The 461,373-nt window shown below is 55.2% G+C and carries 387 protein-coding genes, 5 tRNA genes, 1 pseudogene and 1 riboswitch (2 of these 394 running past the window's edge); of the genes and pseudogenes, 163 read left to right on the forward strand and 230 right to left on the reverse strand.

Going from position 1 to position 461,373, the window contains the following annotated elements; genetic code table 11:
• The 10 genes from Mag101_RS08455 to Mag101_RS08505 all read right to left on the reverse strand — a co-directional run.
• On the reverse strand, positions 1-1,334 hold the 5' portion of the coding sequence (locus Mag101_RS08455; protein WP_077403457.1) for a cobyric acid synthase. Its footprint begins 172 nt before the window's first position; only the first 1,334 of its 1,506 coding nucleotides appear in the window; the start codon lies at positions 1,332-1,334; its stop codon lies off the left edge, out of view.
• Between the two features lie 15 nt (positions 1,335-1,349).
• A complete protein-coding gene (gene cobO, locus Mag101_RS08460; RefSeq protein WP_077403460.1) occupies positions 1,350-1,964 on the reverse strand; it encodes a cob(I)yrinic acid a,c-diamide adenosyltransferase in 615 nt (204 codons plus the stop codon).
• A gap of 30 nt (positions 1,965-1,994) precedes the next feature.
• Positions 1,995-3,833, reverse strand: a complete 1,839-nt coding sequence (locus Mag101_RS08465) for a TonB-dependent receptor plug domain-containing protein (protein ID WP_077403463.1) — start codon at positions 3,831-3,833, stop codon at positions 1,995-1,997.
• 102 nt (positions 3,834-3,935) lie between these two features.
• A riboswitch (cobalamin riboswitch) is annotated at positions 3,936-4,074 on the reverse strand.
• A gap of 124 nt (positions 4,075-4,198) precedes the next feature.
• Complete coding sequence (locus Mag101_RS17825; protein WP_157520268.1) at positions 4,199-4,762, reverse strand: DUF6515 family protein; 564 nt, start codon at positions 4,760-4,762, stop codon at positions 4,199-4,201.
• Positions 4,759-5,604 carry a DUF2092 domain-containing protein gene (locus tag Mag101_RS08480; protein WP_077403473.1) on the reverse strand — a complete coding sequence of 282 codons (846 nt, stop codon included), beginning with the start codon at positions 5,602-5,604 and terminating at the stop codon, positions 4,759-4,761. Before Mag101_RS08480 ends, Mag101_RS17825 begins: the two co-directional genes overlap by 4 nt.
• A gap of 153 nt (positions 5,605-5,757) precedes the next feature.
• Positions 5,758-6,765: a hydrolase gene (locus Mag101_RS08485; RefSeq protein WP_077403476.1), complete on the reverse strand. Its 1,008-nt coding sequence runs from the start codon at positions 6,763-6,765 to the stop codon at positions 5,758-5,760.
• 89 nt (positions 6,766-6,854) lie between these two features.
• Positions 6,855-7,352, reverse strand: coding sequence for a DUF411 domain-containing protein (locus Mag101_RS08490; RefSeq protein WP_232325183.1), 498 nt, complete (start codon positions 7,350-7,352; stop codon positions 6,855-6,857).
• 1 nt (position 7,353) lies between these two features.
• Positions 7,354-8,307: an L-histidine N(alpha)-methyltransferase gene (egtD, locus tag Mag101_RS08495; protein WP_077403481.1), complete on the reverse strand. Its 954-nt coding sequence runs from the start codon at positions 8,305-8,307 to the stop codon at positions 7,354-7,356.
• Positions 8,304-9,716 (reverse strand): ergothioneine biosynthesis protein EgtB, encoded by a 1,413-nt coding sequence (gene egtB / locus Mag101_RS08500; RefSeq protein WP_077408170.1) that lies wholly within the window; start codon positions 9,714-9,716, stop codon positions 8,304-8,306. The genes egtD and egtB overlap by 4 nt, the downstream gene beginning before the upstream one ends.
• Positions 9,717-9,896: 180 nt before the next feature.
• Positions 9,897-12,470: a TonB-dependent receptor gene (locus Mag101_RS08505; protein WP_232325184.1), complete on the reverse strand. Its 2,574-nt coding sequence runs from the start codon at positions 12,468-12,470 to the stop codon at positions 9,897-9,899.
• 341 nt (positions 12,471-12,811) lie between these two features.
• On the opposite strand from Mag101_RS08505, the gene Mag101_RS08510 reads away from it, so the two are divergent.
• Complete coding sequence (locus Mag101_RS08510; protein WP_232325185.1) at positions 12,812-15,169, forward strand: penicillin acylase family protein; 2,358 nt, start codon at positions 12,812-12,814, stop codon at positions 15,167-15,169.
• A 68-nt stretch (positions 15,170-15,237) separates the two neighbouring features.
• Here the strand turns inward: Mag101_RS08510 and Mag101_RS08515 are convergent, their stop codons facing one another.
• The 7 genes from Mag101_RS08515 to Mag101_RS08545 all read right to left on the reverse strand — a co-directional run bounded on the left by Mag101_RS08515 (position 15,238) and on the right by Mag101_RS08545 (position 23,155).
• Positions 15,238-15,501: a hypothetical protein gene (locus Mag101_RS08515; RefSeq protein WP_077403487.1), complete on the reverse strand. Its 264-nt coding sequence runs from the start codon at positions 15,499-15,501 to the stop codon at positions 15,238-15,240.
• Between the two features lie 114 nt (positions 15,502-15,615).
• Positions 15,616-16,995 carry a siroheme synthase CysG gene (gene cysG, locus Mag101_RS08520; RefSeq protein WP_077403490.1) on the reverse strand — a complete coding sequence of 460 codons (1,380 nt, stop codon included), beginning with the start codon at positions 16,993-16,995 and terminating at the stop codon, positions 15,616-15,618.
• A gap of 18 nt (positions 16,996-17,013) precedes the next feature.
• Positions 17,014-18,288 carry a serine--tRNA ligase gene (gene serS, locus Mag101_RS08525; protein ID WP_077403493.1) on the reverse strand — a complete coding sequence of 425 codons (1,275 nt, stop codon included), beginning with the start codon at positions 18,286-18,288 and terminating at the stop codon, positions 17,014-17,016.
• Positions 18,289-18,306: 18 nt separating this feature from the next.
• Positions 18,307-18,681 (reverse strand): fluoride efflux transporter CrcB, encoded by a 375-nt coding sequence (crcB, locus tag Mag101_RS08530; protein ID WP_077403496.1) that lies wholly within the window; start codon positions 18,679-18,681, stop codon positions 18,307-18,309.
• An 89-nt stretch (positions 18,682-18,770) separates the two neighbouring features.
• Entirely contained in the window at positions 18,771-20,120 is a 1,350-nt protein-coding gene (locus Mag101_RS08535; RefSeq protein ID WP_077403499.1) for a replication-associated recombination protein A, read from the reverse strand.
• On the reverse strand, positions 20,113-20,730 hold the full coding sequence (gene lolA / locus Mag101_RS08540; protein ID WP_077403502.1) for an outer membrane lipoprotein chaperone LolA: 618 nt from the start codon (positions 20,728-20,730) through the stop codon (positions 20,113-20,115). The genes Mag101_RS08535 and lolA overlap by 8 nt, the downstream gene beginning before the upstream one ends.
• A gap of 100 nt (positions 20,731-20,830) precedes the next feature.
• Positions 20,831-23,155 (reverse strand): DNA translocase FtsK, encoded by a 2,325-nt coding sequence (locus tag Mag101_RS08545; RefSeq protein ID WP_077403505.1) that lies wholly within the window; start codon positions 23,153-23,155, stop codon positions 20,831-20,833.
• A gap of 608 nt (positions 23,156-23,763) precedes the next feature.
• Between Mag101_RS08545 and trxB the strand changes: the two genes are divergently transcribed.
• The 4 genes from trxB (at position 23,764) to infA (ending at position 26,911) form a co-directional block, all read left to right on the forward strand.
• Positions 23,764-24,705: a thioredoxin-disulfide reductase gene (trxB, locus tag Mag101_RS08550; protein WP_077403508.1), complete on the forward strand. Its 942-nt coding sequence runs from the start codon at positions 23,764-23,766 to the stop codon at positions 24,703-24,705.
• 106 nt (positions 24,706-24,811) lie between these two features.
• The gene (gene aat / locus Mag101_RS08555; protein ID WP_077403511.1) at positions 24,812-25,537 is read left to right on the forward strand and encodes a leucyl/phenylalanyl-tRNA--protein transferase; all 726 of its coding nucleotides are present in this window, start codon (positions 24,812-24,814) and stop codon (positions 25,535-25,537) included.
• Positions 25,538-25,754: 217 nt separating this feature from the next.
• On the forward strand, positions 25,755-26,474 hold the full coding sequence (locus Mag101_RS08560) for an arginyltransferase (RefSeq protein ID WP_077403514.1): 720 nt from the start codon (positions 25,755-25,757) through the stop codon (positions 26,472-26,474).
• A gap of 218 nt (positions 26,475-26,692) precedes the next feature.
• The gene (gene infA, locus Mag101_RS08565) at positions 26,693-26,911 is read left to right on the forward strand and encodes a translation initiation factor IF-1 (protein WP_010130378.1); all 219 of its coding nucleotides are present in this window, start codon (positions 26,693-26,695) and stop codon (positions 26,909-26,911) included.
• Positions 26,912-26,995: 84 nt separating this feature from the next.
• Here the strand turns inward: infA and clpA are convergent, their stop codons facing one another.
• Together clpA and clpS are read right to left on the reverse strand one after the other, a co-directional pair.
• Positions 26,996-29,281, reverse strand: a complete 2,286-nt coding sequence (gene clpA, locus Mag101_RS08570; RefSeq protein ID WP_077403517.1) for an ATP-dependent Clp protease ATP-binding subunit ClpA — start codon at positions 29,279-29,281, stop codon at positions 26,996-26,998.
• Between the two features lie 131 nt (positions 29,282-29,412).
• Positions 29,413-29,808, reverse strand: coding sequence for an ATP-dependent Clp protease adapter ClpS (gene clpS, locus Mag101_RS08575; RefSeq protein WP_077403521.1), 396 nt, complete (start codon positions 29,806-29,808; stop codon positions 29,413-29,415).
• A 347-nt stretch (positions 29,809-30,155) separates the two neighbouring features.
• On the opposite strand from clpS, the gene cspD reads away from it, so the two are divergent.
• Complete coding sequence (gene cspD / locus Mag101_RS08580) at positions 30,156-30,443, forward strand: cold shock domain-containing protein CspD (RefSeq protein ID WP_077403524.1); 288 nt, start codon at positions 30,156-30,158, stop codon at positions 30,441-30,443.
• Between the two features lie 218 nt (positions 30,444-30,661).
• Here cspD and icd read toward each other — a convergent pair whose 3' ends face one another.
• Positions 30,662-31,912, reverse strand: a complete 1,251-nt coding sequence (gene icd, locus Mag101_RS08585; RefSeq protein WP_077403527.1) for an NADP-dependent isocitrate dehydrogenase — start codon at positions 31,910-31,912, stop codon at positions 30,662-30,664.
• 276 nt (positions 31,913-32,188) lie between these two features.
• On the opposite strand from icd, the gene Mag101_RS08590 reads away from it, so the two are divergent.
• The 7 genes from Mag101_RS08590 (at position 32,189) to Mag101_RS08620 (ending at position 38,584) form a co-directional block, all read left to right on the forward strand.
• The gene (locus Mag101_RS08590) at positions 32,189-32,875 is read left to right on the forward strand and encodes a pseudouridine synthase (protein WP_077403530.1); all 687 of its coding nucleotides are present in this window, start codon (positions 32,189-32,191) and stop codon (positions 32,873-32,875) included.
• A 287-nt stretch (positions 32,876-33,162) separates the two neighbouring features.
• On the forward strand, positions 33,163-34,293 hold the full coding sequence (mnmA, locus tag Mag101_RS08595; protein ID WP_418287767.1) for a tRNA 2-thiouridine(34) synthase MnmA: 1,131 nt from the start codon (positions 33,163-33,165) through the stop codon (positions 34,291-34,293).
• Positions 34,290-34,925, forward strand: coding sequence for a high frequency lysogenization protein HflD (hflD, locus tag Mag101_RS08600; protein WP_077403536.1), 636 nt, complete (start codon positions 34,290-34,292; stop codon positions 34,923-34,925). The genes mnmA and hflD overlap by 4 nt, the downstream gene beginning before the upstream one ends.
• A 68-nt stretch (positions 34,926-34,993) precedes the next feature.
• Positions 34,994-36,367: an adenylosuccinate lyase gene (purB, locus tag Mag101_RS08605; RefSeq protein WP_077403539.1), complete on the forward strand. Its 1,374-nt coding sequence runs from the start codon at positions 34,994-34,996 to the stop codon at positions 36,365-36,367.
• A 27-nt stretch (positions 36,368-36,394) separates the two neighbouring features.
• On the forward strand, positions 36,395-37,594 hold the full coding sequence (locus Mag101_RS08610) for a cupin domain-containing protein (protein ID WP_077403542.1): 1,200 nt from the start codon (positions 36,395-36,397) through the stop codon (positions 37,592-37,594).
• A gap of 11 nt (positions 37,595-37,605) precedes the next feature.
• Entirely contained in the window at positions 37,606-38,067 is a 462-nt protein-coding gene (locus Mag101_RS08615; protein ID WP_077403545.1) for a GNAT family N-acetyltransferase, read from the forward strand.
• Entirely contained in the window at positions 38,051-38,584 is a 534-nt protein-coding gene (locus Mag101_RS08620; protein ID WP_077403548.1) for a hypothetical protein, read from the forward strand. The genes Mag101_RS08615 and Mag101_RS08620 overlap by 17 nt, the downstream gene beginning before the upstream one ends.
• A gap of 27 nt (positions 38,585-38,611) precedes the next feature.
• Here Mag101_RS08620 and Mag101_RS08625 read toward each other — a convergent pair whose 3' ends face one another.
• From Mag101_RS08625 to Mag101_RS08645, 5 genes are all read right to left on the reverse strand, one after another.
• On the reverse strand, positions 38,612-41,002 hold the full coding sequence (locus Mag101_RS08625; protein WP_077403551.1) for an FdhF/YdeP family oxidoreductase: 2,391 nt from the start codon (positions 41,000-41,002) through the stop codon (positions 38,612-38,614).
• Entirely contained in the window at positions 40,999-41,874 is an 876-nt protein-coding gene (gene fdhD / locus Mag101_RS08630) for a formate dehydrogenase accessory sulfurtransferase FdhD (RefSeq protein WP_077403554.1), read from the reverse strand. Before fdhD ends, Mag101_RS08625 begins: the two co-directional genes overlap by 4 nt.
• A 27-nt stretch (positions 41,875-41,901) precedes the next feature.
• The gene (locus Mag101_RS08635) at positions 41,902-42,222 is read right to left on the reverse strand and encodes a heavy metal-binding domain-containing protein (protein WP_077403557.1); all 321 of its coding nucleotides are present in this window, start codon (positions 42,220-42,222) and stop codon (positions 41,902-41,904) included.
• Positions 42,223-42,325: 103 nt separating this feature from the next.
• Positions 42,326-44,500, reverse strand: coding sequence for a malate synthase G (locus tag Mag101_RS08640; protein WP_077403560.1), 2,175 nt, complete (start codon positions 44,498-44,500; stop codon positions 42,326-42,328).
• A gap of 116 nt (positions 44,501-44,616) precedes the next feature.
• Positions 44,617-45,552 carry a LysR family transcriptional regulator gene (locus tag Mag101_RS08645; protein WP_077403563.1) on the reverse strand — a complete coding sequence of 312 codons (936 nt, stop codon included), beginning with the start codon at positions 45,550-45,552 and terminating at the stop codon, positions 44,617-44,619.
• A gap of 174 nt (positions 45,553-45,726) precedes the next feature.
• Here Mag101_RS08645 and Mag101_RS08650 point away from each other — a divergent pair, with 174 nt between their 5' ends.
• The 3 genes from Mag101_RS08650 (at position 45,727) to pta (ending at position 50,953) form a co-directional block, all read left to right on the forward strand.
• Positions 45,727-47,325 (forward strand): isocitrate lyase, encoded by a 1,599-nt coding sequence (locus Mag101_RS08650; protein WP_077403565.1) that lies wholly within the window; start codon positions 45,727-45,729, stop codon positions 47,323-47,325.
• Positions 47,326-47,542: 217 nt separating this feature from the next.
• Positions 47,543-48,808 carry an acetate kinase gene (locus tag Mag101_RS08655; protein WP_077403568.1) on the forward strand — a complete coding sequence of 422 codons (1,266 nt, stop codon included), beginning with the start codon at positions 47,543-47,545 and terminating at the stop codon, positions 48,806-48,808.
• A gap of 3 nt (positions 48,809-48,811) precedes the next feature.
• Positions 48,812-50,953: a phosphate acetyltransferase gene (gene pta / locus Mag101_RS08660; protein ID WP_077403570.1), complete on the forward strand. Its 2,142-nt coding sequence runs from the start codon at positions 48,812-48,814 to the stop codon at positions 50,951-50,953.
• Positions 50,954-50,986: 33 nt separating this feature from the next.
• Here pta and Mag101_RS08665 read toward each other — a convergent pair whose 3' ends face one another.
• The 6 genes from Mag101_RS08665 to ppsA all read right to left on the reverse strand — a co-directional run bounded on the left by Mag101_RS08665 (position 50,987) and on the right by ppsA (position 60,612).
• Entirely contained in the window at positions 50,987-53,218 is a 2,232-nt protein-coding gene (locus tag Mag101_RS08665; RefSeq protein WP_232325186.1) for an acetyl-CoA hydrolase/transferase C-terminal domain-containing protein, read from the reverse strand.
• A 19-nt stretch (positions 53,219-53,237) separates the two neighbouring features.
• Positions 53,238-55,469: an acyl-CoA dehydrogenase gene (locus Mag101_RS08670; RefSeq protein ID WP_077403572.1), complete on the reverse strand. Its 2,232-nt coding sequence runs from the start codon at positions 55,467-55,469 to the stop codon at positions 53,238-53,240.
• 170 nt (positions 55,470-55,639) lie between these two features.
• Positions 55,640-56,371: a DMT family transporter gene (locus tag Mag101_RS08675; RefSeq protein ID WP_077403575.1), complete on the reverse strand. Its 732-nt coding sequence runs from the start codon at positions 56,369-56,371 to the stop codon at positions 55,640-55,642.
• Positions 56,372-56,483: 112 nt separating this feature from the next.
• A complete protein-coding gene (gene rraA / locus Mag101_RS08680; protein ID WP_077403578.1) occupies positions 56,484-56,972 on the reverse strand; it encodes a ribonuclease E activity regulator RraA in 489 nt (162 codons plus the stop codon).
• A 216-nt stretch (positions 56,973-57,188) separates the two neighbouring features.
• A complete protein-coding gene (locus Mag101_RS08685) occupies positions 57,189-57,872 on the reverse strand; it encodes a L,D-transpeptidase family protein (RefSeq protein ID WP_232324962.1) in 684 nt (227 codons plus the stop codon).
• Between the two features lie 370 nt (positions 57,873-58,242).
• Positions 58,243-60,612: a phosphoenolpyruvate synthase gene (ppsA, locus tag Mag101_RS08690; protein WP_077403584.1), complete on the reverse strand. Its 2,370-nt coding sequence runs from the start codon at positions 60,610-60,612 to the stop codon at positions 58,243-58,245.
• Positions 60,613-60,908: 296 nt separating this feature from the next.
• On the opposite strand from ppsA, the gene Mag101_RS08695 reads away from it, so the two are divergent.
• From Mag101_RS08695 to Mag101_RS08705, 3 genes are all read left to right on the forward strand, one after another.
• Complete coding sequence (locus Mag101_RS08695) at positions 60,909-61,793, forward strand: pyruvate, water dikinase regulatory protein (protein WP_232324963.1); 885 nt, start codon at positions 60,909-60,911, stop codon at positions 61,791-61,793.
• A 186-nt stretch (positions 61,794-61,979) separates the two neighbouring features.
• Positions 61,980-63,314, forward strand: coding sequence for an aminodeoxychorismate synthase component I (gene pabB, locus Mag101_RS08700; protein WP_232324964.1), 1,335 nt, complete (start codon positions 61,980-61,982; stop codon positions 63,312-63,314).
• 162 nt (positions 63,315-63,476) lie between these two features.
• On the forward strand, positions 63,477-63,758 hold the full coding sequence (locus tag Mag101_RS08705; protein WP_077403589.1) for a hypothetical protein: 282 nt from the start codon (positions 63,477-63,479) through the stop codon (positions 63,756-63,758).
• A 54-nt stretch (positions 63,759-63,812) separates the two neighbouring features.
• On the opposite strand, the gene cysB is transcribed toward Mag101_RS08705, so the two are convergent.
• From cysB to Mag101_RS08730, 5 genes are all read right to left on the reverse strand, one after another.
• Positions 63,813-64,787, reverse strand: coding sequence for an HTH-type transcriptional regulator CysB (cysB, locus tag Mag101_RS08710; RefSeq protein WP_010130344.1), 975 nt, complete (start codon positions 64,785-64,787; stop codon positions 63,813-63,815).
• Positions 64,788-65,045: 258 nt separating this feature from the next.
• Positions 65,046-65,972: a 5'-nucleotidase gene (locus Mag101_RS08715; RefSeq protein ID WP_077403592.1), complete on the reverse strand. Its 927-nt coding sequence runs from the start codon at positions 65,970-65,972 to the stop codon at positions 65,046-65,048.
• Between the two features lie 9 nt (positions 65,973-65,981).
• Entirely contained in the window at positions 65,982-66,668 is a 687-nt protein-coding gene (locus Mag101_RS08720; protein ID WP_077403595.1) for a TetR/AcrR family transcriptional regulator, read from the reverse strand.
• A gap of 116 nt (positions 66,669-66,784) precedes the next feature.
• Positions 66,785-69,154 (reverse strand): TonB-dependent receptor, encoded by a 2,370-nt coding sequence (locus Mag101_RS08725; RefSeq protein ID WP_077403599.1) that lies wholly within the window; start codon positions 69,152-69,154, stop codon positions 66,785-66,787.
• 210 nt (positions 69,155-69,364) lie between these two features.
• On the reverse strand, positions 69,365-70,672 hold the full coding sequence (locus Mag101_RS08730) for an NAD(P)/FAD-dependent oxidoreductase (protein ID WP_077403602.1): 1,308 nt from the start codon (positions 70,670-70,672) through the stop codon (positions 69,365-69,367).
• Positions 70,673-70,975: 303 nt separating this feature from the next.
• On the opposite strand from Mag101_RS08730, the gene Mag101_RS08735 reads away from it, so the two are divergent.
• On the forward strand, positions 70,976-72,310 hold the full coding sequence (locus tag Mag101_RS08735) for a glutamine synthetase family protein (protein ID WP_077403605.1): 1,335 nt from the start codon (positions 70,976-70,978) through the stop codon (positions 72,308-72,310).
• Between the two features lie 65 nt (positions 72,311-72,375).
• Here Mag101_RS08735 and Mag101_RS08740 read toward each other — a convergent pair whose 3' ends face one another.
• The 6 genes from Mag101_RS08740 to Mag101_RS08765 form a co-directional block, all read right to left on the reverse strand.
• Positions 72,376-74,034 (reverse strand): alanine/glycine:cation symporter family protein, encoded by a 1,659-nt coding sequence (locus Mag101_RS08740; RefSeq protein WP_077408177.1) that lies wholly within the window; start codon positions 74,032-74,034, stop codon positions 72,376-72,378.
• 343 nt (positions 74,035-74,377) lie between these two features.
• Positions 74,378-75,427 (reverse strand): D-cysteine desulfhydrase family protein, encoded by a 1,050-nt coding sequence (locus tag Mag101_RS08745; protein WP_077403607.1) that lies wholly within the window; start codon positions 75,425-75,427, stop codon positions 74,378-74,380.
• Between the two features lie 125 nt (positions 75,428-75,552).
• Positions 75,553-75,885: a preprotein translocase subunit YajC gene (gene yajC, locus Mag101_RS08750; protein ID WP_077403610.1), complete on the reverse strand. Its 333-nt coding sequence runs from the start codon at positions 75,883-75,885 to the stop codon at positions 75,553-75,555.
• 129 nt (positions 75,886-76,014) lie between these two features.
• On the reverse strand, positions 76,015-76,461 hold the full coding sequence (locus tag Mag101_RS08755; RefSeq protein WP_010130737.1) for a helix-turn-helix domain-containing protein: 447 nt from the start codon (positions 76,459-76,461) through the stop codon (positions 76,015-76,017).
• A gap of 453 nt (positions 76,462-76,914) precedes the next feature.
• Entirely contained in the window at positions 76,915-77,391 is a 477-nt protein-coding gene (gene bcp, locus Mag101_RS08760; RefSeq protein ID WP_077403613.1) for a thioredoxin-dependent thiol peroxidase, read from the reverse strand.
• A 180-nt stretch (positions 77,392-77,571) separates the two neighbouring features.
• Positions 77,572-78,108 (reverse strand): DUF2244 domain-containing protein, encoded by a 537-nt coding sequence (locus tag Mag101_RS08765; RefSeq protein WP_077403616.1) that lies wholly within the window; start codon positions 78,106-78,108, stop codon positions 77,572-77,574.
• 309 nt (positions 78,109-78,417) lie between these two features.
• On the opposite strand from Mag101_RS08765, the gene asnS reads away from it, so the two are divergent.
• A complete protein-coding gene (asnS, locus tag Mag101_RS08770; protein WP_157520274.1) occupies positions 78,418-79,818 on the forward strand; it encodes an asparagine--tRNA ligase in 1,401 nt (466 codons plus the stop codon).
• 105 nt (positions 79,819-79,923) lie between these two features.
• Here the strand turns inward: asnS and Mag101_RS08775 are convergent, their stop codons facing one another.
• From Mag101_RS08775 to Mag101_RS08845, 15 genes are all read right to left on the reverse strand, one after another.
• A complete protein-coding gene (locus tag Mag101_RS08775; protein WP_077403619.1) occupies positions 79,924-80,904 on the reverse strand; it encodes a malate dehydrogenase in 981 nt (326 codons plus the stop codon).
• Positions 80,905-81,004: 100 nt separating this feature from the next.
• Positions 81,005-81,637: a dUTP diphosphatase gene (locus tag Mag101_RS08780; RefSeq protein WP_077403622.1), complete on the reverse strand. Its 633-nt coding sequence runs from the start codon at positions 81,635-81,637 to the stop codon at positions 81,005-81,007.
• A 30-nt stretch (positions 81,638-81,667) separates the two neighbouring features.
• Positions 81,668-82,444 (reverse strand): TatD family hydrolase, encoded by a 777-nt coding sequence (locus Mag101_RS08785; protein WP_077403625.1) that lies wholly within the window; start codon positions 82,442-82,444, stop codon positions 81,668-81,670.
• A gap of 204 nt (positions 82,445-82,648) precedes the next feature.
• Positions 82,649-83,002: a PilZ domain-containing protein gene (locus Mag101_RS08790; RefSeq protein WP_077403628.1), complete on the reverse strand. Its 354-nt coding sequence runs from the start codon at positions 83,000-83,002 to the stop codon at positions 82,649-82,651.
• 186 nt (positions 83,003-83,188) lie between these two features.
• Positions 83,189-84,226 carry a DNA polymerase III subunit delta' gene (locus Mag101_RS08795; protein WP_077403631.1) on the reverse strand — a complete coding sequence of 346 codons (1,038 nt, stop codon included), beginning with the start codon at positions 84,224-84,226 and terminating at the stop codon, positions 83,189-83,191.
• Entirely contained in the window at positions 84,223-84,861 is a 639-nt protein-coding gene (gene tmk, locus Mag101_RS08800) for a dTMP kinase (RefSeq protein WP_077403634.1), read from the reverse strand. The genes Mag101_RS08795 and tmk overlap by 4 nt, the downstream gene beginning before the upstream one ends.
• Before the next feature lie 35 nt (positions 84,862-84,896).
• Positions 84,897-86,012: an endolytic transglycosylase MltG gene (gene mltG / locus Mag101_RS08805; RefSeq protein ID WP_418287744.1), complete on the reverse strand. Its 1,116-nt coding sequence runs from the start codon at positions 86,010-86,012 to the stop codon at positions 84,897-84,899.
• Positions 86,006-86,899, reverse strand: coding sequence for an aminotransferase class IV (locus tag Mag101_RS08810; protein WP_077403637.1), 894 nt, complete (start codon positions 86,897-86,899; stop codon positions 86,006-86,008). Before Mag101_RS08810 ends, mltG begins: the two co-directional genes overlap by 7 nt.
• A 64-nt stretch (positions 86,900-86,963) precedes the next feature.
• Positions 86,964-88,205 carry a beta-ketoacyl-ACP synthase II gene (gene fabF / locus Mag101_RS08815; protein ID WP_077403640.1) on the reverse strand — a complete coding sequence of 414 codons (1,242 nt, stop codon included), beginning with the start codon at positions 88,203-88,205 and terminating at the stop codon, positions 86,964-86,966.
• Between the two features lie 204 nt (positions 88,206-88,409).
• Positions 88,410-88,646, reverse strand: coding sequence for an acyl carrier protein (acpP, locus tag Mag101_RS08820; protein WP_010130751.1), 237 nt, complete (start codon positions 88,644-88,646; stop codon positions 88,410-88,412).
• A gap of 225 nt (positions 88,647-88,871) precedes the next feature.
• Positions 88,872-89,627, reverse strand: coding sequence for a 3-oxoacyl-ACP reductase FabG (fabG, locus tag Mag101_RS08825; protein WP_077403644.1), 756 nt, complete (start codon positions 89,625-89,627; stop codon positions 88,872-88,874).
• 92 nt (positions 89,628-89,719) lie between these two features.
• Positions 89,720-90,664 carry an ACP S-malonyltransferase gene (gene fabD, locus Mag101_RS08830; protein WP_077403647.1) on the reverse strand — a complete coding sequence of 315 codons (945 nt, stop codon included), beginning with the start codon at positions 90,662-90,664 and terminating at the stop codon, positions 89,720-89,722.
• Positions 90,665-90,760: 96 nt separating this feature from the next.
• On the reverse strand, positions 90,761-91,762 hold the full coding sequence (plsX, locus tag Mag101_RS08835; RefSeq protein ID WP_232325206.1) for a phosphate acyltransferase PlsX: 1,002 nt from the start codon (positions 91,760-91,762) through the stop codon (positions 90,761-90,763).
• 36 nt (positions 91,763-91,798) lie between these two features.
• A complete protein-coding gene (rpmF, locus tag Mag101_RS08840) occupies positions 91,799-91,990 on the reverse strand; it encodes a 50S ribosomal protein L32 (RefSeq protein ID WP_077403652.1) in 192 nt (63 codons plus the stop codon).
• Positions 91,991-92,069: 79 nt separating this feature from the next.
• A complete protein-coding gene (locus tag Mag101_RS08845) occupies positions 92,070-92,648 on the reverse strand; it encodes a YceD family protein (RefSeq protein WP_232324965.1) in 579 nt (192 codons plus the stop codon).
• Positions 92,649-92,772: 124 nt separating this feature from the next.
• On the opposite strand from Mag101_RS08845, the gene Mag101_RS08850 reads away from it, so the two are divergent.
• A complete protein-coding gene (locus Mag101_RS08850; RefSeq protein ID WP_077403658.1) occupies positions 92,773-93,357 on the forward strand; it encodes a Maf family protein in 585 nt (194 codons plus the stop codon).
• A 30-nt stretch (positions 93,358-93,387) separates the two neighbouring features.
• Here the strand turns inward: Mag101_RS08850 and Mag101_RS08855 are convergent, their stop codons facing one another.
• Positions 93,388-94,032 (reverse strand): HAD-IA family hydrolase, encoded by a 645-nt coding sequence (locus Mag101_RS08855; RefSeq protein ID WP_077403661.1) that lies wholly within the window; start codon positions 94,030-94,032, stop codon positions 93,388-93,390.
• Between the two features lie 26 nt (positions 94,033-94,058).
• Entirely contained in the window at positions 94,059-95,057 is a 999-nt protein-coding gene (gene rluC / locus Mag101_RS08860) for a 23S rRNA pseudouridine(955/2504/2580) synthase RluC (protein WP_077408183.1), read from the reverse strand.
• A gap of 802 nt (positions 95,058-95,859) precedes the next feature.
• Here rluC and rne point away from each other — a divergent pair.
• From rne to Mag101_RS08875, 3 genes are all read left to right on the forward strand, one after another.
• Positions 95,860-98,817, forward strand: coding sequence for a ribonuclease E (gene rne, locus Mag101_RS08865; RefSeq protein ID WP_077403664.1), 2,958 nt, complete (start codon positions 95,860-95,862; stop codon positions 98,815-98,817).
• A gap of 122 nt (positions 98,818-98,939) precedes the next feature.
• A tRNA-Ser gene (locus Mag101_RS08870) sits at positions 98,940-99,027 on the forward strand.
• Between the two features lie 171 nt (positions 99,028-99,198).
• Positions 99,199-100,206 carry a 2-hydroxychromene-2-carboxylate isomerase gene (locus tag Mag101_RS08875; RefSeq protein ID WP_077403668.1) on the forward strand — a complete coding sequence of 336 codons (1,008 nt, stop codon included), beginning with the start codon at positions 99,199-99,201 and terminating at the stop codon, positions 100,204-100,206.
• 4 nt (positions 100,207-100,210) lie between these two features.
• On the opposite strand, the gene Mag101_RS08880 is transcribed toward Mag101_RS08875, so the two are convergent.
• A complete protein-coding gene (locus Mag101_RS08880) occupies positions 100,211-101,338 on the reverse strand; it encodes a low temperature requirement protein A (protein ID WP_198039950.1) in 1,128 nt (375 codons plus the stop codon).
• Between the two features lie 394 nt (positions 101,339-101,732).
• On the opposite strand from Mag101_RS08880, the gene Mag101_RS08885 reads away from it, so the two are divergent.
• From Mag101_RS08885 to Mag101_RS08895, 3 genes are read left to right on the forward strand one after another with little or no spacing between them, the layout of a single operon-like run.
• The gene (locus Mag101_RS08885; protein WP_077403675.1) at positions 101,733-103,304 is read left to right on the forward strand and encodes an aconitase X; all 1,572 of its coding nucleotides are present in this window, start codon (positions 101,733-101,735) and stop codon (positions 103,302-103,304) included.
• A gap of 54 nt (positions 103,305-103,358) precedes the next feature.
• Positions 103,359-103,808: an aconitase X swivel domain-containing protein gene (locus tag Mag101_RS08890; RefSeq protein WP_077403678.1), complete on the forward strand. Its 450-nt coding sequence runs from the start codon at positions 103,359-103,361 to the stop codon at positions 103,806-103,808.
• Between the two features lie 45 nt (positions 103,809-103,853).
• On the forward strand, positions 103,854-105,161 hold the full coding sequence (locus Mag101_RS08895; protein ID WP_077403681.1) for a hypothetical protein: 1,308 nt from the start codon (positions 103,854-103,856) through the stop codon (positions 105,159-105,161).
• A gap of 40 nt (positions 105,162-105,201) precedes the next feature.
• Here the strand turns inward: Mag101_RS08895 and Mag101_RS08900 are convergent, their stop codons facing one another.
• Positions 105,202-106,122: a LysR family transcriptional regulator gene (locus Mag101_RS08900; protein WP_077403684.1), complete on the reverse strand. Its 921-nt coding sequence runs from the start codon at positions 106,120-106,122 to the stop codon at positions 105,202-105,204.
• Between the two features lie 130 nt (positions 106,123-106,252).
• Between Mag101_RS08900 and Mag101_RS08905 the strand changes: the two genes are divergently transcribed.
• The 4 genes from Mag101_RS08905 (at position 106,253) to Mag101_RS08920 (ending at position 111,185) form a co-directional block, all read left to right on the forward strand.
• On the forward strand, positions 106,253-107,197 hold the full coding sequence (locus Mag101_RS08905) for an LLM class oxidoreductase (RefSeq protein ID WP_077403686.1): 945 nt from the start codon (positions 106,253-106,255) through the stop codon (positions 107,195-107,197).
• Between the two features lie 13 nt (positions 107,198-107,210).
• Positions 107,211-108,005 (forward strand): SDR family NAD(P)-dependent oxidoreductase, encoded by a 795-nt coding sequence (locus Mag101_RS08910; protein ID WP_077403689.1) that lies wholly within the window; start codon positions 107,211-107,213, stop codon positions 108,003-108,005.
• 42 nt (positions 108,006-108,047) lie between these two features.
• Positions 108,048-109,034: a zinc-dependent alcohol dehydrogenase family protein gene (locus Mag101_RS08915; protein ID WP_077403692.1), complete on the forward strand. Its 987-nt coding sequence runs from the start codon at positions 108,048-108,050 to the stop codon at positions 109,032-109,034.
• A gap of 459 nt (positions 109,035-109,493) precedes the next feature.
• Complete coding sequence (locus Mag101_RS08920) at positions 109,494-111,185, forward strand: cytochrome-c peroxidase (RefSeq protein WP_198039951.1); 1,692 nt, start codon at positions 109,494-109,496, stop codon at positions 111,183-111,185.
• A 131-nt stretch (positions 111,186-111,316) separates the two neighbouring features.
• Here the strand turns inward: Mag101_RS08920 and Mag101_RS08925 are convergent, their stop codons facing one another.
• The 3 genes from Mag101_RS08925 to Mag101_RS08935 all read right to left on the reverse strand — a co-directional run bounded on the left by Mag101_RS08925 (position 111,317) and on the right by Mag101_RS08935 (position 113,525).
• Positions 111,317-111,604: a putative quinol monooxygenase gene (locus tag Mag101_RS08925; protein ID WP_077403698.1), complete on the reverse strand. Its 288-nt coding sequence runs from the start codon at positions 111,602-111,604 to the stop codon at positions 111,317-111,319.
• 105 nt (positions 111,605-111,709) lie between these two features.
• Positions 111,710-112,717: a linear amide C-N hydrolase gene (locus tag Mag101_RS08930; RefSeq protein WP_077403701.1), complete on the reverse strand. Its 1,008-nt coding sequence runs from the start codon at positions 112,715-112,717 to the stop codon at positions 111,710-111,712.
• 151 nt (positions 112,718-112,868) lie between these two features.
• Positions 112,869-113,525, reverse strand: coding sequence for a trimeric intracellular cation channel family protein (locus Mag101_RS08935; RefSeq protein WP_077403704.1), 657 nt, complete (start codon positions 113,523-113,525; stop codon positions 112,869-112,871).
• 189 nt (positions 113,526-113,714) lie between these two features.
• Here Mag101_RS08935 and Mag101_RS08940 point away from each other — a divergent pair, with 189 nt between their 5' ends.
• From Mag101_RS08940 to Mag101_RS08985, 10 genes are all read left to right on the forward strand, one after another.
• Positions 113,715-114,413, forward strand: a complete 699-nt coding sequence (locus Mag101_RS08940; protein WP_077403707.1) for a TVP38/TMEM64 family protein — start codon at positions 113,715-113,717, stop codon at positions 114,411-114,413.
• A 165-nt stretch (positions 114,414-114,578) separates the two neighbouring features.
• Positions 114,579-116,822 carry a hypothetical protein gene (locus Mag101_RS08945; protein WP_077403710.1) on the forward strand — a complete coding sequence of 748 codons (2,244 nt, stop codon included), beginning with the start codon at positions 114,579-114,581 and terminating at the stop codon, positions 116,820-116,822.
• Positions 116,819-118,114: a glycosyltransferase gene (locus tag Mag101_RS08950; protein WP_077403713.1), complete on the forward strand. Its 1,296-nt coding sequence runs from the start codon at positions 116,819-116,821 to the stop codon at positions 118,112-118,114. Before Mag101_RS08945 ends, Mag101_RS08950 begins: the two co-directional genes overlap by 4 nt.
• Before the next feature lie 12 nt (positions 118,115-118,126).
• A complete protein-coding gene (locus Mag101_RS08955; RefSeq protein WP_077403716.1) occupies positions 118,127-120,628 on the forward strand; it encodes an endonuclease/exonuclease/phosphatase family protein in 2,502 nt (833 codons plus the stop codon).
• A gap of 249 nt (positions 120,629-120,877) precedes the next feature.
• The gene (locus Mag101_RS08960; protein WP_077403718.1) at positions 120,878-121,555 is read left to right on the forward strand and encodes a Bax inhibitor-1/YccA family protein; all 678 of its coding nucleotides are present in this window, start codon (positions 120,878-120,880) and stop codon (positions 121,553-121,555) included.
• A 136-nt stretch (positions 121,556-121,691) separates the two neighbouring features.
• Positions 121,692-122,084, forward strand: coding sequence for a sulfurtransferase complex subunit TusD (gene tusD, locus Mag101_RS08965; RefSeq protein WP_077403721.1), 393 nt, complete (start codon positions 121,692-121,694; stop codon positions 122,082-122,084).
• A gap of 3 nt (positions 122,085-122,087) precedes the next feature.
• Positions 122,088-122,447, forward strand: coding sequence for a sulfurtransferase complex subunit TusC (gene tusC, locus Mag101_RS08970; RefSeq protein WP_077403724.1), 360 nt, complete (start codon positions 122,088-122,090; stop codon positions 122,445-122,447).
• 1 nt (position 122,448) lies between these two features.
• Positions 122,449-122,730 (forward strand): sulfurtransferase complex subunit TusB, encoded by a 282-nt coding sequence (tusB, locus tag Mag101_RS08975; RefSeq protein ID WP_077403727.1) that lies wholly within the window; start codon positions 122,449-122,451, stop codon positions 122,728-122,730.
• A 7-nt stretch (positions 122,731-122,737) separates the two neighbouring features.
• Positions 122,738-123,073: a TusE/DsrC/DsvC family sulfur relay protein gene (locus Mag101_RS08980; protein WP_077403730.1), complete on the forward strand. Its 336-nt coding sequence runs from the start codon at positions 122,738-122,740 to the stop codon at positions 123,071-123,073.
• 140 nt (positions 123,074-123,213) lie between these two features.
• Entirely contained in the window at positions 123,214-123,987 is a 774-nt protein-coding gene (locus Mag101_RS08985) for an OmpW/AlkL family protein (protein WP_077403733.1), read from the forward strand.
• 122 nt (positions 123,988-124,109) lie between these two features.
• On the opposite strand, the gene Mag101_RS08990 is transcribed toward Mag101_RS08985, so the two are convergent.
• Positions 124,110-124,997, reverse strand: coding sequence for a LysR family transcriptional regulator (locus Mag101_RS08990; protein ID WP_077403737.1), 888 nt, complete (start codon positions 124,995-124,997; stop codon positions 124,110-124,112).
• A gap of 176 nt (positions 124,998-125,173) precedes the next feature.
• Here Mag101_RS08990 and rimK point away from each other — a divergent pair, with 176 nt between their 5' ends.
• The 4 genes from rimK to Mag101_RS09010 are packed head-to-tail and all read left to right on the forward strand — an operon-like array spanning position 125,174 to position 128,125.
• Complete coding sequence (gene rimK, locus Mag101_RS08995) at positions 125,174-126,079, forward strand: 30S ribosomal protein S6--L-glutamate ligase (protein ID WP_077403740.1); 906 nt, start codon at positions 125,174-125,176, stop codon at positions 126,077-126,079.
• A complete protein-coding gene (locus tag Mag101_RS09000) occupies positions 126,079-127,134 on the forward strand; it encodes a succinylglutamate desuccinylase/aspartoacylase family protein (RefSeq protein ID WP_077403743.1) in 1,056 nt (351 codons plus the stop codon). Before rimK ends, Mag101_RS09000 begins: the two co-directional genes overlap by 1 nt.
• A gap of 24 nt (positions 127,135-127,158) precedes the next feature.
• A complete protein-coding gene (locus tag Mag101_RS09005; RefSeq protein ID WP_077403746.1) occupies positions 127,159-127,686 on the forward strand; it encodes a mechanosensitive ion channel domain-containing protein in 528 nt (175 codons plus the stop codon).
• Positions 127,670-128,125, forward strand: a complete 456-nt coding sequence (locus Mag101_RS09010) for an ATP-dependent zinc protease (RefSeq protein WP_077403749.1) — start codon at positions 127,670-127,672, stop codon at positions 128,123-128,125. Before Mag101_RS09005 ends, Mag101_RS09010 begins: the two co-directional genes overlap by 17 nt.
• A gap of 249 nt (positions 128,126-128,374) precedes the next feature.
• Here Mag101_RS09010 and Mag101_RS09015 read toward each other — a convergent pair whose 3' ends face one another.
• Positions 128,375-128,788 carry a secondary thiamine-phosphate synthase enzyme YjbQ gene (locus Mag101_RS09015; protein ID WP_077403752.1) on the reverse strand — a complete coding sequence of 138 codons (414 nt, stop codon included), beginning with the start codon at positions 128,786-128,788 and terminating at the stop codon, positions 128,375-128,377.
• Between the two features lie 104 nt (positions 128,789-128,892).
• Here Mag101_RS09015 and trmA point away from each other — a divergent pair, with 104 nt between their 5' ends.
• The gene (trmA, locus tag Mag101_RS09020; protein WP_077403755.1) at positions 128,893-129,996 is read left to right on the forward strand and encodes a tRNA (uridine(54)-C5)-methyltransferase TrmA; all 1,104 of its coding nucleotides are present in this window, start codon (positions 128,893-128,895) and stop codon (positions 129,994-129,996) included.
• Between the two features lie 63 nt (positions 129,997-130,059).
• Here the strand turns inward: trmA and Mag101_RS09025 are convergent, their stop codons facing one another.
• Genes Mag101_RS09025 through Mag101_RS09035 form a run of 3 tightly spaced genes read right to left on the reverse strand, consistent with a single transcriptional unit; the run spans position 130,060 to position 132,887 of the window.
• Positions 130,060-130,524: a DUF2489 domain-containing protein gene (locus Mag101_RS09025; protein WP_077403758.1), complete on the reverse strand. Its 465-nt coding sequence runs from the start codon at positions 130,522-130,524 to the stop codon at positions 130,060-130,062.
• Entirely contained in the window at positions 130,521-131,465 is a 945-nt protein-coding gene (locus tag Mag101_RS09030) for an AEC family transporter (RefSeq protein ID WP_077403760.1), read from the reverse strand. Before Mag101_RS09030 ends, Mag101_RS09025 begins: the two co-directional genes overlap by 4 nt.
• 3 nt (positions 131,466-131,468) lie before the next feature.
• A complete protein-coding gene (locus Mag101_RS09035) occupies positions 131,469-132,887 on the reverse strand; it encodes a DNA recombination protein RmuC (RefSeq protein ID WP_077403763.1) in 1,419 nt (472 codons plus the stop codon).
• A gap of 106 nt (positions 132,888-132,993) precedes the next feature.
• Here Mag101_RS09035 and murI point away from each other — a divergent pair, with 106 nt between their 5' ends.
• The 5 genes from murI to Mag101_RS09060 all read left to right on the forward strand — a co-directional run bounded on the left by murI (position 132,994) and on the right by Mag101_RS09060 (position 142,131).
• Positions 132,994-133,845 (forward strand): glutamate racemase, encoded by an 852-nt coding sequence (gene murI / locus Mag101_RS09040; protein ID WP_077403766.1) that lies wholly within the window; start codon positions 132,994-132,996, stop codon positions 133,843-133,845.
• A 100-nt stretch (positions 133,846-133,945) separates the two neighbouring features.
• Positions 133,946-136,660, forward strand: coding sequence for a PD-(D/E)XK nuclease family protein (locus tag Mag101_RS09045; protein ID WP_077403769.1), 2,715 nt, complete (start codon positions 133,946-133,948; stop codon positions 136,658-136,660).
• On the forward strand, positions 136,657-140,160 hold the full coding sequence (locus Mag101_RS09050; protein ID WP_077403772.1) for a UvrD-helicase domain-containing protein: 3,504 nt from the start codon (positions 136,657-136,659) through the stop codon (positions 140,158-140,160). The genes Mag101_RS09045 and Mag101_RS09050 overlap by 4 nt, the downstream gene beginning before the upstream one ends.
• A gap of 316 nt (positions 140,161-140,476) precedes the next feature.
• Complete coding sequence (locus tag Mag101_RS09055) at positions 140,477-141,550, forward strand: 3-deoxy-7-phosphoheptulonate synthase (RefSeq protein ID WP_077403775.1); 1,074 nt, start codon at positions 140,477-140,479, stop codon at positions 141,548-141,550.
• Between the two features lie 197 nt (positions 141,551-141,747).
• Positions 141,748-142,131 carry a DUF6632 domain-containing protein gene (locus Mag101_RS09060; protein ID WP_077403778.1) on the forward strand — a complete coding sequence of 128 codons (384 nt, stop codon included), beginning with the start codon at positions 141,748-141,750 and terminating at the stop codon, positions 142,129-142,131.
• A gap of 6 nt (positions 142,132-142,137) precedes the next feature.
• Here Mag101_RS09060 and Mag101_RS09065 read toward each other — a convergent pair whose 3' ends face one another.
• Both Mag101_RS09065 and tmpT read right to left on the reverse strand, forming a co-directional pair.
• The gene (locus Mag101_RS09065) at positions 142,138-143,775 is read right to left on the reverse strand and encodes a sodium:solute symporter (protein WP_077403780.1); all 1,638 of its coding nucleotides are present in this window, start codon (positions 143,773-143,775) and stop codon (positions 142,138-142,140) included.
• Positions 143,776-143,862: 87 nt separating this feature from the next.
• Entirely contained in the window at positions 143,863-144,495 is a 633-nt protein-coding gene (gene tmpT, locus Mag101_RS09070) for a thiopurine S-methyltransferase (protein WP_077403783.1), read from the reverse strand.
• Between the two features lie 87 nt (positions 144,496-144,582).
• On the opposite strand from tmpT, the gene hrpB reads away from it, so the two are divergent.
• Entirely contained in the window at positions 144,583-147,126 is a 2,544-nt protein-coding gene (gene hrpB, locus Mag101_RS09075; protein WP_077403786.1) for an ATP-dependent helicase HrpB, read from the forward strand.
• 80 nt (positions 147,127-147,206) lie between these two features.
• Here hrpB and nfuA read toward each other — a convergent pair whose 3' ends face one another.
• Both nfuA and Mag101_RS09085 read right to left on the reverse strand, forming a co-directional pair.
• A complete protein-coding gene (gene nfuA, locus Mag101_RS09080) occupies positions 147,207-147,809 on the reverse strand; it encodes a Fe-S biogenesis protein NfuA (RefSeq protein WP_077403789.1) in 603 nt (200 codons plus the stop codon).
• Positions 147,810-147,931: 122 nt separating this feature from the next.
• Positions 147,932-148,609 (reverse strand): type 1 glutamine amidotransferase domain-containing protein, encoded by a 678-nt coding sequence (locus Mag101_RS09085; protein WP_077403792.1) that lies wholly within the window; start codon positions 148,607-148,609, stop codon positions 147,932-147,934.
• Positions 148,610-148,787: 178 nt separating this feature from the next.
• Between Mag101_RS09085 and metH the strand changes: the two genes are divergently transcribed.
• Together metH and Mag101_RS09095 are read left to right on the forward strand one after the other, a co-directional pair.
• The gene (gene metH, locus Mag101_RS09090; RefSeq protein ID WP_077403795.1) at positions 148,788-152,483 is read left to right on the forward strand and encodes a methionine synthase; all 3,696 of its coding nucleotides are present in this window, start codon (positions 148,788-148,790) and stop codon (positions 152,481-152,483) included.
• A 104-nt stretch (positions 152,484-152,587) separates the two neighbouring features.
• Entirely contained in the window at positions 152,588-152,812 is a 225-nt protein-coding gene (locus tag Mag101_RS09095; RefSeq protein WP_077403798.1) for a DUF2970 domain-containing protein, read from the forward strand.
• A gap of 106 nt (positions 152,813-152,918) precedes the next feature.
• On the opposite strand, the gene Mag101_RS18230 is transcribed toward Mag101_RS09095, so the two are convergent.
• Positions 152,919-153,053, reverse strand: coding sequence for a hypothetical protein (locus Mag101_RS18230; protein WP_257787922.1), 135 nt, complete (start codon positions 153,051-153,053; stop codon positions 152,919-152,921).
• Between the two features lie 294 nt (positions 153,054-153,347).
• On the opposite strand from Mag101_RS18230, the gene Mag101_RS09100 reads away from it, so the two are divergent.
• Both Mag101_RS09100 and Mag101_RS09105 read left to right on the forward strand, forming a co-directional pair.
• On the forward strand, positions 153,348-155,012 hold the full coding sequence (locus tag Mag101_RS09100; protein ID WP_077403801.1) for a nitrite/sulfite reductase: 1,665 nt from the start codon (positions 153,348-153,350) through the stop codon (positions 155,010-155,012).
• Positions 154,996-155,568 (forward strand): DUF934 domain-containing protein, encoded by a 573-nt coding sequence (locus Mag101_RS09105; RefSeq protein ID WP_077403804.1) that lies wholly within the window; start codon positions 154,996-154,998, stop codon positions 155,566-155,568. Before Mag101_RS09100 ends, Mag101_RS09105 begins: the two co-directional genes overlap by 17 nt.
• 61 nt (positions 155,569-155,629) lie before the next feature.
• Here Mag101_RS09105 and Mag101_RS09110 read toward each other — a convergent pair whose 3' ends face one another.
• On the reverse strand, positions 155,630-156,853 hold the full coding sequence (locus tag Mag101_RS09110; protein ID WP_077403807.1) for a CaiB/BaiF CoA transferase family protein: 1,224 nt from the start codon (positions 156,851-156,853) through the stop codon (positions 155,630-155,632).
• A gap of 270 nt (positions 156,854-157,123) precedes the next feature.
• On the opposite strand from Mag101_RS09110, the gene Mag101_RS09115 reads away from it, so the two are divergent.
• Positions 157,124-157,477 (forward strand): DUF962 domain-containing protein, encoded by a 354-nt coding sequence (locus tag Mag101_RS09115; protein WP_077403810.1) that lies wholly within the window; start codon positions 157,124-157,126, stop codon positions 157,475-157,477.
• A 36-nt stretch (positions 157,478-157,513) separates the two neighbouring features.
• On the opposite strand, the gene Mag101_RS09120 is transcribed toward Mag101_RS09115, so the two are convergent.
• Entirely contained in the window at positions 157,514-158,986 is a 1,473-nt protein-coding gene (locus tag Mag101_RS09120; RefSeq protein WP_077403813.1) for a TyrR/PhhR family helix-turn-helix DNA-binding protein, read from the reverse strand.
• A 166-nt stretch (positions 158,987-159,152) separates the two neighbouring features.
• On the opposite strand from Mag101_RS09120, the gene phhA reads away from it, so the two are divergent.
• From phhA to Mag101_RS09140, 4 genes are all read left to right on the forward strand, one after another.
• Positions 159,153-159,950 (forward strand): phenylalanine 4-monooxygenase, encoded by a 798-nt coding sequence (phhA, locus tag Mag101_RS09125; protein WP_077403816.1) that lies wholly within the window; start codon positions 159,153-159,155, stop codon positions 159,948-159,950.
• Positions 159,951-160,239: 289 nt separating this feature from the next.
• Positions 160,240-160,710 carry an Lrp/AsnC family transcriptional regulator gene (locus Mag101_RS09130; RefSeq protein WP_077403819.1) on the forward strand — a complete coding sequence of 157 codons (471 nt, stop codon included), beginning with the start codon at positions 160,240-160,242 and terminating at the stop codon, positions 160,708-160,710.
• 71 nt (positions 160,711-160,781) lie between these two features.
• Positions 160,782-162,458: an aminotransferase class V-fold PLP-dependent enzyme gene (locus tag Mag101_RS09135; RefSeq protein ID WP_077403822.1), complete on the forward strand. Its 1,677-nt coding sequence runs from the start codon at positions 160,782-160,784 to the stop codon at positions 162,456-162,458.
• A gap of 136 nt (positions 162,459-162,594) precedes the next feature.
• Positions 162,595-163,764, forward strand: coding sequence for a cation:proton antiporter (locus Mag101_RS09140; protein WP_077403825.1), 1,170 nt, complete (start codon positions 162,595-162,597; stop codon positions 163,762-163,764).
• A gap of 21 nt (positions 163,765-163,785) precedes the next feature.
• Here the strand turns inward: Mag101_RS09140 and Mag101_RS09145 are convergent, their stop codons facing one another.
• The 3 genes from Mag101_RS09145 to Mag101_RS09155 all read right to left on the reverse strand — a co-directional run bounded on the left by Mag101_RS09145 (position 163,786) and on the right by Mag101_RS09155 (position 169,719).
• On the reverse strand, positions 163,786-166,941 hold the full coding sequence (locus Mag101_RS09145; RefSeq protein ID WP_077403828.1) for an efflux RND transporter permease subunit: 3,156 nt from the start codon (positions 166,939-166,941) through the stop codon (positions 163,786-163,788).
• The gene (locus Mag101_RS09150) at positions 166,938-168,218 is read right to left on the reverse strand and encodes an efflux RND transporter periplasmic adaptor subunit (protein WP_077403831.1); all 1,281 of its coding nucleotides are present in this window, start codon (positions 168,216-168,218) and stop codon (positions 166,938-166,940) included. Before Mag101_RS09150 ends, Mag101_RS09145 begins: the two co-directional genes overlap by 4 nt.
• Positions 168,219-168,282: 64 nt before the next feature.
• Complete coding sequence (locus tag Mag101_RS09155; RefSeq protein WP_232324966.1) at positions 168,283-169,719, reverse strand: efflux transporter outer membrane subunit; 1,437 nt, start codon at positions 169,717-169,719, stop codon at positions 168,283-168,285.
• Positions 169,720-170,174: 455 nt separating this feature from the next.
• On the opposite strand from Mag101_RS09155, the gene Mag101_RS09160 reads away from it, so the two are divergent.
• From Mag101_RS09160 to Mag101_RS09175, 4 genes are all read left to right on the forward strand, one after another.
• The gene (locus tag Mag101_RS09160) at positions 170,175-171,359 is read left to right on the forward strand and encodes an acyl-CoA dehydrogenase (protein ID WP_077403837.1); all 1,185 of its coding nucleotides are present in this window, start codon (positions 170,175-170,177) and stop codon (positions 171,357-171,359) included.
• Between the two features lie 188 nt (positions 171,360-171,547).
• Positions 171,548-172,165, forward strand: a complete 618-nt coding sequence (locus Mag101_RS09165) for a trimeric intracellular cation channel family protein (protein ID WP_077403839.1) — start codon at positions 171,548-171,550, stop codon at positions 172,163-172,165.
• Between the two features lie 39 nt (positions 172,166-172,204).
• Positions 172,205-173,923, forward strand: a complete 1,719-nt coding sequence (locus tag Mag101_RS09170; RefSeq protein ID WP_232324967.1) for an alpha/beta hydrolase — start codon at positions 172,205-172,207, stop codon at positions 173,921-173,923.
• 120 nt (positions 173,924-174,043) lie between these two features.
• The gene (locus Mag101_RS09175; protein ID WP_077403841.1) at positions 174,044-174,904 is read left to right on the forward strand and encodes a sulfurtransferase; all 861 of its coding nucleotides are present in this window, start codon (positions 174,044-174,046) and stop codon (positions 174,902-174,904) included.
• Between the two features lie 24 nt (positions 174,905-174,928).
• Here the strand turns inward: Mag101_RS09175 and msrA are convergent, their stop codons facing one another.
• On the reverse strand, positions 174,929-175,558 hold the full coding sequence (gene msrA / locus Mag101_RS09180) for a peptide-methionine (S)-S-oxide reductase MsrA (protein WP_077403843.1): 630 nt from the start codon (positions 175,556-175,558) through the stop codon (positions 174,929-174,931).
• Positions 175,559-175,598: 40 nt separating this feature from the next.
• Entirely contained in the window at positions 175,599-176,147 is a 549-nt protein-coding gene (locus Mag101_RS09185; protein ID WP_232324968.1) for a class I SAM-dependent methyltransferase, read from the reverse strand.
• Between the two features lie 291 nt (positions 176,148-176,438).
• On the opposite strand from Mag101_RS09185, the gene Mag101_RS09190 reads away from it, so the two are divergent.
• The gene (locus tag Mag101_RS09190; RefSeq protein ID WP_077403847.1) at positions 176,439-177,704 is read left to right on the forward strand and encodes a porin; all 1,266 of its coding nucleotides are present in this window, start codon (positions 176,439-176,441) and stop codon (positions 177,702-177,704) included.
• A 45-nt stretch (positions 177,705-177,749) separates the two neighbouring features.
• The gene (locus tag Mag101_RS09195) at positions 177,750-178,301 is read left to right on the forward strand and encodes a molecular chaperone DnaJ (RefSeq protein WP_077403849.1); all 552 of its coding nucleotides are present in this window, start codon (positions 177,750-177,752) and stop codon (positions 178,299-178,301) included.
• 15 nt (positions 178,302-178,316) lie between these two features.
• On the opposite strand, the gene Mag101_RS09200 is transcribed toward Mag101_RS09195, so the two are convergent.
• Both Mag101_RS09200 and Mag101_RS09205 read right to left on the reverse strand, forming a co-directional pair.
• On the reverse strand, positions 178,317-179,111 hold the full coding sequence (locus Mag101_RS09200) for a methyltransferase (RefSeq protein WP_077403851.1): 795 nt from the start codon (positions 179,109-179,111) through the stop codon (positions 178,317-178,319).
• Between the two features lie 6 nt (positions 179,112-179,117).
• The gene (locus Mag101_RS09205; RefSeq protein WP_077403853.1) at positions 179,118-179,822 is read right to left on the reverse strand and encodes a DUF599 domain-containing protein; all 705 of its coding nucleotides are present in this window, start codon (positions 179,820-179,822) and stop codon (positions 179,118-179,120) included.
• Between the two features lie 214 nt (positions 179,823-180,036).
• On the opposite strand from Mag101_RS09205, the gene Mag101_RS09210 reads away from it, so the two are divergent.
• From Mag101_RS09210 to Mag101_RS09225, 4 genes are all read left to right on the forward strand, one after another.
• Complete coding sequence (locus Mag101_RS09210) at positions 180,037-182,949, forward strand: insulinase family protein (protein WP_077403854.1); 2,913 nt, start codon at positions 180,037-180,039, stop codon at positions 182,947-182,949.
• A gap of 26 nt (positions 182,950-182,975) precedes the next feature.
• Positions 182,976-183,716, forward strand: a complete 741-nt coding sequence (gene cmoA, locus Mag101_RS09215; RefSeq protein WP_029249741.1) for a carboxy-S-adenosyl-L-methionine synthase CmoA — start codon at positions 182,976-182,978, stop codon at positions 183,714-183,716.
• A gap of 14 nt (positions 183,717-183,730) precedes the next feature.
• Positions 183,731-184,708 (forward strand): tRNA 5-methoxyuridine(34)/uridine 5-oxyacetic acid(34) synthase CmoB, encoded by a 978-nt coding sequence (gene cmoB, locus Mag101_RS09220; RefSeq protein ID WP_077403856.1) that lies wholly within the window; start codon positions 183,731-183,733, stop codon positions 184,706-184,708.
• 206 nt (positions 184,709-184,914) lie between these two features.
• Complete coding sequence (locus tag Mag101_RS09225; protein WP_077403857.1) at positions 184,915-186,300, forward strand: L-serine ammonia-lyase; 1,386 nt, start codon at positions 184,915-184,917, stop codon at positions 186,298-186,300.
• A gap of 85 nt (positions 186,301-186,385) precedes the next feature.
• On the opposite strand, the gene Mag101_RS09230 is transcribed toward Mag101_RS09225, so the two are convergent.
• The 8 genes from Mag101_RS09230 to Mag101_RS09265 form a co-directional block, all read right to left on the reverse strand.
• Positions 186,386-187,183 (reverse strand): class I SAM-dependent methyltransferase, encoded by a 798-nt coding sequence (locus Mag101_RS09230; RefSeq protein WP_077403858.1) that lies wholly within the window; start codon positions 187,181-187,183, stop codon positions 186,386-186,388.
• Positions 187,184-187,250: 67 nt separating this feature from the next.
• On the reverse strand, positions 187,251-187,619 hold the full coding sequence (locus Mag101_RS09235) for an STAS/SEC14 domain-containing protein (protein WP_077403859.1): 369 nt from the start codon (positions 187,617-187,619) through the stop codon (positions 187,251-187,253).
• A 101-nt stretch (positions 187,620-187,720) separates the two neighbouring features.
• A complete protein-coding gene (locus Mag101_RS17835) occupies positions 187,721-188,191 on the reverse strand; it encodes a hypothetical protein (RefSeq protein WP_157520277.1) in 471 nt (156 codons plus the stop codon).
• A 320-nt stretch (positions 188,192-188,511) separates the two neighbouring features.
• The gene (locus tag Mag101_RS09245) at positions 188,512-189,030 is read right to left on the reverse strand and encodes a hypothetical protein (protein WP_077403860.1); all 519 of its coding nucleotides are present in this window, start codon (positions 189,028-189,030) and stop codon (positions 188,512-188,514) included.
• A 74-nt stretch (positions 189,031-189,104) separates the two neighbouring features.
• The gene (locus tag Mag101_RS09250) at positions 189,105-189,755 is read right to left on the reverse strand and encodes an OmpA family protein (protein WP_077403861.1); all 651 of its coding nucleotides are present in this window, start codon (positions 189,753-189,755) and stop codon (positions 189,105-189,107) included.
• Between the two features lie 652 nt (positions 189,756-190,407).
• A complete protein-coding gene (locus Mag101_RS09255; RefSeq protein WP_077403862.1) occupies positions 190,408-190,635 on the reverse strand; it encodes a SlyX family protein in 228 nt (75 codons plus the stop codon).
• A gap of 89 nt (positions 190,636-190,724) precedes the next feature.
• Positions 190,725-191,870: a serine hydrolase domain-containing protein gene (locus Mag101_RS09260; protein WP_077403865.1), complete on the reverse strand. Its 1,146-nt coding sequence runs from the start codon at positions 191,868-191,870 to the stop codon at positions 190,725-190,727.
• Positions 191,871-192,022: 152 nt separating this feature from the next.
• Positions 192,023-192,862, reverse strand: coding sequence for an ion transporter (locus tag Mag101_RS09265; protein WP_077403867.1), 840 nt, complete (start codon positions 192,860-192,862; stop codon positions 192,023-192,025).
• A 177-nt stretch (positions 192,863-193,039) separates the two neighbouring features.
• Here Mag101_RS09265 and yciH point away from each other — a divergent pair, with 177 nt between their 5' ends.
• Positions 193,040-193,363, forward strand: coding sequence for a stress response translation initiation inhibitor YciH (gene yciH / locus Mag101_RS09270; protein ID WP_077403869.1), 324 nt, complete (start codon positions 193,040-193,042; stop codon positions 193,361-193,363).
• A gap of 57 nt (positions 193,364-193,420) precedes the next feature.
• Here yciH and Mag101_RS09275 read toward each other — a convergent pair whose 3' ends face one another.
• Both Mag101_RS09275 and Mag101_RS09280 read right to left on the reverse strand, forming a co-directional pair.
• The gene (locus Mag101_RS09275) at positions 193,421-196,087 is read right to left on the reverse strand and encodes a hypothetical protein (protein ID WP_077403872.1); all 2,667 of its coding nucleotides are present in this window, start codon (positions 196,085-196,087) and stop codon (positions 193,421-193,423) included.
• A 195-nt stretch (positions 196,088-196,282) separates the two neighbouring features.
• Positions 196,283-197,800 (reverse strand): alanine/glycine:cation symporter family protein, encoded by a 1,518-nt coding sequence (locus Mag101_RS09280; protein WP_077403875.1) that lies wholly within the window; start codon positions 197,798-197,800, stop codon positions 196,283-196,285.
• Positions 197,801-198,026: 226 nt separating this feature from the next.
• Between Mag101_RS09280 and Mag101_RS09285 the strand changes: the two genes are divergently transcribed.
• Both Mag101_RS09285 and greB read left to right on the forward strand, forming a co-directional pair.
• Entirely contained in the window at positions 198,027-200,033 is a 2,007-nt protein-coding gene (locus tag Mag101_RS09285; RefSeq protein ID WP_232324969.1) for a S9 family peptidase, read from the forward strand.
• Positions 200,033-200,548, forward strand: a complete 516-nt coding sequence (greB, locus tag Mag101_RS09290) for a transcription elongation factor GreB (protein WP_077403878.1) — start codon at positions 200,033-200,035, stop codon at positions 200,546-200,548. The genes Mag101_RS09285 and greB overlap by 1 nt, the downstream gene beginning before the upstream one ends.
• Positions 200,549-200,594: 46 nt before the next feature.
• Here greB and Mag101_RS09295 read toward each other — a convergent pair whose 3' ends face one another.
• From Mag101_RS09295 to Mag101_RS09305, 3 genes are all read right to left on the reverse strand, one after another.
• Complete coding sequence (locus tag Mag101_RS09295) at positions 200,595-201,752, reverse strand: acyl-CoA dehydrogenase family protein (RefSeq protein WP_077403881.1); 1,158 nt, start codon at positions 201,750-201,752, stop codon at positions 200,595-200,597.
• A 63-nt stretch (positions 201,753-201,815) separates the two neighbouring features.
• Positions 201,816-202,757: a DMT family transporter gene (locus Mag101_RS09300; RefSeq protein WP_077403884.1), complete on the reverse strand. Its 942-nt coding sequence runs from the start codon at positions 202,755-202,757 to the stop codon at positions 201,816-201,818.
• 23 nt (positions 202,758-202,780) lie between these two features.
• Positions 202,781-203,284, reverse strand: a complete 504-nt coding sequence (locus tag Mag101_RS09305; protein ID WP_010130879.1) for an Lrp/AsnC ligand binding domain-containing protein — start codon at positions 203,282-203,284, stop codon at positions 202,781-202,783.
• 149 nt (positions 203,285-203,433) lie between these two features.
• On the opposite strand from Mag101_RS09305, the gene putA reads away from it, so the two are divergent.
• The gene (gene putA, locus Mag101_RS09310) at positions 203,434-206,580 is read left to right on the forward strand and encodes a bifunctional proline dehydrogenase/L-glutamate gamma-semialdehyde dehydrogenase PutA (protein WP_077403887.1); all 3,147 of its coding nucleotides are present in this window, start codon (positions 203,434-203,436) and stop codon (positions 206,578-206,580) included.
• 90 nt (positions 206,581-206,670) lie between these two features.
• Here putA and Mag101_RS09315 read toward each other — a convergent pair whose 3' ends face one another.
• Positions 206,671-207,555, reverse strand: coding sequence for a hypothetical protein (locus tag Mag101_RS09315; protein WP_077403890.1), 885 nt, complete (start codon positions 207,553-207,555; stop codon positions 206,671-206,673).
• Positions 207,556-208,971: 1,416 nt separating this feature from the next.
• On the opposite strand from Mag101_RS09315, the gene Mag101_RS09320 reads away from it, so the two are divergent.
• Positions 208,972-211,728 (forward strand): cytochrome c peroxidase, encoded by a 2,757-nt coding sequence (locus Mag101_RS09320; protein WP_198039952.1) that lies wholly within the window; start codon positions 208,972-208,974, stop codon positions 211,726-211,728.
• A gap of 171 nt (positions 211,729-211,899) precedes the next feature.
• Here the strand turns inward: Mag101_RS09320 and Mag101_RS09325 are convergent, their stop codons facing one another.
• The 8 genes from Mag101_RS09325 to Mag101_RS09360 form a co-directional block, all read right to left on the reverse strand.
• Positions 211,900-212,295, reverse strand: a complete 396-nt coding sequence (locus Mag101_RS09325; protein WP_077403896.1) for a glycine zipper family protein — start codon at positions 212,293-212,295, stop codon at positions 211,900-211,902.
• A gap of 163 nt (positions 212,296-212,458) precedes the next feature.
• Positions 212,459-213,196 carry a hypothetical protein gene (locus tag Mag101_RS09330; protein ID WP_077403899.1) on the reverse strand — a complete coding sequence of 246 codons (738 nt, stop codon included), beginning with the start codon at positions 213,194-213,196 and terminating at the stop codon, positions 212,459-212,461.
• Positions 213,197-213,235: 39 nt separating this feature from the next.
• Positions 213,236-213,817 carry a DUF2878 domain-containing protein gene (locus tag Mag101_RS09335; protein ID WP_198039953.1) on the reverse strand — a complete coding sequence of 194 codons (582 nt, stop codon included), beginning with the start codon at positions 213,815-213,817 and terminating at the stop codon, positions 213,236-213,238.
• An 11-nt stretch (positions 213,818-213,828) separates the two neighbouring features.
• On the reverse strand, positions 213,829-215,244 hold the full coding sequence (locus Mag101_RS09340) for an SAM-dependent methyltransferase (RefSeq protein WP_077403905.1): 1,416 nt from the start codon (positions 215,242-215,244) through the stop codon (positions 213,829-213,831).
• A 50-nt stretch (positions 215,245-215,294) separates the two neighbouring features.
• A complete protein-coding gene (locus tag Mag101_RS09345) occupies positions 215,295-216,032 on the reverse strand; it encodes a DUF1365 domain-containing protein (protein ID WP_077403908.1) in 738 nt (245 codons plus the stop codon).
• Entirely contained in the window at positions 216,032-217,324 is a 1,293-nt protein-coding gene (locus Mag101_RS09350) for an NAD(P)/FAD-dependent oxidoreductase (RefSeq protein ID WP_077403911.1), read from the reverse strand. The genes Mag101_RS09345 and Mag101_RS09350 overlap by 1 nt, the downstream gene beginning before the upstream one ends.
• The gene (locus tag Mag101_RS09355) at positions 217,324-218,112 is read right to left on the reverse strand and encodes an SDR family NAD(P)-dependent oxidoreductase (RefSeq protein ID WP_077403914.1); all 789 of its coding nucleotides are present in this window, start codon (positions 218,110-218,112) and stop codon (positions 217,324-217,326) included. Before Mag101_RS09355 ends, Mag101_RS09350 begins: the two co-directional genes overlap by 1 nt.
• Complete coding sequence (locus tag Mag101_RS09360) at positions 218,109-218,555, reverse strand: nuclear transport factor 2 family protein (RefSeq protein ID WP_077403917.1); 447 nt, start codon at positions 218,553-218,555, stop codon at positions 218,109-218,111. The genes Mag101_RS09355 and Mag101_RS09360 overlap by 4 nt, the downstream gene beginning before the upstream one ends.
• A gap of 200 nt (positions 218,556-218,755) precedes the next feature.
• Between Mag101_RS09360 and Mag101_RS09365 the strand changes: the two genes are divergently transcribed.
• On the forward strand, positions 218,756-219,376 hold the full coding sequence (locus Mag101_RS09365) for a sigma-70 family RNA polymerase sigma factor (RefSeq protein ID WP_232324970.1): 621 nt from the start codon (positions 218,756-218,758) through the stop codon (positions 219,374-219,376).
• Positions 219,377-219,382: 6 nt separating this feature from the next.
• Entirely contained in the window at positions 219,383-220,084 is a 702-nt protein-coding gene (locus tag Mag101_RS09370) for a ChrR family anti-sigma-E factor (RefSeq protein WP_077403923.1), read from the forward strand.
• A gap of 82 nt (positions 220,085-220,166) precedes the next feature.
• Here the strand turns inward: Mag101_RS09370 and Mag101_RS09375 are convergent, their stop codons facing one another.
• The gene (locus tag Mag101_RS09375; protein WP_232324971.1) at positions 220,167-223,757 is read right to left on the reverse strand and encodes an indolepyruvate ferredoxin oxidoreductase family protein; all 3,591 of its coding nucleotides are present in this window, start codon (positions 223,755-223,757) and stop codon (positions 220,167-220,169) included.
• A gap of 161 nt (positions 223,758-223,918) precedes the next feature.
• Here Mag101_RS09375 and Mag101_RS09380 point away from each other — a divergent pair, with 161 nt between their 5' ends.
• Positions 223,919-224,401, forward strand: coding sequence for an Lrp/AsnC family transcriptional regulator (locus tag Mag101_RS09380; RefSeq protein WP_010130896.1), 483 nt, complete (start codon positions 223,919-223,921; stop codon positions 224,399-224,401).
• 118 nt (positions 224,402-224,519) lie between these two features.
• On the opposite strand, the gene Mag101_RS09385 is transcribed toward Mag101_RS09380, so the two are convergent.
• The 5 genes from Mag101_RS09385 to Mag101_RS09405 form a co-directional block, all read right to left on the reverse strand.
• On the reverse strand, positions 224,520-226,736 hold the full coding sequence (locus tag Mag101_RS09385) for a M3 family metallopeptidase (RefSeq protein WP_077403929.1): 2,217 nt from the start codon (positions 226,734-226,736) through the stop codon (positions 224,520-224,522).
• 429 nt (positions 226,737-227,165) lie between these two features.
• Positions 227,166-227,843, reverse strand: coding sequence for a glutathione S-transferase family protein (locus Mag101_RS09390; RefSeq protein WP_077403932.1), 678 nt, complete (start codon positions 227,841-227,843; stop codon positions 227,166-227,168).
• Between the two features lie 67 nt (positions 227,844-227,910).
• Positions 227,911-229,308, reverse strand: a complete 1,398-nt coding sequence (locus tag Mag101_RS09395) for a class II 3-deoxy-7-phosphoheptulonate synthase (protein WP_077403935.1) — start codon at positions 229,306-229,308, stop codon at positions 227,911-227,913.
• 30 nt (positions 229,309-229,338) lie between these two features.
• On the reverse strand, positions 229,339-230,535 hold the full coding sequence (locus Mag101_RS09400; protein WP_077403938.1) for an aromatic amino acid transaminase: 1,197 nt from the start codon (positions 230,533-230,535) through the stop codon (positions 229,339-229,341).
• Between the two features lie 94 nt (positions 230,536-230,629).
• Positions 230,630-231,151: a MarR family winged helix-turn-helix transcriptional regulator gene (locus tag Mag101_RS09405; protein WP_077403941.1), complete on the reverse strand. Its 522-nt coding sequence runs from the start codon at positions 231,149-231,151 to the stop codon at positions 230,630-230,632.
• Positions 231,152-231,481: 330 nt separating this feature from the next.
• Here Mag101_RS09405 and maiA point away from each other — a divergent pair, with 330 nt between their 5' ends.
• Positions 231,482-232,129: a maleylacetoacetate isomerase gene (gene maiA, locus Mag101_RS09410; protein ID WP_077403944.1), complete on the forward strand. Its 648-nt coding sequence runs from the start codon at positions 231,482-231,484 to the stop codon at positions 232,127-232,129.
• 33 nt (positions 232,130-232,162) lie between these two features.
• On the opposite strand, the gene Mag101_RS09415 is transcribed toward maiA, so the two are convergent.
• From Mag101_RS09415 to Mag101_RS09430, 4 genes are all read right to left on the reverse strand, one after another.
• Positions 232,163-232,687: a 2OG-Fe(II) oxygenase gene (locus Mag101_RS09415; RefSeq protein ID WP_232324972.1), complete on the reverse strand. Its 525-nt coding sequence runs from the start codon at positions 232,685-232,687 to the stop codon at positions 232,163-232,165.
• Positions 232,688-233,115: 428 nt separating this feature from the next.
• Entirely contained in the window at positions 233,116-233,478 is a 363-nt protein-coding gene (locus Mag101_RS09420; protein ID WP_232324973.1) for a hypothetical protein, read from the reverse strand.
• Between the two features lie 67 nt (positions 233,479-233,545).
• Complete coding sequence (locus tag Mag101_RS09425) at positions 233,546-234,100, reverse strand: sigma-70 family RNA polymerase sigma factor (protein ID WP_077403953.1); 555 nt, start codon at positions 234,098-234,100, stop codon at positions 233,546-233,548.
• Between the two features lie 12 nt (positions 234,101-234,112).
• Positions 234,113-235,000 carry a DUF6249 domain-containing protein gene (locus Mag101_RS09430; RefSeq protein ID WP_232324974.1) on the reverse strand — a complete coding sequence of 296 codons (888 nt, stop codon included), beginning with the start codon at positions 234,998-235,000 and terminating at the stop codon, positions 234,113-234,115.
• A 267-nt stretch (positions 235,001-235,267) separates the two neighbouring features.
• Here Mag101_RS09430 and Mag101_RS09435 point away from each other — a divergent pair, with 267 nt between their 5' ends.
• Positions 235,268-235,897 (forward strand): DUF924 family protein, encoded by a 630-nt coding sequence (locus Mag101_RS09435; RefSeq protein ID WP_077403956.1) that lies wholly within the window; start codon positions 235,268-235,270, stop codon positions 235,895-235,897.
• Between the two features lie 163 nt (positions 235,898-236,060).
• The gene (locus Mag101_RS09440) at positions 236,061-236,369 is read left to right on the forward strand and encodes a YebG family protein (protein ID WP_029249748.1); all 309 of its coding nucleotides are present in this window, start codon (positions 236,061-236,063) and stop codon (positions 236,367-236,369) included.
• A 97-nt stretch (positions 236,370-236,466) separates the two neighbouring features.
• On the opposite strand, the gene Mag101_RS09445 is transcribed toward Mag101_RS09440, so the two are convergent.
• From Mag101_RS09445 to Mag101_RS09455, 3 genes are read right to left on the reverse strand one after another with little or no spacing between them, the layout of a single operon-like run.
• Positions 236,467-236,859, reverse strand: a complete 393-nt coding sequence (locus Mag101_RS09445) for an MAPEG family protein (RefSeq protein WP_232324975.1) — start codon at positions 236,857-236,859, stop codon at positions 236,467-236,469.
• Positions 236,856-238,151: an amidohydrolase family protein gene (locus Mag101_RS09450; protein WP_077403959.1), complete on the reverse strand. Its 1,296-nt coding sequence runs from the start codon at positions 238,149-238,151 to the stop codon at positions 236,856-236,858. Before Mag101_RS09450 ends, Mag101_RS09445 begins: the two co-directional genes overlap by 4 nt.
• Positions 238,151-239,593: an amidohydrolase gene (locus Mag101_RS09455; RefSeq protein ID WP_077403962.1), complete on the reverse strand. Its 1,443-nt coding sequence runs from the start codon at positions 239,591-239,593 to the stop codon at positions 238,151-238,153. The genes Mag101_RS09450 and Mag101_RS09455 overlap by 1 nt, the downstream gene beginning before the upstream one ends.
• A gap of 193 nt (positions 239,594-239,786) precedes the next feature.
• Here Mag101_RS09455 and Mag101_RS09460 point away from each other — a divergent pair, with 193 nt between their 5' ends.
• Positions 239,787-241,439: a hybrid sensor histidine kinase/response regulator gene (locus tag Mag101_RS09460; RefSeq protein WP_077403965.1), complete on the forward strand. Its 1,653-nt coding sequence runs from the start codon at positions 239,787-239,789 to the stop codon at positions 241,437-241,439.
• Here the strand turns inward: Mag101_RS09460 and Mag101_RS09465 are convergent.
• Positions 241,417-241,758, reverse strand: coding sequence for a hypothetical protein (locus Mag101_RS09465; protein WP_077403968.1), 342 nt, complete (start codon positions 241,756-241,758; stop codon positions 241,417-241,419). The two genes, Mag101_RS09460 and Mag101_RS09465, sit on opposite strands and share 23 nt — an antisense overlap.
• A gap of 208 nt (positions 241,759-241,966) precedes the next feature.
• Here Mag101_RS09465 and Mag101_RS18140 point away from each other — a divergent pair.
• The 3 genes and pseudogenes from Mag101_RS18140 to Mag101_RS09475 form a co-directional block, all read left to right on the forward strand.
• A pseudogene (locus Mag101_RS18140) lies at positions 241,967-242,020 on the forward strand (hypothetical protein); the annotation flags it as partial.
• Between the two features lie 66 nt (positions 242,021-242,086).
• Entirely contained in the window at positions 242,087-242,365 is a 279-nt protein-coding gene (locus Mag101_RS09470) for a YchJ family protein (RefSeq protein ID WP_232325208.1), read from the forward strand.
• 98 nt (positions 242,366-242,463) lie between these two features.
• The gene (locus Mag101_RS09475) at positions 242,464-243,195 is read left to right on the forward strand and encodes a pseudouridine synthase (protein WP_077403974.1); all 732 of its coding nucleotides are present in this window, start codon (positions 242,464-242,466) and stop codon (positions 243,193-243,195) included.
• A gap of 4 nt (positions 243,196-243,199) precedes the next feature.
• Here Mag101_RS09475 and Mag101_RS09480 read toward each other — a convergent pair whose 3' ends face one another.
• On the reverse strand, positions 243,200-244,633 hold the full coding sequence (locus Mag101_RS09480) for a M14 family metallopeptidase (RefSeq protein ID WP_198039955.1): 1,434 nt from the start codon (positions 244,631-244,633) through the stop codon (positions 243,200-243,202).
• A gap of 98 nt (positions 244,634-244,731) precedes the next feature.
• Complete coding sequence (locus Mag101_RS09485; RefSeq protein WP_077403981.1) at positions 244,732-245,580, reverse strand: hypothetical protein; 849 nt, start codon at positions 245,578-245,580, stop codon at positions 244,732-244,734.
• Between the two features lie 227 nt (positions 245,581-245,807).
• Between Mag101_RS09485 and Mag101_RS09490 the strand changes: the two genes are divergently transcribed.
• On the forward strand, positions 245,808-246,812 hold the full coding sequence (locus Mag101_RS09490) for an isoaspartyl peptidase/L-asparaginase family protein (RefSeq protein WP_077403984.1): 1,005 nt from the start codon (positions 245,808-245,810) through the stop codon (positions 246,810-246,812).
• A gap of 260 nt (positions 246,813-247,072) precedes the next feature.
• Positions 247,073-247,942 carry an NAD-dependent epimerase/dehydratase family protein gene (locus tag Mag101_RS09495; protein WP_077403987.1) on the forward strand — a complete coding sequence of 290 codons (870 nt, stop codon included), beginning with the start codon at positions 247,073-247,075 and terminating at the stop codon, positions 247,940-247,942.
• A gap of 72 nt (positions 247,943-248,014) precedes the next feature.
• Here the strand turns inward: Mag101_RS09495 and Mag101_RS09500 are convergent, their stop codons facing one another.
• Positions 248,015-248,755: a hypothetical protein gene (locus tag Mag101_RS09500; RefSeq protein ID WP_077403990.1), complete on the reverse strand. Its 741-nt coding sequence runs from the start codon at positions 248,753-248,755 to the stop codon at positions 248,015-248,017.
• 115 nt (positions 248,756-248,870) lie between these two features.
• A complete protein-coding gene (locus Mag101_RS09505) occupies positions 248,871-251,678 on the reverse strand; it encodes a peroxidase family protein (protein WP_198039956.1) in 2,808 nt (935 codons plus the stop codon).
• 322 nt (positions 251,679-252,000) lie between these two features.
• On the opposite strand from Mag101_RS09505, the gene Mag101_RS09510 reads away from it, so the two are divergent.
• A complete protein-coding gene (locus tag Mag101_RS09510) occupies positions 252,001-252,687 on the forward strand; it encodes a TetR/AcrR family transcriptional regulator (protein ID WP_077403995.1) in 687 nt (228 codons plus the stop codon).
• A gap of 20 nt (positions 252,688-252,707) precedes the next feature.
• Here Mag101_RS09510 and Mag101_RS09515 read toward each other — a convergent pair whose 3' ends face one another.
• Both Mag101_RS09515 and Mag101_RS09520 read right to left on the reverse strand, forming a co-directional pair.
• Positions 252,708-253,376, reverse strand: a complete 669-nt coding sequence (locus tag Mag101_RS09515) for an NAD(P)-dependent oxidoreductase (protein WP_077403998.1) — start codon at positions 253,374-253,376, stop codon at positions 252,708-252,710.
• Between the two features lie 76 nt (positions 253,377-253,452).
• Positions 253,453-256,056, reverse strand: coding sequence for a TonB-dependent receptor (locus Mag101_RS09520; RefSeq protein ID WP_077404001.1), 2,604 nt, complete (start codon positions 256,054-256,056; stop codon positions 253,453-253,455).
• A 226-nt stretch (positions 256,057-256,282) separates the two neighbouring features.
• On the opposite strand from Mag101_RS09520, the gene Mag101_RS09525 reads away from it, so the two are divergent.
• The 5 genes from Mag101_RS09525 to Mag101_RS09545 all read left to right on the forward strand — a co-directional run bounded on the left by Mag101_RS09525 (position 256,283) and on the right by Mag101_RS09545 (position 262,213).
• Positions 256,283-257,293: a DUF1838 family protein gene (locus tag Mag101_RS09525; RefSeq protein ID WP_077404003.1), complete on the forward strand. Its 1,011-nt coding sequence runs from the start codon at positions 256,283-256,285 to the stop codon at positions 257,291-257,293.
• A gap of 50 nt (positions 257,294-257,343) precedes the next feature.
• Positions 257,344-258,669 carry an MFS transporter gene (locus Mag101_RS09530; protein ID WP_077404007.1) on the forward strand — a complete coding sequence of 442 codons (1,326 nt, stop codon included), beginning with the start codon at positions 257,344-257,346 and terminating at the stop codon, positions 258,667-258,669.
• 128 nt (positions 258,670-258,797) lie between these two features.
• Positions 258,798-260,195: an MFS transporter gene (locus Mag101_RS09535; RefSeq protein WP_077404010.1), complete on the forward strand. Its 1,398-nt coding sequence runs from the start codon at positions 258,798-258,800 to the stop codon at positions 260,193-260,195.
• Positions 260,196-260,339: 144 nt separating this feature from the next.
• Positions 260,340-260,993 (forward strand): SOUL family heme-binding protein, encoded by a 654-nt coding sequence (locus tag Mag101_RS09540; protein WP_077404013.1) that lies wholly within the window; start codon positions 260,340-260,342, stop codon positions 260,991-260,993.
• Between the two features lie 68 nt (positions 260,994-261,061).
• Positions 261,062-262,213 (forward strand): low temperature requirement protein A, encoded by a 1,152-nt coding sequence (locus Mag101_RS09545; protein WP_077404016.1) that lies wholly within the window; start codon positions 261,062-261,064, stop codon positions 262,211-262,213.
• 66 nt (positions 262,214-262,279) lie between these two features.
• Here the strand turns inward: Mag101_RS09545 and Mag101_RS09550 are convergent, their stop codons facing one another.
• Positions 262,280-264,469 (reverse strand): M3 family metallopeptidase, encoded by a 2,190-nt coding sequence (locus Mag101_RS09550; RefSeq protein WP_077404019.1) that lies wholly within the window; start codon positions 264,467-264,469, stop codon positions 262,280-262,282.
• 434 nt (positions 264,470-264,903) lie between these two features.
• Between Mag101_RS09550 and Mag101_RS09555 the strand changes: the two genes are divergently transcribed.
• On the forward strand, positions 264,904-265,269 hold the full coding sequence (locus Mag101_RS09555; protein ID WP_077404022.1) for an SgcJ/EcaC family oxidoreductase: 366 nt from the start codon (positions 264,904-264,906) through the stop codon (positions 265,267-265,269).
• Positions 265,270-265,388: 119 nt separating this feature from the next.
• On the opposite strand, the gene gcvP is transcribed toward Mag101_RS09555, so the two are convergent.
• The 4 genes from gcvP to Mag101_RS09575 form a co-directional block, all read right to left on the reverse strand.
• A complete protein-coding gene (gene gcvP, locus Mag101_RS09560) occupies positions 265,389-268,274 on the reverse strand; it encodes an aminomethyl-transferring glycine dehydrogenase (protein ID WP_077404025.1) in 2,886 nt (961 codons plus the stop codon).
• A gap of 35 nt (positions 268,275-268,309) precedes the next feature.
• Positions 268,310-268,681, reverse strand: coding sequence for a glycine cleavage system protein GcvH (gcvH, locus tag Mag101_RS09565; RefSeq protein ID WP_077404028.1), 372 nt, complete (start codon positions 268,679-268,681; stop codon positions 268,310-268,312).
• A 79-nt stretch (positions 268,682-268,760) separates the two neighbouring features.
• Complete coding sequence (gene gcvT, locus Mag101_RS09570; protein ID WP_077404031.1) at positions 268,761-269,888, reverse strand: glycine cleavage system aminomethyltransferase GcvT; 1,128 nt, start codon at positions 269,886-269,888, stop codon at positions 268,761-268,763.
• A 15-nt stretch (positions 269,889-269,903) separates the two neighbouring features.
• Entirely contained in the window at positions 269,904-271,307 is a 1,404-nt protein-coding gene (locus Mag101_RS09575; protein ID WP_077404034.1) for an L-serine ammonia-lyase, read from the reverse strand.
• Positions 271,308-271,496: 189 nt separating this feature from the next.
• Between Mag101_RS09575 and Mag101_RS09580 the strand changes: the two genes are divergently transcribed.
• Positions 271,497-272,339, forward strand: a complete 843-nt coding sequence (locus Mag101_RS09580) for a LysR family transcriptional regulator (protein WP_198039957.1) — start codon at positions 271,497-271,499, stop codon at positions 272,337-272,339.
• Between the two features lie 97 nt (positions 272,340-272,436).
• Positions 272,437-273,993, forward strand: a complete 1,557-nt coding sequence (gene nhaC / locus Mag101_RS09585; protein ID WP_232324976.1) for a Na+/H+ antiporter NhaC — start codon at positions 272,437-272,439, stop codon at positions 273,991-273,993.
• Positions 273,994-274,032: 39 nt separating this feature from the next.
• Here the strand turns inward: nhaC and Mag101_RS09590 are convergent, their stop codons facing one another.
• Together Mag101_RS09590 and Mag101_RS09595 are read right to left on the reverse strand one after the other, a co-directional pair.
• Positions 274,033-275,214 (reverse strand): pyridoxal phosphate-dependent aminotransferase, encoded by a 1,182-nt coding sequence (locus Mag101_RS09590; protein WP_077404040.1) that lies wholly within the window; start codon positions 275,212-275,214, stop codon positions 274,033-274,035.
• 53 nt (positions 275,215-275,267) lie between these two features.
• Positions 275,268-276,887 (reverse strand): 5-guanidino-2-oxopentanoate decarboxylase, encoded by a 1,620-nt coding sequence (locus tag Mag101_RS09595; protein ID WP_232324977.1) that lies wholly within the window; start codon positions 276,885-276,887, stop codon positions 275,268-275,270.
• A 186-nt stretch (positions 276,888-277,073) separates the two neighbouring features.
• Here Mag101_RS09595 and Mag101_RS09600 point away from each other — a divergent pair, with 186 nt between their 5' ends.
• The 9 genes from Mag101_RS09600 to Mag101_RS09640 all read left to right on the forward strand — a co-directional run bounded on the left by Mag101_RS09600 (position 277,074) and on the right by Mag101_RS09640 (position 285,262).
• Positions 277,074-277,553: a hotdog fold domain-containing protein gene (locus tag Mag101_RS09600; RefSeq protein WP_198039958.1), complete on the forward strand. Its 480-nt coding sequence runs from the start codon at positions 277,074-277,076 to the stop codon at positions 277,551-277,553.
• A 43-nt stretch (positions 277,554-277,596) separates the two neighbouring features.
• Positions 277,597-278,088 carry a GNAT family N-acetyltransferase gene (locus Mag101_RS09605; protein WP_077404043.1) on the forward strand — a complete coding sequence of 164 codons (492 nt, stop codon included), beginning with the start codon at positions 277,597-277,599 and terminating at the stop codon, positions 278,086-278,088.
• Between the two features lie 302 nt (positions 278,089-278,390).
• Positions 278,391-279,191, forward strand: a complete 801-nt coding sequence (locus Mag101_RS09610; RefSeq protein WP_077404046.1) for a class I SAM-dependent methyltransferase — start codon at positions 278,391-278,393, stop codon at positions 279,189-279,191.
• Between the two features lie 70 nt (positions 279,192-279,261).
• Positions 279,262-280,635 carry a BCD family MFS transporter gene (locus tag Mag101_RS09615; protein ID WP_077404049.1) on the forward strand — a complete coding sequence of 458 codons (1,374 nt, stop codon included), beginning with the start codon at positions 279,262-279,264 and terminating at the stop codon, positions 280,633-280,635.
• 33 nt (positions 280,636-280,668) lie between these two features.
• The gene (locus Mag101_RS09620; protein WP_077404052.1) at positions 280,669-282,093 is read left to right on the forward strand and encodes a BCD family MFS transporter; all 1,425 of its coding nucleotides are present in this window, start codon (positions 280,669-280,671) and stop codon (positions 282,091-282,093) included.
• Between the two features lie 37 nt (positions 282,094-282,130).
• Positions 282,131-282,370, forward strand: a complete 240-nt coding sequence (locus Mag101_RS09625) for a Trm112 family protein (RefSeq protein ID WP_077404055.1) — start codon at positions 282,131-282,133, stop codon at positions 282,368-282,370.
• Positions 282,371-282,501: 131 nt separating this feature from the next.
• Positions 282,502-283,614 carry a cobalamin-independent methionine synthase II family protein gene (locus Mag101_RS09630; RefSeq protein ID WP_077404058.1) on the forward strand — a complete coding sequence of 371 codons (1,113 nt, stop codon included), beginning with the start codon at positions 282,502-282,504 and terminating at the stop codon, positions 283,612-283,614.
• Between the two features lie 13 nt (positions 283,615-283,627).
• Positions 283,628-284,251, forward strand: a complete 624-nt coding sequence (locus Mag101_RS09635) for a hypothetical protein (RefSeq protein WP_077404061.1) — start codon at positions 283,628-283,630, stop codon at positions 284,249-284,251.
• Between the two features lie 9 nt (positions 284,252-284,260).
• A complete protein-coding gene (locus Mag101_RS09640) occupies positions 284,261-285,262 on the forward strand; it encodes an adenosine kinase (RefSeq protein ID WP_077408201.1) in 1,002 nt (333 codons plus the stop codon).
• Between the two features lie 389 nt (positions 285,263-285,651).
• On the opposite strand, the gene Mag101_RS09645 is transcribed toward Mag101_RS09640, so the two are convergent.
• The 3 genes from Mag101_RS09645 to metK form a co-directional block, all read right to left on the reverse strand.
• Entirely contained in the window at positions 285,652-288,231 is a 2,580-nt protein-coding gene (locus Mag101_RS09645) for a TonB-dependent receptor (RefSeq protein WP_077404064.1), read from the reverse strand.
• 422 nt (positions 288,232-288,653) lie between these two features.
• On the reverse strand, positions 288,654-290,036 hold the full coding sequence (gene ahcY / locus Mag101_RS09650) for an adenosylhomocysteinase (RefSeq protein ID WP_077404067.1): 1,383 nt from the start codon (positions 290,034-290,036) through the stop codon (positions 288,654-288,656).
• Positions 290,037-290,150: 114 nt separating this feature from the next.
• Positions 290,151-291,368: a methionine adenosyltransferase gene (metK, locus tag Mag101_RS09655; protein ID WP_077408203.1), complete on the reverse strand. Its 1,218-nt coding sequence runs from the start codon at positions 291,366-291,368 to the stop codon at positions 290,151-290,153.
• Positions 291,369-291,599: 231 nt separating this feature from the next.
• Here metK and Mag101_RS09660 point away from each other — a divergent pair, with 231 nt between their 5' ends.
• On the forward strand, positions 291,600-293,045 hold the full coding sequence (locus Mag101_RS09660; RefSeq protein WP_077404070.1) for a sodium/proline symporter: 1,446 nt from the start codon (positions 291,600-291,602) through the stop codon (positions 293,043-293,045).
• 190 nt (positions 293,046-293,235) lie between these two features.
• Here Mag101_RS09660 and Mag101_RS09665 read toward each other — a convergent pair whose 3' ends face one another.
• The 11 genes from Mag101_RS09665 to Mag101_RS09715 form a co-directional block, all read right to left on the reverse strand.
• Positions 293,236-294,411 (reverse strand): aromatic ring-hydroxylating oxygenase subunit alpha, encoded by a 1,176-nt coding sequence (locus Mag101_RS09665; RefSeq protein ID WP_077404073.1) that lies wholly within the window; start codon positions 294,409-294,411, stop codon positions 293,236-293,238.
• A 107-nt stretch (positions 294,412-294,518) separates the two neighbouring features.
• Positions 294,519-295,634, reverse strand: a complete 1,116-nt coding sequence (locus Mag101_RS09670; RefSeq protein ID WP_077404076.1) for a CaiB/BaiF CoA transferase family protein — start codon at positions 295,632-295,634, stop codon at positions 294,519-294,521.
• A 39-nt stretch (positions 295,635-295,673) separates the two neighbouring features.
• Entirely contained in the window at positions 295,674-296,870 is a 1,197-nt protein-coding gene (locus Mag101_RS09675) for a CaiB/BaiF CoA transferase family protein (protein ID WP_077404080.1), read from the reverse strand.
• A complete protein-coding gene (locus Mag101_RS09680) occupies positions 296,870-298,039 on the reverse strand; it encodes an acyl-CoA dehydrogenase family protein (RefSeq protein ID WP_077404083.1) in 1,170 nt (389 codons plus the stop codon). The genes Mag101_RS09675 and Mag101_RS09680 overlap by 1 nt, the downstream gene beginning before the upstream one ends.
• Before the next feature lie 25 nt (positions 298,040-298,064).
• Positions 298,065-298,583 carry a MaoC family dehydratase gene (locus Mag101_RS09685; RefSeq protein WP_010130715.1) on the reverse strand — a complete coding sequence of 173 codons (519 nt, stop codon included), beginning with the start codon at positions 298,581-298,583 and terminating at the stop codon, positions 298,065-298,067.
• Between the two features lie 20 nt (positions 298,584-298,603).
• Positions 298,604-299,437, reverse strand: coding sequence for an HpcH/HpaI aldolase/citrate lyase family protein (locus tag Mag101_RS09690; protein ID WP_077404086.1), 834 nt, complete (start codon positions 299,435-299,437; stop codon positions 298,604-298,606).
• Positions 299,437-300,336 carry a polysaccharide deacetylase family protein gene (locus Mag101_RS09695; protein ID WP_077404090.1) on the reverse strand — a complete coding sequence of 300 codons (900 nt, stop codon included), beginning with the start codon at positions 300,334-300,336 and terminating at the stop codon, positions 299,437-299,439. Before Mag101_RS09695 ends, Mag101_RS09690 begins: the two co-directional genes overlap by 1 nt.
• Before the next feature lie 24 nt (positions 300,337-300,360).
• Positions 300,361-301,212 carry an SDR family NAD(P)-dependent oxidoreductase gene (locus Mag101_RS09700; protein ID WP_198039959.1) on the reverse strand — a complete coding sequence of 284 codons (852 nt, stop codon included), beginning with the start codon at positions 301,210-301,212 and terminating at the stop codon, positions 300,361-300,363.
• A 25-nt stretch (positions 301,213-301,237) separates the two neighbouring features.
• Positions 301,238-301,549, reverse strand: coding sequence for an REDY-like protein HapK (locus Mag101_RS09705; RefSeq protein ID WP_077404093.1), 312 nt, complete (start codon positions 301,547-301,549; stop codon positions 301,238-301,240).
• A gap of 232 nt (positions 301,550-301,781) precedes the next feature.
• Positions 301,782-302,453 (reverse strand): glutathione S-transferase family protein, encoded by a 672-nt coding sequence (locus tag Mag101_RS09710; RefSeq protein WP_077404096.1) that lies wholly within the window; start codon positions 302,451-302,453, stop codon positions 301,782-301,784.
• Positions 302,454-302,498: 45 nt separating this feature from the next.
• Positions 302,499-303,164 (reverse strand): hypothetical protein, encoded by a 666-nt coding sequence (locus Mag101_RS09715; protein ID WP_077404099.1) that lies wholly within the window; start codon positions 303,162-303,164, stop codon positions 302,499-302,501.
• Positions 303,165-303,372: 208 nt separating this feature from the next.
• On the opposite strand from Mag101_RS09715, the gene Mag101_RS09720 reads away from it, so the two are divergent.
• From Mag101_RS09720 to Mag101_RS09735, 4 genes are all read left to right on the forward strand, one after another.
• A complete protein-coding gene (locus Mag101_RS09720) occupies positions 303,373-304,044 on the forward strand; it encodes an isochorismatase family protein (RefSeq protein ID WP_029249727.1) in 672 nt (223 codons plus the stop codon).
• Positions 304,045-304,062: 18 nt separating this feature from the next.
• Positions 304,063-305,022: a polysaccharide deacetylase family protein gene (locus Mag101_RS09725; RefSeq protein ID WP_077404102.1), complete on the forward strand. Its 960-nt coding sequence runs from the start codon at positions 304,063-304,065 to the stop codon at positions 305,020-305,022.
• 14 nt (positions 305,023-305,036) lie between these two features.
• Entirely contained in the window at positions 305,037-305,981 is a 945-nt protein-coding gene (locus tag Mag101_RS09730; protein ID WP_077408207.1) for a polysaccharide deacetylase family protein, read from the forward strand.
• Between the two features lie 70 nt (positions 305,982-306,051).
• A complete protein-coding gene (locus tag Mag101_RS09735; protein ID WP_077404105.1) occupies positions 306,052-306,834 on the forward strand; it encodes a GntR family transcriptional regulator in 783 nt (260 codons plus the stop codon).
• Positions 306,835-306,884: 50 nt separating this feature from the next.
• On the opposite strand, the gene Mag101_RS09740 is transcribed toward Mag101_RS09735, so the two are convergent.
• Both Mag101_RS09740 and Mag101_RS09745 read right to left on the reverse strand, forming a co-directional pair.
• Complete coding sequence (locus Mag101_RS09740) at positions 306,885-307,634, reverse strand: hypothetical protein (protein ID WP_077404108.1); 750 nt, start codon at positions 307,632-307,634, stop codon at positions 306,885-306,887.
• Positions 307,631-309,346 carry a carbon-nitrogen hydrolase family protein gene (locus Mag101_RS09745; RefSeq protein WP_077404111.1) on the reverse strand — a complete coding sequence of 572 codons (1,716 nt, stop codon included), beginning with the start codon at positions 309,344-309,346 and terminating at the stop codon, positions 307,631-307,633. The genes Mag101_RS09740 and Mag101_RS09745 overlap by 4 nt, the downstream gene beginning before the upstream one ends.
• A 222-nt stretch (positions 309,347-309,568) precedes the next feature.
• On the opposite strand from Mag101_RS09745, the gene Mag101_RS09750 reads away from it, so the two are divergent.
• Genes Mag101_RS09750 through Mag101_RS09765 form a run of 4 tightly spaced genes read left to right on the forward strand, consistent with a single transcriptional unit; the run spans position 309,569 to position 314,143 of the window.
• A complete protein-coding gene (locus Mag101_RS09750) occupies positions 309,569-310,930 on the forward strand; it encodes an MFS transporter (protein WP_077404114.1) in 1,362 nt (453 codons plus the stop codon).
• A gap of 12 nt (positions 310,931-310,942) precedes the next feature.
• Entirely contained in the window at positions 310,943-311,758 is an 816-nt protein-coding gene (locus tag Mag101_RS09755; protein WP_077404117.1) for a hypothetical protein, read from the forward strand.
• A gap of 28 nt (positions 311,759-311,786) precedes the next feature.
• Positions 311,787-312,653: an isocitrate lyase/PEP mutase family protein gene (locus Mag101_RS09760; RefSeq protein ID WP_077404120.1), complete on the forward strand. Its 867-nt coding sequence runs from the start codon at positions 311,787-311,789 to the stop codon at positions 312,651-312,653.
• Between the two features lie 17 nt (positions 312,654-312,670).
• Positions 312,671-314,143 (forward strand): aldehyde dehydrogenase family protein, encoded by a 1,473-nt coding sequence (locus tag Mag101_RS09765; protein WP_077404123.1) that lies wholly within the window; start codon positions 312,671-312,673, stop codon positions 314,141-314,143.
• Positions 314,144-314,157: 14 nt separating this feature from the next.
• On the opposite strand, the gene Mag101_RS09770 is transcribed toward Mag101_RS09765, so the two are convergent.
• From Mag101_RS09770 to Mag101_RS09830, 13 genes are all read right to left on the reverse strand, one after another.
• Positions 314,158-314,688: a DUF2141 domain-containing protein gene (locus Mag101_RS09770; protein WP_077404126.1), complete on the reverse strand. Its 531-nt coding sequence runs from the start codon at positions 314,686-314,688 to the stop codon at positions 314,158-314,160.
• 105 nt (positions 314,689-314,793) lie between these two features.
• Complete coding sequence (locus Mag101_RS09775; RefSeq protein ID WP_077404129.1) at positions 314,794-315,711, reverse strand: hydroxymethylglutaryl-CoA lyase; 918 nt, start codon at positions 315,709-315,711, stop codon at positions 314,794-314,796.
• A 23-nt stretch (positions 315,712-315,734) separates the two neighbouring features.
• Positions 315,735-316,934: a CaiB/BaiF CoA transferase family protein gene (locus tag Mag101_RS09780; protein ID WP_077404132.1), complete on the reverse strand. Its 1,200-nt coding sequence runs from the start codon at positions 316,932-316,934 to the stop codon at positions 315,735-315,737.
• A 65-nt stretch (positions 316,935-316,999) separates the two neighbouring features.
• The gene (locus Mag101_RS09785) at positions 317,000-317,776 is read right to left on the reverse strand and encodes an Asp/Glu racemase (protein WP_077404135.1); all 777 of its coding nucleotides are present in this window, start codon (positions 317,774-317,776) and stop codon (positions 317,000-317,002) included.
• A gap of 64 nt (positions 317,777-317,840) precedes the next feature.
• Entirely contained in the window at positions 317,841-319,052 is a 1,212-nt protein-coding gene (locus tag Mag101_RS09790; RefSeq protein WP_077404138.1) for an MFS transporter, read from the reverse strand.
• Between the two features lie 68 nt (positions 319,053-319,120).
• On the reverse strand, positions 319,121-319,954 hold the full coding sequence (locus tag Mag101_RS09795; protein ID WP_077404141.1) for an Asp/Glu racemase: 834 nt from the start codon (positions 319,952-319,954) through the stop codon (positions 319,121-319,123).
• A gap of 20 nt (positions 319,955-319,974) precedes the next feature.
• Positions 319,975-321,189, reverse strand: a complete 1,215-nt coding sequence (locus Mag101_RS09800) for an FAD-dependent oxidoreductase (protein ID WP_077404144.1) — start codon at positions 321,187-321,189, stop codon at positions 319,975-319,977.
• Between the two features lie 78 nt (positions 321,190-321,267).
• On the reverse strand, positions 321,268-321,882 hold the full coding sequence (locus Mag101_RS09805) for an isochorismatase family protein (protein WP_077404147.1): 615 nt from the start codon (positions 321,880-321,882) through the stop codon (positions 321,268-321,270).
• 44 nt (positions 321,883-321,926) lie between these two features.
• A complete protein-coding gene (locus tag Mag101_RS09810; RefSeq protein ID WP_077404150.1) occupies positions 321,927-322,781 on the reverse strand; it encodes an alpha/beta fold hydrolase in 855 nt (284 codons plus the stop codon).
• A complete protein-coding gene (locus tag Mag101_RS09815; RefSeq protein WP_232324978.1) occupies positions 322,745-324,187 on the reverse strand; it encodes an aldehyde dehydrogenase family protein in 1,443 nt (480 codons plus the stop codon). Before Mag101_RS09815 ends, Mag101_RS09810 begins: the two co-directional genes overlap by 37 nt.
• An 11-nt stretch (positions 324,188-324,198) precedes the next feature.
• On the reverse strand, positions 324,199-325,482 hold the full coding sequence (locus Mag101_RS09820) for an acyl-CoA dehydrogenase family protein (RefSeq protein WP_077404153.1): 1,284 nt from the start codon (positions 325,480-325,482) through the stop codon (positions 324,199-324,201).
• A 113-nt stretch (positions 325,483-325,595) separates the two neighbouring features.
• Positions 325,596-326,342, reverse strand: coding sequence for a hypothetical protein (locus tag Mag101_RS09825; RefSeq protein ID WP_077404156.1), 747 nt, complete (start codon positions 326,340-326,342; stop codon positions 325,596-325,598).
• A 105-nt stretch (positions 326,343-326,447) separates the two neighbouring features.
• Positions 326,448-328,160, reverse strand: coding sequence for a nitrilase-related carbon-nitrogen hydrolase (locus Mag101_RS09830; RefSeq protein WP_077404159.1), 1,713 nt, complete (start codon positions 328,158-328,160; stop codon positions 326,448-326,450).
• Positions 328,161-328,410: 250 nt separating this feature from the next.
• Between Mag101_RS09830 and Mag101_RS09835 the strand changes: the two genes are divergently transcribed.
• Positions 328,411-329,757, forward strand: a complete 1,347-nt coding sequence (locus Mag101_RS09835; RefSeq protein ID WP_077404161.1) for an MFS transporter — start codon at positions 328,411-328,413, stop codon at positions 329,755-329,757.
• A gap of 90 nt (positions 329,758-329,847) precedes the next feature.
• Here the strand turns inward: Mag101_RS09835 and Mag101_RS09840 are convergent, their stop codons facing one another.
• Positions 329,848-330,654: an SDR family NAD(P)-dependent oxidoreductase gene (locus Mag101_RS09840; protein WP_232324979.1), complete on the reverse strand. Its 807-nt coding sequence runs from the start codon at positions 330,652-330,654 to the stop codon at positions 329,848-329,850.
• Positions 330,655-330,821: 167 nt separating this feature from the next.
• Between Mag101_RS09840 and Mag101_RS09845 the strand changes: the two genes are divergently transcribed.
• The 4 genes from Mag101_RS09845 (at position 330,822) to Mag101_RS09860 (ending at position 334,662) form a co-directional block, all read left to right on the forward strand.
• Positions 330,822-331,454: a hypothetical protein gene (locus Mag101_RS09845; protein WP_077404164.1), complete on the forward strand. Its 633-nt coding sequence runs from the start codon at positions 330,822-330,824 to the stop codon at positions 331,452-331,454.
• Positions 331,455-331,603: 149 nt separating this feature from the next.
• Positions 331,604-333,067 carry an FAD-dependent oxidoreductase gene (locus tag Mag101_RS09850; protein ID WP_077404167.1) on the forward strand — a complete coding sequence of 488 codons (1,464 nt, stop codon included), beginning with the start codon at positions 331,604-331,606 and terminating at the stop codon, positions 333,065-333,067.
• A gap of 103 nt (positions 333,068-333,170) precedes the next feature.
• Positions 333,171-334,142 carry a hypothetical protein gene (locus tag Mag101_RS09855; protein WP_077404170.1) on the forward strand — a complete coding sequence of 324 codons (972 nt, stop codon included), beginning with the start codon at positions 333,171-333,173 and terminating at the stop codon, positions 334,140-334,142.
• Positions 334,132-334,662, forward strand: coding sequence for a flavin reductase family protein (locus Mag101_RS09860; RefSeq protein WP_077404173.1), 531 nt, complete (start codon positions 334,132-334,134; stop codon positions 334,660-334,662). The genes Mag101_RS09855 and Mag101_RS09860 overlap by 11 nt, the downstream gene beginning before the upstream one ends.
• A gap of 95 nt (positions 334,663-334,757) precedes the next feature.
• Here Mag101_RS09860 and Mag101_RS09865 read toward each other — a convergent pair whose 3' ends face one another.
• Positions 334,758-335,735 (reverse strand): hydroxymethylglutaryl-CoA lyase, encoded by a 978-nt coding sequence (locus Mag101_RS09865; protein WP_232324980.1) that lies wholly within the window; start codon positions 335,733-335,735, stop codon positions 334,758-334,760.
• 123 nt (positions 335,736-335,858) lie between these two features.
• Here Mag101_RS09865 and Mag101_RS09870 point away from each other — a divergent pair, with 123 nt between their 5' ends.
• The 4 genes from Mag101_RS09870 to Mag101_RS09885 all read left to right on the forward strand — a co-directional run bounded on the left by Mag101_RS09870 (position 335,859) and on the right by Mag101_RS09885 (position 339,591).
• Positions 335,859-337,070 (forward strand): CaiB/BaiF CoA transferase family protein, encoded by a 1,212-nt coding sequence (locus Mag101_RS09870; protein WP_077404179.1) that lies wholly within the window; start codon positions 335,859-335,861, stop codon positions 337,068-337,070.
• 72 nt (positions 337,071-337,142) lie between these two features.
• Positions 337,143-337,832 carry a Crp/Fnr family transcriptional regulator gene (locus Mag101_RS09875; RefSeq protein WP_077404182.1) on the forward strand — a complete coding sequence of 230 codons (690 nt, stop codon included), beginning with the start codon at positions 337,143-337,145 and terminating at the stop codon, positions 337,830-337,832.
• 139 nt (positions 337,833-337,971) lie between these two features.
• Positions 337,972-339,159 (forward strand): class I SAM-dependent methyltransferase, encoded by a 1,188-nt coding sequence (locus tag Mag101_RS09880; protein WP_077404185.1) that lies wholly within the window; start codon positions 337,972-337,974, stop codon positions 339,157-339,159.
• 36 nt (positions 339,160-339,195) lie between these two features.
• Positions 339,196-339,591, forward strand: a complete 396-nt coding sequence (locus Mag101_RS09885) for a hypothetical protein (protein WP_077404187.1) — start codon at positions 339,196-339,198, stop codon at positions 339,589-339,591.
• 43 nt (positions 339,592-339,634) lie between these two features.
• Here Mag101_RS09885 and Mag101_RS09890 read toward each other — a convergent pair whose 3' ends face one another.
• From Mag101_RS09890 to leuC, 7 genes are read right to left on the reverse strand one after another with little or no spacing between them, the layout of a single operon-like run.
• Positions 339,635-340,489, reverse strand: coding sequence for an enoyl-CoA hydratase/isomerase family protein (locus tag Mag101_RS09890; RefSeq protein ID WP_077404190.1), 855 nt, complete (start codon positions 340,487-340,489; stop codon positions 339,635-339,637).
• 26 nt (positions 340,490-340,515) lie between these two features.
• The gene (locus tag Mag101_RS09895; RefSeq protein WP_077404193.1) at positions 340,516-341,892 is read right to left on the reverse strand and encodes an amidase; all 1,377 of its coding nucleotides are present in this window, start codon (positions 341,890-341,892) and stop codon (positions 340,516-340,518) included.
• A 31-nt stretch (positions 341,893-341,923) separates the two neighbouring features.
• Positions 341,924-343,324: a phenylacetate--CoA ligase family protein gene (locus Mag101_RS09900; protein ID WP_077404196.1), complete on the reverse strand. Its 1,401-nt coding sequence runs from the start codon at positions 343,322-343,324 to the stop codon at positions 341,924-341,926.
• A 35-nt stretch (positions 343,325-343,359) separates the two neighbouring features.
• Positions 343,360-344,754, reverse strand: coding sequence for an MmgE/PrpD family protein (locus Mag101_RS09905; RefSeq protein ID WP_077404199.1), 1,395 nt, complete (start codon positions 344,752-344,754; stop codon positions 343,360-343,362).
• A complete protein-coding gene (locus tag Mag101_RS09910) occupies positions 344,751-346,109 on the reverse strand; it encodes an MmgE/PrpD family protein (RefSeq protein WP_157520283.1) in 1,359 nt (452 codons plus the stop codon). The genes Mag101_RS09905 and Mag101_RS09910 overlap by 4 nt, the downstream gene beginning before the upstream one ends.
• Positions 346,106-346,756, reverse strand: a complete 651-nt coding sequence (gene leuD / locus Mag101_RS09915; protein ID WP_077404205.1) for a 3-isopropylmalate dehydratase small subunit — start codon at positions 346,754-346,756, stop codon at positions 346,106-346,108. Before leuD ends, Mag101_RS09910 begins: the two co-directional genes overlap by 4 nt.
• On the reverse strand, positions 346,753-348,201 hold the full coding sequence (gene leuC, locus Mag101_RS09920) for a 3-isopropylmalate dehydratase large subunit (RefSeq protein ID WP_077404207.1): 1,449 nt from the start codon (positions 348,199-348,201) through the stop codon (positions 346,753-346,755). Before leuC ends, leuD begins: the two co-directional genes overlap by 4 nt.
• Before the next feature lie 101 nt (positions 348,202-348,302).
• Between leuC and Mag101_RS09925 the strand changes: the two genes are divergently transcribed.
• Positions 348,303-349,187 carry a hypothetical protein gene (locus tag Mag101_RS09925; protein WP_077404210.1) on the forward strand — a complete coding sequence of 295 codons (885 nt, stop codon included), beginning with the start codon at positions 348,303-348,305 and terminating at the stop codon, positions 349,185-349,187.
• A 49-nt stretch (positions 349,188-349,236) separates the two neighbouring features.
• Positions 349,237-350,010, forward strand: a complete 774-nt coding sequence (locus Mag101_RS09930) for a hypothetical protein (protein WP_077404213.1) — start codon at positions 349,237-349,239, stop codon at positions 350,008-350,010.
• A 43-nt stretch (positions 350,011-350,053) separates the two neighbouring features.
• On the opposite strand, the gene Mag101_RS09935 is transcribed toward Mag101_RS09930, so the two are convergent.
• Positions 350,054-350,761 carry a hypothetical protein gene (locus Mag101_RS09935; RefSeq protein ID WP_077404217.1) on the reverse strand — a complete coding sequence of 236 codons (708 nt, stop codon included), beginning with the start codon at positions 350,759-350,761 and terminating at the stop codon, positions 350,054-350,056.
• Between the two features lie 170 nt (positions 350,762-350,931).
• Between Mag101_RS09935 and Mag101_RS09940 the strand changes: the two genes are divergently transcribed.
• Both Mag101_RS09940 and Mag101_RS09945 read left to right on the forward strand, forming a co-directional pair.
• Positions 350,932-351,912: a dienelactone hydrolase gene (locus Mag101_RS09940; RefSeq protein ID WP_157520286.1), complete on the forward strand. Its 981-nt coding sequence runs from the start codon at positions 350,932-350,934 to the stop codon at positions 351,910-351,912.
• Between the two features lie 131 nt (positions 351,913-352,043).
• Positions 352,044-352,847: a DUF4437 domain-containing protein gene (locus tag Mag101_RS09945; protein WP_077404223.1), complete on the forward strand. Its 804-nt coding sequence runs from the start codon at positions 352,044-352,046 to the stop codon at positions 352,845-352,847.
• Between the two features lie 83 nt (positions 352,848-352,930).
• Here Mag101_RS09945 and Mag101_RS09950 read toward each other — a convergent pair whose 3' ends face one another.
• The 11 genes from Mag101_RS09950 to Mag101_RS10000 form a co-directional block, all read right to left on the reverse strand.
• A complete protein-coding gene (locus tag Mag101_RS09950) occupies positions 352,931-354,121 on the reverse strand; it encodes a low temperature requirement protein A (RefSeq protein WP_077404226.1) in 1,191 nt (396 codons plus the stop codon).
• 128 nt (positions 354,122-354,249) lie between these two features.
• Positions 354,250-354,326, reverse strand: a tRNA-Pro gene (locus Mag101_RS09955).
• A gap of 127 nt (positions 354,327-354,453) precedes the next feature.
• Complete coding sequence (locus Mag101_RS09960) at positions 354,454-354,825, reverse strand: MerR family transcriptional regulator (protein WP_010131374.1); 372 nt, start codon at positions 354,823-354,825, stop codon at positions 354,454-354,456.
• Positions 354,806-355,111, reverse strand: coding sequence for an integration host factor subunit alpha (ihfA, locus tag Mag101_RS09965; protein WP_010131375.1), 306 nt, complete (start codon positions 355,109-355,111; stop codon positions 354,806-354,808). The genes Mag101_RS09960 and ihfA overlap by 20 nt, the downstream gene beginning before the upstream one ends.
• Before the next feature lie 130 nt (positions 355,112-355,241).
• Complete coding sequence (gene pheT / locus Mag101_RS09970) at positions 355,242-357,632, reverse strand: phenylalanine--tRNA ligase subunit beta (RefSeq protein WP_077404229.1); 2,391 nt, start codon at positions 357,630-357,632, stop codon at positions 355,242-355,244.
• 83 nt (positions 357,633-357,715) lie between these two features.
• The gene (pheS, locus tag Mag101_RS09975; protein ID WP_077404232.1) at positions 357,716-358,729 is read right to left on the reverse strand and encodes a phenylalanine--tRNA ligase subunit alpha; all 1,014 of its coding nucleotides are present in this window, start codon (positions 358,727-358,729) and stop codon (positions 357,716-357,718) included.
• A gap of 194 nt (positions 358,730-358,923) precedes the next feature.
• A complete protein-coding gene (gene rplT / locus Mag101_RS09980) occupies positions 358,924-359,283 on the reverse strand; it encodes a 50S ribosomal protein L20 (protein WP_077404234.1) in 360 nt (119 codons plus the stop codon).
• Between the two features lie 36 nt (positions 359,284-359,319).
• A complete protein-coding gene (gene rpmI / locus Mag101_RS09985) occupies positions 359,320-359,514 on the reverse strand; it encodes a 50S ribosomal protein L35 (RefSeq protein WP_077404237.1) in 195 nt (64 codons plus the stop codon).
• Between the two features lie 144 nt (positions 359,515-359,658).
• The gene (infC, locus tag Mag101_RS09990) at positions 359,659-360,186 is read right to left on the reverse strand and encodes a translation initiation factor IF-3 (protein ID WP_043315894.1); all 528 of its coding nucleotides are present in this window, start codon (positions 360,184-360,186) and stop codon (positions 359,659-359,661) included.
• 53 nt (positions 360,187-360,239) lie between these two features.
• Positions 360,240-362,174, reverse strand: coding sequence for a threonine--tRNA ligase (thrS, locus tag Mag101_RS09995; protein ID WP_077404240.1), 1,935 nt, complete (start codon positions 362,172-362,174; stop codon positions 360,240-360,242).
• 119 nt (positions 362,175-362,293) lie between these two features.
• A tRNA-Val gene (locus Mag101_RS10000) sits at positions 362,294-362,370 on the reverse strand.
• A 225-nt stretch (positions 362,371-362,595) separates the two neighbouring features.
• On the opposite strand from Mag101_RS10000, the gene Mag101_RS10005 reads away from it, so the two are divergent.
• Together Mag101_RS10005 and Mag101_RS10010 are read left to right on the forward strand one after the other, a co-directional pair.
• Complete coding sequence (locus Mag101_RS10005) at positions 362,596-363,021, forward strand: hypothetical protein (RefSeq protein ID WP_077404243.1); 426 nt, start codon at positions 362,596-362,598, stop codon at positions 363,019-363,021.
• Positions 363,018-363,206 carry a helix-turn-helix transcriptional regulator gene (locus Mag101_RS10010; RefSeq protein ID WP_077404246.1) on the forward strand — a complete coding sequence of 63 codons (189 nt, stop codon included), beginning with the start codon at positions 363,018-363,020 and terminating at the stop codon, positions 363,204-363,206. The genes Mag101_RS10005 and Mag101_RS10010 overlap by 4 nt, the downstream gene beginning before the upstream one ends.
• A 152-nt stretch (positions 363,207-363,358) precedes the next feature.
• Here the strand turns inward: Mag101_RS10010 and Mag101_RS10015 are convergent, their stop codons facing one another.
• The 6 genes from Mag101_RS10015 to Mag101_RS10040 form a co-directional block, all read right to left on the reverse strand.
• Positions 363,359-366,181 (reverse strand): M16 family metallopeptidase, encoded by a 2,823-nt coding sequence (locus tag Mag101_RS10015; RefSeq protein WP_077404249.1) that lies wholly within the window; start codon positions 366,179-366,181, stop codon positions 363,359-363,361.
• Between the two features lie 179 nt (positions 366,182-366,360).
• A complete protein-coding gene (locus Mag101_RS10020) occupies positions 366,361-367,641 on the reverse strand; it encodes an ABC transporter permease (protein ID WP_232324981.1) in 1,281 nt (426 codons plus the stop codon).
• Positions 367,641-368,768, reverse strand: a complete 1,128-nt coding sequence (locus tag Mag101_RS10025; protein ID WP_077404252.1) for an efflux RND transporter periplasmic adaptor subunit — start codon at positions 368,766-368,768, stop codon at positions 367,641-367,643. Before Mag101_RS10025 ends, Mag101_RS10020 begins: the two co-directional genes overlap by 1 nt.
• Positions 368,769-368,881: 113 nt before the next feature.
• Positions 368,882-369,919 carry an HlyD family secretion protein gene (locus Mag101_RS10030; protein WP_077404255.1) on the reverse strand — a complete coding sequence of 346 codons (1,038 nt, stop codon included), beginning with the start codon at positions 369,917-369,919 and terminating at the stop codon, positions 368,882-368,884.
• Entirely contained in the window at positions 369,916-370,881 is a 966-nt protein-coding gene (locus Mag101_RS10035; protein WP_077404258.1) for an HlyD family efflux transporter periplasmic adaptor subunit, read from the reverse strand. The genes Mag101_RS10030 and Mag101_RS10035 overlap by 4 nt, the downstream gene beginning before the upstream one ends.
• Positions 370,869-371,549, reverse strand: coding sequence for an ABC transporter ATP-binding protein (locus Mag101_RS10040; RefSeq protein ID WP_077404261.1), 681 nt, complete (start codon positions 371,547-371,549; stop codon positions 370,869-370,871). Before Mag101_RS10040 ends, Mag101_RS10035 begins: the two co-directional genes overlap by 13 nt.
• Positions 371,550-371,857: 308 nt before the next feature.
• Between Mag101_RS10040 and Mag101_RS10045 the strand changes: the two genes are divergently transcribed.
• Positions 371,858-372,799 carry a DMT family transporter gene (locus tag Mag101_RS10045; protein ID WP_157520292.1) on the forward strand — a complete coding sequence of 314 codons (942 nt, stop codon included), beginning with the start codon at positions 371,858-371,860 and terminating at the stop codon, positions 372,797-372,799.
• A gap of 149 nt (positions 372,800-372,948) precedes the next feature.
• Here Mag101_RS10045 and uvrB read toward each other — a convergent pair whose 3' ends face one another.
• Positions 372,949-374,958 (reverse strand): excinuclease ABC subunit UvrB, encoded by a 2,010-nt coding sequence (gene uvrB / locus Mag101_RS10050; RefSeq protein ID WP_077404267.1) that lies wholly within the window; start codon positions 374,956-374,958, stop codon positions 372,949-372,951.
• A 246-nt stretch (positions 374,959-375,204) separates the two neighbouring features.
• Here uvrB and Mag101_RS10055 point away from each other — a divergent pair.
• Together Mag101_RS10055 and Mag101_RS10060 are read left to right on the forward strand one after the other, a co-directional pair.
• Positions 375,205-375,280 (forward strand) — tRNA-Asn (locus Mag101_RS10055).
• A 97-nt stretch (positions 375,281-375,377) separates the two neighbouring features.
• Positions 375,378-375,453: transfer RNA gene (locus Mag101_RS10060), tRNA-Asn, on the forward strand.
• 421 nt (positions 375,454-375,874) lie between these two features.
• On the opposite strand, the gene Mag101_RS10065 is transcribed toward Mag101_RS10060, so the two are convergent.
• The 11 genes from Mag101_RS10065 to gyrA all read right to left on the reverse strand — a co-directional run bounded on the left by Mag101_RS10065 (position 375,875) and on the right by gyrA (position 389,107).
• Positions 375,875-376,171, reverse strand: coding sequence for a ComEA family DNA-binding protein (locus tag Mag101_RS10065; protein WP_077408215.1), 297 nt, complete (start codon positions 376,169-376,171; stop codon positions 375,875-375,877).
• Positions 376,172-376,382: 211 nt separating this feature from the next.
• On the reverse strand, positions 376,383-377,030 hold the full coding sequence (gene pyrF / locus Mag101_RS10070) for an orotidine-5'-phosphate decarboxylase (RefSeq protein ID WP_232325209.1): 648 nt from the start codon (positions 377,028-377,030) through the stop codon (positions 376,383-376,385).
• Positions 377,031-377,150: 120 nt separating this feature from the next.
• Positions 377,151-378,341, reverse strand: a complete 1,191-nt coding sequence (gene lapB / locus Mag101_RS10075) for a lipopolysaccharide assembly protein LapB (RefSeq protein ID WP_077404272.1) — start codon at positions 378,339-378,341, stop codon at positions 377,151-377,153.
• A 1-nt stretch (position 378,342) separates the two neighbouring features.
• The gene (locus tag Mag101_RS10080; protein WP_232324982.1) at positions 378,343-378,651 is read right to left on the reverse strand and encodes a LapA family protein; all 309 of its coding nucleotides are present in this window, start codon (positions 378,649-378,651) and stop codon (positions 378,343-378,345) included.
• A gap of 77 nt (positions 378,652-378,728) precedes the next feature.
• Positions 378,729-379,037 (reverse strand): integration host factor subunit beta, encoded by a 309-nt coding sequence (gene ihfB / locus Mag101_RS10085; protein WP_077404275.1) that lies wholly within the window; start codon positions 379,035-379,037, stop codon positions 378,729-378,731.
• 140 nt (positions 379,038-379,177) lie between these two features.
• Positions 379,178-380,857 carry a 30S ribosomal protein S1 gene (gene rpsA, locus Mag101_RS10090; RefSeq protein WP_077404278.1) on the reverse strand — a complete coding sequence of 560 codons (1,680 nt, stop codon included), beginning with the start codon at positions 380,855-380,857 and terminating at the stop codon, positions 379,178-379,180.
• A 180-nt stretch (positions 380,858-381,037) separates the two neighbouring features.
• Positions 381,038-381,736 carry a (d)CMP kinase gene (cmk, locus tag Mag101_RS10095; RefSeq protein WP_077408219.1) on the reverse strand — a complete coding sequence of 233 codons (699 nt, stop codon included), beginning with the start codon at positions 381,734-381,736 and terminating at the stop codon, positions 381,038-381,040.
• 105 nt (positions 381,737-381,841) lie between these two features.
• Positions 381,842-384,109 carry a bifunctional prephenate dehydrogenase/3-phosphoshikimate 1-carboxyvinyltransferase gene (locus Mag101_RS10100; protein WP_077404281.1) on the reverse strand — a complete coding sequence of 756 codons (2,268 nt, stop codon included), beginning with the start codon at positions 384,107-384,109 and terminating at the stop codon, positions 381,842-381,844.
• Positions 384,110-385,213, reverse strand: a complete 1,104-nt coding sequence (gene pheA, locus Mag101_RS10105; RefSeq protein WP_077404284.1) for a prephenate dehydratase — start codon at positions 385,211-385,213, stop codon at positions 384,110-384,112.
• Positions 385,214-385,266: 53 nt separating this feature from the next.
• Positions 385,267-386,346: a 3-phosphoserine/phosphohydroxythreonine transaminase gene (gene serC / locus Mag101_RS10110; RefSeq protein ID WP_077404287.1), complete on the reverse strand. Its 1,080-nt coding sequence runs from the start codon at positions 386,344-386,346 to the stop codon at positions 385,267-385,269.
• A gap of 187 nt (positions 386,347-386,533) precedes the next feature.
• On the reverse strand, positions 386,534-389,107 hold the full coding sequence (gene gyrA / locus Mag101_RS10115) for a DNA gyrase subunit A (protein ID WP_077404289.1): 2,574 nt from the start codon (positions 389,105-389,107) through the stop codon (positions 386,534-386,536).
• Between the two features lie 245 nt (positions 389,108-389,352).
• Between gyrA and Mag101_RS10120 the strand changes: the two genes are divergently transcribed.
• From Mag101_RS10120 to Mag101_RS10155, 8 genes are all read left to right on the forward strand, one after another.
• Positions 389,353-390,720, forward strand: a complete 1,368-nt coding sequence (locus Mag101_RS10120; RefSeq protein WP_077404292.1) for a TRZ/ATZ family hydrolase — start codon at positions 389,353-389,355, stop codon at positions 390,718-390,720.
• Positions 390,721-390,731: 11 nt separating this feature from the next.
• On the forward strand, positions 390,732-391,436 hold the full coding sequence (gene ubiG / locus Mag101_RS10125) for a bifunctional 2-polyprenyl-6-hydroxyphenol methylase/3-demethylubiquinol 3-O-methyltransferase UbiG (RefSeq protein ID WP_077404295.1): 705 nt from the start codon (positions 390,732-390,734) through the stop codon (positions 391,434-391,436).
• A gap of 19 nt (positions 391,437-391,455) precedes the next feature.
• Positions 391,456-392,121, forward strand: coding sequence for an HAD family hydrolase (locus Mag101_RS10130; protein ID WP_077404298.1), 666 nt, complete (start codon positions 391,456-391,458; stop codon positions 392,119-392,121).
• A 43-nt stretch (positions 392,122-392,164) separates the two neighbouring features.
• A complete protein-coding gene (locus Mag101_RS10135; RefSeq protein WP_335645077.1) occupies positions 392,165-392,908 on the forward strand; it encodes a YciK family oxidoreductase in 744 nt (247 codons plus the stop codon).
• Between the two features lie 272 nt (positions 392,909-393,180).
• A complete protein-coding gene (locus Mag101_RS10140) occupies positions 393,181-394,440 on the forward strand; it encodes a serine hydrolase domain-containing protein (RefSeq protein ID WP_198039962.1) in 1,260 nt (419 codons plus the stop codon).
• 387 nt (positions 394,441-394,827) lie between these two features.
• Positions 394,828-396,465 carry a hypothetical protein gene (locus tag Mag101_RS10145; RefSeq protein WP_077404306.1) on the forward strand — a complete coding sequence of 546 codons (1,638 nt, stop codon included), beginning with the start codon at positions 394,828-394,830 and terminating at the stop codon, positions 396,463-396,465.
• 48 nt (positions 396,466-396,513) lie between these two features.
• The gene (locus tag Mag101_RS10150; protein ID WP_157520295.1) at positions 396,514-397,356 is read left to right on the forward strand and encodes a hypothetical protein; all 843 of its coding nucleotides are present in this window, start codon (positions 396,514-396,516) and stop codon (positions 397,354-397,356) included.
• Between the two features lie 294 nt (positions 397,357-397,650).
• Complete coding sequence (locus Mag101_RS10155; protein WP_077404312.1) at positions 397,651-398,307, forward strand: hypothetical protein; 657 nt, start codon at positions 397,651-397,653, stop codon at positions 398,305-398,307.
• Between the two features lie 109 nt (positions 398,308-398,416).
• Here Mag101_RS10155 and Mag101_RS10160 read toward each other — a convergent pair whose 3' ends face one another.
• From Mag101_RS10160 to Mag101_RS10170, 3 genes are read right to left on the reverse strand one after another with little or no spacing between them, the layout of a single operon-like run.
• Entirely contained in the window at positions 398,417-400,195 is a 1,779-nt protein-coding gene (locus Mag101_RS10160; RefSeq protein WP_077404316.1) for an N-acyl-D-amino-acid deacylase family protein, read from the reverse strand.
• A 29-nt stretch (positions 400,196-400,224) separates the two neighbouring features.
• Positions 400,225-400,968 (reverse strand): sulfite exporter TauE/SafE family protein, encoded by a 744-nt coding sequence (locus Mag101_RS10165; RefSeq protein ID WP_198039963.1) that lies wholly within the window; start codon positions 400,966-400,968, stop codon positions 400,225-400,227.
• A gap of 21 nt (positions 400,969-400,989) precedes the next feature.
• On the reverse strand, positions 400,990-401,916 hold the full coding sequence (locus Mag101_RS10170) for a bile acid:sodium symporter family protein (RefSeq protein WP_077404319.1): 927 nt from the start codon (positions 401,914-401,916) through the stop codon (positions 400,990-400,992).
• A gap of 433 nt (positions 401,917-402,349) precedes the next feature.
• Between Mag101_RS10170 and Mag101_RS10175 the strand changes: the two genes are divergently transcribed.
• Entirely contained in the window at positions 402,350-403,162 is an 813-nt protein-coding gene (locus Mag101_RS10175; RefSeq protein ID WP_077404322.1) for an MBL fold metallo-hydrolase, read from the forward strand.
• Positions 403,163-403,357: 195 nt separating this feature from the next.
• Positions 403,358-404,305 (forward strand): N-acetylmuramic acid 6-phosphate etherase, encoded by a 948-nt coding sequence (gene murQ, locus Mag101_RS10180; RefSeq protein ID WP_077404327.1) that lies wholly within the window; start codon positions 403,358-403,360, stop codon positions 404,303-404,305.
• 105 nt (positions 404,306-404,410) lie between these two features.
• Here the strand turns inward: murQ and Mag101_RS10185 are convergent, their stop codons facing one another.
• Positions 404,411-404,755: a hypothetical protein gene (locus Mag101_RS10185; RefSeq protein ID WP_077404330.1), complete on the reverse strand. Its 345-nt coding sequence runs from the start codon at positions 404,753-404,755 to the stop codon at positions 404,411-404,413.
• A 16-nt stretch (positions 404,756-404,771) separates the two neighbouring features.
• Between Mag101_RS10185 and Mag101_RS10190 the strand changes: the two genes are divergently transcribed.
• From Mag101_RS10190 to Mag101_RS10205, 4 genes are all read left to right on the forward strand, one after another.
• Positions 404,772-405,392 (forward strand): hypothetical protein, encoded by a 621-nt coding sequence (locus tag Mag101_RS10190; protein WP_157520298.1) that lies wholly within the window; start codon positions 404,772-404,774, stop codon positions 405,390-405,392.
• Positions 405,393-405,759: 367 nt separating this feature from the next.
• On the forward strand, positions 405,760-406,911 hold the full coding sequence (locus Mag101_RS10195; protein WP_077404336.1) for a sigma-70 family RNA polymerase sigma factor: 1,152 nt from the start codon (positions 405,760-405,762) through the stop codon (positions 406,909-406,911).
• 200 nt (positions 406,912-407,111) lie between these two features.
• A complete protein-coding gene (locus Mag101_RS10200) occupies positions 407,112-407,690 on the forward strand; it encodes an acyloxyacyl hydrolase (protein WP_232324983.1) in 579 nt (192 codons plus the stop codon).
• A gap of 239 nt (positions 407,691-407,929) precedes the next feature.
• Positions 407,930-408,976 carry a glycosyltransferase family 4 protein gene (locus Mag101_RS10205; RefSeq protein ID WP_198039964.1) on the forward strand — a complete coding sequence of 349 codons (1,047 nt, stop codon included), beginning with the start codon at positions 407,930-407,932 and terminating at the stop codon, positions 408,974-408,976.
• Positions 408,977-409,008: 32 nt separating this feature from the next.
• Here the strand turns inward: Mag101_RS10205 and Mag101_RS10210 are convergent, their stop codons facing one another.
• Positions 409,009-410,196: a glycosyltransferase gene (locus Mag101_RS10210; protein WP_077404344.1), complete on the reverse strand. Its 1,188-nt coding sequence runs from the start codon at positions 410,194-410,196 to the stop codon at positions 409,009-409,011.
• Positions 410,197-410,418: 222 nt separating this feature from the next.
• Here Mag101_RS10210 and Mag101_RS10215 point away from each other — a divergent pair, with 222 nt between their 5' ends.
• The gene (locus Mag101_RS10215) at positions 410,419-411,363 is read left to right on the forward strand and encodes a TraB/GumN family protein (RefSeq protein ID WP_077404347.1); all 945 of its coding nucleotides are present in this window, start codon (positions 410,419-410,421) and stop codon (positions 411,361-411,363) included.
• Positions 411,364-411,442: 79 nt separating this feature from the next.
• Positions 411,443-412,720 (forward strand): OprO/OprP family phosphate-selective porin, encoded by a 1,278-nt coding sequence (locus Mag101_RS10220; protein WP_077404350.1) that lies wholly within the window; start codon positions 411,443-411,445, stop codon positions 412,718-412,720.
• Positions 412,721-412,790: 70 nt separating this feature from the next.
• Here the strand turns inward: Mag101_RS10220 and Mag101_RS10225 are convergent, their stop codons facing one another.
• Complete coding sequence (locus Mag101_RS10225; protein ID WP_077404353.1) at positions 412,791-416,387, reverse strand: indolepyruvate ferredoxin oxidoreductase family protein; 3,597 nt, start codon at positions 416,385-416,387, stop codon at positions 412,791-412,793.
• Between the two features lie 257 nt (positions 416,388-416,644).
• On the opposite strand from Mag101_RS10225, the gene Mag101_RS10230 reads away from it, so the two are divergent.
• Positions 416,645-417,115, forward strand: a complete 471-nt coding sequence (locus Mag101_RS10230) for an Lrp/AsnC family transcriptional regulator (RefSeq protein ID WP_010131435.1) — start codon at positions 416,645-416,647, stop codon at positions 417,113-417,115.
• 122 nt (positions 417,116-417,237) lie between these two features.
• Here Mag101_RS10230 and Mag101_RS10235 read toward each other — a convergent pair whose 3' ends face one another.
• Together Mag101_RS10235 and Mag101_RS10240 are read right to left on the reverse strand one after the other, a co-directional pair.
• Positions 417,238-417,747 carry a shikimate kinase gene (locus Mag101_RS10235; protein ID WP_077404356.1) on the reverse strand — a complete coding sequence of 170 codons (510 nt, stop codon included), beginning with the start codon at positions 417,745-417,747 and terminating at the stop codon, positions 417,238-417,240.
• 23 nt (positions 417,748-417,770) lie between these two features.
• The gene (locus Mag101_RS10240; RefSeq protein WP_077404359.1) at positions 417,771-418,493 is read right to left on the reverse strand and encodes an acyltransferase; all 723 of its coding nucleotides are present in this window, start codon (positions 418,491-418,493) and stop codon (positions 417,771-417,773) included.
• A 227-nt stretch (positions 418,494-418,720) separates the two neighbouring features.
• Between Mag101_RS10240 and Mag101_RS10245 the strand changes: the two genes are divergently transcribed.
• Positions 418,721-419,350: a class I SAM-dependent methyltransferase gene (locus Mag101_RS10245; RefSeq protein ID WP_077404362.1), complete on the forward strand. Its 630-nt coding sequence runs from the start codon at positions 418,721-418,723 to the stop codon at positions 419,348-419,350.
• Here the strand turns inward: Mag101_RS10245 and Mag101_RS10250 are convergent.
• From Mag101_RS10250 to gloA, 16 genes are all read right to left on the reverse strand, one after another.
• On the reverse strand, positions 419,279-420,457 hold the full coding sequence (locus Mag101_RS10250; protein WP_077404365.1) for a prenyltransferase/squalene oxidase repeat-containing protein: 1,179 nt from the start codon (positions 420,455-420,457) through the stop codon (positions 419,279-419,281). The genes Mag101_RS10245 and Mag101_RS10250 overlap by 72 nt on opposite strands.
• Positions 420,454-421,257, reverse strand: coding sequence for a class I SAM-dependent methyltransferase (locus tag Mag101_RS10255; protein ID WP_077404368.1), 804 nt, complete (start codon positions 421,255-421,257; stop codon positions 420,454-420,456). Before Mag101_RS10255 ends, Mag101_RS10250 begins: the two co-directional genes overlap by 4 nt.
• A complete protein-coding gene (locus Mag101_RS10260) occupies positions 421,257-422,696 on the reverse strand; it encodes a glycosyltransferase family 4 protein (RefSeq protein ID WP_077404371.1) in 1,440 nt (479 codons plus the stop codon). The genes Mag101_RS10255 and Mag101_RS10260 overlap by 1 nt, the downstream gene beginning before the upstream one ends.
• Before the next feature lie 278 nt (positions 422,697-422,974).
• Positions 422,975-423,790 carry an OmpW/AlkL family protein gene (locus Mag101_RS10265; RefSeq protein WP_198039965.1) on the reverse strand — a complete coding sequence of 272 codons (816 nt, stop codon included), beginning with the start codon at positions 423,788-423,790 and terminating at the stop codon, positions 422,975-422,977.
• A gap of 408 nt (positions 423,791-424,198) precedes the next feature.
• Entirely contained in the window at positions 424,199-425,584 is a 1,386-nt protein-coding gene (locus tag Mag101_RS10270; RefSeq protein WP_077404378.1) for a glutamine synthetase family protein, read from the reverse strand.
• An 81-nt stretch (positions 425,585-425,665) separates the two neighbouring features.
• The gene (locus Mag101_RS10275; RefSeq protein ID WP_077404381.1) at positions 425,666-427,015 is read right to left on the reverse strand and encodes an aspartate aminotransferase family protein; all 1,350 of its coding nucleotides are present in this window, start codon (positions 427,013-427,015) and stop codon (positions 425,666-425,668) included.
• A gap of 333 nt (positions 427,016-427,348) precedes the next feature.
• Positions 427,349-428,677, reverse strand: a complete 1,329-nt coding sequence (locus Mag101_RS10280) for a cyanophycinase (protein ID WP_077404385.1) — start codon at positions 428,675-428,677, stop codon at positions 427,349-427,351.
• Complete coding sequence (locus Mag101_RS10285; RefSeq protein WP_077404389.1) at positions 428,674-429,081, reverse strand: helix-turn-helix domain-containing protein; 408 nt, start codon at positions 429,079-429,081, stop codon at positions 428,674-428,676. The genes Mag101_RS10280 and Mag101_RS10285 overlap by 4 nt, the downstream gene beginning before the upstream one ends.
• Before the next feature lie 12 nt (positions 429,082-429,093).
• Positions 429,094-430,266: a beta-aspartyl-peptidase gene (gene iadA, locus Mag101_RS10290; protein ID WP_077404392.1), complete on the reverse strand. Its 1,173-nt coding sequence runs from the start codon at positions 430,264-430,266 to the stop codon at positions 429,094-429,096.
• A 17-nt stretch (positions 430,267-430,283) separates the two neighbouring features.
• Positions 430,284-431,810 carry a putative basic amino acid antiporter YfcC gene (gene yfcC / locus Mag101_RS10295; RefSeq protein ID WP_077408223.1) on the reverse strand — a complete coding sequence of 509 codons (1,527 nt, stop codon included), beginning with the start codon at positions 431,808-431,810 and terminating at the stop codon, positions 430,284-430,286.
• A gap of 82 nt (positions 431,811-431,892) precedes the next feature.
• Positions 431,893-434,760, reverse strand: coding sequence for a TonB-dependent receptor domain-containing protein (locus Mag101_RS10300; protein WP_077408225.1), 2,868 nt, complete (start codon positions 434,758-434,760; stop codon positions 431,893-431,895).
• 739 nt (positions 434,761-435,499) lie between these two features.
• A complete protein-coding gene (locus Mag101_RS10305; RefSeq protein WP_077404395.1) occupies positions 435,500-436,921 on the reverse strand; it encodes a cyanophycinase in 1,422 nt (473 codons plus the stop codon).
• A gap of 141 nt (positions 436,922-437,062) precedes the next feature.
• Positions 437,063-437,371, reverse strand: a complete 309-nt coding sequence (locus tag Mag101_RS10310) for a DUF6122 family protein (RefSeq protein ID WP_077404398.1) — start codon at positions 437,369-437,371, stop codon at positions 437,063-437,065.
• Positions 437,371-438,045, reverse strand: a complete 675-nt coding sequence (locus tag Mag101_RS10315; RefSeq protein ID WP_010131456.1) for a GntR family transcriptional regulator — start codon at positions 438,043-438,045, stop codon at positions 437,371-437,373. Before Mag101_RS10315 ends, Mag101_RS10310 begins: the two co-directional genes overlap by 1 nt.
• 65 nt (positions 438,046-438,110) lie before the next feature.
• On the reverse strand, positions 438,111-439,223 hold the full coding sequence (locus tag Mag101_RS10320) for a hypothetical protein (protein WP_077404401.1): 1,113 nt from the start codon (positions 439,221-439,223) through the stop codon (positions 438,111-438,113).
• A gap of 38 nt (positions 439,224-439,261) precedes the next feature.
• Positions 439,262-439,702, reverse strand: coding sequence for a lactoylglutathione lyase (gene gloA / locus Mag101_RS10325; protein ID WP_077404404.1), 441 nt, complete (start codon positions 439,700-439,702; stop codon positions 439,262-439,264).
• Between the two features lie 166 nt (positions 439,703-439,868).
• On the opposite strand from gloA, the gene Mag101_RS10330 reads away from it, so the two are divergent.
• Positions 439,869-440,966, forward strand: coding sequence for a hypothetical protein (locus tag Mag101_RS10330; RefSeq protein WP_232324984.1), 1,098 nt, complete (start codon positions 439,869-439,871; stop codon positions 440,964-440,966).
• A gap of 112 nt (positions 440,967-441,078) precedes the next feature.
• The gene (locus Mag101_RS10335; RefSeq protein WP_077404410.1) at positions 441,079-441,834 is read left to right on the forward strand and encodes an SIMPL domain-containing protein; all 756 of its coding nucleotides are present in this window, start codon (positions 441,079-441,081) and stop codon (positions 441,832-441,834) included.
• 174 nt (positions 441,835-442,008) lie between these two features.
• Here Mag101_RS10335 and Mag101_RS10340 read toward each other — a convergent pair whose 3' ends face one another.
• The 3 genes from Mag101_RS10340 to Mag101_RS10350 form a co-directional block, all read right to left on the reverse strand.
• Positions 442,009-443,331: a metal-dependent hydrolase family protein gene (locus tag Mag101_RS10340; protein WP_077404412.1), complete on the reverse strand. Its 1,323-nt coding sequence runs from the start codon at positions 443,329-443,331 to the stop codon at positions 442,009-442,011.
• Between the two features lie 186 nt (positions 443,332-443,517).
• A complete protein-coding gene (locus Mag101_RS10345; protein WP_077404414.1) occupies positions 443,518-446,364 on the reverse strand; it encodes a M16 family metallopeptidase in 2,847 nt (948 codons plus the stop codon).
• 260 nt (positions 446,365-446,624) lie between these two features.
• Complete coding sequence (locus Mag101_RS10350) at positions 446,625-447,713, reverse strand: Glu/Leu/Phe/Val dehydrogenase dimerization domain-containing protein (RefSeq protein WP_077404417.1); 1,089 nt, start codon at positions 447,711-447,713, stop codon at positions 446,625-446,627.
• 361 nt (positions 447,714-448,074) lie between these two features.
• Between Mag101_RS10350 and Mag101_RS10355 the strand changes: the two genes are divergently transcribed.
• The 5 genes from Mag101_RS10355 to Mag101_RS10375 all read left to right on the forward strand — a co-directional run bounded on the left by Mag101_RS10355 (position 448,075) and on the right by Mag101_RS10375 (position 454,180).
• The gene (locus Mag101_RS10355) at positions 448,075-450,024 is read left to right on the forward strand and encodes a VacB/RNase II family 3'-5' exoribonuclease (protein ID WP_077404420.1); all 1,950 of its coding nucleotides are present in this window, start codon (positions 448,075-448,077) and stop codon (positions 450,022-450,024) included.
• A gap of 159 nt (positions 450,025-450,183) precedes the next feature.
• Positions 450,184-451,653, forward strand: a complete 1,470-nt coding sequence (locus Mag101_RS10360) for an aminoacyl-histidine dipeptidase (RefSeq protein ID WP_077404423.1) — start codon at positions 450,184-450,186, stop codon at positions 451,651-451,653.
• Positions 451,654-451,774: 121 nt separating this feature from the next.
• The gene (locus tag Mag101_RS10365) at positions 451,775-452,422 is read left to right on the forward strand and encodes an HAD family hydrolase (protein ID WP_077404426.1); all 648 of its coding nucleotides are present in this window, start codon (positions 451,775-451,777) and stop codon (positions 452,420-452,422) included.
• 127 nt (positions 452,423-452,549) lie between these two features.
• Positions 452,550-453,542, forward strand: a complete 993-nt coding sequence (gene rdgC / locus Mag101_RS10370; protein ID WP_077404429.1) for a recombination-associated protein RdgC — start codon at positions 452,550-452,552, stop codon at positions 453,540-453,542.
• A gap of 86 nt (positions 453,543-453,628) precedes the next feature.
• Positions 453,629-454,180 carry a DUF4136 domain-containing protein gene (locus Mag101_RS10375; RefSeq protein WP_077404432.1) on the forward strand — a complete coding sequence of 184 codons (552 nt, stop codon included), beginning with the start codon at positions 453,629-453,631 and terminating at the stop codon, positions 454,178-454,180.
• A 76-nt stretch (positions 454,181-454,256) separates the two neighbouring features.
• Here the strand turns inward: Mag101_RS10375 and gndA are convergent, their stop codons facing one another.
• A complete protein-coding gene (gene gndA, locus Mag101_RS10380) occupies positions 454,257-455,777 on the reverse strand; it encodes an NADP-dependent phosphogluconate dehydrogenase (RefSeq protein WP_077404435.1) in 1,521 nt (506 codons plus the stop codon).
• Positions 455,778-456,029: 252 nt separating this feature from the next.
• On the opposite strand from gndA, the gene Mag101_RS10385 reads away from it, so the two are divergent.
• The 4 genes from Mag101_RS10385 (at position 456,030) to Mag101_RS10400 (ending at position 459,688) form a co-directional block, all read left to right on the forward strand.
• On the forward strand, positions 456,030-456,563 hold the full coding sequence (locus tag Mag101_RS10385; RefSeq protein ID WP_077404438.1) for a PH domain-containing protein: 534 nt from the start codon (positions 456,030-456,032) through the stop codon (positions 456,561-456,563).
• 68 nt (positions 456,564-456,631) lie between these two features.
• The gene (locus Mag101_RS10390) at positions 456,632-457,159 is read left to right on the forward strand and encodes a PPC domain-containing protein (RefSeq protein WP_077404441.1); all 528 of its coding nucleotides are present in this window, start codon (positions 456,632-456,634) and stop codon (positions 457,157-457,159) included.
• Positions 457,160-457,208: 49 nt separating this feature from the next.
• Positions 457,209-457,979 carry an esterase/lipase family protein gene (locus Mag101_RS10395; protein WP_232324985.1) on the forward strand — a complete coding sequence of 257 codons (771 nt, stop codon included), beginning with the start codon at positions 457,209-457,211 and terminating at the stop codon, positions 457,977-457,979.
• Between the two features lie 683 nt (positions 457,980-458,662).
• On the forward strand, positions 458,663-459,688 hold the full coding sequence (locus Mag101_RS10400) for a mechanosensitive ion channel family protein (protein ID WP_077404446.1): 1,026 nt from the start codon (positions 458,663-458,665) through the stop codon (positions 459,686-459,688).
• 72 nt (positions 459,689-459,760) lie between these two features.
• Here the strand turns inward: Mag101_RS10400 and Mag101_RS10405 are convergent, their stop codons facing one another.
• Positions 459,761-460,768, reverse strand: coding sequence for a tryptophan--tRNA ligase (locus tag Mag101_RS10405; protein WP_077404449.1), 1,008 nt, complete (start codon positions 460,766-460,768; stop codon positions 459,761-459,763).
• 201 nt (positions 460,769-460,969) lie between these two features.
• Positions 460,970-461,373: the final stretch of a TonB-dependent receptor plug domain-containing protein gene (locus Mag101_RS10410; protein ID WP_077404452.1), read on the reverse strand. Its footprint extends 1,660 nt past the window's final position; the window shows 404 of its 2,064 coding nt (coding positions 1,661-2,064); its start codon lies beyond the right edge, outside the window — the gene reads right to left on this strand; it ends in the stop codon at positions 460,970-460,972.

Raw genomic sequence — 461,373 nt, forward strand, 5'->3', positions numbered from 1 at the left:
ATGGCCTGCTGGATGCCAGGTAGGTCGAACAGGCCGTGAACGTAGGTAGCAAGGACCTGGTTGTCGGCACTGACGGCCCCTTCCGGCCGCATCTCGTTTTCATCCCGAATAAGGATGGCCGGGTTGTTCAGCCCATTTCCTTGTGAAACACCGCAATGGATTTCATAGCCCTGAAGGGGTATGTCGGTGGTGCTCTCGTTTAGGGCAAGTACACCGGAAACATTCTTGAGGGCTTTTTGCGGGGTAAGGGTCGTCGTGTAGTCGAGATAGCCGAAGCCCCCTTCTGTACCGGGCTTGTCTTCGATGCCTTCCGGATCACATACGGTACGCCCAAGCATTTGCAGCCCGCCGCATATGCCAATGAGTTTGCCCCCGTAGCGCAGGTGTCGATCCAGTTGGGATTGCCACTTATTTCCTTTCAGGTGGTTAAGGTCAGCACGTACATTTTTGCTACCCGGCAAGATAACAAGGTCGCACTCAGGCAGTCGCTCGCGCACGCTCACAAACTGCAAATCCACTTCTGGATGCAAACGCAAGGTGTCAAAGTCGGTGTGATTACTGATGCGGGGCAATACGGGTACAACAACTTTCAATTTCGTATCGCGACGCGCTTGCTGGGTGCTGATTGCGTCTTCTGCATCGAGATACAAATCATGTAGATACGGGAGTACACCGAGCACCGGCTTACCGGTGCGTTGTTCCAGCCAATCCAGACCCGACTGCAATAGCGCCAGGTCACCACGGAATCGGTTGATGACAAATCCCACAACACGATTACGTTCAGATTGCGAAAGTAATTCGAGCGTACCTACGAGGTGCGCGAATACGCCGCCGCGATCGATGTCGGCAATGAGAACTACAGGGCAATCGACGGCCTCAGCGAAACCCATGTTGGCAATATCGTTATCGCGAAGGTTGATTTCAGCAGGGCTCCCTGCACCCTCAACCAGAACCAAGTCGTATTGATCTTTGAGCCTTGCGAAGGACTCCAGCACCGCATTCTTCGCGGTCAGTTTGTATTCGTGATAATCCAGTGCCTGCATGTTGCCAAGCACTTTGCCTTGGATAATCACTTGCGCGCCGGTATCGGATGCGGGCTTCAGCAATACCGGGTTCATGTCCGTATGGGGTTCAACACCGCAGGCCTGTGCCTGTAATGCTTGTGCGCGACCGATCTCGCCGCCATCGGTAGTGACCGCACTATTTAACGCCATGTTTTGCGGCTTGAAAGGGGCAACCCGTATACCCCTACGGGCAAAAAGACGGCCGAGTGCACCTACCAGGGTGCTCTTGCCTGCGTCTGAAGTTGTCCCTTGGATCATTAAGGCGCGCATGTTCAATTTTCTGCGTTAGTAGTCGACGCCCTTTCGCGCCTTAATCCCGGCCTTGAATGCGTGCTTGATATCTTTCACTTCGGAAACGGTATCCATAATTTCCTGTAACGCGCTGCCACCGCCGCGCCCGGTAACCACCACACTTTGCTCCGAGGGTCTCTGTTTCAGGGCATTCAGGACCATATCCTGATCCAGGTATTTGTATCCCAGCATATAGGTCAGTTCGTCGAGGACAACCAGGTCATAACTTGCGTCTTGCAATAGTTCCGCAGCTACTGCCCAGGTTTTTTCCGCTTCCGCGATGTCTCCTGTGCGGTCCTGGGTATTCCAGGTAAAACCAGTGCCCATCTGGTACAAGGTAACGTCCGGGCAGTGATTTTTCAGATAGAGTTCCTCGCCCGAAAGCTGTGCGCCCTTAATGAACTGTACTACGCCGACTTTATGGCCGTAGCCGAGCGCACGGATGACCATGCCAAAAGCAGAACTTGACTTGCCTTTACCATTACCGGTCAGCAGGATCGATACACCCCGCTCGGTACTGGCGGCAGCGATGTTTGCGTCCACCTTGGCTTTTTGCTTCTGCATGGCTTTCTTATGCCGTGCATTTTTGTCTTGCTGTTCTTCCGACATGGTCATCTCTATCTGGTTGTCGCTTTATGATCAGTAGCGCAGCTCAACACCGGCGTAGGCAGCGCGTTCCGCGGTATTAAAGCCGGCGGCCTCCACGTATTCTTCATCGAGCAGGTTTTCTGCACGGACATAGATGGTGGCGGTATTGTTGAGTTGGTATCGCAGGCTGGCATCGACTACCTGGTAGTCATCCATGTCCGAGCCATCAATATCGATCGCATCGATGCTCGTGCGTGTGTTCAGCGCGACACTCAGTGCTTCCATGGGTGTATAGGTTACCCCGAGGTTTGCCATGTGCTGAGGGCGGCGCGGCCGTGCGATGTCGTCTGTCGTTTCTGCATCGGTGTAGGTGTAGTTTGCTGAAAGCGAAAGGGCTTCACTTAACGTCACCGCACTGATGAGCTCCACGCCGCGCGACTCACTGCGGCCACCCTGGCGGTAGCTATAATCGGCGAGGTTGAACCAGATTTCGTCGTCCACAATTTGATCGAACAAGACAAACTCAAGGTGTAGCGCATCTTGATAGAAGTACTCAGCGCCCACATCAAGGCCCCGGCTTTCTTCGGGTGTGAGTGCCGGGAGATCGGGGTAGTAGTTGCGGTTATAGTTTATTTCCGAAAGGCTTGGCGCGCGGAAGCCAGTACCATAGCTCGCTTTCAGTTTGAGCGAACCGTCACCGATCTCATCGAAAACGTAAGCCGCACTTGCACGGAAGCTGTTATGGCTACCGAAGTCTGAATTGTCGTCGTGTCGCAGGCCGAGGGTAACAAAAGCCTGCTCGGAAATGCTGCCCTGATATTCGGAATATGCCGCCCACTGATCACGGGACAGGTCGAGAGAAGTGTCTTCGCGTCGTTCTAACCCGTAAACCACGCCGTGGTTGCCAGTGATACTCGCGTTTCCATTCAGATTTAGCTGCTCACGTTCACCTTCTACCTGGTAAGACGCAACGCCCTCCGTAAAGTAGCTTCTGGTGAGGTCAGATTGGGTATACGCCAACTCATGCTGAGTGTTGTCGCTGTTGTGGGCCAGGCTGAGACGCTGATTTTTTTGCTCAAATTCAGACGCGCAGTCATCGACCTGAGGTGAAAAGCCACAGCGATCGTACTCTGATGTTGCGTTTGTATCCCGTACTACGGCTTCGACGCGCCACTGCTCAGTAAAATTGAAACCAACGCGTGAATGTACGGTACCGTTGTTGTAGCCGTCGTCATCTTTTAGCAAGACGTCGCCAGTACTGGTGTTGAAGCCGTCGGTATAGGCCTTTGCGGCTGACACATAAAAGTCTGCACGCCCGATAGAGCCAGCGCTACTCAGGTTGTAGCGGTGAGAGTCGAAACTTCCCGCTTCCGCGCCCGCATTAAATTCGATTTCGCCACTGTCTTTACGCGTTGAAATGTCCAGGACACCGCCAGCATCCGCGCCGTACAGCATACCCTGGGGACCACGCAGTAACTCTACTCGGGCCAGGTTGCTGCTAAGAATATGCTCTACATGGGCACCGCCCTGGGTGCTTGTAGGGTCGGATACGTCGATGCCGTCAATTCGCACCAGGGTGCGGAAGCCAGATTCCCCACGGACTTGTAGCGAGGTGGTTTTACCCATACCGCCAGTGTTGGAAACGGAGACAGAAGGTACGCTGCGAAGAACTTCATACAAAGAGGAATAGCCGCGAGCCTTGATTTGCTCCTCATCGAGCGCCGTTACCGAAGTGGCAACATGTCGCAGCGGTGTAGCCTGACGCGAGCTCACAACGATCACCGTTTCTAAGCTCGGAATTGATGTGGCTTCTTTTTCGTCAGAAGACTGCGCGAGCACAGGTGCGCTGCTAGCGGCCAATATGGCCGAGGAAAGTAAGATCTTATTCAAGTTCAACCCCTAGGGACAAAAGCACATGGGATCGAGGGAGGAATAGCAAAACACCACACATGCGCGTGGAAAAAGGTCTTGCCGGATGGTAGCCCTCCGCTCCATCGTGGTTCGATTAGAGGCCGGTATCGGGCTTACCACTTCTGGCCATTAAAGATAGAAGTGGATCACCGTTGCGGGGGCAGCGCCGGAATTCCGGACTTCCCGTTTAACCTTCCCAACCTGTCGGCGTGTGGCCGAATAGACAGGTAGAAGGCACCTCAGATCGCGGGTGCGACGTTAGGGGAAAGGGACTGTGAAGTCAATGGTTGGTCGGGCTGGGTACGGTAGCGCACTGCCCGACCGATAAGTATCGCGGTGGGGTTTTACCTTGGTGGCTCGACCACCTCGTAGACCACTTGTGAGCCGGCATACTTTGGCCGGTACCAGGTATTGCTGCAGTTTTCATAGGTCACGCCATTGACGCTAACTGCGGTGCAAGATTGGGGCAGTGAGTAAACCCAGGCCCCCGCAGCCGCAGTAGCTGTGGCGCCAGCCGCCGCACCCGCCCAATATCCGGGCCAGTATGGATGGCGTGGGTGATGATGGCCACCACCGCCGTGATGCCCTCCACCACCATGATGCCCCCCTCCACCATGGTGCCCGCCACCACCATGTTCTGGAGTGGGCCGCAAGCGCTCCTCAGGTCGAAGCTCCCGTCGCAAATCAGGCCGGGGGCCGTGATATGCGGTCCCATCTCTAAGCCCGGGCTCGGGGCGAAACCCACCGCGGAAATGCGGAGCGATATTCATAAAGCCACCACCAAAATGCATACCGCCCGCGTGAAATCCTGGGCGGGCGCCGGCATCGGGTGCAATGCTCAACAAGCCGGCGAGTATCGCACTACTGGCGATGCCCCCGTGTATGAATCGCTTCAATGTGCGTGTCATTGGCCGGCCTCCGGTGCGGGTTGAATTTTGTTGAACGTGATGGGCTTCAGATCGCTGGACAAATGTGGCGAAAACATCGTGTCATTGATTGAGCTTGCATCACGCCAGTGCACTTCGGCAGTAAATTGGGGCTTTTCTGGAAGGTGGTTATTGGTGGTGATCAGCTTCATAGGCAGGCGCTTGTCACCGGTCGTGATCCAGATTTCCCAATCCAGACCGCCGCTATGCAGGGCCCAGTGCTCGACAGCTTTGCCATCCAGCGTGGTTTCACCCATACGTTTCGCTTTCTTGAGGTCGATTTTGCGCGCTTCGGGGGTTCCCCATTCCAGCAAGTCGACGACGGGTATCTCGATACCGTAGTCTTTGGCCGTCTTGATCAGCACCTCACGGGTGCTCGCAGATGCCGGCAGCTGTCCGTAGTAGCCATCTTTTTTGGCGATGACAGTGAACTGATTGCCATCGTGGTAGAACTGTCGTTCCATGGTGTCCGTCTTTAGGTCGACGAACAAGTGGTCCGGGCGTTCGAAGCGTACCGACGCGGTGCCGTTGACGGCCATCTTTTTGCCTTTACCAGTGATCACATCCGTGACCATCTTGATGTCATAGGCAAGTTTCTGCTGGCTGGCGAGGGTTTTTCCCATCGCATTGAGCGCTTCATAGGCGGCCTTAATAGATGCCTGATCGCTTTGAACAGCATTTTCGGCCTGAGACGCATGTCGGCCAATTGCAGCGAATACGGATGGTGTCGTGGCGGCACCAATGCCTGTGATGAGTGCAGCTCCCAGGGCAACGGTGATAAGTCGTTGCCCTGACCGTCGAGCGCGCTTGCTCGGGTTGTTCATTAGCTACTCCTGTCCGGTACAGCCCGGGAAAGTGCAAATCGAAATTCGATACACTTATCAGAATAGCTAGTAGATTAGCGCGCCGAGGAAAATTACTGCGTTAGTTCAACGAAAAATCGCCATTTAGCGCGCGCCAAATAGCGAAATTGAATATCAAGCTGTGAGTTGCGCACGCAAGAACGCAGGGATGGCCTCTTCAAGCCAGTAACGTGGCTGCCACAAACTTCCACTGATAAAGCCCACGTGCCCTCCCCGTTTGCTAATCCCGAGAGTGACAGAGCCGCTCACGTCGGCAGAAGTCGGAATCGCTTTTGGCGATACAAAGGGGTCATCCTCCGCGTGTACGAGATAGGTCGGGCGCGCGATATTAATTAAATGAGGCCGACTGGAGGCTCGGTCATAGTAGTCGTCGACATCCCTGAATCCGTGCAGGGGCGCGGTAAAGTGATCGTCAAAATAGCGAAAATTGCTGAATGCGCGCGGTGCATCGAGCTGCGGCATTGCTTGCGCGATCGCCGGGTCTTGCGCCTTGCGCTTAAGGCTTTTCTTCAGGCTGTCGAGCAAGTGCTTTTGGTAAACCCGGGAGAAACCGGTATTCACGCGCCTGCTCGATAGGTGCAGGTCCAGAGGTGCTGACACGGATACCGCGGCTGTAAGCGGGCTCTTCTCGCCATCTTCGCCCAACCATTTCAGCAACACATTCCCACCCAGTGAATAGCCTACAGCCATCAGGGGTGTGTTTGGGTAGTGTTCTGCCAGCTTACTAGCCAGCCAGCGTGGATCTTCGCTATCCCCACTGTGATAGGCGCGCGGTAATAGGTTCGGGATACCACCGCACCCACGGAAGTGCATCACGGCTACCTGAAAACCAGCAGAAAGCAGTGCGGGCATCAGCCCCTGAATGTACGATGATTCCACCGAGCCTTCCAGACCATGGAGTACCAGAACGATCGGTTGTGTGGGGTCATCTGTTAAGCGCGCAGGTGTATGCAGACCGATGCGGTCGCCGTCCGGCGTAGGGAACCATTGGCGCTGGGTCCGAATCCAGGGCTTGGGGCGGTGAAAGACCGGGAAGATTGTTTGTAGATGGCAGTTTGCCAGCCCGGTTGCAGGCTTAAATGGCTGTGCTGTTGGGTGGTCTGTGTTGGAGGCGGTATTCAAAATGCGTGCAGCCCTGATGCGTTTTTGCGTAAGGGCTGCAAGCCTATCGGCTGGCGCGAATAGAATCCAGCCTGAGCAACCGGCTAGGGTTAACTAGCTTCCGGCGCAGTGACTTTTTCATAAAAGCGATATTCGCCGTTTGGCAATATTGCGTAGACGACGTAGGGCTCAAAGTCCTTCCCGCGATACATTCCGGGGCTGCCTTTGGGCATTCCTGGTACGGCAAGACCAATGCTGCCTTTTGGCGGGTTGGCGAGAAATTGACGAATCAGCCGTGCGGGGACATGACCTTCAAATACGTATTGATTGTTCCAGACTCCCGTATGACAACCCTGCATTGTTGCGGGTACGCCCCACCGCTGCTTCACGCTTGCCGTATCCAGGCCATTTTCACTGGCTACAGAAAACGCATTGTTTTCCAGATGGACAATCCAGTCATTACAGCACAGGCAGAACGGCGACTTATAGACAGTAATACTGTTGGCATCGTCCTGTGGGGCCTGACCTTCTGGTGTACTAGCCGTATTGCTGCAACCAGCGAGTAGCAGCGTGATGAGTGCAAATGGAAGGAGCTTGTGGGGAATCACTTTATTCAATCTCGGCATAGAAAATGGCGTAATGTTGTTTGTTATCGGTCCAGTGCTGCCGCGGTGTAAAACCGGCGCTGTTTAGCAGGGCCTCTAACCCAGAGAGGGTATATTTATGGCTGTTTTCCGTGTGGATCGTTTCACCCTCATCGAATCGGAATGTGTGGCCGCAAATGTCCACACTTTGCTCTTCAAGGCTGACTAAATGCATTTCTACCCGTTGGCGTCGGCTGTGATAAAAGGCGCGGTGCGCGAAGCTATCAACGTTGAAAGATCCATCCAATTCACGATTGATGCGGTGAAGGAGATTTTTGTTAAATGCTTCGGTTACGTGCTCGCTATCGTGGTAGGCGCGCTCAAGCACAATGGAGTCTTTTACCAGGTCCGCGCCCAGTAACAGCCCGTCCCCCGGGCGCAGACGCGCGGCAAACAGATCGAGTAGTTCCGAGGCAGAGTCTGGTGTGAAGTTGCCAATCGTTGAGCCCGGGAAGAACACTACTTTGCGCTCAGAGGTATCTGGTAAATGCTGCCAGATAAATGCACTGGTGAAGTCACCGACGGCCGGCACAACGTCCAAGCCCGGCAGCTTATGCTGAATTCGCTCTCGCGCCGCCAGTAAAATTTCAGGCGAAATATCCATCGGCATATAGCTGCTGGGCGCATCCATTTGCTGCAGGAGCGGCTCTGCTTTCTCGCAGTTACCCGCCCCCGGCTCAATCAGCACTACATTCTCCCCAAGTCTTACCGCGATATCTTCGAGTTGCTCTGCAAAGATCTGAGCTTCGGTGCGTGTTAAATAGTAGTCATCAAGATCGCAGATCTGTTCAAAGATGCGGGACCCCGCCTTATCGTAAAGATACTTACAGGGTAGCGTTTTCTGCGTTGCAGATAGACCACTCAGCACATCTTGCTCGAATGCTTCTACTGCAGCGATTTGCTGTGCTGCCATGTTCATAGGTCATCTCCAGCTAAACGGATACCGGTAAACTGCCAGGCTTGGTGAGGGTAAAAGAAGTTTCGGTAGCTGATGCGAATATGGCTGCGCGGTGTTACGCAGGAACCCCCACGCAATACCATCTGATTGCACATAAATTTACCGTTGTACTCCCCTACCGCGTCTGCACTGGCTCTAAATCCTGGATAAGGCTGATATGCGCTACTGGTCCATTGCCAGACGTTGCCGAGCAGTTGGGGACCATCGACTGTAGAACTGCCTGGTGCGTTTAGTTCATCATGTTCGGCTTGTGGATGAAGATGACCGGAATCCAACATGTTGCCACGCCCTGCCGCACCGCTTTTTTGACAGTGTAACCATGCGGCAATTTCCCACTCGAACTCGGTAGGCAGGCGGAAACCGGCCCATGTGGCGAAGGCATCGGCCTCATAGAAGTTCACGTGGCAGACAGGTGCGTCCGGGTTGATGGGCTGTAAACCAGACAGCGTGAATTCATACCAAGCTCCTTCGACCTTACGCCAATACAGTGGAGCTCTCATGCCGCTCTGGTTCACATACGCCCAACCGTCAGACAGCCAAAGGCGAGACTGCTCGTAGCCGCCCTCATTTATAAACGTCAGATACTCAGCGTTGGTGACGAGACGTGAAGCGATACGAAATGCGGGCTGATAGCGTTGATGGGCCGGCCCTTCGTTATCGAATGAAAAGGCTTTGCCATCGCTGCCAAGGGTGTAGGTATCCTCCGGCACCCTCAACCAGGTGAGCTCTGCAAGATCGTCACGATCTTGTTGAGGCATTTGCTTAAGTTGCTCGCCATCCCCCTGCGTATAAGGTGGGGCCATGGGATTAATGGATAAGCCGTGCTTGATATCGGTAAGAAGCAGTTCCTGATGTTGCTGCTCATGATTGAGGCCAAGAACGAGTAGATTCGCGAGGTCGCCGTCGACCTGCTCCTCGGTCAGCCAGCGTTCTATTTCTGTGTCGATGTGTTGGCGGTAGGAAATGACTTGCTCGAGCGATGGCCTGGAAAGAAGTCCTCGTTGCGGGCGAGCGAAAGGCGTTCCGAGAGCGTTGTAGTAGGAGTTGAACAGGTGGTGAAAATCAGGGTGGAAGCAGTCGTAGTCCGGGCAATGTGGCTGCAGAATGAACGTTTCAAAAAACCAGCTGGTGTGTGCCAAATGCCATTTGCCAGGGCTTGCATCTGGCATCGATTGAATCTGGAGGTCCTCTGCAGATAGTGGCTCCACGATACGTTCGGTCTGTTGCCGGACACTCTGATATTTGATCAGTAGCGCACTGCGCTCGTCCAAACTCAGAGTGCGGGTCTCATCTGAGCACCAGTAGAGTATCGATTGCTTACCGGCTGTGTATTCGTTTACTGCTGGGTCCAACTCTGAAATCAGGTTCATTCCTTGTCCCGAGAACGGCATCGAGTGCTTTGATCATACAAGCATTTATGTCGATTCCCATGGCAGAGGCCTGTTTCATGAAGAGTCACGCGCCACTAATTGCGGCACAAAAAAAAGGGCCGGCATTGCCGACCCTCTCCTTAGGCGCTAGGCGCCCTGTGACACAACTTACTGATGTGCTTAGAAGCGCACAGTGAAGTCGGCACCGTACATACGAGGCATGTAGCGCCAGCCCGGGCTTGCGCCGATGGCTGCACCGGTGCCGCCGTAGCCGCCAGCGATCTCTTCGTCAGTGACGTTCTGTACCCACAGGGCAGCAGAGTACTGATCAGAGGCGCTGTTCCAGCCAGCACGCAGGTTCATCAGCTGGTAGTCCGGAATCACACGAGCCGGATCGCTGATGGAACCAACACGTTCGTCGGTCCAGTTGTAGTCACCACGGATGGACACGTCGCCACCGGCAGCCAGTTCCCAAGTGTATTCAGCCATGATGTTGAACTTGTTCTCAGGAGTGCCTACACGAGGCTGGCCAACACGCGAGTTTTCCTCTTCGGTTTCACCGATGGATTCGATGATCTGGTAGCGAGTGTACTCGGTATCCAGGTAAGAGTAGTTACCGGCGATGAACAGGTTGTCGGTTGCAGCCCACTGAACTTCGAACTCAGCGCCCTGGCCTTCCGCATCTGCGTTACGCAGGTAGTAGTTCGGGATCGGCGCACCAACGAGGTCCAGCTGCTGCAAGTTCTTGTAGTCGTAGGCGAATACAGAAGCGTTGAAGCGTACGGAGTTGTCGAACAGGCTGCTCTTCAGGCCGATTTCCAGGTTGGTTACGCCTTCCTGGTCGAAGGACGGGTCGATGCCCGGCGCCGCGCTGAAGCTGTTGAAACCGCCCGCCTTGAAGCCGTCGGCCAAGGAGACGAAGGTCATTACATCGTCGTTCCAGCGGTAATCCAGAACGATACGGCCAGACAAGTCGCTCCAGGAATCGCTCAGTTCCTGATTCAGGTTCTGGATACCGTTGTTGTTAAACGCAATGCCAAACGGAATTGCTGCAACCTGGCCCGGCGGCAGAGTGATGGACATACCCAGCGGCTGGCCGTCAGGACCCATCAGAGCTACGTCGCCGCCAACGAATGCGATCGGCAGAGTGTTCTGGTAGTTACTAACGATGGAGAAATCTTTCTCATCAGCGGTGTAACGCGCACCGACGGTCAGATCCATCTTATCGGTCAGGCTCCAGGTCGCGTCACCGTAGATCGCGGCAGAGCGATAGTCGCCTTCGTTAAATACGGATTCGTTCCACGGAGTATCCGCCATTACCCATGGGTTAATACCAGCCATCAGCTGACCGATCATCTGATCGCGGTTCAGCATGCTCGCGGTAATGGTAGGAGGAACACCCAGCGCGCCCAGCAGTGCGTCAGCCTGGCCAGACTGCACCATCAGGTCATAGATGAAAGTTGATACCGCAGCACCTTCCAGACCACCAGCAATCATCTGCTGACGAGTCAGGTAGGCAGCATCTTCAAGCTGAGTGGTGGTCGCGTCCGAACCGGCGTAAGCGGCTTTCACACCCTCGTATACCGCGAAGGATTCCAGGGAACCGGCGGTGAAGTAAGCGTCGGTGGTGTGCTCCAGCTCTTCGCGAGAGTAAGAAGCGCCCAGAGTCCACTTCAGGGTGTCGGAAGCGCCGTTCAGACGGAATTCCTGAGAGAACTGAGTCTGATCGTCAAAGTTCGCGGAACCGAACATGTAGTCAGGGTTGGCGGTACCGTCCTCATCCTGCTGCAGGTGGGCTTCGAAGCCACGGTATGCAGTGATAGAGGTGAAGGTGAAGTTTTCGAAATCGTGCACGATGGACAGCGAAGTGCCCCAGGAATCACGATCTTCGATGGTCGCGGTATCCAGCGCGTAATCACCGAATACGTCGGTGCCACCGTCAGCCGCCTGCAGAGACGGTACGATGGAGCTACGCAGAGCGCTGCCCTGATCCATGATGCCGTATTCGGCGCGCCACAGAACTTCGGTGTCCGGAGTCGGTTCCCACAGCAGGGATGCGCGGTAAGTCTGGGTGTCGATGTTACCCACTTCGAAATCGTTCGCCAGGTTGTCAGCGAAGGAATCACGACGGTTGGTGGACGCGGTAAAGCGGCCATACAGGTTGTCGCTCAGCTGCTTGTTCAGCAGCAGGTCGCTGGAAACACGGCCGTAGTTACCTGCTGTCATGTTCAGTTCAGCAGTATCTTCGGCCTGAGGCTTGGTAGAAATAATGTGGATGGCACCACCGGTAGCGTTACGGCCGAACAGAGTGCCCTGCGGGCCCTTCAGTACTTCGACACGCTCGATGTCTGCCAGCGGGATTTCAGCACCAGCGCCACGGCCGGTGTAAACACCGTCTACGTAAACCGCTACTGCAGGGTCGGAACCTACGGTGAAGTCACCGGTTTCGATACCACGTACGCTGTAGGTCGGCTGCAGCGGGGTATCGTTGTTCATCTCTACGCCCGGGGTGAATTTACCCAGGTCGGTCAGATTCTTGACACCCATGGCTTTCATGCTGTCACCGGTGAATGCGGAGATAGCAATAGGCACGTCTTGCAGGTTCTCTGCACGTTTCTGGGCGGTTACAACTACTTCTTCGATTTCGGCGGCGTAGGCAGCGCTACTCAGAGCCGTGGTAACGGCAATCGCAGCTGAAAGCGTCGAAAGAGTAAAGGAACGGTTTTTTCCGGACTGGTCGGCGTCGTACATCATCGCGTCCTCGCGTTTTAGTTATTGGTAAAGCGTGATGGAAAATGGTTGTTATTGATAGTTATGTTGGGCCATCTTACGTGGACCTCGGTCCCAATAAAAGCTTGTGATGACCTTTTTCTTGTGACCGGTCAGTTTTTCGGCACAAAAATGTGAACTAGTGCGCCAATCTGGCGCATAACTCTTTAAAATAACCTTTCTTGTGACCGGACTTACAACGCTGGTACTGTAAATTCACTCTACAGACCTCATGAGAGCTAGCCCTCTGTGACTGGTACGGTTTTACCATATATGTCCGCATGTCCCAAAATAACAATTTTAAAAATTCCCCGAGAGATCCTGAGATGATTCAGTCAACCCCCTGGCCCAAACGCCTGGTCCGCGGCGTAATCACCCTCGTTGCACTAATCCTTCTAATTGTCCTTGCAACCTGGCTCTGGTTGCGCCAAAGCTTGCCGATATTAGAAGGGACCCTACAGACCGGTGCTCTCTCGGCCCCGGTGACTATTGAGCGAGATGCTCAGGGCATCCCGTTTATCCAGGCGGAATCTCGCACAGACTCCGCATTTGCGCTTGGATTCCTGCACGCGCAAGAACGCTTTTTTCAAATGGACCTACTGCGCCGCAACTCTGCCGGCGAACTGTCCGAGCTGGTTGGTGATGCGGCGTTAGACCACGATAAAGAAATTCGCCTTCATCAGTTCCGCGCACGCGCCGAGCGTAATGTTGCGGCAATGCCGGTGGAACAAAAGGAAATACTCGCTCAATACACCGCGGGTGTGAATGCTGGATTGACCCAATTGAGTGCTGCGCCCTGGGAGTATGCGCTGCTGCAGAAAAAACCGCGTGAATGGTCGCCAGCAGATAGCTTGCTGGCAATTTTTAGTATGTACATGACGCTACAGAGCCATACCGGGAAATTTGAATTACGTAATAACGCGCTTGCCGAATTGTTACCGGCTGACTTATATCGCTTTTTTGTGCCCGAGGGTGGCCTCTGGGATGCCCCTCTGATTGGCGATGCGCGCCCTCCCATCGCACTTCCGGAGACTCATATAGCGGCACTTGTTGATGATGGTGAGCCTCTGGCGTACTCGGCCATGGAAAGTGAAGACATGATCTTCGGCAGCAACAACTGGGTCGTCGGTGGTGCGCTGACCGAGCACGGTGCGGCCATCGTTGCTGATGATATGCATCTGGCAATCACGGTACCAAATATCTGGTATCGCGCCGGTTGGAATATTCCAGGAACCGAGTTTGAAATGCGCGGTGCCACGCTGCCCGGCGGCCCGATTTTGGTGGCCGGAAGTAATGGCAAAGTAGCCTGGGGCTTTACCAACACCACCGCCGACTGGGGCGACCTAATTCCACTGGAATTGTCCAAAGATAAAGGTCAGTACCGGACACCCGAAGGCTGGAAAGACTTCATTGTTGAGAATGAGGTGATCGCCGTTAAAGGCAAGCACGATGAAGTACTCAAGGTACGGAAAACCATTTGGGGGCCGGTAATTGGTGAAGACCATAATGGCAACCTTCTCGCCTATCGCTGGGTGGCGCACGACGTGCGCGGAGCCAATATGAATTTATTGAAAATGGAGTCGATTGGCACCACTCGCGGGGCTGTGGATATTGCGCCGGAGCTTGGTATTCCGCATCAGAATTTTGTCCTCGGTGATAGCGAAGGCAACATTGGTTGGACCGTCGCCGGTCCTATTCCCCGCCGCGTCGGCCTGGATGGTAGCCGTTCTGTGAGCTGGGCAGATGGCGCCGCCTACTGGGACGGTTATCTGTCATTAGAAGAGCATCCCAACGTATACAACCCCCCTTCCCATCGTATTTGGACCGCGAACGCGCGCACCATGGATGGCGAATTTCTCCGTGTGATGGGAGACGGCGGTTATGCACTGGGTGCGCGCCAGCAGCAAATCCGCGACGATCTTTTCGCCCAAGACAAATTTAATGAACAGGATCTGTTGCATATTCAGCTGGATGATCGCGCAATCTTCCTGACTCGCTGGCAGGAGCAGCTAGTGTCGCTATTGGCATCTGAAGCCGACTATGGGGAAGTACTTGAATATGTCGAAAACTGGGGTGCCCGGGCAAGTGCCGACTCGGTGGGTTATCGCATTGTACGCAACTTTCGTCTGCGCTTTATCGACCTGACAACGGCACCGGTGCTGACGTATATGCGGCGCTTCGATGATGGTTTCGAGTTCAATCGTGTAAACCGGCAGATGGAATATCCAGCGTGGGAAATGCTTTCTGTTGAGCCGGCGCATCTGCTGAACCCCGAGTACGAAAGCTGGCGCTCCCTGAAGCTCGCCGCACTGGATTCGGTACTGGACGAAATGGCCGAAGGCGGGTTGCCACTCTCGGAGCAAACTTGGGGCGTACAAAACACCGCAAAAATTCGCCACCCATTGGCGCGCGCCGTGCCCGCCGTAAACTGGTTTACCGCTATGCCGGAAGATCCGCTGCCCGGAGACTCGCATATGCCCCGCTTCCAGTCTGCGACTAATGGTGCGTCAGAGCGACTCGTGGTTGCGCCTGGTCGCGAAGAACACGGTATTTTCCATATGGCCACGGGTCAGAGTGCGCACCCACTGTCACCCTTTTTCGGCAATGGCCATCGGGATTGGGTGGAAGGAAAGCCATCGAGCTTTACGGAAAAAGCCGCTGCCTACACCCTGACATTGAAGTAACGGTATCGACAAAAACCCCGGAGGTGTTATGCACCCCGGGGTTTTTTATTGCCCGCTATTCGGCTTCATTATGCGGTCTCGTCGAGAATTGCGAACGAGAGAAATGAGGTGAACAAGACCAGCCCAAGGACAAACGGCAGCAGTGGAAAACAGATCATCAGTAATGATGCGGCAATCCAGATGTTCTTCACCCAGTTGCGCTTGATCTGATAAGAACGGGAATAGCGCCGCAAATGACTGTCGCTTTCGTCAGGCAGGGCGATCTCACTCTCCCGAGGAAAAAAGCTTCGCACCAGAAGGGTGCAGTAAAAACGCAGCAGCATCCACAACATAGAACCACCATTGGCAAACGTCTCTCTGAGTATAGATAGGCGTTTGTTGGTGGGTGGTGGAGTGGATGCCTCGCTTGCTGTTATTCCTATAGGGTTGTTGCTGGCGCCGGTCTGTTACTGGTACCAGCCGAGGCTTTCCCGCAAAGTGACAACGCCGCCGATAATGGTAAGTGCCGGCGCCCCTACTTCGTGCTCCACTGCGAGTTGCGGCAGTGTGCCAATGGTGCCGACAATGACGCGCTGGTCTCTGGTGGTGCCCTTTTCTACCAGTGCTGCAGGTGTATCAGCATCCATACCGTGGGCGATGAGCTTCTCGGAAATAGTTGGCAGCCCGGTCAGGCCCATATAGAAGACCAGGGTCTGGTTCTTGGCGATCAGTTCATCCCAAGGGAGTACCAGATCGCCCTGCTTCAAATGACCAGTAATAAATCGTACAGACTGAGCGTGATCCCGGTGCGTCAGCGGAATTCCGGAATAGGCAGAACAGCCAATGGCCGCGGTGATACCCGGCACAACCTGGAACGGCACCTGGGCTTCTGCGAGCTTGTCGATTTCTTCGCCGCCGCGCCCGAACACGAAGGGATCCCCGCCCTTGAGGCGCAGGACCTTTTTACCCTCTTTTGCGAGGTCGACAAGAAGCTGGTTAATGTCGTCTTGAGGAACGGAGTGGAACTGCTTCATTTTGCCCACGTAGATGCGCTCGGCATCCCGTCGCACCAATTCCAGTACTTCGGTAGAAACCAGTCGATCGTAAAGCACGACATCCGCCTGCTGCATCAAACGCAAGGCGCGGAATGTGAGCAGGTCTGGATCGCCAGGACCGCCGCCAACCAGATATACCTCGCCGCTGGGCGCGGGTTTCGCCTTCCACTGCTGTAGCTCTGCGAGGATTGTCTGTTCTGCTTCAGCCTTGTGGCCGCGCTCGATCTGTCCGACCACTGGCCCGTTAAATACCCAGTGCCAAAAGTCTTTGCGCTGTGGTTCAGGCAGCGCTGCTTTCACCTTGTCACGCAGGCGGCCGGCGAGCTCGGCAATGAGTCCGAGACCTGGCGACAGCAGTGTTTCGATTTGTGCGCGCAGCATACGCGTAAGAACGGGTGCGGAACCACCGCTGGAAATACCGATTGCCAGTGGGCCGCGCTCGACAATAGAGGGGAAGGTAAAGGTGCAGTGCTCGGGTGAGTCCACCACATTCACCGGCAGGCGACGCGCGCGGGCATCAACCGATACCTGCGCGTTCACAGCTTCATCGGCAGTGGCTGCGACCACCATTTCAGCGTGGTCGAGCAGTTCCTCGCGGTATGTACCGACAATGTACTCACCACTACTGGCCATCACCAGTTGGCGCAGCTCGTCGGTGATATCGGGAGCCACCACGAGCAGGCGTGCCTCCGCTTTACTGAGTAGCCGCGCTTTGCGCGTGGCGATGGTGCCGCCCCCAACAATGAGACAGGGGCGGTTTTTCAAATCAAAAGCGAGAGGCAGGTAACGCAAGGTCTTAATCCATACTGCTTAGCCGATCTTGGTTGCGCCCCGCATGTATGGGCGCAGTACTTCTGGCACCTCGATACTACCATCGGCCTGTTGGTAGTTTTCCAGTACCGCGATCAGCGTGCGGCCTACTGCCAACCCGGAGCCATTCAGGGTGTGCAGCAATTCTGGCTTGCCCGTTTCCGGGTTACGCCAGCGTGCCTTCATACGCCGGGCCTGGAAGTCACCCATCAGGGAGCAGGAAGAAATTTCCCGGTACTTGTCCTGAGATGGAATCCAAACTTCCAGGTCATAGGTTTTGGTTGCACCAAAGCCCATATCGCCACCACACAGCACCACTTTGCGGTATGGCAGATTCAGTTTCTGCAGAACTGCTTCTGCATGACTGGTGAGCTGTTCGAGCGTGTCCATGGACTGATCTGGGCGAGCGAAACAAACCAGCTCTACTTTTTCGAACTGGTGCTGCCTGATCATGCCGCGGGTATCACGCCCGTGGGAGCCGGCTTCGGAGCGAAAGCAGTTGGTGTGGCTGACGTACTTATGTGGCAATTGATCGGCATCGACGATCTCATCGCGGTACAGGTTGGTCAGCGGTACTTCTGCGGTTGGGATGAGGTAGAAGCTACGCTCGTCCTCCAGTTTGAACAGGTCTTCCGCAAACTTGGGCAGCTGGGAAGTTCCGTACAGGGAATCGCTATTTACTATCACCGGCACATTGGCTTCTGTATAGCCGTGCTCTTCTACGTGTAGATCAAGCATGAACTGTGCCAAGGCGCGATGCAGCTTTGCTACTTCGCCGCTCATTACTGCAAAGCGTGAGCCTGTGATCTTACTGGCTACCTCGAAGTCCAGGCCGCCGAGATTGCTGCCCAGGTCTACGTGATCGCGTACGTCGAAATCAAATGCGCGCGGTTCGCCCCACTTGGCCACTTCGACGTTGTCATCTTCGTCTTTACCTTCTGGTACAGACGCGTCCGGCAGATTGGGAATGGCCAGCAAGATGTCGTCGAGCTCATTTTGCAGCTCGCTCAGTGCGTGCTTGGCTTCGGTCAACTGTCCACCCAGGGACTCAACTTCCTTCAGCAACGGTGCGATATCTTCACCGGCCGCTTTGGCGCGGCCAATATTTTTGGATTTGCTGTTGCGCTCGTTCTGCAGGGACTCGGTGCGCACCTGCAATTCTTTGCGCTGTTCTTCCAGTTGTTCGAGCTTGGCTGTATCCAATTGCACGCCGCGCTTCGCCAGCGCCGCAGCCACGTCGTCGAGTTGGGTACGAATCAGTTTTGGGTCGAGCATGATAATTTGATTACCGCGTTACAGATATTTCATTCCCAGCGTGATCGCCGCTGCGGTTGCAGCGAGGCACACCAGAAGGCTGACCACGATGTAGGCCAGCGCCGTTAAAGGCTGGCCATTGTGCCACAACAGCACAGTTTCCAGCGAGAAGGTCGAAAAGGTTGTGAGGGCGCCAAATAGTCCCGTCATGATAAGTAGCCGCCACTCGTGTCCAAGCATGCCGCGCTCAATGATCAAAACATAGGCAATGCCAATCAGCAGGGAGCCCACCACATTCACAATCAGCGTGCCGAGTGGGAAGCGATGCTCGAAGACCGGGAAGGCCCAAACGCCCACGAGGTGGCGCAATATGGCGCCCACCGCTCCTCCCAGAGCAATTGCTATCCACTGCATGGTTTTGAGTCCTTGTTGCTGAGCTGTCCCGGTACACGACACGTCGGCGTACCAGGTTGGTACGGCTTCGATAGTATTGGTGGCGGATTTTAACGTTTTTCCGATTGCGGGTATCGCTGCCGGGGGCTTTTTTGATTCAGCTCGCGCAGCTTTTGCAGTTTTTCCTCGATCTTGAGCTCCATACCGCGCGGCACCGGATCGTAATAGCGGCGCCCGGCAATGGCTTCGGGGAAATAGCTTTCCCCTGCTGCGAACCCATCTGGTTCGTCGTGGGCATATCGGTAGTCCGCGCCGTGGGCCATTTCCTTGGCAAGCTTGGTGGGGGCATTGCGCAGGTGGACCGGCACCTCGTGACTGGGTTCCCGGCGAATATCCGCCAGTACCCGTTTGTACGCGCTGTAGACCGCATTACTCTTGGCGGCGATGGCCAGGTAAACGATGGCCTGGGCAATCGCCAGCTCTCCTTCGGGGCTTCCCAGTCGCTCTTGTACATCCCACGCATTTAGCGCAATCTCCAGCGCGCGTGGGTCTGCATTGCCGATATCTTCACTGGCCATGCGTACCGCCCGCCGGGCCACGTACAAGGGGTCGCAACCGCCGTCGATCATGCGTGCAAACCAGTACAGCGCCGCGTCCGGGTCGGAACCGCGTACTGCCTTGTGTAGCGCAGAAATCTGGTCATAGAAGAAGTCGCCGCCTTTATCGAAGCGTCGCACATCAGCCGTGAGTACCTCAGCAAGCACATCTTCGTCGATAACCTGTTTGCCGCCCTCTTCCCGCGAGAGATCGCAGGCAATCTCCAGCAGGTTTAACGCGCTGCGCGCATCGCCATCAGCGCTCAGGGTGATCTTGTCGAGCACCTCATCAGATATCGCAATATTGCGCTTTTGCAGCTCTTCGTCTTGTTCCAGTGCGCGCCGCAACAAACCAGAAAGCTCTTCCTGGCTGAGGCTGCGCAGCAGGTATACGCGGCAGCGCGATAAGAGTGCGTTATTGAGTTCAAACGCGGGATTTTCAGTGGTGGCACCAACGAAGGTGACAGTGCCCTCTTCTACGTATGGCAGGAACGCGTCCTGTTGTGATTTGTTAAACCGGTGTACCTCATCCACAAACAGGATGGTGCCGCGGCCGCTCTGCGCTGCATGCTGCTCGGCCTCAGCTACCGCCTGGCGAATTTCCTTAACCCCGGCCAATACGGCGGATAGCGTCGCGAAGCGCGCATCGCATTCCTGTGCAAGCAGACGCGCAAAGGTCGTTTTGCCCACGCCGGGCGGCCCCCACAGGACCATAGAGTGCAGCTGGCCGCGCTCTACAGCCTCGCGCAAGGGTTTCCCCTGCCCCAATAAATGCGTCTGGCCCACATAGTGGGCCAGAGTGGTAGGCCGCATGCGTGCGGCCAGAGGCTGATGCCGGCGCGGTGACCGGAATAAGTCATTCATCGCGGATAACGTCGGTGCCCTTGGGTGGCTTGAAATTGAAGATACTTGAGGACAGTGAAGGATTGGCCTTCAAACCATTGAATTTGATATCGGTGGTCTGGCCCATACCATCGCGCACGGTCATCGCGGAGGGCAGGCCCTTCTTGTCAAAGCGAATCACCATGGACTTAAAGGGGGCGCCGGCACGCTTTGGCGTCAGGTAGTATGCGCCCTTTTTGTTTTGTACGTTAAACGAACCGCGAATTTCTTCGACCTTGCCGCCGAGCAGCAGTGCCGGTGTTTCCTTCATACGCTTGTCTACCGGGCGAATCGTTACCTGCTCCAGGTCCGGGTCATACAACCACAGCTTTTTGTTGTTGGTTACCAGTAGCTGCGGGAATGGCTCACCGGTTTGCCAGCGCAGGCGGCCCGGGCGCTGTACCGAGAAGTTACCGCTGCTTTTCTGCAGGGTTTTGCCCTTCTGGTCTTTCAATGTCTGGCGGAAATTGCCAGAAATGGCGCCCAGTGGCTGTAGTAAACGGCTCAACTCATCACTTGCATCGGCGCTTGAGGCATTGCTGCCAAAAGCAAACCCCAGGGCAATCAGGAAGGTGCTCAGTGTGCGTTTCATAGATGGGCTCCCAAAATCGATGCGTTCCAATTTGCGAATCTGTCCCTAAAGCCTAGCCCCTGGCACGTGAACCAGCCCTGAACCGGGAGGATAAACCTTGCTACGCGGGTGGTGGTGCCAGAACTTCGCGGTTGCCGTTGGCTTGTTGTGCCGATACGACCCCGGCGGCTTCCATGGCTTCGATCATGCGCGCGGCGCGATTGTAGCCGATGCGCAGTTGTCGCTGTACCGAAGAAATGGAGGCCTTACGGGATTTGGTCACGAAAGCGACTGCTTCGTCGTAGAGTGCATCCGTCTCAGGGTCGTCCTCGCCCCCCTCCGTTGCCATGCCAGGTACTGGGATGCTGTTGTTGGAATCATCGACGATGCCGTCAATGTATTCGGGCTCGCCGCGACGGCACCAGTCTGCCACAACTTGGTGCACCTCATGGTCGTCAACAAAGGCTCCGTGCACCCTTATGGGTACCGCTGTACCCGGCGGTAGGTATAGCATGTCGCCGTGTCCGAGCAACTGTTCAGCACCACCCTGATCCAAAATGGTGCGCGAGTCGACTTTGGACGAAACCTGAAAGGCCATACGGGTGGGTACGTTGGCTTTGATCAGGCCGGTAATCACGTCCACGGAGGGCCGCTGGGTGGCAAGCAACAGGTGAATACCGGCGGCACGGGCTTTCTGCGCAATCCGCGCGATCAGCTGTTCCACCTTCTTGCCGACGATCATCATCATGTCGGCGAATTCGTCAATCACCACCACGATGGCCGGCAATGGCTTGAGGTGCGGTGCAGTCTGCTCCGCTTCGGGCACGCTGGACATTGGATCAGGCTGCCAGATCGGGTCTATCAGCGGCTCACCTTTCGCAATGGCGTCGTTAACCTTGCGGTTAAAGCCCGCCAGGTTTCGCACACCCATGGCTGCCATCAGCTTGTAGCGACGCTCCATTTCACCCACGCACCAGCGCAAGCCATTGGCAGCGTCGTTCATGTCGGTGATAACCGGCGTCAACAGGTGCGGAATTCCCTCGTATACCGAGAGCTCCAGCATCTTCGGGTCCACAAGAATGAGGCGTACCTCGTCAGGTGTGGACTTATAGAGAAGGCTGAGCAGCATCACGTTGATGCCGACGGATTTACCGGAGCCAGTGGTACCGGCAACCAGTAGGTGTGGCATCTTGGCAAGGTCTGCAACGACCGGTTGGCCAGCAATATCGTGGCCCAGAGCCAAGGTCAGTGCGGAGCTGGATTTGTCGTACACCTCTGCACCGAGCACCTCGGTGAGGCGCACCATCTGGCGGTTTTCGTTGGGGATCTCGATGCCCACGACAGACTTACCGGGGATCACTTCCACCACACGCACACTGATCACCGCCAGCGAGCGCGCAAGGTCTTTCGCCAGATTGGTGATACGGCTGACTTTTACACCGGGAGCGGGCTGAATCTCAAAGCGGGTGACCACCGGACCCGGCAGAACCGAAACTACTTCGGCGACTACACCAAAATCTTTGAGTTTTAGCTCGAGCAAACGCGAGAGCGCTTCAAGGGCTTCACGGCTAAAGCCCGCCTTCTTATTCGTATCCGCAGGATCCAGCAGCGAGAGCGCAGGCAGTGAGCCGGTAACGGGACCTTTAAACAGCTCACCCTGCTTCTCTTTGGCGGCACGGGGGCTTTGCTTGGGTGGCGGCGCGACGGCTGCGATCTTGGGCGCCTGGCGCTTGGCGGTCCGCTGCTTTTCTTCCTCGACAGCCGCCTTGCGCACGACGATGGCCTCGCGCGCTACACGCTGCTCTTCGCGCTGTTTACGCGCACGCGCCACACGCGTACCGACCCAACTGATGGCGAACAGTACGCTGCGGCCAATGTCTTCCAGTAATTGCAGCCAGGACATGCCTGTGAACACCGTCACCCCGATAGCAAACAGGGCGAGCAGTAAGATCGTTGCCCCGACGTAGCCGAGGCCAGTTTCCATAAATGAGGAGACCGCTGCGCCGATGATGCCGCCGTTGGAAAACGGCATGGGTTGCTCGGCTTCGCTAAAGCACAGGGTCGATATGGCAGCGCCGGCTACCAGCAGCACCATCAGGCCCGCGACACGCAGCGCAAAGAGTGGACCGTGAAAGCGGGCGTTCTTGTCACGCAGGATTCGATAGGCGCGCCAGCTGATCAGTATGGGGAACAGATAGGCCATCCAGCCCAGCAGGGACAGGCAGACATCCGCGAGCCAGGCACCGGTAGGACCAATGGCATTCTGGATATCACCGCCACTCCCGGTATGGGACCAACCGGGATCCTGAGCGCTGTAACTGAGCAGGCTGATGCCGACGAGCAATGCGCCGGCAAGGAGTCCGATCAGGGCGCCCTCGCGGACAATACGGGCGATAAGGGATTCAGGGATGGCTGCCCCGGAATCGGTTTCACTTTCAGCCTTCAATGGCCACCTCGGTCATCATGTTCTTATTAAAAGGCCCAGGAAGTGTGTGCCCTTTAGTCGGTATTGGGGTCTGTGTACTACAGCCGTCCGCTAAATGCTACCGCTGCGGGACTTCACAGATTACATTAAGAGGTCATTTTACCAATATATTCAATTAGTTACGCGATAAACCTCACGTAGACTTCACGCCGAAAAAGATTTTTGCGCCAGATGTGTGAATGCCGGTATTGGCGTCGGATGGTAATGCTTCGGACCTCTTCATACGGCTCATACGGCTCATACGGCGTAAGCTCCCTACATTTCCCCTAGCGCCCTCTTTGCAGAGCTCTCGGCTCTCCCGCCTGGATTACTGTGTCGATATGGTCACCCTATAAAGAGCGCCAATGAAATAAATAAGACCAAACTATTTGGTAGCTGTGGTCTCATCCCCTATCATTGCCCGCGAATTTTGGGAGCCGCACCAAGTGGTTGCCCCCAACCCGCTACCCCTGCTTTCACAAAAGCCAGTCCGCTGGTTTGTGACGCCCGCGAGTGACGGAGCGAGTCTGCACTGGGTGGCGGATCCAATAAATCAAATTTCTGAAAGCTGAAGTACTGTGAGTTCTGATATGAGCAATCATCATCGCCTGATCATTCTCGGTTCTGGCCCTGCGGGATATACCGCGGCTATTTACGCTGCCCGTGCAAACCTCAATCCGGTGGTTATTACCGGTATGCAACAGGGTGGTCAGCTGACCACCACCACTGAAGTAGAGAACTGGCCGGGTGGCGTGCATGACCTGCAAGGCCCAGATCTGATGGTACAGATGCAGCAGCATGCTGAACGTTTTGATACCAACATCATTTTCGATCACATCGAAGAAGTGGATTTGAAGCAGCGCCCCTTTACCCTAAAGGGCAATGAAACCTATACCTGTGATGCCTTGATTATTGCTACTGGTGCATCGGCGCAATACCTCGGCCTGCCTTCTGAAGAAGCGTTCCAGGGCCGCGGTGTGAGTGCCTGTGCCACTTGCGACGGCTTCTTCTATCGCGATCAAAAAGTGATCGTGGTGGGTGGTGGTAACACCGCGGTTGAAGAAGCGCTGTATCTGTCCAACATCGCCTCGGAAGTCACTCTGGTACACCGCCGCGATGAGCTGCGCGCAGAGAAGATTCTGCAGGATCGCCTGCTGGATAAAGCCGAGAATGGCAATATCAACCTGTGTTGGCACCACACCCTGGACGAAGTTCTGGGTGACGATAACGGTGTTACTGGGGTTCGCCTGAAGAACGTTCAGGACGACTCCACCAAGGAGCTGGATGCGTCTGGTGTGTTTATCGCTATTGGCCACAAGCCCAATACCGGTATCTTCGAAGGTCAGCTGGAAATGAACGGTGGTTATATCATTGTTGAGAGCGGCCTCCAGGGTAACGCTACCCAGGCTTCCGTTGCTGGTGTGTTCGCTGCGGGTGATGTGTCAGACCACATTTATCGTCAGGCAGTCACCTCTGCCGGTACCGGCTGTATGGCCGCACTGGATGCCGAGCGCTATCTCGACGCACAATAAATCCGTCGCCTGATATACAGGCTAAGGGTGAAAAGGCGGCTTAGGCCGCCTTTTTTGTCCGTTGCAATCAGGCACACCACCAATAGACACAGCAATACCCGCAGTTATGGATGACATCCTCACGCTACTCGACCCGGACCGGGTAGAGTTTCCGGACACGTCACATGCGCTGACCGATCCCAATGGTTTACTGGCCGTCGGTGGGGATTTGACGTCGGACTGGCTGCTGGCGGCCTATCGCAAGGGTATCTTTCCCTGGTTCTCTGATGATCAGCCCATTCTCTGGTGGTCGCCCTCCCCGCGCTGTGTGGTTGCCCCTCAGTCGCTATCGTTCAGCCGCAGCCTGCGTAAATTGATTCGCAAGCAGCGATTCACAGTGACCTTCGATCGGGCGTTCGAGGAAGTAATGCGCGGGTGCGCAGCGCCCAGAGCAGACGATGAGGGCACATGGATAACCGATGACATGCACGATGCCTATGTGGAGATGCATGGGCAGGGCCATGCGCATTCGGTCGAAGTGTGGCTAGACAATGAGTTGGTCGGGGGGCTCTACGGGTTGAGCATAGGCCGCGTGTTTTTCGGCGAATCGATGTTCCATCGAGCAACGGATGCCTCCAAAGTGGCGTTTGCCCACTTGGTTCGGCAGCTCGCCCGCTGGGGCTGTGAACTCATTGATTGCCAGGTCACCAACCCTCACCTCAATAGCCTCGGTGCGCAGGAGGTGTCTCGCGAGGTGTTTGAGGAGCGACTGGCCGACGGTGTCTCCCAGCCGCCCTTCCCTGCTCCCTGGCCGGGGGCTCCGGATGCCGACCTCTTTATTGAGAATCCCTAAGCTTCTTACCATTGGCTTACCGGTCGCTTATCGGTCATTAAGTTTGAGTTTTGGCCGACTGCAAATTACCCTGCCGGTTAGAAGAATTATGTGCGCCCTTAATGAATGGCGACCTCTGACTTCCCAGTTCAAGCTCTCAACCTTTTACCCCTCAAGGAGGCTGCAGCCACGTGATCAACGGTTTCCGTAGTCGTATTTTCCGAAGGGTGACCAGCCCGTGAGCCAGCTCTCACAGCTCGATTCCGTACGCCTGCTTGCGACTCTGCCGCACCCTTGCGGTTATCTGGAGGATCGCGAGGCGACAACCGTATTTGTGGACCCTCAAACACCGATTGATTCCCGACTTTACAGCCGGCTGTCTGAGCTTGGTTTTCGCCGCAGTGGCAATTACTTGTACAGGCCGCAGTGCGCGACCTGCCACGCCTGTGTGCCGGCGCGCGTTCCGGTTGAGCTGTTTGTACCCAATCGGAATCAGCGCCGTTGCTGGCGCAGGAACAAGGATCTCGACGTATTCCACCGTCAGGATATTGATACGGATGAGCAATATGAGATGTACGCGCGCTATATCGAAGCGCGTCATCGTGACGGTGAGATGTATCCGCCTAGCCGCGAGCAGTTCCGAAGCTTTCTGAATAATGCCTGGGGAAGCACCCGCTATCTCGAGTTTCGCGCGCGTGACCGACTGGTGGCGACAGCGGTAACCGATGTGCTGAATGGTGGGGTGTCTGCCATCTACACCTTTTACGACCCCGATGAAATCAAGCGCAGTCTGGGAACCTATGCAATTCTGTACCAGATTGAATGGACGCGTCGCTTGGGGCTACCGAGCCTGTATCTGGGCTATTGGATACGCCAATGCGCCAAAATGGCCTACAAAAATCAGTTTCAGCCACTGGAGTATTTGACCGACGGTCGCTGGACGCTCAAGTCTGATTAAGGGCTGCTCCCCCTACCTTTCGCCCTACTGCCGCGGGCTTGGTATCAATTCCCGGTTTTACTTGGCCTGCAGACACTTTTCGTGCAAAATGCACGCCCGTCGTACCGCCGGCTCCAGCTACAGTATCCATGACGGTTACACGAAAGTGCCTGTCGGAGTCTGGAATTTACATTACCTGGCGGAATAGCTAGTACAAATCAATCAAGGGTTGCTGCCGCATGGCAAAAGACGATTACATTGAAATGGAAGGCGAGGTGATCGACACCCTGCCTAACACCACCTTCCGCGTGAAACTGGAAAACGGACATGTCGTGATCGCGCACATCTCCGGAAAAATGCGCAAAAACTACATTCGCATTCTAACTGGCGACAAGGTCAAGGTAGAGCTGACTCCTTACGACCTGAGCAAAGGCCGCATTACCTACCGCGCCCGCTAATTGCTCGCCAGCAATACACCGGTATTGCACGCGTAATAAAAAAGCCACCGCAAGCGGTGGCTTTTTTGGTTTCTGAGTTTGCAATCAATGCAGAGCTGGTACTGCCGTGTTGATTTTGAGTTGATCGTCCTCAACGGTAACTTCCACCTTACCGCCCTCATCTGACAGATCCCCAAACAGAACAGCCTCTGCCAATGGCTTGCGCAGCTTCTCACGAATGAGTCGCGCCATTGGGCGTGCGCCCATCTTCTCGTCATAGCCGTTGCGAGCGAGCCATTCGCGCGCTTCGTCATCCACTTCCAGGGTGACGCGCGACTCATCGAGTTGGGCCTGCAGTTCGACAACAAATTTGTCCACCACGGTTTTGACTACAGCCACATCGAGCGCACCAAACTGGATGATGCTGTCGAGGCGATTGCGGAATTCTGGAGTGAACATTTTCTTGATCTCCTCCATGCCATCGGTGCTGTGATCCTGATTGGCAAAGCCGATTGAGCGACGGCTCATCAGCTCCGCCCCCGCGTTGGTGGTCATAATCAGGATGACATTACGGAAGTCGGCTTTGCGGCCGTTATTGTCCGTCAACGTACCGTGGTCCATCACCTGCAACAGCAGGTTAAACACTTCCGGGTGTGCCTTTTCAATCTCATCGAGCAGTACCACGCTATGGGGGTGCTTGGTCACCGCGTCGGTCAGCAGGCCGCCCTGGTCAAATCCCACATATCCGGGAGGTGCACCGATCAAGCGAGACACGGTGTGGCGCTCCATGTATTCGGACATGTCGAAGCGAATCAGCTCGATGCCCATCACCTGGGCAAGCTGGCGACACAATTCCGTTTTACCGACACCTGTCGGCCCAGCGAACAGGAAGGAACCGATGGGCTTCTCTTCTGCACCGAGTCCAGCGCGCGCCAGCTTGATGGAAGTGCTGAGTGCTTCAATGGCCAGATCCTGGCCGAACACGACCATCTTGAGATTCTCGTCCAGCTTGGCTAGTGCCGCTTTGTCGGAAGCGGAGACGCTCTTCGCAGGAATACGTGCCATTTTGGCAACGACATTTTCGATTTCGGTAACGGAGATCGTATCGGTGCGCTGATCCGCCGGCTGCAGAGCCTGGTAAGCGCCGGCCTCGTCGATCACATCGATGGCCTTATCTGGCAGAAAACGCTCAGTGATATGGCGGTTGGCCAGTTGTGCCGCCGCCTCGAGTGCCGAGTCGGTAAAGCGCACCTTGTGGTGGTCTTCAAAGCAAGGCTTCAGGCCCTGAAGAATTTGCACGGTTTCCTCGACGGAAGGCTCGTGCACGTCGATTTTCTGGAAGCGACGAGACAGCGCGCGGTCTTTCTCGAAGATACCGCGGTATTCGTTGAATGTTGTAGAACCAATGCAGCGCAGCTGGCCGCTAGAAAGCAGTGGTTTCAGCAGGTTTGATGCATCCATAACGCCGCCGGACGCGGCGCCAGCACCAATAATGGTATGAATTTCGTCAATAAACAGTACCGCGTGCTCGCGCTTCTTCAGTTCGGCCAACAAGGCTTTAAAGCGCTTTTCAAAATCTCCACGGTACTTGGTACCCGCCAGCAGCGAACCCAGGTCGAGAGAATAGATGGTGCTTTCCTGCAGTGGTTCGGGCACTTCCCCGTCGACAATACGGCGCGCCAAGCCCTCGGCAATGGCGGTTTTACCGACACCGGATTCACCGACCAGGAGAGGATTGTTTTTGCGGCGGCGTGCGAGTACCTGTGTCACTCGCTCTACTTCGGGTGCACGGCCAACCAGTGGATCAATGCGCCCGAGAATGGCTTCCTGATTCAGATTGGTGGCGTAACTCTCGAGCGGGTCTGAGCCACCGGGCTCGGCAGTGGTGCCAAGCTCCTCGTCCACCTGCTCGGGAGATGGGTCTGGGTTGTTGTGAGTACCGTTGCCACCGGAGCTCACACGAGAAATACCATGGGTGATGTAATTCACCACATCAATGCGGGCGACACTCTGCTGTTTCAGGTAATACACCGCCTGACTTTCCTGTTCACAGAAAATCGCCACAAGCACGTTCGCCCCGGTGACCTCTTTTTTACCGGAGGACTGCACGTGGAAAACCGCACGCTGCAACACACGCTGGAAACCAAGGGTCGGCTGGGTTTCCCGATCGGTATCGTTCTCGGGAATGAGTGGCGTGGTGGAATCGACAAACTCCAGCAGTTCACGGCGCAGTGCACTGAGGTCTGCGCCACACGCATGCAGGACATCCGCCGCGGATTCATTGTCCAGCAGCGCCAGTAGCAGGTGCTCAACGGTCATAAACTCGTGGCGTTTCGCCCGTGCACCTTTGAACGCTAGATTGAGCGTTACCTCTAAATCCTTGCTGAGCATTTAAACCTCAAAACCTTACTGGCCAATGTCGTCCGGATTGTCACTGAGTACACCCGGCATTCCTAATGCGTTGCCGGCAATTCCGGCCGGAAAGTCATACCAAGCCCAAGCCTGGCGCCGATTGTGCTGGGTCAACCCTCCTCGCCTTGTTCATCGTCTTCGTCGGCTTCGATTTCACACAAAAGCGGATGTTCATTGTCACGCGCAAACTGATTTACCTGCGCGGCCTTTGTTTCCGCAATATCTCGAGTATAGACACCACAGATGGCTTTTCCCTTGGTGTGAACCTGCAACATCAGTTGAGTGGCGCGCTCGCGATTGACATAAAAAAACAACTCAAGTGCTTCTACGACAAATTCCATCGGGGTGTAGTCGTCATTAAGCATGACCACCTTGTACATTGGGGGACGTTTTAATTGCGGACGCGCCTCGGCTAGTGCTGTATCCCCCTGCCCCTCGTGAAAATGATAGTCGTCATCATCCGCACCTTGATCCGAGTGTAGTTTAATGATTTGCGAATTTCCCATAGTGTCAGTCAATCAATCTTGAAGAATCAGTTCACAGTCGTGACGCTATTTTTACCTAATCGAAAAATAGTCAGAACGATTATTGGATGTCCAGTCATTTTGCTTGAGTCAGCAAACCAGCATTGTAACCCCAAACCGGCCCGGACACAGTGCGGCTGGGGATATTCGCTTGACAAGACTGGAGTGGTTGGCTACAAGAGGTAGTAACCGCGCCAAGTGGTTAATTAGGCACACGTACAATAGCGGATGCATTTGTACTCACAAGCAAGCGCATGAAGCGCGATAACAATAAAGACATCATGTTTAGGCGGCCAGCAGTCGCCCCGGCAATTTAGAGGGATTTCGCCATGCCTACCGGTACCGTTAAGTGGTTCAATAATGCCAAGGGATATGGATTCATTCTTGCTGATGAAGGTGGAGAAGACCTGTTTGCACATTACTCGGCCATTCAAATGGAGGGTTACCGAACCCTGAAGGCCGGCCAGCAAGTACAGTTCGATATTATCCAGGGAGATAAGGGCTACCATGCGGCCAATATCAGCGCTGCAGATGCGCCCCGCCCGGCTGAAGCCGCCGCGCCAGTGTCGCAAGCGCAGCCCGTTCGAGAGAAAGAAACGGAAGATATGCTGGACTAACCAGCCCGGTGTGCGGATCTACATTCTGTAGCCTCCGCATGCCATAAATGAGCCGGAGGTTCCGGTCCATTCTTTCTATTTGGAAGAGTGATCTTTTTGCCTGCCCGGATAGTGGTACTCGCGTTCCAGTCCTGCCATCCTCGCCAGAGCTTCCGCTGATCAAAATTCAAAAAAAAGGCCCCGTACCTTTCGGTACGGGGCCTTTTTTCGAAGGTCTATCAGGCCATGTGCTTGATAACTTCGTCTCCGAATTCGGAGCAGGACTTCAGCTCAGCGCCGTCCATCAGACGCTCGAAGTCATAGGTAACAGTCTTGGCTTCGATAGCGCCTTCCATACCTTTAACAACCAGCTCGGCCGCTTCGTTCCACCCCAGGTGACGCAGCATCATCTCTGCGGACAGAATCAGGGAGCCCGGGTTTACTTTGTCCTGACCAGCGTACTTAGGCGCAGTACCGTGGGTTGCTTCGAACAGAGCAACGTCGTCGGACAGGTTCGCACCCGGAGCAATACCGATACCACCAACCTGTGCGGCCAGTGCGTCGGACAGGTAGTCGCCGTTCAGGTTCAGGGTGGCGATTACGTCGTACTCAGCCGGACGCAGCAGAATCTGCTGCAGCATGGCATCTGCGATCACGTCCTTAACCACGATTTCCTTGCCGGTGTTCGGGTTCTTGAAGCTGCACCATGGGCCACCGTCGATCGGCTGAGCGCCAAACTCTTCGCGAGCCAGCTCGTAGCCCCAGTCAGCGAAGGCACCTTCGGTGAACTTCATGATGTTGCCTTTGTGCACCAGGGTCAGGGAGTCGCGGTCCTGATCGATGGTGTACTGCAGAGCTTTGCGTACCAGGCGCTTGGTGCCCTCTTCGGATACCGGCTTAACACCGATACCTACGTTCTGCGGGAAGCGGATTTTCTTAACACCCATCTCGTCCTGCAGGAACTTAACAACCTTGTTCGCCTCGTCAGTACCGGCCTTCCACTCGATACCTGCGTAGATGTCTTCGGAGTTTTCACGGAAGATCACCATGTCTACCTTGTTCGGCTCTTTAACCGGGGAAGGTACACCGTTGAACCAGCGAACCGGACGCTGACATACGTAAAGGTCAAGTTCCTGACGCAGGGCAACGTTCAGGGAGCGGAAACCGCCGCCTACTGGAGTGGTCAGCGGGCCTTTAATGCTTACAACGTAATCTTTGATCGCTTCCAGAGTCTCAGCCGGGAACCAGTCGCCGCTGTAGGTTTCTGCTGCTTTCTCACCGCAGAAAATTTCCATCCATGCGATGGACTTTTCGCCGCTGTAAGCATTGCTTACCGCTGCGTCGATCACTTTGCGCATTACCGGGGTAATATCCACGCCGATGCCGTCACCTTCGATGAAAGGGATGATCGGGGTGTTTGGTACGTTCAGGGAACCGTCTGCATTGACTGTAACTTTTTCGCCGTTTGCCGGCACTTGGATATGACCCATTATTAAGTTGACTCCAGTAACTCTTTGACTAAACGTCCGGCTATTTCGGGGAAAAAGGGGCATACCTCGCCAAAATTTCCATTGCCGGTCATGGTTGCCGCCCGCTGTTTGCGCCGTTGCACCCACCAAGCTGGCTAAAAATCGGCGCGATTATACCAGCATCGGGCTGTTTTTGTAGTTTCGTTACAACCAAGGCACTATGAAGAATCAATTTCTCCTCATTTTCTCGTCAAATCGCCCTGTTTTGGCCTCTTAAAGGGGTGTAAAAGTGTCCCAATGAGCAAACTGATCCTTTTAAACAAGCCCTTTGGCGTCCTGTGTCAGTTCACGGACCCGGACGGCCGCCCTACGCTGGCTAGTTATATTACCCAGCCGGGTGTGTATGCAGCCGGTCGCCTCGATTACGACTCCGAGGGCCTGCTGCTGCTGACTTCAGATGGCCAGCTACAGCATCGGATTGCGCACCCGAAGAACAAACTGCCGAAAACGTACTGGGCCCAGGTTGAAGGGGCCGTAACCGAAGAGGCGCTGGAGGCGCTGCGCAAGGGGGTTACCTTAAAAGATGGGCTTACGGCTCCGGGAAAAGCGCGTGCCATCGACGAACCGGACATATGGCCTCGCACCCCCCCAATTCGGGAGCGGCAATCGATTCCAACCTCCTGGATCGAGCTGACAATCACTGAGGGGCGAAACCGGCAAGTCCGGCGTATGACCGCGGCGGTTGGATTCCCTACTCTGCGCCTTATTCGGCACGCTATTGGTAACTGGCGCCTGGATGGGTTGGCTCCGGGTGAGTCGCGAACCGTTGAAGTACACCTGCCCGACATACCCAAAGATACGGCAAGAAGCCGCAAGCCCCGCACCGCTGGCTCTAGTCGCCAGCAGAAACGCGAACCTACTCGAGGTAACCGGCCAGCCAAACGGCCCTCATCGCAGCGCACCAGGCGGAAGCCCGGCCGGTAAATCAGAAGGGACTATTGGTATCCTCTATTGTCTAAGTTAGACGCCATATTTTGCCCCGTACCTGGCAACGATGCATGGATATGCCGTGAAATTGGTCACATGAGCGATTCGCGGGTAAAATGCGCCCCCATTTTCACGCCCGCGGGCGTCATTGGGGCGCGAGCGGCCTTGAAAAAGCGGCGCTCCCCCTCACTGTAACAACCCGGTATTTCATGTCAGCTTCGGATATGTCTGTGTCGTCAGTAACGTCAACCTCTACCAATACGACAAAGCGCGTCATTGTCGGCATGTCCGGCGGTGTGGATTCGTCTGTCGCCGCTCTGCTTCTTATGCAACAGGGCTATCAGGTAGAAGGCCTGTTTATGAAGAACTGGGATGAGGACGACGGCACGGAGTACTGTACCGCGAAGCAGGACCTCGCGGATGCCGAGTCTGTTTGCCAGCGTCTCGGTATCAAGCTCCATACCGCAAACTTTGCCGCAGAGTACTGGGACAATGTGTTTGAGTATTTCCTAGCGGAATACAAAGCCGGGCGCACACCGAACCCGGACATTCTGTGTAACCGCGAAATCAAATTCAAAGTGTTTCTTGAGTACGCAGAAATGCTGGGCGCGGACGCCATCGCTACCGGGCACTATACCCGCCGTATCGACAAAGATGGCCGCACCTATCTTGGCAAAGGCCTAGACCCGAACAAAGACCAAAGCTACTTCCTTCACGCGGTGGGTGAAGCCGAGTTCGCCAAGTCACTCTTTCCACTGGGGGAGCTTGAGAAGCCGGAAGTCCGCCGCATCGCCGAGGAAAACGGCCTCATTACGCACAGCAAGAAGGACAGCACCGGTATTTGCTTTATCGGTGAACGCCGCTTCAAGGACTTCCTGGAGCAGTATCTGCCCGCGCAGCCCGGGGAGATGCAAACTCCCGAAGGTGAAGTGATGGGCCAGCACGCCGGCCTGATGTACCACACAATCGGCCAGCGCCAGGGGCTGGGTATTGGTGGCATTAAAGGCGCTGGAGACCAGCCCTGGTATGTGGTTGGCAAGGATCTTGAACGCAATGTGCTGCTGGTAGCTCAGGGCAAACACCACCCCCTGCTCTACTCTACCGGCCTTGAAGCGACGCAAGCCCATTGGATTAATGGTGCGCCTCCCGCGCAGCACTTCCGCGCGGCGGCAAAAACACGCTACCGTCAAGACGATCAGAATTGTGAAGTGATTGTTGGTGACGATGGCAAGTTAGTGATTAGTTTTGACACGCCTCAGCGCGCCGTTACCCCGGGCCAATCTGTGGTGTTTTATCAGGGTGATATCTGTCTGGGTGGCGCGGTGATCGACCGTGCCACCGGCATCGGCGAAGTGGATACCGATGCGGCCCGCGGCGCGGCAAAATCCGAGAAGGCTGTAGGGAGCAACTCTTGAGCAATTGGCGAGATCAAGCGCTGGCACTTGCCGGTGTGTTTCAGGCGGCGATTCTCGTTGAGCGCCTGGCCAAAACCGGCACCGCACCTGCGGAGCAAATGGAAACCGCGGTGTACAGCCTGTTCCAGCAAAATCCGGAAACCACCGAAGATGTATTCGGCGGTGTGGAAAAACTGCTGCCGGGTTTGCGCGCCGCACGCCAGTTGATCGCGACCCGCAGCCATCCGGAATACACCGATTGCCTGCGCTATGTCTTGTCGATACTGTACCTGCAGCGACAACTCGCCAAAAAGCCAGATCTTCTGTCCATCATTGGCAGTCGATTGGAAAAAGCCCAGTTGCAGACAGACCACTTTGGCGTGGATCACGAGAACGTTTATGCCAATCTTGCCAGCGTCTACAGCGATACCCTGAGTACCTTCCGTTTTCGCATTCAGGTATTGGGCGATTTCAACTACCTGCAGCAACAACGTATCGCCAACCAAATTCGTACCATGCTATTTGCCGGTGTGCGCTCCGCCATGCTTTGGCGTCAGCTGGGTGGCCGCCGCCTCCACTTGCTTTTCCAGCGCAAGAAGCTGATCGCGGCAATGGATGCACTGATATCCAAGTACGAGTCCCTGGAACACTAATTCGCACAACTTTTTCATTTGTACGCCGGGCTCGTGTCCCGGCGATTGCTCATTATCGGAGAGACACAATGACTGTCGAGCTATCCGCACTGACCGCGGTTTCCCCCATTGACGGACGCTATGAAAGCAAAACTGCTCCACTGCGCGACATTTTCAGTGAGTACGGCCTGATCCGTGCACGCGTTGAAGTAGAAGTACGCTGGCTGCAACAGCTGGCCCGTCATGAGGAAGTTGGCGAGGTAAAACCCTTCTCCGCTGATAGCAATCAGATTCTGGATGACATCGTAGCCAAGTTCTCTATCGACGATGCCCAGCGTATCAAGGATATCGAGCGCACAACCAACCACGACGTTAAAGCGGTCGAGTATTTCCTGAAGGAAAAAGTGCAAGATAACGCAGAGCTTGCTGCGGTTAGCGAATTCATTCACTTCGCGTGCACTTCTGAAGACATCAACAACCTGTCACACGCATTAATGCTGCGCGCGGGTCGCGACGATGTTTTGTTGCCGGCCATGAATCAGATCGTTGACGAGATTGCCGGGCTGGCCAAGACCTTTGCCGACGTGCCGATGCTGTCACGCACCCACGGCCAGACCGCGAGCCCGACCACTGTAGGTAAAGAGCTTGCCAACGTTGTGGCGCGTCTGCGTCGCCAAGTACAGCAAATCCAGAAAGTCGAACTGCTTGGCAAAATCAATGGTGCCGTAGGTAACTACAATGCGCACCTGTCTGCTTACCCGAGTGTCGATTGGCAGAAGAATGCCGAGGTATTTGTTACCTCCCTGGGCCTGACCTGGAACCCCTACACCACCCAGATCGAGCCGCACGACTACATTGCGGAACTGTTTGATGCGATTGCCCGCTTTAACACCATCCTGATCGACTTCGATCGCGATGTATGGGGTTACATCTCTTTGGGTTACTTCAAGCAAAAAGTTGTTGCTGGCGAAGTTGGCTCCTCCACCATGCCGCACAAGGTTAACCCGATCGACTTCGAAAACTCCGAAGGTAACCTGGGCATCGCAAACGCGGTATTCCAGCACCTGGCCGCCAAACTGCCGGTTTCTCGTTGGCAGCGTGACCTGACCGACTCCACCGTGTTGCGCAACATGGGTGTGGGTGCCGGCTACTCCGTGATCGCTTATGCAGCGACCATGAAAGGTCTTGGCAAATTGGAAATTAACCGTGAGCGCCTGGAAGAGGACCTGAACAACTCCTGGGAAGTGCTCGCGGAGCCGATCCAGACCGTCATGCGTCGTTACAACATCGACGAGCCTTACGAAAAGCTGAAGGCGCTGACCCGTGGCCAAGGCATCACCAAAGAAACCCTGGCGGTATTTATCGATGGCCTCGAGATGCCGGAAGAAGCCAAGCAGGCGCTGCGTGAAATGACGCCGGCTTCTTACATTGGTAATGCGGTCGCCCAGGCGAACGATATCTAATCCGCCCAGCACGATCGGGAACGCAATATGACAGAGTCGAGCCAGTTCAGCGCAAGAAAGCCGTTGACCCATCTGGGCGATATGCCCGTTGAGGAGTTTTTGCGGGATTACTGGCAAAAAAAGCCGCTGTTGATTCGCAACGCGTTTCCCGATTTTGTCAGCCCTATATCCGGTGAAGAGCTCGCCGGTATGGCGCTGGAAGAGCAGATTGAATCCCGCTTGATTGAAGAGCGTGGAGCCGATGGGCCATGGCAGTTACGCAGTGGCCCATTCACCGAAGAAGACTTCTTTGCCCTACCGAAAACCCACTGGACCTTGCTGGTGCAGGCTGTCGATCAGTGGATACCGGAAGTTGCGGCCCTTAAAGACCATTTTCGGTTTGTGCCCGACTGGCGCCTCGACGATGTAATGATCAGTTATGCCGCCGATCAGGGCAGTGTCGGCCCCCATTATGATTTCTATGATGTGTTTCTGCTGCAGGCCGAGGGGGTGCGCCATTGGCAGCTGGGGCCGGAAGCCAACGAAGACAGTCCTCGTGTAGAAGGTACACCGCTGAATATTTTGCGGGACTTCGACGCCGAAGCCAGTTGGCGCCTCGAGCCCGGCGACATGCTGTACCTGCCACCCCAGTTCAGCCACTGGGGTGTTGCCGAAGGCGGTTGCACGACGATATCGATCGGATTCCGCGCCCCCTCCGCGCGCACCCTGCTGGAAGATCTGGGCGGCGAACTCGCGGCACAGCTACCGGATCACATTCGCTACAGTGATCAGGATCTTTCTTTGCCAATGAATCCGGCAGAGATCGACAGCGATACGATATCTCGGGTTCAGAGCCAACTGACCCAGTGGCTGCAACAGCCGGAGACCATTGCGCGCTGGTTCGGCGCGCTGATGACTGAATCGAAGTATCCGGAAACCGTCGCCCTGGACGCAGGCAGCGCCGAAGATTGGCGCGATCACTTGCAGGATGGGGGCTGTCTGGTGCTCAACCCTGGCTCTCGCGCCGCCTTTTCACGTAGCCCTGTACTGCTGTTTGTGGATGGCGAACCCCTCCCCGCACCACTGCTGTTTGCCGAGTCTTTTTGCGAAAGCCGTACCATCACCCATGGCGATCTAGTCGGTTACCCTGAACTGGGAGAGCAAGATGGCTTGATCGATGCACTGGTGTCCCAGGGCAGTCTCATTTACCCTGAACTTCTTGAACACGATGATCAGGATGATGAGTAGGAGTTCGCGCTATGAGTCTGTTTGTTCGCCTGGCTGATTGGCACACAGACCGGAATGCCATTCGCGGTATCCGCCAGAAGGTGTTTGTGGAAGAGCAGAATGTGCCACCGGAACTGGAGTGGGACGAGCTTGAGGAAACCGCACAGCACTTCCTCGTTTACCACGACAGCAAGGCAATCGGCACTGGTCGCCTGACCGGCGGTGGCAAAATCGGGCGCATGGCGATCCAGCGTGAAGCCCGTGGCCACGGTGCCGGTCTCGAACTACTGCGGCGCATTTGCAAGTTTGCCGGGCTCTCAGGGCAAAAGAATGTGTATCTAAACGCGCAGGTACACGCAATCCCCTTCTATGAAAAGGCTGGTTTTGTTCCGGTCGGTGATGAATTTATGGAAGCGGCGATTCCCCACGTGCGCATGGAGCGCACCCTGAACGACAGCGAACCGAGCGAAAACCTCGATGACTGGAACCGATGACCCTCACAAGCTTCAACAGGCCGAAGGGAGTTCTGGTGAAAACCCGCACCTTACCTTTGAGGGCGGCGAGCAGTGTGCCGATGCCTTAAAACAACTTATCGGCACAAGCCGACGACGCTTGCGTATTTTTTCCCAACATCTCGCCCGTCAAATTTATGGCGATCTTGCGGTTGTTGACGCGCTTTCCGAGTTTGCCCGTAGCAGCCGCTACGCACAGGTCGAAATCCTAATCACTGACAGCGAGCCGCTTTTGCGGCAACCACATCGCTTGCTCCCCTTGCTTAAACGGCTACAGAGCCGTATTACCCTTCGAAAAATTCAGCCGTCAAGCGAACCCACCGACTGGGAATTTGCCATTGCCGATCAGCGGCTAAGCTTATCAGTATCTGACCATCTTAAATGGAATGGGCAATATCGCAGCGATGATCCAGTGCGCAACGTAAAGTTAAACGATGTGTTCGAGCAGCATTGGCTGGCCGCCCGTCCAGATCCCGCTTTGCGTCAGTTCGTTCTATAGTCGCTTTAGCGAATAGCAGTGAAGCGATCAAACAATACGTTTGGCGGCAGTGCTGGGTTCAAAACGCACAGCGATATATTTGGAAGTTGGGGTAAAACTCCCAATACCGAAACTGTCCAGCGGCACTAACGGGTTTGCCTCGGGGTAGTACGCCGCGGCTTGCCCTTTGGGTATATCAAAGGCAATCAGGGTGAAGCCCGATACACGCCGCTCTTGCTCATCTTCCCAGATTGAAACCACATCAATCGCCTCGCGATCATCAAATCCCAGGCGATGGATGTCCTCGATATTTGCAAACACCACACGGCGATCGCCACTAACCCCGCGATAACGATCATTCAAACTGTATACGGTGGTGTTGTATTGGTCGTGAGAACGTATGGTTTGCAGAACCAAATCGGCCTTGTGTCCCAGCGTACCTAGCTTTTCCAATACCGCAGGCGGCAATGGCGCCGGTAAGGAACCGGCGATGAAATTTGCTTTGCCGCTGGCGGTCTGCCACTGGCGTTGGCCTGCAGGGTTCTGTAAATAGAAGCCACCCGGCTGCTGTAATTTTTCGTTAAAGTTATCGAAACCCGGGATAACATCTTCAATCAAATCGCGGATGCGCGAATAGTCTTCGATAAGCGACAACCAGTCTACGGGCTTGTTACCGAGTGTCGCCTGGGCCATACCCGCAATGATTGCGGGTTCCGAACGCATTTCTGCGGCAAGTGGGCGTAATTGCCCATAGGACGCATGGACCATGCTGAACGAATCTTCTACGGTCACTGCCTGTGGGCCGCCCGCTTGAATATCAATATCCGTACGGCCAAGACAAGGAAGAATGAGCGCATCGCGCCCGGTCACTAAGTGGCTTCTGTTCAATTTGGTGCTGATTTGCACAGTGAGGGCACAATTGCGAAGGGCTTTGTGGGTGCTTTCACTATCCGGTGTGGCCTGGGCAAAATTTCCTCCAAGGCCCACAAAGATTTTTATATTCCCTTTTTCCATGCCCTCAATGGCTTTAACCACGTTGACACCACTTGCCTGCGGCACCGACATATCGAATCGCATCGCCAATGCATTCAACAGCGATTGCGGCGGACGCTCATGGATCCCCATGGTTCTGTCGCCCTGGACATTACTGTGACCTCGCACAGGGCAAAGTCCTGCGCCCGGCTTGCCAATCTGCCCACGCAGCATCTGCAGGTTGGCGATTTCCTGAATCGTTGCAACCGAGTGTCGGTGCTGGGTAATTCCCATCGCCCAACAGATTATGGTGGCGTCACTGCGCGCGTAGATATGCGCTGCCCGTTCGATTTCGTCCAGTTCAAGGCCGCTGAATGCAACGATTTCATCCCAACGGGTATCTCTTACCACAGACTGATAAGCATCAAATCCCTCGCAGTGCTCCTGAATAAACGCGTAGTCAAGCGGACCTTTTTCAGTATCCGAGCCTTCGGCCCCGTTGCCCCCCTGCCCTTCTTGGCCTTTGAGTCGCTCACTGTTGCGCGCGTCTACTTCTTCTTGCCACTGAAACAGGAACTTCGCAATGCCACGCATGACCGCAATATCGCCGGCGAGCGCTGGGCGGAAGTATGCGGTGTGCATCGGCGACGCTTTATCGGTCACCATCTGTACCGGGTCTTGTGGCGCTTGGAATCGCTCGAGCCCCCTTTCTCGCAACGGGTTTAGAACTACCACTTGCGCACCGCGGGCAACGGCTTTTTGTAACGGCTCCAACATGCGGGGGTGATTGGTGCCCGGGTTTTGACCCACAACAAAAATGGCTTCGGCTTTGCCAAAGTCTTCATAGGTCACCGTGCCCTTGCCCGTGCCAATACTGGCCAGCAAGGCAACACCGCTGGCTTCGTGACACATGTTTGAGCAATCCGGCAAATTGTTGGTGCCAAACGCGCGCGCAAACAACTGATAGAGAAAAGCGGCTTCGTTACTGGCGCGGCCAGAGGTGTAAAACGCAGCCTGGTCGGGGGACGAGAGGTTAGTTAAATGGTCGGAAATTCTATGAAATGCCTGGTCCCAAGTTACTGGTCTGTAGTGATCGGTCTCCGTGTCGTACACCATGGGTTCCGTCAGCCGACCTTGATACTCCAGCCAGTAGTCGTCCATTTCGAGTAGCGTACTGACGCTATGCTCTGCAAAAAAAGTCGCATCGACGGCGCGACCGGAGGCCTCCCAATTCACGGCCTTGGCACCATTTTCACAAAACCGAATACGGCCCTCGTCAGGCGCCTCACCCCATGCGCAGCCCGGGCAATCGAACCCACCATGCTGATTGGTTTGCAGCATCGCGCGCAAGTTTTTAAACGGCTGGCGGCTGTCCAGCCAGGCATGAGTGACGCTGCGCAGGGCGCCCCAGCCGGCTGCGGGGCGTTGGTATGGACGAAAGCGGAAGCGGTCGATGGGTGTTTTCATACGGTAGACGCCTCGCAGAGCAGGTTCACCGCTCGATTATTGGGAGAATGGAATGCATCACTGCTAAAGACCCTTGGCGCGGCCTGCGCGGGCACATGAATCAAGTTGAGTTGGTACTTCCGCGCCCAGCGCACGGCAATATCGGAGGGTGAAGCGAGTGTGACGAGGGTGCCGATACCACAGCGAGTAGCTTTTTGAACCAATTCCAGACCGCAACGACTGCTCATCGCGATGAAGCCATGTGTCAAAGGTAGGTCTACGCGCATGCAGGCGCCAATTACCTTGTCCAGTGCATTGTGGCGGCCGACATCTTCACGGCAAATGCTCGTATTACCAGACGCGTCGACGAAAATGGCCCCGTGCAATGCACCGGATATACTCCGGTGCCGCTGTGCCAGGTTTAGCCGCTCGCGCAGTTGCAACAGGTGCTCTGCGGGCGGTAATGGTTGGTACCCTCTTGCACTGGAACTGGCACTTTGCGGTGAGAGCACCTGATCCAGAGCCTCTACACCGCACAATCCGCAGGCACTGGAACCGGTAAGTGTGCGACGCTCGTGCGCCCGGCTGCGTTTGAATTGATGGAACGCACGCTGATTAAGCGTGATTTCAAGACAAATGGCATCATCGAGCTGTCGTGGCTCAATATCTAAAATCTGCCGCTTACCCGTTACAACGCCCGCGCTGATGGAATAGCCGATTGCAAAGTCCTCGAGTGCGCCCGGGGATGCCATCATCACAGCGTGGCTAAGACCGTTGTAGCTAATCGCAATGGCTTTCTCTTCTGCCAGGTACTGATTACTACACTGAAGACCGTTGCCGGCCGAGTCCACAGAATGGAAGGTATAGGCGCTGGGGCGTCTTGAGTTATTCATTGAGCGCGTTGTATTGATGTTTTTGACTTAGCGGTAGCGCACGGCAGTACCACTCACACTGACCATCATCATGCCACCCTTTTCACCGACAACCTCATAATCCAGATCGATGCCAACGATCGCATTCGCACCCATGGAGCGGGCTTCGGCTTCGATCTCGGAAAATGCCAGTTTGCGCGCTTTGCCCATTTCACGCTCGTAGGCGCCAGAACGCCCGCCGATGACGTCGGTAATGGATCCAAACAAGTCCTTAAAGATATTCGCGCCAAGAATGGCTTCGCCTACGACGACGCCCAGGTATCGCTCGATTTTGTGCCCATCGATGGAGGGGGTGGTGGTCTTTAACATCATGGATTCCTTTCCCGATCATTTTTTTAAATAGCTTACACAAAGAAAAAGCCCCGCGGGTGCGGGGCTAGAAATAATGTGCTGTTTTTTACCTTGTGCGCGATCAGCGCTGGCTGGCCTTGAACTCACGGCGGCGTCGATGCAAAACCGGCTCGGTGTAGCCATTTGGCTGCGCACAGCCTTCGAAGACCAGTTCACAAGCGGCCTGGAACGCAATACTGCTATCGAAGTTCGGGGCCATATTGCGGTATGCGGGATCTGCGGCGTTCTGACGGTCAACCACTGCGGCCATGCGCTGCATGGTTTCTTCGACCTGTTCGCGGGTACAGATACCCTGTTTCAGCCAGTTGGCAATATGCTGGGATGAAATCCGCAGGGTGGCGCGGTCTTCCATCAGGCCAACATCGTTGATATCCGGCACCTTAGAGCACCCTACACCCTGGTCAATCCAGCGCACAACGTAACCGAGAATACCCTGGGCATTGTTATCCAGCTCCAGCTGAATATCGGTCTCGCTCCAGTTGGGGTTTTCGGCAACCGGCACGGTGAGGATGTCATCAAGGCTTGCTGGCTTACGGGTAGCCAGCTGGTCCTGAACCTCAGCGACATCTACCTGATGGTAATGCAGTGCATGCAGGGTTGCTGCAGTTGGTGATGGTACCCAGGCAGTGTTTGCACCCGCCTGTGGGTGAGCAATTTTTGCTTCCATCATGGCCGTCATCTGATCGGGAATTGGCCACATGCCTTTACCGATCTGCGCGCGACCTTTGAGGCCAGTCGCCAGGCCGGTATCCACATTCCAATCTTCATAGGCCGCAATCCACTTGGACTGTTTCATTTCGCCCTTGCGAATCATGGGGCCGGCCAGCATGGAAGTGTGGATCTCATCACCGGTACGGTCCAGGAAGCCAGTATTGATGAACACAACACGCTCTTGCGCAGCTGCGATACAGGCCTTCAGGTTTACCGTGGTGCGGCGTTCTTCGTCCATGATACCCATCTTCACGGTATTGCGGGCCAGCCCGAGGGCATCTTCAACACGGTTAAACAGTGTATTGGCAAAAGCGACCTCTTCCGGGCCGTGCATCTTCGGCTTAACGATGTAGACACTACCCGTGCGTGAATTACGCACTGGTCCTTCACCACGCAGATCGTGAATTGCGATCAAGCTGGTAACCATTGCATCCAGAATACCTTCCGGCACTTCGCTGCCATCTTTATCCAGCACCGCGTCGTTCGTCATCAGATGACCAACATTACGTACGAACATCAGGCTGCGCCCAGGCAAGGTCAGTTCACCGCCTTCTGCGCCCTTGTATTCACGATCTGCATTCAACCGGCGGACGATCTCACGGCCGCCCTTATTCACTGTTTCCTGAAGGTCGCCTTTCATCAGGCCCAGCCAGTTGCGGTAAACCACCACTTTGTCTTCGGCGTCTACTGCGGCAACGGAGTCTTCGCAATCCATAATGGTGGTCAGTGCCGCTTCAACGAGAATGTCCTTCACACCCGCTTTATCGGTTTTGCCGATGGGGCTATTCGGATCAATTTGAATCTCGAAATGCAGACCATTATCCGCGAGCAGTAAGGACTCTGGTGATTCCTGTTCACCGCGGTAGCCGACGTATTGACGGCTGTTTTGCAGTGCGGCCACCTTGCCATTGGCAAGGGTTGCTTCGAGCAATGAGCCATTGATGCGGTATTCAGTGACATCTTTGTGGCTGGCACCGTTCAGCGGTGCAGCCTGATCGAGAAATTCACGCCCGTATTCGATAACTTTGCTGCCGCGCACCGGGTTGTAGCCACCGGCCTTCTCAGCGCCATTCTCTTCACTAATTACGTCAGTGCCGTACAGCGCGTCGTACAAACTGCCCCAACGCGCGTTGGCGGCGTTCAGGGCGTAGCGGGCGTTCATCACCGGCACGACCAGCTGAGGGCCAGCCATGGTCGCGATTTCCGCATCGACGTTTTCGGTTTTGGCCGTGAAATCAGCGGGTTCTTCGACGAGATAACCGATTTCACGCAGGAAAGCTTTGTACTTTTCGAGGTCGCGGAAGCCGTCGGGATTATCCTGATACCACTGGTCCATTTGCGCCTGAATCTGGTCGCGCTTGGCGAGCAGCTGGCGATTGACGGGCGCGAGGTCGTTGACGATTTTTTCGAACTCGGACCAGAAGACGTCTTCGCTGACCCCGGTACCCGGAACCACGTCGTTCGCGATCAATGCGTGCAATTCTTTGGCGATCTGCAAATCGCCGATACGGACTCTTTCCGTCATGTTCGACCTCTTAGTACTGGTGAGTTCTGCGGCATTCTAAACAGGGCGAGCACCATGCCGCTAATTTATAGGTGGAATCTTCGCTATTCACCAAATGTATTCTCGGGCTCAAACGATTACAGTTGTCGCCCTACATCGAGAATCAAACGTCGCATCCAGCGGTGCGGTGCGCTCTGTTGCAGTAACGGGCTCCACGCCATCTTCAGCTCAAGCAACGGTATCTTGATTGGCGGCTCACGCAGCACCACGCGGGGATTGCTGGACGCAAGCTGCGCCATACGTGTCGGCACCGTGACGATCAAATCGCTCTGCTCGGCGAGGAGCATGGCAACCTGGTAGTGCCGTGTGAATACCGAGATGTCGCGCTTGCGCCCCTGGCGGCCAATGGCCTCGTCCACCCAACCCAGACGCTGTACGTCCTCGGGGTTCACCCCTACACCGACACCCATACCGGTCTTGCTCACCCAGATGTGCTGTGACGCGAGATAGCTCTCCAGATTGTAGTCCTGAAGGATGGGATTATCCGCGCGCATTACGCAGGAGAAGGTATCACTCCAGATCGTCGCCTGATGAAAGCTCTGAGGCATGGAATCGAAGCGGTTGATGACCATATCGACCTTGCCCTGCTCTACATCCACAAAGCTCACATCACTTGGCGTCATTATGTCTAGACTGATACCAGGTGCACTGACGCGCAGTTGTTTGAGCAGCGGTGGAATCAACGTGGACTCCGCATAGTCACTGGCCATGATGCGGAATGTCCGACGCGCATCGATCGGGTTGAAGTCCCGGTTTGGCTGAATGACCTGATCAATGGCCGCCAGTGCTTCCCGCACCATGGGTTGCAGCTCCATCGCGCGTTCTGTGGGCATCATGCCCTCGCGTGTGCGCACCAGTAGAGGGTCGCCAAACAGCTCGCGCAACCGCTTGAGTCCGTTGCTCATGGCCGGTTGTGACAAGCCGAGATGGCTCGCCGCGCGAGTCACATTGCGCTCCCGGAGCAGCACGTCGAGGTACACCAGTAGGTTCAGGTCGGCACGTTCGAGATTCATCGGCACAGTCTCATCGGGCTGGGTCAGCCGCTGGTTTAGTTGGCGTTGTACGAGGTCTTGTCATGTATTCACGACTTGGATAGCGAGAATAATGACAATAAATTAGCCAAATTATGCCAGCACTCCTACGATACGCACAACCTATTCGCAGTCACCGATCGAGGGAATATCGTAATGTCTACATACGCCAATGAGATTAAAACAGCTGCCGCGCTGTGTGAGAGCAACGGCAACAGCTGGGATGCCATCAACCCGGAATCCGTTGCCCGTATGCGCCTGCAGAACCAGTTCAAGACTGGTATTGATATCGCGCGTTACACCGCCGACATCATGCGCAAAGATATGGACGCGTACGACCAAGACACCTCCAAGTACACCCAGTCACTGGGCTGCTGGCACGGTTTTATCGGTCAGCAGAAGATGATTTCAATTAAGAAGCATTTCGAGGGTAATACCGATCGTCGCTACTTGTACCTGTCCGGCTGGATGGTTGCAGCGCTGCGCAGTGAATTCGGCCCCCTGCCCGACCAGTCCATGCATGAGAAAACCTCTGTAGCGGCACTGATCGAAGAACTTTACACCTTCCTCCGTCAAGCAGATGCGCGTGAGCTGGGCGGCCTGTTCCGCGAGCTGGACGCAGCACGTGAAGCTGGCGACGAAGTAAAAGCGAAAGCAATCCAGGGCAAAATTGACAATCACGTAACCCACGTAGTCCCAATCATCGCCGATATTGACGCTGGTTTCGGTAACGCGGAAGCGACCTACCTGCTGGCGAAGAAAATGATCGAAGCCGGTGCCTGCTGTATCCAGATCGAAAACCAGGTTTCCGATGAGAAGCAGTGTGGCCACCAAGACGGTAAAGTAACCGTTCCTCACGAAGACTTCCTGGCCAAGATTCGCGCCGTACGTTACGCGTTCCTGGAACTGGGCGTAGATAACGGTGTAATCGTTGCCCGTACTGACTCTCTGGGTGCCGGCCTGACCAAGCAGATCGCTGTTACCAATGAGCCTGGCGACCTGGGTGACCAGTACAACAGCTTCCTCGACTGCGAGGAAGTTGATGCGGCCGACCTGAGTAATGGCGACGTGATCATTAACCGCGAAGGCAAACTGCTGCGTCCTAAGCGCCTGGCTTCCAACCTGTTCCAGTTCCGCAAAGGTACTGGCGAAGAGCGCTGCATTCTCGACAGTGTTACCTCCCTACAAAACGGCGCCGATCTGATCTGGATTGAAACCGAGAAGCCGCACGTTCGTCAGATCGGTGCGATGATGGATGAGATCCGCAAACAGGTGCCTGATGCCAAGCTGGTCTACAACAACAGCCCATCCTTCAACTGGACTCTGAACTTCCGTCAACAGGTATTCGACGCGTGGAAAGAAGAAGGTAAGGATGTGTCTGCCTACGACCGCGCGAACCTGATGAGCGCTGAGTACGACAATAGCGAGCTGTCTCAGGCAGCGGACGAGAAAATTCGCACCTTCCAGGCAGATGCTGCGCGCGAAGCGGGTATCTTCCACCACCTGATCACCCTGCCGACGTACCACACCGCGGCCCTGTCTACTGACAACCTGGCCAAAGAGTACTTCGGTGAAAAAGGTATGCTGGGCTACGTGGAAGGAGTACAGCGTAAGGAAATCCGTCAGGGTATCGCCTGCGTTAAGCACCAGAACATGGCCGGCTCCGATATGGGTGACGACCACAAAGAGTACTTTGCTGGTGATGCCGCGCTGAAAGCAGCCGGTAAAGACAACACCATGAACCAGTTTGGATGAGTCGATCTCGAAACTATCCCTGAGAATCGTTTCACTCACTTTTGGGGCCGCTTTGCGGCCCCTTTTTTGTGTGGCTTGTTTTCTAGCTATTTGAATTCCAACGCAGACTATATGCTGCATGGATTCTCCTGCCCCCACTTTCTATCCCTGCAAAACTCCACTGGCGCAAAAATGAACTAGGCTTATGGCACGCTCTAGGTAATTTTGTGCTGTATGTATGCCCGACAAGCGCGCCAATAGTGGCCAAGTCCTCGTCCTTAACTGTGGAAGCTCTTCACTGAAGTTTGCGTTGATCGACCCACGTAACGGCGACGCCAGCCTCGGCGGCCTCGGAGATGCCCTGGGCCATAGCGCCCCCACCGTCAGCTGGAATATTGGTGGCGAGAAACATAGTGCACCACTCAAAGAAGGTGCAAAGCACACCGAAGTAATCGAATTTGTTGTAAACCATATTCTTTCCGGTCAGGGAACCTTGCTGCAGGCTATTTCTGCAATCGGACACCGCGTTGTTCACGGTGGTGAGAAGTTCTCCCACTCAGTACGGATTAACGACCAGGTCATTCGTGCAATCCAGGACTGCGTGGCCCTGGCACCTCTGCATAATCCTGCGCATTTACAGGGCATCGAGGCAGCCACAAAGGCATTCCCCGGCCTGCCTCAGGTTGCCGTCTTCGACACCGCATTCCATCAGACGATGCCCCGTCAGGCCTATATCTATGCCCTACCCTACGAGCTGTATACAGAGCACGGTATTCGCCGCTACGGAATGCATGGCACCAGTCATCGCTTCGTGTCAGAGCGTGCTGCCGCGATCCTGGGCAAGGCCAGTACCGATGTAAACATCATCTCCGCACACCTTGGCAATGGTGCATCTATCGCCGCCATACAGGCAGGTAAAAGTGTGGACACCAGTATGGGGCTAACCCCTCTGGAGGGGCTGGTAATGGGTACCCGCTGTGGCGATATCGACCCCGGTTTACTGCTCCATCTTGGAGTGCGTCTCGATTACTGTTTGAAGGAGATTAATGACCTCCTCAACAAAAAGAGCGGCCTGCTAGGCATTTCGCAACTCAGCAACGATTGTCGGGCGCTGGAGCAAGCGGCGTCGGAGGGCCATCAGGGCGCACAGTTAGCTCTTGAAATCTTTTGTTATCGACTGGCGAAATATATCGCCTCCTACCACGGCGTCTTGTCCAAGGTCGATGCGCTGGTATTTACCGGTGGCATTGGCGAAAACTCGGCATTCATTCGGGAAAATGTAGTCAGCCGTCTCGGTGGCCTTGGTTATCAGACAAACCAGGCGCGTAACCTGGAAAAGCGTTTTGGTGCAGAAGGTCACATCGAGTCCGCAACGAATGGAGCACCTTCGCCCACGATTCTGGTCATTCCAACAAATGAGGAATGGGTGATCGCGCGGGATGCCGCACAGATTATCGAAGGTGATAATTCGACTCCGTCGGCCCAATCGACTGGAGGCGGCTAGCCCATGGCACGCACGATTATGCTCGTCCCCATCAGTTCCGGTGTGGGGATTACCTCGGTGAGCCTTGGCACTCTGCGCGCGCTGGAGCGAGATGGCGTCAGTGTCAGTTTTTACAAGCCAATCACGGAAACGGTTAAAAATGAACGGAACCGCGACCGCAGCAATGAAATCTTGCGCACCGCGTCCAGTTTAAAAGTGCCTGAATCGTTCAGTATGAAACACGCGGAGTCGATGATCGGCCACGATGACCTCGCGGATTTAATGGAAGATATTCTGGCACGCTTTAATGAGCAGGCGCGCCGGGCCGATGTTGCCATTGTCGAGGGACTTGTTCCCAACGCGGAAAACCAGTTTGCCAACTTGCTGAATTTGCATATCGCGAAAACACTGGACGCGGAAGTCATACTGGTGGTGTGCCCGGATTTGGACTCAACCCAGCAGTTGAAAGACCGGCTTGAGGTAGCAATGACCACCTTCGGTGGTAGCAGTGCACAGCGGGTGGTGGGTTGTATTGTAAACAAGGTCGGCGCACCATCGCATTTGCCCGATTCGCCGGGTGCCGATATTAATGGCGTATTTGAGGGTTCGCGTGTTCGCCGTGGCAATCTCGAAATACTCTCACTATTCGGCAAAAGCCCCCTCCCAATTATCGGCTGCATTCCCTGGAACGCAGATTTGGTGGAGCCGCGAGCAAAAGACCTGGCTGAGCATTTTCAGGCGGAAATCATCAATTATGGCGAGTTGGATATTCGACGATTACGCACGGTCACATTCTGCTCGCGCTCGCTGGGCAATATGATCTACCGCTTCGAACCGGGCTCGATGCTGGTGACTTCCGGTGATCGCCCCGATGTGATCGTGGCGGCCTGCCTCGCTGCGATGAACGGAATCAAGATCGGTTGCCTGCTGCTGACGGGTGGCTACCAGATCGAACCACAGGTCCGAAAGCTGTGCGCTCCCGCGATGGAAACGGGACTACCGGTTGTTCTTGTTGAGAGCAATACCTGGCAGACAGCGTTGCAGCTGCAGTCGTTTAATACTGAGACCCCGACCGACGACCTCGACCGGATTGAGAAGGTGCAGGATTTCATTGCCGGTCACCTGGATAACCACTGGGTAGAGTCTCTGGCAAGAGACTCCAACCGCCCCAAACGCCTTTCACCCCCGGCATTTCGCTACCACCTTACCGAACTGGCGCGGCGGGCCAACAAGCGCATTGTGCTTCCTGAGGGAGATGAGCCCCGTACGGTGAGAGCCGCGCTGGTATGTGCCGAGCGCGGTATTGCCCGCCCGGTATTGCTCGGTGATCCCAAGGAGATACATCGAGTCGCGGAACAACAGGGTATGCTGCTTGCGGATAAGGTCGAAATTATTGATCCCGCCAACACCCGCAATAAGTACGTTGATGCCATGGTTGAGTTGCGCAAGAACAAGGGGCTGACTGAAATTGTCGCCAAAGAACAGCTGCAGGACAACGTGGTACTCGGCACCATGATGCTGGCAGAAGGCGAGGTAGATGGCCTGGTGTCCGGCGCCGTACACACCACAGCGAATACTATTCGCCCTGCCCTACAGCTGATTAAAACTGCACCGGGTGCCAGCCTGGTTTCGTCGGTGTTCTTTATGCTGCTGCCAGATCAGGTGCTGGTATACGGAGACTGTGCAATCAACCCAGACCCGAACGCGGATGAACTGGCAGATATCGCCATTCAGTCGGCGGACTCCGCGGAAGCCTTTGGCATCGAACCGAGAGTGGCAATGATCAGCTACTCCACCGGCTCGTCAGGGTCCGGCAGCGATGTAGAAAAGGTCCGAGAAGCAACGAGAATCGCAAAAGAGAAGCGGCCAGACTTGGCAATCGACGGGCCCTTACAGTACGACGCGGCCGTCATGGAAAACGTGGCGAAAAAGAAAGCACCGGACAGCCCGGTTGCCGGACGCGCAACGGTGTTTATCTTTCCAGATCTAAATACCGGCAATACCACTTACAAAGCCGTACAGCGCAGTGCGGATCTGATCAGTATTGGCCCTATGTTGCAGGGGATGCGTAAGCCGGTGAATGACTTGTCGCGCGGTGCGCTGGTCGATGACATCATTTACACCATCGCCCTTACCGCCATTCAGGCGAGCCAATTGAAAAGCTAGCCTGCCTTCAACACCAGCCTTCAATATCTGCCCTTAGGAACCATTTTCGTCAGTGGGATCGGCGGTATCACCGAGGGCACGCTTGTCATCAAAGAATTTCGAATAGGCGCCTGCGACCAGGTAAGCCAGCAGCCGGTGATGGTAGTCATCGCTGCCATCGAATCCCAATCGTTCAAGACAGGCGCGCACTGCAGGGAATTCGTCGAGGCGATGCTTGGCAATATCGCGACCTTTGCGCAGTAGCGGCCAATAGGTAAAGATATTTCGCCCGGCCTCCTTCAGGCTCTGCAAGGCGACCGCCAATTGGGCTTCCTGTTCGGTGAAGTCTGTGCCCAGTGGGTAATATGGCAGCAGTGCCGGCCGGTGCCCCTGCTCGAAGATTGCCTCAAGCCGATGGGGTGTATTGTTCCTGTAGGCCGCGGGAATTTTAAAGCCGCGCTCTACCTTTCCAGCGGCCCGCGCTTTGGATAAGAGTTCCCGCTGGAACCGTGAATCCGTAATGCAAATCATTGAAACCATCACGTCCCGATCGGATTTACCACGCAAATCAGCGATGCCATATTCGGTAACGACAACATCACGCAGGTGCCGCGGTATGGTGCAGTTGGGGTACTCCCATACAATATTACTCTGTACACGGCCGCCGGTTGTACGCGTGCTGGAGAGCGCGATGATGGACCGCCCTCCCGGTAGCTCTTGCGCCTGAGCGACAAAGTTGTACTGCCCACCTACCCCGCTGACGACTTTACCATTGGCTAACCCGTCCGACACAACTGCCCCGTTCAGGGTCACCATCATTGCGGAGTTCACGAATCGCGCATGTTGTCGTTGCGCACGTTTTAGCTCGCGATCTTTCTCCAGTGCATTGATATAGTCGATACCGGTCATATTGATTCCAGCCAGTTCACCCGGATCCATCTCGCGAAGTTCCCGGTAAAGACTGGTAGAACCAAGATAGAAACCGCCATGCAGCCAGGTGCCACCGGCAATTGGCTTTCCCGCAACACTACCCAGCAGTTTTGTCCGACCGGCTGTACTGTGGAGATCACACTCTTCCATTTCGCCCCCCTCATCAAGGAAGCGGTGACCTCGCCAGCTGTAAGACGGATCGATGATGCCCATGGCCTGCAGGAATTTTGTATCGGCTTCTGTTAACGGACTTTGGATACGCCCGCTGTCACGCAACGCCAGCAACAGGTCTTCCGACGCGCAATCAGAAAACGTACCCGCGTTCAGTAGCGACTGAAGCGTGGCATCCTGGTAGACCTTTCGTTTCATCACACCCGCACGGCGCAGGTGCAGAAACCCCTCCGGGACCATTTCGCTGGCCCCGTAAATCCCCCGCGTAAACAGGCTGGATTCTGCAGGGATGGTGCTGACGGTGGCATCAAGTTCAGACTGCAGGGAATGCAGGATATCGCTGAATTCCTGATTGTGCGTTTGCCGCAAGCGGAGTGTGTGGCAGATTGCGTCGCCGAGTGCGCCGATGCCCACCTGCAGTGTGCCGCCATCTTTTACCAGGCTGGCAATGTGGAAACTGAGCGCGTAATCGGTAATCCCTACCGGCGCATTGGGCGCGGGGAAAATATCCTGCTCGAAGGACTCGCCTTCCAGTACAAAATCAAACAGAGATTCACTGACCCGGGCATCACCGCCAACAAATGGCAGGCGTGGGTTGACCTCTCCAACGACAACAATAGGCCCATGGTTTCGCTCTTCGGCAAGTGCCAACAGCGGCAGAGTCAGATCGGGGTTGCTACTTAGGCTGTAGTCACCACTACTATCAGGCGCTGGTGACACCATTTGGGCAATCAGATTGACACCACGGTCCAAAAGATCCCGAGGTACCAGCGTGTAGTTGCTGCTGACGTAATCCTGTTGGGCGCTGGGGACGTTAAGCATGCTGCCCGGTTGCATGAAAAACTCGCACACCTCGACATTGCGTGGCAACAGGCCTTTGCGGCGCGCCTGATTGTAGGCAAGGTCGTGGTAGTCGCGGTAGAGACGATCCAGTAGTGGCTGGACAAAACGGCGCTGTAGTTCGTTACCACTCGCGGGACGTTCGAGTGTCAACGCTGTAAAGATCGTGAGCGTGATACTCGGATCTCTCTCGGCACGGGCATATAGGGCATTCGCGAAATGGTTCGCCTTACCAATACCCAGTGGAAGCCCAAGTACGATGCGCTTGCCCACGCGCGCGAGCACCGCATCAACGCACGCTTCTACCTCTTCGTAGGACTCAGGCTCTTTCGTCCATTCCACCATGAAGGCCCCGCTTTCAGATTCAGCCCGTTGTCTTCTGGCCGCCCAACGAATCGAAGTGATCGACCTGAATTGCCTTATCCACCGCCTCCGCAGTGAGTTTCATCTCGGTGGCTTCTTCTTCGTTGATAAGACCTTTACTCAACGCTTCTTCAACAGACTTCACGCTGAGTGCACGCACCCCACCCTTCTTCATTTTGTCGCGAATGTCTGCGGTCGCATGGCTGAGTTCAAATGCCTGCTCAACGATATCGATTCCGTCGCCCGGATTGCCCAGGAAGACGCCCTCAGTAAGACGTTCGCGGGTTTCGGAAGGCACCATAATGAGGTCCGCACATGCTTTCGCCTGACGGTCCGATGCATCGCGAATACTGTGCCCCCAGGGCATGGTCAGAAACTGCATCAGCTGGCCAATGAAACGGATCGGAAAGTTATGGAAGACCTCGATCAAACTGACTTCGATATTGTGGAAGCCAGAACGCATCGCAAATTCGAGTAAAGGGCGGTCTTTATCTGGACTGCCATCGTCGTTGAAACGTTTGAGTGCGCAGCTCATCAGATAGAGATCACTTAAGACATCCCCAAGACGTGCGGAAATCATTTCCTTGCGCTTGAGCTCGCCCCCCAATGACATCAGGGATATTTCCGTGACCAGTGTGAGCACTGCAGAGTAGCGATTCATTTGCCGGTAGTACTTTGCGGCATCACCAACACCCTTGGGACTACTGGCAAACAGGCCACCCGTCCAGCCATGAAATACCGCGCGCACAAACGTCTTCAGCTGGAACATGAAATGCTTGGGTAGCAGCGCATCCAGTTCCTTGACGCCCGCCTCGTGGTCCGGATTGGTGGCGGCTTCCATTTCTTGCAGCAGGTACGGATGACAACGTATGGCACCCTGCCCGAAGATCATCAGACTGCGCGTCAGGATATTCGCTCCCTCAACGGTAATTGCCACCGGTACTGCGCGATACACGTTGCCCAGATAGTTGGAAGGGCCATCAATAATCGCCTTACCCGCATGAATATCCATGGCATCGTTGATGGACTGGCGCAATCCGAAGGTGGCGTGCGCTTTCATAATTGCAGAGATAACCGCGGGCTTGCGCCCCTGGTCTAGCGCGCGGGTTGTCGTTTTATGGGCGGAATCGAGTACATACGCAATGCCGGCTATTTCCGCGAGGCGGCGCTGCACGCCTTCAAATTTACCGATAGAAATACCAAACTGCTCGCGCACATAGGCATAGGCTCCAGTGGTACGGGCCGCTAGCTTTGCACCGCCTGTAGAGAGCGAAGGCAGTGAGATGCCCCGGCCTGCGGCAAGCGCGCTCATTAACATATGCCAGCCGTGTCCAATGTTCTCCTGGCCGCCGATGATCCAGTCCATGGGAATAAAGACATCTTTGCCCCAATTGGGGCCATTCATAAAGGCCTGCATGGCCGGCAGGTGGCGTTGACCGATGGTCACGCCCTCAGTATCGGTGGGCACCAGAGCCACGGTAATCCCGAGCTCTTCTTCATCGCCAAGAATATGATCGGGATCATAGAGTTTAAAAGCGAGCCCAAGCACCGTAGACACCGGGCCCAGCGTGATATAACGCTTGTGCCAATTGACCCGCATGCCCAGGGTTTTTTCGCCTTTGTAGGTCTCATAACAGACGACACCATTATCCACCATGGCGGCCGCATCGGAACCCGCTTCCGGGCTGGTAAGGCCAAAGCATGGGATATCACGACCGTCGGCAAGTCGAGGCAGGTAATGCCGTTTCTGCTCGTCGGTACCATGCGCCATCAAAAGTTCACCGGGCCCCAGTGAGTTCGGCACCATTACCGTGACACCAACGCTAGTGCTGCGCGTTGAAATTTTGGTAACGATTTGGGCATGGGCGGTGGGCGAAAAACCAAGTCCGCCAAACTCTTCAGGGATGATGATGCCGAAAAATCGATTCTTTTTGAGGAAGTCCCAGATATCCGGTGAAATGTCGTGGTCTTCGTACGACACCTTCCAGTCGTCGACCATCTTGCACAGTTCTTCCACCGGGCCGTCGATAAACGCCTGCTCCGCTTCGGTTAGTTCCGGTTGCCCCATATTGAGCAACTTATCCCAGTCGGGCTTGCCGGAGAGCAATTCGGCATCCCACCATACCTCGCCTGCCTCCATGGCTTCGCGCTCGGTATCGGAAATTGGCGGCAATACTTTCTTAATCCAGTTTAATAGTGGTGCGGTAACCCACTTCTGACGCAAACTGCTCATTATTTGTCCTTTCGAAGGGCCGTTACAATTTAGTGTTCTTGAGTTGTGATCTAGATGGCCTGAATTGCGCCATCGGGACGCGTCCCCAATCGAGGAAGTCATTGCAACTATAGGCAATCTGTCGACCGACAAGAGCCAAACACTCGAATAGAACCAGATGGAGGTATCGATCAGCTAAGCGCGAGCACGCCAATGCCACAGAAGATAATCAGTGCGCCACAGACACGACGGATAGACAGGCGCTCTTTGAGCAAAAATACAGAAATGAGTGACGCAAAAAGAATACTCACTTCCCGCGTTGCAGCGACGGCTGCCACCGGCATCAGTGAGGTTGCCCATAGCGCTATGCCGAAGCCACTGGTTGCGAGCACCCCAGAGAGCGAACTGCGCAGAAAATTCGCACGCGCAAAGGCCAATCCCTTTAGAGGCCTCGTCAGCAGTACCGCAAGAATTACCCCGCCACCAGAGAGAATCTCGAGCCAGGCGACGAAGCTCCACGGGTTTTCAACGGTTCGTACGCCAGCTGCGCCCAGGGTCGTGTAGCCGGTAATGGCAATGCCGGTACCCAGCGAGTAATAGATACCGGTAGAACTTACCCGTAATTCCTTCATGATCAGGGCGAAAATACCGCAGCTGACCAGCAATACCCCGATTATTTGCATGGTTTCGAGAGATTCATCGAGGAAAACCAGCGCAGCGGTTGCGACCATCAACGGCGTCACCCCACGGGCAATTGGGTAGGCGGTACCGTAGTCGAGCGCGTGATATGAGCGCGACAACAGGAAGAAGTAGAGATATTGAAATAAGGCACCGCCAATCAGAAAGATCAACGAGGACTTTGCAGGCAGTGGCAGCTGTGTTGCCAGTAGCATGCCTGCAAAGAGGCCGACGCTGCGGATCATTGCCAACTGTAGAAACGCTTCTCCACTATGTTTAACGACTGCGTTCCATACAGCGTGTGCAAGTGCGGAAAGAAGGACTAGAGAAAATAAAATTGAATCCGATATTGCCAAGTTACATCAGTGGTTTTGGGGAAACTATCACACCGTTATTGTCAGCGTATAAATACTCTCCGGGATTAAAGGTAACGCCGCCAAAAGTCACAGCTACATCGCGTTCGCCGATGCCTTTCTTTTCAGTCTTCATTGGGTGACTTCCCAGCGCCTGCACTCCTAACTGTAGTTGAGAAATTTCATCTACGTCACGGATGCAGCCATACATCAGTATGCCTTCCCAGTTGTTGTTAAACGCTTTCTCCGCCAGCATATCGCCCAGGCAAGCCCGTCGCATTGACCCGCCTGCGTCAACGACCAGTACGCGACCAGCGCCCTCTTCTGCCACCAGGTCCCGTACCAGTGAATTATCTTCGAAGCACTTAATGGTGGCGATCTTACCGCCGAAGGTTTCACGGCCACCAAAATTGATAAAGCCTGGCTCAACCACCTGAATCAACTCTGGAAACTCGTCGCAAAGATCGGGGGTCGAAATATGATTACTGGTCATGGCGTGCTCCGAAAAAAAAGTAGTTAGCGGTACCGATTACCGGGTCGGTGGTGCAGCATCATAACCGCTTCATAACAACTTACGCATTGCACATACAAAAATGCCGAGTATCACCACAATGGATAATACTCGGCAACAGGGCCTGCCGGTTTCCCGACCCTAGACCGCAAGGTCTGGCTCGGGCGCAGGCTGCCAAACTTTACCGATAACTCGACTTTAATAGGTCACAGTTACTGGCATACCAACACGAGAATACTGGTAGAACTTACGTGCCATGTGCGGAGGCATACGTACACAACCGTGCGACGCAGGGTAGCGCGGTACATGGCCAGAAGCGTGCAAACCGATACCGCCATTAAAACGAATGTAGTGATTCATTTTCGCACCGCGATAGTAGGTGCCAGCCGGACGACGGTGTTTGCGGGTATCCACATCCGCACGTACTACACGGCCGGAATTCCGATCGACATAGCTACCGTAGATGCTGGAACGGTGATTTGGTCGCTTCGCCAGCACACGGAATTTGCCAGTGCCGGTACGAAAACCTTTCTTACCAGACGATATGAACGACGACCCCACCAAGCGGCCACCCTTGTAGAAATAGGCCTTCTGTTCACTCAAGTTAATGCGAATAGACGGCGCACCAGAGGAATTCATCGCCGCGGCATCGTCAAACCAGTTGCCGCCCCTATTCGCTTCCGCAAAGGAAGGCCAGAGGGTCCCAACCAAGCCACCCACGAGCAGCATGACAGTGGCGATAAAACGGCGGGAAATAATAGATACGTCGTCGGCGACACTTACATCCCCTCCTGTTTGGTCAAGCAGGTACTGGCGACTTCGTTGGTTGTTTGATTGGGCTACAGGATCGTCGTCGGGAGAGAATTGAAAATGTCTAAGCATGATCACACCTCAGTCAGAACTTGAATCGTTGGCTTCTGCTTCGAATAGACAGATTTGGATTAATCACTCTCACGGTCGCGAATGACACTTATGTGAAAGCTCTTTCGATTCTATCGATGTGAAATTGGGTGCTTAGACTGATTTTATCGGGCGTATAGCAGTTTTATGGAATTTGGCAATTCTCTTAGACTCATGACATTAACTTCACAAGCCCAAAGCGGTGAAATGAATACACCAGCTGTCTTCAAAAGTAGCGGGTTCCACGCAACATTTTCCTAATGGCAATTAACAAAAAAGCGCCTCAAAAAAGGCGCTTTGCTTGAAATTTCCCAATCAATGCGCAGACAGCCGCACAATGGTCCTTGGCTGGTTACTCTGGAGCACTCTGGTTGGCGAGGTACAACCAGGTATCCACCGCGGTATCGGGGTTCAGGGATACGCTGTCAATCCCCTCGTCCATCAGCCACTGAGCGAAGTCTTTATGGTCTGATGGCCCCTGACCGCAGATGCCAACGTATTTACCGGCTTTTTTACAAGCCTGAATCGCACGGGACAACAGCATTTTTACCGCTGGGTCACGCTCGTCAAACAGCTCGGCGACGAGACCGGAATCCCGGTCCAGGCCGAGCGTCAACTGAGTCAGGTCGTTGGAGCCAATCGAGAAGCCGTCGAAGTACTGCAGGAAATCCTCAGCCAACAAGGCATTAGAAGGCAGCTCGCACATCATGATGACTTTCAGTCCGTTTTCTCCGCGCTTGAGGCCGTTCTGTTCTAGAAGCTCAATGACCTGGCGGGCCTCATCCGGCGTACGTACGAATGGCACCATGATTTCCACATTCGTCAGGCCCATCTCGTCACGGACCTTCTTCAACGCTTTACATTCGAGCGCAAAGCACTGGCGGAAATCCTTGGAGCGGTACCGTGCCGCACCGCGAAAGCCTAGCATCGGATTCTCTTCGCTAGGCTCGTACATCTGGCCACCCACCAAGTGGGCATACTCATTGGACTTGAAGTCCGAGAGGCGCACGATGGTACGGTTCGGTGCAAATGCCGCGGCGAGAGTGGAGATACCTTCTACAAGCTTCTCAACGATAAAATCTTCTGGGGATGCATAACCACCGATGCGGTTGCGAATGGTGTGCTGCAGCTCCTGCGGCAGACGGTCCAGTTCCAGCAGTGCTCGTGGGTGAATACCGATCATGCGGTTCAAAATGAATTCCAGGCGCGCGAGACCAACCCCCTGGTTCGGTAGATTGCTGAACGCGAAGGCACGATCCGGGTTACCCACGTTCAACATAATCTTGAATGGCAGGTCGGGCATATCTGCGACTTCGGTGAGCGAGCGCTCGAAATCCAACTGCCCGGACATCACAAAGCCCATATCGCCCTCGGCACAGGTTACGGTAACCGGTGTGCCAGTAGACAGCTTCTCGGTGGCATCGCCACAGCCAACAACTGCCGGAATACCCAGTTCGCGTGCAATGATCGCCGCGTGGCAGGTACGCCCACCGCGATTGGTGACAATGGCGCTGGCTCGTTTCAGTACCGGCTCCCAATCCGGATCCGTCATATCGGTGACCAGCACGTCGCCGTCCTGCATTTGTGCCATATCTTCAACGGAGTCGAGTACGCGCACAGGACCGGCGCCGATACGCTGACCGATAGCGCGGCCTTCACACAGTACCTCGCTGCGCTCCTGCAGTTTATAGCGTTCAATACTGGTGCCCGTGTCGCGAGAGCGCACGGTCTCCGGACGGGCCTGAACGATAAACAGCTTGCCGCTATCACCGTCTTTTGCCCACTCGATATCCATGGGGCGCTGGTAATGGGCTTCAATCTTGCGCGCTTGATTGGCCAGTTCCGTCAGCTCCTGGTCGTCCAGGGCAAAACGCAGGCGGTCAGCTTCGTCCACCTGAACGGTTTTGACCGAGCGTCCACAATCTCCGCTGGCGTCGTACACCATTTTGATCGCTTTGCTGCCGCGGTTGCGGCGCAGAATCGCCGGACGGCCGGCTTCAAGGGCGGGCTTGTAGAGATAAAACTCATCCGGATTCACCGCACCCTGTACCACGGTTTCGCCGAGACCGTAGGCAGCGGTTACGAAGATGACATCGCGGAAACCACTTTCAGTGTCGAGGGTAAACATCACACCAGAAGCACCGGTTTCACTGCGCACCATGTGCTGAATACCGGCGGAGAGGTAGACACCAACATCGGCGTAGCCAGTGTGCACGCGATAGGCAATGGCGCGGTCGTTGTACAGTGAGGCAAATACCTCCCGTACCGCCTGTAGCACCGAGTCAATGCCCCGGATGTTCAGGAAGGTCTCCTGCTGACCGGCAAACGAGGCGTCCGGCAAATCTTCTGCCGTTGCCGAGGAACGCACCGCTACCGCGGTCTCGCCTCCGCCCAGGGCCTCGTAACCCTCACGGATTTCTTTCTCGAGCTGAGCCGGAAAAGGCGTATCCAGCAGCCATTGGCGAATCTCTTCGCCCGCGGCAGCCAGAGCGGTGACATCATCGACATCCAGGTTCTGCAGGCGCTCGGCGATACGTGCGTCCAAATTCGCGCTATTCAGGAATTCACGGAATGCCTCAGCAGTGGTGGCGAAACCACCGGGCACGCTTACACCGGCTCCCGATAGCGAGGAGATCATTTCACCAAGAGAGGCATTCTTTCCGCCAACCTTGTCGACGTCCGCCATGCCCAGTTTCGCGAAATCGAGAGTATAAGTGGTCAATGATCTGTCCTCTAAGACTGCATTTCTGGCGGCAAATTATAAGGAAGGGTTTTGTAAATAATACCCCGCAAATACCACTTAAAATCGCCAATATTTGTTGTAATTTTTCTACAAAATTTGCGTGCGCGATTGGATTTGGCTACATCAAGCCACAAACACACAACAGCACACGGTTGTATGACTGCTATATCACTGTTGTATGATTGATAAGACAGGCGGCCAGAGCAGCAATCGCATATTGTAAAACGTCGGCGAGCGCCTTTAGTCGCAATCTATTTATTTGCCAAGACAAAACTATGACGGATTCCATACCGAACCCTACCCCTGCTACCCAAGAACACAGTGCAGTACCTGGCAGCGGCAAAAAGCGCACCGCGTTTTTTATTTCTGACGGTACCGGTCTCACGGTAGAGGGTATTGGACACAGCCTGCTCGCACAGTTTCGCGACCAACCTGTAGAGCAAGTGACTGTTCCCTATGTGGACTCCGACGCGCGTGTGAAACTGGTTTTACAGCGTATAGAGCGCGCCGCCGAAGAATCGGGTCTTCAGCCGATCATTATCACCAGTATTGTTTCGGACCAGATTCGCAATCAACTGCACGAAAGCTCCGCACTAATGCTCGATGTGTTTGAGAGTTACCTGGCACCGCTGGCAAACCTGTTCGGGACTAATCCGGTGCGCACTGTGGGTGTTTCCCACGGCATTTCCAACGACAGCCGCTATAGCGCACGTATGGATGCGGTGCACTTTGCCATGGACAATGACGACGGCCGCCGCACGCGCGAATTTGAAAGTGCAGATGTGATCCTCGTTGGCGTCTCGCGCTCGGGCAAGACACCGACGTGTCTGTATCTTGCCCTACAGTTTGGTTTGCGCGCAGCAAACTATCCCATCACCGAGGAGGATATGGACTCCACCTCCCTGCCGAAAATTCTGCGCCCCTATCAACAAAAATTGTTCGGCCTCACCATCGACCCCCGTCGCCTAATGAGTATTCGCCAGGAACGGCGCGCCAACAGCCGCTACGCATCACCAGAACAGTGTGAGTTCGAGGTACGTCAAGTTGAACAAATGTTACGACGGGCCCAGATACCCTACCTCGATGCGACGGAGCTTTCGGTCGAGGAGCTGGCAACCCGACTCATGTCTCAAGCAGGTATCGAGCGCAGAATCAGCTAAATTTTATAAAGCACAGTGAACGGACTCAGGCAGAAGAGCGTATTAGTCGTCATCGCGACACGCTCGCATGGGTGTTTCGATAGGCTCAGCGGTCAAATTGGAGTAAAGTAGCGCCGCCCAAAAGGCTATGCCTGTTGCTCGAAAGAAACCTGCGCGGTAAAACCGCCTGGAAGTTTGGTTGACGTTTTGCAGATCATTTCCCTGCCCTATTCCCGAAATCTCGGTGCAGCCTTCACTGCGCTTGGCGATTTACCCTGTCCGGTCTGGCTGGATTCGGGGCAGCCCCGTGCCAGCGGCGGGCGTTTTGACATCATTAGCGCAGACCCGATCGCATCGCTGACCCTGAATGTAGACGATTCGGCACCGTTCGCCGCATTGGACGATTTGCTCTGCGAACTGGAACCACAGGAAGTAGACCAGCAAATCCCCTTCTGTGGCGGCGCCATCGGCTTTGCGGGCTACGAGCTTGGGAACAACTGTAATTTCCTGCCGCCCGATACGCGGCCAACGCCGTTGCCGGCGGGGGCATTTGGCCTGTACAGCTGGGCGCTGATTGCCGACCACCAGCTAGGCACAACCCACTTGGTTTTCCATCCCGCATGCACCCGCCACCAAAAGCAGGACCTGCAACAGCGCTTTGAAGCCATTGACTGGGAAAAGCCTGCGCCAGGACACGAGTCATTTAAACTCACACACCCATTCCAGCACGAATATGACGCCAGTGAATACGCGCGGCGCATCGAATCTATTCTCGACTACATTCGTGCTGGGGATATCTATCAGGCGAACTTCACTCAGCGCTTTAACGCTACCTACGAGGGCGACCCGCTCACGGCGTATTTAGCATTGCGCGAGGCGGCCGCGGGTCCGTTTTCAGCTTACCTCTCTCTGCCTGAAGGCCAATTGCTTAGCCTTTCACCGGAACGGTTTATTCTCGCTGATGGGCGCTTCCTGCAGACCGAACCCATCAAGGGCACGGTACCCCGTGGAGAGACGCCCGCCGAGGATGCGGCGCTTGCGCAGCAGTTGCGTGACAGCCGCAAAGATCGCGCCGAGAACCTGATGATCGTGGACCTGTTGCGCAATGACTTTGGTAAAGTCTGCGAGCGCGGCAGTGTGCGGGTGCCAAACCTGTTCGAGCTGCAGAGTTTTGCCAATGTGCATCACTTGGTGAGCACCATAAACGGGCAACTGCCGCAAGATGTGGAGTACGCCGACGTGCTCTCAGCGTGCTTCCCGGGCGGCTCGATAACCGGTGCGCCCAAGCGCCGTGCCATGGAGGTTATTCGCGAGCTCGAAGACAGCCCCCGTGGCGCCTACTGCGGCAGTATTGGCTATCTCAGCAGCTGTGGCCGCGCGGATACGAATATCGCCATTCGCACCCTTACCACGAGCAATGGCAAAATCAGTTGCGCCGCTGGTGGAGGCATTGTCGCGGACTCGGATCCCGCGGCTGAGCACCGCGAGTGTCTGGACAAGGTGCGTATCTTGCTCAACACCCTCGAAGCGCGTTTCTCCTGAATACCGCCACAGGTTATAGAATTATCGCCCTTCGATATTTCCCACTGTTCCTCTTCTTTGCTAGATTCCGCGCCAATCATTAGATTCACTGGGTTTGAGCCGCCTCCAGAAAACGCCATATAAGATGGCGAGGCGACGGCGCTACACAATAAGGCTGTGTTCATGCGTATTACGCTGGTAAAGAAAATTCTTGCGGACGGCTCCCCTTGCGGGAAATGCCGGGACGTCGAGCAAAAGCTCAAGGAAAATGACCAGGAGAAATTTCTGGACGAAACGTTGATTGCCGATGAGCGCGATCCGGCAAGTGCTGGCATGGCGTTGGCACAAAAGCTCAACGTACAGCGAGCGCCGTTTTTCGTTGTAGAAGAAGAAGGGAAGGAACCCGAGGTCTATACCGTGTACTTCAAGTTCGCGAAAGAAGTGTTGGCCAAGCTGGCAGCCTGATTGCGTTCAAAGCGGCGCCCCTTTGCCGGGGCCACCGCGACCAAACCCTTCGGTTTAGTAAACCGGCAAATCAATATGTGAGAACAGTTCATCCACTTCCGCCCGCGAAGATGCCTGCGCCGCTTGGTCAACAAGCTCGCGGGTAAGATGTGGCGCGAACTGCTGGAAGAACTCGTACATAAAGCCGCGCAGGAAAATACCTTTGCGGAATCCAATTTTTGTTACGCTTGACTCAAACAGGTCACTGGCATCCAGTGCGACTAGATCACTATCCTCATCCTCAACCGCTGCCATATCCGCGACAATACCGATACCAAGACCAAGCCGCACGTAGGTTTTGATAACGTCGGCATCCGCTGCGGTAAATACCACTTTCGGTGACAAACCTTTTTCAAGAAACGCCTCATCCAGCTTGGATCGACCGGTAAACCCGAATACGTAAGTCACGATCGGGTACTTGGCCACCTCTTCCAGCGTCAACTTGGGCACCTGTGCTAACTCATGGCCCTTAGGCACCAGAATACAGCGGTTCCAGCGGTAAACCGGCATCATCACCAGATCACTGAACAGTTCCAGAGCTTCGGTGGCGATGGCAAAATCCGCAGTGCCATCTGCAGCCATCTCGGAAATTTGCATGGGTGTTCCCTGGTGCATATGCAGGGAAACTTCTGGATAGCGTGAGATAAAGCCTTTTATGACGGTCGGCAGCGCATAGCGGGCCTGGGTATGAGTGGTGGCAATGGCAAGACTCCCGCGCTTGTCATTGCTGAATTCTTGCGCCACCTGCTTGATATTTTCCACCTTGCGCATAATCTCGCCGGCGGTTTTGAGGATGGCTTCCCCTGCGGGGGTGACACGAGTAAGGTGCTTGCCGCTACGCGCAAAGATCTCTACACCGAGTTCGTCCTCGAGCAGGCGTATCTGTTTACTGATGCCTGGCTGGGAAGTAAACAGACTTTGCGCGGTTGCCGACACGTTGAGGTCGTGGTGTGCTACCTCCCAGATATATCGCAACTGCTGCAGCTTCATAGCCTCTCTCCCTGACTGCCCTTTCGGTTCCCGACGCTATCCGATCAACGGCAATGTGATCTTTTTTACGCCAGAAAATGGTTATAAAAACTGTGCAACTATATGCGCGAAAAGCATAGCAGTGAAAGTGATGTGGAGCCAACTAATCGTGATAAGGCCAAGCCAAAACTGAACAATTGGTTACGAAAAGTGACCGAAGGCGTACCAAATACGTGTGGATTCGGGGCAATTAGGGAGAGAGAGGTGTCGCCTGACGCGCTATTTTCCCTGATTAGCAATGCCATGCGGCACGTGCCCAGTGGCGACATGGGCACTGGCGGACGCACAATGAACCGGCTGATCGTCGAAAAATACGTCAGCACCAAATGCCCGCAGAAACTCGCCCTTGGGAAGCCCACCCAGGAACATGGACTCATCAATACGAATATTCCAGGCACGCAGCGTACGAATCACCCGCTCGTGTGCCGGCGCGGAACGCGCTGTAACCAGCGCCGTCCGGATTGGACAATCCTCAGGATCGAATTCGGCCTGCAGCTGCTGCAGTGTCTCGAGGAAGCCTTTGAATGGACCACCCTGTAAGGGTTTCTTCGCAGACGCACGTTCCGCACTGGTGAATGCATCGAGGCCATCACGCTTAAAGATCTGCTCTGCCTCGTCGGAAAACAATACCGCGTCGCCATCAAAGGCAAAGCGCAGTACTTCATCACCGCGTTCGCGTGCCCCACCCGGTATTAATGTCGCAGCGGCTACGCCCTGCTCCAGCGCTCTGCGCACATCCTCACCATCGGTCGAGAGAAACAGGTGGCAGCCGAACGGAGATATATAGCGATAGGGACTGCCGCCGTTACAAAATGCGGCGCGACTAATGTTTAACCCATAGTGTTCAATTGAATTAAACACGCGGAGCCCTGTATCCGCGCTATTGCGGGAAAGCAGTATGACCTCAACCCTGGGCTCACCGGGCAGCCGCTCATTGATTTGCAGGAATTTTTCCACGAGGGAAAACGCCTCGCCTTTCGGCAAAATATCGTTCTCTCGTTCCACCTGATAGGCAGAGAAGGCCTCGACCCCCTGCTCTTCAAAAATCTGATGGCTTTCGCGCAGGTCAAACAACACCCGCGAAGAAATCGCAATGATCAAGCGATTGGGATGGGGCTTACCTGTCGGGTACTGAGTGTTGGTCATTGGAAACCCTCACGGAGCCTCAATGTCGTCGAGGCCGGATGGCCGCTCATCATTACGGTGCGGTTCGAGCAGCACCATCAACATATTGAGTAAGTCTTCGCGGGTCCGCTCCGAGCGGACACCGGCCTGATTCACCACAACAAGTAACATGGCGTGGCAGGTTTCCAGGGTGGCACGTGCCAGGCGGTTGGATTCATTGGGCGGGCAGGTAAAACCGAGACGGTCAAACATGCGCATTAGATGATTAATCACCAGCTCATCGTGACGTTCGTCCAGCTCGTGTAGTTCTGGTACCCCCCACATGGCTTGAACCAACGGCAACAAACCGCGCTGTTCACGATACACCGATAGCCAGCGGGACAAGAGTTCGTCGAGAAATTCGCGCAGGCTGAGACGTTCGAGGTGGCTTGCGGCAAGTTCGTTCAGACGCTCAGTGAGGCTGGCCAGCCACTGCTCCCCCATCGCATAGAGGATCGCATGCTTGTTGGGAAAGTAGTGATACACGGAGCCAACGGAAACACCGAGCTCTTTGGCGATCAGGATGGTAGTGAGGTCGTTCAGACCAACCCGCTCGAGTAAATAGCCGGTGGTGTCCAGGATCTGACGGGCGCGCTCGCGTGCCCTCGCCTGGACGGGTTCTCGACGCGGTGACAACTGGTTTCTACGGCGTTGATTGTCTGAGCTGGACACTTCCATCTTCCCTACAGCTGAATTTGCTTTGTAACACAATTAGACAAACCACTCACCAAAAAAAAAGGCCGGCATTACTGCCGACCTTTTATTCCCATCCTGTGAGACGCGAATGGAATCGATTAGAAACGGTAGTTCACATTCACACCTGCAACACGACCGCGTGAGGGATCGGTCATAGTCGCGGGCAGATTGTAATCCGCTTCTGCGTAGCCCCAGTGGTAGTACTCTTCGCCAGTCAGATTTTCCACGTAGATACCAGCGCTCAGATTTTCGCTCGGCGCAGTGATGGTGGCACGCACATTGAAAATGCTGCGGCTATCCAGTTTCACTTCTTCGGTGTTATCGAGGTTAGAGAACTGCTCAGCGGTGTAGTTGTACTCACCAGTCAGCGCCAGGGAACCGAAGCCCAGGTCGGTGGTGTAGGTCAGCATGGTTGCAGAAGAGAACTCCGGAGAAAACGCCATCTTATTACCGTCACAGCCTTCACACAGCTCTTCTGGAGCGCCACGGAAATCAGTGTTTAGCCAGGCCATGCCCATGTACAGGTCGAGGTTGTCGGTCAGCAGCCAACGAGCGTCAACTTCGAGACCCTGACCTTCGCTCTCACCCACATTACGGGTAACCGCTGCCGCACCAATGAAGAATGCCTGCTGCAGGTTGTCATAGGTGTACTGGAACGCTGCTGCGTTCAGGTGCAAGCGGTTGTCCAACAAGCGCGCTTTAACACCAAGCTCATAGGAAAGAACCTGCTCTTCGTCGAAGCCATTCGGCTCGGCATTGGAGCTATCGACAGTCCACTCGTACTCTTCGAGCCACGCATCTTGATCTTGGGCAAAGGCCGGGTCGGTTACGCGGTACGTCAGGTAGTCAAAACCACCGGACTTGTACCCAGTCGCAACGCTTGCGTAGCCAGTAACAGAGTCAGAGAAGTCGTGATTCAGAGTTGCTCGACCGGACAGGTTGGTCCAGGTGTCGTCGCCAGTGATCGGGCCTTCTGTGAACATTGCCTGATAGTTCCAACCACCGGTCCAGGTGTCAGGCCACGGGGAATCTACGGTGTAGATCTTGCGGTCTGAGGTGTAACGAATACCTAGTCCCAGGCTAGTTGCCTCGGTCAGATCGAAGGTGGTGTTGGCGAAGATGCCCCAGCCACTGTATTCACCACTGGTGAAGGATTCTTCGATGGACATGCCATCTGGAACCATCACGCCACCCGGAATTGCCATACCGGCAGTCGGCGCGTATTCCCAGGGATCGCCACCAGTGCCAAAGGCGTCATCCATATCGTCTGGATAGGCCAGGGCCAACTCGGCACAGGTCGCGGAAGAATCCACGTCCAGCTCGTAGTCCACTTCCATGGCACCGGCACAGATGAAATCTTCGGCATCAACACCGGCGAAATATGCGTCCAGGTCTTCCTGGTAGTAGCTTGCACCCAGAACCCAGTTGAACGGGCCACTATTGTCAGAGGTCAGACGGAATTCCTGGCTGAAGAAGTCGCCACTCTGATCGCGAACGAAAGTATCGATGGTGTCTGCAGTGCCGTCGAAATCTTCGATGTAGGTGTAGTTGTGGGTCTTGTAACCGGTGATGGAGGTAAGCGTCAGCGCATCCATCTGGTGTTCGATGGTGAGAATCGCATCAGCAATTTCTGATTGGTCAGTGCCCTGCTGGTCGTTGTAAACCTCGTCGTAGGCGCCATCCGTTTCCAGTGCGCGGTAGATGGTACCGTCACTGATACGGTCTTCGTACTGGCCCATCAAAGTAACAGTGGTATCAGTGAAGCCACTGTAAACAGCAGTAAAACGCATGGCGTCTGCTTCACTGGCACCCAGGTCACGGCCACCGGAAAGGTTTTTCACGTGACCATCTTCTTCTTGATGAATACCCGCAATGCGCAGCGCAAAGTCTTCGCTCACCGGCACATCCACGGTGCCTTCGAAGTCCAGGCGACCGTACTGACCAGCGCTAACGGATACATCACCGCCAAAAACGTCACCAGGCTTCTGGGTCGTCATAGCGATCGCGCCAGAAGCGGTGTTGCGGCCGAAGAGCGTGCCCTGCGGGCCTTTTACCACTTCCACACGTTCCAGGTCATACATGGTAGGCGCAGCACCGGAACGACTCTGGTAAACGCCATCGAGGAAAACGCCCAGTGCGGGGTCACTGCCGGAACCAAAACCGTTGTTGTTTACACCACGTACGGAAACGGAATCGAAGAACCCATCGGTGGTCTCACCGGAAATCCCCGGAGTAATGGCAAACAGGTCTTTGAAATCACTCAGGTTAGAGTTCTTGATGGTTTCGCCAGAAAAGGCGCTGACAGACATGGGAACGTCTTTCAGGGACTCCGCACGCATCTGTGCAGTTACCGTTACTTCTTCGATCTCTGCGGCCACCGCGCCGGCACCGACGGTAAAAACTACCGCGCCGATGGTGGAGGCAAGCAGGTTCTTTTTGGCCATGAAAGACCGGTCTGATAGCGTCATCGTTACTCCCCGTGGGTTATTTTTGTCGGGTTTATGCCCATAGATACCGCTCGGACGGACCCAGTGCTTGTAAACTGATCGGTCTGTTATTTCATAAACCGAACAATTCTTCAACTTTTATTTATACCCGTAGCCCTGCCTAAGCATGGCAATAACGACACAGGATTCTGCTGTGTCGCAACGGCCACAAAGCAAAGAAATCGAGTAAGTCTACCGGCCTAACTTGTCCATCATGCTGTAGTACAGCATGCCAGCGACCAGTCCCGGCCAACGCAACAAGGTGCCACCTGGGAACCTAGGCGTCGGAATGCGCGACAATATATCAAATCTCTCCTCGGTGCCCGCAATAACTTCCGAAAGAATTTTACCGGCGAAGGTGGCCGTGGGGACACCGTGACCAGAATACCCCTGGCTGTAATACACATTGGGCTCCAGGCGACCGATGCTCGGCATGCGATTCATGGTGATCGCAAGGGTACCGCCCCACCCGTAATCGATACGGGTATCCTCGAGTTGAGGGTAAATTTCGAGCATGTACTTGCGCACGAACCCCCGGATATCCTGAGGAAAGCGCGACGTATAGTTTTCTCCGCCTCCAAACACCAGTCGATTATCACCGGACAACTTCCAATAATTGATCACAAACAGTGTGTCTTGTAGCGCGTAGTCGTTCGCGATCAATTCTTGTGCCAACCCCTCGCTCAATGGCTCTGTGGCCAACACAAAGTTGTTGATGGGCATGATGCGCCCGGCCATGCGTGGCTCCAGGCCGCCCAAATAACCATTGCAGGCCAGGACCACATTCTTGGCGTACACCCGCCCACCGGAGGTGCTGACAACGCAAGGGCTGCCACCGTGATAACTGGTAACACGGCTGTGTTCATAGAATTGCACGCCGGCCGCAGCAGCCGCGTCGGCGAGACCGAGGGCGAAATTAAGTGGGTGAAGATGCAGTGACCCACTATCCACCTGGCCACCGTGAAACCGCTCAGACCCTACCAGTTTGCCAACCTCATGACGGTCGGCATAACGGATCTGGTCATAGCCATAGCGTTCGTTGAGCAGTTCAACCTCATCTTTCAGTTCATCATCGTGACTCGCTTTGGCGGCCAAGTGCATGATGCCCCGCTTTAGGTCACATTTGATGTCGTGCTTGTTGATCAGTGACTCGACCAGCTGCACGGCCTCCACACCCATGCCCCAAAGGACCTTGGCCGTGTCGAGACCAAGCATCTTCTCAAGATCCTCCTGCCCCTTGCGCTGCCCTACTCCCACGTGGCCGCCGTTACGCCCAGAGGCGCCCCAGCCGATACGCTCGGCCTCAAGCACAACAACTTTGTAGCCGCGCTCGGCAAGGTGCAGTGCAGAAGAAAGACCGGTATAGCCCGCACCAATAATGCACACATCGGCCTCTACATCACCCTGCAGACGTGGGTGATCACCGGTCGGATTGGCACTGGCAGCATAATAGGAATCGGTATGGCCGAGCAGCTTTGAAACGCTTCCGCTAGCGGTCATGAAGGATCTCCAAAGTCAATTTGATGCAACTGGTTTTGTTCCGCACTCAGGCACTGCTAGACCCAGAGCCCCCATTCTATGGCGGTGGACTGAAGTACCCACTGCATTGCCGCGAAACAAAACCGAATCATTATTCGGTATTTCTTGAATGATAATTCGGTTTATTGTCATAATCAAAGCCCTGGCGAGAAAAATTGCTGTACGCCGGCTGCCAAACCTTCGCGCACCATAAGAATCTACGCTAATGTTTCGGCGAATTTGGCAAGATACCTATAAACAAGCCTTCCAATCTCAAGGTGTAACATGGACAAGATAACCCAGTGGCTCGCGGAACATTCCATCTCCGAAGTCGAGTGCCTGGTACCGGACATGTCTGGAAATGCACGGGGTAAATTTACCCCTACCGACAAGTTCCTTACCCAAGACAGCCGTCTGCCCGAGAGTATTCTGGTGCAGACCGTAACTGGCGACTACGTTGACGAGCACAACGAACTGGTCGATCCAGCGGATACCGACATGCTGCTTGTGCCTGACCCGGATTCAATCCGCCTCAACCCTTGGGCAAATGAGCCAACTGCGCAGATCATTCACGACTGCTACACCCGCGATGGCAAGCCCCACCCAATTAGCTCGCGCAATATTCTGAAGTTTGTTCTGGATAAATACGCCGAGCAGGGCTGGAAGCCGGTAGTCGCACCGGAAGTTGAATTTTACCTGGTAAAGAAAAACCTCGACCCGAACGAGGAACTCTCCGCGCCGGTTGGCCGCTCTGGCCGCACCGAGAAAACACGTCAGTCCTACAGTATTGATGCGGCAAACGAGTACGAGCCCATCATTGAGGACATGTACGATTTCTCGGAAGCCCAGGGCCTTGACGTGGACACGCTGATTCACGAATCCGGGACCGCCCAAATGGAAATCAACTTCCTGCACGGCGACCCATTAAAACTGGCGGACCAGGTCTTTACCTTCAAGCGCACCGTACGTGAAACCGCCCTGCGCCACGGTATCTATGCCACATTTATGGCAAAACCCATGGCCGACGAACCGGGCAGTGCATTACATCTGCACCAGAGTATTGTGGACGTTAATACCGGTAAAAATATTTTTGTGGACGACGAAGGTGCGGAAAACGTACGCTTCATGCACTTCATCGGTGGCATGCAGAAATATACCCCGGGATTCATGACCTTCTTCGCGCCCAACGTTAACTCCTATCGTCGTTTTACCAAGGAAAACGCCGCGCCGATCAGCCTGCATTGGGGTTACGACAACCGGACCACAGGCCTGCGTGTACCGGACAGTTCTCCTCAGGCCAAACGTCTGGAGAACCGCTTCCCCGGTGCCGACTGTAACCCGTACCTGGCAATTGCCACGTCGCTCGCCTGCGGCTACCTGGGCATGATGAACAAAATCGAGCCCACCAAAGCCTATGAAGGCGATTGCTCCGTTGAGCCGATCTCCCTGCCCCGCACCCAGGAACACGCACTCAGTCTGATGGCCGAATGCCCTGAAGCGGTGGAAATGTTCGGCGATACTTTTGTGCGCGCGTGGGCTGCAATCAAGCGCGATGAGTACGAAGAGTTCAACCGCGTAATCAGTTCGTGGGAGCGTGAGTTTCTGCTGCTGAATGTTTAGTTACGCTGTTATATAAAAAAGCCCGGCATATGCCGGGCTTTTTTGTATCAGAATTTCACCTCAGCCTATTTATGGCTCGGATCTTTCCAATAGTCCTTCACGGTATCTTTCATCTCCCGCGCCAGGATCGAAATACCGAACAGGTTCGGTAATGTCATTAACACGATCGCGACTGCCGAGAGATTCCAGATAACCGTCGTATCCTCAATCGCCGCCCAGAAGAAGGCAACCACGTAAACCAAGCGGTAAGGCATCACCGCTTTCGGCCCGAACAGGTAAATCATCGAGCGGTCCCCGTAGTAGGACCAGGCGATTGCGGTGGAGAATGCAAACAACAGGATCCCCAACGTGACGATGTAGCTACCATACTCGCCGAAGAAACCTTTCTGGAACGCACGGTTGGTCAGCGCCACCGAGTGCAACAGCGAGTTACCCCAGACATCCACATTGGGATTCACCAAACGCCCATTGTTCACATTCAGAACGCCGGAGAAGTTATCGCCCGCAACACGGAACTCGACATCTTCGGCAACGGAACGGGAATTCAGGATCGTAAATTCGTTTTCATTGAGCGGACGACCATCGGCCACAACAATAGCACCGGTGTACGCGGTGACTTCACTACTCTGGTTGCTCAGGAACCCAAACAGCTGCTTAACGTCGGCCTCGTCCTTGTCCGAGTAGGTACCGGCAACAACCATCATATCTGCCCGTTCGAACTGGTTCATATGCTTCTCGGTCCACACACCGGAAGAAAGAATCACCAGGCCGGTCAGAGTACAAATGATCAGAGTATCAATGAACGGCTCCAACAGGGATACCATCCCCTCGGACACTGGCTCATCCGCACGCGCCGCGGCGTGCGCAATCGGCGCGGAACCCTGACCTGCCTCGTTCGAGAACAGGCCGCGGTTTACACCACGGTTAAACGCGTAAGCGAAGCTGGCACCCAGGAAGCCACCAACCGCGGCACTGCCATTAAAGGCACCGGCAAATACGGCGCTGAATGACGGAATAATGTTCTGGTAGTTGTACAGAATCACCGCGAGTGCGCCGATGATGTACAGGGTTGCCATTACCGGAACAATGGTCGAGGTAACCTTGGCAATACGGGTGATGCCACCAATAATCACCATGCCCAACAAAATGGCCAACACCCCACCAGTAACCATTTTGCTCAGGCCGAAGGTGTCATGCATCGCCTGGGCAATGTTGTTCACCTGCGGCAAGCTTCCGGTACCAAAGGAGCTGATCACGGTAGCGATCGCAAAAATCACCGCCAGCCACTTCATATTGAGGCGGCGCTCCATGTAAAACATGGGGCCACCTGCGTAGAAACCATCCGCCGCTTTAATACGGTATTTATGGGAAAGAGTTACTTCCACAAATTTGGTGGTCATACCGAGGAAAGCGGTAACCCACATCCAGAAAAGTGCCGCGGGGCCACCGAGGAAAATCGCCAGACCAACACCACCGATGTTACCGGTACCCACGGTTCCGGAAAGCGCGGTAGAGAGAGCCTGAAAGTGTGAGGTATCACCGGGGTCGCCCGGCTTGTCGTACTTACCACGGACAATCTTGATTGCGTGGCCAAAATAACGGATCTGGGGAAAGCCCAAATAAAGGGTAAAAAAGAAGCCGACCCCTAGCAGCACCCACGGAAACCAGACTGCCGAACCCAGCAGCCCATCCAGGGTCAACAAAAATTGATTGAATGATTCCAAATCAACCCCCACAACTTATCGTTTTGAATGAAATATCGTCAGAGCATAGCCAGACTGGACGCGAGTACCGAACTGCGAACAACAGCGTCGTGCACCACACAAAATCAGAGAATATTTTTATAAACCAGCCCCTGACGTTGCGCGCCAGAGTAGCAGCTTCCTTCGAAGGTGAACAGTAATCCGCCAATTATCAGCATCAAAGTCCTGTTTTCTGCCAAAAAATCGATTAACCACCAAATTTCTCGCTAAAACAGCGATTCGTGTCGCCGTCGTAGCCTGACGCTCGCCAGGCCACTCACGCGCACGCGCGCACGGTCAGAATAAAAGTGCGTCAAATTGTTTATTAATCACCCCAACTGTTCTTAAATCCATCGCGCTGCGGAAACACACCGAACTGCCCTCCGGTATGGACAAATACCAGGTTATCGCTGTCCGCGTAGCGCCCTTTCTCAATATCTTGCAGCATCCCGTAAAACGCTTTACCGGTGTAAACGGGGTCCAATAGTAGGCCTTCTTGTTGCGCCAACATCGCAATCGCCCGGTAGATTTCGTCTGTAGCTATGGCGTAACCGGGCCCGATGTACTCATCAACGACCTTCACTGGATCTTTATTAAATACAAATCCTTTCGGAACTAATTCCGGGTAGCGCCGGTACCAGTCGGATACATCCTCGCAAACCTTGTTTACAAAGTACCCCTCATCGTCACAAACCGCGTAACCGGTAACCTGGGCGTCTTCACCAAGCAATTGGCAACCCAGTGTCATACCTGCTTGCGTCCCACCACTGCCACTCGCGCACACTAAATGCTCGGGTGAAAAGCCCTCACGACGACAATCCTCGATTAACTCCTCAACACCGGCGATATAACCCCACACACCTAGCCCATCACTACCGCCAGTAGGAATAGAGAGTGCTTTGCTGCCCTGCTGCAAATAATGCTGCTCCCATTCTTGGAACAGCTCAGGCAGCCGAGAAAGGTATTCTTGTAATGGATACAGACTCACCTTGGCACCTGCAAGGTAATCCACCAGCAGATTGCCGTCCGGCGGATCACTGACCTTGCTCTTCGGGCGACTTTGTCGCAATAGCACATGCGCACGCAGGCCGCATTTCGCAGCAGCAAGTGCCGTGGCACGACAGTGATTCGATTGCTCACCACCACAAGTAATCAACGTATCTGCTCCAGACCTCCTGGCCTCGGCGACAATAAATTCAAGCTTGCGGAGCTTGTTGCCCGACATAGCACTCTCGGTGAGATCGTCGCGTTTTACCCAAATGCGCGGTCCGCCATACGGTTTGGAGAACCTTTCGGTGATACGGTCAAGTGGCTGTAATGGCGTCGGCAGGTTCGCAAGCCGCTCTCTCGGTGGGTATACAATCGTCACGGTCAACTCCCCTTTCACTCGTGGACTGGCGGAATACTTACAAAAAAACCCGGCAATCGCCGGGTTTTTCGTGTGAATTCACACTGCTTTTTAGGTGCACTTAGCGCATGACTAAGGCGAAGCATGTGTCTTCAGATGTTTTTAATGGTGCCTTTGGGCAGTACCGCGTGTACTGAAACCTTCTGGAACTTCAGCTTCATATTGTCTGCCACTTCCAGAATCACGTAATCGTCGTCTACTTTTTCAACACGACCCAGCATGCCGCTGGTCATTACCACTTCGTCACCCTTTTTCAGCGCGCCAACAAGCTCTTGATGCTCTTTCTGACGCTTGCGCTGCGGACGAATAATGAACAGCCACATGAATACAAACAAGCCGCCGAACATCAGCAGGGTAATTAGCGGGTTACCCTGAGGAGCCGGTGCGGCCTCTTGCGCCATTGCAGCAGGAATAAAGAAATCCATGGTCTAAACCTCGATAGAGTCAGTCAAATTCTGGGGCACAACTCTAACGGCTTTGACAAAATGAGGCAATCCAGAGCACCGCAATTGCGGGCTCTGGATTGTGTGGTGCGAGGGATCTGCGGGCGTCGATTAATAGCGCTGACGAACTTGCCGGCGATATCCTGTCGGTGACATTCCAGTCCAACGCTTAAATGCGCTGGTAAAGCTGGTTCTGTCAGAGAAATCGAGGATTCGGGAGATACCATCAACGCTCAGTGCGGTGTCTTTCAAAAAATGCACTGCATGACGGAAACGAACGTGATCCCGCAGGGATGCAAAACTGAGATTATGCTCCTGCAAACGGCGCTGCAGGGTGCGGGTGGACATGCTGAGGTCAGAGGCCACCGGGCGAATTGCCAGAGATGCCTTACCAATCCGTTGTTCCAGCACGTCGATTACACGGGCGGCGATACCGAAGCTGGTCGCTTCAGGTGGCGCCAACAACTGGTCGAGAATGTTCGGATCACCGGACAGACGCGCCTGTTGCAATGGTTTGTCTTCTGACAAAGAAGCCTGATCTGGCTGAATGTGATTCATTAAGCTGCTCCTTTATGGATTCCTTGAGCCGCGGTTATTGTTCTACGCCCGCTTCCTGCGAGACCCTTTATACCACCGCCAGTAATATTGCTGATCTGATTAAAGTTTACAAATCCAACAATCTCTGACTACAACCTTGGGTGCTGGGCGCACCTGAAAAACAAGCAACGAAGCCTACCCAGAGTGAACGTTTTTTGTACTGCTCCTCGCACCACACCCAATCGCTCTGGGCAAAACGTTTGAGCGGCGCTCCTTTACACAAGCCAGTATAGACCATCTAGGGATAATGCAAGGGACGACAGGCAATTTTTTTTAAGCAATGCACAAAAAGAGTACACCGCGACAATTGCCTCCCTCTATATATGTCTCCTGAATAGCTCCCTCATGACCCGCATATGGCTATTAGGAGCTAAACACGAGGCCGCCATACCGTTTGACTGCCCCGCGGTCCACTTAGTCCAGATTTTCGTCAATCCAGTTCAAAACATCGTCGTGGTGGGTTTTCGTCTTCACCTTATCGATGACATGCTGCAGGCGACCCGCCTTATCGATAATAAAGGTGGTACGAATCAAGCCCATGTACTCTTTACCCATAAATTTCTTGAGCCCCCAACAACCGTACTTATCGGCGATCTTGTGATCCTCATCAGCGAGCAGATCAAAATTCAATTCGTACTTATCAATAAACTTCTGCAGCTTTGCCTCAGGGTCCGGGCTCAGGCCAAAGACAACGGTGTCACGCTTGGCGAATTCCTTGGCGCTATCGCGAATGCCGCACGCCTGCGTCGTACAACCGGGCGTTAAGGCCTTAGGGTAAAAGTACAGCACCACATTTTTTTTATCCCGAAAATCTTTTAAAGCAACCTTCTCGCCATTTTGATTCTTCAGTGTAAATACAGGTGCAAGATTGCCGATTTTAGGATGTGCCATGGAGCCTCCCCTTATTGAAATACAAGTATTGAAATGCGCAGCGCTAGGTACTTACAAGTTGTTCGTACGCAAAACACACACGTGAAAGTCGCGTCCGATATTATATCGACTTTAGCAGCGGGCGCGATCTTCCAAGAAAGTTTTGTTGAATGCGATCTGACGGCATAAATCGCTGCGGGATTAAAAGTCCTGCAAGCGGAAGCATTGCTCTTTGCGTGCACGCAAGCCGCAGATACCGAGCTTCTCGACAAGTGCCGCTTTTTCGGCGTCGGTAAGGAACTCCCCTACTTCCAGGCAGCCCTCCGGGCCGCTAAAGGTGACCGCCGTGGGCTCGGCAGGCGTGGCTCCCATCCGCACCAGTATCGCCAAGCTGTCTCGATCAAATTCAGTGTGATACACCGGCCGCTTGAGACTACCTCGACTGGTATCGAGGACTACGCGCTCATCGGTTATGCGGATCACTTCCCGGCGCGTACCTTCCATATATACGTAGCCAAACAGGGCGCCCAGCAATAGCATTTCCAGCCCAGCAAACGGAATAACCATCCAGGCTCCCGCCAGCGCAAACGCGACACTAATGCCCAGGGAAACGGCGACCAGGGAAATGAACACCCAGAGGTTGCCAGCGAAAGATAGGGATTGATTGGGCGCGAGAAGGATACAGGCCCGACGCCCGCGCGCGCCGCCGACTTCTTTGACCATGAGTACATCATCCATCACTGTGATTATTTCAGTGTAGGACAGGGTAAAACTGAACCAAGAGTCAGCTTCTACCAGCGAGGCCTTCTATACTGTTGCGACACCGGTGACCGGCGTTCCAATAGCCTATTTTGCCTCCCTCTTCTACAGTGCTCCGCGTTCTGGCCCATCGAGCCGTATCAGGGGTAGATTTTCCCGCACACAGGGGGCAAGATGCGGCGGGAATACGCGTCCAAAAGCCGCGTGCAATAACCGCCTGGCTCGTTTCCGGCAAACCCATGGCCGATACATAGACCGGCAGGCGCGAACGACAACAAGAGCACCATCATGCAAGTTGAGTCCATCGAAAAACTATTAAAGTCCACTCAGCGGGAAGGTGAAACCGCCCGTATCCAGGGCTGGATCCGTACCCGTCGCGATTCCAAAGCGGGCCTGTCTTTTCTCGCAGTGCACGACGGCAGTTGCTTCGACCCAATTCAGGTGGTCGTTGAAGCCGACATCAACAACTACCAGTCCGAAATTCTGCGCCTGACCACGGGCTGTGCAGTGGATATTGAAGGTACGATCAAGGCGTCCGAGGGTAAGGGGCAATCGATTGAGCTATTGGCAAACAGTGTGACCGTAGTTGGGTGGGTAGAAGATCCAGACACCTATCCGATGTCCCCCAAGCGTCACAGCATGGAGCATTTGCGCGAACACGCCCACTTGCGACCGCGCACCAACGTAAGTGGCGCAGTTGCGCGCGTACGCAACTGTATCGCACAGGCCGTGAACCGCTTCTTCCACGAGCGCGGCTTTAACTATGTGCACACCCCAATCATCACCGCCTCCGACTGTGAGGGTGCAGGCGAGATGTTCCGCGTAAGCACGCTGGATCAGACCAACCTGCCCCTGACCGATAAGGGTGACGTCGACTACGGCGAGGATTTCTTCGGCGAAGAGACCTTCCTCACCGTATCTGGCCAGCTCAACGTAGAGAGCTACTGCCTCGCGCTATCCAAGGTCTACACCTTCGGCCCAACGTTCCGCGCAGAAAACTCCAATACCACTCGCCACCTGGCGGAGTTCTGGATGGTAGAGCCGGAAATTGCGTTTGCGGACCTGGCAGACTGCGCGAACCTGGCCGAAGAAATGCTCAAGTACATCTTCCGTGCCGTTTTGAGCGAACGTGCCGATGACATGGCGTTCTTTGCTCAGCGCATTGATAAAGAAGCCATCTCGCGCTTGGAAAACATTATCGATAACGACTTCGCCCGCATCAATTACAGCGATGCCATCGAGATTCTGGAAAACTGCAAAGAGAAATTTGAGTTCCCGGTTTCCTGGGGTATCGATCTAGCCTCCGAACACGAACGCTATCTTGCCGAGAAGCACTTCAAGAAACCGGTCATCGTGCTGAACTACCCGAAGGACATCAAGGCCTTCTATATGCGCATGAATGACGACGGTAAAACCGTGGCGGCCATGGACGTACTGGCTCCGGGCATCGGTGAAATTATTGGCGGTTCACAGCGTGAAGAGCGCCTTGACCGTCTGGATGCGCGTATGGACGAAATGGATATTCCGAAAGAGCACCTGGATTGGTACCGCGACTTGCGTCGCTACGGTACTGTGCCACACGGTGGCTTTGGACTGGGCTTCGATCGCATCGTGTCCTACGTTACCGGTATGGGCAATATCCGCGACGTGATCCCTTTCCCACGCACTCCGCGCAACGTGAAGTTCTAACGTGAAATTATTGTGTCGCGTGCCAGCGGTATTCGCTGGCAGAAACAAAAAAACCCGCACCAAGGTGCGGGTTTTTTTATGGCTTTTACTTGCTTGCGTAAAAGCTTACGGCAGCAGGTGCGCTACAGCATCGCGCTCTTCAGCCAGTTCCTGCTCGGTCGCAGTCATCTTCTCGCGAGAGAAATCATTGATGTCTACGCCCTGAACGATTTCCCAGTCGCCGTTTTTGCAAACAACCGGGAAGGAGTAGATCAAGCCTTTAGCGATACCGTAAGAGCCATCGCTGTATACACCCATGCTGGTCCAGTCGCCTTCAGCGGAACCCAGAGCCCAATCGCGCATGTGGTCGATAGCAGCGTTGGCTGCGGAAGCAGCAGAGGAAGCACCACGTGCCTTGATGATGGCGGCACCGCGCTGCTGAACAGTCGGGATGAAGTCAGTCTCGTACCACTCCTGCTCTACTTTACCCATCGCGTCTTCGCCATTTACCTTGGCCTGGTGCAGGTCAGGGTACTGAGTCGCAGAGTGGTTACCCCAGATAGTCATGTGGGTAATGTCGTTGACGGTGGAATCGGTCTTGTTCGCCAGCTGAGTCAGGGCACGGTTGTGGTCCAGACGGGTCATGGCGGTGAAGTTACGCGGGTCCAGATCAGGCGCATTGCGCTGAGCGATCAGTGCGTTGGTGTTGGCCGGGTTGCCAACAACCAGTACTTTCACGTCGCGGGAAGCTACGTCGTTCAGGGCTTTACCCTGCGCAGAGAAGATTGCGGCGTTGGCTTCCAGCAGGTCTTTACGCTCCATACCTGGGCCACGCGGACGGGCGCCAACCAGCAGTGCGTAATCTGCGTCTTTAAAGGCAACGGTTGCATCGTCAGACTGAACGATTCCTGCCAGCAGCGGGAAGGCACAGTCTTCCAGTTCCATCGCTACGCCTTTCAGGGCTTCCAGAGCGGGAGTAATTTCCAGCAGCTGAAGAATAACTGGTTGATCCTTACCCAGCATTTCGCCAGAAGCGATGCGGAACAGTAGGGAGTAGCTGATCTGACCGGCGGCGCCGGTAACTGCAACACGAACAGGTGCTTTCACGATGTATCTCCGTTGTTTTCAGGCGCCCGCATTATAGGGCCTTGCAAATTAATTTCATTATCCTTTGGTCTATATCTCTATACAAAAGAGACCAAATTAATCACGCCAAATCCTTTTTCGCGCCCGGATAACGAATTTTTAAGGCTTCATACAACTGAACGCTGAAATTTTCTGCTGCAGTGTCTAAAGATTGAACAATCTCCGCCAGGTGCTCGTTGTCTTCCCTACCCTGCCATTGCTTCTGGTAGCTGCCATCTTGATAACCGTGATCCTGGCGGAAACGATTCAGCACATTTTTGCCAACATAACGACGATAAAGCTCATCGAGATCCATGGCGCAATCGGCCAATAATTGAGCAAACCCAGGCAGATCAAATTGTTTGGTCGCAAGCGTATTCAAGGTGAATGACTCCAGGTTTTCCCTGAAGTCGCCAGCACTGACATCAATAGCGTCGAGCTGCTGCTGCATTTCTTGAGCAACAACCTCGGGGGCACCCTGCTGAAGCTCCAGGCTCAGGCCAAAATGCCAGATATCCACCAGTTCCAGCTTAACCTGCTCAATTTCTGGCTCCTGCTTCTTCCACCATTTCCAACCGTAGTGATCCAGTAATTCGGCGCTCTCGACCCAAATCGCGCGGTACCAGGCGAAATTCTGCTCACGCCAGTTCTCATTTACGACCGTATTGATGGCGTCCTGCAGGGCCAGCATGGTCGCCAGTTGTTGTTGAGACATAGTTATTTCCTAAGATCAGCCCGGCCAGATTTATGCGGCGCGCGGGAAAAGTCGGTAAAAATTTTCGGTGGTGATGCGGGCAAGCTCTTCGTAAGGCAGCCCACGCAAATCGGCAATAAACTCGGCCACTTCACGCACGTAGGCGGGAATATTCGGTTTACCGCGGTGTGGCACCGGTGCGAGGTACGGAGAATCGGTTTCCACAAGAAGGCGATCGAGCGGCACTTGCTTGGCAACTTCACGAAGCTCTTCCGCATTTTTGAAGGTGACGATGCCAGACAGGGAGATGTAGTAGTTAAGGTCTAACGCGGCCTTTGCCATCCCCCAAGATTCGGTGAAACAGTGCAAAACTCCCGCATGCTCACGGCTGCCATGTTCTTTGATCAGATCGATGGTGTCCTGACGGGCATCGCGGGTATGCACAATGACGGGTAAGCCAATTTGATCCGCAGCCTGCAAATGCGCCACAAAGCTTTGCTGCTGTACTTCTCTGGTTTCGGTGCTGTAGTAGTAATCCAAACCTGTTTCACCGAGTGCAACCACGTTTGGCTGCGCCGACAGGCTTTTTAGCTTATTGACATCAGCAAGGCCTGAATCAACGTCCAGCGGGTGTACTCCGACGGAACAGACCACGTCCGGATAGGTGTTGGCGATGGAAACTACCTGGTCGGCGTTATCCAGACTAATCCCCACACAGAGAAACTTGCTCACCCCGCGGCTACGCGCAAGGTCCAGCACCGCATCCAGGTCACCATCAAACTTGTCGAGTTTGAGCCTGTCGAGGTGACAATGAGAATCTACCAGCATAAATAACAGCCTATCGCCCCGCATTCGAGTCAATGCATTAGGGAAATTGAATCAGGGGAAAATGAAGGGGAGATTATACAGGCATGGACATCGATATGCCTGTCTTGCTGGACGCTAGTGATGGGACAGTTTGTGGGGGGACAGCTTGCGGGGGGACAACCACCGGACCGAAGTGCCCGGCAGTATCGAGACAATGAGATGTCGTTACAGCGTATGCGTCGGCCGGCTCGACTCGAGAGAACCTGCGAGAAGCGTTTCAATCTTGTTCTGTGCGGTATTTTCCTTGTCGCTAAACTGGATACCGATACCGGGAGTGCGGTTGCCTTGTGCCCCACCTGGGGTAATCCAGACGACCTTACCTGCCACCGGAAGCTTTTCCGGCTCGTCCATCAGGCTCAACAGCAAGAAAACTTCGTCGCCCAAGTTGTAAGACTTGTCGGTATTGATAAACAGACCACCGTTTTTCACGAACGGCATATACGCCGCATACAACACGGATTTGTCTTGAATCTTCAGTGACAGGATGCCGTTGCGGGCACCGCCCCCTATACCTTTCATGCTAAACCCCACCGCGGTTGCGTATCATCTTCAGCCCATAAAAGGCAATCTGGCCGCACGCCACTTCTTGTACATTATTTAATCGCCCGCCGAAAACCCTAACTCGTGTAGAGCCGACGACCGTATAGGAATTGTCGTGGTAAGTTACCTCGATGGCCAGCGACCTGTCCACATTCCTGTGAAATATCAGCGGAACAGCCCGGCCCACCGGATCATCAGCTCTTCCAACAGCAGCCGCTTGTTCGGGTTACTGTTGCCAGATAGCAAGGCGCGCGCTTTGAGCAGATGGTCATAGAAGCCAAATACCGGCCGCATGCTCTCTGGTCCCGTTCCCGGTAACCGCTGCAGCAAGCCCATAATCTTCGGGTCCGCAGCGACATCGGTACTGCGGGATTTCAAGATCAACGCCACCCAGCTCTGCCAGAATTGCAGCAACATGTTGAGGTCAGCCCCATCGGCAGGCTTTTCCCATTTACCCGCAAGTACCACCGGGCTTTGATCACCCCGTGTCAGTGCACTCAGATCTGCAAAAAACGTCTGCCGTGCCTCTTCCGCTTCCGGCTCCATCAAGCGAATCGCCAGCAACGGTGCACCGCCAGCGAGATTGAGTGCACTATCGGCGTCTTCGTTTTCGATACCGCTTTCACGCAACCAGCGCAAGGCAGATTGCTGTGGCGGAATCGGGAAAGCGATCGTCTGGCAGCGACTACGAATAGTTGGCAGCAAGCCGGAGGGATGGTCCGTAATGAGCAGGAAAATGACCGATGCGGATGGCTCCTCGAGATTCTTCAGAAGCGCATTGGCCGCGTTTACATTCATCGCCTCAGCGGGCGCAAGCAGAACAACCCGGGCGCCCTCCCGGCCACTGGTGCGACCAACAAATTCACCCAGCTCACGAATCTGCTCAACCTTTAGCGGCCCCTGCTCTTTCTCCGGTACCACGCGGGTAAAATCCGGATGGGAACCAGCCGCACGCAACTGGCAACCGCGGCACTCGCCACACGCCAAGCCGTGACGAGGCTGATCGCACAATAACAACGCGGTAAACGCTTCCGCGAAACGGCGCTTACCCAGGCCGGGCTGACCGCTGATCAACAACGCATGCGGGCAACGCCCCGCAACCCATTGTGCACCCAGACGCTGCCACTGTGCTGCCTGCCATGGCAGCGGCGATGGAATTTCCGACTGCGCGAAACCGCCGGAATCTGCTGCAACCGATGTCATAGTGCGCTCGCAATCTTGCCCAGTGCCACCGCCAGGTTCTCCTGAACCTGCTCAAGCGGCACTGAGGCATCGATGACCGCGTATCGATCCGGGTCACTGTGCGCACGATCGAGGTATGCAGCGCGAACCTTGTTAAAGAAGTGGATCTGCTCACTTTCAAAACGGTCGGCTTCACCGGTACTGGCTGCGCGCTGCAGGCCAATTTCGGGATCGACATCAAGCAGTAAAACCTGATCAGGACGCAGATCACCCTGAACAGTTTGTTCGAGCTGCGCAATCAAGTTCGAGTCCAGCTCACGACCGCCCCCCTGATACGCGTAAGTCGCGTCGGTAAAGCGGTCACAAATAACCCATTTACCCTCAGCGAGTGCGGGCAGTATCACGCGCTGCAAGTGCTGTGCGCGAGCGGCAAAAACCATCAATAGTTCTGCAGTTGGATCTACGCCTTCTTCGCGTTTTTCCAGCAGCAGGTTACGCAGCTGCTCTGCGAGAGGTGTACCACCGGGCTCTCGCGTTTGGATAAACGGAATTCCCTGCTCCGTCAGCCACTGGGTAATAAAGCGAAGGTTCGTGGATTTACCCACGCCCTCACCGCCTTCCAGGGTAATAAATTTTCCGTTTGGTAGATCGCTCATTGATTTTCCGGCCGTCAAAACGGGCAACCGTTTGATTAATTTTCTTGTACTTTTCCGGGGCTCGAACGGTAATCCGACCGGCGCTGCAGCTGATACTGACGCACAGCCTTGTTGTGCTCAGACAGTGTTTCCGAGAAGTAATGTGAGCCATCGCCCTTCGCCACAAAGTACAGGCTTTTCCCCGGTTTGGGGTGCAAAGCCGCGTGGATGGCTTCCCGCCCCGGCAGCGCAATGGGTGTCGGCGGCATTCCGCTAATCACGTACGTGTTGTACGGCGTTCGCTGGCGCAAGTCAGCACGGCGCAAATTACCATCGTACTTGGCGCCCATGCCATAGATAACTGTCGGATCGGTTTGCAGACGCATACCTTTGTCCAGGCGCCTTACGAAGACCCCGGCAATTTCATCGCGCTCCCAGGGTACGCCTGTCTCTTTTTCGACAATGGACGCCATGATCAGAGCATCATAGGGGGAATCATATGGCAGGTCATTCCCGCGCTTTTCCCACTCCTCCGCGAGAACCTTGTCCATGCGCTGATTCGCCTGACGCAGCAGGTCTAAATCACTGGTACCGGAACGATAGATGTAGGTGTCCGGGAAAATTCGGCCTTCAGGATTGCCTTCTATACCCAAGGCCTGCGCAGCGGATTGCACCGAGGCGCCCGCATCTGTTGCGCGAATTCTTTGCGAAGCGCGTATCTGACTGAGTGCTTGTTGAAATGTCCACCCTTCCACCAGGGTCACGCGATAGCGCGTGACATCGCCACGATTCAGACGTGCCACCAGATCCATGGCATTACTACCCGCGGGGATCATGTATTCACCAGGGTGAATATGGCCAAGCTTTTTAATTCGGGCATAACCCAGTACGAGGCGCGGGTGTTTTACCACCCCATCTGCAGCAAGGCTGTGCACCACACGGGAAAGATTACTGCCGGTCTCCACATCCATGCGCAGCCCTTGAGCAGGGACGGACAAAGGAGCAACGAGAGCACTATTAATGAACCACAGGGACGCGCCGCCGGTAAGGACACCGAGCACAAGCAACGCGAGTACGCCACGGACAATCCTACCGAGTGTGGAGCCCTTAGATTTTTTTGCTTTGCCTGAATTCGCGGAAGCTTTTTTCCGGTTTTCTTTCTTCGCTACCATAACTCTTCCGAAATTAACGCTTGCAGCATACTTACGCCGCGCCCTGGGTGTACAGGGTTCTGTGCCTGGGAATCCATCTGGGAACCCTCTGGCGTGCTCGCCAGCAATCGCGCTGGTATCACGCCCCGCACGCTGTTACAGATCGCGAGCTCATTAGCGCTCGCCAGATCTGTTGGATAAAGTGTATCTTCGCCGATTTGGACCTGACCGGCCAGCCAGTGCAACATGACCCCCCGCACGCCAAACTGATCCAGCCTGGGTGTTATCCAATCTGAGCCAATCCGTAGCAACAAGTTACTACGAGTCCCCTCAATCACGGCACCGGCTGAGTCCAGCAACACCGGCTCAAGCAATGGCTTGCCGCCGGCTGAGCGCGCTGGCCATTCGGCAGCAGCACGCTTATAGACATCTCTTACGAGTAATTTACAGCCGCGGAGTCCAGTATGCTCTGAACCACCACCCAAACTTCGCAAGTGAGGTGTAAATGGCGATTGCGTGGCATCACTGGTCAATCTGGTACGACACAAACCTAACAGCACGCCATTGCCCCACGGCGAGACGCGCTCCAGCGGCTCCATACACAGGTCCCACATCGGTTTGTCCGCATTAACACCTTGCCGCACACCATAACGCAGCCTGACCCGGGCACCTTCCGGCCAACTTCGCGTGCGCGACACTACCTGTGCCAAAGATTGGTCGATTGCAGATAGAGTCTCGGGCAGCGGCGAAGCACTGCGTTGCAAACGCGCACGGTGGAGCGGCCACAGCGGTATCTTGCCGTGGCCGGCCCGCATGGTTTCCAGCACGCCAAACTGATACGCACTATCTGGCACAAGCGTGTGCAGCTCGCCGGCAGCGGAAAGGAAGAAAGAGTGGATGTCCGTCACGGATCAAGGAGGGCAACAATAGAGCGGCCGTTATAAAACAGCCGCTCCATCGTGTATTGCACGGTTAAATACGCTGAAAAATCAGCGAGCCGTTGGTACCGCCAAATCCAAACGAGTTGGATAGCACAGCATCAATTTTGATTTCCTGCGCTTTATGCGGCACCAGATTCACACCGGTACAGTTTTCATCGACGTTATCGAGATTCACTGTTGGCGGCGCAATCTGGTTCTGAATCGATTTTACGGAAAAAATCGCTTCGATCGCACCAGCAGCACCCAGCAGGTGACCAGTCATGGATTTGGTTGAGCTTACGGCCAGTGAATCCAAAGAGTCTGCAAACACAGAACGTACCGCGGCAATTTCCGCCTTATCGCCCAATGGCGTAGAGGTACCGTGCGCATTAATGTATTGAATAGCAGCAGGGTCGAGGCCCGCGTCATTTAGTGCATTCGACATAGCAAGCGCTGCACCTGCACCATCTTCAGGTGGTGACGTCATATGGTGTGCATCACCACTCATGCCAAAGCCACTCAGCTCAGCGTAAATCTTTGCCCCACGGGCCTTGGCATGCTCATACTCTTCAAGCACCAATACGCCAGCGCCCTCACCCAGTACAAAACCATCGCGGTCTTTGTCCCATGGGCGACTGGCTGCCTGAGGGTCGTCGTTGCGTGTGGAGAGTGCACGTGCTGCACAGAAACCACCAAGACCAACCGGTGTGGTTACCATCTCGGCGCCACCACACACCATCACATCGGCATCACCATATTGAATGGTGCGCAAACCAATGCCAATTGCGTGGGTACCAGTGGTACATGCGGTTGTGGTAGAAAGGTTCGGTCCTTTCATTCCGTATTTAATCGACAAGTTGCCGGCAACCATATTGATAATGGCGCCTGGCACAAAGAAAGGAGAAACCCGGCGAGGTCCCTTCTCTGCAATCAACATTGCATTGTTTTCAATCGCGGCAATACCGCCCATACCAGATCCGATACAAGCACCAACTTTCGGTGCCATTTCGTCGGATACTTCCAGACCACTATCTTCCATGGCCTGAATACCGGCACTCAAACCATACTGCAGAAACACGTCCATCTTGCGTGCTTCTTTTGCTGGGAGATGTGGCTCCGGTGAAAAATCTTTTACTGTCGCTGCAAAGCGTGTGCTGAATGCAGAAACATCAAATGTGTCAATCGGCACAACACCACTGGTGCCTGCCAGCAAAGCAGTCCAGGTATCTTCAAGGGTGTTGCCCAGAGGGCTAACCATGCCCATACCGGTAATAACGACTCTTCTTTTCGACACTGATGTCTCCCCGATATAAATGCTATGCGCCGTAACCCGATTGCCGTTATCGGTCGCAAATTTATCAAGTTTCAAATATGCCGAGAGCCGCGCTATGCAACATAGAACGGCTCTCGTAAAGCTTTTATACCAGCCAGTGCACGCGGCACTGGTGGTAAAAGTAACGTGTATTGATCACGCGCTACTTAAGCTATCCAGCAGGAATCAACCCAGGTTCTGGTTGATGTAATCGATGGCCAGCTGAACAGTGGTAATTTTCTCGGCTTCTTCGTCCGGGATTTCGGTCTCGAATTCCTCTTCCAAAGCCATTACCAGCTCAACAGTGTCGAGGGAGTCAGCGCCCAGATCTTCAACAAAGGATGCTTCAGGTTTTACATCTTCTTCCTTCACGCCCAGTTGTTCAGCAACGATCTTTTTTACGCGCTCTTCAATGCTGCTCATGATTCAATTTAACTCCTAGTGGATAAAAATCTAATTTGGTCACTGCTTAAAATTTATTCGTCATTTCTTGACGATTCAGTAACCGGCTTACACAGCTAACGGTTAATGCGAGGCGGCATTGTACCCTGATTTTTTCGGGATGTAATGCACCGCCTCACAGCAACCATTGAATGATAAATTTTTCTTTACCAATCAATCAGTTATGTTGGTTTTCTCGAAAGAAAATCAACCCATATACATGCCGCCATTCACTTGAATGGTCTCTCCGGTCACATAACCGCCCGCGTCGCTGGCCAAAAATGCAACAACGGAGGCAATCTCTTCTGGTGCACCAAGGCGGCCCAGTGGAATCTTGCTCAAAAGCGCTTCGCGCTGTGCTTCCGGCAACACTTTAGTCATATCGGTATCGATAAAACCTGGTGCAACGGTGTTCACGGTAATCCCGCGAGAACCAACCTCTGCCGCAAGTGCACGAGCAAAACCGCCGACACCCGCTTTAGTGGCCGCATAATTGCTTTGGCCCGCGTTGCCCATGCTGCCGACCACAGAGCTGATGTTGATAATGCGGCCCCAGCGTGCCTTGGTCATATCGCGCAAGCATGCTTTGCTGACGCGATAAACGGCGGTCAGGTTCGTATTCAGAACGTCATCCCACTCATTATCTTTCATCCGCATCAGCAGGTTGTCTTTGGTAATGCCGGCGTTGTTTACCAGAATGGTCGGCGCACCAAACTCAGCTTTCACCGCTTCCAAAACGCCGGCAATACTTTCAACGCTGGTTACGTCCAGCTCCTTACCAGAACCTTTGATACCTTTTTCGGCAAAACGTGCCGTAATTTTTTCCGCGCCACCGGCACTGGTCGCAGTACCGACTACAGTGGCACCTTGCGCACCAAGAAGGTCTGCAATCGCCGCGCCAATTCCACGGCTGGCACCAGTTACCAGTGCCACCTTCCCTTCCAGTGAAGTTGTAATTGTCATAATTTCTCCAGATCGCCCATCCCATCCAATCGGTAAATCGAGTGGAAAGAGCGAAGTTCTTCGTCAACTATTGGACTGTTTTATGCGGGTATTTAGCCGGCAGTAGCGGTGACCGCTGCAGATAACTGCTCGGATGATTCGATATTCTGTGCAACAAGACTGCGATCGATGCGCTTGGCAAGACCAGCCAGAACTTTACCAGGGCCACACTCAACCAACTGTTGTACACCAAAACCTGCCATCGACTGCACGCAGGCAGTCCATCGCACCGGGCTGTAGATCTGCTCAACCATCAAGGCCTTGATTGCAGCCGGGTCGCTTTCAGTTTTGGCATGCACATTGTGAATAATGGGCGTTGCGGGTGCGTTAAATACGGTCGCTTCGATTTGCGGGGCGAGCTTGTCCGCCGCTGGGCGCATCAGTTCGGTATGGAACGGCGCGCTTACTGGCAAAGGCATTGCACGCTTGGCACCAGCGGCTTTGCAGGCATCGATCGCGCGACCAACTGCCGCTGCACTACCCGCAATCACCACCTGGCCCGGTGAGTTGTAGTTCACCGCAGCAACTACCTCACCCTCTGCGGACTCAGCGCACGCAACTTCAACCGCGGAATCGTCAAGGCCGATTACGGCCGCCATTGCGCCTTCACCTGCAGGAACAGCTTCCTGCATTAGGCGGCCACGCTCGCGCACCAAACGCACACCATCGGCAAAGTCGAGCACACCAGAACACACAAGTGCGGACCACTCGCCAAGGCTGTGACCTGCCATATAGGCAGGAGTCACACCACCCTGAGCAAGCCAGGCGCGGTACAGTGAGACGCTAGCCGTCAACAGCAGCGGCTGGGTTCTTTCGGTGAGATTGATATCTTCCTGGGCACCGTTTTGGCAAAGGTCCCAAAGGTCGTAACCGAGAACAGAGGAAGCTTCAGAAAAGGTCGCAGAGACCTCAGGAAAGGCCTGGGCAGCATCCGCCAGCATACCAATTTGCTGGGAGCCCTGCCCCGGGAAAACGAACGCCAATACTGAGTTGGTCATTGAACATCCTTTAACCAAATTAATTAAGCCACTAATTCCAGGGATGGCTATACAGCAGGCGCCTGCCGGTCGAACCTCAAGGCGAAAAACCGGGGATCAATCGCACCCGGTCTGACGCTGGGCCTGGTAGGCCAGAGCCCGCCCTACAAGATGTGCCAGATCAGATTCGGCACACTCTTTTGCGGTCAACATAGCGCGGTAAAACGCCTCGCTGCTGGCACCGCCATGACTCTTGATGACGTTGCCTTCCAGCCCTAAAAAGCTGGCGCCATTATAGCGGGCCGGCTCCAGCTGTGACCGCCATTTTCGCAACAGATTTATGGCTAATTGGCCAAAATAACGCTTCAGCGGAGCCTTCTTATCGATGGTGAACGTCTTCTGACCAATAAGTCGAATCACGCCCTCAGCGGATTTCATGGCCACATTCCCCATGAGTCCGTTGCACACCACCACATCCACAACCCCGGTAAAGATGTCGTGCCCTTCCACAAAACCGGCGTATTGAATTGAAGGGTCAGACTGCAAAAGCTGGCCGGCACGGCGAATCTCTTCGGTGCCTTTGTGCTCTTCCGCACCAATGTTCAGCAAAGCAACAGAAAGATCCTGACGACCGGAAAATACCCGCTGCGCCTCAACCCCCATACGTGCAAACTGTACAAGATCCTCTGCACTGCAATCTATATTGGCGCCCAGGTCCAACAAAAAGCAGGAGCCTTCGGAGGTCGGCAATGACTTGCCAAGCGCCGGGCGGCGAACACCCTCTACCGTACCCAAAATACTACGACCCAACGCCAATAGCGCACCGGTATTACCGGAAGTCACCATAGCCCCGCACTCTCCGGTAGATACCGACCGCAGCGCTTTGGCCATCGATGATTCACGTTTATGCCGCAAAGCATGAACCGGGTTGCAACCCTGGGTAATAACTTGAACACAATCCACTACGTCCACGCGCTCGCGGACAGATGGCGGTTCACTATTCAGAAGGGATTGGAGTTCCGAGCGGGGGCCGAACAGCGTGAGTGCTGCACGAGGATAGCGGATAAGAAATCTTGCGCAGGCCGGAACGACAGAGCGGGGACCTAAGTCCCCGCCCATCGCATCCACGGCCAATCGAAATTGGCTGGACAAAACTTACTCTTCTTCGGAAGAGCCGCCAACGTCTACCACTTTACGACCACGGTAGAAACCGTCTTTGGTCACGTGATGACGGTGGTGCTTCTCACCGGTGGTCGGGTCTACGGACAGAGTTGGTCCGCTCAGGGCGTCGTGAGAGCGACGCATGCCGCGACGGGAACGGGTTTTTTTGCTCTTCTGAACAGCCATTTGGTGCTCCTAAACATAACTAACAGTTTAAACCGGAACCGGGGCGCCTACCGGCGAGCCCAAACCCTTCAAACAACCCTCAAGACTTGTTTGACGAACCCTTCAACTGTTCCAGTACTTTAAAGGGGTTTTCTCGTTGCTCTTCCGCTTCCGGCTCCTCACCCTGACTCTGGAATGCCTCATGCGCGACGCAATCCCAGTCGTGGTAAGCCACCATTGGCAGATTGAGCAAAATCTCATCTTCCAATACCTGATACAGATCCAGCTCATCGCCTTCCTGTATCACCGGGTCCAAAGACTTGGGTAAGGCATTACCCTGCTCTTCAGACCACACAAACCCCAGTGCGATATCAGCTTCAATCACCTCGCTCACCGGCTGTAAACAGCGTTGGCAAAGCAAGTTGACCGTCAATTCAAGATGACCAGTAGCCACCTGATGGCGCTGCAGGTCTCGGGCAAACGCCAGAGAGACCGTTACGTCGCCCTCGATTGATTCCGTAGATGCCGTCAGCCGAGGCAGACCATCGTGGGGCACAATACCATCCAGTTCTTGTCCGCGCTGCACCAACTTACGTGCGTCTATGCGGCGCGGCAGCGCGGATTTCTCAGACGAATTCTGCGCCATTTTCTGACCGGACTTCTGGGGGGGTATCGACATAAGCGCGCAATTCTATGGACTCACCTGAGGCTTGTCAAAACAAATCATCCACCGCATGATCAGCGCCCGAAAACACTCGCCCTCCCAAGATTTCCCGCGGAGGGGCAATCCGTGGAGAAGCTTCATGCGCAACCTAATTCTAGCGTCCAGTTCGAGCTACCGCCGCGAGCTCCTGGCAAAGCTGCACCTAACGTTTGAAAGCTGTGCTCCCCATATAAATGAAGAAGCATTACCTGGGGAAGCAGCCGTCGATCTCGCCAGTCGCCTCGCGCGCGAAAAAGCACTGGCACTGGCGGGCAGGTATCCTGACCACCTCATCATCGGCTCCGATCAGGTCGCGGAGTGTCGCGGAACACTGCTAGGCAAGCCAGGCACCAAGGAGCGAGCCATAGACCAGCTCACCCAGAGTTCAGGTCACAAAGTGAGCTTCCATACCGGCCTTTGCCTCGTCGATACGCGCGACATGAGTCACGTGACTGTATGTGAAACCTACTCCGTATATTTTCGCGAACTCAGCAAGGAGGAGATCACTCGGTACGTCGAGCTAGACCAACCGCTAGATTGTGCCGGCTCATTCAAATCGGAAGGTCTTGGAATCGCTTTATTCGAAAAAATGGAAGGGTTGGACCCCAATACACTTATTGGACTCCCACTAATTCGACTGATAGAGCTGCTTCGCCAGAAGGGAATTAACCCGCTCGCTGAATAGCCGCAGGCTTATTGGGCCACCCGATGCCAGTCAGGGCACTAACGGCGGCCAGGAAAGAAGCTCCGCAAAGTGGTCAATGACCTTCAGTGGACCACAGTCGTGCAACCGCTCGCGACTGTGCACGCCGTAGCTCACACCAATCGCGGGCATATCGATTGCCGCCGCCATCTTCAGGTCAAACTCTGTATCACCCACCATCACCGCCTCCGAGGCGGGCAAATCCGTCTCGGACAATATCTCACGCAACATGGTCGGATTGGGTTTTGAAGCGGTTTCATCCGCACAGCGACTGGTGGTAAACAAATGCCCTACTCCGTGCTCGGCAAATTCACGGTTCAAACCGCGACGGCTCTTGCCAGTCGCAACCGCTAACTGGTGGCCAGTGCAAAGAAGCTGATCAAGCGTATCCAGAACGCCATCAAACAATGGCAGCGGCTCACCCCGGGCTCCCAACCACTCTTCGGCATAGTATTCGCGTAAATCTGCACGCTGCTGACTATGCGCCTCGGGAAACAATGTGGAAATTGCCTCAGGAAGACCAAGGCCAATAATATTGCTAATAGCGGAGGGGTCGAGCACCGGCAGCCCAGCGCGATCAGAGGCGCGCTGCATACAGGCCACAATTCGGGCCTCTGAGTCGCATACCGTCCCATCCCAATCGAGAATAACCAGCATCAACAACCGCTCCTTATCAAAACTCCTTAGCGCAACTTACCCAGCAGCCCCGCGAGCTCTGCGGGCAGTGGCGCTTCCACACTCACGCGAGTGCCATCGGGCAAGGTACAGCCGACTCGGGCAGAGTGCAGGAAGAGTCGTTTGAGACCCAACTGCCGGAAATGCGCGTTAGCCTCGTCGGGCGTATATTTCGCATCCCCCGCCAATGGGCAGCCAACAAATTGCGCATGCACGCGGATCTGATGGGTACGCCCTGTTACAGGCTCCGCACGCAACAGAGTCGCGCCATCGAGCCGCTCCTCAACCTGAAAGCGTGTGGTCGAAGCTTTACCCTCACCATCCACGACAACCATGCGCTCGCCACTCTTCAGGGTATTTTTACGCAGCGGGGCTTCTACCAGCTTTTGCGAGCGCGGCCACTTGCCCACACCGAGTGCCAGGTAGGACTTATCCATCTTCCCTGCGCGCAATTCACTCTGCACGTGTAACAAAACCGACCGCTTCCGCGCCACAAGAATGGCGCCACTGGTATCGCGATCCAGCCGATGCACCAACTCCATAAACGGGCTTTCGGGATACATCTGGCGCAACGCCTCGATCAAGCCAAGCCGTACACCGCTACCACCGTGGACCGCCAGTCCCGCTGGCTTATTCACCACCAGCAGACCACCCTTATCGTAAAGAATGGCCGCCTCAAGTGTGCGCCGCAGCTGATCACCTGCCACAGCGGGCGGCACCCCCTCAGAAACACGAATTGGGGGAACACGGACAAGATCCCCCGCCTTAAGGCGATATTCCGCCTTCACCCTCCCTTTATTTACACGCACCTCGCCTTTGCGCAGAATGCGGTAGATGCGCGAACGCGGCACGCCCTTCAGGCGCGCCTGCAAAAAGTTGTCCACGCGCTGACCTGCCAGCTCTTCCGGAACGGTAATAAACTGCACGCCAACACCGCCCTTGGGTGAATTGGCGTCAGAACGGGATTCTTTGGCCTGAGCGGCCTTGTTTGGAGGGGTACTTCGCATGGGGCGCATGATAACGGCATGCACAACCCATTTGAAGCACACAATTGATGCCTATGATAGGCCATGTTATATTCGGCCCGCCTAAGTTGGGCTGGTTTTCGGCGGTGCACGGTTTTTCTGCTATATAAAAACCCAGGTGCCGTTCTCGAGAAAATACCGCCAATCAGGCCGGTGCGCGGAAAACCGCGTTATCAACAAAACTTTGTCGGTGAGACCCTTCGAGAGCGCGTCGAAAGATGGTGCCAAGGAAGTACAAAGGCAGCGAGGAGCTGCCACTTCCGAAGTTCTCGCCGACACCAACCCGAAGAAACGGGATTTTTGCGAAGGTAAGACGGGCTGACGCCCGCAGCGCTTGGAACAGACTCAACTCGTTACATATCGCTCTGAGAATGCGCGCCAGCGACCGAACTGGCCCCCGGCCCGTGCCTGAGATGGAAAGCCGTCCCTGCACCGCCGGCAAAAATTAGAGAACACAGGGCCCAGCCACGAGCCGGCCCCAGAGCGGAAAAGAATGTAACCCATGCCAGCCCCATATGGTTGGCAGCCAGGAACCGCCCAAAGAAACACACTGGGCCCGGACTGGCAGGACCTGAATACACCCGAACACGAAGGGGTATTCTGAGTTAAATCGGTATGTCCGCCGACCGCCGTGACCGCAACTAATGGCACGTGCGCTTTGCGACATATACGAAAGCTGTACGCCCCCGCCCTACCCGGCGCTGGGCAAATACAGCCAAACTACCAACGCCTGCGAGCTTCAGCGGTGTTTTACCTTTGCGTAACGCAAGGAAAATACCAACGCATGAAGAGAATGCTGATTAACGCGACCCAGCCGGAAGAGCTGCGCGTTGCCCTGGTTGATGGCCAATGGCTATACGACCTGGATATCGAAAATCGCACCCGCGAACAGAAAAAAGCCAATATCTACAAGGGTAAAATTACCCGTGTAGAGCCCTCCCTCGAAGCTGCATTTGTGGACTATGGTGCTGAGCGCCACGGCTTCCTGCCCTTGAAAGAAATTTCCCGCGAATACTTCATCAAACAGCCCAAAGACATTGAGGGCCGCATCAAAATCAAGGATGTGGTCAAAGAGGGCATGGAAGTTATCGTTCAGGTCGACAAAGAAGAGCGCGGCAATAAAGGCGCAGCTCTGACGACCTTTATGAGCCTGGCCGGTCGCTACCTGGTTCTGATGCCAAACAACCCGCGTGCAGGCGGTATTTCTCGCCGTATCGAAGGCGAAGAGCGCAGCGATCTGCGCGATGCCCTGTCCAGCGTGGAAGTACCTTCCGGCATGGGCATCATCGTCCGCACCGCTGGTGTTGGCCGCAGCGGCGAAGAGCTGCAGTGGGACCTCAATTACCTGTTGCAATTGTGGACCGCCATCAAGAAAGAAGCGGATGAGTCCAAGGCGCCCCACTTCCTGTTCCAGGAAAGCAACGTCATCATCCGTGCGATTCGCGACTACATGCGCGACGACATTGGCGAAGTGATCGTTGACGAGAACGGTGCTTACCAGCTTGCGGCCGAATTTGCTCGTCAGGTCATGCCGAACTACGCCAACAAGGTGAAGCTCTACGATGACAGCATTCCGCTGTTCAATCGCTACCAGATCGAAAGCCAGATCGAGACCGCCTTTGAGCGCGAAGTGAAACTGCCATCCGGCGGTTCCATTGTGATCGATGTAACCGAGGCTCTGATCTCTATCGATATCAACTCCTCCCGCGCCACCAAAGGCGGCGACATTGAGGAGACTGCGCGCACCATCAACCTGGAAGCTGCAGACGAAATCGCTCGCCAGCTGCGCCTGCGTGATATGGGCGGCCTGGTAGTGATCGACTTTATCGACATGCAGAGCAAGTCGAGCCAGCGTGAAGTTGAAAAGCGCATGGAAAAAGCACTGGGTATGGACCGTGCGCGAGTACAGGTTGGTCGCATCTCTCGCTTCGGCCTACTGGAAATGTCTCGTCAGCGCCTGCGCCCATCCCTGGGTGAAACCACGTTCCGAGTGTGCCCGCGCTGTAGCGGCACTGGTACCATTCGCGGCACCAAGTCACTCTCCCTGTCCATCTTGCGACTGGTCGAGGAAGAAGCGAAGAAAGAGCGTAGTGCTGAAATTCGTGCGATTGCGCCGGTTAACGTTGCCACCTACCTGCTGAACGAAAAGCGCGGAGCGATTTCCGACATCGAGTCTCGCAACGACACCCGTGTTGTAGTGGTTCCTAATGCTGATCTGGAAACCCCGCACTTCGAAGTGCAGCGCTTGCGTGATGACGACTCCACCACACTGGAAACCTCTTACAAGATTTCCGGTAGCATCGAGGAATCCCTCGACAAGGCGGATGAAGAACCGGCCCGTCCGGTAGCACAGCCAGCGGTGCAGCAGATTACCCATACTGCCCCGGCCCCAACACCACCTGCGAAGCCCAAGGCCAAAGCAAAACCCAAAGCGAAGTCTGAGGAAAAGCCGGGATTGTTCAGCCGCCTGATCAGCGCAATCGCTGGCCTGTTTGGCGGTGAAGACGAAGACAGCCGTAAGAAGCACAAGAAAGGCAAAGGCCGCGGCAAAAATTATCAGCAGCGCAATCGCAGCCAGCGCGGCGGACGCGGACGTGGTCGCGGAAATCGCGGCAGAGGTCGTGACGACCAGCGCAGCGAAGAGCGCAAAGAAGACACTCGTAGTAAACGCGGCGACAAACGCCGTGAAGACAGCGACGTCGCAGAAAGCGCGCGCGACAGCAAGCGTGAACAAGGCCGCGACAATACACGCGGTGGTGAAGGCCGTGAAGGCGGCCAGCGTCGCAATCGCCGTCGTCGCGGTGGTGATCGCCGCAACGAGCAGCAAACTGCGGTTGCTGAAGCTGATGCAAATAACCTGGAAGTGGCAGAAAGCAGTGAATCTGGTGATGAGCAGCAGCGCCCGTCACGTCGCCCCAGCAACGTCCGCGGTCGCCCGCAGCCCCGTCGTCGCGGTCGCCGCGGTGGCGATCAGGCTCAACCACTTGCCGACGCCACAGCCGCACCAGAAGCAGCAGAGTCCAAGCAAGGCGAGGCACAAGCAGCCAAACCTGAACAACCTGCACAGGTAGAAAGCGGTGCTGAAGCGAAGCCTGAAAGCCGTGGCGCGCGCTCTGATAAGCCGCGTCGTCAGCGCAAGCCTCGCCCGCCGCGTGCCGAACAGGAACAGCAGCCAGAATCGCCTGCAGCGGAAGTAGCTGCGCCCAAGGCCGAACCGGAAGCTGTGACGCCCGCGCCCAAACAGGAAGCCACTTCAGCACCTGAAGTCCAGGCCCCCAAGGCCGAGCAACCAGCGGTAGAAGCGGTAGCGGAAGTAACCGAGGCTCCCGTCGAGCAAGCGCCAGTTGAGGTTGAAACTGCCAAGGCTGAAGTACAGGAAACTGCCCCAGCCGAGCAACCAAGCGAAAGCAAACCAGAAGCCGCTGAAGCTCAGGAAGCTGCTCCGGTAGCTGACGAAGAAGTTGCGACCACCGTAACGGAAGCACCAGTTCAGGAAGAGCCAGTGCAAGAAGCGCCAGTACAGGAAGCGCCTAGCGCGACTACTGGCGGCAAGCCTACCCGTGCGAGCAACGACCCGCGTGTTAACCCGAAACCTCTGGTTGATCTGCAGGTTGTCACCAAGCAACTGGAAGTTGGTGAGCTGCGTCCGCTGGATACCGCGCAACCCGCAAACATCGATCACAGCCCGCGCGCACTTCAGCGCCCGGCAAATGATCCGCGTGTTCAGGTAGCCGAAGGCTAAGTGCTAACGTAACAACAGAGAGTTAGCTGTTCAAAATTACAGCTAACTCTTTGAAGTTACTAAAAAAATTCGGATCGCACTTGTACCTGCAAAACAGCTCGGTATAATGCGCCGGACAAACAGGAAGGGTGACTGAGTGGCCTAAAGTACCGGTCTTGAAAACCGGCGAGTGTAAAAGCTCCGTGGGTTCAAATCCCACCCCTTCCGCCATATACAAAAAAGCCCGGCTTAATGCCGGGTTTTTTTGTGCCTGTAATTCCTGCGCCAAATATTCAGTAAGATTCGTTAATCACCCCACCCTATCGACGCATGATAAATACCGCCCCGGGATTGTATTTGGTCTAACTTTTCGAGTAACACCAAACGCCGGGGAGTGTTTTGATGATTACGCCAGAGCTTATGGACAAGTTGAACGCGTCAATGGACACGAGCTGGCCTGACGACCCGGCAGTACCTGATCTGCCACCAATGCCGGTCACCGACGATCCGGGACTGAACCCAGGCGCATTTCTTTGGACTCACTTCAAGGACAACATCTACCCGCCGCGTGAGGTCGGCGTGCCACCTGCCCACTCACGCATCGTCACGGAAAACGACCAACTGGATGTCGACGTTTTTTGGTCTATGCGCAGCCCATATAGCTACCTCGTGTTGAACCGCCTTGTCTGGTTGAATTCGCACTACAACGTCAATGTCAATATTCGCCCTGTATTACCGGTTGCGGTTCGCTCAACCAAAGGTGGTTCTGGCAAGGCTGGGGGACTGTTTGGCATTACATATAAAGTTCCGGATTCGGTATGGGACACCGAGCGCCAGGGAAAATATCTGGGCGTTCCGTTCAATTATCCTGTGCCAGACCCAATCTGGCAGGTGTGGAACCCGGGCGACAAAATGCCAGGGCCTAAGAACTGGCTATATACCCACCCGCCAGAAAAGCAGCCGTACATATTTTGGATAACCCGCCTTGCCTGCTATGCCGCACTGCAAGGCAAAGCGCTCGAATACGTCAATCAGGTTTCCTACCTGATCTGGAGTGGCGTGGTGCATCCGACAAACCCAAATGCAGCAAGTGACGCGGCGAGAGGCCATTGGCCCAATTACGTAAAAGAATATGTGAACCGCGTGGATGGCCTCGACTACGATACGGCTATCGAATACATCAGAAACAACCCCAATCAAATCGATCAGTGCTGGATAGACAATGCAGAAGGAATGGCCAAAACCGGACACGGTGGCGTACCGCTGATGGTTTATCAGAATGAGCCTTTCTTTGGCGGCGATCGATTCGATCAGTTCGTTTGGCGATTGAACCAGAGCGGCTTAACCAAACGGCCCACACCGCGGCCCCCATACACCACCAAACCTTTGCGTTGGCCAAATGGGCTGTAGCCCCCTATTCCGGATGCGCTCGCAGGCGAAGCATCAAGCAAAGCACCAGCACAAGTGTTAGCCAGACGACGCCGTTTGGCAGCCAGCCGCAGACAAGCAGAAACGGCACCGCAAGCAACATTATCCAGCACCGACTGTCTTTCGTTGCGAACTGGTCGCGCACCAACCACAACCCCAACACGTAAACGGACACCGCCACCGATACGGTAATGGTGGCGAGTTGGGTCACGCCATGCCCACCGTCAAGCTGCTCAACAGCCACCACCAACCCCGCACCAACCGCTGCACCACCTGCAAAAATAAGGAAATGGCCATACGCCCACACGAAAACGCGCTCCAGCTTTTCAGACGCCAAATGGCCATCCACGGAAAAATATAGCCACCACATACAGAATGCGAGCACCGCACCGCAGGTAAACACCAGCAGATATTGCCCCCAGAAACCGGAATGAATTGCTTCAGAGAGCGCCTCACTGCTGCCGAGTAGCACTTCCCCCAGCACAATAATGTTCAATAGGCCGAACCGCTCCACAATATGGTGTCGATGCCACTGGGTAGTACCGGCTTTCTCCCCTAAGAACGGAATCAGCATCTCCATTGCGATGCCCACAACAAAGAACAAAGTAAAGTGGTCGTGGTCTCGTGGGAGAATAAATACGAGCCAGGCCCAATAGATCTGCATAACCACCTGGCCACCCGCATAAATCAGCGCGGTATTTCGATAATCGCGCTTCGCCCATGCAACCCGCAGCCACAGGGATGCAAATGCCAGACGCATGATCAGGTAGCCGCTAAACATGTAGCGCAGGTCGCGATTCTCAAAGAAACCTGGCGCACTGGCGGCAATAAACAACGCCCCCAACATCAGTACCATCACCGTAATTCGATACCCGACATCATCATTGTCGAAACTCGACGCAAACCAGGTAAACAGATTCCACGGCCACCACACACACCAAAATACCAGCAGGAACTTGATGACACCTTCCTGCCAGTGGCCATCGGCAATCGCATGGCCTAACCCGTGCGCGGCAGCCGAGATAGCAATGACAAATACCAGATCAAACAGCAGCTCTAACTGTGTTGCCGCCCTATGCTCCTCGGCTTTATCCCGCGGCAGTAGGGGCTTCAAGTATTTTTTCGAGCGCGATTCAGTCAATTTTTTGAACCTGCATCAAAATCCTCCCCGGTGCTGCATTTAACGCCCCGGCCGCAGCACCTCGTCACGTAGTGTCACAAACGCTGGACCGATCATCGGCTCTTTCATCACCCATCTCTTTGTTCAGTTAGCCGCCTTCTAGAAACTTTAGTTCCTACACCAAGACGGCTGAGATTTTGGCGGTCTGTTACCCCGATTAAATTGCCCCGCAATATTTCTATCTATTCTCATACAGATGTCCCAGCACTCGATCCCTATACGAGCCTGATTGCCAAACAACCAGACTCAACATTGATTGAGGGGTTAGCTGAAGTTTTTCCCGGGCTAGTCCAACCGAGTCAACTCAACCTAGTAAGTGGCGCTTTCGATGAAACGAAGAAATTTCTGTCAGGCAGCGGTGCTCATTCCCGCGACAAACATCATTCTTCCAACGAAGTCTGAGGCACAAACCGCCGACAAGGCGAACGAAGCCACGAAAGCGAGCAAGCCACCGGCCGATAAGACACCAGTCAAGAGCGGCACCATCCGTCACGGGATATCGGCAAAAGAAGCGGATGGAATGACCTATTCCGATATGAGCAAACCATCCGGCAAGAGTGTTGTCGCTGGAGGCCCGGCCGATAAGACCGACAGCAAGCCATATCAAATGCCGCTCACCCAGGAAGAGCAAGATATGCTCGGAGGGTCGAAGGGGCCGGAAATGGCCAAGCTGATGAAAATTTTGGTGGCGCACGGCAACGCGTTTGGCGCCGACAAACTGGTGGAACTGGGTGGACGCCCCCACTCCTCCATGTACTTTGGCACCGAATACATGGCCTCCCTGATTGGTATTTTCGACGAGGTTGCCAAGGCCGGCCTTAAATCCTACGCGCCCTATACCGTTAACCCCCGCCCCTACGACGCTTATAACGTCAACAACAACCCAACCGATATGCAGTTGATTTACGAGGGGTATGCGCGACAGAGAGACGTGGACTGGGTGCATGTGCGCCTCGGATCCCCAGACCTGAACTACCGTAGCTGCGCCTGTTACGTGCCAGAAATCGGTAATGCACCAAAGCCCGGTACCTATGTGGCGTGGGCGGAATCCTCCGCGGTGAACTACGGTAACTCGGCTCTTGGCCTGCGCACCAACCGCAACGCGACCGGTATGGAACTGCTGTGTGCGATTGTCGGCAAGGCGCCCCGCTTTGGCCTAATGACAGACGAGGGCCGCAAGGCCAAATGGTTGATCGATGTAAAAACAAGTAAGGAACCGGACTGGGGCGTGATCGGTACCGCGATCGGCCGCAAGTGCGTAGAGGATGTGCCGTTCATTGCCGGCTTAGATAGCTACTTTGGCGGCAAGATCACCAATGAAAACATGCACAAACTGAAGGCGATGGGTAGCGCTACCGCGTCCAGCGGCGCAGTGGGTCTCTATCACGTGGAAGGCGTCACTCCAGATGCGCAACAACAGGAACGCAAACTGCTGCTGGATGGCTATCAAACCTATGTGATTGACGATGCGGAACAGGAGCGCATTAGAGGCACGTTCGAAAACCAGTGGACCAAAAAAGATCACGCGCCCACCCACTGCTTTATTGGCTGCCCGCACAACACCTACGACGAAATACTTCAGTGGGGAACCAATGTGACCAAAGCATTGGAGAAGAATGGCAAAAATGAAGCTGCCATTCCCGTCTACCTGTTTTGCGCTAACGTCGTGCGCGATCACCTCGTTGAGGAGCACCCGGAGCTCGTTGGCCGCATGAAACAGGCGGGCATGAAGTTTACCAATATGTGCTCCGTTTCCTATGCCGGCATGAAAGGCTTTTCCGAGCGCGTGTTCGGTGTAACGAATTCCGCAAAAACCCGTAACTATTCGACGCTGCGTTATTTTCCAGACGACGTACTGCTAGAGATCATCGTTACCGGAGAAATCCCCAAAAACGCCTAGTTACGCTGACATAAACAAATTGGTTAAAGCCACTAGATAACGCTGGAGAACGAAATGGCAAAGAAAAAATTTCAGGGTCGCGCACTATTACCTGGCAAGCTGGAAGGGAAAGCGCTCGTATCAACGGTGCCATTCAACACGAGCAACTCTTACATCAAGAATATGTTTGGTGGCGAGACCGAAACCGCCCCCTGCACCGATGCAGCCAACAAAGATCTGTATCAGAAGGACCTCAAGGGGGCCATCATCTGCACCACCCAGACCGTCGGCTCAACACTCGGCGGTTGCGTGCTGATGGGGATGAGCGACATCGGTGTCGGGCCTCAGGCGATGTTATTCGCATGGCCGATTGATTCCGTTTCCTCAGCCGGGCTGTTTATGAACGACATCTGGTATGACCGCAGAATCATCACGGTCGACAAACTCGGTGATGAATTTCTCGAGTCAGTCAAATCCGGTGACCCGATTGCCATTTATGAAGACGGTACCGTTGAGGTTGGGTAAAACAACCTTGGCCTTCTGCCACATAGATGTCATAAGGGACAGCAAATGAAGTACGTGCGCGTAACCGCGGTCAATTTGCTTAGTACCTGCCTACTCTATCTGGTGGCGACAGCTGCTAATGGGCAATCCGGTACAGACAACAAAGATGCAGTCAGTAGCGATCCGACAGACCCATCGGTAATACTCCCCGATATTACTATCCGCCGCGCTCAGCGGGATTCGCTCCTGGGTCTGTCCCCGCTCAAAGGTGCACACGACGCGTTCGGCAATTTTTCTGACATGATCTATCGCGAGAATTGTGTCCGGGTCGGGGTGACGTTCAACCACGCTTCCCAGGGAATCACCGAGGCGGTGGATGACGATGCAAAGAGTGGCAGCGCCACCGATATGGATCTTGTCGCACAGTGGGATGCCTACAAACGTGGTGAGCCGACTGCCGGCAAGCTTTACGTCCATATTGAAGGCCGTTGGGACTACGGCACAACCGGGCCGCAGGAACTCGGCTTCGTAAGCATGGCAACGGCAGGTGGTACTGCAAACGCATTTGCAGCCTACACCCCAACGTTTCTGCCATTTAGAAACCTGTACTGGGAGCAAGGTAGCAAAGAGGCTGGCTGGGCATATCGCATCGGCAAGATTACACCAGATGCGATTCTCGCTACTTCACAGTACATTTCGCCAGTGACAACCTTCCTACCCAATGCCGGCACCGGCCTATTTGTGAGTGGTTATCCTGACTCGGGGCTTGGTATTGTTGCGGTAAGGCACCCTAGTCCTCGTTGGCGCTTTCTCGGCCTCGTCTCCGACGCCAATGGAGACCGCCAAAACTTCGGTGACATAGGGGCCAAGGATTTTTACAAGGCGGTAGAAATTGGTTTCAAACAGTGCCCAAAAACAGACAAAGCCGGTTATTCAAAAATCACCTTCTGGCACAACGACGGCACCAAGGACCGCCAACCGATTAATGCGAGCACCGGCCTACCCGGCCATGGCGTTACGGTAAAACTCGAGCAAGAGCTGGACCCTAAAGGGAAAAACGTTGCGGTACTGAGATGGGGGCGCTCCTGGAATACCGGAGCCATCTTTCGGCAACAGGCGGGACTCTCGTTTATCTTTAACAACCCCAGTGGTCCTGTGGGAATGCAGAACGACATGATGGGTGCCGCCGTCAACTGGGTTGAGTCCGTGGTACCAACCGCGCGCGAAGAAGTAAACTTTGAGCTGTTTTATCGCTTTCCGCTATTTGTTGGCCTGGATACGACTTTCAGTATCCAGCACATCAGGAACCCGGCCTTCACCGATGAGTTCAATGAAGCGCAAGCATTTAGTATCCGCATACGCTCGGTGTTCTGATCGCTCATCCCTACCGTGCCCCTACCATCTTTCCTATCCACTAAAGCCTGCCGGCGTTCTTATTCGACAGGGCATCCCAATACGGAGGCTCGCCGTAAAAGCCCGCGAGGAAATCAACAAACGCTTTTACCTTCAGTGCGAGCAGGCGAGACGAAGGATAGACCGCCCAAATTGATGTGTCTGACAGGGATGGGTAGTCGGTTAACAGTTCAACTAATTCGCCGTTCGCCAGCTGCTCATACACACACCAGGCCGAACTCTGGGCAATCCCGAGGCCTGCAACACAGGCATCTCGCACTACCTCGCCATTGTCGGCGCGCAATGCGCCCGATGTCTTAATACGCACCGAACCCGCACCGTCTGCGAATTCCCAGGTGTCCAGGCCGCTTAGATGAAGACAACGGTGTTGCTCCAGATCCCGGGGAGATTCGGGAACACCAAATTTCTCTAAATAAGACGGCGCCGCACAGACGATCCGTCGATCTGATGCGAGCTTTCTCGCGATCAGTGATGAATCCAAAAGCTTTGCATTGCGTATTGCAATATCAAAGCCGCCCTCCACCAGATCGACCATCGTATCGGATAAACGCAGGTCCACTCGCAGGTTTGGGTACTCCGCCATAAAGTCAGCCAGAGCCGGCACCAGGTGCATACGGCCAAAGGATGCCGGCGCGGCAATCCTGAGTACACCGCTGGGCATGGTGCGCGCGGAACCGACAGAAGCCTCCGCTGCGGCAACGCTTTCCAGCACATCTTCGGCATGAGGCAGGAACGCCTCCCCCTCCTCCGTAAGCGACACTTTTCGTGTGGTGCGATTCAGCAACCGCACACCAACACTCTCTTCCAGTTTATTCAGATGCGCACTTGCAACCGCGGCCGACAGACCGAGTTCTTTGCCCGCCTGACTGATATTACGCATCGCCGCGACCCGCACGAATAGCTTCAGGTATTGAATGTTCATCTTGCCAATTATCAACGAAATCTAAATTCTGATTACTTAAAGATCATTATTATCAATTTTTCAATTAAAGACTAATCTTTACCCCATCGACAAATGAAGGGCGTCAGAACGGGGTTCTGACGATGACAAGATGGAATTTCAACCAATCAACCGGGCCTACAACCAGACCTATCGCCCCAACAGGCTTAGCCTGGGGCTGGTAGTGCCGATCGAAAATAGTGGCGCTTCTGCAGTACCCCAAATGGTGCATCATCTGGAGCGGGTACAACTGGCGGAGGCGTTGGGTTTTAGTGCCGTTTGGCTACGAGACGTACCGTTTAACGTGCCCTCATTCGGCGACGCCGGGCAGTTATTCGACCCCTTTGTCTATCTCGGCTATCTCGCCGGCAATACCGAGCGCATCGCATTAGGCGTCGCAAGTATTGTCCTACCCTTGCGCCACCCGGCCCATGTTGCGAAATCCGCGGCGAGCGTGGACGTACTCTCCAATGGTCGAGTACTTCTCGGCGTTGCCTCCGGTGACCGTCCGGAAGAATACCCGGCCTTCAACAAGCCCTTTGAAAGCCGCGCGGAAAGCTTTCGCTCGAGCATCGACTATATCAACAGCGCCTGGAAGGACACCGCCAGCTTCGCCAACGAATTCGGCAGCCCGAGCGGTGGCATCGACCTGTTACCGAAACCGGTCGCCGGGCGCTTGCCGCTGTTGATCACTGGCTCGAGCCGTCAGTCTCCGGAGTGGCTGGCGCGCAATGGCGATGGCTGGATCACCTACCCGCGCGGGATCGATGCGCAGGCAAGCATTATCAACCAGTGGCGCACGGGCATTAAGGAAGCCGGTGGTCACGACAAGCCGGCCACGCAATCGCTGTACATCGACCTTGTCGATGAGCCTGACGCGATACCGCAACCAATCCACCTGGGCTTTCGCTCGGGAGTGAATTACCTGCATCGCTATTTATCCTCACTGCAGGAAATCGGCATCAATCACGTCGCACTCAACCTCCGTTTTAACCAAGCGGATATTGAATCAACCTTGAAACTTCTGGCGGAAGAAGTTTTGCCAGACTTTAGCTAACACGGAATCCACTATGACAAAACGGATATTGATCACCGGTTCTACCGATGGCATCGGCCTGGAAACGGCAAAGCTCTTTGCGAAAAACGGCCACGAAGTGATTCTGCACGGTCGCACCCAGGAAAAGCTGGCTGCGGCAGAAGATGCGATCAAGGCAATTACACCGGATGCGGTTACTAGTGGCTTCATTGCCGATTTCTCAAGCGTACCCGCAGTCAACGCGTTTGCGGATGAAATACTCTCCCACTTCGACCACATTGATGTATTGATCAACAACGCGGGAATATTTCGTACCAACCACACGACAACAGCAGACGGTCTGGATATCCGCTTTGCCGTAAATACCATCGCCCCATGGGTACTAACCCAGCGACTGCTGCCAATCCTTGGCAAAACGGGACGTGTCGTAAACCTCACTTCTGCCGCTCAGGCAGGCGTGGATGCCGATGGGTTCCTCGGCAAGAAGCCCCTTGATGCGATGGATGCCTACTCGCAAAGCAAGCTCGCGCTGATCCAATGGTCCAGGTATCTGGCAAATGAACTCGGCGGTGAAGGCCCGGTGATTATTCCAGTCAATCCCGGTTCACTGCTCGCCACCAAAATGGTGAAAGAAGGCTTCGGCGTGCCCGGCAAATCCACCAGTATCGGCGCCCAGGTCTTAGTCGATGCAGCCCTGTCGGATACCTTCGCTAACGCGTCCGGCCGTTACTTCGACAATGACATAGGCCAGTTTGCCGACCCGCATCCCAGCGCGCTAGATGAAGCGCAGGTACAAGAAACCATGCGCATCCTTAAATCACTGGTTTGAACACACCCAATTACCGCCTCACGGACGATTCAGGAGCCCGATATGAAAGCAATGATTATAAATTCTTATGGTGCGAGCGATGTATTTGAGCTCACCGAAGTGGCCAAACCCAGTGTTGGACCGGGGCAAGTCCTGGTCAAAATCGCCGCAACCAGTGTCAACACGGTCGATACGATGATCCGGCAAATGGGAAAAGAGCTGCCGCTTTCCCCAGACTTGCCCGCCATACTGGGGATGGATTTTGCAGGCACTGTAGAAGCAGTTGGTGAGGGTGTAGACGCCTTTGCCAACGGAGATGAAGTTTATGGGTGCGCCGGTGGGCTTGCGGACATTCCCGGCGCACTCGCCGAATACATGGTTGCCGATGCGAAATTGATCGCACTGAAACCGAAATCTGCCTCCATGCGCGAGGCTGCCGCACTACCGCTCGTCGGCATCACCGCCTATGAAGGCCTGACCCGCGCTGGAGTCTCCCAAGGTCAAAAGGTGCTGGTGCACGGTGGCTCCGGCGGTGTTGGCCATGTCGCCCTACAGATTGCCAAGGCATTTGGTGCGGATGTGTACTCCACTGGTGGCGGCACCAAACAATTGGCGCTCATCGAAGATCTTGGCGCAACCGGGATCAACTACGTCGACGAATCGGTTGAAGCGTATGTGGCGAAACACACCGGCGGCGCCGGCTTTGATGTGGTGTTCGACTCCGTTGGCGGGGCTAACCTCACAAACTCTTTCGAAGCTGCTGCGCTCAATGCACAGGTGGCGACAACCGTGTCGATGGTGGAACTGGACCTGACGCCGATGCACTTTAAAGGGCTGTCGCTGCACGTTGTGTTTATGTTGATTCCCATGCTCCACAATCACAAACGTGAAGAACATGGAGTGATTCTGCAGGAGCTCGCCAAGCTCGTGGACGACGGTAGCTTGCGCCCTGTCGTCGATGAAAACAGCTTCACCTTGCAAGAAGCCGGCAAGGCACACGACCACCTGACCAGCGGAAATGCGATCGGAAAAGTCGTTATCTCGGTTTAATACCACTCTCCCAGCCGGGGTGAGATCTGCTTGCTCCGGCTTTCTTCTGTTTTACCCTTTCCTCTACTTCTACGCGGCCCACAGCAATTGTTAGTCCTTCCGGGCCAAGCACGCCCTATATAACACTGCGTCTGCTTCGCAAGCGTTTCCGTTCTACATAGACATATTGAACTGCGTGTCAGCACAACATAATCCACGCCCCAAATCGTTCATTTTTTAGACTTATACCTACGATTAAAAAGTAGTCAAAAACTAACCAAAAAGGCTTTTGGTGACTTCGCTACACCTGACCCTCAGCGCACCGCCGCAGTAGTGCAAATAGCGCCTCAACACATGCCACCCAAAGGGGAATTACAACAGTGGTATGTAGAAGGTTGCTGTTCGTATGCGTCGAAATCTATCAGAGGGTACATCGTTCGATTAGAAGTAAAGAAGTACAGAGGTACAAGGAGCAACTCTATGGGTAGGACGAATAGATTCCGAAGGAGTGCCCTGCTGGCACTTATCTTCAGTATTCCTCTTGGTAGTTTAACCGCCACCGCGCAAGAAGAATCTGAGCAGGTCTTGCGGGACCAGGCACTCAAGCTACTTGGCAAACACGTATTCTTCGACTCGGATCTCTCGAATCCGAAAGGCAATCAGTCCTGTGCAAGCTGCCATGAACCTTTCGCTGGCGGGACATCCGGCTTTTCCGACGTGAATGAAAACAGCGTGGTTGTACCAGGCGCGACCGCACCCAATATTGGGAACCGCAAGCCGCCAACCAATACCTATGCGTCTTTTACTCCTCCCTGGCAACCTGCAGTGCCCGGTTCGCCCTGCAACCTGTTCGCCGGAATACCATTTTGCGGCGGGAATTTCTGGGATGGTCGCTCGCAGGGAAATGATACCCCGGTGGGCAACACGGCCCCTGCCCCACATCTGGGCGATGAAGTGTTTTATGACATTGAGAATGCAGCAATCATGGCGTTCGGGCAGTACAAGGGCCCAACCTCTGATCAGGCGCTAAACCCCATGCCGAACCCCGCGGAGCAAAATATCGCGCGGATTGATGTCTGTGAGCGGGTGAAAAATTCCATTTATGCACCACTGTACAAGCTCGCCTGGGGCACAGACCTGGATTGCAGTGCAACACTCGCTTACAACGATAACACCCATTACGACATTGCATTCAAGCGCCTGATGTTATCGGTCGGTGCCTACCAGCACTCCGAAGACATCAATGCCTTTTCGTCAAAACGCGACATGGCACTGCGCGCCGAACTTGCCTGCGATGGGAGCAGCTATCCCGACCACTATGATGCAGAGTTCTGCGCGCTTTTATCGGGAAGCAATAAGGAAGCCGGGCAATTTCCTCTTTTGCTGCTGACCGAAGAAGAGAATCTTGGCCACGATATCTTCTACCAAAGCCCATTTGGACCGCCCGGACCGGTCGCTGCTGGCGCCTGTGCACTGTGTCACTCTGGCCCTGGAGAGGATGGCTCTGAACCGTTACAGCTGTATAGCGATCACAGCTATCACAATATCGGTGTCCCCCATAACCCGCATATCCCGAATGCACCCGACCCGGGGCTCAGCAACCATTTGCTGGATGCCTTGCCCGGCCCAGTACGCACGCCGACTTTGCGCAATACCAGTAAAGGCGCGCAACCGGGTGTATTTACCAAGGCATACACACACAATGGTTGGTTTAAGAGCCTGGAAACGCTGGTGCACTTTTACAATACACGCGACGTAAAAGTTCGCTGTGAAGCACTCATCCCGGAGACGATCCCAGAAGGTACGGAACTCACCGAAGCGGTAGCGCTTGCGAACGATTGCTGGCCGAGCCCGGAATTCCCCGATACCGCAGTGGGCGGGCCATTACTTGGCAACTTGGGCCTGACAAGCGACGAAGAAGCCGCACTAGTGGCTTACATACATACGTTGAATGATGCACATTCTGCCGAGCCACCAGTCTTGCTGGATGAAAGCAATATCCGCGCGCGACGAATCTTTACCATATTTCAAATGCGCAAATGGGAACAAGATGTTTGTGTTATAGGAGAGGCAACGGCAAGCACACAGGCTGCCCGCTACTCGCGCAGGCCTTGCCTACCTCTCTCCCAGCTCATTGAGCTGCTTGAGGAAGATGATTGGCTAATGCAATAAGGCCAATCTTACCGCTGCCCGGCGTCACAGCCAGTAAGGCTGAGGCCCGGCAGCGATTTTTGCACATAAAATCAAGCCACAGCTTTTCAAGGCTTCACCCGTGCCCGCTGTGTTAACGGCTGCCTCATCGATCACTCAATGCGCGTCATTTCATACAGAGTGAAGTCCTCAACTTTGCCATCTACCGCATCCATGTAGGCTTTCAAATGTTCGGCTTCCATATGCGCTTGCCACAAATCGCGGTTTTCCCAATTTTCGAAAAATAGAAAGTATGACGCATCGTTATTGTCTTGATGCAGGTCGTACTGAATATTGCCTTTCTCCGCGCGCGTAATTGGAATGAGCTTTAGTAACTCCGTTTTTACGTCCTCGGTGAACTCCGGTTTAGCTTTGATGGAGCCAATGACAGTGAGCGACATGCTAGGCCTCCTGTATGTCAGCCCGGGTTATGTGGGCCTCTCGCCAACACTGTGGAGCGAGAGGTGTTACATGAGCGCCATTAGAGATGCAGGTAGCATCGCCCCTTAAGCGGCCGCTTTCCAGGTAACTACCGTACCAGCTTGCTGGAATGCTACGGAATCTGCGGGTTTGAACTTGCCAGAAACTTCCCCTGCAGCCTCCAAATCCTCGGCAAGATCAAACATCAGCACCGGTGCACCTTCGGACAAATCCAATTTATCCATGTCAATCCACACCACATTAGGCAAGCGCGCGAATTCGAAATAGTAGCGCTTGTTAGTCAGATCACTGACCGACTGCCACTGGGTGGGAGACACATTGGGTTGCACGGGATCTACATATCCCAATGGAGTTGCCATATTGCGCATAACACTCAAGACACCGGCGACAGCCTCCTGATAAGAAGCCGGTTGCTCGGGCAAGGTTGTCAGGTAATAGGCGCCGCGCGCAAACCGGTCCTCCGCCTCGGCACTACCGGGCAGTGTCTTTTTACCGCCCAGGCCTTGGTACTGTTTCATCAATACCAATTGCTCATCGTATACAGGTGAATTGGTCATCACGCGATACTGTGCACCGTGATGGATCACCGGTTTGCCGTGCAGAATCTCGATGATCGCCGAATCGCCCGACGCGTCCGAAACACACATATGCATGGGAGAATCGACACTATCTCCGCGGTGCACAATCTCCACGGGACGTACCTGCATTGAGCGAGTCGCGGCCACAACTTCATCAACGGTGGCAAAGCAATCCAGATAGTACTGAACCCACTCGGAGATAGAGAGCCCAGGCAAATCTTCTTCGCGCGTGCCGTATTCCGCTTCCGCCAGATACAGTAAACGTACCGAGAGGCCCGCTTCATTGAGCCCGTCGGCGGTAGCGCAGTCCCAGATGACGGCGCCAATGCTTCCGTATTTGGACGTCCACTTCAAAGAGTTGGAATCCGTCAGCCCCTCGCGCTGTGCCCCGCGAGGGAAGACGTATAACTTTGTTCCCATCTGTTCGGTCCAATCCATGTTGCGACCCACGATGACTGGCTGTCCTTTTTGCGTCCAGAGAATTGTCGAGCACATAAGGTCTCACCCCACGATCAATCTGAGAGAATGATGTCCAGCGCCGGCTCGCTTATTGCGGGCGCAGCTTCGCTCGTTAAGGTTATTGTCGCGGGCACACTTGCCCAAACGATGGTCTAGCCATGGGCGAGAACCAAGCAACAAGCCCACCCTATTTTTTAGACTCCTTACTATCGACGGGTCGAGTGAGCAGAGTATCCGGGACATACAAGTGCCAGTGAATGGCGGCGGCGCGCAGGCAGAAAATCAGCAGCATACTGAGGACGCCTACAGTGAGGCCGGCAGCGGGAAACATCGCCAGCAGGATGACATAGGTAATACATCCCAGTGTGACCGGTACTGCGTACAACTCTTTGCGCATCAACAGTGTGTCGTTGCCGGCCAGCACATCACGTAGCAGGCCACCGCCAATCGCAGTAATGACACCAAGAAGAATGGGCCCCAGCGGCTGCGCAAACGACAAATCCATGGTTTTCTGGGCTGCCTGGATTGCAAACAAGGCAACCCCGGCGGCATCCAGGTACAGCATGGCCCGGTAGACCTGTCGACCGGTCATGCGCTTATTGGCAATAAAAGCCAGCAGGCTCGCTGCCAGCGCAACCCAAATGTAATTCAGGTCTTCCGACCAGAATACCGGCACACCCAAGATCAGGTCGCGCACGGTACCCCCGCCGATTGCGGTAATAACGCCCATCACCAGAGCGCCAAATAGATCGATGCGTTTGGGTGCAACAGCCGCGACCGCTGTCGCTGCGAACGCGACAGTTCCCGCCATACCTACCGCATACTGCAGTCCCTCTACTGTCATCACCGCCTGTCACTCTATCCGCATTTCGCCGTACCTGGCCTCAAAGTTTAGATCTACTGACTCTAACAATGCGGAGAGAGGAACGCTGTGGCTGCTGGGCGGCTGGCCAAAGGCAAAAAGTGCGCGAAATTCGACTAGGCTAAAAGAAAGCCGCGCCTTTACGGGGCGCGCTCCTCACGGGATGAAAATATGAAGGGGAAGCACGCCTCAGCGCTCTTCCTGGCGGCTTGTGTCGCCGGTGTGTGTATTGGCCTGGGACTAATTTACTACTTCGACCTCGACGACCAGATTCTCGAGATCTTGCAGTGGCTCGAGGACCAAGGCTGGCAGGCAAGCCTGCTGTTCATCCTCATTATGGCCGCGGCCATTATCTGCCTGGCACCCGGGGTAATTTTCACCATGGGCGCAGGGTTCGTATTCGGGGTTATCAAAGGTACCGTGCTGGTTGTCGCCGGTACCGTACTGGGCGCCGGTATCGCCTTTTTAATTGCGCGTTACCTGTTTGGAAAGCGGCCATCCGAATGGGTCATGTCCAAGGTAAAGCCAGCCAATATCGGAGACATCATTCGGGATGAGGGCTGGAAAATGATCATGTACACCCGTTTGGTGCCCCTGTTTCCATTCAAGCTTTCCAACTATTTCTTTGGTCTAACACCCGTGCGCTTCACGGATTTTCTGCTGGGCAACTTCCTCGGCATCATCCCGCTCACTCTCACCAACGTCTACGTGGGCTCGATCGCTTCCGATCTCACCACACTCGGAAGCAGCGAAGTGGAAAGAACCCCGGTTGAGTGGGCACTGTATGCGATGGGTTTTGTCCTGGCGATTGTGGCGCTGGTTGGCCTTACACGTATTGCGCGACGCGCCCTTGCACCGTTGAAGCAATGAGTGAGTCCAGAATGAGTGACTCCAGATTGGCACCACATACCGCATATTGTTTGTCTAACCTAAACAATGATGCCTGGAGCTATTCAGCGCCACCAACGGCCTATTGAATGGCCGGCATATTGAGTGGCGAAACTTGAATCTGGCGATGAACGGAGGTGAACTCTCATGCCCTGGATGAAATGGCTTCCCTGGCGGTTCTTCGTGCGCAAGTTTGCGACGTCCCACGGTTTCCTCGATCCACTGGCGGTGATGGCGCGTATGCAGCGCTTCGCCGAGCCATCGGAAGTCAGTGAACCCATCGAGCTGTTGCGCGCGGGAGTGATCTTCCACGCCCGTGCCCTGATGAACAGCAAAGTCATCCAGCACAACTTGGACTGGGTGTGGCCCTACTGGATCGAACGCCAGTTCGACCCCGCGGATATTTCCTTCATCCCCCGCGCATTCTCCATTACCCACTGTAATCTCAGCCACCGCAACTGGACGGCAGTGGGCGTGCCCGGCAGTGAGGAAATGCCCATCGTCGACCCGAGGGGCCTGTTAACCCCGCACTACGACAGCTGGTCAATTGATGCATGGGTAATCGGTGACAACGGGGAAAACCTGTACCCGTCCCAGCGTGACGACGTCACTCAGCGTTTGCGACTGCTCGACGGGGTCGCTGTGGTGACACAATCCGGTACCGAAGAATGCAGTCTCTTGAGCCGGGTTTGGGCAGAACTCGACGACCAGCACAACAATTGCCATATGCGATTGAAAGCAAGTCACAGCAGCGGGGGCTGGTTAGTGGTTTCGCTCAGGCCGTGCAATCCCGAGGGGGTTGCCTTTATCAATAAGATATCGCTGGAGGGCAGCCGCGATCAGTGGCTGGTGGATGGCAAAGACCGCATATTGTTCGACCGGCCGATGGATCGACACCACGCGTCGGATTACAAACGAGGCGATATTTCTCTGTACCTGCGCGACGATACGAATGAAACGCATGCGGAGTGCGATGTGGGCATGGCGACTGCCGCGGCCCTCTTTCGTATCGAGCCCGGGGAAACCCTCGACACACTCGTCACGATTCCACAGCACTGCCCATTAAACCGGCGCAATGCGCCCCCCGGCTGGCGCGCCAATCTCGAAAAGCACTGCGCGATGAGTGTGCCCGATGACCAGATGCAGTTTATTTACGATGCCGCTGTGCGCACACTGATTCTGCACTCGCCCCACGATGTGTATCCAGGCCCATACACCTACAAGCGTTTCTGGTTCCGCGATGCGGCATTTATGATCCAATCCCTGTTGCATGCGGGCTTGTTAGATCGCGCCGCAAAAGCTCTGGAGCGCTTCCCGTCGCGGCAGAAACGCAACGGCTATTTCCACTCGCAGGATGGGGAGTGGGATTCAAACGGCGAAGCCCTCTGGATTATCGATCAGTACTGCCGCATTACCGGGCAGAAACTCAAGCCTGAGTGGCTCGACCCTGTGCTGCGGGGCACGCATTGGATCAACAACAAACGCCTGCCCAAAGATGGCAGCCTTACCGCTGGCCTGCTGCCGGCGGGCTTTAGTGCCGAACATCTGGGGCCAAACGACTGCTACTTCTGGGATGATTTCTGGGGCATTGCCGGCCAGCAGGCGGCTGTTGCCATTTGCCAGCGCGAAGGTAAGGCCGAGGATGCAGCGACCTTCCAAAGCCACGCCGACGATTTTATGCTGACCGTGGATGAGGCTTTGCAGGGTTGTGCGGAACGGCTCAAGCGCCCGGCCATGCCCGCGTCACCTAAGCGGCGACTGGATGCCGGTGCCATTGGTTCTATTGCCGCGGGCTACCCGCTTAAACTGTACGAGCCGGACGATCCGCGCCTGCTGGATCTGGCGGACTTCCTACTGGAAGAATGCTTTGTTTCTGGCGGTTTCTTTCAGGACATGATCCACTCGGGGATTAATGCTTACCTGACAATCCACGTGGCGCAGGTGCTGCTGCGTGCCGGTGACCCGCGCTGTATTGAGCTCATGCGGAATACGGCAAAACTCGCCACGCCCACAGGCCAATGGCCAGAAGCAATCCATCCCCACTCGTTCGGCGGATGCATGGGAGACGGACAGCACGCCTGGGCAGCGGCAGAATGGGTGACCATGCAGCGCAATTGTTTTGTGCGCGAAGAAGGCGACAAACTGATTCTGGCATCCGGACTGCCACCGGAATGGTTGAGTGACACGGAAGCCAAGCGCCCTATTCTCTTTGGACCGGCGCCCACGCACTTTGGCACTATCTCACTGGAAATTGTGCCGGGGGAAAATCCGCGGGTTTCGTGGACGGGCAAGTGGCATGACATACCACCGGTAATAGAAGTTCGCGCCTTTGGCTACCACCCACAGGTTGTCGATCCCGATACAGAACAGGTGGAGCTCAAACCACTGTGAATATCGTTATGCTCACCAACACCTACCTGCCGCATGTGGGTGGTGTTGCCCGCTCAGTCGCTGCGTTTTGCCGGGAGTACCGAAGGCAAGGCCATCATGTTTTGGTGGTCGCGCCCGAGTTTCACGACAAGATCGAAAACGAAATGGATGTGGTGCGCATTCCTGCGATCCAGAATTTCAATGGCAGCGATTTTTCCGTGGCACTGCCACTCTCCGGGGAGCTCAGCGACCGGCTGGATTTTTTTGAACCCGACCTCGTGCATTCACACCACCCGTTTCTACTGGGCATGACGGCACTGCGTATTGCCCGTAGCCGCGAGTTGCCATTAGTTTTTACCCACCACACGCTGTACGAACGCTACACCCACTATGTCCCCGCAGATTCCGATGCGCTGAAGCGCTTCGTCATTGAGTTGGCCACCCGCTATAGCAATCTCGCCAGTAAGGTATTTGCACCGAGCGAAAGCGTCGCAGAACTGTTGCGCGAGCGCGGCGTAAAGTCGCCAATCAGTGTTGTTCCGACCGGCGTGCAACTGGAGGATTACCGCGATGGTGACGGGGGCAAGGCGCGTGCACGGTACGGTATTCCGGGTAACGCATTTGTTATTGGTCACCTGGGCAGGCTGGCGGAAGAGAAAAATCTCGAATTCCTGTCAGAGACTGTGGCGGAATTCATCCAGCGAAATGCCAACGCACACTTTATGGTTGTCGGCAGTGGTCCGCTGGAAACGCGAATTGCGCAGATCTTCAAAGAGCTTGGCATATCTGATCGAGTGCACTTGACCGGGATCTTACAGGGCGAAGCACAGCGGGATGCCTACAGTGCGATGGATGTGTTTGGCTTTACGTCCACCAGCGAAACACAGGGCATGGTGCTCACCGAAGCGATGGCCGCAGGTACGCCGGTGGTAGCGCTGGATGCCAGTGGTGTGCGCGAAGTCGTCGATGATCGCTTTAACGGGCGCTTGATTCTCAAACACTGCCAGCGGGAACTGCTTGCCGGATTCCAGTGGGTATACGATCTGGAACCCACTGAGCGGCAATCCTTGCACAATGCCGCGCTAGAAACCGCCGAGCGCTTTTCCATGGAAAACTGCGCGAAGGCCGCCCTCTCCCATTATCAATCCCTGGTCCATCAGCATTGGCCGCTGGACGACTCGCTGTATGCGCAGTGGATGCGATTACGCAACACCATTGGTGCCCAGTGGGAAATTCTCGAAGGCGTTACTGGCGCTGCCACGGCGGCACTGGAAAATGCCGGCAAAGGCAAACCCCAGCAGGCCAATGATTAGGAATTCCTTTAAATGTTGACCCGTATCGCTACACGTCTCCGCAACTGGCGCCGCCGCGTCAGCCGCAGTGAGTGGCTGGCGCGTATGCTCAAATTGCGGATCAATGAACGTGATCCAGAAGCACCCGCGCTGGTATTGATCCAAATCGACGGGCTGGCGAGACCACAGTTTGATCAAGCGTTGGCGGAAGGGAAACTGCCTTTCCTCAAAAAACTGATAGAACGAGAACATTACCACCTGGACAACTGGTACTCCGGGGTACCCGCGACAACACCCGCAGTACAGGCAGAGATTTTCTATGGGGTGAGAGCGGCGGTACCCTCGTTTGGATTCATGTCTACAGAATCTCAGGAAATGCTGCGCATGTACGAATCGCACGGCGCAAACTTGGTGGAAAAGCGTCTCTTAGACGCGGGGCATGAGCCGTTATTAAAAGGCGGCAGCTGTTACGTGAGTTCATTCCGTGGCGGCGCGGAACACGACGAAGCCCACTTCTGCCCGGCTTCGCAGGGCTGGGGCTCATCTCTCAGGGAAGCTGGTCCCCTGGCACTTATTGCTATGGTACTGGCCAACCTATGGAGCCTCATCCGAACCGTGGGGCTGCTACTACTCGAACTGATTCTATCGATCGTCGACTTCTTCCGCGGGCTCACCAAAGGCCAGGATTTTGTGCGCGAGCTGATGTTTATCCCGACGCGGATCGCCATCACAATTCTTTTACGGGAATTGTCTACCGTTGGGGTGAAGATCGACATCGCACGCGGACTACCGATTATCTATGTGAACCTCTTGGGATACGATGAGCAATCCCACCGCAGGGGCCCCAGTTCAAAGTTCGCGCACTGGACTCTTAAAGGTATCGATGATGCGGTCGCACGAATCTGGCGTGCAGCGCACCGATCGTCGCGCCGACATTACGATGTGTGGATCTATTCTGATCACGGCCAGGATGACACCACCGCCTATGAAAGCTTGCATGGAGAGAGCTTTGCCGATGCAGTGAGTGCGGCGCTTTCAGACCTGCAGGCAAACCCCGATGGTGGCAAGTCTGACTCCGATCGCGGAGTACAGCTTCAACGAGTGCGGCTTTTTGGCGGCCAGTGGGTACAGAAGCTCTTCCCGGTAAAAGAACCTGCGGACCAGCAGGAAAGTCATGCACCCATGGCACTTTCGGCGATGGGACCACTGGCGCTACTTTACAACATTGACTGTAAGGACGTACCGCAGCAAACCATTGCGCGCATGCTCGTGGAGAAGGCAAAGGCACCCATGGTGCTCTATGCAGACAAAAATGAGCGTATTACCGGCCCCAATGGCGAGCAGCTGAGTAAGATCAAAGGCTGGTGGCGCGAAGGCGCTTTCTCACTTCCTGAAGACGGGCACAAAGTGCTCGGCAAGGATCACCCTTTCCTCGATGAGGCCATTGAGGACTTGGCACACCTTTGCCGGCACCCGGAAGCCGGTGATTTTGTCGCAAGCGGCTGGTGTGCAGGACACAAGAGCATTACTTACGCCATCGAGTGCGGCAGCCACGGCGGCGCAAGTCGCAAAGAGACCCATGGCTTTGCACTAATGCCGGGGGACATTCATTTTCCAGATAACGGTCGTGGTTACTGGCGGCCGTCGGACTTGCGCGATGCGGCCTTTGCATTTCTCCAGGCGCAACCTGCGCAGGAGCTTAAATCTACCCTGCCTCCCGCAACACCATTGCAGGCGCAACCGCATGAAGACACGCAACAGCCACAATTCAATAAGTTGCGGGTAATGACCTACAACGTACATATCTGTAAGGGGATGGATGGAAAGCTTTCTCCCGAGCGCATTGCCCGGGTGATCGCGCGCTATTCACCCGATATCGTCGCCTTGCAGGAAGTCGATGTGCGTCGACAGCGCACCGGCGGCGTCGATCAGGCGCATCAGATCTCGCGCATGCTATCGATGGATTGCCACTTTCAGCCCGCCATGCACCTGGAGGATGAGCGCTACGGCGATGCGATCATGACCCACCTTCCCGTACGGCTGATAAAGAAAGGCATCCTCCCCGGTCCACCGGAAAACTCGCGCTTCCGCAACAGTGCGGAGCCTCGTGGTGCTTTGTGGATGGAGATCGACTTCCACGGCACCGCGATACAGATGTTCAACACGCACCTGGGGCTATCCAAAGGTGAACGGCAGCGACAGGTGGACGCGCTAATGGGCGAAGACTGGCTTGGCGGAGAAAAGTGTCACAATAAGCCCCGTATCCTCGTCGGCGACTTCAACGCACTCCCCGGCGCTGGAGAAATCAAAAAGCTAACCGAGGTGCTGGATGACGCGCAACTGAAACTACCCGGCCACAAGCCCAAAGGTACCTTCTTCAGCCGCTTGCCCAAGGCCCGCATTGACTACATCTTTGTTGAGCCCGGCCTCCAGGTGAGCGACATCCACGTCCCGCGCAGTGAATTAACCCGGCTCGCCTCCGATCACCTGCCCCTCATTGTCGACCTCAAGATACCCGCTGGTGAGCAAAAATAGTGGAAATAGTAGCCAGCCTCACCAGGCGGCCACGGCGCACTCGCGGGTCATTGAAAATACGTCCGAACGCCCCAATTAACCTGTTTATGCGGCCTGACCGTACCCAGCAACGTCATTTCCGAGAGTCTGGCATTGCGCGCTGATTTTCCTCAAGTTTCTCCATTTCGGCGAACCTCACGACTACTTGAAGGTCAAAAGCACTGGTTATATGATCGCAACAGATTATCTATTCAATAGCAGGAGACGCTAATGCAGCCCGAAGTTTATACACAGTCCCGAGCGGTGGACCGCTTGGAGTCCGCCAAAGTACTGCGCAATACCTACGCACTACTGGCTATGACTGTTCTATTCAGTGCCGTCACCGCAGGTGTTTCCATGGCGATTGAAATGACCCGTGGCGTAGGCATCATGTGCTCCCTCGGCGCCCTGGCCCTGATCTGGCTGGTTCTGCCACGCACCGCCAACTCCAGCGCCGGTATTGGCGTGGTGTTTGCGTTCACCGGTCTGCTGGGTGCCTCCCTGGGCCCCATCCTTAACTTTTACGTATCTTCTGGCAGTGGCCAGGTGATCATGCAGGCGCTGGGAACCACCGCGCTGATCTTCTTCGCGTTGTCTGCCTACGTACTGACCACCCGCAAAGACTTCAGCTTTATGGGCGGCTTCCTGTTCGTTGGCCTGATTGCCGTTCTGGTATGTGCCATCGGCATGATGATCGCGAGCTTCTTCGGCGTGTACATGCCGCTGGCGAGCGTAGCCCTGAGCGGCGTGATTGCCCTGCTGTTCTCCGGTTTCATCCTTTACGACACCAGCCGTATCGTGAACGGTGGTGAAACCAACTACATCATGGCAACCACCTCCCTGTACCTGAACATTCTGAACCTGTTCACCAGCCTGCTGCACATTATCGGCTTCGCTTCCGACGACTAATCAGCGCGTTGACCCGGTTCAACCCTCGGTTCAACAAATGCCCCGCTTAGCGGGGCATTTTTTTGTCGGTATGCCACGCTTTGCTTATCCTCCTGCCTGAATTCGGGCTTCAAACACACACCAGGTACACCCGCCCATGCAATTTACCCTAGTGGTTTATGGCGCACCCCACAGCTCGGAAGGTGCTGCTACCGCGCTCCGTTTTGCCCGGGCAACCCTTGCCGCTGGTCACAGTATCTACCGGGTGTTTTTCTATGCAGATGGCGTACATAACGGCAGTGCCCTCGCCGCACCCCCGCAAGATGAGCAGGACTTGCTCGGCCAGTGGCAGTCCCTACAGCAAGACCACGCCCTCGATCTCACGGTGTGTATCGCAGCAGCTCAACGCCGTGGCCTGCTCAGCGAATCGGAAGCGAACCGCCTGGAAAAGCCCAGCGCCAACCTGGCCACAGGGTTTACCCTGGCAGGCCTTGGGCAGCTGGCAGAAGCGGCCGCTGTCAGCGACCGACTGATTAGCTTTGGAGGTTAAGTAATGGCGAACTCTATCCTTGCCCTGTGCCGACATGCCCCCTACGGCAACACCCTCGCCCGCGAAGGGCTCGAGGCCATTTTGGCCTGTGCCGCTATGGACCAAATACCGGCAGTCCTATTCAGCGGAGACGGCGTATACCAGCTGCTTGAACAAGCACCTGAGGCGATTAACGAGAAGAGCCTGCGGCGGAACCTGCAAGCCATGCCGATGTTTGGCATAGAGCACATCCATGTATGCCAGAAGAGTGCTGAAGCTCGGGGGATTGCTACCGATGCACTAGGGCTTGCTGGAGCAGAAATAGTATTTCTGGACAACACCGGCGCTTTTATTCGCGATTTTGATCAGGTACTGAGCTTTTAACATGACCCTGCATATCGTCAATCAATCCCCGCTGGGCGGAAGCGCCCTCCACGATTGCTTAGCTTCCTTTGCCGAAGGTGATGCCCTGTTGCTGATTGAAGACGCCGTCTACGCAGCGAACGCGCCTACACACCACAAGTTGCCTCAAGAAAAGATCTACGCCTTGGCAGCCGACGCCCAGGCACGTGGCGTAACACTGGCCCAATCGGTAACAGCCATTGATGAAGAAGCGTGGGTAGATTTGTGCGTAACGCACACACCCATTGTCAGCTGGTTCAGGTAAGTTAATCATGGATAATCTGATAATTGCAGGGCGTGAGATCGCACTCGATAAAGAAGGCTTTCTTCGCGACCTGAATGATTGGAACCCGGAAGTGGCTACCGCGCTCGCGACACGAGAAAACATCGAGCTCACTCAGGACCACTGGGACGTAATCACGCTACTGCGCGACTTCTATCAAGAGTTCGAGCTATCTCCGGCAATGCGACCGCTAGTGAAATATGTCGGGCAACACTTGGGGCCCGAAAAAGGCCGCAGCATCTTCCTGATGCAACTCTTCCCGCCGAGTCCGGCCAAAATTGGCAGCAAGATCGCAGGACTCCCCAAACCCACCAATTGCCTGTGAGCGCAAATGTATTTAACGCAATCTAACTAGGCCAGATACGATTTTGGCACCTAAGTTAGTCGTGTTTCCCATAAGTTAAAAAGTCCCGTATTACACTTTTTACTCAACAGGTATAGAAGGAGTTACCTCGAGTGAAAAGGATGTTGAAATTTTTGCCTATCTTGGCGCCATTAACTTTAGGGTTGAGTGGCGTCGCCTCGGCGGGCCCCCTCGGCCTGACTGGACCACAGGATTTTATTGTCCGTGCTGGCGGATACTATATTTCCCCGGGTGATGACACGGTTAGCTTCGTCGACGAAACGCTCCAGTTCTCCGACGCGTTCCGCGCTAACGTGGATCCTGGTTCCGAATGGGGTTGGTTAATCAACTTCGAATGGAAAGCGCATGAGCATTGGGGTATCGAGCTCGCCTATATGGATGGCGACAGCCACTCAAGCAGCCATGCTGACAGCTATTTCACACTCGGCTTCGATGATGTGGACTACCGCAATGTCACCAATTTTGATGCCGATATCAGTACCCTAAGCCTCAAGTATTACCCACTTGATGAGACGTGCCTGGTTCAGCCCTACATCGGTGGTGGCATTAGCTACACCGAGTTCGGTTCAACCCGCCTTAGCCGTGCCGTACGGCGGGACTTAGCCGACGTTGGTCTGCGTGGCGACTTCGGCTTAGGTTCCTCTTGGGGCTATACGTGGCAAGCAGGTATGGATTTCAACTTCGGGCGCGATAGTGCCTGGCTGGTAAACGTTGCCGCGGTGTATACGCGAGCCGACACCGATATGCGACTGCGGGTTTTCGATGACGTACCGCCACCCCCGGACCTAGAGCCGATTTTTGAGTCCTATTCCGGCGACTACATCTATGATCCATGGATGTTCAATTTGTCAGTGGGCTATAAATTTTCCTTCTGACACTTCTCGTTCGGCAGATTGAATTGGGCGCTTCGGCGCCCTTTTTTTGGCATGCGCAATACAGTGCGTCGCGGACCCTCCCAGTGACCTGGTAATTTCACCCAAACGAAAATTGCTATTAGTCAGATTGATAACGATTTGGCCGCACGCTGGGTCAAAAATTCAACAACAGGCATAAAGGCCTTATTGTTCTCACTCTCTTCATTAAAGACTGCAAATATACTGCGGCTCGCGCGATGAACATGCGTCGCTTCAAACAATTTGCGCTCTGTCAGCAGCGGCTCAGTTAAGCGGCTGGGCAGGAATGCAGCTCCGCCATGGGTTAACAAGAACTCTAGCGCTATATGACTCTGCCCTGTGTGCAGCACAGGAGCAATTGCCTGATCGAAGAATTTGGCATGTTGCAAGTTAAATGCTGTCCCCCAATCTACAAAGATATAACCCAAGCGCTCTATATCCTCAACGCCGGAAACCTTTTCACTGGCAACAAACATCAACTCCATTTCACCTATTGGACTGGTCCTCAGCTCCGACACTTTGGGAGGGTCGAACAGTACCGCTATATCAAGTCGGCCACTGAGTAACGCCCTTGTCAATTCCCTCTGTGGATTGATCTCGGTACGTAAATACAGTCCAGGAAATGCGCCCGCCATTTGCGGAAGAAGCGACTGCAAAAAGATGTCCCATAAATTTGATGTTCCACCAATCGATATTTGCAAGTGCTTCTGATCAGCGACACCTACATCCTGTAACGCGGCCTGCCATCCCGCCAGCAAGTTTTCAGCATGGGGTAACAACCGCTCACCGCTAGGAGTCAGCAATATGTTGTTGCGCTGACGAGTAAATAGCTTCACCCCAACTATATCTTCAAGTTGCTTGATGCGAAAACTCACCGCCGACTGAGTCAAAAACAGGTTATCGGCAGCCCGGGCAAAGTGGCGGGTATTGGAAACCTCTAAAAAAGTGCGCAAAAGATCTGTGTTCATACCATTTTGATAAAAATATTTCATCGAGAATACAAAAATATCTCGTTTTACCCATGCTTCCAGGAAGACGTAAGATCGCCGCCGCTTCAAGGGCCCGTATTTAAAGGATATAAGCCGATTTAAGCGACCAAATCAAGAAACAGTAATATTTATCAAACATAGTGACCAAAAATAACATATCGGTCACAATGGAGCCCTTTATGAGAATCGCTATTTTATCCCGAGGCCCAGAGCTGTATTCGACCCGCCGCCTGAAAGAGGCTGGAGAAGCTCGTGGCCACCACGTAGATATTATCGACACACTGCACTGCTATATGGACATCACCCGAAGCCGTCCGACAGTTCGTTATCACGGTGAAGAATTACCCTATTACGATGCCGTCATCCCGAGAATAGGTGCTTCAATCACATTCTATGGCGCCGCAGTTGTACGTCAGTTTGAAATTATGGGCACCTTCTGCGTCAACGAATCCGTCGCAATTAGCCGCTCTAGAGACAAGCTGCGCTCACTTCAACTGTTGTCTCGTAAGGACGTGGGTTTACCCAGAACCGGATTTGCATGCAAACCAGACAATATTAAGGACTTGATCAAAAACGTCGGTGGCGCTCCTGTCGTGATAAAGCTGCTCGAAGGCACGCAAGGAATCGGAGTGGTGCTAGCTGAAACCAACAAGGCTGCTGAAAGTATTATCGAAGCCTTTATGGGATTAAAGGCCAACATACTTGTGCAAGAGTTCATCAAAGAAGCCGGAGGTGCCGATATTCGCTGCCTGGTCGTTGGTGGCAAAGTGGTTGCAGCGATGAAGCGACAGGGAGCCGACGGAGAGTTTCGTTCCAACCTACATCGTGGCGGCTCAGCTACGCTGGTGCGCCTCAGTAAAGAAGAACGTGCTACGGCAGTAAATGCCGCAAAAGTTATGGGTCTGAATGTATGTGGAGTGGATATTTTGCAATCTAAGAACGGACCAGTGGTGATGGAAGTTAACTCTTCACCCGGGCTGGAGGGCATAGAAACGGCCACCAATAAGGACGTCGCAAGCATGATATTTGAGTTTATAGAAGCAAAAGCCAGACCCAACCAAACCCGCACTCGAGGCAAAGGCTAATGCAAGGTAATAAATTGACGATCGCCGGGATAGAGATCCTCCCTGGCCAATCAAGACGCCTTGAAATACCTGTGGCGAACCTTTACACGGATACGGACATTTTTATCCCTATTCACGTCGTGCGTGCCAAAAAACCAGGACCAACGCTATTTGTATCTGCCGCAGTGCATGGAGATGAACTAAATGGTATCGAGATCATTCGCCGACTAATCAACTCAAAATACCTCAATCTAAAGATGGGGAGTTTGATTCTCGTACCAATGGTGAATGTCTACGGTGTGCTTAATCAAAGTCGCTACATGCCCGATCGGCGCGATCTGAATCGATGTTTTCCGGGTTCTGAAAAAGGATCATTGGCTGCGAGAGTAGCTTCTATCTTTCTCGAAGAAGTAGTTCAGCACTGCGATTACGGCATCGACCTACATACTGGAGCCATCCATCGGTCTAATCTACCACAGGTTCGAGCAAATTTATCCGACCCAGAAACAAGCGCATTAGCGGAGGCTTTTGGTGTGCCCGTACTACTCAATGCCAACTTGAGAGATGGCTCACTGCGTCAAGCTGCAGTGGAATGGGAAACAAAGATTTTACTCTATGAAGCAGGCCAAGCATTGCGCTTTGATGAAATATCAATTCGGGCCGGAGTGCGTGGAGTTATCAATGTGTTGAACGAGCTAGGTCTACTAAAACGTAAGATCAAACGCAAAAAAACGATTCCATTTGTGGCGAATAACAGCACTTGGATACGCGCTTCTGCAAGCGGATTTGTAAACACATTAAAAGAGCTTGGGGATCAGGTTTCCAAAGGCGACGTTCTGGCTGACATAGGCACTCCTTTCGGTGACAGTCTGGCCAAGGTTACTGCGAACAAGTCCGGCATTATCATCGGCAAGCAGAACATCCCTCTAGTACAAGAAGGTGACGCCATGTTTCACATAGCCTACTTTTCGGAGAATGAAGAAAACATTGCCTCAACTATTGAGCAAATGCAAGAAGCACTTGAAGAGAGTGCAGAGCTATCCTCCCCTGATATAGATCCAGCATTAATACGATAGAAAGATACTGCAATAGGAAAATTCATGTATTTACACAATGCGGGAGTCCTGCTTGCTGTTGTCATTGGTTTAGCTCTTGGCAACAGGGCAATAAAAATTCTGGTAACTAAAGCGGGGGCGGAGCGCCATATTAGTGAAAGCCGTGTTGATTATGTCATCAAGTCAATACAACTCGTTTGGGTCTTTATCGGCGTCATCGCTGCTGTTGCATTGACAGGGAGTAACATTGAAGATGTAGGCATATTGGTAGGTTCATCTCTGGCATTTTTAGGTGTTGCGCTGTTTGCCCAGTGGTCTCTACTAAGCAATGCGACTGCCAGCATCATTGTATTTTTTTTCTTCCCCTGCAAAGTAGGAAATTGGGTCGAGATTGTTGATGGAGACAATACGATTATTGGAAAGATCAAAGAAATTACTCTGTTTCACATCATCCTGCTTGATAAAAACAGCGCCTTAGTCACCTACCCCAACTCATTAATCTTTCAAAAGGCCATAAGAATCACATACGGCAAGCCGTTGAAAAGGGACATAGAAGATGAACCCAACAAGTAGAATCACGATCGGCACCATCGAAACCTGTAACCTGCCGGAACTGAACATTTTAGATTTACCTGTAAGAGTGGACACTGGTGCTAAAACATCATCTCTGCACGTGGACAATATCCGGCGTTTGAAAAAGAGCGGACGCATTTGGATAAGGTTTGAGATCCACCCAGACATCCACAATGTTGACGAAGTCGTCACTTGTGAATCGCCGTTTTTTGATGTTCGACGTATTAAGTCATCTAATGGTAAATCTGAGGAGCGCTATGTAATAAAAACGCAACTTGATCTAGGTGGCCATCAATGGCCCATAGAGATCACACTAACAGACCGATCGGACATGTCATACCTCATGCTGTTAGGTCGTGAAGGTATGGGGAATCGAGTTCTGGTTGATCCATCAGAAAATTTTATGCTTTCAGACCCACTTCAGGCTGGTAAGGCATAGGGTCATAAAAGACATTTTCAGAGTTTAACCACAGCTCCGATGGGAAAAGGTATCCGAACCGCCGCCAGCGATCTCCTCAAAATGAAGATCGTGACTGACAAACCTATCGGAGCTGAACTAAGTGTTGAGTACAACACTACCATCATATCGGTACGGTGACTGTTACGTAAAAAACCAAACGATTGAAGGAGTGAAGATCGCAGCCCCGCGCATGCCCACCAACATCGTGCTGGTGGGCGTACCGCACCGCTAAAGAGACAAGTGCAACATCACCCGCCGTGCACCCGCATGATAGCGGTGCTCCCATAGATAGATGCCCTGCCAGGTACCCAGCGCCAGGCGGCCATCGATTACCGGGATGCTCAGGCTGGATGCCGTTAATGCAGCCTTGATGTGCGCTGGCATGTCGTCCGGCCCCTCAAGCGTGTGCGTGTAAAGCGGGTCATTTTCCGGAACCAGCCGGTTCAGCCAGTTTTCCAGGTCAACACGGGCACTCGGATCAGCATTTTCCTGAATCAATAAGCTTGCTGAGGTGTGCTGTATAAACAGGGTGCACAAACCGTCGCCACCATTCGAATGACTGGATAGCCAGCCTTCTACCTGGCGGGTGAACTCGTGCAGCCCCTGCCCCCGCACTACAATCTCTAGCTGCCCCGTTGCCATAAATACTCCTTTCCGACACCCATCTCACATCGACTGGGGGTTTCCGTTATAATCCGCGCCCCAAAATTGGACACACTCAAAACTGCAATTGTACGGCTGATCCCATGGCACTTCACCGCGTAAATACCGACGAATACCAGCAGCAACTGGACCAGAAAGTGGCCCGGCTGCGGGAGGCCTATACGCCCTACACCGATCTGGCGCCGGAAGTCTTTCCGTCCCCACCTAGCCACTACCGCATGCGCGCGGAATTCAAGATGTGGCAAGACGGCGGACGCGTGGATTACGCCATGTACAAACAGGGCGAATACAAAAAGCCGTTTGTGATCCAGGAGTTTACCGTTGGATCGCGCCGAATCAACGAGCTGATGCCGCCGCTGCTTGATGCAATCAACGCGAGTGAGATGCTGCGCAAACGGCTGTTTTGTACGGAATTCCTAACAACATTGAGCGGTGATGCGCTGATCACTCTGATTTACCACAAACCCTTGGGGGACGAATGGGAATCAGAGGCGCGCGCCCTGCAGGAGCAGCTGGGCGTGCCCATTTTGGGTCGCTCACGCAAACAGAAACTGGTACTCGAGCGCGACTACGTCATTGAAAAGCTGGATATCGACGGACGCGAATACCAGTACAAGCAGGTTGAAGGCAGCTTCACACAACCCAATGGTGAGATCTGCCGTTCGATGATCAGCTGGGCAAAAAGCTGCTGCCCGCAAACAAGCGAAGACAAAGCCAGCGGTGACTTACTCGAGCTCTACTGCGGCAATGGCAATTTCACCATTCCACTGGCAGCGCATTTCCGCAAGGTACTGGCGACGGAGATATCCAAAGTATCGGTGAATGCGGCACAGGAAAACATTGCCGCTAACGGCGTGGATAATCTAGCGATACTGCGTTTATCCAGTGAGGAATTTACCCAGGCGATCGATAAAGTGCGCCCTTTCCGGCGGCTGAAAGACTTTGATCTGGACAGTTACGATTTCTCAACCGTGCTGGTGGACCCACCGCGTGCCGGCCTAGATCAAGATACCTGCGCGATGATTGCCCGCTTCCCGAAGATTCTTTACATCTCCTGTAACCCGGAGACGCAACTGGAGAATCTGGCTGAGCTTACCAAAACCCATCGCATTGAACGGTTTGCGATCTTCGACCAGTTCCCCTATACCGACCACACCGAATCCGGGGTGCTGCTGGTACGCAAGTAACCCATGTTGACGGCTCAAACATAAGGGCGCGCCCGTGATAACAGGCCGCCCGCAGCTACAAGCTTAGAAACGCCGTCCGAGAATTCGCTTGGCCGCATCCAAAGCGAAGTCACCAAACTCCTCTTCCACTTTGAACATCTCCTTTTCGAACGCAAAGCGCTCTTTCGGCGGGAGTTTTTTCCATTCCGCCAAAATCGGAATGTGATTGGTTTTATCCGCGATCTGATAGAAAGCGACAAACTCTTCTTTTACCGACGCTTCCACTTGCAGCGAATCCAACAGTACCCGGATACGAATGGAAGCCTCTGTCAGGCCCACACCCTCTTCCAGTAGCGTTTTGGCAATGATCTGAATACTGTTATTTACTCGCTCGCGCTGGGCCTCAGCGGCGGCTTCGAGCTCCGCCAATTGTTGTGCTTGGCGTTTACGCGCCGCTCGCAGTTCGAGTACGTAGTATGTCGCTACCGCGGAGAGCACGAGAATAATCAGCCCGGCAATTACCAGAATCCACACGGGTACTTCAGTCATGGGAGGTTTACCTTCAACAGTGCCAGTCCGAGGCTGGCGGTAACAATAGAAAAGAGTGTGCTGATCGCAACAATGTTGGCGGCCAACTGACTGTTGCCGCCCAACGCGCGCGCCATGATAAAGGAAGCCGAGGCCGTTGGCGCGGCTGCCAGCAGAAACAGAATCGCCATGGATTGCCCGTCCAGCTGGAACATCCAGCCGATGGACACCAGTACCACCGGGACCACGAGCAACTTGAATGCGCTGGCGACCACGGCGCCAAAGGAGCTCCGGCGCAACATGCTCAAGTCCAGAGACGCGCCAATACAAAGCAGCGCCAAGGGCAAGGTAACTGAAGCAAGGTATTCACCCGTTTGTACCACCATTTGTGGCAACTGCAGACCGATGGCTTTAGCGATAAGCGCTGAAACGATCGCCACGATCAGCGGGTTGCGCGCGACGTCGATGGCCAGTTTCCGCCAGCTAAACTTCGCCTTTTGCGAATAGACCGCGAACAGGGCAACCGCTGCGATATTGTAAAAGATGGTGATGACCGCCATCAGCAATGCGGCCTGCGCCAGGCCCGACGGGCCGTAGGCATTTACCGCCCATGCCAGCCCGATAATCCCGAGGTTTCCGCGAAATGCCCCCTGGATAAACGCACTGCGGTCCCCATAAGCCAATGGCCGGGCGCACAACCAGGCCAGTGGCACCGTCAACACAGTACCCAGCAAGCCCGCCAGGAGCAGAGGCCACTCGTCCGTTGGATCGGCATCGGAACCGAAAATATTGAAAAACAACAGCGCCGGCAGCGTGATCAGAAACACCAACCGCGATGCATCATCGACGAACGAATTACTGAGCAACTTTGCGCGCGCGAGCCCATAGCCCACCAACAGGGTGAGAAAAATGGGTGCGGTAACGGAAAGCGCAAACGAGAAGGTGTCGGCTACGGCGTCCAAGGCTTATTCCACTTCCTCGGCAGTACTTTCCGCGGTAGTAGTTTCCGCGGCAGTCTTCTCCGCATCTAACGCGGGCAATTTGTGACTATCCTCCGCCTTCTCGCGCAAGTCGGCGGCAATCTGCTTACGGGTCTTCGCCCCCAGTTTACGCAGGCTGTCGATACGCTTCACCGCATTGCCTCGGCCGGTAGCAAGTCGCTTATAGGTTTCCTGATACGCCTCATCCGCCTGACGGATACGGCTACCCAGGTTATCGAGCGACTCGAGTACCAGCGCAAACTGGTCGTGCAACTTGCCCGCCTCGTCGGCAATCTTTTCCGCATTCTTGTTTTGCTTTTCGTAGCGCCAGATATTCTCAACCGTTCGCAGAGTGGCCATCAACGTCGTCGGGCTTACCAGTACGATCTGGCGCTCGTAGGCGAAACGGAACATTTCCGGATCGGCCTGCATTGCAAGCATGTAGGCTGCCTCAATCGGCACAAAAATAAATACGAAATCAAGGGTGCGCACGCCCTCCAACTGCTCGTAGGCCTTTTTGTTCAAGCCGGTGATATGCGCACGCAGTGAGTTCACATGCTGCTTGAGCGCCTGTGTGCGCTCTTCGTCGGTCTCGGCCGAGGCGTAGCGTTCGTAATCCACCAGCGAGACCTTGGAGTCAATGATCAGGTCCTTGTTTTCTGGCAGACGGACGATCACGTCCGGCTGGCGACGACGGCCATCGGCGGTAAAGCTGACCTGGGTTTCGTACTCACGCCCTTTCTGCAGGCCAGACTCTTCCAGCAAGCGCTCGAGCACCACTTCACCCCAGTTACCCTGAATTTTACGGTCGCCTTTCAGCGCCGAAGTCAGGTTCAGTGCTTCATCACTGATACGCTGGGTTTGTTCCCGCAGTGCCTTGATCTGGCCCAGCAGGCTGTTGCGCTCGGCATTCTCCCGGTCGTATACGTGCTCTACGCGCTTCCGGAAGTCCCCCAGCTGACGCTCTAGCGGGTCGAGGCTCTTGCGCAGGCTGTCTTCGCTGCGGCGCTGGAAGGCCTGCTGCTTCTCTTCAAAGATCCGGTTGGCAAGGTTTTCGAACTGCTGGGTCATGCTCGCGCGCGTCTGTTCCAGCTGCTGCTTCTGCTCGGCGAGCGCAGCTTCGCCCTTCTCCACTAGGACCTGATGCCGCACCAGCTGCTGAGACTTGTCAGAAAGCGCCTCGCGCAGCTGCTGGATCTCCACTTGCTGCTGAGTATCGCGTTCCTGCACCACCTGTGCGTGGGCCTGCTGAACCTGTTGCTCGGCTTGCAGTGACTGAAACTGACTGACCAGACGCGCCCTGCCAGCCCTGCCACCCCAGAATGCGAGGAGCATCAGCGCCAGAATCAGGCCACCCGCCAACAGTGACTGCTCCAGGGATATTTGCAGGGGAAACCAGGTCATAAAAATCACTTAAACTTATTAGGTAGTGTTATCGAGTGTGCTACACAGGGCGTCGGCTGAGGTATCCTTGCCGGCCAGAGGTACTTAACGGGAGACAGGTTGTCGCATGCCAGTAGAAAGCGGCCAACAATCCAGCCGCCATTCTAACAAGGCCCCCAGCGCATTGATATTCGATTCCGGGGTCGGCGCCATCAGTATTGCGCGGGAGATCCGCCGGCAAATGCCCGGTCTCACCCTGCATTTCGGTATCGATAACGGTTTCTACCCCTACGGCACCAAACCTGAAGATACGCTGGGACCGCGTATCGTCGACATTGCCAGCCGTATGGTGTCCGCCTGCGATGCAGATTTACTGGTCGTCGGCTGTAACACCGCCAGCACACTGGCCCTGCCCGAACTGCGGCAAACCTTGCGGCAACCGGTTGTGGGCGTGGTACCTGCGATCAAGCCCGCAGCCGCGGGCAGCCGCACGGGCACCATCGCCCTGATTGCCACCGAAGGCACCGTTAACCGCCGTTACACCCGCGAGTTGATTGATCAGTTCGCCAATAGCAGCCGCGTGATCAATGTGCCCGCCCCAGAACTTGTGGCGCTGGCGGAAGCGAAGCTGCGCGGCGAAACCATTGCCGCAGCAGATCTCGCTCCGGTGATTGAAAGGCTATTTAGCGGACCGCACGGGGAAACCCTCGATACCGCTGTACTGGCCTGCACCCACTTTCCGCTATTACGAGACGAACTCAGCGCTGCTTCGCCACGGCCACTTACCTGGTTAGACTCCGGTGATGCCATTGCCCGCCGGGTGCGCTGGTGGTTGGATGAACTCAAACTCACTCTGCCGAGCGAACCGCACAGCAGCCAACTACTCACCAGCAGTGAGCATCAATCTGAGCAGATTCTGCAGGCGTTCGGCGAGTTCGGGCCAACGTATCAGCACCAGGCGATTGCGGTTAGACTGTAGTCCTGTGAAGCCTCTGCTTCGCTGCGCAACACCTGGCCATTTCCAGCGTGCACTGCGACCAATAAAACAGCAATAAACACCCTACTCAGCGTCAAACTATATGCTGCAACCTGCATTTCCTTTCCGGCAGATTCTCGACGAACTGCCGGTGGGCGGCCTCCTTCTCACCCCGACCAACCGTCTGCGCAATCGCTGCTTGCAGGTATTCGGCGCATTCCAGCCAGCCAGTACCAAAAACTGGGCTCCGCCCGCGGTAGAGTCGCTGCAGGGCTGGCTCGACAAGCTCTGGTTTGAACTACAGCAAAAGCAATGGCCTCCAGCGATGCGACGGGTACTTAACCGTGAGCAATGCCAACTGTTATGGCAAGCCTGTATCGATAGCACGCTGGATAAAGGCTTGATCAATACCCAACAATTGGCAGGCCACAGCGACGGAGCTTTGGCGCAATTGTTTCAGTGGTGTCGAATCGAACAATTGGAAAACGCAGAAGAGGTGTTGAAGCCTCACTGGGAAAATACCGGTCTGCAGTCCAGCGACTACCCGCTGTTCGAATTATTGCCCGCATTCCAGCAGAAGCTTGCGCAGCACAACGCAATTACCCAGGACCAGCGCGACCTGCTTATATTGCAAGCCTTTACAGAGGGGCAGTTGGCGCGGCTCCCGCAGCTATCTCTGGCGGGCTTTGTGCAATCCTCGCCACTCAATGACAAATTATTCGCCGCGGCGGCGGAAAAGGTAATGCCGTTCGGTATCCCGCAGGCTGCTGCAAATTGCCTGAAAGTTAGCCGCTGTCATAATCTTGAAGAGGAACTACAGCAGGCGGCGCGTTGGGCCGCCACTAAACTCTCGCAGAACCCGGATGCGAGCATCGGCATCGTGGTGAATAACCTTGGCCAGTGTCGCGCCCAGGTTGAACAGGTCTTCGCACGGGTGCTGGAACCCCAGTGGTTCTCCCCGACCCAACCCACGTACACCCTACCCTTCAACTTTTCCGCGGGCACGCCACTGGCCAAGACACCGGTCGGTTCGGCATCGCTCGATCTGCTCGAAGCGCTCGTGGACTCGTTTGATTACAGCACCCTGCGAAATCTGCTGTTCAGCCCCTTCTGGGGGGATGAAGGAACGGCCGAGCAGCATTTGCGCAGCGCCCTGATGCGGCGACTGCAAAAGCTGGAGTTGCGCGAGATACCCGGAAACGTACTGCGTTCCTGGGCGGAGAAGCTCGCCGAAGAGCTTGCCCCTGAAAGTCCCCTGCCCGGGCAACTAAACCAGCTGGGCGACTGGGCCCGACGCTGGCAGCGCGCTCCAGCGGAAGTCTGGGCACAGCGTTTTTCTGACCTACTGCTGAAGCTCGGCTGGCCCGGCGCACGCAACCCCAACAGTCAGGAATACCAGCAGCTGGTGCTGTGGGAACAAGCACTGGAAAGCTTTGCCAATCTCAGCGAATTCACCGGCGCGCTGCCACTACGAAAGGCACTGCAGTTGTTGCGACAGATTGCCAGCCGCAGTCCGTTTCAGGCAGAAACCCGCGACGGGCCACTGCAAATTCTCGGGGTACTGGAAGCGGGTGGCCTCGCATTCGAGCATATACGCCTAGTGGGATTTGGACAGCAACAGTGGCCGGCACCGCCATCGCCCAACCCGATGCTACCCATCCTCTGGCAAAAAGACTGGAAAATGCCGCGCGCGAGTGCCGAGCGTGAACTGGAGCTTGCGCAAGAGCTTACCCAGGACCTGCTAAACAGCAGCAGTGATGTGGTGGTTAGTTACGCCTGTGAGGAAGATGGCGTAGGCCAATCTCTCAGCGCACTATTTGGCAGCCCTGCCCCCGCAGATTGGCTCGATAGCGACCCGCTGCAGACCTTCTATGAAACGCTAGAGAAAGCAACTGCACTGGAGAAGATCCCCGACGAAGCACTCCCCCCGCTCTCTGCTGAAGAATCCACACAGGTACGCGGCGGCGCAGGTGTATTAAAAGCCCAGGCCCTGTGCCCACTCAATGCGCAACTTCGTTACCGCCTGGGTGCCGACAGTTTTATGCAGCCCGGCCTCGGCCTGAGCCCCGCCGAACGCGGCAACCTGATTCATGAAATGCTTGCCGCTTTCTTCGAGAACTGTAAAACGTCTCGCCAGCTTGTCGAAATGACACCAGAGCAGCGCAAACTGAAGATCAACACCAGTATTGACGCCGCCATCGGGCGACTTAAACGAAAACATCCGGAGTTGCCGCAGGCATTCTGGTCACTGGAAAAAAGTCGTCTGGGAGACATCTTTGAGCAATGGTTGCCGCTAGAACTGGCGCGCCCACAATTTGAGGCTGCGCAAATTGAGTCACAAACAACCGTGAATCTCGAGGGCTTGACCCTGACATTGCGTCTGGACCGGCTGGACAACCTCACCTCTGCAGATCAGCAAGAACAGCTGGTAATCGACTACAAAACAGGCCAAACCAGTGTCAGCGACTGGCTGCAAGCGCGCGTGCGCGAGCCGCAATTGCCACTCTATGCCCTGTTCTTGCCAAACGTAAAAGGCATTGCCTACGGCGCGGTAAAAAATGGCGATTGCAAATACCTTGGCACTGGTGAACTTACCCATGCCATCAAAGGCGTGAAAGCGGTTGGCGACAGCCAGAAGAACCCCGAAGTGGAATTAGGCAACTGGGATCAGTTGACCCAGCACTGGGCACAAGCACTTGCAACGCTCGCCTCGGAGTACAAAACCGGGTATGCCGCACTCCGCTTCGACCGCCCAGCTGACAATGAAAACCAAAAGAATTTGTGGCCGCTGAACCGCTGGCCGGAACGACAATCATGACCAGCTCAACACCTGTAGATGCCCGACAGCGCGAACAAGCGCTCGACATCACGCAAAGCTATGCGGTTTCTGCTCCCGCGGGCTCCGGAAAAACCGGCTTGCTGACACAACGCCTGCTCAAATTACTCGCAGCCTGCAAACAGCCGGAAGAAGTACTGGCGATTACCTTTACCCGCAAAGCGGCGGGTGAAATGCGCGAGCGACTTCTCGACGCTTTAGTAGACGCACGGGACAATCCGGAGCCAGAGAATCCTCACGCAAAAATTACCTGGCAGCTGGCAAAAAATTTGTTGGCCCACGACCAGACACATCAATGGCACCTACTCGAGAGCCCTCAGCGCCTGCGTATCCAGACCATCGATGGACTGTGCCGAAATATCGCCAGCCAATTACCCGTCGACAGTGGACTGGGCGCACCGGGGGAACCCCTGGAGCAGCCCGCGATCGCCTACGAGAAGGCCATTGCCAATCTATTGACGAAGCTGGAGCAAGAGCCACTGGATCAGGATCTTGGCGAGCTGCTGCTGCACCTCGACAACAACCTGCCGGAAGTTACCGGGCTACTGCAGACCCTGCTGGAAAAGCGGGAACAGTGGCTCGAACCGCTACTTGCCGTTCACCAGGAACAGGCCGAGGACTATTTCACCTTCGTAATCAACGAACTGATTGAAGGGCAGCTTGCCGCACTGAAAGCGGGATTGGGGACACACCTCGGTGAACTGATTGAACTCGCGGACTACGCGGGCACTAATCTCAGTAAAGACAAGCCCGAGCATCCGATAAGCCAACTTGCAGGTATCGCAGGCGCGCCGAGCTGTGACGCGGAAGGTCTGCCGCAGTGGCTGGCGCTCGCTGAGCTACTGGTTACCGGTACCGGCACCTATCGCAAGTCGGTCACCAAAACCATTGGCTTTCCCGCCGCCGATAAGAAGTCTCCGGATGCGGGGAAGGCCAAAGAGCAAAAGGCGCGAATTAGTGCCCTGCTCGCTTCCTTGGCCGACGATGAAGCGCTACTGCAACAGATCGCCGAAGTGCGTACCCTTCCCGGCGGTATGGACGACGGCCAGTGGCAGATTCTGCGCTCGATGGCCCGCATCCTGCCGCTGTTGGTGGCAGAGTTAAAACTGGTATTCCAGCAGGTCGGCGGCACCGACTTTACCGAGGTCGCGCAGGCGGCGCTGGCGGCACTGGGCAGCAGTGATGATCCTAGTGAAGTCGCGCTCAAGCTGGACGTGCAGATTCAGCACATACTGGTGGATGAATTCCAGGATACGTCCCAGTTACAACTGGAATTTCTGCAAAAACTCACCGCCGGCTGGGAGCCTCAAGACGGGCGCAGCCTGTTTATCGTGGGCGACGGCATGCAATCCTGCTACGGCTTCCGCAATGCCAACGTGGGCATCTTTCTGGACGCGCGCAACGAAGGGATTGGCGAACTGCCGCTGGTACCACTGAATCTACAGGTGAATTTTCGCTCCAGTACCGCTGTGGTGGATTGGGTAAATACCACCTTCGCGCGCGCCTTCCCCAGCAAAGACAATATCAGCCGCGGCGCCGTGCGTTATCTGGAATCCGTGGCGTTCAAGCCGCGCTCCTGGAAAGGTGAACCCGTCACCTTCTATGGCTGCACAGACGATAGCGAACGTTTGTTGGAAGCGGAGAAGACCCTGCAAATCGTGCAGGACCTACAGGCGCAATCACCGTCGGCAAGCATCGCCATTCTGGTGCGGAATAAAAAACATCTGCAACAGATCTTGCCGGAACTCACGCGTGCCGGCATTCCTTACCAAGCCCAGGATCTCTCGCCCCTGGCCAGTAAAATGGTGGTGCTGGACTTGCTCAGCCTGACACGCGCCTTGCAAGACCATTCTGACCGTATCAGCTGGTTATCGGTACTGCGTGCCCCCTGGTTCGGCCTCACCCTGCCCGACCTGTATGCACTGGCCAACGCCACTGCAGAGACCAGCAATCTCGACGAGGACGCAAAGCCACGGGATCCGCGTGACCCGAAAAATGCGCCCATTCTAAACACGTTGCTAAACAACCTGCACAGTGGCCAGGCAATGGCAGGGTTGAGTGAAGATGGCGCGCAACGCTTGCAGCGAAGCCTGCCGGTCATGCTGGAAGCCTGGCAGCAACGTGGCCGCAAACCTCTGCGGGTTTGGATCGAAGGCTTGTGGCTCGCCCTCGGCGGACCAGCGTGTGTGGCAGACAAGCAGGAACTGAGTAACGCCTCTGACTTTTTCCAGCTCCTGGAAAAATACGACCAGGGCGGTCGGATCGGCGATTGGCCCGCATTCGAGCAAGCCCTGGAAAAATTGTTCGCGCGCCCCGCACAACAGGCCACCGTGCAGGTGATGACGATCCACAAGTCCAAGGGTCTGGAATTTGACCATGTAATCATTCCGGGCCTAGACAAGTCCGGCGGTGCCGGCGGCAGCGACCAGCTTTTGCGCTGGTGCAGCTGGCTAAATACCGAGGCAGATAACCGTTTTCTGCTCGCGCCGAAAAGCCCGCGCAGCGGCAAAGACCCGCTCTACGCCTACGTCAAGCACGACAACAGCGAGCGCGAGCGACTCGAAGGTACACGCCTGCTGTACGTGGGCTGCACCCGTGCGATCCACAGCCTGTATCTGCTGGCCAACGTGAAGTCTTCCGACAAGAAAAATGAGGACTACAAGGCGCCCGCGCCCGCATCACTGCTTGCCAGCATCTGGCCCGCACTTAGCCAACAGGACGGCAGCAATTGGTGTTATTGGCTTGAGAGCCCGGAGCCGGCAGCCGATGCTGACGCAACCGATCACAGCTATCTGCTGCAGTTGCCCCTGGGCTGGCAGCCCAGTGCTTACCCTCATGGAAACCTGCTGGCCCGCTACCGAGTCGCAAGCACACAAGCCGCACCCGGCGAGGATGCGCAGGACGCGCCGGAAGAACGCAACTTGCCCGAGCTTGGGCAGGTACAACAGCGCTGGTTCCGGCACGCAGGCACCGTTGCCCATGAAACCCTGGCGACACTCACCGAAGCACCGGAACGCTTGCAACGCCCCACGCCTGAAGTGATCAGCGAGTTACGACCGCTTTGGCAATTGCGACTCTCGGAGGCTGGCTTAAGCGGACGCAACCTCGAAAACGCGGCCGAAAAAGTTGAACAGGCGATCGCCCGCACTCTCAGTTGTGAGACCGGCCGCTGGTTACTCGACGCAAGTCATCTAGAATCTGCCGCCGAGCAGGAGATTCACACCGGAGGTGGCCAGCTGCGCCGCAATATCATTGATCGTACTTTTATCGACGCCGAAGGCAGCCGCTGGATCGTCGATTACAAGACCGCAGAACCGAGTGCCGGTGAAGAACCGTCAGACTTTATTGCCGCGCAGCTGGAGCAGTACCGCTATCAGCTGGATCGCTACCGACGCCTGTTCTACCAGCGCGGCGAAACATCCATACGCTGTGCACTGTACTTCCCTCTGATGCAAACGCTGGCAGAGTTACCTCCGGAATAAGCACTCAAAGTCCGATCTGGAACCGGCCCTGAAAGGGGCCGGATCGGCGACTAACGCAGCGTCCGCGTCAGCCCGATACTCGCGCACTCACTATCCTACCCAGATACTGCCAGCCACATAGCCGAGCAAACCCATCCTTAGCAAGCACATCAAGACTAGATAAATTTTGCGCACACGGTACAAACTGGTGACAACTAAAACTGTTTCAAATGAAACCCTAGCCCTACCACCAGTCACTAGGTAGCATAACTGCCCCGCAGCTCTGTGCTGTGGGCAAGGACGCGACCAAATTATCTAAATAAGTAGTGATTTAACCATGACCACGCAGCAGTTCGACGACCTTAACGTCGTCTCCCAGGACATCCTGATTACACCGGAAGCGCTGAAATCAGAACTGCCCGTTAGTGAGGCAGCTGAAGCTTCTGTGGCCGCCGGCCGTGCCGCCGTGCGCGATATTCTCGACCGCAAAGACCACCGCTTGATGGTTGTGATCGGCCCCTGTTCCGTTCACGACGTCGATGCGGCCATCGATTATGCCCAGCGCCTGAAGGCGCTGGCCGATAAGGTCTCCGACACCCTGCTGATCGTGATGCGTGTGTATTTTGAAAAGCCCCGTACAACCGTGGGCTGGAAAGGATTGATTAACGATCCACACCTGGACGATTCCTTCAAGATTGAAGACGGCCTGCACATTGGCCGCAAGCTTCTGCTGGATGTTGCCGAGCTGGGCCTGCCAACCTCCACCGAGGCACTGGACCCGATCTCTCCGCAGTACCTGCAGGACCTGATTTCCTGGTCTGCGATCGGTGCCCGCACCACCGAATCCCAGACACACCGCGAAATGGCTAGCGGCCTCTCTTCCGCAGTGGGATTTAAAAACGGTACCGACGGCAGCCTGGAAGTGGCAATCAATGCACTTCAGTCCACCGCCAACCCACACCGTTTCCTGGGCATTAATAAAGAAGGCCAGGTTGCCATCATCCACACCGCCGGTAATAAATACGGCCACGTGGTACTCCGCGGTGGTAATGACAAACCGAACTACGACTCGGTGAGTGTCGCGGTCTGCGAGAAAGAGCTTGAGGCAGCAGGTTTGATCCCCAACATCATGGTGGACTGCAGCCACGCCAACTCCAACAAAAACCACGAATTGCAACCGCTAGTGGTGGACAACGTGACTCACCAGATTCTGGATGGCAACAAGTCCATTATCGGCATTATGGTGGAAAGTAACCTGAAAGCTGGCAACCAGAAGATCAATAAAGATCGCAGCAAGATGGAATACGGCGTATCCGTTACCGATAAGTGCATCGACTGGGAAACCACCGAATCCCTACTGCTCGGTATGGCGGAGCAGCTGCGCGAACCGCTTCAGGCTCGCAAAGGCTAAACAGTTTCACGCTTATTACAGGCCGGCTTTGCCGGCCTTTTTTTTTGCCCGCGCAATATCATTTCATTGTTTCCCCCTCCTACACGTCACCCTGGGCGCATACACCTCAGTGCGCGTCCGAGTATCCCCGGAATTCTATCTACACTACTTGGATAGCAACCAAACCCAATGCGCGTATTTGGCAATAGGAGCCGACAATGACTGACGCACAGAGAATGAAATATCTGAAGATCGCCCTCGTCGTCCTTGGCATCTTCTTTATCTTTGGAATATACATCATGATGATGTGGGTATGGCCGTCGGGCTGGGGCTGGACGCCGCGGCAGCCGGAATACGAGCAGATGATTATGGGACTCTACGCAACGCTCGGCGTATTCCTGATCAGGGCAGCAAAAAATCCGATGGAAAACCTGAGTCTTATCTGGTTTACCATTTGGTCCAGCATCGTACACGGCGCCATAATGCTGGTACAGGCCTTAGTAGACGAGACCGAGCGGACGAACTTACTGGGTGATGTACCGGCACTGTTTCTGGTGGCCGCTGTGCTCTGGTATCTCATGCCCAAGCGACATTCACACTAGCGCGCCCTATTCCAACCAGCGAAGCAGAACGAACAGGCAGAGAAACCACACAAGGAGCCAGGCACTGCGGCGATACCAGTTAACCTTGGCCTCCGTACGCAAGTGGTGACGTATTGCCTGTTCATATAGATCCGGCTCACCTTCGGTTCGCGCCCCTCCACCTTTCCATTTGCCACCGGGCAAAATGGAGACCGCAACTGCCGCAACAACTGTCACGAAAAAACCAATCACATTCCACCACAGCCAGGAGATTTCCGGCATAGTCAGCCAACATATGCCATTTACCGCCACCCCGAGTGACAGCCCAACAATAACCTGCGGTCCCGCCACACGCTGCACTAAAAAGCCTAGTATGAACACCGCCAGAATCGGCCCATTCGCCAGCGAGCCGACCTTGTTGATAGCCTCCAACACCGTAGGCGCGATATCGCCCACGTAAAACGCCATAACCAGCGTAACAACGCCCCAGACCGCCGTCATGCCCCGCGAATACACTAACTCTTTTCGTGCCGTCCAATGCCCACGGTGGAACCGCCGAACGTAATCTTCCATGGTCGTAGCACTTAATGAGTTCAGCACCGAATCGAGGGACGACATCGCAGCGGCAAACAACGCCACCAGACTCAGCCCTACCAACCCAACGGGTAACGCGTTGATCATGTAGAGCGGTACAGCAAGATTGTATTGGGGCCCCTGCCCGGTCGCCGGCAATGCTGAGACGAATGTCGGGTGTTGTGCGGCGTACACACCGATACCCACGCCCACCAGGCAGTACAGAAACACCAGCGGGAAACGCAACACACCATTGATCAGCAGTGCATTATTGGTGGCGTCAATATTGCGGGTACTGAGTTGCCTCTGCACCTGGCTCTGATCACAACCGTAATAGGAAACATACAGAAAAAGCCCACCAAACAGCATTGGCCAAAACGCGAACGTCTTGCCATCACCAAAACCGTGGTGCGCGAAGTCGAGCGTGGTTTTCCGCTCACTGTCGAAGGCCTGCCACATGGCATCCATCCCTCCGGCTACGGTCGTCAGTGAAACCAGAACCACCAGCAGCATGATGGCGAGAATGAGCAACTGCAATACATCGGAATAGATAACGCCACGAATCCCACCCATCACGTCATATACCACGGTAAAGGCTCCGAGTAGCAATACCGAAGCAAAAAAGCCCAACCCGGTAATCAAATCGATCACCAATGCAATGCTGTAGACGGTAACGGCGGTGGCAAATGCGCGAACGAATAGAAACAATCCGCTGAGAGTCAAGCGGGTGGCCAGATCAAAGCGCCGTTCGAGATAGGCATACACAGAGACGAGATTGAGGTGACGAAACAGCGGCATCACAAACAGGATCAACACCACCATCGCCAGTGGCACCGCGAGTTCATATTGCAGCCACAGCAGGCCGCCGCCCGCGGTAAACGCAACAAAGGCCGGCGCACCAAGAATGCTGTTGGTAGAGCACTGGGTGGCCATGATCGACAGGCCTACCGGCCACGGACCCAGGTTGCGCCCCGCCACATAGTAATCTTCCCGGCTGCCCTGGCGGCGCGACAACCAGTAAGCCATCCCCAGAAGGCCAACACAGTAAGCGGCAATAATTCCCCAATCAATCCCTGATATCTGCTGTGTCATTGCTGTGTACTTTGGTTATGTACTTCGTACTGCTGTTCTTTTGTTATTTGGGTGAAAACTCCTTGATCACCCGGCTTCATGACGCCGCTACCTCAGCAGCCAAACGACCTCGCGGGCCGGTACCTTACCCTTCAAGCCGCCATCTATTTCGGCAGAACCCAGCTGCTCCGTCTTGTAGGCGCTGTCGTAAAGCCGGTGAACCTCGGCAGCATCCACACAAAATGGCGGCCCTGGTAATTGGCTCTGATCGTAATCAATCGCCAGCAACAGCTGATCAGCCCCCTCGGTAAGCGCGATCAGGTGCGCTGCGTAGGCTGTGCGCATTGCCTCCGGCAGCGCTACCAGCGCGGCGCGATCGTACACCGCATCGATGGAACCCAGCGCGTCGCGCGTTAGTTCGAAAAAATCCCCTACAAAGACCTCCAGCTGCCCCGTACTGTAGAGCTTTGCGTTGCCCACCTTAGCGACCTGCGGGTCCACATCAAGCTGCGCAAACAGCTGCTGGATCGCCACCTCACTCAACTCAGCACCAACAACGCGGTAGCCGTGTTGTAGCAACCAGGCGATATCCAGTGTTTTACCGCACAGCGGCAAGAATATCCGGGCACCGGCCGATAACCGCAGAGCATCCAGATGCTCAACCAGTAATGGGTGCGCATCCGGGTTGTGGAAGCCGATTTCGTTTTTGTGCCACTTATCCAGCCAAAATTTGTGTTCCATATACCTCGCCTTCGCAGATATTGCACCTGTGGCGCCAATGATGCGGACCTCGCCGCACCACGCCTTTTGCCCGGTATAATACCAGCTATGTCTGAGTTACCTATCCACGAGGTGTTGCCCCAACTGCGCGACCGCCTCAACCAAGAAAACAATGTCGTTCTGCAGGCGCCCCCCGGCGCCGGCAAGACTACCGCGGTGCCACTGGCACTGCTGGATAGCCCGTGGCTTGAGGGCCGCAGAATCATCATGCTGGAGCCCCGGCGTCTGGCAGCCCGCTCCGCTGCCGCCCGTATGGCCGACCTGCTTGGCGAGCCGGTGGGTAAAACCGTCGGCTATCAGATTCGCGCAGAGCGTAAATACGGCCGCGATACGCGCATCCTCGTGGTGACCGAAGGGATTCTCACCCGCTTGCTGCAGTCAGACCCCGAGCTCACCGATACCGCACTGGTCATTTTCGACGAATTCCATGAACGCAATCTGCAGGGTGACCTGGCACTGGCACTATGCCTGCAGTCTCAGGAGGTGTTGCGTGAAGATTTAAAGCTGTTGGTCATGTCGGCAACGCTTGATGCGGAAGCCGTCGCCGGCCTACTCGGCGAGGCCCCGGTGATTACTAGTGAAGGCCGCGCTTTCCCTGTCGATATTACGTACCTCCCCCACCCGCAGGTACCTGAGAACTTCCGCCAATTGCCGACAACGGTGGCACGCAAAGTGAGTGAATTGCTGGCACAGCAGGATGGAAGCGTGCTTGTGTTTCTCCCAGGAGTCGGCGAGATACGCCAGGTAGAAAGCTCACTTAGGGAGTCTCTCGGCAATCAGCCACAGATATTAATCGCGCCGCTTTATGGCGACCTTAAGAAAGAGCAGCAGGACGCCGCCATCGCGCCCTGCCCCGATGGCAAGCGCAAAGTTGTGCTCGCCACGAATGTTGCCGAGACCTCTCTAACCATCGAAGGTATCCGTGTAGTGGTGGATGCGGGGCTTATGCGGGAATCGCGCTTCGACCCGAATACCGGTATGAATCGCCTGGTAACCACACAGATATCCCAGGCCTCTGCCACCCAGCGCACCGGCCGTGCCGGACGACTCAGTGAAGGGTATTGCCTGCGCCTGTGGAGCGAATCAACACAGCGGGGCATGGCGAAAAAGAACAGCCCTGAAATACTGTTAAGTGACCTGGCCCCGGTGATGCTCGAACTGGCCCAATGGGGCGTGAGCGAACCGAGTGAACTGCGCTGGCTGGATCTGCCACCACCGGGACCGACAGCACAAGCACAGGAATTACTGATCGAGCTAGGAGCGCTCGATACGCAATTGCGGATTACCCCGCACGGGCAGAAAATACTGCAGCTCGGCACCCACCCCCGACTGGCCCATATGATGTTGTGCAGCGTGGAACTGGGTCTGCAGGAGCCGGCCACCCTACTCGCAGCACTTTTATCGGAGCGCGACATCTTCCGCGGGGAGCAGCGCTGGGATAGAGACATCCACAAACGCATGGAAGTATTGCTCGGGCGCACCAAAAACAGCCGCGCCGACTTCGCTTCGATTCAACGTATCCACCAACAGGCGAAGACCTGGCGTGCCCAACTCACGGAGCGAGATACCACTTCAGCGGCAATCGCGGACGCCCGGGACGCTACCGGTATTTTACTCGGCCTCGCCTATCCCGACAGAATTGCAAAAAATCGACACGACCGCGAACGGCGCTTCCTGCTTTCGAACGGGCGCGGCGCCCACTTCTCCCATGACGACGATTTGGCCCAGGAAGCGTTTCTCGTCATCGCAGACCTTGATGGCCAGGGTCGCGACGCGCGCATTCAACTGGCAGCGCGCATTGATCGAGAACTTCTGCACGAGTACTTTTCCGAGCTTATTGAGCAACGAGAGGCTGTGCGCTGGGATAATAGTGCTGGCCGCGCTATTGCAAGCAAGCAGACCCTGCTTGGCAAGCTGATACTGGAGGAAAAGCCCGCGCAGGATATTTCTCCCGAGCTGATCAGCCGCGCGTTGCTCGACGCCATTCGACAGGGTGGTTTGAGGCTGCTGCCCTGGACGAAAGATTCGGAGAACCTGCTGGAACGCGTGCGCTTTCTTTACCGCGAGCGGGAACAATTTGCCGACTTACTGAGTGGACTGGCATTGCCCGAATGGAGCGAAGCCGCCCTAATTGAATCCCTTGAGTCGTGGCTGCTCCCGCACCTGAACGGCTTCAGCAAATTGGACCAGTTGAAGCAGCTGGATCTCAAAAGCATTCTGCTCTCACAACTGGAGTGGTCCACCCAGCAACAACTCGATGCGTTGGCACCGAGCCACATTCAAGTGCCCAGCGGCTCCCGTATCGCCATTGACTACGGGGAGACACCGCCAGTCTTACCTGTTCGCTTACAAGAGATGTTTGGCCTCGGGCAAACCCCGACGATCATTAACGGTCGCTACCCACTAATGATTCACCTGCTGTCCCCAGCGCGACGTCCGGTGCAGGTCACTCGCGACCTGGCGAGCTTCTGGGAAAATACCTATCAGGAAGTGAAAAAGGAATTACGTATTAAATACCAGAAACACTTCTGGCCGGATGACCCCACCACGGCGCAAGCGACCAGTAAAACCAAAAAGCGGATGAATGGTTAGACCGCGGGTAAATCTTACAGACATAAAAAAACGCGGCCCGGGCCGCGTTTTTTTATGTCTGCTTGCAGGATCAGGCAGGATCAGTAGTAAGCCTGTGATTTGTCAGAATGGTCGGTAATATCCTTCACGCCCGCAAGCTCCGGCACCTTTTCTTTCAGGGTTTTCTCGACACCCTCTTTCAGGGTCATATCGACCATACCGCAGCCCTGACAGCCACCACCAAACTTCAGTACCGCAAACATGTCTTCGGTAACTTCTACCAGGCTCACCTGACCACCGTGGGAGGCCAGACCGGGGTTTACCTCACTGTACAGCACGTAGTTGATGCGATCTTCGATCGGGCTGTCATCGGTGACTTTGGGCATGCGGGAATTGGGTGCACGAATGGTCAGCTGACCACCCATTTTATCCGCCGAGTAATCAACGCGAGCCTCGTCCAGGTAGGGCACGCTGCGGCCTTCAAAGAACGCTTTGAAGCCATCTAGCTGCATTTCCAGGTCGCCCTCTTTTTCTTCACCTGGACGGCTGTAGGCGATACAGGTTTCCGCGTTTGGGGTACCCGGGTTGGAGACAAACATACGGATAGCAATACCTTCACAGTCCTGCTTGGACAGGAGGTCTCGCAGATACTCCTGGGCAGACTCGGTGATGGTAACGTTCAATTCTGACGACTGTTCTGACATAGACCTTCTCAAATCTCAGGGCTTGCAATGGCCGGCACGGAATAACCGAGCTCTATGGTCGGGTATTCTACGCGCTAATCCCCGCAAGTAAAGTCGACCACAAAGGGCATACCCGGCCGCAGTTATGCCAGAGCCCCCAGCAGCGCGCGCGCCGTGGCCTCCGAAGACGCGGGGTTCTGTCCCATGATCAGCAAGCCGTCAGTGGTGACATGGCTTTGCCAGTCATCGGTCTTGGAGTAGTCGGCACCATGCTGCTTCAGCATGTCTTCCACCAGGAATGGGACCACGTCGGTCAGGCCGACCCCCTCCTCTTCACTGTTGCTAAACCCGGTGGCCTTGCGGCCCTTAACCAGTGGGTCACCGTGGGAATCTACGGTATGACGAAACACTGCCGGTGCGTGGCATACCGCACCCACGGGCTTATCTGAGCGATAGAAGCCCTGAATAAGCGCAATGGAGCGCTGGTCCTCAGCCAGATCCCATAGAGGACCGTGACCGCCGGGATAAAACAGCGCGTCGTAACCCTCCACATCGACTTCATCCAGAGACTTGGTATTCGCAAGGGCCTGCTGCGCCAAGCCGTCACTCTTGAAGCGACGTGTCGCCAGAGTCTGGGCATCGTCCGCGTCACTTTTCGGGTCGATGGGCGGCTGACCGCCTTTCGGGGAAGCAAGGGTGATATCTGCCCCCGCATCCACAAATACGTAGTACGGAGCGGCGAACTCCTCGAGCCAAAAGCCGGTTTTTTGCCCGGTATCTCCCAGTTGGTCGTGGGAGGTTAATACCATCAGTATCTTCACGCGCGTCTCCTCATGCTTTGAGTCATGCTGTGAGCACTCTGAGTGTAGCTCGCAGCGCTATAACCTTTTGTTTGATCAGCATAAAAACAGGATCTTACGAAGTGACCAGAAAGCCGATGCAGAGGGGTATCTGTGCTAATATTGCCGCCCTTTTGATCCCTGGTTTAAGGAAAATCCGATGTCTGAGCAGTCCCGCGATCAACGCCTGAAGCAGTTATACGCCGCCCTGGGCGAGCGCATCCTGATTCTGGACGGTGCCATGGGCACCATGATTCAGCGGGCTAAGCTGGAAGAAGCCGACTACCGCGGTGCGCGCTTTGCCGACTACCCCTCCGACATCAAGGGCAACAACGACCTATTGGTCCTTACCCAGCCGGATCTGATCGAGCGCATCCACGGCGAATACCTGGAAGCCGGCGCGGACATTATTGAAACCAACACCTTCAACGCCACACGCCTGTCGCAATCCGATTACGACATGGAAGATCTGGTGCCGGAGCTTAACCGCGTCGCGGCCGAGGTCGCTCGGCGCGCTGCCGATCAATACTCCACGCCAGAAAAACCTCGCTATGTGGCTGGCGTACTCGGCCCAACCTCGCGCACCGCGAGCATCTCACCGGACGTGAACGATCCCGGTGCCCGCAACGTCACCTTCAACGAGCTGGTAGAGAACTACATCGAGTCCACCAACGCGCTGATCGATGGTGGGTCCGATATCATCCTGATCGAAACCATTTTCGACACACTGAACGCGAAGGCGGCGATTTACGCGGTGCAGGAAGTATTTGAACAACGCGGGTTTGAGTTGCCGATTATGATTTCCGGCACCATTACCGACGCTTCCGGGCGTACCCTGTCGGGACAGACCACCGAAGCGTTCTACTACTCCGTTGCCCACGCCAAACCTATCTCGGTCGGCCTCAACTGTGCCCTGGGCGCCACTGAATTACGCCCTTACGTCGAAGCACTGTCCAGCGTTTGCGCCGAACATGTCTCCGCGCACCCGAATGCGGGACTGCCGAACGAATTCGGCGAATACGATGAAACGCCGGCAGAAACCGCGGCCGTGGTATCTGAATTCGCCCGCGCAGGCTTCCTGAACATTCTCGGCGGTTGCTGCGGTACCACACCCGACCATATTCGCGCGATTGCCGACGCGGTCGCCGATGTTGCACCACGCAAGCTGCCCGAAATCAAACCCGCCCTGCGCCTGTCTGGCCTTGAGCCATATGTGGCAGACGAAAACGCGCTGTTCGTGAATGTCGGTGAACGCTGTAACGTTACCGGCTCCGCGCGCTTCAAGCGCCTGATCATGGAAGAGGATTACGATACTGCACTGCAAATCGCCGCCGCCCAGGTGGAAGACGGCGCTCAGGTAATCGACTTCAACATGGATGAGGCAATGCTGGATTCCGAGGCGGCTATGCGTCGTTTCCTCAATCTATGCGCGACCGAGCCCGACATCGCCAAGGTGCCGTTTATGGTCGACTCCTCCAAATGGGAGGTGATCGAAGCCGGCCTGCAGTGCATTCAGGGCAAACCCATCGTGAACTCCATCAGCCTGAAGGAAGGTGAAGAAGAGTTTATCGAGAAAGCACGCTTGTGCCTGCGCTACGGTGCCGCGGTTGTCGTGATGGCGTTTGACGAAACCGGACAGGCCGACACCTTCGAACGCAAGGTAGAAATCTGTACACGTAGCTACGACGTGCTGGTAAATAAGGTGGGTTTCAATCCCACGGATATCGTTTTCGACCCGAACATTTTTGCGGTGGCGACCGGGATCGAAGAGCACAACAACTATGCGGTGGACTTTATCGAAGCCACCCGCTGGATTCGTAAAAACCTGCCCGGTGCCAACGTATCCGGTGGCGTTTCCAACGTGTCCTTTTCGTTCCGCGGCAACAACCCGGTGCGCGAAGCCATCCACTCGGTATTCCTCTACCACGCGGTAAAAGCCGGGATGAACATGGGCATCGTGAATGCTGGCATGCTGGAGGTCTACACCGACCTGGCCGATGAACTGCGGGACAAAGTAGAGGACGTCATCCTTAACCGCAATGACGAGGCCACCGAAGCACTACTGGATATCGCCGAGAAATACCGCGGTGACGGCAGCACCGCCGAGCGCAAGGAAGACCTCGCGTGGCGAGAGTGGCCGGTGAAAAAACGCCTCGAGCACGCCCTGGTAAAAGGTATTAACAATTTTATCGAGGAAGATACCGAGCAAGCCCGCGCGGCCTCAACACGTCCACTGGACGTTATCGAAGGACCGCTGATGGACGGTATGAATGTGGTCGGTGACCTGTTTGGCGAGGGCAAAATGTTCCTGCCGCAGGTGGTGAAATCGGCCCGTGTCATGAAGCAGGCCGTAGCCTATCTCCAGCCGTACATCGAAGCGGAAAAAACCGCAGACAGTAAATCCAACGGCCGTATCCTGATGGCCACGGTAAAAGGTGATGTGCACGATATCGGCAAGAACATCGTCGGCGTAGTACTTGCGTGCAATAACTTTGAGGTGATTGACCTGGGTGTCATGGTGGCCGCGGAAACCATTCTGCAAACCGCGAAAGAAAAGCAGTGCGACATCATCGGTCTCTCCGGCCTGATCACTCCGTCGTTGGACGAAATGGTGCACGTTGCCGCAGAGATGGAACGTCTCGAGTTCGATATTCCGCTGATGATTGGCGGCGCCACCACTTCCAAGGCGCACACCGCGGTTAAAATTGAACCGCAGTTCAAGCGCAACCAGGTGGTTTACGTCGCCGATGCGTCCCGCGCTGTCGGTGTCGCGAGCAAGTTACTGTCCGCTGAACTGCGCCCCGATTTTGTGCAGGGCGTAAAGGATGAATATGTAAAAGTGCGTGAGCGCACGGCGAACCGCAAACGCAACGACCCCCGCCTCAGCTATGCGAAAGCACTGGAAAGCGGCCCACAGTTCGACTGGCAGAACTTCTCGCCCACCATTCCAAACAAGCCGGGCCTGACCGTACTGGATGACTTCCCACTGGATAAACTGGTGGACACCATCGACTGGACACCGTTCTTTATTTCCTGGGATCTCGCCGGCAAATACCCGGCCATTCTGAACGATGAAGTAGTAGGCGAAGCCGCTACCGACCTGTTCAAAAGTGCGCAAACCATGCTTGCCGATATTATCGAGAACAAGCGTCTGAAAGCCCGCGCCGTATTCGGCCTGTGGCCAGCCAATGCCGATGGCGATGACATTGTTGTGTACACCGATGAGAGCCGCACCGAAGAACGAGCGCGCCTGCATCAGATGCGCCAGCAGGTAATGAAGCGCGGTGGAGATGGCTTCTGCCGCTCACTGGCAGACTTTGTCGCACCAGTTGGCTCCGGTGTTACGGATTATGTCGGCGGCTTTGCTGTGACAACCGGTATCGGCGCCGACGAGCTTGCCGCCGAGTACGAAGCCAAGCACGACGACTACAGTGCAATCATGGTAAAAGCGCTGGCCGACCGTCTGGCTGAATCTTTCGCGGAGCACCTGCACCGTGAAGTGCGCAAAAATTACTGGGGTTACCAGGCTGAAGAAACACTGAGCAATGAAGAGCTGATCAAAGAAGCCTATAGCGGCATCCGCCCTGCACCCGGCTACCCCGCCTGCCCGGACCACACCGAGAAGGCCACGCTGTTCAAACTGCTGAGTGCAGAAGATAATGCCGGTATCGAATTAACCTCTAGCTTTGCCATGATGCCCGCCGCCGCGGTAAGCGGACTCTACTTTGCCCACCCGGAGTCCAAGTATTTCAATGTTGGCAAAATATCGCGGGACCAACTGGAGAGCCTCGCCGAGCGCAAGGGCATGCAAGTAGATGAACTGGAGCGCTGGCTGCGACCCAATCTAGAAGACTAATCAAGGGATAGTCGAAGACGGGGCGTCGGCCGTCCTGGATGGAAAGTCCTGGATGGAAAAGTATCGAAAGAAAAATACGCGTTCGCTGGAAAAAGGAATCCGGTATGAATCACACCGACGACAAAGATCGGCAGCAGAAACCATCGTTTGGCCAGGTTGTGCTCAGCACCCTGGCTGCAGCGGTGGGCGTGCAGTCGGATAAGAATCGCGAAAGGGATTTCAAGGCAGGCAGCTTCAAGGCCTACATTGCTGCAGGCATTATCTTCACCGCCGCATTTGTTGCGGTGCTGATCCTGGTAGTGAAAACAGTGCTAAGCAATATGGGATAAACCCAAATCGCGCCGAACACTTGGTCACCAGGCAATCGCCAACCTACTCCACACCGACAAACGATCGGAGCGAAGCGGGTTTAGCGCAGCGAGGAAGGGACTGAGATTAGCCTTGAGAGGCAACCCAGTACACGCAGGTTGCAACGAATATGGCCACCAGTGCCACCGCCGCAATGGCGTCTACAGCATTATCGCTATCGTCAGATACAACTACTACTTCTCTTACTACTTGGTCGTTCATCGGAATACTCCGTCACTCAAGAAATCATTATTGTTTTTAAGGTAGCAGCACCGCTAAAAAACGCGGTTTCTCAAGTAGATCAAATCCCTGCAGGCGGTGCAACTGCACGTATATTCACCAACGCCAGTGGCATCGGCTACTTATAACCTTCTGTTACTAAGGTAGCGAAAAAAATTGTTATTTTTTGTATAAGGCGGCTGGTATGTTATGCGCCACTCAGGGTCATAGATAGACTCCAGAAGACCCTCTGGGCGCTGCTGAGCCGGCGCGAAAATGTAATGGAATCAAGCTCTTATGTATCGATACGACGAACAGGACCACAAGCTGATCCGGGAACGGGTGGCCCAGTTTCGCGGCCAGACCGAACGCTATCTCGCCGGTGAGCTGAGCGAAGAAGAATTTTTGCCCCTGCGCCTACAAAATGGCCTGTATGTGCAGCGTCTGGCCCCCATGTTGCGCATTGCGGTGCCCTACGGGCTGATGAACAGCACCCAAGTTCGTCGCTTGGCACACATTACCCGCAAGTACGACAAGGGCTACGCCCACTTCACCACCCGCCAGAACGTTCAGCTGAACTGGCCGAATCTGGAAGATGTACCGGATATCCTGGCGGAACTGGCGGAAGTCGAGATGCACGCGGTGCAAACCAGTGGTAACTGTATCCGCAACACCACCACCGACCAGTTCGCTGGTGTCGCTGGTGATGAACTCGTCGACCCCCGCCCCTATTGCGAGCTGATACGTCAGTGGTCCACCTTCCACCCGGAGTTCGCGTTCCTGCCGCGCAAGTTCAAAATTGCGGTTTGCGGTACTGAAGAAGACCGCGCAGCGATTCGCGCCCATGATATCGGCGTGCAGATCGTAAAAAATGACCAGGGTGAGAGCGGATTCCAGGTATTTGTTGGCGGCGGCCTCGGCCGCACCCCAATTCTGGGCGTGGCCATTCGTGACTTCCTGCCGGAAACCCACCTGCTGTCGTACCTCGAAGCCATCGTGCGCGTGTACAACCAGTTGGGCCGCCGCGATAACAAGTTCAAGGCGCGCATCAAGATTCTGGTAAAAGCCATGGGCCCCGAGGAATTTGCCCGCCGCGTAGAAGCGGAGTGGGAGCAAATCAAAGACGGCGCCGACGAGCTCACCGTCGAGGCCATCGAATGGGCCAAGCGCTTCTTCCCAGAGCAACCGTACAAAACCTTCAAAGCCGGCCACGGCGAAGCCGTACTGCGCGATCAGGCCGGTGATGACAAAGCGTTTGCCCGCTGGCTGGAACGCAACACCTTTCCGCATCGCGTAGAGGGCTATCAGGCAGTTACCCTGAGCACCAAGCCAACCGGTATCCCGCCGGGTGACGTGACCGATCGTCAACTGGAGGCAATCGCCGACCTGGCCGACGAATTCAGCTTCGGTGAAGTGCGCGTAACCCACGAGCAAAACGTGGTACTGGCAGACGTAGAGCAGGAAAAACTGTTCGCACTTTGGCAAGCGGCACGCAAGCACGGCTTTGCCACTCCGAACATCGGCACCCTGACCGATATGATTTGCTGCCCGGGCGGCGACTACTGCTCCCTGGCCAATGCCAAGTCCATTCCGGTGGCGGAAGCCATTCAGCGCAAGTTCGACGACCTGGACTACCTATACGACCTGGGTGACTTGGACCTCAATATCTCCGGATGCATGAACGCCTGTGGCCACCACCACATCGGCCACATCGGCATTCTCGGTGTAGATAAAAAAGGCGAGGAGTTCTATCAGGTTCAGCTCGGTGGCAGCGCCAACCAAGACGCCAGCCTCGGCAAGGTACTTGGCCCCAGCTTCTCCCGTGACCAAATGCCAGCAATCATTGGCAAGATTCTCGATGTGTTTGTCGAGAACCGCCAGCCGGAAGAATTCTTTATCGATACCTACAACCGTATCGGGCTGCAGCCATTCAAGGAGCGTGTGTATGCCAAAGCCAGCTGATAACTCCGCGGCGAAGAAGCCGGTAGGTGCACAACCAGAAAATCCAGCACAACTCATACTTGATGGGGAAGTAGCAGACAACCAGTGGAACCTGCTGCCGCTGACTGGTGAAGAAGAAATTACCGCCGACAAGTTGGCCGCAGGCAAAATCATCTTGCCGGCGAGCGTATGGTTGGCCCTCCGCGAAGCACTGCAAGACCGCAAACAAGAGATTGGTGTGTGGCTCGACAGCGATGAAACTGCTGACCTCATTGGCGAGTACGCCAGTGAACTGCCGCTCATTGCCGCGCACTTCCCGGCATTTACCGATGGCCGCGGTTTTACCGCAGCACGCCTGCTGCGTGAGCGCTATGGCTTTACCGGTGAAATGCGTGCGGTCGGCAATTTTATCCGCGACCAACTCACTTACCTGACCCGTTGTGGCTTTAACGCCTTCGCGTTCCAGGGTGACCAGCCCCTGAGTGGATTAACTGAATCGCTGCGCGACTTCAGTGACAGCTACCAGGCCGCGGTAGACCAGCCGTTGCCAATCCACCGCCGGCGCGCACTCGCCTGAGCGAAGCGGTAACCAAGTCAAAAAAGCCCGGCAGGTTTCTGCCGGGCTTTTTTGTTTTTAATCAGATGACTCCCTTATCCCGCAGCGCAGCAACTTGTTCCGGGGACAATCCCAGCTCATCGGCCAGCACCGCTTGCGTATGCTGGCCCAAGGTGGGTGGCGCATCCTGATAAGCCAGGGGAGACGCGGAAAAGCCCAACGGGTTGCGCACGGTGCGCACACTGCCCGCCTCCGGGTGCGGCTGCTCAACCACCATGCCACGGGCCTGTACCTGCGGATCCGCAAACACCTGCTGCAAATTGTTTATTGGCCCACAGGGCACATGGGCATCGCTGAGTTTTTCCAACCACCACGCGGCGGGCTTGGCGGCAGTTGCGGCCTCCACCAAAGGAACGAGAATCTCGCGCGCCTTTACCCGCCCCTGGTTCGTCGCATACGCCGGGTCTAGTGCAACCGCATCCAGACCGGCAATTTGGCAAAATTTCTGGAACTGCGTGTCGTTGCCGACCGCCAACATGAAGTAACCATCACTCGCCGGAACCGCCTGATAAGGGACAATGTTTGGGTGTGCGGTACCCTGGCGCTCGGGGCTGACGCCTGATACCAGGTAGTTTTGGGCCTGATTGGCCAACCAGGCGACCTGGGTATCCAGCAGGGACAGGTCGATTTGCTGCCCCTCGCCGGTTTTCTCCCGATGCACTACTGCCGCAAGGATACCGGAAACGGCATACATCCCAGTCATCAGGTCCGCCACGGCAACACCCACTTTCTGAGGGCCGGCCCCAGGTAGCCCTTCCGGCACTCCGGTAATACTCATCAGGCCACCCATCCCCTGAATCATGGCATCGTAGCCAGCGCGCTGCGCGTAGGGGCCTGTCTGGCCGAATCCGGTAATGGAGCAATAAACGATACGCGGGTTAATTGCGTGTATCGACGCATAGTCCAAGCCGTATTTTGCCAGGCCACCCACCTTGTAATTCTCCAGCAAAATGTCGCATTGCTGGACGAGGTCCTTAATTAACGCCTGGCCCTCGGGCTTGGTGATATCGACCGTTATGGACTTTTTGCCGCGGTTCGCGCTCAAGTAATAGGCTGCATCCGTGGTGTCGTTGCCTTCGGCATCCTGCAGGTAGGGAGGCCCCCAATGACGGGTGTCGTCACCCTTGCCCGGGCGCTCGATCTTAATGACCTCTGCGCCAAAGTCCGCCAGCACCTGACTGGCCCAGGGGCCGGCCAGAATTCGACTCAGGTCGAGCACCTTGAGATGAGATAACGGGCCAGACATAAAACTTCCTTATGTATTCGCTCTGAAAGCGCTGGGGCGCCAGAAAAAGTGATCACAAATTTGAGGGCAAGATTATCAGATTTGACACCCGATGGTCGAAAGCCAGTCACGATAATTGCGCTCCACCCTTGCTTGTGGGGCACACTGGTGGCCAAAATGGCATGTCCTTTTCCGACCAGCGCAAGCCCCTGCTTGCCGCTAGAATCGGCGATGAACCGGTATCATCCCAACCAACACCCTATAAAAATAAACAACAAACAGGATAGCGAGATGGCAGAAAACACTATGCAGACACCGCAAAATGAAGATAAGGCCAGCGAAACCCCGCGCTTTACCTCTTTCCGCGAGTTCTATCCGTTTTACCTGAACGAACACAGCAACCTAACCTGCCGCCGGCTGCACTTTGTGGGCACTGCGCTGGTGATTAGCCTGGTTATTACCGCCATCATCAGCCGCAACTGGACATTGCTGTGGGCGGTACCAGTGGCGGGCTACGGCTTTGCCTGGGTCGGGCACTTCTTTTTTGAGCACAACCGTCCTGCCACATTTAAAAACCCCTTTTATTCTCTGTGGGGCGACTTCGTCATGTTTAAAGACATCCTGATCGGCAAAATCGAACGCTGAGATTGCCGGATCCGCGCCCGCTGCACTGGCAATTCGTTAGTGCACTGTCAATTTGTGCTTGCGCAACTTGTTGGCCACCGCCGTATGTGAAATACCCAATTGCCGCGCAAGAGCGCGACTGGAGCGCTGCCCGGGAGGCAAACTCTCGAGCAGCTCTTCGAGAATACTCCGCTCCACTTTTTCCAGCTGTTCCGCGAGCGTCAGCCCCCTGCCCCATTCACGCCACGGCAAATTCGTCTCGCTAACCATGTCCGGAAAATCCTCGCGCGCCAAAACCCGCCCCCCGCGCGCGCGCATATGCGCCAGCGCCGATTCCATTTGCTGTGTGAGGCCGGTGAAGTTTGTCGGCCAATCCGACAGTTTTAACGCATCAACCACCCCATCAAATTCCGATACCTCCACATCACCGGGCACCGGCACGCCCTCCCCATGCGCCACCTGAGACAGGATTAGCCGCACAAAACGCTCTAGAGACGGACGCATCGCACGCAAGGTGGGCAATGGAATGTGCTGACCGGAAAAGGTTTGCTGTAGTGCGGGCAGCAAGGTGGAAAATACGGTAATGGTCACCATCAACCGGGGCAGAAATTGGGTGCGCAACAGACTTTGCGCCAACTGCCGCTGCACATCCTTCGGCGCGAGTTCAAGGTCATCAATTAACACCACGGTATCTCTGGGCAATTCTGCAAGTCGCGTCACCCCGTCTACATCCAGCGCCTCACCGTGGCAGCGATAAACCTTACCACCCTCCGCCAGTGGGCTCAGATAGTAGGCCGCGTGTAGAAATGTGGTCTTGCCGCAGCCGCGCTCACCGCTAATCAGCAGTGGCGCTTGCAGCGGCGCCATTTGTTGCAGGCGCAAGCAACAGGCTCGGCGCGCGTCCAGGTCCCAGAGTACCTGCGGTGTGGGTGGCGTCTGTTCGAGGGGAGAATCCACATCGGGGGCAGCGGCGTGCAAGGTCAACACGGCACCAGCAAGCGACGCGGGCCCGGCCGAGCTGTCACCCAGCGTAATTGGCGACCAATCGAGGGTAAAGGGCTTGCCGCGCACTAACACCGGGAACCCGTAACGAGGCGCAGTCAGCCCTCGCAGGAGCTCCTCCAGTTGCAGCTTGGGTAGGAAACGTTGCAACTGCATCCCTGGCACCTGCCCCTCATTCACCCCAAACGCCCGGGCAGCAGCGAGGTTTGCCGCAATGATGCGGCCGGCACCATCCACCGACAGCACCGGATACGACACATGCCGCAGTAGGGTATCCAACTCGAAGTGGCGCCGCTCGGAGGGAATTAACGCGATGCGGCGCACCTTCTGAACCCCGGGCACCTGCTGGAGGGACTTCTCGATCGACTGAAACTGGGTCAGAAGCAGGCCCGGCGCCCACAGGTAAACCTTGTCTCCGCTATCGCCGCCAATTTCCCCAGTACGCACATTGACCCGGAAATTGGCAAAGATCGCCATAATTTCCTGCAATATGCCTACACGGTCGCTACAGGTAATCTCTACTCTCATGCACCAACTGTAAACTTATGTTTACAAAAAGTGTAGCCGACCGGGCCCATGGGCCCGCCTTTTCGCTCTATCTGCCCTGCCACTCCCCCGCGCTCGTGTCTAAGAATAGAAGGACGATAACAACAGAACTGGCGGCAAACCGTGACCGCCAACCGCGGAGATAGTCATGAGCAGCAAAAAGCCCAGCAAGTATGTGGCCCGTGAACCCAATGCTGAGGGTTTCATTGAATACACCGAGCTTGAGCACCAAACATGGCAGCGCCTGATCGAAAGACAGCTGCAGATTATCCCTGGCCGCGCCTGCGATGAGTACATGCATGGTCTCGACCTGCTGAACCTGCCTGTGGACCGCATTCCCCAGCTGGAAGAAGTAAATAGCGTATTGCGTCGCGAAACCGGCTGGGAAACCGCACGGGTGCCCGCCCTCATTGGCTTCGAAACCTTTTTCCGCCTGCTCTCCGAGCGCAAATTCCCGGTGGCGACCTTTATCCGCACCCCCGAAGAATTCGACTACCTGCAGGAGCCGGATATCTTCCACGAAATCTTCGGCCACTGCGCCATGCTCACCAACCCAGCGTTTGCCAACTTCACGCAGAAGTACGGTGAATTGGGCCTGAAAGCGAGCCCCAAAGAGCGCGGCTACCTGGCGCGCCTGTATTGGTTCACCGTCGAATTCGGACTGTTGAACACCAAAGACGGCCTGCGTATTTACGGTGGCGGTATCCTGTCGTCTCCGAAAGAGACGCTCTACGCCCTGAGCGATGAGCCAGTGCGCGTACCTTTCGAGGCGGTTGATACCCTGCGCACACCTTACCGCATCGATATTGTGCAGCCCATTTACTACCTGCTGAACGACCTGCAAGACCTGCAACAGCTCACCGAAATTGATTTGATGGCGCGCGTGCGTGAAGCCATGGCGGCGGGTCTGTTCGAGCCAATGTTCCCGCCCAAAGAAGCGGCGTAATACGGCGCAGCGTTCCAAAACAAAGTTCCAACAACCCCCTGTTGTTTGGCCGGGCATTGCCCGGCTTTTTTGATCCTGAAAATCGTAGAGAAAATTCCACTACTAGTGCATCGATACGGAGATTATCGTTACTAACGAGATACGGGGTACAGCAAAGGATTCTTCCAAGAGCCGCCAATGTCGGATTTCTCAGTACCCTTAAAAAGTACCGGGGTAATTTGTTGCAAGGGAGCGAGTACCGGAGCAAGCAAAGGGAATACAAACCCGCTTTATGGAGCTTTGTAGAACTATGTCTTCACTCGACGCAATTGATCGACAACTTCTTGCCATCTTGCAATCAGATGTTAGCCTCTCCATCGAAGAGCTGGCCGAGCGTGTGGGCCTGACCAAGACCCCGTGCTGGCGCCGGATACAGAAGCTGGAGAAAAGCGGCATCATTCGTCGCAAGGTCGCCCTGCTGGATGCCGAGGTACTCGGCCTGCCGGTATCGGTGTTTGCTCAGGTAAAAGCGAATCAGCACAGCGCTGAATGGGCAGACTCCTTTGCCCACACCATGGCTGATCTGCCGGAAGTGGTGGAATGCTATCGCCTTGCCGGCGACTACGATTACATCTTGCGTATCGTGGTCAGCGATGTCGCCGCATACGATCAGTTTTATAAAAAGCTGATCGCCCACGCCGGCATTGCAGACGTGGCCTCCACCTTCGCCATGGAGCAGATCAAGAGCACCACAGAACTGCCCATACCCACCGGCGAATAACGCCAGCTCAATGACTGAACTAATGACAGGCCCGCGGGTGAACCCCGCGGGCACAGTACATTGAGGTCGCCATGAATCATTCTCGCCAAACACCCAAAGAAGTACCAAACGCTGCTTTCACCTCCGACACTGTCGAACATTTACTGCAACGTATTCGCGATAACGTCATTGGCGAGCGTATGCCAATGCGCACGCCTTTCGGCGAACGGCCATTGGTTTACGCGGACTACACGGCCTCGGGCCGCGCATTGCAATTTGTTGAGGACGCCATTCGCAACAAGGTGCTACCGTGGTACGCCAACACCCATACAGAAACCTCGGCGACTGGTCGCCAGACCATGGCATTTCGCGAACAGGCGCGCAGCGCAATTCGCACATCTGTAAATGCCAGTGATGAGCACGCCATTATCTTCTGCGGCGCCGGCGCAACGGCAGCGGTTAACCGCATGGTCGATTGCCTCGGCCTGCGAAAAGATCACTACGCGCGCATCGGTGGAACCAGCGGCAGCATTTCCAACGATGCGCGCCCGGTGGTATTTATCGGCCCCTACGAGCACCACTCGAACGATTTGCCCTGGCGCGAATCTGTCGCAGAAGTCGTGACCATTCCGCTAAATGCCATGGGTGGTGTCGACCTCGACGCACTCCAGTCTGCACTCGAACAATATACCGAGCGCCCGCTCAAGATCGGCAGCTTTTCTGCAGCATCCAATGTTACCGGCATTCGCACCGATACCACTGCCGTTACGCGGCTTTTGCACCAGCACAACGCCCTCTCATTTTGGGACTATGCGGCGGCAGCACCCTACGTCGATATCGATGTGCAGGGCGAAGATGCGCTTTCCTGCAAAGATGCACTGTTTATTTCACCGCATAAATTTGTCGGCGGCCCGGGTACACCGGGCATCCTGATCGTTCGTCGCGGTTTATTGCCAGAAAACCAACCCACTGTTACCGGTGGCGGCACGGTGTCCTGGGTAAGCCCCGGCCGACACACCTACCTGCCCGCCGGCGAGCGCCGCGAGGAGGCAGGCACACCCGCCATCGTGGAATCTGTGCGCGCTGGCATGATCTTCGCACTAAAAGATCAGGTGGGTGCTGATACGATTGAAACACGGGAAGCGCACTGGCTTGAACGCGTCTTTGCACGCTGGTGCGGGAATCCGAACATAGAGATCCTCGGCGGTACCGACGCGGAACGTGTCAGTATCGTGTCTTTGCATCTACTGCGAGATGGCAAACCTCTGCACTACGGATTCGTTGTCGCACTACTTAATGACCTGTTTGGAATTCAGGTGCGTGGCGGCTGTTCCTGTGCCGGCCCATACGGACACCACTTACTGCACTTAACCGATGAGCAGAGCACCGCGATAGAAAAGCTGGTTAGTGAAGGCGAAAGTATTCTTAAGCCCGGCTGGGTCCGCTTGAACTTTAACTACTTCCTGGATGAGGAGACCGTGGATTACCTCATCGACGCAATTGAACTGATCGCTGAGCACGGCTACAGAATGCTGCCCTTCTATCAGTATGATACGGCTGCCGGGGTCTGGCGCTATCAGGGGCAAGAGCCAAATGCGCCACTGGATCTCGTCCTCGATTCAGTCTGTGAAGCGCCAACCAAGGTGACCCTACCACTACAGGAATATCTCGCTAAGGCGCGGCAGATCATCGCAAATCCGTCCGGCGAAATCTGTGCGCAACCAATCCTCTCCAAAGAAGGCGAGGACCTGCGCTGGTTCAAGCTGTAGCCACGGAAGTTGCGCACCGGGCCCGGGTCCGGTGCAGCTGGCAAATCGAAGCCAAAACAAGGCCATTGAAAACAGGCCGTGACAACGCGGATAATACCGGCAAGAGCCATTTTCCAGTCTGCTACAAGGATGCGCAGTGCCTGAGACCTCCCTGTTCCAGTCCTTTTTCCTCATATTCACCGGCGCTGCGGTAGTAGCCTCGCTAGCCCTGTGGGGTCGGCAGCCATTGCTCGTCGCCTACATTGCCCTCGGCTGCCTGCTTGGCCCTTCGGTATTTGGACTCGTCGACAATGTCGCGTTAATGGCGGAGATGTCGAGCATCGGCATTGTTTTCCTGCTGTTCCTGCTGGGTCTCGATATGCAACCACAGGCGCTCATATCGGTGCTGCGTAAAGCGACCTTCGTCGGTTTTATCAGCTGCGCCGTGTTCCTGGCGTTGGGCTATGGCATCGGCCGCGTCTTCGGCTTTACCAGTATCGAGTCCTGGGTGATCGGTATGGCGATGATGTTCTCCAGTACCATCATCGGCATCAAGCTGTTGCCGACCACCGTGCTGCACCACAAGCATCTGGGTGAAATGATGGTGGGCCTGCTGCTGTTTCAGGATTTTGTGGCGATCACCTGCCTAATGATCCTGCTCAGTGGCAGCACTGGCACGGTGGATTTCGCGCGCCTGGGCATTTCCTTTGCAGCACTGCCCCTACTGGTGGGCTTCTCCTGGGCTGCGGTGCGCTATGTATTGCAGCCACTGCTGGCCAAATTTGACCGTTTCCACGAATACGTGTTTTTGCTCGCACTCGGCTGGTGTCTTGGTCTGGCAGAATTGGCAGAGGTGGTCGGGTTGTCTCGGGAAATCGGCGCGTTTATTGCTGGTATTACCCTGGCGACCAGTCCGATTTCACAGTACATCGCACTTAGCCTGAAACCCCTGCGGGATTTCTTCCTGATCCTGTTCTTCTTCAGTCTTGGCGCCCAGTTCAATCTGGATATGGTGCCCGAGATCGCCGTCCCCGCTCTGGTTGCCGCCTCTGCGGTACTGATCATCAAACCGGTGGTGTTCCGCTACTTACTGGGGCAGCAGAGTGAACGCAAGATTCTCGCTTGGGATATCGGCTTTCGCCTCGGACAGATCAGTGAATTTTCACTACTGATCGCCTTCCTCGCGGCGAGCCAGCAGCTGATTGGCAGCAAGGCATCGCACCTGATTCAGGCAACCGCGATCCTCACCTTCCTGGTGTCGTCTTACATTGTTGTACTGAACTTCCCCAACCCCATCGCGATTAAAGACCACCTGCGGCGGGATTGAACCGCATTCCGGCCTAGGGCGTTAATTTGCCGTTCGGCGGAATGCGTGGTTTTTCAGCATGCCGAACAGGACCGGGATATCCCGCGAAAACATCAGGTACAGGCAAGGGACCAGCAACAGGGAAATGGCCGTTGCCGCCAGAATCCCGTAGCCGAGGGAGATGGCCATGGGAATCATAAATTTGGCCTGCACCGACTTTTCAAAAATCATTGGCATCAAGCCACAGAAAGTGGTGACCGTGGTCAACACAATCGGGCGGAAGCGACGGGCGGCGGCGGCCTTGATGGCATCGGTAATAGCCACACCCTGCGTCCGCAGGCGGTTGCCATATTCAATCATTACCAGGGTGTCATTGATCACTACCCCGGCCAGCGCCACCATGCCGAGCAGGCTAACCATACTCAAGCCATACCCCATAATCAGGTGGCCCAGAATTGCGCCAATCACACCGAACGGGATGGCCACCATTACCGTGAGCGGTTGGATATAACTCTTTAGCGGAATCGCCAGCAGAAAATACAAAACTGCCAACGTCAGGGTAAATGTCATCCCCAACGAGGAGAGCCCTTCCCGTTCATCCGCCTGTCGCCCTTCATACGACAGGCTCAGTCCAGGGTAGCGCGCCAATAATTGCGGCACGACTGTCTGATCAAGCTCGTTTATTACCAGTGCGGCCTGGTCTGCCGGTTCCACTTCCGCGGTCACCGTCATTACTCGCCGACCTTCGCGGCGGTTGATAGTGGCATAGGCACGGCCCTGATCAATCACCACCAAATCGGGCAGTGGCAGCCACACACCGTTGCCGGCTCGAATCAGGATATTGTTTACATCGTCGAGAGTGACCCGTTCTTCTTCCGGCAAGCGCACCATCACCTTTACCTGATCGCGCCCGCGCTGCTGGCGCAACGCCTCGGCACCGTACAGGGAGGCGCGTAACTGGCGGCCAATTTCTTCGGCGGTCAGGCCGAGACTTTTTGCGGTATCGGTAAGGGTCAGGTCGAGCTGGCGCTTGCCCTGGGACACCCCAGGGTCGATATCGCCCACGGCTGGAAAGCCTGACAGACCGGCCGCCAGCTGCGTCGCCGCTTCTTCCAGCAGATCGGTATCGGTGTGCCGCAATTCAATAGTCAGTGCAGGTCCCGCACCGGGACCACCGCGGTCGCTGGCAAAACTTGAACTGAGCGCGCCGGGCACCGTGCCCACTTGCCGCCGCCAACGACGCACAAAATCCCCGGTGGACACTTCGCGCTTATCACCGGGCGTCAGGTAGACATCAACCTGTACCGTGTCATTACGGATCAGACCACGCATACCGATAAATACACCTTCTCTGCCGGTCTCCTCGAGAATCACATCGGCAGCGCTCATAATCTGCGTTCGCGCGCGTGCCAGCTGGGCTTCCGCAGTACCGGGAGGAAAGGTCACCTGTACCCGGCCAGTATCACGCTCAACTCTGGGCATCAGGGTAAAGCCCATGCGACCACTGGCGGCGTAGCCACTCATCACAATTAAAATGGAGATCGCGACCGATATGGTGAAGTAGCGATGCCGCACACAGGTATCCAGCAGCGGTTTGAAGCGCTGCTCCACGAAGCGGTCCAGGCCTCGCGCCACCATTTTCTGGCGTGCCGCCAAGCGTCGCGCCGAACGACTTTTGTGTCCCCGCTTGGAATGCGCCAAATGCGCGGGCAGGATAAATAGCGCTTCTACCCAAGAGACAACGAATACCGACCCTACCACGAACGGGATAACCCCAAAGATCTTGCCCATAAAACCGGGCAGCTGGGTCAGGGGGATAAAAGCGACGATATTGGTAAGAATCGCAAAAGTCAGTGGCACCGCCACCTGACGCGCACCCGCTACAGCCGCATCAAAATTACTGTAACCACGCTGGCGCCATTCATAGATATTTTCACCCGCGATGATCGCGTCATCGACCACGATCCCCAACGCAATAATGAACGCAAACATACTGACCATGTTGATCGATATGTCCATCCACGGCAGGAACAACAAAGCCCCCAGAAAGCTAATTGGGATACCCAAGGTCACCCAGAACGCGAGGCGCAGCTCTAGGAAAATACCGAGAACCACAAACACCAGCAGCAAGCCGATAAAGCCATTTTTCAGCAACAGGGACAGGCGCTCTTTAAATATTTCCGAGTCATCATCGCGCACAGTGACAAAAACCCCAGGGGGCAGGCTCTGGCGCACCTCATCCAGTACCGCATGGGTCGCCTTGCTTACACTCATTGGCGTTTGATCGCCGACCCGGAATACGTCAATACCGGCCGCCGGTTCCCCGTTAAACACCATATTGCGCGGTTCATCTACCAGCGCATCGCGGATGGTCGCAATATCCCGCAGGCGCACAGTGCCGCCAGCGGGGCTCTGCGCCACGGCGATATCACCAAATTGTCGGGCCCAATCTTTACGCTCGGTAACCCGCACCAGAATTTCCCCGGCTTCCGACTTTACCCCGCCCGCCGGCACATCGACCGCCGCATCGCGCACCAACTGAGAGATAAGAGGCAGCGACAGGTTATAGCGTCGTAGGTCGTCCCGATGCACCTCGATAGCCACCTCGTAATCACGCACCCCGTAGGCTTCCAGCTGCGTGATATCCGGATGGGCTTCAAGCTTGTCATATACCTGCATAACGAATGCGCGCAGGGTACGATCGTCCACATTGCCGTGCACCACAATGTCGAGCACGTCCCTTTTGCGCTCGACGAGAGTCACTTGTGGACGTTCTATATCGTTGGGAAAAGTCGATACCCGGTCGATCGCCGCCTGTACGTCCTGGAAAACCTTGCTGGCGTTGGCGTCCTCGTTCAATTCAAGGGTCAAGCTCGCGCTGCCCTCACCAGCCGTCCCCCGTAACTCCTTGATGCCCACGAGCCCGGTTACTGCCTGCTCTGCCGGCACCAGTACCCCCCGCTCCACTTCTTCCGGACTGGCACCCGGGTAGGAAATGTTCACGGTCACCATGTCCAGACTGAATTCCGGAAACACTTCTTTTTTGATGGTGAGAGAAAAAATCAGACCGCCAATCAGAAACACCAGCATCAACAGGTTTGCCGTCACATGGTTGTGTGTCATCCACGCGATGGCACCACGACTAGTATCGATCGGCGGCCGTTTACCGTGAAACAATGGGTCGTTGGGGTTGCTCATCCGCGCTCACCATCAGTGCCTTTTTTAATAGTCTCTGGTGATTGCTCCGGCAGCTCGGGCGGGGTCGATCCGTCACGGGCACCTAGGCCTTTATTGCTGCGCCGGAGTTCGGGCTTAATCGGCTGCCCTGAGGGCGCTGCACTTTTCTTGGTACGAACCGGCATATTCTCGGTAACGGCGGTAAGACGCGTTGTCACCAGTTCTTCACCGCCCTGCAGCCCGCTATCCAGCACCGCATACTCACCGTCGAAATGGGAAACGGCTACCGGCTGAATATGCAACTTTCCGTCTCTCACGATCCAAACCCGGTTGCCGTCCTGCAGCGCCGTCAGCGGAATACGCACTTGCTGCCCTGCACTGCGGCCGGTGATTTCCACGCGCGCGAGATCATTTAGCAACAAGCGCGGTTCACGAGGGTTTTCCATGCTCAGAGGATCGGCCAGTTCAATCAACACGCGCCCCAACCGGCCCTGCTCTTCCAGCACAGGAATGACACGCACAAATTCGCCGGCACGCGACTCTCCTATCGGCCACTGGCTGCCATGAATCTCGACTTTGGCACTGGGGGTGTTTAACTGCGGCAATTGCCGGGCCGGTACTTCGACCTCGATCTGAAAGCGGTCAGCGCCGGCGACGGTGTACATCACGGTGCCGGGTGCGACCCGATCACCGACATCCACGCTGCGGGCCACCAGCAACGCATTAAAGGGAGCGCTAATCTCGGTCAATCGCAGGTCGCGCTCGGCCAGTTTTACCTGGGCTTCCGCCGAATCCACCCGCGCTCGAGCGGCCGCCAGCTGCGGTTCACGAAGTACCAGTGACAGGTCTGCGTCGGGCAGTGAGCTTCCCAGCAGCTCATACTCTTCCTCGGCAACCAGGCGCTGGCCCTGCTCCTGCTGGAGTTCCGCGCGGCGCTCCGCCAAGGCACTGCGCGCTGACTGTAATGCAAGCTGATAGGGTTCCCGCTCAATCTGTAAAAGTCGCTCGCCTTTCTCTACGGTGGAACCAGGCCCGAGATCGTAATTCAACCACTCTACCCGCCCATCCACTTGCGGTTGCAACTCAACCTCTTCGCGCGCAGTAACCTTGCCGAGGGCCTGAATGGTCAGGGGGAATTCGCCACGCTCTGCCTGCGTCACCTCCACCAGTAACGGCGGCGCCTTGCGCTCCCCCCGTTGCATGGTTGGTTTTTCTCGCAGCAGCCAACTGGAGACTGCAGACGCCAACACGATCAGCAAGATCGGGATGGCTATATTCCAGTTGATTTTGTTTAGCATTTCAGCTCCGGCTATTCGACCTCACGGGCCGATTGCTCATTCAGTGTGTGTCGGGAAATTTCGCTCAATCCACTTGAGTGCTATAGACATCCAGCTCCACCGGCAATGGCTCGGGGAGATCCTCTATAGGTAGCCCACCCGACAATGCGCGATACAGAGTTACCCTGTTTTCCAGAAGCTCCCGCCGTGCAGTTAGCAGCTCCCGCTGCAACAACTGCTGGTTGTTGGTTGATGACAGTACGTTAAGGAAGTCGACAGAACCCTGGCCATACGCGCGCCGTTGGCGCAGCGTAATTTGATCCGCCAGCTGTGTGCGGGTTTCCAGATAAGACAAACGTGTTCGAATCGCCTGCTCGTTAATCAGCGCCTGCTCGACCTCGGAAAGCGCCTGCATCACAGTATTTCGAAACAGGGCCCAGCGCTCCTGTTCGGCTGCGGCCTGCTCACGTTTGCGTGCGGCCAGATTGCCACCATCGAAGATCACGCCTTCTAACGCGAGACTCAGGTTCAGCAGCCAGTCGTTGGCGATATCCGAAATTGAGGTGCCGCCCCCCGAGAAAAACATATCGAAAGAAAGTGTCGGCAGCCGCTCAGCCCAGGCCTGCGCGGAGAGATAGTGCCCCTGCAACACTTCCCGCTGGGCGCGCTGAACATCCGGCCGGCGCAGCAACAGTGCCGTGGGGAAACCGGTATCGGGCAGCGCGGGTAAAACCGGTAAACCGGCATCAACAAACGCCGCTGGCGGCAATGCATCTGCGCTCATGCCCAACAAGGCAGCCAATTGGGTCAGCAACAAATCGGCATTCGCCCGGCTCTGAGCAAGATCCTGCAGCGACTGCTCAACCAGCTGCCGTTGCTGCAACACATCGGCTGCCGCAATAATCCCGCTACCGAAGCGCAACTCCAGCGCGCGCAAGGTTTTCTCGTTCACCTCGAGCTGTGCGCTGAGGAGATGTTCCTGGCCGCGCTGCTCCTGCAGCTGCAACCAGACACCGGCGACCTCTGCCGCGAGGGTGAGTGCGGCGGTCTGCACATTCATTTCCTGCGCCAGGCGGCCGGCCTCCGCGGCACGCGCGCCACTGCGTACCCGCCCCCACAAGTCCACTTCGTAGCTCGCCGCGAGATTGCCGGTCCAGGTATTGCCCTGGTTCTCGCCACCGGCGAAATCAAAGCCATCACCTGAAGAGCGCTTCTGCTCGGTATTTTCCAGCCGCCCCGTCAACCGGGGCCAGAAACCACTGCGCGCCTGCGCCGCCACCGCGTCAGCCTGGGCCAGACGCCAGTAGGTAGCCTGTAAATCCGGGTTTTCCGCCAGCGCATGGTCGACCAAAACATCCAACCTCGCATCGCCAAAGCTCTGCCACCAACGCTGCGCCATGTGCGCATTGCCACTGGCCACAAACTGGTTCGGCAGGCCCAGCGATTCCTGTGGCAGCTGCGGTGGTAACGGGGGCGCACCACTGCATCCAGCAAGACCCAGGGCTGCCGCAAACCCACTCATTCCTAATAATTTCGGCAGCTTGCCCATGAACTCCGCTTGTCCTAGCAGTTTGCTCTAAAGAAGTTAGTTTTAATTATCAAAGCTAATAACCGGTGCTCCAAGACGATTTACCTTTGTTTACCCAAACCATGCTTTTTGGGCGGATGACCATAGGGCCTTGCACCAGAAACAGCGCCCGCCCTCTCGGGTCGAGGTGATTTTCCTGCGATCGGCCCGAATGGCAGGATACTCTTTCGAAATGCCCCACCAAAAAAAGTGATCACAAACGTGAAATTGGCTCTGGGCTCCGCTATGATGGCGCAGCAATTGATCATGCACTGCGCATCCCGTGACTGACTAAACGGCCCCAGCCTTTCACGAGCGGTATCGCCCATTGAATCTACGGTAATTTGCCTACCATAGACGTGTGCGTGATCGAGAATCCCTTGTTTACTGACCATGTACGGGTTCAACACATGAGCAAAAATCAGCCACTGGCACACTGGGACGACATCCTGCTTCTGGACCGTCAACTGAGCGACGAAGAGCGCATGATCCGCGACACCGCACGGGAATACTGTCAGTCGCGACTGATGCCACGTGTGCTCGAAGCCAACCGCAACGAAATCTTCCATCGCGAAATTATGGAAGAAATGGGCGAGCTTGGCCTGCTGGGTTCCACCATCGAAGGCTACGATTGCGCCGGTTTGAACTATGTCTCCTACGGTCTCGTCGCGCGGGAAGTAGAACGTGTCGACTCCGGTTACCGTTCGGCGATGAGCGTGCAGTCCAGCCTGGTGATGCATCCGATTTATGCGTACGGTAGCGAAGAGCAAAAGCAGAAGTACCTGCCGAAGCTCGCCTCTGGTGAGTGGGTAGGCTGCTTTGGCCTCACCGAACCCGATGCTGGCTCCGATCCCGGCGGCATGAAGACCCGCGCCAAGAGTGTAGATGGCGGCTACCGCCTCACCGGCTCCAAGATGTGGATCACCAATAGCCCCATCGCCGATGTGTTTGTGGTTTGGGCCAAAGACGATGAAGGTCATATTCGCGGCTTCGTACTGGAAAAAGGTATGGAAGGCCTGAGCGCGCCAAAAATCGAGGGCAAGTTCTCCCTGCGCGCTTCCATCACCGGTGAAATCGTGATGGACAACGTGTTTGTTCCGGAAGAAAACCGCTTCCCAGACATCAAAGGCCTGAGCGGACCTTTCGGCTGCCTGAACCGCGCGCGCTACGGTATTTCCTGGGGCGCCATGGGTGCGGCGGAATACTGCTGGCACGCGGCCCGTCAATACGGCCTGGATCGCAAGCAGTTCAACAAACCGCTGGCACAAACCCAGCTGTTCCAGAAAAAGCTCGCGGACATGCAGACCGAGATCACGCTGGGCCTGCAGGCTTCCCTGCGTGTTGGGCGCCTGATGGACGAGCAGAAAGACTTCGATCCAACAATGATCTCCCTGGTGAAACGCAATAACTGCGGTAAAGCCCTGGATATTGCCCGTATCTCCCGTGACATGCACGGTGGTAACGGTATTGCGGACGAGTTCCACGTTATTCGCCACGCGATGAACCTGGAAGCGGTGAATACCTACGAAGGTACCCATGACGTGCACGCGCTGATTCTCGGCCGTGCGCAGACCGGCCTGCAGGCATTCTTCTAAGAGCCTGTACTCCGCGCGCCCTTAAGGCCCATAATCTGGGCAACTGAGGGCGCGCGCTACTACCGACCGGCAGCCAGATTCTGCCGACACTCCCCTGTGAAATCAGCGTCTTGACGCCCTCTTCCCGATCGACAGGTGCTCATTAGCCCGTATTACCTCTTACTCTGTACCCACGTGGCCCGAACCGGATGGAACAACTTCTCTACTGGTGTGACCTAATCGGTATCGTCATTTTCGCCTTTACCGGAGTATTGGCCGCGGGTCACAAACAGATGGATCTATTTGGTGCCGTAGTCCTCGCCTGTGTCACCGCCACCGGCGGCGGAACCATTCGCGATATCATTCTGAATATCCCGGTTTTCTGGCTCCACAATAGCCACTACCTGGGTATTGCCGCGGCCACCGGTGTGGCCAGTTTCTATGTGATTCGCTATTTCAGTGTGCCCATGCGGCTGCTGATGATCGCCGACGCGGCTGGACTGGCGGTATTCGTGGTCATTGGCACACAAAAGGCGCTAAGCCTCGGTTTTTCGCCAGGGATTGCCATGGTGATGGGCGTAATGACCGGCACTTTTGGCGGACTCATACGGGATATCCTGTGTGGCGACATTCCCCTGTTACTGAGACGGGAAATTTATGCCACCGCGGCCTTGAGTGGCGCCGCCGCACTGGTGATACTGGACGAGCTCGACATGCTGCCCGGAGAACTCGTGGTAGCCATCGCAATAGTGGTCACTCTGTCGATCCGCTTAGCCGCCTTGCGCTGGAATCTGTCTGCACCGATCGCTCGTTTCGGGCCGGAGTGAGACACCAGCAGTCGTATTATTTGGATTTTGAACTGTCTTATGCCGTTACCCTCTTCCACTTTCTTGCGTCTGTTGCAACGATCCTCCACTGGCCGTATCTGCCTCATCGCGTTACTGATATTGCCCGCCGTATTGACCGGCTGCACCCGCGAAGATCCAACAGACCCCTTATCCCCCAGCCGTCTGATTCCAAAGTCCTGCTGGTTTGATACCGAAGCCAGCTGGCCAACCACCCAGTGCTTCATGATGGAAGTGCCTGAGGATCACGCCAAACCCGAAGGCCGCAAGATTCAGTTCCCGGTGGTGCGTTTTTTTGCGGAAATCAGCGACCCGGATAAAGAACCATTACTGCACCTGGGTGCCGGCGGCCCTGGTGCCAGCCTCGGGCTGGAGCCCCAGAATGCCAGCGACTGGCTGTGGGTGAACTACTCATCCATGACGGTGGAAGATGGCCGCGACCTGATTGTGATGGACCCGCGCGGCACCGGCATGGCGAGTCCGAAACTCTCCTGCGATGAATTTATTGAAGACGCAGATCTCGCGTTTACACGCCGCTTAAGTAGCGACGAGGAAGCCCGAGTGTTTACCTATAGCATGGAGCGCTGCTACAGCCGCCTCAGTGCAATAGCCGACCTTTCCCAATACAACAGCGCGGTTGTTGCGCAAGATGTGGAAGCACTGCGCAAAGCGCTGGGCATTCCCAAACTCAACCTGTACGGCGTATCCTATTCCACCCGCTACGCGCTGACCGTTGCCCGTGACTTCCCTGAATCCGTACGTGCGATGGTGCTGAACAGTGCCGTCTTTCCGGAAATTATCTACACACAAACATTGCCAACAGATGTCACTGCTGCGTATCAACGCGGTGTCGACTACTGCCGTAAAGACAAGGATTGCAACAAGCGCTACCCGGACCTCGAACAACGTCTGGAAGCACGAGTACAGGCACTGGATGAATCCCCCCTTGTGGTGAAGACAGGCAATATTCGCGCGGGCCAACAATACCCATTTGTACTCAGCGGCCAGCGCCTGTTACGGGTGCTCTTCCAGGCCCTGTACAACGAGGGTTTCTACAAAGAACTTCCGGCAATTATCGAAGAACTAGAGTCGGACCAGGCAGAGCTACTCAAGCCCTCCATCGCCAGTTTTATGGGGCTGGTGCTCGACCCCAACTTTGGTGATGCCGCAGGCATTAGCCATTTTTGCTTTGAAGAAGCCCCCTTCGTTGACTTCGATGAGGCCAGTCAGCTTGCAGCCAAGAGCGGCATCCTCGGCAGTTCTGTACGCGCGGACATCGACATGATGCAGATGCAGTGTCGAATCTGGGCCATGCCCGCAGCGCCGATGCTCGAGTCACAAGCCATTCAAACCCCGGTACCCACACTGGTGATGCACGGCGCCCTGGACCCGGTGCTATCAGTTGACGATGCCGATGCCGCGCGTAAGAAGCTGCCTAATCACCAGTGGGTGCTTTTCCCCGAACTGTCACACGATGTCATTTCCGCAAGCGAATGTGCGGAACAGGCCGCGGCAGACTTCCTTGATCGCCCGGAGTCGTCAATCGCCGAAAGCGTACTCAGCTGTCGAAAAGAAGAGCTCGAGCGGCAAGCGCAACTGGAGGCAAAAATTGCCGAACTGGAATCTCAGCGCACACAGGAGAAAGGTGAACAGCCCCCACTCCCCGACGAAGCCTCACGAGCAGAGGGCCAGCGCCACACGCCAACCGTAAGTGGCAGTCGCTACACCGAAAACCCATAAGGGGTTAACACGGTAATCGGTGAACTTGTTTGCGTACCAGGACTGTCTCCTTAGGCGCTGGACAAATCGTTTCCAGCAGCTTAATTTGAGGCGCTATAAAGACAATAAAAAGCAGTTGCTATGAATTATCAGGGTGTGATTGAAGTCACCGAGCTGGCTGAGCTGCAAAAGCAGCAGAGCCTTGGGGATGGCCAGTTGGTCGTCCTGGATTGCCGTTATGATCTGGCGGACACGGAAGCCGGGCAACAGGCTTTTGAACATGCGCATATCCCCGGTGCCCAGTATGCGAGTTTGCACCGGGACCTCTCCGCACCTACCGAGCGTTATGGCGGCCGCCACCCGCTCCCTTCCGCACAGCAATTTTCCGTATTTGCCCGCAGCCGGGGGATCAACGAAGACACACAGGTTGTGCTGTACGACGCACAGCGCTTTGCCTTCGCAGCCCGCGCCTGGTGGCTGCTGCGCCATTTCGGCCACACCAATGTCGCAATTTTGAACGGCGGTCTCGGTGCCTGGCAGGCATCGGGTATGGATCTCGAGAGTGGCGAAACGCAGGCGCCCGCGCCGGGCAATTTTGCGGCCAAAGCCCAGACGGGTGAGCTGCTGAGCTACAGCGATATCTACGCCAACCTGGAAAAGCCACCGTGGAAATTGGTGGACGCCCGTGAGAACAAGCGATTTCTCGGTAACGAAGAGCCGATCGATCCGATCGCCGGGCACATTCCCGGTGCAATCAATAAGCCCTGGCAAGAAGTCACGGATGGGGACGGCAAAATTTTGCCATTGAGTGCACTGCAAGCGCACTGGCAAAGCATCCCGGCGGATGATGCCATCGTGTGTTATTGCGGATCAGGCGTTACCGCCTGTGTAAACCTGTTTTCGCTACACTTGATCGGCCGCGAGGCCCGCTTGTATGCGGGCAGCTGGAGTGATTGGTGCGCGCACATTCTTCATCCGCGCAACGCACCCGTCAAAGCCTAAAGCAGAAACGGTGTAGATCAGGGGTCAGCGCAGCAGACAGGCTCCCGTTCCCGCCAAGCCACAATAGCCACCTGGATTTTTCGCCAGATACTGCTGGTGATCTTCCTCCGCATAGAAAAATGTCGGGGCAGGCTCGATGTCGGTGGTGATCGCACCAAACCCCTTTTCTCCCAGTGCCTGCTGGAAAGCCGCTTCCGAAGCGCGTGCCTGCTCGGCCTGATCGTCGCTGTAGGTGTAGATCACGGAGCGATATTGAGTTCCGAGGTCGTTCCCCTGGCGCATACCCTGGGTTGGATCATGCTCCTCCCAAAAGCGGCACAACAATTCCTCGTAACTGACTTTCGCAGGGTCAAATACCACTAAAACCACTTCCGCGTGGCCTGTGCCACCGGAACACACCTCGCGGTAATTCGGGTTTGGCGTGACGCCGCCGGCATAGCCCACCGCCGTCACCCAAACGCCCTCGATCTCCCAGAACAGACGCTCGGCACCCCAGAAGCAGCCCATGCCAAACACCGCCTGCTCCATTCCTTGAGGGAATGGCGGCACCATCGTGTTGCCGGAAACAAAGTGCTTACCAGAGATCGGCATAGGCTCCGCGCGACCTGGCAGAGCCTCATCTGGGGTAGGAATACGGGATTTATCGAACTGCATGGTGTGTACCTCAAATATCCGTTCTCGCCGGCGGCTTGAACTATTCGCCTGCGAGCATAATACAGCCGGAGGCCTTCATTGGTTGCGAAGTCTGCCACTCGAAGTATTGCGCGTCGAGTTTTTCTACCGCCTGCTCGCCCAGGCTGCGAAATGGGGAGCGTCCCGGGTCTACCAGCATCACCCGCCCGACTCCCGCGCGCAATGCCCGCCGTGTCAGGTTGAATAGCGGCGCCTCAAGCTGGTCCCAGAAGCAGATATCCGTACCGATCACTGCGTCAAACTCGGTCAACGCAGCCTGCGTGACTTTTTCATACCGGCATTGCCAGGTTGTAATCTCTACGCCATTCAGCGCCGCATGATAATTCGCGAATGGAAATACGCTGGGGTCGGCATCCAGAGATGTCACTTTCGCATCAAACGCCTTCGCGCAGAAAATGCCACCCAGCCCCCATCCACACCCCAGGTCCAGCACACGCGCCCCTTTCTTTAACGGGTGTTTCTCCAGGTAATCCATCGTAAGGCACGAGCTCTTCCAGAACTTGTTGCCATGTAGGCTCGCGTCCCCAGCCTCCCGGCGCAGTTTGCGCATGTCTGGGTGCGCATTTTTCCGCACAAGCAAGCCAAACATTGAACGGCTTAGAGGATCGCTTTCAACCAATGGACTACTCCAGACGGGGTTACGTTAACGACATGGGCGGGGCGGAAAAATCCGCTGAAAGAATGTTGCCCCTGCCAAATATGCGCAGTGTACCTATTCCACGGTACCAGTTCAGCCAGCTGGTCTATTTTTGCTGATGAGCCGCAACAAGGGCTTGCACCTCATTAGCGCTTATTGCGTGGCGGCAAACTCGCAACACATTCTGTATCAAGAGGCACAGAAATGCATAAAAACACTCGCAGACAATTGCTGGCAGCTGCTGCCCTGCTTTTCGTCGGCGAGAGTTACGCGGTACCAATTTATGAAGGTACCGACGTAACCCTGTCGATGACGGGTTACTTTACCGCGCATATGGTGAACTCCTACGGCGAAACCATTATGCAAGATGGTGCATCGCGGATAGCGTTTGTGCTCGACACCCCTGCCTACGGCGGCTGGGATACGGGATTCCACCTCGAGTGGGGTGTGGCCGCCATTTCATCTGCGCAAGATTTGATTGTCCAGGGGGACCAGCAGGTATCTCCGGACAACCGCGACTTATCCCTCTATCTACGCCAGGGAAATGCCCACGCGGAACATAAGAAATGGGGACGATTCTCTGCGGGCAAACAATGGGGCGCCTACTACGAAGTCACCTATATAACGGACTGGTACAACGTATCCGGTGGCCTGGCGAGCGGCACCTATTCATACGGGACCGATGGTGGCAGCACCGGCAGCGGGCGCGCGGACAGTGCGCTCGCCTGGCGCAAGGCCTGGGAGTTCGACAACAGCGAATTCAAGATCGCAATCCAGCGCGCCGCCCATGTGGCAGACTTGAATATCAGTATCAGAGGTATTCTTGGCCCAAATACTCTATTTGTTTGCCCTCCTCGTGACTGCGAGTTCGGACAAAGCCATGGCATTGCCATGGTTTATCGCGCCAACGTGGGCAAGGGGATTATGCTGGGGGCGGCCTACAACCGAGTGAAACTCGATATCACCTCAAATAATGGTGAGATATTCGAAATCATAAATGGCGAGGAAATCCTGATTGCCAGGAACGTTCCGATCAGTGCAAGCACCAATACCTGGGCAAGTGCCATTGGAGCGTATTACGGAGGCGATCCGTTTACCAAAGGATGGTACGTCGCCGGTGTCGTGCAACGCTCCCAGAACAACGAGCTGGCTCCAGTTGGTGCGGTAACGGGTATAACGAACTTCTTTGATGCCAAGGGCTCCGAGTCTTTTATCAGCTACACCTGGGGTGCCAACGATTGCTACTCACTCTACGGCGGACACAACTATCTGGTATCCGACGATCCGTCTTTTGATGCAGCTCTTGTAGAAGACAACCGATTCAAGCTGGCCCAGTACTATTACGGTTTCCAGTATCAGTGGAACAAGCGGGTACGCCTGTATATGGAGAATGCGGCGGATGCGAGCAATCGGGTTGCGCGCCCGGTAGCGAGTGACTTTATAGCCGTCGGCTTTCGAATCGACATCTGATACGCTTGCGCTCTGAGTAACCTTTCGATCCCGGAGCAGTAGACCTTGGGCCGTATCATCCTGTTAATTGCCGTGGCGATTTTCGCCTGGCTCGCCGTCCAGAAATTCAAGTACAGTCCACCGGAGCAACGGCGCAAGCTGGTAATCCAGTGGGTGCTGATTGCACTGGCGTTGGGTGCGGTGCTGCTCGCGGTTACCGGCCGCCTGCACTGGGTAGGTGCTGCGGTGGCCATTGTCTTACCTATTCTCAATCGCCTGTGGCGCACGTTTGGCCGCCACCTGCCCTGGATTGCACCGCTAATCGCAAAGCACGCGCAGGCGCGCGCACAAAAACAGCAGGAGAAATCCCAACGCGCGCGATCTGAAGAAACTGGTGAAGGTCAGGCCCACGGGAAACCGGAATCAGAACCACAGCTCACCCTCGCCGAAGCACGCAAGATTCTCAGCGTCCCCGCCAATGCGAGCCGCGAAGAAATCATCGGCGCTCATCGCAAGCTGATTCAAAAATTCCACCCGGATCGCGGTGGCAGCGACTACCTTGCATCACGCATCAACGCGGCCAAAGCCCTGTTACTCAAAAACCTGGACGGCCAGTAGACGCAGTCGCCGCGCCTAGGCTCGGCGACACAGCAAGTGGACGTAACGCGCCATTTGGCGGTAAGGATCAATGCGGGAATAGCGCAGCTCTTTTTCCACGATGGGCTCGGGTGGCAACCTATCGCGCATTTCCGGTGTCATAAAATCGTGAAAACAACGGATGCCACTGTGCGCTACGACGCTGAGCCCCGCCTGCGCGACCCAATCCATGACGTCTTCCGTTAGCAAAGGATTTTGCGGTGTCAGGCTGCCAGGATGGCCACCCCAATTGCCACTTTCGAGGTGTCGATCTAACTGACGCAAACTGCCGCGCTGTAGCAGGCGAAACTCCAGCGCGCGGCGATTGTAAAACGTCAGGGACAGGTAGCCACCGGGCTTGAGCTTATCGGCCAGATGGACCAGTGCCTGCTGCGGCTCTGCCAACCATTCCAAGACCGCATGACACAACAGCAGGTCTGCCGGTGGTATATCCGCTGTCTGGGGCAAATCCTGCAGCGCTAACTGCTTCAGGGTTACGCGATCCTGCAGGCCTTTTGCCTCCACCGCATCATTCGCCAGATCGAGCATTGCGCGGGAAATATCGGTAATCCACACACGACTGCCCGCTTCCGCCAGATCCAGGGCAAACTGCCCCTGGCCACCGCCGGCATCGATCACCACCGGCGCCGGGTTATCGCCCTGCTCTCGCCCCACGCTCAGATAAGACGCGAGATCCCGCTGCAACACGGCCAGACGAATTTCGCCTTTCAGCCCACCATAGATACGCTTCTTGAACCGCTCAGCAAGATCGTCGAAATTTCGATCAGCCATCAGCCGCTATTTTTCCCGCACTTGATCCAGTGAGCGCCCCTCGGCGGCAAGAATGACCTGTAAAGTGCGGGAGCGGAACTCGCGCATGTACAGGACCCACACGACGGACAGAAAGCCCAAAATGAATAGCAGTGGGTGCACGAACCAACCCATCACCGCCATAGAGAAGTAGACGCAGCGCAGCCCGTAATTATAGCTATGGCCAGCCTGATCAATCACTTTTGCCGCACTGATGGCGTAGCGGCGGCGGTCATCGCTGGAAATTTCGTCCTCTTTTACCGCCGGAGCCGCCCCCAGTAACACATTGGCAAAAGAGTACTGGCGCAGTGACCAGGTAAAATTGAAGAACGCAAAAATGTAGATGAGGATGAGCACCAGGACTTTGAGCTCAAATTGCTCAACGGTCGTGGTCTGGGCAAAAGGCAGGCTGCTCAGCACCTCAACCGCGGCAATGTTCGCCGATAGCGCCGTAACCAAACCCGCAAGAATCAGAATGCTGGTCGACGCGAAAAAACCGATTACCCGCTCGAGATTGCTAAGGATCGCCGCATCCGCCACGCGCATATCCCTCTCCAACATGCGCAGCATCCATTCGACCCGGTACCACTGCATCGATGAAGCGAGGCACCAGGCGGTCTTGGCCTTGCGGCGAGCGAACACGGTGTAGCCTGCCCAGGTAAGGCAAAAGCCCGCAAGACTCGCAAAATCCATCCAGTTCAACGCACAACCCCCTTTAGACTACATTTATGGCGTCATCGAAATATAGGTAAAACAAGGTGCGAAGTTTCGCACCCATGGCGCATGTGTCAACAGCGGCCTGTCAACCCTGTCAATTCAATGCCGCTCAGCGCTAAAATGGCCGCCGATTTTACCCCGGAAATTGCCAAGCCCCCGGGGAACGCTAATTACCCACTGGAGCTTTCTTTTGAGCAACGTACACCCCGCATTCGAACCAGTAACCAGTGCCGAGATCGAATCCCTCGGCGTTCGCGTGGAAGAGTACCGTCATCGCGCCACCGGCGCCCAGCATCTGCACATTGCATCAGACAATTCTGAAAACGTATTTCTGGTCGCCCTGCGCACCGTCCCCCACGACTCCACAGGGGTGGCGCATATCCTTGAGCATACGGCACTGTGTGGTAGTGAGAAGTACCCGGTGCGCGACCCCTTCTTTATGATGATCCGGCGCTCACTGAATACCTTCATGAACGCCTTCACCAGCTCCGACTGGACCGCCTACCCATTTGCCAGCCAGAACCGCAAAGATTTCGACAACCTGCTGGACGTCTATCTGGACGCCGTATTCTTTGCCCGTCTGGACCCCCTGGACTTTGCCCAGGAAGGACATCGCCTGGAATTTGCCGAAACCGAAAACCCGCAAAGTGATCTGGTGTTCAAAGGCGTCGTCTTCAATGAAATGAAGGGCGCCATGAGCTCCGTGACCTCACAGCTTTGGCAAAAACTCAGCAAGTACCTGTTCCCCACCAGCACCTACCACTTCAACTCCGGTGGCGAGCCCGCTGACATCCCGGATCTCAGCTATCAGCAGCTGGTGGACTTCTACCGCACCCACTATCACCCCAGCAACGCGATCTTTATGACCTTCGGGGATATTGATGCAGCGGAGCATCAGGCAGTTTTCGAAGAAAAAGCCCTGCACAAATTTGACCAACTCGACGAAAAAATTGCCGTTGAGCGGGAGAAGTTGTACGTAGCGCCGGTGCGCGTCGAAGAAAGTTACCCGCTCCCCGCCGAAGAAGGCGACAAGGAAAAGACCCACATTGTGCTGGGCTGGCTGCTCGGCGATGTTACCGACCTGGAACAATCACTGACTGCACATTTATTGGCCGGTGTACTACTCGACAACAGCGCTTCACCACTGATGCGTCTGCTGGAAACCACGGACCTTGGACAATCCCCTTCTCCCTTATGCGGCCTGGACGACAGCCAGCGTGAGCTGGTGTTTGTGTGTGGCATTGAGGGCAGCGAGCGCGAACGTGCCGACGAGCTGGAGAAACAGGTTCTGAAGGTGCTGGAAGACGTCGCCGAAAATGGCGTGCCCTATGAGCAGATCTCCGCGGCACTGCACCAGCTGGAGTTGCAACAGCGTGAGATCGGTGGCGACGGCTACCCTTACGGCCTGCAGTTGATTCTCACTGCGCTCACTGGCGCGACTCACCGCGGTGATGCCATTGGCCTGCTCAACATCGACGCAACCCTCGAAAAGCTGCGCGAGCAAATCAAGGATCCCAAGTTTATCGCCAACGCGGCGCGCACACTCCTGCTCGAAAACAACCACCGCATACGCCTGGTGCTCTCCCCTGACAGCGAGATGGCAGAGCGCACCGAGCTGGCCGAGAAAGTCCGCCTGGAAGAAATCAAAGCGGGCCTCAACGACCAAGAAAAACAACAGATCATTGAGACCGCCAAGGCACTGGCGGACCGACAGCAGCGCAAAGATGACGAATCCATCCTACCCAAGGTCGGTGTCGAGGATATCCCCGCAGAATTGCCGCGCGTAGATGGCGCCATAGAAGATCTCAACGGCAACAAGATCAGCCGTTACGGCGCTGGCACCAATGGGCTGGTATACCAACAACTGGTTGCGGTATTGCCGGAATTCAGCGATGAAGAGCGCCTGCTGCTGCCTTACTACTGCCAAAACCTCAGCGAAGTGGGCCTGGGCGACAAAGACTATCTGGAAGTGCAACAGTGGCAAGCCGCCGTAGCCGGTTCACTGCACAGCTTCACAAGCCAGCGCACGGCACTGGATAACCTCGACAGTCAGTCCGGCCACTTCATTCTTTCGGGTAAGGCCCTGGCCGCAAACCAGGCCGCGCTGACCGAACTGATGCAGGCCACCATGGAACAGGTGCGCTTTGACGAACTGCCACGCATCAAAGAGCTGCTGCTGCAGACGCTGGCCCGACGCGAACAGTCTGTGGTCGGCAATGGCCACGCGCTTGCCATGGCCGCTGCCAGTGCCGGCTTTAATCGCGCCGCGGCCGATGGCCACGAGTTTGGCGGCCTGCAAGGGCTTCGCCAGCTGCGCGCGCTGGTCAAAGACCTGGATACCGATAGCGGCCTGGAAAATATTGCCGCCACCTTTAACGGAATCCACCAGAAAATCCTCGGCGCCGAGCGCCAATTCCTGGTGATTGGTGAAGAGGACAAACTGTCCGAATTCACCTCCGCACTCAGCCCACTGGCCAGCAGCGGCAGCGGTAACAGCGCGGCGACGAATGGCGCATTCACGCCCCGCCGTGTACAGGAAATGTGGGTTGCCAACAGCCAGGTGAACTTCTGTGCCAAGGCCTACCCCACTGTGCCCATGTCACACCCCGATGCGGCGCCGCTGGCGGTGCTCGGCGGCTTCCTGCGCAATGGCTACCTGCACCGTACCATTCGCGAGCAAGGCGGTGCCTACGGCGGCGGTGCCAGCCACGATGTCACCATTGGCGCCTTCCGCTTCTACTCCTATCGCGATCCGCGCATGGCAGACACGCTCAAGGACTTCGACGCATCCGTGGAGTGGCTGCTGAACGAATCCCATGAAGATCTGCAGGTAGAAGAGGCGATCCTCGGTGTCGTTGGCGGAATGGACAAGCCCGGATCCCCCGCGGGCGAAGCGAAGAAGGCATTCCATTCCAAGCTGTATGGTCGCACCCACGAAGTGCGCCAGGCATTCCGTCGCAAGGTCACCGAGGTAACACTCGACGACCTGCAGCGGGTCGGTAAAACCTACCTGCAGGCAGACAAAGCCAACACCGCAGTGGTTACCGGTAACCATGGCCGCGATGCGGGACTCGCCCTGGACCTGCACGAAGAAAAACTGTGAGTAACCGGCGGGAAACAAAGAAGCACGTGAGCAAGAAAGACGATATCTTCGCCAGCCCGCTGGGCCAGGTGGCCGGGTTTAGCTTCGACCAGTCAGTGGTGGAAGTATTCCCGGACATGATCCAGCGCTCGGTGCCAGGCTACACCACGATTGTGGCGATGATCGGTACCCTGGCGGAGCGCTATGCCCAGTCCGGAAGCCGCTGTTACGACCTGGGCAGCTCCCTGTGTGCCGCCACCCTGGCCATGCGCCATCGCATCCCTGCAGCGGACTGCGAGATCGTCGCGGTGGACAACTCGCCGGCCATGGTCGAACAGGCGCGCGCGGTACTGGCGGCGGACAGCGGGCAGATCCCGGTGCAACTGGTGTGCGACGATTTGCAGAATGTGGACATTGAGAATGCCTCGGTGGTGGTTCTCAACTTTACCCTGCAGTTCATTGCCACCGAACAGCGCGAAGCCATTTTGCAGAAGATATACGACGGCCTACGCCCGGGCGGTGTACTGATCCTTTCCGAGAAAGTGGCGTTCTCCGATACCGACCATCAGGAGTTGATGATCGATTTACACCACTCATTCAAGGCGGCAAACGGTTACAGCGCGCTGGAAATTGCGCAGAAACGCAGTGCGCTGGAAAATGTGTTGATCCCGGAAACCCTGTTTGACCACCGCACCCGCTTGAAAAACGTCGGCTTTAGCAGTGTCGACGTTTGGTTCCAGTGCTTCAATTTCGCTTCGCTGATTGCGATCAAACAGCGCAACCCGTAAGCGGAAAGACAGGCATGATTGATTACACCCAGTTGTATGCGGGTATCCAGCACACGCCGGCCCTGCGCTCGTGGCTCACCACCCTGCCCCAGCAAGTTGCTGACGGACTTAACCCCTCTCGCTGGGGCGACATGGCAGACTGGCGCGAGGCGCTCGAAAACCTCCCCGACATCAACGCGTCCACGTATTCGCTCAAGGATGAGGTGCGCATCGGTGCGGCATCCGATGCGACCGCCGAACAACTCGCGACACTTGAAGCTGAATTGCGCAAGCTGCACCCCTGGCGCAAAGGCCCATGGACGCTGTTTGATATTTTCATCGATACCGAATGGCGCTCCGACTGGAAGTGGGACCGCGTAGCCCCACACCTGCACGATCTGAAAGATCGGCTGGTACTCGATGTGGGCTGCGGCAGCGGTTACCACTGCTGGCGGCAATTTGGCGCCGGCGCACGCAGAGTTATTGGTATCGATCCGTCGGCAAAATTCGTTGCCCAGTTTTACGCACTGAAGAAATACCTCGGGCTGGAAAAACCCGTGGATGTTCTCCCGCTGGGAATCGAGGCTTTGCCACCGGCACTGCGCGCTTTCGACACAACCTTGTCCATGGGGGTCCTGTACCACCGGCGCTCACCACTGGACCACTTGCGGGAATTGCGCGACACACTGCGTCCCGGGGGACAGTTGTTACTGGAAACCCTGGTGATTGAGGGGGGGGCGGGAGAATGCCTGGTACCCGAGGGACGCTACGCCAAGATGCGCAATGTGTGGTTCTTCCCCACCACCGCAACATTGGAAAGCTGGTTGCGTAAAAGCGGTTTCACCGATGTAAAAACCGTCGATGTAGACCAGACCTCGACCGACGAGCAGCGCAGCACCGATTGGATGCGGTTTGAGTCGCTGACAGACTTCCTCGACCCGAACGACCCCAGTAAAACCATTGAAGGGCATCCTGCGCCACTGCGCGCCACCCTCACTGCAACTGCGACTTAACCACGTTGTCCTCCGTGGCTAGCCGACCGCTGGCCACGCTCTTCTCCCCTAACCATGTGCTGTTCGACTAGTCCTGTAAGCCCAGTCCTGCCCGCAAGCGCATCGGATGCTCATGCCGGTGCGTGAAAGTCCCCTCGCCCAATAACTACACTGAATGCATATTGGCCGGGATACCCGGTAGGTTTGGCGAGAGAAAAAGGGACCGCATGAGTATCAGTGTTTTCGAGCTGTTCAAAATTGGCATAGGCCCATCCAGCTCCCACACAGTCGGGCCCATGGTGGCCGCGGAGCGATTTATCTGTGACCTGGAGTCCCGCGGTGATCTGACAAAGGTCGAGCGTGTCGAGGTCCATCTGTACGGCTCCCTCGCACTGACCGGTGTAGGTCATGGCACCGATATGGCCGTACTCATGGGGCTCGAAGGTGAGTCACCGGAGACGATCGATATCGATACCATTGACGGTCGGATCGCCGCGATCGAAAAACACCAACAATTGATTCTCAACGGGCTGCGCGCCATCCATTTTGAACGCGATCGCGACCTGATTTTCCATAAGGAAGAATTTCTTCCCCAGCACTCCAATGGGCTGACCTGTAAAGCATTTGCCGGTGAAGAATGCCTGCTTGAACGCAGTTACTTTTCCATCGGTGGCGGCTTTGTTTTGTCGGAAGAAGACTTCGCTAATAAAGAGCAAATAGCCACCCTACTGCCCTACGATTTCAGCTCCGCCGAAGATCTAATGGCCCTGTGCGAGCAAAACCATTGGACCATTGCCGAACTCGCCATGGAGAACGAGAAGGCGTTCCGTTCCGATCAGGAGGTCACCGATCTGCTGTGGCATATCTGGGAAGTGATGGAGGCATCGATTGAGCGTGGTTGCCACCAAAGCGGTGTACTGCCCGGTGGACTGGGCGTACGCAGACGGGCGGAGGAACACTTTCGCGAACTATCCAAACAAACCGATGAAGAACGTCGCCAGGGCCTCGCGATTCTGGACTGGGTCAGTCTGTTTGCCCTGGCAGTCAACGAAGAAAATGCAGCCCGCGGGCGCATTGTCACCGCACCCACAAATGGTGCTGCCGGGGTTATTCCCGCAACCATTGCCTACTACGTGCAATTCGTACACACACAGGAAGAGCACGGGGATCTGAAAAATCAGGTGGTGAAATTTCTCCTTACCGCCGGCGCCATTGGCATGCTCTTCAAGAAAAACGCCTCGATCTCCGCCGCGGAAGTGGGATGTCAGGGTGAAATCGGCGTGGCCTGCTCCATGGCGTCGGCCGGACTCGCGGCAGTTCAGGGCGGCAGTAACGCGCAAATTGAAAATGCGGCCGAAATTGGTATGGAACACAATCTGGGACTGACCTGCGACCCTATCGGCGGCCTGGTACAAGTTCCGTGTATTGAGCGCAACACAATGGGTGCGGTTAAGGCGATCAATGCCGCGCGCCTCGCGCTGCGCGGCACCGGTGCGCATATCGTGCCGCTCGACAGTGTGATTGAGACCATGCGCCAGACCGGAATCGACATGCAGCACAAATACAAGGAAACCTCGCTCGGAGGTCTCGCGGTGAACGCGGTTAACTGCTGATACGAGGCGGACAAACTACTAGGGAAAATATCCGACAAAATACCCGACAAGAGACTCGATATAGTATCGGGCGCTGCAGAGCAGCCTACCCGGGAATACCGTGACGGGTATAAATATCAAACCGGCCCGACTTGCCCTCAAAGCGAAGGCTCGGCGCCTGCCCATTTAGATCCGGCGCCAGTCGCGGCCGCTTGACCACTGTGCGGTAATAGCACGCCGCACATGCAGGCTCCAGCAACCCATCGGCATCTTCATCGCTGCCGACGATTTCGTGGAACGCGACCATCTCTTTTTTCACCTTGGCACTTTTGTCGCGACTGGGAAACATCGGATCCAGATAAATGACCGGAATACTTTCCTGCTCCTGTGCAGCCAGCCATGCCACAGCGCTATCCACTCGCGGTTCCAGGACCAGTCGTTCGGCAATGGGTCCAAGTTCACGGTCCATTTCTGCAGCCTGACGCAATCTCCGCACACCGTCCTCAAGCAACGCATACACCACGGGATTGCGTTCAAGCATACGCACCTCACTGCCGAGCGATGCGAGCACAAAGGCGTCCCGCCCAAGCCCCGCGGTGGCATCGACAATGCGCGGGTAAAAACCACTGCGAATCCCTGCGGCCTTGGCTATCTGCTGACCTTTACCACCGCCATACTTGCGACGATGGGCCGCGGCACCACTCACAAAATCAACCCCCACGGGCCCCGGCGCTTTGCGGCCAGTAGCGCACAGTTGCAGCATGTCGCCCCGACGCAAAATAAAGGGATACTGGTTAATGAATTTTTCCGGGGTAACGCCCAGATACGGAATCGCCAGCGCGTCCGCCAGTGCTTCTGCCGCTGGCACATGGCTTTCATCTGCGGCGGTAACAGCCAACTGCATGATAGAAGTACAACCAAGTTTATTTATTGGATACCGAGGTGGCGCTCAGTAGATCGAATGGGGCAATTTACCCGTGATGGGCGAGCCACGCCAGTGCGGATTCTTCGGCGTCACTGGGAAATGGCCGCACTTCTGCGGAAACAAAGTGGTTGAGGAGCTGCGGCATAAACGCCAGTAGGGTGTTGTCAGAGAGGACGGCGATCCGGTGCAGGTGTCGATGCTGGTTGCGGGTAAACACGCAGTTGGAAACCAATGCCGCAAAGTTCTGCCAGCCACGGAAATTCCGCGCATCAATCAGCAAGCCATGCAAGGCGCCATGCTGACAAATCACCGGATCCACCTGCGCGGCCAACGCACGAAATTCTGCGGGCTTCAGCTCTGCAACCGGCCGAATCTCCAGAATATCGTGATCGTGGTGCCAGCAATGTTCGATCATGGTCCGTCATACTTTCGTCACTTCCCTTTTAAGCGTAGAAAAGAAAAAGGCCGCGAACCAGTCGCGACCTCTTTCTCCAGACGGCTTAGCCGAGTATCAGCCTACTGCTGTGGCGTGTCCTCGGTTTTGTCCTTGTCGCGCATTTTGTCGAGCGCATCCTCAGCCGCATCTTTGGTGTCTTCAGCGGCATCTTTGGTGGCACGGCCGGCATCTTCGAGCGCATCGCCTGTGTCTCGCGCCGCATCTTTCAGTACGTCACCGGTGTCTTTAGCCGCGTCTTTCACCGCGTCGCCGGTATCCTCAGCGGCATCTTTCACCGCACCACCCACATCGCGAGCGGCATCTTTGGTTGCATCCATCATGCGATCACCGGTTGATTGCGGATCGGCGGTGGATGGCGCCACGTCATTACTTTCTTGCGGCATGGTTGGATCAGCGGCCGGGCGTGTTTCTTGCGAAGATGGCGTTTCCATCTTGTCGTAGGCATCGTCAACCGAATGATCGGACTTCTTCGACATGAAGTAGCCGATAATCAGCAATAAGATAATGAGTGGCAGCAGTAGTTTCTTCATAGTCCCGTGGACCCCTCGTCGGTTAGAAAGAGTTCGAAACGATCAGGCAAGACGCACAGTCTGGCAGTATCCGCAGACGTAGCACCTAACCCGCCGTTGCCGGTTGGCGCTGTACTGGACCACCGAGACCCGACTTCATCGAAGAAGCCCACGCCAATACTGATAAGAATAATCCCCAATTGCTGCACTTCAAGGAACAATGTTCCTATGTTCAAGTATTTATGGTTCTAAAGGCGCACGGGCATATTAAGTGGAATGCTATGCCAAGAGCTGGCGGGGCATACGAGGAAGGCGCCGGGTCTCGTCCGGCGGAGGGTTGCTCAGCCCTGATAGTACTGATCAAGCTGTGCGAGGACACCACTCGCGTCACTATCGACAATGGCGGCATCACAGCCGGAAAGCGCCATTTCGCCGAAGATATTGCGCCGCGCAAAAATTAAATAGCGCACGCCCAGTGCGAGTTTCTTCTCACAATCGGCAAGATTGAGTTGGAAATTTAACTGTTTTCGCGTCGCGCCCTTCCAGACCTTTCGCGCGACCGCCGAGTAAAGGTATCCCGAAACCGCCGCCATCCCGGGTTCAGACAAAGCTCGATCCAACAAACGGTGCACCGCGACAATTTCAACCTGGGCGACGAGCTCGGCCGAGGCAAGCTGTTGCTGTATTTCTCCCGACAGGTTTTCGGTTTTTGTCGGCGAGTCACTGGCGTAGGCAAAACCGCATCCCACAATGAGCGCCACCAAAAACAGCCATTGACGGAGAAAAACCCAAATGTGTTTTGGTGCATCTTCCCTGCCGCTCACCCTGCTTCGCCTCACACCTTTGCCAATAACAGCCATTATCACTCCCTGACGACTTATGTACGTTTATGACGCACACAAAAAAGGGCGCCGAAGCGCCCTTTTCCGATCAATTATTGCAGCGGCAACAGTTCGAGTTCTACGCGACGGTTTGCCTGACGCCCTGCGTCAGAGTCGTTGCTCGCGATTGGGTAGCGTTCGCCGTAACCAACAGCCTGAACGCGACCTGCTGCCACGCCACGAGTGGTGAAGAAGTTGGCAACGGAGCCGGCACGACGCTCACTCAGGTTCTGGTTGGTGACATCTGAACCGGTGCTATCAGTGTGGCCACTCACGCGAATTGCAGTTTTGTCGAATTCATTGAGAACCAGCACTACAGAATCGAGGGTGTCGTAGAAATCTGAACGGATTTCATAACGGTTGGTGGCGAAAGTAATGTTGCCCGGCATGATCAGACGGATATTGTCGCCTTCACGCTGCACACGAACGCCGGTACCTTCCAGACGCTGGCGCAAGGCCATTTCCTGGCGGTCCATGTAGTAGCCGATGCCACCACCTACTGCAGCGCCGCCCAGTGCACCGGTAATCACGCCTTTCTTGCGATCGTTTTTGCTCGCGGTAGCCGCACCAATGATGGCACCAGCCACTGCACCAGCACCTGCGCCCTTGGCAGCATTACTGGTTTTGCTTTCCTGGGTGTAAGGATCCAGGGTGGTACAGCCAACCAAAGAACCCAGAGCAAGAATCGCTACCCATTTTTTCATTAAGCTTCTCCTAACGCTTTTACTGATGACGGGTGAAATTTGTTGGCAGTGTCGCTGAGTCAAGCTGACTGCAAGCTGAACTGCCCTCGTCATTGGCACGAAGACTATGCGGAAAGTCAGCTTAGGTCTACTGCCTAGATCCCAAAATGGCGGGATAATCCATTGGCGTAATTTTAATTATTTGGTTTCTGAGTTAGGCCATTAACCGCTCCCAGGGTCATAGCCTTCGATAAACCATGACCTATTCAGGCTTCAATTTCAGAGCAGACAAGCACTATCCACAGTTGCACCCCGGCATCGTGTAATTTGCTGTAATCCATTCGTCCACAGCTTCTGTGGATAACTCTGTGCATGAATATGCCTAATGAGGCTCGATGTGGCGGCATTCCTTGCCCCCAGCATATTGGACACTTTTTACACCATCGTATTTTTATATATAAATCAATGACTTAGGGGAAATTTACAGCTTTAAACAGGTAGACTACAGAAATGCGAGGACCCTCACTCACGAGCCGACCCCATGTGGAAAAGATTTGTCAAGAGGAAACAAGAAGGGAAAAATCAAATTTTGCAGAATTTCCAGAAATTGGCGTAGAAAACGGCGCAAAGATGGAAACTGGTGGAGAGCCGCCCGACTCTCCATTGCGAAGAATTAGTAATGCGGTGGACGCTCGTCGCCGGGCTTGCCGCCTTTGTTCATCTCGAACGCCAGATCGCTGTACTTCTCCGACATCTCTTTCATATTGCCTACAAGTGCGCGCAGCTGCGCATCCTGCTTGGCAATGGTGTCGTTGAGCTGACTCAGGGTGTCCTCCTGAAATGCCAGGCGCGTTTCCAGCTCATCAATACGTGCGACCAACTGCTCTACTTCATTACTCATAACCGCTTACTCTTTACCGCCTATTCTTTACCGCTTACTCATTGCGGTTTGCTCAAGGTACCTGGGTATATCCCGGTGATTTCTCCAGCTTAAATCAGCCGGTACAGGCAGTCTTTCAGTCCAACCGCACGTTGATCCATGAACAGGCTCTGCCCCATACGCGAGGTAACATAACCGAAACCCACCTCAATCTCGGGGTCCGCGAAGCCAACGCTGCCCCCGGCACCCGGATGGCCGAAGCCCCTGCTGCCGCCAAAAGCCAGATCTTGCGCGATACCTGACTTCAAAAAGCCACAACCGAAGGCCACATCGGTTTGCAGTATGGCGTCTTGACCACGGGTTTGCTCTTGTGTCGCTTCGGTGAGCGTTGCTGAAGAGAGCAACTGCGGGCTTTCACTCGCCAGGTCACCGTAGACTGCGGCGAGGTCGCGAGCACTGAAGTGGCCGTTGGCTGCCGGGATCAATGCACCTCGCCACGCATCGCCGTTTGTACCCATCATGAGCGAAACAGGATTGGTAAACGCTGTAGCCACTGGGCCCTGACGATCTTCCTTGATGGAGCGGCCGATTGCATTGTCACGCAGCTCCGGTAGCGGTTTCTTCAATGGGCCCACATCGGCAATACGCGTGGAGCGATGCCCCACTGCGCCGAAGCCACCATCCAGCTCAAGCGGATCACCCACCCCGCTGCGATACAAATCACGTACAGTACGACCGCTGGCCGCTTCGATCAGTCCGCCAACGGTCCATCCATACAGAAACGGCGAATAGCCCTGCTGACTGCCGGGCTCCCACCAGGGGGTAGTTGCGGCTACTTGCTGTAACGCGCGGTCCCAGTCGTAGATAAGGTCATCCGAGACTTTCTCGGTAAACGCGATCACCCCGCTCCGATGGCTCAGTAACTGGCGGCCTGTTACCGTCGATTTACCCGCTTCCGCAAAGGCCGGCCAATACTCGGCCACCGGCAAGTCGAGGTCCAGGTTTCCAGCTGCGACCTGCTGCAGTGCAATCAGGGCGAGAATGCCCTTCGAAGATGAAAATACATTGCAGAGGGTGTCTTCCTCGAACGCCTGTGCCCCCGCACGATCGGTGGTTCCAGCCCAAAGCGACGCGACAACCTCGCCCTCCTGTACCGCACAAAAAGACGCCCCCACATCACCGTGATCGCGGAAGTTCGCCGCAAAAGCGTCGTATAGGGCCTCAAAGCCCGGGGCGCAATATCCCTGAATATCCATTGAGTGCAGTTACCAGTTGATGGTGGAGGCAAAGACCTGCCGCTAAGGTCAGTCCCATCGAGGGCTCGCCATAGAGCGACCATTTTGAGAATCGATGGGGTCAAACGGGGCGCAAGGATAACGGATAGCCGGGTAGCTGTTAAGCGCAGCCCCTAAGGGTCATCGTCGGCAGGCTCTTCGAAATCTTCCAGGCGGTAGCCGCACTGCTTGCAGTACTCTGCGTCGGCATCGTGCCCGCTTTTTCCGCAGTTATGACAGCGGGCAAGCTGCTTCTCCCGACCGAGTTCATGTGCCAGTTCGGCGGTGACTATCCCGGTGGGCACCGCGATGATGGAGTAGCCGATCAGCATGGTCATCGACGCAATGGCTTGCCCCAGGGGCGTATGCGGGGTGATATCACCAAACCCTACCGTAGTGATGGTGACAATGGTCCAGTAGATACTCTTCGGGATGCTGGTGAAACCATGCCGTGGCCCCTCCACGATGAACATGACGCTGCCAAAGATAATGCAGATCACCAGGACACTGGTGTAAAACACCAGAATTCGACGGCGCGCCTGCCAGAGCGAACGTACCAGAAGGTTGGCATCCCGCAGATAGCGAACCAGCTTGAGTACCCGGAAGATCCGCAACACCCGCAACAAGCGGATTACCATCAGATAGGTAGCGCCGGTAAAAATCAGTGCGAGATAGCTGGGCAAGATTGCCAGTAAATCGACGATGCCATAGAAGCTGGTGACATATTCGCGGCGGTCGCGCGCGCAATAAATACGCAGTAGGTATTCCACCGTAAACAACCCGGTGAAAAACCACTCAAGGACATAGAAGGTCTCGCCAAAGCGCACCCATAGAGATTCCACCGAGGCGAATAGTACCAGCGCAACGCTGAGCAGAATCGCCCAGATCAGGAATACATCAAAATTCTTACCCGCGGGCGAATCGGTGCCGAAGATAATCTCATTCAGCCGTTTGCGGGTCCCGGTAAGCGCCATGAATTCAAGCCTTTCGCCTTATTGAACTAGGTGACATTCTAGCCGACCTCGGAGTCGCAGAATACGCCACAGCTTTGTCCGCTTCCACCGTATCCGCTATGCTTCGCCACCGGACTCTTCTGGGCCCCCTATTTTCTCCCCTTTTTCACTGAATGAGCTGACTGACCGGGAACTGACATGCGCGATAAAAGCCGACTCGTATACTCCACTGACCGCGGCCGGATTAAGGAAGAAAAGCCTGCAGAGAAGTGCTATAGCGGTGATGGTATTGTGCGAATTCAGCGCGAAACCAAGGGACGCAAAGGTAAAGGTGTCACCTGTGTGCGGGGTATAGAGGGAACCGATAGCGAGCTCAAACTCTTGCTGGCAGAGCTTAAAAAACGCTGCGGCTGTGGCGGCGCGCTAAAGGATGGCGTAATAGAGATTCAGGGCGACAAGCGGGACGAGATCAAAGCGGTTCTCGAAGCAAAAAACTACAAGGTGAAACTCGCTGGGGGCTAACCCCCAGCGCGGGCAGTGCCTGGCTAGCCCTGCCCGCCCCCAATCTACAGGTTCAAACTAGGCCGAAATTGCGGCGAGTCGCAGAGGTTTCACCTTAAGCCGCTTCTCTTCTTCGAGACACAGTTTCAGCAGGCCTGCCAGCTCCAATTGATAACCTTCCTGCACCACACCACATACCGTCTTGCAACGCAGTTCGAGCGCCTGAAGTCCGCTGGCGAGTTCATCCTTGCGCCCTTTGACCGATAGCTCGATGGCCCCTTCACCGCACGCAGACAGCTTTTGTTGCTGAGGCGCACTCACTACCACACCATGTCTTGCAACCAGCTGGTTGAGCTTACGCACCTGCTCACAGATGATCTGCGGGTACTTTTGCAACAGAGTTTGCGGCAGCTCCTGATTCGGCAAGCGCTCAATCAGCTCGCAGACCACATCCCCGTAACGGCCGAGAACGGTGAGTGGCTCAGCCAGTGCATCAAAGGCACGCAGACGTGAAACCGACGCCTCTGCCCCCCCGCGAGCACCGGTATCCATCGCAGCAATGGTTCTCGTAATACGCTGATAAAACAGACTGTGAATCAAGTGCCGCTGTTGCTGACACTCTTCAAGACGCACCCGGTTATCGCGGATGGATTCGTCTGCCGCAGACGGCGTTGTACCACTCAAGTCATAACTGCGCGGATCGATACGCAAATTCGCCCGTACCAGCGCCGCACCAACCTGAATGCGCGCTCCAGTGAGCTGCAGCTGGGCCCGACGCTGTTCCAGCTCCTGCAAGTCCAGCAGGCGCGAACGCAGCCAGTCGATGGACGACTGCAGGTCAAGCTCGGCCAATTCGTTGTTCGTGGGGAGTTTAAGGTGTAGGAAGTCCCGAGGGATTACCCGGTTGAAATACTCTGTCAAAACCTGCTGTGCAGCTTCGCTCTCCTTATCCGACTCCAGCAGCAAACGGTTTTCTACAGGACGACAACTATCGTCACCATCCGCCCGACTGACTCGGCCACATAGCTCGACAAAGTCTTCAAAGAGCTTTTGCAGAGAGAAGTCGACCCGCTGCAGCTGCGGGGCGCAATCGTGCGCCTCTACCGCAGTAATACGCTGGTGTCCTGCCGGTTCATCCATTGGCCAGAATTCCGTCTCCTGCCCCATGGCCGCGTCGATTCCGGTCTTATCTTCACTGCTGAGATTGCTATACATCCAACGAACAGCAGCAGGCACGTCAGCCAGCTTTTTACCGATCAATTGCGCCTCACGATTTATTTCGCTACAGATCAGGTCTGAATGAACAAGGTAGTTCCAGCGTTCCGCGAAGCCCTGAAAACCGTCACTGCCCAGCAAATGCGCCGCAGTCCTATCCGCCTGCGCCTCCAGATGCCGCCCCAATCGTCCACTTAAACGACCGTGCATGTTATGCAGGCGGTCCACAACAGGTATCAACGCATGGCCGCACAGGGCAACCATCCGGTGCAATGGACGTAACGGGGTAATGACACTCTCGTCATTGCCAAAAATGGTGCGCTCTTGTTCGAACGCATCTTGCATGTTCTGTAAGCGCTGTGCGGTACCAATGGATAGCTCGGTTGCCAGACGGCTCCAGCGACCCCGGTAATAGCTGAGGGCACGGCCGATCAAGCCGAGTACATCTCCGCCTTGCAAGGTGGCGACTGCCGCAAGGCCGATGGAAAGTCGGAATTGCCCCTGGCCTGCTTTGATGACTTTAATTTGGCTTCCAGACGTCACTACCACCTGAGTGGCAACCACTGCGCTCGACAGGTTTTGTGGACCTTTTTGCTTGGTCGCAATGCCCAGCCCGCAGGTATCTTCGAGTACATCCAGCAACAAAAACAGGCCCGGCGCGTCTTTCTTGACTAGGCGCAGCGACTGATTACCCTGCCCGTCTTCCGCGTTTCCTTCGCTGCCAACTAAGTCATGAGAATCACGAGAGCGGCCGGCAACGTAAAACGGGTAAACCACTACCACGCCCACAAAAAGTACAAGCAGTGTCGTGAGCCCTGCGCTCAAAATTGTTGCCGAACCAAACTCACCAGCGAGGGCCGCTGCAGGCAGCGACCACAACGCCATACCCAGCTGATACAGACACAGACACAACAGCAGCGCAAACATCAAGGGAACAATAGCGGCAGCCAACATGTGCGGGAGCAATGCAATGCGCGACGCAACAGATTCGTCCTGAGATGCGGCTTCTTCCTGGAATAGTGCGCGCAACTGCTTCCATGCAGTGCCGTTCTTATGGTTGCTTGGCGCCTTCGGGCTTGCGGCTTCGCTCGCTGCGGGTTTCTTTTCTTGCTGGAGGGCCGACTCGTGCACCAAAGGCTCTTTGGCAGACTTCGGCTCAGTTGGTTTCAGACTGGCACTGCTGGGCGGCGCAGCCACCTCGACTTGCACATTGTTTGCATCGGGTAACTGGTTTTTTCGCGCCTCACGTTGGCGGGCAAACTTAAGACGCGCAAGGATGGCCTGATTATCAAACTTGCCCGCCGGATGCACTTCGATCTTCAGACCCAGCTGCTGCAATTGCGTGCGGTACTGAACCACCTGCGCCGAGGAGAGCTGATCTTTAATCACCCAGCCTTTCAGGAACAGCTTTTTGCCCTGCTCAGCGCCAATGGAAAAGGCACTGGTCAGTTGTTGCAGAACTTCCTGCGGCGCCTTGGCACGTACGGTTTTGCCCGCAGAGACAATTTGAAACCTTTCCTGGTTTACCATGAATTCCTCGCCGCCACCCGGGCTAGATTTATTGTGATGGAGGCGAGACTAAGGGATTCCTTCCAAGGCAGATGGGGACTGGTTCTCACTGGAATGAGGTATTAACAGTCGAGCGACCAATTGCACACTTGGTCACAGCAAGGCCGCTAACCACATCCCAGACCGGGGTGCGGCCTGCGTCACAGGTCCTCTGTGCTAATTGGGATGTTTTGGCTTCCCTGCCGGTGAAGAATCCGGTGAAGAATTCGGTGACCAAACGGACAACTCGACGCCAGGGATATTATGCTCCCGCGCATCAAACACCGGCTCCTTAATACCGCGACGGAGCTGGGCCTCATAATCGGCAAAGACCTTTAGCGCCACCCCAGACAGCAACAAGATCGCCAGTAAGTTCGCCGACGCCATAAAGCCCATGGACATATCCGCCATATTCCACAACAGCGAAAAATTATCCGAGCTACCACTCTGTGCCACCCAGGCACCAAACAAGATAAAGCAGATATAGAGCGCCCGATAACAAAAGATAGATACACGGGTATGCCATAGATAGAAGATGTTGGTTTCCGCGTAGTAGTAATTGGCAATGATCGAGGTAAACGCGAAGAACAGCAGCGCAATCGCCAGGAAACCATTCCCCCAAGGGCCCACCTCACTGGCAAGAGCAGCTTGGGTCAGAGTCACCCCTTCCACAACACCCGCATACTCCACACCACTCAGCAGGATAATACTGGCCGTTGAAGTACAGATCATCATGGTGTCGAGGAACACCGAGGCCATTTGTACGTATCCCTGCACTACCGGGTGCTTAACGTCTGCAGCGGCACCCACGTTAGGTGAGGACCCCATCCCAGCCTCGTTTGAGAAGAGACCACGTTTGATTCCATTCGCTATCACCGCACCAAATGCCCCTGCGCCCATTTCCTGGGCACCAAACGCACTGCCGATAATCAGGCCAAACACCTCAGGTAAGCGCTCAATATTCAGCACCACAATGGCGAAGGCGATTGCGATATAACACAGCGCCATAATAGGCACGACGATACCCGCGAAGCGGCCGATGGAATGAATACCGCCGAACACAATCACGCCGGCCATCACCGCGATCACGCATCCTATCAACAATGGATTGATGCCCCATGCCTCGCGCACCGCGTCTGCCATGGCATTGGCCTGCACCGCGTTAAAGAAGAAGCCAAAGCAGATCACCAGAAAAATCGAGAATGCCACCGACAACCATTTCCAGTTTCGCCCAAGCCCCTTGTCGATATAGTACGCAGGCCCACCGCGGAATGTGCCCGGCTCATCGCCGGTTTCCTTGAAGGTCTGCGCCAGGGTGTTTTCGATCAAGCTTGTGGCCATGCCCACCAGCGCAACTACCCACATCCAGAAAACAGCCCCCGGACCGCCCGCGGTAATCGCTACCGCTACCCCGGCAATGTTGCCGGTGCCAACCCGCGCCGCCGCACTGGTTGCGAATGCCTGAAAGGAAGAGATTGAGTCGTCACTTTCTTTGTGAAAACTGTGTGCCATCACGCGAATCATGTGCACAAATCCACGTATCTGTACGAAGCCGGTCCGCACGGTGAAATAGAGGCCTGCGGGTAGCAGCGCGGCAATCAGGATACCGATCCACCAGATACCACCTACCCCGCCCCAGGTAATCTGGTTGCCTATGCTGATGACGGAATGGAAAAAATCTGAAAGTGCCTGCATAGGTATTTTCACTCTTGCGAACACATACGCGACGGCCCTGAACCGGGATAGTGCGCAGAAAAAGTATTGCGCGACAGCCGACGAAAATTTGGTCTATAGAATCAGTAAAGATCAGCTGCCGGAAAGCGCCAATGCCGCCCTTGTTACCGACGGGCGCTGACGTACAATATTGCCAAACCAGTCCGCCCAAACGACTGAAAAAAGAACAAGGAATCGACCCAACACTATGTCGTCTCGCAATGACTCTTCTCCTGCGCCGTCAACTCCCGGTAACACAACAACGGCTCCTTATGGCAGCTGGAAATCACCAATAACCGCAAACCTACTTACCGGCGGCAATGTCCGCCTCGGTGAGGCTCAGCTCTTTGGCGGCAAAGCCTATTGGCTGGAGTCGCGTCCAACAGAAAAAGGACGTTCCGCACTGGTGGAATGTGACTATTCGGACCCGGCAAGCCCCCAAACGAGAGACTTACTGCCAGCCCCCTTTAGTATTCGCTCCAAGGCTCATGAATATGGCGGTGGCGTCTACACCATCGGTGGTGGCCATGTCTATTTCGTGCTCGCGGCCGATCAGCGTATTTACCGAATGCCACTGGACGGCCATACCCCGGAAGCAGTTACCCCCGAAGGCCCATTCCATTACGCTGACCTGCAATTTGACGCGCCTCGCAAGCGTCTTATCTGCGTGCAGGAAGATAATTCAGCCCCTGACGCAGAAGCTGTGGCGCGGTTGATTGCCATTGACCTCAGACACCACGGCGAGAGTGATTCGACGCCCCCACAAACCCTACTGGCGGAAGGCGCGGACTTTTACGCATCGCCGAGTCTCAGCCCAGACGGAAAACAACTCAGCTTCCTGCAGTGGCATCACCCCAACATGCCGTGGGATTCAACAGAACTCTTGATCGCCGAATTCGATAAGGATGGCGGTATCCAGCAGGTGCAGAAAATTGCCGGCGGTGAAGGCGAGTCGATCTTCCAGCCCCAGTGGTCACCCAGCGGAGACCTGTTCTACGTTTCCGACAAGACCAACTGGTGGAATATTTACTGGGCGGGAAGCGACAAGCCTATCTGGGAAATCGACGCAGAATTCGCCACGCCGCAGTGGGTGTTCGGTATGTCCACCTATGGGTTCCTGGATGCAAATACAATCTTCTGCACCTACACCCAGCAGGGAATCTGGAAGCTCGCGCGCATCGACTTAAAGCGCGGGCGACACGCGCAAATTAACCACCCTGGGTGCGATTTTGAAAGTATCCGCTGCGGGCAAAACCAAGCCGTATTTATTGGCAGCGGCACAACGGATTTCCCCGCGGTTTATCAATACTCCGGCGCAAGCGATACCTTCCAGACGCTCGCAAGCAGCAGTTCGGTCCCGGTGGATGCCACGTATTTTTCGCCCGCGCAACCAGTAACCTACTCCGTTGGCGATCGCGAGGTACATGCCTTTTTTTATCCACCGCATAACCCGGGTTACCTGGCCCCCGCCGAGGAAAAGCCACCGATCATTGTGTTCGGACACGGCGGCCCCACCGGCGCCACTTCTGCCGGGCTCAACCTTAAAGTGCAATACTGGACCAGCCGTGGCTTCGGGGTTCTCGACGTCAATTACTCTGGTAGTACCGGATACGGACGCAACTACCGCGACCGCCTGGAAAACAACTGGGGACTGCTCGATGTCGAAGATGTCTGTGCCGGCGCCGAGTACCTGGTTGAGCAAGGTCTCGCCGACCCCAAACGGATGCTGATAAAAGGCGGCAGCGCCGGCGGCTACACCGTGCTAGCCGCGCTGACGTTCCACAACACCTTTTCCGCAGGCGCAAGCCATTATGGCATTGGCGACCTCACCACCCTCGCCCGGGATACACACAAGTTCGAATCGCGTTATCTCGACAAGCTGGTCGGCCCTTGGCCGCAGGCGGAGGATGTTTACCAGCAGCGCTCACCGATTAACCACATCGAACAGTTAGAGTGCCCAGTGATCTTCTTCCAGGGACTGGAGGACAAAGTGGTGCCCGCAAATCAGGCAGAGACCATGGTCAATGCTTTGCGCGGGCGCGGTATACCCGTGGCATACATCACCTTCGCGGAAGAAGGTCACGGTTTCCGAGCCGCCAGCAGTATTGAAATGGCCTTGGAAGGCGAGCTTGAGTTTTACAGCCGGGTCTTCAATTTCGACTTGGCGAAAGCCGGGCCAGGTATTCAGATCGACAACCTTGAGGAAAACCGCTGATGGGCCGCTGGCGACCACCCCGCCCTCGCGGCTCTCGTTACATCACCCCAGAAGGTGCTGCGCGCATGCGTGCCGAGGTAAAGCAGTTGTGGGAAGTTGAACGCCCGCGGGTTACCCAGGCAGTCAGCGATGCAGCAAAACTCGGTGACCGCAGTGAGAATGCGGATTACATCTACGGCAAAAAGCGCCTGCGAGAGATCGACAGCCGGGTACGCTTCCTGACCAAACGTTTGGAGGAAATCACCATTGTCGATCGTATTCCGGACGACAAGGACAAGGTCTTCTTTGGCGCCTGGGTGACGCTGGAGGACGAGGAAGAAAAGGAAGTGAAGTACCGCATTGTCGGGCCCGACGAATTTAACGTAAAAGAGGGACTGATCTCCATGGACAGCCCCGTGGCCCGAGCACTATTGGGAAAGCGGCTCGATGATGAAATCGAGATTCAACAGCACGAGGTCTGGGTGACCTATTACATTACGGATATTGAATATCCGGAAAACCCGGTAATCGATTAGGGCGTTGGAACAAAAATGGTGGCCTCGGCCACCATTTTTTTCGGAGTTATCGAACACCTTCGAGCAGATGCCGCGCGATGATCAATCGCTGAATCTCACTGGTCCCCTCGTAGATCGTGGTAATACGAACATCTCGCGCCATTCTCTCCAGCGGATATTCTCTCGTATAACCAACACCGCCATGCATTTGCAGCGCGACATAGCAGGCTTCATTGGCCTTCTCGGACGCGTACAACTTTGCCATAGAGGCCGCGGGACCGAATGGTTGGCCGGCGTCTTTCTGCCAGGCCGCCTGCAGCAATAACAAGCGTGCGGCTTCCATTTCCGTGTACTTATCCGCGAGCTGCCACTGTAACCCCTGGAACTGGGACAGTGGCTTGCCAAACTGTTCGCGCTCCTGCAGGTAGGCACGCGCGCAATCCAGCGCTTCAAGACCAATCCCCAGCGCCAGGGAACCGATGCCAATACGGCCGCCGGCCAATTCGCCGGCAGCGATACGGAATCCACGGTTTTCTTCACCGAGCATATTTGCGGCGGGCACACGGCAGTCCTGGAATGAAACTTCGTTGGTAACCGAGGCTTTTTGCCCCATCTTTTCTTCGGCTTTACCAATTACCAGACCCGGCGTACCGGCTTCCACCAGAAAACAGGAAATACCCTTGCCTTTCGGTGCAGAGGAATCGGTAACCGCCCAAACAACAAAAACACCGGCAAACTCGGCGCTACTGATAAACAGCTTGCTGCCATTTAACACGTAGTCGTCACCATCTTTGACCGCGCGGGTGCGCATGGCTGCAGCATCAGATCCGGACCCGGGCTCGGTCAGGCAGAAAGAGCCCGCGCGGTATTCGCCACTGCATATTTTTGGCAGGAAGTAGCCTTTTTGTTCCTCGGTACCCTTCGCCTGAATCACTTCCGCAACCATATTGGTTACCGAGGTGGTGGTTGCAGTGGATGCACAACCGCGCGCAATTTCGGCAATCGCGAGCGCGAACGCAATCGTACCCGCGCCGGTGCCACCGAAGTCAGGATCGATATTGATCCCCATAAAGCCCAGTTCCGCCAACTGCTTTAGTTTCTCCAAAAGCAATTCGCGGTTACCCGTATGATCCAACTCTGCCGCTACCGGTTTCAGCTCACTCTCGGCGAATTGGCGGGCAGCCCCCTGGATCATTTGTTGTTCATCAGACAGTTCAAAATTCATGGCATTTCTCGTTCATCACTCAGCGCCCGGTGAAAAACGTTCACGGGGCGATGTTATTGTTATTTATTTGTTTAACGGTGCCTGTCGCCGCAGCAATAAACGCCGCACGAGACCCTGCTGAATCGCCACACCCAGCAGTATGAGCCCGAGCCCAGCGATGGTTGCGGGGTGAATATGCTCCCCCACCAGCAGTGCAATCAGTAGCAGTGACAGTGGCGGCGACAAATAGATGTAGTTGCTAATGCGCGCTGTGTTATCACAGTGTAGTAGCGCCGCTTGCCACAACAGGAACGCAATTCCCATCTCAAACAAACCGACATAAACAGCACCAACCCACCCGGCAAGCGGCGGCCACTGCCATCCTCCCTGCCACCAGACCGCTGCAGCAAGCCAGGGCAAACCACAGCTAAATGTCAGGAACAGATTTACCGCAGCGTTACCACCAATGCGCGTGTTCAGCAGCCAGTAACAGGCCCAGATTACGGTACTGAGAAGCGCTAGAGCGACACCAAGGGGTTGCTCAAAGCGCAATTCGGAAAGGTTGCCCTGGGTCGCAATCACCAGAACGCCGGAATAACACACGATCCCGGCCACAAAATCCTGGCGCCGCAGGGTTTGCTTCAATACCGGCACCGAGAGCAACGCCAACACAACGCCCCAGGTGTAATTCAACGGCTGCGCCTGTTGCGCCGGCAGCAGGTCGTAGGCATTAAACAAAACCAGGTAATACAGGAAGGGATTGCAGAATCCAAGCGTGATAAACCATCCCCGTGATTGGCGCCAGGCGCTGGCAACCTGCGCAGTGTGGCCTCGCCACACAATAACGCCCGCCATAAATAGCGTGGAGACGACAGACGCAATGGTCACCAATTGCAGAGGCGACAGGTACTGCAGTGACAGCTTGAAGGCGCTGGCCACAGTGGACCAGCAAAGCACCGCCGCCAGCGCAAACAGGGTTGCGCGGCGGTTATCGGCATCAGCGCTCTGCGTGGCGGATAGCGCCATCAGGACCTCCCGGGACTTAAAAGTCAGCGCTTGCCGCTTTTCGGTTCCGGCTCAGGGATGGCAACAGAGGTATCGGTCTTCACCTCCTCGATTACCACATAGGTATGGGTCTCCCGCACACCCGGTACCGAGGCCAGCTTTTCCCCAAGGAATTGCCGATAGCCGAGCATATCCTTAATACGGATTTTGATCAGGTAGTCGAAACCACCCGCCACCATATGGCACTCCTGTACCTCTTCGAGGCTGGACAGGTGCTTATTGAATGCTTCGAGTGCTTCCGTGGCGGTATCGGTCAGAGACACCTGGATATACACCACCAGGCCAGCGTGCACCTTCAGCGGGTCCAGCAGCGCGACATATTCTTTGATGAAGCCTTCACGCTCCAAACGCTTGACCCGTTCAAGACAGGGCGTGGGGCTGAGGTTGACTCGGCGCGCCAGCTCCACATTGGGAAGACGGCCTGCATGCTGGAGAATTCGCAGGATCTGACGGTCGATACGGTCCAGATCTTCCAATTTTCGAGACATAGCAAAATACCCTACTGGTAATTAACCGGATAACCCCTACATTTAACCACACTTCTTCCCAAATTGGAGATTAATTCTGGGATCTTTGCCACATAATCCGGTTTTTTATTCTGAACAAATTTTCCCTAGGGAGTTTCGAGGAAATACCTATGCCCACACACTTCTCCGGAGACCTCAAAAGTGCACGCCAGAAAGCACGGGAATACCTGCACGCCGACGAGAACCAGTGCGTCAGTGAACTGCTTGCTGCCCCTCGTCCAGGCGAAGCACTGCGTGAGAAGATTCTGGCGACAGCCAGTGAGCTGGTAGTCAAGTCCCGCGAGCAGCGCAGCAAGCGCGGCACTCTGGATGCCTTCCTACAGCAGTTTGGACTGTCGAATAAGGAAGGAGTTGCACTGATGTGCCTGGCAGAGTCCCTGCTGCGGGTCCCGGATGCAGACACTGCAGACAAATTGATCGCCGAAAAGGTGCATTCAGGAAACTGGTCGAGCCATCGCGGTCAGTCTGACTCCCTGTTCGTTAACGCCTCCACCTGGGGCCTGATGCTGACCGGCAACATCGTAGAGCTGGACCCGGACATCACCGAGAAACCTTCCACCTGGATGAAGCGCCTGGTCAGCCGCATGGGTGAACCGATGGTTCGCACCTCGATGATGCAGGCCATGAAAATCATGGGTGGACAGTACGTTCTGGGCCGCACAATTAAGGAAGCACTGAAGCGCGGCCCCGCCGAAAACAAGCCTGGCACCCGTTTCTCCTTCGACATGCTCGGTGAAGGTGCCCGCACCATGGCCGACGCCCAACGTTACTTCGATGCCTACATGATGGCCATCGAGGCCATCGGCGCCGATAACAGCAAGCGCGACGTGGTCGAAGCAAACGGTATTTCCATCAAGCTTTCTGCCCTGCACCCCCGTTACAGCGAGCTGCAACGGGAACGGGTGATGACCGAATTGCTACCACAGGTAAAAGCTCTGTGTGTGGCGGCGGCCAAATACGACATGGGCCTCAATATCGACGCGGAAGAAGCCGAGCGCCTGGATATTTCACTGGATATTTTCGAATCTCTGGCCCGAGATCCGGAACTGAAAGATTGGCAGGGCCTTGGTTTTGTACTCCAGACTTACCAGAAACGCGCCCCGCACGTTGCCGACTGGCTAATCGCCCTTGGCCGCGACACTGGCCGCAAGCTGATGGTGCGTCTGGTAAAAGGTGCTTACTGGGATACCGAGATCAAGCACGCCCAGCAAATGGGCCTCACCGATTACCCGGTGTATACCCGCAAGTGCCACACAGATCTGTCCTATCAGGTCTGCGCGAAAAAACTGCTCGATGGTCGCGACGCCATTTACCCGCAGTTTGCTACGCATAATGCCTACACCGTCGGCCTGATTCTCGAACTGGCCGGCGACGCAAATAATTACGAGTTCCAGCGCCTGCACGGCATGGGCCACCTGCTGTACGACCAGATCGAAGTGGTACACGGCAAGTCGGTTCCGGTGCGGGTCTACGCGCCAGTAGGCGCGCACAAAGACCTGCTTCCCTACCTGGTCCGTCGCCTGCTGGAAAACGGTGCAAACAGTTCCTTCGTCAACCGTTTCATGGACGAGGAAACACCGGTATCCGAACTGGTGCAGGACACCCTCAAGCAAAGTGAAGCCTGCAACCCGTACCGTCACCCGGAAATCCCGGTGCCGGCAGACATCTATCTCGGCCATGAAGGCCTGCCGCGAAAAAATTCTCACGGTATCGAGCTAACCGACCCAATTGCTGCCGCCCCCCTGCTGCAGACCGTCGCCAACAGCGACAGCATGATGTGGAGCGGCGGCCCGATTGTGGATGGCGTATCTGGCAGTGCAGACCTGCCCGTGGTCAATCCGGCGACCGGCGCGCTGGTTGGCTATACCGCCAATGCCTCTGCCGAGCAGATTCAACAGGCATTCGCATCCGCGGCAGAGTCGCAACGCAGCTGGGACCGTCTGGGCGGTGATGCGCGCGCGAAGATTCTCGACAAAGTCGCGGACTTGTATGAGCAGCATTCCGACGAGCTGGTGGCAATGATTTGCCGCGAGGCGGGCCGTACACTGAACGATGGTATTAGCGAAGTGCGCGAAGCCGTCGATTTCTGTCGCTACTACGCCAATGGCGGGCGCAAACACTTCAGCACACCGACTACCCTGCCCGGCCCAACGGGCGAGAGCAACGAGCTGAGCTTGTGCGGTCGCGGTGTGTTCGTGTGCATCAGCCCGTGGAACTTCCCGCTCGCAATTTTCACCGGCCAGGTTGTTGCAGCCCTGGCTGCAGGTAACGGCGTGCTGGCAAAGCCTGCGGAACAAACACCACTGATTGCCGCACGCGCGATCCAACTGATGCACGAAGCCGGTGTCCCGAAACAGGTGTTGCACCTGATCACCGGCACCGGTGCCGCCATCGGCCAACCGCTGCTGGACGACCCGCGCGTAGCTGGCGTAGCGTTCACCGGTTCCACCGAAACCGCAAAACACATCAACCGACAGCTAGCGGAGAAAGACGGCCCCATCGTACCGCTTATCGCGGAAACCGGCGGCCAGAATGTAATGATCGTGGACTCCACCGCACTGCCAGAGCAGGTCGTGGACGATGTTATTCAGTCTGCGTTCCTCAGTGCCGGCCAGCGTTGTTCTGCCCTGCGTATCCTGTGTGTGCAGGACGTCATCGCCGACAACCTTCTCAACATGCTGAAAGGTGCTTGTGAAGAGTTGACTCTGGGGGACCCGGCCAAACTGGAAACCGACATCGGCCCGGTAATTGACGAGAAGGCACTTGGCCTCTTGGAAGCGCACCGCGAGCGCATGGCGGTTGAGGCCAATCCGCTGTTTGCATTTGACACCGCCAAGCAGCCCAAAGACGGAACCTTCTTTGGCCCACAGGTGGTGGAAATCAAAGACTTCGATCTGCTGAAGCGCGAAGTGTTCGGTCCTTTCCTGCACGTGGTGCGCTTCAAGGCTGAGGAACTGGAAGACGTCATCCACCGCATTAATGCAACGGGTTACGGGCTCACCTTTGGCCTGCACTCGCGTATCGAGGGCCGTGCCGGCGCCATCTTCAAGCGTGTGGATGCCGGTAACTGCTACGTAAACCGCGACATGGTTGGTGCTGTTGTTGGTGTAAACCCGTTTGGTGGTATGGGCCTGTCCGGCACTGGTCCAAAGGCTGGCGGTCCGCATTACCTGTTCCGCTTTGGCAACGAAAAAACCAAAACGGTAAACACCGTTGCCACCGGCGGCAACACCCAGCTATTTACCCTCGGACAGTGATCGCTGAACCGAGCGTGCATTAACTGGCACGCAAAATAGAAAGGGCGCATTCGTACGAATGCGCCCTTTTTTGTGAATCAAATCAGAAAATTACTGGATGATCACACCGACGTTTGCGGTACCCGCCTGGAACACCACTGCGGTATCGCCAAAGCCAAACGTCTGAATAGTGCTGTGCACGTTGTACTCGCCCACCTGCGTGGTCATAGCGTTCAGACTGTAACCGGCCTGAATTGTTGAGGCATAGTTACCAACACCGACTTGCAAGGTAACCTGACTCAGGTCCTCACCAATCTGATCAACGAATGCATGATTGTATTCACCGTCCTGGATGATCAGAGAATCACTGTAGAAAGCGCTCTGAAGAACGGTCGCACTGTTTCCAGTACCATACTGGAAGGTGTACGCATCGGAACCATGGCTGCCAACTTGCATGGTATACGCACTGTTACCCAGACCATATTGTTCAATGTTGATATTGGAGTAGGAAGTTCCCCACTGCTCCGCCATGCCATTATTTGCTACACCGTGCTGGATTACAGCGGCCTCACTCGCCTCACTCCACATTTGACTGGTATTCGCGTAGTTGAGCGCGCCGTATTGGCGAACCTTTACGTATACATCGTGACTAAAGCCCTGGTAGGTAGACGCTGTGTTCAGAGCGCCCACTTGGCGAACGTTGGTGAGGTTGTCGTAGCCATCTTCCTGCAAAGACGTGGCCGAGTTCAGCTCGCCCTCCTGGTACTGATAGATTGAGCTACCAGTTTCAGTACCATCTTGAGTAGCGTCGGCAGAGTTCGCAAAGCCGAACTGCTTTTGCAGGATGAAATTGTTTGCCGAATCGGGGCTGTGCTGGTCAGCACTGGCATTGTTCAAAACACCGTCCTGCAGCTGGGTAGCCACATTGTTGTCAGCCATGGCCACTGAGCTCACCGCAAACATCACTGCTGCGGCAATCGGGGTATACGCCTTCATGAATATCTCCTTGAACAAATACAAGCCGGAAGTCCATTTCTCGGACAAAGCAAACCGACTAATTCAGGTGTGATTCGACACCCGGTTTTGGTGATTCACAGATTACCCGCCGAGCCCGCGGCATATGGAGGAGCTACCCGGTGGAACTTAACGCCGGCGTGTATTACCCATATAGGGTCACGCGCCATAAGTGCCAGATGTCTCATACCCAAGCGCCGTAAACTCACTTGTTCGGTGAAACTGCTTGATTAGACAAGGCCCGTGCTAATTAAAACCAACCGGTGTGTGACAGCAAAAACAACATCACAGGATGAATTAGTCGTCTTACCTTGAAAGACTGATCTTATTTCGTACAACCTGATCGAATTACGAACAATCGACTTTGATTTTTGATCGAAGCAATGAGCCTCGCCATAGGAGAGAAGTTTTAATTCACTAGGAAAAAAGTGGTAAATCGCCAGTTATGGCGGAGCACTTAACGGTACAAAATGCGATGCGTGCCAACAGGCTGCATGGTTAATACGCAAACCGGTCCAGGCCCTACCCCGATTCAAGCCTCCTCCCCAGATAGTCACGCCGAAATACAATCAACGCGGTTGCGACCACATCTGTATTTTTTTCAAAAAAATATTGGAAAAGGTGTAGGCACTTCTAAGTTACACACGGACTTGTGCATTGGAGAGTTTCTGATAAAGGTTTTGCACTGGGTATTTAAGGCTCGTGCTTTGGCTATATAGAGCCTACTGCGATGCAGCAGAGATTTCTCAAGTAAAAATTCGACAAAATGATTGCCGCTACAAACGCCGTAAGAATTTCTCAATTTATTCCAGTCCCACATTAGGAATAGCTCTTATTTACGCAAGTGAAGTGCTGGAAAAGTTTCTTTATAACGAAATTGTTACAGACTGTTTTCCTTCAACTTTTTACTGAATAAATGAATTTTCCCAGCTTTTGGCAACGCAGCTCTCTCTGAGCGTTCATGAGATCAATTTCCTAGATACCCCGGAAGCTACCAGGTACTTCCTTCTCATATCCAACCTTTTCTACGCCCTTGGACATTTGTCATCTGCGATACAAAAACCTATTTTTTTAATATTGCCGAAAAAATGATCAGCTTCGGGATGAGTGCTGTCGTTTGTTCAGGACGATTTATGCGAAGGGGATCGCTCGGCAATTTACGAATCGATCAGCGTAACTAGCGAGAGGGATCTAGCCATGGCTTGCCGAAAAGGCGATTACCGTCCACCACAGGATGGACGGTCAACCGCACCACCCGACTCAAACGGATCACCGTTTCCCGGAACGAGAAAATCATTAGCCCGCGCATTTTTGCAAAGAGGCGGTGCCTGGGGCTTATCCCTTTCGCTGATTGCCGGCCCTGCTTTAGCTGACGTTCCCCCGCTCAGCAAAGTCGCTGTGCCCGACGTAAACGTTCTTGGCCTACTGGACGGCCAGGGCGATGGTTTCAATCCTGCCGAGTGGGAGCAGATCACTAATCCCAACAAACGCACCGATCTCCAACGACTTGGCAAGCTGTTTTTCTACGATATGCAAGTAGGCAGCGACGGCGTACAGGCCTGTGCGAGCTGCCACTTCAACTCCGGAGCCGATATCCGCACCGTCAACAGCATGAGCCCTGGTTTGAAACGCGGAGATACTTCCCACCAGTTGCTGGGGGTTAACAAAAAACTGGATGTCATGGACTACGGCGGCCTGAGCTCTCCACGTGGTTTGCCAATTAGTGAAAGCGCATTGATCGGCGCAGGCGCCACACCAGACCAGGCAGACGGGACACCGGGTGCGCTTGCCGATAGCGCGTTGCTTGATGCCATCGCCGGTGACGACGTGAACGACGTTGTATCATCTCAGGGCGTCCGTGCAACGACCTTCACCGGACTGATCCCTGGTTCTATCCAGGACGCGGGTATTCTCGAAGACCTTGATGATGGCTTCGACGATAGCGACGACCTGTTTGATGGTTTCCCGAACAAGGATCCTGGCTTTCCAAATACCGTACGTCGGGTTGAACCGCGCAACACGCCAACCACCTACAACGCCATTTTTAACCAGAGCAGCTTCTGGGATGGCCGTGCGGATATGTTCTTTAACGGCGTAAACACGCTGGGCTTCCGCGACCCTGATGCCACGTTACGGGTGTATTCCGGCGGTAACTATGCGCAAGAGCACTCCGTACTGATTCCATTCTCCTCACTGGCCTCGCAAGCGGTCGGCCCGACCGGCAGTGATTTTGAAATGGAATTTATTCATCGCGGCGGTGGTGGTGGCGATGGCTACAACCTGGGCCGCAAAATGGTGAACTTGACCCCGCTTTACGGCCAATGGGTCAACTGTAATGACTCGCTGTTGGGCTCCCTGGCCGGCTGTGACCCAGCTGAAGAACAGGTACGCGGCATCAACGGCTATCTTTACTCCGACTTTATCAAGGATATTTTCCTCGAAAAATTCTGGGGCGATGGTTCCGGCAATGATGTCTGCCTGACAAAAGCTTCGAACTTCACCCAGAAAGTCGACATGAGCAATTGCGACTACAGCTCGGAGAATAGAACCCTGATGGAGGTTAACTTCAACCTCTTCTGGGGACTCGCTGTGCAGGCCTATGAGGCGACGCTCACTACCGGCAATACCATTGTCGACCTGATGGCGGGTGGAATGATCGACTCAAACCCTGACGGCAACAATGGTCCGGAAACCATCATCGAGCACATCAGCTCCGACGGCCGCACCATGGTTCGCCTGGACATAGGTAAGAGCCGCCCACCGGCTGGCACGCCGTCGCGTAGCTTCCAAATGATTAATGGCCGCTTCATGATCGTCATGGACTGGACCGGTCTGCAGCCTGATGGCGACGGCGTTTCCTTTGAAGACTGCTCGATTATGCTGCCACCGTCTTCAACGGAAGTGGAAGCCACCGCTGCATATGATTCATGTGCACTGAAGTTCGCCGAGTTTATTCATCCGAAAGCCGAGACCGGCTCTGAAGCCCCCAACGCGCCTAACCAGCCAGAAAGTGGCACACTGCTAGCCGGTGAGCCTATTGGTGGCTGTGCCCCACCCTACGATTCTCGTGTGTGCGAAGCTGCGGCTGCCACCATTGCGAATATCGACGAGGGTATGGGACGCTTCCAGGCTGGTGCGACCGACTGTGCCGAGTGCCATGCATCCGCTGAATTTACCGGTGCAACCATCAGTGGTACTACCGGCTTCGGTGTCGAGCCGCTGCCTCCCGGTGAAGAACCGCCCGCAATCCTGGAGCGCATGAACACCTTTGAAAATCAGGGTGTATATGACGCAGGCTTCTACAACATCGCGATTCGCCCCACCGGTGAAGACCTGAGTGTTGGCGACAACATCACCACCACCAATGGCGGTGTGATTCCTCTGTCAAAGGCTAAGCTGGCACAGCTGATGGGCATGCTGCCAGGCGACTTACCGGCACCGTACGACAGCCCGGAAACCAAAGCCGTACTGCAAAAAATTGCAGACAGCCTGCAAGCCGGTGTTGGTGTTGGCGGTGTGCAGATTCCAACTGCGCCAGGTAACCTGACCGCCAAGCCGTTCGCCATGAATCTGGCTTGTGACCCAGATATGGGCGCGGTGGTGTGCGACCCGACAGTACCCAGCGACGACCTGGTATTGCGCAATGGCTTCTTCAAGACGCCTACCATTCGCATGACCAAGTTCACTGGTCCATTTATGCACAATGGATCGAAAATGAACCTGCGTCAGGTGTTGGAGTTCTACAAAACTGTTGTGGACTTCGACCTCAGCGATGACAAGCGCTTCGGTGTTGCCAACCTCAACCTGCACAATCTGGACGCCGGATTGCGTATTGTGGATGTAGGCGCAGACCGTGAAGCAGCGATGGTGGAAATGATGGAAACAGGCTTGACCGACTGGGGCGCTGCCTACCAGGAAGGCAAGTTCGACCATCCGCAAATTTGTGTACCCAATGGCCACGATGGTAAAGGTCGTACCAAACTTGCGAACATTGCCGCTGTCGGTACCGACGGCAATACAACCCGGATTATTACCTTCCAGGAAATGCTGGAAGAGGTTACCGGATTTGCCAACGACCTGACTGAGCCGTGCGATATGGATATTGCCAACCCCAATGGCAAGTCCAAGATTGAAGTGCCCTACGCAGCACCTTAATCCTTAGTCGCTCACACACTTGATGAAGCCCGCACGGAAACGTGCGGGCTTTTTTGTCTATATAAAACCAAATATGTAAAACCAAATATGCAAAACCAAAAAAGCCGGAGGATAAATCCCCCGGCGCAAGCCAAGTCCTGTGAGTGCCGAATAGGAGTTGGTTTTAGAAACTCAGTTCAATACCCGGTAGCCGCGACCGCGTAGGCAGTTTCGGGCAATGTAGCCCTCTTCCGCGTGGGCACTGCCGACACCGCTGACGCCGCCGACGATGGCACCGGCCCCTGCCGCTGCGGCAGCAGCACTACTGCTGTCGCCGATGATCGCACCCAGTGCACCACCGAGTAATGCACCGCCTGCAGCGCGCGAGAAGCCGCGTCGACCCGCATCGTTGCGTGCGGCCATCGAAAGCGTCTTGCAATCTGCCAGGTCGAGCTGGTACTGGCGCATATTCACGCCCTGGGTGTCGATGACGATATTACCGGCACCGTATACCTGTTCCTGCTGGGTGGCACACCCCAGGACAGTTGTCGCCGTAAGCATCACACCGAACACTAGTTGAATCTTCATTGGCGCACCTCACCACATGTTGTCGCCTTTGTCCTCTTAGGTTTAGACGATGGTGGGAATACGCGTCAGGATGGTTCGCTATATCTGGTATTACTCTTATAGCCAAAGTGAGAGACTTACATGGGAATAAAGGCCTATTACTCGCCTTAAGTAACGCGAAAACTTACGGGTAGAAATAGCGGATATCGAGGTTCTGGGATTTTCCGGAGTCGTTCAACAGGTTCACAGTACCGCTAAAACGCAGCAGGCGTGGAGGCTCTGCTACCTGCCCACTGGCGGTGGGCGCCCCATACTCCAGGTAGATTTTACCGCCGGCGAGCCAACGCAGGAAGCCACTGGACAACTCCACATCGATACAAAGATCTGGCCCGCTAGAAACGCATGGAGCCCGGCGCGCGCGCAATGTGATTACACGGCCATGCAAGGGGGATGCAAAACCAAAATCGAATGTTTGGCCCTGGGCAAGCGCCGAATAATTGCTGCGTACAAAAGCATCGAACCCGGCGTCAACCACATCCACCTTGACCGCCGGAACACGTTTCTCCTCTAGTGTCGCATCCTGCTTGGGCCGATACCGCAGCAACCACTGGTTCTGCTGCTGCACTGCCTCGCGAAGTTCACCGAAACGAAAGTCCTCCTGGACCACATTGGGGCGTGATGACACAGGTAAGCTCCCCTGCCCGCCCGGCGACTCTACGCGCTTCTCAGCGATTTTTCGGCCACTCGGAGAGAAGTAAAGAACTCGCCAGTTTTCCTCCCCGGGCAGAAAGTACTCGCAATACTGAACTTGCTCGCTCCCGGGCAGCGTTGCACGGCCAACAACTTTGGCTTCAGCCAGCACTGCTTGCGGAGCACTGCAGCCGGTAACAGAGAGAGATAACACGAATATGGAAGCAATCATGAAGCTTATCCTTCAACTCCATATGGAAAAGTTCAGGTACTACAGTGCATTTGAGGTTGTAGGTCGCTCAGTGACACGTAACAAACGAATAATCAGCGGCAAAAAGATGCACCACAAGATTCCCAGTACCGACAACGTCAACCAGAGAGGTGTCGCCAGTGCGACCTCACCACCAATTTTTGCACCAATCAAGTAACTGAGTGGCCCGCCAAAAAATCCAAACACGGCAGACAGCCACATCCTTCCATGTAAAAAAACAAAGGCGTAGCGGACCGCAAGGGCGAAGTTCAACCACAGGCAGGCCAGCCACAGCGGCACGATTGTCGGCGACGGGTCAACGCTGAATAGCCCGGTGCGGAACAGTATCGCGTCCATGGCGATACCGGCGGCAGCGATGGCAATGAGCCACAACAGTGAGCGAGATTTGGATGGTGGGACGCTGTCACAGAGAGCAGTGCTATGAAACAGGAAAAGGTGAACCACAAGGTTCACCAGTGTTAAACCCACCACAAGAAGTGTTGAGGGATCCAGCACACATAGAAGCCAGATTCCCTCGAAGATCAAACCACTGACCAGCATTTTCCAAAACGGAACTGGCGTACTGTCAGCCTGCTGAACCAATGGAATGGACATCAGTGTAACGGCGGAAGCTTACGGCAGCGCGGTTTAGCGAAGGTAAACTGCGCAGTGCTGATTACACGCTCCAGGAAGCCGCCCTCACAATAGCACAGGTAGAAATCCCACATATTGATAAAGCGCTGATCGAACCCCTGCGCACGAATTTCATCAATGTGTTCAAAGAATGCGGTACGCCAGGACGCCAGAGTCTTGGCGTAATCAAAGGTAATATCGTCGAGACCTACGATCTGCATATCGGTATCTTCGGCGATGTGCTTGGCCACCACCTGATTCGATGGCAGACAGCCGCCCGGGAAGATATAGCGCTGAATGAAGTCGACGCTGTTTTTGTAGGCATCAAACCGCTGATCCTGAATGGTGATCGCCTGCATCACCATAATGCCGTCGTCCTTGAGCAGCTCGCTGCAGCGACCAAAGAAAGTCGCGTAGTACTCGTGCCCTACCGCCTCAATCATTTCGATGGAGACAATCTTGTCGAATTGCCCCTCGAGCTCACGGTAGTCTTTGAGCAACAGTGTTACACGATTCTGCAAGCCTTCCCGCTCCACCCAGGCTTTGGCGTGCTCATACTGTTCGCGGGAGATAGTGGTTGTGGTGACCTGACAACCGTAATGCTTCGCGGCATAAACGGCCATGCCACCCCAGCCGGTACCAATTTCCAGCAAATGGTCCGTCGGTTTCAGCTGCAGCTTGCGGCAAATCCGAGCCATTTTAAATTCAGAGGCCTCTGCGAGACTGGCGCCTTCGGACGGGAACACTGCACTGGAATACAGCATGGTGGGATCGAGGAATAGACCAAAGAAGTCATTACCCAGGTCATAGTGGGCAGAAATGTTCTTCTTGGAACCGTTGATCGAGTTCGCATTTAGCCGATGCAACACACGCAGCGCCGCTTTTTGCAGGAAGCCCCAACGGGAATCCAGATTTTGCAGCAATTCCTGGTTGGCAACCATGAGACGTATGACCTGCACCAGATCCGGAGAGTGCCAATCCCCTTCCATATAGGCTTCGCCGGAGCCGATGGTGCCGTTCATCAACACTTGGGTGTAGGTGGCCGGAGAGCGAACATGCAGGTGTGCTTCGATATCCGAGAATCCCGGTGTTTGACCGTACTGGAAAATCTTATGTTCACCGTAGACTTCGTGAACATAGAGAGTGCCGATACTGATTGCAGAGAGTTTCCCCAATACCAGCTTGCGTGCGAGACGCTCAAACCAATTTAGAGCTGTTACTTGCTGACCTGCTCCCGCTTCACCAGCCACTTGAGAATGCGTATTGTCGTTGCTGACCAAACTGATATTTGGCTGACCTTGCACAGGCACAGGAGATTCATTCGTCAATGATTGAGCCTCATCCGCAGCTACCGCTGGCTGAATGGCTTTTGCGACGTTCTTGTGCATCAAACTCATGATCGAAAATTCTCCCGGAGGCTTTGATTCTTAATTTGGTGAAGAAAATTTCAGGTCTGTGGATGCGAATACAAAGGCACCCTCTTAATAAACAACTTGAGTGCTTCCCAGTATATGGCGCTAATGACCTTTACGGTAAACAAGGGATACTGGATCAATTTCCGAATCAGCGATGACGCGGAAATTTCTTCCCGTTCTAAAGCCATACACGCATCGAATACACACTCTCCGTCTTGGACAGAGCGGATACTCACCGTCAGGTGTCTGCCGGGCGTGGTGCTCCGCCAGTGGTACGCTTGATTAGAGGGCATAAACGGGGACACATGAAGCGTTTTATCGAATACCGCTTTCTGTACACGCCCTCCGGATACCGGCAAAACATATCCGTGCCGTTCATTCCACGGCGTATTGTGCACGTCAACCAGCAGCGACTCGACCTGTTCACCAGACCGGTCAAAACAGTAGTAGATACTGATGGGATTCATGTTGTAGCCGAGGTAACGCCAGTTCGCGAGAAATGCGATGGGGCCTTGCGGGCGCTCCCCCAGCTCTTCTGCAACCCTCGCCCTGACAGCCTCATCTAGACTCACTTCCGGGTCACCGAAAAAATCTTCTCGGCAGAACCGCGCCGGGGCCAGTTTTGAGCGCGACCACAATCGTGTCTGCGCAAGTATCTCGGGAAGTTCATCGAGAAACGCAAACATCATAAAGCCTCGGTAACGAAACCGATGCTCTCTCGGCGCATAGCGTCGATGTTGTATCCAACCAGAGTAGATACCACTACGCATTAAAAATCGACTCCCAGTGCCTTCGCGACACGGACAGCACTTACAACACCGTCTTCATGGAAACCATTGGCCCAGTAAGCGCCACAAAACCAAGTACGATTCACACCGTTGATTTCCCCCCAGCGCGCCTGGGCACTGTTTCCATTCACGGAAAACTGTGGGTGTTCATATTCGTACTCACCAATAATCTTGCTCTGATCAATCAGGTGGGTTGCATTCAGAGTGACACAGTAGGTCTTACTGGTCTCCAAACGCTGCAAAATATTCATGTTGTAGGTTAACGCGGGCAAGGCAGCATCATCACCCTGCAAACGATAATTCCAGCTCGCCCAAGCGGACTGTCGTTTAGGAAGCAGGCTGGTATCGGTATGCAGCACTACCGAATTCTTTTCGTAAGGAATATGCCCCAGTATCTCGCGTTCCGGTGTGGAAGCATCGCCCAGAATGCTAAGCGCCTGGTCCGAGTGGCAGGCGAAAATCACCTGATCAAACTCCTGCGTGCGCTTTTCGCCCGCCGCATTTAAGTACTCCAGCTGTACATGCTGGTCAACTCGGGTAACACGCTGTACGGGACTGCTCAAATGAATGCGATCCTTGAAGGATTCGATCAACGGTGCGATATAGGATTTGGAACCACCGCGAATCACTCGCCACTGCGGCCGGTTAAAAACATTCAGCAAACCGTGGTTGTAGAAAAACCGCACAAAAAAGTCGACAGAAAAATCCAGCATCCGTGACATACTGGCGGACCAGATGGCGGACCCCATAGGCACCAGATACCGCGATGCAAATTCAGCAGAGTAGCCATTGGTATCCAAATATGTGCCCAGAGTGGTTGCTTCACTGAGTTCGCCGCGCTTCCAGTCTGTGACCGCATCCCGATTGAAGCGCACGATATCTCGCAGCATCCGCCAATGCCCACCATCCAACAGGTTTCGGCGCTGGGCGAACAGGGAATTCAGGTTGTTACCCGCGTACTCAAAGTCTTTAACAAATTCACCAGCTCCATTCGGACCAGTTCCCAAGGCGGATACGCTAAATCCCATATCCGTGGGTTGATTCTCAACACCCAGTTGCGACATCAGCTTGATGAAATTCGGATAGGTCCAGTCGTTAAATACGATGAATCCGGTGTCGATGGGAATGGTTTTGTCGCCCTCTTCCACATCGATTGTCGCCGTATGCCCTCCTAGCCGGGAATCCGCCTCGAACAGGGAAATGTCATGCTTCTGATTGAGCAAATAGGCGGATGTAAGCCCAGAGATACCACTACCAACAATTGCAATACGCATTACACCTTCCTCAACGTTCGAATTCTTGTCATGCGGGGTGCGATCAGATTGAACCAGACCGGGGATAATGTTCCCAGAAGTCTCAACGGCCAGCTCAGCCTTTTCGGGAAGTCGATCACCGAAGCATTACTCTTCAGGCCGATCAAAATACGTTTTGCCGCTTGTTCTGCGGTCATTAAGAACGGCATGTCAAAGTCGTTCTCTTGCGTGAGCGGAGTGTCGATAAACCCAGGGCGCACCAGCACGGTGCGCAAACAGACATTAGCGGTATCCGCGCGCAACGCCTGCATAAAATAATCGACAGCCGCTTTTGATGCACCATAGGCTTCCGCTCTCGGAAACCCTACGACAGAGGAAAGACTGCTTACCGCAACAAATACCGGCTTACGGCTATTGCTCAATAACGGCAATGATTCTCTCAGCGTATTTACCACGCCAAAAAAGTTTGCATCAAATACGCGGCGGTAGCTTTTAATGTCCAAGGTTAACCCATCGTCGTACTCACAGGTACCCGCACAGGCTATTACCATGTCGAGCTGATCGGTGATTTCCCGTAAAGTTGCACCCGCTTCAGCAATCGAATCATCTTGCCCCACATCACAGGCAAGTACTCGGATGCGTTTGGGTGCAGCTTTCTGGAGCGTCAATAACGGCTCACGACGGCGTCCGCTGATAATGACATAGTGGCCCTCTTCTACGAGGAGCCGGACTAATGCGGCACCAATACCCGAGCCAGCGCCTGTCACCCAAATATTAAGTTTTGAACACCACTCTTGGGACTCACTCATGATGCATTCCCATTCTCTGCGAGCCGCCGCTTAACACCGCGTATAACGCTACCGAGCAGCGGCACATGCTCATACACCATGCCACCGAGATCGTAGACATCCTCATGACTCACGACTCGATCATTGGCTTCATCGATTTCCACCAGACTCGCTCCACGTAGTTGCAGTAACTTTCCGCCACTCAGGCGAGGGTGGCGGAAATACATAGTCCACCACAATGTACCCCTGCCCTGTTGCTGCACAGCAAAATCGAACTGGAATCGGCACTCCTGCAGATTCTGAGAGACCCCGGCAAAGTATTTCTGCATGGCTTCCAGCCCGCGCACCTCGTGTACGGGATCTTTAAACACGACATCTTGCGCATACACACTGGCGATCCCAGCGGGATCAGCAGCCAAAAAATCTGAGTACAGCGATTTGAGACGCTCAATTGCGGCTGTCATTTTCGCCTTGCTCCTGTGTCAAATTACGTCATCAACAAGTAACTTCTTCTTTTTACGCGTGTTTCCACGGTTCGGATTACTGCACAACAGTCCATGATTGGCAGGAAATTCTTCTTTTAGGTGATCCAGAGCCGGACCGGCAGCGTAGCAAGACCAAGGAAACTGCTATTTCGCAGAATATGGAGTCAGGTTTCGCTATCATGGCCGTGAAATACATCAACCGGGGGAGTGCCGCTACAGTGCAGGCATCTGAGAAAACCAGGGACGACGAATGGAGCAATTTGCTGGTTCGCGTCGGTCGTGAACGTGACCGAGCCTCGTTTGAGCAGCTGTTCAGCCACTTCGCGCCCCTCATTCGAGGCTTTCAGTTCAGCCGCGGAGGTCAGAGCTCGGCTCCTGAGGCCGCCGATGAGCTGATTCAGGAAGTCATGTTCCGTGTGTGGACCAAGGCACCCACGTTCAACCCCGACAAGGCGTCTGCCAGTACTTGGGTTTTCACCATCATGCGGAACTGTCGTATCGATGCACTGAGGCGTAACAGCCGTCAGCCGGTAACCGACGAGAGCCTAAGTGTGGAAGACATCTGGGACGATAGTCAGGATGAGCAACCCCTGGTGTTCTTGCAGCAATCGCGCAATCAAAGTGCGATCGCGCAGGGCCTTCATAGCTTGCCCCCGGAACAGAGCCATGTGATCGAAAAGGCCTATGTGGAAGGTAAATCCCACAGCGAAATATCAGAAGAGTTGGGGCTACCCCTTGGCACCGTGAAGTCGCGTGTGCGGCTGGCCCTGAAAAAACTTCAAAGCACACTTGTCAGGTAAGGCACCATGATTCATTACCATCCCGACAACAACATGCTGCTTGAGTATGCCAGCGGCAGCCTAAGCTGGGCACAGAGCCTGGCGGTTTCGGCGCATATTCATTTTTGCCCGCAGTGCGCAGCGCAAATGAAAATGCTCAACAACGTGGGCGGCAACCTGCTCTCAGGATCCGCACCCGTCGCGTCTGTGGAGCGTGAAGATAGCGCGATCTTTGGCGATCTTATGCAGCGCATCGAAGCGCGCGATAACGAAGAGCATGAGGAGCCGGCGGCACCTGCCAAAGCCGTCAGAGAACGCACTTCTCGGGACCCGGCTTTCTCCGCGGTACCGCCAGTGGTCAAGAAATTGCTGGCCCAGAACCCAGTTCTCAAGTGGCGCCGCCTCTCCAAAGGCCTGAAGGAAGCCCGTTTGAAAACCGGTCAGAATGAATTGGAAGTATCGTTTCATCGCATTGCTCCCGGCAGCAAGGTGGCGGAGCATGATCACCGCGGCAAAGAAATCACTCTGGTTCTGTATGGTAGTTTTTCTGATGGCGAAGGCGTGTATTCCACCGGCGATTTCCTGGTGCGCGAGCCAGGCCAAGTGCACCGCCCGACCGCGACCCAAGATCAGGAGTGCCTGTGTCTGTCGGTTGTCGAAGCCCCGGTAGCGCTGACCGGACTTCTGGGCAGAATGATGAATCCATTCCTGTCTCTGAAGCCTCAATAAACAACAGGCACATCAGGCAGGCTCTACAACGCAAAACGCCCGGCTTTAGCCGGGCGTTTTGCGTTAAGCACACTGAATTGAATCAGCGCTCAGATGTGAGCATACCCGGCGCGCGCGCACCGGCCTTGCCCGCGCTGAAATGTGATTTTAACTGGCGCCAACGCTCACTGAGTTGATCCATCTTCTGGGCCCGCACGTGGCCGTAACCGCGCACATCTTGCGGCAACGACATCAATTCCCGCGCCTGATCGATATTCGCCACCGACAGGTTTCCAGCAACGGCAAGTACGGTATCGCGGACTTCTCGCGCCCAGCGGCGCTCGCCGCGACGCTCCGCGGTATAACCAAATATATCCAGCGTCGTACCGCGCAATAATTTACCCTTGGCCAACAGTGGCAGCACACGGGTCATCCATGAACCCAAGGCAATCTTGCGAATCCGCCCGCTTGAATCAGGCCGCGCCAGTAGTGGCGGCGCCATCAGGAACTTCAGTTTGTAATCGCCACTAAATGTATTTTCGAGCTGCTGTTTGAAAGTGTCGCTGCTATAGAGGCGGGCCACTTCATATTCATCTTTGTAGGCCATGGCCTTGTACAGACTATGCGCTGCCGCTTCGGTAACCGGAAAGTCGCTGCCACCCATGCGTGATTCGGCGCTATGCAACGCTTCGATTGCGGAGGAATACTTGCGAGCGTAAGCCGCGTTTTGGTACTCGGCCAATTCTCCCGCCAAGCGGGCAACCAGCTGCTGGGTGGTTTCCATTGGTTCGACGACTTTCACTGCCTGCTCCGGTACCAACAACTGCTCAATGGCGGCCGGATTTTCCGCGAGCAAACGGCCCGCGCGGAAAGCGCGAAGATTGTTCTCCACCGCCACGCCATTGAGCGTCACGGCCTGTTCCAGCGCAGCGCGACCAACCGGCAACAAACCTTTCTGGCAGGCGTAGCCCAGCATCATCAGGTTCGCAGCAACGGCGTCGCCAAACAGCGCTTCAGCGTAGCGATTCGCATCAAAGGCAAAGTATTCGCCCGCAGCGGAGCGAATGCTGTCGGTAGTGGCATCGGCCGGGAAAGCGAGTTCATTGTTACGTACAAATGCCGCAACCGGAATTTCTGCGGTATTTACCAGTGCTTTGATTGAACCGTTAGCAAACTTGGTGCGCTGCCCAGCAGCAGTGACCATGTCACAGCCCAACAGCAGGTCGGCGGCACCGTCGCGAATTCGCGCGGTGGTGATTTCTTCCGGCGCACCCGCAACTTTTACATGCGCCACAACAGCGCCGTTTTTCTGCGAGAGCCCGGTAAAGTAAAGGGTAGTACTACCTTTATCTTCCAGATGTGCCGCCATTCCCAGCAGTGCGGCTACGGTAAGCACTCCACTGCCACCGATACCGGCGACTAGTATGTTCAGTGGCTGCACCAGTTTCGGAGCAGGTGCGGCTTGCAAATTTGCACTGGCTGCGTCGATCGCTTCGGCCAATGTGGTCAACTCGGGCTTCTTCAACTCACCGCCTTCGACACTGACAAAGCTCGGGCAAAAACCATCCGCGCAGCGCATATCTTTGTTACAGCTCGACTGATTGACCTGACGCTTGCGGCCAAACGGCGTTTCTAAAGGCTCTACCGCGATACAGCTGGACTGTACACTGCAGTCCCCACAGCCCTCGCACACGCGGTGATTGATCAGAAGGCGGCGTGCAGGATCATCCATCTGGCCTTTCTTACGCCGGCGTCGCTTCTCCGCCGCACATACCTGCTCATAAATAATTGCGGTAACCCCGGGGGTTTCGCGCAGTATGCGCTGGACCGCGTCGAGTTCGTCACGGTGAAAGATTTCGAGACCTTGGGGTATTTGGTCATTATGCGTGCGCCAGTGCTGCGGGTTTTCACTGACCAGGCACACGCGCCCTACCCCTTCTGCCAACAACTGGCGGGAGAGCGTGGGCACCGTAACCTCTGCATCAGTGGGCTGCCCGCCGGTCATCGCAACCGCGTCGTTCAGCAATATTTTGTAGGTAATATTGATTTTGCTTGCCACCGCCTGACGAATGGCCAGCAGTCCAGAGTGGTTATAGGTACCGTCGCCCATATTCTGGAAAATATGCTTGTCGCTGGAAAAGCGATGCAGCCCCACCCAGTGCGCACCTTCGCCACCCATATGGGAATAGGTGTCGGTACGCAGTCCCTTGCCGAGGGCCATAATGTGGCAGCCAATACCGGCACTACCCGTGCTTCCTTCCGGAAGTTTGGTCGAGGAATTATGTGGGCAGCCCGCACAGAAAATCGGCTCACGGGCCAGTAAGCCACCCACTTTGCACGGTGTGGAAGCGCCAATTTTTTCCGCAAGGGGAATCAGTTTTTCGGCCAGTTCGGTATCCGCCAACCAACGTGTGATTGCCTTCGCTACCTGGTCGGGGCCAAAGCCCCAGATCGCTGGCAACAGGTCGTTGCCTTGCAGGTCTTTCTTACCCACTACTTTGGGACGCCGCGCATCCTCCCAGGCATAAAACAGGTTCTTGATCTGATCCTCTACCAGCGGACGCTTCTCTTCCACCACCAGAATACGTTCCATACCTTCCGCAAATTCACTCATGCCGCGCGGCTCAAGTGGCCATGTCATGGCAATCTTGCGAATGGAGATTCCCGCATCGAGCAGATCCTGCTCACTGAGGTTCAACAGCTTGAGCGCTTCCAAAAGGTCACCGTGGGCCTTACCAACAGTGACAATGCCGATGCGCTTTTTGGGCGCCTCGATCAGATTCTTATCCAAACCATTGGCGTAGGCGAAAGCCTGTGCCGCCGGCAGCCGCTCCTCCAGCATGCGGCGCTCGTATTCCATGCGTTCCGCCGGCCAGTTCAGATGCGGGTCATAATTCAGACCGTGTGCCGGAATGGGGAAACCTTCGGGCGCGGCAAAAGCGGGCAGCGACGGCACCATAATGGAAGCACCAGACTCTACCGTCTCGGTAATCGTTTTGAACCCAACCCAAAGGCCGGAAAAACGGGAAAGTGCAATGCCCGCGAGCCCCAGCGTGAGGTATTCATCAATCGTCGCCGGGAACAGCAACGGCATCATTACCGACTCAAAAATCTGGTCGGTGTTGTGGGAGAACATCGAGGACTCGGCGGTGTGATCATCGCCACACAGGGCCAGAACACCGCCGTGTCGGGAGGTCCCTTGAATATTTGCCTGGCGGAATACGTCGGCACTACGGTCGACACCGTGCCCTTTGCCATACCAAATCGAGAAGACACCATCGCGGGTGGCCTTCTGGCGATAGTGATCCAGCAACTGGGTACCCCAGATGTTGGTGGCACCGAGGTCTTCGTTGATACCTGGCTCGAAATGGATATCCCGTCCCGCCAGTAGCTTCTTGTGGCGCCAGAGGGACTGGTCGTAACCGCCCAGAGGAGACCCCCGGTAGCCAGAAATAAATCCTGCCGTATTCAGGCCGGCTTGCTCATCCAGGCGCTTTTGCATCAGTGGCAAGCGCACCAGGGCATCAATACCGGTCAGAAACACACGCCCGCTATCACGGGTAAATGCGGCTTTGAGCGAATATTCGCTATCAAAACCCAGTTCCAGATCGCTCTCAACCATCGCCATCGTGGGGGTACCTTCTCTCGTACTGTCGGCTACATTGACCGCGACGCGGGCCCAAATTCGGGTCATCTGCGTCGTTTATTGTTTTTCGTAAACTATCACCGGCAGCAGAGGCAGGTCATACCAAAATCACCAACAAAGCACGCCCAGACGAGCATAAATCACCACATGGCATCCGTTTTCTGCAATAATTAGGTCCTTTGACCCCAGATAATCAGTCAGGTACCACAATGGCCTATTTACTGGACGCCATCGATAAGCACATTCTGGAAATTCTCCAGGAAGACGCCACCATCCCGAATATCGAGCTGGCAGAAAAAGTATGCCTCTCACCCTCCCCCTGCTCCCGCCGGGTAAAGAACCTGCACGAGCAAGGCTTTATCAAGCGCGCAGTGACACTGCTGGAACCAGACAAGGTAGGCCTGCCGGTGAGCGTGTTTATCCAAGTCACACTGAACCATCAGGTAAAGAAAGAGCTGCAGCACTTTGAATCGACCATTGGCCAGTGGCCCGAGGTAATGGAGTGCTACCTGATGACGGGTGATTTCGATTACCTACTACGCGTGGTAGTGCCGAACTTGCACGCCTACCAAGAGTTCCTCGACAAAAAACTGACCGAACTACCGGGTATCGACCACATCAAGAGCAGCTTCTCGCTCAAGCAGGTGCGTTACCGCACCGAGCTGCCTCTGGATCAGCTGCTGGAAAAGTAGCGACATGGCGATGTGAAGACTCCCCACAAGTCGACGCACCCAAGCGCCAAATCCCAAACAAAAAAAGGCCGCGATGCTCATCACATCGCGGCCTTTTTTGATTTACTGCGGCTTAGGACTATTCGCCCGCTGCTGCCGTTTCCTCGGATTTCTCACCAGGCAACGGGAAACCGCGATCACGCATGAGCGGCTCGATACCCGCATCACGACCACGGAACAGGCGATACGCCTCGGCCGGGTCGATCGCGTTGCGCGGCGCAAACAGATACTTCACCAGTTTGGCAGCCACTTCTTTGTCATAGAAACCGCCCTCTGCCTCGGCAAATGCCTCAGACGCATCTGATGTCAGAACGTCGGCCCACATGTAACCGTAGTAACCCGCAGAATAGCCTTCACCGGAGAAAATATGGCCAAAGTGCGGAGTGCGGTGACGCATTACCAGCTCAGAGGGCATTCCCAGCGCGTTCAGGGTTTCACGCTCGAACTTGTCCGGATCGATACCGGTCGGGTCAGTGGTGTGCAGTTTGATATCAACCAGCGCAGAAGCCAGGTACTCGGTGGTGGCAAAGCCCTGATTGAAGGTCGCCGCCTGCTTGATCTTCGCAACCAGATCCGCCGGAATGGATTCGCCGGTTTTATAGTGCACCAGATAGTTATCGATGATCGGGTCGGTGCTCAACCAACGCTCCAGCAACTGAGACTGAAATTCAGTGTAATCACGCACACCGCCGTTCAGCGTCGGATAGGAAACGTTAGAAGCGAGGAAGTGCAGCGCGTGGCCGAACTCGTGGAAGAAAGTCTCCGCATCATCCCAACTCACCAGTACAGGCTCACCGGGTGCGCCTTTAATAAAGTTAGAGTTGTTCGATGCGAGAACGGTTTCTTTACCGTCAAAGGTAGTATGGTCGCGATACATGCTCGCCCAGGCACCAGAGCGCTTACCGGAGCGGGCAAACGGATCCAGATACCAGAGACCGATGTGCTCGCCAGAGGTCTTATCAGTAACTTCCCAGACCTTCACGTCTTCATGGAATACCGGAACACTGCCCTCTTTCACCGGGGAGAATATGAAATTAAACAATTCGCCAGCAACGTAGAACATGCCTTCACGCAGGTTGTCGAGCTGCAGATACTGCTTAACCTCGTCCGAATTAAGGTCATATTTCGCCTTGCGCACTTTCTCGGCGTAGAAGCGATAATCCCATGGGGCGATCTCGATGCCGGCGTTCTCAGCATTCGCCACGGCCTGCATGTCCGCCACTTCTTCATGGACGCGGGCTACCGCGGCTGGCCACACCGCTTCCATCAGTGCGATCGCACGCTGGGGGGTTTTCGCCATACGGTTCTGCAAACGCCACGCGGCGTAATTATCAAATCCGAGCAATGCGACGCGCTCATCACGCAGCTGCAGAATTTCTGCAATGATCGCATTATTGTCGTGCTCGTCTCCGTTATCGCCACGGCTGTAATAGTTACTCCAAACCTTTTCGCGCAACTCACGATTGGTGGAGTACGTCAGGAAAGGGTCCATGGAAGAACGGGTATTGGTAATCGCATATTTGCCTGCTTGGCCCTTCTCAGTAGCCAGAGCAGCGGCTGCCTTGACGAAAGATTCCGGCAAACCAGCGAGTTGATCTTCGGACAGGAAAAGGTCGTAACCCTCTTCATCGGCAAGCACATTGTTTGCGAAGCTGGTGTGCAGCTCGGCAAGGCGGTTATTGATTGCCGCGTAGCGCTCTTTAGCTTCACCACTCAAGGTTGCACCGTTGGTGGCAAACTCGTCATAAGTCAGTTCGACAACGCGAATTTGCTCGGCGGTGAGGTCCGCATCGTTGCGCGCGTCATACACTGCCTTTACACGCTGGAACAGCTTGTCGTTTTGAATAATTTTGGAGCTAAACGCCGCGAGCTTTGGTGCCATCTCGGCCTGCACCGCACGGAACTCTGGCGATGACATGTTACCGCTCCAAATTCCCCAATAGGTAAATACACGGCTCAGTGATTTACCGCTACGCTCCATTTCCGCAATGGTATTTACAAACGTCGGGGCTTCCGGGTAATTGGCAATCTTATCGATCTCAGCCAGGTTTTCGGCCATGCCGAATTCGAGCGCTGGCTTCAACGCGCCTATATCCATCGCATCAAACGCAGGTACCCCACCAAAAGGACCCGACCATTCGGCCAACAGTACGTTATCGACCGGCGCAGTTGCGGCTACGGACTCGGACACCTGTTCAGCTGCGGGTGACTTCGCCACCGGTTCGGACTCCTTGCTGCAACCTGTGACTGCAACCATTGCTGCGGAAATAGATAGGGCGATCAATGTTTGACGCATCGAAAACGGACCTCGTTATAGTTACTATTTTGGATATCGGACTAATGCTCTCGTTATCACCCAAGTCTACCCCCCTGCAATAGAAGCATCTAGGATTCGACCACAAAGCCCCAACTATTCACGCCAAAATGCGACCACAGCAGCACTCTCCTCTGCTCTTGACTAACAAATCGGACATTTCTGTGGGGCAAAACTAATCATATCAATTGATAACGACTTATTACGTGGATTCTTTTTACCTGCGAAAACGATAGAACAGAACCGTAAACAGCGACTAACAGCTCATTAGAGGCACGAAATAAAGACGCAGAATAGAAATACAGAATAGAGAGGCGGGATGAGCGGGTCACAGGAAGTGACCCGCCGCAAGAAAAGTACCTGCCGAAGAGCGGTTATTTAGAGAGCGGTTATTTAGCTAGAAGGCTGCGTTTATTGGCGACGATCCTCGACGATAGCGCCAACGGCCACAAGCTCCTGATCGTGGGCAACTTCGCGCCAGGGCTCCTTGAGCGCCTCCTCGTACCAGGTTTGCATTCCGGGCAGCGCGCGAATGTGCTCGGCGTAAGCCATCGCCTTATCGCCCAGTGACAATTGATAGCCATACAAACGGAATACCACGGGGGCAAAGAACGCATCGACCGCTGTGAAGCTATCCCCTGCCAGGAAAGGACCACCAAAACGGTCCAGCCCCTGCTCCCACAGCTCCTCTAACCGCGCAAGATCCTTCTCGAGTCCCGCATCCACCTGATGCATCGATACGGTGACACCACAGTTCATACTGCACTGGTTACGCAGCGCGAAAAAGCCTGCATGCATCTCGGCTGCGGCGCAACGCGCCCAGGCGCGTGCCACTTTATCGGCTGGCCATACTGCTGGATAGGCTTCGTAGAGATACTCTGCAATCGCCAGAGAATCCCAGACAGTGGCTTCGCCATCAACCAAACATGGCACCAGGCCCGTGGGTGAGAAAGCGCGAAACTTGTCCCAACTGCCGCCCTCATCAAACGGCACAAGTATTTCTTCAAAAGGGATGTTTAATTCGGTGGCCAGCAACCACGGGCGCAACGACCATGAAGAATAATTTTTATTACCAATATACAGCTGCATGAGCCCCCCTCCCCTTTTTCAACCAATTGCAAAGCAAACGTAAGCCGGTGACTAACCTCTGGAGCAATTAGGTTTTTCCATTTCGCCCATCGCGAAGCAGTTCTGAAATGCAGAATGCAAGTTCCAACACCTGATCAGCATTCAGTCTTGGATCACACTGGGTCTGATAACAGCTGGCGAGATCCGCTTCAGAAATTTTCCAGGCACCGCCCGTGCACTCGGTAACGTGCTGCCCGGTCATTTCCAGGTGTATTCCGCCCGGGTGGGTGCCCTCTGCGCGGTGTACGGCGAAAAAGTCACGAATTTCCCGCAGAATATTGTCAAAGTTACGGGTCTTATAGCCACTGGAGGCTTTTTCCGTATTCCCATGCATAGGGTCGGTACTCCATACAACGGAGCGCCCCTCCCTTTCCACCGCACGCACAAGCGCAGGCAGTTTGTCCGCAAGGGTATTCGCGCCCATGCGGGTAATCAGGGTCAACCGGCCTGGTTCATTATTGGGGTTCAGGCGGTCGATCAAACGGATCAATTCATCGGTATCCATATTCGGACCGACTTTCACCCCAATGGGGTTCCACACACCCGCCAGGAACTCCACATGCGCGGCATCCAGTTGGCGAGTCCGCTCACCGATCCACAGCATATGGGCGGAGCAGTCGTACCATTTTCCGGTGAGACTGTCGGTGCGCGTCAGCGCCTGCTCGTAGTTCAGCAGCAATGCTTCGTGTGAGGTGTAAAGCGTGGTTTCACGAATCGCCGGGGTGTTGCTGGAGTTAACCCCGCACACCGCCATAAATTCCAATGCATCCTGAAGACGCTCTGCCAATTGCAGATAGCGATCACGCTGCGGATTATTTTCCAGGTAGCTCAGGTTCCAGGCGTGGACCTGATGGAGATCCGCGAGGCCGCCTTGCGCAAAAGCGCGCAGAAGGTTCAGGGTTGCTGCAGACTGGTTGTAGGCTGTAAGCATCCGTTGGGGATCTGGAACCCGCGCATCCGCAGTGAAATCAATCCCGTTGATGATATCGCCACGGTAGCTTGGTAGCTCCACGCCCTGAATCGTTTCGGTATCCGCAGAGCGCGGCTTGGCATACTGTCCCGCCATGCGCGCCACTTTGACCACCGGCAGATTGCCCGCAAATGTCAGTACCACCGCCATCTGCAGCAGCACCTTAAAGGTGTCGCGAATACGGTTGGCATTGAAGTCAGTGAATGACTCCGCGCAGTCACCACCCTGCAGCAGAAATGCTTTGCCCTCTGCCACTTCCGCCAGTTGACGACGCAGCTCGCGCGCCTCCTCGGCAAACACCAATGGAGGGTTGCTCGACAGTTGCTGCTCAACAGCCTGTACGTCGCTCGCAGATCTGTATTTAGGCTGCTGGTGCGCCGTGCGTTCGCGCCAGCTCGCGGGATCCCAGGGTTCAACGACAGATTCTGACACGGTTGCTTCTACCTCAACTTCCATTTTCGGCTAACTCTTCGGCTCAATTACGACTTAGCTTTCCAGCACTTCTGCAACGGATGCACAGAAGTACTCCATATTATTTTGACTCAGGCCGGCAATGCTGATGCGGCTGGAATCCACCATGTAGATCGAGTAATCCTGCTGCAGCTTTTCTACCTGCTCTGGGGTAATTCCCAAAAATGAGAACATGCCCTTTTGCTGCTGAATAAAGTGGAAATCGCCCACAGCGCCCGCCTTTTCCAAGCTCTCGACCAGGCCTGAGCGCAAGCTATTGATGCGCTCGCGCATTTCGGTCAGCTCGGCTTCCCAGTTTGCACGCAAGCCCGCATCAGTCAGGATCGCTTCAACAATTGCGCCACCGTGATTTGGCGGCATGGAATAGTTGCCACGCACCACGTTCAGCAACTGGCTTTGGCCGCGGTCGGCGGAATCCGCATCACGGTAAATGGCCATCGCCATACCCACGCGCTCACGGTACAAACCGAAATTCTTTGAGCAGGATGCCGCGACCAGCATCTCCGGCACGGACTCTGCCATCAGGCGCAGGCCATAGGCGTCCGCGTCCAGGCTATCGCCAAAGCCCTGATAGGCCATATCAATGAATGGAGTGAAGCCCTGCTTCTGGGCCATTTCGGCCAGCACCTGCCACTGTTCACGGCTCAGGTCTGCACCGCAAGGGTTATGACAGCAGGCGTGGAACAGCACCAGCTCACCTTCCCCAACTTGTTTGAGGGTTTCTACCATGGCGTCAAACTTTAGACTGCTGGTAGCCCGATCGTAATAGGGGTAGCTCTTGATTTGCAGGCCCGCATTGCCCAACAGCGGCACATGGTTTGCCCAGGTAGGATCGCTCACCCAAATAGTGGCGTGCTCCTTGGCGCGATTGGCAAACTCCGCGAGTACACGCAGTGCGCCACAACCACCCGGGGTTTGCGCGGAACGAACACGGTTGCCGACCAGCGCGGGGTGACCAGCACCCAGTACAAGCTCTTGCATGGCAGCGTTGAAGCCGGCGGTACCCGCCGGGCCAACATACGCCTTGGTTTCTTCACTGCGCAGCAAACGGGTCTCGGCTTCTTTTACCGCCTGCAGCACCGGAGTGTGCCCTGCTTCATCTTTATAAACACCCACCCCCAGATCGATCTTACGAGGGTTCTCATCGGCCCGGTAAGCCGCCAAAAGGCCCAGAATCGGGTCCGCAGGCAGGCTGCTCAGATGGTCAAACATGGTCACTCCTGGTAATTCTGGACGACACACACGTAACGCGTGCCGATCAATGAAATCTATAGATGGAATTTAAGAATGGCAGACGGAAAGCTGGTCAGTCGATCAGGCCGCGATTGGCCCAATCCTGCGCACGGGTCATCAGCTTTTCAATAATGCTGTCCAGCTGGCCGCGCTCTTCCGCTGAGAGCGAGCCCATGAGGTCGTTCTCGTACTGCTGCGCCAGCGGCACGATGCGGTCGTACACATCACGGCCCAACTGGGAAAGGTTCAGCACCTGGCGGCGACGATCTGCAAGATCTTCGCTGCGGGTGATGTAGTCGTTCTTGATCAGAATGGAAACCGCGCGGCTGATCGCCACCTTGTCCATCGCGGTCTGCTCCACCAGATCCGCTGCGGAAAGGTTTGGAAAACGGCCGAGAATCGCCATCACCCGCCACGCAGGAATGGTGAGATCAAAGCGCGCGCTGTAAGCATCGGCAATGGCGTTACTCACCCGATTGGATAGAACTGACAAGCGATATGGCAGGAACTTTTCCAGCCGCAGATCATCCGGACGCACGGCATCAATAGGGTCGGAAAATTCCGAAGATGAGCTGTTGGAGTTATCGGTGGTCATCGCGGTCTCTGTACCTGCTAAGGATCGGGTTGTACCAAATTTCAAATGTATCTAAAATTGGTTTCAATTGTAACCACTGCTACAGGTTTTTTTGGCAGTGTGTGCGTTTAATGAGCACACAGCGTAGCCACGGGAGCGAAAGATCAAATTTCTTCCAGCTGGGCACGCACGGACTGCCCTGAAAAATCGGCAGCGATTATACGGTGTTTGACGTCATTTTTGTCACGATAGGCGGCGCACCACGCAAATTATTTGCGCAACTGGTCGATAAAAAGGGCAATTCTCTGCCCTGTTGCGCCCCCCCAGACAACCGCATAAGGATTCATAGAGATGGAGCTTCACGGCTATTTTCGTTCCTCCGCCAGCTACCGGGTGCGCATCGCCCTCAACCTCAAGGGGCTCTGCTACCAGTACCACGCGGTGAACCTGCTGAAGGGCGAACAGAAAGAGAGCAAACACCGGCAGCTCAATCCTCAGGGCCTGGTTCCCGCTCTGGTCGATGACGGCAATATATTGACCCAATCCCTGGCGATTCTGGAATGGCTGGATGAGCAGCACCCCTCGCCTGCCCTGCTACCGGCATCCCCACTGGTACGCGCCCGGGTCCGGGCATTGGCGTACAACGTCGCGTGCGATATTCAACCGATCCAAAACCTGCGGGTACTTAAATACCTACAGACCGAACTCGGCGCGAGCGACGAGCAAAAGGTCCAGTGGGTACGCCATTGGATAGGGTTAGGCTTTGATGCGCTGGAAACCCAACTGGCTGCACATCAGGATAAACAGCACTCCCCATTTGCGGGCGGCGATACCCCCGGGCTGTTTGAATGTTGCTTGATTCCACAGATTTACAATGCCGAGCGCTTTGGTGTGGCAGTTTCCGAATACCCGACAATCACCGCTATTGCAGATGCCTGCGCCGCCCTGCCCGCATTCCAGCAGGCACGCCCGGAGAATCAGCCCGACAGTACGCTCTAGCAGCTAAGGGCGATTCATCTAGGGGCGATACATCTAAGGGAGATACATCGGGTACTCGGAAGCGCGCAGCCATTTGGACGCGATCCACTTTTCTCCGGCGAGTACCGGACTCCCACCGTGCAAGCTCTGAAAATCCAGCTTGCCATGCTCACTGATGTACGAAAAGAACAACGCAGCGCCTTTCTGTGGCTGTACCTCCAGCCCGATATTGGGAAATACCGTTGCCCCACCGGACTCGACATCACTCAAGTACATAATCAAGGTGCCGATTCGCTGCCCACCGGTAGCCAGCACCTCCTGATTACCCGGCTTCTCCGGGTCAAAGAAATCATAGTGCGGACGGTATTCGGCGCTCACCGGGTAATGCAGGATCTGCAGCGGCTCCCCATGGGTATCCGGCACCCCCAGCAAACGCGCGATGCGCGCTTCAATATCTGCGATTAGTGGCGTTTCACCGCGGGCAAAATGGGTGCCGCCACTGGTACGGGTGGACTTTAACTCAAACTCACCGTGCTGGGCATTCACCACACGTGAAGGTGTCAGGTGAGACCGAGACATCTCGACTAATGCCTCGCACTCCCAATCCGCAAGAAAGTTAGCGAACAACACAATATTTGGCTGTTTTATGGTGAAACGCACGTCTACTTGCTGCGCCCCGAGGCTTATCTTGCCGGTACCCGCGTTGAATGTGCGAAAGCAGGTATCTGGATTTTGCCTGGACAAAACCGTTGCAGTGCCACCCTTTGCATCAGTGCTGGGTGAGTCGTCGGCTGGGGGATGGGTGTGAAAACATTGCTCGACAGCGTTGGCGATGGCTGGCTGGTAACCCGCCTTGAGGAGCGCATCGACGACCGTCGCGCGCGACTGGCCACCTTTGATGGCTGAACGCATCCATTGCTGGAGCTCGGGTTCAAGCTCTGCAAATTCCATAGGCGATCCCTGCCTACTCGAATTGTGCTCAGGGCTCGGCGCCCGGAGCGAAAGAATCAGCGGCGAGCCGCGACGATCCCTCCTGTCATAGCGGCAAATGCGCCGAGAATACCGACGCCTACCAAGCTATACAGGCTAATACTGTGCTCTGACACACTCGCCAACAGGTCCTGGAGAGGGAACTGCCAACACACGATAGCAGACGCAGTGATCACCGCCGCATACTGATAACGGGTCGCACGGCGCTCATCGCGTTTTGCCGGCACCGGCGGCAAATCCGCCATTACGCGGTCACAGAAGCCCGAATCATCGAGATGGGGCTCGTTAAACTGCAGCTGCTGCGAAAGCCAAGTGTCAAAATCGGGTTCGCCATCCGCCGTGGGATGGGTGCCACTTACAACACCGTTTTTTATCACCATACCTGTTGATCCTCCTCTCTTATGAGAGGAATTGCCCTTCTCGGGTTCCATGGACTGTTTATCGAAATCAGCCACTTACTACCTCCTCCTGCCAGGCCTGAAGCAGAGACTGCAACTTGGCCCGCGCACGGTTAACGTGGGATTTTACCGTGCCCAGCGGCAACTTCATAATGCTAGCAGCTTCTTCATGTGAAAAACCGCGCTGCATACACAAATGCACTGCCTGCCTCTGGGCATCGCTTAACTCCCCCATGGCCGAGTTCAGATCCCTGGCCATACCCAGTTGCTGCGCTTCTTCGACGCTTTCCTGAGCTTGTGCGGAATCCACCGCATCCTGATCGACTACCGGAGCATTCTTACGCTTGTGGCTCATGACCAGATTGTAGGCGATACGGTACAACCAGGTGCTAAACCGGGCATCGCCGCGGAATGCAGGCAGCGCCTTGTAGGCCTTGATAAAAGCCTCCTGCGCCATGTCGTCCGCAAGACCCTGGTCGCCATCACACAGCTGACGAAGCGAGAATCGCAGCTGTGACTGATAGCGACGAACCAGCTGGGCGTAAGCCCGCTGGTCCCCGTCTTCGACGACGCGCCTGATCAGATCCCCATCATCGAGGTTCATGACTGGTTGTCCTTAACCCGCTTGCTGTTGATCGTGCTTCCAGTTGATGTAGCGGGCAACCCCAATAAAGAGTGGGATCAGACCGAGACTACCGACACCGATACCGGCTGAGGCGGAGAGAAAGATGAACACTGCCGCACCCACCGCTATCAGGGTTATGCCTCGATCCTTGTTGTTGGCGTTGGAACTCTCACTGTCCAGCGAATCCAGCAGCTCCGGCGGGATATCGCGACCTTCAGACACCATCCGATTGATGTTCTCCATCACCAGCTGCTTCTTTCTATAGCTGTTGCGGGTAACCAGCCAGACAATCAGGATCGGCGTGCCGAAGACAGCCAGAATAGCCACTACGGGGATCAACCACTCCATCTCCAGACCGCTAGGATGGTACCCCCGGCGAGATTCCTCATGCACTTTAAAAGCTTGTTCGTGCATACGCTCGGCATGCTCTCGCGCTCGTTCAGCACGCTCTCGAATATGCTCGGCACGCTCCAGGTCGGCTTTGATGCCGATTTCGACATTGCGCGGCACAGAATCCAGCGCCTGCTCTACTACCAGGCCTTTCTCGTCGAGGATCCCCTTCTCTTCTAGCTGGCGATAGATACGCTGGGTTACTTCGCCGCCAAAGGCCTCACCGAGGTCAATTTCAACGCTGCCGCTTTCCCCATTTTCATCCCGGGTATGAATGCGCAGAGTACCGTCTTCCTGGCGCAGGATTCGCACCTGCTTGGTGGCCTTCTTCTCCACGGGCTCCACAGGTGCCACCGCGGGCGCCTCGGGCACCGGTGGCGCTGGGGGGGCAGCACCCTCTTCCTGGGCCAGCAGGCTGCCAGAAATACTCATTCCCAGCGTGGCTGTCAGTGCCAGCAGCCAGGCATTCAATCGGCCGCATTTCTTCATTTCATTCGCTCTCATTACTGTTATCTCGCTCTTACTGATCTGAGGCAAAACAAGTAGTCCCTTGCTCAATCCTTCACTGACGACGGCCCTGAATTGACACGCTATCATCAACTGCCGCCAATGGCGTGGGATTGTACCTTTTTTGGGCAACGGGTATCAGGGCTCAACTTCCCGCCGCTGGTATCACCTTGCCCCTAAAGGACGCGGGCACCAGCAGATTTGGATGCAATCCACCAAAAAAATTTAACGGAGCAATGGGAGCAACGAATGCACCAGAGTGATATCACCCCCTCAGACGTCCTTCAGTTCTGGTTTGGCAGCACCGACCTGATGGCTCAACCCGGCAAGGAAGCCCGCACTCGCTGGTTCCAGCGCAGTGACGACTTTGACCGGGAGATCGCGCGTCGCTTCTCATCCACCATCAAACATGCCGTTGATCGACAATTGAGCAGCTGGAATACGTCCCTGGCTGGTCAGCTGGGCTTGATACTGCTCTGCGATCAGTTCCTCCGCAACATCTACCGCGGTTCGGCACAAGCATTCTCCGGGGACCCGCTGGCGCTCGAGATCAGCCAGTCTCTGGCCAATGGGGATCAACTCCGCGAACTGGGGCTACACCAACGGGCAATCGTCGGCATGCCGCTGGAGCACTCGGAGCGCCCGGATATACAGGAACAGTCCGTGAGCTATTTCCAGCAGCTGCAGCAGGACTTTGCCAGCGATAAGTCCGGCGTCTCGCAGGAGGATGCGCAGGCAGCCGAGAGCTACTACCGTTTCGCCCTTGCGCATCAGGACGTGATTGCCCAGTTTGGCCGCTACCCCCATCGCAATCAGGCACTGGGCCGGGAAAGTACTCCAGAGGAGCGGCACTGGTTAGAACAGGGTGGCGGCTTCTAACGGTATCCTGGACGCGCCACTGCGCGTACACTTACGCGCCATGCTATGGATTTGCGGTTGACACTGAATATACATACAGATACTGTACATCCATACATGAACAACACAGAATCATAAATCACGATACCGATACTCACGATATCAAGACCTTAGGAGGCCCAGTATGGCGGTAGTAGCCGTTTGGAAATGTGATAGAGACGGAGCCATGTTCGACAATAAAAAAGATGCCGAAGAACACGACAAGATGCTGGAGCTTGCCGCCAACATCACCGCTCTGATCGAGCGCAATGTTGAAGGTGTATCAGAAGAAGCCAGTGAGGAAATCGGCCTGATGCTGGCGAAGCGCCGCGAAGTGCTGGCAAAAGCCTGTAAGGGCAAGCCGGAAGAGCTGCTGGCTGCGGAAGAAGTGAGCGAACAGCAGGAAGCTGAGACTGCCGAAGAAAACGTTACCCCACTGGCGGTAAACCAGTAATCCCCCCGGACACCAATATTCTGGTTTCCATCCCTGTACTATGCCCGGCTTGCCGGGCTTTTTTTCGCCCGACAAGCCGCCACAGATTCTTGGATTCTCAGAATACCGAGACGATGTTAATCAGCGCCAGAACGACGATAACCACCCAAGTCAACAGGGTGCCCCAAAAACGGCCCTTGTGGTAACCGCCCTTGCCGCCAACCAGGCCTATCGCATGAAGGATGCGCGCAAACACCAGCCCACCACCCAGGCAATGCAGCCAAATGGCAGAAAGGCCATTGATCTCGGCGACCAACAACAGGATCAGAGCCAACGGAATATACTCAATCGCATTAGCATGGGTGCGTATCAGTACATTGCCCAACTTGTCGCCACCATCGCCAATGCCGACTTTGTTGCCGCGGCGAAATTTCACCACATTGAAAGCAAGCGCAAGCACCAGTAACGCACAAAGACCGCTATAAAGCGCGGTAATTTCTACACTCATCATTTTTTATATCCATGTTCTGTACCCGCTTTCGGGTTTAAGTATCGATCCCGTAAACGGGTTGAACGGTTTACCAGAGACTGGGGCTTACCGTCGATCATCACCAGTTCTGCGAACGACGTGATCTCCAGTGGATCCCCACTCCACAATACCAACTCCGCGGTATTACCCGGCGCCAGTACACCGGCATCCATACCAAAGGTTTGCGCAACATTGGCCGTAATCGCGCGCACACCCTCTTCAAACGGCAAGCCGTAAGCCACGGCATTTCCCGCTGCCTGCCGCGAAAGATAGCTATTGTGGGATCCGGCATAACCCGGGCCACTGATCGCGACAGTTACGCCCGCATCATGCAGCAATGCGGCGTTATCCATACGCGCACCCAGTTTTTCGAAGGCATCCGGGGTATTCCCCAGCACATCGACCACAACCGGCACCCGCGCCTTGGCCAATTGATCGGCAACCATCCAGCCCTCGGCAGCACCCACAAGAACCAGTTTGAGCTGATACTTGTTGGCCAGTGCGAGCAATTGCAGGATATCGCTTGCGCGGTCTGCATTGATCATCATCGGTTGCTCGCCGCGCAGCAGCGGCTGCAGTGACTCGAGATCTTCCACCGAGTAATCCAGCTCACGCCACTCACCGCGGCGCACCTGATCCCGGTTTTCCGAATACTCTTTCGCCTGCGCCAGCGCATTCGCGATTTGCGCATACGCCATGGCGCGACTGCCGCCGGCCAGTTCCGCACCGTATTCACCGAAGTAAGCGCGCTGTACCAAGTTGGGCTTGGTCACACTGTCGAAGTCACCGGTCAACTTGATCGCAAAGCCCTGCCCCGCGAAAACTTTTTCACTGCTGTAAGGCAGCACCACCGCGCGCGTCAGGCCACCGGCCCGGTTAAACGGAATCAGTGTGGAACGCGGGTTAAATGCCACCACCGGATCAAAACCGGCACCGATAGACTGCTCTTCGATTGCCCCATCGTTAGTGGAGGCCGCAGCGCCGATTTCCGTCAGCCCGAGCTCACTGCTCGGCGCAATCAAGCCTGGCGTGACCACCTTGCCGCGGCCGTCGATCACCAGGTCAGCGGAAATATCACCCAAATCTTCGGCAATCTGCGCAATTTGCCCGTCGCGCACCAACAGGTCACCGCTCTCAAGGGTTCCCTGTTCTCCCAGCGTAACGATCTGCGCATCTTTAATAAGGATGGTTTCAGCGCTTGCTGTACCGACCAGGCATACAAGGCCGAATAGAGAAGCTTTGAGCTTGGTTTTCACATTGATTGAGATACGCATTACTGCTGCCCTCCTTCCGGCAAGCGCTCGCCTTCCGCATCCAGAATCCCCAGTTCAAAATCTGTGTGCGGCTGTCGCGCGGAGTCTGTGCGGTCGTACATCAGTACACCGTCGATAAACACCTTGTCTGCCTTGGAGTACACGCTAAACGGATTGCCAGACCACACCACTACGTCTGCCATCTTGCCTTTTTCCAGGGTGCCGGTGACTTCTTCAATACCCAGTGCTTTTGCCGGGTTGCTGGTCATCCAGGCGACCGCGTGACGCGGCTCGATATGAAAGCCCGCGCGTTGCCCTGCGACCATGGCTTTTGCAGTTTCTTCGTTGAGATGCTGGATACCAACCGCAGAATCCGAGTGAATCATGGCGCAAGCCTTTGCCTGATCCACGATTGCGATATTGGCTTCAGTCATATCAAAGGCTTCGTGCTTGAAGCCCCACCAGTCCGCCCACATAGCGGCACACACATTGTTTTCCGCCAGCAGGTCCGCCACCTTATAGGCCTCTACCGCGTGATGGAAAGTGGAAATCTGGAAATCGTAGTCGCGCGCGATATCCATCATGATGGTCATTTCTTCGCCGCGATAGCAGTGGTTGTGCACCAGAATATCGCCATTCAGGACGCCGGCAAGGGTCTCGAGCTGGAGGTCACGCTCGGGTTCATCGCCGCCATTCTTATGGAAGTTTTCCCACTTCTCTTTATACGCGGCAGCCTCTGTCCACGCTTTACGGTATCCGGCGACGTTACCCATGCGGGTAGAAGGCAAGGTGCCCTTGCCACCGTAAACCCGTTTGGGGTTCTCACCACAGGCCATTTTCAAACCGTAAGGGGCGCCCGGGAACTTCATATCCTGAACGCTGCGGCCAGGTACGTTCTTCAAAGTCACTGCGCGGCCACCGAACAGGTTCGCCGAGCCAGGCAAGATCTGCAGCGTGGTTACCCCGCCCGCAAGCGCCAGGGGAAATTGCGGATCTTGCGTCCACACGGAATGCTCAGCCCATACCTGCGCGGTATTCGGTGAGGTCATTTCGTTACCGTCCTGGGAAGATTCAATAGACGGCGCCGGGTAGTCACCCAGATGGGAATGCACGTCGATGATGCCCGGCGTTACCCACTTACCCGCACCTTCGACAACTAGGCCCTTCTTCGGCACTTTCAGGTCCTTGCCGACCTTGGCAATCTTGCCATCCTCGAGCAGCACATCTGAATTGAGTAGTTTTTCACCGGTTCCGGTCAAAACCGTTGCACCGCGAATTAGCACCGGCGCACTCTCTTGCGGAATATAAGTACTAGGGAAGTCACCCTGACGGGCGAAATCCGGCCCATCCGCGGCTTTTTTATCCTCACCGCCACAGGCAACCAATGTGGAAACCAGCAGTCCTCCACATACGGCAACACACAGCCGCTCTATTCCTTTAACCGATTCTGAAAATAATCGCATTCCGCTTCCTATCCCCCCAATTGTTATTAGGAAACCTTTCTCAATACTGTCGGATTCAACACCAATACCATGCTATCGGCAATACGGGATTGTACGACTGCCCAAAATTGCCGGTTTACTAGACAATTTGTACAAGCCGTGTTGGAATTTGGACGTGTGATACAGGAGCTTTCCCATACCGCAGGAAGGGCGGATGAATACTAATAACAAAACAGGGACCAGACCGGAGAGTGCCGCGGCTGATGATGTCGATTTGCCTCAGTCCTCCGAGGAGATGTACGAAGCCCTGCGCAAAAGCGAAGAGCGCTATCGAGAACTCGTCGAACACGCAAACTCCATCATCCTCCGTTGGGACCGCAACGGGGTAATCACCTTCTTTAACGAGTTCGCGCAGCGGTTCTTTGGTTACTCCGAAGAAGAAATCATCGGCAGGCACGTGGTTGGGACAATCGTCCCCGAAAATGAAAGTACGGGCCGCGACCTTCGTCCGCTTATGGACCATATCTGCAACAACCCCGATGAACACCGCTATAACATTAACGAAAACATTACCAAAGGCGGGGACCGGGTCTGGGTAGCCTGGACCAACAAACTGCTCACCAACGACAACGATGAGCCCATTGGGGTTCTGAGTATTGGCAGTGATATCACCAAACAGCGACTGCTCGAAGAGGAATTACGGCAGGCACAGAAAATGCAGGCCATCGGTGAGTTGGCTGGGGGCATTGCCCACGACTTTAACAACATGGTGCACGGTATCGCGGGCTTTGCCGAAGTCATCCATCAGACAAGCTTCGACGCCAAGATTTCTGAGTATGCCAATCAGATTTTAAACACTGCCCATCATGCCGCAGAGCTCACCGACCAACTGCTGACCTTCGCCCGCAAGGGCTCCTATCAAATCAATGAGTGCAATACCCACGACATCGTGCGCGACGTATGTGCGATGCTGAAACGCACGATTGATCGCCGCATTGAAATCCGCCAGGACCTGCGCGCGAATTCCCCCCACATCAAGGGCGACTCTGCGCTACTGAAAAGTGCCTTGCTGAACTTGGGCATTAATGCCAAGGACGCAATGCTTTCCGGTGGCGAACTCGTGTTCACCACCAGCGATATGACGGTGGAAAACCCCCTGTCCATCTCGGACTTCCAGCTTGAACCGGGGCAGTACTTACGCATCAACGTCAGTGATACCGGTACAGGAATGGCGGAAGAAATCCGCCAACGAATATTCGAACCCTTCTTCACTACCAAGGCCAGCGGCCGCGGCGCCGGGCTTGGGCTCGCGGCCGTTTACGGCACCATTCATTTGCACAAGGGCGCCATTCGGTGCCACTCGGAGCTGGGCGAAGGTACCTGTTTTGACCTTTTTCTGCCGATTATTACAGACAAGGTAGATCGCAAAAGCACCGAAAAGCCGGTGCCCTGTGGGAAACCCATTCACATTATGCTGGTGGATGATGAAGCCATTGTGCGGAATTATTCAAAGACCCTGTTTGAAATGCATGACCACAAGGTAACGACATTCGCCTCAGCGCCGGAAGCCATCGGGTACTATACGCGTAATTTCGCTGCGGTTGATTTGGTACTGCTGGATATGATCATGCCGGATATGGACGGGCAGCAACTCTTCGCCGAACTCAAACAGATTAATCCGACGATTAAGGCAATTCTATCTACCGGTTACAGCGTGGAAAGTAAGGTTCAGGAACTTCTGGCAGACGGCATTCTGGACTGTATCAAGAAGCCATTTACCTACGAGCAGCTGGAGCAGCGCATTGCCCTGCTCTTCAGCGACGATCAAAAGTCACCCGAGCTAGTTAGTAATGAACAATCTTTATGATTTTTTCTCCGTTATCGCACTCGCCGATAATCTCGGGTTTGGAGATAAGTGATCCAGCCTGGACAACCACATTCGAAGGGTAGGAAACGAAGCAGGCCAAATTGAAGTTGACCGCCCAATTACAGCGGATAATGCCATCGTCTTCTTCGTAGAAGCGCTCCTGACAAAAACTGAGATACGGGCTCTGCCCTCCCCCCGGCTGCCCCTGACCAACCGATTCCTTGTCATCGTCGGCATTCGCCGCAAGTGAACCCAGCCCAGCAAACATCGCACACGATATTGCCAAACTACTCATGGACACCTTATAGCTGCGCCCCATAGGCAACCCTCTCGGCCATTTACCAAATCGACAACAGATACGACCCTTCCACACTTTCGTGGGGAACTGAGTTTAAGCGTAGCAGCTCTGGCGGGCTTTTCATTAGACCGACACAGACATACACTCGGCATCGCACAGTGAGCGCTGATGACCAAAAAGTCGATACAACGCCTGATATGATGCCCAAACGCCCAAATATGACTCAGCCATGACTACACCCAGCCCCCAGACACCCTCAACATGCCCCTGCGGTTCAGGTAAAACTTTCGCCCAGTGTTGTGACCTTTTCCTATCCGGGAAAACCTACCCAAACAACGCAGAAGCTCTGATGCGCAGTCGCTACAGCGCTTATGTGACCGGTAACCTGCCGTACCTCAAAAAGAGCTGGCACCCGGACACTTACCCGGAGCTCAGCGAGCAGGATCTACAAACAAAGTGGCTGCGATTGGAAATTATTAAGGCTAAAAAGGGACTAAAGAAATCGATAGTCGAATTTAAAGCCTGGTTTGAAGATGAAGGCATGGAGCATGCTTTGCACGAAATATCGCTGTTCAAGCTGTACAAAAAGCGCTGGGTATATGTGGAACCAATGGACAGTTGGAACTGACAGAACGAAGCGCTATCTTCTACAGCGGCCTTGCGCCCGCCGCAGCACTCGGCAACCTATACTCCCTGTAATCGCACATTCCGGTATTTCCCTTCCCGATGACGCCCGAACTGATTTTCGAAGACGATCACCTGATTGCCGCCTATAAACCGGAGGGATGGCTGGTGCACCGTTCGGATATCGATAAGCACGAAGATCGCATCCTGCTGCAATACCTGCGTGATCTGGTAGGCCAGCACCTCTACCCGGTACACCGGTTGGACAAACCAACCTCCGGGGTCATCGTCTTTGGCAAGAGCGGAGACGCTGCGGCAAAGCTGCAAGCACAGCTGGACAGCGATACTTCCGTTAAGCAGTACATTACGGTGTGCCGCGGGTTTTGCCCCGAACAGGGCATTATCGACCATCCGCTGCCCCCGGTTGCGGACTTTAAACACCAGCGCAAACGGCCGAAGAGCGAACTACCTCGCCAGGAAGCCATCACCCATTTCAAACGTCTTGATACGGTAGAACTACCATTTGCCGTCGATCGCTACCCAAGCAGTCGCTACTCTCTGGTGCAGGTTGAACTAGTTACCGGACGCCGCCATCAGATCCGCCGACATTTCAAACATCTGTCCCACCCGCTAATTGGCTGCCCGAAATACGGCAAATCCACCCACAACCGTTTTTTTGCAGAGCAACTGCATTGTGCGCGACTGCTGTTACACGCTTATCGGCTGTCGATACAACACCCGGTTCTAGAGGAAAGACTGGAGTTAGTCGCCCCACCTCGAGGCTGTTTTATGTCGCTCATCGAACAATTTGACTGGCGACTGCCTGCCGGCTAACTTTCTATTTCGCGCTTTGGAACCCTCTTACGTCTACCAACTCGCCATCCAAAATGGCCGCCTTAACACCATTGGTATCGGCCAGTAGAAAGGTCGCATTTCGCCGTCTACCGGGCAGCTCACCTTGTAACCGCTGGGGGTTTAACACCACAGGCAGCTGAGTCTCTTTGACTAGCGATGCTTCGTCCCCTTCAAAGTAGGCGACGCCTTCGCGGAGCAGCGCCATGTAGCGCTCATCCGTCAGTTCAATTGGTGCTCCCGCATCCAGTACAAATGCCTTAGGCATCTGGTACCAAGCGCCGCTCGCATCGTAATCCAGGAATCCAGTTAAATTCGACAAATCACCCACATCCACAACCGAGATCTGCCCGTACCGTTTGCGAACTGCCAAATCTGTACGATAAGCGAGATCACCCTCCCCGACTCGCACGTTGCGAATCTTGAGGTCGACTAACGCATCGTCTTTATTCAGCGGAATAGCGTCATAAGTCGCGCGCGAAGCGGACAAATAGGATCCGGATGCGATGCTATCGATAGCCGTTACCAGCATTGCAAAGTTCATGTGCCGCGCAACTTGTCGATTGGGATCACCCGGATGCGCGCCTGATTCAATCAAGATGGTGCTGATCCCCATCTCGGAGAAAGTATCGCCGAAAGCGCGCCAGGCATAGGTGTCGTCATAGCGGCCAATATTGGCACCAATGGCAGGCTGGATTTTATCGACCATGACACTGATCAGCTGCATCGCGTTCCCGCGACTCTCGTTAATATCGCGTTGCGTATTGAATGCGGGTGCCAATACCGAGATTGTCGCTGCCTCACCGCTATCGCCCACGCCGTAGTAGCCGCCTTGATCGTGAAGATTAAAACCGAAGTGCGGTCTGAAGTCCCTCGTCAGTTGCATCAGCAGCCGCCCCTCGGGCGACTGCAGCGCTTTAGCATCGCGGTTGATATCAAAGCTCTGCGCATTGTGCCGTGAGTTGCGCTCGGCACCATCGGGATTCAGCATTGGCACGATCAGCAAGCTGAGCTTGTCCATCCACTGGTCACGCCATGCAGCCTGCTCTGGTGCAGTAATGTAATTCAACAGGTCGAACAGTGCGGGCGTTGCCGTCGGTTCGTCGCCATGCATCTGCGACCACAGCATGACCCTGGTCGCCCCCCTGCCAAGTGCAACACTGTATAGCGGCCGCTTTTCGTAAGACTCGCCGACTTGCTCTACCGTGAGCAATGGCTTCTGCCGAAGTCCTTCAATCAGCGGCAGTATGTCTGACTGGCGAATCACAGGCTGATCTAGCCCAGGGATCTTATATTTTTGATAGGTATCCATATCGATCACGCTCTCAGCCCACGCGGTATCTTCGTCACCGTCGACATCCGCAACTGGTTCCTTCTTGCTACACCCGGAAACAACGATGCCAGCCAACACCAGCGACATACCCATCAATCGCCAAAGCCGAGTATTTATGTATCTTGCCAACCTTAAAGAACTACCCATGTTACCCCCCCCAAAAAAACCATCGTTTATACGTATCGCTATCGCTGCCTGTCGCCATCAGCCGCTTCCGGCCACCAACCGATCGTTACCGGCCGTTCGTTAGTAAACCCGGTGTAATCACGACGTAAATCAAACGTTTGTGTGTTGTATGGGCGCCGGATAATAAGCGCGTCGTGCAGGCACCACCCGGCACCTTCTACACATCCGGAATCAACTTCCAATGAGAGATATTGAAATATGCTTGGGTATTGGCCTGCCAGTGCCAGCATATCCGCGCTATTAGACGAGTGACTTCCGGTCACGACATCTTTCGCCGCCACTGCCAGCCCCTGCTCAAGCAACTCCAAGGCAGGCGAACCAAGGGCCAAATCGCCCCCGGGAAGGCCTTCGCCGGATCCCCCATCAAGGTTTATGTAGGTAACGGCATTCAAAAAGCGAGTTCGCAGTACCGAATCTCTGGCCACCTGGTTTAGCCACTGATGTGCTGGAAAACTGCCGCTGGAATGTGCGACAAGCACAATTCGCTGTATTGATTGATCTCTGCGCAGCCGGGCGACACTGGGCGCGACCGGTAACTCTCGCTCTTCATAGAAAACGCTACGCGGCCCGGCAAACACCCAGGCTAGGCTAACCGCTCTGGCTGCAGGCTGCTGAAGTAATGCCGAGCCCCAGTGCTCCGCCCATTCACGCTCAACCGAATAGCCGGGAAATAGAACGAGCAAAATGCCTTTTTCCCCGGAATCCCTCTCTGCTTGCGACCAGAGCGCTTCCAGCGCCTGCCAATCCGAACCTTGCACTAGCGACTCATGATCGGAGCCTTCCGCAGCGAGCTGCGCGGTCGGAACTAACATTGCACAAAGCAGCATGGTTAGCCACATTCGACTCATAACAATCCACCTCCTTCCTCTGACCTTTAGTCCCTCAGATTTACGGTATCCGCAATGACCGGGAAAATCACAAAGGTCGCTAAGGCCCATAAGCTGGGGTAAGGTAATCACAGGTCGCGCGGCAATGGAAACCACCACCTATCACTAGCGCCGATAGATGATGTCCGCGTATGAGGCTAGGCAAATCACCTCGGGGATACCGGGGCAATTCACCAGAGTTGAGAACTATGAAACACCTGCTGCTTTTCGCTTTCCTGTTTGTTGCCGTACCAGCCTGGGCGGAGAAATTTGGGCTAGTGCTCCACGGCGGGGCTGGCACCATCACCCGCGCCAAACTCACGGACAAACAGGAGGCCGATATTCGCGCAAAGCTCGCGGAAGCCCGGGATGCAGGCTACAAGGTGCTGGAAAATGGTGGCTCATCCATAGAGGCCGTCACCACTGCCATCATCATTCTGGAAGATTCTCCCCTGTTTAACGCCGGTAAAGGCGCTGTGTACACCTATGATGGCCAGCACGAGTTGGATGCTTCGATAATGGACGGCAGCAATCGCAATGCCGGTGCCGTCGCAGGGGTAAAAACGGTCAGAAACCCGATCCTGGCTGCTCAGGCCGTTATGACCCAGTCTGACCATGTCATGCTGGCAGGTTCTGGGGCTGACGCCTTCGCTCGCCACGTGCAGTTGCCGCAAGTGAAAAACAGCTATTTCGATACGGAATTCCGCCTCCAGCAACTGGAGAAAGCGAAGCAGAAAATGGAGGCGGAAGGCACCTCCTTCAATGTTAAGAATAGCGACTATAAATACGGCACCGTAGGTGTAGCCGCGCTCGACAAGAATGGCAACCTCGCTGCCGGTACCTCCACCGGTGGAATGACCGCAAAACGCTGGGGCCGTGTGGGTGACTCCCCCATCATTGGCGCCGGCACCTGGGCTGATAACAATAGCTGTGCCGTTTCCGCCACCGGTCACGGGGAATACTTTATCCGTTACCACGTTGCTGCAGATATCTGTAGCAGGAAGCTCTACCGCGACCAACCGTTGACCACCGCTGCACGCGAAGTGATCCACGACATTTTACTTCCCGCAGGCGGTACCGGCGGTATCGTTGCAATGGACCGGGACGGCAATATCGCAATGGAATTCAATACCGAGGGTATGTACCGTGCATGGCGCCTGTCGGACAACACCTCAGGTGTGGCGATTTACAATGACGAGATGAAATCTCCCTGAACAACCTGCAAGTGTCGACAACGGGTTACGCGTATCGTAACCCATTCGATCAAATCGTCGCACTGCAGGCCCTTACAATAAGCTCTAAGACGGCTAAACGTTGCAGTCTGTCGCGCCTTTCGTCGCCCTCTTTGACGCCGCAACCTTGAATTGATTTTCGTCAATGTATACGTCAAGTGGCTCTCTAGTATCACTATAAACACCAAGGGCAAGCTGTCTCGTGCCTAGTGGGTGAAAACACAATTCAATTGGAGGCAGTTATGAAAATTCTCATTTTAGGTATGGGCCATGTTGGACGAGCGCTTGGAAGCAGCTTGCGTGCACAGGGACACCAGGTAATCGGCACCACCACAACCCCCGAAAAAATTGATGAATTAAAGCAATTTGCCGACGATGTGGCGGTATTAAAGGGGCACGAAGCAGACAAGGTCGCACTTGCCGCTACAGGGTGCGATGCAATCATTGTTACTGTTGCACCCAACGTTAAAAATACCCGTACGCTCGACGAGCGTCACCGTCACTACCACCAAACTCTGGTCGAAACCTGTCAGAATGCGGCGAGCAACTGTAAGCGACTGATATTCCTGTCTTCATTTTCGGTGTACGGCGATGGCGGTGACGGCAGCGATGTAATTACCGAACAAACCCCAACTGGTAACCATGAGGAGCCCTCTTCTCGCTACTATCAGGAAGCGGAGCAAGCCATTCTTACTCGCAGCGATGGCTGTGTATTACGCTTCCCGGATATGTACGGTGCCCCTGGTGATCTGTCCTTTCCCCAGCGAGTAAAACTCGCCCATAGCTATTTTGATGGAAAGGCGATATTTGGTGCGGATGCGCTACTCTATGCAATTCATTTTGAAGATGTGGTATCGGCGGTCACGCACGTGGTAGCGACAGGACTGAAAGGTATTTACAACGTCTGTGACAATGAACGGATACCAGCCACAAATAAAACCGTGTTTGACGCAATTTGTGAAGCAGAGGAACTATCGCCACTCGAATTTACCGGGCACATCAAGGCACCCACACGCAAGATTTCTGCCGCCCGGATCTACTCTACCGGCTATCGCGTGAAGCATGGTGACCCTAATGCACACTATATCGCTAACGTGGAAACCCAAGCATAAACACGTCTTTCAATGACTTGGATACCCGCTGCGGCGCTCTACAGCGCCGCGCCCCCAACCCTTCGACTCTAATCAAAGCATCGTTGCCTGCTCAATTCTCTGGGTCAGTTCCTCACCAAACAGCATGACGACCTTATCCCGGTCTGGATCAGCTTCAATAATGGCCTGCATAATGCGCTCGCGACGCACCTTGCGCACGAGCGTCTCCGCTGGCGTATTCTTTTTCGGGTTCGCGCATATATCTAGCCAATCCGCAAGATACGCTTGTGCATAGCGGGAAAAATCCGCTAAGTGCTCGGGGGTAACACCGTAGGCAAGCAGAAAATACGGAGAACAACAAGCTCGCATATGCGCCATTCGCGAGGCCTCAATTGTCTCGATCGGTTTATCAAATCGAGCCTCGCGATACACACTCTCAACTCTGCGATAGCGTCTCTTAAAGTAATCAAGGTTCATCATTACATCGAGGTCAGGATAGAGATCAATCGATATTTGGCTACCCTTTGGGTTAAGCATTCCTTCAAAACTGAATCGAGGTATATTCAGCTCCGGGCTCGGAATCACATGGATATTGAAGTATCGCATTCCAGGCATCATCGTTAATGACATAAATGCTGCCTTCTCGATCAGCCCGCCATCATGCGTGTACACCCGGGCAAACCCCATTTCCGTTCCCTGCAAATTCTTTAGTACTGCAAGATCTGAAAATTCGTCACTCAGTCGTAGTCCCAGCGCAGACACGATCTGCCCTTCAAAACCCGTTGCAAATTCGTCAATCACTCGAGTCTCAGCACCAGCTTCCACCATATCCATAATGAAATCCTTTAAATTGTGACCTGATACAAACGAAAAAGGGGTGCCCAAAGGGCACCCATATACTTCAAGCAGCCTCTATTTGCTAGACAACAACACTAGCAAATTCTTTCTCCTAATTGCGCACGGGAGGTGGGTAGGCACTGGGACCCGGAGAAGGCTCCGCACCGTCAACCCACTCCCCGAACAAACCACCTGCGAGGAAATTCTTACCATCACTGGTACACCAGCGCTCGACTTCTTCAACATTCAAAGGCGCACCGAAGGGGAAGCCGTAGACCTTGTCACGGGTATGGATAAAGCCCTGGCGACAGGTACCTACCGCAGGCATTACCGCCTGAGGACCAAACTGGAAGTTCACGTGTTGTGGTTCCAGAACGTCGGGGCATAGCTGCTCACCATAAGGTCTGCCCGCACCAAGGAACACGGACTGGAAAGGCGTGACGTCAGGGATACCATCACCGGTAATATCACCGTCGAAGGACGATACTTCGCAGGCATCACGCGAGTAGCTCTCAGAACACGCTACAAAAGTACTGGCCAGGCTGGCATCCTCTGGATTATCCAGATTCGGATAGAATCCAGCGTGCACGCAAGCACCGGCTTCGTAGGTGATTTGCTCAATCGATGGGTCTACCAGGAAGGCATTAATGTAACCATTGGCATTGGGGGTACCCAGATCTGACTTCTGCAACGCACACCCGGGTTCGCCGACACCACATGCGGTCTGAATAAACACATCCGCCATGGAAACAGATTTAATCTCTGCCAAAGTATCCGCGTCGTCTGCATAGTAGAGCTCATACCAGAATCGGTCAGCGCTACGCTTCAGGTTAAATTCGCGGGCAATCATGCGTGCCATGGTAGATGGCAACGGTGAACCCTCAACCTTATCTTCCGCCAACAAGCCAAGTAGGCCCTCGACGTTATACACCTTGCGGTAACGTGCGCGAAGCTCTTCAGCCACTTCAAGGTCCGAAGTGATTTCCAGGAAGCATTCAATAGGATCGTCCGGGTAGAGCAAGTGCCATACACGGCAGCCGTCGTCGTCACCACTCTTCTGGTAGATCGTCTTACCAAGATACGTTCCACGCAGGCGGTTAAAGTCGGGAACCCCCACCTCACGCGCAGAACGGATATCAATTGCCGCCAAATCAATGCCCGCGTTAATCATACTTTGCGCAGCAACGACGTCCCGGACACTGTCTTCATAAATAAGGTCAATGTTAGCGGTAATCGTTCGGCTCATGGAGCGAATAACGTTGGCGATTCCCATACCCTGAGTACTGTGCAACGCAACGTGGTTCGCCACCGTAAACGGTGGATTTGGACCACTCTGAGAAAGACCCGGCACATTCTGGGTTCCAAACTCAGGGATAAAGCTCCGGTTTACCACATCAACAAACTCTGCCACTGGCGGAGCCTGGGGATCCGAATAATCAAGCACCACGTGTGGCGCGATGACATTCTGACCATTTTCATCGTAAATCAAGAACTCTTTCGGTACAGAGCTATGGGCATAGCGGAAGGCAGAGTTCCACATATTGGTATTACTATCCGGATTTACATCATCGGCATAACCCGTGTATTCGCCAATCAAGCTATCAAACTGAGAACCGAATAGCGCAGGCAGGTATTCATCAAATAAAATATGTTGATAAACACCGACCACAAAGCGACGAGTTTTCTGGAACAGGAACTCGTCAGCCACATCCGGCGCCATACCGGCAATATCACCGGAATACCTGAGTGCCATCTGGTCCGCAACACGATTGTGATAGCGGTGGAATGCTAGGTGGAAAGTCAACAGTTGAAGATTTTCTGAAGCCCGGTCATCCCCGGAAAGAAACTCGTCTTGAGGATTAAATGCCCGGGTCGGATCATTTGGACGCGGATGTGCAGGAATTTTTTCTGCAGTAGGCAAGAACTCATAGAGGTCCGCCTTCAGCTCCGGGTTGGGACGATACAAAACAGTTTTTGCATCTTCGCCAACATAATCATACGTCGCAAGCTTACCACCACCAACGGGGATACGCGGCCCGTATGGATCCTGAGGGTTCGCTTTGGAACGCAAGTCCGCGTTTATCGCAGCCGAATCGCCGTAGATTTGCGATAAATCCAGCCAGCTATTGATCCGGTTACGAATCTCCTTACGGCCATCGTGCACTTCATAGATCGCGTCAGGATGCACAATTACTGGACTAGACACCGACCCGGTGAATGGCAACAGCGGGTTGCGCGAGAACATGATACGCGCGATCTCGTTTTCGGGCGCATCAGGGTACAAAACGGGGATACCCGGTACACCGTTGCTATCAATATAGTCCTGCGCCATTTCAATGGAGATGTCCCGCGTTGGAATCTTGCTGGCACACGGTACGAACTGGAAGAATTCATCAAATTGCGGCAGGCACTTTGATGGGTCATTCGGGTGGACACCCAACCATTGGTAGATATCCGCCGTGGTAGGGTTTTGAGGGTCAGTGCCAAAAATCAAGCGCGGAATCGTATCGGTATAGTAAGGATGTGAGAATCGATCGCGATCGATCTTTGACGTATCATGGGTAACAAATTGCCCCATCCACAAAACGTTATGGGACAGTAGTGAGTCACTATTCAGCGACACACCAGTTTTGTTGGCCATCAAGTGGTTACTGATCTCGCGCTCATTAATCGCGTCTGGACTCAGCTCCTTTTCTTCGATCCACGGAGAAATACCATCTTCCGCATATTCGCTCCCTTCCCTTCCGTGTGTGTACAGACGGTCCGCAGCCCCCCACTCAGTCTCAGCCAGGTTATTGCAGGTCCCGTCGTAAGACTGGACGGCGCTGGCATCACAGCTTCCCCCCGTATTACCTGACACCGAGTACGCATAGGCACTGACTACAGCTGCGATCCCGGCGACTACTAATGATTTACTCATTATTCTCATAGCAGACTCCAAAATTTTTATGCCGAATCCAGCCCGCAATTTCGCGCACTGAAATCCATTGAGATCACCAGACCACAGCAATAGCAAGACACACCTCTGGTGACTTGAAAGTCAATACAATTGACTTCGAAGTCACTATAGGTGGTAAGATTGCAGCAAGAAATGACATTTATCAAAAGATATTTTCCCAGGTAGAGTAGCGCGCCACCCTGTCAACAATGAGATATTGACCACAAAATGAATGTGGAATAAAACACGTATGAAAGGCAATGCGGCACCGATTCAAAGAACAAAACTAAATTGATTTAGCGTTATGACTAGAGAATCCGATAATCCGACCCTCACAAAGCCCAAGCGCACCAGAAAGAAAGCGCCTGCTCCCCGGCGCGAGAGCACAAAGCGCAACCGCCCAGCAACCGAACAATTATTAATCGACACCTGTGAACGATTATTGGTGCGTGACGGCCCCGATGGAATCGGCGTAAACAGTGTGGTTGAAGAGGCCGGTGTGGGTAAGGAGCTCATTTATCGCTACTTTGGCGGCCTGCCCGGCCTGGTCAAGGCATGGATTGAGCGCAGTGCAAACTGGCCTACGGCGGAAGAGCTCATTGGCGGAGATATCTCAGCTTTTGCGGAACTGTCGGTTAAGGAACAGTTTAGGCTGGTACAACACAACTACATTGCGGCATTGCGTGAAAGGCCCGTCATCACGCGAATAATGGCCAGCGAGTTGATGCACCCAAGTGAAATCACTGTCATCCTGGAGGATGCCAGTGATCGTATCGCCAGAGAATTAACTGAAATTTTTCGCGAAATCAGTACAGACCACCAAGAGGACCTGGTTTCCCTGGCTCTTGTTTTCTATTGCATGACCAACTACTTGTGCATGCGAGAGGTCTCCAGTCCCAACTGCTTTGGGATGGATCTGACTAAAAACGCCAGTTGGAAACGAGTCGCCAAGGTTACCGATATGCTGGTTGACCGGTTTCTCGATGAATAGGCTCTGACCTACTAAACCGCCTAATAGGAAATCTGGTACGCACGACCAATAGACTTTTCATCCTGTACCAGCTGCAAAAGAGCTCGTGCAGTATCACCCGTGGATACTTTCCAGCGGATTCGTTTTCCGGTAGGACTTCCCTGCCAGATCTGGTATGGCCGAGCTACATCTTTACCTAGCAGTTGTGGGGGGCGAAGAATCGTCCAATCCAGATCGGATTGTTTTACTAATGTCTCTTGCACTTCTTTGTCACGTAGTACGTAGGGCAGGATAAACCGGGTAACCAGAGCGACAACCCAATTACCCTGCCCACGACTTTCCCCAACCCCCAAAGATGAGAGCATCAGCAATCGCCTCAACCCCTTCTCTTTCATCGCACGAATAATATTCTCGGTACCATCCGCCAGCGGAGTTTCATTCGTTTTATGAAAAATACCAAGTGTCAGTACGACCGCATCATGCGTATCCTGAAACGCCTGCTCGACACTTTTCATATCGTGAATATCAACATACACTTTGTGCAACCTCTGATGCTCTATATCAATAGCAGCGAGATTGCGTGCACACGCGGTTATGAAATACCCGCTATCCAGGGCCTGCCTTACAAAGTGCTGCCCTGTCCGTCCGGACGCCCCAAAAACGATGAGTTTCCGCGCATCCTTACCTATTTCTTCTTCAAGCTTATCCATCGCTCTTTACCACATATAGAAAAGCCAGGGGGCAGAACCGCAGCACTTCGCAGCTCGCCCTCCTGGCATAGTGGATTTAGAAGTCGTAGCTAACGGTGGCTCCGTATGACGGCCCCATACCGGTAGCGATAATCATCTTGTTAAACTGACTCAAGACGAAAACACCACCGACGTACTCTTCGTCAAGAACGTTTTTACCCCAAATATTGAACCGCCAGTTTTCCGGTGCAGCGAGAGAAACATTGGCGTTGGTTATCGCTCTGTCGCCGGTGTGCGCCAAATTGAGCGGGGTCACATACTGTTTCGACTGATAGTTAGTGTCTAAACGGGCCAGTAACGACCAGCCATTAAACACTTCCGCCTGATAGTTAATACCAACGCTACCCTGCCACTCGGAGGTACGCGCCAACTGATTCCCACCCACGTCGGGGTCACCACAGGGAACTGCCTGATCAGGCGTAACCATAATCGGCTGGAGGCATCCGCTGTTGATGAAGCGCGCACCCTCCTCATACTCCACACCATCATCATATTCAGGATTTGCCCACGCCATGGTGAAGTCGGTACTCCAGCTGTCACCGAGCAACCAGCGGCCATCGATCTCAAAGCCTATTGACTCTGCGTCTCCCGTGTTGGCAATTAGGATGGTATCCCCTACGGTTCCGGTAGTTGGCGCCTGCGACGTCTGCAAGTCTTCCCAATCAATCATGTAGAGTGCGGCATTCAGCTGGAATGCACCATTCAGGAAGGTATTCTTGCTGCCGAGTTCATACGTCCAGTTTTGCTCCTCATCGTATGTAAGCTTGGCCACATCATTAGTGTTATTAAACCCACCAGATTTAACCCCCATTGCAGCCGAGGCATAAACAAAGTGATCCGGGTCTACCTGATACTCTGCGGTCAAACGAGGGGTAAAGTAATGGAAGGTCTCCTGGTCTTCTGGAATGACAACACCAGAAAACGGCAGGCTTGCAGGCACACCGAAGCCATCGGTTAAGCGTCTAATACCTTTGTCTTCTTCGGTATAACGCATCTCCGCGCGCAGGGTCAGGCTCTCAGTTGGTGAGTACGCAGCCTCTGCGAACAGGGCGAACACATTGTCATCGAACAAAGTATGCTTGGACTCAGCGCCATGCCACATTCCCAGACGCTGCGAAACCGGGTCAGGCGCCCCCATAAGCGGCGATCCGACACTTCCATCCGCCGGCAGACTACAAGCTGCCTGGCCCGATATTCCATAATCGTAGCCAGCGTTAAATGTCGAGCAGAGCGGCATGTACAGCGTCAGGTCATAGCTCTCATCGTCGATACTGCTGTAATAGACACCGGCTCCGCCTTCCCATGTCTCCCCTTCGAAATTCAGACGCAACTCGTGCGAGTCACTTTCCAGGGTAGAAATCGGGCGACCGCTAAAGCTGTTGGTGTACGCGATCTGTGGTACGACCTGCATACCTCCACCGGGTACAGGGAACATCAATGTATCCCAGGTTGTGCCAACACCGGTGAGCGGATCTCGGTCTGCCGAACCACCATTAGTTAGTGAATCACTGCCTGTTCGGCCATAGAGATATGAAAGGGAAACACTATCGCTAAAGTCGTAATTCAGGGCGAGGCTGGCAACATCAGTTTCCGCTACTGCCCCGATAGAACGAGGGTCGACGGTAATTGCATTGTGGCCGGTGTCATCGGGCGCAAATGGAGCCAGCACGTTATCTGTAGCGGTCGTGGGTGCAGTAGGCACCTCTCCACACCACCAGCTATTTGCTGTCATTGGGAACCCGAGGAACGACATACGGGTTACCGGATTACAATTCATATCACTATAGGCAGTGAAGCCCCAAGCATTATTCGCGATGCCAGACATCACATAATATGGCTGAGACTCGCGCTCAATTTCGGCGCGATAATAATCAAGTTTTACTTCCAGATTTTCCGATGGGCGTAATGCCAATGCGATGGAAATCGTCTGATCTTCCCAGCCCCCGAGCTTGCCATTGGTATGCGGACCGGGCACATCAGCGTCCGCAAATGGATGCGCATTCCGTGTATGACCATCGTAAGTCGAATCGGCAATATTGATCTTGCCATATAGTAAATCTTCGATAATCGGCCCACTGACAAGTGCCTTTATATCCCGGCGCTCATCGGAACCTGCGGTTACTGAGACACTTGCCTCCAGGGAATCCGTGGCAGGGCTAGTAATGTAGTTCACCGCACCAGCGAACGCGTTGCGGCCGTACATTGCGCTCTGCGGCCCCTTAACCACCTCAACACGCTCCATATCGACAAGGCCGAAATTCATCATGCTTTGTCGCTGCAAATGAACACCGTTCAAGAAGAAGGCAACGTTTTGCGTCCGCGCAGTTGTGAAGGTTTGAGCCATCCCCCGAATTACGGCATTCCCGTTTGTACCGCTGGTGGAGAACCCTTCATAGGTGAAGCCAGAAGTAGCCGCAGCAATGTCTTCAAGACCCGAGTAGGCCCTTTGCTGGATTTCTTCCGATGTTACTGGCGAGATGGAAATTGGAACCTCTTGCAGGCTCTCACTCCGACGGCGGGCAGTAACGACGACTTCTTCGATACCCTCTACGGATTCGCTCGTTGACTGAGCGAGAATTTCGACCGGTGCAATGCTCACAGCTACCGCGGCAGCCAGTGCATGTTTCTTAAAGCTATACATCCCAATGCTCCTCTTCTTATAAAAATCGGAACCTCATGTGGGGCATAAAGCAAAACTTCGGCTATATGCGTCACCTTGTGACTTCAGGTTCACAAATTATTGACTTGTCCAACGCATAACGCAATACTCGATTGAAAATTTATTTCGCACATTCTGACAACACCGTCTTGCAGTTACAGATTTCACGGCAAATATCGAATGGGAACCATTCAAAGGGCTGAGTATCATGAGCGACTTCTCGAATTTATTGCGGCGGTTTCTGCGAAAAAATGATAAATATCAATTTTCTCCGCGGAGCCAGATTCCACTCACCGCAAAACCTCTCGACTGGAATGACGCCAAAGACAACCTTTATGCATTTGGAAAGTTGTGGGCAACGTATGATGAAAAGCCAGTATTTTCTGCTTTTCATGGCTTGATGTTTGGCCTGGTTGGTACGCAAAGGGCTAAGCCGTTATTTGGCTACTGCGGTCTCGGGCAGTTTCAGGCGCGGCTGCTAGCCAACGGTAATGTAAGACTCAGGGGTAAAGAAACCGGGTACTTCTATGACCCAGCGAACGGAAAAATACTACGAGACTGGTTAAACCCTTATACGGGAGAACGAGTCGAAGTTTATAACTTCCTTAACGACCGGATTCGCGGCGAACTCACACCGGTGATGCCCAAGTTTAATATGGGAGATGGTGACGATCCCCCTACACTGATGAATGAAGCCACCGCGATCGTGAACGAAGATGGCTCGGTTCCATTTATTCTTCCGTGGCAGCAGTTTGGGAATAACATCACGCTCGAGTGGGATTACACGCATCGTTACCGCAACCCGGTCACGCCAGAACTCTGGCCCAAAGCGAGCACAGGCACCTACATAAATCCTTCCGAGCACTTTACCTTTTCATCACCGCTGCATGAAATGTTGGATCGGGATATCCCTTCTGCCTCATTCTCTTCCGGTTTTTCCAGAATTTCACCATGGTGGCCATGGATGAAGATGGGCCAAAGCGGTATCGACGGGGTGCTTTTTGGGCGAATGAATTCACACAAGTCGAATAATGGATATGCCGATATTCCGCGTTCGGTATTGGAGTATACGGAGAAGTATCACCCGGAATACCTTGAACCCTGCACCGACTGGGATGATGGTTTTCCAATTGGAACCTGGGAGGCATATGCGAGAGATATTGCTCCTGAGGCAGACAATCAAAAAGTCCAAGACAACAAAGAAGTATTTAGTGATTAACACGATATAAATATTATCAAACCAGATCATTGCCATCGGGATATAAAAACATGACAACATCACGATTTCTTTGGCTGAATTTATCGCAAAACACAATACCCCGACACATCATCACATTTTATGTGGCGAGCTTCCTGTTGATTGCAATGGGGACCTTCGCACCGCAAATGTTCGGTTACTTGTTTATCGAGTTCCTTAACATTCCGGAATCGGAGCACGGCCGTCTAGCGGGTGATTTGGGCTTTTGGGGCGAAATTGCCTTAATGATTTCCCTTCTGATATTTGGCCCGATGGCGGACCGGCGCGGTCGACGCGTGGTAATGGTCATTGGATTTTTGTTGACTGCCGTAGGCCTATTTACGTTCCCGCTGTCCAATTCGTATGCCGGAGTGCTATTGGCCAGAATCATCTGCGCGTGTGGCTTAGCCGCCATAACCTGCATTGTGGTGATGCTCATCGGTGACTACTTTTCAGATGAGTCGCGTGGCAAAGCGGCAGGCATGCAAGGTATTATGAATGGCCTTGGTGCCGTATTCACAATCTTTCTTTTGTTGCGCCTGCCAAGTATTTTCCAATCGCAAGGCTATGATCCAATTGCAGCAGGCACCCTGGCATATGCGGTAGGTGCCTCTTTGTGTATCGTCGCCGCTATTTACATGTGGTTTGGCCTTCGCCGTGACTGGCCAACTTCTGCCCAGAAAAAGCAACCAGCAGTACAGCAACTGAAGCAAGGCTTTGCCGCGGCGAAAGACCCAGCGATTGCTCTCGCGTATGGCGCATCGTTCGTTGCTCGTGGAAACCTGGCAATTGTCGGTACCTTCTTTGCTCTTTGGGGCACCAACTACGGAACACAGGTCATGGGCCTGGAAACTTCCGAAGCGCTGAAAAAAGCAGCAAACATGGTAGTAATCGCCCAAGGTACTGCGCTAATGACCGCACCGCTATTTGGCATAATGGCGGACAAGCTTAATCGTGTCAGCGCTCTGGTTGTTGCCCTACTGATTTCTGCTCTGGGCTACATGGCGACCGGATTCGTTTCGGATCCCTTCAGCCAAACCATGATGATTTGCGCGGTATTTATTGGGATGGGTGAAGTAGGCTGTATTATCGCCAGCGGCGTATTGATTAACGAGCGCGCTTCCGAATCACTTCGCGGCCCAATTGTGGCAGTGTTCAATTTTACCGGGGCTTTGGGGATCTTGATCGCAACCAAGGTCGGTGGTTACCTGTTTGACGGCTGGCGCGAATCTGGCCCGTTCGTATTGTTTGGTATTTTCGCGCTCGTGGTCGCACTTTGGGCGCTGGCCTTGCGCTTACGCACATCTAAACCGCTAGCGGCACCCATCACAACACTGGAAACCGACCCACAGGCTTAGCCTGTGGGTGGGGTACATCCCTCGATTATCAGGTAATTCGCCCGCACAACTTTCCAGTTTTGAACCAAACTCTGTAAGCCTCATCTACTACGTCCGACAATCATCTGCGACACCCCAGGCGACAGAGCATGGCAGACACCAAAACCCCACTGTCTAGATCACAGTTTCTTGGCCTGATGGCCCTTACGTTTGCCATCTTCCTGATTGCCAATGACTTTACGGCTTTCTCTGTGGCGCTACCCGCCATGGAGAAAGAATTCCACTCCGATATCACCACGACCCAATGGGTCATTAATGGCTACGCACTGGTATTCGGTGTGTTGATTATTTCCGGAGGGCGCCTGGCGGATATGTTTGGCCGCCGGCGCATGTTCTTTCTCGGCACCTTTATCTTCTGTGTATTTTCTCTGCTTGGCGGTCTGGCGGTCGACATTTCGATGCTGCTCGTGTCGCGCGCATTAATGGGTATTGGCGCGGCGATGATCTGGCCAGCGGTTCTCGGGATGACATACCAGATTATGCCGGACGATCGCGCGGGTCTCGCCGGCGGGCTCATCATGACGGTATGCGGTATTGCCAACGCTATTGGCCCACTACTTGGGGGCACACTGACCGATTACCTGAGTTGGCGCTGGATCTTCTTTATCAACCTGCCCATTGCCGCGCTCGCCCTGTTCGTTTGCTGGAAGGAAATTCCGGACGACCGACCCGACAACTTAAAAGAGCGCATCGACTACCGAGGTGTAGCCAGTCTTTCACTATCACTGTTTGGCCTGTTGCTGGCTCTGGATATGGTGGTCGACCTAGGTTTCAAAAGTCCTCTGATTATCGGCTTGCTCAGCGGCTTCCTCATCTTTATGGCCATTTTCCTGCACGTTGAGAAACGCGCGGGAATGAACGCACTGATCCCCGAAGATGTTGCGAGCAACCGCAAGTTCTTTGCCGCAGGCCTCGCGACATTACTGCTATCCGTAGTGTTCTTTGCGGCGCTGTTGTATATCCCGCAGTTTCTTACAAAAGTTCGTGATTACTCCGCCATGCGCGCGGGCGCGGGCCTGTTGCCGATGATGGTCACCTTCGGCCTCACGTCGTTTATCTCCGGGCATTTGTACGAAAAGCTGGGGGCGAAAATCATCGTTTCGGCGGGGGCGATCTGCCTGGGAGGTGGCATGTATTTGCTCTCCCATTTAACCAAAGATACCCAGTATTCTTCCCTGATCTTTGGCATGGTCGTACTGGGGGCCGGCATCGGTCTGTTCTACTCGACCATCACAACCGCCGCCATCACCGTGGTACATCCAAGTCGCGCCAGCCTCGCAGGTGCCATCCTTTATATGTTCCAAATTGCCGGCGGTGCCATCGGGCTCGGCATGAATACCACGATCGTCGCTATGGCACCCGATGTTTCTACGGGAATTGATCGTGCGTTTACGGTGAATGCCTATCTAGCGCTGGCCGGACTAATCGTTTGCTTGTTATATGTAGGTGGAAAGCGTGAAAAGCCCAACACTAAGCCCACCCAATAAGTATTACTGCGACGGTTGACCACCCTATTTCTGCGCTCTATATGGTGTACCACCTCGAAATAGTCGCAGCGCCAGATACCAATCCGATCCAACAGCCGCCCCGTACTATCCTGAAGTGACAGCGCTTTTTGGGAGGCAGCCATCATGTGGCACCTGGTACGTCTCGGTATTGCCCTGATCGGATTTTTGGGAGCAACCATGGCTTCGGCAATAGAAACACCTCAGCACACGGTGGTTGAGACACATTCAGACTTTGAATTGCGACGTTACGCCCCACAGATCGTCGCCGAGGTCGAAGTGGAATCCACTTTCGAAAATGCCAGCGGTTTGGCCTTCCGTTTACTGGCGGACTACATCTTCGGTAACAATTTAAGCCAGAAGAAAATGTCGATGACTGCGCCGGTGCAACAGCAGGCCAGTGAAAAGATCGCAATGACCGCACCAGTGGCACAGCAACCCACTGCGGATACCACAGTAGAATCGAGCCCAAACGGCAAGCAACGCTACCGGGTGAATTTTTTCATGCCAGCGGAGTACACCATGGAAACTCTGCCAAAACCGAACAATCAGTCAGTGACTCTGCGACAAATTCCCGAGCGTATGATAGCGGTTCGCCGTTATCGCGGTGGCTGGAGCCAGGAGCGCTATCGCGCTGAAGAACGCAGGCTACTAGAGGCGCTGCGCACAGCAGGGTTTACCACAAAAGGCACGCCCATTTTTAACCGCTACAACTCTCCCTTCTCGCTCCCATTGATGCGCGTCAATGAAGTGGCAATTGAAGTAGAGCCGAGAAGCTAACGAGCAGTTTGATGACAACACCTTGCCTTCCACCGCAATCGTCAAACTTGAGCGTATAGCTGCGCACCATGCCAGCAACCGACCGTACGCTCTCCCAAGCCGACAATCGGCGAGCTACCTGGCTCGAGCTATTTTTTGATCTGGTTTTTGTCGCCGTTATCAGCGCCGTCTCTAACGACCTCGCGCACACGGTGCATGGCCACCTAACCGTTGAGCAACTACTCCGTTTTCCGCTGGTATTTATCCCAGTGTGGTGGATATGGATGACCCATACCCTCTATGCAAACCGCTTTGATCAGGACGACCGTATCCACCGAATCATCGCACTACTCATCATGGCACTTGTTGTGCTGCTCTCTTCCTACTCGGAACGGAGTTTATCGGGAGAATTCGACGCATATGTAATGACTTATGTGGTGATACGCTGGATTTTGGCAGGCATGTACTTCGCGGTGTACAACAAACAAAAGCACGAGCTTCGCTGCGCCCGCAAACTTGCCCAGTCGATCACTTGCGGTGCACTAGTGAGTGGGTTCGCATTTTTCCTGGATGGCCCAGTACAGTACATCGTGTTTTATTTGGGTATCGTCATCGACATTTGCTGGCAGGGGTATTTGCGTCACAACGCCTGCCAACACCCTGTGCATCGCTCTCATCTGGTTGAACGCATTGGCCTGATGATCATCATTTTGCTGGGTGAGTCCGTCATATCCATCGTCGGCAGCCTCTCGCAAGTCGATTGGACCCCATTACGAGTCGGCGCCGCGGTCAGTGGTTTTGCAATGGCCTGGGGATTCTGGTGGATCTACTACGACGCCTTCCCATTACTAGAGCGTGCTTCGAGGTTGTCATCCGGCAACCTGCTAACTCTTTCCCACCTTTTACTGTGTATGGGGCTTCTGTTGTTATCAGAAATGATCAAGTACACCATTGTCGACGACATGAACCGCACTACATTCAATCGACTGGCAATATGCGGCATGGTGGCGTTTTACATCGGCAAGCAGCTACCTTACTGGCAACTCTTTCCACCCTGGCGACGAGGGATCATCCTCAATTCAACGGTGTGCCTGGCGATTACGGTGGGCAGTACATTTCTGCCAAACATCCAGTACTCGCTCATGGGTATTAGCGCGGGATCATTGATCTATGTCGTAATGTCGTTCCGCATGTTCCGACGTCATCCGGTAACGGATTACCTCATACCGCGAAACCAGTAGTGCGCTCAAAGAGCTGAACACACTAGGGATAGAAAAAGGCCGTACATTTCTGTACGGCCTTCTGACTTACTCTCCGCCTTGTGGATTCAAGCCGCGGCGAACCAGTAACGCGTCGGTAGTCGGCTCCTGGCCACGGAACTTCTTGTAAGATTCCATCGGCGGACGAGAGTTGCCCACCTCAAGAATATTCTTACGGTACCAGTCGCCATTCTTACGGGTCAAACCGCCACGCTCTTTCACGTAAGCGAACGCATCTGCCGCCAGAATTTCACTCCACATGTAAGCGTAGTAACCCGCAGAGTAGCCGCCGCCGATGGAATGAGCGAAGTACGTAGACTTGTAGCGCGGTGGTACCGCAGGCAGGTCTACACCGTGCTTCTCAAGCGCCTTGGCTTCAAACTCCGCCACATCTTGCAGTTCAGAGTCGGCCGGCAGAGAGTGCCATTCCATATCCAACAGCGCTGCAGACATGTACTCCAGAGTATCGAAGCCCATATTAAAGTTCTTCGCCTTCAATACCTTGGCCAACAGTTCGTCAGGAATCCGCTCACCAGTCTTGTAATGGAATGCGTAGTTTTCCAGAACTTCTGGCGTGCTCGCCCAGTCTTCTTCAAAAGTAGACGGGAACTCAACGAAGTCGCGAGATACGCTGGTACCGGCCAGAGTCGGGTAGCGCACGTCGGAGAACATGCCGTGAATACCATGGCCCAGCTCGTGGAACATCGTAGTTACATGGTCAAAGCTCACCAGTGTCGGCTCACCTTCCGGGCCCTTAGGGATATTCATCACGTTGACCACAACCGGCTTCTGCTCAAGCAGGCCAGACTGACCAACAAATGCACTCATCCAAGCACCGCCACGCTTACCTTCACGTGCGAAGTAGTCGGCATAGAAAATTGCCAGGCTCTTGCCATCGTGATCAAACAGTTCGAACGCCTGTACATCCGGATGGTATACAGGAAGATCCGGACGAGCTTCAAAACGAATGCCATACAGACGGTTCATGGTGTAGAACAGGCCATCGTGCAGCACACGATTGAATTCAAAGTACTCACGCACTTCGTTTTCGTTCAGGTCGTATTTCGCCTGACGTACTTTTTCCGCGTAGTAGGCCCAGTCCCAAGGCTGCACGTCAAAGTCGCCGCCTTCTTTTTCGATCATCGTCTGGATCGCGGCTTGCTCAACCTTGGTATTGCTCACTACTGACGGCACCATGGAGTTCAGCATGTTCATCACGCTTTCAGGCTTTTCCGCCATGGTGTTTACCAGCTGATACTCGGCCCAGTTGTCGTAACCCAGCAAACCAGCTTTCTGCGCACGGATCTGCACCAGTCGCTGCACGATCGGTTGGTTATCCAGCTCACCTGAAGTACCACGGTTTGCAGAAGCTTCCCAAATACGCTGACGCAGCTCGCGGTTTTTCAGTGAAGTCAGCACCGGCTGACGAGTGGTATTGGTAATGCTGATCAGATACTTGTCTTCGTGACCGGCCGCTTTGGCTGCTGCGGCAGCGGACTTGATCTGCGCATCAGAGAGACCTTCCAGTTCAGCCTTATCGTCGACCACAACAGCGATCGCCTTACTGAGCTTCAGCAGGTTCTGGCTGAACTGGGTAGTGAGCGTGGAGTGCTCTTCGTTCAGCGCGCGCAGCGTGTCTTTCTGCTCCGCAGTTAGCTTGGCCCCGGCCTTAACAAAGTTATCGTAATAAACTTCCAGCAGGCGCTCGGACTCTGGATCCATCTCCAGTGCTACGCGCTGGTTATACAGGGATTCCACACGGGCAAACAGGTCCGCATTCAGATAAATACTGTCGGAGTGGGCCGCAAGACGCGGGGCCATTTTACTCTGCAGTGCGCGACGAGCTTCATTGCTGTCGGTGCCAGTCAAGTTAAAGAACACGCGGGAGACTCGAGTCAGCAGAGCGCCTGCCTCTTCCATCGCCACAATAGTGTTGTTGAAGGTTACCGGCTCGGAGTTTGTCGTGATCGCTTCAATTTCCTGCAGGTGCTCAGCCATACCCTGCTCAAATGCAGGTTCAAAGTGTTCGTCTTTGATGCGGCTAAAATCCGGAGCCTGGTATTGCAGCTCACTTGCAGTCAGCAACGGGTTGTCTTGTGTTGCCTCAGCAGTCACGTCGCTCGCCGCCTGTATCTTTTCTACTTCCGGCGCCGGTGCCGAATTGGAAGAATCGTTCTTGGGCGATTCAGAACAGGCTGCAATGGCCACAATGGCTACAGCTAGAAGAGATTTACGCATGTCATTCTCCGATATACGTCAAAACGAGTATGAAAACCTAAAAACTCGAAATCGGGGCCAAGCAGAACTGCTGGTACAGTCGTTTAATGTTTTCTTCGTAGGCCTCACAGACCCTAATTATCTGTTTTTGTTCAGATTTTTACAAAAATCAGGAGAGTGGAGTCTGGCATTCTTGACCGGTCGGCAATAGGCCTATTGTGGTCGCTACAACCCGGAAAGTATTCACTTGGCCTCACCGCTTCACCGACCACAGCAGTGTCAATTACCGCTACAGCCACAGACAGGCACGACGTTTTAATGTGCCGCTGTATTCTGTATCATCGCCTCCCTTCGATTCCGTGACCGACCAGCCGCGGTTCGAAAGCACCTTAAAAATCTGGACACTTTTTGGCCATCAATCGGCCCCAGATAGCCTCCGAGATACAGGTTACAGAATGAACGATAACGAAATCCTGGCGCTGTTTAATGAATGGAACAATGCGCTGCAGACTGGAAACCCGAAAAATGTCGCTGCGCTGTATGAGAGCAATGGCATCCTGCTACCGACCGTGTCGAACAAGGTTCGTCACAATCACGCAGAAATCGAAGACTACTTCGTGCACTTCCTGGCCAAAGGTCCTCAGGGAAAAATCGACGAAGCGAATATCCGCACTTTTGGTGAGCTCGCCATCAACTCCGGCGTATACACCTTCAGCTTCGCGGACGGCGCGGTTGTGCAGGCCCGGTACACCTTTATGTACCGCTGGAATGGTCAGCGCTGGCTGATTGTGGAGCACCACTCCTCCGCAATGCCCGAGTAAATTCCGAATTCGCGGAGTGTGCTTCATCACCCGCCTCCCGAAAAAAAATAAGCCCGCACTTTGCCAACAATGAATGTTGCGCGACAAAGTGCGGGCTCATTGCTTTACAGGGAACCTATTTAGCTCTCCATGTAGTCTTCAATCGACGGGCAGGAACAGATCAGATTCTTGTCTCCATAGACGTTATCGACTCGTCCCACTGGCGGCCAGTATTTTTCCCGGCGCAAACGCTCCAGCGGGTACACCGCTTCGGCTCGACTGTAGGCATGGCTCCAGCTTTCCTCAACCAATACTTCCGCGGTATGCGGTGCATTGACCAGGGGATTGCTTTCCAACGGCCACTCGCCCGCCTCCACCTTGGCAATTTCCGCCCGGATCTGAATCATTGCGTCACAGAAGCGGTCCAGCTCCTGCAGCGACTCACTTTCCGTAGGCTCGATCATCAGCGTGCCGGCAACCGGGAACGACATGGTGGGAGCGTGGAAACCGTAGTCCACCAGGCGTTTGGCCACGTCCTCGCCAGAAATACCACTGGACTCCTTCAGCGGGCGCAGGTCCACAATACATTCATGGGCCACACGACCATTATTACCGCGATACAGAATCGGGTAGCGGCCTTCCAGACGATGGGCAATATAGTTGGCGTTGAGAATTGCCAGCTCGGTTGCTGAACGCAGCCCTTCCCGTCCCATCATGCGGATGTACATCCAGGTGATGGGCAGAATACTCGCCGAGCCCACGCTCGCTGCGGATACCGGCACTCCGGCACGGCCAGCCGCACCGCTGCCGCCGGCAATTGAACCCGGCAGGAATTCCGCCAGATGTTCGCGCACCGCTACCGGGCCTACGCCGGGGCCACCCCCACCGTGGGGAATACAGAAGGTTTTATGCAGGTTGAGGTGCGATACATCGCCGCCAAATTTTCCGGGCTTGCATAAGCCCACCATGGCATTGAGATTGGCACCGTCGATATACACCTGACCGCCGTGGGTATGCACAATTTCGGCAATGTCATTGATGCCCTCTTCAAACACGCCATGTGTCGAAGGGTAAGTCACCATGATTGCCGCGAGGCGTTGGCTGTGCTCTTCGGCGCGTGCACGCAGGTCTTCCAGACAAACGTTGCCGTTGTCATCGCACTTCACCACGACCACGCGCATGCTACACATCTGCGCGGATGCCGGGTTGGTGCCGTGGGCGGAGCTCGGGATCAAACAGATGTTCCGCTCCTCTTCTCCACGGCTGGCATGGTAGGCACGAATGGCCAACAGGCCTGCGTACTCCCCCTGGGAGCCGGCATTGGGCTGCAGGGAGATAGCATCGTAACCTGTGATCTCACACAACATGGCTTCGAGGGATTCCACCAACTGCAAATAACCAGTGACCTGCTCTGCCGGTACTAACGGATGCACGTTGGCAAATTCGGGCCAGGTCACCGGGATCATCTCTGCGGTGGCATTCAACTTCATGGTGCAGGAACCCAGCGGGATCATGGAGCGGTCTAGCGCAATGTCCTTGTCTGCAAGCTTGCGCAGGTAGCGCAGCATTTCGGTCTCAGAGTGGTAGCGGTTGAACACTTCCTGAGTCAACGGCTTGTCACCGCGCAGCAGCTCGCCCGGCAACACCGGCGCGACATCAGATTCCAGCGCGTCGAAATCCAGAGCTTCTTCGCCCGCAAATAGTGACCAGATTGCTTCTACGTCTTCGCGGGTAGAAGTTTCATCCAGCGTCACGCCGACATGAGAGTCATCGACCACACGTATGTTAAACCCACCCTCACGGGCCTTTTGGTGCAGCGCCTGTGCTTTGCCATCGACCGCAAGTGTCAAGGTATCGAACCAAGCTGTATTTGCGATGGACACGCCGAGCTTGCCCAGACCCAGCGCGGCGACACTGGTCAGGTGATGTACCCGATTGGCGATATTTTTTAGTCCCGCCGGACCGTGGTACACCGCATACATGGACGCCATGACCGCCAGCAGCACCTGCGCAGTACAGATGTTGGAGGTAGCTTTCTCACGGCGGATATGCTGCTCACGAGTTTGCAGGGCGAGACGGAATGCGGAATTACCATTGCTGTCGATAGACTGGCCCACAAGGCGACCGGGCAGTGAGCGCTTGTAAGCCTGGCGGGTTGCCATATATGCGGCATGTGGGCCACCAAAGCCCATGGGGACACCGAAACGCTGGGTAGAGCCTACGGCTACATCCGCGCCCAGCGCACCGGGTGCGGTCAGCATTAGCAGGCTCAGGATGTCTGCAGCCATTACCACCAGGCCGCGCTGGCCATGCACCGCATCGATCAACGCGCGGTGATCCTGCACCGCACCACTGGTACCCGGGTATTGCAGCAGCGCGCCAAATACCTCGAGCTCCCCTAAACCTTCGCTCGCATCGCCCATTACCAGCTCGATACCCAGCGGTTCGGCGCGGGTGCGCAGCACTTCGATGGTCTGCGGCAAACAATCGGTATCAACAAAAAATACGTTCGACTTGGACTTGCTCATGCGCTGACATAGCGTCATGGCCTCTGCAGCAGCGGTGGCTTCATCCAGCATGGAAGCGTTGGCCAGGTCCATCCCCGTCAGCTCACTGACCATGGTCTGGAAATTAAATAGCGCTTCGAGACGGCCCTGGGAAATCTCCGGCTGGTAAGGGGTATAGGCGGTATACCAGGCAGGGTTTTCCAGAATATTGCGCAGAATCACATTCGGCGTGCGGGTACCGAAATAGCCCTGGCCAATAAAAGACTTCAGGGGTTTATTCTGCTCCGCCAGTGCGCGGATTTCTGCCAGTGCTTCGTGCTCACGAATCCCATCTGCAATGGAGAGTGATTCCGCTTCACGGATATGCGCGGGTACTACCTCACTGATAAAGGCGTCCAAGCTCGAGTGGCCAAGCGCGGCGAGCATGGCACTGGTGTCCGGTGCAGCGGGACCGATATGTCGGCGGGAGAACTCCGCGTGGTCTTCCAGCGCGGCCAGGGTATTTTTTGCCTTAAGCATGTGCGTTTTTTGCTCCTGTTCTTTTCTTGCTGCGCTCAGCCTTCAGCCTGCTCGGCGTATTCTTCGGCGCTCATCAGAGTATCGAGCGCACCGGCCTCTTCGAGGCGAACACGGAAAAACCAACCTTCCCCTTCCGGGTCTTCGTTAACCAACTCAGGGGTTTCTTCTATTGCACTATTGACCTCAACCACCGTCGCGGCGAACGGCAGTGAAATATCGCCAGCGGCTTTCACCGACTCAATCACCGCCGCCTCTTCATCAGCTTCCAGCCCACGCTCTGCCTCGGGCAGTTCCACGAACACCACATCCCCCAACTGCGACTGCGCAAAATCGGTAATACCGACGGTGACCAAGTCTCCCTCTGCGCGAAACCACTCGTGGGATTTTGTGTACTTCACATTGCTCATGTTGCTTTTCCTTCTATGACACAGCGTCGCCCGCTGGTGAACCTATCGTGTTATTTAAAACCTTGCGTGATGTGGCCAATCAGCCGCGGTAATAGCGCTGGGGTACAAACGGCGTTTTCGCCACGGTAATGGCAACCTGCTTGCCGCGTACCAGTGCATACAAATCCGTACCCACTTTTTCGTAACCGCGGTCGAGATAAGCCATACCGATGGACGCACCCAGAGTCGGGCCGAAACCACCGCTGGTTACCTTGCCGACAATGTTGCCTGCCTCGTCGATGACATCTGCGCCTGCACGTACCGGCACTTTGCCGACAACGGTAAAGCCAACGCGCTTGCGAGAAACACCCTCTTCCATCTGGGAAAAAACAGTCTCTGCCCCCAAGAAGCCACCGGTCTTGTCGCCGCCGGCATGGCGAGAGCGTGCGATACTCCACTGCAGCCCGGCTTCGATCGGAGAGGTCGTGCGATCCATATCATTGCCATACAGGCACAGGCCGGCTTCCAGGCGCAAAGTGTCGCGCGCACCGAGACCGATCATGGCGGTGCGCGGGTCTTTCAGCAGTTCGCGGGTAACCGCCTCCACGGCCGTGTCGGCAACAGAAATTTCGAATCCATCTTCGCCGGTGTAACCGGAACGGGTGATGTAGCAATCGTGATCAAATAGCTTGGTATGCACACCGTGCATAAATGTTAACGCGCGTGTATCCGGGGCCAATTCGCCAATCAACTCGCCAGCCTTCGGGCCCTGAACTGCCAGCAGTGCACGCTGGCCCAAGACACGGATATCACAACCGCGCAGGTGGTTTTGCAGATGCTCCAGGTCCCCAGCGGATGTTGCCGCGTTCACCACCAGGAAAAACTCGTTTTCAGACCAGCGGGTAACGATCAAATCATCGAGAATACCGCCGCTTTCGGTGGTCAACACGCTATAGCACTGCTGGTTAATTCCCAGACCCGCCACATCAATAGGAAGTAATGCTTCCAGGGCCTCCGCAACACCTTCGCCACTGACCAGCATCTGCCCCATATGGGAGACATCGAAAATACCGATGGCTTCGCGAGTGTGTTGATGTTCGCGCACAATACCGGCGGCGTACTGCACCGGCATGGCATAACCCGCAAACGGCACCATTTTTCCGCCGAGTTCAACGTGTAAATCGTAAAGTGGGGTTTTCAGTGAGTCCTTGAGAGCGTTCTGGGCCATGGTCGTCTTCCGTCGTTAACATTCGATCACACTGACAGGCACATCGATCACATTGACCGCCAGCCCGCCTCGTGCGGTTTCTTTGTATTTGTCCTGCATATCGCGCCCGGTATCGCGCATGGTGCGAATCACCTTGTCGAGGGAAACCAGGTGCTGGCCGTCGCCACGCAATGCCATCCGCGCCGCGCTGATTGCCTTGATGGAGGCCATGGCGTTGCGCTCAATACACGGCACCTGTACCAAGCCACCTACCGGATCGCAGGTAAGCCCAAGGTTGTGCTCCATGGCGATTTCCGCGGCGTTCTCCACTTGCTCCGGAGTCCCCCCCAGCACTTCCGCCAGGCCCGCAGCCGCCATGGAGCAGGCAGAGCCAACCTCGCCCTGGCAGCCGACTTCGGCACCACTGATCGAGGCGTTTTTCTTAAACAGAATGCCCACCGCCGCTGCGGTGAGCAGGAAGCGTTCGACATCGCCGGCACTGGGCTGCTTGGAGAAGCGCATGTAATAGTGCAGCACTGCCGGCACGATACCGGCAGCACCGTTGGTCGGTGCGGTAACGATGCGCCCTCCCGCTGCGTTTTCTTCGTTCACAGCGAGGGCATACAGGGTTACCCAATCGAGCGCAGATAAGGGATCGGAAAGACACGCCTCGGGTCGGCTCAGCAATTGTTGGTTGAGTGCTCTCGCACGGCGCTTCACATCGAGCCCGCCCGGCAACACGCCTTCATTGCGAATACCGTTGGTGACACATTCCTGCATAACGGACCAGATCTGCTGCAGGCCAGCGGTGGTTTCCGCGTCGTCGCGCCAGGCAGACTCATTCGCACGCATGATTTCGCTAATTGAAAGGCCTTCGCGCTTGCAAAGCGCCAACAGCTCCTCCCCGCTAGAGAAATCAAACGGTACTTCCACCGTACTCTGCTCTAGGGACTGGTCTGCAGCCGCCTCAGCTTCGGTAACAACGAAACCACCGCCCACCGAGTAATAGGTTTCCTCCAGCAGCAACTTTCCGTCGTCTGCAAATGCGGCAAAGCGCATGCCATTGGCGTGATGCGCCAATTCCTCTTCCCCATGCAGCTGCATATCGGCATCGCGGTCGAAGGGAATGGTCCGTTCCCCGGCCAGCATCAGCTGGCCCCGGGCTTCGATTTCCGCAACCCGCGTATCTACCAGCGCGGTATCGATGGTTTCTGGTTGTGCACCTTCCAGACCCAGCAGCACGGCCTTAGTCGTACCGTGGCCAACACCAGTTGCCCCCAGGGACCCAAACAACAGGGATTGCACCCGGCCGGTCTTGGCGAGCAGCCCCTGGGCGTTGAGCAGTTGCAGGAACTGTCCCGCAGCCTTCATTGGGCCTACGGTGTGCGAACTGGAGGGGCCGATACCAATCTTGAACAGATCAAAAACACTCAGTGACATGGCGGTTTAACCTGCAGCTCCAAAGATGGTGAGAGTGAACGAGGTCCCCGAGGTATGTCCGAACGGTCATAGGGGCCCCGAATTAGCATTTATTGAGCGATGCTAGCCCGCCTGATAGACTTTTAAAAATTTATAGTTCTGATTCTTCTATAAGATTTTCTTATGCAAACACCCCACAAGAATATCCCTATGGAGTGGCTGAGAACCCTGGTCACAGTGATCGATACCGGGGGGTTCAGTCAGGCTGGCGAACTACTCTCCCGGACCCAGCCGGCCATCAGCCGGCAGATCAAGGAGCTGGAAGAGCGCCTGGGAAGACAGCTGCTGCTGCGTTCCGGGCGCACGCTCAATGTCACCGAGAGCGGTTTGCGGGTCTATGACCAGGCCAAGAAAATTCTCGCCCTGAACGACGAGCTGCTTTTGGAGTTCTCCGGCAGTTCGGTTACCGGCAAGCTGCACCTGGGTATTCCCAGCGAGTTCGCATCGGTACTGCTGCCGCGCATTATTGGCAGCTTCTCGCAGAATTACCCGGATGTGTCACTGGAGGTCACCAGCGACCTGAGCCGCAACCTGCTAGCCAAGGGAAAACGGGATCAGTTCGACCTGATTTTGGCCCTGCAGGAAGACTCGCAAACCTCCGATCAAAATATCGTCCTGAAAGACGACCTGGTGTGGGTCGCGAGTCCCAAGTTCTCAGCACACCTGCTCAAACCCCTGCCCTTGGTGCTCGCACCGGAAGGCTGCATGTACCGCAAGCGGGCGGAGGCGGTCCTGCAATCGGCAGATATCCCGTGGCGCAATGTGTTTACTATTCCGGACCTCAATGGGATCCAGTCCGCTTTGGAGGCGGGCCTCGGCATTACCGCCCTCACCCGCAGCACGGTGCCCGAATCACTGCGGGTCCTGCGGCCCTCGAAGAACCTCCCCAAACTGGGCGAAATTGGTATCGGCCTGCATTTCAAAAGCCGCCGCCCCAGCCATGCCGCCGCGCGCCTCGCGGAGCATTTGCAGAGTGGCTTGATGGCTAACTAGTGGCCAACTAAAGAAAGACGGCAATTAGGTCGCTATGGCCTGCCATGTTACGCTGGCATGACAGATGCACGTGCAGGTGGCTGGGACGCTGTCCGGTGTGAATAAACCAATAAAAATCCCGGACCCGAATATGCGTTACCCGAAAGAGCAGAACCTGAGCACTGTAGATGCAACCCTGCTGGGCGCGGTTCTGCTGCTGGTACTCGGCGGAGCCATCGGCCTATTTGGCAGTGACTCCCTGTCCGGCGCCACCCAGGTGGCCATGATGATGACCGGCTTCCTTGCCGCCATGGTTGGCCTCAAGAATGGCATTCGCTGGTCCGAGATCGAAGCGTCCATCATCCAGGCCACCGCCCGCACCGCCGTTCCCAACCTTATTTTCCTCTCTGTTGGCGCACTTATAGGCGCAATGATGTTGTCTGGCGCGGTGCCCACTTTACTGTTTGTGGGTATGAAGCTGCTATCCCCCGAATGGTTCTACCCCAGCTGCTGCCTGATCTGTGCATTAGTCTCCATCTGCATCGGCAGCTCCTGGACCACTGCGGCGACCATTGGTGTGGCCATGATCGGTGTGGCCTACGGATTCTCACTATCCCCGGCGATTACCGCCGGCGCCGTAGTGAGCGGTGCCTACTTCGGAGACAAGATGTCACCATTGTCTGAGACCACTAACCTGGCCCCAGCGATTGCTGGCAGCAACCTGTTTACCCATATCCGTCATATGAGTTGGGTGTCTGTTCCGAGTATTGTGCTGGCGCTGCTGTTTTTCTTTATGGTCAGTGTGTTCACCAGTAGTGACGACGCACAAGACAGCCAGATCACTGCGTTCCTGAACGCACTCGAATCCTCTTACACCATTGCCTGGTACAACCTGATTCCGGTGGTGCTGCTACTGGTGCTGGCGGTGAAGAAGGTGCCCGCCTACTTGGCCATTACCGGCGTCACCCTGATCGCCATGGTGCTCGCGCTGCTCACGCAAATGCCGGTGGTTAATCAGTTTATCGCGCTGCTCGGGCTGGAAGGTTCCAGCGCGCTGGGCCGCGCGCTCTGGGTCACCCTCTACGATGGGTTCATGATCAATACCGGCAATGAACAGGTAGATAGCCTGCTGTCCCGCGGCGGCATGTTGTCGATGGTGAATATGGTGTGGCTGGTACTGGCGTCGATGATGATGACCGGGGTGCTCGAGCGCATCGGCTTTGTTACCTATTTGATGCGCGCCCTGTCGAAACTGATTTCTTCCACCGGCTCATTAATCGCGACCACCATGGGGACCGGCCTCGGGGTGAACGTACTCACCGGCGACCAGTACCTGTCCATCGTACTGCCGGGACAAATGTGGAAAGCAGAATACAAGAAGCGCGGGCTCGCCAGTGAAAACTTGTCCCGCAGCCTGGAAGATGGCGGCACCATTACCTCACCACTAATTCCATGGAATGCCTGCGGTGTTTATATGGCCGGGACACTACAAGTAGCGACGCTCGCCTACCTGCCCTTTTGTTTCTTTAACCTGATCAACCCGTTGCTGGCGCTGCTCTACGGTTTTCTGAACATTCGTATTGTGCGCATCAGCGATGAGGAAACCGGTGAGGAAGAAAAGTCGCCGCTGGAGCCATCCGCTGATGCACAGGAGAAGCCGGCGATTGCCGGCTGATTCGGGAGCTCTGGATAAGACCTGAAAAAAGGATGAAGATCAGCGCTCCGCCAAAATAGCTTCAGCGCAGGCGGCAATGCGTTCGCAGGCCTTGTCCAGATCCGACTCGCTCACGCAGAAGCTGGCCCGTACATGCCCACTGGCACTGGGGCCAAACGCTTCGCCCACCAATACAGACACACCAAACTCATCCAGCAGCCGCTCGGCAAAGGCTTCAGAACTGACACCGAGTTCGCGTACATCCAGCATCATAAACATACCGCCGGCCGGCGTATGGCAACGAATCCCGGGCATAGACTGCACCCGCTCCACCATTAAGTCGCGGCGACGCCGGTAGGCCTGGCGCATCGCTTCAAGTTCAGGCAAATCCGCAGACAGTGCGGTGACCGCAGCGCTTTGCACGAATGCGGGGCTGCCGTACAGCATGCACAGGGTCAGGTTGCCCGCGTGCTCGGCAAACTCCTGCGGGCCAATTACCCAACCCAGGCGCCAGCCTGTCATGGCGTGGGACTTGGACAGGCTGGAAATGGTTACCGTGCGCTCAGCCATACCCGGCAATTGCCCCGGGTGAAAGTGCTCGCCCTCAAACATCAGGTCTGCGTAGACCTCATCCAGCATCAACCACAGGTCGTGCTCGATACAGATTTCTGCCAGCTTTTTCCAGGTCTCACCACCTACGGCAGCACCGGTTGGATTATTCGGGGTATTGACCAGAATCGCGCGGGTGCGCGGGGTAATGCTTGCCGCGATAGCCGCCGGGTCGAGGTTGAAATGCTGCTCGGGCTGCAGCGGGACATTCACTACTTTGGCACCGGTGGCCTGCAGGAATGCCTCGTAGGTCACGTACATGGGCTCCGGCACAATCACTTCGTCGCCCGGGTTGAGCAAGCACTGGGCGGCCACGTACAGGCCACACTGGGCACCGGCCACCACAACCACCTGCTCCGGGCTGGTATCAACACTAGTTTGTGCAAAATGCCGCTTGGCCAGAACCTGTTGCAGCTCCGGTTCACCGCGGTGATCCGCGTAATGGGTGGCACCTGAGCGCAGCTCGTTACAGGCGGTATCGACGATTGCAGCCGGCGTATCAAAGTCCGGATCGCCCACCGACAAAATCACCACATCCTCGCCCGCGGCGCGGCGCTGCTGCGCGCGAAAGTGTATATCCCACGCGCTGGAGCCTTCGCCGGCAATGCGCTGCGTCAAGTCTGAGTACTTCATTACCACTCTCTGGTTTGCTTCGTTCTTTTTACTTGCGAACGCCGTCGCAACCGTTAACGCGTTACCTGCGCCGCATCGACTTCTATAAAGCTGACGCCCGCAAACCCAAATGCCGCGGTTAAATCGTTGCGCAAGTCCGCCAGGGACTGCGGCTGATACACGGCACAACCGAAGGCTTGCGCCAGACCGGTAAAGTCCGGATTCCGTGGCGATACACCCACCAGTTCGATATCGCGGGCCAGCATATCGTCGCGAATCTGCCCTAGACTCGCGTTGTTGTATACCAGCACAACGAGCGCGCTCTGAATTTCCTCAACCGCGGTAGCCAGTTCCTGCACGGTATACAGGAAGCCGCCGTCACCTGCGATCACCAGGGCCGGCTGCTCGGGGGCCGCAACCTTCGCACCGATACCCGCAGGCAGGCCATAACCCAGGGTGCCATAGCCGGTGGGGTGCAGCCATTTGCGCGGTGCGCGGCTATCGAACACGTAATTGCCGGTATAGGCGATCTGGGTCATATCCGTGGAAACAACCGTATCCTGCGGCAGCACTTCGGCAATGCTATCCAGAACTCGCTGGTGCAGTTGCTGCAACGGTTCGTGCCCGGCCCTAACCTGCCCCGGCAGCTGCTGCAGGCGCTCCAGCCACGCAGGCTCCACATTCGGCGCGCGCTCACCCCATACCGCCAACAGCGCCAGCGCAGCCTGATAGCTGTCCGCCACAATCGGCAATGCCGCTGGGTACAGGTCATTCATCTTGGTGCTGTCGATATCGATCCGGATCAGCTGACCGTTGATGGGCAGGCTATCGCGCCAGAAATCGGTTTCCGCAAGCTCGGTACCAATTGCCAACACGACGTCAGCGTCGGCCACGTAATCCCATGCCGGCGACACACACAGCGTTGCACCGCCAGACAGTGGGTGCTCCGGTGGCAAGATGCCCTTGCCTGCAATAGAGGTGAACAGCGGTGCTTTGACCGCTTCCGCCAGGGCCCGGATCTCCGCCGCCGCTTCGAGTGCACCGCCGCCGGCAATCATCATCGGCCGTTTTGCCGCGACCAGTAGACTCACAGCCTGCTCAATATCTGTCGCGCAGGCCGGCGGGCGCTTGGCACTGACCGCCACGCTATTGGTCCAATCGTAAGCAACCGGCGCCGCCAACACGTCCATCGGCACCTCGATGTGTACCGGGCGCGGACGCTCACTATTGAACACCGCGAATGCACGGGCTATCAGTCCCGGCAACTCTTCCGGTGACATCGCCGTGGCACTGAATGCCGTAAGCGGTGCAGTAATCGCGCGCTGGTCCTTGGTCTCATGCAGGCGCCCCAAGCCCTTACCCAGGGTGGGGGTTTCATTAACACTGGTAATCACCAGCATGGGAATAGAATCGGAATAGGCCTGGCCAATGGCCGTGGCCGCATTGGTGAGCCCCGGCCCGGTAATCAGGAAACACACGCCGGGTTTGCCGCTCACACGGGCATAGCCATCGGCCATAAAGCCTGCGCCCTGTTCATGCCGGGTGAGAATATGGCGAATCTCGGTCTGCGGCAGGCCACGATACAGCTCCAGGGTATGCACCCCCGGAATACCGAACACTGTGTCGACTCCATAGTTCTCTAACAGCTTAACTAAAGCTTCTCCGCCAGTATTCGCCATACTGCATTCACTCATTTTATTCTGGTTGGGCGGCCATGCTACGGGGAGTGACTGAAAACCTCAATGTAGGTTTAGGACAAGCATACAGCACGCCAAATAAGCGATATGGACAAGCCTATCGGGCTGTTTGATACTTCTTCGATGGCCGGCAAAGGTGCAAGAATGACGACTTCCGAAATGCGGCCAAACGCGAGATAGCCAATGACCTATGTACCTTCGAAAAGCCCGATTCTGAAACTCTGGAAAAGCTTCGGCGGCAATGACGTTGGCCGCTGGCTGGTGAGTAAAATCGTCTGTTTTAATGCACCCTACTTCAGCTCCATCAAACCGCGCTTCGCGGAGATAAAGCCGGGTCTGGTCGAGGTGAAGCTAAAAAAGCGTCGCGCGGTGCAAAACCACATTAAAACCGTGCATGCCATTGCCATGTGTAATGCAGCGGAACTCGCCGGCGGTGTTTGCCTGGACGTATCGCTTAACGGCAACTTCCGCTGGATACCGGTAGGCATGACCGTGCAATACCTGAAGATGGCCAAAACCGATTTGCGTGCCGTGTGTAAAGTCGATGATTTTCACTGGGATTCTGCGCAGGACGTGGTGATGCCCGTCAGCGTATTTGATACCAATGGTGAGGAAGTCTTCCACGCAGACATTACGATGCGGATTTCCCCGAAGAAAAAATAAGCGGCCCCAACGGAAAGCTGCTCACTACCCATACAATGGTGCCATGACCAAACCAATTCCCCCACACAACTTCCGCTGGCTTTCATTCGAACAACTCACAGCGGACGAGCTCTACGAAATTCTGCGTGTGCGCCAGCAGGTCTTCGCTGTGGAGCAGGAAAGTATTTATCTGGACGTGGACGGTAAAGACCAGCATGCAAAGCATATGGTGTGCTGGGACACTGAATCTACCACGCCCACCCTACTCGCCTATCTGCGTGTGGTTGCACCCGGAAAGAAATATGCCGAGCCATCTATCGGCCGTGTGCTAACCCGCGAAAGCGCACGGGGCACTGGGATTGGTAAAACATTAATGCGGCTTGGCGTCGAGCACACCTTGCAGGAATACCCGCAGGCAGATATCCGTATTTCCGCGCAACTTTATCTTCAACGCTTTTATGAAGAGTTTGGTTTTGCGCAGGTTTCCGACGTCTACGACGAAGATGGGATTCCGCATATCGAGATGTTGCGTCGCGCCAACAGCGAGCTCAGTTAAACCTAGCCGCCAATCATATTAGCCTTGCTCCTAATTCTTACTCGTTACTCTTGCACCTGGTTCTTGCCTCTGACTCTTGCCCATGACTCTTGCTCATGAATAGGGCAACGCAGAAATTCAAGCACCAAACTGTCCCCCGCCCTGCCAACGAAAACAGCCGTAAAACCCGCCCAAAAAACGCTCACACCGGATGCTTGACTAAAGTCAAAAAACGCAATCTATATCAAAACTTTTTGATATAAAACGCACGCTTTCTGCGTTAAGGTTTCTCAAAACAGAGTAACAATAAAGCGAGAGCCCTCATGAGCAAAGCCTATAACGAGATGTCTTATGTTGAAGTTGCTGCGATTTACAACGACATCAACAATATCCCGCTCGATGCGGCCGCCGACCTCGGTAAAGCAGCCGCAGACCTTGTAGGTGAAGGAGCCAAGATCATGGACTTCGGCGGTGGTGCCGGACGTATCTCCGTCCCTATCGCATCCCACACTGACATGATCGCCATGGATATTGAGCACCACATGCTCAAGGCATCCAAAAAACTAGCCGAAGACCGCAACATTCGCGCGCGCCAGTCTGTTGGCACCGTTCTGCAAACCCCGTTCGCAACCAACACCTTCGACGCGGTGATCACCACCAATGTACTGCACCAGATTGAATTTTGGCGTGATGCGCTGAAAGAAGCGGCTCGCGTTCTGAAACCCGAGGGTGTTTTCATTATTGGTCGCGATGTACTGGACGAAGAATCCAATGCGAGCGCCCTGCGCAACCAGTCCCGTATGTTCACCGTGGATATCGCTCCCGAAATGCGCCCCACCGATGCCGCTGGCCCCACTCTGTTCCAGGAAATCCAAAAACTCGGCGGTCAGATGACGCGCCCGGTAGTTGGATGCAAGTGGATCGAAAAGGTTTCCATTGCGGAAATTATGGATCGCATGGAAAACGGCATTCATAACGAGACCTGGAGCCTGAGCCGCGAGCAGATTGATGCGCTAATGGCCAAGGTACGCCCGTGGGCAGAGTCGCATTTCGACGATATTCACGCAGTCGAAGACGTTCAATGGGAGTTCCACCTCTACCCAATTAACGGTATTGGCAAGTAAGGTATACGGGGGACCTTGATCCCCCGCGCCCTCCGAACTCGAATAATGATAACGACTGCAAGAGTACCGTATGGACAAGCGCCTTCTGATATTAAAAGCATTTCAGCTGACCCTGCCGCGCGCTGCTGCTGGTTGGCTATTCGCGCTACTCACAAGTAATTTCAATCGTATTGCTATTTACGACCTCGGGATTACCGCCGTTGTAATTACCAGCCTACTGGGGCTCTACCATTTCCTATCCCCATTCCAGGTTATTTACGGTCGTATCGCAGACAGGATTCCGATCTTTGGGCTCCATCGAACACCCTATGTAATGATTGGCATGACGGTCTCCGCGATCGCGGTCGCCACGCTGCCCTACATTGTGGTCCCCATGTCGCAAACACCCAACGAATTTCTTGGGGTGACTTTTCCATACATTACGTATATCGCTGCATTTATCGTTCTGGTTATCTTTGGTATTGGATTCGCCGGGGCCGGCGCCAATCACTTGGCACTCGTTGCCGAAGTGATTCCCGAGCGCAGCCGCGGGCTAGTGACCGCGCTGATCTGGACCATGCTTATCGTCGGCATGATCGTGTCGCTGCAGTTTATTCGCCACTATATGCCCGTCTACGATGAGCAAACTATGCGTGAGCTGTATCTGCTTTCTATTCCGGTAGTGGCAATCACCACACTGCTCGGTTTGATCGGCGTCGACAAACCTCGCACCACGGAATCCGTTGCTGAATCGGATAGCAAACTGGACGCGGAAGAACACGCGAGCCTGAAAGACTTCGCAGTGGATGTGGCCAGTAACTCGACGGTTAGAAACTTCTTCGCCTTCATCTTTCTGTTTATGTTTGGCTATAGCCTGCAGGACAATATTCTCGAAGTCTTCGGTGCTGAAGTACTCCAGATGACGGTCGGCGAAACGGGCCGCTTCCAGCAAATCTGGGGCACCGGTGCAATCATCGGCATGTTCTTGATGGGGTCCCTGGTATTCCGCGGTGGTATATCCAAGATCAACGCCATCACCTTTGGTATCACCGGCATCGGTTTCTCGATGTTCGCACTGGCCGTAGGCGCCTACCTCCCTTCAGAAACCCTCGTGAACTATTCGCTAGCCAGCATGGGTTTCTTCAATGGATTTGCTTTAGTAGGCACGCTCACCAGCATGATGGAGTTCACGACGGACAAAGAGCGCGGTGCATACATCGGCCTTTGGGGTCTGGCTATCGCATTTGCCAACGGCCTCGCCTCCATCGCTGGCGGCCAGCTGGTGACCTCTTTGATCGAAAGCGGCATGTTCGGCGCCTCAGACGGCTTCGCCATCATCTTCTTCGTTGAAGGACTTATCAGCCTGTACAGCCTGTACTTCCTGTGGCGAGTGAATGTTGAGAGCTTCCACAAGCGCATCAGCAAAGATGGTCTCAGTAATGCCATGGCGTCTGACCTTGGTTAACCCTGCAAATAATTCAAATAAAGGTGCATCGAAATGAAAGTAAGTGAGGGTCAGGCAAAATTGCAGTTTACCCTGCAGAAGATCGCCATCGCCTGGAGCTTTTGCATGGTGGTGACGAGCTTCAACCGCATCGCCATTATTGAAATGGGCTTGCCGGCTGCAATCATCTCTCTGCTCATCGGGGTTTACACGCTGTTCGGCCCCATCCAGCCAATTATCGGCCGTATGTGTGAGCGCTGGCCGATCTTCGGCTATCGCCGTACCCCATACATGCTACTGGGTACCCTGCTCGGCAGCTTTGCCTTCCCGCTGATGCCCGGCGTACTTGTCGATATGCAGGCGGGCAGCTCTCTGGCGTATTTCTACTGCCTGTTACTGTTCTGTGCCTTTGGTATCTGTATTGCCATGCAGGCAAATGTGTTCCTCGACCTGCTCAACGACGTTACCACCAAGGAAAGTCGCTCTCGCGTGGTCACCCTCACCTGGACCGTACAGGCGCTGGCCATGGCGGGATGGGCGTGGGTGTTTGGTGCACTGATGCCGGTATACAGCCTGGAGGCCATGCAGGATCTCTATAACCTGACCCCGATCGTGATGATCAGCATTACGATTCTTGGCCTGATAAAACTGGAAACCCGGCTGACGCCGGAACAGCTTCAGGAAATTAAGACCAACCCGCCAAAGCCGGTAAAACTGCTTGAGCCGATGAAGGAATCCATGGCGGTACTCGCCTACAACCGCCAGGCACTGCTCTTCTTTGTCTTTATTATCTTTTCCCTGCTCTCGGTATTCCTGCAAGACATGTTGCAGGAACTGTGGGCGGCGGACCTGTTCGGTCTTGCTGCGGGTGAGTCCACAATCTATCAGCGCTTCTACAACGGTATTCAGACTGTCGGCATGGCGGCTTGCGGTATCTTTGTCGGCGTAACGGCGAAAAAGCGCTTACAGGCAAAAAAAGCGGCTGGTCTTTCCGTCGAAAATGAAAAAACCCTGCCACTAGATTTCGGCAAGAAACTGATGCTGATTGGCGCATCACTTTCCATTATCGGATTCGGTCTGTTGGCCTGGGCAGCCTGGCTCCAGAACCTGACCCTGTTCAACGTGTTTTACTGCTACAGCGCCTTCGCACTGGGACTACTGGTATTCCCCTCCATTAGTTTTATGGCTGACATGACCGTCGAGGGCCAGGAAAGCCGCTACCTCGGATTGTGGAGCCTCGGGCAGGTAATTGGTTTGTTCCTTTCCTTTACCGTCAGTGGCTGCCTGTATTCCCTGCTGGTAGAAAGCCAAGTACTTACCGCCAATATTGCTTTCGCACTCATCTTTGTCCTGCAGGCATTGATGGTCGTCTTCAGCTATCTGGTTGTACGCAATGTCACCATCGAAGGCCTCAACGAAGCAGCAGAACAAGAACCTGATGCTCCGATTACAGCCGACTTACAACCAACTACCAAATAACACCGAATAAGTAATACCCAAAAACGGGAGAGACATAATGAACATTCAAGATTACCTGGACATTCTCCGCTGCCCTCACTGTACCGCTGAAAACAAGGGCCTCCTGTCTGAAGTGAAAAGTGATTGGCTGGGCTGCAGCGACTGTGGCCGCCAGTATCCGATGGTTGAAGGTATCCCAGTGATGCTTCCTGAAGAAGGCGACAAGTGGCAAGGCGTTGCGGCAAGCGAGCTCCCCACCATCTCGGAGCACGATCGCTTCGTTAACAGCACTGACTGAAATTCTGGCACCAAGGTGATGGAGTAGATCTACCACGATCGCTCCATTTACCGTTAAGACCGCGTAAGAAATAACAACGAATAAACAAAAACGTGACCGACAACAGTCACGTCCGGTTGAGGTATTGAGATATGTGGAAAACAGACCTGTTTCCAACGCAGCTCGTGGGCAGCTATGTAAAACCCCGCTGGCTCGCAGACCATAACAAGGTTTACCAGAAAGAAGGCACCTGGTGGAACGTAGAACAAGATCTACTTCCTGAAGCCATCGATGATGCTGTGCGTCTTGCCGTCTACGATCAGAACATGGCCGGCATGACATTCGCCACCGACGGTGAAGTACGCCGACAAACCTTTAGCGGCCACTTCTACGACCTGAAAGGTATCGACCAGGAAAACCCGGAAGAATTCACCAACTTCCACAACGATATTACCGAATATCTGAAAATGAAGCAGAAGGCCACCAATGTCGGTGCCGATCTGAAAAAAGAAGAAGCACCCAAGCAGACCCACAAGGTTTTGTTCCCCGCAGTACGGGAGAAAATCCAGTGGCCTGGGCCAATGGTTGTCAGCGACATTCCATTCCTGAAGCGCTATGCCGCAAACCGCAGCAAAATCACCGTGATTGGTCCTGTTACCCTCTCCTACCGACTGGTGGATGCAGGCGTGTACCCAGACCAGGCGGCTTTGTGCTTTGCGATTGCCGATGCGCTGAATCAGGAACTGAAGGCACTGGCTGCGGCCGGTGTGGATCTGATCCAGATCGACGAGCCGGAAGTGCACTTCCGCTACAGCCAGTGCCAGGACTTTGCCGTTGAAGCCATCAACCGCATGGTTCGCGGCGTAGACTGCCTCACCTCTGTGCACGTTTGCTACGGCTACTCGAAAAATATTGCGCTGAAAGAACCCAGCCCTATTTATCCGAAAGCGGTGTCACTGGTTGCCGAGTCCGACATTGATGCCATTCATACTGAATATGCACAACCCGGACACACGCCAGACTTCCTGCAGTCCGTTGGTAACAAGCTGGTTGCCATCGGTGTTCTCAATCTGGACCCACAGGGCCAGGTGGAGGAAGTGGAATCCATCCGCAAGATGATCATTGATGCGATGGAAGTCATCCCGAAAGAGCGCATCAGCCTGGCACCGGATTGCGGTATGTGGTTCCTCGAGCGCGACTTTGCCTTCCGCAAAATCCAATCCATGTGTCTTGCTGCAAGCTCCCTCCGAAACCAGTTTGGTTGATATTGGAGGACTTGTGGGAACCCGAAAAACCCTTGAGGAGCTGGTTCGGCAACTGCAGCTGCAACTGAACCCCGCTGTGTCAGTGGACCCGGAGAACGTAAAGAGCATCCGGGTTCACTGCTACAGAGATGCGGCTGATCCTGCAGTATTAGACAACCTAAATAATTGCTTTCAACAGCAACTCCCTATTCCTCAGCACACCCCGGAAAGCTACACCGCTTTTATTCTATCTAAACCGTCTTTCAACGATGGCGTGATTGAAACCCATGCGTTGGAATGCCTCGGTAATGACGGTCATCCTAATGGCGAGCTTTGGGTAAAATTTAAGTCGGGGGCGGCCCTAGCAGCCGCTTATGACCTTCCGCAGGAGAAGCCAGCGTTACCGCTGGAGGAGCTGCAGACTACCCTGCTTGGGGCGGTCGAATTACCCAATGTAACGCCCGCCATTCAATCCAGCGGCCCCGAGTGGCTGTGCAGCCCAATGGTGTGTGACGAAGGCTCTTGGTTGTTACCAGCCATCGAAACACCACTAGATGTTCCCGAGCGTTTCGCCGGGCACTGCTACATCAAACTCGTTACCGAAAACCACCCTGCCGGGGGATCACTGCGTACAGAATTAGAAGAGACAAATAAATGAGTAAATATGATGAGTAAGTATCATGTGTATGGACTGGGCGCAGCCCTGGTCGATACGGAAATTGAAGTATCCGATCAAGATCTGCAGACGCTCAAGCTTGAGAAAGGCCTGATGACACTGGCAGATCGCGAACAGCAACAGCAACTGCTCGGCCAGTTGGAAGACCATCTGATCGCCGCGAAGCGCGCCAGTGGTGGCTCCGCAGCAAATACCGTGATCGCCGCCAGCTATTTTGGCAGCAACACCTTTTACAGCTGTAAAGTTGCTGCGGATGACAACGGCGATTTCTATCTCAACGATCTGGAATCTGCCGGTGTCGACTATCACCGCACCCTCCAGCGGGAATCCGGCGACACCGGGAAATGCCTGGTAATGATTACCCCGGATGCGGAACGCACCATGGTGACCTACCTAGGCATCAGTGAGACGCTTTCTTCCGTAGAGCTGCACCCAGAAGCGATTGCCACTGCGGACTACCTCTACTTGGAGGGTTACCTGGTAACCTCCCCAACCGGGCGCGCTGCGGCCATCGAGGCCAGCCGAATCGCGAAAGCCAACGGCACTAAAGTCGCCATCAGCCTGTCCGACCCGGGCATCGTGCAGTACTTCCATGACGGACTGCTAGAAATGATTGGCGAAGGCGTCGACCTGCTCTTCTGTAACCAAGACGAGGCCACTGCGTTTACCAAGGCGGATTCCCTGGACGCCGCGGCTAAACAGCTCAAGCAATACGCCAACTGCTTTGCCATTACCCTGGGCGCCGAGGGCGCGCTGGTGTTTGATAGCAACGAAGCGGTAAAAGTCGCCTCCAGCCCAGTGAAGGCCGTCGACACTAACGGTGCCGGAGACATGTTCGCGGGAGCGTTTCTCTACGCCATCACCCATGGACACGATTTCACCTATGCCGCAACGCTGGCCAATCGCGCTGCGGGCACCGTGGTATCGCAGTTCGGTCCACGCCTGAAGGCTGAACAGCATCAGGAGATTTTGCAGGAGCCGGTTGCGGTCTAACGGCAAGTCGGCACAAGGGGTATTCCTGAGCGATCAGAATACCCCTCTTTTCTCTTCCTCGATTCTCTCTCTACTCTCTAAGCTATCTCCTATCCTCTCCGCTTATCTCTGTTCTACCGCACCGCTGTCCTCTTCTATCTCACCGCTGTCCTTTCTCATATTCACACAACTTCCCTACTCTTAATTCTCATGGTTTCCGTGCTGGCACCGTCGCCATTGAAAATTATTAAATCGACACAACACAAAATTGCTATAGCCGACGCACAGGAATCCCCGCAGTCGACAATTCAGAGGCTACAAATGAGAAAAACTGGGAAGGTGTGAGCAACAAGCGGGCATAAAAATGCCCGCCGAAGCGGGCAAAGTCACACTCAATAAGGCGAGAACGATTAGAAGCGGTACCCTACTGTCAGGCTGCTCATACGGCCCATACGGTTAACGATGGACGGGGCCTGATTCTGGGTCCAGATAAACGGACGGTAGGCACTGGAAGGCGTGTCATCATCCATCAGGTTTTTCACGCTGAGCTGGCCATACCAGTTGTCACCCTCAATACCGGTTACCAGGTTGGTATCCCAATGATCGTCGATCCAAAGGGTGTTCACGGTATTGATGTAACGCTTATCCTTCCATACGGCGCTCAGGTCCATATAAAACTCGGCACCGTTGGCAAAGTCACGCGAGTAGCGCACGCCCGCATTGAAGGTATTCCGGTAGTTGTTGATCATTGTCTTGCCGGACAGATCACCATCGGAAACCATCAGGTTGCTCATGACTTCACAGCCGCCACCAGCAACTGGCAAACAGAATGGGTAAGCGGTCGCATCAAGGCCCATCGCTTCGTAATCCACGTAACCGAAGGTCACACTTTGCACGCCCTTAACCACTTCCGCGTCGTTGAAGGTGTAGGCTGAGTGGAAGGCCCAGTTATCGCTGATCTGGAAGGCAGTCTCGATTTCGATACCACGAATTTCTACCGCACCCAGGTTAGTGGTGATCGCCGCAGGAATAGTGGCGCCGTTGCTGAACTGGGAGAACTGGCGAATATGCTGGTCATCCCAATCAATACGGTAAGCAGCGATATTCATGTAACCGCGGCCATCCAGAACCGTGCGCTTCGCGCCCAGCTCAAAGGTAAGGTTGGTTTCCGGATCGTAGAGCATTTCGGACTCTACCGGAGTACCACCATTGATGCCGCCGGACTTGGTACCCCTGGCGATATTCAGGTAGAAGTTGGTGTATTCATCGTAGGTGTAGGTGGCGATCAGACGCGGAGACACCCAATCCCAATCACCCTGAACCTGGCCCTGGGCACCGGTGAAGTGCAGAACATTGTCCGCAACCTTGTCTTCACGGGTATAACGCGCTTCCACACCCACATTCAGCTTGTCGGTCACGTCATACGCAACAGCCGCAAATGCTGAGGTAACTTCAGTGCTGTGGTTGGTCTGGGTAATCTTGGTTGCGTTGCCGTTTTCATCCACCGCCAGGATAGAAGACGCAATAGACGCGGAGTTAATCTCATCGCCGAACGGGCTGCCGCTTGCCGCAAGTGCGCTGGAGGTCAGCCACTGATCAAGCTCCACTTCTGAATACAGCAAGCCTGCGCTCCACTGCAGTGGGCCAGCATCGTTGGACTGAATACGGAACTCCTGGCTGAACGCGGTGCGGTCATCATTGGGCTGACCACCGTAGTTGTAGGCGTTCACATTCAGCAGATAGGCGTTGGTGCCACCAAGGTTCACGGTCGCCACATAGTTCGGCATCATCTCAGTGGGCGTAACGGGCCCAAAACCGGTGTCCACAGCGATTACCGGAGCAAACACCATGGTAGGCGCCATATAAGCGTTGGCATAGCCTTGCAGGGAACGAGTTACGGTGTCCGATGCAGCGGTGATGGAAGTCAGGGTAACGTCCGCAATATCCCAATTCACGCGCAGGCTATACAAATCGGATTCGTTGGTAACACCGAATGCATTGCCCGCGAAACCGTCCGGGTCTGCCGCCTTGGCTTCACCATAGTAAGCGCTGGGAGCACCAGTTACCGCTGCCATGCCCGCCGGGGTCAGTGCATTGATTCCCGGGGTATAGTGCACACCCGGAATCAGGAAAGGCGCACCACCGGTAACCATGGTATTGATCTCAGCGGCGTGCTCAGCGTTGGGGGTTACTTCGTAGCCCGCGTTGTGATGCTCGTGCACATCCACATGCGCCACAGAGAGATCAAGTTCGAGGGTGTCGGTCGGGGTAAACAACACTCGCAGGCGCTGCGCTTCATTGTCGATACCACCCAAATAGGTATCACCCTGCTTGAAGGTAGAACCGGACTCGGAGTCCACTAGGTCCAGGCTGACCGCCAGCTTGTCGCCAATGGCGCTTGCGATACGGGCCTCGACGCCGGACTGGCCTTCCGCACCAGTAGTGGCTTCGATCTTGGCCTCAAATTCTTCGGTAGGCTTGGTGGTGATGTAATTCATGGCGCCGGAAAAGGCGTTGCGACCATAGATCGCAGACTGGGGGCCGCGCACCACTTCCACGCGTTCCAGACCCATCATCGGCATGAACGTAGAAGCACGGCCAGAAACGTAGACACCGTCCACAAACATAGCCACATTGGTGTCGTCGCCGATCAGACCCGGCTGGCTCATGCCCCGAATAGTAATGGCGCCGGTGGCCATGGTGCCCGAGGAGTCATAAACAAGACCCGGTGAACTGCGCACCACATCGCGCAAGTCCTGCATGGCAGAGCGCTCAATGTCTTTCTCTGAGAAGGCATTGATGGCCACAGGAATTTCCTGAAGGCTCTCAGTCCGGTTACGGGCGGTAACCGTGACCTCTTCTAATACTGGCTGTCCTCGATTGATGTCACCGTCTTGTTTGACCGCTTCATCAGAAGCCGCCATAGCGGTTGATGCGAGGCTTCCGGCCACTACCGCAATGTAGAGCGGCTGCTGCTTGAATTTGGACATTAGTCCCTCCGAGGCTCAATTATCTTTTTATTAATGCCTGAGTGGTCTGCAACAACTTCAAGGGTAAATGCATGGACTGGAATAATCCAAAGTCCCTTTGCTGACGTAACCCGTATATGGCTTTTTGTTTACATCGAGAACACAGTAACAAGCAGCAAATGTACTATCAATATAACATTTGCGCTGAACTCACGGATAAATTGAGAAAAGTCAATTTTCAAAGATGTCCAATATCTGGCGTCTCCTCCTCCTGCGGATTCCGCCCAAACAACGGGCGCAACCTGCCCCAAAATTAGCCCTATAGCACCAAAATGGGCACTCTTCCTCGCCGAAGATGGCGGCCAAATAAACCAACCTATAAAACTAAACCCCCGCCACGACAATCGCAACGGGGGTTTGGCTACTAGAGAGCAAATGTCGCCTTAGTATTTGTAGCTGTCAGGCTTGTAAGGTCCCTCAACGTCCACATTGATGTACTCGGCTTGCGTATTGGTCAAGCGGGTGACCACACCGCCAAAGCCTTCCACCATGTCTTTTGCCACCTCTTCATCCAGTTTCTTGGGCAGCACCTTCACGTACAGCTGAGCAGTCTTCTCCGCTTGCGGAAGATCCGCAAACTTGCGCTCCCACAGGTAGATTTGGGCCAGAACCTGGTTAGCAAAGGACCCATCCATAATGCGTGAAGGGTGGCCAGTCGCATTGCCGAGGTTTACCAGACGTCCTTCGGACAGCAGAATCAGGTGATCATTATTTGTGCGATCGCGATAGATTTTGTGCACCTGCGGTTTTACCTCTTCCCACTCGTAGTGCTCGCGCATGAAAGCAGTGTCGATCTCATTGTCGAAGTGACCGATGTTACAAACCACAGCACCATTTTTCAGAGTCTGCAGCATGGCTGCGTCGCACACATTGACGTTGCCGGTAGTGGTAACCAGCAGGTCTGTGGTGCCGAGAACCGCGGTATCAATGTCGGCGATTTCGCCGGTGTTCACGCCATCTTTGTAGGCGGATACCACCTCAAAGCCATCCATGCAGGCCTGCATCGCGCAGATCGGGTCGATCTCGGTCACCTTTACGATCATGCCCTCTTGGCGCAGGGACGCGGCAGATCCTTTACCCACATCACCGTAGCCAATAACCAGCGCTTTCTTGCCGGACAGCAGGTGATCGGTACCGCGCTTGATCGCGTCGTTCAGGGAGTGACGACACCCATACTTGTTGTCGTTTTTGGACTTGGTTACCGCATCGTTCACATTGATAGCCGGTACCTTCAGCTCGCCTTTGTCCAGCATCTCAACCAGACGGTGAACCCCAGTGGTGGTCTCTTCACTGATACCGTGGATGCGATCCAGCAGCGCCGGGTACTTTTCATGGCACAGCTGAGTCAGGTCGCCACCATCATCCAGAATCATGTTTGCGCCCCAAACATCACCGCCATCTTTTTCGGCCAGTACGGTTTGCTCGATGCACCACCAGAATTCGTCTTCGGTTTCGCCTTTCCAGGCAAATACCGGAATACCGGCCGCAGCAATCGCCGCGGCAGCGTGATCCTGAGTAGAGAAGATATTGCAGGAAGACCAGCGCACTTCTGCCCCAAGCTCTACCAGGGTTTCAATTAGTACCGCAGTCTGGATGGTCATGTGGATACAACCCATGATCTTGGCGCCTGCCAGCGGCTGCGACTGCTTGTACTTGCGGCGCAACGCCATCAGTGCGGGCATCTCCCCTTCTGCGATCGCAATTTCCTTGCGTCCCCACTCCGCCAGGTTGATATCGGCAACTTTGTAGTCTGTAAAATTTGTCATTTGTATTTCCGCATTCGCTGGCCGGTAAAGGTAAATCGCATACCTCATCCAACCGGCTTGAATAGTATTTTGAGAGATTAAAACCCCGGCACGCGTCGTGCCGGGGAAACTCAGTTATTCGGCCACCGCACGCTGCAGGGCTTCTACCTTGTCGGTCTTTTCCCAGCTGAAAGCGGTAAAGGTTGCTGATTTTTCCTCACCACCCTCTTTCCAGGTGTAAGTGTGCTCAAACGGCTCGCGACCAAAGTGGCCGTAAGAAGCCGTCAGCTGATACATCGGATGCTGCAGGTCCAGCACGCGGGTAATCGCATATGGACGCAGGTCGAACACATCGCGAATCGCCTGAATCAGTTGCGCATCAGAAACTTTGCCGGTGCCAAATGTGTTAACCGATACTGAAGTGGGCTCGGCAACACCAATCGCATAAGAAACCTGCACTTCACACCGATCGGCGAGGCCGGCAGCAACAACGTTCTTCGCAACGTAACGGCCAGCATAGGCAGCAGAACGGTCTACTTTTGATGGGTCTTTGCCTGAGAAGGCGCCGCCGCCGTGACGAGCCATACCACCGTAGGTGTCTACAATAATTTTACGGCCGGTAACGCCGGCATCACCTACCGGACCACCAATCACAAAATTACCGGTTGGGTTGATGTGGTACTGGGTACCTTTATGCAGAAGCTCGCTCGGCAGTACCTCAAGGATGATGTTCTCCATCACCGCAGCCTTGAGTTCTTCTTGAGAAATGTCTGGCGAATGTTGAGTCGACAGTACGACCGCATCAATCGCTTCCGGTTTGCCGTCTTCGCCATAGCGGAAAGTCACCTGACTTTTCGCATCAGGGCGCAACCACGGCAGGATGTTTTTCTTTCTCAGGTAAGACTGACGCTCCACCAGACGGTGCGAGTAATACACTGGTGCAGGCATCAGGGTCGGGGTTTCGTTAGTGGCATAACCAAACATCAAACCTTGGTCGCCAGCACCCTGATCTTCCGGCTTCGCACGGTCAACGCCCTGGTTGATATCGACGGACTGTTTGCCAATGGCATTGATCACTGCACAGGTTGAACCGTCATAGCCCACATCGGAGCTGTTGTAGCCGATGCCCGTAATCACATCCCGCACCACGTCTTCCAGGTCGACATAGCAGCTGGTGGTCACCTCACCTACCAACATGGCAAGTCCGGTTTTCACTACGGATTCAACCGCCACGCGGGCGTCCGGATCCCGCGCAATAATTGCATCCAGTACGGCATCGGAAATTTGATCGGCCATTTTGTCCGGGTGACCCTCGGAAACAGACTCCGAGGTAAAAACGGAATATTCAGACATAGGTGCATCTACCTTATTAATTGCTTTAATGCGGGCGCCGACAACCAGCGGTGAAGACGCCATACACCCAGTCTACCCACACAGATCTACATCAAAATATTTTGATATAGCTATTTTTGATAAATCGCAATTTCCCTCCATATCTCACACGTGGGGGCATGTAATCGGCGTGGAAACCTGAGATATTCACTTCGTCCAATACCAATAAAACCAACGCATCGTAGGCCCTGCATGGATATTTCCGTCGCCCTGTACACCCTGGTAATTTACAAAGTACTGCTGCTATTGATCGGTTTTTGGTCGCAGCGGCGCACCAGCAATACCAAGGACTATTTCCTCGGCGGGCGCAATCTTGGGCCGGTTGTTGCCGCCATCAGTTACGGCGCGAGCAGCGCTTCGGCGTGGACATTACTCGGGATGAGTGGCGTGGCCTTTGTACTCGGCGTATCCGCGATCTGGATCGCCGCTGGTGCGGTGTTGGGGTGCATCTTTTCCTGGATATGGATCGCACCCCGTTTAATGCGCTACACCCGCGACAAGGACCAGATCACCCTCACAAGCTTCCTTGCCGAAGATCAACGCGAGCAAAAATCGGATGCGCATCAGGGCGTACGACTGGTCGCTTCCATCGTAATTTTGCTGTCGTTCGTGGTTTACATCGCCGCGCAATTCCAAGGGGCTGCCACCACATTCTCTTCTGCTTTCGACATGCCGTTGATCGAAAGTTTGGTACTGGGCGCTGCGATCATCACCATTTATACCTACCTTGGTGGCTTCTGGGCGGCCAGTATCACCGACACCGTACAAGGCGGACTGATGCTCTTTGCGGCGGTATTACTACCCACCGTTGCATTTATGCATATCGGCGACTGGGAGGCGATCCGTGAATCTACCCTGTTTACCCGCGAAGCATGGTCACTGACAGGAAAGAATGTCGGGCTTTCAGCGCTAGGGTTCATCGCCGGTAGCCTGGCAATCGGCATCGGCACCTTGGGCCAGCCTCACCTCCTTCACCGCTTTATGGCATTGCGAGATGCGCAAGCACTTAAGCAGGCGCGGGTGATATCAATCGGGTGGTTTTCTATCGTATTTCTGAGCATGTTCAGCCTGGGCCTTATGGGCAAGATCCTGTTGCCCGACCTGCAAGACCCGGAAACACTATTCTTCGAGCTATCCTCTCTGCTACTGAATCCGTTGGTCGCCGCGGTGCTACTCGCCGCAGTGCTGTCCGCCATTATGTCTACTGCCGATAGCATGCTACTCGTAGTAGCCTCAACAATTTCTTACGACCTGCGATTACAACGGCTTATGCCACAGCGCGCGTTACTGGTATCACGCCTGTCGATGCTGGCGGTCACCGTCGCCGCCGTACTGATCGCGCTCTTGTTGCCTGCGACGATTTTTGAACGCGTGCTATTCGCTTGGATCGCAATCGGCTCCGCATTTGGCCCAACCATATTAGCCCGACTGGCGGGTATGCAGCTCGCGCCTACCAGCGTAATGCGCTCTATTGCCACCGGTTTCACACTCGCCGTGGTTCTCTCACTTTTCCCGAACACAACAGGCGATTGGGCGGAGCGTGTGCTTCCGTTTACCGCGGCCACACTGGTGCTTCTATTCCCTTTTTTCGCTATGGGGTTGTCCGCCCGCGTTAACCGTAAAGAAGCGATTGAATAACGCGCTAATGGGTAGCAAGTGCCCTGAAGACACCCCCCTATTTCTGGTTCAACGCGGTCTAGCCGCTATCACAAGCACAAAAAAAGCCGCGCAAGTGCGCGGCTCTTTTGTGCTCCGACGTTTTTGGTCTAGCTTTTTGCTCTGACTGTATCGTCCAAGCTTGGGCGACGCGAATTGTCGCCCGTTCTTATCAGACCGATTCCGTTGATGCAGGCTCTTCTGCCGGCGCAGCCACAGCGCGTCGGGTCGGCGCAATCAGCGGCACCGTATCCAAAGCCCACTTGAAGTGTGGGTTCAGGCGACGGGCCGGTGAAGGAATGGTAAACACCTTTTCTCCTTCGTATGGCTTCATCGCCTTGGTATCAATCTTCCAACCTTTCTCTTCAATATGCTTGCGGCGAATCATTCGCCAGGCGCCCATAAACTTGTCCTGCTCCACCGAGACTTCGTTCTCCAGAGACTCTGGCAGGTAGTTGGGAGAAAGCTGCGAAACAATATCGCCATCTTCACCAAAGACGCGCTTGGTACGCTTTTTCGCACCACCATCGAAGATAGGCCACTTGAAGAAGTTACGCACCTGCACCGCGAATGAACGTGTAGTGTTTTCATCGATCGGCGTGTTCGCATCAAAGATGATCATCTCCATCCAGGAGTTCACCTTGATATGCAAACGCACACAGTGCCCGGGCAAGTAAAATGCCGGGGTTACATAGGTCGCTGCTTTATCCGCACGGAAAAGCTTGTTCAGGCCGAAGTTGCCTTCCAGTTGCGGCGGGTAAAGCACATTGTCGGAGGAGCCCCAATACTCACCGCGGTTGACCTTGAGAATTTCATTCTTCTCGGCCATTTCCGGGTAACCAAATCCAGGGTGTACAAATGCGGTATGGGCAATATCGATACCGTTCTCTACTACCCGATCAACGGAGCCTTCCCAGTTGTACTCTACTTCGACCGGACGCCAGTTTTTCTTGTCATCATACTCAGGGAAGTCTGGGATCGGATAGCGCTCTTCTTCTGGAAGATCACCGAGGAACACCCAAATCATTCCGTAACGCTCTTCCGTGGGATAAGCGTCGATACGCGCACGCTCCGGGATCGCAGAGTCTTCGCCACGGGAAGGAATGAATTGCACCTTACCTTCAGCATCAAACTCCCAGCCGTGGTACGGGCAGGCAACACAATCACGTTTGGTGGTCCACCCCTTCGACAGTGAACCCCCGCGGTGGATACAAACATCGCTGAGGCAATTTACCTTGCCGGATTTGTCCCGAAAAAGAACAAAGTTCTGGCCAAGCATTTTTGCTCGAACAGGTTTGTCTTTTACGGTTTTGGACCACTCCGCCACGTACCAAAGGTTCGTCAACATGATTAGCACCTCAGTGTGTTATTGATCTCGACATTTTTACGTAATGCTGATCGTCAAAGATCACTTATTTTTCTGATAAAGGTTACGTTTTGTCACGTATTTTCGTGTCAGGCTTCCAGACCTGTATTAAGTAAACTTCCATTGTGCTCACCCAGTTCAGGCAATCGCGTGTTTACTTGTGCTGGCTCATCGAGAAACTTGATTGGCACCCCAAGGTGCCGGTTTCCCTGCTCGTCTTCAAAAACCATTTCACGGCTTTTTAAGTGCTGCTCGTCCAGTGCTTCATGCAATTGACGTACCGGCGACCAGCAAACATCCAGGCCATCAAACCAGGCCTCCCATTCGGCCATGGTGCGACGGGAAAACTCAGCCTGCAGGAAAGCGATCACCTCACTCTGCTCACCGGGGGCACGCTTGCAGATTTCTGCGAGTTCAGGACGTCCTAATTTAGCAAACAGGTTTTCCGCAAATTTCACTTCGCTGCCGCCCAGTGTCAAATAGCAGTCATCACTGGTGCGATAAATTCGATACATGGCATTCCCGCCCCAGGAACGCTCATCTTTGACCACCGGAGAGCGGCCTTCGGCAAAGACAGGCCCCACTGCATTCGGCAGCCATGCGATCAGGCTGTCCTGCATGGAGATATCCAAATAGTCGCCTTTACCGGTCTCGCTACGGCGCAGCAATGCCATCAGTATGCCCGATAACGCCATTAATGACCCGGCAATATCGGCCACAGGCATCGCAGGAGAACACGGCTCACCATTGCTCCCCTCATTGAGGAATACCGTTCCGGATTCGGCCTGGATACTGAGATCATGCGCAGGCTTTAAGCGTTTTTCTCCAGTCTGGCCAAATGCAGAAATGGAGCAATAGACCAGCCGCGGATTGCGTGCGATGAGGGTCTCGTAGTCCAGCCCCAAACGGGCCATGGCACCAGGACGGAATCCCTCGACAAACACATCCGCGCTATCGATAAGCGCAAGAAGTTGCGCCTTCTGCTCCGGGTCTTTCAGGTTCAGGCAGAGGCTCTTCTTACCGCGATGGGTATTTCTGAACCAAACTGATTCGCCATTTTTGCGCAGCCCAATGTTTCGGGTTGGTTCGCCACTCAATGGCTCGACCTTGATCACTTCAGCACCGTGATCCGCCATCATCATGGTGAGGTGTGGCCCCGGTAGGAAGAGAGAAAGGTCGACGACGCGGATACCTTGTAACTTCATTGAAAGACTATCTCTTGTCAGTGCCGATTCGCGCCCTACTCAGATGACTCGATCCGCAACCAAACGCGTAACGTCTTCCGCCGAATACCCGAGTCCATCGAGGAGTTCATGGGTGTCTGCGCCAAGCGGCGAGCAACCGGTTCCCGAGGGCCTGTTTCCGTCAAATTTTAACGGGCTTGCCAGCACTCTGAATTGACTATTATCAACATGTCCCACCGGCTGCAGCATCTGGGTTTGCGCCAACCAAGGGTTATCCATGGCCTGGGCAAAGGTATTTACCGGTGCAATCGGTAACTTGCCGGCAAAAAGATCCAACCAATGGGCACTCGGTTGTCTGGCAAACTCGGCGTCGAGTATTTCCGATAGTGCTTCACGGTACTGCCTGCGATCGGCCGCTGAGCTAAAGCGGAGGTCCGCCAGCAGATCTTTTCTGTCCAGGCCTTCCGCCAGGATCTGCCAAAACTTCTCTGTCATGGCCATGACGAAAACCCAGCCATCGGCACTGCGATAAATCTGGCAAGGTACCGTAGATGGATGGCCGGAGCGCGCGACACGCTCCGTCTCATGGCCTCGGTTCAAATACCAGGTAGCGGGGTATGTGAGCTGGGTAACCGCAACATCAAACAGGTTGACGTCCACATCGCGCCCTTTGCCCCCACGCAAGGTACCCACCAAGGCACCCAACACCGCCATCGCCAGTGTTACACCGCTCATGAAATCGACCATCGACAGACCAAAGCGCGCAGGTGGCGTTCCCGGCTCACCGGTAAGGTCCATAAAACCGGCTTCCGCCTGCATCAGATAGTCGTAGCCCGGCCAGCTGGCGCGGTCATTATCTCGGCCATATGCCGATAAATGGCCACAAATAATTTCCGGCTTAATCGCGCTCAGATGAGCGTAATCCAACCCGAGCTTCGCGGGCTGATCCCCGCGGAGGTTGTTCATTACTACATCGGCACTGCGTACGAGGCGCTCGAAGATTTCACGCCCCTGTGGGCTTTTCAGGTCCAGTGTCAGGCTCTTTTTACTGCGATTGAAGGTCTGAAAGAAGTCGCTGTCGTTGTCACCCAGAAAATACGGACCGGACTTGCGCGCGATATCGCCACCGGTCGCGGGGTTTTCAATCTTGATGACTTCAGCCCCCATGTCCGCCAACTGCATTGAGCCGAACGGGCCGGCCCCGTACTGCTCAACAGCAATGACACGGATACCAGCCAGGGGTTTTGTCGCTTCCATCAGATGGCCTCACGCGCCGCCAGTTGCTTGGCAATAATGATGCGCTGCATTTCGTTGGTACCCTCGCCCACACACATCAGCATGGCATCCCGGTAATAGCGCTCTATCTCGTACTCGGTAGAGAAGCCGTAGCCGCCGAAAATCCGCATCGCTTCCTGAGAACAGAAAACACCCGCTTCACTGGCAAAATACTTGGCCATACCTGCTTCCAGGTCGCAGCGCTGGCCGCTGTCATACATACGCGCTGCCTGATCCACCAGCAGCTTGGCCGCCTCAACCTTGGCCGCCATTTCGCCGAGCTTAAGCTGAATAGCCTGATGCTTGATGATTGGCTTGCCGAAGGTTTCGCGCTCCTGGGCGTAGCGCAGTGCCAGCTTCAGCGCGCCCTGTGCAATACCAGCTCCGCGGGCGGCAACGTTAATGCGCCCGAGTTCAAGACCGCCCACGGCAATGTGGAATCCGCGACCTTCCTCACCTCCCACCAGCTGATCGATGGAAACACGAAAATCTTCGAACACGACCTCGGCGGTATCAATCGCGCGATAACAGGTCTTCTTGATTTTGTTGATGGTAATGCCCGGCAGCAGATTACCTTCATCATCCTTGGTGCGGATGATCAGCATGGACATGCCCCGGTGACGTGGCTCGGCATCGGGATCGGTTTTTACCAGCAATGCAAGGCAGTTACCGTTAAGTGCATTGGTGATCCACATTTTGCTGCCGTTCACCACATACTCGTCACCATCGCGACGCGCTACACAGCGAATGGACTGCAAGTCCGTACCTGCATTCGGTTCAGTGAGCGCAATACCACCGCGCAGCGTACCCTCGGCCATCAGCGGCAAATACTGCTGTTTCTGCTCCTCGGTACCGAAGCGCTCAATCGCAGCGGCCATGATGAGATGTGAATTAAAGATACCGCCGGGTGCCATCCACGCAGCAGAAATCTTTTGAACGATGCGGGCGTAGGTCGATGCCGACAACGACAGTCCGCCGAACTCTTCACCAATGGTGGCACCGAACAGACCGAGCTCCTTCATGGTCTCTACCAATTCGTGCGGATACTCATCGGCCAGGTCTTTTTCCCGTGCAATGGGTGCGACATCATTGGCAACAAATTTATCAATGGTATCGAGGATCGCGGCCTCGTCTTCTGCACTCCAGCTCATCGCCGTCTCCTGAAACTATTCGCACTCAGTAATTTACTTTGTCTTCCATTTCCGCACCGCGCTTCCATACCAGCACCTTACGGACAAAAGAACACACCTCGGTTCCGTCTTGATTGAAACCACGGGTTCGCACGGTAACAATGCCCTGGGTTGGGCGAGACTTGGATGCGCGCTTTTCCAATACTTCCGATTCAGCGTAAAGTGTGTCGCCAACAAACAGTGGCGCAGACATGCGGATATCGTCCCAACCGAGATTAGCAATGGCTTTTTGGCTGATGTCGGTCACGCTCATGCCCACCATCAGGGCCACGGTAAACGGACTACAGACGAGCGGCTTGCCAAACTCTGTACCTGCGGCGTATTCCTTATCGAAATGCGCAGGGTGGGTATTCATGGTCAGCAGCGTAAACCAAGTGTTATCAGTTTCGGTGATGGTGCGACCTGGGCGGTGTTCATAGGTATCACCCACGGTAAAGTCGTCAAAGAAACGTCCAAACGTTTCCCGGTACCGATTTTCACCGACCTGTTTTACTTCTCCAGCCATAGTAATTTTCCTACTGCGATTCAGACTAATTCTTTATCCGCGTCTGATCGGGCGATCAAACGACGAGCACTATCCACGATGGGCTGATCAACCATGCGGCCATCGACAACGACAGCGCCACCGTTCGCCTGTTCAAAGGCATCCAGCATTTTTCGAGCAGTTGCAAGCGCTTCCTCAGAAGGCGCAAAAGCCCGATGAATGGGAGCAACTTGTGCGGGATGAATTGCGGCTTTCGCGGAGAATCCCAATGCGGAAACCCGGCGGGTTTCCTGCTCCAAACCCTCAGCATCCTGCACACTTAAATACGGGACATCGATAACTGGTAAACCGTGCAAGGCCGCAGTCACTACAATCTGTGAACGCGCCCACAGCAATGGTTCCCACGAAAACTCGGCACCTATTTGCGCGGCGAAGTCGGCGCCGCCAAACATAACTGCGTCCAAGTTGGGATCCTGGCAAATCGCATCCAGCGACAACAGGCCGGAGGCGCTTTCTATCAATGCGATCCAACGCACCTTGCCACCAAGCACTCTGTTGGCTTGGGGGATATCATTCTGTGATTCCGTCTTCGCCAGCATTAAGCGCGCAGGCAGTGTGCCCTGAGACAGGGCAGCCAGATCGTTCCTGCCCGCCTCTGTCGCCACGGCATTAATACGTATGCACAGTCGTGCCAAACGCGCTGCGTCACAGCTGGCCAAAAATGCGCACACCGCTGTGCGCGCATCTGCCTTGTTTGCGGCCGGTACGGCATCTTCGAGATCGATACACACAACATCCGCAGAACTAGCGAGGGCCTTTTCAAATCTTTCCGGGCGATTGCCCGGTACGAACAGCAGGCTGCGAACATCAAACATTAGAAACGCTCCCAGCCGCGCAAAGGCTCGCGAATTTGATTGGCAGGCACCTGTGCAGCAAACGTATCGGCAATATCCGCCCGGGTCGCAAACCAGACGCCATCTTGGGCACGGGCGTACTTCAGGAATTCATCGAGTGCGCCGATACGCCCTGGCCGCCCGATAATGCGTAAATGCAGTCCCAGCGACATCATGCGCGTTTGCTCTGCACCCTCCTGTAACAGGGTATCCAGTGTGCGGCAGGCATAGTCCAGCCAGGCATCCGGGGTAAGTGACGGAGCCGTCCAGAATTTCATGTCGTTGGAATCAATGGCATAGGGCAATACCAACATCGGGTCGTCAGTGCCTTGCACCGGCGCCCAGAAAGGCGCGTCGGCACTGTAGTCGTCCATGTGGTAATCGAAGCCCTCTTCCTGCAGCAAGCGACGGGTGTTGTCTGTGTGCAGGTAGCGGCTCAGCCAACCGCGGGGGCGCTGTCCGGTAGTCTCGGAGATGGAGGTAATGGCATTGCGGATAAAGGCTCTCTCCTCATCCTCGTCCATGGCAAACTGATGCTGCCAGCGATAACCGTGGCTACAGACTTCGTGCGCGCCTTCGCGAATACACTGGGCAATCTGTGGCGCCCGCTCAAGGGCCACCGCCGCCGCACAAAAAGTTGCCGGTACCTGGTAGCGCTCCAGCAATGCCTGTATGCGCGGCCAACCCTCGCGGATGCCGTATTCGTAGTTGCTTTCATTGGCATGGGCACGAATGGGCTTGCGCGGGGCAACCCCCAGCTCGTCCACGGGCTCCGGGCCCCGGTCCCCATCGAGCAGCGTGCTCTCTGAACCTTCCTCAACGTTAACGACAATCGACAGTGCCAACCGTGCACTGTCCGGCCAGGCTACTTGCTTGCTCATACCCAATAATCTCTCACAAGCGGATCAGTGATATTCCTCACCGCCGGAGACATTCATCGCCTCCCCGGTGATATAGGAAGCTTCGTCTGAACACAGGAAGGCACAGGCTTTGGCGATATCTTCCTGCAACCCCGGACGCCCCAGTGGAATACGCGCACGCATATCTTCCATGTAGCGGTCGTGTCCCTTCCCGGTGACTTCGGAAAAGTGCGCGTTTTGCCAGGCTCCGAGGCCGGTAGTTACATGGTTCGGGCAGATGGTATTTACCGTAATCCCCTCGGGACCCAGCTCCAGGGCAGCAGAACGCGTGAGCCCGACCATTCCATGTTTTGATGCGGTATAGGCAGCGGCATGGGCAAAGCCGGATTTGGAGGCCTGACTGCCGATGTTGATGATTCGACCACCGCGCCCCTGTCGCAACATAACTTCTGCGGCGTACTTGATGCCGAGAAACGTACCGCGCAGATTGACGCCCAGCACGGCATCCCACTTGTCTACGGCCATTTCAACGATGGGTTCCATCAGGTAGCCAATGCCGGCGTTGTTGACCCAGATATCCAGACTGCCGAAATGCCCGAGGGCAAATTCCGCTGCAGACTGCACTTCCTGGGGCTCCAGCACGTTGCAGGAAAAGGTGGCAACCTCACCACCGGCATCGCGAATTTCACGGGCGATCTCTTCCATTTCCGCCGTGGTTCCAACCGCGTTTTCCGGCAGGTTCTCGCCCTGCCCGCGGCCGATATCCGTCAGTACCACTTTGACGCCTTCCGCTGCCAGGCGCCGCGCCATTGCTTCGCCCAACCCCTTGCGACGACCGGCTCCCGTAATCACGGCAACCTTGCCTTTCAGCTCCGGATACTTGCCCAATGCTTCCATCTGCCACGCTCTCCGTTGTCGTTGATCAAATAGATTCGGTCAAAATGAATTGCGGATTGTCGGCAAACTGCTGGAACTCCGCCGCAACGCGCTGCATCGTCTCGCTGGACACATCCGCCCCCAGCTTTTCCATATCGTTTACTTCGAGCAGTTCGACGTATTGGTACGGGGCGGGCGCATCGGCGCCGAGCAGGCCGGTGGTACGCAGTACAGAGAATTGATTGACCGATGCCAGATCGCGCACCGTGGGTAAATCGGTAGTGTTAGCCCACTGCTCGTAATCGGACGGATTAACACCGGGTTTGAGGTTAAACAGCACAACGATCATGGTAGCCATGGCAGGCGCTCCGACGGTTAAGTGAATGTCACCAACATCCTATTCTTGAGATATTGTTATGTCAATATAACATTTGATGCGCCAGAGACCCCGTAAGTACACATTTCAGGCATCTGGGAATTCGCCCTTTCGCACCGAGAAATCGAATCGCGAGCCCCAAACCGCGAGGCCACCAAAAAGGGAATACCCCACCCACGGACAAACACCGTCGCAGGTGCGATAAACAATACAATCAGGCCTTGGCAGCTAGCCCTTCTGCGAATTTGCGGTAGGCCAACGCCATTTCCTGCAAGGTCTCACTGATGGCATCCACGGCGTTGACCTTCTGCCACCAGGCGGAAAGCGCAGGAAACGCTGCGAGCGGTGCATCCACCCCCACTACCGGGGACAGCTCCTCCAGGTAGCGTATGGTGGGCGCCAACGCCAAATCGCCCAGGTTCAGCGCGCGCTCACTGCCAAAGTCCGCCATCAAGCGCTCACCTTTCGCCAACTCAGCGTGGAGACCTTTTGCCATTTCCTCTCGATCGACATTGCCTCCGGACATCACCGCCCGAAACAGCGGGAACAAGGCATTCACCGCCAGATGCAGGTCTGCATAGCGCGCCAACATGCGCATTTGCGCCCGTTCAAGCGGCGATTCAGGGAGCAGCGCACTGCCACCGCTTACCGATGTTTCCGCGAGAAACTCCATAATCGCCCAGCTCTCGGCAATCGCCTCCCCGCTTTCCAACTCAAGAACCGGCAACTTGCCCAGCGGAAACCGCTCGTAAAAGGCCTCAGTCCGCAGCGGCACGGGCGGCGGCAACACTTCAACAGGCAGGCTATCCAGCCGCGCCTGCATGCGCACACGCGTGGCGTAAGGAGAGTGCGGGAGGCTGAACAGCTTCATGGATGAGAGCTTCATGAGTGATTTCCTTGGGTGACTTCCTTAGGTAGCGCCTTGCTGAATTCAATAAATGAGGTGCAAGCCATAGGCTGCGTTTGCCAGCAGCCCCAGCCAAATCAGATAGACAAATGGTCGACAGGAGGCGATAGAACCATGAATGATCTGGTTGACAGACTCACTGCTATCACCGGCCATCAACTTGCCCCAAGCAGCGCCAAACGCCACCAGGCGCATACGAATCAGCAAACCACACAGCACCAGCAAGGCAAAAATACCCAGCTTGATCGCCAGCCAATCCGCCGCGAGGATGAAATTGGTTGCCAGTGCGTAGCCTGCGAGCCCCAACAGGCCCACGATCAGGACTACACGCAGGTAAAAGTCGAGACGGGTCAATACAGGAATAAAGGGTTTGCCGTGAGCGAAATGCAGGGTTGCGACCAACGCAAACCACGCGAGACACAGCCCCCACGCCAGCCACAGCCAGAACGGAGCCACTGCCCATTGCCCGGACATATACGCCAGCTGCAACCCAAGAGGCAGGATAATTGGCATACAGAAGCGCGGCCCCTGGTCACACCCCATCATGATGGTAAGTGCCGTACTCCGCGCCTGCGGGGAAAGGTCCGACCGGGTGACGTAGCGACTTGCGTAAAAAGTACCCAAATCACCACCAAGCCAATAAACAAAGCACAGGTTGTGCAGCAACTTTACAAACAGATAAGCACTCATAGGGATCGCTTCTTATTGGTTTTCCCTCACCATACCGCAAGAAAACCCCCGCGCATTGCTATAAGTCAAAACCCAGGGGCCGACGGATTGCTAACATCCTCCAATATGACGCCGTACGCCGAACTATGAGCGCTCGGCCCGAACTATGAGCGCTCAGCGCCCGTCACAGGATGACAGTCTCCCACTCAGCACATTGCAGGTATTCGCTATGGAAACCACAACGAAAACAGCCAAAGAAATCTACCTGGAAGTGAAAGCCAACCCCGCCCGCAAGCGCTTTGGTTTCGGCCGCAAGGCCGCACTCGTGAATGTGGACCCACAAAAGGCCTATACGCGCACCGACCTGTTCAAAACTGCGTACGAGACCGACCCCAATCAGATGCACTACACCAATGAACTGGCCAAAAGCTTTCGCGCCAAGGGCTGGCCGGTCATCTGGACTCATGTGGCCTATATGGAGTCCGGCGAGGATGCCGGCATCTGGGGTACGCGCACCGACACCCCGGACTCCCTGCAAAATATCAAATTCGACTCCACCCGAACCGAGTTCGATGATCGGCTGGAGATAGACCGCCAGCGCGATGTCATTTACTGCAAGAAAATGCCCAGCGCCTTTTTTGAAACCCAGCTGCAATCCCTGCTGGTGTGGCATCAGGTCGACACCGTGATCATTACCGGTGGCTCCACTTCCGGGTGCATCCGCGCAACCGCGGTAGACAGCCTTTCCCGCGGTTACCGCACCATCGTTCCGGAAGAGTGTGTAGCGGACAAGCACGAGAGCTACCACTTCGCCAACCTCACCGATTTGTCGCTCAAGTATGCCGATGTGGTGGATGTGGCAGAGGTGTTCCAGTGGCTGGAAAACGGCAACAACGAATAAGTAATATCGAGGCTGACCATGCGATCCGACCCCGGCTTCTACGACTACTGGCCCTATCACGAAAGACCCAAGCTGCGCTGGCCGAACGGAGCGCGCGTAGCGTTCTGGGTAGCACCAAACATTGAGTTTTATGAGCTGAACCCGCCGGCAAACCCACACCGCAAAGCATGGCCACAACCCAGCCCTGCGGTGCCGGGATACAGCATTCGCGATTACGGCAACCGGGTCGGGCATATGCGGCAGATGGCCCTGCTCGACAAATATGGCATTCGCGGCTCCATCTCACTGTCTACCGCGCTGTGCGATCACCACCCGGAAATCATCGAGCTCTGCCGGGAGCGCAACTGGGAGTTCTTCAGCCACGGGATTTACAACACCCGCTACACCTACGGCATGTCCAGCGAACAGGAACGGGACATGATTCGCGATTCCATGGAAACGATTCATCGGCACACCGGCCAGAAGTGCGCCGGATACCTGGCCCCAGCGCTTTCGCATTCGGAAGAGACTCTCGACCTGTTCGCGGAAACCGGTACAGAGCTGTTTGGCGATGAAGGTGGCTTTTACACCTGCGACCTGTTCCACGATGACCAGCCCACGCCAATCAACTTGCGCAGCGGTAAGCGCTTCGTGTCGGTACCCTATTCGCTGGAAATGAACGACACCATTGCCTACGTGGTCAACAAAGTGGAACCCCGCCGCTACGGGCAGATGCTGCGAGATAATTTTGATCGCCTTTACCAAGAAGGTGCGGAGAGTGGCACCGTGATGTGCATCCCCACGCACAATTACCAGGTAAGCTGCCCCCACCGCCTGCGCGCCTTTGAAGAAGCGCTCGAATACATCACCGGCCACTCCGACGTTTGGGTGACCACTGGTCGCGAAATTGCCGAATACTACCTGCAGAATTATTACGACACCGCGCGGGCAGACATCCAAGCAAAAAATGCGTCTGCGGCTCGAGAGGTACAGCCATGAGCGGAGAAAAGGCCATGAGTGATACGAAAGCCCTGCCCCCAGAGCACCTCCAATACCCCGAGCGTCACTACGGCATGGACCACGATCTCTACTCCTGGGAAATGCTGACTAATCGCAAACCGGTACACTGGCAGCAAGGAAAACTGGCGCTGTGGGTCAACGTCAGCCTGCAGTTTTTTCCGCTTAATCAACGCGGCCTGCCATTTCCACCGGCCGGCGGCATGACCATGCCCTACCCCGACCTGCGCCATTTTTCCCTGCGAGACTATGGCAACCGAGTCGGTATCTACCGCATTCTGCGCGCACTGGACAAATACAATATCAAGCCAACGTTTGCCGTGAACGGCGAACTGGTTCAACGCGCGCCGTACCTGCTTCACCTGCTGCGCGAACGCGGTGACGAAGTGATCGCCCACGGCTGGAATATGGACAGCCCCCACTACGGCGGGCAATCAAAAGGCGTGGAAAAAGAATTGATCTCCCGCACCCTGGGCTCCTTGCGCAAAGCCACTGGTCAGGAGGTCCGCGGCTGGCTGAGCCCCGGCAAAGTGCACAGCGAAAACACCCCCACCCTGCTAGCAGAACAGGGCTTTGAGTATTTTTGTGACTGGGTAAACGACGACATGCCCTACCGCTTCAACACCAACAGCGGTGCGCTATGGGCGATGCCTCTTTCGACAGAACTGGAAGACCAGTTCATATTGCGCAACAACCTGCACTCCGAAACCTCCTACGCAGAACAGATGGAAGATGCGTGCCGTTTTCTACTTTCTGAAGCGCAAACCCAGGGTGGCCGCATTCTGGCTCTCAACATCCACCCGTGGATGTTGGGGCAACCTCATCGAATTGCGTATCTTGAGCGCGCACTCGAATTTATTACCGCACAACCGGGCGTATTTAGCGCTCCGGCACACTCCCTTCTGCAGCAACGTGAACAGGCAATTGCGCAGCCAGCCTAAGCGCTGGCTGCCATTTGATATCAAATGATATATCATTAGCGCTTTTCGCCGGGCAGAAGGTCTCGATGTTATGGATGCCATCAATACGCTTTTCAGCAAGCAGCAATTAGAATCGCTGTCGGAAGAGTCGCACTCCCCCCTGTATTTCCAGCTTTACACGCTGCTGAAGAATGCCATTTTAAATGGAACCCTTGAGCACGGTGACCAAATGCCTACGGAACTGCAGCTGGCGGAATCCTTCAGCGTATCCCGTATTACCGCCAAGCGCGCCATGGATGAGCTGGCCGCAGAGAGCTTGGTAGAACGCCGGCGCGGTAAAGGCACCCACGTCATTTATGAATATCAGCAACAGCCGGTAAAAGCGCCGCTGGTAGGTATGCTGCAAGAAATCGAAAGCATGGCGCGGCACTCCGAAGTTGAAGTGCGCAGCTGCGAATTCCTGCAGCCCTCCGCCGAAATTCGTGAGGAACTGGGCATCGAAACCGGTGACACCGCCCTGCTACTCGAGCGTACCCGCTCTCGTGACGGAGCGCCCTTTGGTTACTACGTCAGTTGGACCGCAGGACTGGGACAGAAAGTGACGGCCAAGCAGTTTGAGAAAACCCCGCGACTCGAAGTGTTCCGCAAGCAGGGTTTGGAAATTTCTCACGTAACCCAGACCCTGAGTGCCGAAGCCGCCACTCAGGAAAGCGCGCGCGAACTGGCAACCACCGTCGGCGCCCCACTGCTTAGCCTGACGCGACGCTCCTACGCAAAAGTGAATGGCCAGGAACAGCTGGTGGACCTGATGCACGTGCTTTACCACCCCGACCGCTTCCAATACCAGATGGACCTCAAAGCGGACGAGTTCTAATCCCGACAAGAAATTTGTTTAGCGGGCTATGCTTTTATAGATAGGTTTTATCAGGCATAGCCCCAAATTACCGCACCCGGCCACTGCCCGCTGAAGTCTTGCAACTGTACCTGCCACTCTTTTTCACCCTGCACCCAGCAGTATTCCCGCAGCAAGCCATCGCACAGCAAGTATTCGGAACCATTTTCATACTGACCGCCGGAATAGCGATAGCGCTCAACCTGCTCGCTGCTAACCTCTTCCGACTCCCCTACTAATCCCCTTATTGATTGCCCTACCGATTCCTGCCCCAAGTACTCCAACCTGCGACTGGAGACATCCGGCATAAACAGCTTGTCTCGCTGCCCCGGGTCCTGAATCCACGGCACTAGAATTTCTCCGCGCCCGCCAGCGGTAGCAAGTCCGGTAAGGAGCTGGCCCGCGAAAATCCGCATAAGTGGGAAGAAGTGCATTTCAGCCGCAGGAAAGCTTTGCGCTGGTGAGCCGGGGCGGCGATAACGATAGCGCGCGTTACTGGACCTACCTTGATTATCTGGCTCGCAGCGATAGGTCGCCAATGCGAGTGGTACGTCGCCACCCTCACACCATTTCAGCAGCCCCCGCATACCGCCGGATTCATCGATCCTTACGCGGGCGCTTATGCGCAGAGACAGGGATGGCACCTCGCGCACACTGGAGATTTCATAGCCGCTACCAAACTGTCGCAGCTGCCATGTCTCCGCGAGTGGTACCGGCTTGCCGTCGCATTGATATTCATAGCGCCCAGCTGCCAGAGGAGAAGAAACGTCGTTCGGTATCATTCCACCGTGTCCGCAGCCACTTGCAGCAAGTGATCCGTGGACTGATGCGCGCGATCACGCAACAGATGCGTATTGGAGGAAAGCATTTTGTTGACCGCAGCACGCGGGTGCAGCGCCGCCACCGTCAGCGCCCCCTGCTGGCGCGTCATAATCGGCTTGTTGATGTTGCCGTCGAAGTGACGCTCTCGCCACGGCTCCAACAGGGTAAACTCCCGCTCCAGACTGGCCACAAGCCCACCATCGGTACCGGGCATTGCCGCAACCAGGCAGATGCGGTTTTCCGCAGCCCGCGCGGCCATCAGTAACGGTACGTTTTCGTCTTTTCTGCTGCCGCGGCTCGCTCGCTGCGAGGGTACCGCCAACACACAGTGCGCGCCCTTGAGCGCCGCCATACGGGATAGCTCTGGGTAAAAGCAATCTTCCCCGACCAACAGTGCAACCCGCCCCCAGGGCAAGTCAAACACCTGTAACACACTGCCCGCCGGCGCCAGCCCCATGGCACAGCGATGCAACTGCGGCTGCACCAGCCTGCGCCCGCTTTCATCGAGCAGAATGCCGACGTGGTGCCAGCCGTGCACACCTTCTTCGATCACACTGGTACAGATGGCAACGCCGTTTTTACGGCTTACCTCTGCCAGGCGCTCTTCTGCCAAGCTGCACAACTGCATGGTGCGCGCCCAATCTTGTGCGGGGTCCGCAACCGGGAAACACGCCGGCAATACCGCAAGCGCGACATTTTCCGGCAGATCCACAATCAGTTCTTCGGCACGCTCTATCGCCTCGATACCAGTACCCTGCGGGCTAATCAAGGCCACTTTTACTTCTTCCTCTGCGTCACTCGAGGGCGTCAACGCGCTCTGCTTGAGCCCCTCGTACAGCGAAGACTGACGGCGGGCAAGCGTGCCCATGCTCAACCGCAGCCGGGCATCTCGATCGGGCAGTTCGGCCATCACCACTTGCTCAACGCCCCGCTTACCCTCAACCACTGGGCGCCCATCCAAACCGACGACCTGGCTTTCTCCCGCGCCGTAGAGCAAGGACTCGGGGATCGATGTCATTGCACTGACCTGCGCCAGCTCCTGTTCCGGCACCAACGGCCCAACCTTGTTCGCCGCCACCATAAACAACCGGTTCTCCGCCGCGCGCGCGCGCACATGCAGGCTCGCCTCATCAAACGCAAACGAATTCAGGGAGTTGCACAGCAAATCGGCGCCGGCCAATGCCAGGCGTCGCGCAGGCTCAAAGCTGATGCCGTCGCGACAGGCGATAAACCCAATTCTTCCGAGCTCCGTATCCACGAGTCCCGCCGCCCGGGTCGCGGGGGTAAAGAAGTCATTTTCATGCCCCATCAAACTCTGCTTGTCCGCCTCACCCAGCAGATCACCACCTGGCCCATAGAACAGTGAGGTCACGGTGATTACCGGTTTCTCTCCTTTCCTGTACTGGCGCCGCAAAGATACGTTGATCAGCACATAGCTCTTGTGCATTCGTGCGCGCGCCGCGATCGTCCGCAGGAACGGGCCATCCAGGTCCAACGCATACTCCCAGGCCTGATCCAGATCCTGATACCAAGAGATCCGGTTACAGAACTCCGGCAACACCATCAGCTTTGCCCCGTCCGCAGCCGCGCGATCAATCATGCGGATACAGGTGGCTAGGTTTTCATCAACATCCGTTCCGGTAGCAAATTGCAGTGCGGCGACCTTAGGCATAGTTCCCCCGGCATGGCTATTTCCCGGCAAAGTTATTCTCCGCCGGGACACTGGATAAATTCCTCTTTCGAGCCAATTGTACTATTGATATAACTTTATTACACTACCCCATCTAGACCGACTACTTTAGACCGGCTTTGCAGTAGCCATGTACACTCATGGGCGGTCTCGTAATAAAAAGAAAACAGCTGGGAAAATCCGTCAACAGCGAGGCGCTGCACAATGGATACAACAAACCTGACCCCAAACCACCAAGCTTCCCGTACCTGGCTTGGTGCCCAATTGGCAGCGGGCATTTCCCGCGGCAACTTTGCCACCTACCTGTTCGCCGTATTTATTTCCTCCGGGTATGCGGGAGCCCTGGCGGTGTTACAGCCCGGGCTACTACACGTAATGGGCTTTGCCCAGGACACCCAGGCCATGGTGACCGGTTACCTCAGTGCCATGCAGGAGCTTGTGTTCATTCTGCTGCTTGGCTCTGCAGGAGCACTGTCTGACCGCATCGGCCGCCGGCCGGTCTACGTGTTCGGTCTCGCCCTCACCGGAATTGGCTTTGTCCTCTACCCTCACGCCGATTCAATTACGCAGCTGTTCGCCTACCGTCTGCTGGTCGCTGTTGGCAGTGCCGCGATGATCGGAATGATGGTGACGGTGGTTGCCGACTACTCGAGCGAATCCTCCCGCGGCCGCGCCAATGGCCTGCAAGCCCTGGCCGCGACACTAGGTGCCTTTATCCCCCCTATTCTCGCCAGCCTTCCGCAAGTCTTCAGTGGGCGCGGCATGGATGAACTGGCAGCGCAACAACTGACATTTGCCGTAGGCGGCGCCCTCGGAATCGTCGCTGCGGTTGTGGCGCTGTTCGGGCTGGCACCCAGAGTTATTCAGACCGCCTCTGCGGCCAGGGAGTCGCTGGTGCAAACACTGCTCGGCGGCCTCAAGGCGGCGCGCGATCCGCAGACCGCCCTTTCCTACGGTGCGGCTTTTATTTCCCGTGGCGACCTTGCGGTAACCGGAGCCTTTATCTCCCTTTGGCTGGTGCAATACGGCACGCGCGAACTCGGCATGACCGCCAGTGAAGCGATGTTTCAGCTGGCAGTGCCGCGGGTACTGGCAACCGTCGCCGGTGCCCTGCTCGGCTCGGTGATTATGGGGCGCATTGCGGACCGCACCTCGCGCGTAAATGCTGTCGCCTTGGCATCCGGGCTCGCCGCGATTGTGTACAGCGCGGTATTCCTGATCCAGGATCCGACCGCCAACTGGGTGATCGGCCTGCTGTTTGTGATGGGTATTGCTGAGATCAGTGCATTCGTCAGCAGTCAGGCACTGGTGGGCCAACAAGCACCGGAAGCCTACCGCGGTGCGACCATCGGCTTCTTCGGCGTTGCCGGTGCATTTGGTATTTTACTCGGCACCTCTGGCGGCGGCGTTCTGTTCGCGAAAGTTTCACCCAGTGCGCCCTTCGTGCTGTTCGGATTTCTCAATTTTGCCGTTTGCGTCTGGAGTATTTGGCTCAGCAAGCGGCTAACTCGTCAAACCACAACACCTGAGTCGTCGACCGTCTCTGCCGTTGCAACCAGCCAATAGAGAGCTATTGATATGGAAAACACTGAAAATTTGACAGAAGAATTTGTCGCCCATCTCGCCGGCGACGTAAAGATCGACACCAGTGAAACCTTTGACGCGGTAATGACGACCCGCGATCGGATTTGGGAAAAGATTCAGAATAGCCTGTCGCTAAAAGAAGACCTGCGGTGCGCGGACCTGCACAACTTCGACAATTTGAATGGCGAACACATTGGCCGCATGCGTACGTTCACCGGCGACCAATCCCCGGTGGACTGGATCATTCACTCCAATATCGGTACACCGCAAAATACGTTTACCAATATTCACCTGACCATCTATCTGGATGACTCGGTGGATGTACCCCATCTGGGTATGGCGTTTGGCACCCTGCCCGATGCGTTTTTCTACATTGATCCAATGCCGCGCTACGAGCCGCTGAGCTACCCCGAGCATTTGCAGGAATACCTGTCACCCCTGAATGACATTTACATGAGCCTGCAGGCAGAACTTTTCGAGGCCGGAGTAAAACCATTTAACGCCGCAATGCCATTTATCCGCGGTTCCCTGTCGCCTGTGGCACTGGCCGGTATCGCTCCACTGGATTTCTACCGCGAAAAAGTGGAGCCGAAAGTTTTCGCTTACGTAGATCATTGGCTGAAGCTGGTTCACGAAGCTAAGGCGGTGCAGGATGCGGAAACACGCGCGCAACTGAAACAGCGCGACGAACTGATCCGCCGCAATATCGTGCACCTTGACCCGGCCAACCCGATCGCCGAGCGCCTGGTCGGCAAGCCACTGGCAGATCGCCTGGTGCGCATTCTGTGTGCCGAAGAGCGCAGCGAATAACTTTCTTGGCCAAGAACGGGAGGTAAGCATGTCGGAGTCATTGAGGCAGTTACTGGCCGGAGATCAGGTACTTTCCGTACCCGGTATCTACGATGGCCTGAGCGCCCGACTGGTGGAACAAGCCGGATTCAAGGCGGCCTTCCTGTCCGGGGCATGCTTGTCTTTCGCCCGTTTCGGTCGTCCGGATATGGGCATTGTCAGCGCCGCCGAAGTGGCAGAAACGGTAGCGGTGATTCGCGAACGCACGCCTATGCCGCTGATCGTGGATATCGATACCGGTTTTGGCAATGCGTTGAATGTACAGCGTACCGTGACGACCTTTGAGCGCGCCGGCGCCTCTGCATTGCAAATGGAAGACCAGCTGATGCCCAAGCGCTGCGGCCATATGCGTGGCAAGCAGGTTATCAGCCGACAGGAAATGGTGGGTAAGATTCACGCGGCACTGGACGCGCGACACAGCGACGAGACGCTGATCTTTGCCCGCACCGATGCCCTTGGGGTCAATGGGTTTGACGATGCGCTGGAGCGCGCCGAGCACTATCTGGAGGCTGGTGCCGATGCAATCTTTGTTGAGGCACCGGCAAACCTCGAACAAATGCAGATTATTGGCGAGCGCCTGGGCAGCCGAACGCCCCTTATCCATAATCTGGTTGAAGGTGGCCAATCCCCTGTCCAGTCCGCCGATGAACTGCAAGCGCTGAACTACCGCATCGCACTGTTCCCAGCGTCACTGCTCCACCTGTTCATTCCTGCCGCACAGAAATTACTCGCGCAATTAGCTCATAGCGGCCACCTGAACGAACTGCGCAATCAGATGATTGACCTGGCCACAGTAAATGACCTGCTCGGCGCCGACGAGCTGCTGGCGGCGGGCAAAAAATATCAATACGAATAAAAAGACGGTACGCAATTATGAGCCGTGACCACTCGCTTCCGGAACTTGCAAACTACATCGACGGTGCATTTTCCACACCGGCTATCGACCGCGAGCGCAGCTTGCACGACGCCAATACGGACAAACCCATTCAGGGACGCCGCAACTCCAACCGGGAGCAGATTCAGGCCGCACTTACCACCACCGACCGCATTTACCAGGCAGGTACCTGGGAAGATACGCCTGCTGAGGAGCGCGCAGAGCACCTGGAAGCGATGGCAGTAGAACTAAGCAGTGCGGAATACGCAGAAACCATCAGTATCGCCGACAGCCTCACCTCGGGCGCGATAGTACGCACCACCCGAAAAATGGCGCAGATGCTGCCGTTCGTATTCCGCGGCGCGGCTGCTTATCTGCGCGAAGGACATCTGGACAAACAAGTCCCCGGCCCGCGCGGCTCGGTAGACTACCTGCGCCGCCCTTGGGGCCCCGCACTGCTGATTGCCCCATGGAATGGCCCGACCGCGATCGGCTCTCACAAAGTAGCCAGCGCACTCGCAGCGGGTGCGCCATGTATTCTCAAACCTTCTGAATTTACTCCGCACTCGGCCATTATGATGGCACGCGCTGCAGATCGGGCAGGACTGCCCAAAGGTGTATTTCAGCTGACACTGGGAGATCGATCCGTCGGCGCTCAGCTGGTGGAAGACCCGCGCATCAAGGCCGTGTCGTTTACCGGTGGACTTGCCGGTGGGCGCGCCATCGCCCGTGCATGTGCAGACGACTTCGTACCAACGCAACTGGAGCTCGGCGGCAACAACCAGCTGGTTGTATTTGCCGATGCCGACCTGGATCTCGCCGCTACCGGCATCGTTTACGGGATGACAAATCTCAATGGACAGTGGTGCCGCGCGCTTGGACGCCTTCTGGTACACGAGTCAGTGAAAGATCGCCTGCTGGATAAGGTTATGAGCCAGCTGGCGAATATTCATATCGGCCACTCCCTCGATGAGGAAAGTGATATGGGGCCGCTGGTACACCGCGGTCACTTTGAGCAGGTGCAATCGGACATCGAACGTTTGCGGAGTTGCGGTGGGGAGATGCTGACGGCGACTCCACTACCACAGCTGGAAGGTAACTTTATTGCCCCAACCCTGATCGATGGTTGTCGCCCCGAGGATACCCGCGAGGAGATTTTTGGTCCCGTTGCCACGATCCACACATTCCGTGATGACAGCGAGGCACTCGCCCTGGCCAACGGCACCGACCTTGGTCTTGCCGGCTATGTCTATAGCGAGAATGAAGAAAAGGCCTTTGCGTTTGCGCGCAAGATGCGTACCGGTGGGGTCAAGATTAACGGCTACAGCCTGCTGAGTATCGGTGAAGGCACACCGCGCGGCGCCTGGGGGCTGTCAGGACTTGGTGAAGAGGGGCATGGGCAATCCATCGAGTTCTTTACTGGAGCCCGGGTGGTTGGCCTTTCTCCGCAGGATCCACTGGGTGGGCGCTAATGCGCCCAACAGCATTAATCGACCAGCGCAATAAATGTCTGCTGCTCGGGCTGTGAAATTTCGATCACTGCCTTGGAGAATTTGGGCGGGCCAAACTTTGGCACATGTCCATTAGACAAGCCCACCGGCTCTTTCGGAATACCGATAAAATTCCGGTCCATTTCACCGTTTGCATTGTCGTCATGGTGGACACTAATTGCGAAGGCGCCATACGGCAGTGTCAGTAACACTTCAAGCTGACCGTCTTGCAGGTTTTCCAGGCCGGTTTCTAGGGCATAAACCTTGGTATCGCCAAGAAACGTATCTTTGGAATCGTATACGGAGATATACAGCTTCCCGACTTGGGACTGGATATTGGCGATGGTGAGCTTTACGGCGGCGGTGTTCTCATCAATAGACTCACCAGAAACTTCAGCACCAGATTCTTCACCACCAGATACTTCAACAGAAACGTCTTCAGCGGCTTCTGTCGTTTCAGCAACAACCGCGCCGCCGTAGAGGGCGACAAGCCCGGCAAAACAACCACATAGGATTCGATTGATCATTACAGAGCTCTCCTTGGTGTAAAAGGAATATCGATTCAGGGGTTACATCAGCCACACACAGTTTGTCATTCACACGCCGATAAAACCAACACACATCAACCAACCTCAGGTCAGTGGCGCGTCTTTTTCGACTTGCAACCGGCGCCAGGTATCCGCCCTGCCCCCGGTGGGCACATCAAGCATTGATCCTACCATGCTGCCAACTTCCATCAACGCAATCAGGTCGATTCCCGTATCGAACCCCATCTGCTCAAGCAGCATAACCACATCTTCGCTGGCGGCATTACCGGTGGCGCCCGGGGCGAAAGGACAACCGCCGATTCCGCCGATGGCGCTGTCAAACTTGCGCACATCCGCATCCAGTGCAGCGTAAATGTTTCCAAGTGCCAACGCCCGGGTATCGTGGAAATGACAGGCCAGACGCTGTGCTCCATATTCACGTGCCAGCGCGCCCATCAAGCTGCGCACAGCCATCGGGTTGGCCGCACCAATGGTGTCTGCGATGTTCACATCATCCGCACCAAACTCGAATAGCCGCCCGGCAAGATCCATTACCTTACCCGGATCCGTAGCGCCCTCGAACGGACACTGCCAAGCCACAGCAATACATCCCACTGCGCGAATACCGTCCGCCTGTGCTGCCTGGAAAATCCCCTGTGCTTGCGCCAGTGAATCCTCAACGGACATGCGCACATTGCGCTGATTCATGGTCTCAGTGGCGCAGATCACCAGCACCACCGTGTTTGCACCGGCATCGCGGGCTAACTCATAACCCTTGGCATTGGGAATCAGCACCTGGCGATCGACACCGGAGTCGCCGGCAATTCCGGCGAGCACCTGATCGGTATGGGCCATCGCCGGTACCGCCTTTGGTGACACAAATGCTCCGGCTTCCACCGAGCGGACGCCGGCTTTTAGCAAGCCTCGGATTATTTGCACCCGTTGTTCAACCCGCAGAACCCGCTGCTGATTCTGCAACCCGTCCCGCGGACCCACGTCGTTGATCAGTACCTTTTCACGCATCGGTCAGCTCCGTTGTATCCGACTCAAGCCGCATCGCCGTCATCTTTCAGTGCATCGATATCGGCCTGCGTATAGCCACACAGTTCACTCAGGATCTGATCCGTGTGCTCACCAATATGTGGTGCCGGCGAGAAGGTGTCCTCATGGGTTCGGGACAGTTTGATCGGGTTACCTGGCGCCTTGGTTTTCTTGCCATTGGGGTGCGCGATATCCACCACCATATTGCGATGCAATACCTGCGGGTCGTTCAGTGCTCGCTCCAGATTATTAATCGGTGCACACGGTATGCGCTGCGCTTCCAGCTTTTCCAGCCATGCTTCCGTAGTGTCAGTGGCAAAAATTTCCGCGAGCTTTTCATCAATAAACGTCTTGTCGGCAAAGCGTCCCGGCTGCCCATCGTATTTTGGATCGTCAAACTCAGGAACCTGTACCACCGGCTTGAGGTTCTGCCAGAAATTGTCGGTAATCACTGCGATAATCACGAAGCCATCCGACGTCGCGTAGCTGTTATATGGCACATGCACAAAATGTGCATTGCCGATCGGATACGGATTTTTTCCGCTCAGGAAATGCATGGTGGCCATATAGTTCAGCATGGATATCTGACAATCCACCATGGAAATATCCACGTGCTGACCCTTGCCGCTCGTAGCCCGCTCGGTAATCGCCGCCAGAATACCCATCACCGCAAACATGCCACCACCCAGGTCGCCAATGGGGATACCAGCGCGCACCGGGTTGGCCGGGTCTTCGCCGGTAATCGACATACCGCCACCGTACGCCTGCGCCACCTGATCAAACGCCGGACGCTTGGCCCCGGGGCCGTCAGAGCCAAAGCCCGACACACAACAGGTGATGATGCGAGGATTAATTGCATTGAGTGAGGCGTAATCGATCCCGAGACGCTCCGGAACACCGGGGCCAAAATTGCTGATGACCACATCCGCCTGCTTCACCAAATCATAAAAAACCTGACGACCGCGCTCGCTCTTAAGGTTCAGCGCCACACTGCGCTTGTTGCGATTCAGGGTCAGATAGTAAGCGCCAAACCCGTCAATTGAGTTTTCCGGGTCTTTCGCCAGCAATTTGCGGGTACCCTCACCAGCCAGCGGCTCCACCTTGATCATGTCCGCACCCAAATCGGCAAGAAGCATCGCGCCATAGGGACCAGACAGCATGTGTGTCAGGTCCAGTATGCGTATCCCGTTTAGTGCTTTATTCATTGGTGAAACCTCCCGAAAATATCCATCATCAATCGTTGTAACTTATTACTCAGTGCGGGCATTGCTCAGAACTCTTCGAGCAAGCGCCCTTTCCCGATAATTCGATCTTCAATGCCGCAGGCGCGCAGCGCGTGCCAGACCGTCGCAATGTTGATCGGGATCAGGGGTTTCTGCAGCACATGCTCGAGGGTGGGGAAAAGATCCAGCGTTGAGAGATTGGTACCACACTGGATGATTGCGTCGACATCATCACCATCCACTTCGCGCACAGCGTCAAGCACCTGCTGGATAGGCGTTTCGGCGATCGCAGTCGCCGAGGGGCGATTCATCCCCTTGACGTTCACCACTTCAAAGCCGATATCGGAGAAAAAGCGGCGTACGTTGTCATCACCCACCTGCGGGTACGGCGTAATCACAGAAATGCGTTTGGCACCAAAGCAATTGAGCGCGTCTTTGGTGGCACCTGCACCGGTGGTCAGGCCGAGATCGCCGATCTGATCGCGGATCTCACGCTCAAACGCGATATTCCCCTCAAGGCCACCCCAGAAGGTTTCCGCAGACATGCCCAACATGATGTGGGAGACCTTCGCAGACAGCACATTGCGAATAGAGACCGGAATTTCGCCGCGCATAATGTCGAGAAAACGCTCAAACACCGTATTCTCATCATCACCACTGCGGCTCATTTCATCAGACCAGTTACGCAACTCGATCCAGAACCGCGATGGATGCCAGGTTACGCCATCCAGCCTGAGCTGCTGCAGGTCGTATTCGACGCCGGTATTGGTGGAAGGAATGATGACGCCGATTTGGGCGCGGCGGGCGATCTGATAATTATCCATAACGACTCCGGAAAATACTTAACGGAGTTATACCGGCCGCCCGTGCTGACCGGCATGATAATTATCAAGAACCTTCTGCGACTGCCGCTAGCGGCACAGGTTCTTTGGCTCGTGGTGCGCGCTGCGCTATGGCGAGCAGGAGCAACAGCCCCATCAACGCAGTGCCAATGTAGTAAGGGGCGTGAATACCGATACCCGCGAAGGCAGTGCCGGTAATCGCGGTACCCATACCGCGGCCAAGTGTACCCAGGGCGTTGTATAGCCCCATGACGGCGCCCCGGTTATCCGCCTGCGCCTCTTTTGAGGTGAGTGACTGCATTGAGGTCAGCACAAACGCCGCACCAATGCCCTGCCCCACCAGCGCAGCGGCGACTCCAGGGACGCTGGCGTAGCCGCCAGCCACGGTAACCAGAATGGCAGAGACACCGAACAGAATAGCTCCGGCACGCATCAGGCGGCGCTCACCAAAACGCCGGGACAGAGGCCCGATAAGCCCGCCCTGCACAATCACCATGGCAATGCCCGCTGCGATCAATACCGGCACCAGATCTTTGGGGCCATGGGCAATATCCGTGGCGTCCGCCCAAATCGGAAAGATCGACTCGACGAACCCCGCCGCCAGGTTGTACACGGTCACTGCACCCAGCAACAGACACAGGCCGCGCCGCTCGGCCACCCAGCCCAGTAGCTGGGAAAAGGACTGTGACTGCGTATTTGATTTTGCAGTGCCAGACAGGCTTTCCTTGAGGAAAAATATCACCACCAGTAACGCGGACAGCGACAAACCCGCAGACACCATGGCCGGAAGCTGCAAGTTGGCATCTTCAAAGCTATCGCCGGCTAAAAAGCCGCCCAAGGCTGGGCCCACAATAAAGCTGATACCAAACGCTGCCCCGAGCATACCCATGGCTTTCGCGCGATCCTGATCGGTGGTGACATCCGCAACGTAGGCCTGGGCCACAGACAGGTTACCTGCCATCAGCCCGCTAAACAGTCGCGATATGGCAACCATCCAGACAGTTGTGGCAAAGCCCAGCAGCACGTAACCCAGAACCGCACCGGCAAGGCTGACCACCAGAATGGGCTTGCGTCCAAAGCGATCGCTCAAGCGCCCCCATATGGGAGTGGAGAAAAACATACCCACTACGTATAACGCCATGCACAGTGTGGCAATACCGGGTGTGGCGCCGAGCTGTAGCGCATAGTACGCGAGGATGGGCAACATGATGGCAAAGCCAATCATGTCTAATAACACAATAGCTACCGCGATATACATGCCGCTTTGTCTCCCCGAAACCCTTGTTACTACTTGTGTCGTTTCTTGTGTCGCTACTTGTGTTGCGATCAGTGTTCTTCGAGCAGCCAGCCCATATTGTCGAACTTATCGTGAATACCGCAGCTGCGCAGCGCATGCCAGCAGGTGGCCACGTTGATCGGGAGTATCGGCTTTTGCAGCATTTTCTCCATGGCCGGGAACACACCTACGGTCGACAGATTGGTCCCCACCTGCACGATGGCATCCACATCGTCGCCATCAATTTCGCGCACGATGTCCAATACGTGCGGTTCCGGTACCAGTGCAATGGCATCGTGGGCATTGGCACAGCGCAGGCCCACGAGGTGTTTAATTCGATAACCCGCGTCTTCAAAGAACAGGCGAACGTTCTTGTCGCCCACCGGTTGATACGGAGTGATGATCGACAAGGTCTTGCCCTTGCCTTCCGGCAAGCCCAGCGCCTCCAGCGCCGAGATAACCGCGTTCGCTCCGGTAGTGAGACCCGTGTCTTCACCCACCAGCTCCTGAATACGATCAACAAAGCCGTCATTACCCTTAATGCCACCCCAGAAGGTCTCCGCCGACATACCCATCATCACGTGATCAGGCTTGCAGGTCATCAAGCTCTCAATGGAGTCACCAATGGTTTCACGCAAACGCTCAAGGAAGCGCATGAAGTTGGCATCATCACTAAGATCCGGGTGGTCGATCATAAAGCGTGTGGTATGCCAGGTAACACCGCGCGGCAACAGGCGCTGGCAGTCGTATTCCACCGAGGTATTGGTCGAGGGAATCACCACGCCAATTTTCGCGCGATGGCCGATGTAGCTATCGCGGTGGCCATTGCTCAGCTGGGATCTCTCCCGAGTTTTGGACAGATCGATTTTCTCAGGGAATGTCATCAGACTAAGCCTCGTATGCTTTATTGGACGGCCAAACTATCGCGCACGCAATTGATCATGGAACGCTCCAGCAAAAAGGCCTTGGCCTTGTCCGGATCGGCGGCGGTTTCCATCAGCATCTGCTGGCGCTTGCGCTGGATATTCGGATCGCGCGCTTCCATCAGTTTTTTATTCTCGATGGTGTGACGCTGCACAAACTGCACCGCCAGCTCACGGCGCTGACGATCGTACAGGGAGAAGGCCGCGTCCGCGTCAGCGCCCTCCTGAATCACCTTCTGGAGTTTTTCCGCGAGATTGAAGGCATCGTGCAGACCACCATTCATACCCATACCACCCAGAGGATTATTGATATGACAGGCATCGCCCACGAGTAGCGCGCGCCCTTGATAGTAGGTTTCGGCTACACGCTGGTTTACCGCATAGATACTGCGATGATGCACATCGTAATCTTCCTCGCGGGGATGCAGACGCTTGAGGCGCGACTGCACAAACTCATCGGAAAGATAGTAATTTTCTTCTGCCTCATTGGCAGGAAATACCGGCACCAGTACCCGCCACAACTTGTCGGTACGCAGGATTACACACCACTCTTCCGGGTCGGATACGTAATTCACATAGGAGAAATCTTCAAAGACCTCTTCGAATGGAAAGCTGGTGCTAACCACGAGAAACTTCTCGTCGTAAGTGAAACCGGAGTAGCCGATCTCCGAGCGCTTGCGTACCACACTGCGCGCACCTTCGGCACCGATAAGATAGGAGCCAGCCAAACGCTGCTCACCCTGGGCCGTGCGTACAACCGCCGTCACGCCACCATTGTCCTGCTCGTAGTCCACCAGCTCGCAACCAAAACGCACTTCTGCGCAGGCGTATTCTTTCAGTGCCTCGCAAATAAACCCGGTGAGTTCATACTGCTCCAACTGCAGGCGAAACGGAAAACGCGTATCTTCCTCGATCATGGACATATCGAAGGTGGCCACTTCACCGGTGGCACGATCGCGATACTGGTAACGATCCGCACGCAGGCCGCGCTCCAGCATTTTCCCAATCACCCCTTCATCCAGATCGGCAATCATTTCCAACGATGGTGGATGAAAGGTGGATGCCCGCAGGTCGACGGGCAATTTGTCGCATTTTTCCAGCAGCAGTACAGAGATACCCTGCTTCGCCAGAGAAAGCGCCAGCACGCCACCACTTGGGCCGGCGCCAGCAATAATTACGGGAGACTGATTCGACATAGTGACTCGCCAAATTCAATTATTGTTATCGATGATTCGCAGTAAAACGCTGCCATTTCCAGCTACCTCTCCAGCTACCTAGGCTTGCTGTTCCGCCTGCTGGGAAGTGGGCAGCGACTGCAAAACGTCTTGCACAGACATGACATCGGCATATTTTGCATGCATGTCAAACAGGTTGGCCTCGTGGGCTTCCGGGTTGCGATCCCCCACCGCTTCGCGAGGCACCACTACCGGGTAGTCGTGCTGCAAACCGTCGACCACCGTCGCGCGCACACAACCACTGGTGGTGAGGCCGGTGACCACGAGGGAGTCCACCCCTTGCGTTTGCAACCAGGTGTCCAAAGAAGTCTTGAAGAAGCTACTGGCCCATTGCTTGGCGATCACCGGTTCATCATCTTGCGGCTGCAGACGTGGATCGACTTGCACCCATTCAGAATCAGGGGTCAACACATTCAAGTGATTAATGCGATCGCGAAACACGCGCGCCTGTTGTTCGTGGTGATACACCACGGTGGTAAACACCACCGGCAAGCCGAGTGTGCGAAAACGCTCGAGCAGTTGAGAATTTGCCTGAACCACATCCGGGCAATCGGTACCGAGCGGGCAACGGGCACTGGTGAAACCGACGATCATATCGACCAGTAACAGTGCGGGCCTGGCGCCCAGACCGAGATTTTTTCGCTCAAGATCCACTTGCAAGCCCCCTTGGCCAAGTTGGCGGAAGTAAAATCGGTCGCTCAGTGTTCTTCGACCACTTCCATAAAAAATCGGCGCAGTAATGTCGCCACCGCAGCAGGCTGCTGCTCGCATACGTAGGTACCGGCATTTTGTGGCAAGGCCGATGCCATGCCGCGCGGCAACAGCTTCACGGTAGGCACCACCGCCGAACGCAGTTGATCTTGCCCACCTGCAAACACCACAGCAGGACAATCAATGGCCGCCAGCTGCTCAGCTACCGCCTGTTCGGTGACCGCCTTGTAGGAGGCCAGGTAATACTCACCACACGCAAACGCGGAAAGTGTTTCGCGCATACTCAGTGCCAAATCCGCCTGTGGGTCCTTGGCCCGCAGCCGCTGCCACATCGCCTGCCAGTGACTGCCCTCTTCGTCTGCCGCAATGGTCTTGGCTGCCAGCGGCAGCGCCTGTTTCTGGGCCTCAGATAACAGCGTCGGCCCACTCAGTGCCATCGCGCGCACAAATTCCGGATATTGAAAGGCCAACTGCACCGCAATAGCGGCGCCGGTGTGATGGCCAAATACCAGTGCGGGGCGATCAAATGTGGTGCTCACCGCCTGATAGATCGCTTCCGCAAACCCCGCGATCGAAATACTCCCTGCCAGCCCGTCACTTTCCCCAAACCCCGGAGTATCCACTGCAACCACAAAAAATGTGTCCGACAGCAGCGGCATCAAACGCTCATACATTGCCGATGAGCTGGGCGTCTGATGTAGCAACAGCAACAGCGGCAAATGCGCACTACCGCAGTAGCGGTAATGGATTTGGCCCGCCGCGTGGTCGAGATAACCTCGGCGCACTGTCCCTGTGGAATCCACCATTAGCGCGGCAGACTCCCAACATCCGCGCTGATCCATTTCATCTCGGTGAATTCCTCGGTGCTGTAGTGACCACCACTGCGTCCAACCCCTGAGAGACCTACACCACCAATAGGCGCCAGTGCATTACTCTGGAATGCGTGCATACCAATATGTACCGCACCGGAAGCAATCCGCCGCGCGGCATGCAGCCCCCATTGCAGGTTATTCGTCAGCACTGCTGCGGAGAGCCCGTAGTCACAGTCGTTCGCAATGGCGATCGCCTGCTCCAGGTCTTCGGCCTGCACCACGCTGGCAACCGGACCGAAACTTTCCTCGCGCCAGGCGCGACTGGTACGCGGAGGATCAAGCAGTACCGTGGGTTTCACCACCAGCCCCTGCAGTACCTCACCACCAGTCAACAGGCCCGCGCCACCATCGATGGCTTCCTTAACGTGCTCGAGTACTTTTTCCACCGCACGACCGTTGATCAGCGGCCCGTATACGGTTTTTTCATCACGCAAGTCGCCAAGATGCAACGATTCTGCCTCGGCCTTTAACGCGGCGATAAATGGCGCATAAACTTCTTTGGCCACCACAATGCGCGAGTTGGCCATACAAATTTGGCCACTATGGGTAAAAATACCCTGCGCTGCGATCTTCGCGGCTTCGGCGGGGTCAGCGTCTCGCAACACCAGCAGCGCACTTTTGCCCCCGAGTTCCAGCTGCATGCGTCGCATTTGTTTCAGCCCGGCCTGCCCTACTGCAATGCCGGTATTGGTCGAACCGGTAAGCGCAATACAGCGTACGCCGGGGTGGTTTACCAGCTCGGAGCCACATTCCGCACCAAACCCGGTAACGATATTCACTGCTTCAGGTGGCACGCCGGCATCCCACAGCAGGCGACCAAACGCGAGTGCGGTTAATGGGGTTTCTTCCGAGGGCTTAACAACCAGGCTGTTGCCCGCCGCCAACGGAAAGGCACACATTTTTGTTAGCAACGACAGAGGTGCGTTATACGGGGACACCACACCGACCACCCCCAGTGGCTCGCGAAAAACCATGGAGATTCGGTGCGGATCATCATTCGGGAAAGTTTCACCATAAAGGCGGCGCGCCTCACCTGCGGCAGTACGCAACAAATCGACGGTATAGGAAATTTCGCCGCGCGCCTTGGTGATCGTCGAGCCGCTTTCGTCAATCAATGTATCCAGAAAGCGCGCCTCGCCTTCCGCAGCGACGAGTTCCGCCGCACGCAACAGGGCGGCTTCTCGCTGGGCTGGTCGCAGGCGGAACCAGGCATCGAACCCGCGAGCAGCGGCCGCGACCGCGTCACCCACATCCTTGGCCCCGGCGCGCGGCACATGGCCCAAAACGTCATCGCTGGCGGGCGCGGTTACCGCGAAAGTGGTGCCATTCGCGGAGGGAACTTCTGCCCCGCCGATCAGCATGTCGTAATTCTGCATAGTGGCCCCGCTCAGGCTGGCTGCGCGGAAGACTTTTCGCCGACACCAAACAGACTCTGCTCAGCGCCTTCTACTTCCATCTGGGCCGCCATCAAGCGGCCACGCTCTGCAGGGAATGCCTGCACAATGCCCATCGTCATTTCACGCAGGTAGCGCGCCGGGTCACCCATGGTCCCGGAGGTACCGCTGGCTTTGAGCGCATTGGCTGCCACCTGGAAGCCCGCTTCCGCAACAACGCCCTTACACAGTCGCCACTGCTTAACAACTTCATGCTTATCGGCGATCGGGGGCTCACTGGTTTCGAGATCTAACTGGCGGCGCAGCCACAAAAGCGAGGTTTGCACATCGACCATCATTTTGCCGATCAGCTCCTGCTGGTATGGCGCGGTGCCTATTGGCTTGCCGGTGTCGGCAAATTTTTTCTCGGTCAGGTGCTTCAGTACATTCTGATACGCGGAATGTGCGGAACCGGCATAACCGCATACCGCGGCCATCTGGTTGCCTACAAAACTACCGCGGCTCATTTGCATACAGCGGGTAAAGGCGCCGGGGATAGCAAGGGATTTGTCATCTGGCACAAAGCAATCTTCCAGAACAATACCGCCAGAGCTGGTGCCGCGCATGCCGATTGCGTCCCAGGGCGCACGCGGGCGTACACCGTCACCATCGCGATCCACAAAAAATGTACAGAGGCCCTCTGCGGTGTCATAACCTTCCAGGCTGGCGGTCACTAGGTATTTATCCGCTACTCCGGTGCCTGTACCGAAGGACTTGACTCCATTTAGCAGATAGCCGCCTTCCACCTTGCGCGCCTTGGTGCTGATGGTAACGGCAGCCTTTTCCGACTTGACGGATTCACTGGCGAAATTGGCGAACCAGAATCCGTCACGCCCCATTCCGTGCAATACCTGCTCGGCAAAGTTGCGAACCTGTACAGATTCTTCTTCGTTAAACAGGCCCGCTTCCAGCGCCTCGATGGCAAGGAGCCCGCGGGAAGCCGCACTGCAGTGAAAAAAGAATGCCAGCGCGGTGGATGGGCAGGCAGAACCCAACGCAAAGCAGGCCGCAGCCATATCGCGCAACCCGCCACCCAGACCGCCGTATTCGGTGGGAATGATTAACCCCAGCAATCCGGCTTCGCTGAACTGCTTGACGTGCGGCATATGAAACTGGGCGTTGGCGTCAACTTCACGTGCGGCCTCGCGTACCGCAGGCAATACAGACTCGACCACTTTGGCACGCGCACGCTCTGCCTCAGTCATACCTTCCAGCAGAATTTCACCTGTCAGTTTCATCGACATTCCCTACCCCAATTATTCTTATTCACTCAACACATGCGCAACCAAATGAACGTGCGCACGCTGCCCTCTTAATGCAAAACCCAGCTTTCGACTATTCGATCAGGCGATTAATCGACAGCCTTCAGCAATCCGCGCAGTGCTTCACTGCTTTCGGCGCCAATCAATCCGGTGATCTGATTCCAAACTTTGTCTACGTCTGGATCGAAAACGATTTCGCGATTGCGGCGGTCACGCTCAGCGAGCGCCGCGCTGTCTACCGCCTCCAGCGCCTTCTCACTAACGCCTTTCTCCAGCACGGCAAACCAGTGATCCAGATAGGCATCGACAGCACCGTCAATTTTGGCAAACGCTTCCTTGGTGGCACGCTGTACCAGCATCCACGGAGACATAATCGCCAGCTGGCGAATATCCAGGTGTGCAGCACTCATGCCTTCCATACTGCGGGTAGCGGTGCAGATTTCTGTCAGCGGGGTGTAAACCTCATCCATGTAGGCAAGGTTTGCACCGAGATCGAGACGCGGTACAAGATCCAGGTGGAATGCACAGTGCTCACCAGCACCGACGGAATCCAACGTGTAATGCGGCACCGCACTCTCGCCCGGGGTGAAGGCAAACAACATATGGGAGTCGAGACCGATCTGCGGAACGACCAAGGCGCAGGTCACCATTTTTTGTAGTGGGCCGCCCTCGTAGAGACGCACCTCTCCAACCTTGCCCTGGGCCATTGGCATATGGCTTTCCAGTGTCAGGTATGGGCCGCTATCGGCGCCATAAACTTCCTTAAGGCCGAGCGTTTCGATCAGTCGGTCGCGTGTTTTATTGGCCAGAGACTCAGGCAAAGACGTTGCGCTCATAGGTGACTCCTAAGAAAAGTGCCATTGATAGGATAAGATTTTGGGCAAGCCGGCACGGTGTCACATTGATATTTCTCAATAAGACACCGTGCCATGTAGAAGTGATTAATGTGCAGTAATCGGGCCACACAAATTCCAGGGTCGATTGACCACAAGATCGGTATTTCGGGAGACCTCTTTATTTTCTGCGGCCGCCGGATACAAGGTCACCGCTAAAATCGGCTGCTGATCTGCCACACGATAAAGTTCGGGCTGGCTCAACAAACCGTCAAAGACACGTTCTTGCCACGGCGTGAGCACAGTAAAATCTCGCTGCAACGCAGTTGCAAACCCGGATCCCAGCGGTGAAGCAATGGCAGCCGCCAACAAATTAATCCGGTTTTCTGCCGAGCGCTCCAGCAGCCCGGTGCGCAATTCCCAAGCACCGAGAGGCTCCAGCGAAACCACAGCTGTATCGACACCAGCCATCGCCAACAAGCGGAAGGTCTCTGGATACAGGCTGTCATCAGACGTAACCGCCGCCAACCGACCAAATGGCAAAACAATATTGTCAAAACGATCGACCGGCGCGGACCATTCGAAACGCGCACTGCGATGCACCTGGCCCTGGCTGAACACAACACCGCCCGCACCAATCACAACGGCACAATAGCGATCTTGCCCGTCTTCGCAACGCATTGGTAACGCGGTGGAGATATAGCTCTCTTCACTACAACACAGGCGCAGCGTCTCGATCACTTCGCCAGAAAAATCCAGTGCCGCAGGAAGATCTGCCGCGATCGCAGCCGCACCCATTAATGGCGGCACCGCCACCAGCTGGGCACCAGCTTCAATCGCTTTGCGTGCCGAATCCGCCGCTTCCCGCAGGCCGTCGCGTCCATCGGCGGTAAGATTAATGACCGCAGCTTCCACGGACTCAGCCCCCGACCATTCGGGGTACGTTTGCGCACCCGGATTTTCGCCAATGGACTGGTACAAACCCGGGCGGCGACTGGCAAAAATATCCGTTCCGTCTGGGCGACGCTTGTCATCCGCCTGCGCGGGCTGAATGTCCGCGTAGATCACCTCTTCCTTGTCGACGGATGCACAAGCCAGGACGGTACCATCGGGCGCTACGATTTGGCTCTCACCGGCTCCATGTAGAAATTTCTGCGGAATACCCGTGGCTTCACTGACCGGAACTAGGATGGCCTCGGGCACGAGCGGCCCCACCTTATTCGCCGCAACGATAAACACGTGATTCTCTGGCGCGCGCACCGGGACATGCAAAGATCCCTCATCGCTGGCAAACGAATTCAGGCTATTGCAAAGCACCTGCGCTCCACGCAATGCCAGCGTGCGCGGTGGTTCGTTAATAACACCATCCATGCAGGAATAGAGGCCAAAACGTCCCAGCGGTGTCTCAACCACTGGGCCCGGCTCTTTCGCGGGTTCGAGAAAGTCATTTTCATGACCGATATAGATTTGCTTAGTATTGTCGACGATCAGTTCGCCCTCCGGCGAGTACATCAGGCTCGATCCGGTGACCGTGCCATCTTCCCGGCGCACGGTGCAATTAACCACAACATAGATTTTCAGAGTGCGCGCCTTGGCGGCTACCGCCTGCAAAAAGTCACCGTCCAGAGTGACGGACACCTCTGCACAATGCTCCTGGCCGTCATACCAGGACAGGTGGTTACAGAACTCGGGCAGCACCACCATATCCGGGCGAACTTCGGCAGCCTGATCCAGCATTCGCAACACCGTACTCAGGTTCTTACCAACATCAGTCCCCACATGGAACTGGACGGCTGCGACACGAATGGATTTATTGTTCATTTTTAGACCTGCCTTTGCGAATACGTACAATCCAATTGGACGGAAGTACGGTTACCAATCAATAAGCCACTTCTTGTAGGCTACCGGAAAGAACCTACTAGCAAACTGCTACTAACCTACTACCAATTGTTATAAAACTCTATCATTATATCATTTCAAGCCAAATCCAAATAATATCGACGGATCCAACTAAGCATCACGGTTCGCACCTGTAGCAAAGTTGATCAAACCGTTATAACGAGGCGCTACTATGGCCAACCAGCAGGACCACCGGTTTTTAGGGCTCAAGCTAGAGAATGATGTCTCCCGCTCCAATGTGCTCACCTTCTACTTCGCGTGCTTGGCGACCATCATGTTCGCCTCCTTCATTCCCCAGAGCCAACCCTTCCTGCTCACAGAGTTTCTCAATATTCCCCCTGAGCGCCACGGCATGGTCAGCGGCCTGCTCAATTTCTGGGCGGAGATTGTGATTATCATCTCGGTCGCTATATTCGGCCCCCTTTCCGACCGTTTCGGCCGCCGCCCTATCACCGGGTTCGGTTTCCTTGTGATGTCTGCAGGTATTGCGCTTTACCCCCACGCCGAGAATATCACCGAGTTACTGATCGTTCGGCTGGGCTATTCCGTGGGGCTAGCCGCAGTGACGACCACCATCGTTGCCCTCATTGCCGACTATGTGCGCAATGAAAGCCGCGGCCGTGCGACCGGCCTGCAAGGCGTAATGAATGGTGTGGGCGCAATGATTTGTGTGTTTTTGCTGCTGCAACTACCGGCGATCCTGCAAAACAGCGGTGCAACCGCCCAGGAAGCCGGCATCCAGACCTACGGCCTTGTAGCCATCGTTTCGTTTGTCACCGGCGTGTTGATGTTGATTGGACTGAAGCCCGGCAGCAGCCAGGCCGAACCGAGTGAACACAGTGAAAGCTTGATCAGTATCACCCGCAACGGCCTGCGCGCGGCGCGCGACCCGAGCATCGCGCTGGCCTACGGCGCCTCGTTTGTAGCGCGCGGCAACCTGATGATTGTCGGCACCTTTTTCACATTGTGGGTCACCAATTACGGCACTGCGGAGCTGGGTATGAGCCGAGCCGAGGCGCTGGCGCGTGCGGGCATGATTGTGGGCATCGCCCAGGGCTGCGCATTACTGACCGCCCCGGTATTCGGCATACTCGCCGACAAGATCTCGCGCATTCGCGCCCTGATCATCGCGCTACTGATTTCCGCAATTGGCTACGGCTCAACCATTTTCATTACCGACCCCTTTACCACCGGCATGATTATTTGCGCCGCACTAATTGGCCTCGGTGAAATTGGCTGCATTATTACCAGCGGCGTTCTAGTGGCCCAGCAGGCGCCACAATCGCACCGCGGCGCGGTGATTGGTTTCTTCACCCTCTCCGGTGCGGTGGGAATTCTGGTTGCGAGCGTGGCTGGCGGCTACCTGTTCGATACCTGGCGCGCTTCAGGGCCGTTTGTGTTCTTTGCCGGTGTTGCCCTACTCGTCCTGTGTTGGGCCATAGTCTTGGAAAAGCGCTTGGGAAAACGCCTGGTAACATCCGAGCAACCGTTAACTCCGGCTGGTGACATGCCTGCTTAACACGCTATCTAGTCAAGCCATACACCCCAATAAAAAAGCCCGCATATGCGGGCTTTTTTATCCTGTGAGAAGAGTAATCAACACAACCCGCTACGCCGGTGGTGCGTCATACTCGGCAAACAAATCACGTTTGTTAAAACCTGCAGTAAGAAAGCGCCAGAATGCCTTGCGCCCGGTTAGCCACGCCACCCGGCTACCGGATTTTTGTGCATTCAATACACCACGCACCAAATACGGGGTAACCGTCTCCACCGTATCCCCGAGGATATTCAGGATCTTGCGGGTCTTCTGCCACTCAGGCGAAGCAAGGTCGTAATCTCCAACCAATAGATCCGTCACCACAATACCGGGACTCAAAGTATTTACCTGCACGTCGGTGCCCTTCACCTCTTTCTGCAGTGAAGTGGTCAGGTAATTGAGCGCGCGCTTGGTCGCTCCGTAGGCCGCCATACCGGTATTGGTTTGGCCGGTACTGCCAAAACCTTCCATATTCCAGATTTGCCCGTGGCCCTGTTTCAACATCCCTGCCAGCGCAACCTTACAGGCCAGCAGCAGGCCGGTCAGATTGGTATCGACGATCGCACGCAAATCTTGCGCAGACTGTTCATGCAGCGGCTTCCGCACAATGCTCATACCGGCATTGTTAATCCAGATATCCACCGCACCCTGGCTATTGGCGAAACCCCAGAGCTTGGCCAGATCGGCCTCCGAAGTGATATCACAGGCGATTCCCGCTACCGCGTCCTTACCATGCTGGCTTTGCAACTCAGCGACCACGCTATCTACCTTGCTCTGGCCGCGTGCACTGATAATTACGCGACACCCGCTTGCCAAAAAGTTTTCCGCGAGCCCTCGCCCTATTCCTCGGGTACTACCGGTTATGACCACAGTCTTCATCGAGTCACTCCTGTTTTCGTTGTCAGGGAAACGTTGATGCGCCGGTGACAGAGTTGGCCGCCGCCTTTATTTTGAGTTATTGTTATATCATTATCATTTTTAACGCAACTTTTGGTGTGAACAGGGTGGCGTGAGCAGAGCTAACTTTTACCTGAGATAGACCCGGAATGGCCGAACGATTCCCCGAAAAAACCAACCCCACGGCGACGAGCTACCCCACTTTTCCCATAGGCTCCGTGGGCTACAACCTGATGATGATGCGCGGTACCTGGCACGACCAGGTCGAGCTGTTTCATCTAGACGGCAGGCCACTGGAAGACGACACCGCAGCTGGCAGTGGCACGCCGGGACCAAGCCCGTTTGACAACCTGGTCTACCTCGACTTTGACGGGCACCGCCTGCAACTGACCAATGTGCACTTCCGCGGACGCGAGCCCACCGCCAAAACCTTTACCGGCCAGCTACGCGACAACCTGCTGGTGTTTGATCCACTCGGCCCCGGCGCTTATGAAAATGTCGGCGTCTCCGGCGGTGTCGGCATCCTGACCTTCAATGCGCTCAGGCTGAACCCCGCCTGCGAGGTCTATATGGAACCCGATTTCATTATGCTCACCGCCCCGGGCCAACGGGTTCGCCATACCGTTCTGTACCGTGAAGGTGTCGCCACCCGCACGCTTACTGCGCGCGGTGTACGCCTTTCGCCAACCTGCGATCAACGCCATGAACTCGATCCAAGAGGCAAGGCTGGCCCGGTTCACGAAGAACCCTTCAGCGCATCCATCTGGAAACACCTCGCCTGATCCAGTGACATCGCCGGTAGTACGAATAATTCGTGCACCGGTTGATAAATATCATCCCTAAAATTTCATCGCCTTTTTATCCTGCATAGAACTTCCACAGTTTTGCGCTGTGGCAGACCATCAAAATAAAAGTGATTTTGGAGCACTGAATGCAGGGGTATCGGATTTGGGAATGCCTGGTATGCGGCTGGGTTTACGATGAATTAAAAGGCGCACCCGAGGATGGCATACCACCAAAAACCCGCTGGGAAGATGTCCCCGATGACTGGCTGTGCCCGGAGTGCGGTGTAGGCAAGAGCGACTTTGAAATGATCGAAGTCCACACGCAGCCTTCAAGTACCGCAACCAGTACCGCAGCTAGCACTGCAATCCAGAACGATAGCCCGGAAACTCAAGAAGCAGCCGAGTCCAACGCAGAATTGGCTGCTTTTGCCAACATCGATTACGCGCGCAAACCCATCATCATTGTTGGCACCGGACTCGCGGGCTATCAACTGGCGAAAGAACTGCGCAAGCATGACGCCAGCACACCCCTCATTATGATTACCGCGGATGATGGAAACAGCTATTCCAAACCGCAGTTAAGTACCGCATTCCAAAAAAGGCGCTCACCGGAGCAGCTAGTCAGCTACAGTGCCCGCGAAATGGCTGAGACGCTTCAGGCCAACATCCTGACCTTCTCGAAGGTAAGCGCGATCGACACCGATGCCCACACGGTGACAATCGATAGCGGGCGACAGCAGTCTCACCTGACCTACAACAAACTGGTGCTGGCACTTGGCTCAGAGCCAATTCATGCCCCGGTAGCAGGCAACGCCGCCGGTTGCGCATTCCATATCAATGACCTGCAAGATTTTCAGCGTTTTTACACCGCGGCCAGCGGTGCAAAATCGGCGCTGGTGATCGGCGGTGGCCTGATTGGTTGCGAATACGCGAACGACCTCGTTCAGTCCGGCTTCGAAGTGCACGTGGTTGAGCCGCAATCTCAGGTGCTCGGTAATTTGCTGCCGCCCGATGCCAGTGCACTGGTACAGACAACACTGAGCCAAGCGGGGGTCAGCTTCCACCTTGGCACCACGGTTAAGTCACTCGATCATCGCGGTTCCGGTATTCAAGTGGTGCTTGAGAATGGCACCCATATTCAAGTTGACCGGGTGATCAGCGCGATTGGCGTGCGCCCCAGAGTTGAACTGGCACAACAGTGTGGCATTCCCTGCAACCGCGGCATACTGACCGACCGCTTGCTGGCCACGGAAGTCGAAGATGTCTACGCGCTGGGCGACTGCGCCGAGGTAGATGGCCACAACCTCTGCTATGTGGCACCGCTACTCGCTTCCGCGCAGGCGCTGGCGCGGACCCTGGCCGGCACACCGACACCGGTTTTTTATGACAGCATGCCGGTCAACGTCAAAACCACACTCTGCCCGGTGATTACCTCACCCCCACCGCGTGGGACGGAGGGCGACTGGCATTACACACGCGCGGACAGCCAGGGCGTCGCAGCCCGTTTTACCAGCCCCAACGGAGAGCTGCTAGGTTTTGCACTGGCCGGGGAAGCCTGCCAGCAAGTCACCGAATTCAGTGAACAGGCGCCACCAATCATGCAGAATTGATTTTTGCCAAGGCGGGCACACACCCGTAGATTAGGATGGCATGAATATCCGCCAAAGCGACCCCCAAATGGGTAATAAAAGCGCACACAACCGGTAACCGACTATGAGTAACGAAAAGAAGCCCAGTAACTGGCAGCAAGCGATTGAAGGTGAATGGCACGGCCTACCATCATTGTTTGAAGCGGACGGCACCCATGTGGGTTACAACAAGGTAAGCCGAGCCAGTGAGCACGAAAATGGCCGCACCACCTATTGGATGAACACTCAATTCGATGCAACCGGTCCGCTGAATGATCGGTTTGAAATCGGTTCACCGTTTCGCTTTGGGGTACTCGATTCCGATATGGACCGGATCTATACCGGCCCGGACTTTTTTGGCAGTGGCCGCCCCTACGGGCTTCTGGTCGATTCCAATTATTTTTCCCCGGGCTGGAACGTCAACCTGCGCACCATGAACCACGTGGTTCCGGACCTCGGCATGCAGGTTTACTCCTCACAGCTGTTCGAGGGCGACACCCTGGTTGGGGTATTTAATGGACTGTATGTGGTAACCCACGATCACGACACCAACCCCACCACCCAGAAGCGTGTCACAGCCTTCCTGGAGCAAGAAAAAGTGAACGGCAAGCGTCCGTTTAACTTGCCAGTAAAACATGCGGGCAAATTTACCGGCCGCTTTGAGGTGTACAACGATAAACAGGAGCTGGTGGGCCACAACGACGTCGTCATTCACCACAACCCCCTCAACCTTCTGCACTCCGAGCAGACGATCGAAATTAGCGGCGTGGTCAATGCCAGCTGGAAAACCATGCGCACGCGCAACGGTAACCACCACCAGTATCACGGCCCAGACATGTACGGTAACGGTATGTCTTATGGACGCTACCTCTACTCCGTGCGCCACGTGTACGGTGAAGCGTTCAAGTTGTGGTCACGGGAAACGCAAATTGACGAAGATTACACCTTCGTTTGTGCCTGGCAGTTTATGCAGTCTCAGAAAGAAAAATACACCACCTTCGGCGTACTGCGCTGGGAAGAAGGTGACCTGAAACTGGGAGCGAATTATGTCGACTGAAGCAGAACTGTTGGCACCGGCCAATGCCGATATCGCGGAACAGCACCACAAAATTGAACCGCTGAACTTGCGTCAGGTTTTCGGCCAGTTTGCCACTGGCGTAACCATTGTCACCACCGGTGGCGAATCCGGTGAAGCCGTGGGTATGACGGTAAGCAGCTTCAACACCGTATCCCTCGATCCACCCCTGATATTGTGGTGCATCGACAAGAAAACCGGCTGCTTCGATGCGTTCAATCAGTGTGAGCACTTTGCCATTCATGTGCTGAGCGACCAGCAAGACAACCTATCGAGCCTGTTCGCTCGCCGCGGCGTGGACAAGTTCTCCGAGCTGGATTACCACATGAGCGCCCAAGGTGTGCCGTTGCTGCATGAATACTGCGCGCGACTGCAATGCACGCTGACTGCGCGCCACGAAGGTGGTGATCACCTAATTATGGTGGGCCGGGTAGACGCCATGCACACCCAGGATCGCGAGCCGCTGCTATTTCATCGCGGCGCCTACGCTCGGATCGCCTAACGAATTCTTCATCGCTTGATTTACGTTCTCAAACTTGTAGATCCTTGCCGGCAGTTTACCTGCCGGCTTTTTTATGCGCGCGATAAAGTGGCCGATCAGGCGACCACTTCAGGCTGAGGTTCTGCGTACTGAAAACCTTTAGGCAGACCCGCGTCCGGTACAAACCCAAACAGCGGCTCATCCGGCAGGCCTCGCGCAAGTACTTCCCGCGCCGCCATCAATCGGTCGACATCCACCCCTGTCGAATACCCCATCGCTTCCAGCAAGAACACCAGGTCCTCGGTAACAATATTGCCACTGGCACCCGGGGCAAACGGACAACCACCAATGCCACCCATAGAGGCATCCACTGTGGTAATGCCTGCTTCCACCGCCGCCAGTACATTGGCCAACCCCTGGCCACGGGTATTGTGCAAATGGATTCCATTCAAGGCATCCCGGCCGAGGTGAGACCAGACAAGCTGGATCAAACGGCGTACCTGCACCGGGTTTCCGTAACCGGTGGTATCGGACAGCCCCACCTCATCACATCCGGCCTTCATCAATCCCTCTCCCAGACGCAGCACCGCCTCTTCCGCTACCGCCCCTTCCAGCGTACAGCCAAAGCAAGTGGAAAGACTGCCCTCAAAACTCGGGCGCTGCTCCGCGGGCAACTGGTCCAACTGCGCGCGAATTTGACGCACTTCCTCCAACACCTGCTCGTGTGTTTTGCGCAGATTCTTCAGGCTATGGGTTTCACTAACGGATAGCGGGATCGTTAACTTGTGTGCGCCCGCCGCGATCGCATCCTTCGCGCCGCGCGCATTGGGCACCAGCACCGCCACCGTCAGGCCCGGCAGGGTTCTGGCGTAGCGCACGATTTCTGCGGCATCCGCCAACTGCGGTAGCAACTTTGCCGGCACAAAGGACCCAACCTCAATCTCCCGCAACCCCGCATTGGCGAGCGCAGCAATCCAGCGCTTCTTGTCTTCGGTTGCCATGATGGCACTGATACTTTGCAAGCCGTCACGCGGCCCTACTTCGCTAATTTCGATCTGTTTGCCGCTCACGCCCGCCCCTCTCTGGTTACTCATCTTTTCATTCGAATTGCTACGCGGCGTGCCCCCTGCGGGCACCCCGGCTTGACCTAATGATATATTATTATAACATATACCCCATTGGCGATATAAACCGACGCATTCAGTGGAGAAGCCCTCATGGCGCAACAGGAACAGTTACCCCTCGCCGGCATCAAGGTTGTCGAGTTCACGCACATGGTGATGGGACCGGCCGCAGGAGGCATCCTCGCGGATCTCGGTGCAGAGGTAACCAAGGTCGAACCTTGCCAGGGCGATAACACCCGACGCCTGCGTGGCTCCGGAGCCGGCTACTTCGCCATGTACAACCGCAACAAGCGCAGCCTGGCGTTGGACCTCAAGTCCAAAGAAGGCAAAGACATCGCCCTGAGGCTGGTGGATGAAGCCGATGTGGTCATCGAGAACTTCCGCCACGGGGCCATGGATCGCTTGGGCCTTGGCTACGCTGACCTGAGCGCACGCAACCCGCGCCTTGTTTACTGCTCCCTGAAAGGCTTCCTTAGCGGGCCCTACGAACACCGCACCGCACTGGACGAAGTGACGCAAATGATGGGCGGCCTCGCCTACATGACGGGCCTGCCGGACCGCCCACTGCGCGCGGGGACCTCAGTGGTAGACATTACCGGGGGCATGTTCGGCGTCATCGCTATTTTGTCTGCACTGCAGCAGCGCCAGACCAGCGGGCGCGGCCAGCAGGTAACCAGCTCCCTGTTCGAAACAACCGCCTATCTGGTGGGCCAGCATATGGCTCAGCAAGCGGTCACCGGTGAAGAACCGCCGCCCATGTCGGTGCGCCGCAGCGCCTGGTCTGTGTATGACATTTTCCTGAGCAAAGAGAACGAGCGCGTATTCGTCGGCGTGGTGAGCGACACCCTGTGGCGGGCGTTCTGCGAAGAGTTTGACCTGGACGAGCTGGCGAATGACCCAGCACTCAGCAGCAATGCCGGGCGCGTGGCTGCCCGCGACCGCCTGATTCCACAAATCAGCGCCCTGTTTGCCAGCCTGCCCAAGAACGACATGATGGCGCGCCTCGACCGCGCAGGTATCCCCTTCGCCCCCATCAACAAACCCGCAGACCTGTTTGAAGACCCCCAGCTCAGCAGCGCCGGAGGCCTGATCCCGGTCACCCTCGAAAACGGCGCAGAGACCCAGCTGCCGGCGCTGCCGGTGGAATTTGGGGGCCAGCGGCTGGGCCTACGCCGGGATCTGCCGGAAATCGGCGAGCACAGTGTTGAGGTAGCGCGCTCCTTGGGGCTGACCGATGAGCAGATCGACGCTTTGCTCGAACAGGGCCTGCTACTGGGTAGTCAACGCACCGAAGCCGCAAACTGACCCCCACGGACGTAGACAGGCACGCTTGTTGGGTTTAGGCTGCTGGAATAAGAATTATCAGGAAGGATCACGGTGCCTAATCCCGCATTGAAACCGCCGGAAACGTTTTTCCATTCCAGACTATTCCGCGGCCTTGGTAACGAGGAGCTCGCGGACCTCACCGCTATATGCCAGCGCCGGCGCATCTCCGCCGGTGAACAGCTCATTAAGCAGCACAGCACTGCTCAAAATGTGTACGTGGTTGTCTCCGGTACCCTCATGATTGAACGCCTTTCCCGCTCGGGCCGCAGGCAGGTAATCGCCTTTGCCTACTCCGGGGACTATATCGGCTTCACCAATACGGAAGAATACGAATACAGCGTGGTCTCCCTGCGTGAAACAGAGCTGCAATCCTTTGTTCGCCGCGAATTTCTCGCGCTGGTGGACCAGTCTTCCACGCTGAAGGCCAATGCCCGCCAGATCGGCGGCAATGTACTGGCGCAGACCCTCGATCAGTTGTTCGCGCTCGGGCAGAAAAAAGCCCACGAGCGCCTGTGCTTTTTGCTGGCGCAAATCGGGCGACGTCAGTGCGGTACGCAGAATGCCGATATCGAACTGATTATGAGCCGCCAGGATATCGCCGACTATCTCGGCCTGACCATCGAAACCGTCAGCCGCGCTTTTGCCCGCCTCAAATCCATGAAGCTGATCGAAATTGTAAGTGCCCACCGCATTCGCATTCTCGATAACGCCATCCTGGAAGAACTCGCCAGCGTTCACTGATTCTCGCCGGGCATTCTTTGCAGAAAGTGGGCGCCTTAGCGGCGCCTGCCGTGCAACCCACCCAAGTTGATAATTGTCATGGGCAATGCCTCGTGCGCCGCTAGACTATGGGAAATCCTCGCAAATTGCGGAGTTCCCAATGGCCGACGCAGCTCGACAGGCACCGCCGGCGTGGAACGCAGTCGGGCGCCATGGTGTGTTTCCGAAAGCAAACCACGATGAAGTAGCCCGGTTCAATTTTCTTACGAACCTCAACATTCACCTCGCCTCGCAGGTACTGCCAGGTGTACGCAAAGCCTACGATCACCGGGTTGAGCAAGGTGCGGCCCCGACCACGCGACGCGAAGTGGGTGAACTACTCAAGCGCGAACCGCTGTATCAATTCTGGAGCTCGTTGCGCCGCAACACCATGGAAATGCGCCAGCAAAACAGCCGCTCTATGGTCTTCCGCCAGCTGCCGTCACTGATTGATCAGGCCAGCACCCTGAACAAAGACAGCCAATCGCTGCAATTAAATCCTGAGGTCAAAGTACCCCGCTATGTCAGTGCCGTGGATATTCACTGCATGCCGGGTGGTTACCACACCGAGTATTGCGAAGATGACATCGCAGCCGGAGCCAACTACGACAGTGGTATTTTTGTGACCACTGCTGGCATGCTGGGTCGCTACAGCGATGGCGGCGGTCAGGCACTGGTTGAGTGGCTGCGGGAACAGGCAGAAAAAGGTTTCCGCCCACGGCGTATTCTCGACATCGGCTGTACCGTTGGACACAACATTGTGCCGCTGGCTCAGGCATTCCCGGATACCGAAATTGTTGCCATTGATGTGGCCGCGCCGATGTTGCGCTATGCGAATGCACGCGCTAAATCCCTCGGTGTAAATAACATCTTGTTCCGTCAGGAAAACGCTGAAGCGATCGAAGCGGAAGACGGCAGTTTTGATCTGATCATTACCTGCATGTTCCTGCACGAGACCTCGAGCCGCGCACTGCCGCGTATTCTCAAGGAAACCCACCGACTGCTGGCCGATGGCGGCAAGGTGGTACACATCGAGCAACCGCAGTTCACTCCCGAAATGCCTCCCTACGAGCAATTCATGCGCGACTGGGATACCCGCAACAACAACGAGCCCTTCTGGGGCACCCTGCACGATCTGGACCTGTTTGAGGCCATCGAACAGGCGGGTTTCGCGCGGGAAAATATTGCCACGCTGGGGCTGTACGCGGTGGTTGATGAAGAGCTGTTCCCAAGTGCGGCAAAAGCAGAAAGTGACACCGAAGATTATGGCCGCAAGCCAGCTTGGCACGCGTACATCGCGAGCAAGTAGTCGAAATGTATATCAACGGAAATCCGGAGTAAGGGCATGACGCTAGATCCGATCACCATGGCGGGCACCAAAGCCCGCGGCAAGCGCCCGACGTATTTCAAGGATTCGGATACCGACCGCCTGCTGTCTATCCTGATGGCGGTTGCCGGCGAGCTGGCGGTAACGCGAGAGCGTATGGACACGCTGGAACGCCTGCTCGAAGAGCGCGGCCTGCTGAGCCGCGAGTCCATTGAGGGTTACACGCCGGATTCCGATGCCGCGCAGGCCCGCGGACTATGGCACCAGGATTTTATCGCCAGGATTTTGCGCGTGATCCAGCAGGAAATGGAACAATTCGACGAAGATAAAAGTGCGCGTCAGCAGGCGCGTGAAGAAGCCGTCAGTGCGACCACCGAGCTGGATGAGCTTATTGAGGAACTGGCCAATACCTGAGTATTTAATACTCCTTTTGCTACTCCTCTTATTACCCCTCTTTTTACTTCTGGGGCCAGCGAAAATCGGCTTTGCGTCGAGCCAAAAAAGCGGCGCAACCTTCCGCAAAATCGTTTCCGGAAAAAGCCTCGTCGAATGCACACTTAAGCGCATCCGCCCCATCTTTGCCTTCCTCCGGCTCATCCCCAGAGCCTCCGGCAAGATAACCCAGAGTAGCCTTGGTCCAGCGCACGGAATACTGGGAATTCTCGATCAACGCTCGCGCTAGCCCGCGCGCCTTTTCCTCCAGCGCATCCCCTTCTGCCACATGCTGCACCAGGCCTATCTGCAGCGCGCGGACCGCATCTACGGGTAACCCGGTAAGCAGCATCTCGCGCGCATTGCCGTCGCCCACCGCACGTACCAAGCGGCGTGTATCTTCAATGCTATACAGGATGCCGAGCTTGGCCGGAGTAATCGCAAAGGTTGCCGCGGTATCGGCAATACGCAGGTCACAGGCCAACGCCAGGCCACAGCCACCGCCATAACAGGCACCGCGAACCAGCGCGATTGTCGGCCGGCTCAGACGCTGCAATTTCAGCTGCACTTCCTGGATCAGGGCATTCTGCTGGCGCATCACCGCGGGATCTGACATCGCCTGCGACAGCTCGGCGATATTGGCGCCCGCACAAAAAGCCCGGGAGCCCGCCCCGCTGATCAATACCGCGCGAACCTGGTCATTCTGTTCAACCTGATCAAGCACACTGGCGAGCTGCTGCCACATTGCCACCGTCATGGCATTGCGCTGGTCTGGGTTTACCAGGGTGATGCAGGCCAGTCCGTCATCCAACCGCATTTCAACGCGCGGCGTGTCGGTGGTATGGCCTTTGGTTTGTTGCGCAGCTACTTCACTTGTCATGCTTTCTCTCCTGCTTCTCAGCAGTGTTATGCGGTAACCGCAAGATCATGTTCTGCCAGCCACTCCTGCAGCGCCACGGAAATCGCCAGCAACGCAACTTCCGACCCTACCGCTCCAATTACCTGCAGGCCAAACGGCAAGCCTTCTGCGGAGTCCCCGAGCGGGATACTGATTGCCGGTAACCCCGCCATATTTGCCACACTGGTCAGGTTCGCCTGGTTGACCGGCACGGCCTGCTCAAACGGAAACGCTGTCTGCGGTGCGGTGGGGGTCAACAGAAAATCGACATTCTGTAATTGCTGTCGCAGCCAGTCTCCGGCCGCTTGCACCTTGTCCGAGGCCTGCACCAGTTCCGGCGCAGAGCGTTCTGCACCCCACTGCATGAGCCCGCGCAGCTGTTCAGAAAACAATTGCGGCTGACGCTGGCGTTCGGCAGAAAAGGTGACGTTCGCTTCCGCCTCGCACAACAAAAGCCCTGCACGGCGAATCGCGGAAAAGTCGATGGCGGAAAAATTTAACGGTACATGCCCGGCGCCCGGCAGGCGTTTGGCCAGATCGCGAAAAGCTTCGCTGATCCCCTCCTCCACGCCAACCCCCGCGCAGTCTTCCAGCACCGCCCAGCGCACACTGCCTAAATCGGTCCTGCGCGCTGGCGGTACCTGATTATTCGCGGTGCCATTCAGGATCGGCCACAGTTCCCGTAGATCCCGTGCCGACCTCGCCAGTGGTCCCACGGTATCCAGTTGCCGGCACAAACGGGTAACACCCGCTGTTGTCAGGCCCTCGCGGCCGGGTTTAAGACCGGCAACGCCGCAGTAGCTGGCCGGGATGCGCACCGACCCCATGGTGTCGGTACCGAGGGCGAAAGCACACAGGCCCGCCGCTACTGCCGCGCCGGAACCGCCACTGGAACCACCCGGGGTATAACCGGCCCGCAGCGGATTTTCACAACGGCCCCAGTGCGGGTTGTCGTTGGTCGCACCCAGCGCAACCTCATGCATATTCAGCTTGCCGAGAATAATCACACCGGCCGCACGCAGCCGCGCCACTACCGGGGCATCTTCCCGTGCCAGCGGCGCCGTATCGCCATAACCGAGGCCATTGGAGGTGGGCATGCCCGCAACATCGATATTGTCTTTTACCGCACAGGTCAGCCCGTCGAACATCGATAAGGGCTTACCCATACGCCTGCGTACATCCGCCTCGCGTGCGGCATTCATGGCACCCTCGCGATCAATGTACAGGAAGGCATTGATGCCCTGCTGGCTGTCGGCAATGGCCGCGAGCGTGCGCGCGGTGAGCGCCTGGCTACTCAGGTCACCGCGCTGCAGACACGTCGCCAGTGCGGTTGCATCCTTGGCAAGAATTTCATCACTGATCGCACGATGTTGCTTACGGGACATGGCTTTTTTCCAAAAAAGAATACGCACAGAGTTACCCAAACCGGCGATCAAGTAAACGCAGGGGCTTCTGCCGGCGGTCAATCTCGGTCCAGCGCGCGGTTTCTCCCGCGGACACTATCTCAACGCCCACTTCCAGGCCGAGCTTGAGCTTCAGCAAGGCAGCACACTGGTCGGCAATTGCCGGGTGCCCTGCGACCGGATCGGAGACTTCCACCATCACCGTCAGCGTTTCCCGCCCGCTATCATCGCGCTCGGCAATACAGACATATTCACCGGTAAAGCTCGACAGCTCTGCCAGCATGCCGCCGATACCGTGCGGATAGACGTTGATGCCGCGCAGCTTGACCATGTTGTCGGAGCGCCCGAGGAATCCGCGGATACGGCGGAACGGCAGCTGGAACGGGTTTTCACCAACAATTTCCGAGGTGATATCGCAGGTATTGAAGCGGATCACCGGATAGATATCGTCCTTATACAGGCAGGTCACTACCATGTTGCCGGTGTCACCGGGTGTTACCGGCTGATCGCTATCCACGTCTAGCAGCTCTAGGTACTGGGCGTCTTCCCACACGTAAAGACCACCTTGGTCCGGCCCCTCGGCGGCGACACAGCCGGTATCGGCAACGCCATACCAGTCGTACAGTTTCGCACCGCCCCAAGCTTCGCTCAGCGCTGCACGCGTCTCCTGTCCGAGGTGCCCGATAATCATATCCACGGGTATATCTTTGCCCGGCTGAATCCCCTGGTCTTTCGCCACACTGGCGAGTTTTTTTATGTAATCCGCAAACCCCACCAGTACATTGACGCCAAAGTCCTGCATCAATTGCACCTGCTGGGCAGAGCGGGTTTCCAGACCGGTACCGGAGGAAAGGAACAGTGCATTGGTATAACGGGTTACCGCTTCACGGATATAGTGTCCGCCGTTAATCATGCCGTGCCCATAGGTCGACTGCACAGTAGCGCCGGGCTTTAGTCCCATAAAGCGGTAGGAACGCGCCACCAACATGGCCTGGATCTCGCGCCCGCGCGGCCCGAAAATAATTGGCTGGGGTCTGCCGGTGGTACCGCTGGTGGTATGGAAAACCACGGGCGGACGCTCCTCCGGGGCCAGCCCTTCGAGCCCGCTGAAATCGCCGATCGGCGGAAATTTCTCGACGCTTTGCATAATGTCGGACTTGGAAAAGACCGGCAGCTTTTCAATATCGTCGAGGCTCTGAATATCCTCTCGTTTAATACCCGCATCGCCCCACAGGCGCTGGTAAAACGGAATTTCCCAGCCACGTGCCATCAACTTGAGGAAGCGCTGGTTCTGCAGCTCGCGCAGTTGTTCACGCGACATTCCCTGATAACGCTCTAGAAAGGCATCCCCCAGTGGGTAATCCGCAAGCGCCTGCTGGACATCAAAGCTTTCAAAATAGCTTGGGTAAGGCATAACTGGTTTGCACTCTCTTTTACTAATTACTGGCTTTAACTGGTTACAGAAACAGGCCGCTGTTCGGGCGTCAGCAGCGCGCTCAATTCGTTAATAGATTGCAGCTGATCCAGCCGCGCTATCTTCGCGAGGATTTGTTCGGCCTGATCTGTGTCGATGGGGTTGCGCGCAGATGCCAGGCAGTTAACAAACTTTTCCTGCTGTCGCTTGCGACTCAAGGGACTGTCGGGGTGGCCGAGGATGCTGGCCATCTCCCGCCGGTATTCACTGCCATCTTTCAAGCAAACGATTACTGTCTGCGGCGCCAGTGCATTTGGGTCCTTACTGGCGGACGGGCACATGCGTACATGTTGTGCCAGTGCCAGACGCGCTGGATCTGCCAGCGCATCGAGATCAAATGCCTGCACGCCGACATCGCCGGTCAGCAACAAGGTTGCGGCCACATAACCGATACACAAGCGGGCGTAATTCACGCTCATGTCAGGATACGCCGGGCGATCCACCAAGCGTCTCACCAACGGCGGCGCTTCTATCTGGACAGACTCAATGTCATTTGCGGCAAAGCCGTGTTCACTACGCAGTTGCATCAGCGCATCCAGCGTTCCGTGTGCGGCACGGCCAGTGGGAAACGGTTTGTGGCTTACCCGGCCGATTTGCCATTCACGCCCTAACTTTGCAAAGGCGCCCTGGGCGTGGCCGTCGGATTCCATAATGGAGAAGTAACCGTAATCACCACTGAGAAAATTCGCCGGACCGATCAAGCCGAAACCGGCCATGTCCGCCGCGGTAATCGCATTGCGCGCGTTGAACGCAACTTGCATGGGTAACACAGCCACGCCTTCCGTGTGCGCCTGCATGGTGCCACCGGTCTGGCTGTAGGCAATGGACATCGCCTGCTGAATCTGCGCGCGGTCGTAGCGCCGCAAGCGCGCGATCCCCGCCGCTGCGCCAATGCACCCGGCGGTACCCGGGCGGAAAAAACGCATGGGTTTATCGGCACTCATTCCGAGTACCGTGGCCACGTCGACCGCCAACGCCAGCGATAACAACAGCGCTCGCCCATCGGTATTGCGCGCTTCTGCCTCTGCCATCAGCGCGGAGAGAATCACTGCCATTGGATGCACTACCGCATCTTCATGGACACAGTCGAATTCCTGACAGTGGATTTGATAGGCGTTGACCATCGCCGCATGCAGGACCGGCAGGCGAACCCTTGTACCCCAGACCGTCGCAGATTTACCCTCGTCAGCGCAGCCCCATCCCCGAGCGGTTTCAAGCAACTGTTCCGCATAGGGAATTCTTGAGCCGCTAATGCCAACGCCGATGGAATCCAGCAAAAATGTCTTGCAGGCTTCTATTGCCGCAGCATCCAGATATTCAAACTGGCTCTCGGCAACATGCTCCACCAGCCGCTGCTCGTAGCTGGTCACAGGGACTCTCCCAACCCACGCAGGGCCGTAAACAGAGAATTCAGGTCGTCCTGCCCACTCAGGTTCAACGTTACCTCCAGCACATCTTCCGTGGTTTCCGTGCCGACACCAGCTGCGGCGAACAACGTACGAGCCTTATCGATAATATCTTCACTAGTGAGCGGCCATTCTGGGTCACCCCAGGCATCGGGTGATGCCATTTCCCATTCGCTGCCATCGTGCAGAACCACTCGCACCGTCGCACCAAAATGCGCGGGATATGCGCGCTGATGTGTCTCAGTCACGTGCAGGATGACTTTGTCGCGCAGCTCCGCCACATCAGACCGGGCAATAATTTCTTCGCCAAAGTGCTCAATCGCCGGCGCGCCAAACAGTATTGTCACCGCAGCGCAGTGCTGGAGGCTGAAGCGTGCCTGCGCCGATGATTCTGGGTGTTTGCGGTCGCAAAACATCAATGCATCGCCGAAGGTACTGATATGCAACTCGCGCACGTCTTCAGCTGACACCTCGCCCAAAGCTCGCACGGCATCGATCGTCGGGTGGGTGTGGCGGCAAGCCGGCCAAGGTTTGAAGCTGCACTGAAACAGCAGCCATGCTTCTGATGCCTGATCAATAACAGCCAGAGGCATAGCCTGCGAGGAGGTTGCGGCGAAGAACCCCTGTGTCCCCTCGAGTAGGCTGGCCGGGCCACGCAACTCACTGGAAGCGAGTAGCGCAGCCTGTACACCGGCATGCGCTGCGCCGGCGTTGTGCAGATGCTTGGTCTCTACCGCCTCATGGCGCATTTGCCAAAAGCCACCGGTACGGCTCCCTGCATTGGCAAGGGCCCACACGGTTTGTTCGTGATTAAGGTCCAACAGGTGTGCGGCCGCTGCCGCCGCACCGAAACTGCCACAGGTAGAAGTGCTGTGGTAAAGCGCATAGTGATCGCGCCCGAGTGCGCGACCAATACGGATCATCACTTCATAACCCACCACAATGGATGACAGCAGCGCACGAGGGCTTGCCTCCACCATTTCGGCAACTGCCAACGCGGCAGGAATAATTACTGGCCCGGGGTGCAGGGTGGATGTACGGTGCAGGTCATCCATCTCGGACACACTGCCAAGGGCACCGTGAAACTGCACCGAGTCCTGCCAGCAACTGTCACTACCGTTCAAATTCCAGTTTTTGCCAGAAGCGCCCCATTCTGCGAGATAGCCCTGGAGCTTCCCTGCCAGCTCGCTGCGCGCGCCGTACACACTGCAACCAAGCCAGTCCAGCAAATGCAGTTGTGCACGTTCCAAGGTCGCATCGTCGATTTCCCGATCCAGCAGCGACACCAGCTGCTCCAACAGAGTCATGGGTTGATTCACGGCAATACTCCTTCCACACAATCTTCAAAGGGGGCAAATGCCCAGGCGTGCTTTTTGCGACGCGTATTTTCAAACTGATCGATCAGCTTCCGCTGCTGCAGGGTAAGCGCGATGGGGTCGAGGCCATTCAACAGCATGTGACGCGCCCCCTCTTCCAGCGCGAATTCAAGTTCGCTGTCACCACAAACAATGCGGCAACGATTAAGGTCGATTTCCACCAGATTATTTTGCGGATCTTCCTGCACCCGCTCGGCGAGATCGCTGATCACCGCCTCATCGAGGCACACCGGTAAAATGCCGTTGCGGATGCAGTTGGTGTGAAAGATGGCCCCGAATCCACTGGCGATCACCGCGCGAATGCCATACTCCGCCAGTGCCCAAACCGCATGTTCGCGCGAGGACCCACAACCAAAATTGTCACCGCTCAGCAAGATCGATGTATTGCGATACTCGGGTCGATTGAGAACGAATGATGGGTTTTGTTCGCGGCCGCCGGGCAAGGTGTAGCGCCAGCCGGCGAACAAACCTTCACCCAGCCCCTGCTTGGATACGCGTTTCATTTCCCGCGATGGGATAATGGCGTCGGTGTCGATATTCCGTCGCAACAATGGCGCAGCGACACCCGTGTGAACCGTAAATGCTTTCATGATGCCAGTGACTCACTCTCTGCCAGCATTTCTGCCGAGATAAATGACCCGGCAATAGCCGATGCAGCGACGGTTGCAGGGCTTGCCAGATGTGTACGGGTATTCGGCCCCTGACGCCCCTCAAAATTTCGGTTGGTTGTAGAAATCACGCGCTGGTGTGCGCCAAAGGTTTCTCCGCCGGCGTAAAAGCACATGGAGCAACCGGAGTCCCGCCATTCAAACCCCGCATCGGTAAAAATCTGATCCAACCCTTCTTGTTCGGCGGCCTTTTTGACTCGGCGAGAACCGGGCACAACGACACCGCGCACACCGGGCGCAATGCTCCTCCCCTTAACCACGGCGGCAGCAGCCTGCAGGTCACTTAGGCGGCTGTTAGTGCAGGAACCGATAAAAGCAGCATCAACCGAGATGTCGGCAATATATTTGCCTGGCGCTAAATCTTGATATGCGAGAGCCCGCTGCGCGGATTCACGCCGGTGATCTTCCGCAAAGGTATCCGGATAGGGAATCGATTCGCCGATGCTCACAACCTGTTCCGGGCTGGTGCCCCAGGTCACTGCCGGCTGAATGGTGGACGCGTCCACGTGCAGTTCACGGTCGAAGCGCGCGGCTTCATCACTGCGCAGAGAGCGCCAGTGTTCGACGGCATCCCGCCAGTGTTCACCCTTGGGAGCGAAGTCACGTCCTTGGAAGTACGCCTCAACTTTTTCGTCAGGCGCGATCACCGCAGTAAACGCAGAGAACTCCACCGCCATGTTGCACAGGGTGAAGCGGGCCTCCACTTCCAGATCACGAACGGTGGAACCCGCGAACTCCACGGCGTAACCCGCCCCACCATTTGCACCAAAGCGTGCAATCAGGTTCAGTACCAAGTCCTTCGCGGTCACACCAGGCTGCAGTGCGCCATCAATGACCACGCGCATGTTTTTTGGCTTGCGCACGCGCAAGGTGCCCGTGGCCATCGCATGCTCTGCTTCGCTGGAGCCTATCCCCCAGGCCAAAGCGCCAATCGCGCCCTGGGTGCAGGTGTGGCTGTCTGGGCAAACCAGTGTCAGCCCCGGTAGAACCAGCCCTTGCTCTGGAGAAATGACATGCACAATTCCCTGATTGGGATCATCGACATCAAATAAACGAATGTTCGCGGCACGCGTCTCGTTGCGAGTTGCAGTAATAAAGTCTGTCCCCGAGGGCATCAGCGTTGCATCGCCGCGCCCGGGAAAGGTATCGACGATGTGATCCATGGTGCAAAACACTTTGCGCGCATCACGCACGCCATAACCCGCCGCGTGCAGGCTTTGCAACGCAATGGAGCCGGTGCGCTCGTGCAGGAAAACCCGATCCAGATAGAGCAACGTCTCCCCATTGTCGAGCTCGCACACGGCGTGCTCCGACCACAACTTGTCAAATAGCGTGGTCGCCCCCGAAATCGCCCCCGGTGTCGTCATTACCCCTGCCCTCCTGTACCCTCGGGTCAGATAAGATCTTTTCTCTCCGTATTTGATATATTATTATAACATTAGGACTTTGAGAATAGTGATTTACGGTAATGACTGACACCACCTCCACGCCAGCATTGGGCCCATGCAGCCTGGCCACCCTCGCGAGCAGTGACGCGGCGCGTCTGGTCGACGACTATTGCAGCCACCTGCACTGCCATGTTCTGGCTAGTGATACGCTCACTGAGTCCATGGCCGAGCAGTGGCAGTGTGCGGGACTCGCGGGAGCAACCTACTGGGTACTTGGAAATGCCAACGGCCGCGCGTGGCTGCGTATCGTCGACGATGCAGGCGCAGAGCCAGCCAAGCCCCTGCAACGCGCTGGCTGGATGGCGATGGAGATACTTGTAGAGGACGTGGACAGCCTGGCAGAAACCTTGGAAGGATCTTCCTTTGAGCAGTTGCGTCCGGTCGCGAACCTAGAACTGAGCGATAAGATTCGCGCGGTACAGGTCCAGGGAGCGAACGGGGAACTGCTGTATCTCACGCAAATCTCTGGTGAGGTGCCGCCCTTCCAGCTACCAACCGCCAGCTGCGCAGTCGACCATCTCTTTATTCCGGTACTGGCCAGCAGCAACCGGTCCGAGTCACTGGCCGGCTACGAATCTCTGGCCAAGCACGGCGGCCTTTCGTTCGACACACGCGTAACGGTCATCAACCAGCTACGCGGGCTGCCGATGGAAAGCCAACATCCGCTTGCCACCCTGCAACTGGCGGACAGCAGCCTGATCGAAATTGATCAGCTGGAACAGCTCGCCGCTCCCATCAAAAGCACGCAGACGCTGGGTGGCGGTATCGCAATGATGACGTTTTACATCGACCAAATTCCGCAACAGTTCACCACTTATCAGCACCAGCAGGCCCCGTACAACGGGCGCCGAAGCTGTACTGTGTATGGATATGACGGCGAAAGAATTGAGTTGATAGAACGCTGATCCACCAGCACTGAAACACAACATCAAAAATAAGTAACAAGAGAAGCTCATGCCCTATCGCAGCATCCGAGGACGTATTCGCTACTCCAGCCACGAGCCCGAGCGCTTTGGTGAAGAGCGCGGCCGCGAGTACTTCAGCATCACCCAGCAGGCCGATGGCACGGATGTGCTGCAAGCGCATTGTGAAATTGACGACGCCCCCAGCGTTACCCGCGATATCGTGCAGGCACTCCGCCACAGCGACTCTGCCCCGCTCGATTGCTCGGTGCGGCTGACCGTTGGCGACAAATTTGAGGGTACCGGATGGTTCCGCTTCACCGATAAACTGGCGGAGTGCGAAACCTTTAACCAGCGCGATGGACGCATCACCCAGCGCATGGAGCTAGAGGCACCCGTACAGTGGATGCAGTGCCACCCGATTGCCGGCGACGGCCTGCTGATGCGCCTTTACGACCTGTCCCAGGGGCCCGGTAAGCAACACTTCCCAAACATGATGCTGTCATCACCCGATCATCGCGGCGCAACCGGCCCAATGCTGTTCAAGATGGGGTTTTCGTTGGTGTATGTGGGGGAAACAGAAATCACTGTCGAGGCAGGTACTTTTCACGCGCGGCATTTTCAGGTGACTGATACCGCAGCCGACCTGCCCGAAGAGCACCCGCCGTACAACGTTTGGGTCACGGCAGACGACGACTATATTCTGCTACGTGCAGAGGTGGGCGGTTACATGCAGACCCATTACGAGCTTGCCGAGCTCGACTACTTCGCGGCGCAGGACGGCAAAACCGAAGCCAGCAAACCCGCAGTGGAAACCCCTGCCTGAGCACTTCCGCGCTAACGTGCCCCACCGCGACGTTGAACCGGCGCTACTCCTGCAGCGCCGGTGCTTCCACTTCTCCCTGAACCAGCTTGACCAGATATTCAGGCGCGATCATGGTGCAATAATGTGTGCCCATAAAGCTGTCGGGAACCGGCATAAAACGGCGGTACTCCACATGCAAACCCTTGATGCGCAGCTTTAGGTTATCCCCTTCACTGTAGGCCACCTGATAAATTTCAGGACGCAGCCAAAACGGGCCGATCGACACGCTCTCCTCATCGTCCGCAGCAATACGCTCCCGCGGCACCGCAATCGCCTCACCCCGCTCTGCCAGTACCTGATAAACATCATCCAGCATTTGCGCCTGCCAGTCGTGACACGCGCGATCTTCTTCCGCAATAGTGAAGTTTTCGCTAGCCGGCTGCGCCGTGAGAATGCGCTCAGCCGTTTTCATCTTGCAGGCAATCGAAACCGGGAAGTCTGCGGATTCACCATTGGCGAGCTGATAGCCCGCGTACTGATGCGTCGTCAGCGGCTGCGCCAGTGGTTTGGATTTTTTAAAGGTCGTCCAGTAACTGCCCTCCCCATACAGGACATTCTCTACGGCCAAGTCTGTACCGGCGATAAACTGCTGCACCCGCGCACAGAAAGCGTCATCGGTTACCAGGGGATAGGTGCCGCCCTCTTTCGCATACGCGTCGATAGAGGCTCCATAAACGAGGCCAACAAACATCAGAAAAAGAGGTGCTTTCACGCTGTTTACCTTCAATAAAGGTTTAAGTCAGGATTGCTCGCTGAGTACGTGCCCGCGGCAAGTTCAGATCATGGATACCCCAACTCAGGTTCCCGCGAATTGACAAAAATCAATCCCCACAACAAAGTCGCCAGCTAATCTCGAATCTAGATTTTTTGAGGCTGCCTTCCATGACTATGACTCGCTGCATTTTCGATGCGTTCAAAATCGAGTCTTTGCAGCCTCCCTACGATACGGGTATCGCCCGAATTTACTACCCGGCTCAATATAGCGGCTCAGCAAACGAACAGGATACCGGCCTAATCCCGGCGGACGAAAGCCTCGCACCCTATCCGGTGTTGATCCTATTCCATGGTATGAATACGGATTCTGCCGGGTACCGCTGGCTGGCGGAAGCGCTGGCACCCTTAGGGATCGTGACCGTAACCTACCAACTGGTTTCAGAAGCCACCTACGGCTCGCGAGCGGTAACGCCGGGCATCGACCTGGAAGCACTCACACCAGAGAAGTTCGGCACCACCCCTTCGGCCCAGGCGGCCCAACCTATCCTGGAAATGCTGGAGCGGCTCAACAGCGATAGTTTGCTGGCAGGAAAACTTGACCTGACACGACTGGCATTTGGCGGCCACAGTGCTGGCGGCACCCTGGCACTGCTTAACGCCAACCAGGAATGGTTTCCTTCACTTCGCGCTGTGTTTACCTATGGCGCCCACACCGGCGTTTCTACGGCCCTCGGCTGGCCAGAAGAAACTCTGTTACCGTTTCCGCCCAACTTGCCACTTCTGCTGATGGGGGGTGAACAGGACGGCTGCATCGCCCACAGTGCCCACCACTACGGTGATGCGACTCCCAGTGCGACCGCACGTATCGAGCAAACCTTTGAGAAAGCCGTGCCGCAGAATGATGGCAAAAACACACTCCTTCTGCTCAACGACGCCAATCACTTTGCCATTTGCACACCAGCAGATGAAACCTGCGGGCGGGGCTATATCGACACCCCGACAACATCGCATCGCGCGCGAGAGTCCATAGGCCAGGCCATCTGCACCCTCTTGAAAGGCTTCCTCTGCGAAGACCGGGAAGCGCAGCACGCTTACCGTGAACTGGACAACGCAAATCTTGCGCACATCAGTAAATTAGTCAGTAAGTGAGCCCGGTCTCCTAACCTGCCTCCAGCATGCCGCCGAAATCATCGATACGAAGCTAAAAGCAAGAAATACCTAGAGCTTCTCCGCCGTAGACATCCATAATGAGGGCACTCGCACCCCGTCAGGAACCGATAATGGACCGACTGAAACTCGCAGTACTGGCAATGGCTTTCTGCACATTCGCATCACCCTCTATTTCCGGTGATCACACAGTAATCAGTACAGAAAATATTAAATGGGGTTTACTCAATCCAGCACGCGGCGACGCAAGCCCCAAAGCAGCCGACCTTTGGGGTGATCGCACCGAAGATGTGCCAACCGGTATGCTGGTGAAATTTAATAAAGGGTTTTCGTCTCCGCCGCATATTCACAACATCAGTTATCGCGGCATCGTGATTGAAGGGCTGATGCACAACGATGACCCTTCGGCGGAAAAGATGTGGCTGCCAACTGGCTCCTTCTGGACGCAACCTGCGGGCGAAATCCATATCACTGCGGCTGACGGGCAAGAAAACCTTATCTACCTGGAAATCGACAGCGGCCCCTATCTGGTGCTTCCCTCGGAAAAGGCATTTGATAATGGGGAGCGGCCGATCAATATAGATGAGCGCAACCTGGTTTGGTTAGACACGGAAGATGCAAACTGGCTGAAAAAAGACAACGCAGAAATTGCCTACCTTTGGGGGGAGCCCGAGTCCGCAAATGGCAGCTTTGTGAAGTTACCCGCGGGTTTTCAGGGAGAAATCTCCAGTGATCATGCGCTAAAAGCGGTGGTGGTAAAAGGCAATGCCATCCACCGCTGGAATAAGGACGACAAAGAAAACGCACTGTCACCGGGAAGTTTTTTCAGTTCCAAGGCCAAAGGTAGCCACCACCTCAATACTGAAACCGAAGTCATTGTTTACGTGAATTCGAATGGCCGATACAGCGTGAAATAGCTCCATGCGCATACATTTTTGGAAGAACTTCTGCCGTGCACAAAACCCTACTAACCAACCTGTCTCAATATGTACAAATAAAGTCATTCCTTCCTGAACTTATTCCATCCGCGCAACAAAGGAATAACAATCTGCGATAGCAATGCTGTGCCCCATATAAGGTTTCCTACAATTGACGGCACGTGCGGGACAACAAAAAAGCAGCCGATTGCCACGACGATACCGAACACGCGCACATCCGCTCGACCGAAGTCGTTCGCCACACGATGCTCAATCACGTTTTGCAGAACCCATAGCATGGCAATGTAACCGGCAAGACCGAAACAACCGATCGCAGCATATTTTGTTGGGTACGGCTCCCAAAAATCGACCTTCACTTCCGCGGCAAGAGCCACACCAACCATCACGCCGCAAATCATCAAAACCAAATGTGCCAGCCACCATTTCACCAACGTGGCTAACTTACTGTCTCTGGCTTTGCCATTCCCCACAAAGTCAAAGTAGATCCAACACATAACGAAGATCGAGATCCCACCAATCACGAAATTCACCAGAATATCGAGAGGAACTTTATCTATCCCCTTCTGTGCCAGGGTGACCACCAACTTGAAGAAACCTTCACCTAGAACAATCAGCGTCAGCAGGCCGAATCGCTCAGCCATATGCCCGAGCCTGGGGGCAAAGCGCTCGTAGCGCAGTACCGATACGCGGGGAATCATGTACAGGGCTTGCGTCGATACCATTGCGAGTGCAAACACCCAAAACGCATACGGCTTTGGCAGGAAGGCCGTGACCGCAAATATGATTGCGAACAGGGAAAAGTTCCTAATCTGCTCACTGCACATGCACTGCGCAGTAGCGTTGTTACGCCGTGCACGGAAATAAAGAAAAGCGAGAAGCGCCCTATTAACCGCAAATCCCAGGGCGAAATATGCCCAACCTCCCCCATCGATCGAAGGTATTGCCGCGGCCATAAACATCACGGTACAGATCATGATGGACATGGTGATGCGATGCCAAAGATCGGTACTTACGTAAATCGAATTGAATATGCTCAGCTCGCCCCACGCATACCAAAGCACGATAAACACACCGCAAAACACCAGGAACCCATCAACATTCAGGTGTTGAGAGAGGTAATTTCCCAGCAAAAAAATAGAGACGACATGAACCAAGTCGTAGAAGAGCTCGGCCCAATGGACATGGTCATGCGCATCTTTGAGATCATGGTGGTGTTGTGGCTTTCGCCACATCGGGTGGTCATGCAGGGCCATATGGAGAGCACTCTACGGGTGAAGAACAGCCAAGAATATCACCATTCAACTGAGCTCTATTTATAGCTAAAGATGGAGCCCAAATTTCAGGCACAAAAAAGCCCACATAAAGCGGGCTTTTTGAATAATGGTCGGAGTGGCCGGATTTGAACCGACGACCACCACACCCCCAGTGTGGTGCGCTACCAGGCTGCGCTACACTCCGACAGGAGTAAATCAAGCGGCGTGAAAGTTACGTAAGTGCTTGATTTATAAGGGGCATCGCTTGGCGATGAGGCGCAAATCATACCGAAGTACGGTGGGAATGCAAGCCCGTTTTGCGCCTTTTTGGATCAGGCTTTGACTTCCAGTAATTCCAGAACACCTTCCAGTTCAGCGATCATTTGCGGGATCACCTGCTGCAGCTGTACGGACTGGTCTTTGTCTTTTTCGATGCCGCCGCTTTCCATTTGCAGACGAGCGCCACCAATGGTGTAGCCCTCTTCATACAGGAGTGCGCGGATCTGGCGGATGAGGACAACGTCCTGATGTTGGTAATAACGACGGTTTCCGCGGCGCTTTACCGGGCTGAGCTGCGGGAATTCCTGTTCCCAGTAGCGCAGTACGTGAGGTTTTACTGCACACAGTTCGCTGACTTCACCGATGGTGAAATAGCGCTTCCCCGGGATTACGGGGAGTTCACTGTTATGACTCGCTTCCAGCATCTTCTTCTACTCGTGCCTTGAGTTTTTGTCCTGGCTTGAAGGTAACAACCCTTCTTGCGGAAATAGGAATCTCTTCGCCAGTCTTGGGGTTCCGTCCCGGACGCTGGCTTTTATCACGCAGGTCGAAATTGCCAAACCCTGACAGTTTAACCTGCTCATTATTTTCAAGTGCGTTGCGGATTTCCTCGAAAAAGAATTCGACGATCTCTTTTGCTTCGCGCTTGTTAAAACCCAGCTCTTCGTACAACTTCTCGGCGAGCCCGGCCTTAGTCAGTGCCTCTGTCATTGGTTCCTGCCCAACAGATTCAGAGGCGTCGACTCCGGTTTTAAGCCTGGTACCGCATTGGCTTGGAACCCGGAAGCAGACGCTCTCGGGATACGCGCATCAGCCGCGCATATCCCGGAGCAAAACCGGTTTAACGCTGGCTGGCGTTGTATTGTTGTTCTAGTTGACTGACTACCGCATCGACTGCGGCATTGATTTCTTCGTCGTTAAGGGTGCGTGAGGGATGCTGAAACGTCAAGCCCATAGCGACACTTTTTCTATGTAAATCAATGCCTTTGCCCTGATAGACGTCAAAAATGTTGAAGTCCGTCAAAAATTCGCCGGCTGCTTCAACGGCGGTTTCTGCCAGCTGCCCCACTGGAATCTCCGCATCCACCAGTATCGCCAGGTCGCGACGCACCTCGGGGAACTTAGATAAGGGAGTAAAGGCAGGAATGACCGACTGACCCAGCCCATCGAGACTCAGCTCAAACAGGAAGGCTGCCTTGGGCAGATCGTAATCCTTTTGCAGCTCTGGATGCAGCGCACCCAGTACACCCACGGACTTGCCGTTGCGCAGCACTTCAGCGCACTGGCCCGGGTGCAGCGCCGGGTGTTTGGCCGGCGCGAAGGTGAACTCGGCATCGGCTTCGTAGTGCGCCAGCATGGCTTCCACGTCCGCCTTGATGTCGTAGAAATCTACAACGTCTTTAGAACCACTCCAGCCTTCTGGCTGGCGGCTGCCGTAGATCAGTCCCGCAATCATGCGCTCCTGCTGCAGGCCTTCTCCGGATTCGGGGTTGCCCGGCACAAAGCGCAGGCCCGTCTCGAACAGGCGCGCGCGGTCCTGTTGGCGGTTCAGGTTGTACTGCAGGGTCTTTACCAGGCCCGCCATCAAGTTAGTGCGCATCACTGCGAGCTCAGCGCTGATGGGGTTTTGCAGGGCCACAGGCTCAACCGCAGGATCAAACTTGGCGGAGGCATCGCGATCGATAAAGCTAAAGGTGATCGCTTCCTGATAGCCGCGGGACAGCAGGGTCTGCTCCAGGCGAGACTGGGCCACCTGGGCTTCTGCACGCGGTACAATATCCAGCGCCGCTTCGAAGCTGATGCTGGGGATGCGATTATAGCCATACACCCGCGCCAGCTCTTCCAGCAGATCGGATTCGATGGAGATATCGAAACGGAAGCTCGGTACCAGGAAGGTCCAACCTTCGCTGTCTTCACTGATCTTTTCCAGGCCCAGGCGAGTGATGATCTCGACGATCTCGGCATCGCTCATCTGGATACCCAAGCCGCGGCTTACGCGGGCGCGACGCAGGGTAATGCGACGCTCTGCGGGCATGGCTTCGGTAACTTCGCGAACGTGTACCGGGCCGGGCTCACCGCCGACGATATCCAGCAGCAGCTGGGTCGCGCGCTCGATAGCTTTTTCCTGCAGACGGTAGTCCACGCCGCGCTCAAAGCGGTGCGAGGAATCGGTGTGCAGGCCGTAGGAACGCGCTTTGCCGGCGATGGCCAGCGGGCTGAAGAAAGCGCTTTCCAGGAAGATATCCTTGGTGGCTTTGGTTACGGAGGAATCCAGGCCACCCATAATACCGGCGATAGCCAACGGACCTTTCTCGTCGGCGATCAGCAGGGTATCGGCTTTCAGCTCCACTTCCTGCTCGTCCAGTAGGGTGAGCTTTTCGCCCTGCTCTGCCATACGTACCTTGATGCCGCCGCTCAGCTTGGCGAGGTCGAAGGCGTGCATGGGCTGCCCCAGCTCCAGCAGCACGTAGTTGGTTACGTCGACTACCGGATCGATGCTGCGCAGGCCACTGCGGCGCAGGCGTTCCTGCATCCACAGCGGTGTTTCGGCATCGATATTGATATTGCGGATCACGCGGCCCACATAACGCGGGCAGGCGTCTTCGGCCAGCAGGGACACCTGCAGGCTGTCATCGATTACTGCGGCAACCGGCTCGATGGCAGGCGGGGTGACTTCGCAGCGGTTCAGTACACCCACTTCACGGGCAATACCGGCCACACCCAGGCAGTCGGAACGGTTCGGTGTCAGGTCGACTTCGATGGTGCTGTCGTCGAGCTGCAGGTATTCGCGCAGGTCGGTGCCGGTTACTGCCTCTTCTGGCAGTTCCCAGATACCGTCGTTGTCGTCACCCAGTTCCAGTTCGGTCTGTGCGCACAACATGCCGAAGCTTTCGACACCGCGCAGCTTGGCTTTCTTGATTTTGAAGTCGCCGGGCAGCTTGGCACCAACCAGCGCAAACGGGATCTTGATGCCGGTGCGCGCATTGGGTGCGCCGCACACGACCTGCATTTCCCCTTCCGGGTGCCCTTTTACCTTGCACACGCGCAGCTTGTCGGCGTCTGGATGCTGTTCGCAGGCGACGATCTCACCCACTACGACTCCGGAAAATGCGCCGGCTACTGGCTCTACGGCGTCCACTTCCAGGCCCGCCATGGTGATCTGGTCGGCCAGCTGTTGTGCTGTCAGGTCCGGGCTTACCCACTCCCGTAACCAGGCGTTGCTGAATTTCATAGTCGCTCTCTAATTCTTAATTCGTTTACGCAATACGCGGTTGTTTGTTCGCCTGCTTGCAGGCCCCTTAGTTGGGATTCGAGTTAGAACTGCTTTAGGAAGCGCAGGTCGTTATCGAAGAACAGGCGCAAGTCGTTTACGCCGTAACGCAGCATGGCCATACGCTCGACACCGAGACCGAAGGCAAAGCCGGAGTATTTTTCGCTGTCGATATCGCAGGAGGCGAATACATTCGGGTGCACCATGCCGCAACCCAGCACTTCCAGCCAGCCGGTGCCGGAACAGATACGGCAGCCTTCGCCACCGCAGGCGGTACACTGGATGTCAGCTTCTGCAGACGGCTCGGTGAACGGGAAGTAGGACGGACGGAAACGCACCGGCACATCCGCTTCAAAGAAGGCTTTCAGGAACTGGTCGATACAGCCCTTCAGGTGCGCGAAGCTCACACCCTCATCGATAACCAGACCTTCGATCTGGTGGAACATCGGGGAGTGAGTTACATCGGAGTCACAGCGGTATACGCGGCCCGGGCAAATAATGCGCAGGGGCGGATTGGTTTTCTCCATGGTGCGGATCTGCACAGAAGACGTGTGCGTACGCAGAACCGTGGAGGGGTCGATATAGAAGGTATCGTGCATGGCCCGCGCCGGGTGGTGGGCGGGAATATTCAGCGCTTCGAAGTTGTAGTAGTCCCCTTCTACCTCGGGGCCCTGCTCTACGGTAAAGCCCAGGCGCTGGAAGATTTCTTCAATGCGACGCAAGGTGCGGGTGATCGGGTGCATATTGCCCTGCTCTTCACCACGGCCTGGCAAGGTAACGTCGATGGTTTCCTTGGCGAGCTTTTCTTCGATAGCAGCCTTTTCCATCGCGGTGCGGCGCGCATTGATCGCTTCCTGCACCTGCTGCTTGGCCTCGTTGATTTTGGCCCCCGCCGCCGGACGCTCTTCCGCAGACAGTTTTCCCAGACCTTTCAGCAATGCGGTGATCTGGCCTTTTTTACCCAGGTAATCCACCCGCACCTGATCCAGTGCCGCGAGGTCGCCGGCCTTTTCTACCAGCGCCAGCGCCTGCTCGGTGAGGGATTGCAATTCTTGCATTGAAACTTTCTCGTTCTGACTCGTTCTGATCGATGAGTGACAATTGTTATTTTGAGACGCAGCGGATAATAGCAAGCCTCTGCGTCAGAAATTCGTATGCTGCTGATAAAAAAATAGGGAAGAGCCAAACAGCCCTTCCCTATTTTTAAAGCACAAATCTGCCCTTGCGGGCCGATTTATTCTGCAGGCGCTAATTAAGCTGCCAGGGCTGCCTTGGCTTTTTCAACTACGGCAGCAAAAGCGGCTTTGTCGTATACCGCCAGATCAGCCAGAACACGGCGATCCAGTGCGATATCCGCCTTCTTCAGGCCAGCAATCAGTCGGCTGTAGCTCAGGCCTTCAGCGCGGGACTGGGCGTTGATACGCGTGATCCACAGAGCGCGGAAGTTACGCTTCTTAACGCGACGGTCGCGGTAAGCGTACTGACCAGCTTTGATGACTGCCTGCTTGGCTACACGGAAAATGCGAGAACGCGCACCGTAGTAACCTTTAGCCTGCTTCAGAATTTTCTTGTGACTGCGACGCGCCACTACACCACGTTTTACACGGGCCATATCAATATCCTCTTAAAACTTAACGTGTGCAGCCAATTACTTGGCGCGCATCATACGATCGACCAGGGTGGCATCAGACTTGTTCAAAGTGTTGGTGCCGCGCAGCTGACGCTTACGCTTGGTGGTCATTTTGGTGAGGATGTGGCTCTTGTTAGCGTGCTTGTGCTTGTAGCCCGAAGCCGTCTTCTTGAAGCGCTTGGCAGCGCCACTGTGTACTTTTGCTTTCGGCATTTTGTACTCCAAAGTGAATAGTGACCCACGAATGGGCTCTGTTAATTGGCTACAGACCGAAGCCTGCAACTGTGCGGGAGTGAGAAGGCAGCCGTCGCCCGATCACTTCCCGAAAAGAAGACTCAGATACCAGGTATCTGCGCCTTACTTTTTCTTTTTGGACGGCGCGATGACCATAATCATCTGGCGACCTTCCATTTTTGGCCGCTGCTCCACCGTACCCAGCTCCTCGAGATCTTTCTCGATGCGCTGCATCATTTCCATACCCAGCTCCTGGTGGGCCATTTCACGGCCACGGAAGCGCAGGGATACTTTCGCCTTGTCCCCAGCTTCCAGGAAGCGGGTCAGGTTGCGCAGCTTGATCTGGTAGTCGCCGATATCGGTACCGGGACGGAACTTCATTTCCTTGATCTGCTGCTGCTTTTGTTTCTTCTTAGCCGCATTTTTTGCCTTTTTGGCCTCAAATACGTGCTTACCATAGTCCATGATCTTACAGACGATGGGATCGGAGTCCGAGGCAATTTCAACGAGATCCAGGCTGGCTTTCTGCGCGTGTTCCAGCGCCTCTTCCAGAGAAACAATACCTACCTGTTCACCATCCGCACCAATCAGTCGTAGTTGCGATGCTTCGATCTGATCGTTGATACGGGCCTTCTTGGACTTTCCTTTCATATCTCGTTTAATAACACTCGTCTCCGGTAATTTATAAAAGTCTGTTGGGGCGCTTATTCAGCTGCGCCCGCAATAGACGAACGGCCGCGGCGATCCACATCCTGGCGGAGAATCTCAAGGAATGACTCATACGTCATGGTTCCGAGATCCTCACCGCTACGTGTCCGCACGGCAACCGTCTGATTTTCCACTTCCTTATCGCCGATTACCAGCAGATAAGGAACACGCTGAAGCGTGTGCTCGCGGATTTTAAAGCCGATCTTCTCGTTTCTCAAGTCAGCAGCGGCGCGGAACCCCTCACCACCCAGCTTGGACTCGATATCGCGGCAATATTCAGACTGGCGGTCGGTGATATTCAGCACCGCAACCTGCTGGGGCGCCAGCCAGGTCGGGAAAGCACCTTCGTAGTTCTCAATCAGGATACCGATGAAGCGTTCGAAGGACCCAAGGGTCGCACGGTGCAACATCACCGGATTCTGGCGCGAGCCATCTTCCGCCACAAACTGCGCATCGAGACGACCCGGCATGGAGAAGTCCACCTGGATGGTGCCGCACTGCCATACACGACCGAGACAATCCTTCAGGGAGAACTCAATCTTGGGCCCGTAGAAGGCACCCTCGCCTGGCAGCTCTTCCCAGTCCAGATTAGCCGCATTCAGTGCGTCCGCCAGCGCCTTCTCCGCCTTGTCCCAGCTCTCGTCGGAACCCACGCGCTTTTCGGGGCGGGTAGACAAACGATAGATCACTTCATCAAAGCCGAAGTCTTTGTAGACCTCGTGCAGAAGGTCCATGAACTCAGACACTTCAGACTGGATCTGATCTTCGGTACAGAAGATGTGACCATCGTCCTGAACGAAGCCGCGCACGCGCATCAGGCCATGCAGGGAACCAGACGGCTCACTGCGATGACAGGAGCCGAACTCCGCCAGTCGCAACGGCAGATCGCGGTAGCTGCGCAGTCCCTGATTGAACACCTGTACGTGACAGGGGCAGTTCATCGGCTTGATGGCAAACTGGCGCTCTTCACTTTCGAGAGTGAACATGTCATCGCCGAATTTATCTGCGTGACCGGATTTCTCCCACAAAGAGAAGTCCACCAGCTGCGGAGTCTTGATCTCTTTATAGCCACGCTCGCGCTGACGCTGGCGCATGTACTGCTCAACGGTGCTGTATACAGTCCAACCATTGGGGTGCCAGAACACCATACCGGGCGCTTCTTCCTGCATATGGAACAGGTCGAACTTCTTCGCCAGCTTGCGGTGGTCGCGCTTTTCCGCTTCCGCAATACGGTGCAGATACGCTTTGAGCTCTTTCTTGCTGCCCCAGGCGGTGCCATAAACGCGGGTCAGCATCTCGTTGTTCGAGTCACCACGCCAGTATGCACCAGCCACTTTGGTCAATTTGAAGGCCTTGAGCTTGCCAGTGGACGGCACATGCGGGCCACGGCACAGGTCTTCAAAGTCGCCCTGGCGGTACAGGGAAATATCTTCATTGGTGGGAATACTGGCAATGATCTCTGCCTTGTATTCCTCACCCATTTCGCGGAAGTACTTAACCGCATCGTCGCGCGGTAACAGGCGGCGGCTTACCGGAATATCTTCCTTGGCCAGCTCTTCCATGCGCTTTTCGATCTTTTCGAGATCTTCCGGGGTGAACTGGCGCTCGTAGGCAAAATCGTAATAGAAGCCATCGTCGATCACAGGACCGATCGTGACTTGCGCGCCCGGATACAGCTGCTTGACCGCCTGGGCCAGCAAGTGCGCGGTAGAGTGACGAATGATCTCCAGGCCTTCAGGCTGGCGATCGGTCACGATCGCCAGATCGGCATCGTGATCAATAACAAAACTGGTATCCACTTCCTTACCGTCAACGACACCTGCCAGCGCAGCTTTCGCGAGGCCGGGACCAATATCATTGGCTACGTCGAATACAGAAACAGGATTGGAAAATTCGCGACGGGAACCGTCAGGGAGGGTGACAACAGGCATTGCACTTCCTTATTTATCAGTGGCGACCCCTACGTAAGACCGCGTGATTCACTTGTGTGAGTGTGGGCTTGCGCCCGAAACGAACCAGATCGCAAGAAAGGAAAAGGTCCGCGAGAAATTGGTAGACCCGAGCAGACTCGAACTGCTGACCTCTGCCATGTCAAGGCAGCGCTCTAACCAACTGAGCTACGGGTCTAAAGCCATGCAACCGGGATATCCCCGTGCTGCAGAGGAGGCGAACTCTAGCACCGTGATTCAGGCATTTCAACACAAGCGGCCAGATTTTTCCCCTACAGAATGCAAGCGCGCACTGGCGCGACATTCAACCTCCAAAATGTAAAGTAGGCTTGACACGGCAAGCCTGCCCCCACTAACCTTTATGTCAAGCACACTTGACACCGCTAAATTGGAGGGATACAGGATGATAAGACTGATTAAGGCGCTGCGCGGACCACAGCTGCGCGAACAAGACAACCGCAATGAGCGGCAGGTACTCAAGTGGGGAATCGCCTGGATTATTTCACTTGCCGCTGCCGGATTTCCTGCCCGCCTCGAGCTTTATGACAGCGTCTGGATCACCCTGGCGGGTACCGCAGTAAACCTGTTCTTCACCATGGGCTTCCTCCGGGCCTACAAAAATTTTATTACGGGCGCGGACGAGCTTGAACGGAAGATTCAGCTGGAAGCTCTGGCCTTGGCGTGCGCTGGCGGACTACTGGTGTTTTCCAGCGGTAGTATCTTGTTTGCCGGCGGGCTAATACCTGAACCTACCGCTGCGGTGTTCCTGGGTGCACTAGGTTTCAGCTACATGGCCGGTATCGTCCAGGCAAGGCTCCGCTACGCATGAAGAACCAAATCAAGGCATTGCGGGGGGACCGCAGCTGGACACAGGCGCACCTTGCCGAACTGCTCGACGTGTCACGTCAGACCATCAACGCCATCGAAACGGGTAAATTCGACCCGAGCCTACCTCTCGCATTCAAGATTGCGCGGCTGTTTGAAAGGCCGATAGAGGAAATCTTCGAAGACTAGCGGATGCCGGTTAGGCGATGCCCAGCTGATAGGCGAAAGGAACACGGCAGCCAGAGTGACCTCTGGCTGCCGCAAAACGCGGGGAAAGTTAAAGTCTGCAAAGGCACAGATGGATACCCCTGCCCTCCCCCCGTTTTTCTCGGACATCCAGCTTACTGAGCACTGGCAATATCTGTAGCCATCGGCTCACCATCAACATTCAGCTCAGCGAGAGGCCCGATATTGAGAGAAGTGATGCCATCTTGGATCTTGCCTTTATCCCCCACGACCACCCAAACAAACTGCTGTGGCTTGATAATGCTGTTCGCCAACTCGTGAACTTCAGGCAGCGCGACCCCACGGACTTCATCCGCGTAGCCATCCATGTAGTTCAGCGGGCGCTCATACTTCACCATGGACGCAACCGCACCAGCAACAGAACCGATGGTCTCAAAGCGACCAGGCAATTCATTCACCAGTTTGCTTTTCACCTTCTGCAGCTCTTCATCTTCTGCCGGGCGGTTGGCTATGTACTCGCCTAACTCCCGTTGCAACTCCTGCAGGGATTCCTTGGTTTTATCCGTTTGAACTGGCGCATAGACGAGGAAAGGTTGTTGCCCTTTAGCGCCGACTAGGAAGGAATAAGCACCATAAGCCCAATGCTTATCTTCACGCAGGTTCATATTGATACGCGCTGTGAAGTCACCACCCAGAATATCATTCATCATGTGCATCGCTTCGCGATTCGGGACAGTTTCCGACGGCGCCAGCAAACCACCGATAATTATCGACTGCTCTGCTCCCGGCTTATCAATGATGTAGATCCGAGAAGCGCTTGGCAGATCAACCTGGGCCAGGTTCTTCTGTGGCAACGGCGCTTCTGGCTTGGCCCACTCGGCAAAGTACTTGTCCAGGTTAGCCTTGAGCACATCCGCGGTAATGTCCCCTACCACCACCAGGGTCGCATTGTCCGGACGCAGCCAGGTTTGGTGGTAATCCAGCAGATCTTCACGCACCAGAGAATTGATGGATTCCTCGGTGCCGCTACCGGTCAGCGGAATACTGTACGCATGACCCTCTCCGTACAGCAGAGGCGGCAGTACGCGAATAGCCATCTGTACCGGGCGGGTTTTTTCCTGCTGAATATTTGCCAGCCAACGCCCCCGCTTGCGATCGATTTCCTCCTCGGAAAACTGCGGGTTCATCAGAATATCTGCGTATAACTGCATGGACTCATCCAGGTTGTTACGCAAGGTATTCAGAGAGACGGTGGACGCATCCAAATCGGACCATGCTCCGATCTGCGCACCCAGCAGTTCCTGCTGTTCGGCGATCTCAAGCGCGGAGCGGCTCGTGGTGCCCTCACTCAGCATGGACATAGCATAGCTGGAGGTACCCAACTTCTTGCCCTGGTCAGCAGCATAACCTGCGTCGAACACCAGACGCATATCAACCACCGGCACCGAGTTACGCTCAGCTAATACCACCTTAAGTCCGTTATCCATTTCGAAGGTTTGCAGCTCCGGGAATGGGACCGACGGAAAGTCACCGAGATCTGGCAGGCCGGAACGGTCGGCGCCCGTGGCAGCAGTCTCAAACTCCGGGAAAGGGAGTACTTCCAAGTTGTAGTCACCGCTTGCGAGCCAGCGCACGGCGGCTTCATGTACAGCTTCCGGAGCCAATGCCTGCTGGGCGGCAATACTGTCTAGCTCTGCATTGGGGTTATCCCGATAAAGTTCGCCGCGCGCCAGCATCACACCCTTGCCGCTCCAGCCACCAATCTGCTCCAGATTTCGCGCCGCACTCGCATAGGTACTCATGTTAACGCGCTTCAGTTCGGCGGCAGTCGGGCCGCTCTCGAGGAAGCTCGCCAGTTCCTCATTCACCGCACTCTCAACCTTGGCCAGATCCACACCGGGCTTCGCATCCACGATCACCTGAAAAATAGAGGCCAACTCAAATTGGTAATGGCTCACGTAGGCATTGGTGGCAATCTGATCCTTGTAGACCAGGCGCTTGTACAGACGGGAATTTTTACCACTACCCAGCACTTGGGCCGCTACTTCCATGGCATCGGCATCCGCATGACCCAGGTGAGCGGTATTCCAGACTTTATACAGACGTGCCTGCGCTACCCGATCGTACATTTGATCGCGGGAAGACTGGTCCCGCTTTGCGACCCACGCCTTTTTCTTCACCAGCGGCGGTCCTGCGGGAATATCACCGAAGTAATGCGCAGCCTTTTCTTTGGCCGTTTCGACATCGATGTCACCAGCGAGAACCAGAACGGTATTCGCAGCACCGTAGTACTGCTTGAACCATTCATGCACATCTTCCAGCGTGGCCGCATTCAGGTCTTCCATGGACCCAATGGTGGTCCAGGAGTACGGGTGCCCTTCCGGGAAAATAGCCTCCTGCATCTTTTCCCAGACTTTGCCGTAGGGCTGGTTTTGCCCCTGGCGCTTTTCGTTCTGCACAACACCACGCTGCTCGTCGAGACGCTCCTGAGTAACAACACCCAGCAAGTGCCCCATACGGTCCGACTCCATCCACAGCGCCATATCAAGGGCATTGCTCGGGACGGTTTCAAAGTAATTGGTGCGGTCCAGCCAGGTAGTACCATTCATACCAGTGGCACCGGCCTTCTCAAACGGCTTGAAATACTCATCGTTGTAGTTTTCTGAGCCGTTGAACATGAGATGCTCAAACAGGTGTGCAAAACCCGTACGGCCGGGCTTCTCATCTTTGGATCCGACGTGGTACCAGACACCCACAGCAACGATCGGTGCCTTGCGGTCTTCATGTACGATCACCCGCAGGCCATTTGGCAAGGTGAACTTTTCGTAGTCGATAGCAAGCGGAGCAACATCTGCCGCAGCCTCCGTCGGCGACGAGCTGCTGGCTGGCGCCGCTGCCACGGATTGGTCAGGCTCACCACAGGCGGTAAGCGCCAGACCCAGTGCTGCAGGCATCCATAGTGTGCGCAGTTTCTGCATTACAATTTCCTTATTTATTGTTTTCTCGAAGCCGTTTATACCTACACCCGATGGGCGAGGCAATTTATCCATTTGAATTCATTCACGAATCGATATTCGGATCTAACCCAGCGACGAAGCGAGTGGGAAATTGCGCCTCTCACTCCCCAGTGATAAGCGCGAAATTACCAAGTGGAGTGTCAATCACTTTGCAGGGCATCAATCGGGTTGAGCTGGGATGCCTTGATTGCCGGATACACGCCAAACACGAGCCCCACCAGGGCACACACGGTGAATGACAGCACGATTGCACCTATAGACCAGGACACCGGCCAGCCGGCATACAGCGCAATCACCTCCGACAGCAATACGCCAAACACAATGCCGAGCAAGCCACCAAGAATCGCGATGGTAAAGCTCTCAACCATGTACTGGATACGAATGTCCCGCTCGGTGGCACCAATCGCCCGCAACAATCCGATTTCCTTGGTGCGCTCCAGTACCGTCGCCAGCATGATGTTCATGATACCGATACCACCTACCAGCAATGAAATACCGGCAACACAAGACATGACAATATTGAAGATGACCTGAGTCTCCATTTTTTGGGCCATCAATGCAGCCGGCACAACCACAGAGTAATCCTCCACGCCGTTGTGGCGACGCTCCATCAGGTGCGTTAGCGCTCGAGCGGCCTCCCGCGCATCCGTGCCAGACACGAGGCGAAACTTCAGTTCACTGAGCTCGGGGGCGAGAGTCTCGCGGGCAAACCGCTGGTCAGCCGTAGAAAGGGGAATAAAGATCTGATTTTGCTCGGTACCGAGTTTTACGCCTTCAAATTCTGCACCATCGACAAAAGGTGAATCCAGTACACCCACCACTCGAAACCAGAGATGATTTACCTTGACCATTTCACCCAGTGCAGAGTGATCGGGAAACAGCTGCCCAGCGACGGACTCCCCTAGCACCGCAACTTGCGCAAGCGTCGATTCATCCTCGGGCCCAAGTAGCCGGCCGGCATTCAACTTAAAGGGGGACAGCGCAAAATTGTCGGCGCTAACGCCGCTGGCGGACGCATCACTCTTGCCATACGCACTAAACACACTATAGGTCGATAGGCTTTTCTGCGCAGCAAATGCCGATACAAAACCGAAGGTACCCAAGGCCGCCTCGCCATCACGCAGGCTCAAACCCGAGGACTGCTTGCGCTGCTCATACAGCTCATCATCTGGCACATCTTCGGCCTGCACGATGAGGTTGTTGAGCCCCATGGTTTCGATCATACGTAGGGCTTCGCGCTCGGCCCCCTTACCAATATTCAACATCGCTATCACGGCGCCCACACCAAAAATCATCCCGAGCAATGTCAGCAGAGTACGTAACTTGTGCTGGCTCAATTCCGACAACGCGTCGGCAAATGTCAGCAAAACCGGTCGCCAACCATCGGGCACCATTCCGTGCAACCTCTCAAGTAGCGCCATCAACCATACCCTCCCGGAACATCCACACTCCCCAGCGGGCCGGAGACCTCATAAAGGGAAATTGCCTCACCGGCCTCCAGCCCCTCGACCACTTCGATATGGGTGGGCGTGGCATCTCCAAGCGACACTTCACGCTCGACAAACCGATCGCCCTGCCACACAAACACATAGGCTCCTTCGGGACGATGAAAGACGCTCTGTAGCGGGATAATTACACGTAGTTCTTCCTCACGAATACGCACCTCCGCACGCACTCCGCGCCCGAGTTTGAAGATGTCCGGATATTGCTGATCGAATTCTGCTACCAATTCATAATATTTTTGTGGGTTGCCCCGCTCGATGGAACGCGGTGCCGGGCTGACACTGGTTACCCGGGCCGGCAAACGATGCTCCGGCATGGTTTCTACCCATACCTCAACAAACTGCCCCTCCGCGAGACCCGCGGCTTCACGGTCCAACACATATAACCGGGCCTGCATCACACTCACATCCGGCAAGTCTCCGACCTTTCTTCCGGGCCAGATTTGAGAGCCAACCCGGGGTTTTTCACCCCGCCAATTTGCCTCATACACCAGCAACCCATCATGAGGAGCAACCACCTCGAGCTTGGCCAAATCCTGATCCAATCGCTGTATTTTTTTGCTGTGCTTGCTTTCCTGCACCGACAGCACATCCAGTTCACCGCCGGCGCGTGTCGTAAAACGTGCGTTTTTCCAACCGAGGTAGCCGAGCTTCGAATCCAGGTACTGGGCATCGAGCGCATCATCGAGTATTTCCAGCCGGGATTTCAGCAGGTCATCCTGAACCGCAAATTTCTCCGCGAACTCCTTCTCCGTACCGACCTGAGAAATATCCAGGAAAATCTCCATTTCTTCACTATCCAGTGCGCCGCGCTTTTCACGCAGGTCTTCCTGGGCAACATTTAGATCTCCCGCACTGCGACTGCGCTCCCGCTCCATGCTGGCGCCGTCAAAGCGCAAGATAGTGTCCCCCTTAGATACACGGGTGTACTCGGGCAGCATCCATGCGATGAACTTCGGGCGACGCCCCTGGGGTGCCTGGATGGAGGCTGCCGACTTCGCTTCCAGTTCACCGTGTGCAGGGACAACAGCAGCGCTGGCCGTCATTTGAACGGTATGCAACAACGGCTGTCTGCCCCCCTCCGAACATCCTGACAAGACGCCAAGACCAAGTAGAGCAAGCGAAATGGAAAATATCGACCGATGCTTATGAAGCATAATCATTCGCTGCCTCCGGGTTCTACAGCCAACTCCTGGGTAACATCGGTCAAGTTAAGCGTTGCTGTCATACCGGGCTTTAGACTGACCTCGTCACCACCATCAATCGCAACAAGCAGGTCAATAACACGCCTGCGGTCGTTGTTGGACCTATCTCGAACAACCCGCCCAAGCTCGGCAATTCTGCCCGTCAATGTTTTGCCTTGCGCACTATCTACAACCACATCCACAGGTGCGCCCAATGCGAGGCTACTGCGGTCCACCTCGTCAGCTTGGGCCCGCAATTGCATCCGGCTTAAGTCTGATAAGAGCACTACCGGCTGGCCGAAACGAACAGACTCACCTTGGGACGGCTTCTCACCCTGCCAATTCGGGATGTACTGCACTAGCCCCCCTATCGGCGCATGTACTTTCAGGCGATCCACCTGTTTTTGCAGCAAATCCACTTCTGCGGATAAGGTATCCACCTTACGCTCTGCGAGCGAAACTTCCAGCTTGCCAGACTTTTTGTGTAAGTCAGCCAGCGCCCGAGCCAATGCCAGGTCATTGGTGGCGATTTCAAAGTCGATTGCCGACTTCAACCGCTCATTTTTGGAAAGAGACTGGTCGATAATCGCTGCGCGCCGCTCTGCCTTGTCAAATTCTGCCCGTTTTTCCTCTACAGAGAGCACATCATCTTTTGCGGTTTGCTCTACTTTTCTTACTGTATTTTTTAACTCGCTACGAGCCTGGGCTAACTCCGATTTTTTCTCGACCAAGCGATCGCGCACTGGCTTATCATCGAATGCAACGATCAAATCCCCTTTTTCCACGTGGGTGTTTTCAGAAACCAACTGTTTGATGCTGTAGTTCCACATGCGAGAAATACTCGGTGGTGCGATCTTCACGTGGTTTTCTGCTTCGAGTTCTCCAGTAATAGAAAGTGCCGGCCTGCTGGCATCCTGAGTTACCGCCCTCTTGGGGTCGGAGCACGCAGTAAAGATAAGCGAAATCATTAGGATCAAAATCGCGCCAAGGCGGAAAGAAAAGTAATTTTTCATTTACCAGAGTCCTCCAGTAACTCAACGCGCGCACCCATCCCGGGAAGCAGCTCCAACTCTGGCTGTTCCAGTAGCGAAAACTTGATTCGATAGTAAAGTCCAACGCCCCACTCACTTCGCTTCTGAGGTTGCGTCGCAATATGATCAAGCTTGGCCGGTAACCGTAGATCGAGCCGCGAATCAAACGTGAGGATTGCCTCCTGCCCCAACCGAACTCGATCGATGTCGACTTCGTGGAGCCAGGCTTCTATATATAAATCGTTTAGTGAAGGGATCTCGGCGATTAGCCAGGTGGGTTGCGCGCTCATGCCCACAAACACCCGCTCCCCCGTCCACGGATGCTTGCCGTACAAAACTGGGCCCGCGCGCTCTGCACGCACACTCATAGACGCCAATCGCTCTTCTTCAAATGCAAGGTTTTCCAATGAGCGGTCGATGGCAATCGTTTGCTTGCGCAATGTCACGTCGCGGGTAAGACGTGCCTGTTTCAGGGCATCCTTCGCCTTGGCAACCTTGGATTCGGCCTCTTTCTTGGCGACCTGAAAGGACTCATACTCATAGCTACTGAGGAATTGTGATGGGATTGCAGCGTCGATGGCAGCCTTCTTGAGCAAAAGCACCTCGCGCTTCAGGGCATACTCACTTTCCAAAACCAATTCTGCTTGCTGGGTTTCCTGCTGCTGCAAGGTCTCCCGTGCCCGCTTGAGAGCCACCTCCTCTGCGTCGATCTTCCCCTGAATAGCAGCGCCATCAAACACCGCCACAATCTCACCCGGCTCCGCGATCTGCCCCTCCGGCATCAACCACTGTAGCTCCACCCGCCAGTCATCCGTCATCGGTGCAACGAAATGCTGCTTATCTTCCGCCCTAACCTCCCCACTAAGTAAAAGTGGCTCTGCTACTACTTTTGGGATAAGCGCAGCGACTAGCGCCAAACCAAGTAATAAACTTACTGCGCGCATAGTGAGTCCTCGATGACCAACCCATCACTCATACGAATGGTTCGCTGTGCATGTTCGGCAATCTCGGGCTCATGCGTAACCATGACAATAGTTTGCCCCTCACGGTGTAGCTCCTTGAGCAGGACTAGAATTTCCTCCGAGGTACGCGTATCCAAGTTACCGGTGGGCTCATCGGCAAAGATAACTTTTGGGCGATTCACCAGCGCCCGGGCAATCGCCACTCGCTGGCGTTGGCCGCCAGACATTTCGAAAGGCTTGTGATCCAGCCGATGGCCCAATCCCACACGATCCAGCATCGTGCGCGCCCGAGATTCAGCCTCCTGCTCGGAAATATCGCTATAGCGCAAAGGCAGCATCACATTTCGCAATGCTGACAGGCGAGGCAAGAGATGAAATGTCTGGAAGATAAAACCGATATTGCGATTGCGTATATGGGAAAGTGCCGCATCGTCATAGCTGCCTACGGCTTGCCCATCCAGCCAATATCCCCCGGACGTCTGCTGATCCAGACAACCGAGGATATTCATCAAGGTAGACTTACCCGAGCCCGAAGCCCCCATGATGGCTACAAACTCGTTTTCCGCAATTTCAAGGGATACCGATTGCAGCGCCACCACCTGAGCGTCACCACTACCATATTCCCGACGCAACTCTGAGACTTTTATCATTATTAAAGCGCCGCAACTCAACCTAACGATTGAGCCAAAACAAAAAATTTATTTGATTATTCGCAGACACCCGCCTTTCGCGGTATAGCAATCAAACAGTAACATTAAGACACTCTTTTATATAATTATTTTGTATTTTGCGCACAATTAAATCTATCGATGAAACCGATACTACCTCTATACAGATATTGCCAGACTAATATCACAGGTAATCAACATACTCGGTGTAATACGCGGTAATATCGCTATCCGGGCCTTCCCAGTGGAATCGCAACACCAATAATCAGTTCATTAGTATGGGATAAGTGGTGATCCAATCAGATCAACAGCCAACGCAAGGGGTATCTGCAGGACTGATGATGGCGCTGGGGGCTGCGGCCCTTTTTGCCCTAAAAGCTATTTTTGTAAAGCTTGCCTATCGCTACGGTGTCGATGTAGAGACTCTTATATTGCTGCGCATGGTGTTTGCCTTACCTTTCTATTTGGCCATCGCAATCTATATCTCTGCCAATAAAAACTGGACACCTATGCCCAGCAATGACTGGGCAAAGGTTATCGCACTGGGAGTATGTAGCTACTATCTCGCCAGCTACCTCGACCTGCAGAGCCTGCGCTATATCAGTGCAAACTTTGCACGCTTGATCCTCTATTTGTACCCTACGTTGGTTCTGCTGCTTGGATTTCTTTTCCTTGGCAGGCAACCCAGCCGAAGGGAACTTCTCTGCGTAGCCGGGGCTTACTGTGGGATCCTTATGATCTACTGGCAGGATCAGGGCTTTAGTACGGGCGCGCCGGTGCCTGCCTGGGCTCCAGTTTCTGCGCTCAGCTGGGGAGCCCTACTCGCATTTGGCAGCGCATTATGCTTCGCTACCTATGTAACATTCAGCGAAGGCATCATTCGCCGGCTCGGAAGCCAGCAATTTACTGCGCTAGCCATGTTGGCGGCCAGTGCCGCAATCATGATGCACTTTTCAATTCAGGGGGATTTCAGGCGCTTGGTCCAACCCTGGCCGGTATATGCCTATGCGCTTACCGTGGCATTTGTATGCACCGTACTACCCACCTTGCTACTGAATGCAGCAATTGAACATATAGGTTCAACCAAGACTGGTGCGATTAGCAGTATCGGCCCAGTATTTACCCTATTCGCCGCCGCATGGATTCTAGGGGAACCATTTGGGGCCTATCACCTTGTCGGTATGGGCATTATTATTGGTAGCCTGAGCCTGCTCAGAAAAAACTCCAAATAACCGGAAAGCGCTTCAACCGGATCTGCAACTCTCCGCAATATAGATATCCGATTTCATTTACAGCGAAGCTGTTACCAAGAAAATCAAACAAAAACAGGGGGCTTTCTGCCCCCTTTCCATTTTCCCCATCACGCTGCCCGGAAGCTCAATCAAGCACCATCTTTCAACTTGGTGATTTCGTCACGCAGCTTGGCGGCCGCTTCAAATTCCAGGTTTTTAGCGTGGTTATACATTTGCTCTTCCAGCTCTTCAATACGCGTCCAGCGCTGCTGGTCCGTAAGGGGCTTCTGGTCCGCCTTGTAATCCGCACCCTTCTCAGCCACTTTACGGCGTCCGCGCGCCGGCACACCCGGAGCCACTGCGCCCTCGAGAATATCCGCGACACTTTTGCGAATGCCTTTGGGGGTAATTCCGTGCTCAGCGTTGTGCGCCAACTGCTTTTCACGTCTACGCTGGGTTTCATCCAATGCGCGACGCATGGAGTCGGTCACTTTATCCGCATACAGGATGGCCCGTCCTTCCAAATTACGGGCCGCACGGCCGATCGTCTGGATAAGTGAACGATCGGAACGCAAGAACCCTTCCTTATCAGCATCAAAAATGGACACCAGAGCAACCTCTGGCATATCCAGCCCCTCGCGCAGGAGGTTAATCCCTACCAGCACATCGAATTCACCAATACGCAGGTCGCGAATAATTTCCACCCGCTCCACAGTGTCGATATCGGAGTGCAAATAACGTACACGTACTCCGCTATCTTGCAGATACTCGGTAAGATCTTCAGCCATGCGCTTGGTAAGTACAGTAATCAACACACGCTGATCTTTATCGACACATTTGTGAATCTCCGAGAGTGTATCGTCCACCTGGGTCGCCGCAGGACGCACCTCCACTTCCGGGTCGACCAAACCTGTAGGCCGTACCACCTGCTCTACTACCGCACCCGCATGCTCCGCTTCGTATTTGCCCGGCGTCGCCGACACAAAAATCGTTTGCGGTGAAAGATTCTCCCACTCCTCAAACTTAAGTGGACGATTATCCAGCGCCGAAGGTAAACGAAAACCGTATTCCACTAGCGTTTCCTTGCGCGAGCGGTCGCCGCGATACATACCGCCAATTTGCGGCACCGTCACATGACTCTCATCGATAAACAACAACGAGTCGTGTGGCAGATAATCAAATAGTGTGGGTGGCGGCTGCCCGGTGTCGCGACCCGAAAGGTAGCGCGAGTAGTTCTCGACGCCATTGCAGTAGCCGAGTTCCTGCATCATCTCCAGATCATACTTGGTGCGCTGCTCCAGACGCTGCGCTTCGAGCAATTTACTGTTATCGCGGAGCTGCTCCAGCCGCCCCTTGAGCTCATCCTTGATCTGGTCGATTGCGCTGACAATGGTTTCCCGCGGTGTCACATAGTGGGACTTGGGGAATATCGTGATGCGCGGCACCTTGCTCAGCACCTCACCGGTAAGCGGGTCAAACAGCGTAATCTCTTCAATTTCCTCGTCGAACAAGGAGAGCCGCACTGCTTCCAAATCCGAGTCAGCGGGATAGATATCGATGATATCTCCGCGCACCCGATAGGTGGCGCGCCGAAAATCGGCGTCATTGCGGGTGTACTGGAGTTCCGCCAACCTGCGCAAAATGGTTCGCTGGTCAACAATATCACCGCGATCAATATGCAATACCATTTTGAGGTATTTGTCCGGATCGCCGAGACCGTAAATGGCAGATACCGTAGCCACGACGATGACATCTTTGCGCTCGATCAGCGCCTTGGTCGCCGACAGGCGCATCTGCTCGATATGCTCGTTGACCGAAGCGTCTTTCTCGATAAAGGTATCTGAAGACGGTACATAGGCCTCTGGCTGGTAGTAGTCGTAGTAGGAGACGAAATACTCCACTGCGTTGCGCGGAAAGAACTCCTTCAATTCACCGTACAACTGTGCGGCTAGTGTCTTGTTGTGCGCCATGACAATTGCGGGACGCTGCAAGCGCGCAATCACATTGGCCATCGTGAAGGTTTTACCCGAACCGGTCACCCCCAAAAGGGTCTGATGAGCGAGGCCGTCCCCTACCCCCTCGACCAGAGACTCAATTGCGGCTGGCTGGTCACCGGCCGGCTCGTACTTACTGGCCACTTCAAACGGACGAGGTTCCATAGACTTCTCACCAATCAATTCTGACGACATCTTCCCGCATCATAAACGCCGCGGGAAGTGGGAAATTGTAGGCGCGTACGCCACCAAGGGACAAATGCCGTCTTACCACTCCCGTGACGGCGAGAAAATAAACACTGAAAAATCAAAGAGTTATTTTTGGATAAAGGGGTTGACCTGTTCTGGGGTGCTCTATAAGATACGCGCCATCTGACCGAGACGGACACCAAACCGCCGATCAGGTACAGTTCCGCCTTAGCTCAGTTGGTAGAGCAAATGACTGTTAATCATTGGGTCGCTGGTTCGAGCCCAGCAGGCGGAGCCAAATTCAAAAACCCCGGAGCCCGGAATGGCTACGGGGTTTTTATTTAGAGCGCTGCTCTATTCGAGCTACTTCCAAGAGAAGCAACTCAACCAAAAATTCCGCCTTAGCTCAGTTGGTAGAGCAAATGACTGTTAATCATTGGGTCGCTGGTTCGAGCCCAGCAGGCGGAGCCAAATAAAAACCCCGCGCCTTTTCAGGTAGCGGGGTTTTTTATTGCCTGCCCTACTCCAACCTTACTACCCTATAGATTGCATTCTGACTGCCGACAACCTTATAGCGCACCAATCTCATAAACCGAGCCCCATACAGTTGACAGGCGCACCTCGTCCGCCCCCATACTAACTAGAGATGGGGCCAGCCCTTTGCCACCCAGAAAAGCTCTTGATACAACTTTTCGCCTGAAAACAAACCAGTAATAGCAACCTGAATCTCAGCACCTCTACCCGAATTAGCTTCATCGAGCACGGTATGGCCCACAATCTAGATCAGGCGCGCGAGACATCGAGAATGCGTCCTACCCCATAAACATTGAGGACAATCCTCTCCCCTAAGAACAAAAAGACAGCGCCCTCAGGCGCTGTACTTCTCGGTCACTTATAGCTGGATCCGACTCTTATTCTTCTCCAGCGTGGCAACCCCGATACCCTTGATTTCCAGCAGCTCTTCCACGCTGGAAAAACTGCCGTTCTCCTCCCGATACTGAACAATTAATTCCGCTCGGGTCACACCGACACCATCCAGAGCATCAGCCAATTCTTCCGCAGTGGCCGTATTCAGACTCACCACTTCCACCTCCTTCACCACGGCCTCTTCCGCAGCAAAAGAAGGCAACGCACTCAACGTCAAAGTAATGGCGATCAGAACGGCGACGGGGATACGAAACAACTTCATAACAAAATCCTTTTTTGCAGTCTTTAATACGCTGATCACGAGCACCCTATCCATCCGGGCATTCGACAGCGTTGCTTGGTCTTCAATCCGTGGGACCAACAAACTCCACAGGCGCAGTGACTTTACCAAACAATTTGGCTGCTTTTGATCCTGAAACGATTACACGCCATTACAGCCACATACACCTCGTCACCTACCCTGAACAACCGTGTCAATTCTGGGCTTGATGCAGGTCATCAACAATTGCACCTAACGCCTCGCCCGGATTTTCAGCAGCGGTGATGGGTCGACCAATCACCAGATAATCAGCACCTCCCTTCACGGCATCGACTGGCGTCACGATTCTACGCTGATCATCTGCCGCCGAGCCCGCTGGACGGATTCCCGGTGTCACCAGGGCAAAGCCTTTACCACATTCCGCCTTGAGTGCGCTCGCCTCGCGCGCGGAACACACCACTCCATCCAAACCACTTTCTTTGGCAAGCTTCGCTAGGGCCACCACTTGCTCATCGAGCCCGCGCGTAACCCCTACCGGTGCCAATTCTTCCTCAGCAGTGCTCGTGAGTACGGTCACCCCAATCAGCAGCGGACGCATTTCTCCAAAAGGCTCCAGCACAGCTCGGGCTGCCTGCATCATACGCTCACCGCCGGAAGCGTGGACGTTTACCATCCAAACCCCGAGATTGGCCGCGGCGCGAACTGCGGCAGCAACTGTATTGGGAATATCATGAAATTTGAGATCCAGAAAAACCTCAAAACCACTGGCCACCAATTTACGCACCAAATCAGGACCAGCAATGGTAAACAGCTCTTTACCCACTTTGACCCGGCAAACCGCCGGATCGAGTCGCCCGGCCATCGCCAGGGCATCTTCCGCATTATCGTAATCCAATGCCACGATGACAGGAGAAGAAACAGAATCAGTCAAGGAACACCTCAGTGCTTGAATATGATGATGAACGAAGGGCAGCAACGGAAGTTACTCGCCCTCAATTCCTTTTACCGAACGGACGGTATCCCAGCGCTTGCAACTAGGGCATAACCAGTGCAATTGATTGCCAGAGAAACCGCAATTATTGCAACGATAGTGGGGTCTGCTGGCGATCAATTGATCGACTAAGCTTTTCAGCAGAAACAGGTTGTCTCGCGCACGCCCCTCGGCACTATCGATATGTAGATTGAGAAAGTGACCTAGCCCCCGCAATGAAGGCCGCATAGCCAGCTGCTTACCCATATAGGCAGCTGCCTCCGTCTCACTCTGCTGCTGATGAATAAGATCGGTCAGCGCGATAAGAACACTGTTTGACGGATGCTCTTTCTGCAGCGCCTCTAAGTAGTGCTCAAGTCCTCGCTCATCCCCTATCGCTTCGTAACAGGTGATCAGCAATTCAAGAATTTCTGGGATGTAATCCGGGTTCTGCTTGGGGACACGCTCCAGTACCTTGATAGCCTCCCGAGGACGCCCCAGGATATGCTCCAGACGGCCAAGTAACAGATTTGCACGGACAGAGTGACGATCATAACCGAGTGCCGCATCAATATGCTTACGTGCGCTCAGGTAATCTTTCGCATTTATGGCCTCTTCCGCCAATTCGCAGCAAAAGTGGGCCTGAATCGGAGCCCATTCGCTGGGCAAGCGCTTGAAGCGGCGGCCATGCAACAGGTTGACCGCGTGAATTCCTTTGGCCCATTCACGCTCGTCACGGTAGACCTCAATCAGGTATTCCAGACTGGTGCTGCGCAGCTCCGATGACGTCTCGACAAGCTCTTGCAGCAGGCGCTCGGCCCTGTCCAACCAACCGGCTGCAATATAATCTCGCGCCAGTTCCAGTTGCGCCTTCTGCTGGCTAATGCGATTAAGGCTGGGACGGGCCAGCAGGTTCTGATGCACCCGGATAGCCTGGTCGTGCTCGCCACGCCGACGCAGGAGGTTTCCGAGAGCCAGGTGGGTTTCGAAGGTAGCGCTACTTACTTCAAGACCATCGATAAATTTTTCGATGGCATCATCGTGGCGCTCACTAAGCAGGTAATTCAACCCCTGAGCATAGGATTGCGCCAGGGCCTTGTGCTGCCGATTCTTGGCACCTTTCTTTTTGCCACTTTTACGCCCCAGATACCACCCAATGGCGATGGCCGAAAAAATGAAAATGAAAAAGGTCAGGTCGCTCAACTCAATCTCCAGCTACCTGGCGGCGTACGGTGTGCAATTCGCGCTCAGTGCGCAGCAGTTGGCGTTCCAGCGCCTTAACCCGGTGGCGCTCGGTCCAATACGGCAACAAGCTGGCTATAAAGCCCAATAATGCGCCAATCAGCAGAAAACCAATGAGCCAGAATCCGACGCTTCCCGCAAACAGGGGATAACCGGCAAACCGTGGGGTAATACTTTCGGGGTTATCGACGGCGAAATAGACACCCAGCGCAATGCACACCAGGGCCAATATCCCGAACAATAAACGCGATATCCAGCGCAGAAATGACAAACGAACCTCCGATTCCGGAAGAAGTGTGAAAATCTATATTCCGTTACAGTGTTAGTTCACTGTGCCCAGCTCGGCAATTACGCACTCTCTAGCGTATCGCGCTGCATTTGCTGGTTAACTCTATCCCTGAGCTCTTTTCCCGGTTTGAAGTGAGGCACATATTTCCCCGCCAGCTCGACGGAGTCACCGGTTTTGGGGTTACGCCCGGTCCGCGGCGCACGGTAGTGCAGTGAAAAACTGCCAAAACCACGAATTTCTATCCGCTCCCCTTCAGCCAGAACACACGACATCGTGTCCAGCATGACTTTGACCGCCAGCTCTACATCCTTCACCGGCAGCTGATCCAACCTCAGAGCGATCTTTTCGATCAGTTCAGATTTGGTCATGCTATCCGCAATCCTTTCTAAGTCATTGATTATTCTGGAATAGCGGCAATCATCTAATAGAAAGCCGGACTGGGCAACCCCAGTCCGGCTTTCGCATAGCTTCATCTCATGGAGAAGAAAGCTTTAATAACAAGAGACTATTAGTCCTTGTTATTCATCTGGGCCTTGATCAGGTCACCGATAGTCGCCGGCTGAACCTGTTCAGCCTGCTTCTTGCTGTGGTCCTTGATGGCCTGCTTCTCGTCGTCCTGATCCTTAGCTTTGATGGAGAGGCTGATCACGCGGTTCTTACGATCCACACTGGTGATCTTGGTCTCTACTTCTTCGCCTTCTTTCAGGGCATTGCGAGCATCTTCAACCTTGTCGCGGCTGATTTCAGAAGCGCGCAGAACGCCTTCTACTTCGTCCGCCAGGGTGATGATGGCTTGCTTGGCATCAACTTCTTTGATGGTACCCATTACGATGCTGCCGCGATCGTTGGTGGTTACGTAATCAGAGAACGGATCGGATTCCAGCTGCTTGATACCCAGGGAGATACGCTCGCGGTCGGAGTCGATACCCAGGATAACGGTTTCCAGCTCGTCGCCTTTCTTGAACTTGCGAACAGCTTCTTCGCCCGCTTCGTTCCAAGAGATGTCGGACAGGTGAACCAGACCGTCGATGCTGCCGTCCAGACCAATGAAGATACCGAAGTCAGTGATGGACTTGATCTTACCGGAGATCTTGTCGCCTTTAGCGAATTTACGCGCGAAGGCATCCCACGGATTTTCCTGACACTGCTTGATACCCAGGGAGATACGACGACGCTCTTCGTCGATATCCAGAATCATCACCTCTACCTCGTCGCCAACGTTGACAACTTTGGACGGGTGGATGTTCTTGTTGGTCCAATCCATTTCGGAAACGTGTACCAGACCTTCCACACCTTCTTCCAGCTCGGCGAAGCAGCCGTAGTCGGTCAGGTTGGTGATCACAGCCTTCACGCGGCTGTTCTCCGGGTAACGCTGCTTGATGGATACCCAAGGATCTTCGCCCAGCTGCTTCAGGCCCAAAGATACACGGCTGCGCTCGCGGTCGAACTTCAGTACTTTTACTTCGATTTCGTCGCCAACGTTCACGATCTCGCTCGGGTGCTTGATGCGCTTCCAAGCCATATCGGTGATGTGCAGCAGGCCGTCGATACCGCCCAGATCTACGAATGCACCGTAGTCGGTCAGATTCTTCACGATACCCTTGATCGCCATACCTTCTTGCAGGCTGGCCAGCAGTGCTTCACGCTCTTCGCTGTTGGCTGCTTCCATCACGGCGCGACGGGAAACAACAACGTTGTTGCGCTTGGCGTCCAGCTTGATCACTTTGAAGTCGAGCTCTTTGCCTTCCAGGTGCGCGGTATCGCGAACCGGACGAACGTCTACCAGAGAACCCGGCAGGAACGCGCGGATATTGGCAACGTCAACAGTAAAGCCACCTTTAACCTTGCCGCTGATAACACCTTTAACCACTTCGTCTGCAGCGTGTGCAGCGTCGAGGATTTTCCAGGCTTCAGCGCGCTTGGCTTTTTCGCGGGACAGACGGGTTTCACCGAAGCCATCTTCTACGGCTTCCAGGGCAACCTGTACTTCGTCGCCGATCTGCAGATCGACTTCGCCTTTTTCGTTTTTGAACTGCTCTGCAGGAATAACACCTTCAGACTTCAGGCCCGCGTGAACGGTTACCCAGTCTTTATCGATGTCGATAACCATACCGGTCACGATAGCGCCAGGCGCCATCTCAACACTCTTCAAGCTTTCTTCAAATAACTCAGCAAAGTTCTCGGTCATTACTCATACCTATTTGGGTAGGCCCGGCCGTGGATGACTGTAAAACGTAGTCAATCTTCAGCTCAGACCCCGCCGCGCTGCCAGCACGCGGGTTAGATTACAACAGCGGCCGGGCAATTCTGGCTGACCCCGGCCGCTGTTGTTAAAAATCAAAATCTAAAAAACTGTTTCCAGTCTGGCTCAACTGATGTTTTTTTGTACCAGCTCGAGCACTTTTTGCAGAACACCGTCAATATCGATGTCCGTGCTATCCAGCACCACAGCATCTTCTGCCGGGGCTAATGGGGAGGCTGCGCGGTTCATATCCCGGTCATCCCGGGCGCGGATGTCCTCCAGCAGGTCGCGGAGGCTAACAGAAACCCCCCTACCCTGCAACTGATCGAAACGGCGGCGCGCACGCTCTTCCGCGCTCGCTGTCAGAAAGACCTTGACCGGCGCGTCAGGAAATACGGTCGTACCCATATCACGCCCGTCCGCCACCAGCCCCGGCAGCGCGCGGAAGTCGCGCTGGCGCTGCAGTAGTGCCTCGCGCACCGCAGGCAAAGCCGCCACCTTGGACGCAGCCATGCTGACTCGCTCCATGCGAATATCGCGACTGACATCCTCACCTGCCAGGACTGCACTCACCTCGCCACCGGCGATGGCAAAGCGGATATCTAGGTTCGCGGCAATCTTGGCAACCGCTAACTCATCCTCCAGATGAGCACCGGCGTTCAGTGCTGCCAACGCCGTCAGGCGGTACAAGGCTCCGGAATCCAACAAGGAGAAGCCGAGCTTGTCGGCCAGTAACTTGGCGATGGTGCCCTTGCCAGAGCCACTTGGGCCATCGATGGTCACAACCGGTGCGGGTACGGTGGATGTTGAAGCGTTGGTGGTCATATCAGTCATCACTAATTCGATACTACTTTAGTTGGCTGGCATTGCAGTTGGCAGAAAAATTTGTCGAGGTGCGCTTTGCGCACCCCATATGAAGGACCGATGCGCTTAACGCACCTCCAGATTCATCCCGGCTCCCTGAGCCAACTCGGCGAAATTGGGGAAGGATGTCGCCACATTGGCGCAATGCTTGATTCGGATGTCCGCGCCGGCGCGTAAGGCGGCCACAGCAAAAGACATGGCAATACGGTGATCACCCAGGCTATCTACCTCGCCCCCGCCGAATACGGCAGGTTGGTCACTACCACCTTTACCCTGAATCACGATGCCATCACGTGTCGGCTCGGCATCCACCCCCAGGACCTTGAGGCCGTCGGCCATCGCCTGAATTCGGTCACTTTCCTTCACCCGCAGCTCTTCCGCACCAGTCAATACGGTTTCACCTTCGGCGCAGGATGCCGCCACAAAGATCGCCGGGAACTCATCAATGGCCAGGGGCACCTGATCTTCGGGGATCTTGATACCTTTTAAGGGCGCGTAGCGTACGCGAATATCCGCTACCGGCTCACCGCCAACTTCACGGGTATTTTCCAGGGTAATGTCGGCACCCATAGCACGCAGAATATTGATGGCACCATCGCGCGTTGGATTGATACCCACATGCCGTAGCAGCACATCGGACCCTGGGGCAATGGACGCCGCCACCATAAAGAAGGTCGCGGAGGAGATATCTGCCGGCACATCGATATGACAAGCCGCCAACTTGCCACCACCCTGCAGACTCGCGCGCGGGCCGTCACGGCGCACATCGTAGCCAAAGCCGGACAGCATACGCTCGGTGTGGTCGCGGGTAGGAGCCGGCTCAGTCGTACTGGTTTCACCATCGGCATAAAGGCCCGCCAGCAGCACGCAGGACTTCACCTGAGCACTTGCCATCGGCAAGGTGTAATCAATGGCTTTCAAGGCGCTGCCACCACGGATCTTGAGCGGCGGCCGCCCCTCTTCGGCAGTCTCAACAACGGCACCCATTTCACGCAACGGGTTGGCTACGCGATTCATAGGGCGCTTGGTCAGGGACTCATCCCCAGTTAACACGGTATCAAACTGCTGCCCTGCCAACAGACCCGCCAGCAATCGCATGGAGGTTCCGGAATTGCCAACGTATAGCGGGCCAGGAGGTGCCTGCAGGCCGTGCACACCTACACCGTGGATAGTGACGCGACCATTTACCGGCCCCTCAATTACAACCCCCATGTCGCGGAACGACTGGAGTGTGGCCAAGGCATCTTCCCCTTCCAGGAATCCTTCCACTTCGGTGACACCTTCCGCCAGGGAACCCAGCATAATTGAGCGGTGTGACATGGACTTGTCTCCCGGCACCCGCAGATCACCATTTACCGCACCGCCCGGCTGGGCGACAAAAGTTACTTCCTTCGCTTCCATAGTTTCCGTATACGCTTTTTTGGCCAGCATTTTTGTAAAGTGATCCCGCGCCGCCTTGGCCCGGGTAAAAACCCCCATCAGGTGTTCGCTGTCGCCGCTGGCAATGGCACTGCGCAAGGAACCCAGATTGGAGGTGTAGAGATCGATGGATTTTAAAATGGCATCGCGATTGGCGAGCATAATGTCACGCCACATCACTGGGTCACTGGAGGCAATACGGGTAAAGTCCCGGAAGCCGCCAGCGGCATAGCGAAAAATATTTTCGTTTTCCGCATCGTGCGCGAGAGTATCCACTAGACCGAATGCAATCACGTGCGGCAAGTGGCTGGTCGCAGCAAGTACTTCATCGTGCTCGACAACAGGCATACTAAGCACTTCTGCACCGACGGCCTGCCACATACGCTCTATACGCTGGACATACTCTGAAGCAGTATTTTCAAGCGGCGTGAGAATAATTCGGTGGGCAATGTATAAGTCGTCACGTGCGGCGGTGACGCCACTTTGCTCAGACCCCGCAATCGGGTGACCGGGCACCAGAAACTCCGGCACCTCACCCCAGACATTTTCCGCTGCAGCAATGACGCTGCCCTTCACACTGGCACCATCGGTGACGGTAACGCCAGCAGGTAGCTGATCTTTCAGCTGTGCAAACACCGACTCAACGGAAAGTGTGGGTACGGCGACAAAAACCACATCGCCCGCTTCCAGCTCGGGAAGCACCTGGGCGATCTCGGTAACCGCACGATCCACCACACCAAGCGCAACCGCTTGCTCACAGGTTTGCTGACGACGCGCAACGCCGATAACTTCGCGACAACCACTGGCTGCTTTCAAGCCCAGCGCCAAACTGCCACCGATCAACCCGAGACCAACGACGACCAAGCGACCGATTTGGCCCGAGGCTTTCCGTCCAGCAGCATCCATCGCCGACATTTACAGCACTCCGCGCGGATAGGAGCCGAGCACCTTCATATCGGACGCACAGGCCCCCACATCCTTCAGCGCCGCAGCGACATTTTCGCTGTCGCGATGCCCGAAAAAATCGATAAAGAACACATAGGTCCAGTTACCGCTTTGTGAGGGACGGGTTTCCACCCGCGTCAGGTCAATATTGTGGTTCTGGAACGGCACCAGCAGGTCGTGCAACGCACCCGGCTCGTTGCGCATGGACACCATCAGCGAAGTTTTATCGTCACCACTGGGCGGCACTTCCTGAGAGCCGATGATCAGGAAACGAGTCGAGTTATCCGGACGATCTTCAATTTTCTCATTGAGAATCTTGAGGCCATACATGTCGGCCGCCATATCACCGGCAATTGCCGCAGCGTTCCACTCACCCTTTACCCGCCTGGCTGCCTCTGCATTACTAGCAACCGCGACACGCTCCACGTTCGGATAGTAGGAATCCAACCACTTGCGGCACTGCGCCAGGCTCTGCGCGTGCGAGTAAATGCGGGTAATGGAGTCCTTACGAGTGATATCAGAAATCATCAGGTGCTGGTGAATTCGCAACTCCACCTCACCGCAAATCTTCAGATTGGAGGTCATAAAGTTGTCGAGGGTATGGTTCACCACGCCCTCAGTGGAGTTCTCTACCGGCACCACTCCGTAATTTACGGCACCGGCCTCTACCTCGCGAAACACCTCATCAATCGCAGCCAATGGCTTGGACACCGCGGAGTGACCAAAATGCTTGAGGGCCGCCTGCTGGGTAAAGGTGCCTTCCGGCCCCAGATACGCAGCCTTAATTGGTTCTTCCAGCGCGAGGCAGGCCGACATGATTTCGCGAAACAGACGCGCCATTTCTTCATCGGTCAGTGGGCCCGCATTGCGCTGCATCGCGCGACGCAACACCTGGGCTTCGCGCTCCGGACGGTAATACAGCGCTTCCTCGCCGTTACTCTTTTTGACTTCAGCAACTTCCAACGCGCAATTGGCACGCTCAGAAATCAGTCGCGCGATATCACTATCGAGACCGTCGATGCGATCGCGGAGTTCCAGCAGGCGCGGATCCTGCTTTGGCTTATCTTCAGACATAACTCTCGCCTAAATCCGTATATTCCATTACTAAATCGCCACAAAGGCGCTCATTAACCATGACGTTGCTCAAAGTCGGCCATAAAGGCCACCAGGGCTTCCACCGCCTCTAATGGCACGGCGTTGTACAGGGACGCACGCATACCACCCACGGAACGATGCCCTTTCAGATTGAGCAGCCCGGCCGCTTCCGACTCACTCAAGAATTGCTTGTCCAGCTTTTCGTCTGCAAGCACAAACGGCACATTCATGCGCGACCGGCTTTCCTTCGCCACCGGACTGGAGAAAAACTCACTGCGATCGAGGAACTCATACAGTAATGCGGACTTCTTCTCGCTGAGTTCCGCCATTGCGGGTACACCACCCTGGGCTTTCAGCCATTTAAACACCAGCCCCGACAGATACCAGGCAAAGGTCGGCGGCGTGTTGTCCATAGAGCCACCGTCGGCAGCAATTTTCCAATTGAGACTGCGCGGGATATCGGGCAACGCGCGATCCAGCAGGTCATCACGCACGATACCCACGGCAATACCGGATGGACCAATGTTCTTTTGTGCTCCCGCATAGATAAAACCAAACTTATCGACCGGAATGGACTGAGAAAGAATGGTCGACGACATATCCGCAACCAGCGGGCTTTTCACCTCGGGAACATAAGGGAACTCTACGCCACCAATCGTCTCGTTCGGCGTATAGTGGAAGTACGCGGCATCGGCGCTTTCCTGCCAGCTATCCGCAGCCGGCGCATAGCTAAAGTTCTGATCCTCAGAGGACGCCACTATATTCACGTTACCGTAGCGACGCGCCTCCTTGATCGCTTTGGCAGCCCACTGCCCGGTATGGATATAGTCTGCCGTCTTACTGGCACCGCCAAACAGGTTCCAGGGAATGGCGCTAAACTGGCCGGTAGCACCACCCTGCAGGAACAGCACCTTGTAGTTATCTGGGATTGCCAACAAATCCCGCAGGTCCTGCTCGGCAGTTTCCGCCACCTGGGTAAACTCCGGCGAGCGATGGCTAACTTCCATTACGGAACAGCCCAGCCCTTGCCAGTCCAGCAATTCTTCCTGTGCCTGCCGCAATACCGGCTCCGGCAACGCCGCAGGTCCCGCACAGAAATTGAACTTTCTCATTGATTCACTTCCACAGAGAAAACAGATTGAATTAAAACTTTGGCCAAGAGCCGAATCACGAGATCTACAAACCTCGTTTTCACCCCTGCCGATTACAAAGCTTTCGCCAGCAAGAAAACGCCAGCCACTAAAGTCAAAAAAGGCCGCGAAGATTCGCAGCCTTTTTGAGATAAATCGGGATCAGAGGTTACTCCTCGGCAGCGCCGTCTCCGGCACCCTCACCTTCTTCATCATCGGTCTCCTGGATCCGCGCCAGGCCAACCAGCTGCTCGCCACTCTTCAAACGAATGACACGCACGCCTTGGGTATTCCGCCCAAGCACAGAAACCTCATCGACGCGGGTACGAACCAGTGTGCCCTGATCAGAAATCAGCATGATTTCTTCACCCGGGTGCACCTGACAGGCACCAACCAAAGCGCCGTTACGCTCACTTTCCGCGATCGCGATTACACCTTGGGTACCGCGTCCCTTGGTTGGGAAGTCGGCGGTCGAAGTACGCTTACCGTAACCATTTTCGGTGACCATCATCACCGAACCACCCTCTTCCGGGATCACCATGGAAATTACGGAAACACCTTCAGCCATGCGGATACCGCGCACACCACGGGACACACGCCCCATGGAACGGACATTTTCTTCGGCAAAACGCGCGGCCTTACCAGCACTGGTTAACAGCAACACATCGCGACTACCGTCGGTAATAGCGGTTGCCACCAGGCGATCGGTTTCTTCCAGCTCGATTGCCCGCAGCCCCACGCTACGTGGGCGCGCAAATGCAGTCAGCGGGGTTTTCTTCACGGTACCGTTCGCGGTCGCAAAGAAAATAAAGTGGTCTTCATCGTATTCCGACACCGGCATCATGCTGCTGATGCGCTCATCTTCTTCCAGCGGTAGCATGTTCACCATCGGGCGGCCACGGGAGGCACGGCCAGCGGTGGGTACTTCGTACACCTTCAGCCAATACACCTTACCCTTATTGGAGAAGCACAAAATTGTGTCGTGGGAGTTGGCAATCAGCAGGTGCTCAACGAAATCTTCGTCTTTTACCTGAGTCGCCGACTTACCCATACCGCCGCGGCGCTGGGCTTGATAATCGGCCAGTGGCTGGCTCTTGGCGTAGCCACCATGCGAGATGGTAACAACCTTGTCTTCCGGGGTAATCAGGTCTTCTACAGAAAGATCCTGGCGGGAAGCCACGATGTCGGTACGGCGCTCATCGCCATACTCTTTTTCCAGCACTTCCAGCTCTTCGCGAATCACTTCCATCAAGCGCACAGGGCTGCCCAGGATTTCCAGGTATTCGGCGATCTGCTCCAGGCGCTCACTGTATTCAGCCAGCAGCTTGTCGTGCTCCATGCCGGTCAGACGGTGCAGGCGCAACTCGAGAATTGCCTGCGCCTGGGCCGGTGACAGGTAGTAAGCGTCATCGCGCATACCAAATTCTTTCGGCAGATCGTCCGGACGACAGGCATCAGCACCGGCACGCTCCAGGAACTGCTGCACCTCACCTACCGGCCAACCTTTGGCCAACAGTGCTTCGCGGGCGTCGGCCGGCGTCGCGGAGGACTTGATCAGCTCGATCACCGGGTCGATATTGGAGATGGCAATCGCCAGGCCTTCCAGGATATGCCCGCGCTCACGCGCCTTGCGCAGCAGGTATACAGTACGGCGGGTTACTACTTCCTGACGATGGCGAATGAAATATTCCAGCAGCTCTTTCAGGTTCAACAGTTTGGGCTGGCCATCGACCAGCGCCACCATATTGATACCAAAAACGCTTTCCAGCTGGGTCTGAGAATAGAGGTTGTTCAAAACAACATCGCCCAGCTCACCGCGCTTGAGTTCGATGACAATGCGCAGGCCATCTTTATCCGACTCGTCGCGCAGCTCGGATATACCTTCGATCTTCTTCTCTTTTACCAACTCAGCAATACGCTCGATCAGGCGCGCCTTGTTCAGCTGGTATGGAATTTCGTGAACAATGATGGTCTCACGACCAGACTTATCATCGCGCAGCACTTCCGCCTTTGCGCGGATATAGATACGTCCGCGGCCGGTGCGGTAGGCCAGCAGGATACCGGCGCGGCCATTGATAATGGCGCCTGTGGGGAAATCCGGGCCCGGAATATATTCCATCAACTCGTCGACAGACAGCTCACTGTTGTCGATCAGCGCCAGACAACCCTTAACCACTTCACTCAGGTTGTGCGGTGGGATATTGGTAGCCATACCGACCGCGATACCGGAAGAACCGTTTACCAGCAGGTTGGGCACTCGCGACGGCAACACTTCCGGCATCTGCTCGGAGCCATCGTAGTTGTCGACAAAATTGACGGTTTCCTTGTCCAGATCGGACAGCAGCTCATGCGCCAGCTTGTCCATGCGGATTTCGGTGTATCGCATGGCTGCCGCGCTATCGCCATCAATAGAACCGAAGTTACCCTGGCCATCTACGAGCATGTACCGCAGAGAGAACGGCTGAGCCATACGTACGATGGTGTCATACACCGCGCTATCACCATGCGGGTGGTATTTACCAATTACGTCGCCCACAACACGCGCAGATTTTTTGTACGGCTTGTTCCAGTCGTTCTTGAGTTCGTTCATTGCGTAGAGCACGCGCCGGTGCACCGGCTTGAGCCCGTCGCGCACGTCCGGCAGCGCACGGCCCACGATTACGCTCATCGCATAGTCGAGGTAGGATTGCTTCAGCTCTTCTTCGATATTAATCGGAGAAATTTCTTTGGCTAATTCGCCCATATTTTCAGGCATTCCTTATCGTTAACGCCGCCAGCGGGTTGGCCCCGGCTCCGCCAGAAACTGCCGCCCTCAAAGGGGTAAAAACAGCATCAAGCTTGAATCTGGTGGGGCCAGCAAGTCACGGACCCCGATCAAGCGGGCGATTCTACCACAATTGACGCATATAAGGACGACTTGTACAGACTTGTTCACAGTCGCTGGCGCCGCTAAAGTTTGCGCCTTTCCACCGGAACAAAAAACGCACAATGGCCAATAAGAACCCCAGCAATTCCGCGCAAAAAACAAACAACCAGCAGGTGATCGACACACTGATACACGCCCGCTGGATCATTCCGGTGGTACCCGAAAAACGCGTGTACGAAAATTGTTCACTGGCGATCAAGGACGGGGTAATCAGTGCAATACTGCCGAGCGAAGAGGCCCGTATGCGCTTTACGGCAAGCGAGGTGCACGAGCTCGACGACCAACTGGTGATTCCCGGCCTGATCAATACCCACAACCATGCGGCCATGAGCCTGTTGCGCGGCTTTGCCGATGACCAGCCGTTGATGACTTGGCTGGAAAAACATATCTGGCCTGCAGAGCAAACGTGGGTTAGCCCTGAATTTGTTGGCGATGGCACCCGCCTCAGCATTGCCGAAATGCTTAGAAGTGGCACCACGACCTTCTCCGACCAGTATTTCTTCCCGGAGGCCACCGCAGCAGCCGCACGGGAAGCCGGTATTCGCGCACAAGTCGCCTTCCCCATTATCGATTTTCCCAACGCCTGGTCCCGGGACGGCTTTGACGCGATCGAAAAGGGGCTGGCACTGCGGGATGACTACCGTTCCCACAGCCGAATTGGCCTCGCCTTCGCCCCTCATGCCCCATATACGGTGGGCGACGAAACACTGCAAAAAATTGCCATGTACGCCGACGAGCTGGGCATGGCTGTCCAAATGCATTTGCATGAAACAGCAGGGGAAGTGGAAAAAGCTGTAGCCGATAGCGGGTTGCGCCCCACAGAGCGGCTGCACAAACTGGGGCTGCTGTCTCCGCAGTTCCTGAGCGTACATATGACCGCGCTGGATGACGCCGATATTGCACTGATCAGCAAAACCGGTGCCCATGTCAGCCACTGTCCACGCTCCAACCTCAAACTCGCCTCCGGCTTCACCCCGGTGGCCAAGCTGCTCGATGCCGGCATCAATGTATCCATCGGCACCGATGGACCCGCCAGCAACAACGGCCTCGACATGCTGATGGAAACCAACACCGCCGCCCTGCTCGCCAAGGCGGTTTCCGGCGATGCCAGCGCCCTGCCCGCGCATCAGGCCCTGGCCATGGCGACCATCAATGGCGCACGCGCACTCGGTATCGACGACGTCACCGGCAGCCTCGAAGCCGGCAAAGCTGCAGACCTTTGCGCCATCGACCTCAGCGCAATCGAGCAGCAGCCGCTGCACGACCTGACCTCGCAGCTAATCTACACCGCCAACGGCCACAATGTGCGCAATGTATGGGTTGCGGGCAAGCAACTCTTGAAGGATCGTGTTCTCACCACAATGAATGAAGTAGAACTGAAGCAACGGGCACAGATATGGCGTGATAGAATCGCCGGTCTGTCCAAGTAAGCAGAGCCCAAATGACCAACGTAGATCCGGCGGAAATCGCCAAATTCGAACAGCTCGCGAGCCGCTGGTGGGACCAGCAGGGTGAATTCAAACCCCTGCATGAGATCAACCCCCTGCGCGCCAACTATATTGATCAGCGCGCCCCCGTTGCCGGCAAAAAGCTCCTCGATGTAGGTTGCGGCGGCGGCATTCTGTCAGAAGCCATGGCCCAGCGCGGCGCCGAGGTGACTGGCATCGACATGGGTGAAGCTCCTCTGAACGTAGCCAAGCTGCACGCCCTGGAAAGCGGCGTATCCATTGATTACCAGCGCATCCCGGTAGAAGAACTCGCGGACAAGGCACCCGCCAGCTTCGACATTGTTACCTGCCTGGAAATGCTGGAGCATGTACCGGACCCCGCCTCCGTAATCCGCGCCTGCGCAAAACTGGTTAAACCCGGCGGTCACGTGTTTTTCTCCACCATCAACCGCACACCAAAAGGCTGGCTGTTTGCGGTGGTGGGCGCGGAATACGTCTTGCGCCTGCTCCCCAAGGGCACCCACGAATACGCTAAATTCATCCGCCCGTCAGAGCTCGGTCGCTGGGTTCGCGAAGCAGACCTGCAAGCGCGCGATATCACCGGCATGACCTACAATCCCCTCACCAAGCAGTACAAACTGAACCCGAGGGACGTCGACGTGAATTACCTGATGCACACCACTCGCCCGGCGGAATAAACCCAGAAGTACCCCACTTATGAAAGCTGTACTCTTCGACCTCGACGGCACACTGTTCGACACTGCCCCGGACTTCGTGGTGGTGCTCAACCAGCTGCGTGAGCAGGAGCAACTGCCACCGCTGGCCGATGCCACCATTCGCGAAGTCGTATCCAATGGCGCCCGCGCCATGGTTCGCCTTGGCTTTGGGGTAGACGAAGGCGAACATGGCTTCGACAACTTGCGCCAACGCCTGCTGGACCTCTACCTGATGCACCTGGCGAGGCACACGGTCCCCTTTCCCGGTATCGAGCGCTTACTGAATGAATTAGCCGAAAACGACATTGCCTGGGGTGTAGTCACCAACAAGCCATCGGCTTATACCATTCCGCTCATGCGAGCGTTTGCGCACCTGCCCACGCCCGGAGCCATCATCTGCCCGGACGACGTCACCAATCGCAAACCGGATCCGGAGCCTATTCTGCTTGCCTGTAGCCGCATTGGCTGCCTGCCAACGGAATCCGTATACGTAGGTGACCACGAGCGCGACATCATGGCCGGCCGCGCTGCAGGCATGCCCACCATCGCCTGCAGCTATGGCTACATCGACAGCGGCGACGACCCGGAAAACTGGCAGGCGGATCATGTGATCCATCACGCCGATGAGATCTGGCCTCTGCTGCAACAGCAATACCTGAACAAATAATTACATTCTCTATTCTTGAGCCCGAATTCTGATGTCTGAAACCATCACCAACTACCAAGCACCCGCAGATCTGCTGAAAGATAAAGTTATTCTGGTGACCGGAGCCGGCGACGGTATTGGCCGCGCTGCAGCAAAAGCCTATGCCGCCCACGGCGCTACCGTTATCTTGCTGGGCCGCACCGTCCCCAAACTGGAAGCCGTTTACGACGAGATCGAAGCAGCTGGCGGCGCCAAGCCCGCCATCCTGCCTGTTGACCTGTCTGATGTGCGCTGGGAACAACTGGAATACCTGGCCCAAGGTGTAGACCAGGAATTTAGCCGCCTTGACGGCCTGGTGCACTGCGCCGGCGTACTCGGCCAGCGCACCCCGATTGCCAATTACCACTACGCTAACTGGCAGCAGGTTATGCAGATCAACGTGAATGCCGCGTTCGGTCTAACAAAGGCCATGCTGCCACTACTGGAAGAATCCAAAGCCGGTTCGATCATCTTCACCAGCTCCAGTGTGGGTCTTAAAGGACGCGCCTACTGGGGCGCTTACTCGGTTTCAAAGTTTGCCACCGAAGGCCTGATGCAAGTGCTGGCAGATGAAGTGGATGGCGTCTCCAACATTCGCGTCAACAGCGTCAATCCCGGCGGCACCCGCACCAATATGCGCGCCGCTGCCTACCCGGCAGAAGATCCGGCGACCGTCACCGCTCCGGAAGATATTATGCCGACCTACCTATACCTGATGGGCGACGATAGCCTCGGGATAAACGGCAAACAATTTAACGCGCAAGACTAAATAGCCACCCTTTTTGCTCAACCCGCCAGCGCGGGTTGAGCCCCCTCCCAGCCAACTCACCTCTTGATTGCCATAGCCAGGCGACGATAACTACCCCCTCTCAACCGCCTTAGCAGTTGAAGCTCACTTCGGTTACGAATCAAAGCCTACACTTATCGCGAAACAGCAAAAGTACCTGAAGGGTTTCAGTAATGCGCGGCGAAAAAAGCGGACCGTTTACGCTACCAACCTGCGTAAGCATCATTCTTTTTTTAAGTATGGGGATATTGGTTGTGAATGCCGAGGACGATCCTTACGCGACACCTACCGAAGACTTCTCCGTATCGGAACTGAAAAATGGCTATAGCCTGAGTGATGCACAGCGACTGCACGATGTATGGACGCTGGAGAAATTCCTGAACATTACCGAGTCCGGCGCTTACTCCTACTTCCACCTTCCAGAGTTTTTGCCCCACGCCCTGATTACGCGTGACGGCCCTGTCGCGGAGCTCTCCCGAGCCCCCTCCCAGATAGTCGGCGATACAAGCCTTAGCGTCAACAATAAGGATATTCGCTTCGAAGATATGATTACATCCCTGGATTCGCCGCTCCAAGGGGTGATGGTGGTTAAAAATGGCAAAGTTGTATTCGAAAAATACCCGGGCATGCGACGGACCGACCGCCACGTATGGATGTCAAACGCAAAAGTGTTTGCGGGCTTGCTGATCGCAATGCTGGAGGAAGAAGAAAAAATCGACGTACAAAAAACCGTTTCTGCATACTTGGACGAAACCCAAAAAACTGCGTGGGCGGACATCAAAGTCATCGACATACTGAATATGCAGACCGGCCTCGACCTCGAGGAAAACCCTGCCAGCCGCAGTGGCAATACGCCTTACAACGTCTTTGTGCGCTCAGAGGTCGGCTTGCCCGCCCCCGATGGCAAGACCTATACCCACAATCAAGCGCTCTACAAAATACCCAAGCTACGTGAACCGGGAGAACGCTTCGAGTACTCGTCTGCCAACACACAGATGTTAGGGCTGATCATAGAAGCCGTGACCCAGAAAAGGCTTGCAGAACTAATCTCAGAAAAAATCTGGATGAAATCTGGTATGGAGGGCGATGCGACTCTGGGGCTTAGCCCGCAGGGCAACGGCATCATTCACGGACTGATCAGCTCCCGCCTGGACGACATGGCAAGATTTGGCATGCTGTTTACGCCGAGCTGGAAACTCCTGAGCAAAGAGCAAATCATATCGGATGCCATCATTAAGAAAATGCAATCCTCTGGCACCTCCGACAACTTCCTGAAAGGATCACTGGGTCCAAGACTCACCGATGAATTCAGAGAACAACCACTATTCAATTCCTATCAATGGGATGCAGTGTTCGAGGATGGCGACCTATACAAAAGCGGCATGAATGGACAAGGACTGTATGTTTCACCTACTACTGACACCGTCGTAGTCTGGTTTTCTACAGGCTTTCCGGAAATCCCCATGGAAGCGTTTAGCCGAACCATTGTTCAACGCTTGGCGGACAAGACCTAACACCCCGAAAAACACCTTCACAAGGTCAAAATCAATAAATTGAGTTAAATGTAATTTGACTGTAAGTCACTGTAAGCCTTTGTAATTCATTTCTCCCCACCGCTCTTACCTGCTGATTTTCTTTCAAAATCAATCGCCTGCACTGCTTTCTCTTTTTGCATGCTAAACCGAAAAAATGTTGCATGTCGTGAGAAGCATTTTCACTGACTTACCCCACCAATACGCCTCTGATATTCTCGCCGCGCTTTCAACGTACGCGACCACTTCACGCCAACTAAAAAGCAACTCTAAAAATTGAAAATTGCAGAATACATGTAATTTCATACTGGTGAGAAAGGAACTTCATTACCAGGAAAAAATCACCCGAATGCATAAAAGGATTTATCCATGTCAGACAACATCGACCCAAAGGCCATTCAATTCAGCGAAGCCGGTCAACCGGCGAAAATTAATTACCAGGTACCCCTTCCCGGCGCCCATACCGGTCGACGTATTATCGAACTGGATTTAGGGTTGGGCTTCAAAGACTTTACCTCACTGGCCAAGTCCGCCGGCACTTCATACAAAGACTCGCTTGGGATTAAACCAAAAGTAAAAGACAAGTTATTGCCCAACGACAACAAGGTACAGAACTTCCTGAGTGACAGCATCCACCGCATCAGCACCCGAGTAACCCGCTTGCCGAACGACTCACTGGATCAACCCAAAGCCCGCGCAAGCGACAGCCAGCAGCTGAAAACCATCAACGCCCTCAACAAGGCCATCGACCCGAATGTTTTCAAGGAACATATTGATTTGGGTATGGTGATGGTGCCCTCCGTTGGCTGGGCCGGTAACCTGACCTACACGCCACACCCGGTCGAATCGTCCGAAAAGCCCAAGATCTTTCTTGTCGAGCGCTACGGCGTGAGCTCTTTCCTGGGCGATTACGGCATGGGTAAAACTGTAAAAACCTTCACCCTGCTCCCTGGAGAAACCACGAAGATCTCTATGCGCACCTGGCAGAGCACCAAGGAAAGCCGCCAGGAATCATCGAGCATCATAGACTCCCATGAACAATCCGCCCGTGAACGCTTTGCGGATAAAATCCAGAACGAGACCACCGACAAGCAAACAAAGTCGAAGACCGAAGAGTGGCATGTGGAAGCGGAGGTTTCCGCCAGTTGGGGCTTCGGCAGTGCCAGTGTCTCCGGTGGTGGTAGCGGAGAGTACTCCAGCGGGCGCGAACAGTTCGCCAAGCAGGCTGCGGAATCCGTCAAAGAACATGCCGCCGAGGCTTCCAGTAAACGTGAAATGTCGGTAACTAGCAGCTCCGAGCGCGAAGAAGAATCTGGCTCCGAGACCATCATCGAGCGCACCATCAGTAACGCCAACATGCGCCGTGTGCTCAATTTTGTATTCCGTGAACTAAATCAGGAGTACATCACTAAAATGCACCTCAAGGACGTACGCGTAGCCTTCACCAATGGCCGCCGTGATTCCTGGCGGGAAGTGCCGATTTCTGGTCTACTGGGTTTTCTTCAAGAATTTGTCGTCGAACATAAAATCCCCGACGTAGCACGCTCCATTCTCAAAGTTGCCGGTTACATTGCCGATCGAGAAGACGTAATGGTTCCCACCCTGGAACGCGTTAATCTCGTGGATCACGGCACCCGTATCGAAATCACCCCCGCCACACTGGACGATGACGGTGAATTCCCGGTACCTACACCTACCAGCTACTATCGCTTCAAGACTGGCCCACTCCATCAAGAAGATACGACCAACCCGGTCGATGGCGTGTTATTGAATGATTCGCGTATCACCATGCGCACAGACAGTGTTATCGTCGAAGCTTTACTGGGTCAGGCCGATGCCCTGGACGAGTATGCGATGACCATCCAGCGCGCCGCCGCCAATAAAGAAACCCTGGCGAATGATCGCGAGCGTATCGTCCAGACGGCGATCGCCGAAGCCAAGCTTGAGGACCGTCTGGAAACTATCGTAGATCTGAACCGCCTGTGCGCGGCAGAAAGCACAGAATAAGGAGGAAAGCTGATGCCTCCAATACATCCCGTCATTGATGTCGCACGCATGCTCAACGCACAGATGCTGACGCAGACACCGGTGACAGATACCAAGGCAGCCACCGGCGGCGGGTCTCCGGCCGCCCACGGGCCGTCGATCAAGACTCTAATGGTTTACGACGATGGCGACGCGGGGATTCGCGACTTCGCCCCTATTCTAGCCCGCGCTTACTATCCGCAAGCCAAGCTGGTGGGGGTTTCCTCGCTGGCCGCGCTGTCCGCGGTACTGAGCAAATACAGTAAGATCGATACGCTCGTCATCGATGTGCATTCGGGGCCCGGTTATCTGCTGATCGGTGGTGCCAATCCCAGCCTTACAACCGTGCGGGAAGCATTGAAGAAATCCGGCGTTACGGTGAAGTCAAAAATCGTTTTTGAAGGCTGCTCAATTATGCGTGATCCGATCGAAACCAGCCGAATGGTAGAGCCAATCTGTGGCCCGAAAACTCAGGTGACCGGTTTTACCTATTTCAGTGTGACCAATAAGTTCGAGATCGATTTTTCGGATTTTCATGATCCCAAGGAAATTGAGGAGTTCTACAAGGACTTTACGATGGACTATATGCTCCCGGGCCTGCCATCGGCCAAAGACTCGACGGGCAAGGTAGTTGCACACGGGCGACGCTGGTTTCGAGACACATACGACGAGACCTTACCGGAAGACGGTAATTTCCTGCACATCGAAAGCCTCGGAACCCTGAAAAAGCTCACCGTCAACACCGCCGATGAAGCGCTTGCCGCACAAAGCAATTTTTCGGGCCCAGTATTTACCGGAGCTCAAGTAACGGTCACGAACGTAACTGCAGTCGCAGGCGCAGCACAGAAATCTGAAGCGCTGGTCGAACCCTAAAGGTAGGAAGGTAGTACCGACAATCTTTCCACCATTAACCACAATGGCTGAGCCAGTACGAAACCTCTCGTGCTGGCTCGAGGTTATTGGCAATACCTGCAATACTGACTTTCGCGCACTACTTCCCGACCAAGACACTCCCGCAGTTCAAGTGCGATAGCGAGATGGGATAGTAAAAGGGATTTGGAAGTGGAAAATCCGCAGAATATCGTTTGCCCTTTCCAAAAATTGACGAAAGTATGATTATTTCGTTAACTTCATTATTCCAATCAAAATTAGAATAAGGAATACAAGATGATCTGGGAACCTCATGACCCCGCAAGTTACCTTATCCATGTAGTACTGGGCACGACTGCGCTTGTTGCTGGCTTCATTGCACTGGGCACCAAAAAAGGATCCGCGATCCATATCAAAGCCGGCAAAGTATTCGGTTACTTAATGATTCCAGTAGCGCTCTCTGTCTTTGTGTTTATGACACAAAGGTTGCTACCGCTAGCGATTATTGGAGCTCTTGCGGTCCTGTACTCAATCCCAAGCGCCATTAATGCGTTTCGCGATAAGCGCAGTGCTATCTGGTGGGATCGTGTCCTGTTTGTGCTGCCACTACTGATGTGTGTATTTACCGGCCTGCAGTTCATACGCTCCATTACCGGCGCCCCGGTACCAACGACCGGCCCGGCCCTGTTAACGTTCACTTTCGGTTTTCTGGCCTTCCAGGACATCGGCTTCTTGCGTAACCGAGCACGTGAGCACCTCTACAGAGTCCGTCGCCACCTTACTCGTATGATCGTAGCCTTTTCCTTCGCGGCAATGTCCATACTTCGAGATGGTATCGACCTGAACCTCACTTTCGAACAGACCGTGATCTACCCAATGCTGGCAGGGTGGCTTGGTATCGCTTTCTGCTTCTGGAAGTACTCCTCCAAAAGGCCAGTTGCCGCGCAGGCATAAAAGAGTGCCCGGGGCGACCTACAAAATCGCCCCACTATCCGGTCTCGACAAGGTTGCCCAAAGAAAGAAAAACGAGGCGAGTACGTAACCCCTGTACAAGCCCCCCTGACTAGGCTTCTGCCAGCTTCAAACCAGACACTTCCGAGTTCACCAAAAATCGTCCGTAGCCGGTGGATGAACCGAAGTCTTCCGCAAAGTTATCGACAGTCGCACCCTCTTTCTGGTACACCAACTTGCCGTTTACTAAAGTGGCCTCAATCGCATCATCATTGCGCTTAACTAGGCGATCCATCCCAAAGCCTTCCATCGGCGCTTCGTGGATCTGATCCACATCATCGTTTACACCCTCTGGATTCAGGATGACGACGTCGGCGCGATCGCCTTCGCGGATATAGCCGGCGCTCAGGCCGAACCAGCTGCCCAGGTCGCCGGTCAGCTTGTGCACGGCTTCGGCGTTGGTCATAAACGGTGAGCCAGCTTTTTCTGCATCAAATACATACTTCAGCATGCGCAGTGGGAAGTTATACATAGCGAGTGAACGGATATGCGCTCCGCTATCGCCAAAGCCAATTTGGGTCGAAGGACTCTTGATGAGCTTTTGCATGATATGCGGGCGCGCGTTCGAGTAATTGGTTTTCCAGCGCAGTTGCTCTTTATATTTGGTCGCCAAATCAAAGTAGGCATCGACCGGCTCTACCCCGTAGGTATCGGCGATCTCTTTGAAGTTTTTGCCCACCAGAGACTCTTCCGGGCAATGGGTGATCCAACCATCGCTAAAGTCGCGGTGCCAAAGCCCCACGGTGAAGATCTCAGAGATATGCTTTTTGAATTCCTTGCGGAACTCCGGCTCGTTAATCTTCTTGTACAGCTCGGACTCGTCTTTCATGTCCCGCAGCAAGGCGCCGGTCTCGAATTCCTCAAACGCATTCACGTTCAGCCCTTCCAGGTGCACAGTGAACGGCGCCGGCAGCGTCTGCCAGCGGTAGTTGCCGCGCAGCACTTTGTTGGCCAGCCAGCCGCTGGCACGGGTAATGAGATGCAGGAACGGGTTGGACTTCAGATCCAGCGCGGTCAGCATGGTGACCTTCATCGGCTTACGGAACAGACCGTGCGCCTGCCACAGGAAGCCAAACACATTCACTTTCTTTACCGCATCCGGGGCACCCTGCAGGATCGCACCGCGGCGGCGCAGGATCTTGAATAGGCGCTTGAACTCCCACCAGGTAGAAAAGGTTGACGGCAATGGCTGGCTCCAGGCGCGGTCACCATCCATTTTGTCCAGCTTAGTGGTCATCATGGACATGCCAACGCAGCCTGCATCCAGCGCCTCTTCCAGCATGCGCTCCATTGCCTGCATTTCTTCTTCGGTGGGCTTTACATCGCTGGTAGCGCGGTCGATACCCATTGCCGCTACACGCATGTCACTGTGACCGATAAAGCTCAGCACGTTAGGGCCCAGTGGGTGCTGGTCGTAAAACTCGCGGTATCCCTTGGCGTCGGTCCACTGCTTCTTTTCAAACAGGATTGGCAGTACCGCTTCGCGGGGCACCGCCTCAACCCGCGTAAACAGGTCGGAGCAATCTTCCGCGGCACTGTTAACCATGGAGATGGAACAGGAACCAATAGCGATTGAGGTCACGCCGTGACGCACAGACTCTTTCAGTGCTGGCGCCGCCACAACCTCGGCATCGTAGTGGCTGTGTATCTCGAGAAAGCCAGGGGTTACCCATTTACCTGCGGCATCGATAACCTTACCAACCGCAGACTCATCTAGCGGCTGCTCGCTGACTTTCGCGATCTTCCCATCTTTAATCGCAACGTGGGCCAGCTTTTCCTTAGCCTTGGAACCATCAAAGTAAGTACCATTTTTGATAATGATGTCGTACATAGGTGCGGTACCGTCAGTTCTAGTTATCGTTATTGAGCCAAATAGCGACTTGCGACCAGGATCACACCCGTCACAAACAGCAGGGTATACACCCCGATTCTGAAATGGTTTTCGTTCAAGCGATCATGCAGGTAGTTACCCAGCTTTACGGCAACCACTAACAGTGGCAAATACCAGAGCACGTTAATCAGCAGCGGCTGCATACGTCCGTCCAACAGGAACGCGGTAAACAGCAAACAGTTCATGCTGAACCAGACGGTAACCATGGTGGCGCGGAAGCGAGCCTTATCGATTTTGGTTCCGGCCACCGCGTACACCAGCAGCGGGCCGCCGCTGGCAAACAAACCATGGGTGATACCGGCGAAATAGGTAATGAGTCGTGTTAGCCAAGCGGGCTTGGCCCGGTCATCAAACTGGTGGTACAGACGGTACAGTTCTCGGCCGGAGAACCAGACAATTAACACCCCCAGCGCCTGCTTTAGGAATTCCTCATCCAGATAGGGTTTCGCAAAGTAACCGGTCAAAGTACCCAGCAGCATGCCCGGCAGAATCGTCTTAAACAGCAACGGCAAGTCTATGTTTTGGCGGTTCTTGAATGCCAGGGTGCTGGTCATGGGAATATTGAGCGCAACCAGGATCGGCAGAATCATGTCGATCGGCAGGAACAGCAGGCCCAGAGACAGTGCCACCACGATACTGCCAAAACCGGTAATCGCCTCCAGCGTAAAGGCCATCAAAATAATAAGGCCAAAGAGAACCCAAAGGATTTCCACTACTACAACTCCTGAAATCGCTTACGCTTTATTTTGAATCTGATCGGTTTGAACGGAGGCTTCTAACGGTCGACGAGACCAATAGGTAGACAAGGTGATACCGCTGACCAAATGCCAGACGCCCCAGAAACCAGCGATCAGCAGCATGCCGGATGCATTGGGGAAAAAGGTGAAGATGATCACCAGTGCTAGGGCGCCGTTTTGAATACCCACTTCCAAGGAAATTGCTCGGCAGTCCGCCGGCGGTAAACCGGATAACTTGGCCCCCCAATAGCCCAGGAACAAAGCCAGTGCATTGTGGGCAACCACCAGGAAGAAGAACAAATTGAAGTGCTGCAAGAACTGATCGGTATTCTTGAAGAAAGCGATGGCAGCAAGCAGCAGCATAAGTCCCATGGCAAACAGGCGCAGGGGCTTCTCTACTTTCCGAGACAACCCAGGAAAGCGCCCGCCTACCAGCATCCCCAGCACCAGAGGTACGCCAAGTACCATAATCACCACCAGCAACAAGCCGATTGGGTCCATGGCAATTTCGGTGAGCAGTGGCCGAGTGTAGGGGTTCACCCAGGAATACAGTGCAAAGTTCAGTGGCGTCAGCACACTGGCTGCGACGCTGGATACGGCGGTCATACTAACGGACACCGCTACATTCCCGCGCGCCACCCAGGTCATGATGTTCGAGAAGGTTCCTCCGGGGCAGGAAGCCACCAGCATCATACCCATTGCCAGCATGGGGTCGATTTTGAGGAACCAGGCGGCCGCACAGGTGGCCGCGGGCAATATCAGAAACTGCAGTACCAGCCCAATAATCGGCGCTTTTGGGTTCCTGGCGATGCGTTTGAAATCGTCGGGTTTGAGCTCCAGCGAGACACCAAACATCATGATGGCAATCATGACGTTAAGCGCAACGAGAGTCTCGTGATTGAAGTCGAGGGAGACTGGGTCCATACCACCGCCGCTATCGTTATTATTTAATCTCCCAGAGGAGCTGACCGCCCAGACGCATTGAGATTCAGTGACATCTCGGCATACCTAGCCAGAATCCTGACGGGACTAAAGCATATTCCAACCGCCGAGCTCTATTGCAGGTCAAATAAGGACATGCAAATGTCCGTTAAAGACCAGACTTTAGGCAAAGGGGGCCCAGCTATCAGGATTTGGCAGCGCCCACACTAGGCAAGTCAAACCAGATTTGCAATGTGCTTCGCCACTGAGATGTCCGCATTTAACCGTAATTCATGAACCCCCACGGCAACACGATAAAAATTGTCACGCAGATAACACGAATCGGCTATTCCCTCTTCCCGCTCTGCTGCCGGACAATGCCTGAACTCTCTCTTTGCACTTTCCTCCCTTTTCGTTCACTCAAAGTAGGTAACGCGTGTCTGTAATTGAGTCTTTCCGCCGCCACGATCTAGACGCCGTGCGCGTCGGCCGCCTGAATATGGGCGTGAATTCATCGTTCGTTGTGTACCGACTCAATGGAACATTGATTGATTGTGGGCCGAGCAACCAGTGGAAATACGTGAAGCCATTTGTCCAGTCCGGGCCAATGCGCCAGCTCCTGTTGACGCACCACCACGAGGACCACAGCGGTAATGCCGGCGCTATCCAGCAGCTCACTGAAGTACAGCCACTTGCACCGCCCGCTACCGTTGAAATCTTACGACAGCGATTTTCGGTACCCAGTGTACGGCGTTTCGTTTGGGGTGAACCCTATTGGGCCGACGCCGCTCCCTTACCCGAGGAGCTGTACATCGGTAAAGAGCCTCTGAAAGCGCTCTTCTCTCCTGGCCACTCGGTGGATATGACCTGCTACCTGCTGCCAGATCGTGGCTGGCTGTTTAGTGCGGATCTATACATTGCCAATTATTTGAAGATGCTTCATAACGGTGAACACCTACCCACGCTGCTATACAGTATTCGAGATATCCTCGAGCAGGATTTCGATACTATTCTCTGCCCCCATCGTGGAATCGTGGAAAACGGGCATCTGCGGCTGCGGGAAAAATACGAATTTCTGCTAAATCTCGCGAGCGATGCTCAGGACCTGCGCAGACAGGGCTATTCCCCCAAGGAGATCACGCGCAAACTGCTGGGTAAAGAACCGATGCTGGCGATCATCACCGGTTTTGAATTCAGCAAGCAGCGATTAATTCGCGCCAGCCTGAAAGTCAATTTGGGCGACCATTAACCACCATTCGGGGGCGCCCAGACGCCGTCCCCCTAGCCCTGAGAATACGCACTACAATCACCTACCCCGCTGCCACCTAACCCCCGTGCTTTCTCACGGTGGTCCACCAACGTTCTACGGATTACACTTTTCCGGTCTGGGATCACATTTAATGTGACCACGAAGTCCCACGCAAACACTCGCCGCGAGAGGGATATGACCAGTTCCAATCAAAACACCAGCCCAGAGTCTATTAGCGAGGAGATGGGTGTACTCACCAGTGAGTCGCGCAATCCGAGCACACAGGACATCGACCTCCTGCCGACTCTGGGAATCCTGAAAAAAATCAACGATGCCGACAGCACTGTCCCCGCAGCTGTGCGTGAGGTGCTACCCGAGATTGCCCAGGCGGTCGATAAAGCCGTGGAGGCATTCAAGGCTGGCGGACGTCTGATTTACATGGGCGCCGGTACCAGCGGCCGCATAGGCCTACTCGATGCCGTGGAGTGCCCTCCAACTTATGGTGTACCCGAGGGCATGGTTGTGCCACTGATTGCCGGCGGCGAGGAAGCGGTGCACCGTGCGCAGGAGGGCGCAGAAGACAGCCCGGAACTGGGTGAGGAAGACCTCAGGAAAATCCAACTCACAAGCAAAGATATGGTGGTGGGTATCGCCGCAAGTGGACGAACCCCCTACGTTACCGGCGGGCTGCGCTATGCACGCAAACTGGGTTGTACTACCGTGGCGCTGGCCTGCAACAAGTCAGCCGCGATCGCCCAGGAAGCCGATATTGCGATTCTGCCGGAAGTGGGACCGGAAGTTCTCACAGGCTCCACCCGAATGAAGGCGGGTACCGCGCAAAAGCTGGTACTCAACATGCTCACAACCGCCAGCATGATTCGTATCGGTAAAAGTTTTTACAATTTAATGGTCGATGTTAAGGCGACGAACCTCAAGCTGGTCGATCGCACTCGGCGCATCGTGGTTGAGGCCACCGGGGTGAGTTACGAGGAAGCCGACCGCGTATTGGACCGCTGCGATCACAATGCCAAGCTCGCGATTATGATGATACTCAGTGGGCTGGAACAGGAAGAGGCGCAAGCAGCGCTAGACAATGCGGATGGGTTTTTGCGCCTGGCACTGCAAAATATAGGAAAAAACTGAACCTGCTATTGCCTGAAATTTCATGCAAAAAAATACCCGGACATTGGACCGCCCGGGCATTTTTTAGGGGAAGAGCCAGCCCCCCACTCCGACACTCGGCAAAGATTACTCTTCGCTATGATCGATCTCATCGGCAGCTTCTTGGACAGCTTCCGCCGCCTCTTCAGCTACGTCCGCCATCGCCTCTGTGGTTTCATCCAGCGCATGACCCATGGCCTCTGGGACATCGGCAAACACGTCTTCTTCCGCTGACGCCATGATATCGCCCGCCGCCTGCTCGGTCTCCTCGACCATCTCTTCCGCTTCTGCTACGGCTGCCTCAACTTCTTCAACGATCTGCTCTTCCTCGACAACAGCCTCAGCCTGAGGTGCAGCAGTATCTAGATTGGTGTAGTAGAAATAACCACCGATGGCGGCAATAGCAATTGCGGGAATCAACAGTTTCTTCATAGTCGGCTACCCCTGTGTGTTGTTTACAATGATGCTTTATGATTTTTTTTACATTCACGCACGACTATTCTTCCACGGTGTGCCCAAAGGAAGTGTGACAGGTAACTCAAAATACATGGCGGGACGAGCAGTAGTGATACAATGCGCCATAGACTTAACGTACGGAACTGACTTTATGTGCAAATCCAACAACACACTCCCCTCGCCTTCCAAGTTGTGGTTAGTATCCCCACTGTTGGCAGTCCTGCTTAGTTTCCCCGCAGGGGCAACCACGCTTCCGGAAGAATTAAAGCGCTGTACTGAATTCAGTGACGACACGAAGCGCCTGGCCTGCTATGACAAACTCGCAAACAACTTGCAGACACATGTAGAACAGATCTTCGGACAGGAAGAAAAAAGGGCGATTCAAGAAGCCCCAGAATCAATTACTGCCACAATCGAAATCGCCAAGAAAGGTGCCTACGGTAAATTCACCTTTACTCTAGATAATGGCCAAGTGTGGCGCCAGACCGACAGTGGTCGCGCCATCTGGCGCGGCGGTGAACAGGTTACACTGGAACGCGGAGCACTCGGCTCGTTCTTTATGCGGAAAACCGAAGGAGGGGGACGTGGCCTCCGAGTAAAACGAGTTAAGTAATCCGATCATTACCAGTCAGTCCGCACCAAAAGGTGCGGATAGACAACAATTGTCTAACTAGAGGCTTCCAAATAACCGCACTCGAAATTTGTTAACTTCGCCCAGCTTACGTGACTTTGGCACGAAAGTAGTAAAACAGCAGCCTATATGCTGACCCAAGCCTCACCCCTCGCATGACCAAACTTGCCGGTCGCGTATTCTCGGCATTTTTCCCCACGGAATTCTTCCCTTCACCTATAGTCAAATGGTCCGCATGGCAATTTTTGCGCCATGCCGCGATCCTGCGAAAGGATGACGCCGGTAATCTAACGGCAGCAGCGTGGTCCACAAGGCAAAACTGCGCTGCCACAGCATAAGGTTCAGACTTTTGTCCCGAGTAAATATCGAAACAAGGGATGACCAGTGGCTGAAGGAAAATAGCAACAATGTATCCGGGAGCAACTTCCAGCAAGAAGACCCGGACCAATCCATGCAACCCCGCGGGGAAGCCATCGAGGAAGACACAAGTACCGAGGACTCCCTTGGTGATAATGTCGGCACCCCGATGCAGAACTATCTCAAACACCTGTATCGGCTAGACCTCCTCACACCGGAGGATGAACACACCACTACCTGTCTGCTGAGGGACCTGGAAGAAAAAATCATCGCGTTGTTACAGAAGCGCGGTGTCACGCTGGTGGACTTGCGCAGCGAGGGCGTTGAGCAACGCGGTAGCACCGGTGCGTACGATCACGGGCTGATCATCGCAAAAACGGATGAACTACTCGAGAAAGGCAAAATTTCTCAACGCGACCGCAGTGCGCTGCAAAACTTGATGAAGAAATTCAAGGCGCAACGCAAAAAGCTGATTCAATGCAACTTGCGTCTCGTCATCGCCATCGCGAAGCGCTTCCGCAACCCTTCGGTACCCTTTATCGACCTGATCCAGGAAGGAAATGTGGGTTTAATGAAAGCGATTGAGCGTTTCAAGCCGCAGATGGGTTATCGCTTTTCCACCTATGCGTACTGGTGGATCCAGCAGGAAATTCAATTGACCCTGCGGCGCAATGACGACATGGTGCGCCAACCTGCGAACGTTCAGGATGACCTACGCAACATATATCGTGCGATCAACCAGATTCGCTCGGAGGGCCTGCCCGCCTCTGACGAAAACATCGCCAAGCAGACCGGGTTAGACATTGAGCGGGTACAGAGCCTGCTGAAATTGCCCGGCCCGACCAGTTCTCTGGACGACCCTATTTCCGACGATCAGAGCAGCACTCGCCTGGACTATGCGCCGGCTGGTGAAATGTTCAATACCGACGAACTGGTATCCAACCAGGAACTGGCGCAACGACTGCGAGATGCGGTCAACAAGCTGCCTCCCAGGCAACGCACGGTGCTGAGTCTGCGCTATGGCTTGATATCGGACCGCGACTGCTCTTTCCGAGTAATAGGCGAGCAGTTGGGCCTCAGTCAAGAACGCGCAAGACAGCTCCACTCCGATGCATTACGACAACTGAAGCGCCAATGGCGCTGAGGTAGCCAAGAAACTGACCCTTGTACCCACGCCCCGGAACTCGGGGCGTGGACCTTGTCTTCGCAGATAATCCGGCTAACCTTGTAATACTGCCTCTAACAGCAATAAACGGCGATTGCATTATGCCCTGCTCCCCTCGTTTCCATGACTGCGACTCAGCCTGTCTGTCCGACACACAGGCCCAATACCTACGCCCTTTTTTGACAAATCGGCAATATCTCGCCGCCCTGTTTTGCGCCGCAATTCTCGGACTGCTTTCTAGCAAAGCCAACGCCGGGTTTACCGGGACAGACGGTGACCAGGAATGGATATTTAGCGGTGGCAAGGGAATCGGCAGTGCTCTGATCCAACAACGTTCCAACGCCGGTGCCGACATGTTGGGGGCTAACTGGTCCTACCAGTTTTATGACTACCCCAGCAGTCACCGACTACAGTGGTGGGCTCAGGTCAGCTATAGCCATATGCGGATCAATCATCGAGGCGAGAAACAGAAGCAACAGATCTGGGAACTCAAACCTGTTCTGCGGTGGTACCCGCAACGGGAAGCAAAGGGAATATTTGGTGAGGTCGGAGTCGGCGCTGCCTATTTGACCGAGCGCAGCTTTGGGAATATCGATTTATCGACCAACCTAAATTTTTCCCTGCATTTTGGCTCAGGTTACACGCTGGATAACGGGCATACCCTGTCACTGCGCTACAGCCATTTCTCTAACGGCTACACCAATACCCCCAATCCGGGCTTTGACTTCGCATCCCTGAACTGGCACGCCAAATTTTGAGTTTCCAGGGGGCGGAACCTGTTATCCGGTGCCCGGGGGGCGATGTAAACTGGTCCTTGGAAAGCGAAACGTCATAATTTGATAAAAAATTTGTCACACAGGACAGAGACAATAACTGCACTCTAGCACCGAGCAACACGCACGCCTGCTAAAGCGCCGTCCCGATATCGCACACATCTGCATATCTCGCTCAAACACTAAGAATCTGCGCGGCGCAAATACACCGGATGTATAGCCGTATGATACAAACCATCTGTCACCTAATTGCCAGCCGTGAACACGGTGGGCTGGAGAAGCATGTCGCCGATCTGTCGGGTTGGCAAGCGCGCAATACCGCTGCCCGGGTTACAGTGATCGCGCACCCCCGTTATTTGCCGACTCTGGATGAGAGTGTTCAGTTTATTCCGCTCAATACTGACCGCAGCCGCCAACACCCGAATCTGGTTTGGCGACTGGCTAACGTAATTCGTAAGGGCAAATACCAGATCGTCCATGGACATGGATCAAAATCGGCACAACTACTGGCGGCAGTACAGCCTTACACCGACAACCAACAGGTAATCACTCGCCACAATGTTCGGCACCCGCGGGACAAATTAGCCAGCGCGTTTGACGCTCGTATTGCGATTAGTGAAAACACCGTCGCCAATTCCAGACTGACCTGGAACATCATTCCAAATGGTGTTGATATGCAGCCGCCCCGGCAAAAATATGCTTCAATCCCAAATCCTCCAGGTGATAAACCAACGGTGCTAGTGGCCAGCCGCCTGATCAAGGCGCGCTGTCTGGATGCGTTGATCGACGCCATTGGGATGCTGCCAGATGTTCATTTAATGGTGCTCGGCGACGGACCCGAGAAAGAGAACTTACAACAACACGTGATGCGGCTGGGTGAAACAGTCGAAGGAATAGAGACCAGGGTAGAATTTTTCTCTGGCAACGGCGCTATCGGGCACTTTATGCAGGCCGCCAACCTAGTGGTGATTCCCGCGGAAGTGGAAGGTACGCCCTATACGCTTATCGAAGCGCTACTGCATCGCCGACCAGTGCTCGCAAACCGCGCCGGGAATGCTATCGATTATCTTCCAGCGGAATACCTGCTAGACAATACACAAGCAGAGCATATCGCCGAAAAAATCAGCCACGCCCTGAACAACACACGATTACTCGACGCATTTGAGCCACTTTTTCAGAACGCTGCCGATAATTTCACGCTGGACTCAATGGCCAAGGCGACCTGGGATGTGTACGCTAAACTCATCTCGCAAGCAGCAGTCCATCAGTAAGAACCTGAGCAAGCTACTTTGAGATACCCCGTCTAGGAAGCCCCATTCACCTGCTGGAACCAATCCACCGCACGGGCACCGGTTTCCTCAAGGCTGAATCCACTGAAGTCGATCACCTCAGGCTCGCGTAAGATCGTCAAACAGGTTGCAACTAGGTACTTATTTAAATCGCCGCTCTCGGTAACGCTCTCGATGACGTTTTCGCTGCCAACTGCAATGCGCTCATTCAGACCTTGAGGAAAGCACTGTTGCAATACCTCGGCCCCTGGCCCACCAAGCGCTATCGCGGGACACCCCATGGCGAGCGCTTCAGAAACCACACGGCCATCGGCATACAACGGGTCCGCGAGTTCAAAGGTAATACGTGCGCTGGCATAGAGTTCGCGCATGTCCCTGCGCGCGCCCAAAAACACGACATACTCGGCAAGCCCCATGGATTCCGCACGCCGCTCCAGTTCGCGAGCAAACTTTTCCTGCCCTGGTACGACCTCACCCACTACAAGGCCAAACAGATCTTCCCGCTCCTGCTTTAGCTCGGCGAGCAGCTCCAGAAATTTGTCCTGGCCTCTGCCTGGGCCGATTTCACCAGGCAACAGCAACCAGCTTCGCCCTTCGAGCTGCGGATAGTTATTGAGCAGGCGCTGCTGCCAATGTCCCGATACGGGAGCGCGCCGATCCAATTCCCGCACATTTACTCCGCGATGCAGGTGGCGCACAGTAAACAGCTTGGGCAAATCTTCAGGGGCGGCAAGCGGTATTTCGAAGCGCCTTGACAAACGTCGAGCAAGATCCTGTGAAGCGGTAAAAACCAATTCACCGCGGGCAACGGCGCCCTTCATCCAGCCCTTTCCAAAGATCCCGCCTTGTGGCCAACTATGAAGGAAAGTAATCAGTCGCGGTCGCGCAGCCTCGGGGAGAGACTGCCAAATCTTCCACCCATGCCAACTGCACAGGCTGTCCCGGCAAAACAACACATCGGCCTGCAAGGCCTCCAGTTGCTTTCGGAGCTTGCGATGTAGCCGTCTATCGACCAAACCCTTGCGGTGGACAGGCAACTCAAAATGCTGGCAATTATGTAAAGTCAGGCGAGACACTAAAGCACCGCCGGAAGAAATCACCGAAGACTCATGACCCTGCCGGGCCATTTCCTGGGCAAATTCGAGGGCTTCCTGCGCTAACTTGCCGCCTTCCATCGACGGCACCACCTGAACAATTCGCATGTTTCTCCATTCCCGCACATCGTTCTTTTATGTGTGATTCATTGTACCGCTGAATTATGCGCCATAACGCACAAATTTCATTTTCCCGGCGCGGTTCACAAAACGCGCGCCAACTAATCGCACATAGCGGTACAATATCGCGAACTTAAATCACGAAGCTGGCTGGTTAAACAAAAACCAAAAAGTGGATCGGCACACAGAATAAGCAAATGGAAATAGCTTATGAATAACAACTCCCCTTCCATCCGCACTCGAATTTACGCGCAACCAGTTACTCGCGTACTCTGGCGAAAAACTCTTTGGACCCTCGCAGCCCTGTTCTTGCTGCAGGCATACGCTACCCAGGCGGCTAGCGATCGTGGACTATTGCTGGAGGCCCAGAAGGATGGGCATACCGTCTATCTGTTGGGCTCCATCCATTTGGCCGACAAGAGTTTCTATCCTTTGCGGGATGAAATTGAACGCGCCTACAAAAGCAGCGATGCCCTGGTTGTTGAAGCGGATATCCTTGCGATGGAATCCAATGCAGCTCTGCAAATGCAGGTTATGCAAGAATCGGTTTACCCTCCTGGCCAACAACTAAAAGACAATATTTCGCCGAAAGTCTACGACCAGCTTCTGGGCTGGTTAAATCAACGACAAATCCCTGAGGCAAGTTTTAGCCGACTGCGGCCAGCCATTGCCATGATTACCCTGAGCCTGATTGAAATGCAGGCACGTGGACTCGACCCCAAAGCAGGTATCGATCGACACTTTTTGAGTCAGGCGCACCGCAACAATACTGAAATTCTGGAGCTAGAGAGTGTGCTGGGGCAGATTCAAATGCTAAACAGCCTGGACAACCCCGAGCTCTATCTACAGCAAACCCTTGAGCAACTCTCGGACATGGACGCTTTTGTACCGCGGATAACCAGTGCTTGGAAGAGTGGTGATCAGGAGAAGATCTACGACCTGGTAATCCGAGAGGGGCTGGATAAGCACCCGGAGTACGCCCCCTTATACGAGCTGTTGTTTTACAAACGTAACCGGGATATGGCAAAAAAAATACAGGATTTGAGCGGCCAGCATAACACCCTGTTTGTGGTGGTAGGTGCGGGGCATCTGGTGGGAGAAAAATCCATCACCGAATTACTGGAAAAAGACGGATTCACTGTAAAACAAATTTAACCTCCTTTTAAACCTCTGGCGCACCGCTGCTTTCCTGGCCGACTAAACTGCATCCAATTGGTTGCAAAGGAATGGCGCGGTGCCTAATTTCCCCACTCTCTACCCTACCAATCGTATCTCAACGGTCGCACCCTTCCTCCTAGTGGCGGGAGCATTGCTATCTGGTACAACCGCGAGCATGGCAGACGAAGCGGAAACCAAAGGTGGGCTGAAAATTACGTCTGACGATGGCAATTTTTCTGCGTCCCTCGGCGGGCGTATCCATTTTGATACCTATCTGTTTGATACCGACATCGAAGATCCAGTTAGCACCACGGATTTTCGCCGGGCTCGGATTACCCTGAAAGGCAATATCTACGACTGGAAATATGTTCTCGAACAGGATTTTGCTGGCGGCTCCACGGGGCGGGGATTTCGCGACGTCTTTATTGCGCACAAGTTTCTCAACGGCGAGGTGCGTATTGGGCAGTTCAAGCCGTTCCGCTCTATGGCGGAAATGACCAGCTCCAACGAAATCACCATGCTCGAGCGCCCCTTCTCGAGTGCCGCAGGGCTATACGAAGGCTTCCAGTTTCAGCAAGGAATCGGCTGGACCGGAGTACTGGACTGTTTCACCCTAGGATTCATGGCATTTAACTTGCGAGACGCCGGCACTGTGCGTAACGAAGGGGTTGGCGCCGCCGGTCGTCTCGCCTGGCACCCCATCAATACGGATTACGCAACGCTCCACCTGGGCACCGCGCTGAATTTTGAAAACCCGAATTTGGACTCCAAAGATATTACCGCCGAGGCTGACTACGCTGGGCGTCGCGGCCCAACCCAGCTAATTGCCCTCAGTCCGGGCGATCTGGGGGATGACGTTTCAACCGTATCGTTGGAGCTGGCAGGTAGCTACGGTCCACTGTATTTTCAGTCGGAATTTGTGGTTGGCGATTACGAAGCTGACTATTACCTTTCTGAGCTCGATTTCGAGGACGAGTTTGGGGCACCTCCTCCGTTTTTCTGCGATCCAGACCTGGGCTGCTATATCGGTGACCAGCATGTGCGTACCTGGTATATCCAGGGCAGCTGGATGATCACCGGTGAGCACAAAACCTACAGTGAAAAGCGCGGCGCATTTAATTCGGCTAGACCATCTGGCAATGGTCTCTGGGGGGGGGCCTGGGAACTCACTGCACGGTACGACACCATGCAAAATAGGGATATCTACAAGCTCGAAGCCAACAGCGCGCAAATAGGCTTGAATTATTACGCCAATCGCAACGTGCGCGTGATGCTCAACCTTATTTTCGGTGATGACGAGTTTACTGGTGACAACACCAATCAACTGGGGCTTCGAGTACAGATGGCGTGGTAAAAAATTTCCGGCAATCGCAAATAAAAAAGCGAGCCAATGGGCTCGCTTTTTTATCACAAAGGCAACAGAGTTAACCGACCTGCTGCGCCTTGGCGGGATCAAACACCTCCACCGGTGAACCGCCCGGCACACTCGCCTGCGGATCATAGAAGCGCTGCAGCGCAATGTTACGGGCTTCGTGGGCGAGCTTTACATTTTCCTCTTTGATCAGCCCGTAACCGCGAATCTGATCGGGATAGCACAGCAGTTCGAGCGCAGCGGCGTGGTTATCGGCACTCAGGCGCCCTACTACTTCATCGACGATCTTTTCGTACTCGGTAATTAAGCCACGCTCCATCTTGCGCTCTTCCGTGTAACCGAAGATATCGAGCACACTGCCTCGTAGGAAACGGAGCTTGGCCAAAATGGAAAATGCCTTGTGCATCCAGCCGCCAAATTTCATTTTACGCGGACGCCCCAGGTTCTTGTCAAAGCGACTGAGTAGCGGCGGCGCCAAATTAAATTCGAGTTCGAAATCGCCGGCAAAGTTTTCCTGCAAAGACTGCGTAAAACGACCATCGCTGTACAGGCGCGCCACTTCATACTCGTCTTTGTATGCCAGCAACTTGGCGTAGTTGCGAGCAACCACCTCAGCCAGGGCTTCACTGCCCGGTACCTTGAGGATTTCCGCGGCTTTTACCTTGTCCACCAGATCGCGATAACGACGCGCCAGGGGCGCCCCCTGATAGCCCGTAAGGTGTTCCATAAGGTGCGCGACAATTTCTTCCAGCCCCTGAGGCAAAACTGTCTCTTCCTGCTGGAACAACAGGGCATCCAATGCATCACGACCTGCTGCCGCCAATCGGCCAGCCGCCAACCCCTGCAAGTTGCCTTCAACCGCAACCCCGTTAAGTCGAATGGTCTCCTCAATCGCGGCCAGCCCCAATGGAATCAGACCTTTCTGCCAGGCAAAGCCGAGCATGAAAATATTTGCCGCGAGGGTATCGCCAAGAGCCGCCTTGGTGAGCTTGTGCCCCTCAACCACGTTCAGCTCTTTTACCGCGTCTTTGATGGTATCCAGCACCGCTTGCGGTGAATGGATATCTTCACGTCCCAGAACCGAAGCTGCGGTTGGGCTCAGGTGCGTATTCACCACCGCGCGACTGAGCGTCTCGTCCAGCTTCGCCAAGCTTGCAGACAGGTTACCCGCCGCAATCAGGTCACACGCCATCAGCGCGTCCGCCCGGCCATCAGAAATCCGCACAGCCTTGAGCGACTCGGGACGGTTGGCAAAGCGTACGTGGGAATATACCGCACCGCCTTTTTGCGCCAGTCCGGTTTGATCGAGTGTGCTGCACGCCTTGCCTTCAATATGCGCCGCCATCGCCAACAAAGCGCCAATGGTCACAACACCGGTACCACCAACACCGGTAACCAGCAGGTTATACGGTTCGTCCAGATCAGGCAGGTCTGGCGCAGGCAATTTTTCTGCCGCGTCAAACAGGGTATCACCCACCCCGGCGCGCTTGTTCAACTTGCCACCTTTCACGGTGACAAATGATGGACAGAAGCCATTTACACAGGACATATCCTGGTTACAGGATGTCTGATTAATACGACGCTTGTCGCCCAGGGGCGTAGAAACTTTTTCTACCGCAATACAGCTCGACTGAGTAACGCAATCACCGCAGCCCTCACACACCAGTTCATTGATAAACGGACGCCCTTCGGCCTTGGGTAACAGGCCACGCTTGCGCTTGCGGCGCAGCTCAGTGGCACAAGTCTGGTCGTAAATGATCACGGTACAGCCGGGCTCTTCGCGCAGCTCCTTCATGACCGCCGGCATATGGTCGCGGTGGCGAATTTCCACTTCCGCAGGGAAGCTCAGCGCGCCTTTGTACTTGTCGGTGTCGTCCATCACCAGCACAACGCGCTTGACCCCTTCTGCCAACACTTGGCGGCAGATCATATCCGGGTGCAGTTCCCCATCGTGGGGCTGGCCACCGGTCATGGCCACGGCGTCGTTAAACAGGATCTTGTAGGTAATATTAACCTTGGCTGCGACGGAAGCGCGGATCGCCAGAATACCGGAGTGGAAGTAGGTTCCGTCTCCTAGATTTACAAATACGTGCGGTTCACTGGTAAAGGCCGCCTGGCCAATCCAGTTCACCCCCTCCGCGCCCATCTGGGTAAAGGTGAAGGTCTCACGGTCCAACCACTGGGCCATATAGTGACAGCCAATACCGGCAAGTGCTCGGCTGCCTTCCGGTACACGGGTAGAACGGTTGTGCGGGCAACCGGCACAGAACATCGGCAGGCGGGCCACACTGGAGCCGGCCTGTGCGGAAATACGCTCGGCCAGCGCATCCAACCGCATCAGACGGTGCTTGGCGCGTTCATTGAGTTTGTCTTCACCCAGCAGATAACCGAGCACTTGTGCCACAACCGCCGGTGACAGCTCACCATACATCGGCAGCAGCGGCTTATCGTGTGCGTCGACCTTGCCGAGGATACGCGGGAAATGCGGATCACGCAGGTGCACGTTGTACAGCTCTTCTTTCAGCTGCACTTCCATCAGGCTGCGCTTTTCTTCCAATACCAGAAGTGAGTCGAGGCCGCGGGCAAATTCCTGAATACCGGGAACATCCAGCGGATAGGTCATACCGACCTTGAGGATACGAATACCCAGCGCGCGGGCACGGGCTTCATCGATGCCCATGTCTTCAAATGCCTGCATCAAGTCCAGATGCGCTTTACCGGCAGTTACAATACCCAGCGTCGCGTCTGGATTATCCAGCACCAGCTTGTTGAGCTGGTTGGCGCGGGCAAATGCCAGTGCTGCTGGGCGTTTGTAGCGCCACAGACGCTCTTCCTGCTCCAGCGGGTTGTCCTGCTTGCGGATATTCAGACCGCCTTGCGGGCGCTCGATTTCCGGATATTCGAAGGATACCCCCGCCGGATCCACCTCTACGGTGGAGGCGCTGTCCATGTTCTCGGCCAGGGTAATCATTGCCACCCAACAGCCACTGAAGCGCGACAACTCCAGCCCGTACAGGCCGTAGTCCAACACTTCCTGCACGGTAGAGGGGTTCAGCACCGGGATATGCATGTCGACAAAGGCGAATTCGGACTGCCCGGGATAAGACGATGACTTACAGCCGTGGTCGTCACCGGCAATGATCAATGCCCCCCCTTTCGGTGAGGAACCTGCCGCATTGGCGTGACGGAACGCATCGCAGGAGCGGTCAACACCGGGAGTTTTGCCGTACCAAATACCGCAGACGCCATCGACCTCGGCGCCTTCAAACAGACCAACCTGCTGGGAGCCCCAGACGGAAGTGGCCGCCAGCTCTTCGTTTACACCGGGGGTAAAGCGAATGTTGTACTCATCCAGCATCTTCTTGGCGCGCGCCAGCTGCTGGTCGTAGCCACCGAGAGGGGACCCGCGGTAGCCAGAAATAAACGTGGCAGTGTTGAGGCCGCGCGCGGAATCTACCCGCATCTGGTCGATGGGCAGGCGCACCAGCGCCTGAATACCGGACAACAGCACTCGCCCCTTCAGGGTGGTATACCGATCGTCGAGAGACACCGAAGACTCAGTAACCTTGTGATCGGTGATCGCCTGATCCTGAACCGTTTCGGCCTGAGATTCTGTTTTCGATCCCAGCTCCACTTTCTGTTCGCTCATACGCCTACTTCTTCCCGCTGATCTATGAAGCGCCGCCAAGTCCGCGGGCTTCCGGTAATTATTGTGATTCGGGGCGCTCGTCGCCGGTATTGGCGCCAATTCATACAGGTTGTTTTCAAACAACCAGCGCTAACGACGGCTTGGTCAGGTCATACTAGTGCTTAAAGCACATGGAAACATTGCTTTATTTACGGGTTTACACGTAAAATTATGACAGCCATCTCGGCCAATAGATAAAATGTAGGACAGGAGTTTATATGAAGCGCTCAACCGACCTGGATGATTTCGACCGCAAGATCCTGCGGGCGCTGCAGGAGAACGCCGATTATTCCATGGCTGAGCTGGGAGACAAAGTGGGTCTTTCCCATACCCCTTGCTGGCGTCGCATCAAGCGCCTGGAGGCCGAAGGTATCATCCGTGGGCGCGTCACCCTCCTGGACCCGCGCAAACTTGACCTAGGGGTCACAGTATACTGCTATGTCACCATACACAACCACGATGAAGATTCGTTGAACAATTTCGAATCGGCGGTACAGGATGTCCAGGAAGTTGTGGAATGTTACTCCACCAGTGGCGATAAAGACTATGTACTGCGCGTAGTAGTAGATAGTGTTGAGCATTACGAGCAGTTGCTCAAGCGTTCCTTGGTGCATCTGCCGAACGTGGCCTCGGTGAATTCGACTTTCGCACTCAAGCAAGTCAAATACACCACGCAACTGCCGCTCTAATCGGGTTGTAGTCAGGGCCGGACCGGGACACGCGTTCCCGGTCCTGGCACTTGTGGCCGCCATCTCACGGGCATCGGGCCGCTACCCCAAAGCCTTGCCGACCAGACCTGACAGGAACCGAGTTAACGGGACTCGACCCTGGCAACCACCTGCCCCAGAACCTGCTCGAGATCCTGCCCGTCACAGTCCACAACAATATCTGCGTACCGGCGATACAGCGCCTGCCGCTCTTCAAACAGCTCTTCAAAGCTCTGCCCGGGCGCCTTGGCAATTCCGCGACTTTCATAATTGTGAATGCGGCGACGCAGCTCATCAGCGGAACAGTTCAGGAACACCGCAGGGCCAAACTTCAGCAGATTGCGCATCCCGTCTTCGCTGTACACCGCACTGCCACCGGTGGCAATCACATGATTGGGCAGTTCCGCCTCGGCAATCACTTCACCTTCGATACGACGCAGATTCAGGTAATCCGACTCATTCATGATTTCCTGCAGCGTCTTGTCTTCCCGCAGCTGAATCAGTACATCCGTATCTACAAAGTCTTTAGCCAGCTCTTTCGCCAGCAATACCCCAAGGGTACTTTTACCGGCGCCCGGCATCCCAATCAGTACCACACTGCCCTGTTTATGCATTGTTATTAGACATCCAAACTGCGTTAATCCCCTCGCCTCGGCCATATTACTGACCTCAGCCACCCCAACAGGCTGTTGCCTGTGAGCAGCATTTTATCTAATTCGTCGAGATTGTGCGCCTGCCGGAAGCTATCGGCGAATAGAGCTTCCCGGGTAATCATTCGACGCCGGGGGTTTATTTGCTTGATTTCACGGGCGGGGTTGCCAGCGACAACCGTGTTTGCGGGAACGTCCCGGGTAACCACACTGCCCGCCCCCACTACCGAATTATCACCGATCGACACCCCCTTGCAGACAATTGCGCTGTCACCAATCCAGACGTTATTGCCAATGGATATCGGGGAAGTGCAGCGAAACGGACGCGTGCGATTGTAAAGGCCGTGCCAATCAGAATCGGAAATGTACACATTCGCCGCAAGCATGCAGGCATCGCCGAGGGTGATAGATTCGCCGGCAGAGATACGCACCCCAGGAGAAATCAGTACATAATCACCGATGGCAATGTGGGCATCGCCACCACGGTGCCCCATGGCGGTAAAACGAATGCAGTTATCCGGTGTAGAAATTAAATGGGGGAAGTCACCCAGACGAATATTATTGCCGAACACTTTCACCGAGGGCGGGTGCATAACCTCCGGTTCGCGCCCGATCGCATCGAACTGGGGCAACAAGAAGTGCCGACAGCGCCAGTTGCGAAAATTCAGCAAGGCGCGCTTTAGCCAGTATGGTCTATGATCTTTTCGCATTGGAAAGCCAATATTCCCTGATACTTATTTTTACAATCTGTTGCAAAACAACCGTTGTGACCAGCCGTATTTCCAGCCGTATCAAGGGCTATTCTCTGACCGCAACTTAGACAGATCTGGTCAGCAAGGCTGTCGAGCCAGCACATTGCAAAACAGCGGTGTAACACGTACCGTCACGCTCAACTCAACAGTTAACTCTATAAAAATTGTCGCGAGATACTCTGAAAATGGATGCTGCCCTGCCGTTAGAACTTCCCCTGGATATCAACTCCGTAAAAGGCTTTCTCGCTGACAGTGAGGGCGCTGCGCTGTACCGGCTCGCCGCCGAAGCCAGCGACCGAGGCCCTTGCCTGGAAATTGGCAGCTACTGCGGGAAATCCACGGTTTACCTGGGTAGTGCCTGCAAACTGATGAACAACACCCTGTTTGCGGTAGATCATCACCGCGGGTCCGAGGAACATCAGCCGGGCGAGGAGTACCACGATCGCGAACTGTTCGACAATCGTAGCCAGCTAATGGATAGCTTCCACGCGTTCCGCACCAATATGCGCGCAGCTCAGCTGGAGGAACATGTGGTTCCCGTGGTCGCCCCGACCACCGTGGCCGCGCGCCACTGGAACACACCTTTGGGCCTCGTATTTATCGACGGCGGCCACTCCCTAGAGGCCGCCCTTAACGACTATCGCTGCTGGTCGCGCCATATCGTGCCCGGTGGATTCCTGGCTATTCACGATATCTTCCCAAATCCGGAAGACGGTGGGCAGGCGCCCTATGACATCTACAAACTAGCGCTGGCCTCCGGCCAGTTCGAGTTGGTGGAGATGGTCGAGACTCTCGGCATCCTGCGCCGACTTTGAGGCGCGATTAACCAGATTCACACTGGTAAACAATTTGCTGGCAGGGGTAAGCCCTGCCAGGGCATCTGCCGCCAACAACATGGCACCCACCGTCCAGGTGGTTTTCTCCTCTGGCCACACCGCACTATCCCGGTACACATAACCTGTCCAGTAGCCGCCATCAGTATCTTGCCAGCGGTGTAAACCGCGATACAGAGTACGCGCTTTACTCATTTCACCGGCCGCCAACAGGGCCATCGTCAACTCACAGGATTCGGCCACCGTCACCCAGGGCTCGTCATTGACACAACGACAACCCAGTCCAGGCACCACGAATTCGTCCCATTTTTGCTGCAAGCGCGCCTTGGCAGCGTCGCCGGAGAATGCGCCAGTCAACACTGGATAGAACCAATCCATGGAAAAGCGCGCTTTGCTTTCCCAAGTGCGGTCAAATCGATGGGGCTTTTCCCGCAGTGCCAAACCCAGACGTTCGCGCGCATCGGACCACTCAGGCTTGGGCACCTGTAACACAGCGGCGATATTGATACCGCACTCGAGGCTCTTGAAAATGGAGGCACACCCGGTGATCAGGGCGTCTTCCATAGGCGCACCGTCACCGTCTACCGCCCACTGGATTTCTCCGTGAAACGACTGCAGCTTTAGCACAAACTCCAGCGCGGCCTCCGCCATGCCCCAGTGACCCGCAAGAAATGCGCGATCACCCGAAATGAGATAGTGATGCCAGATCCCTGTGGCAACATAAGCGACGAAGTTTGATTCGCGCCGCTCACCGTTATCGACCTTGTTGTCGCGGTAGGCCGCCCACCAGCTGCCATCTTCCAGCTGCTGGCTTGCCAACCAGGCGTATGCTCGCTCAGCAGCCGCAAACTCTCCGGCAATGCTCAGCCCCATCGCCGCTTCCACGTGGTCCCAGGGGTCCGCATAGTGCCCTTCAAACCAAGGGATACAGCCATTTGGCAGCTGCTGCGACAAAATATAATCCGCACTGGCACGCACAAAGTTGTTTGGCAGCAGCGGAAGTTCGTGTTCGTCGGGTGTGGCACCTGCCAGCGATTCGTCAGCAACGACTGCGGGCGACGCCGTGAGTGCATCGATTACACCACTCATACCGTCGACTCCTCTCGGATAGCAGTCTGTTCGACAGGCGTATTTTGCGCTGGGAGTATTGATGCACCCTTCTCTGAAGTTCCTTTCTGTGCACCAGCGGGCTTAACAAAATACAGCGCAATACTCTTGCCCAGCACTGGGTTTAACGCGGCTTCAAGCCCGCGTGTCAGCATTGGGCGCTCCATCATGTCCCACACCAGGAAACGGTGGTACTGGCGCAGGATGGGCTTTTCATCCTGCCCCCAGAACAAGCACTTCAGCCACCAAAATGGTGCGTGCAGTGCGTGTGCCTTGTGACGGGCGAAATACTTGAACCCCAAAGATTCGATCGCTTTGCGCAGGCCTTTTTCACGGAAGATGCGAATGTGCCCACCCTCTACCTGGTGATAAGCATCAGATAATTTCCAGCACACCCACTCGGGGAAGAATGCCGGCACGGTTGCAGCAAATACGCCACAAGGCTTTAACACTCGCAGAATCTCGCCAAGCACACCCTGATAGTCCTCGATGTGCTCGAGCACTTCTGAGCAAATAACCACATCAAAATGATCTGCGGGAAACGGCAACGCCAGGGCATTACCGACACAAAACTGTAAACTGCCCGCTTGCTGACCAGTCTCTGCAAAGGGCTGTGCGCGTTCGGCTGCCGTGGCCAGATCCTGCGCACTTAAGTCGACGCCAAAAATTTCGACCTGGTCAGTAATAGAGAAATGAATCGCATGGCGCCCTTCACCACAACCAAGGTCCAGCACACGCTGCCCTGGCCGCAAATTCAGTAACTTGGGGTCAACCGTAATCATCAGGCCGCGGCTCCCCGGCTATTGGCATTGGTACAGGTATTGGAATCAACCTCAACGCTGGCATTGGCATACTCGGTCTGCTCAGCAGAGATTACCGGGGCTGCACTTTGCAAAGTCTGCGATTGAGTACGCAACGATGTGGCGTTCGTCGCTGTTTTCTTGGCGGACTGGCGAATCATGCTGCGGTAATACGCCACCAAACTCTTGGCGGCCACTTCCCAGGAGAATTGTTCTTCGATACGGCGGCGCCCGGCTTTACCCAAAGACGCGTGTAGAGCTGGATCTTGCAACAGCTGCTCGATTGCGCCAGCCAAGGCAGCGCTATCGCCAGCGGGAACCACAATCCCAGCATCACCGACGACTTCGGGCAATGCACCGCCATCGCTGGAAATTACCGGCACCCCGCAAGCCATGGCTTCTCCAGCAGGAAGTCCAAAGCCCTCATACAGAGACGGGCAAACAACCATACCTGCGGAGGCGTAATATCGCGCCATTTCCTCGTTGGAAATTCCCGATACAAAGCGCACACAGGGTTCAAGATCAAGTTCGCGCAGGAGCTGTTCGGTCGCCCCGCCTTCCTGCAGCTTACCTACCACCAGTAATTCCAGCTGCGGATATCGAGCACGTAGTGAAGCCACTGCTTGCAGCAAAAAGCGCAGCCCCTTCAGCGGTTGATCTGCCGATGCCGTCGTCATGATACGCATGGAATGCTGGCGAACATCCGTTTGCGGCCTGAACAGCTGTGTATCGATACCGTTGTAAATCAATTTCAGCTGCTCAGGTACCACGCCAAACTGCGACACGATGTCATCGAACGACTGTGAAGAAACCGTGACAATATGCTTTAACTTGCGCGACACCCGTATCTGCATGCCGAGAAAACTGTGCCAGCGACGCACCAACAGCCGATAAAACCAATCCTGTGCAGCATCCAGAGCCAGCTGACGATCTCGGGTAATCGGGTGATGAATGGTTGCCACTACCGGCAAGCCGGATTTTTCGATATCCAGCAAGCCATAACACAGCGATTGATTATCGTGCACCACATCGTATTGCTGGCCGTGCCTGCGCAAGTAACGGGCAACGCGGCGACCAAAGGTATAGGGTTCAACAAAGCCTCCGGTGAGCTTGCCAAACCATTCGTAAAAGTCGGCCCAGCTCGACAGGTGCTTGAATTTCAGTGCGCGAGTGGGTCTGGGGTGCTCGTATAAATTGAGGCCGGGCATTTTGATCAGGCGCACACGCGGGTCGAGTTCCGGGTAGGGTTGCCCAGAAATCACGTCCACTTTGTGTCCTGCATCCGTGAGCGCCTTGCTCAGGTAGTGAAGGTAAACGCCCTGTCCACCGCAGTGGGGATGGCTTCGATATCCGAGCAAGCAAATATTCAGGGGCCTGGATTCGGCCGATGGACCGTCGGTTTGATTTCCCAAGGCGGTCATAAATTCCCCGTAGTTATTGTTTTGGCCAGCAATTGATCCGTTGCTGCCGATAATAACCGGTACTTGCCGGTTTTGAATGGGGCGAAGAATACACCGGCGCGGATATGACTGCTAGGCAGAATCCATCCACATCCGAGGCCAGACTACTCAGTCCGTCGCCACCAAATCAGGGCAAAATGAAATGGGTCCGCTGCAAAATTCGCCCCTATAGGGACGACAAAGCCCCGGCCCACCATAACAGGCGTGCCGGGGCAAAGGAGTCTGGAGCATTTGTTCGATCAGAAGCTGAACTTGTAGCCCACGCCTAGATTGAAGATCCAGGAATCGTAGTCCATGTCCTCTCTGATACGGATGGTGTCGAAGACAATGTCATTTCGCAGCGCGATATTATCAACACCCAGTTCTAGTTCAGGGTCCGCATCTACCCACATGGCCGAAGCATTAAACAGCCAGTTGGCGTCGCGGCCAAACTCAATATCGATACCGACCTGAGCGGTCCAGCCCCAGGAGCTACCGAAAGTCATCAGACCACGATCAGCCCGGCCAACAAACTGACCGTTATCGTTGATCACATCTTCGATAAACACTGGGCGCAGATAATCCTGCTTGATATCGGTGTAATTTACGCCCAAACCAAAATATGGTTGAACCCAACTTTCTACACACACCGGATACCAATTGGCAAACAAGCTGGTCACGCTGGTATCAAAGCCGCGCAGACGGTCGCGGCGCCGAATATCGATATCTTCACCAGTGGCAGTAATGGTGTAGTCCGCATCCATGTCGGCCTGATTCATGTGGTACAACTCAACCGCCCAGTGGTCGGCGACAAAGAAAGTACCATTAATAAACCATGAGGAATCGCTATCGACAGTAATGCGCTCACGAATCTCTACCGGAATCGTCGAATCTGGATCATCCGGATCCACGATGTCGATGACGTTGCGGTTAGAAAAAACAGAAGTGCTGTCCGCGTCGACATAAGAGCCCCCGACGCGCAAAATGAAATCGCCACCAGTAAAATCGGCAATGGCCGGTGAGGTCGCACTGGCGGCGGCAATCGCCAGCGGTAGAAGAAGAGACTTGGTTCGCATGGTAACTCCTTTTAACACTAAATGCTCCATAGCCGCCGGGGACACCGAACAAAAAATGACCCGTGCGTGCGGTTAGTTTCAGTATAGGTGGAGTTTTCTAAAAAACAGCAAGTACTGCCTAAGGTTTAACCCGCAAATGGGAAGAAATTTCTGCAAAAAGTTTTCGCCCAAAAAAAATGCCCGCCATAGGGCGGGCCAGATTTCTCGAACACACTTTCAGGAGGAGAGTTTGCGACGCACTGAGTAAACAAATGCTCAGCTGTCTGTGTTTAGGTATAGCAGAGCAACACCCTCTATCTCCTTAACTGTCATCAAACCCTTTGCATTGCGGCAGTAAACTGCGCCGACCAAAGCCATGGCGGAATATATAGCCGAAGCTTTGTCTTTAAAGTATTTACCGATGGCAAATTACGCGCGATGCAAATAACTCTGGTATTCAACGTCAGTAACACGTGCGGAAATTTCCGCCTGTTCCTGTCGTTTCAATAATACAAACAAATCTACAAATTCGGGATCAAGGTATTCACGCCACAACGCACTTTTCTCGAAGCGTTTCAGCGCACCACTCCAGGTATTGATGAGCTGCTCACTCTCTACCTGATACGCATCCCCTTCCACCGGCGCACCCGGCTGGAGTTTATTTTCCAGACCGTGACAAACCCCGGCGAGTATTGCCGCCAGCACCAGGTAGGCGTTTACATCGGCACCGGCGATACGGTGCTCAATGCGGCGCGCCGCAGGTTCACTCGCGGGGATACGGAATGTCACCGTGCGGTTGTCGTAACCCCAACACAGATTCAAGGGCGCATGACTGCTTTCCTGAAAACGACGGTATGAGTTTGCGTGGGGGGCAAAAATCGCCATGGCGTCATTGGCCGTCGCCATCATACCCGCCACTGCTTGTTGCAATAGCTCGGAGCCTTCATCAGTGCCGTCGTTAAAGACGTTATTGCCGTCTTTATCAACCAGGCTCATATGCACGTGCATACCATTGCCCGCTTGCTCACCAAACGGTTTGGCCATTGTGCTAACCCGCAGTCCATGGCTGCGTGCAACACCTTTTAACAGGCGCTTGAACAACAAGGTCTGATCGGCAACTTTTACCGGGTCATCGCTATGCAATAAATTGATTTCAAACTGGCCGGGCGCGCACTCAGAAAGAATGGAGTCTGCAGGAATCCCCTGCTCCTCACAAGCTGCGCGCACGTCGGCAAAGAAGTGCCGCTGGGCATCCAGCTCTGCCAAGTCGTATACGTCGGTAGAGGGTACCAGGTCGCTATCGTTATCACTGACCGGGCGCGGACGCCCTAATTCATCGGTGTCCTCACGCAACAGGTAAAACTCCACCTCGGTTGCGCACACGGCCTTCAGACCAAGACACGCCAGGCGCTCAACCACCTTCTGCAATTGCGCGCGCGGATCTGCGTAAAGCACTGAACCATCGGCCTCATGCAATTGCATGTGCAGCTGCGCGGTCTGCTCGCGATGCCACGGGGCCAGACAAATTGGCGAAACAGGCTGGCAAACCCCATCGCTGTCACCACTGGCAAATACCAACGGACTGTTTTCAACATCGCGACCCCAGATATCCAAGCTCACGGCACTGCGGGGCATCTGCAAGCCACCCTTCAAGAGCTTTTTAGCGGAATCTGCCGGCAGCCACTTCCCCCTTGGCACACCGTTAATGTCAAAGGCGAAGCCTTCGATCCATTTAAGGTCCGGGTGATCTGCAAGGAAAGCATTCGAGGTTTCGAGGATTTCCGCGGGCGGCTGGTATTTTTCTTTTGCTGCCATAAAAGGGATTCACGCTGTTGAAGGATGCTATTGAAAGGAAATGGCCCCCACTACAAATCCAGTGGGGGCCCGCTATGGATTTTACGCCATGGCCTTGGCGGTTTCATCCAGCGCACGGTGTGCCTTGTCCACCAGCTCGTCAATATGTGCGGTATCCAGAATCAGCGGCGGAGCAATAATCATGGTGTCGCCGGTTGCGCGCATCACCAGACCATTTTTGATGCTCATGTCGCGACAAACCGCACCAGCAGTGCAATCATCGTCAAAGCGCGCGCGGCTACCTTTATCTTTCACCAATTCCAGTGCGCCTACCAAACCGAGGGTACGCGCCTCGCCCACGATGGGGTGATCGGACAGTTCCGCCCAACGTTTGGCGAGGTATGGGCCGGTGACATCCCGCACGTTTTCAATGATTTTTTCATTGCGCAGGATGTTGAGGGTCACGATGCCCGCCATACAGGCTGCCGGGTGTGCGGAGTAAGTATAACCGTGGGTAAACTCACCGCCCTTCGCCTTGATCACTTCCGCTACGCGGTCGCTCACCATAGTACCACCCAGCGGGAAGTAACCATTGGTTACTGCCTTGGCAAAGGTCATCAGATCCGGCTTCATGCCATAGTAGTCGGCACCGAACCATTCACCGGTACGTCCGAAGCCAAAGATTACTTCGTCCATTACCAGCAGAATGTCGTACTGATCCAGAACCTTCTTCACCTCAGGCCAGTAGGTTTCCGGCGGGATAATCACACCGCCCGCACCCTGAATTGGCTCGGCAATAAAGGCGGCTACTTTCTCTGGGCCCAATTCCTGAATCTTTTCATCCAGACAACGCGCGGCGTAAACACCAAACTCCTCCGGTGACATATCGCCACCTTCGCCGAACCAGTATGGCTGCTGGATGTGCTCAATGTAGTCCAGTGCCTGGAACTGCTTGTGCATACCGCTCATGCCACCCAGGCTGGCACCACCAATAGTGGAGCCGTGGTAGGCGTTTTGGCGGGAGATCACAATACGCTTCTGAGGCTGGTCTTTCAGGTCCCAGTAGCGACGAATAATTCGCAGGTTGGTGTCATTGGCCTCACTACCGGAACCGGTGAAGAACACATTGTTCATACCGGCCGGGGTCACTTCGGAAAGCAGGTCGGCGAGTTCAATGGAGGGCACGGTGGTGCACTGGAAAAAGCTGTTGTAGAACGGCAGTTTATTGAGCTGCTCGTAAATTGCTTCACTAATTTCCCGGCGGCTGTAGCCGAGGTTACAACACCACAGGCCGGACATGCCGTCGAGCATGGTGTGGCCATCGATATCGGTGATGTACGGACCTTCCGCACTGGTGATTACACGGGTGCCCTGTTTGCCAAGGTCGTGGAAATCGGTAAACGGATGCAACAGGTGATCGCGGTCATGCTGTTGTAGCTGATTTTTGTTCATGAACTCACTCCTGAATCGAAAGACGCCTGCGCCATCTATACATTGCAGACGGCGCCGTAAAATGTGATCACATTCTAGAGGCAAGACCGGAAGTGGTGCAACCGCTATTCGCAACTCAGTCGCAGCTCAATCGAAACACGGCCACCGCCGCACGAATAGCACTAGCCTAGTGCCACTCGGCCACGAGTAGTTGTGCGGTTTGAGACCAACAATGGCGAGAAAGTAAGGAAGGGGGTGGCCAGTGCCCTGCAGCAGCTCTGAACCCAAAAATTGATGCAGACCGACCGGTCAATGCGGTATGTCGCGTGACTCGGTCGGCGATAAAGAGAGGATTTAACTAGAAGCCGGCGTAACAGTCACCGCTACAGGCACCACATCCAGGGTGACATCAACCACCGAATACTGGTCTTTGGTACCCGAGCCATAGCGCCAGAAACCCCGAGACTGCTCGGTCTGCTGGAACTGGAACAATACCCCCTGCCCCGTTTCGTCGCTAAAAGCGTAGCGCCGCAACTCACGAACTTCTCGATTGTCCAGCAAGGAAAAGCCCAGCAAATGATCCAGGCGCTGGTTTGCCAGCGCGATACCGGCGCCTTGGGTCGCGCGATAACCAAAGGCTTCCTGGCCGGGGGTTTCACTGCCAGCAATCGTGACCTCGCCAGTTTCCCAGGCCAGAGTATCCTCAGTACTCAAAACACTGAGACGCAAACCTTTGGCCGCGAATGGCTCCTCTACAGGCCCAAACCGTGCAGTGCGGCCATCTACCACTACCAGATTGCCAGCACCGAGAACTTTCAGGGTCTTGTTGCCGAGGTTTACCAGCAGTGCGGTGTCTTCATCCACACCGTAGCCAACCCTGAAAGCTTCCTCAGAGGCGAAACCCAACGCCCGGATCAAGCGCCCCAAGCGCGCTTTGCGATCAAAGTGCTGATCCACCACACCAAAGGGCAGAAAGCCGAGACCGCGCGCCAGTAACAGCTGCCCAGACTCCTGACTTTCCATACCCGCGTACACTTCAACGCTGGGCAGAGTCAGCGCACTCAAGGAGTCTCCCGCTGCAATCATGGTTTTACTCATAATTGCGGCACCGGCGCTGGTACCGCCAACGATCGCGCCCTGCGACAGCTGCGAGCGAATCGCGGTGAGGACCGGGCCATCTTGCCCGTCAGCACTTAACAACGTAGCGGTGATTTTGGTCTGATCGCCACCGACAAACCAAATACCACCAACGTCCGCCAACTCTTCGGCAAGCGCTACGTCGCGGCCACCATCGCGCCACAGGCTTTCATCCACCGATTCTGTGGAGGCATCGTCTTTTACGGCGATGGGCAGCACGCGAATGTCACCAGCAAAACCAAAATGCCGCAAATCATCGGCAAACTGTTGCGCATAGTGCGCGGGTCGACCGGAGGCCGCCGGCACAATCGCCACACTAGGCAGCTCTGGGGGAATAGATTCGATAAACGCCCGGTAGACATCTTTGTTATCGCTTCTAAGCGCTCCACCCACAATCAGCAATCGGCCAGATTCACTGGCAACGTGGGTTGCACCCGGCTCTGCCGATGCATCTTTTTCCGGAGTCCCGTCACTTTTACTGGAGCAAGCGGCTCCAGCAAACGCAAACACTAACAGCGAAAGACTCGCAATACGCCACAGGCTCATAAACTTACCCCTACCCGAAAATTCTCCAACTTCGGCGAATCCACACAGAACTGAAGTGCGGCATCGGAAGGTTCGCCGAACATCCGTTCTCCCCGTGGGCTCCGCCCAAAATGTTCTTTAAAGCAGCGACTAAAATGGGAAGCAGAGCGAAAGCCACATTGCTGCCCGATAGCATCGATACTCTGCTCACTTTCCAGCAACAGCACGCGTGCATGCTGCAACCGCAACTCGCGATAAAAACGTGCCGGTAATATGCCCTTGAAACGGCTGAATATACGCTCAAGCTTTTTCACCGAAATATCCAGATAAGTGGCCAACTCCCCAGTGCGCAATGGCTCCGCGAGGTTATTGCTCATCAACGCAAGCGCTTCATCCAGTAACTGTCGATCTTGCAATACCACCACAACAGAACCTCGCTATTCAGAGTGTTGAGACGTCTGCAACGACTGGTCAAACAACTGCCAGCGGCCACGTGCCATTACATGCGTAATTTGGAATCGTTCAGGATCTACCAGCAGTAGGTCGGCATCGCGACCAGGAGCTACTTGCCCCTTGCGCTTCAGGCCGAGGGCCCGCGCCGGGTTGCTGGTGACTGTCTGCAACGCGCGTGACAATTCTACTTTCTCATCCTGCACCGTCCGTCGGAACTCGTCGAATAAGCTGGTGATAGCGCCCACTTCCATATTCTGCAGCTGACCCAAGTCGCAGAAATTTGTCAGTGAGCCCTGCGCGTCCGAAGAAAACGTAAGCTGGTCTATTGGCGCACCGAGCTCGAGCGCCAGCGACAACGCCTGGCTCGCGCGCATCTCGCCACTCGCCAGAATTTCATCGGTGGTGGATGTAGTGAAGTCGATAAAACCACCGGCACAGGCAAATTCCACACCCTGCTCCAATAGCGAACGGTTGCGATTCATATGGGTCGGATAAAACTGGGCAATGGGAATTTCAGAATTTTCAACCACATCAAACAATGGCTGCAGACGGTCAGCGCCGTCACCCACATGCACACTGATGACACCACCCTTTCCGCTCAACATTCCCGCAACCCGAGCATCGGACGCAATGCGCGTTAACTCATCACGAGTGGGATGAGAAGAACGGTGGTCGGAAATCGCCAATTCACCCACACCGATAATGTTGTCGATAAGGATGATGTCGCCACGCACACTACCGGTCAGGGTATTCACCGGTACTTGATAGGAGCCCGTCTGGATAAAGCATGAGATACCCTGCTCTTCCAGGGACTTGGCCTTACCGAACAACTCATTCAGGGTGCGGGTAATCGCATCGGTACCCAGGGCACCAACAATAGAAGTAACACCTCCGGCAATCGCATCGCGTACGTTCAACTCCGGCGTACGCGAGCCGAAGCCACCCTCACCACCGCCGCCAGTGATATGTACCAGCGAGTCAACCAGACCTGGCATCAACCAGGCGCCATCGGCATCCACCACTTGGCCGACGTTGTCGGGCAAGGCCAGCTGCTGATCGATTTTTGCCACCCGATCGCCCGCCACCAACACATCACAGCGGCCGAGACTGCGGGGGGAAAATACCTCCGCATTTTTTATCAGAGTAATTTGAGACATAAAAAACTGCTTAGAAGTTAAAAGCCGGAAACGGCCGCAACCAATACCGCCAACGACGCGAATAAAAACAGCGCCCCTTGCAGCGGTAAAATAAACCGAATCCATACCCCCCAATCCAGACGCGCCGCACCCAGGCAGCCCATCAATGCTGCGGACGTGGGCACCACAATATTGGTGAGACCATCGCCAAGCTGGAACGCGAGCACAGCGGTCTGGCGAGTAACACCCACCACATCCGCAAGCGGTGCCATGATTGGCATGGTCAGTGCCGCCTGACCAGAGCCGGAGGTAATAAAGAAATTAAATACGGTTTGGAACACCAACATAAACCAGGCTGAAACCGCGCCCGATACATCGGCCAGGCTATTACCTGCCACATGCAAGATCGTATTCAGGATACTTGCGCCCTGCGGGTCATCACCGCCGAGCAACAATACTATGCCCTTGGCAAACGCCACCACCATCGCTGCAGGCAGCAACTGCTGAGCGCCTTCTTTAAACGCCGCCGCAGCCTTGTTGGCGGTAAGCCCATTCAGGCCAAACGCGATGGAAACCGCGGCGATCACGATACCCATGGTGAAAAACTGGCTGGCAATCTCGGGCAGGAAGTAGCTGCGCTCCACCACCCCCCAGATCATCCACGCGATGCCCGCACAGAACAGCAGTAACACCCAGCCATCCCCGCGGACCATCGTTTGCAATGCATTAGTCGACACAGACTTGTCGCGAAACACCTGGTCAGAAGCATAAGCCAGCGAGCGCGAAGGCTTATGCTGTATGCGACGGGCATACAAAATGGTGTATGCCGCCAGGCCGCAGGTTGCCACCAACCAAAGAGCCATGCGCAAACCACTGCCGGACATCAAAGGAACTCCGGCAATACCCTGGGCAATGCTTACCCCAAAAGGATTCATCCAGGAGGTGGCGAAACCTACCTGAGTCGCCACATAGGTAACCAGCAGTGCGGTGATGCTGTCATACCCCATGGAAACCAGCAGGGGCACAACGATCAACGTAAAAGGAATGACCTCTTCGCCCATACCGAACACCGCGCCACCGAGGGAAAATAGAAAGCACAGTATTACCAGGTACAGGTGCCCGGCTTCGCGATTGCGCGCAATCACTTGAAACAAACCCCGCTCCACGGAGCCGCTGGCAAATATCAAGCCGAAGGCACCACCGGTCAGCAGGATAAATGCGAACACACCAATCGATGCGCCCCATTTGCTGCCGGACACCATGCCCTCAAAGGCAAAATTCAGAAAACCAATACCCCCGCCCTCTGCAAACAGTGCCAAACCTGCCGGTTCGTCGGATGCCTGCTTGTAGCTGGTCGGGTCAATCACACTGCGTTCCACCCCATCCACCACGTTGGTGACGGTATCAAAGGTGCCCGCAGGGATTAAAAAATTCAGCGCAAACGCGACGACGGCTACCCCGAGCAATATCAGGTAGGTATCCGGCATGGCCCAGGTCTTAGGCGCCTGCGATTCCACTGACTCGGAAAGGCTGGTGACAGCAGAGTTGGTTTCGCTCGTTTGCATAGAAATAAACCGCATTAAAAAGAAAAATTACCAGCGGGCGCGCAACGCACGCCCGCTGGGATCAGGTCCTGTGAGACGCCGATCAGAACGCGTAGCCGTAGCTCAAGGTGTAGAAACGACCAAGAGAGTTATGATTAAAGTGGTCAACGTTGGCGCCTGTGCCCAGTACCAGCGGCGGCTCCTTGTCGAACAGGTTGTTAACGCGCAGGCTCAACCAGCTGCCGTTGTCGAAATCGCGGGCGACGCGCAGGTCGAAGGTCACCCAGCTATCCACCTCAACATTACCTTCGTCATCGATATCGACACGAGATGCGAAGTACTCGTTGCCTTCCTCAAGCACCGAATCCAATACACGCGGGCTGGGATCATCCATGTAGCTGTGGGTGTAACGGCCAGTCAAAGTGGAGGACCAGTCCTCGTAACGCCAACGCAGGGAGCTATTGGCCAACCAACGTGGGTAGGTATAGTTACCCGCTTCCTTCACGATTCCCAGCGCATCAGATGGCAACTTGTCGAACTCATTCAGGTAGGTACCATCCAGGGTGAAGCGGAAGTTGCCCCAGTTCTCAGTATCGAAGTACTGGGTAAACGCGACATCAACACCATTGGTCTTCTGCCAGCCAAGATTGGACAGCTGGAAGTGTGCATCCACTACAAAGCCACCGGCCACTTCAAGGCCAGGCTGGCCAGTAGACAGTTCACCTTCGCCAACTACTGCGAAGTCACCATTGAATGCGCGCAGAATGAAGTCATCTTCTTCCACACCGATCAGGTTCTCGTGTTCGATATTCCAGTAATCGACAGAGATCTCGGTATCTTCGCTCGGTTTCAAGAGAAAGCCCGCACCCCAGGTAGTAGCAGTTTCCGGCTTCAGGCCATCGTTGCTCACATCCTCGGACAGCAGAGACTCACCGGACTCATCCGCAAGGCCGTCACAGGCAACAGGGGTTGCGCTACAGTCAACGGAATAGCTGGACAACAGCGTGCCCGCACCAACCTGCGCCAGAGACGGTGCGCGGAAGGAAGTAGACCAGTTGGAACGGAAGGTAATTGCATCGTTAAACTGATGACGCAGCGCAACCTTCGGGTTGGTGTCGCCACCGAAGTTATCGTAGTGATCGTAACGCAAGGCGAACTGCAACTCGGTGTTAGCTGCCAGCGGAATCATCTGCTCCATGTAGACTGCCCACTGGTTACGTGCGGCGTCGGCAGACGTGGAACTGAAGCCCAGAATCGGCTCAGGATTTAGAGTGGTAGAAACAGCATCACCAGACGGGGTATCCACCACGGACTCGCGGCGGAACTCACCGCCAAAGGCCACTTGCACGGTACCTGCCGGCAACTCGATCCAGCTACCAGAGATGTTACCGTCAATGGCGTACAGATTTGACTTACCACCGCGTTTCGCGTCGGTGCGAATCAGGTCGTCCATCTCCGCAATCTGATCAACCTGGCCACCGAAGGGGTTGTACCAGGCAGTGGTTTTGCCGAGGTCTTCACAGGTTTCACCCGCGCCGAAACTTGCACTGGGACGTGCCAGGTCTACTTCCCAGCGGTCGACAACGGAACCGTCGGTACACAGATTACCTACGCTGGCATTGTAGAAAGCATCCGCTTTGTACAACCCGGAAATACCACGCTGCTCGGATTCACTGCGGCCCAGGTTAGCGGCAACTTCCCAGTTCCATTCGTTGACTTCACCGCGCAGGCCAGACACCAGGCGCATGGCCTCACTTTCAACTTCTACCGCACGCGCATCTGGGAATTTTCCCCAGGCGAAAATCGGATACCCGTAAAACTCGCTGAAATCGCTGGTTGGATAATCTGGATGGAAGGAACCTTCCTCAACCAGATCAGCCTTCAGAGCTTCTGGCCACAGCGGGCTTTCCGGATCGAAGGGCGCGCGGGAGAAGTTTGCCGGAGCAGAAGTGCCGCGGGACTCACTGGTTTGCAACATCAGAGTGTTAAACCACTCCAGATTGTCGGAGATATCGTAATTAAACGTTGCTACAACACTCGCGCTCTCGTATTCATCCTGAGTCGCGGCAACCGCATTGGTATTGAATTCACAGTAATCGCCGAAGCTGCCAAAACCAAACTGATCCTCCGGACAGCCGCCGGATACAGGGCCTTCGGTCTGATCGTAATACGCCAGGAACAAGTCATTGAAGCTCGGGTAAACACCCTGCTGACTCGGGCGCACGGAGTTCGCGGTCAAGTTACGGTCGCGGTCATACATCGCATTGCGAGAAAAAAGGTCAACCACCACCATGGTGTGGCTGGTATCGCCTTCGCGACCCCACACCCAACTCAGGTTGTATTTACCTTCATCGCTACCGGCGGTGGAGTTGCCGTGGGTCAAGGAAATTTCAGAACCATCAAAATCATCACGCAGCACAAAGTTCACAACGCCGGCAACCGCGTCGGCACCGTAGGTGGCCGCGGCGCCGCTGGGCAATACTTCTACACGCTCAATGGCAGACAGCGGGATCGAGTTGACGTCGACGAAAGACTCCTGCCCCTTGGCAAAAGAGCTCACGGATACGCGACGGCCATTCACCAACACCAGGGTGGAACTGGCGCCCAAGCCACGCAGGGACACACCGGCAGCGCCTACCGGAGTGCTGCTGGAAAGTGCGCCGGAAGTAGCAGTAGAAAAAGTGCCACTGCCGCCACCAGTCTGGGAAAGCTGCTGCAGAATTTCGATGGGAGAAGTTGCACCGGAAGCTTCGATGTCATCGCGATCAATTTGCACGACCTGTACCGCGCCTTCGGTATCCAGCCCCTTGATGTGGGTACCGGTAACCACGATTTCTTCAACGGACGCATCTGCACCTTTTGGTGTTTCCTGTGCCATTGCGAACGCACTGCTGCCAATCAATGAGCAGCCCAGCGCCAGTCGCACTGCCTTACTCAATGGCGTTTTATTTAGTTGGGTTCTGTTATCCATTTTATTGCCCTCCAGGAAAAATTCCTGTCTCCGATGGTTGTTTAGTTTTTCTGTGAGATTCGAAAATGCGCGAACTACAAGCATCAACAATCGACACTTCAGGCTCGCAAAAGATTTCCCTGGAAAAACCGGCGGCAATGCAGTGCAATAACCCATGCAATCGACACCAAAGCAACGCATAAGCATTGCCAACAGAGCTCGACAAAATGAGTTGGAAATAAGAACGGATGAAACCGACTTATAGCTTCCTTGCACCCGCGCATAAATAAGCGGGGCCCCCGGTTAAACCGAGGTGGGGAAGCTACTCGTCAAACCACTCGCTGAGGTAGTAGTTGGAGGAGCAGCGCTTGACAGTAGCAACCTTGTTCATTTTGCTCTTGATGCCTTGCACTGTTTATCAAGTACGTTTAACCAAATAACGACACTTGAACTTGGGAGTCAGATCGATCGCTCTCCTGATTCGGGTTTATCGCGTCAGAAGCATAACCAAATCTGATTACTATCGATCACACACCAATTTTTATCACGATGAAAAAAACCTGTAAAGGTTTTCTGCTACAGAATTAAATTCAGAAGCAGATATCGCCGGCAGCCGAATAATCTGCGATATCGGCAATTGAATTGTGGCGTATCTGCGATGACGTGGGAAGGAAACTGCTCGACGGTGAACCGGAGGGGAACAAATTCCCCTTCCGGTTCACCAATTCAATCACAACGTTTTGTTTTGCCGCAGCGGAACTTACTGATACGGCTGATTGATATAGAAGTTATTGGAGCGACCATCGATGCCTATGCGCTTCGGGGTCACATTGCTGGCACCGTTGGATATATTGAATTGATCAAACTCGCCCAGCTTATAGCGCAGGACATCTTCATAAATAACCGGCTGGCCACACTGAGCTTGCGTGCGACTGGTCTGACCATCCTCTTGCAGCACATACACGCTGCCCGCGCCATCAACTACACCACTGCCGTCAGGAGTAAAGAAGATCGAAGTGGCTTCGTCGACGCCGATGCCCTGAATGCCCGCAGGTAGTCCCGCCATAAAAGCCATTAAACGGCCCATACGATCGCGCTCGGCAAAATGCGTATCTACGATCACGCCCTGCATGATTGCAGTCGTCAGGAAGCCATCGGAAATATTGGTATTTTCGTGGCACAGGTCACTCACGGCTTCGGAGGAGTAGGCACCCAGCACGCCGTCAGGGTCGTAGATGTGCTCGGACTGCACAGCCGCACCGGCAGAGGTACCGCCCAGGACACCACCACGTGCAATCACCTCATCCAGTGCCTGCTGGAGCGGAGTGCCCTGCCACTGATTCAGGTAGTCGGACTGGTCGCCACCGGCAATCCACACAAACTCGGCAGAGCGTACGGCCCAGGCAACGTATTCGTCATTGGCGTGCTGTTGACGATCAACAATCAGGGTTTCGACGGAATCTGCATTGAGCAGCCCCTGCAGATAATCGTTGTAGCCATCGCTGCCACTGGTACGTAGCACCACGACATCACCACCACCGATCAACGGCTCTACACGACGGGTAAACGCGGCATCGACATCGCTGCCGCCGCCCATCACCAGCAAGCCGCCGGAAGTCTGGTTTACACAGATATCGGCTTCACTCCCCGTGATGTATCGGGTCAAGCCACCCGGCTTCGCCGGACGCGCGCCAACATTACAGTCGCCGCCACCGCTACTTCCGCCGCTGCTACCACCACTACTGCTACCGCCACTACTACTTCCACCCCCACTGCTGGACGGGATGCCGTCCACATTCAGGGTGTAATCACCACGGCCCTTATAACGGGTTACCTTGAGCGTATACAGGCCACTGCCGTTGACACTGACACTGGCTGACTCAGGACGGTTGCTCGTCTCGGCGCTATACAGTTGCTGCGACGCGTCATACAGGTGCCAATCAAAGTCGTCGCCACTATCGTGCGCCAGAGAGATATCTAAATCGGACGGAGTATCAATATTGAAGTAATACCAGTCCTGATCCCTGCGGTTGGCAATATTGCCAGCGACCGCCTGACCAGAACATACAGGACCATCGGCATCAGCCTCGGCATCATTCGATTCGGTCTCCGCGGAGACACAGGCCAGCGCGCCGTGACTCATCGTGGAAAGCAAAAAAAGCGGGATAAGTTTTTTCTTCACCTTAGGTTCCTCTATGCGTCGTTATTGTTATCGCCAATCTATGGCACGGCACATGATTACCCAAGTAGTCGGCCGCGGAAGCGTCATCCGCGGCCAAAGGGAGAAAACAGGCAAGTTAGGGATAAAACAGAACAGTTTATGTTAGAAACTGCAGTCAAGAGCGTCCAACAACATGTGCGTAATGAGGCCAATACCCAACCAGCGTAATGGCTTCCAAGGTAAAAACATCATCGCACCGTAGACGGAAATCGGCAGTAATTTATGCAGCGGATGGAAGTTGATACTGCAACGACCGGGATCGTAGATCGGCGTCGCCAGCAAATGATCAAGATCTACCAGATTCGCAGCCAACATAAACAAGGCGGCCTTCTTCCATTCGTCGCGAAAGAAAAACCACGCAATAGCGAGAGGGACAAGAAAATGGAGAACAATATGAATGTAACTGAACATCAGTGCGGCATTAACTCTTCAGCAGAAATGGAGCCCAGTCCCTCTTCAATATCCTGACGAATGGCGGTGCGCACACGCTGCTCATCTTTTGCCGCGATAGCCTCAATCAAGTCCTGATGGCGATCGGGTAACTCCTGCACACCAAAGCGCTGGAATACCAAATGCTGCAACGGTGCGGTCTGCAGCCAGAGGCTCTCGATCAATGACAAAATGATATGCGGATGACCAAGACGATACAGGGTGAAGTGGAACTCGAGGTTGGCGGCAACATACTCCTGTATGTCATTTTTTGCCAGCGACTCGGTTACCCGATCGTCGAGACCTCTTAACGTTTCGAGCTCGGCATCTCCTACCTGCGGTAGCGCCTGGGCCGCGGCCTGGCACTCGAGCGCCACCCGGGCAGCACAAATTTCGTCCAACTTTTCCCGCGTCATGCTCGGCACGGTCACGCGGCGGGTATCGGAAAGTTCCAACGCCCGCTCCGAGGTAAGCCGGCGCAGGGCCTCGCGCACGGGCATTGGGCTGCAGTCGAGCTCGGCAGCCAAGCCGCGAATCGTGATGGGATTACCGGGTAAAAACTGGCCCCGGAGAATCGCATCGCGCACCTGGTAGTACACCCGCTCCTGGGTGGTCCGGAACTCTTCCTGCGGCTGAGTAAATTCGGCGTCTTTCACTGGTCTTCCACTGCTCTTCCACTTACTTAGTGGCGCGGTTGCGAGGTTGCTCCCTCAGCTATACCTCACGCGGACATTGCCAGACGGTGAGGCTCTTCATCACTGCCAACCTCGATAAGCTCGTTGGCAATGGCGCCAGTTTGCCACATTTCGAAGAAATCCTCCGCAACCCGTTTGCCGGCCTCGGTCACCGCATTCCAGTACTTGAGGCGCTCTTCCGTGGAGAGTTTGACGAAGTCATCGCGATCCGGGATTTTCCCATAAGGTAATTTGGCTACCCACGACGGCGATGGTGCCACCAAAATTACATTATCCATGGCACCGCCACGCACCCAGCGCCACCGCAGGCTCTTGTCGAACCAGCCCGGGACCATATACGGGAAGAAATGGGGGTACAGCACCAACCCTTCCGGATGCTCAAACCCAAGATCAAAGTGATAATCGGTAATACCGCCGTCGCGGTAGTTACCCGCAGGCGCCCCGGAGGGAGTCGGCACGCCGGCCATCACAAGAGGGATGGAGCCGCTGGCCAGCACCGCCGGGCAGACGTTCTCCGGGTTCAGCGGCGTGTTGACCGTACTCAGGTTGCGGAAGCCCACTGCCGGCGCATCACCGGCATGGAACACCACCCGATCCCAAAAAGCCTGCAAACTGCGGCGACTGACCGCATTGGCCAAAGCAGATGCGAGTAACGCTGGCGCCAACAGCGCCTTTTTCTCACTGGCCAGCGGCCCGCGCCCACGCACGGTCACAAAATGACTGCGCCACACCGAATTGCTGGCAACCTGCGCGGCCCCCTGCTCTCCCAAAACCCGAAGCAGGATATCTTCCCCTTTTGAGGTGATCTCCGCAGGCGTCGGACGCTCGCTGGCATAGGTCTGGTTGATGTAGCCATGCTCCAGAACCTCCAGCGCCTCCATTGGATTGGCGGTGGCATAGCACATGTTGCGGAAGCTACCGATCGAGGAGCCCAGCGTGGCAATCGGCGCACTCCGGTCGCGGAAAAACTCGCCGATCAATACCCGGTCAAGCTGACTGATGGAAAGCCACTTGGGGCCGCCGGAAGCGCCCACCAGAGTGGATACCATGCTCTGGTTCAAACCTTCATCGCGCACTCGACGAGCAGCATTGGCGCCGGCAAGTACGACACAGCTGCGGGATTTGTTCGGGTTGGCCATCTTTAGCTCTCTTCTATTACTGCGAAGACCGGAAGTGGTTACCACTCTCCGATGTTTTCCATGGAAGCCCAGGGCTCCTGCGGCGGCAGGGAGTCACCTTTCTGCAACAGCTCAATGGAAATATTGTCTGGGGAACGTACAAACGCCATGTGGCCGTCACGCGGCGGGCGATTGATCGTCACCCCCATATCCATCAGGCGCTGACACGTCTCATAGATGTTGTCCACGCGGTAAGCCAGATGACCAAAGTTGCGGCCGCCGGTGTAGGTCTCCGGGTCCCAGTTGTAGGTCAACTCGAGGCACGGGCGTTTTTCCGCTTCCGCGCTGTCTTTGTCCCCGGGCGCCGCGAGAAAAATCAGGGAGAAACGCCCTCTCTCATAATCGGTACGCCGGACCAGATACAGACCAAGCTTGTCGCAATAAAACTCCAGCGACTTGTCCAGATCGGTGACACGCACCATTGTGTGCAAATATTCCACTGCAACGCCTCCTTTGCGGGATTACAATCCCGATACGTCCATTGGATGACAATCTAATCATCCCCAATAAAGTTTCCAGAACGAAATGTACCAAAAATACTATCGACATTTTTTAAAGGGGGCTCAAAAAGCCGCCTCCCCAGGCTGCGACCTACCGGTTCTGCATATGGCCTGCCACTCCCATCACTACTGGGCCGACGTGACCCTGGATGCGGTCAACGAATACTGGTACGACGCCGCAGCAATGGCAGACCAGAAGTGGGAAAAGATCTTCGGCGAGAAGATACCCGCCTTCCAGCGGGGTATAGCAAGCGCCCTGAACCTGCCGGCCCCGGAGCAGGTTGCCCTGGCCCCGAACACCCACGAGCTGGTCTACCGCCTGCTGAGCGGTTTCGACCTGAGCCAGCCATTGCACATCCTGACCACCGATGGCGAATTCTACAGCTTTGCCCGCCAGTTGTTGCGGCTTGAAGAATTGCCCAATGTGCAGGTCACCCGCGTCCCCACCCAGCCTTACGCAACGCTGGCGACCAGGTTTGAGCAGGCGCTGCAATCCGGCCGCTACCAGCTGGCCTACGCCAGCCAGGTGTTTTTCGATTCCGGGGTCGCGTTTCCGGAACTGCTGGCACTGGCGGAGCGCAAGCCAGAAGCCGCGCAAATGGTGATCGATGGCTACCACGGGTTCTATGCCCGCCCCACCGATCTCGGCAAGGTGGCCGACAAGGTGTTCTATACCGCTGGCTCATACAAGTATCTGGGCGCCGGGGAAGGCATGTGTTTTATGACCATCCCGCGCGGCTGCCAATTGCGGCCACTGTATACCGGCTGGTTTGCGGAGATGGCGGAGCTGGAGAATCGCAGCGAAGGCGTCGGCTTTGGCAACGACTGGCTGCGCTTTGCCGGCTCTACCATCGATTTCTCGCCACTGTACAAGGCCCTGGCGGTACTGGAGCTTCATCAGCAGGAAGGCATTTCCGTGGATAGCATCCACCGCTATGTACTGAACAATCAGCGGCGCTTCCTCGCTACGATGGACGCTGCAGATCACCCGATCCTGAACCGCGAGAACCTGATCGCACACGATTTGGAAAGCGGTCACGGCCACTTCTTCACATTCCGCTGCGGTAGCGCCCAAGGCGCCGAGCAGTTGCAGGCAACGCTGCGCGAGAAAAATGTGCTCTGCGATCGACGCCAGCAACTGCTGCGCCTGGGCTTTGCGCTCTACCACCCGGAAGAAGAAAGCTTCGCGCGCCTATTCACCTGATGTTCAGTTAGCTGACGCGATAATAGCCATCATTACGATGTAACTTTAGCCACAGCAACTCTTTCCGTAATCACTCGGTCAGCAGTCACTCCGGCAAGAAAAAGGATTCGCTATGCACAACACTCTTTCCAACACACTCGCCAACACCCGACGCAATTCGATAAAACTGTTATCCGCTGGCCTCATCGCGGGAATCGCCATTTTTGCCAGCGGTTGCGGCAGCGATTCCGGCAACCGCCCCACCGGTACTCTGGTTTCCATTTCAGCGCAGGGGGAAGCCAGCCGGGTTCCAGATATCGCCTCAATTTCTGCCGGTGTGGTCACCGAGGCTGACGACAGCAAAGCGGCCATGCAGGCCAATGCAAAACAAATGGAACAGGTGATGCAGGCGATCAAAGATGCGGGCATCGACAACAAGGATGTGCAAACCAGCGGCATCAGCCTGATGCCCCGCTACGATTACCAGCCCAACCGCGAACGCAAAATCGTCGCCTATCAGGCGCGCAACAGTGTCAGCATCACTGTGCGTGAGCTGGATGACCTGAGTGGAGTGATCGATGCGCTAACTGCGGAGGGAGCAAATCAGATCCACGGCCCGAGCTTCTCCATTGATGACCCGGAGCCACTGCGAGCAGAAGCGCGAGAGAAAGCCTTAAAAATGGCACAGACTCGTGCAGAAGCCTATGCGGAATCTCTGGGGACCAAGGTGCGTCGGATTGTCAGTATTGCGGAAGGCAGCCACGGCGGCATGCCGCGACCGATGATGCGCGCCGAGGCAGCAATGGCGGATAGTGCCAGCACTCCCGTGGCCCCGGGCGAGACTTCGGTTTCTGTGCACCTCGAATTGGTATTTGAGCTGGCCAAGTAAATTTCCAACGTCCAGTGGCGGTGGTGCTACCGGGAATCGCTTTGCAAGACACGCCGTGAACCCATCCCTGGGGGCTCTGCACCGCCATCCCTGGCGGTGAAGGTCTTGCAAAGCGATTCCCGGCATCACCACCTTCGCCCCAACCCGTGAGCGAGAGATCAGGACAACCGGGCGTTACTCAGGCTGCTTGTAGACCTCGCCACCTTTCATCACAAACTGCACCCGCTCCAGCGTGGTAATGTCTTCCAGCGGGTTACCGACGACCGCAATCATGTCCGCCCACTTACCAGGCGCAATGCTGCCCAGCTCATCTTCGGCCTGCAGCAACTGCGCTGCGTTCCAGGTCGCAGAGCGGATCGCGTCCGCCGGGCTCATGCCGCCCTCCACCATCAGGGCAAACTCTTTCGCGTTATCGCCGTGACGGCTCACCCCGGTGTCGGTACCGTAGGCAATCTTCACACCCTTCTTGTGTGCGCGACTAAACGTATCTTGAATCAGAGGACCAATTTTTGCCGCCTTGGTGCGCACCATTTCCGGGAAGAAGCCTTCGATCGCAGCCTTCTGGGTTACCCAGTCACCGGCTAGCAATGTCGGCACATACCAGGTGCCGTTTTTCACCATGAGTTTCATGGTTTCGTCGTCCATGTAGGTACCGTGCTCGATGGAGTCCACCCCGGCGCGAATGGCGCGCTCCATGCCCTCCTTGCCGTGGGCGTGTACCGCCACGGTAAACCCGTAGTCTTTAGCGGTTTGCACCACAGCTTCCAGCTCATCCTGCATAAATTGCGGGTTCTGGCCACTCTTGGCCACGCTCAATACACCGCCCGTGGCGGTAATCTTGATCAGGTCGGCGCCGTCTTTGTAGCGCTGGCGCACAGCTTCGCGGGCGCTGGCAACACCATTCACTACGCCCTCGGCAGGCCCCGGACTGCCCATCAGGCGATGGTTGTGACCATTGGTTGGGTCGGCGTGCCCACCGGTAGTGGCAATGGACTTGCCGGCGGTGTAAACCCGCGGGCCAATGATGTCGCCGCGATTGATGGCGTTGCGCAGGCTCACTGTGACGTTACCGCTATCTCCGAGATCCCGCACGGTGGTAAAGCCGGCCTTCAGGGTGCGCTCCGCGGTGTTTACCGAGCGCAGCGTGTAGTCTGCCGGGTTCCAGGTAAAGGCTTCGGTGTAGGTGCGGGGGCCGAATTCGTAGGAAAGATGGGTATGCATATCCATCAAGCCGGGCAACACCGAGTAGGCACTCAGGTCGATCACCCGCTCCCCTTCGCGCTGATGAAAACCGCGTTCGACGGACTCTACTTTGCCACCATCAATATGAATGGTGCGTTTTTCCATTAGGCGGCCCGTTTCACTGTCGAACAACCAGCCCGCATGTACGGCGATTTTTTCCGCCTGAACAAAGGTCGAAAGGGTGAGCAGGGTCAAACCAAGCAAACCGCCAAGTAGACGCTTTGCCGAGAGAGTTATGTGCTTCAGAGTGATCATGTTAGCCCCGGAAACTTCGGGGTCGATGCTGCCATGCCCCGGATTTATTGGTTTTTAATGGGGTAGTTACCTACCCAATCCTGCAATTTAACGTATTTTGACGCCATAAAAAAAGCCCGGCGTGGCAAACACCGGGCTTTTTGCGAGCGAAGCACGCTGGGGACCAGCCGGCGCGCCGGCCACCAGTCATTGCTCTGTCGGCAGTACCTGCACCGGCCCCAGGTCCAGCGCTTCGATATCTTGCTTGATCTTGTCGAGGTCGCCGACGATTACCCAGGTAAATTGATCTGGCGCCAGATTGTCCTTGGCCGCCTGCACCACCTGCTCCTTGCTCAAGGAGCTGACACGCTGCGGGTAGTCCGCGATGTATTCTGGCGGCAAGCCTTTCTCGATCTGCCAGGCAATACTGGAAAGCAGCTGCCCCTTGGTCTGAAAACGCGCACTCTGCTTCAGGACCTCATCATCTTTGTAGTCACTCAGCTCATTGTCTTCAATTGGGCGATCATTCAGATACGCGTTGTATTCCTTCAAAATCTCTTGCATTGCCGCGGCGGTTTTATCTGTCTGCACCGGCGCAATGACGATATACGGCCGCTGCCCTTCTGCGTCCATGGATACCGCCCGCGCACCGTAGGACCAGTTTTTGTCTTCGCGCAGGTTCATATTGATCCGCGAGGTAAATTTACCGGCAACCGCGGACGCCATTGCATCGAACGCTTCCGCCCCATCTGGCTGCCAGGGCGGCATCAGCAGGCCTGCCATCACATAGCTTTGCTCCGCACCCGGGCGATCCAGAAGGAAAATGCGGGCGCCCTCCGGGCGCTCGACCTTCGCAATGTTGAGGTCTGGTAGCGGCTCTTTTGGTGCGCGCCACTTGCCCAGCGTGTCGTTGAGCAGCTTTTCGATTTCGTCCCTGTTCACGTCACCCACCACGGTCAGCTGCGCATTATCGGGACGCAGCCAGGTATCGTGATAATTCACCAAATCATCGCGGGTAATGGAAGAGACGGCTTCCGGGGTGCCAGAGCCCGTAAGTGGCGCACTGTAGGGGTGGTTTTCACCATAGAGAAGTGGCGGCAACTTGCGCATGGCGAGCCCTTGGGGCTGCGCCTCTTCCTGACGAATGGAATCGAGCCAGTTGGATTTGACCCGGGTTAAGTCTTCCTCTGGAAACTGGGGCGCAGTGATGACATCGCGGAACAATTCCAGAGACGGCTTGAGCTGCGACTTCAGAGCACTGAAACTGATGGAGTTGTAATCCAGCCCACTACCGGTACCGATGCTCGCCCCCAGCTCTTCCTGGCGGGCACTGAAACCGAGGCTATCGTAATCCCCGGCCCCCTCACTCAACATACGCGCCACCACAGATGCAAGGCCCGGCTTGTCACCGTCTGCGGAAGCACCGCCGCGGTACTGCAGTTTCATAAATACCGCCGGCGTATCGTGGCGCTCCGCCAGTACAACCTTAAGCCCATTTTTCAGGGTAAATTCTTGCTGCTTGGGCAGTTCCAGTTCGACATTTTTGTCAATTGCCGGCAGTTGTGAGCGATCGACATCGTGTTCCGACGCCTGGTATTTATCCTCCGGGAAAATAACCAGTGTGAAGTGCTCTGGCTTAAGCCACTTCTGTGCAGCGTCCTGCACGTCGCTCACCGACACTTTGGCATAATCATCCAATCCATCGATAAGTGCGACGGGGTCGCCGTAATAAAATTCTGAACGTGCCAGGATATCGGTTTTGCCTCCGAAGCCACCGATTTTTTCCAGCCCTTTGACGACCGAGGCAAACTGGCTCTGTTTAATGCGACGTAACTCATCCGCACTGACACCATTGTCGGCAAACTGCTGCAGTTCCTCGTTCAGCAGTTTCTCAACCTTCTCAACCGATTGGCCCGGTTTCACGTCGACGGTAATAATGAGCTGCCCGGCAAGCTGGCGTCCGTAGTAATAGGCACTCACACTGGTGGCTACCTGCTCATCCCGCACCAAGCGGCGGTACAGTAATGAGTTCTTGCGATTGGCCAGCAATGAGGTCATCAGGTCGAGCGCATCTTCGTCGGTACTGCCAATTGCCGGCACATTCCAGACCTTGTAAATCCGGGTCTGTGGCACCCGGTCGGTCATTTCTTTGCGCTTATTGACCTGTGTGGGAAGCTCCCAGTGTTTTATTTCGGGCGGCACCGAAGTACTGGCAATATTGCCAAAGTACTTGCGCGCCATATCCATGGCTTGCGGGACGGTGATATCACCGGCAATCACCAGAATGGCATTGGCTGGCTGGTAGTACTCCGAGAACCACTGTTTCACATCTTCTAGGCTGGCATTGTCCAGATCCTCCATGGAACCAATGGTGCTCCACGAATAGGGGTGATCGGACGGAAACGTGCTGGCAGCGATGACGTCGAACGCTTTCCCGTAGGGTACGTTCTCCCCCTGGCGTTTCTCGTTCTTGACCACGCCCCGCTGCTCGTCGAGCTTTTCCTGGCTAATCGCACCTTTGAAGTGCCCCATGCGATCGGACTCCATCCACATCGCCATATCCAGAGCGCCGGTGGGAACCGTTTCAAAGTAGTTGGTGCGATCGTTATTTGTGGTGCCATTCATATCCGTGGCACCGGAGCGCTGGAAGGGCTCGAAGTATTCGCCCGGATAGTTTTCTGAGCCGTTGAACATCAAATGCTCAAACAAATGCGCAAAGCCGGTTTTACCCGGGCTTTCGTCTTTTGACCCAACCTTGTACCAGATATTGAGGGCCACCACCGGCGCCTTGTGATCCTCGTGCACAATCACGGTCAGACCGTTATCCAGGACTTCTTTGTGGAAAGACAGATCAATGTCGGGGGCCTCCACATAGGCTTCGTTGCCGGTTGCAGCCGCTTTACTACTGGCGGCCGCTTTTTTATCGACCTGAAACGCCTTGTGCACATTCTCCTCGCCATCTTCCCCGGACCTTTGCCTGTCGCAACCGGCCACACCCAGAAGGAATACAGTGGTGAGTAGCGGCAAAATCACACGGGAAAATCGCATATCCATTGTCAATTATCCTGGTTCTGTCACTTGCCTGTTCACGCGATGAACGGACACAGATTTTTGTGAAAAGGTGTAAAGGGCGGGAGAGAGGGTAGAGATTCGCAATACTCATCACACAGCGTGCATGACAGCCGCAAGGCCCGCGCGAGTATTAGTGTAGGCAAAAAAGCGGGCGCCGTAGCGCCCGAAGAATACCTCACAGAGAGACGATAGGTTCGCCAGAGGAATGAGGGTGTACCGGACGCATGCGCCCGGAAAGAGAATTACGCAGCAGCGGAGTCTGAATTGTTCAACGCGTCTTCGTGACCGAAGCGCTCCTCGGCAACACGGTCTGCAATGTGCGCAGTGGTTTCACCAGACTCTTCGGCACGCTCAAAAACTTCGTGCATGGTGGTGGCAATGGTTTCGATATGCGATTTCACCTGGCCAGCGTCATACTCGCCCTTCGCCTGTCCCACTTGCTGGTAATACACATCGATGATGCCACCGGCATTAATCACGTAATCCGGGGTGTAGAGAATGCCGCGCTCTTTCAACACCTGTGCATGGCGCTCTTCCGCCAGCTGGTTGTTGGCCGCGCCGGCAATGGCGCCAACCTTGAGCCGCTCAATCGTCTTGTCATTCAGAATTGCACCCAGGGCACAGGGCGCAAACATGTCCACATCCAGATCGAAAATCTCATCCGCGCCGACCGCAGTCGCGCCAAGCTCATTCACCGCGCGATCAATGTTCTCCTGGAAGATATCGGTCACGAACAGCTCGGCACCAGCCTCTTTCAACAGCTTGGCCAGGCGGAAGCCCACATTGCCCACGCCCTGAATAGATACCTTCATGCCATTCAGGTCTTCGCGACCCCAGCGGTGCTGTGCTGCAGCCTTCAGACCGACAAACACACCGTATGCGGTAGAGGGAGATGGATCGCCACCGTGTTCCTGGCCGGCAATCACTCCGGAAACAAATTCGCTGCGCTCACCAATGATCTTCATATCGGCGACGCTGGTACCACTGTCTTCCGCGGTAATGTAGCGGCCACCGAGGGTGTTCAGAAAATCGCCCATTGCGTGCAGTAGCTCCGGAGTCTTCTGCTTGCGCGGGTCGCCAATAATCACGGACTTGCCACCGCCGAGCTTGAGCCCGGACATGGCAGATTTGTATGTCATACCGCGGGAAAGGCGCAGAACATCGTTCAGGGCTTCTGCATCGTCCGCATAGGGCCACATGCGGCAACCGCCCAGAGCTGGGCCAAGGTTGGTGTTATGTACCGCAATAATTGCCTTCAGGCCGCTTTTGGCGTCGTGGTAGAAAGCAACTTCTTCGTGGTTATCGTAGGCAGGGTGGGAAAAAACACTCATTTTCTTGCCTCTCCGGAGGTCGGATGTTCCACGGCGCCAGACACGGCCGATTTTGTCAGCTCAGTCCGCAACCGCGATTTATTGTAAGTCCCTTAGGATATATCCAGCAGGTGCAGATTTTCATTGCAATCTTTGCCAATCAAGACCATTCAGTATCACGACCATCACCAAATGCATCGTTTTTTAGGATAGATCATTCTCCAGAAACTCAAAGCCGCTGATGGTCATAAATCCATCTACTTTCATGAGCAAATTAGACGTTGTTCGCCGTAGCGCAACTGGCCTGTAAAGCCTCGTCTGGTAGAATCCGCGCCCTACACTCCTTGCAGTCGATTTACCGAGATTTAACAGAGACCTGGTTATGCTCAACGCCGATGCCCTCAAACAGCTGTCCCAGCTGAAGTCCGATATCCGCTCCACCAAAGAATTTGCCGAAGGACGCGTACGCGGCGCCAACGGTAAATTTGGCTTTGTGGTACTGGATGACGGGCGCGAGGCTTTCCTGCCCCCAGCCGAAATGGATCGAGTTTTCCCGGGCGACCGCGTTAAGGTGAGCCTGACCGAAGAAGATAAGGGCAAACTGTCCGCGGAGCTGGATAGCCTGATCTCCACCGAACTGAAGTACCTGGTGGGCCAGTATGTACAACGTGGTCAGGGTCACTTTATCCAGCCCAGCGAGCACGGCTTTTCGCGCTGGATCTTTTTGCCGCCCAAAGCCCGCGGCAAGGCGCAACCGGGGGAGTTCATCGCCTGTAGCATTTCCCGCCACCCGTTCAAAGACGGTAAGTCCCAGGCAAAAGTAGAAAGCGTAATCGGCAAGCCCGATATGGCCGGAATCGAGCACGCCTTTGTGGTCGCGCAACACCGCCTGCCCAACACGTTTAGCAAAGGTGCCCTCGAGCAGGCAGAAGCCATTCCCGCGCAGCTGGAGAGCATCTGCACAGACCGCAAGGATCTTTCGGAGCTTGGTTTTGTCACCATCGATTCTGAAAGCACCCGCGATATGGACGATGCCATCGCGATTACGAAAACCGACGCAGGCTGGACTCTGCACATCGCCGTAGCCGACCCTTCCAGTCTGATCGAAGCCGGCAGCCCGCTGGACAAAGACGCGCTTGCGCGGGCCAACAGTGTGTATCTCGCCGGCGAAACCCTGCCAATGTTGCCTGCAGGTTTGTGCGAGAACAGTTTCTCCCTGCTGGAAGGCCAGCTGCGCCCTGCTCTGGTGATGCATATTGTGGTATCCGAAGACGGCGCGCTGAACGGTTTCGAATACGAGTTTGCCGCGATCCGCTCCCAGCACAAGCTGAGCTATAGCCAGGTTGCCCAGTACATCGATGGCGATGCCGCTGCAGTGCCAGAAACCCAGCATCAGGCCCTTAGTGAACTGAACGCCCTCAGTAAAGCGCGTGCACAGTACCGCTCTGGCCACTCTCTGGTAATGGAAGACCGCCCGGACTACGACCTGATTCTGAATGAAAAGCGCAAGATCGAGCGCATCGAAAAGCAGGAGCGTACTTCTGCCCAACGCATGGTTGAAGAAGCCATGCTGGCCGCGAATATTTCGGCGGGCGGCAAGCTCGCCGAACTCGGTGCCGGCTGTTTCTCCATCCATCTGGGCTTCCGCGACGAACGCATGACCGAGATCCGCGCCCTGCTGAAAGACGTGATGCCGGAGTACGCAGAGCAGGACCTGCACCAGCTCGACGTCTACCTCAAGTTGGTAAAAACCCTTGAAGCCGATGAGGATGCAGAGAAGAAGAATACGCTGGCGGTGCTCAAACGCATGCTGCGCCCAGGCGAACTGTCCGGCAATGCCGCCGCCCACCTCGGCCTGGGCATTGCCCACTACGCCACCGTGACCTCGCCGATCCGCAAGTTCAACGACCTGCACAACCACCGGGTACTGCGTGCCGCTGCTGATCAGCAAACCCTACCAACCCTGGCCGACGAACACGGTGAAGCCCTGCAGCAAAGTGTCACCACTGGCCGCCAGGCAGACCGCGCCCTGCAACAGTGGCTGTACTGCCAGTATCTGGAAAACAAAATCGACCAGACCTTTACTGGCAAAATCACCCTGGTCAACGGTGCGGGTATCGGCGTACGCCTGGACGACAACGGCATCAATGGATTTGTGCGCTTTAACAGCAAAAAGAATCCATTCGATTTCGACGGCAAGCGCCTGCGCATTACCCGCGGAGAAGAGCAGTTCCAGCTGGATCAAGAAGTGCGCGTAAAAGTAAGCGCCGTAGATACTGATAAGCGACGCATTGCGTTTGAACTGGTTACGGAAACCGCGGCTAGCGAGTAATTCCGAACCCGGCGTTTACGCGCAGGGTTGCAATACAAAAAAGACTAAACCTCCAACCGCGGGCCACAAGCTCGCGGGTGCTTTCGGCCCCACCCACCGGCCGTATCCTCTGGCCGCTTGTTCGCTTTGTATCAGTCGGCCTCACCACCAGGAAAACACATGTCGAGCATCGCTGAACTGAACCCAACGCCGCTGTGGAAACACTTCGCAAAGTTGTGCGAGATCCCGCGCCCATCCAAGCATGAAGACCAGGTAGTGGCGTATATTGTCGATTTCGCAAAAAATCGCGGGCTCGACGTCAAGCTGGATCAGGTCGGCAACGTCATCCTGAAGAAGCCCGCTACTCCGGGCATGGAAAATCGCAAAATTCTGGCGATGCAGAGCCACGTAGACATGGTGCCGCAGAAAAATGCCGACACCGAGCACGATTTCCTGACCGACTCCATCAAACCCTATGTGGATGGTGAATGGGTAACCGCAGAAGGCACTACCCTCGGCGCTGATAACGGCATCGGCGTGGCCGCGATTCTGGCATTAATGGAATCCACCGATATTCCGCACCCGCCGCTGGAAGCCCTGCTGACCATCGACGAGGAAGCGGGCATGACCGGTGCGAAACACCTGCAGCCAGGCCACTTTGAAGCGGACCTGTTGCTGAACCTCGACACTGAAGACGAAGGCGAGCTGTACGTGGGTTGTGCCGGCGGTGTCGATATCAATGTAACCCTGCCCTACACCGCAGAACCCCTGCCGGCCGGCCATCAGGCGTTCAAACTGAGCGTACGCGGCCTGCGCGGCGGTCACTCCGGGCTGGATATCGACAAAGGGCGCGGCAACGCCAACAAGATAGCCAACCGCATCATCGATGCCGCCCTGCAGCAAATTCCAGCACTGCGAATCGCCAGCCTCGATGGCGGCAGCCTGCGCAATGCGATTCCGCGCGAATCGTTTTCTGTGATTACCGTACCTGCGGAACAGGCGGCGCAGCTGCAAGAAATTTTCCAGCAGGCCACAGCAATCATCAAAGCGGAACTGGATAACGAAGCGAAGTTGGATATCGCACTGGAGGGCACCGATGCACCGGCAAGTGTGTTGGATACCGAAGCGCAGCTGAAGCTGATTCGCGCTATCCGCTGCTGCCCCAACGACGTAGAGCGTATGAGCACCGCGCTGGAAGGCATTGCCGATACCTCCAACAACCTGGCGCGCGTCGTCACCGAAACCGAAAACGGTAACGCACAAGTGCGCATCCAGTGCCTGGTACGCAGCCTGTCAGACAGCGCACGTGATGCGCACGGCCTGAATGTGGCCGCAGCCTTCCAGCTGGCCGGCGCCAATGCCCTACTGGAAAATGACTACCCCGGCTGGACACCAAACATGCAGTCGCCGCTGCTGGCACTAATGAAGGATGTCTACAAGGATATGGAAGGTAGCGAGCCGGAGGTGAAAGTGATCCATGCCGGCCTCGAGTGCGGCCTACTGGCCAAGCCGTACCCCAACTGGGATATGGTTTCTTTCGGCCCCACCATTCGTCGCGCGCACTCGCCGGAAGAGCGCGTGCACATCCAGAGTGTGGCAAATTTCTGGGATTACTTTGTGAAGGTTGTTGGGGCAATTCCCAGCAACTAAACAGATCATATTGTGCAAAAAAGCCCGGCTTCAAACCCGGGCTTTTTTGTATTCCCTACCCAGACAAGGGAAAATAGCGCAGCACGCTTCCCGCAACATCAAAAATAATCAGGAGCTTTCTATGGCACAGTACGAGTGGTTGCTTTTTGACCTGGACGGCACACTGAGTGATCCGGCAGAAGGCTTTGTAAACTGCATGAATCACGCATTGGTATTCCACGACCAGGCACCGAGAGCGGCAGACGAGTTGACGCCCTACATTGGTCCTCCGCTGGAACACACGATCGGTAACCTCACGGGTAATACCAGCGATGCATTTGTCAGCTCCATGGTGGGCAAGTACCGGGAGCGCTATGGAGACACCGGCTACGCCGAAAACACCCTCTACCCTGGGGTGAACCAAATGCTGGAGACCCTGCGCGAAAGCAAGAACGTTCGTCTCGGCGTTTGCACGTCAAAACGCGCCGACTTTGCCACTCGTATTCTCGAGCAGTTCAATCTGTTGCCCTTTTTTGAATTCGTCAGCGGCGGTGATGTAGGTATCGGGAAATGGCAGCAACTGGAAAAGCTGCTGGCGGAAAACACCATTAGCCGCAACACACTGATGATCGGCGACCGCCACTTTGATCTGAACGCCGCGCACAAAAATCAGCTGAAGTCCGCGGGCGTACTTTGGGGATATGGCTCCCGCGAAGAGCTGCAAGAGCATCAACCGGCCTACCTGTTTGCGCACCCACAGGAAATTGGCAGGCAGTTTTGCCGAGCCTAGTCATCTGAGGCTGGTGACCAGCAATCCTGCTTTGGCCAGTGCATCTGCTGGCCCCTTTTTGGCGACTGACGCATAATGCGCGGCCGCTTTAAGCATACTGATTAAAATACAGCGAACGGCCTGATCTATGTGGTTTAAGAACCTGCGCGTCTACCGCCTCACCCGAGAATTCACCCTGTCAGCGGAACAGCTCAACGAGATGCTGGAACCGGATACCTTTACTCCCTGCGGCAGCCAGGATATGGCGCGCTACGGCTGGGTGCCCCCGCTGGGGCGTCACGGCACCGAGCTGGTACACGCTGCCAATGGCTACCTGATGGTATGCGCCAAGAAGCAGGAAAAAGTGATCCCTGCGGCGGTGGTCAACGAGAAGGTCGAAGAAATGGCGCTGGCTATTTCTGAAAAAGAGGCCCGCAGTGTGGGCCGCAAGGAGCGGCAGAACCTGAAGGATGAAGTGCTGCTGGAAATGCGACCAAAAGCCTTCGCCCGTTCGCGCCTGCAGTTTGCCTACATTGACCCCAAAGATAACTGGATCGTGGTCAACGCATCTTCCGCGAAAGCGGCGGAAGAGCTGCTGGAAAATCTGCGTGAAGCCATCAGCAGCCTGTCGGTGGTGCCGGTCGCCGCAAAGAATATCCCTCAGCAGTCCATGACCCACTGGCTGACCGCACCTGAAGCACCCACCAATTTCGAGTTTGGTCACGAGTGCGAGCTGCGCGACCCGCAGGAATCCGGCAGTGTCATTCGCTGTAAAAACCAGGACCTGTGCGCGGAGGAGATCCATAACCATCTCGTCGCCGGCATGCAGGTGCACAAGCTGGGGCTGATCTGGCGCGACGGTGTCGAGCTGATGGTGGACGATCAGCTGGCGATCAAACGCTTGAAATTCAGTGACGAGGTTACCGAAAAAGCGGACAACGTAGATGCGGATAATGCTGCTCAGCGTTTCGACATTGAGTTCTCGGTTATGACCCTCGAAATTTCTGCACTGCTGAAAGATTTGCTGGCTGCCTTTGGCGGGCTCAATACCGATACCGCCAGCGTGGACGAAATCGTTGCCCGTGCCAGCCGCGAGGAACGCGACCGGCAGGTGAGCAGCGAAGTCGAAGAGGTCATTTGATGACTGTTTAGTTTCGCGTGTGAAAATGCGCCAATCCCGGTCTAGGCTGAACAGGAAACCCTGTTTAACACCACCGGGATTGGCCTATGACCTTCCGTAAATTCTCCCTATTTTCCCTGCTTCCTCTCGCAATTACCGCGCTGCTAACACTTTGCGGCTGCGCCAACAACACCTCCTCTCAACAGTCCGCCAGTATGGCCCAGTACCGAACCTTCGGGTTTGTTCCGCAAAACGGCACACCGAGCCGTGCCACCAGCCTCGCCCACAACGCCGTGTCGCAAGAGCTGATGTCTCGCGGCATGATGCCGAGCGATAACCCGGATGTACTGGTCAACGTACATGTGTTCGCCAATCGTCAGGTGAAAATGCCGAGAAATTCGAACCTCGGTTTTGCCGCCGCGCGCTATCCATATCTCGAGGAGTACTACAACAACCTGCCTCCCGGCTATCACGCTAACGTTAGCCAATACACCGAGGGCCACCTGACGGTAGACATACTGGATACCCGACAGAAGCGTGTGGTCTGGCGTGGCCAGGCCAACAAGCCAGTAACGCGCAGAGTACTCAACAACCCGACCCGCGCGATGGATCAGGCTGTGGGGGAAGCTTTCCGCAGTTTCCCGTCGCAACGGCGCTAAGCGCACCGCGACTCAAATCGTACACACAAAAAAATGGCCGCTAGTAGCGGCCATTTTCATTTACTAAAGCTAGCAATCACAATTTTTGCATCGGTCGGCCAGGCTCACTCCACAATACGTGGTACTTCTCCTGCTCAGGCTTGTCCACGCGTGAGAACGTGTGCGCACCAAAGAAATCGCGCTGCGCCTGCAGTAGGTTTGCCGGCAGGGATTCGCGGCGGAAGGCATCGTAGTAGCTAAGCGCCGAGGACAGTGCCGGAACCGGGATACCACCGATGGTGGCGTCGGCCACTGCACGGCGCCAGTTACCCTGGTGCTCGGCAATCTGCTGGATAAAGAAATCGTCCAGCAACAAGTTAGACAGTTTCACATCGCGCTCGTAAGCATCGCTAATGGACTGCAGGAACACCGCGCGAATGATACAGCCAGCACGCCAGATTCTGGCAATTTCGGCAAAGTTTAATTGCCAGCCCTGCTCACGCGCCGCCAGCTTCATCAGGTCGAAACCCTGAGCGTATACGCAAATCTTCGCGCAGTAGAGAGCATCGTGGAGCTGTGCAATCACTTCCTTGCGTCGCTCTTCCGCAACCGGGGCGATCTCTGGGCCGATCAGCTTTTTCGCCGCGCGTCCGCGCAATACCTTGCGGGTGGAAAGCGAACGGGCAAATACCGCTTCCGCAATACTTGGCGCGGGGCAGCCAACTTCCAGTGCACTAACCGCCGTCCACAGACCTGTACCTTTCTGGCCCGCGCGATCGAGAATCACATCGACCAATGGCTCGCCGGTTTCTGTATCGCGGGTATCCAAAACTTCAGCACTGATATCAATCAGATAGCTGTTCAGCACACCCTTGTTCCACTCGCGGAACACAGCGGCAATTTCGCTGGGGGTCATTTCCAGCGCACTGCGCATCACGTCATAGACTTCGCAGATCATCTGCATATCGGCGTACTCAATACCGTTATGCACCATTTTGACGAAGTGTCCCGAGCCGATAGGACCTATATAGGCGGCACAGGGCTCACCCTCTTTGACTGGGTTACCAGGCTCGAAACGCTCAATTGGTTGGCCACTCGCAGGGTCAACCTTTGCGGCGATCGCATGCCAAACAGGCTCGATGCGCGCCCAAGCATAGCGGTCACCACTTGGCATCAGTGACGGTCCGAAACGCGCCCCTACTTCACCGCCAGAAACTGCCGTGGTGAAGAAGATAAGCTTGCCCTCGTAACGCTTGCAGCGCTGTACCGAGTCGGTCCACAGGCTGTTGCCAGTGTCGATCACGATATCGTCGGCCTGCAGACCGGCATCCAGCAGCTTGTTGCAGACATCATCGACCGGGGCACCGGCCGGCACGGACAGAATCACCAGGTGGGGCGCCTTGGTGCGGGACAGCAGCTCGGTATATGAGTTACACACTTCGACCCGCGGAGGCTGATCACCACGTTCTTTGGCATCCTGCTCTAACAGATCTTCCAGACGGCTGTGGTCTAGATCGAAGGCACACACGCGGTATCCGTTGTCCACCAGGTTGAGGATTAGGTTCTTCCCCATCACGCCGGCGCCAATAAAGCCGATATCGCATAGTGTTTCTGACATGTAGTTCTCCAGTGCGCAGGAATCTTGTATTGCCGCGGGGTTCGCCCGAACGCCGCCGCTCGCTCAAAGGGCGCGGAGTATAGCAATCGAACTAGCGCTGCGGGAGCGCATTTTGACACTGGGGCCATTGTAGTAGCCCCGCAGGGCATTCACCGGTTTCTCACACCGGGGCTGCGAGGGTACACTTCAGCCCTGACCGACGAGCCGAGAACTATTCTTGAGCCGTTTCATGCGTTTAAGAGACCTATGACGATGCCCGAGCAGTCCCCCAAGTTGAAAACGGCACGCTTTAATGCCCCCTGGAGCAGAGAGCTGAAGCTACTAACGCTTCTGGCCAGTGTCATTCTGATCGGGATCAGCACGCTTCTGCTGGTAAAGGAACCCGAGCAGTCACCGCCCCTATACCATCTGGGTATCTGGCTACCACTGGTGCTGCTGGTACTATGCGCATTGTTTACCGTCCGGGGATATCAACTGGAGGGCGACCAACTGCTGGTACTACGCCCTGGTTGGCACAGCCGGGTTTCATTACGCGAATTGCAATCGGTAACCCTGGACGCGAAGGCAATGGATGGCTCCATCAAGCTATTCGGTAACGGCGGATTGTTCAGCTATCTGGGCCTGTTTCGCAACAAGAAGCTCGGGCGCTATCGCGCCTACGCCACAGACGCGGCAAAGGCCGTAGTGATCAAATTCCCAACATCAACAGTAGTGGTTACCCCGGACAAACCGCAGCTATTCGTGCAGGTCGCACAGAAACTGGCAGGTACCACAGGAGCCTCTTGAGACCCGTCTCTAGCCCTTTCCGGCCGAGACTATGCCACCAGATGTTGGCGCTGAACTACACTCAGTAAATGCAGAATTACAGCGACGATCCGAATAGACAGCACGCCATCCCTCGCCTGCAGATTGCAGCTCTCGTTTGCCTGCTGGTGGCGAGTTGGCTGAGCTTGGCCGGAGAATCGCGTACCGAACCCCTGCAGTTTGCCAAGGGCGCCACCAGCGCTTCCGTTTCCGGCAAAATCCAGGGCTACCATGGCGTCAACTACACCCTCGCGGCAAAGGCCGGGCAGCAGATAAGCATAACGCTCACCTCTCCTCATACCGCCACCTACTTCAACGTTTACGGCCCTGGTACCGGCCCCGGCGATGCGGCGATCTACGTTGGGTCAATCAAAGGCGAGCGTTTTTCTGAAAAACTCCCTTCCAGTGGCACTTACACGATTCAGGTCTACATGATGCGCAGTGCCGCACGTCGCAACGAAACAGCACCGTTTACGCTGCAGGTGGAAATAGATAGCAAACGCAGTAGCCGTTCGCGCAAGGAGAAAAACCCAAGTCGTCTGGCGGCGTCATTTGACCCAGAGTCTGACGGGAGTTAACGTCTGGGGACTTGAGTATCTACCCCGAGAAATGGAATTCTTGAATACCATGAAACCCCTGCTGCCCACGCTCGCTATCGCCGCACTTATACTTTTGCTGCCTTCCTCCGCGCTCGCCGGAGACTGCGTGATACTGCTACACGGCCTCGCGAAGTCCGACCATTCCATGCAGAAGCTGGATTCAGCACTTACCGATGCCGGGTTTGCCACCGTCAACGTGGATTACCCCTCCACCGATCACCCCATCGAAAAACTGGCAGGCCCTGCGATTGCACCCGCTCTGGACCGCTGTACAGAACTGACCGGCAAAGAAACCAGCCAAAGCAAGGTACATTTTGTTACCCATTCCATGGGCGGCATTCTGGTGCGCCAGTACCTTGGTAATGTGAAAGTCGAAAACCTTGGACGGGTGGTGATGCTCGGACCACCCAATGGCGGTAGCGAAGTGGTGGACAACCTGGGAAGCTTTCCGGGGTTTCAGTTTATGTTTGGCGAGGCGGGGCTGCAGCTAGGTACAGGAAAAATGAGCGTGCCCAACAAGTTGGGTGCGGCGAACTTTGAACTTGGCATTATCGCCGGTAACCGCAGTATCAACCCGATTCTGTCCACCATGCTCCCGGAAAAGGATGACGGAAAAGTCACCGTTGCTAGGACCCGTCTGAAGGGAATGAAAGACCACATTGAAATGCCTGTCACCCACGTATTCATGATGAAAAACCGCAAAGTAATTGCGCAGGTGATTCACTTTCTAAAGCGCGGCACCTTCATGCGCGAAGTATCATCTATCCAAAGCGGCATTAACCCGAAATCGCGCGACTGATTTTGAGTTCGGCAGCCTACACTTTTGGATCTTTCCTTTAGCGGCAGGATTTTCAGTAGTGCAGCGTCCGTCATCGCTCTCCAGCGCTATCAATACGCCCAGAACCCGTGATGCCGTCCTAAGCGCTGCATACCCATTAGCAACCTCTCGTGCTGCGCGGCAACTTCGTCACAGCCTGCTCATATTGCTCGTGTATCTGTCCAGCCATACCGTATACGCCGATGGGAGCCAAGCTTCACCAATAGTCGGGAGCACAGGGTCACAGTCAGCGCAGCCCCGCGGTGCACACATCAAACCGGCAAAAATCCAGTTAAGCCAGAACAGTGAGAATGAGCTTTTCGCGAATGGCATAAAGGGCTCTCTCCAGGGTGAGCACACCCGAGAATATCTTTTCGCTGCAAATACCGGACAACAGCTGCAACTGGATATCTTGAGCGATCATGCGCTAGTAGGATTTCGTATCACCGCGCCTGCATCAACACGTGCTCTCCACGAAAGTCGTGTCAGGAAAAGCAGTTATTCCGTGACCTTACCGCGCGATGGTACCTATCGGATAGTGGTCTTTCTCATGGAAGCTGCTGCCAAGAAAGACGAGCGCGCTGATTTCACCCTGAACATTCGAATCAGCAACCCGGGATGACATTTCCACGAATGAAATAACGCTCGGAGTAGTATTCAACACTGTGCAAGAACAATCGCAAGACACAGCTACGCAAATTGACGCAGATCTAAGCCAGGCTATCGGTCAGGTAGATAATTGGGTCGACAGTGCCGTCAAATTACTGCCAAATTTTGCCGTAGCGCTCGTTGTACTAGTGGTCTTCTATTGCGTCGGCGCCTTCCTGCGCTTTCTGGTCCATCGCTATCTAAACCGGCGCAATCGCTCCAATTTAGGTGAGGTGCTTGGCAGCCTCGTAAAGTGGGGAGTTATCCTCGCCGGGCTGTTAATCGCCGCCACAGTCGTCATGCCGAGCTTGAAGCCGGGAGACCTGATTGCCGGTCTCGGAGTCGGGTCTGTAGCAATCGGCTTTGCCTTCAAGGATATTCTGCAGAATTGGCTGGCTGGACTGTTGATCTTGATCCGACAGCCATTTGAGGTTGGAGACCAAATCCAGATCGCAGACTTCGAAGGCACGGTAAAACGCATCGAAACTCGGGCCACCATGATCAATACCTACGATGGGCAGAGAGTGGTCATCCCAAATAGCGATATCTACACCAGCGCTATTCTCGTGAAAACAGCGCGCTCAATGCGAAGAAGCGATTTCGACATCGGTATTGGCTACAGTGACCGAATCGACGAAGCCTGTGGCGTGATTTTGGAAACATTGCAAGGAATTGAAGGGGTGGCTCAGAAACCGGCCCCAGAGGCACTCCCCTGGGGCCTGGAAGCAAGCTGGGTCACAATTCGCGCCCGCTGGTGGACCAACAGCTTGCAAACGGACGTCACCCATGTGCGGGCTCAGTTTATCGAAAGAGTTAAAACCGCGCTCGACGAGGCTGGTATCGATATGCCCTTCGAAACTCAAGTCCACCTCTTCCATGACCAGACCGATGAAACCGATGGAGAACGCGGCGTACAGCGCGAAGGCTGGCCAAAGGGCAAGCAAGCTTCCCCGCGGGCGCGGTGGAAGGCCATGGTGGAAACCGAGGACGACTGCCAAGGGAACAGCCAGGCGACAAAAGCACAGCCACGAAATCGCGGCTAACTCCCTTGATCAGCGTTGCTTTAACGTTGAAAACCGCCCCCTACTTTGAGGGAGCAGCAATCGGTGTCGGGTTTAGCCGATTTTGCGGATGCCCACCGCTTCACGTAGCTTCGTGAGGAAAGGCGCGGAGTAAGCACGGGCTTTTTCTGCGCCCTTCTCCAGCTCAACCTCAATTTGGGCAGGATTGGCCAGCAGAGCCTCGTAACGTTCACGGGCTTCGCCTACCTGGCCATTGATCAGTTCAAACAGCTGCTTTTTGGCCTCACCCCAGGCAATACCATCGGCAAATGCCTGACGCATTTCGGCGGTCTGCTCCTTGGTAGCAAATGCCTGCCAGACCTGGAAGACCGTGGAGGTGTCCGCATCCTTCGGCTCACCGGGCTCCAGCAGGTTGGTCTTAATCTTGTTAATGTGCTTTTTCAGCTTCTTCTCGGGCAGGAACAGCGGAATTGTATTGCCATAGCTCTTGCTCATTTTTCGACCATCGAGCCCCTGCAAGACGGATACGTGCTCATCCACCACTGCTTCCGGCAGCGCGAAGTGTTCGCCGTAGTGGTGATTAAACCGCGCAGCAATGTCACGTGCCATTTCGATGTGCTGAATCTGGTCCTTGCCCACCGGAACCTTGTTTGCGTTGAACATAAGAATGTCCGCCGCCATCAGGATCGGGTAGCTGTACAGGCCCATATTGATGCCGAAGTCGGAGTCTTGGCCGTCATCGCGGTTAGCGTCGACCGCAGCCTTGTACGCGTGCGCGCGATTCATCAGGCCTTTGGCGGTCTGGCAGGTTAGCAGCCAGGTAAGTTCTGGAATCTCCACGATGTCCGACTGGCGGTAAAACACCACGTTATCGGTATTCAGCCCCAGTGCCAGCCAGGTCGCGGCAATTTCCAGGGTGGACTGGTGCACCTGCTCCGGATCCTGACACTTGATCAGCGCATGGTAATCCGCCAGGAAGTAGAACGACTGGTTGTCAGCGTCCTGGCTGGCCTCAATTGCCGGGCGTATCGCGCCCACATAATTACCCAGGTGAGGTGTGCCTGTCGTCGTAATCCCGGTAAGAACCCGCTGTTTCTTCATAGCTCGTGAACATTCCAACTGAAAACTGGTATCCCGCACACGTGTTGCGCGGAGCGCTATGATACCGGCTTCCCGACCCAGACTAAACCGGCAAGGGGAGAGGAAAATGTGGAAACGGCAGATAAGCCATGCCAGAGAGCCCGCATGACCCTCTGGCATTTAACGAATGCCTGCGCCACTCACCGCGTGAAGGCCAGCGGACTAAAATTGAACTTCGATGCCAATAGACGGGAACAGGATATCATCGGAGTTTTCGGTTACCGGAACGTCTGGCCCGAAGCCCGGAGGCTGCTTATCCAGTACCTCTTCATCAATGGGCGTGTATTCATAGGCCTCAACATTAGCCTGCCCGTAAGCATTCAGGATATCTGCATAAAACTTATAGTAACCCCAGCTTTTTTGCTTGGTGTACTCCGCGCGAAAGTCCAGGCGATGGTAGGCCGGCAAACGTTCAGAGTTCAGTGTGCCGTATACCGGCTCCAATACGTCCGGAGAACGTTCGCTTGGCGTCAATGACAATACTGGCGTGTATTTTTCACCGCTCTGGTAGTTCCACTTGATCCCGAACATCCAGTTTTCAGACGGTCGGTAATTCAGCACCAGAT

Source organism: Microbulbifer agarilyticus (assembly GCF_001999945.1).
Classification (GTDB): domain Bacteria; phylum Pseudomonadota; class Gammaproteobacteria; order Pseudomonadales; family Cellvibrionaceae; genus Microbulbifer; species Microbulbifer agarilyticus_A.

What these genes read in the sequence shown, in the direction of transcription:
- cobO (WP_077403460.1), bottom strand. Translation starts at nt 1,964, where the DNA reads ATGTCGGAAGAACAGCAAGACAAAAATGCACGGCATAAGAAAGCCATG.
- Mag101_RS17825 (WP_157520268.1), bottom strand. Translation starts at nt 4,762, where the DNA reads ATGACACGCACATTGAAGCGATTCATACACGGGGGCATCGCCAGTAGT.
- Mag101_RS08480 (WP_077403473.1), bottom strand. Translation starts at nt 5,604, where the DNA reads ATGAACAACCCGAGCAAGCGCGCTCGACGGTCAGGGCAACGACTTATC.
- egtD (WP_077403481.1), bottom strand. Translation starts at nt 8,307, where the DNA reads ATGAACATGGCAGCACAGCAAATCGCTGCAGTAGAAGCATTCGAGCAA.
- egtB (WP_077408170.1), bottom strand. Translation starts at nt 9,716, where the DNA reads ATGAACCTGATTTCAGAGTTGGACCCAGCAGTAAACGAATACACAGCC.
- Mag101_RS08505 (WP_232325184.1), bottom strand. Translation starts at nt 12,470, where the DNA reads ATGATGTACGACGCCGACCAGTCCGGAAAAAACCGTTCCTTTACTCTT.
- Mag101_RS08510 (WP_232325185.1), top strand. Translation starts at nt 12,812, where the DNA reads ATGATTCAGTCAACCCCCTGGCCCAAACGCCTGGTCCGCGGCGTAATC.
- Mag101_RS08515 (WP_077403487.1), bottom strand. Translation starts at nt 15,501, where the DNA reads ATGTTGTGGATGCTGCTGCGTTTTTACTGCACCCTTCTGGTGCGAAGC.
- serS (WP_077403493.1), bottom strand. Translation starts at nt 18,288, where the DNA reads ATGCTCGACCCAAAACTGATTCGTACCCAACTCGACGACGTGGCTGCG.
- crcB (WP_077403496.1), bottom strand. Translation starts at nt 18,681, where the DNA reads ATGCAGTGGATAGCAATTGCTCTGGGAGGAGCGGTGGGCGCCATATTG.
- Mag101_RS08535 (WP_077403499.1), bottom strand. Translation starts at nt 20,120, where the DNA reads ATGAATGACTTATTCCGGTCACCGCGCCGGCATCAGCCTCTGGCCGCA.
- lolA (WP_077403502.1), bottom strand. Translation starts at nt 20,730, where the DNA reads ATGAAACGCACACTGAGCACCTTCCTGATTGCCCTGGGGTTTGCTTTT.
- trxB (WP_077403508.1), top strand. Translation starts at nt 23,764, where the DNA reads ATGAGCAATCATCATCGCCTGATCATTCTCGGTTCTGGCCCTGCGGGA.
- aat (WP_077403511.1), top strand. Translation starts at nt 24,812, where the DNA reads ATGGATGACATCCTCACGCTACTCGACCCGGACCGGGTAGAGTTTCCG.
- infA (WP_010130378.1), top strand. Translation starts at nt 26,693, where the DNA reads ATGGCAAAAGACGATTACATTGAAATGGAAGGCGAGGTGATCGACACC.
- clpA (WP_077403517.1), bottom strand. Translation starts at nt 29,281, where the DNA reads ATGCTCAGCAAGGATTTAGAGGTAACGCTCAATCTAGCGTTCAAAGGT.
- clpS (WP_077403521.1), bottom strand. Translation starts at nt 29,808, where the DNA reads ATGGGAAATTCGCAAATCATTAAACTACACTCGGATCAAGGTGCGGAT.
- cspD (WP_077403524.1), top strand. Translation starts at nt 30,156, where the DNA reads ATGCCTACCGGTACCGTTAAGTGGTTCAATAATGCCAAGGGATATGGA.
- icd (WP_077403527.1), bottom strand. Translation starts at nt 31,912, where the DNA reads ATGGGTCATATCCAAGTGCCGGCAAACGGCGAAAAAGTTACAGTCAAT.
- Mag101_RS08590 (WP_077403530.1), top strand. Translation starts at nt 32,189, where the DNA reads ATGAGCAAACTGATCCTTTTAAACAAGCCCTTTGGCGTCCTGTGTCAG.
- mnmA (WP_418287767.1), top strand. Translation starts at nt 33,163, where the DNA reads ATGTCCGGCGGTGTGGATTCGTCTGTCGCCGCTCTGCTTCTTATGCAA.
- purB (WP_077403539.1), top strand. Translation starts at nt 34,994, where the DNA reads ATGACTGTCGAGCTATCCGCACTGACCGCGGTTTCCCCCATTGACGGA.
- Mag101_RS08610 (WP_077403542.1), top strand. Translation starts at nt 36,395, where the DNA reads ATGACAGAGTCGAGCCAGTTCAGCGCAAGAAAGCCGTTGACCCATCTG.
- Mag101_RS08615 (WP_077403545.1), top strand. Translation starts at nt 37,606, where the DNA reads ATGAGTCTGTTTGTTCGCCTGGCTGATTGGCACACAGACCGGAATGCC.
- Mag101_RS08620 (WP_077403548.1), top strand. Translation starts at nt 38,051, where the DNA reads ATGACTGGAACCGATGACCCTCACAAGCTTCAACAGGCCGAAGGGAGT.
- Mag101_RS08625 (WP_077403551.1), bottom strand. Translation starts at nt 41,002, where the DNA reads ATGAAAACACCCATCGACCGCTTCCGCTTTCGTCCATACCAACGCCCC.
- fdhD (WP_077403554.1), bottom strand. Translation starts at nt 41,874, where the DNA reads ATGAATAACTCAAGACGCCCCAGCGCCTATACCTTCCATTCTGTGGAC.
- Mag101_RS08635 (WP_077403557.1), bottom strand. Translation starts at nt 42,222, where the DNA reads ATGTTAAAGACCACCACCCCCTCCATCGATGGGCACAAAATCGAGCGA.
- Mag101_RS08640 (WP_077403560.1), bottom strand. Translation starts at nt 44,500, where the DNA reads ATGACGGAAAGAGTCCGTATCGGCGATTTGCAGATCGCCAAAGAATTG.
- Mag101_RS08645 (WP_077403563.1), bottom strand. Translation starts at nt 45,552, where the DNA reads ATGAATCTCGAACGTGCCGACCTGAACCTACTGGTGTACCTCGACGTG.
- Mag101_RS08650 (WP_077403565.1), top strand. Translation starts at nt 45,727, where the DNA reads ATGTCTACATACGCCAATGAGATTAAAACAGCTGCCGCGCTGTGTGAG.
- Mag101_RS08655 (WP_077403568.1), top strand. Translation starts at nt 47,543, where the DNA reads ATGCCCGACAAGCGCGCCAATAGTGGCCAAGTCCTCGTCCTTAACTGT.
- pta (WP_077403570.1), top strand. Translation starts at nt 48,812, where the DNA reads ATGGCACGCACGATTATGCTCGTCCCCATCAGTTCCGGTGTGGGGATT.
- Mag101_RS08665 (WP_232325186.1), bottom strand. Translation starts at nt 53,218, where the DNA reads ATGGTGGAATGGACGAAAGAGCCTGAGTCCTACGAAGAGGTAGAAGCG.
- Mag101_RS08670 (WP_077403572.1), bottom strand. Translation starts at nt 55,469, where the DNA reads ATGAGCAGTTTGCGTCAGAAGTGGGTTACCGCACCACTATTAAACTGG.
- Mag101_RS08675 (WP_077403575.1), bottom strand. Translation starts at nt 56,371, where the DNA reads ATGATCCGCAGCGTCGGCCTCTTTGCAGGCATGCTACTGGCAACACAG.
- rraA (WP_077403578.1), bottom strand. Translation starts at nt 56,972, where the DNA reads ATGACCAGTAATCATATTTCGACCCCCGATCTTTGCGACGAGTTTCCA.
- Mag101_RS08685 (WP_232324962.1), bottom strand. Translation starts at nt 57,872, where the DNA reads ATGCTTAGACATTTTCAATTCTCTCCCGACGACGATCCTGTAGCCCAA.
- Mag101_RS08695 (WP_232324963.1), top strand. Translation starts at nt 60,909, where the DNA reads ATGACGGATTCCATACCGAACCCTACCCCTGCTACCCAAGAACACAGT.
- Mag101_RS08705 (WP_077403589.1), top strand. Translation starts at nt 63,477, where the DNA reads ATGCGTATTACGCTGGTAAAGAAAATTCTTGCGGACGGCTCCCCTTGC.
- cysB (WP_010130344.1), bottom strand. Translation starts at nt 64,787, where the DNA reads ATGAAGCTGCAGCAGTTGCGATATATCTGGGAGGTAGCACACCACGAC.
- Mag101_RS08715 (WP_077403592.1), bottom strand. Translation starts at nt 65,972, where the DNA reads ATGACCAACACTCAGTACCCGACAGGTAAGCCCCATCCCAATCGCTTG.
- Mag101_RS08720 (WP_077403595.1), bottom strand. Translation starts at nt 66,668, where the DNA reads ATGGAAGTGTCCAGCTCAGACAATCAACGCCGTAGAAACCAGTTGTCA.
- Mag101_RS08725 (WP_077403599.1), bottom strand. Translation starts at nt 69,154, where the DNA reads ATGACGCTATCAGACCGGTCTTTCATGGCCAAAAAGAACCTGCTTGCC.
- Mag101_RS08730 (WP_077403602.1), bottom strand. Translation starts at nt 70,672, where the DNA reads ATGACCGCTAGCGGAAGCGTTTCAAAGCTGCTCGGCCATACCGATTCC.
- Mag101_RS08735 (WP_077403605.1), top strand. Translation starts at nt 70,976, where the DNA reads ATGGACAAGATAACCCAGTGGCTCGCGGAACATTCCATCTCCGAAGTC.
- yajC (WP_077403610.1), bottom strand. Translation starts at nt 75,885, where the DNA reads ATGGATTTCTTTATTCCTGCTGCAATGGCGCAAGAGGCCGCACCGGCT.
- Mag101_RS08755 (WP_010130737.1), bottom strand. Translation starts at nt 76,461, where the DNA reads ATGAATCACATTCAGCCAGATCAGGCTTCTTTGTCAGAAGACAAACCA.
- bcp (WP_077403613.1), bottom strand. Translation starts at nt 77,391, where the DNA reads ATGGCACATCCTAAAATCGGCAATCTTGCACCTGTATTTACACTGAAG.
- Mag101_RS08765 (WP_077403616.1), bottom strand. Translation starts at nt 78,108, where the DNA reads ATGGATGATGTACTCATGGTCAAAGAAGTCGGCGGCGCGCGCGGGCGT.
- asnS (WP_157520274.1), top strand. Translation starts at nt 78,418, where the DNA reads ATGCAAGTTGAGTCCATCGAAAAACTATTAAAGTCCACTCAGCGGGAA.
- Mag101_RS08780 (WP_077403622.1), bottom strand. Translation starts at nt 81,637, where the DNA reads ATGTCTCAACAACAACTGGCGACCATGCTGGCCCTGCAGGACGCCATC.
- Mag101_RS08785 (WP_077403625.1), bottom strand. Translation starts at nt 82,444, where the DNA reads ATGCTGGTAGATTCTCATTGTCACCTCGACAGGCTCAAACTCGACAAG.
- Mag101_RS08790 (WP_077403628.1), bottom strand. Translation starts at nt 83,002, where the DNA reads ATGAAAGGTATAGGGGGCGGTGCCCGCAACGGCATCCTGTCACTGAAG.
- Mag101_RS08795 (WP_077403631.1), bottom strand. Translation starts at nt 84,226, where the DNA reads ATGACATCGGTTGCAGCAGATTCCGGCGGTTTCGCGCAGTCGGAAATT.
- tmk (WP_077403634.1), bottom strand. Translation starts at nt 84,861, where the DNA reads ATGAGCGATCTACCAAACGGAAAATTTATTACCCTGGAAGGCGGTGAG.
- mltG (WP_418287744.1), bottom strand. Translation starts at nt 86,012, where the DNA reads ATGGTAGCGAAGAAAGAAAACCGGAAAAAAGCTTCCGCGAATTCAGGC.
- acpP (WP_010130751.1), bottom strand. Translation starts at nt 88,646, where the DNA reads ATGAGCAGCATTGAAGAGCGCGTAAAAAAGATCGTTGCTGAACAACTG.
- fabG (WP_077403644.1), bottom strand. Translation starts at nt 89,627, where the DNA reads ATGACAATTACAACTTCACTGGAAGGGAAGGTGGCACTGGTAACTGGT.
- fabD (WP_077403647.1), bottom strand. Translation starts at nt 90,664, where the DNA reads ATGACCAACTCAGTATTGGCGTTCGTTTTCCCGGGGCAGGGCTCCCAG.
- plsX (WP_232325206.1), bottom strand. Translation starts at nt 91,762, where the DNA reads ATGGGCGGGGACTTAGGTCCCCGCTCTGTCGTTCCGGCCTGCGCAAGA.
- rpmF (WP_077403652.1), bottom strand. Translation starts at nt 91,990, where the DNA reads ATGGCTGTTCAGAAGAGCAAAAAAACCCGTTCCCGTCGCGGCATGCGT.
- Mag101_RS08845 (WP_232324965.1), bottom strand. Translation starts at nt 92,648, where the DNA reads ATGTCGATACCCCCCCAGAAGTCCGGTCAGAAAATGGCGCAGAATTCG.
- Mag101_RS08850 (WP_077403658.1), top strand. Translation starts at nt 92,773, where the DNA reads ATGCGCAACCTAATTCTAGCGTCCAGTTCGAGCTACCGCCGCGAGCTC.
- Mag101_RS08855 (WP_077403661.1), bottom strand. Translation starts at nt 94,032, where the DNA reads ATGCTGGTTATTCTCGATTGGGATGGGACGGTATGCGACTCAGAGGCC.
- rluC (WP_077408183.1), bottom strand. Translation starts at nt 95,057, where the DNA reads ATGCGAAGTACCCCTCCAAACAAGGCCGCTCAGGCCAAAGAATCCCGT.
- rne (WP_077403664.1), top strand. Translation starts at nt 95,860, where the DNA reads ATGAAGAGAATGCTGATTAACGCGACCCAGCCGGAAGAGCTGCGCGTT.
- Mag101_RS08875 (WP_077403668.1), top strand. Translation starts at nt 99,199, where the DNA reads ATGATTACGCCAGAGCTTATGGACAAGTTGAACGCGTCAATGGACACG.
- Mag101_RS08885 (WP_077403675.1), top strand. Translation starts at nt 101,733, where the DNA reads ATGAAACGAAGAAATTTCTGTCAGGCAGCGGTGCTCATTCCCGCGACA.
- Mag101_RS08890 (WP_077403678.1), top strand. Translation starts at nt 103,359, where the DNA reads ATGGCAAAGAAAAAATTTCAGGGTCGCGCACTATTACCTGGCAAGCTG.
- Mag101_RS08895 (WP_077403681.1), top strand. Translation starts at nt 103,854, where the DNA reads ATGAAGTACGTGCGCGTAACCGCGGTCAATTTGCTTAGTACCTGCCTA.
- Mag101_RS08900 (WP_077403684.1), bottom strand. Translation starts at nt 106,122, where the DNA reads ATGAACATTCAATACCTGAAGCTATTCGTGCGGGTCGCGGCGATGCGT.
- Mag101_RS08905 (WP_077403686.1), top strand. Translation starts at nt 106,253, where the DNA reads ATGGAATTTCAACCAATCAACCGGGCCTACAACCAGACCTATCGCCCC.
- Mag101_RS08910 (WP_077403689.1), top strand. Translation starts at nt 107,211, where the DNA reads ATGACAAAACGGATATTGATCACCGGTTCTACCGATGGCATCGGCCTG.
- Mag101_RS08915 (WP_077403692.1), top strand. Translation starts at nt 108,048, where the DNA reads ATGAAAGCAATGATTATAAATTCTTATGGTGCGAGCGATGTATTTGAG.
- Mag101_RS08920 (WP_198039951.1), top strand. Translation starts at nt 109,494, where the DNA reads ATGGGTAGGACGAATAGATTCCGAAGGAGTGCCCTGCTGGCACTTATC.
- Mag101_RS08925 (WP_077403698.1), bottom strand. Translation starts at nt 111,604, where the DNA reads ATGTCGCTCACTGTCATTGGCTCCATCAAAGCTAAACCGGAGTTCACC.
- Mag101_RS08930 (WP_077403701.1), bottom strand. Translation starts at nt 112,717, where the DNA reads ATGTGCTCGACAATTCTCTGGACGCAAAAAGGACAGCCAGTCATCGTG.
- Mag101_RS08935 (WP_077403704.1), bottom strand. Translation starts at nt 113,525, where the DNA reads ATGACAGTAGAGGGACTGCAGTATGCGGTAGGTATGGCGGGAACTGTC.
- Mag101_RS08940 (WP_077403707.1), top strand. Translation starts at nt 113,715, where the DNA reads ATGAAGGGGAAGCACGCCTCAGCGCTCTTCCTGGCGGCTTGTGTCGCC.
- Mag101_RS08945 (WP_077403710.1), top strand. Translation starts at nt 114,579, where the DNA reads ATGCCCTGGATGAAATGGCTTCCCTGGCGGTTCTTCGTGCGCAAGTTT.
- Mag101_RS08955 (WP_077403716.1), top strand. Translation starts at nt 118,127, where the DNA reads ATGTTGACCCGTATCGCTACACGTCTCCGCAACTGGCGCCGCCGCGTC.
- Mag101_RS08960 (WP_077403718.1), top strand. Translation starts at nt 120,878, where the DNA reads ATGCAGCCCGAAGTTTATACACAGTCCCGAGCGGTGGACCGCTTGGAG.
- tusD (WP_077403721.1), top strand. Translation starts at nt 121,692, where the DNA reads ATGCAATTTACCCTAGTGGTTTATGGCGCACCCCACAGCTCGGAAGGT.
- tusC (WP_077403724.1), top strand. Translation starts at nt 122,088, where the DNA reads ATGGCGAACTCTATCCTTGCCCTGTGCCGACATGCCCCCTACGGCAAC.
- tusB (WP_077403727.1), top strand. Translation starts at nt 122,449, where the DNA reads ATGACCCTGCATATCGTCAATCAATCCCCGCTGGGCGGAAGCGCCCTC.
- Mag101_RS08980 (WP_077403730.1), top strand. Translation starts at nt 122,738, where the DNA reads ATGGATAATCTGATAATTGCAGGGCGTGAGATCGCACTCGATAAAGAA.
- Mag101_RS08985 (WP_077403733.1), top strand. Translation starts at nt 123,214, where the DNA reads ATGTTGAAATTTTTGCCTATCTTGGCGCCATTAACTTTAGGGTTGAGT.
- Mag101_RS08990 (WP_077403737.1), bottom strand. Translation starts at nt 124,997, where the DNA reads ATGAAATATTTTTATCAAAATGGTATGAACACAGATCTTTTGCGCACT.
- rimK (WP_077403740.1), top strand. Translation starts at nt 125,174, where the DNA reads ATGAGAATCGCTATTTTATCCCGAGGCCCAGAGCTGTATTCGACCCGC.
- Mag101_RS09000 (WP_077403743.1), top strand. Translation starts at nt 126,079, where the DNA reads ATGCAAGGTAATAAATTGACGATCGCCGGGATAGAGATCCTCCCTGGC.
- Mag101_RS09005 (WP_077403746.1), top strand. Translation starts at nt 127,159, where the DNA reads ATGTATTTACACAATGCGGGAGTCCTGCTTGCTGTTGTCATTGGTTTA.
- Mag101_RS09010 (WP_077403749.1), top strand. Translation starts at nt 127,670, where the DNA reads ATGAACCCAACAAGTAGAATCACGATCGGCACCATCGAAACCTGTAAC.
- Mag101_RS09015 (WP_077403752.1), bottom strand. Translation starts at nt 128,788, where the DNA reads ATGGCAACGGGGCAGCTAGAGATTGTAGTGCGGGGGCAGGGGCTGCAC.
- trmA (WP_077403755.1), top strand. Translation starts at nt 128,893, where the DNA reads ATGGCACTTCACCGCGTAAATACCGACGAATACCAGCAGCAACTGGAC.
- Mag101_RS09025 (WP_077403758.1), bottom strand. Translation starts at nt 130,524, where the DNA reads ATGACTGAAGTACCCGTGTGGATTCTGGTAATTGCCGGGCTGATTATT.
- Mag101_RS09035 (WP_077403763.1), bottom strand. Translation starts at nt 132,887, where the DNA reads ATGACCTGGTTTCCCCTGCAAATATCCCTGGAGCAGTCACTGTTGGCG.
- murI (WP_077403766.1), top strand. Translation starts at nt 132,994, where the DNA reads ATGCCAGTAGAAAGCGGCCAACAATCCAGCCGCCATTCTAACAAGGCC.
- Mag101_RS09045 (WP_077403769.1), top strand. Translation starts at nt 133,946, where the DNA reads ATGCTGCAACCTGCATTTCCTTTCCGGCAGATTCTCGACGAACTGCCG.
- Mag101_RS09050 (WP_077403772.1), top strand. Translation starts at nt 136,657, where the DNA reads ATGACCAGCTCAACACCTGTAGATGCCCGACAGCGCGAACAAGCGCTC.
- Mag101_RS09055 (WP_077403775.1), top strand. Translation starts at nt 140,477, where the DNA reads ATGACCACGCAGCAGTTCGACGACCTTAACGTCGTCTCCCAGGACATC.
- Mag101_RS09060 (WP_077403778.1), top strand. Translation starts at nt 141,748, where the DNA reads ATGACTGACGCACAGAGAATGAAATATCTGAAGATCGCCCTCGTCGTC.
- Mag101_RS09065 (WP_077403780.1), bottom strand. Translation starts at nt 143,775, where the DNA reads ATGACACAGCAGATATCAGGGATTGATTGGGGAATTATTGCCGCTTAC.
- tmpT (WP_077403783.1), bottom strand. Translation starts at nt 144,495, where the DNA reads ATGGAACACAAATTTTGGCTGGATAAGTGGCACAAAAACGAAATCGGC.
- hrpB (WP_077403786.1), top strand. Translation starts at nt 144,583, where the DNA reads ATGTCTGAGTTACCTATCCACGAGGTGTTGCCCCAACTGCGCGACCGC.
- nfuA (WP_077403789.1), bottom strand. Translation starts at nt 147,809, where the DNA reads ATGTCAGAACAGTCGTCAGAATTGAACGTTACCATCACCGAGTCTGCC.
- metH (WP_077403795.1), top strand. Translation starts at nt 148,788, where the DNA reads ATGTCTGAGCAGTCCCGCGATCAACGCCTGAAGCAGTTATACGCCGCC.
- Mag101_RS09095 (WP_077403798.1), top strand. Translation starts at nt 152,588, where the DNA reads ATGAATCACACCGACGACAAAGATCGGCAGCAGAAACCATCGTTTGGC.
- Mag101_RS18230 (WP_257787922.1), bottom strand. Translation starts at nt 153,053, where the DNA reads ATGAACGACCAAGTAGTAAGAGAAGTAGTAGTTGTATCTGACGATAGC.
- Mag101_RS09100 (WP_077403801.1), top strand. Translation starts at nt 153,348, where the DNA reads ATGTATCGATACGACGAACAGGACCACAAGCTGATCCGGGAACGGGTG.
- Mag101_RS09105 (WP_077403804.1), top strand. Translation starts at nt 154,996, where the DNA reads ATGCCAAAGCCAGCTGATAACTCCGCGGCGAAGAAGCCGGTAGGTGCA.
- Mag101_RS09110 (WP_077403807.1), bottom strand. Translation starts at nt 156,853, where the DNA reads ATGTCTGGCCCGTTATCTCATCTCAAGGTGCTCGACCTGAGTCGAATT.
- Mag101_RS09115 (WP_077403810.1), top strand. Translation starts at nt 157,124, where the DNA reads ATGGCAGAAAACACTATGCAGACACCGCAAAATGAAGATAAGGCCAGC.
- Mag101_RS09120 (WP_077403813.1), bottom strand. Translation starts at nt 158,986, where the DNA reads ATGAGAGTAGAGATTACCTGTAGCGACCGTGTAGGCATATTGCAGGAA.
- phhA (WP_077403816.1), top strand. Translation starts at nt 159,153, where the DNA reads ATGAGCAGCAAAAAGCCCAGCAAGTATGTGGCCCGTGAACCCAATGCT.
- Mag101_RS09130 (WP_077403819.1), top strand. Translation starts at nt 160,240, where the DNA reads ATGTCTTCACTCGACGCAATTGATCGACAACTTCTTGCCATCTTGCAA.
- Mag101_RS09135 (WP_077403822.1), top strand. Translation starts at nt 160,782, where the DNA reads ATGAATCATTCTCGCCAAACACCCAAAGAAGTACCAAACGCTGCTTTC.
- Mag101_RS09145 (WP_077403828.1), bottom strand. Translation starts at nt 166,941, where the DNA reads ATGAGCAACCCCAACGACCCATTGTTTCACGGTAAACGGCCGCCGATC.
- Mag101_RS09150 (WP_077403831.1), bottom strand. Translation starts at nt 168,218, where the DNA reads ATGCTAAACAAAATCAACTGGAATATAGCCATCCCGATCTTGCTGATC.
- Mag101_RS09155 (WP_232324966.1), bottom strand. Translation starts at nt 169,719, where the DNA reads ATGAGTGGGTTTGCGGCAGCCCTGGGTCTTGCTGGATGCAGTGGTGCG.
- Mag101_RS09160 (WP_077403837.1), top strand. Translation starts at nt 170,175, where the DNA reads ATGAGCAAAAATCAGCCACTGGCACACTGGGACGACATCCTGCTTCTG.
- Mag101_RS09165 (WP_077403839.1), top strand. Translation starts at nt 171,548, where the DNA reads ATGGAACAACTTCTCTACTGGTGTGACCTAATCGGTATCGTCATTTTC.
- Mag101_RS09170 (WP_232324967.1), top strand. Translation starts at nt 172,205, where the DNA reads ATGCCGTTACCCTCTTCCACTTTCTTGCGTCTGTTGCAACGATCCTCC.
- Mag101_RS09175 (WP_077403841.1), top strand. Translation starts at nt 174,044, where the DNA reads ATGAATTATCAGGGTGTGATTGAAGTCACCGAGCTGGCTGAGCTGCAA.
- msrA (WP_077403843.1), bottom strand. Translation starts at nt 175,558, where the DNA reads ATGCAGTTCGATAAATCCCGTATTCCTACCCCAGATGAGGCTCTGCCA.
- Mag101_RS09185 (WP_232324968.1), bottom strand. Translation starts at nt 176,147, where the DNA reads ATGCGCAAACTGCGCCGGGAGGCTGGGGACGCGAGCCTACATGGCAAC.
- Mag101_RS09190 (WP_077403847.1), top strand. Translation starts at nt 176,439, where the DNA reads ATGCATAAAAACACTCGCAGACAATTGCTGGCAGCTGCTGCCCTGCTT.
- Mag101_RS09200 (WP_077403851.1), bottom strand. Translation starts at nt 179,111, where the DNA reads ATGGCTGATCGAAATTTCGACGATCTTGCTGAGCGGTTCAAGAAGCGT.
- Mag101_RS09205 (WP_077403853.1), bottom strand. Translation starts at nt 179,822, where the DNA reads ATGGATTTTGCGAGTCTTGCGGGCTTTTGCCTTACCTGGGCAGGCTAC.
- cmoB (WP_077403856.1), top strand. Translation starts at nt 183,731, where the DNA reads ATGATTGATTACACCCAGTTGTATGCGGGTATCCAGCACACGCCGGCC.
- Mag101_RS09225 (WP_077403857.1), top strand. Translation starts at nt 184,915, where the DNA reads ATGAGTATCAGTGTTTTCGAGCTGTTCAAAATTGGCATAGGCCCATCC.
- Mag101_RS09230 (WP_077403858.1), bottom strand. Translation starts at nt 187,183, where the DNA reads ATGCAGTTGGCTGTTACCGCCGCAGATGAAAGCCATGTGCCAGCGGCA.
- Mag101_RS09235 (WP_077403859.1), bottom strand. Translation starts at nt 187,619, where the DNA reads ATGATCGAACATTGCTGGCACCACGATCACGATATTCTGGAGATTCGG.
- Mag101_RS17835 (WP_157520277.1), bottom strand. Translation starts at nt 188,191, where the DNA reads ATGAAGAAACTACTGCTGCCACTCATTATCTTATTGCTGATTATCGGC.
- Mag101_RS09245 (WP_077403860.1), bottom strand. Translation starts at nt 189,030, where the DNA reads ATGGCTGTTATTGGCAAAGGTGTGAGGCGAAGCAGGGTGAGCGGCAGG.
- Mag101_RS09250 (WP_077403861.1), bottom strand. Translation starts at nt 189,755, where the DNA reads ATGAAAAAATGGGTAGCGATTCTTGCTCTGGGTTCTTTGGTTGGCTGT.
- Mag101_RS09255 (WP_077403862.1), bottom strand. Translation starts at nt 190,635, where the DNA reads ATGAGTAATGAAGTAGAGCAGTTGGTCGCACGTATTGATGAGCTGGAA.
- Mag101_RS09260 (WP_077403865.1), bottom strand. Translation starts at nt 191,870, where the DNA reads ATGGATATTCAGGGATATTGCGCCCCGGGCTTTGAGGCCCTATACGAC.
- Mag101_RS09265 (WP_077403867.1), bottom strand. Translation starts at nt 192,862, where the DNA reads ATGGCGCTTACCGGGACCCGCAAACGGCTGAATGAGATTATCTTCGGC.
- yciH (WP_077403869.1), top strand. Translation starts at nt 193,040, where the DNA reads ATGCGCGATAAAAGCCGACTCGTATACTCCACTGACCGCGGCCGGATT.
- Mag101_RS09275 (WP_077403872.1), bottom strand. Translation starts at nt 196,087, where the DNA reads ATGGTAAACCAGGAAAGGTTTCAAATTGTCTCTGCGGGCAAAACCGTA.
- Mag101_RS09280 (WP_077403875.1), bottom strand. Translation starts at nt 197,800, where the DNA reads ATGCAGGCACTTTCAGATTTTTTCCATTCCGTCATCAGCATAGGCAAC.
- Mag101_RS09285 (WP_232324969.1), top strand. Translation starts at nt 198,027, where the DNA reads ATGTCGTCTCGCAATGACTCTTCTCCTGCGCCGTCAACTCCCGGTAAC.
- greB (WP_077403878.1), top strand. Translation starts at nt 200,033, where the DNA reads ATGGGCCGCTGGCGACCACCCCGCCCTCGCGGCTCTCGTTACATCACC.
- Mag101_RS09295 (WP_077403881.1), bottom strand. Translation starts at nt 201,752, where the DNA reads ATGAATTTTGAACTGTCTGATGAACAACAAATGATCCAGGGGGCTGCC.
- Mag101_RS09300 (WP_077403884.1), bottom strand. Translation starts at nt 202,757, where the DNA reads ATGGCGCTATCCGCCACGCAGAGCGCTGATGCCGATAACCGCCGCGCA.
- Mag101_RS09305 (WP_010130879.1), bottom strand. Translation starts at nt 203,284, where the DNA reads ATGTCTCGAAAATTGGAAGATCTGGACCGTATCGACCGTCAGATCCTG.
- putA (WP_077403887.1), top strand. Translation starts at nt 203,434, where the DNA reads ATGCCCACACACTTCTCCGGAGACCTCAAAAGTGCACGCCAGAAAGCA.
- Mag101_RS09315 (WP_077403890.1), bottom strand. Translation starts at nt 207,555, where the DNA reads ATGAAGGCGTATACCCCGATTGCCGCAGCAGTGATGTTTGCGGTGAGC.
- Mag101_RS09325 (WP_077403896.1), bottom strand. Translation starts at nt 212,295, where the DNA reads ATGAAGATTCAACTAGTGTTCGGTGTGATGCTTACGGCGACAACTGTC.
- Mag101_RS09330 (WP_077403899.1), bottom strand. Translation starts at nt 213,196, where the DNA reads ATGATTGCTTCCATATTCGTGTTATCTCTCTCTGTTACCGGCTGCAGT.
- Mag101_RS09340 (WP_077403905.1), bottom strand. Translation starts at nt 215,244, where the DNA reads ATGAGTTTGATGCACAAGAACGTCGCAAAAGCCATTCAGCCAGCGGTA.
- Mag101_RS09345 (WP_077403908.1), bottom strand. Translation starts at nt 216,032, where the DNA reads ATGCGTAGTGGTATCTACTCTGGTTGGATACAACATCGACGCTATGCG.
- Mag101_RS09350 (WP_077403911.1), bottom strand. Translation starts at nt 217,324, where the DNA reads ATGCGTATTGCAATTGTTGGTAGTGGTATCTCTGGGCTTACATCCGCC.
- Mag101_RS09355 (WP_077403914.1), bottom strand. Translation starts at nt 218,112, where the DNA reads ATGAGTGAGTCCCAAGAGTGGTGTTCAAAACTTAATATTTGGGTGACA.
- Mag101_RS09360 (WP_077403917.1), bottom strand. Translation starts at nt 218,555, where the DNA reads ATGACAGCCGCAATTGAGCGTCTCAAATCGCTGTACTCAGATTTTTTG.
- Mag101_RS09365 (WP_232324970.1), top strand. Translation starts at nt 218,756, where the DNA reads ATGGCCGTGAAATACATCAACCGGGGGAGTGCCGCTACAGTGCAGGCA.
- Mag101_RS09370 (WP_077403923.1), top strand. Translation starts at nt 219,383, where the DNA reads ATGATTCATTACCATCCCGACAACAACATGCTGCTTGAGTATGCCAGC.
- Mag101_RS09375 (WP_232324971.1), bottom strand. Translation starts at nt 223,757, where the DNA reads ATGACCCGAATTTGGGCCCGCGTCGCGGTCAATGTAGCCGACAGTACG.
- Mag101_RS09380 (WP_010130896.1), top strand. Translation starts at nt 223,919, where the DNA reads ATGGCCTATTTACTGGACGCCATCGATAAGCACATTCTGGAAATTCTC.
- Mag101_RS09385 (WP_077403929.1), bottom strand. Translation starts at nt 226,736, where the DNA reads ATGCGTCAAACATTGATCGCCCTATCTATTTCCGCAGCAATGGTTGCA.
- Mag101_RS09390 (WP_077403932.1), bottom strand. Translation starts at nt 227,843, where the DNA reads ATGCAGCTGTATATTGGTAATAAAAATTATTCTTCATGGTCGTTGCGC.
- Mag101_RS09395 (WP_077403935.1), bottom strand. Translation starts at nt 229,308, where the DNA reads ATGGAAGTTGAGGTAGAAGCAACCGTGTCAGAATCTGTCGTTGAACCC.
- Mag101_RS09400 (WP_077403938.1), bottom strand. Translation starts at nt 230,535, where the DNA reads ATGTTTGACCATCTGAGCAGCCTGCCTGCGGACCCGATTCTGGGCCTT.
- Mag101_RS09405 (WP_077403941.1), bottom strand. Translation starts at nt 231,151, where the DNA reads ATGACCACCGATAACTCCAACAGCTCATCTTCGGAATTTTCCGACCCT.
- maiA (WP_077403944.1), top strand. Translation starts at nt 231,482, where the DNA reads ATGGAGCTTCACGGCTATTTTCGTTCCTCCGCCAGCTACCGGGTGCGC.
- Mag101_RS09415 (WP_232324972.1), bottom strand. Translation starts at nt 232,687, where the DNA reads ATGTCTCGGTCTCACCTGACACCTTCACGTGTGGTGAATGCCCAGCAC.
- Mag101_RS09420 (WP_232324973.1), bottom strand. Translation starts at nt 233,478, where the DNA reads ATGGTGATAAAAAACGGTGTTGTAAGTGGCACCCATCCCACGGCGGAT.
- Mag101_RS09425 (WP_077403953.1), bottom strand. Translation starts at nt 234,100, where the DNA reads ATGAACCTCGATGATGGGGATCTGATCAGGCGCGTCGTCGAAGACGGG.
- Mag101_RS09430 (WP_232324974.1), bottom strand. Translation starts at nt 235,000, where the DNA reads ATGAAGAAATGCGGCCGATTGAATGCCTGGCTGCTGGCACTGACAGCC.
- Mag101_RS09435 (WP_077403956.1), top strand. Translation starts at nt 235,268, where the DNA reads ATGCACCAGAGTGATATCACCCCCTCAGACGTCCTTCAGTTCTGGTTT.
- Mag101_RS09440 (WP_029249748.1), top strand. Translation starts at nt 236,061, where the DNA reads ATGGCGGTAGTAGCCGTTTGGAAATGTGATAGAGACGGAGCCATGTTC.
- Mag101_RS09445 (WP_232324975.1), bottom strand. Translation starts at nt 236,859, where the DNA reads ATGATGAGTGTAGAAATTACCGCGCTTTATAGCGGTCTTTGTGCGTTA.
- Mag101_RS09450 (WP_077403959.1), bottom strand. Translation starts at nt 238,151, where the DNA reads ATGCGTATCTCAATCAATGTGAAAACCAAGCTCAAAGCTTCTCTATTC.
- Mag101_RS09455 (WP_077403962.1), bottom strand. Translation starts at nt 239,593, where the DNA reads ATGCGATTATTTTCAGAATCGGTTAAAGGAATAGAGCGGCTGTGTGTT.
- Mag101_RS09460 (WP_077403965.1), top strand. Translation starts at nt 239,787, where the DNA reads ATGAATACTAATAACAAAACAGGGACCAGACCGGAGAGTGCCGCGGCT.
- Mag101_RS09465 (WP_077403968.1), bottom strand. Translation starts at nt 241,758, where the DNA reads ATGGGGCGCAGCTATAAGGTGTCCATGAGTAGTTTGGCAATATCGTGT.
- Mag101_RS09470 (WP_232325208.1), top strand. Translation starts at nt 242,087, where the DNA reads ATGCGCAGTCGCTACAGCGCTTATGTGACCGGTAACCTGCCGTACCTC.
- Mag101_RS09475 (WP_077403974.1), top strand. Translation starts at nt 242,464, where the DNA reads ATGACGCCCGAACTGATTTTCGAAGACGATCACCTGATTGCCGCCTAT.
- Mag101_RS09480 (WP_198039955.1), bottom strand. Translation starts at nt 244,633, where the DNA reads ATGTCGCTGGTGTTGGCTGGCATCGTTGTTTCCGGGTGTAGCAAGAAG.
- Mag101_RS09485 (WP_077403981.1), bottom strand. Translation starts at nt 245,580, where the DNA reads ATGAGTCGAATGTGGCTAACCATGCTGCTTTGTGCAATGTTAGTTCCG.
- Mag101_RS09490 (WP_077403984.1), top strand. Translation starts at nt 245,808, where the DNA reads ATGAAACACCTGCTGCTTTTCGCTTTCCTGTTTGTTGCCGTACCAGCC.
- Mag101_RS09495 (WP_077403987.1), top strand. Translation starts at nt 247,073, where the DNA reads ATGAAAATTCTCATTTTAGGTATGGGCCATGTTGGACGAGCGCTTGGA.
- Mag101_RS09500 (WP_077403990.1), bottom strand. Translation starts at nt 248,755, where the DNA reads ATGGATATGGTGGAAGCTGGTGCTGAGACTCGAGTGATTGACGAATTT.
- Mag101_RS09505 (WP_198039956.1), bottom strand. Translation starts at nt 251,678, where the DNA reads ATGAGTAAATCATTAGTAGTCGCCGGGATCGCAGCTGTAGTCAGTGCC.
- Mag101_RS09510 (WP_077403995.1), top strand. Translation starts at nt 252,001, where the DNA reads ATGACTAGAGAATCCGATAATCCGACCCTCACAAAGCCCAAGCGCACC.
- Mag101_RS09515 (WP_077403998.1), bottom strand. Translation starts at nt 253,376, where the DNA reads ATGGATAAGCTTGAAGAAGAAATAGGTAAGGATGCGCGGAAACTCATC.
- Mag101_RS09520 (WP_077404001.1), bottom strand. Translation starts at nt 256,056, where the DNA reads ATGTATAGCTTTAAGAAACATGCACTGGCTGCCGCGGTAGCTGTGAGC.
- Mag101_RS09525 (WP_077404003.1), top strand. Translation starts at nt 256,283, where the DNA reads ATGAGCGACTTCTCGAATTTATTGCGGCGGTTTCTGCGAAAAAATGAT.
- Mag101_RS09530 (WP_077404007.1), top strand. Translation starts at nt 257,344, where the DNA reads ATGACAACATCACGATTTCTTTGGCTGAATTTATCGCAAAACACAATA.
- Mag101_RS09535 (WP_077404010.1), top strand. Translation starts at nt 258,798, where the DNA reads ATGGCAGACACCAAAACCCCACTGTCTAGATCACAGTTTCTTGGCCTG.
- Mag101_RS09540 (WP_077404013.1), top strand. Translation starts at nt 260,340, where the DNA reads ATGTGGCACCTGGTACGTCTCGGTATTGCCCTGATCGGATTTTTGGGA.
- Mag101_RS09545 (WP_077404016.1), top strand. Translation starts at nt 261,062, where the DNA reads ATGCCAGCAACCGACCGTACGCTCTCCCAAGCCGACAATCGGCGAGCT.
- Mag101_RS09550 (WP_077404019.1), bottom strand. Translation starts at nt 264,469, where the DNA reads ATGCGTAAATCTCTTCTAGCTGTAGCCATTGTGGCCATTGCAGCCTGT.
- Mag101_RS09555 (WP_077404022.1), top strand. Translation starts at nt 264,904, where the DNA reads ATGAACGATAACGAAATCCTGGCGCTGTTTAATGAATGGAACAATGCG.
- gcvP (WP_077404025.1), bottom strand. Translation starts at nt 268,274, where the DNA reads ATGCTTAAGGCAAAAAATACCCTGGCCGCGCTGGAAGACCACGCGGAG.
- gcvH (WP_077404028.1), bottom strand. Translation starts at nt 268,681, where the DNA reads ATGAGCAATGTGAAGTACACAAAATCCCACGAGTGGTTTCGCGCAGAG.
- gcvT (WP_077404031.1), bottom strand. Translation starts at nt 269,888, where the DNA reads ATGGCCCAGAACGCTCTCAAGGACTCACTGAAAACCCCACTTTACGAT.
- Mag101_RS09575 (WP_077404034.1), bottom strand. Translation starts at nt 271,307, where the DNA reads ATGTCACTGAGTGTTTTTGATCTGTTCAAGATTGGTATCGGCCCCTCC.
- Mag101_RS09580 (WP_198039957.1), top strand. Translation starts at nt 271,497, where the DNA reads ATGGAGTGGCTGAGAACCCTGGTCACAGTGATCGATACCGGGGGGTTC.
- Mag101_RS09590 (WP_077404040.1), bottom strand. Translation starts at nt 275,214, where the DNA reads ATGAAGTACTCAGACTTGACGCAGCGCATTGCCGGCGAAGGCTCCAGC.
- Mag101_RS09595 (WP_232324977.1), bottom strand. Translation starts at nt 276,887, where the DNA reads ATGAGTGAATGCAGTATGGCGAATACTGGCGGAGAAGCTTTAGTTAAG.
- Mag101_RS09600 (WP_198039958.1), top strand. Translation starts at nt 277,074, where the DNA reads ATGACCTATGTACCTTCGAAAAGCCCGATTCTGAAACTCTGGAAAAGC.
- Mag101_RS09605 (WP_077404043.1), top strand. Translation starts at nt 277,597, where the DNA reads ATGACCAAACCAATTCCCCCACACAACTTCCGCTGGCTTTCATTCGAA.
- Mag101_RS09610 (WP_077404046.1), top strand. Translation starts at nt 278,391, where the DNA reads ATGAGCAAAGCCTATAACGAGATGTCTTATGTTGAAGTTGCTGCGATT.
- Mag101_RS09615 (WP_077404049.1), top strand. Translation starts at nt 279,262, where the DNA reads ATGGACAAGCGCCTTCTGATATTAAAAGCATTTCAGCTGACCCTGCCG.
- Mag101_RS09620 (WP_077404052.1), top strand. Translation starts at nt 280,669, where the DNA reads ATGAAAGTAAGTGAGGGTCAGGCAAAATTGCAGTTTACCCTGCAGAAG.
- Mag101_RS09625 (WP_077404055.1), top strand. Translation starts at nt 282,131, where the DNA reads ATGAACATTCAAGATTACCTGGACATTCTCCGCTGCCCTCACTGTACC.
- Mag101_RS09630 (WP_077404058.1), top strand. Translation starts at nt 282,502, where the DNA reads ATGTGGAAAACAGACCTGTTTCCAACGCAGCTCGTGGGCAGCTATGTA.
- Mag101_RS09640 (WP_077408201.1), top strand. Translation starts at nt 284,261, where the DNA reads ATGAGTAAGTATCATGTGTATGGACTGGGCGCAGCCCTGGTCGATACG.
- Mag101_RS09645 (WP_077404064.1), bottom strand. Translation starts at nt 288,231, where the DNA reads ATGTCCAAATTCAAGCAGCAGCCGCTCTACATTGCGGTAGTGGCCGGA.
- ahcY (WP_077404067.1), bottom strand. Translation starts at nt 290,036, where the DNA reads ATGACAAATTTTACAGACTACAAAGTTGCCGATATCAACCTGGCGGAG.
- metK (WP_077408203.1), bottom strand. Translation starts at nt 291,368, where the DNA reads ATGTCTGAATATTCCGTTTTTACCTCGGAGTCTGTTTCCGAGGGTCAC.
- Mag101_RS09660 (WP_077404070.1), top strand. Translation starts at nt 291,600, where the DNA reads ATGGATATTTCCGTCGCCCTGTACACCCTGGTAATTTACAAAGTACTG.
- Mag101_RS09665 (WP_077404073.1), bottom strand. Translation starts at nt 294,411, where the DNA reads ATGTTGACGAACCTTTGGTACGTGGCGGAGTGGTCCAAAACCGTAAAA.
- Mag101_RS09670 (WP_077404076.1), bottom strand. Translation starts at nt 295,634, where the DNA reads ATGAAGTTACAAGGTATCCGCGTCGTCGACCTTTCTCTCTTCCTACCG.
- Mag101_RS09675 (WP_077404080.1), bottom strand. Translation starts at nt 296,870, where the DNA reads ATGGAAGCGACAAAACCCCTGGCTGGTATCCGTGTCATTGCTGTTGAG.
- Mag101_RS09680 (WP_077404083.1), bottom strand. Translation starts at nt 298,039, where the DNA reads ATGAGCTGGAGTGCAGAAGACGAGGCCGCGATCCTCGATACCATTGAT.
- Mag101_RS09685 (WP_010130715.1), bottom strand. Translation starts at nt 298,583, where the DNA reads ATGGCTGGAGAAGTAAAACAGGTCGGTGAAAATCGGTACCGGGAAACG.
- Mag101_RS09690 (WP_077404086.1), bottom strand. Translation starts at nt 299,437, where the DNA reads ATGTTTGATGTTCGCAGCCTGCTGTTCGTACCGGGCAATCGCCCGGAA.
- Mag101_RS09695 (WP_077404090.1), bottom strand. Translation starts at nt 300,336, where the DNA reads ATGAGCAAGCAAGTAGCCTGGCCGGACAGTGCACGGTTGGCACTGTCG.
- Mag101_RS09700 (WP_198039959.1), bottom strand. Translation starts at nt 301,212, where the DNA reads ATGGAAGCATTGGGCAAGTATCCGGAGCTGAAAGGCAAGGTTGCCGTG.
- Mag101_RS09705 (WP_077404093.1), bottom strand. Translation starts at nt 301,549, where the DNA reads ATGGCTACCATGATCGTTGTGCTGTTTAACCTCAAACCCGGTGTTAAT.
- Mag101_RS09710 (WP_077404096.1), bottom strand. Translation starts at nt 302,453, where the DNA reads ATGAAGCTCTCATCCATGAAGCTGTTCAGCCTCCCGCACTCTCCTTAC.
- Mag101_RS09715 (WP_077404099.1), bottom strand. Translation starts at nt 303,164, where the DNA reads ATGAGTGCTTATCTGTTTGTAAAGTTGCTGCACAACCTGTGCTTTGTT.
- Mag101_RS09720 (WP_029249727.1), top strand. Translation starts at nt 303,373, where the DNA reads ATGGAAACCACAACGAAAACAGCCAAAGAAATCTACCTGGAAGTGAAA.
- Mag101_RS09725 (WP_077404102.1), top strand. Translation starts at nt 304,063, where the DNA reads ATGCGATCCGACCCCGGCTTCTACGACTACTGGCCCTATCACGAAAGA.
- Mag101_RS09730 (WP_077408207.1), top strand. Translation starts at nt 305,037, where the DNA reads ATGAGTGATACGAAAGCCCTGCCCCCAGAGCACCTCCAATACCCCGAG.
- Mag101_RS09735 (WP_077404105.1), top strand. Translation starts at nt 306,052, where the DNA reads ATGGATGCCATCAATACGCTTTTCAGCAAGCAGCAATTAGAATCGCTG.
- Mag101_RS09740 (WP_077404108.1), bottom strand. Translation starts at nt 307,634, where the DNA reads ATGATACCGAACGACGTTTCTTCTCCTCTGGCAGCTGGGCGCTATGAA.
- Mag101_RS09745 (WP_077404111.1), bottom strand. Translation starts at nt 309,346, where the DNA reads ATGCCTAAGGTCGCCGCACTGCAATTTGCTACCGGAACGGATGTTGAT.
- Mag101_RS09750 (WP_077404114.1), top strand. Translation starts at nt 309,569, where the DNA reads ATGGATACAACAAACCTGACCCCAAACCACCAAGCTTCCCGTACCTGG.
- Mag101_RS09755 (WP_077404117.1), top strand. Translation starts at nt 310,943, where the DNA reads ATGGAAAACACTGAAAATTTGACAGAAGAATTTGTCGCCCATCTCGCC.
- Mag101_RS09760 (WP_077404120.1), top strand. Translation starts at nt 311,787, where the DNA reads ATGTCGGAGTCATTGAGGCAGTTACTGGCCGGAGATCAGGTACTTTCC.
- Mag101_RS09765 (WP_077404123.1), top strand. Translation starts at nt 312,671, where the DNA reads ATGAGCCGTGACCACTCGCTTCCGGAACTTGCAAACTACATCGACGGT.
- Mag101_RS09770 (WP_077404126.1), bottom strand. Translation starts at nt 314,688, where the DNA reads ATGATCAATCGAATCCTATGTGGTTGTTTTGCCGGGCTTGTCGCCCTC.
- Mag101_RS09775 (WP_077404129.1), bottom strand. Translation starts at nt 315,711, where the DNA reads ATGCGTGAAAAGGTACTGATCAACGACGTGGGTCCGCGGGACGGGTTG.
- Mag101_RS09780 (WP_077404132.1), bottom strand. Translation starts at nt 316,934, where the DNA reads ATGAATAAAGCACTAAACGGGATACGCATACTGGACCTGACACACATG.
- Mag101_RS09785 (WP_077404135.1), bottom strand. Translation starts at nt 317,776, where the DNA reads ATGGATAATTATCAGATCGCCCGCCGCGCCCAAATCGGCGTCATCATT.
- Mag101_RS09790 (WP_077404138.1), bottom strand. Translation starts at nt 319,052, where the DNA reads ATGTATATCGCGGTAGCTATTGTGTTATTAGACATGATTGGCTTTGCC.
- Mag101_RS09795 (WP_077404141.1), bottom strand. Translation starts at nt 319,954, where the DNA reads ATGACATTCCCTGAGAAAATCGATCTGTCCAAAACTCGGGAGAGATCC.
- Mag101_RS09800 (WP_077404144.1), bottom strand. Translation starts at nt 321,189, where the DNA reads ATGTCGAATCAGTCTCCCGTAATTATTGCTGGCGCCGGCCCAAGTGGT.
- Mag101_RS09810 (WP_077404150.1), bottom strand. Translation starts at nt 322,781, where the DNA reads ATGGATCAGCGCGGATGTTGGGAGTCTGCCGCGCTAATGGTGGATTCC.
- Mag101_RS09815 (WP_232324978.1), bottom strand. Translation starts at nt 324,187, where the DNA reads ATGCAGAATTACGACATGCTGATCGGCGGGGCAGAAGTTCCCTCCGCG.
- Mag101_RS09820 (WP_077404153.1), bottom strand. Translation starts at nt 325,482, where the DNA reads ATGAAACTGACAGGTGAAATTCTGCTGGAAGGTATGACTGAGGCAGAG.
- Mag101_RS09825 (WP_077404156.1), bottom strand. Translation starts at nt 326,342, where the DNA reads ATGAGCGCAACGTCTTTGCCTGAGTCTCTGGCCAATAAAACACGCGAC.
- Mag101_RS09830 (WP_077404159.1), bottom strand. Translation starts at nt 328,160, where the DNA reads ATGAACAATAAATCCATTCGTGTCGCAGCCGTCCAGTTCCATGTGGGG.
- Mag101_RS09835 (WP_077404161.1), top strand. Translation starts at nt 328,411, where the DNA reads ATGGCCAACCAGCAGGACCACCGGTTTTTAGGGCTCAAGCTAGAGAAT.
- Mag101_RS09840 (WP_232324979.1), bottom strand. Translation starts at nt 330,654, where the DNA reads ATGAAGACTGTGGTCATAACCGGTAGTACCCGAGGAATAGGGCGAGGG.
- Mag101_RS09845 (WP_077404164.1), top strand. Translation starts at nt 330,822, where the DNA reads ATGGCCGAACGATTCCCCGAAAAAACCAACCCCACGGCGACGAGCTAC.
- Mag101_RS09850 (WP_077404167.1), top strand. Translation starts at nt 331,604, where the DNA reads ATGCAGGGGTATCGGATTTGGGAATGCCTGGTATGCGGCTGGGTTTAC.
- Mag101_RS09855 (WP_077404170.1), top strand. Translation starts at nt 333,171, where the DNA reads ATGAGTAACGAAAAGAAGCCCAGTAACTGGCAGCAAGCGATTGAAGGT.
- Mag101_RS09860 (WP_077404173.1), top strand. Translation starts at nt 334,132, where the DNA reads ATGTCGACTGAAGCAGAACTGTTGGCACCGGCCAATGCCGATATCGCG.
- Mag101_RS09865 (WP_232324980.1), bottom strand. Translation starts at nt 335,735, where the DNA reads ATGAGTAACCAGAGAGGGGCGGGCGTGAGCGGCAAACAGATCGAAATT.
- Mag101_RS09870 (WP_077404179.1), top strand. Translation starts at nt 335,859, where the DNA reads ATGGCGCAACAGGAACAGTTACCCCTCGCCGGCATCAAGGTTGTCGAG.
- Mag101_RS09880 (WP_077404185.1), top strand. Translation starts at nt 337,972, where the DNA reads ATGGCCGACGCAGCTCGACAGGCACCGCCGGCGTGGAACGCAGTCGGG.
- Mag101_RS09885 (WP_077404187.1), top strand. Translation starts at nt 339,196, where the DNA reads ATGACGCTAGATCCGATCACCATGGCGGGCACCAAAGCCCGCGGCAAG.
- Mag101_RS09890 (WP_077404190.1), bottom strand. Translation starts at nt 340,489, where the DNA reads ATGACAAGTGAAGTAGCTGCGCAACAAACCAAAGGCCATACCACCGAC.
- Mag101_RS09895 (WP_077404193.1), bottom strand. Translation starts at nt 341,892, where the DNA reads ATGTCCCGTAAGCAACATCGTGCGATCAGTGATGAAATTCTTGCCAAG.
- Mag101_RS09900 (WP_077404196.1), bottom strand. Translation starts at nt 343,324, where the DNA reads ATGCCTTACCCAAGCTATTTTGAAAGCTTTGATGTCCAGCAGGCGCTT.
- leuD (WP_077404205.1), bottom strand. Translation starts at nt 346,756, where the DNA reads ATGAAAGCATTTACGGTTCACACGGGTGTCGCTGCGCCATTGTTGCGA.
- leuC (WP_077404207.1), bottom strand. Translation starts at nt 348,201, where the DNA reads ATGACGACACCGGGGGCGATTTCGGGGGCGACCACGCTATTTGACAAG.
- Mag101_RS09925 (WP_077404210.1), top strand. Translation starts at nt 348,303, where the DNA reads ATGACTGACACCACCTCCACGCCAGCATTGGGCCCATGCAGCCTGGCC.
- Mag101_RS09930 (WP_077404213.1), top strand. Translation starts at nt 349,237, where the DNA reads ATGCCCTATCGCAGCATCCGAGGACGTATTCGCTACTCCAGCCACGAG.
- Mag101_RS09940 (WP_157520286.1), top strand. Translation starts at nt 350,932, where the DNA reads ATGACTATGACTCGCTGCATTTTCGATGCGTTCAAAATCGAGTCTTTG.
- Mag101_RS09945 (WP_077404223.1), top strand. Translation starts at nt 352,044, where the DNA reads ATGGACCGACTGAAACTCGCAGTACTGGCAATGGCTTTCTGCACATTC.
- Mag101_RS09950 (WP_077404226.1), bottom strand. Translation starts at nt 354,121, where the DNA reads ATGGCCCTGCATGACCACCCGATGTGGCGAAAGCCACAACACCACCAT.
- Mag101_RS09960 (WP_010131374.1), bottom strand. Translation starts at nt 354,825, where the DNA reads ATGCTGGAAGCGAGTCATAACAGTGAACTCCCCGTAATCCCGGGGAAG.
- ihfA (WP_010131375.1), bottom strand. Translation starts at nt 355,111, where the DNA reads ATGACAGAGGCACTGACTAAGGCCGGGCTCGCCGAGAAGTTGTACGAA.
- pheT (WP_077404229.1), bottom strand. Translation starts at nt 357,632, where the DNA reads ATGAAATTCAGCAACGCCTGGTTACGGGAGTGGGTAAGCCCGGACCTG.
- pheS (WP_077404232.1), bottom strand. Translation starts at nt 358,729, where the DNA reads ATGCAAGAATTGCAATCCCTCACCGAGCAGGCGCTGGCGCTGGTAGAA.
- rplT (WP_077404234.1), bottom strand. Translation starts at nt 359,283, where the DNA reads ATGGCCCGTGTAAAACGTGGTGTAGTGGCGCGTCGCAGTCACAAGAAA.
- rpmI (WP_077404237.1), bottom strand. Translation starts at nt 359,514, where the DNA reads ATGCCGAAAGCAAAAGTACACAGTGGCGCTGCCAAGCGCTTCAAGAAG.
- infC (WP_043315894.1), bottom strand. Translation starts at nt 360,186, where the DNA reads ATGAAAGGAAAGTCCAAGAAGGCCCGTATCAACGATCAGATCGAAGCA.
- thrS (WP_077404240.1), bottom strand. Translation starts at nt 362,174, where the DNA reads ATGCCTGTTGTCACCCTCCCTGACGGTTCCCGTCGCGAATTTTCCAAT.
- Mag101_RS10005 (WP_077404243.1), top strand. Translation starts at nt 362,596, where the DNA reads ATGATAAGACTGATTAAGGCGCTGCGCGGACCACAGCTGCGCGAACAA.
- Mag101_RS10010 (WP_077404246.1), top strand. Translation starts at nt 363,018, where the DNA reads ATGAAGAACCAAATCAAGGCATTGCGGGGGGACCGCAGCTGGACACAG.
- Mag101_RS10015 (WP_077404249.1), bottom strand. Translation starts at nt 366,181, where the DNA reads ATGCAGAAACTGCGCACACTATGGATGCCTGCAGCACTGGGTCTGGCG.
- Mag101_RS10020 (WP_232324981.1), bottom strand. Translation starts at nt 367,641, where the DNA reads ATGGCGCTACTTGAGAGGTTGCACGGAATGGTGCCCGATGGTTGGCGA.
- Mag101_RS10025 (WP_077404252.1), bottom strand. Translation starts at nt 368,768, where the DNA reads ATGACGGCCAGCGCTGCTGTTGTCCCTGCACACGGTGAACTGGAAGCG.
- Mag101_RS10030 (WP_077404255.1), bottom strand. Translation starts at nt 369,919, where the DNA reads ATGAAAAATTACTTTTCTTTCCGCCTTGGCGCGATTTTGATCCTAATG.
- Mag101_RS10035 (WP_077404258.1), bottom strand. Translation starts at nt 370,881, where the DNA reads ATGCGCGCAGTAAGTTTATTACTTGGTTTGGCGCTAGTCGCTGCGCTT.
- Mag101_RS10040 (WP_077404261.1), bottom strand. Translation starts at nt 371,549, where the DNA reads ATGATAAAAGTCTCAGAGTTGCGTCGGGAATATGGTAGTGGTGACGCT.
- uvrB (WP_077404267.1), bottom strand. Translation starts at nt 374,958, where the DNA reads ATGGAACCTCGTCCGTTTGAAGTGGCCAGTAAGTACGAGCCGGCCGGT.
- Mag101_RS10065 (WP_077408215.1), bottom strand. Translation starts at nt 376,171, where the DNA reads ATGAAGTTGTTTCGTATCCCCGTCGCCGTTCTGATCGCCATTACTTTG.
- pyrF (WP_232325209.1), bottom strand. Translation starts at nt 377,030, where the DNA reads ATGGCCGGGCGACTCGATCCGGCGGTTTGCCGGGTCAAAGTGGGTAAA.
- ihfB (WP_077404275.1), bottom strand. Translation starts at nt 379,037, where the DNA reads ATGACCAAATCTGAACTGATCGAAAAGATCGCTCTGAGGTTGGATCAG.
- rpsA (WP_077404278.1), bottom strand. Translation starts at nt 380,857, where the DNA reads ATGACCGAGAACTTTGCTGAGTTATTTGAAGAAAGCTTGAAGAGTGTT.
- cmk (WP_077408219.1), bottom strand. Translation starts at nt 381,736, where the DNA reads ATGACCACCAACGCTTCAACATCCACCGTACCCGCACCGGTTGTGACC.
- Mag101_RS10100 (WP_077404281.1), bottom strand. Translation starts at nt 384,109, where the DNA reads ATGTCGGCGATGGATGCTGCTGGACGGAAAGCCTCGGGCCAAATCGGT.
- pheA (WP_077404284.1), bottom strand. Translation starts at nt 385,213, where the DNA reads ATGTCTGAAGATAAGCCAAAGCAGGATCCGCGCCTGCTGGAACTCCGC.
- serC (WP_077404287.1), bottom strand. Translation starts at nt 386,346, where the DNA reads ATGAGAAAGTTCAATTTCTGTGCGGGACCTGCGGCGTTGCCGGAGCCG.
- gyrA (WP_077404289.1), bottom strand. Translation starts at nt 389,107, where the DNA reads ATGGGCGAATTAGCCAAAGAAATTTCTCCGATTAATATCGAAGAAGAG.
- Mag101_RS10120 (WP_077404292.1), top strand. Translation starts at nt 389,353, where the DNA reads ATGGCCAATAAGAACCCCAGCAATTCCGCGCAAAAAACAAACAACCAG.
- ubiG (WP_077404295.1), top strand. Translation starts at nt 390,732, where the DNA reads ATGACCAACGTAGATCCGGCGGAAATCGCCAAATTCGAACAGCTCGCG.
- Mag101_RS10130 (WP_077404298.1), top strand. Translation starts at nt 391,456, where the DNA reads ATGAAAGCTGTACTCTTCGACCTCGACGGCACACTGTTCGACACTGCC.
- Mag101_RS10145 (WP_077404306.1), top strand. Translation starts at nt 394,828, where the DNA reads ATGTCAGACAACATCGACCCAAAGGCCATTCAATTCAGCGAAGCCGGT.
- Mag101_RS10150 (WP_157520295.1), top strand. Translation starts at nt 396,514, where the DNA reads ATGCTCAACGCACAGATGCTGACGCAGACACCGGTGACAGATACCAAG.
- Mag101_RS10155 (WP_077404312.1), top strand. Translation starts at nt 397,651, where the DNA reads ATGATCTGGGAACCTCATGACCCCGCAAGTTACCTTATCCATGTAGTA.
- Mag101_RS10160 (WP_077404316.1), bottom strand. Translation starts at nt 400,195, where the DNA reads ATGTACGACATCATTATCAAAAATGGTACTTACTTTGATGGTTCCAAG.
- Mag101_RS10170 (WP_077404319.1), bottom strand. Translation starts at nt 401,916, where the DNA reads ATGGACCCAGTCTCCCTCGACTTCAATCACGAGACTCTCGTTGCGCTT.
- murQ (WP_077404327.1), top strand. Translation starts at nt 403,358, where the DNA reads ATGACCAGTTCCAATCAAAACACCAGCCCAGAGTCTATTAGCGAGGAG.
- Mag101_RS10185 (WP_077404330.1), bottom strand. Translation starts at nt 404,755, where the DNA reads ATGAAGAAACTGTTGATTCCCGCAATTGCTATTGCCGCCATCGGTGGT.
- Mag101_RS10205 (WP_198039964.1), top strand. Translation starts at nt 407,930, where the DNA reads ATGATACAAACCATCTGTCACCTAATTGCCAGCCGTGAACACGGTGGG.
- Mag101_RS10210 (WP_077404344.1), bottom strand. Translation starts at nt 410,196, where the DNA reads ATGCGAATTGTTCAGGTGGTGCCGTCGATGGAAGGCGGCAAGTTAGCG.
- Mag101_RS10215 (WP_077404347.1), top strand. Translation starts at nt 410,419, where the DNA reads ATGAATAACAACTCCCCTTCCATCCGCACTCGAATTTACGCGCAACCA.
- Mag101_RS10225 (WP_077404353.1), bottom strand. Translation starts at nt 416,387, where the DNA reads ATGAGCGAACAGAAAGTGGAGCTGGGATCGAAAACAGAATCTCAGGCC.
- Mag101_RS10230 (WP_010131435.1), top strand. Translation starts at nt 416,645, where the DNA reads ATGAAGCGCTCAACCGACCTGGATGATTTCGACCGCAAGATCCTGCGG.
- Mag101_RS10235 (WP_077404356.1), bottom strand. Translation starts at nt 417,747, where the DNA reads ATGCATAAACAGGGCAGTGTGGTACTGATTGGGATGCCGGGCGCCGGT.
- Mag101_RS10240 (WP_077404359.1), bottom strand. Translation starts at nt 418,493, where the DNA reads ATGCGAAAAGATCATAGACCATACTGGCTAAAGCGCGCCTTGCTGAAT.
- Mag101_RS10245 (WP_077404362.1), top strand. Translation starts at nt 418,721, where the DNA reads ATGGATGCTGCCCTGCCGTTAGAACTTCCCCTGGATATCAACTCCGTA.
- Mag101_RS10250 (WP_077404365.1), bottom strand. Translation starts at nt 420,457, where the DNA reads ATGAGTGGTGTAATCGATGCACTCACGGCGTCGCCCGCAGTCGTTGCT.
- Mag101_RS10255 (WP_077404368.1), bottom strand. Translation starts at nt 421,257, where the DNA reads ATGATTACGGTTGACCCCAAGTTACTGAATTTGCGGCCAGGGCAGCGT.
- Mag101_RS10260 (WP_077404371.1), bottom strand. Translation starts at nt 422,696, where the DNA reads ATGACCGCCTTGGGAAATCAAACCGACGGTCCATCGGCCGAATCCAGG.
- Mag101_RS10265 (WP_198039965.1), bottom strand. Translation starts at nt 423,790, where the DNA reads ATGCGAACCAAGTCTCTTCTTCTACCGCTGGCGATTGCCGCCGCCAGT.
- Mag101_RS10270 (WP_077404378.1), bottom strand. Translation starts at nt 425,584, where the DNA reads ATGGCAGCAAAAGAAAAATACCAGCCGCCCGCGGAAATCCTCGAAACC.
- Mag101_RS10275 (WP_077404381.1), bottom strand. Translation starts at nt 427,015, where the DNA reads ATGAACAAAAATCAGCTACAACAGCATGACCGCGATCACCTGTTGCAT.
- Mag101_RS10280 (WP_077404385.1), bottom strand. Translation starts at nt 428,677, where the DNA reads ATGAGCCTGTGGCGTATTGCGAGTCTTTCGCTGTTAGTGTTTGCGTTT.
- iadA (WP_077404392.1), bottom strand. Translation starts at nt 430,266, where the DNA reads ATGTCTCAAATTACTCTGATAAAAAATGCGGAGGTATTTTCCCCCCGC.
- yfcC (WP_077408223.1), bottom strand. Translation starts at nt 431,810, where the DNA reads ATGCAAACGAGCGAAACCAACTCTGCTGTCACCAGCCTTTCCGAGTCA.
- Mag101_RS10300 (WP_077408225.1), bottom strand. Translation starts at nt 434,760, where the DNA reads ATGGATAACAGAACCCAACTAAATAAAACGCCATTGAGTAAGGCAGTG.
- Mag101_RS10310 (WP_077404398.1), bottom strand. Translation starts at nt 437,371, where the DNA reads ATGTTCAGTTACATTCATATTGTTCTCCATTTTCTTGTCCCTCTCGCT.
- Mag101_RS10320 (WP_077404401.1), bottom strand. Translation starts at nt 439,223, where the DNA reads ATGGCCAACCCGAACAAATCCCGCAGCTGTGTCGTACTTGCCGGCGCC.
- Mag101_RS10330 (WP_232324984.1), top strand. Translation starts at nt 439,869, where the DNA reads ATGGCCTGCCACTCCCATCACTACTGGGCCGACGTGACCCTGGATGCG.
- Mag101_RS10335 (WP_077404410.1), top strand. Translation starts at nt 441,079, where the DNA reads ATGCACAACACTCTTTCCAACACACTCGCCAACACCCGACGCAATTCG.
- Mag101_RS10340 (WP_077404412.1), bottom strand. Translation starts at nt 443,331, where the DNA reads ATGATCACTCTGAAGCACATAACTCTCTCGGCAAAGCGTCTACTTGGC.
- Mag101_RS10345 (WP_077404414.1), bottom strand. Translation starts at nt 446,364, where the DNA reads ATGGATATGCGATTTTCCCGTGTGATTTTGCCGCTACTCACCACTGTA.
- Mag101_RS10350 (WP_077404417.1), bottom strand. Translation starts at nt 447,713, where the DNA reads ATGAGTGTTTTTTCCCACCCTGCCTACGATAACCACGAAGAAGTTGCT.
- Mag101_RS10355 (WP_077404420.1), top strand. Translation starts at nt 448,075, where the DNA reads ATGCTCAACGCCGATGCCCTCAAACAGCTGTCCCAGCTGAAGTCCGAT.
- Mag101_RS10360 (WP_077404423.1), top strand. Translation starts at nt 450,184, where the DNA reads ATGTCGAGCATCGCTGAACTGAACCCAACGCCGCTGTGGAAACACTTC.
- Mag101_RS10365 (WP_077404426.1), top strand. Translation starts at nt 451,775, where the DNA reads ATGGCACAGTACGAGTGGTTGCTTTTTGACCTGGACGGCACACTGAGT.
- rdgC (WP_077404429.1), top strand. Translation starts at nt 452,550, where the DNA reads ATGTGGTTTAAGAACCTGCGCGTCTACCGCCTCACCCGAGAATTCACC.
- Mag101_RS10375 (WP_077404432.1), top strand. Translation starts at nt 453,629, where the DNA reads ATGACCTTCCGTAAATTCTCCCTATTTTCCCTGCTTCCTCTCGCAATT.
- gndA (WP_077404435.1), bottom strand. Translation starts at nt 455,777, where the DNA reads ATGTCAGAAACACTATGCGATATCGGCTTTATTGGCGCCGGCGTGATG.
- Mag101_RS10385 (WP_077404438.1), top strand. Translation starts at nt 456,030, where the DNA reads ATGCCCGAGCAGTCCCCCAAGTTGAAAACGGCACGCTTTAATGCCCCC.
- Mag101_RS10390 (WP_077404441.1), top strand. Translation starts at nt 456,632, where the DNA reads ATGCAGAATTACAGCGACGATCCGAATAGACAGCACGCCATCCCTCGC.
- Mag101_RS10395 (WP_232324985.1), top strand. Translation starts at nt 457,209, where the DNA reads ATGAAACCCCTGCTGCCCACGCTCGCTATCGCCGCACTTATACTTTTG.
- Mag101_RS10405 (WP_077404449.1), bottom strand. Translation starts at nt 460,768, where the DNA reads ATGAAGAAACAGCGGGTTCTTACCGGGATTACGACGACAGGCACACCT.